General features: G+C 71.7%; 423 protein-coding genes, 7 tRNA genes, 1 other RNA gene, 4 pseudogenes and 3 riboswitches (1 of these 438 running past the window's edge). Of the genes and pseudogenes, 254 read left to right on the top strand and 181 right to left on the bottom strand.

The genetic code is table 11. The annotated features are described in order from the left end of the window. From JNO54_RS02165 to JNO54_RS02150, 4 genes are all read right to left on the bottom strand, one after another. Nucleotides 1–710: the start of a hypothetical protein gene (locus tag JNO54_RS02165; RefSeq protein WP_204142415.1), read on the bottom strand. 1168 nt of this gene lie to the left of the window's left edge; only the first 710 of its 1878 coding nucleotides appear in the window; its start codon is at nucleotides 708–710; the stop codon falls past the left edge of the window. A gap of 148 nt (nucleotides 711–858) precedes the next feature. Continuing rightward, a complete protein-coding gene (gene murJ, locus JNO54_RS02160) occupies nucleotides 859–2502 on the bottom strand; it encodes a murein biosynthesis integral membrane protein MurJ (protein WP_204142414.1) in 1644 nt (547 codons plus the stop codon). Nucleotides 2503–2528: 26 nt separating this feature from the next. Then, on the bottom strand, nucleotides 2529–4526 hold the full coding sequence (locus tag JNO54_RS02155; RefSeq protein WP_204142413.1) for a DUF6049 family protein: 1998 nt from the start codon (nucleotides 4524–4526) through the stop codon (nucleotides 2529–2531). Next, nucleotides 4499–4981: an NUDIX hydrolase gene (locus tag JNO54_RS02150; protein WP_204142412.1), complete on the bottom strand. Its 483-nt coding sequence runs from the start codon at nucleotides 4979–4981 to the stop codon at nucleotides 4499–4501. Before JNO54_RS02150 ends, JNO54_RS02155 begins: the two co-directional genes overlap by 28 nt. A 221-nt stretch (nucleotides 4982–5202) precedes the next feature. Between JNO54_RS02150 and JNO54_RS02145 the strand changes: the two genes are divergently transcribed. The 17 genes from JNO54_RS02145 (at nucleotide 5203) to JNO54_RS02065 (ending at nucleotide 32966) form a co-directional block, all read left to right on the top strand. Beyond that, a complete protein-coding gene (locus JNO54_RS02145) occupies nucleotides 5203–6759 on the top strand; it encodes a serine/threonine-protein kinase (RefSeq protein WP_204142411.1) in 1557 nt (518 codons plus the stop codon). A 59-nt stretch (nucleotides 6760–6818) separates the two neighbouring features. Continuing rightward, nucleotides 6819–8288, top strand: a complete 1470-nt coding sequence (locus tag JNO54_RS02140; protein ID WP_307818010.1) for a CCA tRNA nucleotidyltransferase — start codon at nucleotides 6819–6821, stop codon at nucleotides 8286–8288. Nucleotides 8289–8371: 83 nt separating this feature from the next. Continuing rightward, a complete protein-coding gene (locus JNO54_RS02135) occupies nucleotides 8372–8749 on the top strand; it encodes a hypothetical protein (RefSeq protein ID WP_204142410.1) in 378 nt (125 codons plus the stop codon). 110 nt (nucleotides 8750–8859) lie between these two features. Beyond that, nucleotides 8860–10257: a WXG100 family type VII secretion target gene (locus JNO54_RS02130; protein ID WP_204142409.1), complete on the top strand. Its 1398-nt coding sequence runs from the start codon at nucleotides 8860–8862 to the stop codon at nucleotides 10255–10257. A 27-nt stretch (nucleotides 10258–10284) separates the two neighbouring features. Further along, a complete protein-coding gene (locus JNO54_RS02125; RefSeq protein WP_204142408.1) occupies nucleotides 10285–10758 on the top strand; it encodes a hypothetical protein in 474 nt (157 codons plus the stop codon). Nucleotides 10759–10795: 37 nt separating this feature from the next. Next, nucleotides 10796–11269 (top strand): hypothetical protein, encoded by a 474-nt coding sequence (locus tag JNO54_RS02120; protein ID WP_204142407.1) that lies wholly within the window; start codon nucleotides 10796–10798, stop codon nucleotides 11267–11269. 32 nt (nucleotides 11270–11301) lie between these two features. Continuing rightward, complete coding sequence (locus JNO54_RS02115) at nucleotides 11302–12075, top strand: PP2C family protein-serine/threonine phosphatase (RefSeq protein ID WP_204142406.1); 774 nt, start codon at nucleotides 11302–11304, stop codon at nucleotides 12073–12075. Then, nucleotides 12068–13696, top strand: coding sequence for an FHA domain-containing protein (locus tag JNO54_RS02110; protein WP_204142405.1), 1629 nt, complete (start codon nucleotides 12068–12070; stop codon nucleotides 13694–13696). Before JNO54_RS02115 ends, JNO54_RS02110 begins: the two co-directional genes overlap by 8 nt. Next, entirely contained in the window at nucleotides 13693–15333 is a 1641-nt protein-coding gene (locus JNO54_RS02105) for a serine/threonine-protein kinase (protein WP_204142404.1), read from the top strand. Before JNO54_RS02110 ends, JNO54_RS02105 begins: the two co-directional genes overlap by 4 nt. Nucleotides 15334–15352: 19 nt before the next feature. Then, entirely contained in the window at nucleotides 15353–16099 is a 747-nt protein-coding gene (locus JNO54_RS02100; protein ID WP_204142403.1) for an FHA domain-containing protein, read from the top strand. A 172-nt stretch (nucleotides 16100–16271) separates the two neighbouring features. Continuing rightward, nucleotides 16272–22760 carry a fibronectin type III domain-containing protein gene (locus JNO54_RS02095; protein ID WP_204142402.1) on the top strand — a complete coding sequence of 2163 codons (6489 nt, stop codon included), beginning with the start codon at nucleotides 16272–16274 and terminating at the stop codon, nucleotides 22758–22760. An 85-nt stretch (nucleotides 22761–22845) separates the two neighbouring features. Continuing rightward, the gene (locus JNO54_RS02090; protein ID WP_204142401.1) at nucleotides 22846–23817 is read left to right on the top strand and encodes an AAA family ATPase; all 972 of its coding nucleotides are present in this window, start codon (nucleotides 22846–22848) and stop codon (nucleotides 23815–23817) included. Continuing rightward, nucleotides 23817–25319, top strand: a complete 1503-nt coding sequence (locus JNO54_RS02085; RefSeq protein WP_233703151.1) for a DUF58 domain-containing protein — start codon at nucleotides 23817–23819, stop codon at nucleotides 25317–25319. Before JNO54_RS02090 ends, JNO54_RS02085 begins: the two co-directional genes overlap by 1 nt. Then, a complete protein-coding gene (locus JNO54_RS02080; RefSeq protein ID WP_204142400.1) occupies nucleotides 25316–27745 on the top strand; it encodes a transglutaminase-like domain-containing protein in 2430 nt (809 codons plus the stop codon). The genes JNO54_RS02085 and JNO54_RS02080 overlap by 4 nt, the downstream gene beginning before the upstream one ends. Next, on the top strand, nucleotides 27742–32199 hold the full coding sequence (locus JNO54_RS02075) for a type VII secretion EssC family protein (protein WP_204142399.1): 4458 nt from the start codon (nucleotides 27742–27744) through the stop codon (nucleotides 32197–32199). The genes JNO54_RS02080 and JNO54_RS02075 overlap by 4 nt, the downstream gene beginning before the upstream one ends. Nucleotides 32200–32359: 160 nt before the next feature. Beyond that, entirely contained in the window at nucleotides 32360–32635 is a 276-nt protein-coding gene (locus JNO54_RS02070; RefSeq protein WP_204142398.1) for a WXG100 family type VII secretion target, read from the top strand. Between the two features lie 52 nt (nucleotides 32636–32687). Beyond that, on the top strand, nucleotides 32688–32966 hold the full coding sequence (locus JNO54_RS02065; protein ID WP_204142397.1) for a WXG100 family type VII secretion target: 279 nt from the start codon (nucleotides 32688–32690) through the stop codon (nucleotides 32964–32966). A 68-nt stretch (nucleotides 32967–33034) separates the two neighbouring features. On the opposite strand, the gene JNO54_RS02060 is transcribed toward JNO54_RS02065, so the two are convergent. Genes JNO54_RS02060 through JNO54_RS02050 form a run of 3 tightly spaced genes read right to left on the bottom strand, consistent with a single transcriptional unit; the run spans nucleotide 33035 to nucleotide 35005 of the window. Then, nucleotides 33035–33253 carry a biotin/lipoyl-binding carrier protein gene (locus JNO54_RS02060; RefSeq protein WP_204142396.1) on the bottom strand — a complete coding sequence of 73 codons (219 nt, stop codon included), beginning with the start codon at nucleotides 33251–33253 and terminating at the stop codon, nucleotides 33035–33037. Nucleotides 33254–33283: 30 nt separating this feature from the next. Next, on the bottom strand, nucleotides 33284–34375 hold the full coding sequence (locus JNO54_RS02055; RefSeq protein WP_204142395.1) for an inositol-3-phosphate synthase: 1092 nt from the start codon (nucleotides 34373–34375) through the stop codon (nucleotides 33284–33286). A gap of 42 nt (nucleotides 34376–34417) precedes the next feature. Beyond that, nucleotides 34418–35005: a PadR family transcriptional regulator gene (locus tag JNO54_RS02050; RefSeq protein WP_204142394.1), complete on the bottom strand. Its 588-nt coding sequence runs from the start codon at nucleotides 35003–35005 to the stop codon at nucleotides 34418–34420. Between the two features lie 133 nt (nucleotides 35006–35138). Between JNO54_RS02050 and JNO54_RS02045 the strand changes: the two genes are divergently transcribed. From JNO54_RS02045 to JNO54_RS02000, 10 genes are all read left to right on the top strand, one after another. Further along, on the top strand, nucleotides 35139–35702 hold the full coding sequence (locus tag JNO54_RS02045) for a SigE family RNA polymerase sigma factor (RefSeq protein WP_204142393.1): 564 nt from the start codon (nucleotides 35139–35141) through the stop codon (nucleotides 35700–35702). Next, complete coding sequence (locus JNO54_RS02040) at nucleotides 35699–36622, top strand: hypothetical protein (protein ID WP_204142392.1); 924 nt, start codon at nucleotides 35699–35701, stop codon at nucleotides 36620–36622. Before JNO54_RS02045 ends, JNO54_RS02040 begins: the two co-directional genes overlap by 4 nt. Nucleotides 36623–36730: 108 nt before the next feature. Next, nucleotides 36731–39028, top strand: a complete 2298-nt coding sequence (locus JNO54_RS02035; RefSeq protein WP_204142391.1) for a transglycosylase domain-containing protein — start codon at nucleotides 36731–36733, stop codon at nucleotides 39026–39028. Further along, nucleotides 39025–40278, top strand: coding sequence for a glycosyltransferase family protein (locus JNO54_RS02030; RefSeq protein ID WP_204142390.1), 1254 nt, complete (start codon nucleotides 39025–39027; stop codon nucleotides 40276–40278). The genes JNO54_RS02035 and JNO54_RS02030 overlap by 4 nt, the downstream gene beginning before the upstream one ends. Before the next feature lie 144 nt (nucleotides 40279–40422). Next, nucleotides 40423–40710, top strand: a complete 288-nt coding sequence (rpsF, locus tag JNO54_RS02025; RefSeq protein ID WP_204142389.1) for a 30S ribosomal protein S6 — start codon at nucleotides 40423–40425, stop codon at nucleotides 40708–40710. Nucleotides 40711–40795: 85 nt separating this feature from the next. Further along, nucleotides 40796–41404, top strand: a complete 609-nt coding sequence (locus tag JNO54_RS02020) for a single-stranded DNA-binding protein (RefSeq protein WP_204142388.1) — start codon at nucleotides 40796–40798, stop codon at nucleotides 41402–41404. A gap of 95 nt (nucleotides 41405–41499) precedes the next feature. After that, nucleotides 41500–41736, top strand: a complete 237-nt coding sequence (rpsR, locus tag JNO54_RS02015; protein ID WP_068270764.1) for a 30S ribosomal protein S18 — start codon at nucleotides 41500–41502, stop codon at nucleotides 41734–41736. A 32-nt stretch (nucleotides 41737–41768) separates the two neighbouring features. After that, nucleotides 41769–42215, top strand: coding sequence for a 50S ribosomal protein L9 (gene rplI / locus JNO54_RS02010; RefSeq protein WP_204142387.1), 447 nt, complete (start codon nucleotides 41769–41771; stop codon nucleotides 42213–42215). 172 nt (nucleotides 42216–42387) lie between these two features. Continuing rightward, a complete protein-coding gene (locus JNO54_RS02005; RefSeq protein WP_204142386.1) occupies nucleotides 42388–42960 on the top strand; it encodes a hypothetical protein in 573 nt (190 codons plus the stop codon). 8 nt (nucleotides 42961–42968) lie between these two features. After that, nucleotides 42969–43568 carry an OmpA family protein gene (locus tag JNO54_RS02000; protein WP_204142385.1) on the top strand — a complete coding sequence of 200 codons (600 nt, stop codon included), beginning with the start codon at nucleotides 42969–42971 and terminating at the stop codon, nucleotides 43566–43568. A 62-nt stretch (nucleotides 43569–43630) separates the two neighbouring features. Here the strand turns inward: JNO54_RS02000 and JNO54_RS01995 are convergent. The 3 genes and pseudogenes from JNO54_RS01995 to JNO54_RS01985 all read right to left on the bottom strand — a co-directional run bounded on the left by JNO54_RS01995 (nucleotide 43631) and on the right by JNO54_RS01985 (nucleotide 47963). Further along, nucleotides 43631–45281, bottom strand: a pseudogene (locus tag JNO54_RS01995) (alanine/glycine:cation symporter family protein). 100 nt (nucleotides 45282–45381) lie between these two features. Continuing rightward, nucleotides 45382–46731, bottom strand: coding sequence for an MATE family efflux transporter (locus tag JNO54_RS01990; protein WP_307818009.1), 1350 nt, complete (start codon nucleotides 46729–46731; stop codon nucleotides 45382–45384). Continuing rightward, entirely contained in the window at nucleotides 46728–47963 is a 1236-nt protein-coding gene (locus JNO54_RS01985) for an MFS transporter (RefSeq protein ID WP_307818008.1), read from the bottom strand. The genes JNO54_RS01990 and JNO54_RS01985 overlap by 4 nt, the downstream gene beginning before the upstream one ends. A 250-nt stretch (nucleotides 47964–48213) precedes the next feature. Here JNO54_RS01985 and JNO54_RS01980 point away from each other — a divergent pair, with 250 nt between their 5' ends. From JNO54_RS01980 to JNO54_RS01945, 8 genes are all read left to right on the top strand, one after another. Beyond that, complete coding sequence (locus tag JNO54_RS01980; protein WP_204142382.1) at nucleotides 48214–49206, top strand: AAA family ATPase; 993 nt, start codon at nucleotides 48214–48216, stop codon at nucleotides 49204–49206. A 16-nt stretch (nucleotides 49207–49222) separates the two neighbouring features. Further along, nucleotides 49223–50104, top strand: coding sequence for a DUF58 domain-containing protein (locus tag JNO54_RS01975; protein ID WP_204142381.1), 882 nt, complete (start codon nucleotides 49223–49225; stop codon nucleotides 50102–50104). Further along, nucleotides 50094–50564: a hypothetical protein gene (locus tag JNO54_RS01970; RefSeq protein WP_204142380.1), complete on the top strand. Its 471-nt coding sequence runs from the start codon at nucleotides 50094–50096 to the stop codon at nucleotides 50562–50564. The genes JNO54_RS01975 and JNO54_RS01970 overlap by 11 nt, the downstream gene beginning before the upstream one ends. Continuing rightward, nucleotides 50555–51538 carry a VWA domain-containing protein gene (locus JNO54_RS01965; protein WP_204142379.1) on the top strand — a complete coding sequence of 328 codons (984 nt, stop codon included), beginning with the start codon at nucleotides 50555–50557 and terminating at the stop codon, nucleotides 51536–51538. Before JNO54_RS01970 ends, JNO54_RS01965 begins: the two co-directional genes overlap by 10 nt. Then, nucleotides 51535–52527 carry a VWA domain-containing protein gene (locus tag JNO54_RS01960; RefSeq protein ID WP_204142378.1) on the top strand — a complete coding sequence of 331 codons (993 nt, stop codon included), beginning with the start codon at nucleotides 51535–51537 and terminating at the stop codon, nucleotides 52525–52527. The genes JNO54_RS01965 and JNO54_RS01960 overlap by 4 nt, the downstream gene beginning before the upstream one ends. Next, nucleotides 52524–53264: a hypothetical protein gene (locus JNO54_RS01955; protein ID WP_204142377.1), complete on the top strand. Its 741-nt coding sequence runs from the start codon at nucleotides 52524–52526 to the stop codon at nucleotides 53262–53264. The genes JNO54_RS01960 and JNO54_RS01955 overlap by 4 nt, the downstream gene beginning before the upstream one ends. 113 nt (nucleotides 53265–53377) lie before the next feature. Next, a complete protein-coding gene (locus tag JNO54_RS01950) occupies nucleotides 53378–54880 on the top strand; it encodes a CoA-acylating methylmalonate-semialdehyde dehydrogenase (protein WP_204142376.1) in 1503 nt (500 codons plus the stop codon). A 101-nt stretch (nucleotides 54881–54981) separates the two neighbouring features. Further along, entirely contained in the window at nucleotides 54982–55317 is a 336-nt protein-coding gene (locus JNO54_RS01945; protein WP_204142375.1) for a YtxH domain-containing protein, read from the top strand. 4 nt (nucleotides 55318–55321) lie between these two features. On the opposite strand, the gene JNO54_RS01940 is transcribed toward JNO54_RS01945, so the two are convergent. Then, entirely contained in the window at nucleotides 55322–55972 is a 651-nt protein-coding gene (locus tag JNO54_RS01940; RefSeq protein ID WP_204142374.1) for an SDR family oxidoreductase, read from the bottom strand. A gap of 153 nt (nucleotides 55973–56125) precedes the next feature. Here JNO54_RS01940 and JNO54_RS01935 point away from each other — a divergent pair, with 153 nt between their 5' ends. From JNO54_RS01935 to JNO54_RS01925, 3 genes are all read left to right on the top strand, one after another. After that, nucleotides 56126–57556, top strand: coding sequence for an alkaline phosphatase PhoX (locus JNO54_RS01935; protein ID WP_204142373.1), 1431 nt, complete (start codon nucleotides 56126–56128; stop codon nucleotides 57554–57556). 41 nt (nucleotides 57557–57597) lie between these two features. After that, nucleotides 57598–57873, top strand: coding sequence for a DUF2277 domain-containing protein (locus tag JNO54_RS01930; protein WP_204142372.1), 276 nt, complete (start codon nucleotides 57598–57600; stop codon nucleotides 57871–57873). Between the two features lie 357 nt (nucleotides 57874–58230). Further along, nucleotides 58231–60888 carry a replicative DNA helicase gene (locus JNO54_RS01925; protein ID WP_204144497.1) on the top strand — a complete coding sequence of 886 codons (2658 nt, stop codon included), beginning with the start codon at nucleotides 58231–58233 and terminating at the stop codon, nucleotides 60886–60888. A gap of 6 nt (nucleotides 60889–60894) precedes the next feature. On the opposite strand, the gene JNO54_RS01920 is transcribed toward JNO54_RS01925, so the two are convergent. Continuing rightward, nucleotides 60895–61596, bottom strand: a complete 702-nt coding sequence (locus tag JNO54_RS01920) for a type 1 glutamine amidotransferase domain-containing protein (RefSeq protein WP_204142371.1) — start codon at nucleotides 61594–61596, stop codon at nucleotides 60895–60897. Nucleotides 61597–61651: 55 nt separating this feature from the next. Between JNO54_RS01920 and JNO54_RS01915 the strand changes: the two genes are divergently transcribed. Then, nucleotides 61652–62059 (top strand): hypothetical protein, encoded by a 408-nt coding sequence (locus JNO54_RS01915; protein ID WP_204142370.1) that lies wholly within the window; start codon nucleotides 61652–61654, stop codon nucleotides 62057–62059. A 61-nt stretch (nucleotides 62060–62120) separates the two neighbouring features. Here the strand turns inward: JNO54_RS01915 and JNO54_RS14700 are convergent, their stop codons facing one another. Further along, nucleotides 62121–62255, bottom strand: coding sequence for a hypothetical protein (locus tag JNO54_RS14700; protein WP_267911228.1), 135 nt, complete (start codon nucleotides 62253–62255; stop codon nucleotides 62121–62123). Nucleotides 62256–62327: 72 nt separating this feature from the next. Here JNO54_RS14700 and JNO54_RS01910 point away from each other — a divergent pair, with 72 nt between their 5' ends. The 6 genes and pseudogenes from JNO54_RS01910 (at nucleotide 62328) to JNO54_RS01890 (ending at nucleotide 66357) form a co-directional block, all read left to right on the top strand. Continuing rightward, complete coding sequence (locus JNO54_RS01910) at nucleotides 62328–62612, top strand: amphi-Trp domain-containing protein (protein ID WP_204142369.1); 285 nt, start codon at nucleotides 62328–62330, stop codon at nucleotides 62610–62612. A gap of 385 nt (nucleotides 62613–62997) precedes the next feature. Beyond that, nucleotides 62998–63357, top strand: a pseudogene (gene trxA / locus JNO54_RS14320) (thioredoxin); the annotation flags it as partial. 36 nt (nucleotides 63358–63393) lie between these two features. Continuing rightward, on the top strand, nucleotides 63394–63690 hold the full coding sequence (locus JNO54_RS14315) for a rhodanese-like domain-containing protein (RefSeq protein ID WP_233703328.1): 297 nt from the start codon (nucleotides 63394–63396) through the stop codon (nucleotides 63688–63690). A 100-nt stretch (nucleotides 63691–63790) separates the two neighbouring features. Further along, complete coding sequence (locus JNO54_RS01900; RefSeq protein ID WP_307818007.1) at nucleotides 63791–64765, top strand: threo-3-hydroxy-L-aspartate ammonia-lyase; 975 nt, start codon at nucleotides 63791–63793, stop codon at nucleotides 64763–64765. Between the two features lie 63 nt (nucleotides 64766–64828). Continuing rightward, nucleotides 64829–65617 (top strand): siderophore-interacting protein, encoded by a 789-nt coding sequence (locus JNO54_RS01895; protein ID WP_204142366.1) that lies wholly within the window; start codon nucleotides 64829–64831, stop codon nucleotides 65615–65617. 20 nt (nucleotides 65618–65637) lie between these two features. Continuing rightward, a complete protein-coding gene (locus tag JNO54_RS01890; protein WP_307818006.1) occupies nucleotides 65638–66357 on the top strand; it encodes a DsbA family oxidoreductase in 720 nt (239 codons plus the stop codon). A gap of 20 nt (nucleotides 66358–66377) precedes the next feature. On the opposite strand, the gene JNO54_RS01885 is transcribed toward JNO54_RS01890, so the two are convergent. The 3 genes from JNO54_RS01885 to sqr are packed head-to-tail and all read right to left on the bottom strand — an operon-like array spanning nucleotide 66378 to nucleotide 68572. Beyond that, on the bottom strand, nucleotides 66378–67001 hold the full coding sequence (locus JNO54_RS01885; protein ID WP_233703150.1) for a DsrE/DsrF/DrsH-like family protein: 624 nt from the start codon (nucleotides 66999–67001) through the stop codon (nucleotides 66378–66380). Nucleotides 67002–67014: 13 nt separating this feature from the next. Next, on the bottom strand, nucleotides 67015–67329 hold the full coding sequence (locus JNO54_RS01880) for a TusE/DsrC/DsvC family sulfur relay protein (RefSeq protein WP_204142365.1): 315 nt from the start codon (nucleotides 67327–67329) through the stop codon (nucleotides 67015–67017). A 4-nt stretch (nucleotides 67330–67333) separates the two neighbouring features. After that, nucleotides 67334–68572, bottom strand: coding sequence for a type III sulfide quinone reductase, selenoprotein subtype (gene sqr, locus JNO54_RS01875; protein ID WP_204142364.1), 1239 nt, complete (start codon nucleotides 68570–68572; stop codon nucleotides 67334–67336). Nucleotides 68573–68765: 193 nt separating this feature from the next. Here sqr and JNO54_RS01870 point away from each other — a divergent pair, with 193 nt between their 5' ends. Next, nucleotides 68766–70157: an MBL fold metallo-hydrolase gene (locus tag JNO54_RS01870; RefSeq protein WP_233703149.1), complete on the top strand. Its 1392-nt coding sequence runs from the start codon at nucleotides 68766–68768 to the stop codon at nucleotides 70155–70157. A gap of 299 nt (nucleotides 70158–70456) precedes the next feature. Here the strand turns inward: JNO54_RS01870 and JNO54_RS01865 are convergent, their stop codons facing one another. Beyond that, nucleotides 70457–71143, bottom strand: coding sequence for a class I SAM-dependent methyltransferase (locus tag JNO54_RS01865; protein WP_204142363.1), 687 nt, complete (start codon nucleotides 71141–71143; stop codon nucleotides 70457–70459). A gap of 1 nt (nucleotide 71144) precedes the next feature. After that, nucleotides 71145–71405, bottom strand: coding sequence for a metal-sensitive transcriptional regulator (locus JNO54_RS01860; RefSeq protein WP_204142362.1), 261 nt, complete (start codon nucleotides 71403–71405; stop codon nucleotides 71145–71147). Between the two features lie 129 nt (nucleotides 71406–71534). Here JNO54_RS01860 and JNO54_RS01855 point away from each other — a divergent pair, with 129 nt between their 5' ends. Together JNO54_RS01855 and JNO54_RS01850 are read left to right on the top strand one after the other, a co-directional pair. Then, nucleotides 71535–71714 carry a DUF8730 family Cys-rich protein gene (locus JNO54_RS01855; protein WP_204142361.1) on the top strand — a complete coding sequence of 60 codons (180 nt, stop codon included), beginning with the start codon at nucleotides 71535–71537 and terminating at the stop codon, nucleotides 71712–71714. Nucleotides 71715–71722: 8 nt separating this feature from the next. Further along, the gene (locus tag JNO54_RS01850; RefSeq protein ID WP_233703148.1) at nucleotides 71723–72532 is read left to right on the top strand and encodes a sulfite exporter TauE/SafE family protein; all 810 of its coding nucleotides are present in this window, start codon (nucleotides 71723–71725) and stop codon (nucleotides 72530–72532) included. 22 nt (nucleotides 72533–72554) lie between these two features. Here JNO54_RS01850 and JNO54_RS01845 read toward each other — a convergent pair whose 3' ends face one another. The 3 genes from JNO54_RS01845 to JNO54_RS01835 all read right to left on the bottom strand — a co-directional run bounded on the left by JNO54_RS01845 (nucleotide 72555) and on the right by JNO54_RS01835 (nucleotide 76485). Further along, entirely contained in the window at nucleotides 72555–74324 is a 1770-nt protein-coding gene (locus tag JNO54_RS01845; RefSeq protein ID WP_204142360.1) for a S8 family peptidase, read from the bottom strand. A 94-nt stretch (nucleotides 74325–74418) separates the two neighbouring features. Next, complete coding sequence (locus tag JNO54_RS01840; RefSeq protein ID WP_204142359.1) at nucleotides 74419–75177, bottom strand: C40 family peptidase; 759 nt, start codon at nucleotides 75175–75177, stop codon at nucleotides 74419–74421. After that, a riboswitch (cyclic di-AMP (ydaO/yuaA leader) is annotated at nucleotides 75175–75365 on the bottom strand. (Overlaps the previous gene by 3 nt.) A gap of 139 nt (nucleotides 75366–75504) precedes the next feature. After that, entirely contained in the window at nucleotides 75505–76485 is a 981-nt protein-coding gene (locus JNO54_RS01835) for a GTP pyrophosphokinase (RefSeq protein WP_233703147.1), read from the bottom strand. Nucleotides 76486–76630: 145 nt separating this feature from the next. On the opposite strand from JNO54_RS01835, the gene JNO54_RS01830 reads away from it, so the two are divergent. Together JNO54_RS01830 and JNO54_RS01825 are read left to right on the top strand one after the other, a co-directional pair. Then, on the top strand, nucleotides 76631–77974 hold the full coding sequence (locus JNO54_RS01830; RefSeq protein ID WP_204142357.1) for an HNH endonuclease signature motif containing protein: 1344 nt from the start codon (nucleotides 76631–76633) through the stop codon (nucleotides 77972–77974). A gap of 102 nt (nucleotides 77975–78076) precedes the next feature. After that, entirely contained in the window at nucleotides 78077–78397 is a 321-nt protein-coding gene (locus JNO54_RS01825; protein WP_204142356.1) for a putative quinol monooxygenase, read from the top strand. An 89-nt stretch (nucleotides 78398–78486) separates the two neighbouring features. Here the strand turns inward: JNO54_RS01825 and JNO54_RS01820 are convergent, their stop codons facing one another. From JNO54_RS01820 to JNO54_RS01810, 3 genes are all read right to left on the bottom strand, one after another. Further along, nucleotides 78487–78906 (bottom strand): hypothetical protein, encoded by a 420-nt coding sequence (locus tag JNO54_RS01820; protein WP_204142355.1) that lies wholly within the window; start codon nucleotides 78904–78906, stop codon nucleotides 78487–78489. After that, nucleotides 78903–79622 (bottom strand): PIG-L deacetylase family protein, encoded by a 720-nt coding sequence (locus JNO54_RS01815; protein WP_204142354.1) that lies wholly within the window; start codon nucleotides 79620–79622, stop codon nucleotides 78903–78905. The genes JNO54_RS01820 and JNO54_RS01815 overlap by 4 nt, the downstream gene beginning before the upstream one ends. 112 nt (nucleotides 79623–79734) lie before the next feature. Further along, on the bottom strand, nucleotides 79735–80541 hold the full coding sequence (locus tag JNO54_RS01810) for an SDR family NAD(P)-dependent oxidoreductase (protein ID WP_204142353.1): 807 nt from the start codon (nucleotides 80539–80541) through the stop codon (nucleotides 79735–79737). A 354-nt stretch (nucleotides 80542–80895) separates the two neighbouring features. Between JNO54_RS01810 and JNO54_RS01805 the strand changes: the two genes are divergently transcribed. The 5 genes from JNO54_RS01805 to JNO54_RS01785 all read left to right on the top strand — a co-directional run bounded on the left by JNO54_RS01805 (nucleotide 80896) and on the right by JNO54_RS01785 (nucleotide 85206). Then, nucleotides 80896–81564, top strand: coding sequence for an SPFH domain-containing protein (locus JNO54_RS01805; RefSeq protein WP_204142352.1), 669 nt, complete (start codon nucleotides 80896–80898; stop codon nucleotides 81562–81564). Between the two features lie 150 nt (nucleotides 81565–81714). Further along, complete coding sequence (locus JNO54_RS01800; RefSeq protein ID WP_204142351.1) at nucleotides 81715–83133, top strand: aspartate aminotransferase family protein; 1419 nt, start codon at nucleotides 81715–81717, stop codon at nucleotides 83131–83133. Next, on the top strand, nucleotides 83130–84182 hold the full coding sequence (locus JNO54_RS01795; RefSeq protein WP_204142350.1) for an isopenicillin N synthase family dioxygenase: 1053 nt from the start codon (nucleotides 83130–83132) through the stop codon (nucleotides 84180–84182). Before JNO54_RS01800 ends, JNO54_RS01795 begins: the two co-directional genes overlap by 4 nt. A 47-nt stretch (nucleotides 84183–84229) precedes the next feature. Further along, entirely contained in the window at nucleotides 84230–84832 is a 603-nt protein-coding gene (locus tag JNO54_RS01790) for a LysE/ArgO family amino acid transporter (protein WP_307818005.1), read from the top strand. A gap of 44 nt (nucleotides 84833–84876) precedes the next feature. After that, nucleotides 84877–85206, top strand: a complete 330-nt coding sequence (locus tag JNO54_RS01785) for a TfoX/Sxy family protein (RefSeq protein WP_204142349.1) — start codon at nucleotides 84877–84879, stop codon at nucleotides 85204–85206. A 17-nt stretch (nucleotides 85207–85223) separates the two neighbouring features. Here JNO54_RS01785 and JNO54_RS01780 read toward each other — a convergent pair whose 3' ends face one another. Genes JNO54_RS01780 through JNO54_RS01755 form a run of 5 tightly spaced genes read right to left on the bottom strand, consistent with a single transcriptional unit; the run spans nucleotide 85224 to nucleotide 89017 of the window. Then, the gene (locus JNO54_RS01780) at nucleotides 85224–85859 is read right to left on the bottom strand and encodes a TetR/AcrR family transcriptional regulator (RefSeq protein ID WP_204142348.1); all 636 of its coding nucleotides are present in this window, start codon (nucleotides 85857–85859) and stop codon (nucleotides 85224–85226) included. Beyond that, a complete protein-coding gene (locus JNO54_RS01775; protein WP_204142347.1) occupies nucleotides 85856–86590 on the bottom strand; it encodes an ABC transporter permease in 735 nt (244 codons plus the stop codon). Before JNO54_RS01775 ends, JNO54_RS01780 begins: the two co-directional genes overlap by 4 nt. Further along, complete coding sequence (locus tag JNO54_RS01770) at nucleotides 86587–87318, bottom strand: ABC transporter ATP-binding protein (RefSeq protein ID WP_233703146.1); 732 nt, start codon at nucleotides 87316–87318, stop codon at nucleotides 86587–86589. Before JNO54_RS01770 ends, JNO54_RS01775 begins: the two co-directional genes overlap by 4 nt. A 55-nt stretch (nucleotides 87319–87373) precedes the next feature. Next, the gene (locus JNO54_RS14875; protein WP_307818004.1) at nucleotides 87374–88321 is read right to left on the bottom strand and encodes a GNAT family N-acetyltransferase; all 948 of its coding nucleotides are present in this window, start codon (nucleotides 88319–88321) and stop codon (nucleotides 87374–87376) included. Between the two features lie 57 nt (nucleotides 88322–88378). Continuing rightward, entirely contained in the window at nucleotides 88379–89017 is a 639-nt protein-coding gene (locus JNO54_RS01755; protein ID WP_204142345.1) for a maleylpyruvate isomerase family mycothiol-dependent enzyme, read from the bottom strand. A gap of 73 nt (nucleotides 89018–89090) precedes the next feature. Here JNO54_RS01755 and JNO54_RS01750 point away from each other — a divergent pair, with 73 nt between their 5' ends. Then, a complete protein-coding gene (locus JNO54_RS01750) occupies nucleotides 89091–89522 on the top strand; it encodes a MarR family winged helix-turn-helix transcriptional regulator (RefSeq protein ID WP_233703145.1) in 432 nt (143 codons plus the stop codon). Between the two features lie 22 nt (nucleotides 89523–89544). Here JNO54_RS01750 and JNO54_RS01745 read toward each other — a convergent pair whose 3' ends face one another. The 3 genes from JNO54_RS01745 to JNO54_RS01735 all read right to left on the bottom strand — a co-directional run bounded on the left by JNO54_RS01745 (nucleotide 89545) and on the right by JNO54_RS01735 (nucleotide 93815). Next, entirely contained in the window at nucleotides 89545–91071 is a 1527-nt protein-coding gene (locus JNO54_RS01745; protein WP_204142344.1) for a protein adenylyltransferase SelO, read from the bottom strand. 270 nt (nucleotides 91072–91341) lie between these two features. Next, nucleotides 91342–93000 carry an ABC1 kinase family protein gene (locus JNO54_RS01740; RefSeq protein WP_204142343.1) on the bottom strand — a complete coding sequence of 553 codons (1659 nt, stop codon included), beginning with the start codon at nucleotides 92998–93000 and terminating at the stop codon, nucleotides 91342–91344. An 11-nt stretch (nucleotides 93001–93011) separates the two neighbouring features. Next, nucleotides 93012–93815, bottom strand: coding sequence for a GTPase domain-containing protein (locus tag JNO54_RS01735; RefSeq protein ID WP_204142342.1), 804 nt, complete (start codon nucleotides 93813–93815; stop codon nucleotides 93012–93014). Nucleotides 93816–94001: 186 nt separating this feature from the next. On the opposite strand from JNO54_RS01735, the gene JNO54_RS01730 reads away from it, so the two are divergent. After that, nucleotides 94002–95774 carry an AMP-dependent synthetase/ligase gene (locus JNO54_RS01730; protein ID WP_204142341.1) on the top strand — a complete coding sequence of 591 codons (1773 nt, stop codon included), beginning with the start codon at nucleotides 94002–94004 and terminating at the stop codon, nucleotides 95772–95774. 153 nt (nucleotides 95775–95927) lie between these two features. Here JNO54_RS01730 and JNO54_RS01725 read toward each other — a convergent pair whose 3' ends face one another. Beyond that, complete coding sequence (locus JNO54_RS01725) at nucleotides 95928–96722, bottom strand: MerR family transcriptional regulator (protein WP_204142340.1); 795 nt, start codon at nucleotides 96720–96722, stop codon at nucleotides 95928–95930. Between the two features lie 69 nt (nucleotides 96723–96791). Further along, the gene (locus JNO54_RS01720; RefSeq protein WP_204142339.1) at nucleotides 96792–97208 is read right to left on the bottom strand and encodes a VOC family protein; all 417 of its coding nucleotides are present in this window, start codon (nucleotides 97206–97208) and stop codon (nucleotides 96792–96794) included. 29 nt (nucleotides 97209–97237) lie between these two features. Here JNO54_RS01720 and JNO54_RS14310 point away from each other — a divergent pair. The 4 genes and pseudogenes from JNO54_RS14310 to JNO54_RS01700 form a co-directional block, all read left to right on the top strand. Beyond that, nucleotides 97238–98043, top strand: a pseudogene (locus JNO54_RS14310) (glycoside hydrolase family 3 N-terminal domain-containing protein); the annotation flags it as partial. 81 nt (nucleotides 98044–98124) lie between these two features. After that, entirely contained in the window at nucleotides 98125–99618 is a 1494-nt protein-coding gene (locus JNO54_RS01710) for a glycoside hydrolase family 3 C-terminal domain-containing protein (protein ID WP_233703325.1), read from the top strand. Between the two features lie 69 nt (nucleotides 99619–99687). After that, nucleotides 99688–100242 (top strand): SRPBCC domain-containing protein, encoded by a 555-nt coding sequence (locus JNO54_RS01705; protein ID WP_204142336.1) that lies wholly within the window; start codon nucleotides 99688–99690, stop codon nucleotides 100240–100242. A 1-nt stretch (nucleotide 100243) separates the two neighbouring features. Beyond that, the gene (locus JNO54_RS01700; protein ID WP_204142335.1) at nucleotides 100244–101224 is read left to right on the top strand and encodes an NAD(P)H-binding protein; all 981 of its coding nucleotides are present in this window, start codon (nucleotides 100244–100246) and stop codon (nucleotides 101222–101224) included. Between the two features lie 22 nt (nucleotides 101225–101246). On the opposite strand, the gene JNO54_RS01695 is transcribed toward JNO54_RS01700, so the two are convergent. Then, the gene (locus JNO54_RS01695) at nucleotides 101247–101903 is read right to left on the bottom strand and encodes an SIMPL domain-containing protein (RefSeq protein WP_204142334.1); all 657 of its coding nucleotides are present in this window, start codon (nucleotides 101901–101903) and stop codon (nucleotides 101247–101249) included. Between the two features lie 44 nt (nucleotides 101904–101947). Here JNO54_RS01695 and JNO54_RS01690 point away from each other — a divergent pair, with 44 nt between their 5' ends. After that, entirely contained in the window at nucleotides 101948–102679 is a 732-nt protein-coding gene (locus tag JNO54_RS01690) for an alpha/beta hydrolase (protein ID WP_204142333.1), read from the top strand. Between the two features lie 18 nt (nucleotides 102680–102697). Here JNO54_RS01690 and JNO54_RS14695 read toward each other — a convergent pair whose 3' ends face one another. Beyond that, a complete protein-coding gene (locus JNO54_RS14695; RefSeq protein WP_267911350.1) occupies nucleotides 102698–102823 on the bottom strand; it encodes a hypothetical protein in 126 nt (41 codons plus the stop codon). A 3-nt stretch (nucleotides 102824–102826) separates the two neighbouring features. Between JNO54_RS14695 and JNO54_RS14690 the strand changes: the two genes are divergently transcribed. Next, nucleotides 102827–103171 (top strand): type II toxin-antitoxin system VapB family antitoxin, encoded by a 345-nt coding sequence (locus JNO54_RS14690; protein ID WP_307818003.1) that lies wholly within the window; start codon nucleotides 102827–102829, stop codon nucleotides 103169–103171. Next, nucleotides 103111–103380 (top strand): PIN domain-containing protein, encoded by a 270-nt coding sequence (locus JNO54_RS01680; RefSeq protein ID WP_204144489.1) that lies wholly within the window; start codon nucleotides 103111–103113, stop codon nucleotides 103378–103380. Before JNO54_RS14690 ends, JNO54_RS01680 begins: the two co-directional genes overlap by 61 nt. Before the next feature lie 36 nt (nucleotides 103381–103416). On the opposite strand, the gene JNO54_RS01675 is transcribed toward JNO54_RS01680, so the two are convergent. Next, the gene (locus JNO54_RS01675) at nucleotides 103417–104058 is read right to left on the bottom strand and encodes a DUF4396 domain-containing protein (protein WP_204142331.1); all 642 of its coding nucleotides are present in this window, start codon (nucleotides 104056–104058) and stop codon (nucleotides 103417–103419) included. A gap of 114 nt (nucleotides 104059–104172) precedes the next feature. Between JNO54_RS01675 and JNO54_RS01670 the strand changes: the two genes are divergently transcribed. The 3 genes from JNO54_RS01670 to JNO54_RS01660 all read left to right on the top strand — a co-directional run bounded on the left by JNO54_RS01670 (nucleotide 104173) and on the right by JNO54_RS01660 (nucleotide 106956). After that, nucleotides 104173–105150, top strand: a complete 978-nt coding sequence (locus JNO54_RS01670; RefSeq protein WP_204142330.1) for an ATP-binding cassette domain-containing protein — start codon at nucleotides 104173–104175, stop codon at nucleotides 105148–105150. Further along, the gene (locus tag JNO54_RS01665) at nucleotides 105147–105980 is read left to right on the top strand and encodes an ABC transporter permease (RefSeq protein ID WP_204142329.1); all 834 of its coding nucleotides are present in this window, start codon (nucleotides 105147–105149) and stop codon (nucleotides 105978–105980) included. Before JNO54_RS01670 ends, JNO54_RS01665 begins: the two co-directional genes overlap by 4 nt. A gap of 166 nt (nucleotides 105981–106146) precedes the next feature. Then, complete coding sequence (locus JNO54_RS01660; protein ID WP_204142328.1) at nucleotides 106147–106956, top strand: M57 family metalloprotease; 810 nt, start codon at nucleotides 106147–106149, stop codon at nucleotides 106954–106956. 106 nt (nucleotides 106957–107062) lie between these two features. Here JNO54_RS01660 and recD read toward each other — a convergent pair whose 3' ends face one another. Genes recD through JNO54_RS01635 form a run of 5 tightly spaced genes read right to left on the bottom strand, consistent with a single transcriptional unit; the run spans nucleotide 107063 to nucleotide 117030 of the window. Further along, nucleotides 107063–108928: an exodeoxyribonuclease V subunit alpha gene (gene recD / locus JNO54_RS01655; RefSeq protein ID WP_307818002.1), complete on the bottom strand. Its 1866-nt coding sequence runs from the start codon at nucleotides 108926–108928 to the stop codon at nucleotides 107063–107065. After that, entirely contained in the window at nucleotides 108925–112311 is a 3387-nt protein-coding gene (locus tag JNO54_RS01650) for a UvrD-helicase domain-containing protein (protein WP_204142327.1), read from the bottom strand. Before JNO54_RS01650 ends, recD begins: the two co-directional genes overlap by 4 nt. Continuing rightward, a complete protein-coding gene (recC, locus tag JNO54_RS01645; RefSeq protein WP_204142326.1) occupies nucleotides 112308–115745 on the bottom strand; it encodes an exodeoxyribonuclease V subunit gamma in 3438 nt (1145 codons plus the stop codon). Before recC ends, JNO54_RS01650 begins: the two co-directional genes overlap by 4 nt. 35 nt (nucleotides 115746–115780) lie before the next feature. Continuing rightward, nucleotides 115781–116413 (bottom strand): DUF305 domain-containing protein, encoded by a 633-nt coding sequence (locus JNO54_RS01640; RefSeq protein WP_204142325.1) that lies wholly within the window; start codon nucleotides 116411–116413, stop codon nucleotides 115781–115783. Then, nucleotides 116413–117030, bottom strand: a complete 618-nt coding sequence (locus tag JNO54_RS01635; protein WP_204142324.1) for a thioredoxin-like domain-containing protein — start codon at nucleotides 117028–117030, stop codon at nucleotides 116413–116415. Before JNO54_RS01635 ends, JNO54_RS01640 begins: the two co-directional genes overlap by 1 nt. 229 nt (nucleotides 117031–117259) lie before the next feature. Here JNO54_RS01635 and ppk2 point away from each other — a divergent pair, with 229 nt between their 5' ends. The 4 genes from ppk2 (at nucleotide 117260) to JNO54_RS01615 (ending at nucleotide 120058) form a co-directional block, all read left to right on the top strand. Beyond that, complete coding sequence (gene ppk2, locus JNO54_RS01630; protein ID WP_204142323.1) at nucleotides 117260–118156, top strand: polyphosphate kinase 2; 897 nt, start codon at nucleotides 117260–117262, stop codon at nucleotides 118154–118156. 89 nt (nucleotides 118157–118245) lie between these two features. Beyond that, nucleotides 118246–118677, top strand: coding sequence for a hypothetical protein (locus JNO54_RS01625; protein ID WP_204142322.1), 432 nt, complete (start codon nucleotides 118246–118248; stop codon nucleotides 118675–118677). A gap of 53 nt (nucleotides 118678–118730) precedes the next feature. After that, the gene (locus tag JNO54_RS01620; RefSeq protein ID WP_204142321.1) at nucleotides 118731–119723 is read left to right on the top strand and encodes an LLM class flavin-dependent oxidoreductase; all 993 of its coding nucleotides are present in this window, start codon (nucleotides 118731–118733) and stop codon (nucleotides 119721–119723) included. Beyond that, the gene (locus JNO54_RS01615; RefSeq protein WP_204142320.1) at nucleotides 119720–120058 is read left to right on the top strand and encodes a DUF952 domain-containing protein; all 339 of its coding nucleotides are present in this window, start codon (nucleotides 119720–119722) and stop codon (nucleotides 120056–120058) included. The genes JNO54_RS01620 and JNO54_RS01615 overlap by 4 nt, the downstream gene beginning before the upstream one ends. On the opposite strand, the gene JNO54_RS01610 is transcribed toward JNO54_RS01615, so the two are convergent. Beyond that, nucleotides 120059–121894 carry a SelB domain-containing protein gene (locus JNO54_RS01610; protein ID WP_204142319.1) on the bottom strand — a complete coding sequence of 612 codons (1836 nt, stop codon included), beginning with the start codon at nucleotides 121892–121894 and terminating at the stop codon, nucleotides 120059–120061. Then, on the bottom strand, nucleotides 121891–123186 hold the full coding sequence (gene selA, locus JNO54_RS01605) for an L-seryl-tRNA(Sec) selenium transferase (RefSeq protein WP_204142318.1): 1296 nt from the start codon (nucleotides 123184–123186) through the stop codon (nucleotides 121891–121893). Before selA ends, JNO54_RS01610 begins: the two co-directional genes overlap by 4 nt. An 86-nt stretch (nucleotides 123187–123272) precedes the next feature. On the opposite strand from selA, the gene JNO54_RS01600 reads away from it, so the two are divergent. The 3 genes from JNO54_RS01600 to JNO54_RS01590 all read left to right on the top strand — a co-directional run bounded on the left by JNO54_RS01600 (nucleotide 123273) and on the right by JNO54_RS01590 (nucleotide 124849). Further along, nucleotides 123273–123368 (top strand) — tRNA-Sec (locus JNO54_RS01600). A 60-nt stretch (nucleotides 123369–123428) separates the two neighbouring features. After that, nucleotides 123429–124448 carry a selenide, water dikinase SelD gene (gene selD / locus JNO54_RS01595; protein ID WP_204142317.1) on the top strand — a complete coding sequence of 340 codons (1020 nt, stop codon included), beginning with the start codon at nucleotides 123429–123431 and terminating at the stop codon, nucleotides 124446–124448. Further along, nucleotides 124445–124849: a rhodanese-like domain-containing protein gene (locus JNO54_RS01590; RefSeq protein ID WP_204142316.1), complete on the top strand. Its 405-nt coding sequence runs from the start codon at nucleotides 124445–124447 to the stop codon at nucleotides 124847–124849. Before selD ends, JNO54_RS01590 begins: the two co-directional genes overlap by 4 nt. Before the next feature lie 54 nt (nucleotides 124850–124903). On the opposite strand, the gene JNO54_RS01585 is transcribed toward JNO54_RS01590, so the two are convergent. From JNO54_RS01585 to JNO54_RS01555, 6 genes are all read right to left on the bottom strand, one after another. Further along, the gene (locus JNO54_RS01585; protein WP_204142315.1) at nucleotides 124904–125797 is read right to left on the bottom strand and encodes an SCO6745 family protein; all 894 of its coding nucleotides are present in this window, start codon (nucleotides 125795–125797) and stop codon (nucleotides 124904–124906) included. A 99-nt stretch (nucleotides 125798–125896) separates the two neighbouring features. Beyond that, on the bottom strand, nucleotides 125897–127429 hold the full coding sequence (locus tag JNO54_RS01580; protein ID WP_204142314.1) for an OFA family MFS transporter: 1533 nt from the start codon (nucleotides 127427–127429) through the stop codon (nucleotides 125897–125899). A gap of 104 nt (nucleotides 127430–127533) precedes the next feature. Continuing rightward, nucleotides 127534–128727: an NrfD/PsrC family molybdoenzyme membrane anchor subunit gene (gene nrfD, locus JNO54_RS01575; RefSeq protein ID WP_204142313.1), complete on the bottom strand. Its 1194-nt coding sequence runs from the start codon at nucleotides 128725–128727 to the stop codon at nucleotides 127534–127536. Continuing rightward, nucleotides 128724–129878: a 4Fe-4S dicluster domain-containing protein gene (locus tag JNO54_RS01570; RefSeq protein WP_204142312.1), complete on the bottom strand. Its 1155-nt coding sequence runs from the start codon at nucleotides 129876–129878 to the stop codon at nucleotides 128724–128726. Before JNO54_RS01570 ends, nrfD begins: the two co-directional genes overlap by 4 nt. A gap of 22 nt (nucleotides 129879–129900) precedes the next feature. Continuing rightward, nucleotides 129901–133242, bottom strand: coding sequence for a formate dehydrogenase (gene fdh, locus JNO54_RS01565; protein ID WP_233703313.1), 3342 nt, complete (start codon nucleotides 133240–133242; stop codon nucleotides 129901–129903). Between the two features lie 55 nt (nucleotides 133243–133297). Beyond that, a complete protein-coding gene (locus JNO54_RS01555) occupies nucleotides 133298–133654 on the bottom strand; it encodes an aldolase/citrate lyase family protein (RefSeq protein ID WP_204142311.1) in 357 nt (118 codons plus the stop codon). Between the two features lie 147 nt (nucleotides 133655–133801). Here JNO54_RS01555 and JNO54_RS01550 point away from each other — a divergent pair, with 147 nt between their 5' ends. After that, on the top strand, nucleotides 133802–134356 hold the full coding sequence (locus tag JNO54_RS01550) for an antibiotic biosynthesis monooxygenase (RefSeq protein WP_204142310.1): 555 nt from the start codon (nucleotides 133802–133804) through the stop codon (nucleotides 134354–134356). Between the two features lie 3 nt (nucleotides 134357–134359). Here JNO54_RS01550 and JNO54_RS01545 read toward each other — a convergent pair whose 3' ends face one another. Further along, nucleotides 134360–135562, bottom strand: coding sequence for a cysteine desulfurase-like protein (locus JNO54_RS01545; RefSeq protein ID WP_233703144.1), 1203 nt, complete (start codon nucleotides 135560–135562; stop codon nucleotides 134360–134362). A gap of 30 nt (nucleotides 135563–135592) precedes the next feature. On the opposite strand from JNO54_RS01545, the gene JNO54_RS01540 reads away from it, so the two are divergent. Genes JNO54_RS01540 through ybaK form a run of 4 tightly spaced genes read left to right on the top strand, consistent with a single transcriptional unit; the run spans nucleotide 135593 to nucleotide 138352 of the window. Then, nucleotides 135593–136516 carry an aminotransferase class IV gene (locus tag JNO54_RS01540; protein ID WP_204142309.1) on the top strand — a complete coding sequence of 308 codons (924 nt, stop codon included), beginning with the start codon at nucleotides 135593–135595 and terminating at the stop codon, nucleotides 136514–136516. 36 nt (nucleotides 136517–136552) lie between these two features. Beyond that, entirely contained in the window at nucleotides 136553–137479 is a 927-nt protein-coding gene (locus tag JNO54_RS01535) for an alpha/beta hydrolase (RefSeq protein ID WP_204142308.1), read from the top strand. After that, complete coding sequence (locus JNO54_RS01530) at nucleotides 137421–137849, top strand: GNAT family N-acetyltransferase (RefSeq protein WP_307818001.1); 429 nt, start codon at nucleotides 137421–137423, stop codon at nucleotides 137847–137849. Before JNO54_RS01535 ends, JNO54_RS01530 begins: the two co-directional genes overlap by 59 nt. Next, entirely contained in the window at nucleotides 137846–138352 is a 507-nt protein-coding gene (ybaK, locus tag JNO54_RS01525; protein WP_204144484.1) for a Cys-tRNA(Pro) deacylase, read from the top strand. Before JNO54_RS01530 ends, ybaK begins: the two co-directional genes overlap by 4 nt. A 110-nt stretch (nucleotides 138353–138462) precedes the next feature. Here the strand turns inward: ybaK and JNO54_RS01520 are convergent, their stop codons facing one another. Further along, nucleotides 138463–140085, bottom strand: coding sequence for an SDR family NAD(P)-dependent oxidoreductase (locus tag JNO54_RS01520; protein WP_372430703.1), 1623 nt, complete (start codon nucleotides 140083–140085; stop codon nucleotides 138463–138465). A 52-nt stretch (nucleotides 140086–140137) separates the two neighbouring features. On the opposite strand from JNO54_RS01520, the gene JNO54_RS01515 reads away from it, so the two are divergent. From JNO54_RS01515 to JNO54_RS01505, 3 genes are read left to right on the top strand one after another with little or no spacing between them, the layout of a single operon-like run. Next, nucleotides 140138–140764, top strand: coding sequence for a class I SAM-dependent methyltransferase (locus JNO54_RS01515; protein ID WP_204142306.1), 627 nt, complete (start codon nucleotides 140138–140140; stop codon nucleotides 140762–140764). 29 nt (nucleotides 140765–140793) lie between these two features. Further along, nucleotides 140794–141465 (top strand): HAD family hydrolase, encoded by a 672-nt coding sequence (locus JNO54_RS01510; RefSeq protein WP_204142305.1) that lies wholly within the window; start codon nucleotides 140794–140796, stop codon nucleotides 141463–141465. A 3-nt stretch (nucleotides 141466–141468) separates the two neighbouring features. After that, nucleotides 141469–141966, top strand: a complete 498-nt coding sequence (locus JNO54_RS01505) for an ASCH domain-containing protein (RefSeq protein WP_204142304.1) — start codon at nucleotides 141469–141471, stop codon at nucleotides 141964–141966. A gap of 5 nt (nucleotides 141967–141971) precedes the next feature. Here the strand turns inward: JNO54_RS01505 and JNO54_RS01500 are convergent, their stop codons facing one another. The 3 genes from JNO54_RS01500 to JNO54_RS01490 all read right to left on the bottom strand — a co-directional run bounded on the left by JNO54_RS01500 (nucleotide 141972) and on the right by JNO54_RS01490 (nucleotide 143608). Then, complete coding sequence (locus JNO54_RS01500) at nucleotides 141972–142496, bottom strand: ferritin (RefSeq protein ID WP_204142303.1); 525 nt, start codon at nucleotides 142494–142496, stop codon at nucleotides 141972–141974. A gap of 9 nt (nucleotides 142497–142505) precedes the next feature. Then, nucleotides 142506–142709 (bottom strand): hypothetical protein, encoded by a 204-nt coding sequence (locus JNO54_RS01495; protein WP_233703143.1) that lies wholly within the window; start codon nucleotides 142707–142709, stop codon nucleotides 142506–142508. 104 nt (nucleotides 142710–142813) lie between these two features. After that, nucleotides 142814–143608, bottom strand: a complete 795-nt coding sequence (locus JNO54_RS01490; RefSeq protein ID WP_204142301.1) for a PIG-L deacetylase family protein — start codon at nucleotides 143606–143608, stop codon at nucleotides 142814–142816. Between the two features lie 101 nt (nucleotides 143609–143709). Here JNO54_RS01490 and JNO54_RS01485 point away from each other — a divergent pair, with 101 nt between their 5' ends. Further along, a complete protein-coding gene (locus tag JNO54_RS01485) occupies nucleotides 143710–144504 on the top strand; it encodes a maleylpyruvate isomerase family mycothiol-dependent enzyme (protein ID WP_204142300.1) in 795 nt (264 codons plus the stop codon). A 173-nt stretch (nucleotides 144505–144677) separates the two neighbouring features. Here the strand turns inward: JNO54_RS01485 and JNO54_RS01480 are convergent, their stop codons facing one another. The 3 genes from JNO54_RS01480 to JNO54_RS14870 are packed head-to-tail and all read right to left on the bottom strand — an operon-like array spanning nucleotide 144678 to nucleotide 147717. After that, the gene (locus JNO54_RS01480) at nucleotides 144678–145832 is read right to left on the bottom strand and encodes a sterol desaturase family protein (RefSeq protein WP_204142299.1); all 1155 of its coding nucleotides are present in this window, start codon (nucleotides 145830–145832) and stop codon (nucleotides 144678–144680) included. A 10-nt stretch (nucleotides 145833–145842) separates the two neighbouring features. Then, nucleotides 145843–147555, bottom strand: a complete 1713-nt coding sequence (locus JNO54_RS01475) for an AMP-dependent synthetase/ligase (RefSeq protein WP_307818237.1) — start codon at nucleotides 147553–147555, stop codon at nucleotides 145843–145845. Between the two features lie 27 nt (nucleotides 147556–147582). Beyond that, a complete protein-coding gene (locus JNO54_RS14870) occupies nucleotides 147583–147717 on the bottom strand; it encodes a hypothetical protein (protein ID WP_307818000.1) in 135 nt (44 codons plus the stop codon). 54 nt (nucleotides 147718–147771) lie between these two features. Between JNO54_RS14870 and JNO54_RS01470 the strand changes: the two genes are divergently transcribed. The 4 genes from JNO54_RS01470 (at nucleotide 147772) to fumC (ending at nucleotide 151487) form a co-directional block, all read left to right on the top strand. Continuing rightward, nucleotides 147772–148374: a protein-L-isoaspartate O-methyltransferase family protein gene (locus JNO54_RS01470; RefSeq protein WP_233703142.1), complete on the top strand. Its 603-nt coding sequence runs from the start codon at nucleotides 147772–147774 to the stop codon at nucleotides 148372–148374. Between the two features lie 407 nt (nucleotides 148375–148781). After that, a complete protein-coding gene (locus JNO54_RS01465; protein WP_307817999.1) occupies nucleotides 148782–149381 on the top strand; it encodes an LOG family protein in 600 nt (199 codons plus the stop codon). A 16-nt stretch (nucleotides 149382–149397) separates the two neighbouring features. Next, nucleotides 149398–150048 (top strand): DUF5701 family protein, encoded by a 651-nt coding sequence (locus tag JNO54_RS01460; protein WP_204142297.1) that lies wholly within the window; start codon nucleotides 149398–149400, stop codon nucleotides 150046–150048. Between the two features lie 35 nt (nucleotides 150049–150083). Further along, complete coding sequence (fumC, locus tag JNO54_RS01455) at nucleotides 150084–151487, top strand: class II fumarate hydratase (RefSeq protein ID WP_204142296.1); 1404 nt, start codon at nucleotides 150084–150086, stop codon at nucleotides 151485–151487. 39 nt (nucleotides 151488–151526) lie between these two features. Here the strand turns inward: fumC and JNO54_RS01450 are convergent, their stop codons facing one another. The 3 genes from JNO54_RS01450 to JNO54_RS01440 are packed head-to-tail and all read right to left on the bottom strand — an operon-like array spanning nucleotide 151527 to nucleotide 153056. Continuing rightward, complete coding sequence (locus tag JNO54_RS01450; RefSeq protein ID WP_233703141.1) at nucleotides 151527–151934, bottom strand: tetratricopeptide repeat protein; 408 nt, start codon at nucleotides 151932–151934, stop codon at nucleotides 151527–151529. Between the two features lie 10 nt (nucleotides 151935–151944). After that, a complete protein-coding gene (locus JNO54_RS01445) occupies nucleotides 151945–152514 on the bottom strand; it encodes a nucleosidase (RefSeq protein ID WP_204142294.1) in 570 nt (189 codons plus the stop codon). A gap of 5 nt (nucleotides 152515–152519) precedes the next feature. Continuing rightward, the gene (locus tag JNO54_RS01440; RefSeq protein ID WP_204142293.1) at nucleotides 152520–153056 is read right to left on the bottom strand and encodes an EamA family transporter; all 537 of its coding nucleotides are present in this window, start codon (nucleotides 153054–153056) and stop codon (nucleotides 152520–152522) included. Nucleotides 153057–153620: 564 nt separating this feature from the next. Here JNO54_RS01440 and JNO54_RS01435 point away from each other — a divergent pair. The 13 genes from JNO54_RS01435 (at nucleotide 153621) to JNO54_RS01375 (ending at nucleotide 167590) form a co-directional block, all read left to right on the top strand. Beyond that, nucleotides 153621–155141, top strand: a complete 1521-nt coding sequence (locus JNO54_RS01435) for an amidohydrolase (protein WP_204142292.1) — start codon at nucleotides 153621–153623, stop codon at nucleotides 155139–155141. Nucleotides 155142–155203: 62 nt separating this feature from the next. Continuing rightward, nucleotides 155204–157081 carry a DUF294 nucleotidyltransferase-like domain-containing protein gene (locus JNO54_RS01430; protein WP_204142291.1) on the top strand — a complete coding sequence of 626 codons (1878 nt, stop codon included), beginning with the start codon at nucleotides 155204–155206 and terminating at the stop codon, nucleotides 157079–157081. Continuing rightward, entirely contained in the window at nucleotides 157078–157782 is a 705-nt protein-coding gene (locus JNO54_RS01425) for an exonuclease domain-containing protein (protein WP_204142290.1), read from the top strand. Before JNO54_RS01430 ends, JNO54_RS01425 begins: the two co-directional genes overlap by 4 nt. 183 nt (nucleotides 157783–157965) lie before the next feature. Then, nucleotides 157966–158529 carry an alkyl hydroperoxide reductase subunit C gene (ahpC, locus tag JNO54_RS01420; protein ID WP_204142289.1) on the top strand — a complete coding sequence of 188 codons (564 nt, stop codon included), beginning with the start codon at nucleotides 157966–157968 and terminating at the stop codon, nucleotides 158527–158529. Nucleotides 158530–158739: 210 nt separating this feature from the next. After that, nucleotides 158740–160425, top strand: a complete 1686-nt coding sequence (gene ahpF / locus JNO54_RS01415) for an alkyl hydroperoxide reductase subunit F (RefSeq protein WP_204142288.1) — start codon at nucleotides 158740–158742, stop codon at nucleotides 160423–160425. A 77-nt stretch (nucleotides 160426–160502) separates the two neighbouring features. Beyond that, nucleotides 160503–160919, top strand: coding sequence for a cupin domain-containing protein (locus tag JNO54_RS01410; protein ID WP_204142287.1), 417 nt, complete (start codon nucleotides 160503–160505; stop codon nucleotides 160917–160919). Nucleotides 160920–161008: 89 nt separating this feature from the next. Continuing rightward, nucleotides 161009–161848 carry an alpha/beta fold hydrolase gene (locus JNO54_RS01405; RefSeq protein ID WP_204142286.1) on the top strand — a complete coding sequence of 280 codons (840 nt, stop codon included), beginning with the start codon at nucleotides 161009–161011 and terminating at the stop codon, nucleotides 161846–161848. Nucleotides 161849–161897: 49 nt separating this feature from the next. Then, nucleotides 161898–162959, top strand: a complete 1062-nt coding sequence (locus JNO54_RS01400) for an alpha/beta hydrolase (RefSeq protein ID WP_204142285.1) — start codon at nucleotides 161898–161900, stop codon at nucleotides 162957–162959. A gap of 15 nt (nucleotides 162960–162974) precedes the next feature. Beyond that, nucleotides 162975–164570 (top strand): flavin-containing monooxygenase, encoded by a 1596-nt coding sequence (locus JNO54_RS01395; protein ID WP_204142284.1) that lies wholly within the window; start codon nucleotides 162975–162977, stop codon nucleotides 164568–164570. Continuing rightward, nucleotides 164567–165487, top strand: a complete 921-nt coding sequence (locus JNO54_RS01390) for an SDR family NAD(P)-dependent oxidoreductase (RefSeq protein ID WP_204142283.1) — start codon at nucleotides 164567–164569, stop codon at nucleotides 165485–165487. The genes JNO54_RS01395 and JNO54_RS01390 overlap by 4 nt, the downstream gene beginning before the upstream one ends. Nucleotides 165488–165669: 182 nt before the next feature. Continuing rightward, nucleotides 165670–166362, top strand: coding sequence for a hypothetical protein (locus JNO54_RS01385; protein ID WP_204142282.1), 693 nt, complete (start codon nucleotides 165670–165672; stop codon nucleotides 166360–166362). Continuing rightward, nucleotides 166359–166970, top strand: coding sequence for a hypothetical protein (locus JNO54_RS01380; RefSeq protein ID WP_204142281.1), 612 nt, complete (start codon nucleotides 166359–166361; stop codon nucleotides 166968–166970). Before JNO54_RS01385 ends, JNO54_RS01380 begins: the two co-directional genes overlap by 4 nt. Further along, the gene (locus tag JNO54_RS01375) at nucleotides 166967–167590 is read left to right on the top strand and encodes a hypothetical protein (protein WP_204142280.1); all 624 of its coding nucleotides are present in this window, start codon (nucleotides 166967–166969) and stop codon (nucleotides 167588–167590) included. Before JNO54_RS01380 ends, JNO54_RS01375 begins: the two co-directional genes overlap by 4 nt. On the opposite strand, the gene JNO54_RS01370 is transcribed toward JNO54_RS01375, so the two are convergent. Then, the gene (locus tag JNO54_RS01370) at nucleotides 167562–168887 is read right to left on the bottom strand and encodes a hypothetical protein (protein ID WP_204142279.1); all 1326 of its coding nucleotides are present in this window, start codon (nucleotides 168885–168887) and stop codon (nucleotides 167562–167564) included. The genes JNO54_RS01375 and JNO54_RS01370 overlap by 29 nt on opposite strands. 38 nt (nucleotides 168888–168925) lie before the next feature. Between JNO54_RS01370 and JNO54_RS01365 the strand changes: the two genes are divergently transcribed. The 6 genes from JNO54_RS01365 (at nucleotide 168926) to JNO54_RS01340 (ending at nucleotide 174950) form a co-directional block, all read left to right on the top strand. Beyond that, the gene (locus tag JNO54_RS01365; RefSeq protein ID WP_204142278.1) at nucleotides 168926–169900 is read left to right on the top strand and encodes an NAD(P)H-dependent flavin oxidoreductase; all 975 of its coding nucleotides are present in this window, start codon (nucleotides 168926–168928) and stop codon (nucleotides 169898–169900) included. Beyond that, a complete protein-coding gene (locus tag JNO54_RS01360) occupies nucleotides 169897–170802 on the top strand; it encodes a crotonase/enoyl-CoA hydratase family protein (RefSeq protein WP_204142277.1) in 906 nt (301 codons plus the stop codon). The genes JNO54_RS01365 and JNO54_RS01360 overlap by 4 nt, the downstream gene beginning before the upstream one ends. Before the next feature lie 23 nt (nucleotides 170803–170825). Continuing rightward, nucleotides 170826–171662 (top strand): aldo/keto reductase, encoded by an 837-nt coding sequence (locus tag JNO54_RS01355; protein ID WP_204142276.1) that lies wholly within the window; start codon nucleotides 170826–170828, stop codon nucleotides 171660–171662. Nucleotides 171663–171675: 13 nt separating this feature from the next. After that, nucleotides 171676–173028 carry an aspartate aminotransferase family protein gene (locus JNO54_RS01350; RefSeq protein WP_204142275.1) on the top strand — a complete coding sequence of 451 codons (1353 nt, stop codon included), beginning with the start codon at nucleotides 171676–171678 and terminating at the stop codon, nucleotides 173026–173028. 1 nt (nucleotide 173029) lies between these two features. After that, nucleotides 173030–174559 (top strand): acetate--CoA ligase, encoded by a 1530-nt coding sequence (locus tag JNO54_RS01345; protein ID WP_307817998.1) that lies wholly within the window; start codon nucleotides 173030–173032, stop codon nucleotides 174557–174559. 103 nt (nucleotides 174560–174662) lie between these two features. Further along, nucleotides 174663–174950, top strand: coding sequence for an HGxxPAAW family protein (locus tag JNO54_RS01340; protein WP_204142274.1), 288 nt, complete (start codon nucleotides 174663–174665; stop codon nucleotides 174948–174950). A gap of 37 nt (nucleotides 174951–174987) precedes the next feature. On the opposite strand, the gene JNO54_RS01335 is transcribed toward JNO54_RS01340, so the two are convergent. Together JNO54_RS01335 and JNO54_RS01330 are read right to left on the bottom strand one after the other, a co-directional pair. After that, nucleotides 174988–177129: an NAD(+) synthase gene (locus tag JNO54_RS01335; RefSeq protein ID WP_204142273.1), complete on the bottom strand. Its 2142-nt coding sequence runs from the start codon at nucleotides 177127–177129 to the stop codon at nucleotides 174988–174990. A 295-nt stretch (nucleotides 177130–177424) separates the two neighbouring features. Beyond that, the gene (locus JNO54_RS01330) at nucleotides 177425–178330 is read right to left on the bottom strand and encodes a LysR family transcriptional regulator (protein WP_204142272.1); all 906 of its coding nucleotides are present in this window, start codon (nucleotides 178328–178330) and stop codon (nucleotides 177425–177427) included. A gap of 83 nt (nucleotides 178331–178413) precedes the next feature. Between JNO54_RS01330 and JNO54_RS01325 the strand changes: the two genes are divergently transcribed. Further along, nucleotides 178414–178659 (top strand): hypothetical protein, encoded by a 246-nt coding sequence (locus JNO54_RS01325; RefSeq protein ID WP_204142271.1) that lies wholly within the window; start codon nucleotides 178414–178416, stop codon nucleotides 178657–178659. A 102-nt stretch (nucleotides 178660–178761) separates the two neighbouring features. Here the strand turns inward: JNO54_RS01325 and ppdK are convergent, their stop codons facing one another. From ppdK to JNO54_RS01310, 3 genes are all read right to left on the bottom strand, one after another. Then, complete coding sequence (gene ppdK / locus JNO54_RS01320) at nucleotides 178762–181491, bottom strand: pyruvate, phosphate dikinase (protein WP_204142270.1); 2730 nt, start codon at nucleotides 181489–181491, stop codon at nucleotides 178762–178764. A gap of 143 nt (nucleotides 181492–181634) precedes the next feature. Continuing rightward, on the bottom strand, nucleotides 181635–182120 hold the full coding sequence (locus JNO54_RS01315) for a GNAT family N-acetyltransferase (protein ID WP_204142269.1): 486 nt from the start codon (nucleotides 182118–182120) through the stop codon (nucleotides 181635–181637). Next, on the bottom strand, nucleotides 182117–183337 hold the full coding sequence (locus tag JNO54_RS01310) for an MFS transporter (RefSeq protein WP_307817997.1): 1221 nt from the start codon (nucleotides 183335–183337) through the stop codon (nucleotides 182117–182119). The genes JNO54_RS01315 and JNO54_RS01310 overlap by 4 nt, the downstream gene beginning before the upstream one ends. 152 nt (nucleotides 183338–183489) lie before the next feature. On the opposite strand from JNO54_RS01310, the gene JNO54_RS01305 reads away from it, so the two are divergent. Beyond that, nucleotides 183490–184140 (top strand): hypothetical protein, encoded by a 651-nt coding sequence (locus tag JNO54_RS01305; protein WP_204142268.1) that lies wholly within the window; start codon nucleotides 183490–183492, stop codon nucleotides 184138–184140. Nucleotides 184141–184188: 48 nt separating this feature from the next. On the opposite strand, the gene JNO54_RS01300 is transcribed toward JNO54_RS01305, so the two are convergent. After that, nucleotides 184189–185226, bottom strand: coding sequence for a lactonase family protein (locus tag JNO54_RS01300; protein ID WP_204142267.1), 1038 nt, complete (start codon nucleotides 185224–185226; stop codon nucleotides 184189–184191). A gap of 42 nt (nucleotides 185227–185268) precedes the next feature. Here JNO54_RS01300 and JNO54_RS01295 point away from each other — a divergent pair, with 42 nt between their 5' ends. The 3 genes from JNO54_RS01295 to JNO54_RS14300 are packed head-to-tail and all read left to right on the top strand — an operon-like array spanning nucleotide 185269 to nucleotide 187256. Next, nucleotides 185269–186081, top strand: coding sequence for a crotonase/enoyl-CoA hydratase family protein (locus tag JNO54_RS01295; RefSeq protein WP_204142266.1), 813 nt, complete (start codon nucleotides 185269–185271; stop codon nucleotides 186079–186081). A gap of 57 nt (nucleotides 186082–186138) precedes the next feature. Continuing rightward, nucleotides 186139–187047, top strand: a complete 909-nt coding sequence (locus tag JNO54_RS01290; RefSeq protein WP_233703140.1) for a flavin-containing monooxygenase — start codon at nucleotides 186139–186141, stop codon at nucleotides 187045–187047. Further along, complete coding sequence (locus JNO54_RS14300) at nucleotides 187044–187256, top strand: hypothetical protein (RefSeq protein ID WP_233703138.1); 213 nt, start codon at nucleotides 187044–187046, stop codon at nucleotides 187254–187256. The genes JNO54_RS01290 and JNO54_RS14300 overlap by 4 nt, the downstream gene beginning before the upstream one ends. On the opposite strand, the gene JNO54_RS01285 is transcribed toward JNO54_RS14300, so the two are convergent. After that, nucleotides 187253–187945: an LmeA family phospholipid-binding protein gene (locus tag JNO54_RS01285; protein WP_204142265.1), complete on the bottom strand. Its 693-nt coding sequence runs from the start codon at nucleotides 187943–187945 to the stop codon at nucleotides 187253–187255. The genes JNO54_RS14300 and JNO54_RS01285 overlap by 4 nt on opposite strands. Nucleotides 187946–188014: 69 nt before the next feature. On the opposite strand from JNO54_RS01285, the gene JNO54_RS01280 reads away from it, so the two are divergent. After that, entirely contained in the window at nucleotides 188015–189100 is a 1086-nt protein-coding gene (locus JNO54_RS01280; protein ID WP_204142264.1) for a GNAT family N-acetyltransferase, read from the top strand. Between the two features lie 63 nt (nucleotides 189101–189163). Here the strand turns inward: JNO54_RS01280 and JNO54_RS01275 are convergent, their stop codons facing one another. Continuing rightward, complete coding sequence (locus tag JNO54_RS01275; protein ID WP_204142263.1) at nucleotides 189164–190432, bottom strand: saccharopine dehydrogenase family protein; 1269 nt, start codon at nucleotides 190430–190432, stop codon at nucleotides 189164–189166. 137 nt (nucleotides 190433–190569) lie between these two features. On the opposite strand from JNO54_RS01275, the gene JNO54_RS01270 reads away from it, so the two are divergent. From JNO54_RS01270 to JNO54_RS01260, 3 genes are read left to right on the top strand one after another with little or no spacing between them, the layout of a single operon-like run. Next, the gene (locus tag JNO54_RS01270) at nucleotides 190570–190947 is read left to right on the top strand and encodes a hypothetical protein (protein ID WP_204142262.1); all 378 of its coding nucleotides are present in this window, start codon (nucleotides 190570–190572) and stop codon (nucleotides 190945–190947) included. A gap of 6 nt (nucleotides 190948–190953) precedes the next feature. Beyond that, the gene (locus JNO54_RS01265; protein ID WP_204142261.1) at nucleotides 190954–192213 is read left to right on the top strand and encodes a cupin domain-containing protein; all 1260 of its coding nucleotides are present in this window, start codon (nucleotides 190954–190956) and stop codon (nucleotides 192211–192213) included. A gap of 11 nt (nucleotides 192214–192224) precedes the next feature. After that, the gene (locus JNO54_RS01260; RefSeq protein ID WP_204142260.1) at nucleotides 192225–193106 is read left to right on the top strand and encodes a ferredoxin family protein; all 882 of its coding nucleotides are present in this window, start codon (nucleotides 192225–192227) and stop codon (nucleotides 193104–193106) included. 14 nt (nucleotides 193107–193120) lie between these two features. Here JNO54_RS01260 and JNO54_RS01255 read toward each other — a convergent pair whose 3' ends face one another. After that, nucleotides 193121–194665: a metallophosphoesterase family protein gene (locus JNO54_RS01255; protein WP_204142259.1), complete on the bottom strand. Its 1545-nt coding sequence runs from the start codon at nucleotides 194663–194665 to the stop codon at nucleotides 193121–193123. An 83-nt stretch (nucleotides 194666–194748) separates the two neighbouring features. On the opposite strand from JNO54_RS01255, the gene JNO54_RS01250 reads away from it, so the two are divergent. Next, nucleotides 194749–196410 carry an FAD-binding dehydrogenase gene (locus JNO54_RS01250; protein WP_204142258.1) on the top strand — a complete coding sequence of 554 codons (1662 nt, stop codon included), beginning with the start codon at nucleotides 194749–194751 and terminating at the stop codon, nucleotides 196408–196410. Between the two features lie 92 nt (nucleotides 196411–196502). Here the strand turns inward: JNO54_RS01250 and JNO54_RS01245 are convergent, their stop codons facing one another. From JNO54_RS01245 to JNO54_RS01235, 3 genes are read right to left on the bottom strand one after another with little or no spacing between them, the layout of a single operon-like run. Then, nucleotides 196503–199376 (bottom strand): FtsX-like permease family protein, encoded by a 2874-nt coding sequence (locus tag JNO54_RS01245; RefSeq protein ID WP_204142257.1) that lies wholly within the window; start codon nucleotides 199374–199376, stop codon nucleotides 196503–196505. Then, complete coding sequence (locus JNO54_RS01240) at nucleotides 199373–200107, bottom strand: ABC transporter ATP-binding protein (protein ID WP_204142256.1); 735 nt, start codon at nucleotides 200105–200107, stop codon at nucleotides 199373–199375. The genes JNO54_RS01245 and JNO54_RS01240 overlap by 4 nt, the downstream gene beginning before the upstream one ends. Then, nucleotides 200104–200745, bottom strand: coding sequence for a PadR family transcriptional regulator (locus JNO54_RS01235; RefSeq protein ID WP_204142255.1), 642 nt, complete (start codon nucleotides 200743–200745; stop codon nucleotides 200104–200106). The genes JNO54_RS01240 and JNO54_RS01235 overlap by 4 nt, the downstream gene beginning before the upstream one ends. Nucleotides 200746–200900: 155 nt before the next feature. On the opposite strand from JNO54_RS01235, the gene JNO54_RS01230 reads away from it, so the two are divergent. Genes JNO54_RS01230 through JNO54_RS01220 form a run of 3 tightly spaced genes read left to right on the top strand, consistent with a single transcriptional unit; the run spans nucleotide 200901 to nucleotide 205446 of the window. Next, nucleotides 200901–203954 carry an FtsX-like permease family protein gene (locus JNO54_RS01230; protein WP_204142254.1) on the top strand — a complete coding sequence of 1018 codons (3054 nt, stop codon included), beginning with the start codon at nucleotides 200901–200903 and terminating at the stop codon, nucleotides 203952–203954. Continuing rightward, nucleotides 203951–204796, top strand: coding sequence for an ABC transporter ATP-binding protein (locus tag JNO54_RS01225; RefSeq protein WP_204142253.1), 846 nt, complete (start codon nucleotides 203951–203953; stop codon nucleotides 204794–204796). The genes JNO54_RS01230 and JNO54_RS01225 overlap by 4 nt, the downstream gene beginning before the upstream one ends. Further along, complete coding sequence (locus JNO54_RS01220; RefSeq protein ID WP_204142252.1) at nucleotides 204793–205446, top strand: ABC transporter ATP-binding protein; 654 nt, start codon at nucleotides 204793–204795, stop codon at nucleotides 205444–205446. The genes JNO54_RS01225 and JNO54_RS01220 overlap by 4 nt, the downstream gene beginning before the upstream one ends. A gap of 66 nt (nucleotides 205447–205512) precedes the next feature. On the opposite strand, the gene JNO54_RS01215 is transcribed toward JNO54_RS01220, so the two are convergent. After that, on the bottom strand, nucleotides 205513–206490 hold the full coding sequence (locus JNO54_RS01215; protein ID WP_204142251.1) for an NAD(P)H-quinone oxidoreductase: 978 nt from the start codon (nucleotides 206488–206490) through the stop codon (nucleotides 205513–205515). A gap of 35 nt (nucleotides 206491–206525) precedes the next feature. Next, the gene (locus JNO54_RS01210) at nucleotides 206526–206804 is read right to left on the bottom strand and encodes a DUF4235 domain-containing protein (protein WP_204142250.1); all 279 of its coding nucleotides are present in this window, start codon (nucleotides 206802–206804) and stop codon (nucleotides 206526–206528) included. A gap of 66 nt (nucleotides 206805–206870) precedes the next feature. Next, nucleotides 206871–206976, top strand: a riboswitch (TPP riboswitch). Between JNO54_RS01210 and JNO54_RS01205 the strand changes: the two genes are divergently transcribed. The 4 genes from JNO54_RS01205 (at nucleotide 206967) to JNO54_RS01190 (ending at nucleotide 210896) form a co-directional block, all read left to right on the top strand. Further along, nucleotides 206967–208100, top strand: coding sequence for a thiamine ABC transporter substrate-binding protein (locus JNO54_RS01205; RefSeq protein ID WP_204142249.1), 1134 nt, complete (start codon nucleotides 206967–206969; stop codon nucleotides 208098–208100). It overlaps the preceding riboswitch by 10 nt. Continuing rightward, nucleotides 208079–209737 (top strand): ABC transporter permease, encoded by a 1659-nt coding sequence (locus JNO54_RS01200; protein WP_307817996.1) that lies wholly within the window; start codon nucleotides 208079–208081, stop codon nucleotides 209735–209737. The genes JNO54_RS01205 and JNO54_RS01200 overlap by 22 nt, the downstream gene beginning before the upstream one ends. Beyond that, nucleotides 209734–210390, top strand: coding sequence for an ABC transporter ATP-binding protein (locus tag JNO54_RS01195; protein ID WP_204142248.1), 657 nt, complete (start codon nucleotides 209734–209736; stop codon nucleotides 210388–210390). The genes JNO54_RS01200 and JNO54_RS01195 overlap by 4 nt, the downstream gene beginning before the upstream one ends. 23 nt (nucleotides 210391–210413) lie before the next feature. Beyond that, nucleotides 210414–210896, top strand: a complete 483-nt coding sequence (locus JNO54_RS01190) for a flavodoxin family protein (protein WP_204142247.1) — start codon at nucleotides 210414–210416, stop codon at nucleotides 210894–210896. A 10-nt stretch (nucleotides 210897–210906) separates the two neighbouring features. Here JNO54_RS01190 and JNO54_RS01185 read toward each other — a convergent pair whose 3' ends face one another. Together JNO54_RS01185 and JNO54_RS01180 are read right to left on the bottom strand one after the other, a co-directional pair. After that, nucleotides 210907–211431, bottom strand: a complete 525-nt coding sequence (locus JNO54_RS01185) for a hypothetical protein (RefSeq protein WP_204142246.1) — start codon at nucleotides 211429–211431, stop codon at nucleotides 210907–210909. 24 nt (nucleotides 211432–211455) lie between these two features. Next, nucleotides 211456–212313 (bottom strand): hypothetical protein, encoded by an 858-nt coding sequence (locus tag JNO54_RS01180; RefSeq protein WP_204142245.1) that lies wholly within the window; start codon nucleotides 212311–212313, stop codon nucleotides 211456–211458. 50 nt (nucleotides 212314–212363) lie between these two features. On the opposite strand from JNO54_RS01180, the gene JNO54_RS01175 reads away from it, so the two are divergent. Beyond that, nucleotides 212364–213152, top strand: coding sequence for a ceramidase domain-containing protein (locus JNO54_RS01175; RefSeq protein WP_204142244.1), 789 nt, complete (start codon nucleotides 212364–212366; stop codon nucleotides 213150–213152). A 166-nt stretch (nucleotides 213153–213318) separates the two neighbouring features. After that, nucleotides 213319–213777: an SRPBCC family protein gene (locus JNO54_RS01170; RefSeq protein WP_204142243.1), complete on the top strand. Its 459-nt coding sequence runs from the start codon at nucleotides 213319–213321 to the stop codon at nucleotides 213775–213777. Between the two features lie 13 nt (nucleotides 213778–213790). On the opposite strand, the gene JNO54_RS14865 is transcribed toward JNO54_RS01170, so the two are convergent. Together JNO54_RS14865 and JNO54_RS01160 are read right to left on the bottom strand one after the other, a co-directional pair. Further along, a complete protein-coding gene (locus JNO54_RS14865) occupies nucleotides 213791–215584 on the bottom strand; it encodes a glycoside hydrolase family 2 protein (RefSeq protein ID WP_204142242.1) in 1794 nt (597 codons plus the stop codon). Further along, a complete protein-coding gene (locus JNO54_RS01160) occupies nucleotides 215581–216885 on the bottom strand; it encodes an MFS transporter (protein WP_307817995.1) in 1305 nt (434 codons plus the stop codon). Before JNO54_RS01160 ends, JNO54_RS14865 begins: the two co-directional genes overlap by 4 nt. A 61-nt stretch (nucleotides 216886–216946) precedes the next feature. Between JNO54_RS01160 and JNO54_RS01155 the strand changes: the two genes are divergently transcribed. Beyond that, a complete protein-coding gene (locus JNO54_RS01155) occupies nucleotides 216947–218152 on the top strand; it encodes an MFS transporter (protein ID WP_204142241.1) in 1206 nt (401 codons plus the stop codon). A gap of 62 nt (nucleotides 218153–218214) precedes the next feature. On the opposite strand, the gene JNO54_RS01150 is transcribed toward JNO54_RS01155, so the two are convergent. The 3 genes from JNO54_RS01150 to JNO54_RS01140 all read right to left on the bottom strand — a co-directional run bounded on the left by JNO54_RS01150 (nucleotide 218215) and on the right by JNO54_RS01140 (nucleotide 220673). Next, a complete protein-coding gene (locus JNO54_RS01150) occupies nucleotides 218215–218691 on the bottom strand; it encodes a cupin domain-containing protein (protein WP_204142240.1) in 477 nt (158 codons plus the stop codon). A 110-nt stretch (nucleotides 218692–218801) separates the two neighbouring features. Beyond that, on the bottom strand, nucleotides 218802–220091 hold the full coding sequence (locus JNO54_RS01145) for a DUF2254 domain-containing protein (protein WP_204142239.1): 1290 nt from the start codon (nucleotides 220089–220091) through the stop codon (nucleotides 218802–218804). Nucleotides 220092–220127: 36 nt separating this feature from the next. Next, nucleotides 220128–220673: a hypothetical protein gene (locus JNO54_RS01140; RefSeq protein ID WP_204142238.1), complete on the bottom strand. Its 546-nt coding sequence runs from the start codon at nucleotides 220671–220673 to the stop codon at nucleotides 220128–220130. Between the two features lie 193 nt (nucleotides 220674–220866). Here JNO54_RS01140 and JNO54_RS01135 point away from each other — a divergent pair, with 193 nt between their 5' ends. Next, complete coding sequence (locus tag JNO54_RS01135; protein WP_204142237.1) at nucleotides 220867–221241, top strand: hypothetical protein; 375 nt, start codon at nucleotides 220867–220869, stop codon at nucleotides 221239–221241. A 51-nt stretch (nucleotides 221242–221292) separates the two neighbouring features. Here the strand turns inward: JNO54_RS01135 and JNO54_RS01130 are convergent, their stop codons facing one another. Both JNO54_RS01130 and JNO54_RS01125 read right to left on the bottom strand, forming a co-directional pair. Next, on the bottom strand, nucleotides 221293–222783 hold the full coding sequence (locus tag JNO54_RS01130) for an HNH endonuclease signature motif containing protein (protein WP_204142236.1): 1491 nt from the start codon (nucleotides 222781–222783) through the stop codon (nucleotides 221293–221295). A gap of 406 nt (nucleotides 222784–223189) precedes the next feature. Further along, nucleotides 223190–223477 (bottom strand): NUDIX domain-containing protein, encoded by a 288-nt coding sequence (locus JNO54_RS01125; RefSeq protein WP_233703137.1) that lies wholly within the window; start codon nucleotides 223475–223477, stop codon nucleotides 223190–223192. Between the two features lie 211 nt (nucleotides 223478–223688). Between JNO54_RS01125 and dnaK the strand changes: the two genes are divergently transcribed. The 4 genes from dnaK (at nucleotide 223689) to JNO54_RS01105 (ending at nucleotide 227816) form a co-directional block, all read left to right on the top strand. Continuing rightward, complete coding sequence (gene dnaK, locus JNO54_RS01120; protein ID WP_204142235.1) at nucleotides 223689–225584, top strand: molecular chaperone DnaK; 1896 nt, start codon at nucleotides 223689–223691, stop codon at nucleotides 225582–225584. After that, nucleotides 225581–226228, top strand: a complete 648-nt coding sequence (locus tag JNO54_RS14860) for a nucleotide exchange factor GrpE (protein ID WP_307817994.1) — start codon at nucleotides 225581–225583, stop codon at nucleotides 226226–226228. Before dnaK ends, JNO54_RS14860 begins: the two co-directional genes overlap by 4 nt. A gap of 98 nt (nucleotides 226229–226326) precedes the next feature. Next, nucleotides 226327–227364 carry a DnaJ C-terminal domain-containing protein gene (locus tag JNO54_RS01110; RefSeq protein ID WP_204142234.1) on the top strand — a complete coding sequence of 346 codons (1038 nt, stop codon included), beginning with the start codon at nucleotides 226327–226329 and terminating at the stop codon, nucleotides 227362–227364. Between the two features lie 2 nt (nucleotides 227365–227366). Further along, a complete protein-coding gene (locus tag JNO54_RS01105; protein ID WP_204142233.1) occupies nucleotides 227367–227816 on the top strand; it encodes a heat shock protein transcriptional repressor HspR in 450 nt (149 codons plus the stop codon). 38 nt (nucleotides 227817–227854) lie between these two features. Here JNO54_RS01105 and JNO54_RS01100 read toward each other — a convergent pair whose 3' ends face one another. Continuing rightward, nucleotides 227855–228673, bottom strand: a complete 819-nt coding sequence (locus JNO54_RS01100) for an SGNH/GDSL hydrolase family protein (RefSeq protein WP_204142232.1) — start codon at nucleotides 228671–228673, stop codon at nucleotides 227855–227857. Between the two features lie 109 nt (nucleotides 228674–228782). Here JNO54_RS01100 and JNO54_RS01095 point away from each other — a divergent pair, with 109 nt between their 5' ends. Continuing rightward, complete coding sequence (locus tag JNO54_RS01095) at nucleotides 228783–229346, top strand: TIGR03086 family metal-binding protein (RefSeq protein WP_204142231.1); 564 nt, start codon at nucleotides 228783–228785, stop codon at nucleotides 229344–229346. 3 nt (nucleotides 229347–229349) lie between these two features. Here the strand turns inward: JNO54_RS01095 and JNO54_RS01090 are convergent, their stop codons facing one another. From JNO54_RS01090 to JNO54_RS01075, 4 genes are read right to left on the bottom strand one after another with little or no spacing between them, the layout of a single operon-like run. Then, nucleotides 229350–230090 (bottom strand): class I SAM-dependent methyltransferase, encoded by a 741-nt coding sequence (locus JNO54_RS01090; RefSeq protein ID WP_204142230.1) that lies wholly within the window; start codon nucleotides 230088–230090, stop codon nucleotides 229350–229352. Continuing rightward, on the bottom strand, nucleotides 230087–230866 hold the full coding sequence (locus tag JNO54_RS01085; RefSeq protein WP_204142229.1) for an ABC transporter ATP-binding protein: 780 nt from the start codon (nucleotides 230864–230866) through the stop codon (nucleotides 230087–230089). Before JNO54_RS01085 ends, JNO54_RS01090 begins: the two co-directional genes overlap by 4 nt. After that, nucleotides 230863–231885 (bottom strand): ABC transporter substrate-binding protein, encoded by a 1023-nt coding sequence (locus JNO54_RS01080; RefSeq protein WP_204142228.1) that lies wholly within the window; start codon nucleotides 231883–231885, stop codon nucleotides 230863–230865. Before JNO54_RS01080 ends, JNO54_RS01085 begins: the two co-directional genes overlap by 4 nt. 14 nt (nucleotides 231886–231899) lie before the next feature. Next, nucleotides 231900–232991, bottom strand: a complete 1092-nt coding sequence (locus JNO54_RS01075; RefSeq protein ID WP_307817993.1) for a FecCD family ABC transporter permease — start codon at nucleotides 232989–232991, stop codon at nucleotides 231900–231902. A 160-nt stretch (nucleotides 232992–233151) separates the two neighbouring features. Between JNO54_RS01075 and JNO54_RS01070 the strand changes: the two genes are divergently transcribed. The 3 genes from JNO54_RS01070 to JNO54_RS01060 are packed head-to-tail and all read left to right on the top strand — an operon-like array spanning nucleotide 233152 to nucleotide 236092. Continuing rightward, nucleotides 233152–233433 carry a ribonuclease E inhibitor RraB gene (locus tag JNO54_RS01070; protein WP_204142226.1) on the top strand — a complete coding sequence of 94 codons (282 nt, stop codon included), beginning with the start codon at nucleotides 233152–233154 and terminating at the stop codon, nucleotides 233431–233433. Next, a complete protein-coding gene (locus tag JNO54_RS01065) occupies nucleotides 233430–234923 on the top strand; it encodes an LCP family protein (RefSeq protein WP_204142225.1) in 1494 nt (497 codons plus the stop codon). The genes JNO54_RS01070 and JNO54_RS01065 overlap by 4 nt, the downstream gene beginning before the upstream one ends. A gap of 20 nt (nucleotides 234924–234943) precedes the next feature. Then, nucleotides 234944–236092 (top strand): acyl-CoA dehydrogenase family protein, encoded by a 1149-nt coding sequence (locus JNO54_RS01060; protein WP_204142224.1) that lies wholly within the window; start codon nucleotides 234944–234946, stop codon nucleotides 236090–236092. Between the two features lie 4 nt (nucleotides 236093–236096). Here the strand turns inward: JNO54_RS01060 and JNO54_RS01055 are convergent, their stop codons facing one another. From JNO54_RS01055 to JNO54_RS01045, 3 genes are all read right to left on the bottom strand, one after another. Further along, nucleotides 236097–237188, bottom strand: a complete 1092-nt coding sequence (locus JNO54_RS01055; RefSeq protein ID WP_204142223.1) for an acyl-CoA dehydrogenase family protein — start codon at nucleotides 237186–237188, stop codon at nucleotides 236097–236099. Between the two features lie 3 nt (nucleotides 237189–237191). Continuing rightward, nucleotides 237192–238367: an acyl-CoA dehydrogenase family protein gene (locus tag JNO54_RS01050; RefSeq protein ID WP_204142222.1), complete on the bottom strand. Its 1176-nt coding sequence runs from the start codon at nucleotides 238365–238367 to the stop codon at nucleotides 237192–237194. Between the two features lie 76 nt (nucleotides 238368–238443). After that, a complete protein-coding gene (locus tag JNO54_RS01045) occupies nucleotides 238444–239958 on the bottom strand; it encodes a M28 family peptidase (RefSeq protein WP_204142221.1) in 1515 nt (504 codons plus the stop codon). Between the two features lie 161 nt (nucleotides 239959–240119). On the opposite strand from JNO54_RS01045, the gene gdhA reads away from it, so the two are divergent. Both gdhA and JNO54_RS01035 read left to right on the top strand, forming a co-directional pair. Beyond that, nucleotides 240120–241469, top strand: a complete 1350-nt coding sequence (gene gdhA, locus JNO54_RS01040; RefSeq protein WP_204142220.1) for an NADP-specific glutamate dehydrogenase — start codon at nucleotides 240120–240122, stop codon at nucleotides 241467–241469. Nucleotide 241470: 1 nt separating this feature from the next. After that, the gene (locus JNO54_RS01035; protein ID WP_204142219.1) at nucleotides 241471–242631 is read left to right on the top strand and encodes a CaiB/BaiF CoA transferase family protein; all 1161 of its coding nucleotides are present in this window, start codon (nucleotides 241471–241473) and stop codon (nucleotides 242629–242631) included. On the opposite strand, the gene JNO54_RS01030 is transcribed toward JNO54_RS01035, so the two are convergent. Then, nucleotides 242628–243773: a thiolase family protein gene (locus JNO54_RS01030; RefSeq protein ID WP_204142218.1), complete on the bottom strand. Its 1146-nt coding sequence runs from the start codon at nucleotides 243771–243773 to the stop codon at nucleotides 242628–242630. The genes JNO54_RS01035 and JNO54_RS01030 overlap by 4 nt on opposite strands. A gap of 141 nt (nucleotides 243774–243914) precedes the next feature. On the opposite strand from JNO54_RS01030, the gene clpB reads away from it, so the two are divergent. From clpB to JNO54_RS01010, 4 genes are all read left to right on the top strand, one after another. Further along, nucleotides 243915–246485, top strand: coding sequence for an ATP-dependent chaperone ClpB (gene clpB, locus JNO54_RS01025; RefSeq protein ID WP_204142217.1), 2571 nt, complete (start codon nucleotides 243915–243917; stop codon nucleotides 246483–246485). A 79-nt stretch (nucleotides 246486–246564) separates the two neighbouring features. Then, a complete protein-coding gene (locus tag JNO54_RS01020; RefSeq protein ID WP_204142216.1) occupies nucleotides 246565–247635 on the top strand; it encodes an FAD-dependent monooxygenase in 1071 nt (356 codons plus the stop codon). Between the two features lie 33 nt (nucleotides 247636–247668). Then, a complete protein-coding gene (locus JNO54_RS01015) occupies nucleotides 247669–248358 on the top strand; it encodes an LppX_LprAFG lipoprotein (RefSeq protein WP_204142215.1) in 690 nt (229 codons plus the stop codon). Then, the gene (locus tag JNO54_RS01010; protein ID WP_204142214.1) at nucleotides 248355–250097 is read left to right on the top strand and encodes an MFS transporter; all 1743 of its coding nucleotides are present in this window, start codon (nucleotides 248355–248357) and stop codon (nucleotides 250095–250097) included. The genes JNO54_RS01015 and JNO54_RS01010 overlap by 4 nt, the downstream gene beginning before the upstream one ends. Before the next feature lie 28 nt (nucleotides 250098–250125). Here the strand turns inward: JNO54_RS01010 and JNO54_RS01005 are convergent, their stop codons facing one another. Both JNO54_RS01005 and JNO54_RS01000 read right to left on the bottom strand, forming a co-directional pair. Continuing rightward, nucleotides 250126–251025 (bottom strand): alpha/beta fold hydrolase, encoded by a 900-nt coding sequence (locus tag JNO54_RS01005; RefSeq protein WP_204142213.1) that lies wholly within the window; start codon nucleotides 251023–251025, stop codon nucleotides 250126–250128. Next, nucleotides 251022–251819: an exodeoxyribonuclease III gene (locus JNO54_RS01000; RefSeq protein ID WP_204142212.1), complete on the bottom strand. Its 798-nt coding sequence runs from the start codon at nucleotides 251817–251819 to the stop codon at nucleotides 251022–251024. The genes JNO54_RS01005 and JNO54_RS01000 overlap by 4 nt, the downstream gene beginning before the upstream one ends. Nucleotides 251820–251865: 46 nt before the next feature. On the opposite strand from JNO54_RS01000, the gene JNO54_RS00995 reads away from it, so the two are divergent. The 8 genes from JNO54_RS00995 to JNO54_RS00960 all read left to right on the top strand — a co-directional run bounded on the left by JNO54_RS00995 (nucleotide 251866) and on the right by JNO54_RS00960 (nucleotide 258966). Next, nucleotides 251866–252615, top strand: a complete 750-nt coding sequence (locus JNO54_RS00995; RefSeq protein ID WP_204142211.1) for a dienelactone hydrolase family protein — start codon at nucleotides 251866–251868, stop codon at nucleotides 252613–252615. After that, on the top strand, nucleotides 252612–253388 hold the full coding sequence (locus JNO54_RS00990; RefSeq protein WP_204142210.1) for an SDR family NAD(P)-dependent oxidoreductase: 777 nt from the start codon (nucleotides 252612–252614) through the stop codon (nucleotides 253386–253388). Before JNO54_RS00995 ends, JNO54_RS00990 begins: the two co-directional genes overlap by 4 nt. Nucleotides 253389–253410: 22 nt before the next feature. Next, nucleotides 253411–253971 carry an orotate phosphoribosyltransferase gene (gene pyrE / locus JNO54_RS00985; protein WP_204142209.1) on the top strand — a complete coding sequence of 187 codons (561 nt, stop codon included), beginning with the start codon at nucleotides 253411–253413 and terminating at the stop codon, nucleotides 253969–253971. Nucleotides 253972–254176: 205 nt separating this feature from the next. Further along, nucleotides 254177–255229, top strand: coding sequence for an ABC transporter substrate-binding protein (locus JNO54_RS00980; protein WP_204142208.1), 1053 nt, complete (start codon nucleotides 254177–254179; stop codon nucleotides 255227–255229). Beyond that, nucleotides 255226–256218 carry a FecCD family ABC transporter permease gene (locus tag JNO54_RS00975; RefSeq protein ID WP_204142207.1) on the top strand — a complete coding sequence of 331 codons (993 nt, stop codon included), beginning with the start codon at nucleotides 255226–255228 and terminating at the stop codon, nucleotides 256216–256218. The genes JNO54_RS00980 and JNO54_RS00975 overlap by 4 nt, the downstream gene beginning before the upstream one ends. After that, nucleotides 256215–257273: a FecCD family ABC transporter permease gene (locus JNO54_RS00970; RefSeq protein WP_204142206.1), complete on the top strand. Its 1059-nt coding sequence runs from the start codon at nucleotides 256215–256217 to the stop codon at nucleotides 257271–257273. The genes JNO54_RS00975 and JNO54_RS00970 overlap by 4 nt, the downstream gene beginning before the upstream one ends. After that, the gene (locus JNO54_RS00965) at nucleotides 257270–258094 is read left to right on the top strand and encodes an ABC transporter ATP-binding protein (RefSeq protein ID WP_204142205.1); all 825 of its coding nucleotides are present in this window, start codon (nucleotides 257270–257272) and stop codon (nucleotides 258092–258094) included. Before JNO54_RS00970 ends, JNO54_RS00965 begins: the two co-directional genes overlap by 4 nt. After that, nucleotides 258091–258966 (top strand): siderophore-interacting protein, encoded by an 876-nt coding sequence (locus JNO54_RS00960; protein WP_204142204.1) that lies wholly within the window; start codon nucleotides 258091–258093, stop codon nucleotides 258964–258966. The genes JNO54_RS00965 and JNO54_RS00960 overlap by 4 nt, the downstream gene beginning before the upstream one ends. Before the next feature lie 39 nt (nucleotides 258967–259005). Here JNO54_RS00960 and ribH read toward each other — a convergent pair whose 3' ends face one another. The 4 genes from ribH to ribD are packed head-to-tail and all read right to left on the bottom strand — an operon-like array spanning nucleotide 259006 to nucleotide 262359. Beyond that, the gene (gene ribH / locus JNO54_RS00955) at nucleotides 259006–259473 is read right to left on the bottom strand and encodes a 6,7-dimethyl-8-ribityllumazine synthase (protein WP_204142203.1); all 468 of its coding nucleotides are present in this window, start codon (nucleotides 259471–259473) and stop codon (nucleotides 259006–259008) included. Beyond that, nucleotides 259470–260699 (bottom strand): 3,4-dihydroxy-2-butanone-4-phosphate synthase, encoded by a 1230-nt coding sequence (gene ribB / locus JNO54_RS00950; RefSeq protein WP_204142202.1) that lies wholly within the window; start codon nucleotides 260697–260699, stop codon nucleotides 259470–259472. The genes ribH and ribB overlap by 4 nt, the downstream gene beginning before the upstream one ends. Then, complete coding sequence (locus JNO54_RS00945; RefSeq protein WP_204142201.1) at nucleotides 260696–261301, bottom strand: riboflavin synthase; 606 nt, start codon at nucleotides 261299–261301, stop codon at nucleotides 260696–260698. The genes ribB and JNO54_RS00945 overlap by 4 nt, the downstream gene beginning before the upstream one ends. Further along, on the bottom strand, nucleotides 261301–262359 hold the full coding sequence (ribD, locus tag JNO54_RS00940) for a bifunctional diaminohydroxyphosphoribosylaminopyrimidine deaminase/5-amino-6-(5-phosphoribosylamino)uracil reductase RibD (RefSeq protein WP_307817992.1): 1059 nt from the start codon (nucleotides 262357–262359) through the stop codon (nucleotides 261301–261303). The genes JNO54_RS00945 and ribD overlap by 1 nt, the downstream gene beginning before the upstream one ends. 98 nt (nucleotides 262360–262457) lie before the next feature. Further along, nucleotides 262458–262588: riboswitch (FMN riboswitch) on the bottom strand. A 72-nt stretch (nucleotides 262589–262660) separates the two neighbouring features. Here ribD and JNO54_RS00935 point away from each other — a divergent pair. Next, nucleotides 262661–263458: an HAD family hydrolase gene (locus JNO54_RS00935; protein WP_307817991.1), complete on the top strand. Its 798-nt coding sequence runs from the start codon at nucleotides 262661–262663 to the stop codon at nucleotides 263456–263458. Then, on the top strand, nucleotides 263455–264255 hold the full coding sequence (locus JNO54_RS00930; protein WP_307817990.1) for a DUF1206 domain-containing protein: 801 nt from the start codon (nucleotides 263455–263457) through the stop codon (nucleotides 264253–264255). The genes JNO54_RS00935 and JNO54_RS00930 overlap by 4 nt, the downstream gene beginning before the upstream one ends. A 1-nt stretch (nucleotide 264256) precedes the next feature. Here JNO54_RS00930 and JNO54_RS00925 read toward each other — a convergent pair whose 3' ends face one another. After that, nucleotides 264257–264991 carry a phosphatase PAP2 family protein gene (locus JNO54_RS00925; RefSeq protein ID WP_204142199.1) on the bottom strand — a complete coding sequence of 245 codons (735 nt, stop codon included), beginning with the start codon at nucleotides 264989–264991 and terminating at the stop codon, nucleotides 264257–264259. Between the two features lie 30 nt (nucleotides 264992–265021). Between JNO54_RS00925 and JNO54_RS00920 the strand changes: the two genes are divergently transcribed. Together JNO54_RS00920 and JNO54_RS00915 are read left to right on the top strand one after the other, a co-directional pair. Next, nucleotides 265022–265822 (top strand): RNA methyltransferase, encoded by an 801-nt coding sequence (locus tag JNO54_RS00920; protein ID WP_204142198.1) that lies wholly within the window; start codon nucleotides 265022–265024, stop codon nucleotides 265820–265822. A gap of 71 nt (nucleotides 265823–265893) precedes the next feature. Next, complete coding sequence (locus JNO54_RS00915; protein ID WP_204142197.1) at nucleotides 265894–266529, top strand: VOC family protein; 636 nt, start codon at nucleotides 265894–265896, stop codon at nucleotides 266527–266529. Nucleotides 266530–266590: 61 nt separating this feature from the next. On the opposite strand, the gene JNO54_RS00910 is transcribed toward JNO54_RS00915, so the two are convergent. From JNO54_RS00910 to ilvA, 5 genes are all read right to left on the bottom strand, one after another. Beyond that, nucleotides 266591–268789: a heavy metal translocating P-type ATPase gene (locus JNO54_RS00910; RefSeq protein WP_204142196.1), complete on the bottom strand. Its 2199-nt coding sequence runs from the start codon at nucleotides 268787–268789 to the stop codon at nucleotides 266591–266593. Next, complete coding sequence (locus JNO54_RS00905; protein ID WP_204142195.1) at nucleotides 268789–269007, bottom strand: heavy-metal-associated domain-containing protein; 219 nt, start codon at nucleotides 269005–269007, stop codon at nucleotides 268789–268791. Before JNO54_RS00905 ends, JNO54_RS00910 begins: the two co-directional genes overlap by 1 nt. A gap of 59 nt (nucleotides 269008–269066) precedes the next feature. After that, a complete protein-coding gene (locus JNO54_RS00900; protein WP_204142194.1) occupies nucleotides 269067–269348 on the bottom strand; it encodes a metal-sensitive transcriptional regulator in 282 nt (93 codons plus the stop codon). Between the two features lie 188 nt (nucleotides 269349–269536). Next, complete coding sequence (locus tag JNO54_RS00895) at nucleotides 269537–270415, bottom strand: oxygenase MpaB family protein (RefSeq protein WP_204142193.1); 879 nt, start codon at nucleotides 270413–270415, stop codon at nucleotides 269537–269539. Between the two features lie 58 nt (nucleotides 270416–270473). Then, the gene (gene ilvA, locus JNO54_RS00890) at nucleotides 270474–271721 is read right to left on the bottom strand and encodes a threonine ammonia-lyase IlvA (RefSeq protein WP_204142192.1); all 1248 of its coding nucleotides are present in this window, start codon (nucleotides 271719–271721) and stop codon (nucleotides 270474–270476) included. Nucleotides 271722–271822: 101 nt separating this feature from the next. On the opposite strand from ilvA, the gene JNO54_RS00885 reads away from it, so the two are divergent. After that, nucleotides 271823–272146 (top strand): thioredoxin family protein, encoded by a 324-nt coding sequence (locus JNO54_RS00885; protein WP_307817989.1) that lies wholly within the window; start codon nucleotides 271823–271825, stop codon nucleotides 272144–272146. A 44-nt stretch (nucleotides 272147–272190) separates the two neighbouring features. On the opposite strand, the gene pgm is transcribed toward JNO54_RS00885, so the two are convergent. Genes pgm through adh form a run of 3 tightly spaced genes read right to left on the bottom strand, consistent with a single transcriptional unit; the run spans nucleotide 272191 to nucleotide 275808 of the window. Next, complete coding sequence (pgm, locus tag JNO54_RS00880) at nucleotides 272191–273840, bottom strand: phosphoglucomutase (alpha-D-glucose-1,6-bisphosphate-dependent) (protein ID WP_204142190.1); 1650 nt, start codon at nucleotides 273838–273840, stop codon at nucleotides 272191–272193. A gap of 46 nt (nucleotides 273841–273886) precedes the next feature. Then, complete coding sequence (locus tag JNO54_RS00875; RefSeq protein WP_204142189.1) at nucleotides 273887–274261, bottom strand: DUF779 domain-containing protein; 375 nt, start codon at nucleotides 274259–274261, stop codon at nucleotides 273887–273889. A 23-nt stretch (nucleotides 274262–274284) separates the two neighbouring features. Beyond that, nucleotides 274285–275808: an aldehyde dehydrogenase gene (gene adh, locus JNO54_RS00870; protein WP_204142188.1), complete on the bottom strand. Its 1524-nt coding sequence runs from the start codon at nucleotides 275806–275808 to the stop codon at nucleotides 274285–274287. Between the two features lie 148 nt (nucleotides 275809–275956). Between adh and JNO54_RS00865 the strand changes: the two genes are divergently transcribed. Beyond that, on the top strand, nucleotides 275957–276157 hold the full coding sequence (locus tag JNO54_RS00865; RefSeq protein ID WP_204142187.1) for a hypothetical protein: 201 nt from the start codon (nucleotides 275957–275959) through the stop codon (nucleotides 276155–276157). Nucleotides 276158–276398: 241 nt separating this feature from the next. Beyond that, nucleotides 276399–276677, top strand: a complete 279-nt coding sequence (locus JNO54_RS00860) for a hypothetical protein (protein WP_204142186.1) — start codon at nucleotides 276399–276401, stop codon at nucleotides 276675–276677. Here the strand turns inward: JNO54_RS00860 and JNO54_RS15130 are convergent. Next, nucleotides 276605–277159: pseudogene (locus JNO54_RS15130) on the bottom strand (transcriptional regulator); the annotation flags it as partial. The gene JNO54_RS00860 and the pseudogene JNO54_RS15130 sit on opposite strands and share 73 nt — an antisense overlap. An 81-nt stretch (nucleotides 277160–277240) precedes the next feature. After that, on the bottom strand, nucleotides 277241–279430 hold the full coding sequence (locus JNO54_RS14855) for a DUF5005 domain-containing protein (RefSeq protein ID WP_204142185.1): 2190 nt from the start codon (nucleotides 279428–279430) through the stop codon (nucleotides 277241–277243). Nucleotides 279431–279521: 91 nt separating this feature from the next. Here JNO54_RS14855 and JNO54_RS00850 point away from each other — a divergent pair, with 91 nt between their 5' ends. Both JNO54_RS00850 and JNO54_RS00845 read left to right on the top strand, forming a co-directional pair. Then, nucleotides 279522–280052: a YbaK/EbsC family protein gene (locus JNO54_RS00850; RefSeq protein WP_204142184.1), complete on the top strand. Its 531-nt coding sequence runs from the start codon at nucleotides 279522–279524 to the stop codon at nucleotides 280050–280052. A gap of 77 nt (nucleotides 280053–280129) precedes the next feature. Continuing rightward, nucleotides 280130–280987, top strand: a complete 858-nt coding sequence (locus JNO54_RS00845; RefSeq protein ID WP_204142183.1) for a transglutaminase-like domain-containing protein — start codon at nucleotides 280130–280132, stop codon at nucleotides 280985–280987. Nucleotides 280988–281017: 30 nt separating this feature from the next. Here JNO54_RS00845 and purB read toward each other — a convergent pair whose 3' ends face one another. Then, nucleotides 281018–282427 carry an adenylosuccinate lyase gene (gene purB, locus JNO54_RS00840; RefSeq protein WP_204142182.1) on the bottom strand — a complete coding sequence of 470 codons (1410 nt, stop codon included), beginning with the start codon at nucleotides 282425–282427 and terminating at the stop codon, nucleotides 281018–281020. A 249-nt stretch (nucleotides 282428–282676) separates the two neighbouring features. Between purB and JNO54_RS00835 the strand changes: the two genes are divergently transcribed. Then, nucleotides 282677–283375 (top strand): PRC-barrel domain-containing protein, encoded by a 699-nt coding sequence (locus tag JNO54_RS00835; protein ID WP_233703135.1) that lies wholly within the window; start codon nucleotides 282677–282679, stop codon nucleotides 283373–283375. Here the strand turns inward: JNO54_RS00835 and JNO54_RS00830 are convergent. Both JNO54_RS00830 and JNO54_RS00825 read right to left on the bottom strand, forming a co-directional pair. Further along, nucleotides 283303–283809, bottom strand: a complete 507-nt coding sequence (locus JNO54_RS00830) for a low molecular weight protein-tyrosine-phosphatase (protein ID WP_204142181.1) — start codon at nucleotides 283807–283809, stop codon at nucleotides 283303–283305. The two genes, JNO54_RS00835 and JNO54_RS00830, sit on opposite strands and share 73 nt — an antisense overlap. Then, nucleotides 283806–284852, bottom strand: a complete 1047-nt coding sequence (locus JNO54_RS00825; RefSeq protein ID WP_204142180.1) for a 2-dehydropantoate 2-reductase — start codon at nucleotides 284850–284852, stop codon at nucleotides 283806–283808. Before JNO54_RS00825 ends, JNO54_RS00830 begins: the two co-directional genes overlap by 4 nt. A 160-nt stretch (nucleotides 284853–285012) precedes the next feature. Here JNO54_RS00825 and JNO54_RS00820 point away from each other — a divergent pair, with 160 nt between their 5' ends. Then, entirely contained in the window at nucleotides 285013–286020 is a 1008-nt protein-coding gene (locus JNO54_RS00820; RefSeq protein WP_204142179.1) for a hypothetical protein, read from the top strand. After that, entirely contained in the window at nucleotides 286017–286391 is a 375-nt protein-coding gene (locus JNO54_RS00815) for a GntR family transcriptional regulator (RefSeq protein ID WP_204142178.1), read from the top strand. The genes JNO54_RS00820 and JNO54_RS00815 overlap by 4 nt, the downstream gene beginning before the upstream one ends. Before the next feature lie 5 nt (nucleotides 286392–286396). Here JNO54_RS00815 and JNO54_RS00810 read toward each other — a convergent pair whose 3' ends face one another. From JNO54_RS00810 to JNO54_RS00740, 15 genes are all read right to left on the bottom strand, one after another. Next, the gene (locus JNO54_RS00810; protein WP_204142177.1) at nucleotides 286397–288724 is read right to left on the bottom strand and encodes an MMPL family transporter; all 2328 of its coding nucleotides are present in this window, start codon (nucleotides 288722–288724) and stop codon (nucleotides 286397–286399) included. Nucleotides 288725–288809: 85 nt separating this feature from the next. Next, complete coding sequence (locus JNO54_RS00805) at nucleotides 288810–289397, bottom strand: TetR/AcrR family transcriptional regulator (protein ID WP_204142176.1); 588 nt, start codon at nucleotides 289395–289397, stop codon at nucleotides 288810–288812. Nucleotides 289398–289535: 138 nt separating this feature from the next. Further along, a complete protein-coding gene (gene bsaP, locus JNO54_RS00800) occupies nucleotides 289536–289811 on the bottom strand; it encodes a biotin synthase auxiliary protein BsaP (RefSeq protein ID WP_204142175.1) in 276 nt (91 codons plus the stop codon). 4 nt (nucleotides 289812–289815) lie between these two features. Beyond that, complete coding sequence (locus JNO54_RS00795) at nucleotides 289816–290547, bottom strand: AIM24 family protein (RefSeq protein ID WP_204142174.1); 732 nt, start codon at nucleotides 290545–290547, stop codon at nucleotides 289816–289818. Between the two features lie 90 nt (nucleotides 290548–290637). Then, nucleotides 290638–291489 carry a M56 family metallopeptidase gene (locus tag JNO54_RS00790; RefSeq protein ID WP_204142173.1) on the bottom strand — a complete coding sequence of 284 codons (852 nt, stop codon included), beginning with the start codon at nucleotides 291487–291489 and terminating at the stop codon, nucleotides 290638–290640. Further along, nucleotides 291486–291947 carry a BlaI/MecI/CopY family transcriptional regulator gene (locus tag JNO54_RS00785; RefSeq protein ID WP_204142172.1) on the bottom strand — a complete coding sequence of 154 codons (462 nt, stop codon included), beginning with the start codon at nucleotides 291945–291947 and terminating at the stop codon, nucleotides 291486–291488. Before JNO54_RS00785 ends, JNO54_RS00790 begins: the two co-directional genes overlap by 4 nt. Continuing rightward, a complete protein-coding gene (cydC, locus tag JNO54_RS00780) occupies nucleotides 291940–293646 on the bottom strand; it encodes a thiol reductant ABC exporter subunit CydC (RefSeq protein ID WP_204142171.1) in 1707 nt (568 codons plus the stop codon). Before cydC ends, JNO54_RS00785 begins: the two co-directional genes overlap by 8 nt. Beyond that, on the bottom strand, nucleotides 293643–295310 hold the full coding sequence (gene cydD, locus JNO54_RS00775; RefSeq protein WP_204142170.1) for a thiol reductant ABC exporter subunit CydD: 1668 nt from the start codon (nucleotides 295308–295310) through the stop codon (nucleotides 293643–293645). Before cydD ends, cydC begins: the two co-directional genes overlap by 4 nt. 10 nt (nucleotides 295311–295320) lie before the next feature. Then, entirely contained in the window at nucleotides 295321–296412 is a 1092-nt protein-coding gene (gene cydB, locus JNO54_RS00770; protein WP_204142169.1) for a cytochrome d ubiquinol oxidase subunit II, read from the bottom strand. A 17-nt stretch (nucleotides 296413–296429) separates the two neighbouring features. Continuing rightward, nucleotides 296430–297896, bottom strand: a complete 1467-nt coding sequence (locus JNO54_RS00765) for a cytochrome ubiquinol oxidase subunit I (protein ID WP_204142168.1) — start codon at nucleotides 297894–297896, stop codon at nucleotides 296430–296432. 260 nt (nucleotides 297897–298156) lie between these two features. Beyond that, a complete protein-coding gene (locus JNO54_RS00760; protein WP_204142167.1) occupies nucleotides 298157–299437 on the bottom strand; it encodes an MFS transporter in 1281 nt (426 codons plus the stop codon). Between the two features lie 135 nt (nucleotides 299438–299572). Further along, on the bottom strand, nucleotides 299573–300388 hold the full coding sequence (locus JNO54_RS00755) for an amino acid ABC transporter ATP-binding protein (RefSeq protein WP_204142166.1): 816 nt from the start codon (nucleotides 300386–300388) through the stop codon (nucleotides 299573–299575). Beyond that, on the bottom strand, nucleotides 300388–301404 hold the full coding sequence (locus JNO54_RS00750; protein WP_204142165.1) for an amino acid ABC transporter permease: 1017 nt from the start codon (nucleotides 301402–301404) through the stop codon (nucleotides 300388–300390). Before JNO54_RS00750 ends, JNO54_RS00755 begins: the two co-directional genes overlap by 1 nt. Then, a complete protein-coding gene (locus JNO54_RS00745; protein WP_204142164.1) occupies nucleotides 301404–302303 on the bottom strand; it encodes an ABC transporter substrate-binding protein in 900 nt (299 codons plus the stop codon). Before JNO54_RS00745 ends, JNO54_RS00750 begins: the two co-directional genes overlap by 1 nt. 117 nt (nucleotides 302304–302420) lie before the next feature. Then, nucleotides 302421–304163 (bottom strand): substrate-binding domain-containing protein, encoded by a 1743-nt coding sequence (locus tag JNO54_RS00740; protein ID WP_204142163.1) that lies wholly within the window; start codon nucleotides 304161–304163, stop codon nucleotides 302421–302423. 135 nt (nucleotides 304164–304298) lie between these two features. Here JNO54_RS00740 and JNO54_RS00735 point away from each other — a divergent pair, with 135 nt between their 5' ends. From JNO54_RS00735 to JNO54_RS00715, 5 genes are all read left to right on the top strand, one after another. Next, entirely contained in the window at nucleotides 304299–304691 is a 393-nt protein-coding gene (locus JNO54_RS00735; RefSeq protein WP_204142162.1) for a phage holin family protein, read from the top strand. Further along, nucleotides 304691–305785: a histidinol-phosphate transaminase gene (gene hisC, locus JNO54_RS00730; RefSeq protein WP_204142161.1), complete on the top strand. Its 1095-nt coding sequence runs from the start codon at nucleotides 304691–304693 to the stop codon at nucleotides 305783–305785. The genes JNO54_RS00735 and hisC overlap by 1 nt, the downstream gene beginning before the upstream one ends. Nucleotides 305786–305909: 124 nt before the next feature. Next, nucleotides 305910–307148, top strand: a complete 1239-nt coding sequence (locus JNO54_RS00725; RefSeq protein WP_372430702.1) for a thiamine pyrophosphate-dependent dehydrogenase E1 component subunit alpha — start codon at nucleotides 305910–305912, stop codon at nucleotides 307146–307148. Beyond that, entirely contained in the window at nucleotides 307148–308137 is a 990-nt protein-coding gene (locus JNO54_RS00720; RefSeq protein ID WP_204142160.1) for an alpha-ketoacid dehydrogenase subunit beta, read from the top strand. Before JNO54_RS00725 ends, JNO54_RS00720 begins: the two co-directional genes overlap by 1 nt. A 2-nt stretch (nucleotides 308138–308139) precedes the next feature. After that, complete coding sequence (locus JNO54_RS00715; RefSeq protein WP_204142159.1) at nucleotides 308140–309510, top strand: dihydrolipoamide acetyltransferase family protein; 1371 nt, start codon at nucleotides 308140–308142, stop codon at nucleotides 309508–309510. A gap of 63 nt (nucleotides 309511–309573) precedes the next feature. Here JNO54_RS00715 and JNO54_RS00710 read toward each other — a convergent pair whose 3' ends face one another. Beyond that, the gene (locus JNO54_RS00710) at nucleotides 309574–311694 is read right to left on the bottom strand and encodes a cell wall-binding repeat-containing protein (protein WP_204142158.1); all 2121 of its coding nucleotides are present in this window, start codon (nucleotides 311692–311694) and stop codon (nucleotides 309574–309576) included. Between the two features lie 101 nt (nucleotides 311695–311795). Here JNO54_RS00710 and JNO54_RS00705 point away from each other — a divergent pair, with 101 nt between their 5' ends. Both JNO54_RS00705 and JNO54_RS00700 read left to right on the top strand, forming a co-directional pair. Then, entirely contained in the window at nucleotides 311796–313778 is a 1983-nt protein-coding gene (locus JNO54_RS00705) for a bifunctional copper resistance protein CopD/cytochrome c oxidase assembly protein (RefSeq protein WP_204142157.1), read from the top strand. A gap of 115 nt (nucleotides 313779–313893) precedes the next feature. Further along, nucleotides 313894–314154: a DUF6458 family protein gene (locus tag JNO54_RS00700; protein ID WP_204142156.1), complete on the top strand. Its 261-nt coding sequence runs from the start codon at nucleotides 313894–313896 to the stop codon at nucleotides 314152–314154. A 68-nt stretch (nucleotides 314155–314222) separates the two neighbouring features. Here JNO54_RS00700 and JNO54_RS00695 read toward each other — a convergent pair whose 3' ends face one another. After that, nucleotides 314223–316091 (bottom strand): acyl-CoA dehydrogenase, encoded by a 1869-nt coding sequence (locus JNO54_RS00695; protein WP_204142155.1) that lies wholly within the window; start codon nucleotides 316089–316091, stop codon nucleotides 314223–314225. 248 nt (nucleotides 316092–316339) lie between these two features. On the opposite strand from JNO54_RS00695, the gene JNO54_RS00690 reads away from it, so the two are divergent. Then, complete coding sequence (locus JNO54_RS00690; RefSeq protein ID WP_204142154.1) at nucleotides 316340–317227, top strand: poly(ethylene terephthalate) hydrolase family protein; 888 nt, start codon at nucleotides 316340–316342, stop codon at nucleotides 317225–317227. Nucleotides 317228–317342: 115 nt separating this feature from the next. Further along, nucleotides 317343–317416: transfer RNA gene (locus tag JNO54_RS00685), tRNA-Gly, on the top strand. A gap of 54 nt (nucleotides 317417–317470) precedes the next feature. Here the strand turns inward: JNO54_RS00685 and JNO54_RS00680 are convergent. Beyond that, on the bottom strand, nucleotides 317471–317692 hold the full coding sequence (locus JNO54_RS00680; protein WP_204142153.1) for a hypothetical protein: 222 nt from the start codon (nucleotides 317690–317692) through the stop codon (nucleotides 317471–317473). Between the two features lie 367 nt (nucleotides 317693–318059). Here JNO54_RS00680 and dcd point away from each other — a divergent pair, with 367 nt between their 5' ends. After that, nucleotides 318060–318635, top strand: a complete 576-nt coding sequence (gene dcd / locus JNO54_RS00675) for a dCTP deaminase (RefSeq protein ID WP_204142152.1) — start codon at nucleotides 318060–318062, stop codon at nucleotides 318633–318635. Here dcd and JNO54_RS00670 read toward each other — a convergent pair. Continuing rightward, nucleotides 318616–320013 carry an MFS transporter gene (locus tag JNO54_RS00670; RefSeq protein ID WP_204142151.1) on the bottom strand — a complete coding sequence of 466 codons (1398 nt, stop codon included), beginning with the start codon at nucleotides 320011–320013 and terminating at the stop codon, nucleotides 318616–318618. The two genes, dcd and JNO54_RS00670, sit on opposite strands and share 20 nt — an antisense overlap. A 43-nt stretch (nucleotides 320014–320056) precedes the next feature. Between JNO54_RS00670 and JNO54_RS00665 the strand changes: the two genes are divergently transcribed. The 6 genes from JNO54_RS00665 (at nucleotide 320057) to JNO54_RS00640 (ending at nucleotide 326006) form a co-directional block, all read left to right on the top strand. Beyond that, entirely contained in the window at nucleotides 320057–321481 is a 1425-nt protein-coding gene (locus JNO54_RS00665) for an amidase (protein ID WP_204142150.1), read from the top strand. A 75-nt stretch (nucleotides 321482–321556) separates the two neighbouring features. Next, the gene (locus JNO54_RS00660; protein ID WP_204142149.1) at nucleotides 321557–322702 is read left to right on the top strand and encodes an ABC transporter ATP-binding protein; all 1146 of its coding nucleotides are present in this window, start codon (nucleotides 321557–321559) and stop codon (nucleotides 322700–322702) included. Beyond that, a complete protein-coding gene (locus tag JNO54_RS00655; protein ID WP_204142148.1) occupies nucleotides 322674–323324 on the top strand; it encodes an ABC transporter permease in 651 nt (216 codons plus the stop codon). The genes JNO54_RS00660 and JNO54_RS00655 overlap by 29 nt, the downstream gene beginning before the upstream one ends. After that, a complete protein-coding gene (locus tag JNO54_RS00650; protein ID WP_204142147.1) occupies nucleotides 323321–324085 on the top strand; it encodes an ABC transporter permease in 765 nt (254 codons plus the stop codon). The genes JNO54_RS00655 and JNO54_RS00650 overlap by 4 nt, the downstream gene beginning before the upstream one ends. Beyond that, entirely contained in the window at nucleotides 324082–325011 is a 930-nt protein-coding gene (locus JNO54_RS00645; RefSeq protein WP_204142146.1) for an ABC transporter substrate-binding protein, read from the top strand. Before JNO54_RS00650 ends, JNO54_RS00645 begins: the two co-directional genes overlap by 4 nt. Then, entirely contained in the window at nucleotides 325008–326006 is a 999-nt protein-coding gene (locus JNO54_RS00640) for an enoyl-CoA hydratase/isomerase family protein (RefSeq protein WP_204142145.1), read from the top strand. The genes JNO54_RS00645 and JNO54_RS00640 overlap by 4 nt, the downstream gene beginning before the upstream one ends. On the opposite strand, the gene JNO54_RS00635 is transcribed toward JNO54_RS00640, so the two are convergent. Both JNO54_RS00635 and JNO54_RS15095 read right to left on the bottom strand, forming a co-directional pair. Continuing rightward, nucleotides 326007–326696 (bottom strand): MOSC domain-containing protein, encoded by a 690-nt coding sequence (locus JNO54_RS00635; protein WP_204142144.1) that lies wholly within the window; start codon nucleotides 326694–326696, stop codon nucleotides 326007–326009. 75 nt (nucleotides 326697–326771) lie between these two features. Then, nucleotides 326772–330410, bottom strand: a complete 3639-nt coding sequence (locus tag JNO54_RS15095) for a heterodisulfide reductase-related iron-sulfur binding cluster (protein ID WP_204142143.1) — start codon at nucleotides 330408–330410, stop codon at nucleotides 326772–326774. Nucleotides 330411–330618: 208 nt separating this feature from the next. Between JNO54_RS15095 and cysK the strand changes: the two genes are divergently transcribed. Then, nucleotides 330619–331545 carry a cysteine synthase A gene (gene cysK, locus JNO54_RS00625; protein ID WP_204142142.1) on the top strand — a complete coding sequence of 309 codons (927 nt, stop codon included), beginning with the start codon at nucleotides 330619–330621 and terminating at the stop codon, nucleotides 331543–331545. A 108-nt stretch (nucleotides 331546–331653) separates the two neighbouring features. Further along, nucleotides 331654–332265, top strand: coding sequence for a serine O-acetyltransferase (gene cysE, locus JNO54_RS00620; RefSeq protein WP_204144473.1), 612 nt, complete (start codon nucleotides 331654–331656; stop codon nucleotides 332263–332265). Between the two features lie 11 nt (nucleotides 332266–332276). On the opposite strand, the gene JNO54_RS00615 is transcribed toward cysE, so the two are convergent. Beyond that, nucleotides 332277–332639, bottom strand: a complete 363-nt coding sequence (locus JNO54_RS00615) for a protoporphyrinogen oxidase (RefSeq protein ID WP_204142141.1) — start codon at nucleotides 332637–332639, stop codon at nucleotides 332277–332279. Between the two features lie 108 nt (nucleotides 332640–332747). Here JNO54_RS00615 and JNO54_RS00610 point away from each other — a divergent pair. From JNO54_RS00610 to JNO54_RS00590, 5 genes are all read left to right on the top strand, one after another. Further along, nucleotides 332748–332832: transfer RNA gene (locus JNO54_RS00610), tRNA-Ser, on the top strand. Between the two features lies 1 nt (nucleotide 332833). Then, complete coding sequence (gene aroQ / locus JNO54_RS00605) at nucleotides 332834–333274, top strand: type II 3-dehydroquinate dehydratase (RefSeq protein WP_204142140.1); 441 nt, start codon at nucleotides 332834–332836, stop codon at nucleotides 333272–333274. Between the two features lie 166 nt (nucleotides 333275–333440). Next, nucleotides 333441–333644, top strand: coding sequence for a cold-shock protein (locus JNO54_RS00600; RefSeq protein WP_068272603.1), 204 nt, complete (start codon nucleotides 333441–333443; stop codon nucleotides 333642–333644). Between the two features lie 166 nt (nucleotides 333645–333810). Then, nucleotides 333811–335331: an LCP family protein gene (locus JNO54_RS00595; RefSeq protein ID WP_204142139.1), complete on the top strand. Its 1521-nt coding sequence runs from the start codon at nucleotides 333811–333813 to the stop codon at nucleotides 335329–335331. A gap of 48 nt (nucleotides 335332–335379) precedes the next feature. Then, a tRNA-Ser gene (locus tag JNO54_RS00590) sits at nucleotides 335380–335470 on the top strand. Nucleotides 335471–335520: 50 nt separating this feature from the next. Here JNO54_RS00590 and JNO54_RS00585 read toward each other — a convergent pair. The 4 genes from JNO54_RS00585 to JNO54_RS00570 are packed head-to-tail and all read right to left on the bottom strand — an operon-like array spanning nucleotide 335521 to nucleotide 338483. Beyond that, the gene (locus JNO54_RS00585) at nucleotides 335521–336558 is read right to left on the bottom strand and encodes an ABC transporter ATP-binding protein (RefSeq protein ID WP_307817988.1); all 1038 of its coding nucleotides are present in this window, start codon (nucleotides 336556–336558) and stop codon (nucleotides 335521–335523) included. Beyond that, nucleotides 336555–337340 (bottom strand): ABC transporter permease, encoded by a 786-nt coding sequence (locus tag JNO54_RS00580; RefSeq protein ID WP_233703131.1) that lies wholly within the window; start codon nucleotides 337338–337340, stop codon nucleotides 336555–336557. Before JNO54_RS00580 ends, JNO54_RS00585 begins: the two co-directional genes overlap by 4 nt. Next, entirely contained in the window at nucleotides 337327–338085 is a 759-nt protein-coding gene (gene modA, locus JNO54_RS00575) for a molybdate ABC transporter substrate-binding protein (protein ID WP_204142138.1), read from the bottom strand. Before modA ends, JNO54_RS00580 begins: the two co-directional genes overlap by 14 nt. After that, entirely contained in the window at nucleotides 338082–338483 is a 402-nt protein-coding gene (locus tag JNO54_RS00570; RefSeq protein ID WP_204142137.1) for a TOBE domain-containing protein, read from the bottom strand. The genes modA and JNO54_RS00570 overlap by 4 nt, the downstream gene beginning before the upstream one ends. Nucleotides 338484–338867: 384 nt before the next feature. On the opposite strand from JNO54_RS00570, the gene JNO54_RS00565 reads away from it, so the two are divergent. The 3 genes from JNO54_RS00565 (at nucleotide 338868) to JNO54_RS00555 (ending at nucleotide 341459) form a co-directional block, all read left to right on the top strand. After that, nucleotides 338868–338940, top strand: a tRNA-Arg gene (locus JNO54_RS00565). Between the two features lie 87 nt (nucleotides 338941–339027). Next, nucleotides 339028–339339, top strand: coding sequence for a divalent-cation tolerance protein CutA (gene cutA / locus JNO54_RS00560; RefSeq protein WP_204142136.1), 312 nt, complete (start codon nucleotides 339028–339030; stop codon nucleotides 339337–339339). Nucleotides 339340–339617: 278 nt separating this feature from the next. Further along, nucleotides 339618–341459 carry a phosphoenolpyruvate carboxykinase (GTP) gene (locus JNO54_RS00555; RefSeq protein ID WP_307817987.1) on the top strand — a complete coding sequence of 614 codons (1842 nt, stop codon included), beginning with the start codon at nucleotides 339618–339620 and terminating at the stop codon, nucleotides 341457–341459. A 75-nt stretch (nucleotides 341460–341534) separates the two neighbouring features. Here the strand turns inward: JNO54_RS00555 and JNO54_RS00550 are convergent, their stop codons facing one another. Next, nucleotides 341535–341753 carry a hypothetical protein gene (locus tag JNO54_RS00550; RefSeq protein ID WP_204144752.1) on the bottom strand — a complete coding sequence of 73 codons (219 nt, stop codon included), beginning with the start codon at nucleotides 341751–341753 and terminating at the stop codon, nucleotides 341535–341537. A 200-nt stretch (nucleotides 341754–341953) separates the two neighbouring features. Here JNO54_RS00550 and JNO54_RS00545 point away from each other — a divergent pair, with 200 nt between their 5' ends. From JNO54_RS00545 to JNO54_RS00515, 7 genes are all read left to right on the top strand, one after another. After that, the gene (locus JNO54_RS00545) at nucleotides 341954–343282 is read left to right on the top strand and encodes an acyl-CoA dehydrogenase family protein (RefSeq protein ID WP_204142135.1); all 1329 of its coding nucleotides are present in this window, start codon (nucleotides 341954–341956) and stop codon (nucleotides 343280–343282) included. Between the two features lie 27 nt (nucleotides 343283–343309). Continuing rightward, complete coding sequence (locus tag JNO54_RS00540; RefSeq protein ID WP_204142134.1) at nucleotides 343310–344572, top strand: acyl-CoA dehydrogenase family protein; 1263 nt, start codon at nucleotides 343310–343312, stop codon at nucleotides 344570–344572. Nucleotides 344573–344756: 184 nt separating this feature from the next. Beyond that, nucleotides 344757–346502, top strand: coding sequence for a S8 family serine peptidase (locus JNO54_RS00535; protein WP_204142133.1), 1746 nt, complete (start codon nucleotides 344757–344759; stop codon nucleotides 346500–346502). Between the two features lie 160 nt (nucleotides 346503–346662). After that, on the top strand, nucleotides 346663–347403 hold the full coding sequence (locus tag JNO54_RS00530; RefSeq protein ID WP_204142132.1) for an amino acid ABC transporter ATP-binding protein: 741 nt from the start codon (nucleotides 346663–346665) through the stop codon (nucleotides 347401–347403). 57 nt (nucleotides 347404–347460) lie between these two features. Beyond that, nucleotides 347461–348300: a glutamate ABC transporter substrate-binding protein gene (locus JNO54_RS00525; RefSeq protein ID WP_204142131.1), complete on the top strand. Its 840-nt coding sequence runs from the start codon at nucleotides 347461–347463 to the stop codon at nucleotides 348298–348300. A 75-nt stretch (nucleotides 348301–348375) separates the two neighbouring features. Next, nucleotides 348376–349056: an amino acid ABC transporter permease gene (locus JNO54_RS00520; RefSeq protein WP_204142130.1), complete on the top strand. Its 681-nt coding sequence runs from the start codon at nucleotides 348376–348378 to the stop codon at nucleotides 349054–349056. Continuing rightward, complete coding sequence (locus tag JNO54_RS00515) at nucleotides 349053–349931, top strand: amino acid ABC transporter permease (RefSeq protein WP_204142129.1); 879 nt, start codon at nucleotides 349053–349055, stop codon at nucleotides 349929–349931. The genes JNO54_RS00520 and JNO54_RS00515 overlap by 4 nt, the downstream gene beginning before the upstream one ends. A gap of 1 nt (nucleotide 349932) precedes the next feature. Here the strand turns inward: JNO54_RS00515 and JNO54_RS00510 are convergent, their stop codons facing one another. The 4 genes from JNO54_RS00510 to icmF all read right to left on the bottom strand — a co-directional run bounded on the left by JNO54_RS00510 (nucleotide 349933) and on the right by icmF (nucleotide 354881). Beyond that, complete coding sequence (locus JNO54_RS00510; protein ID WP_267911225.1) at nucleotides 349933–350727, bottom strand: helical backbone metal receptor; 795 nt, start codon at nucleotides 350725–350727, stop codon at nucleotides 349933–349935. Between the two features lie 174 nt (nucleotides 350728–350901). Further along, nucleotides 350902–351270 (bottom strand): DUF202 domain-containing protein, encoded by a 369-nt coding sequence (locus JNO54_RS00505; RefSeq protein ID WP_204142128.1) that lies wholly within the window; start codon nucleotides 351268–351270, stop codon nucleotides 350902–350904. Continuing rightward, the gene (locus JNO54_RS00500; protein ID WP_204142127.1) at nucleotides 351267–351635 is read right to left on the bottom strand and encodes a YidH family protein; all 369 of its coding nucleotides are present in this window, start codon (nucleotides 351633–351635) and stop codon (nucleotides 351267–351269) included. The genes JNO54_RS00505 and JNO54_RS00500 overlap by 4 nt, the downstream gene beginning before the upstream one ends. Nucleotides 351636–351644: 9 nt before the next feature. Continuing rightward, nucleotides 351645–354881, bottom strand: a complete 3237-nt coding sequence (icmF, locus tag JNO54_RS00495) for a fused isobutyryl-CoA mutase/GTPase IcmF (RefSeq protein ID WP_204142126.1) — start codon at nucleotides 354879–354881, stop codon at nucleotides 351645–351647. A gap of 73 nt (nucleotides 354882–354954) precedes the next feature. Between icmF and JNO54_RS00490 the strand changes: the two genes are divergently transcribed. Beyond that, nucleotides 354955–355455, top strand: a complete 501-nt coding sequence (locus JNO54_RS00490; protein ID WP_307817986.1) for a MarR family winged helix-turn-helix transcriptional regulator — start codon at nucleotides 354955–354957, stop codon at nucleotides 355453–355455. 127 nt (nucleotides 355456–355582) lie between these two features. Here the strand turns inward: JNO54_RS00490 and JNO54_RS00485 are convergent, their stop codons facing one another. The 6 genes from JNO54_RS00485 to JNO54_RS00460 form a co-directional block, all read right to left on the bottom strand. Further along, the gene (locus JNO54_RS00485; RefSeq protein ID WP_204142124.1) at nucleotides 355583–355933 is read right to left on the bottom strand and encodes a fluoride efflux transporter FluC; all 351 of its coding nucleotides are present in this window, start codon (nucleotides 355931–355933) and stop codon (nucleotides 355583–355585) included. Then, the gene (locus JNO54_RS00480; protein WP_307817985.1) at nucleotides 355930–356328 is read right to left on the bottom strand and encodes a fluoride efflux transporter FluC; all 399 of its coding nucleotides are present in this window, start codon (nucleotides 356326–356328) and stop codon (nucleotides 355930–355932) included. The genes JNO54_RS00485 and JNO54_RS00480 overlap by 4 nt, the downstream gene beginning before the upstream one ends. Nucleotides 356329–356343: 15 nt before the next feature. Continuing rightward, nucleotides 356344–357561: a pyridoxal phosphate-dependent aminotransferase gene (locus tag JNO54_RS00475; protein WP_204142123.1), complete on the bottom strand. Its 1218-nt coding sequence runs from the start codon at nucleotides 357559–357561 to the stop codon at nucleotides 356344–356346. Between the two features lie 81 nt (nucleotides 357562–357642). Beyond that, a complete protein-coding gene (locus tag JNO54_RS00470) occupies nucleotides 357643–358383 on the bottom strand; it encodes a hypothetical protein (protein WP_204142122.1) in 741 nt (246 codons plus the stop codon). Beyond that, the gene (locus JNO54_RS00465; RefSeq protein ID WP_204142121.1) at nucleotides 358380–359117 is read right to left on the bottom strand and encodes an ATP-binding cassette domain-containing protein; all 738 of its coding nucleotides are present in this window, start codon (nucleotides 359115–359117) and stop codon (nucleotides 358380–358382) included. The genes JNO54_RS00470 and JNO54_RS00465 overlap by 4 nt, the downstream gene beginning before the upstream one ends. Then, nucleotides 359114–359473 carry a GntR family transcriptional regulator gene (locus JNO54_RS00460; RefSeq protein ID WP_204142120.1) on the bottom strand — a complete coding sequence of 120 codons (360 nt, stop codon included), beginning with the start codon at nucleotides 359471–359473 and terminating at the stop codon, nucleotides 359114–359116. Before JNO54_RS00460 ends, JNO54_RS00465 begins: the two co-directional genes overlap by 4 nt. Nucleotides 359474–359558: 85 nt before the next feature. On the opposite strand from JNO54_RS00460, the gene JNO54_RS00455 reads away from it, so the two are divergent. The 7 genes from JNO54_RS00455 (at nucleotide 359559) to JNO54_RS00425 (ending at nucleotide 367794) form a co-directional block, all read left to right on the top strand. Further along, nucleotides 359559–360890, top strand: a complete 1332-nt coding sequence (locus JNO54_RS00455; RefSeq protein WP_204142119.1) for an MFS transporter — start codon at nucleotides 359559–359561, stop codon at nucleotides 360888–360890. Beyond that, a complete protein-coding gene (locus JNO54_RS00450; protein WP_204142118.1) occupies nucleotides 360887–362317 on the top strand; it encodes a pyridoxal phosphate-dependent decarboxylase family protein in 1431 nt (476 codons plus the stop codon). The genes JNO54_RS00455 and JNO54_RS00450 overlap by 4 nt, the downstream gene beginning before the upstream one ends. 62 nt (nucleotides 362318–362379) lie before the next feature. After that, the gene (locus JNO54_RS00445) at nucleotides 362380–363213 is read left to right on the top strand and encodes a sunset domain-containing protein (RefSeq protein ID WP_204142117.1); all 834 of its coding nucleotides are present in this window, start codon (nucleotides 362380–362382) and stop codon (nucleotides 363211–363213) included. Between the two features lie 164 nt (nucleotides 363214–363377). Beyond that, nucleotides 363378–364943: a Re/Si-specific NAD(P)(+) transhydrogenase subunit alpha gene (locus JNO54_RS00440; protein ID WP_204142116.1), complete on the top strand. Its 1566-nt coding sequence runs from the start codon at nucleotides 363378–363380 to the stop codon at nucleotides 364941–364943. After that, nucleotides 364940–366364, top strand: a complete 1425-nt coding sequence (pntB, locus tag JNO54_RS00435; RefSeq protein ID WP_204142115.1) for a Re/Si-specific NAD(P)(+) transhydrogenase subunit beta — start codon at nucleotides 364940–364942, stop codon at nucleotides 366362–366364. Before JNO54_RS00440 ends, pntB begins: the two co-directional genes overlap by 4 nt. 120 nt (nucleotides 366365–366484) lie before the next feature. After that, complete coding sequence (locus JNO54_RS00430; protein ID WP_204142114.1) at nucleotides 366485–366820, top strand: PadR family transcriptional regulator; 336 nt, start codon at nucleotides 366485–366487, stop codon at nucleotides 366818–366820. After that, on the top strand, nucleotides 366817–367794 hold the full coding sequence (locus tag JNO54_RS00425; RefSeq protein WP_204142113.1) for a permease prefix domain 1-containing protein: 978 nt from the start codon (nucleotides 366817–366819) through the stop codon (nucleotides 367792–367794). Before JNO54_RS00430 ends, JNO54_RS00425 begins: the two co-directional genes overlap by 4 nt. Nucleotides 367795–367822: 28 nt before the next feature. On the opposite strand, the gene JNO54_RS00420 is transcribed toward JNO54_RS00425, so the two are convergent. The 4 genes from JNO54_RS00420 to JNO54_RS00405 all read right to left on the bottom strand — a co-directional run bounded on the left by JNO54_RS00420 (nucleotide 367823) and on the right by JNO54_RS00405 (nucleotide 369881). Then, nucleotides 367823–368587 (bottom strand): PH domain-containing protein, encoded by a 765-nt coding sequence (locus tag JNO54_RS00420; RefSeq protein WP_204142112.1) that lies wholly within the window; start codon nucleotides 368585–368587, stop codon nucleotides 367823–367825. Between the two features lie 2 nt (nucleotides 368588–368589). Continuing rightward, nucleotides 368590–368763, bottom strand: a complete 174-nt coding sequence (locus JNO54_RS00415) for a hypothetical protein (protein ID WP_204142111.1) — start codon at nucleotides 368761–368763, stop codon at nucleotides 368590–368592. A gap of 104 nt (nucleotides 368764–368867) precedes the next feature. Continuing rightward, nucleotides 368868–369506: a uracil phosphoribosyltransferase gene (upp, locus tag JNO54_RS00410; RefSeq protein WP_204142110.1), complete on the bottom strand. Its 639-nt coding sequence runs from the start codon at nucleotides 369504–369506 to the stop codon at nucleotides 368868–368870. Between the two features lie 9 nt (nucleotides 369507–369515). Next, the gene (locus tag JNO54_RS00405) at nucleotides 369516–369881 is read right to left on the bottom strand and encodes a DUF2500 domain-containing protein (protein WP_204142109.1); all 366 of its coding nucleotides are present in this window, start codon (nucleotides 369879–369881) and stop codon (nucleotides 369516–369518) included. An 81-nt stretch (nucleotides 369882–369962) separates the two neighbouring features. On the opposite strand from JNO54_RS00405, the gene JNO54_RS00400 reads away from it, so the two are divergent. Together JNO54_RS00400 and JNO54_RS00395 are read left to right on the top strand one after the other, a co-directional pair. After that, nucleotides 369963–370394, top strand: coding sequence for a nucleoside deaminase (locus JNO54_RS00400; protein WP_204142108.1), 432 nt, complete (start codon nucleotides 369963–369965; stop codon nucleotides 370392–370394). A 59-nt stretch (nucleotides 370395–370453) separates the two neighbouring features. Continuing rightward, a tRNA-Ser gene (locus JNO54_RS00395) sits at nucleotides 370454–370543 on the top strand. Nucleotides 370544–370598: 55 nt separating this feature from the next. Here the strand turns inward: JNO54_RS00395 and JNO54_RS00390 are convergent. Both JNO54_RS00390 and JNO54_RS00385 read right to left on the bottom strand, forming a co-directional pair. Then, entirely contained in the window at nucleotides 370599–371099 is a 501-nt protein-coding gene (locus JNO54_RS00390; protein WP_204142107.1) for a LytR C-terminal domain-containing protein, read from the bottom strand. Nucleotide 371100: 1 nt separating this feature from the next. Beyond that, entirely contained in the window at nucleotides 371101–371400 is a 300-nt protein-coding gene (locus JNO54_RS00385; protein WP_204142106.1) for a type II toxin-antitoxin system VapB family antitoxin, read from the bottom strand. A 119-nt stretch (nucleotides 371401–371519) separates the two neighbouring features. Here JNO54_RS00385 and JNO54_RS00380 point away from each other — a divergent pair, with 119 nt between their 5' ends. After that, nucleotides 371520–373076 (top strand): helicase HerA-like domain-containing protein, encoded by a 1557-nt coding sequence (locus tag JNO54_RS00380; RefSeq protein ID WP_204142105.1) that lies wholly within the window; start codon nucleotides 371520–371522, stop codon nucleotides 373074–373076. Here the strand turns inward: JNO54_RS00380 and nadC are convergent. The 6 genes from nadC to JNO54_RS00350 form a co-directional block, all read right to left on the bottom strand. Next, a complete protein-coding gene (gene nadC / locus JNO54_RS00375; RefSeq protein ID WP_204142104.1) occupies nucleotides 373059–373967 on the bottom strand; it encodes a carboxylating nicotinate-nucleotide diphosphorylase in 909 nt (302 codons plus the stop codon). The genes JNO54_RS00380 and nadC overlap by 18 nt on opposite strands. Further along, entirely contained in the window at nucleotides 373967–375454 is a 1488-nt protein-coding gene (locus JNO54_RS00370) for an L-aspartate oxidase (RefSeq protein ID WP_204142103.1), read from the bottom strand. The genes nadC and JNO54_RS00370 overlap by 1 nt, the downstream gene beginning before the upstream one ends. Continuing rightward, nucleotides 375451–376467 carry a quinolinate synthase NadA gene (gene nadA, locus JNO54_RS00365; RefSeq protein ID WP_204142102.1) on the bottom strand — a complete coding sequence of 339 codons (1017 nt, stop codon included), beginning with the start codon at nucleotides 376465–376467 and terminating at the stop codon, nucleotides 375451–375453. The genes JNO54_RS00370 and nadA overlap by 4 nt, the downstream gene beginning before the upstream one ends. 218 nt (nucleotides 376468–376685) lie before the next feature. Then, a complete protein-coding gene (locus tag JNO54_RS14850) occupies nucleotides 376686–377576 on the bottom strand; it encodes an NUDIX hydrolase (RefSeq protein ID WP_204142101.1) in 891 nt (296 codons plus the stop codon). A 30-nt stretch (nucleotides 377577–377606) separates the two neighbouring features. Beyond that, the gene (locus JNO54_RS00355; RefSeq protein ID WP_204142100.1) at nucleotides 377607–378836 is read right to left on the bottom strand and encodes an acetyl-CoA hydrolase/transferase family protein; all 1230 of its coding nucleotides are present in this window, start codon (nucleotides 378834–378836) and stop codon (nucleotides 377607–377609) included. 462 nt (nucleotides 378837–379298) lie between these two features. Then, nucleotides 379299–381197 carry a propionyl-CoA synthetase gene (locus JNO54_RS00350; RefSeq protein ID WP_204142099.1) on the bottom strand — a complete coding sequence of 633 codons (1899 nt, stop codon included), beginning with the start codon at nucleotides 381195–381197 and terminating at the stop codon, nucleotides 379299–379301. Nucleotides 381198–381353: 156 nt separating this feature from the next. Between JNO54_RS00350 and JNO54_RS00345 the strand changes: the two genes are divergently transcribed. Continuing rightward, a tRNA-Ser gene (locus JNO54_RS00345) sits at nucleotides 381354–381443 on the top strand. 18 nt (nucleotides 381444–381461) lie between these two features. Here JNO54_RS00345 and JNO54_RS00340 read toward each other — a convergent pair. Further along, on the bottom strand, nucleotides 381462–382670 hold the full coding sequence (locus JNO54_RS00340; protein ID WP_307817984.1) for a benzoate/H(+) symporter BenE family transporter: 1209 nt from the start codon (nucleotides 382668–382670) through the stop codon (nucleotides 381462–381464). Nucleotide 382671: 1 nt separating this feature from the next. Further along, nucleotides 382672–383142, bottom strand: coding sequence for a DUF3817 domain-containing protein (locus JNO54_RS00335; RefSeq protein WP_204142098.1), 471 nt, complete (start codon nucleotides 383140–383142; stop codon nucleotides 382672–382674). 23 nt (nucleotides 383143–383165) lie between these two features. Between JNO54_RS00335 and ffs the strand changes: the two genes are divergently transcribed. The 3 genes from ffs to JNO54_RS00320 all read left to right on the top strand — a co-directional run bounded on the left by ffs (nucleotide 383166) and on the right by JNO54_RS00320 (nucleotide 384732). After that, nucleotides 383166–383262: signal recognition particle sRNA small type (gene ffs / locus JNO54_RS00330), an RNA gene on the top strand. A gap of 118 nt (nucleotides 383263–383380) precedes the next feature. Further along, on the top strand, nucleotides 383381–384100 hold the full coding sequence (locus JNO54_RS00325; protein ID WP_204142097.1) for a hypothetical protein: 720 nt from the start codon (nucleotides 383381–383383) through the stop codon (nucleotides 384098–384100). A gap of 71 nt (nucleotides 384101–384171) precedes the next feature. Beyond that, nucleotides 384172–384732 (top strand): NADPH-dependent FMN reductase, encoded by a 561-nt coding sequence (locus JNO54_RS00320; protein ID WP_204142096.1) that lies wholly within the window; start codon nucleotides 384172–384174, stop codon nucleotides 384730–384732. Nucleotides 384733–384841: 109 nt separating this feature from the next. On the opposite strand, the gene JNO54_RS00315 is transcribed toward JNO54_RS00320, so the two are convergent. Beyond that, nucleotides 384842–385687, bottom strand: coding sequence for a hypothetical protein (locus tag JNO54_RS00315; RefSeq protein WP_204142095.1), 846 nt, complete (start codon nucleotides 385685–385687; stop codon nucleotides 384842–384844). Between the two features lie 176 nt (nucleotides 385688–385863). Here JNO54_RS00315 and JNO54_RS00310 point away from each other — a divergent pair, with 176 nt between their 5' ends. The 9 genes from JNO54_RS00310 (at nucleotide 385864) to JNO54_RS00270 (ending at nucleotide 396273) form a co-directional block, all read left to right on the top strand. Next, a complete protein-coding gene (locus JNO54_RS00310; RefSeq protein ID WP_204142094.1) occupies nucleotides 385864–388029 on the top strand; it encodes a DNA polymerase III subunit gamma and tau in 2166 nt (721 codons plus the stop codon). A gap of 51 nt (nucleotides 388030–388080) precedes the next feature. Then, on the top strand, nucleotides 388081–388680 hold the full coding sequence (gene recR, locus JNO54_RS00305) for a recombination mediator RecR (RefSeq protein WP_204142093.1): 600 nt from the start codon (nucleotides 388081–388083) through the stop codon (nucleotides 388678–388680). Then, on the top strand, nucleotides 388673–389230 hold the full coding sequence (locus JNO54_RS00300) for a DUF5063 domain-containing protein (RefSeq protein WP_204142092.1): 558 nt from the start codon (nucleotides 388673–388675) through the stop codon (nucleotides 389228–389230). Before recR ends, JNO54_RS00300 begins: the two co-directional genes overlap by 8 nt. A 123-nt stretch (nucleotides 389231–389353) precedes the next feature. Beyond that, entirely contained in the window at nucleotides 389354–390622 is a 1269-nt protein-coding gene (locus tag JNO54_RS00295) for an aspartate kinase (RefSeq protein WP_204142091.1), read from the top strand. Beyond that, on the top strand, nucleotides 390619–391695 hold the full coding sequence (locus JNO54_RS00290) for an aspartate-semialdehyde dehydrogenase (protein WP_204142090.1): 1077 nt from the start codon (nucleotides 390619–390621) through the stop codon (nucleotides 391693–391695). The genes JNO54_RS00295 and JNO54_RS00290 overlap by 4 nt, the downstream gene beginning before the upstream one ends. A gap of 183 nt (nucleotides 391696–391878) precedes the next feature. Further along, nucleotides 391879–392796, top strand: coding sequence for a LytR C-terminal domain-containing protein (locus JNO54_RS00285; protein ID WP_204142089.1), 918 nt, complete (start codon nucleotides 391879–391881; stop codon nucleotides 392794–392796). Next, nucleotides 392793–393992, top strand: a complete 1200-nt coding sequence (locus tag JNO54_RS00280) for a pyrophosphate--fructose-6-phosphate 1-phosphotransferase (protein WP_204142088.1) — start codon at nucleotides 392793–392795, stop codon at nucleotides 393990–393992. The genes JNO54_RS00285 and JNO54_RS00280 overlap by 4 nt, the downstream gene beginning before the upstream one ends. 567 nt (nucleotides 393993–394559) lie before the next feature. Further along, entirely contained in the window at nucleotides 394560–395354 is a 795-nt protein-coding gene (locus JNO54_RS00275) for a mechanosensitive ion channel family protein (protein ID WP_204142087.1), read from the top strand. A gap of 127 nt (nucleotides 395355–395481) precedes the next feature. Then, nucleotides 395482–396273: a DUF2382 domain-containing protein gene (locus JNO54_RS00270; RefSeq protein ID WP_204142086.1), complete on the top strand. Its 792-nt coding sequence runs from the start codon at nucleotides 395482–395484 to the stop codon at nucleotides 396271–396273. A gap of 213 nt (nucleotides 396274–396486) precedes the next feature. On the opposite strand, the gene JNO54_RS00265 is transcribed toward JNO54_RS00270, so the two are convergent. Continuing rightward, the gene (locus tag JNO54_RS00265; RefSeq protein ID WP_307817983.1) at nucleotides 396487–397137 is read right to left on the bottom strand and encodes a TetR/AcrR family transcriptional regulator; all 651 of its coding nucleotides are present in this window, start codon (nucleotides 397135–397137) and stop codon (nucleotides 396487–396489) included. 259 nt (nucleotides 397138–397396) lie between these two features. On the opposite strand from JNO54_RS00265, the gene JNO54_RS00260 reads away from it, so the two are divergent. The 3 genes from JNO54_RS00260 to JNO54_RS15090 all read left to right on the top strand — a co-directional run bounded on the left by JNO54_RS00260 (nucleotide 397397) and on the right by JNO54_RS15090 (nucleotide 399045). Further along, complete coding sequence (locus JNO54_RS00260) at nucleotides 397397–397828, top strand: Hsp20/alpha crystallin family protein (RefSeq protein WP_204144465.1); 432 nt, start codon at nucleotides 397397–397399, stop codon at nucleotides 397826–397828. A 94-nt stretch (nucleotides 397829–397922) separates the two neighbouring features. After that, the gene (locus JNO54_RS00255; protein ID WP_204142085.1) at nucleotides 397923–398522 is read left to right on the top strand and encodes a CueP family metal-binding protein; all 600 of its coding nucleotides are present in this window, start codon (nucleotides 397923–397925) and stop codon (nucleotides 398520–398522) included. Beyond that, the gene (locus JNO54_RS15090; RefSeq protein ID WP_372430701.1) at nucleotides 398413–399045 is read left to right on the top strand and encodes a ketopantoate reductase family protein; all 633 of its coding nucleotides are present in this window, start codon (nucleotides 398413–398415) and stop codon (nucleotides 399043–399045) included. The genes JNO54_RS00255 and JNO54_RS15090 overlap by 110 nt, the downstream gene beginning before the upstream one ends. Before the next feature lie 389 nt (nucleotides 399046–399434). On the opposite strand, the gene JNO54_RS00245 is transcribed toward JNO54_RS15090, so the two are convergent. Next, the gene (locus JNO54_RS00245) at nucleotides 399435–400214 is read right to left on the bottom strand and encodes a hypothetical protein (protein WP_204142083.1); all 780 of its coding nucleotides are present in this window, start codon (nucleotides 400212–400214) and stop codon (nucleotides 399435–399437) included. Beyond that, nucleotides 400211–400654 (bottom strand): hypothetical protein, encoded by a 444-nt coding sequence (locus JNO54_RS00240; protein ID WP_204142082.1) that lies wholly within the window; start codon nucleotides 400652–400654, stop codon nucleotides 400211–400213. Before JNO54_RS00240 ends, JNO54_RS00245 begins: the two co-directional genes overlap by 4 nt. Nucleotides 400655–401228: 574 nt before the next feature. Between JNO54_RS00240 and JNO54_RS00235 the strand changes: the two genes are divergently transcribed. Then, nucleotides 401229–402422, top strand: coding sequence for a site-specific integrase (locus tag JNO54_RS00235; protein ID WP_233703129.1), 1194 nt, complete (start codon nucleotides 401229–401231; stop codon nucleotides 402420–402422). A 187-nt stretch (nucleotides 402423–402609) separates the two neighbouring features. On the opposite strand, the gene JNO54_RS00230 is transcribed toward JNO54_RS00235, so the two are convergent. Continuing rightward, nucleotides 402610–402807, bottom strand: coding sequence for a helix-turn-helix domain-containing protein (locus JNO54_RS00230; protein WP_204142080.1), 198 nt, complete (start codon nucleotides 402805–402807; stop codon nucleotides 402610–402612). A 167-nt stretch (nucleotides 402808–402974) separates the two neighbouring features. On the opposite strand from JNO54_RS00230, the gene JNO54_RS15085 reads away from it, so the two are divergent. The 28 genes from JNO54_RS15085 (at nucleotide 402975) to JNO54_RS00090 (ending at nucleotide 431355) form a co-directional block, all read left to right on the top strand. Beyond that, the gene (locus JNO54_RS15085; protein ID WP_204142079.1) at nucleotides 402975–403409 is read left to right on the top strand and encodes a helix-turn-helix domain-containing protein; all 435 of its coding nucleotides are present in this window, start codon (nucleotides 402975–402977) and stop codon (nucleotides 403407–403409) included. A 350-nt stretch (nucleotides 403410–403759) separates the two neighbouring features. Further along, nucleotides 403760–404305, top strand: coding sequence for an SAF domain-containing protein (locus tag JNO54_RS00220; RefSeq protein ID WP_307818235.1), 546 nt, complete (start codon nucleotides 403760–403762; stop codon nucleotides 404303–404305). 59 nt (nucleotides 404306–404364) lie between these two features. Continuing rightward, a complete protein-coding gene (locus JNO54_RS00215) occupies nucleotides 404365–405039 on the top strand; it encodes a CpaE/TadZ family protein (RefSeq protein ID WP_204142077.1) in 675 nt (224 codons plus the stop codon). Then, complete coding sequence (locus JNO54_RS00210; protein WP_204142076.1) at nucleotides 405036–406517, top strand: TadA family conjugal transfer-associated ATPase; 1482 nt, start codon at nucleotides 405036–405038, stop codon at nucleotides 406515–406517. The genes JNO54_RS00215 and JNO54_RS00210 overlap by 4 nt, the downstream gene beginning before the upstream one ends. Beyond that, nucleotides 406514–407374, top strand: coding sequence for a type II secretion system F family protein (locus JNO54_RS00205; protein ID WP_204142075.1), 861 nt, complete (start codon nucleotides 406514–406516; stop codon nucleotides 407372–407374). Before JNO54_RS00210 ends, JNO54_RS00205 begins: the two co-directional genes overlap by 4 nt. After that, nucleotides 407371–408240 (top strand): type II secretion system F family protein, encoded by an 870-nt coding sequence (locus JNO54_RS00200; RefSeq protein WP_204142074.1) that lies wholly within the window; start codon nucleotides 407371–407373, stop codon nucleotides 408238–408240. Before JNO54_RS00205 ends, JNO54_RS00200 begins: the two co-directional genes overlap by 4 nt. Nucleotides 408241–408284: 44 nt before the next feature. Next, on the top strand, nucleotides 408285–408512 hold the full coding sequence (locus tag JNO54_RS00195; RefSeq protein ID WP_204142073.1) for a hypothetical protein: 228 nt from the start codon (nucleotides 408285–408287) through the stop codon (nucleotides 408510–408512). Further along, nucleotides 408512–408913: a TadE/TadG family type IV pilus assembly protein gene (locus tag JNO54_RS00190; protein WP_267911222.1), complete on the top strand. Its 402-nt coding sequence runs from the start codon at nucleotides 408512–408514 to the stop codon at nucleotides 408911–408913. Before JNO54_RS00195 ends, JNO54_RS00190 begins: the two co-directional genes overlap by 1 nt. Further along, a complete protein-coding gene (locus JNO54_RS00185; RefSeq protein WP_204142071.1) occupies nucleotides 408910–409332 on the top strand; it encodes a TadE/TadG family type IV pilus assembly protein in 423 nt (140 codons plus the stop codon). The genes JNO54_RS00190 and JNO54_RS00185 overlap by 4 nt, the downstream gene beginning before the upstream one ends. A gap of 47 nt (nucleotides 409333–409379) precedes the next feature. Further along, nucleotides 409380–409745, top strand: coding sequence for a hypothetical protein (locus JNO54_RS00180; RefSeq protein ID WP_204142070.1), 366 nt, complete (start codon nucleotides 409380–409382; stop codon nucleotides 409743–409745). A gap of 5 nt (nucleotides 409746–409750) precedes the next feature. After that, entirely contained in the window at nucleotides 409751–412897 is a 3147-nt protein-coding gene (locus JNO54_RS00175; RefSeq protein WP_204142069.1) for a LysM peptidoglycan-binding domain-containing protein, read from the top strand. Next, nucleotides 412894–413439 (top strand): hypothetical protein, encoded by a 546-nt coding sequence (locus JNO54_RS00170; RefSeq protein WP_204142068.1) that lies wholly within the window; start codon nucleotides 412894–412896, stop codon nucleotides 413437–413439. The genes JNO54_RS00175 and JNO54_RS00170 overlap by 4 nt, the downstream gene beginning before the upstream one ends. Nucleotides 413440–413822: 383 nt before the next feature. Beyond that, the gene (locus JNO54_RS00165; RefSeq protein ID WP_204142067.1) at nucleotides 413823–414278 is read left to right on the top strand and encodes a hypothetical protein; all 456 of its coding nucleotides are present in this window, start codon (nucleotides 413823–413825) and stop codon (nucleotides 414276–414278) included. A gap of 301 nt (nucleotides 414279–414579) precedes the next feature. Then, on the top strand, nucleotides 414580–415380 hold the full coding sequence (locus JNO54_RS00160) for a hypothetical protein (RefSeq protein WP_204142066.1): 801 nt from the start codon (nucleotides 414580–414582) through the stop codon (nucleotides 415378–415380). 42 nt (nucleotides 415381–415422) lie between these two features. Beyond that, the gene (locus JNO54_RS00155) at nucleotides 415423–415626 is read left to right on the top strand and encodes a hypothetical protein (protein ID WP_204142065.1); all 204 of its coding nucleotides are present in this window, start codon (nucleotides 415423–415425) and stop codon (nucleotides 415624–415626) included. Then, the gene (locus tag JNO54_RS00150; protein WP_204142064.1) at nucleotides 415623–416444 is read left to right on the top strand and encodes a hypothetical protein; all 822 of its coding nucleotides are present in this window, start codon (nucleotides 415623–415625) and stop codon (nucleotides 416442–416444) included. Before JNO54_RS00155 ends, JNO54_RS00150 begins: the two co-directional genes overlap by 4 nt. Nucleotides 416445–416483: 39 nt before the next feature. Further along, entirely contained in the window at nucleotides 416484–416747 is a 264-nt protein-coding gene (locus JNO54_RS00145; protein WP_233703125.1) for a hypothetical protein, read from the top strand. A 287-nt stretch (nucleotides 416748–417034) separates the two neighbouring features. Continuing rightward, nucleotides 417035–417565, top strand: coding sequence for a hypothetical protein (locus JNO54_RS00140; protein ID WP_204142062.1), 531 nt, complete (start codon nucleotides 417035–417037; stop codon nucleotides 417563–417565). Between the two features lie 3 nt (nucleotides 417566–417568). Then, a complete protein-coding gene (locus JNO54_RS00135) occupies nucleotides 417569–419032 on the top strand; it encodes a TrbL/VirB6 family protein (RefSeq protein WP_204142061.1) in 1464 nt (487 codons plus the stop codon). 21 nt (nucleotides 419033–419053) lie between these two features. Continuing rightward, nucleotides 419054–420559 carry an SCO6880 family protein gene (locus JNO54_RS00130; protein WP_204142060.1) on the top strand — a complete coding sequence of 502 codons (1506 nt, stop codon included), beginning with the start codon at nucleotides 419054–419056 and terminating at the stop codon, nucleotides 420557–420559. After that, the gene (locus JNO54_RS00125) at nucleotides 420559–422067 is read left to right on the top strand and encodes a putative type IV secretion/conjugal transfer ATPase (RefSeq protein WP_204142059.1); all 1509 of its coding nucleotides are present in this window, start codon (nucleotides 420559–420561) and stop codon (nucleotides 422065–422067) included. The genes JNO54_RS00130 and JNO54_RS00125 overlap by 1 nt, the downstream gene beginning before the upstream one ends. Nucleotides 422068–422070: 3 nt before the next feature. Further along, nucleotides 422071–423636 (top strand): peptidoglycan DD-metalloendopeptidase family protein, encoded by a 1566-nt coding sequence (locus JNO54_RS00120; RefSeq protein ID WP_204142058.1) that lies wholly within the window; start codon nucleotides 422071–422073, stop codon nucleotides 423634–423636. A gap of 48 nt (nucleotides 423637–423684) precedes the next feature. Beyond that, complete coding sequence (locus JNO54_RS00115; protein ID WP_204142057.1) at nucleotides 423685–424137, top strand: hypothetical protein; 453 nt, start codon at nucleotides 423685–423687, stop codon at nucleotides 424135–424137. Then, complete coding sequence (locus JNO54_RS00110; protein ID WP_204142056.1) at nucleotides 424134–425594, top strand: type IV secretory system conjugative DNA transfer family protein; 1461 nt, start codon at nucleotides 424134–424136, stop codon at nucleotides 425592–425594. Before JNO54_RS00115 ends, JNO54_RS00110 begins: the two co-directional genes overlap by 4 nt. A gap of 2 nt (nucleotides 425595–425596) precedes the next feature. Further along, nucleotides 425597–426232: a hypothetical protein gene (locus JNO54_RS00105; protein WP_204142055.1), complete on the top strand. Its 636-nt coding sequence runs from the start codon at nucleotides 425597–425599 to the stop codon at nucleotides 426230–426232. Between the two features lie 160 nt (nucleotides 426233–426392). Continuing rightward, nucleotides 426393–427019, top strand: a complete 627-nt coding sequence (locus tag JNO54_RS00100; protein WP_204142054.1) for an N-6 DNA methylase — start codon at nucleotides 426393–426395, stop codon at nucleotides 427017–427019. After that, nucleotides 427016–430300, top strand: a complete 3285-nt coding sequence (locus JNO54_RS00095) for a DEAD/DEAH box helicase (RefSeq protein ID WP_204142053.1) — start codon at nucleotides 427016–427018, stop codon at nucleotides 430298–430300. The genes JNO54_RS00100 and JNO54_RS00095 overlap by 4 nt, the downstream gene beginning before the upstream one ends. Before the next feature lie 2 nt (nucleotides 430301–430302). Continuing rightward, entirely contained in the window at nucleotides 430303–431355 is a 1053-nt protein-coding gene (locus tag JNO54_RS00090; RefSeq protein WP_204142052.1) for an Eco57I restriction-modification methylase domain-containing protein, read from the top strand. Nucleotides 431356–431361: 6 nt separating this feature from the next. On the opposite strand, the gene mobF is transcribed toward JNO54_RS00090, so the two are convergent. From mobF to JNO54_RS00060, 6 genes are all read right to left on the bottom strand, one after another. After that, entirely contained in the window at nucleotides 431362–437058 is a 5697-nt protein-coding gene (gene mobF, locus JNO54_RS00085) for a MobF family relaxase (protein ID WP_204142051.1), read from the bottom strand. A 357-nt stretch (nucleotides 437059–437415) separates the two neighbouring features. Next, nucleotides 437416–438528, bottom strand: a complete 1113-nt coding sequence (gene mraY / locus JNO54_RS00080) for a phospho-N-acetylmuramoyl-pentapeptide-transferase (protein WP_204142050.1) — start codon at nucleotides 438526–438528, stop codon at nucleotides 437416–437418. Between the two features lie 190 nt (nucleotides 438529–438718). After that, complete coding sequence (locus JNO54_RS00075; protein ID WP_204142049.1) at nucleotides 438719–439447, bottom strand: class I SAM-dependent methyltransferase; 729 nt, start codon at nucleotides 439445–439447, stop codon at nucleotides 438719–438721. Beyond that, a complete protein-coding gene (locus JNO54_RS00070; protein ID WP_204142048.1) occupies nucleotides 439444–440076 on the bottom strand; it encodes a winged helix-turn-helix domain-containing protein in 633 nt (210 codons plus the stop codon). The genes JNO54_RS00075 and JNO54_RS00070 overlap by 4 nt, the downstream gene beginning before the upstream one ends. 205 nt (nucleotides 440077–440281) lie before the next feature. Next, entirely contained in the window at nucleotides 440282–440503 is a 222-nt protein-coding gene (locus tag JNO54_RS00065; RefSeq protein ID WP_204142047.1) for a hypothetical protein, read from the bottom strand. A 119-nt stretch (nucleotides 440504–440622) separates the two neighbouring features. Then, a complete protein-coding gene (locus tag JNO54_RS00060) occupies nucleotides 440623–441360 on the bottom strand; it encodes a class I SAM-dependent DNA methyltransferase (protein ID WP_204142046.1) in 738 nt (245 codons plus the stop codon). A gap of 308 nt (nucleotides 441361–441668) precedes the next feature. On the opposite strand from JNO54_RS00060, the gene JNO54_RS00055 reads away from it, so the two are divergent. Together JNO54_RS00055 and JNO54_RS00050 are read left to right on the top strand one after the other, a co-directional pair. Further along, nucleotides 441669–442769 carry a calcium/sodium antiporter gene (locus JNO54_RS00055; protein WP_204142045.1) on the top strand — a complete coding sequence of 367 codons (1101 nt, stop codon included), beginning with the start codon at nucleotides 441669–441671 and terminating at the stop codon, nucleotides 442767–442769. A gap of 227 nt (nucleotides 442770–442996) precedes the next feature. After that, nucleotides 442997–443416, top strand: a complete 420-nt coding sequence (locus JNO54_RS00050; protein WP_204142044.1) for an HIT family protein — start codon at nucleotides 442997–442999, stop codon at nucleotides 443414–443416. 329 nt (nucleotides 443417–443745) lie between these two features. Here the strand turns inward: JNO54_RS00050 and JNO54_RS14685 are convergent, their stop codons facing one another. The 3 genes from JNO54_RS14685 to JNO54_RS00040 form a co-directional block, all read right to left on the bottom strand. Continuing rightward, on the bottom strand, nucleotides 443746–443880 hold the full coding sequence (locus JNO54_RS14685; protein WP_267911221.1) for a hypothetical protein: 135 nt from the start codon (nucleotides 443878–443880) through the stop codon (nucleotides 443746–443748). 86 nt (nucleotides 443881–443966) lie between these two features. Continuing rightward, a complete protein-coding gene (locus JNO54_RS00045; RefSeq protein WP_204142043.1) occupies nucleotides 443967–444239 on the bottom strand; it encodes an antitoxin in 273 nt (90 codons plus the stop codon). 32 nt (nucleotides 444240–444271) lie between these two features. Next, nucleotides 444272–445312, bottom strand: a complete 1041-nt coding sequence (locus JNO54_RS00040) for a TerC family protein (RefSeq protein ID WP_204142042.1) — start codon at nucleotides 445310–445312, stop codon at nucleotides 444272–444274. Between the two features lie 304 nt (nucleotides 445313–445616). On the opposite strand from JNO54_RS00040, the gene JNO54_RS00035 reads away from it, so the two are divergent. Continuing rightward, nucleotides 445617–446102, top strand: a complete 486-nt coding sequence (locus JNO54_RS00035; RefSeq protein WP_204142041.1) for a hypothetical protein — start codon at nucleotides 445617–445619, stop codon at nucleotides 446100–446102. A 165-nt stretch (nucleotides 446103–446267) separates the two neighbouring features. Then, complete coding sequence (locus JNO54_RS00030; protein WP_204142040.1) at nucleotides 446268–446699, top strand: hypothetical protein; 432 nt, start codon at nucleotides 446268–446270, stop codon at nucleotides 446697–446699. Between the two features lie 91 nt (nucleotides 446700–446790). On the opposite strand, the gene JNO54_RS00025 is transcribed toward JNO54_RS00030, so the two are convergent. Both JNO54_RS00025 and JNO54_RS00020 read right to left on the bottom strand, forming a co-directional pair. Then, on the bottom strand, nucleotides 446791–447987 hold the full coding sequence (locus JNO54_RS00025; RefSeq protein WP_204142039.1) for a hypothetical protein: 1197 nt from the start codon (nucleotides 447985–447987) through the stop codon (nucleotides 446791–446793). 99 nt (nucleotides 447988–448086) lie between these two features. After that, nucleotides 448087–448470 carry a VOC family protein gene (locus JNO54_RS00020; RefSeq protein ID WP_204142038.1) on the bottom strand — a complete coding sequence of 128 codons (384 nt, stop codon included), beginning with the start codon at nucleotides 448468–448470 and terminating at the stop codon, nucleotides 448087–448089. Nucleotides 448471–449141 lie beyond the last annotated feature (671 nt).

Raw genomic sequence — 449141 nt, 5'->3', positions numbered from 1 at the left:
ACGGGCTCTTCGGTCACGGGGGTGCGCGACCAGGGGGCGATGGAGGCGGCGTAGTCGCCGGGGGAGGAGGGGCCGGCGGCGTCGGAGAGGGTCTCGCGGCAGATCGTGTCGAGGTCGCTCGGGACGCCGACGGCGAGGTGCGAGGGGGGCAGCACACCCGTGGCGTCGCGGGGTGCGTCGGGCAGGGCGGTGCGGCTCTCGAGAGGCCAGGACCCGGTGAGGCCGGCGTAGGCCAGCGCCACGACCGCGGCGGCGTCCTCCGCGTCGCCGTCGTGCTCGTCCTCGTCGATCCCGGCGAGGGCGGCGTCGGCGGCGAGGCCACGGACCCGGACCGAGCCGTCCTCACCGACGAGGACCGACTCGGGGACGAGAGCGAGGTGGTGCAGACCGCGGGCACGGGCGGCCTCGAGGACGAGGGCGACCTCGCCGGTGATGCGTCGGATCTCCTCGGCGGGCAGGCCGGTGCCGATGAGGGCGCTCAGGGGACGCTCGTCGTGGCGGTAGGACTCGGTGATCCAGGCCAGGGTCCCGTCGGTGTCGACGTCGAGGACGCGGGTCAGGCCCGGGTGGCCGATGCCGCTGGCCCGGCGGGCCGCGTCGAGGGTCGCCTCGGTGTGCTCGCCGTCGGCAGGGACGACGTGCAGGACGACGTCGCGCTCGAGGTCGGTGTCGCGCGCCAGCCAGCGCTCGCTCGTCGCTCGCTGCTCCACGCGTCGCCCGAGCGTGTACCGCCCCAGCGTGGTTCCCGGGTGCACTCCGTGCACGTCAGGGCCCCTTCCGTCGTCTCTGGTCGCGGCGGGGGTCGCCCGGCCACGGTCGCTGCCGCGCCATCCTAGGCTGAGGTGGCCCGGCCGCCCGCTATGCGCGCCGCAGTCGGCGGGTCACCGGTGCGAGCACGCTGGTGACCTCGGCGACCCGCATCCGGGCGGCGCCCGCGAGCGCGACGAGCACGAGGACCGGGCCGGCGACCGCGACGACGACGACCGAGGCGAGCCAGCTGTCCCCGAGCGTGCGGGTGAGCAGGACGACGGCGGCGACCGCGACGAGGGTCGCGGCGGCGGTGGCGACGAGGAGCCGGACGTTCTGGCGCACGACGCCGGCGAGGCCCAGCGGTCCGAGCCGGCGGCGCAGGAGGGTGAGCCCGATGGCGGCGCCGAGGAGGTTGCTCACGGTCTGGCCGACGCCCACCCAGGTCGCGGCCTCGGTGAAGGGCCGGGTCATGGCGAAGAGCGTGAACGCCGCGGCGGTGCCGGTGACGAGGATCTGGAGGACGAAGGGGGTGCGTCCGTCCTCGTAGGCGTAGCAGGCCCGCTGCACGAGGTAGAACCAGCCGTAGGGGACGAGACCGAAGGCCATGGCGACGAAGACCCCGGTCGCGAGGGCGGCCTCGTCGCCGGGCGTCCCCGGCAGGATCGCGCGCAGGATCCACGGTGCGAGGAGGACCATCGCGGCGGTGCCGGGGATGAGCAGCACCGCGGGCATCCGCATGCCGCGGCGCAGGTCGGCGGTGACGGCGGCGGTGTCGCCGTCCTGGGCGCTGTGGCTCAGCCGGGTGAAGATCGCCGTGACGAGCGAGACCGTGATGATCGAGTGCGGGAGCATGAAGATGAGGAAGGCGAAGCTGTAGGCGTTGAGGCCCGCGGCGAGCTCGCCGGCCGTCTCGGCCCGGTCCGTGGCCCCGGTGAGGACCCTCGTGGTGACGAAGTAGCCCAGCTGCCCGACCGCCACGGCGGCGAAGGCCCACAGGGCCATCCGGGAGGCCGCGCCGAGACCGCTGCCGCGCAGACCCCAGGTGGGGCGGTAGCGGAAGCCGATGGAGCGCAGCGGCGGGACGAGGACGAGCGCCTGCACGGCGATCGAGAGGGTCGCCGTCCCGGCGAGCACCCAGATCATCGTCGCGTCCCACGAGCCGACCGCGGTGGACTGACCCCGGTCGGTGACGAGGAACCAGGCGAGCCCGGCGATGGCGACGACGTTGGCCACGGCGGGCGCCCACATGTACGCCCCGAAGCGGCTGTGCGCGTTGAGCACCTGCCCGAGCAGGGTGTAGAGGCCGTAGAAGAACATCTGCGGCAGGCAGATGAAGGCGAAGGCGATGGCCAGGCCCCGCGCGTCGTCGCTCCACCCCGAGCTGACGACCAGGCGCACGAGGAGGGGCGCGGCCAGGGTGAGGAGCAGGGTGGCGACTCCCATGATCGTCATCGCGAGGGTGAGCAGGCGGTTGACGTAGACCTCGCCGTCGTCCCGCCGGGCCGCCTTGGCGATCTGCGGGACGATCACGGCGTTAAGGACGCCGCCCGCGAGGATGAGGTGGAAGAGGTTGGGCAGGGTGTTCGCAGCGTTCCAGGCGTCGCCGACGAGGCCGGCGATGCCGACGACTGCGATGGTCATCGTCTGCCGGACGAGCCCGAGGACGCGGCTCACGAGGGTGCCCGATGCCATGAGGGCGCCGGAGCGCGCGATGGAGGGCGACTCCGGGGTGGGGCGTGGGCGCTCGGTCATCGGCTCCTCGGCGGGGGTGCGGGCGGTCAGGACCGACGACGAACGCTACGCCACCGTCCGAGGGCGACGAGCGCGATCGCGGACGCGCCGATGACCCAGTAGATCCAGCTGCCCGTCGGGCTGACGCGGACGCGCAGCTCGGCGGGCGGCGCGAGCTGGCGTCCGGCGGGGTCGGTGACGGCGACGACGATCGGCACCCGCCCGGGGGCGAGGGCGGTGGCCTGGACGGTGACGGTGTGCCGGGACCGCGGCCCGACGGCGATCGGCTCCGGCGCGTCGTCGATCCGCAGGATGTGAGTGTCCGGCCGGAGCTGGACCTGGAGGTGGTCGAGCTCGACGTCGGTGTGGTTCTCGACGGTCACCTGCAGACGACCGGTGTCGGCGAAGAAGTTGACGTCCCCGGAGGCGACGCGCAGGTCTCGCTCGGTCCGGGTGAGGTCGGTGTGGAGCCGGTCGGCGAGCTCTCGGGCCGGTCGGGCCTGGGCTCGCCAGCGCGCCGAGGTGAGCTGGACCTGGGTCTCGGTGATCGTCGGCGTCCAGGTCGCGGTGTCCCCGCGCACCGTGGCCAGCGAGTCCCGCAGGTTGACGTCCTGCAGCAGCTGGGTGGCCCGGCCCGGTGTCAGCACGGGAGGCGGGTCGTCCGCCACCGTGCGCGGGAGGTCGACCGGGGCGCCGCCGGGCTGCCCACCGTCGCTCAGCTCCCCCGGCTCGACCCAGGGGATGTCGGCCGTGGCGGCCCGGAGCTGGGCGTAGCCGTCCGGGTCAGGGGTGCGACCACGGGGCGGGACGACCGCGATGGTCCGGACGGTGCCGGGCAGGTCCCCGAGGATGGCCGCGCTGTCGGCGACGAGGCGCTGCCGGGCGAGGACGGGGCTCTCGGTGCCGCCGGCGTCCGCGGCGAGCACGCCGAGCTCCGGGTCGGTGACGATGAGCTGCGTTCCCTCCGGGCCCGCCTGAAAGGCATGGGGGGTCCGGCTCGTCCCGGCGAGGGCGGTGCGTGGCACGAGGGCCGTCGTCGCTCGTCCGTAGAGCTCGCGGAGGAGGGACACGCGCTCGCGCGACATCAGCCCGTCGGCCGGCCACACGACGTCGCTGCGCGCCCCGAGGTCCTCGGCGGCGGCCGTGCCGCCCTCGACGCGGGGGGCGATGAGGGTCCGCCCGGGCACCGACGTCGCGGCGGTGACGTCCGCGTCAGCCTCGGGCAGGACGATCGTGCGCTCGGGGTCGAGCGCGTCGCCGACGGCCTCGGCCAGCGCGACCCGCACGGTCTGCTCACGCTCCGGGAGCCCTCGCTCGGGCTCCGGCTGGGCGTCGGGCAGGAGCAGGGGGTCGAGGAGCCAGAACTCGCCCGGGCCCGGGCCGCGGTCGGTGGTCGTGGCGAGGGGTGACCCCTCCCCGACGGCCTTCTCCCAGGCGCTGGAGCGCTCCACGCCGGGGGCCTCCCAGAGCTCGGTCGTCGCCGGCAGGGTGACCGGGACGCCCCAGAGGAGGCGGAGCGGCTCGTACTCCTTGGCCCGGTGCACCCCGACGAAGGTCCGGGTGGCGCTCTGCCCGGACTGGACGCTCACGGGGGCGACGCCCCACGAGCGGCCGGGCAGGAGGTCGGAGGCCGGCACGGTGAGGGTGAAGCTCGCGCTCCGTCCGGGGGCGACGGAGGGCAGGGTCGCCTCGTCGACCGGTGACCCGGGGGCCGGCTCCTCGGCCTCTGCCCACGCGTCGATCTCGGCGCGATCGCCCGTGGGGGTGCCGAGCACGACAGAGACGGAGGGGCGGACGAGGGCGTCGGGGCCGCGGTTGGTGAGGCGTCCGCGGATCGTCGCCGCTGCCGGGTCGTCGCGCGTGCCCTCGGTCGCGTCGACGACGGGGGTGACCTCGGTGAGGGTGATCGTCGGTGCGGCGGTGACCGGGTCGTCACCGGGCGGGGCGAAGGGGGTGGCCTGGGCGGGCGTGGTCGCCGTCAGCAGGCCGAGCAGGGCTGCCGCAGCGGCCGTCGCGCTCAGGCGTCGCCCGCCAGACGCTGCCACGCCTCCCTCGCGATCCGTCGTTCGTTGGGGAAGGTCAGGTGCCGGTGGGCCTCCCGCAGGGGCAGCCAGGCGACGTCGACGGCCTCGTGGTCGGGGTCGTTGTCGATCGTGAGATACCCGCCGATGGCCTCGAGCAGGTAGTGGTGCACGAACTTGTGGATCCGGCGGTCGCTCGTGGCGAACCAGTAGTCGATCGTGCCGAGCTCGACGAGGACCCGGGCCTCGATGCCGGTCTCCTCGGCGACCTCGCGGGCCGCGGTCTCGACGAGCGTCTCCTCGCCCTCGATGTGGCCCTTGGGCAGGCACCACTCGAGACGGCCGGCACGGTTGCGTCGGGCGATGACGGCGATCCGGGCCTGACCCTCGTGGATGTCGACGACGACCCCGCCGGCGCTGCGCTCCTCGACCGCGGGCAGTCGCCGCGGGGATCGAGGGGCATGGGCCGGGTGTGCCATGTGGTCACTGTAGCCACACCAGTCTGAGAGGCCCCTGGAGCGTGCTGGGCCCCAACCCGGTCGCACGAGCCAAGGCTTGTGCGGTCGTCCTGGCCCCAACCCGGTCGCACGAGCCAAGGCTCGTGCGGTCGTCCTGGCGTCCTCCTTCTCGCACGAGCCTTGGCTCGTGCGAGAAGGAGGAGCGAGGGGGGAGGCTGGGCAGGGCGGCTAGCCTCGGGCGGGTGATCGGGCAGCCACCTCCGGAGATCCCCGGTCTCAGCTTCGTCCAGCGGCTGGGGTCCGGCGGCTTCGCCGACGTGCTCCTCTACCGCCAGGAGCTGCCGCAGATGCTCGTCGCCGTCAAGGTGCTGCGCACCGCGTCGGGGGACCTGCGCGAGCAGCTGGTCGCGGAGGCCAACACGATGGCCGAGCTCGCCGAGCACCCGTACATCGTGACGATCATGCGCGCCGGCGTCACGGGGGACGGCCGCCCCTATCTCGTCATGGCCTACTACCCCCGCCCCAACCTCGCGGCCCGGGCCCGCCAGGCGCCGCTGTCGGTCGCCGAGACCCTGCGCACCGGGGTCCAGCTCGCGTCGGCGGTGGAGACCGCCCACCGCGCCGGGGTCCTGCACCGCGACATCAAGCCGGCGAACGTGCTCGTGACCTCCTACGGGACGCCCGCGCTCGCGGACTTCGGCGTCGCCGGCCGCGCCGGGGCCGTCGACGATGAGGACGCGGTCGGGGTGTCGATTGCCTGGGCGCCGCCCGAGGTGCTCACCGGACGCTCCAACGGCTCCGTGGCCGCCGACGTCTACTCCCTCACCGCCACGCTCGCCTACCTGCTCACCGGACGGACCCCCTTCGAGTCGGTCGACGGCGACAACTCCCAGGACGCTCTCCTCGCCCGGACCATCCACGAGCCCGCGCCGTCCACCGGCCGGGACGACGTGCCCGAGGTGCTCGAGCAGGTGCTCCGGCAGGGGATGGCCAAGGACCCGGCGCACCGTCCCCCGGACGCGATGAGCCTCGCGATCGAGCTGCAGCGTGTCGAGCAGTCCCTCGGTCTGCCGCGCACCGAGATCGTCGTCCTCGACGAGCACGAGGGGTTGCATACCGCGACCGGACGCCCGACGACCGTGCGACCCGCCTACGTCCGCACCCCGGTCGGTGGGCTGACCCCGATCCTCGCGGCGAGCGGCTCCTCCCCGGACCGCGCCCGCCGTCGGTGGCCGTGGCTCGTCGCGGCGGCGGCAGCCGTCCTCCTCCTCGCCGGCGGCGTGGTCGGCGGTCTGCTCCTCCTCGACGACGACCCGGACCCCGCCCCCACGGACCAGGCGGCGACGCCGGCCCAGACCGCGGAGACGTCAGCTTCGGCCTCTCGCGCCGAGGGGACACCAGCGCCGACCTCGACCGGCTCGTCGACGTCGAGCACCGCGATCGACCGCTGCGTCGTCGGTCGTTGGCGCATCACCGAGTACCGCGAGGAGTCGCTGGCCGGCACGGCCACCGGCCTTCAGCGCGACACGACGATCACCGAGGACGGCCAGATGACGGTCGTCTACGACGAGGCCGCCGTCCAGGGCACGTCGGTGGTGCTCGACGGGAGGGTCGTCTACGAGATCGGCACCGACGACGGCCGGATGACCTTCCGGGTCGTGCGCAACGACGTCATCACCAAGGTGGGCCCCATCGAGCAGAACCTGCCGATGGGGACCGACCCCGTGACCTACACGTGCTCGGGTGACACCTTCACCCAGGAGAAGCCGGGTTTCCGGGCGGTCCACGAGCGGGTGTGAGCGTCCCCGCAGCCGTGCGCGACCCATCGGCGGCGAAGGGGTGACCTACCCTTGCGCCCGTGCCCACCCCTTCGTCCCTGCCGCCGCAGATCCCCCGTGAGGTGATCGAGGCAGCCGTCGCGCACCTCGCCCCCGTCCTGCCCCTGCTGCAGGACCTCGGTGAGCGTTTCGCGGCGACGGGGCACGAGCTCGCCCTCGTCGGGGGTCCGGTCCGCGACGCCTTCCTCGGCCGGGTCTCGACCGACCTCGACCTCACGACGAGCGCCGCCACCGAGGAGACCGAGGCGATCCTCATGGCCTGGGGGGAGACCCACTGGGACATGGGCCGCGAGTTCGGGACGATCGGCGCGCGTCGGGGCGACACCGTCGTCGAGGTGACGACCTACCGGGCCGACGCCTACGACGGGCTGACCCGCAAGCCCGTCGTCGCCTTCGGCGACAACCTCGAGGAGGACCTCGTCCGCCGCGACTTCACCGTCAACGCGATGGCCTTGCGTCTGCCCGGCCTCGAGCTCGTCGACCCGCACGGCGGGATGCTCGACCTCGCTGCCGGACGGCTGCGCACCCCGAGCACCCCCGAGGTCTCCTTCTCCGACGACCCGTTGCGGATGATGCGAGCGGCGCGTTTCGTGGCCCAGCTCGGGCTGACCCCTGCTCCGGAGGTCGTCACGGCGATGACCGAGGCCGCCCCCACCCTCTCGATCGTCTCGGCCGAGCGGGTCCGGGACGAGCTGATCAAGCTGATCCTCGCGGCCGACCCCGTGGCCGGGCTGCGGCTGCTCGTCGAGACCGGTGTGGCCGAGGAGATGCTGCCCGAGCTGCCTGCGCTACGGCTCGAGATCGACGAGCACCACCGGCACAAGGACGTCTACGAGCACTCGCTGACCGTGCTGCGGCAGGCGATCGACCTCGAGACCGGCCCTGACGGCCCGGTGCCCCGACCGGACCTCGTGCTGCGGTTGGCCGCTCTCCTGCACGACATCGGCAAGCCGGCGACGCGGGCCTTCGAGCCGGGCGGTGGGGTCACCTTCCACCACCACGACGTCGTCGGGGCCAAGCTCACCGCGAAGCGGATGCGGGCGCTGCGCTTCGACAAGGAGACCACGAGGGCCGTCGCGCGGCTCGTCGAGCTGCACCTGCGCTTCCACGGCTACGGCGACGGCCAGTGGACCGACTCCGCGGTGCGTCGCTACGTCACCGACGCCGGCCCGCTGCTCGAGCGCCTGCACCGCCTGACCCGCGCCGACTGCACCACCCGCAACCAGCGGCGTGCCCGCCGACTGTCCCAGGCCTACGACGACCTCGAGGTCCGGATCGAGCGCCTGCTGGAGCAGGAGGAGCTCGGCAAGGTCCGGCCGGAGCTCGACGGGCACGAGATCGCCGAGGTGCTCGGCATCGAGCCCGGACCCGACCTGGGGCAGGCGTACAAGTACCTGTTGTCGGTGCGCCTCGACGAAGGGGTCATCGGCAAGGAGGCGGCGGCGCAGCGGCTCCGGGAGTGGTGGGCCGAGCGGGACGCCACCAGGTGAGCTCCTTCGGGCCGTGCGGCAGACTGGCCACAACGACAGAGAACGGTCGGCCGGGATGGGCCGGCCGCGCAGGGAGGATGGACATGGGCCGGGTCAGGCGCACGCTCGCGCTCGCCGGGGTGCTCGCGATGGCAGGCTCGCTCGGTGCCTGTCAGCAGCAGTCCAAGAAGTGCGACTTCAGGACGGGCGAGTACGGGGTGTGCACGATCGACACCACGGGCGGCGGTTCGTCCGTCGACCTCGGTTTCCACATCGACCCGGCCAAGAGCGGCAACGACTTCAACGACAGCTACCTCTTCCGGCAGGTCGAGGGTGGCGTCGCGTCCTTCTCCGCCATGGGGCAGGACTTCAGCTGCACGCAGGGCGAGACCATCCCGGTGGGGAAGGGCTTCGCCGACTGCCTGGAGGTCGGCGAGGACCACCTCAAGGTGAGGATCTACGTCGGCGACCCGCCGGAGTGACTCGCCCGGACCGGCGACGCTCCCCCATGGGGAGTCCTCCCCATGGTCGTGGCGCCCGTCCGTCCATAGGCTGACCAGCAGCCCAACGCCCAGACCGACCAGGGGAACCGATGAGTGTGCAGCAAGGCATGGATGTCCGTGCCGTTCGGGCGTCCGCACGCGAGCTGAGCCGGTACGCCGGTGACGTCGACTCGCTCGTCTCCCAGGCCACCCGCGCGATCGGCAAGCTCGAGAGCAAGTGGGAGGGCAACGACTTCGTCTCCTTCAAGTCGACGTGGGACGGGTCGACGAAGACGGCCCTGTCGCGGATCTCCGAGGACCTGCGGTCGACCTCGCGCGAGCTGAACCGGCAGGCCGATGGCCAGGAGGGCGTGAGCGAGGACTACGAAGGGGGCACCGAGGGAGGGAGCCCGACCGCCGGTGACGGCTCGTCGGGGTCCACCTCCAGCGCCACCGGGGGCGACGACAAGAAGACGCCCGAGCCGCAGATCGACCCGGGCCACTCGGAGTCCCCGGGCAACCCGTACGACTCGGGCAACACCCGCACCCCGCTGTCCGACGGCGGGACGATGATCACCGACAAGGACGGCAACGTCTGGTACGAGGACACGACGGGCAAGGTCTACCCCCAGGGCACCGCGATCCGGTTCGACAAGGACGGCAACCCGGTCGGCGTCGACTACGGCTCGGGCAGGTGGGAGAACAAGGACGGACCGGGCGGGACCGAGCGCAGCAGCCGGGTCTACTCCGAGCGAGATGGCTGGCAGCAGCGTCAGGGCGCGACGCACGACTGGAGCCGGAACCACGACACCGCCTACACCCGGTGGAAGATGGACGACGCGCGGCCGTGGAACCAGGAGGGTTCGCTTGCCCAGGTGCCCGGCCAGGCCAGCGACTGGGCCGACCGGCACAACGTCAGCGGGGAGATCAAGAACGACCTCGTCAAGGCCGAGACCGGCGCCGAGTGGGAGGGCGCGCTCGCGAGCAAGCAGTGGGGCGACGACAAGAACGGTGTGCGCGTCGAAGCCCTCTCTGCCCGCGCGGAGGCCAACGCCGAGGCCGGCATCGGCCCCACCGGGGCGAGCGCGACCGCCACCGTGGCAGCGGGCGGGTACCTCGCCCGGGCCTCCGGTCAGTTCCAGTCCGGGGAGTGGAACGGCATGAGCGCCAAGGGCAGCGGCTCTGCGTACGCCGGTGCCGAGGCCAAGGTCGGTGGCGAGGCCTCGATCGGTCCCGGCGGCGCGAAGGTCGGCGTCAACGCCGAGGCGTTCGCCGGCGCCAAGATGGAGGGTGACGTCACGGGCAAGGTCGGCCCCGCCGAGGTCACCGCGGGCGGTGAGCTGTCCGTCGGGGTCGGCGCGCACGCCGACATCGACGCCGAGATCAGCATGGAGAAGGTCGACGTGTCGGTCGACATCGGCGCCACCCTCGGTATCGGTGGCGGCGTGAAGTTCGACATCAGCTTCAGCCCCAAGGAAGCTCTCGACATGCTGCCCGACCTATTCTGACCGCTGACGACCTGAAGGAGCACCACCATGCCGCTTGTCACCTACCCGAGCCCGGTCGTCCCGGGGCCGCCGCCCCTGACCATCGAGATGCCCGACACCTGGGAGCAGGTGTGGGCGCCGGAGACGCTCTTCGCGATCCGCGAGCCTGAGCGCACCGACGGGTCGTTCCTCACGAACATCGTCGCCCGCCACTACCACCGCGGCGGGGACTTCGGTCCGGAGAAGGCCGTGGCCGACCTCAAGGCCGACGCCGAGGCGAAGGGGGGAGAGCTCGGGCAGACCTTCGAGACGGAGATCGACGGGACGACCTTCTTCGGTGCGGCGACGAGCATCGTCGACGAGAACGCCGGGACGATCGTCCAGGTCCACCTCTTCGCCGCCCAGCCCCAAGGGTCGGTGCTCGCCGTCATCCAGCTCACCGGCAGCTGCGCCGGCGCCCGGGCCGGTACGGAGGTCGACCTCATCCGCTCGATCATGAAGACGCTGCGGATCAACCCCTGATCCACCCCCCGACCGGAGCAAGGACCGATCGACCCCCATGCGCACCATCACCTACCCGAGCGAGGCCTTCCCCGGGCCTCCGTCCGTCGAGCTCGACCTGCCGGAGGGCTGGGCACCGCTGCGGGTGGCGGGATCGTTCATGGCGGCTCGTGAGGTCGCTGCACCGACCGGTTTCGCGAGCAACGTCGTCGTCCGTGGCTACGCGCGCGACCTGCACTTCGACGTCCGTGAGGTGATGCAGGACCTGCGCGCCTTCGCCGACGGGCAGGCCTCCGGGGTTGTCGACGAGCCCTTCCGGCTGACCCTCGGGGGTGTGCCGTGGCTCGGGGTCAACGTCTCGTGGGTCGACCCAGACATCGGCCAGCTGCTGCAGGCCCACCTCATCGCCGGCTGGGAGCGAGGCACCTTCCTCGACCTCGTGCACGTCGTCGGAGCCGTCGGCGGGGGCGACATCATGCGCGCGTACCAGTCGCTCCACGACGTCCTCGTCTCCGTGAGGGTCTCGCGTTGACGGCTGCGCTCGCCACGGGAGAAGGTCAGGGCATGTCTCTCACCGTCGGCTCGCGCACCCACGTCGGTCGCGTGCGCCGCGACAACGAGGATGCGCTCATCGCCGAGGGGGGTGTCTACGTCGTCGCCGACGGCATGGGCGGGCATGCCGCCGGTGAGGTCGCGAGCGGGATCGTCGTCGAGGCCTTCCGCGAGCTCGTCGGCCGTGGCGACATCCACCCTGAGGAGGTTCGGCAGCGTCTCGAGGTCGCCAACCGGCGGATCCGCGCAGCCGTCGTCGAGGACTCCTCGCGGGCCGGTATGGGGACGACAGCCGCGGGAGTCGTGCTCGTGCACACGGGCGGCACCGCTCACTGGGCCGTCGTGAACATCGGTGACTCCCGGGTCTACCGGGCCCTTGGCTCGACGCTGCGGCGGGTCACCGTCGACCACTCCGAGGTCCAGGAGCTGCAGGACGCCGGCCTCATCACGGCGGAGGAGGCGCGCACGCACCCCCTTCGCAACGTCGTCACCCGCTCCCTCGGCGGGCACGACCTGCCGAAGGTCGACCTGTGGGTCCTGCCGCCCGCATCCGACGAGCGATTCCTCGTCTGCTCCGACGGGCTGACCAACGAGCTGACCGACGACGAGCTCGCCGCGGTCCTCCTCGAGGGGACCGACCCGCAGCAGATCGCCGACGAGCTCACCGAGCGAGCGCTCGCGTCGGGCGGCCGCGACAACATCTCCGTCATCGTCCTCGTCAACGACGCCGCCGAGGCCGACGACGTCGACACCGCACCCCGAGGCAGCGGGGTACGACATGGCTGACCTGACGATCACGTCGTCGGACGCGCCCGGCTGGCGCGAGCTGCGGATCGGCCACCTTCAGGGACTGCTGCCGCAGGACCTGCCGCCGGCTGTCGCCGAGGCCGTCGCGGTCCTCGAGAGCTCAGAGGAACCCTCCTCGCTCGAGGACCTCCTCGACGCGCTCGTGGCCTCGGGGATCCGCCGGGCGCCGGACGCGGTGCTCGCCGAGGGGCGACGGGTCGTCGTCCGCGGTGGCTGCACCGTGCGGCTCGGCGAGGGCGACGAGGCCGGGACCCTCGCCCATGACGGCCGGGGGCCCTGGGTCGACGTCGACGTCCCGCCGGACGTCACCGACGTCGAGCTCCGCGCACCCGGGGTGACCACGCGCGCGACCGGCGAGACCGAGGGCCTGCGCCTCGTGGCCGAGTGGCAGCCGCCGAGCGTGCTCGGAGAGGTGGCCGTCACGCGCGTGCCGGGCCCGTCGCGTGCCCCCGGGCCCGCGGCGCCGCAGGACGGCCCCGAGAGCGGCGCCGTCCAGCAGCCCGCCGAGGACGTGTCCGAGGTGCCGCCCCCCACGGGCGAGGCAGCGACTCCCGCAGCGGCCGCCCCGGAGGCCGTCCCCAGCGCCCCCGAGGGGCGGCTCCCAGCCCCCGCGAGGAACCCGGAGGACACCGGTGTCCCGGACTACGACTTCCTCTTCGGCGACACCCAGGCGGCCCGACCCGGCGCACCCGGTCCTGCGGGGGAGGACCCGGCAGCAGCTCCTCTGACCCCAGATGAGGTCGACGCCGCGGCGGGGGTGACCCGGGGCGGTGACCACGGGGACGCGACGATCCTGCCCAGCGACGAGGCCGAGCCCGAGCGCTCCGACGAGGCCCCGGCAGGGGCCCCGACCGCAGGCGGCCTCGTCCCTGAGCCCGTCCCGACCCCGGGACCCGTCAGGGGAGGACTCATCTCCTCCGTGCCGTGGGCCAGGTCCGGGGCGGGCCCCGAGGCGTCGCTCCCGGAGTCGCCTCCCCCGGTGCCGTCCGTCCAGCCGGAACGCCCCGCTCCTCCTGCTCCCCCGTCGGGCGGCACGCCCCCGTCGCCGGTCTCCACCGAGCAGGCTCCGAGCGAGGAGCCCGCAGACGTCACCCGGGGTCGGGACGCCCTCATCGCCCAGGCCGCGTCCGTCGACGGGCCCAAGGTGCTCGCCGTCATCTGCCCCGCAGGTCATCTCAGCCCGCCGCACCGTGACACCTGCCGGGTGTGCTCCCGTCAGGTCGCCGACCAGCAGGCCTTCGAGGCTGCCCGGCCGGCGCTCGGCGTGCTCCGCCTCGAGTCCGGCGACAAGGTCCCGCTCGACCGGGGTGTCCTTCTCGGACGCTCCCCGAAGGCCAAGGCCGACCTCGAGGTGGCCCGCCAGCCCCACGTCGTGAAGCTCCCGAGCCCGGACAACGACCTCTCCCGCAACCATCTCGAGATCGTCATCGACGGCTGGCACGTCCTCGCGCGTGACCTCGGCTCGACGAACGGCACGACCGTCCAGCTCCCGGGCGCCGCGCCGACCCGGCTGCGCCCCGACGAGCACGTCGCCCTGGAGCCCGGTGCTGTCCTGGTCCTCGCCGATGTCGTCTCGGTGACCTTCGAGGTCGGTCCGTGAGCGTCGGCATGCCCCCGGACCTGCCGGGGCTCACCTACGTCCAGCCGCTCGGGTCCGGTGGCTACGCGGACGTCTACCTCTACCAGCAGGACATGCCGCGCATGCCCGTCGCGGTCAAGGTGCTCAAGAGCGAGGGCCTCACCGACGCCCTGAAGCGGCAGTTCATCGACGAGGCCAACACGATGGCCCATCTCGCCGACCATCCCTTCATCGTGCAGATCTTCCGCGCGGGGACGGCCGAGGACGGCCGTCCCTTCCTCGTGATGAAGTACTACCCGCCGCCCAACCTCGCCGCCCGGGCCCGGACCGAGCGGCTGAGCGTCGAGCGCGTCCTCACGACGGGTATCCAGCTCGCCAGCGCCGTCGAGACCGCCCACCGCGCGGGCATCATCCATCGGGACATCAAGCCCGCGAACGTCCTGGTCAGCAGCTACGGCGCCCCGGGCCTGACCGACTTCGGCATCGCCGGGCGCGGCGCTGCCCTCGAGGAGGACACGGACGAGATCGGTGTCTCCGTCCCGTGGGCTCCGCCCGAGGTGCTCTTCGGGCAGAGCAACGGGTCCGAGCGGGCCGACGTCTACTCCCTCGCGGCGACCCTCTGGCAGCTCCTCGTGGGCAGGTCTCCCTTCGAGGTCCCGGGGGGTGACAACTCGGCGTACGCCCTCATGCCGCGGATCCGTGACTCCGTCGTCCCGAGCACCGGGCGGGCCGACGTCCCGGCCTCCCTCACACGGCTCCTCGCCCAGGCCATGGCCAAGCGTCCCGAGGCGCGACCCGCCAGCGCCATCGAGTTCGCCCGTGCGCTCCAGGCGATCGAGCAGGAGCAGCGGCTCCCGCGGACCCAGATCGTCGTCCTCGACGAGCAGGGTCACACGACCGTCGCGGACCGGAGGGGCGGGCTCGACCAGCAGGACCGGACGCGCGTTCGTGCGCCCCAGGCGGTGCGGGGCGCGCAGGCGCTCGACCCGAAGGTCGGGGACCGGACGGGGGCACGGTGGGGGCCGGGGGCGAACCCCGCCCCAGCCGGCCTGCCGCCGACCGGCCAGGGCCCCGCGTCGTCGTTCGCGGGCCCCCGCTTCGACGGTCCGACCGGCACGAGCGGGGGTCCGCCCGACCCCGCGGACGAGGGGACCATCCAGGTCCGACGGGACCGGCCGACGGCCGAGGAGGGCATCCCTGCCCCGGTCGCCGAGGGAGACAGCATCCGGATCGGTCCGGGCGTGCTCGTCGCGGGGCTGCTCGCCCTCGTCCTCGTCGTCGGCGGTGGCGTCCTTGCCCTCACCCGCGACGGCAGCGAGCCATCGCCGACGTCGTCGCCGACCAGTGCCGCCGTCCCCACCGGGGGCGGGCCGATCGTCGACATCCCCATGCCGCCGACCGTCTCGGCTGCCCCGGGAAAGGGCGCCGTCGCGCTCACCTGGACGAGCGCGAACCTCGAGCGGACCGACCGCTTCACCGTCCGGGTCGCCACGGGTGAGGACGCCTCGATCGAGGAGGGCCAGGTCGTCTCGGTGAAGAGCGCCCGACGACACGTCGTCGAGGCCTCGAAGGGGACGAAGGTCTGCGCCCAGGTGCGGCTGGACCGTGAAGGGGTGGCGAGCACCTGGTCGCAGGTGGCGTGCGACGTCGCAGGGTAGACGCGAGAGCATGGATGAGATGTCTGAGCAGAGGGATGCAGCAGTCGTGAGCAGCGAGGTCGAGGCGGTCGTGACGGTCGAGTTCTGTGGCGAGACCTTCCCGGTCAGCCCGGGGGAGCCGCTCGTCATCGGGCGTGAGGGAGACGTCGAGGTCGACGACAACCCGTACCTCCACCGCTCCTTCCTGCAGGTCGAGCACGACGCGGGGCTGTGGTGGCTCCGCAACGTCGGGTCGACGCTGACGGCCACCGTCGCGGACCCGTCGGGCGCCTTCCAGGCGTGGCTGGCCCCGGGAGCGCGCATCCCGCTCGCCTTCGAGCGGCTCACCGCGTGGTTCACGGCCGGCCCCACGACCTACGAGCTGGACATCGTCGTCTCCTCGCCCGCCTTCCAGCGGGTGGAGTCTGAGGTCACGGAGCCTGCTGACGACGTGCACGGCGAGACCACCGTCGGGCGGGTCTCGTTGACCCCTGACCAGAAGCTGCTCCTCGTGGCGTTGTGCGAGGACTTCCTGCGCCGACCCTCTGCGGGCACCGGGACGGTCCCCACCTCCGCGCAGGCCGCCGAGCGTCTCGGCTGGGCGCTGACCCGCTTCAACCGCAAGCTCGACAACGTCTCCCAGAAGTTCGCCGACGCCGGTGTCCGGGGGCTGCACGGCGGCCCCGGCAGGCTCGCCTCGAACCGCAAGAGCCGACTGGCCGAGCACGCGCTCGCGACCAGGGTGGTCCAGACCCGCGACCTGGGCCTGCTGCCCGTCACGGACTGATCCGGATGCTGTGGTCACGGGGAGTGCCGCCCTCTCTCCTTCTGAGGCAGACTGGGCGGCTCCGACGTGGGCCCGTGTCCGGCCTGTCGGTGACCGCAACGGGCACGCCCGCTGCCGGGCGTGCCGTACGCTGCGCCAGACGCGCGCACGATCCGCAGGGGGACCGACCGTCATGAACGCCAGGGCACAGGGCCGGCCGGCGACCGAGAAGCGCGGGCGAACCCGCGGCATGGCGTCGGCGCTCGTGGTCGCGGTGGCGGTCGGCGGGCTGGGCTATGCGGCGGTGCGGTCCGAGGGCGAGACGGTGCACCGCAGCGACCTCGACGACGGTGGGGTGTGGGTCACCTCTGCGCAGCAGGCGCGGTTCGGTCGTCTCAACACGGCGATCAAGCAGCTCGACGCGGGGGTCGCGGCCGATGTCGCGGAGGACACCTCGATCGACGTCCTCCAGGACGAGTCGGCGGTCGTCGGTGTCTCTGCCGGCAACCAGCTCGTCCCGATCGACACACGGACGGCACAGGCGTCGACGAGCTCGACAGCAGCTCCGGCCGCGGGCTCGGGGACCGAGCTGCGGGTGTACGAGCCGGCGACGGTCGACATGCGCGGTGGCACGATGGCGATGGTCGAGCCGAAGACGGGCAAGGTGTGGGCGTCGCGCTTCGACCCGGCCGAGGGAGTGCGGGACCTCAGCGGTCTGACGACGACGAGCAAGCCGCTGGCGACGGTGGGTGGGGTTGCTGCCCTCGCGGTGGGTGTCGACGGGGCCGTGCACGTCGTCTCCGGTCAGACCGGCAAGGTCGCCACCATCCCGGTGGATGCGGAGGGCGCGCTCGGCAAGCCGACGACGACCACCATCGAGGGGCTCGAGGCGAAGGCCGTCGACATCACGGCCGTGGGCTCGACCTGGGTGGTCTACGACCCGACGAAGGACGCCCTGCACGTCGCCGGCAAGGACGAGCCGGTCACCGGTGCCGGTGGCGGGGTCTCCGGCGAGGGCGGCGTCGCGTACGCCGCGCTCCAGGTGCCCGGACCGGAGGCGGAGTCCGTCGGGATCGCCGGTCAGGCGCAGGCCTCCCGGGCCCCGCTCGGCGACGCGGACGTCGGACCAGGGATCCAGCTCGGGGACCAGAGTGCTGGGGCACCGGCGAAGGTGAGCCGACCGGTGGTCACCGGTGGGTGCCTCCACGCCGCGTGGGCGGCCAGCGGCCGGGCGTACTACGGCGCGGACTGCTCCCAGGGTGGGGACGATGCCAGTCCGGTGCCCACGGTCCAGCTCGAGCGGCCGAAGGGGGAGGAGGTCCGGGCAGGGGTGAAGTTCCGGCAGAACCGGCGCCAGCTCGTGCTCAACGACCTCGACACCGGTGGGGTGTGGGACCTCTCGCAGGCGCCGCAGCGGATCGACAACTGGGACAGCCTGGTCCAGCCGAAGCGTCAGGACGACACGAAGAAGAAGGACGAGAACCTCGTCGACGACATCCTGCTCAAGCAGCCGCCGAAGGCCCAGCCGGACAACCTCACGGTGCGCGCAGGCACGACGAGCAAGCTCCATGTCCTCGACAACGACACCGACACCAGCGGCTCGATCCTGGCGATCAGCCCCAAGGACCTCACCCAGCCGAGCGGGGACGACGCCTCTGCCTCGGTCTCGGGCGACTCGCAGAGCATCGACGTCACCGTCGCAGACGGTGCTGACGGCGGCTCCTTCGAGCTGACGTACAAGGCGAACAACGGCAAGGCCACCTCCGAGAAGGCCGTGGTCAAGGTCCGCGTCGTCGGGGACGACGTCAACTCCCCGCCGGCGCTGCGTCCGGGCAAGAAGACACTCAGCGAGACCACCTACCCGGTGCCGCCGGGGCAGCGGGTGGGGATGTCGGTCCTGGGGGACTGGCGCGACCCCGAGTCCGACCCGGTGACGCTCGAGGCGGTCGACCCGGAGTCCCTCGTCGACGGCAGCGGCAAGCTGACGGTGGTCGGCTCGGACGAGACGGGCAAGCGCGAGGTGGCCTACCGGGTCGACGACGGCCACGGTGGTCGCTCGGACGGGAAGGCGAAGGTCAACGTCATCGACCCGGTCGACGGCAAGCTCGTGGCGCCGAAGACCCAGCCGGACGTCGTGCGGGCGGTCCTGGGCAAGCCGGTCCAGATCGAGCCGCTGGCCAACGACGTGCCCGGCGCGGACCCCTCCGACCCTCAGGCCGGGATGCAGCTCGCCTCCGAGATCACCTCGAAGGGCGAGGTGACGGTCGACACCGACCTCGACACCGGGGTCGTGACGATCACACCGAACACCGCCGGTGTCCACGAGCTCTCGTACGCAGCGCGGGTCGGCGGCGGGGTCAACCCGGGCCGCATCCGGATCGACGTCGAGGCCGCCCCCGACCAGGACGCCCCGCCGGTCGCCGTGCCGGATGCGGCGACGGTGCGCGACCAGGCGCCGACGATGGTCGACGTCCTGGCCAACGACTACAGCCCTCGCTCCGACGTCCTCGTCACCCGGTCGGTCGACATCGCCGGTGCGAGCTCGTGGCTGCGCCCGACGATCTACCAGGGCCGCTGGGTGCGCCTCGAGGCCACATCGCCCGCACCCCTCGACAGCGCCGAGGAGCCGCGGACCGGTCGGGTGACCTACACGGTGAGCGACGGCACGAAGACGGCCAGGGCCACGATCAGCGTGGTGCAGAAGCCGCCGCTGGCCCAGGAGCTGCCGGTCGTCGAGGACGACGAGGCGATCGTGCGCGCGGGCGACACCGTCACGGTGCCGGTGCTCGACAACGACACGATGTCCTCGGGTGTCCCGCTCGCCGTCGTACCGGGCAGCGTCAAGGTCCTCACCGGCAAGGGGGACGCGTTCGCCTCGGGCAACCTCGTGCGGTACGTCCCGCCGAGCACGGTGACCTCCGAGCAGCAGGTCGTCCTGGAGTATGCGGCCCAGCCCGAAGGTGTCGTTGCGCTGGCCCAGACGGCCCGGGTGCGCGTCCGGGTGATGCCCGAGCCCACCGAGGTCATGCCCAACCGCGCCCCGGCCGCGCGCTCCTTCTCTGCCTCGGTGGTGGCGGGCGAGCGGCTGACGATCACGGTGCCGACCTCTGGGGTCGACCCGGACGGCGACTCGGTGACGATCGCCGGGGTCGTCGGCGAAGGGGGCGACACGATCGACCTGACGCGTGGCCGGATCACCTCCGTCGGGGCCTCGACGATCGTCTACGAGGCGTACCCGAAGGAGGCCGGGACCGAGGTCATCACCTACGAGGTCGCCGACCGTTTCGGAGCCTCCAGCCAGGGGTACGTCCGGGTCGGGGTGGTCCAGCCCGGCGACCCGCAGCCTCCGGTCGCGGTCCTCGACGAGGTCGTCGCCCAGCCCGGGCGGACGGTCAACGTCTCGATCCTCAAGAACGACCTCATCGCCCGCGGCGACTCCGTCAACGTCGAGTACAAGGACCTCAACGCCCCCGACAAGCTCACGGGCTGGACGGTCGACGAGGAGTCCTACGAGGTCCGCACCAAGGCCCCCGAACCAGGCGCCCCGGTGCACCAGCTGACGTACGGGATCGACAACGGCATCTTCGACCCCTCCCGGGCCAGCGTCCTCGTGCGTGGGCAGGAGGGGTGGATCAACCCGCCGACCGCCGTCGACGACGTGGCCAAGCCCGAGCCGGAGAAGACCACGGCCGATGTCGACGTGCTGGTCAACGACCACGACATCGACTCCGAGCCAGGTCAGCTGAGGATCGACCGGGTGCTGTCCGAGCACGCGAGAGTGCTCGCCGGGAAGGTACAGGTCGACATCCTCGACCACCCGCACGTCGTCCCCTACGTCATCCAGGACTCTGACGAGGCCGAGGCGATGGCGCTGATCTACGTGCCGACGGGCGACGACGGCAAGCCCTTCCTCGTGCCGGACAAGGTCGTCGAGATGGATGCCGACTCCTCCGAGCAGGTCGAGATCAACGACTACGTGAAGTCGCCGCGCGACCGGGAGGTCGCCATCACCGCCGCAGCGACGGTGAGCGCCTCCCCCGAGGAGCACCTGACCTTCGAGGTCACCGGCACCGACTCGGTGAAGCTGACGAGCAAGAACGGCTACGTCGGCCCCGCAGCGCTCATGCTCGAGGTCTCCGACCAGCAGAGCGACGCCCAGTCCACCGCCGAGGAGAAGGACTTCGGCACCGCCTACGTCACCATCCCGGTGCAGATCGGACCGAAGGTCCCGCTGCTGCGCTGCCCGGTCGGGTTCGATGTCCAGCTCTTCGCCGGCGGTCGCGCGCGGGACATCGACATCCCGTCGCTGTGCCACGCGTGGGTCCCGATCGGCACGAGCCTGGCCGACGCCCAGTTCGAGGCACGCTGGGACGACGAGCCGCGTGGGGTCCGGACCGAGCAGACCGGTGACGGGGGTCGCCGGGTCATCATGCAGGCCGAGCGCAGCGCCCCCGGCGCCACCAGCATCCTCGTCGTCCGGGCGAAGGGTGCCCCCGAGGCCGAGCAGGGCAGCATCGGCGTCCAGGTCATCCCGATCGAGCCGGAACCGGACCGGGTCCGCGGCGGCGACGAGGAGAACGAGGACGACGAGGACCAGGCCCAGGCCGACGAGCGTGACGAGCCGGAGCCCCATGTCCCGCTGCCGCGGCTGCGCCCCGTCGCGATCCAGGGCCTCCAGGAGGGTGACTCCCAGACGATCGACCTGCGTGGCTACCTCGAGTCGCCGCTCGAGGCGCCGGAGTGCTCGATCGAGTCCGCGGACGTCGAGTCCGGTGATGGGTTGAGTGCCACCGCGTCCGGGTGCGAGCTCACCGTGGCTGCAGGCGAGAGGCCGTCGCGGACGGGCAGCATCATCCTGAGGGTCACGGACGGCCCCGACCGCGCCGCGATCGGCCGGGCGACGGTGACGATGCTGGGTCGGCCGTCGGCGCCCACGGGTGTCTCGGCCAGCGCGGACCGCGACAGCGGTGGTCAGGCCAGCGTGCGGTTCGCGCCGCCGACGTACAACGGCGGCTCGCCGGTCACCGGGTACGAGGTGTCGTGGGAGGGCGGGTCGACGACGTGCACGGCCAGCCCGTGCACGATCACCGGTCTGACCAACGGTCAGGAGTACCGCTTCACGGTCATGGCGGTCAACAGCGTCGGCGAGGGTGAGAAGAGCCAGCCCTCCAACGCGGTCACCCCGGACACGCGCCCCGGCGCCGTGACCGGGACCCGGATGGCCTCGCGCGGTGATGGTTACGTCGAGGTGGCCTGGGCCGGCGTGGAGAACAAGGGTTCGGCACCGATCCGCTACACCGTGCGAGCCGTCGACGCCGCCGGCAAGGTGACCACCCAGTCCGTCGCCGCACCCTCCACGGGTCCCGTGCGGGTCGGCGGGCTGGACAACAACCAGGTCCAGAACGTCCAGGTGCAGGCGATCAACAGCGCCGGCGCGGGCCCCTTCGGCACGGCGGTGGCGATGCAGTCGGCCGGCACCCCGCCGGCCGTCCCCACCCCCAGCATCACCGCTCGCGGTGCCACGGCCGCCGACGACTCTGCAGCGCTGCAGATCTCCTGGCCGGCGGTCTCGGCCAACGGGCCGCCGCTGACGCAGTACTCGCTGTACCGGCGGGCTGCCGGGGGCGCCTGGGCGCTGGTCACGACGACCTCGCCGCAGGCCACCAGTGCCAGCACGACGGTCCCCTACGACGGCAACACCTACGAGTTCGTCGTCACCGCGACCAACGGTGCGGGCAACACCTCCCCGCAGGCCAACCCCGCCTCCTTCTCCTCCAACGGCATCCCGGCCAACCCGACCGTGTCGGCCAGCACCCCGGCGGCGGACTACAAGGCCCGGTGGGTGGTCACCCTGGGGTCCTCGCGCAGCTCGGGCTACTCCGCGATCCGGTGGAGCACCTCGCGTGGTGCCAGCGGCACCTACTCCTGCGGCCCGTGCTCCGGCCAGGTGACGATCGCCTCGCCCGCCCTGTCCTCGGCCGCCGCCCAGGAGGGACCCGAGACGGTCACGGTGACCGCGGTCAACGCCGCCGGCAAGTCGAGCAACACCGCGACCTCCAACCAGTTCACCGTCTACGGCCCGACGCTGGAGCCGACGAACGGCCGCGGGTCGAGCACCAACGGCAGCACCCAGGTCTCTTTCTCCTGGAACAACCCCCGCAACGGGCGCGCCCTCAACGCACAGCAGGTCGAGGTCCTCCAGCCTGCGGGCCAGGCACGGACGATCAACCGTGGGGTCGGCAACTCGATCAACCTCGACGCCAACGGCTACGACCGGAACGTCGTGATCCGCGTGCGCAACCAGTCGGCGGCCGGCTGGTCCCCCTGGCACCGCATCAGCGTCCGCTCGGGATCGGCCCCGCCGCCGCCGCCAGCGGCGATCACCCGGGTGTGGAGGGGCGAGAGCTTTTACGGTTCGGGCGGCGACTGCGCGGGCAACACCCGATGCCACAAGCCGGCGTTCTCGATCGAGAACTTCAAGCCCGGCACGTACGGCCTGAGGTGCGCGGTCAACGGCAGCAGCACGTGGTTCTGGAACCAGGACAACCGGGTTCTCGTCACGGGTCCGTCGTCGTGGGAGTGGAACGGCAACTGGTGCGGCGCGACCCAGAACAACAGCACGATGCGCATCCAGCTCTACGGCCCCTCCGGCACCATCACCTCCGGGTGGCACCCGTGGTGACCCACCGACGACCACCTATGGGGGCGCCAGCGTGTCACCACCCCTTCGCCACCGCCACCTCCACCTCGACCCGGAAGAGAGACCGATGACCGTCACCCAGGACCAGGCAGCCTGGTTCGCCCAGACCTTCGACCAGCTCGTCGCCAACGTCGGCCAGGCCGTCGTCGGCAAGGAGCACGTCATCCGCCTGACGCTGACCTGCATGCTCTCCGAGGGGCACATCCTCCTCGAGGACTTCCCGGGCACGGGCAAGACCCAGCTCGCCAGGTCGGTCGCCGGCACGGTCCAGGGGACGAACAGCCGCATCCAGTTCACGCCCGACCTCCTCCCCAGCGATGTCTCCGGCGTCACCGTGTACGACCAGGACAAGCGGGAGTTCACCTTCCACCCCGGTCCGATCTTCGCGACGATCGTCCTCGCGGACGAGATCAACCGCGCCTCGCCGAAGACGCAGTCCGCGCTCCTTGAGGTCATGGAGGAGGGGCGGGTCACCGTCGACGGTACGCCCCACTCCGTCGGCGAGCCCTTCATGGTCATCGCGACGCAGAACCCCATCGAGCAGGCCGGCACCTACCGTCTGCCGGAGGCCCAGCTCGACCGGTTTCTCATGAAGACGACGCTCGGCTACCCCGACCACGAGGCGACGATGTCGGTCCTCGCGCAGGCCAAGACCCGAGACCGTGCGGCCGGCCTGTCCCCGATCGTCACCTCGGACGTCGTCAACGACATGGCGGCCCTGGCCGACGAGGTGCACGTCGACCCGGCGATCCTCGCCTACGTCTCCCGGCTCGCCGAGGAGTCGCGCCGCCACCCGAGCGTGCGTCTCGGGCTATCGGTGCGCGGCTGCCTCGCCTTCGTCCGGGTCGCCAAGACCTGGGCCGTGAGCCAGGGGCGCGACCACGTCATCCCCGACGACATCAAGCTCCTCGCCGAGCCGGTGCTCAACCACCGACTCATCCTCACGGCCGAGGCCCAGTTCGCCGAGATCACCGTGCAGCAGGTCATCGACCAGCTCCTCGCCCAGGTCCCGGCCCCGTCGGAGCGTGCTGAGGCCTGATGAGCGCGCCGGACCCTGACGACCCGACGATGACCCGTCCCCGGCGGCAGGTCAGCGAGGTCGACGAGAGCACGACGAGCCGGGAGGCCCTCGGGGACTCCCGGCGCTCCCGGCGCTCCCGCGCGTCCGCCCGCTCCGGGTCCGGCCCGAGCAAGGAGCAGCAGCGGGCCGAAAAGATGGCGCGCACGCACGAGCCGAAGCGCCGCGGCCCGTCCCTGCCGAGCATCACCATCCCGAAGATCACCGTCCCCAAGGAGGTCGGCGAGAGCATCACCGGCGTCCGCCGGGTCGCCGGTGCGCGCCTCGGGCCGGTGGCCGAGAAGACCCGCCCCGGGTGGGAGCCCGTCGTCTCCGTCCTGCGCTGGGTCTCCCCGCTCGGCTGGACGATCGTGGCGCTCGGGCTGCTGGCCTGGTGGGCGGGAGCCCGCTGGCAGTGGGTCGAGCTGATGATGATCGCCGCGGCCTGCCTCGTGCTCGTCCTCGCGTGCGTCGCCCTGGCGATCGGGCGGACGAAGGTGCGGATCGAGACCCATGTCGACCCGCGCCGGGTGACCGTCGGCGACCCCGCGACCGGACGCGTCGACATCGAGAACCTCGCGAAGGTCCCGCTCCTGCCCATCGTCGTCGAGCTGCCCGTCGGGCGCTCCGACGCCCGCTTCACCATGCCGAGCCTGCGCAGCGGCGCGGTGCACGAGGAGCTCTTCGTCGTGCCGACCGAGCGGCGCGGCGTCATCCCCGTCGGTCCGGCGAAGACCGTCCAGGGCGACCCCTTCGGCCTCGTCCGTCGCGAGCTGCGCTGGACCGACCGGACCGAGCTCTTCGTCCACCCGCGGACCGTGCCGCTCGACAGCCACCAGCACGGCCTGCTTCGCGACCTGGAGGGCCAGGCGACGCAGGACATGTCGCGCTCCGACCTCGCCTTCCACGCCCTGCGCGAGTACGAGCCGGGCGACGACCTGCGCCACGTCCACTGGCGGTCGTCGGCCAAGATCGGCCAGCTCATGGTCCGGCAGTACCTCGACACCCGCCGGGCTCACCTCGCGGTGATCGTCGACACCACCCCCGACGTCTACAGCGACGGGGACGAAGGGGTGGAGGTCGCCATCGAGGTCGCGGCCAGCCTCATCGTCCGCTCGATCATGGACGAGCAGGACGGCACGGTCGTCTGCAACGACCAGGTCGCCTCACGGACGACGGCACCGCTGCTCCTCGACACCCTGGCGCGGGCGACGGTCGGCCGCGTCGACCTCTTCGGGCGGGCTTCGGAGGCCGCGATGGTCGCCCCCGACGCCAGCGTCGCGGCGATCGTCACCGGGCCGGGCCGCGCCTTCATCGAGAGCCAGCGGGCGTTGTCGCAGTTCGAGACCGAGGTCGGCAAGCTCGTCATCGTCGTCGACCCGGCCGCGCAGCCGGCCGTCCAGCAGATCGCCGGCCTCACCGTGCTCACCATCGGGCGGCTCGTCGACCTGCGACGGGTGCTCCTCAGCGGGGTGGCGGCATGAGCGGCTCGAACCCGATCCCCACGGTCCGCGAGTCCTGGATCCCCGAGGAGCAGCCGGACGCCAAGCAGCGGACCCGCTCGTTCTTCTCCCGGTACGCCCTCGACCGCGACGGCCTCGTCGACCTCGGCTTCACCGTCGTCGTCACCGCGCTGCTCCTGCTCGGTCTGCGGACCGGCTTCATCGGCTGGCAGTGGGTCCTGGCCGCCGTGGGCGGAGCGGTCCTCGGGCTGCTCGTCGCGCACATCGTCGTGAGCCACCGCTGGTCGGTGCTCGCGACCTTCGTCGGGCTGGTCGTCGTGTACTTCCTCTTCGGCGGCCCGCTGGCCGTGCGGGAGGACCTCATCGGCGGGGTGATCCCCTCCGGCCAGACCCTCAGCGACCTCCTCGGCGCCGCGATCGTCGGCTGGAAGAAGTGGCTGACGATGATGCCGCCGGTCGATGCGCGCGGGCCGCTCGTCGCGCTGCCCTTCCTCATCGGTCTCGTGAGCAGCGCCGTCGTCTACTCCGTCGCACGCTCGACGCGGCGGCTGTGGCTGCTCGCCGTCGTGGTGCTCGGCCTCCTCGCCGCCTCGATCGTGCTCGGCACCCTCGCTCCCGCCGGCACCCTGCTCCAGGGCGCGCTCCTCGGCCTCGTGCTCCTCGCCTGGCTCGTCGTGCGTGACCGTCGGAGCCGGACCAAGCTGCAGAACGGCGCGGGCACCCGGGCGCGCCTGGTCACGGGCGCGGCGCTCGTCCTCGTCGCGGCGCTCGCCGCGACCCTCCTCGGCCCGCTCCTGCCCGGTCGTGACGCGGCCGAGGCCCGGACCGTCGTCCGCTCGCAGCTCGAGCCCCCCTTCGACATCGCCGAGTACCCGAGCCCGCTCGCCGGCTTCCGCAAGTACACCGAGCCCAACCTCGCCGACCTCTACGACAAGCCGTTGCTCGAGGTCGAGGGCCTCGACGCGGGTCACACCCTGCGCATCGCGACGCTCGACCGCTACGACGGCTCGGCGTGGGGCGCGGGCAACCGGGCCGAGGAGGGATCGCTCGATCCCGGCACCGCCTTCCAGCAGGTCGGCACCCGCATCGCGGCGGAAGGTCCGGGGGAGGAGCGTCGGGTCACCGTCACCGTCCCGGACGGCGGGTGGTCCGACGTCTGGCTGCCGACGGCCGGCGTCCTGCGCGGGGTCGAGTTCGCCGGTCCTCGGGCCCGCGAGCTGAGCCGGCAGATGTGGCTCAACGTCGACAGCCGCACGGCGATCGTCCCGGCGCAGCTGCGGCCCGGGGACCGCTACACGATGACGGCCCTCGTCACCCCGCCGCCGGCCACGGAGCTGCCCGAGCAGCTCGACGTCGACAGCGGGTCGCTCATCGAGGGGTACGACGGCGGCTACCTCGACGCCCGCGTCGACGCCTGGACCGGTGACGCCACCTCCGGCTGGCAGCAGGTGCGCAACATCGCCGCCTACATGAGCCGCGAGGGCGCCTACACCGACGGTGGCGAGAAGAACTCCTACGAGAAGGTCTACCTCGCTGGGCACTCCACCGGCCGGATCGCGCGCTTCGTCGGCAGCACCCAGCTCGCGGGCAACGACGAGCAGTTCGCTGCGACGCTCGCCCTGGCGGCGAACCGCCTCGGGATCCCGACGCGGGTCGTCATGGGGGCGATCGTGCCCGAGGACGGCGTCGTCAAGGGCAAGGACGTCCACGCGTGGGTCGAGGTCCGCTCGACCGACGGGTGGACGCCGGTCCTGCCGTCGGCCTTCGTCCCGGACCGCAACAAGAAGCCGCAGCAGCAGCAGATCCAGACCGAGGAGCAGCGCGTCGGTGCCCAGGTGCCGCCGCCGGCGGGGGTCAACCCGCCGAGCGTCCTCCAGGGTCCGGAGCAGGCGCAGAACGACACGGACCTGCGCAAGAAGCAGACCCGCAACCCGCTCGACCCGGCCAGCTGGCCGGCGTGGGTGCGCTACCTCGTCTTCTTCGTCGTCCTGCCCGCGCTCCTGCTCCTCGCGACCTACGCGACGATCCGCGGGCTGAAGCGTCGGCGGCGTCGGCGGCGGGCGACGACCGGCCCGACCGCGGCCCGGGCGGCGCACATCTGGCAGGACCTCGTCGCCGACGCCAGGTCCCTCGGTGCCCCCGTGACAAAGGGGTCGACGAACCTCGAGCAGGCCTCGGCCCTCGGGGTCCCGGCCGCCGTGGCGCTCGCCGCTCGCGGCAACGCCTTCGTCTTCGGGCCGGGCGAGCCGCCCGAGGACGCCGTCGAGGCCTACCGGGTCGAGGCGGAGGCGGTGCGCAAGGAGATGCGCGGTCAGGCCTCCCGCTGGCGCCGGCTGCGCTCGGACGTCGACGTCCGCCCGCTCTTCGCCGGTCGTACCCAGCCCCGTGGGGGCCGGCGTGGTCGCCGGGCAGTGCCCCAGTCCCCTGCCGTGGAAGGCGCTCGATGAAGCTCAAGCTGACCCTCGAGGGGTCGGGTGACCCGACGGATCTCGCGATCACGCTCGACAGCCAGACCACGGTGGGGCAGCTGGCCGACCACCTGGTCGCCGTCCACCCCTCCCGAGGGTCGGGCTCGCGCCTGCCGACGGGTGAGCACACCCTCGCGCTCGTCGACGAGAGCCACCGGGCGATGGACCCGCGGGCGACGGTCTCCGAGAGCGGGCTGACGTCCGGCTCCAGGGTGTCGGTGACCCGGCGCACGGCCGGCTACACCGACCCCAACCGGGTGGCGGCGAAGGTCGTCGTCATCTCGGGTCCCGACGAGGGCCGCGAGTACTCGCTGGCCGGCGGGTCCGCGTACATCGGACGGGGCCGCGGCTGCGAGGTGCAGCTGAGCGACCAGTCCGTCTCTCGGCGCCACGCCAAGATCGTCGTCGGCGACCAGATCGAGGTCGCGGACCTCGGCAGCTCCAACGGGATCCTCGTCAGCGACGAGCAGGTCGAGCGTGCGGTGCTCGGCGAGGACGACGTGGTGACCCTCGGCGAGACGAGCCTGCGGGTGAGCGGCACCGGGGGAGTGGCAGCGTCCATCACCCGTGCCGAGGGTGGGCTCCTCGCCTTCAGCCGGTCGCCGGTGATCAACCCGATCTACGCGGGCAAGACCTATGCCCTGCCGGAGCTGCCGGAGCGTGGCAAGCCGCCGCGGATGCCGTGGGCGATCATGCTCATCCCGGTCCTCATGGGCATGATGATGTTCACCTTCACGCGCTCGCCCTTCTCGCTGATCTTCATGCTCATGATGCCGCTGATGTACGTGGCGATGAACTACGAGGCCCGCCGCTCGAACCGCCTCGACTTCGAGGAGGCGATGAAGGACTTCCGTGAGGACGTGGGCTTCCTCGTCGAGGACATCGAGGGTGACCAGGCCGTGGAGGAGGAGTCCCGGCGGCGCGAGAACCCGAGCGCCCGGGAGGCGCTGGAGGCGGCCGAGCGGCACGCACCGCTCACGTGGAGCCGCCGGCCCGGCGAGCCAGGCTTCCTCGAGCTCCGGCTCGGCCTGGCCGATCTGCCCAGCCGCTCGACGATCGAGATGCCGACCATCGGCCGGAGCAAGGCCGAGGCGTGGCTGGAGCTCTCACGACAGATGGAGGGTCTCTCGACCGTCGGGTCCGTCCCCGTCCTCGGCGAGCCCATGCACCACGGTGCGATCGGCGTCTCGGGCCCGCGGGCCCAGGCCCTCGACGTCGCGCGCGCCCTCGTCGTCCAGGCTGCGGCGCTGCACTCTCCGGCGGAGATCATCATCGGGGCGATCACCTCGACGACCACCGCCGCGGACTGGGCCTGGCTCAAGTGGCTCCCGCACGTCAGCTCGGTGCACAGCCCCGTGAGCGTGCGGCACACCGCGGCCTCGGCGCAGGCAGCCGCGGCGCTGCTCGAGGAGATCGAGGAGGCCCTCCCGGCCGCGAAGACCCAGCCGGAGACCGGCCAGCCGTACGTCGCCGAGGGCGGGGTGCACATGGTGCTCGTCGTCGAGAACGACGCACCGGTCTCGCGCGCCCGGCTCGTGACGCTCGCCGAGGCCGCGTACCGCCGGGGGATCGCCCTCATCTGGGTCTCCCCGGTCACCGACCAGCTCCCCGCGGCCTGCCGCACCTACGTCGAGATCGGTCAGGACGGCGCAGCCCTGGTCGGCTTCGTCGGCGACGCCACCATCGTCGTGCCGGTCGAGGCCGACCGGATGGACGCGGAGAGCGCCGGCCGGCTGGCCCGGAAGATGTCCGCCTCCACGGATGCCGGTGCGCTGGTCTCCGACGACTCCGACCTGCCCCGGTCCGTCTCCTTCCTCACCCTCGTCGGACCGGAGCTCGCGACGAGCGAGGCGGCCGTCGTCGAGCGCTGGGGAGAGAACCGCTCGATCCTCACCGGGCCCTACGCGCCCGCCCACCCGGTGAAGAAGCCGGGCTCCCTGCGGGCGATCCTCGGTCAGAGCAGCCAGGGCACCTACTCCCTCGACCTGCGCACCGACGGCCCGCACGCCCTCGTCGGTGGGACGACGGGCGCCGGCAAGTCCGAGACCCTGCAGGCCTGGATCCTCGGCATGGCGTCGGCCCACTCCCCGCAGCGGGTGACCTTCCTCCTCGTGGACTACAAGGGCGGCTCGGCCTTCCGTGACTGCGTCAACCTCCCGCACACCGTGGGGATGGTCACCGACCTCAGCCCGCACCTCGTGCGCCGGGCGCTCGCCTCGCTCTCGGCGGAGCTGCACCACCGCGAGCACCTGCTCGAGCGCCACCGGGCGAAGGACCTCGTCGAGCTCGAGCGGCGCGGTGAGGTCGAGGCGCCACCGAGCCTGATCATCATCGTCGACGAGTTCGCGGCCCTGGTGCAGGAGGTCCCGGACTTCGTCGACGGCGTCGTGAACATCGCTCAGCGTGGCCGCTCGCTAGGCATCCACCTCATCCTCGCGACCCAGCGGCCGGCCGGCGTCATCAAGGACAACCTCCGGGCCAACACCAACCTGAGGATCGCCCTGCGGATGGCCGACGAGTCCGACTCCGACGACGTGCTCGGGACGCCGGAGGCGGCCTTCTTCGACCCGGCCATCCCGGGCCGTGGGATGGCGAAGTCGGGACCGGGCCGCCTCGTCCCCTTCCAGTCCGGCTACGCGGGCGGCTGGACGTCGGACGCGCCGCCCCCGGCGGACATCCGGGTCGAGACCCTCACCTTCGGGACCCCCCGGCAGTGGGAGCTGCCCCCGGTGAGCCCGGAGGAGCAGATCGCGATCGAGCAGGAGGACCGCGGTCCGACGGACATCCAGCGCCTCGTGCAGACGATCGGTGCCGCCAGCGAGCTCGCGCAGATCCCCGAGCCGCGCAAGCCGTGGCTCCCGGACATGCTCGACGTGTACGACCTCGCCGAGCTCCCGACCGGGCGTCGTGACGACAACCTCGTCTTCGGGGTGCTCGACGACCCGGACCGTCAGCAGCAGCCGACCGTCTCCTTCCGCCCCGACCTCGAGGGCAACCTCGCGGTCTTCGGCGCCTCGGGATCCGGCAAGTCCGCCCTCCTGCGGACCTTCGCGGTGGCGGCCGGCTTCACCGTCCGAGGCGGACCGTGCCATGTCTACGGGCTCGACTTCGGCAACCGCGGCCTGACGATGCTCGAGTCGCTCCCGCACGTCGGCAGCATCATCAACGGTGCCGACCACGAGCGGGTGGCCCGGCTGCTGCGCACGCTCCGGCAGACGATCGACGAGCGTGCCGCGCGTTACAGCGCGGCCAACGCGGCCAGCATCACCGAGTACCGACGCCTCACGGGCGAGCAGGACGAACCCCGGATCCTCGTGCTCCTCGACGGTCTGGTCGCCTTCCGACAGATCTACGAGGGTCCCCGGATGACGCACTGGATCGACCTCTTCCAGGCGCTGCTCTCCGACGGCCGCCCCGTCGGTGTCCACTTCGTCCTCAGCGTCGACCAGCGCACGGGTCTGCCCAACCAGCTCGGCTCCTCGGTCCAGAGCCGCATCATCCTGCGGATGGCCAGCGCCGACGACTACAGCAGCTTCGACGCCCCTTCGGACGTCCTCACGCAGGCCTCCCCGCCAGGACGCGCGCTGTACAACGGCCGCGAGGTCCAGTGCGCCGTCCTCGGCGGCACCCAGACCGTCATGGACCAGGCCCGCGCCGTCGAGGGTTTCGCCCGCACGATGCGCCGGGCCGGGGCTGCGGAGGCACCCGAGATCGGCTCGCTCACCGAGCGGGTCGCCCTCGCCGAGCTGCCGGAGCGCACCCCCGGCGGCCAGGTCGTCGTCGGGGTGGGGGCCCGCGAGCTCGCGCCGGTGGGTCTCGAGCCGAGCGGCGGCTTCGTCATCACCGGCCAGTCGGGCAGCGGCCGGACGACCGCCGTGGCGACCGTCTTCGAGGCGCTGCGCCGATGCGGCGCTGTCGACGAGGTGCACCTCTACACGCTGCGCAAGCGCTCCGAGCTCCTCGACCTCCCGGGCTGGACCGTCACCGCGACCACCGAGGACGACATCATCGAGGCCGCCGGCGATCTCGTGATGCGCTACCAGGACGACGAGGTCTCCGGTCGGGTCGCGATCTTCCTCGAGAAGGTCAACGACCTCGGTGACTCCATGGCGGAGGACAAGATCGAGAAGGTCGTCAAGCGCGCCCTCGACTCCGAGCACCTCGTCGTCGCCGAGGGTGACAGCGGGTTCTTCAACTCCGGCTACGGCCTGCCCGGGATGCTCCGGGCCTCGCGCTCCGGGCTCATCCTGCACCCCGACGAGGGGGACGCCTCGGTGATCTTCCGGGCGTCCTTCCCCGCCTTCAACGCCACAGGCGCTCCGGAGGGGCGGGGATTCATCGTCCAGCGCGGCCAGCAGGACCTCGTGCAGGTCGCCCTCCCTGGGTTGAAAGACGCTGCTGCACAAGGAGAGTCGCGAGACGGAAGGGTCTGATCAGCACACCGTCGGCGATGGGGAGCTGATGGGGAGTGCTCCCCATTCCACTCGTCTGGACATCGACATAGTGTGATGAGCACAAGCAGGGGGACGGCCCCAAGGCCGACCACCAGAACTGGAGCGGCAGGCGCCGCCCACCTCTGAGAAGGAGACTCGCATGAACGGTTGGAAGGGCATGAACGTCGCCGAGGTCGTCCGGGAAGGTCGCGACCTCGACCGGATCGCCGCGGAGCTGCGGAAGATCCAGACGGCCCTCGACAAGGAGGTCCGCGAGATCGACAGCAACTGGAACGGTGACGACTCGAAGAAGTTCGTCAAGGAGTGGGACGGCGAGCACAAGACGAAGATCGAGGCTGCCATCAAGCTCCTCGAGGACATGGCCGACAAGGTCGAGCGCAACGCCAAGGGCCAGAAGACCGAGTCTGCCAGCTGACCAGCTGACGACCACCCACCAGCGACCCACCTAGACCACAGGGGAGAAGAACATGCTTCAGCAGGGAATGCAGACCACCAAGGTCCGCGCGTCGGCCGCGATCATCAAGACGAAGGCCAGCGAGATCGAGGCCAAGGGCAGCGAGGCGCAGAAGGTCGCCGGGCAGCTCAAGCAGGACTGGCTCGGTCCGGACAGCGACCAGTTCCAGAACGAGTGGGCGAAGGCCAAGAAGAAGATCGACCTCGTCGCCACCGAGCTGCAGAGGTTCGCGAAGGCCGCGAACACCCAGGCGGACGCCCAGGACCGCCGCTCCGAGAACGACAACGGCTGATCCAGTCGGCGCACGACGAAGGGGTTCGGACCACTGGTCCGAACCCCTTCGTCCTGCCCGCCCGACGCTCAGTCGTCGAGGACGACGAGCGTCTCGCCCTCCTGGACGACGTCACCCACGGCCACCCGCACCGCGCCGACCGTGCCGGCGAGCGGCGCGAGGACCGGGATCTCCATCTTCATCGACTCGAGGAGGACGAGCTCGGTACCGGGCTCGACCCGCTGACCCTCGGCGACCTGGACGGCGATGACGTTGGCAACGAGCTCGGACTCGACGACGTGACTCATGCCACAGAGTCTAGGGCCGAGCTCAGTGCCTCAGCGCTCCTCGACCCCCGAGATGAAGGCCTCGAGCATCTCGCGGCCGAGGGTGTCCTCGCGCTGCTCCGGCGGCGACTTCATGAGGTACGAGCTCGCGGAGAGGAGCGCACCGCCGACGCCACGGTCCTTGGCGATCTTCGCCGCCCGGATCGCGTCGATGATGATGCCGGCGCTGTTCGGGGAGTCCCAGACCTCGAGCTTGTACTCGAGGTTGAGCGGGACGTCGCCGAAGGCGCGACCCTCGAGGCGGACGTAGGCCCACTTGCGGTCGTCGAGCCACGCGACGTAGTCCGACGGGCCGATGTGGACGTTCTTGTCGTCGATCTTGCCGGCGAGCGGGCCCTCGAGGTTCGAGGTGACGGCCTGGGTCTTGGAGACCTTCTTGGACTCCAGGCGCTCCCGCTCGAGCATGTTCTTGAAGTCCATGTTGCCGCCGACGTTGAGCTGGTAGGTGCGGTCGAGGACGACGCCGCGCTGCTCGAAGAGCTTGGCCATGACGCGGTGGGTGATCGTCGCGCCGACCTGGCTCTTGATGTCGTCACCGATGATCGGGACGCCGGCGTCCTCGAACTTCTTGGCCCACACGGGGTCGGAGGCGATGAAGACGGGCAGGGCGTTGACGAAGGCGACACCCGCGTCGATCGCGCACTGGGCGTAGAACTTGTCGGCCTCCTCGGAGCCCACCGGGAGGTAGGAGACCATGACGTCGACCTCGGCGTCCTTGAGCGCCTGGACCACGTCCACGGGCTCGCGGGGCGACTCGTCGATCGTCATCGCGTAGTACTTGCCGATGCCGTCGAGGGTCGGGCCGCGCTGGACCTCGACGCCCGAGGTCGGGACGTCGGCGATCTTGATCGTGTTGTTCTCGCTGGCGTTGATCGCCTCGGCGAGGTCCTTGCCGACCTTCTTGTCGTCGACGTCGAAGGCGGCGACGAACTCGACGTCGGAGACGTGGTAGTCGCCGAACTGCACGTGCATCAGCCCCGGGACCTGGGCGTCCGCGGCGGCGTCCTTGTAGTACTCGACACCCTGGACCAGCGAGCTGGCGCAGTTGCCGACGCCGACGATCGCGACGCGGATGGAACTCATGTGGTGCTCCTTAGTTTTCTTCAGGGTCTGCGAAGGGGGCGGTCAGGCCTGGGTGGTGCCGGACCGTCCTGGTTGGTGCTCGGCGTCGATGAGCTCGGTGAGCCATCGGACCTCGCGCTCGGTGGAGTCCTCGGCGTGCCGCTGGAGGGCGGCGGTCCAGGAGTCCATGCGGTCCCGGGAGCGTTGAGACGAGCTGCGCATCGTCGCCAACCTCTCCTCGAGACGAGACCGTCGGCCCTCGAGGATCCGCAGCCGGATCTCCCGGTCGGTCCGGGAGAAGAAGGCCACCCGGACGTCGAAGCCGTCGTCCTCCCAGGCCGCCGTGTCGATGAGGGCCGCCTGTCGGGCGAACTCCTCCCGGCCGGCGTCAGTGAGGGCGTAGGTGATGCGGGGTCGCTTGCCGGTGGGCGCGGTGGTCGTGCTGTCCTCGACGATGAGACCGCCGCCGAGGAGCGCCTTGAGGCAGGGGTACAGCGTCCCGAATGAGAGCGCCCGGAAGGTCCCGAGCGCCGCGTTGAGCCGCCGCCGCAGCTCGTAGCCGTGCATGGGCGACTCGTGGAGGAGACCGAGGACGGCGAAGTCCAGCAGCTGGCGGCGCCGCACGCGGCCCCCTTTCGATGTCTCAGGCACGAGGCGCGAGTCTAGCGCAGATATATCGGTCCGATAGATCACAGATGGACGCAGCGTGTCGGCTCGCGGATGACCCCGATCACCTCGATGCAGCAAACTAGGGCCGAGGCAGCGTCTACAGGATGTGACCACGATGGCGATCGGGCGGCGGGCGGGGGGTCCCGCCTCCCGTGCTGCCCAGGCGCCGGTCCTCGTGGACGAGGAGTCGAGCGAGCTGACCCTGGAGAGCTTCGTCGAGGAGCGCGGCGAGCAGCTCCTCCGCCTGGCCTACCTCGTGACCGGCAACCACGCGGACGCCGAGGACCTGTTCCAGGAGACGCTCGCCGAGGTGCACCGCAAGTGGTCCCGGGTGGCCGCCTCCGAGCACCCCTACGCCTACGTGCGCAGGATGCTCAACAACAAGTTCATCTCCTCGCGGCGGCGCAAGTGGCACGGCGAGCGACCCACCGACCCGGTTGACGTCGTGGCGCTCGACGAGTCATCGACCGACCCCACCCGGGAGGTCGACGGGCAGGACGCCATGTGGCGACTCCTCGAGATGCTCCCGCCCAAGATGCGTGCCGTCCTCGTGCTGCGGTACTTCGAGGACCTCAGCGACGCCGAGATCGCCGACACGCTGGGCATCGGCGTGAGCACGGTCCGTGCCAACGCGAGCCGGGCCCTGGCCCAGCTCCGGACGAAGGGGGGTGCCCGGTGACCCTCGAGGAACGAGCGGTCGAAGAGCTCCTGCGCGAGACGCTCGCGCAGCGGGCCGGCGAGGTGTCCTTCGAGGCGACGCAGTGGGCGGCCACCCTGTCCGGCCTCGAGGGAGAGTCGGCGGCCGGCGCGCCGGCGGCCGCGGCGAGCGCGGGCACCGGGGTGAGCACCACGGCGATGGTGACCACGGGCCTGGGGCTCGTCGGCCTCGCGGCCGCGGCGGTCGTGACCTTCTCGCTCGCCTCTGGCGGCGACGATGTGGGTGCGCGGCCGAGCACCTCGCCGAGCGAGCCCGGTCAGCCGCCCCTGCCCGAGAGCTCCACCGTGACCGAGAGCAGCTCGACCACCCGGAGCAGCACGTCGTCCACGGGCACCCCCTCGACGAGCCCCGGTCCGACGGGCCTGCCGGTGCTTCCTCCCGTCCCGGCGCCGGTGATCCCGCCCGAGGTCCCCGAGCCGCGTCCCACGTCGACGTCCGTGCCGCCGGCCACGACGACCGGGCGCTCCGCGACACCCACCAGGCCCTCGCCGACGGTCTCGACCTCGTCCGGGACGCCGACGAGAACCCCGACGTCCCCGGCGTCGACCTCACCGAGGCCGACCCCGTCCGTGACCTCGCCGACGGTGCGCCTGGAGCGCGGGGAGGCGGGGCGCGCGGGCTCGTTGTGCACCGGTCCGGGCGAGTGCCGAGAGATACTCGTCACGACGACCGCCCTCCTCGACGGTCAGTACTCCCTTCGCTGCATCGCCTGGCCGGACCGCGCCGAGGCCCGGTCCACGGTCACGACGGCGCGCCTGGGCCCGGAGCGCACCACGACCCGCACGGGGTGCTACGCCAGCACCTCGATCGGTGCGGTCGAGGTCGAGGTCCACGACGCCTCGGGCGAGCGGGTGGCGACCTCCGGACGCGTGTCCTGGTGAGTGATCGGCTCCCCGCACTTCGAGCGACATCCCAGGTCACCCGGTCATACTGACGTGACGATCAGCGACCACGCGTCGCCCCCTTCGCCCGCCAACAGGAAGTCCCGCATGTCCCAGACACCCCGTAACCGCGCCGACGCGCGCAGCGCCCGCGCCCGCCGGCGCCCGGGGCGCCGGCGTAGCTGGCTGAAGCGTCTCGGGCTCGGTCTCCTGGCCCTCGTCGTGCTGGGGCTGGCCGGCGTCGGCATCGCCTACGCGATGACCGAGGTGCCGGAGCCCAACGACCGTGCCGTGCAGCAGGCCTCGACGCTCTACTACTCCGACGGCAAGACCGTCCTCGACCGGGTCGCCCAGGTCAACCGGGAGAGCGTCAGCATCGACAAGGTCCCGCAACACGTGCAGGAGGCCTTCCTCGCGGCGGAGGACCGCTCCTTCTACGAGAACGAGGGCATCTCCCCCCGGGGTCTCTCGCGCGCGGTGTGGCTGGCCGTCACCGGCGGTGAGCGCCAGGGCGGCTCGACGATCACGCAGCAGTACGTCAAGAACTACTACCTCACCCAGGACCAGACCCTGACCCGCAAGGCGAAGGAGCTGCTCATCGCGGTCAAGATCGACAACGAGCTGAGCAAGGACCAGATCCTCGAGGACTACCTCAACACCATCTACTTCGGCCGCAACGCCGACGGCATCCAGACCGCGGCCCGGGCCTACTTCGGCAAGGACGTCAGCAAGCTGACGATCTCCGAGGGTGCCCTCCTGGCCAGCGTCATCCGTGGACCGTCGTTCTACGACCCGGCGCTCGGCGAGGAGCAGCGCCAGCTCGCCAAGGACCGCTGGCGCTACGTCCTCGACGGCATGCTCTCCCAGGGGTGGATCACCCAGGACCAGCACGACGAGGCGAAGTTCCCCAAGACGGTCAAGACCAAGGCCGTCGAGGGCGCCACGAACGATCTCGGGTTCATCACCGAGGAGGTGCGCGACGAGCTGCGCAACAAGCTCAAGCTCACCGACGCCCAGATCGCCAAGGGCGGCTTCCGGATCGTCACGACCATCGACAAGCGGGCCCAGGACTCCGCCCGCAAGGCCGTGCAGGACAACTGGCCCGAGGGCGACAACGCGAAGGACCTCAACATCGGCCTGGTCTCCCTCGCCCCCGGCGACGGTGCCGTCCGGGCGATGTACGGTGGCCGGCGCTTCGGCGAGGGCAGCTACTTCAACGACGCGATCGACGGCAAGATGCAGGCTGGGTCGACGATGAAGCCCTTCGCCATGCTCGCGGCCCTCGAGAAGGGGATCCCGCTCTCCACGGTGTACTCGGGCGCGAGCCCCTTCTACGACCGGGCCTTCATCTACGACGGTCCGGGTGCCACCGACATCCAGAAGGCCGGCGGCGTCGTCAACTACGGCAACACGAGCTACGGCCCGTCGACGATGCGCACCGCGACGCAGAAGTCGATCAACACCTACTACGCCAAGCTCAACCTCGTCGTCACCCCCAAGGCGAGCGCCGAGGCGGCCGAGAAGGCCGGCGTCCAGGGCTTCCTGGGTCAGAAGAAGATCCCCCTGTCGACCGACCCGTCCAACGTCTTCGGCACCGACTCCGTCCGCGTCATCGACATGGCCAACGCCTACGCGACGATCGCGGCGCAGGGCAACCGAGCCACCCCGTACTTCATCCAGTCGGTCAAGGGCGAGGGCGCCTTCACGATCGACTACGAGGTGAAGAAGAACGTCCGCAAGGCCTTCCCCCAGGACGTCTCGAGGGACGCGATCCAGGCGCTGAGCCAGGTCGGGCAGCCCGGCGGCACGGCCTACCCGACGGTCGCCAACCTCGGTCGTCCCGTCGGCGGCAAGACGGGTACGACGTCGAGCAACTACGCCGCGTGGTTCACCGGCTTCACCCCGGGCCAGCTGGCCACCGCGGTGGGCATCTACAAGGGCGACGGCTCGCTCGTGCCGAAGAACCGTCTCGTGAACATCGGCATCTACGGCGAGCTCACGGGTGGCACCCTGCCCGCGACGATCTGGACCGACTACATGACGGGGGCGCTGCAGGGTCAGCCGGTCCGCCAGCTCCCGCCGCCCGGCAACGTCAAGTACCGGCCGCAGGCCGGGGTGACGACCCAGCCGACGTACGTCCCCCCGCCTGTCCGGAGCACGACGCAGCCGCCGCGTCCGACGAGCACCTCGACGAGCACGTCGACGACCACCTCGTCGACGACGACGTCCTCGACCACCACGACGACGACGCCGCCGACGACCACGACGACGACCGCCCCGCCGCCCCCGCCGCCGACGACGACGCCGACGCCGACGACCACGACGAGCCCGCCGACTGCCCCGCCGCCGCCCCCGACTCCCCCTGGGCCTCCGACACCCACGACTGACGGGGACGACGGGCAGTGACGCGGCAGGACCTGCTCCCCGAGCAGGTCTCGGCGGTCATCGGCGGACCCCTGGGTCGCCGGGTGTCCTCCCGGTCGAGCGGGCCGCTGCGCCTCCTGACCCTCATCGCCGCGATGACGGGGATCCCGCTCGTCCTCGGTATCGCCCGGCAGGGCCACTGCATCGCCAACGGGTGGAGCGGCGACGAGCAGTTCTGGCGGGGATGCTTCTCCGACCTGCCCGCGCAGCACCAGATCGCCGGGCTCGACGCGGGGCTCGGGGCCTGGGCCGCCGGGGACGTCCCGCTGGAGCAGCTGCCGGTGCTCTCCGGTCTCATGACCGCTCTCGCCGGCCTCGTGCCGGACGGCGACTGGGTCGTCCAGACGCGGTGGTACCTCGCGATCTGGGCGGTGCTCATCGCCGCCGCTGCCGTGGCCGCGGTCGTGGCCGTCGGACTGAGCCGTCCACGGCGCCTCGACCTGGCCACTCAGCTCGCGCTGAGCCCGGTCTACGTCGTGGCGGCCTTCATCAGTCCCGACCTGCTCGTCGTCGCCCTCGTCCTGTGGGCGATGTGGGCCTGGGCCCGGGGGCGTCCCCGCCTGACCGGAGCGCTGCTCGGGGTCGGGCTCCTCGCGCACCTGTGGGTCGTGCCGATCACCCTGCTCCTCGTGCTGTCCGCGCTCGCGGGCCGGCGCGGCGGTGACCTGCGACGCGCCCTGGTGCCGCTCGCCGGCGTCGCGGGCTCGGGGGCGCTGCTCACCGCGCTGCTCGCACCGGGGGTGTGGTCGCGGCCGCTCGAGGTGCTCAGGGGCAACGGGAGCGGCTACGGGTCCCCGTGGCACGTGCCGGCCCTGCTCGAGCACCCGCTGCCGGTCTGGGCGGTCATCACCCTGAGCCTCCTGGGATGGGCAGCGGCGGGTGTGCTCGCCCTGTGGTTCGTCAGCGCCGCCTGGCGCACCCCGACCTGGGCCCAGCTCGTGGCGCTCGTCCTGCCCGTCGTCGCGATCACGGGTCGTGCGACGCCCGTCCAGGCCGCGGTCTGGATCGTGCCGATGGTGATCCTCGCGGGGGTCAGCTGGCGGACGCATCTTGGTCTCGTCGCGGTCGAGGCGGTGCACGCGAGCGCGCTCTGGCTCTACCTCGGTGGGCTCTCGGACGCGGCGAAGGGGTTGCCGGCGCCGTGGTACGCCGTCGTCATCCTCGGGCGGGTCCTCACGTGGGGCTTCGTCCTGTGGTCGGTCTGGTATACCCCGGCCGATCCGGAGGACTGATTTCTGGCCCCGGTGGGGGAGCGGCTACCCTTGGGGGGTTGCCTTGCGACGAGACGATCCGTCACGCCCGCGGGGCCACACGCAGCAACCCTCCTGTCACGGAGAGACCGTGACCGTCAAGACCGAAGGAGGCGGGTTATCAGCATGCGTCAGTACGAACTCATGGTCATCCTCGACCCGGAGCTCGAGGAGCGGACCCTCGGGCCCACGCTCGAGAAGTTCCTCACCGTCATCACCAAGGACGGCGGCACCGTCGACAACGTTGACACCTGGGGCCGTCGTCGCCTGGCCTACGAGATCAACAAGAAGGCCGAGGGCCTCTACGCCGTCGCGACCTTCACGTGCGAGCCGGCCACGAGCAAGGAGCTCGACCGTCAGCTCGGTCTCAACGAGCAGGTCCTGCGGACCAAGCTCATGCGCGTCGAGGCCTGAGGCCTCGATCACCCCAGCGCTGTCGGAGGTCTCCGGCAGGCTGAACCGGACACGATCAGCACTACGAATCGATTGAGGAACCGGCATGGCAGGCGACACCGTCATCACGATCATCGGCAATCTCACCGGCGACCCCGAGCTGCGCTTCACGCCCAGCGGGGCCGCCGTCGCGAACTTCACCGTGGCCTCGACGCCGCGGCAGTTCGACCGCCAGACCAGCGAGTGGAAGGACGGGGAGACCCTGTTCATGCGCTGCTCGGTGTGGCGTGAGGCGGCCGAGAACGTCGCGGAGTCCCTGACGCGCGGCACCCGCGTCGTCGTCCAGGGCCGTCTCGTCTCCCGCTCGTGGGAGGACAAGGAGACCGGCCAGAAGCGCTCCGTCATGGAGATGCAGGTCGACGAGGTCGGTCCCTCGCTGCGCTACGCCACGGCGAAGGTCAACAAGACCCAGCGCAGCGGTGGCGGTGGCGGTTCCTGGGGCGGCGGCCAGCAGGCTGCGTCCGGCGGTCAGGGTGGTCAGGGCGGCGGCTTCGGCGGCGGCTCGGACGACCCGTGGGCCGGCGGTGGCGGCGCCCAGGGTGGCGGCTTCGGCGGTCAGGGTGGCCAGTCCGGCCAGCCGGGCCCCTCGGCTCCCGCCCAGGGTGGCCAGGGTGGCTGGGGCAACGCCCCCGGCTACGACGAGCCCCCCTTCTGATCGATCTCTGACCGCTCCTCGCGTCGACCCCATCCAGCACCACCCCATCCCGAGGACAACCCTCGGGCTCACCTGACCAAAAGGAGAGCACCACGATGGCCAAGCCCGTTGTGCGCAAGCCCAAGAAGAAGGCCAACCCGCTGAAGGCGGCGAAGGTCGAGAACATCGACTACAAGGACGCGGCGCTGCTGCGGAAGTTCATCTCTGACCGCGGCAAGATCCGCGCCCGCCGCGTCACCGGCGTCTCCGTCCAGGAGCAGCGCCTCATCGCCAAGGCCGTGAAGAACGCTCGCGAGATGGCCCTGCTGCCCTACTCGTCCAGCTCGCGCTGAGCCCCGAGCGACGAGATCAAGGAGATATGCAGATGAAGGTCATCCTCACCCACGAGGTCAGCAACCTCGGCACCGCCGGCGACGTCGTCGACGTCAAGCCGGGTTACGCCCGCAACTTCCTCTTCCGCCGTGGCCTGGCCACGGCGTGGACGAAGGGTGCCCAGAAGCAGGTCGACGCGATCGCGGCCGGTCGCGCCGCTCGCGCCGTGAAGTCCCTCGAGGAGGCCCAGTCGATCAAGGGCAACCTCGAGTCGCAGGCCGTCACCGTCGCCGCGCACGCGGGTGACTCCGGCCGCCTCTTCGGTGCCGTGACGAGCAAGGAGATCGCGGAGGCCGTCAAGGCCGGCGGCGGTCCCGAGCTCGACCGTCGCACCATCGAGATCCCCACGCCGATCAAGGCCGTCGGCCCGGCGCAGGCTCTCGTCCGCCTCCACCCGGAGGTCCAGGCGACCGTCACCCTCGACGTCGTCGCGGGCTGAACCCAGCCGCACCGCACGAAGGGGGATCCGTCGGCCGCTCCGGTGGGTCCCCCTTCGTCGTGCCCGGGGAGTCCTCCCCATGGGACACGGTGGGGCCCCGGGTTACCGTGGGCGCCGTCGGGTGGCCACCACCTACCGTCCTACCGAACCGATCCGCAAGGGAATGCACCCCATGAAGTCTCTGTGTCGACCTGTCGCCGTCCTCGCGTTGAGCGCCACCGTGCTTGCCGGATGCCTCCCGGGAGGTGACGACGAGACGTCCTCGGGCAACGGCGCGGGCGAGCAGCAGACCTCCGTCGCCGTGACCGGCAACCCCGAGGACGGCGCGAGGGAGGCGGGGATCGACCTCGCGAACCCGCCGGCGCCCATCGCCAAGGTGACCTTCAAGCCGTCCGGTCAGGACGACATCGACACGACGACGATCGAGCTCCTTGAGCTCAAGCGTCACGAGAACGTCATGCTCGCGACCTTCCGGCTCACCGGCGAGGGGCGCGGCAACGAGGAGAAGAACGCTCACCAGCTGCTCGGCTACTCGAGCTTCCAGCCGGTCTTCATCGACATGAAGAAGCTCGAGAAGTACCGCCACGTCGACGACCTCACGACCCGGCCGGGCAACGTCAAGGCCCGGCTCGGGGAGCCGATCTTCATGTTCACGGCCTTCCCGCTGCCGCGGGACGGCGTGACGAGCATGGATCTCCAGATGACCGGGGCGGCCGCGGTCGTCGCGGACATCCCGATGCCATGAGGGCCTCGATGACCTCCCCGCACGGACGCCGGCGTGCCGGTGCAGCCACAGCCCTGGGTCTGGCGCTCGTCCTGCCCCTCGGTGCGGCGCACGCAGAGCCGGGAGACCCGGGAGACGAGCTGACGATCGACTCCCTCCCGACGCTGGCGGACACCGAGATCGACGGTCACCGCGGTGCGATCACCCTTCCCGACATCGAGGCCGTCGACATCCCCGACATCGAGCCCTTCGTGCCAGAGGTCACCTCCGACGGCGATGAGACCGTGGTCAGCCTCGACACGGACGTCCTCTTCGAGTTCGGCAAGGCAGAGCTCTCTGCCGAGGCGAAGAAGGCGGTCGTCGACGCGGTGCGGGACGTGCCCGACGACGCGGCGATCGAGGTCGTCGGTCACACCGACTCCATCGGCTCGGATGCCGACAACCTCGCCCTGTCGAAGAAGCGCGCCCAGGCCGCCGCCACCGCGATCACCGCCGAGCGCGACGACCTCACGACGAAGGTCTCCGGCAAGGGCGAGTCCGACCCGGTCGCCCCGAACACCCAGGGCGACGAGGACAACCCGGAGGGCCGGGAGAAGAACCGGCGCGTCGAGATCCGCTACGCCGACTGAGCCGACGACGAAGGGGGAGGGACCGGTGACCCGGACCCTCCCCCTTCGCCGTACCGAGGTGGCTACTCGACGTCGTGGCGGGTCCCCTCGCGGGCCCGCTCCTCCATGGTGAGACCGGTGTCGTGCGCCGACTTGGACTGCATCTCCGGGAGCTCGTCGGTGTTGTCGTGCTGCTCGCGGATCGCGGCCAGCTCGGCCTCGTCGGCCGCGCCGAGCTCGTAGAGACGTCCGCTCTTGCGGTCGGCCAGGTAGGCCTGCATCTCGGTCTTCAGCTCGGGCAGCAGGAGGTAGAGGCCGAGCAGGTTGATGAAGCCGCAGATGAAGAGGAAGGAGTCCGCGATGGAGAGGACCGAGCCGAAGGTGAGGATCGTGCCCAGCACGGTGAAGGTCACGAAGACCAGCTTGTAGAGCAGGATGCTGCTGCGCTTGTGCCCGAAGAAGTACTCCCATGCCTTCTCGCCGTAGTAGCTCCACGTGATGAGCGTCGAGAACGCGAAGAGCGCGACCATGACCGCGAGGATCACGGGGAACTGCGGCAGGAAGGTCGCGAAGGCGTCACTCGTGAGGAGCACGCCGTCGGGGGCGCCCTCACCGGCCTTGACGGCCTCGATGCCGTCACGCCAGGACTGCGGGTTGGCGATGATGATCGTCAGCGCCGTCATGGTGCACACGATGACCGTGTCGATGAAGGGCTCGAGCAGGGCGACGAAGCCCTCGGAGACCGGGCGGGTCGTCTTCACCGCGGAGTGGGCGATCGGCGCGGAGCCGAGGCCCGCCTCGTTGGAGAAGGCGGCGCGCTGGAAGCCGACGATGAGGACACCGACGAGGCCACCGAGACCGGCCTCCGGGGTGAAGGCACCGGTGAAGATCTCGCCGAACGCGGCCGGGACGTGGCTGATGTTCGAGGCGATGACGATGAGGCAGGCCGCGATGTAGCCGATGCCCATGATCGGGACGAGCCGTGACGCTGGCGATCGACTTGATACCGCCGAGGATGACCGCGCCGATGAGGCCGGCCAGGGCCAGGCCGAAGACGAGCGCCGAGCCGTCGGAGCCGAGGAAGCCGTCCGCGCCACCCGTCACCTCGCGCGCCTGGGCGAAGGTCTGGTTGGCCTGGAACATGTTGCCGCCGCCGACGCCGAAGAAGAAGATGGCGATGGCGAAGGCGCCGGTGAGGATCGTGGCCGGCACCCGGCCGAACCGCTCGAAGGCCACCGGAAGGTACTTGAACGGCCCGCCGGAGATCGTCCCGTCCTCGTTGACCGAGCGGTACTTCACGCCGAGCGTGCACTCGGCGAACTTCGTGGCCATGCCGAGCAGGCCACAGATGATCATCCAGAACGTCGCGCCGGCCCCACCGAGCGCAAGCGCGGCACCGACACCGGCGATGTTGCCGAGGCCGACGGTGCCGGAGAGCGCGGAGGACAGAGCCTGGAAGTGGGTGATCTCGCCGGGGTCGTCGTCGCGGGAGAACTTGCCGCGGACGACCTCGGTCGCGAGCTTGAAACCGCGGAGCTGGATGAGGCCGAAGTACGCCGAGATGATGATGCCGGCGGCGACGAGCCAGATCACGACGATCGGCAGCGAGGCCCCGCCCGGCAGCGGAATGGCGTAGAAGACGACCGACGCGAGCCAGTCGGCGAAGGGGTCGAAGAACGCGTTGACAGCGTCCTCGATCCCCTTGAGGGCACCGCTGTCGGCGGTCGGTGGCATGAGTGACGGCGCTTGGGGCGGAATCATGGGCAACCACGCAAGCGCAGAACACGAGCCGAGACAACCCCCGCGCCGACGACGTTGTGCCCTTGTGACCTCGTCAGCGGGTCGCGCCGAGGACCACCCACCGGTCGCCGCGGACCCGCCACGCCATGAAGAGCGCGCGGACGAGCATGAAGACGGTGAAGGCGACCCACAGCACCGCGACCGCGGTCGGGCCACCGCCACCGAGCACCGGGACGAGCTCGCGCGCCACCCAGACGACCGGTGCGTAGACCGCGAGCACGGCGACCATCGCCCCGGCGAGCCAGCGGCCGTCACCCGCCCCGATGAGCACCCCGTCGACGACGAAGACGTACCCGGCGAGCGGCTGCCCGAGCCCGACGACGACGAGCCCCGTGGTGATCGCCTCCCGCACCCCGGGGTCGGTCGTGAAGAGCGCAGGCAGCACCGGGGCGAGCAGGAGCAGTCCGACCCCCAGGACCGCACCCGACCACCATCCCCACCGGACCATCGTCGTCGTGGCTGCGCGGACCCCTTCGGCATCGCCCTGCCCGAGCGCCCGGCCGGTGAGCGCCTGCCCCGCGATCGCGATGGCGTCCAGGGCGAAGGCCAGCGCGCTCCACACGGTCGCGGTGACCTGGTAGGCCGCGAGCGGCTCGTCGCCGAAGGTGGCCGCCGCCGCCACCGTGAGCAGGATGATCGCGCGCAGGGCGAGCGTGCGGACGAGGAGGGGCACGCCGTCGAGCGCCGCGGCGAGCACCCTCCCAGGGTGGGGGCGGAGGGAGGCGCCGCTCTCCCGGGCATGACGCAGGATCACTGCGACGAGCGCGAGCGCCATCCCCGTCTGGGCCAGCACCGTGCCCCAAGCGGCGCCCGCGATGCCCCACCCGAGGCCGTGGACGAGGACGATGCTCAGGATCGCGTTGGCGGTGAAGCCGATCGTCGCCACGACGAGCGGCGTCCGGGTGTCGAGCAGGCCGCGCAGGATCCCGGTGGCGGCGAGCACGACGAGCATCGCCGGCAGGCCCAGCGCGGAGATGCGCAGGTAGGTCACGGCCTCGTGGAGAGCCTCGGGGGAGGAGCCGAAGGCGGACGCCCAGGTCGGCGCCCACACGGCGACGACGGCCGCGACGAGCGCCCCGAGGCCGACGGCAAGCCACACGCCGCCGCCGCCCACCTCGAGCGCCCCGCGCCGGGAGCCCGCCCCGAGCTGCCGGGCGACGACCGAGGTCGTGCCGTAGGCGAGGAAGACGAAGAGGCCCGAGGCCGTGAGGAGCACCGCGCTCGCCGCGCCGAGACCGGCGAGCGAGGTGACCCCGAGCCGGCCGACGACGGCCGAGTCGACGAGGAGGAAGAGCGGCTCGGCGACGAGCGCGAAGAACGCGGGGACGGCGAGGGCGAGGATCTCGCGCGAGCTCGTGCCGGCGCCGGCCGGGGTCGTGCTCACCCGACCCTCCGCCCGGTCGGGCGGGCGGCAGCGACGCATACGAGGGCTGCGAGTACCGCCGAGGCCCAGGCGAGCACGGAGTAGCTCGCCACCGCGATGACCACCCCGGCGAGGACGCCGCCGGCCGCGGCCATGAGCCCCATGACGGTGTCGGAGACGCCCTGCGCCTGAGGGCGCTCGGCGAGCGTGACCGCGTCGGTGAGCATCGTCGAGCCAGAGACGAGGGTGCACGACCAGCCGAGGCCGAGCAGGAAGAGAGCCACGGTGAGGTGAGTGGACATCCCTTCGTCCGAGGTGGCCGCGAGGACGCAGGCGAGGACGAGGACGAGCCCGCCGGCACCGGCCACGGGGCGGGGCCCGAGCCGGTCGACGGCCCCGCCCACGAGCGGGGAGAAGACGTACATGCCGAAGATGTGGACGCTGATCACGAGCCCGACGAGCTGGAGAGACGCGCCGCCGTGGTCCATGTGGATCGGCGTCATGACCATGACGGCGACCATCACGGCGTGCCCGAGGGCGACGACGAGCACCGCGACAAGGGCGGTCGGGTGGGCACGCAGGGCGGCGACCCCGCCGCGTGCTGCCGGCGCAGGTCCGGGTGAAGGGGTGAGCGCTGCCCGTCGTCGGGCCTCGAGGAGGGGGTCGGGCCGGAGGAGCAGCGTGAGGACGAGCGCCGCGGCCGCGAAGCCCGCGAGCGCGAAGAGGAAGGAGCCGGCCATCTCGGGCAGACCGAGGGAGAGGCCGAGGCGGTCGGCGACGCCGACGAGGTTGGGTCCGGCGACGGACCCGATCGTCGTCGCCCAGACGACGAGGCTGAGGTCGCGGCCGCGGCGGTGGGGCGCGGCGAGGTCGGCGCCGGCGAAGCGGCTCTGGCTGCCGGCGGCGGTGCCGCCGCCGAAGAGGAGGCTGCCGAGGAGCAGCAGGGGGAAGGAGGCGAGGATGGCGGCTGCGATGACCAGGGCCGCGCCGGCGGTGGCCACCCCGTAGCCGAGGACGAGCCCGGGGCGGCGGCCCCGGGCGGCGCTGAGCCGGGCCACGGGGATCGCGAGGAGGGCGCCGCCGAGCACCTGCGCCGTCGTGCCGAGCCCGGCGAGCGCCTCCGACCCGCTGACCTGCTTGGTGAGCAGGGCCATGACGGCGATGCCGCTCGCGGTGCCGACGCCACCGAGGACCTGGCTCGTGACGAGGGTGCCCACGGTCCTGCGCTGCAGCGCCCTCTGGGTCTGGTCCACTGCGTCACTGTAGGACCGCTCGTCGCCCGTGCGGATGCGCATGTTGTTACTCGCCAGTACCGTCCGCCACCGTGGGTCGACGACCGCCACCGTGGCGGACGCAACGCCGATCAGGACATGCGCCGCGGATCCAGAGCACCCAGCGGCCACGAGCTCCGGCATCTCGATCCACGAGGTCAGGCTCTTCAGCTGACATCCCTCCTCTCGAGGCCGCCTACGATTGCGGGCAGTCGAGAGCGAAGGGGGAGCCATGACGGTGCCCGCGAGGATCACCGAGGATGACGTCGACCGGGCGCGTGAGCTCATCGAGGCCGTCGACCGGGGCTTCGAGAGCAAGGTCGTCGGGCAGCGCCGCCTACGCGAGACCCTGCTCGTCGGGCTGCTCACCGGCGGGCACGTGCTGCTCGAGTCGGTGCCGGGACTGGCGAAGACCACGGCGGCCCACGCGCTGGCCGCGGCGATCGGCGGGTCCTTCAAGCGGATCCAGTGCACCCCCGACCTCCTGCCGAGCGACATCGTCGGCACCCAGATCTACGACGCGAGCCAGGGGACCTTTGTCACGCAGCTGGGGCCGGTGCACGCGAACTTCGTCCTCCTCGACGAGATCAACCGCAGCTCCGCCAAGACGCAGAGCGCGATGCTCGAGGCGATGCAGGAGAAGCAGACCTCGATCGGCGGCGCGGTCTACAAGGTGCCCGAGCCCTTCCTCGTCCTCGCGACGCAGAACCCCATCGAGCAGGAGGGCACGTACCAGCTGCCCGAGGCCCAGCTCGACCGGTTCATGCTCAAGGACCTCCTCGACTACCCCTCGCCGGCCGAGGAGGCGGAGATCGTGCGCCGGGTCGACTCGGGGGTCTTCGAGCGGCCGGACGAGGCGATGATCAGCCTCGACGACGCACGCGACCTCCAGCGGATCGCGAGCTCGGTCTACCTCGACGCCGCGGTGCTCGACTACATCACCTACATCGTCGCGGCGACGCGGCACGCGCACGACGCCATCGCACCCGAGCTGGCCCGCTACGTGGAGGTCGGCGCCTCCCCGCGCGCCTCGATCGCGCTGGCCCGGGCGGCCCGGGCGAACGCGCTGCTCCGCGGGCGCGACCACGTCATCCCCGAGGACGTGCGTCACCTCGCGCGTCGTGTCCTGCGCCACCGGGTGCTGCTCACCTACGAGGCCACGGCCGACGACGTGCGGGTCGAGACGATCATCGACGCCGTCTTCCGCGCCGTCCGGACGCCGTAGCCGCCCGGGCACGCCCATGACGTCACTCGTCCAGCAGGTCAAGGGGAGGCTGTCGATCCACGTCCGGCGCCGTTCCCTGGCGCTGCTCGAGGGCGGCTACGCGTCGATCCACCGGGGCCGGTCCATGGACTTCGAGGACCTGCGGGAGTACGCGCCCGGCGACGACGTGCGCGACATCGACTGGAAGGCGTCGGCCCGGCACGGCTCGATGCTCATCCGGCGCTACGTCGCCGAGCGTCACTTCGGTCTCGTCGTCGTCGCGCCGGGTGGCCGCGAGATGGCCGCCGCGACGACGTCGGGGGAGCGCAAGCGTGACGTCGCGGCGCTCGCCGCCGGGGTCATCGGCTGGCTCGCGGTGCGGCACGGTGACGAGGTCTCGCTCGTCGGCGGAGCCCCGGGATCGATCCACGCCACGCGAGCGCGGTCGAGCGAGGGGCACCTCGAGCGGCTGCTCCAGGAGGTGGTCGCGCGGTCCTCCGAGGACGGGGCGAAGGGGGATCTGCCGGGTCTGCTGCGGCACGTCGCGCGCCATGTCGGGGGCCGCCGCATCCTCCTCGTCCTTGCCGACGACGGCGTCCGGGCCCGCGACGTCGACGATGTCCTGCGGACCCTGCGGCTGCGGCACGAGGTGCTCTGGCTCACGGTCGAGGACGTCGACCCCGTCGCCGTCCAGGGCGGGGCGCGGGTCCGCGACGTCGGGAGCGGGCATGTCCTGCCGTCGCTCCTCGAGATCGCCCCGGAGGTGGGCGAGGTCTTCGCCCGGGAGGAGGCGGCCCGCCGCGGCGACCTCGAGGCGACCCTGCGCCGGCTCGACATCGGCACCGCCCGGGTCGGGTCGCGGGACGAGGTCGTCCCCGCCGTCATCCGTCTCCTCGAGCGGAGGCGTCGTGGACGCTGACCCCACCTTCCTGCCCCCCGGGAGCTATGCGCTGACCTGGCCGCTCCTCGGCGGGCTCCTCCTGCTCGCGCTCGTCGTGTGGGCGGCGGTGGTCTGGCTCGCGGGTCGCGCGCCCGAGGAGCTGCGGCGTGCCCCGATGCCGCCGAGCGCGCTCGCCAAGGCCCGCGCGGAGGCGCTCGCCGAGATCGACGAGATCGAGCGCTCGGTGCACTCCGGGGCCCGGTCCGCCCGCGCCGGCCACCACGCCCTCTCGCGCACCGTGCGCGCCTTCGTCGCCGAGGTGTCTGGGCTCGACGTCGAGACGATGACCGCCGCCGACCTCAGGGCCCGCGGGCCGCAGCACCTCGCGGCGCTCATCGAGACCTACTACCCGAGCCAGTTCGGCTCGCGGGAGAGCGAGCCGCCGAGCATCACGACCGCCGCCGGTGCCGGCCGGGAGGTGGTCGGCGGATGGAGCTGACGTGGGGGTGGCTCGGGCTGCTCCTCCTCGTGGCGACCGTCGTCGTCGCGGGGCTCTCGTGGTGGCGTGCCCGGCAGGAGCAGCCGGGCGAGGCCGTGCTCGCCGCGCACACCCGACGGCTCACCGAGCTCGGGGCCTACCGCAACGCGCTGGCCCGGACCCGGGTGCGCCTGCTCGCGCTCACCGCGCTGCTCGTGCTCGCCCTCGTCCCGGCGGCGTGGGCGGCCTCCCGCCCGGCGGAGGCGCAGCTCGTCCAGCCGGAGAAGCGCAATCGCGACATCATGCTGTGCCTCGACGTCTCTGGCTCGATGGCGGTCACCGACCAGGCGATCCTGCACTCCTTCGCGGATCTCGTCGGCGGCTTCCAGGGGGAGCGGATCGGGCTGATCCTCTTCGACAGCCAGGCCGTGACCGCCTTCCCCCTCACCGACGACTACGACCTCGTCCGCACCCAGCTCGAGGAGTACGCCAAGGGCTTCGGGTCCTACGGCGGGTCGGGCCTCGACCCCCGCGCGGGCACGTGGAACCTCAACAGCCCCGGCACCTCTCTCGTCCCGGACGGCCTGGCGAGCTGCGTCCTCGGCTTCGACCAGCGCGAGGACACCCGCCGCCCGCGTGCCCTGATCCTCGGCACGGACAACATGGTCGTCGGTCGCGGCGTCTACAGCCAGGACGAGGCGTTCGAGCAGGCGGAGGCCCTCGGCGTGCGGGTCTACGCCCTCGACCCGCTCGCCTTCGGGCCCCAGCACGACGAGCTCGTCGTCGCGACCGAGGGGACCGGGGGCCGGACCTTCGGCCTTGGCGACGAGGGTGCGGTCCCCTTCATCACCGAGGAGATCGAGCGGCTCGAGGCGGCCCGGCTGCCCGACTCGCGTCCGCAGTACCTGCGCACCGACACCCCGCGCTGGCCGGTGCTCCTCCTCGTCGCGAGCCTGCTCGGGTACCTGCCGCTCGCGTGGAGGTGGCGTCGATGAGCGGCCTCGGCCTCCACCCCGTCCTCCCATGGCCCGCCGCGGCGCTCCTCGCCGCGCTCCTCGTCGGCCTGGCCGTCGCCGGCCTGCTCACCCGACCCCTTCGCCGCCGCCAGTGGGGGCTGCGGACCGGCGCGGCCGTCGCCGTGGCCCTCGCGCTGCTCGGACCAGCGGTGTCCGGCGCCGACGCCCCGCAGGCCAGCCGTTCGATGGACGTGTGGTTCGTCGTCGACACGACGAGCTCGTCGATGGCCCGCGACCACCCCGACGGGCGGCCGCGCATGGACGGCTACAAGGAGGACATCCCCCAGATCGCCGAGGCCCTGCCGGGTGCCCGGTTCGCCCTTGTCACCTTCGACTCCACCGCGCGGACGGCCATGCCCCTCACGACCGACACCAACGCGCTCGCCACCGCGGTCGAGACCCTGAGCCCGGAGATCACGCTCTACTCGGCCGGATCCTCGATCACGGTCGCCCAGGACCACCTGCGGGCCTCGCTCGAGCGGACGAAGGCGAGCCGCCCCGGCCGGGCGCAGCTCGTGTACTACCTCGGTGACGGGGAGCAGACCAGCGGCCAGCCGCCCACCCCCTTCGCCCTCGCCGATCTCGTCGACGGGGGTGCGGTCCTCGGCTACGGGACGGCCGAAGGGGGCCGGATGGCCAGCCTGTCCTCGCTCGGGAGCAGCGACGGAGACATCACGACTCCGGAGGGTGACCCGGCGGTCTCGCACGCGGACGCGATCGCCCTGCGCCGGATCGCGGAGCAGCTCGGCATCCCCTACGTCCATCGGGCCGGTGGTGACATCGGGGCGGCGCGCACACCGTCCGAGGCCGACGCCCTCGCCGAGGACGAGCCGCTGGCGCCCAGCCAGGTCTCGCTCGTGTGGGTCCTCGCGACCCTGGCCGCCCTGCTCCTCCTCGGAGATCTCTGGCTGCTCGCCCGGGACACCTCGCGGATCACCCGCGCCGCCCGAGGGGGGGACGAGACATGAGCGCCCGCCCACCCTGGGTGCGCCGCCGGCGCCGGCTGCTCCTCGCGACCGCGCTGCCCGCGGTGCTCGTCCTCCTCCTCGCCGTCAAGCTCGTCAGCCTTCCGGTGCTCACGGGCAGCGCCGCGGGCGCTCACGAGTCCGGGGACGGCGGCGGGGTCCGCAGCGCGGGGGAGCGCCTCGGCGTCGCCAACCTCGTCGAGCGCTGGCGGGCCCCCTACATCGAGGGCACCGGGCAGGCGATGGCCGGCGATCTCGAGGACGGCCGGGCCGATCTTGAGCGCGCGCTCGACCAGACCTCGTCCCCAGAGGACGACTGCACCGTGCGGACCAACCTCGTCCTGACGATCGAGCGGCAGTCCGCCGCCGCAGGGGAGGCCGAGGACACCGAGGCCGAGCAGCGCCTCGCGGAGGAGGCGCTGGCTCTCATCGAGGAGGGCCCGAAGGGTTGCCTCGACGGCAGCCAGGACGGCAACGGCGGCGAGGCGGGGGAGAAGCAGCGCGAGGCCCAGCAGCGGCTCGAGGAGCGGGCCCAGGAGCAGGACGGCGACGAGGGCGACGAGCAGGACGAGCCGGAGGAGCCGGAGCCGACCGAGCCGCCGCAGGACCCCGAGGCACAGCGCAAGGCCGAGGAGCTCCAGGACAAGAACAGCGCCGCCCAGGCGGAGGCCGAGGCTCAGCAGCGACGGGACGAGGCCCGCCGCCCGCCCAGCGACCGGTCCGTGGAGAAGCCCTGGTAGCGGCATCTCCGAGAGCCCATGGGGGCGGGTGCGCAGGGTCGTGCGAGGGCTCCGCCCCGCCGGGTGGTCCCCGGCCCTGTCGTGGCCGGCGGATGCCCTGCTAGACATGCCCCATGAGCACCGTCACCCGTATCACGCACCTCGTCTCCGGCTCCCCCTGGGAGGGCTCCGCGGAGCGCACCTCGCCCGTCTACAACCCGGCGACGGGTGCGCAGACCGGTGAGCTCGACCTCGCCCCGGCCGGCCTCGTCGACGAGGTCGTCGCGCTGGCGAAGGGGGCGTGGGAGAGCGAGTGGCGGGAGGCGTCGCTGACACGACGCACCCAGGTGCTCTTCGCCTTCCGGGAGCTGCTGAACTCCCGCAAGGAGGAGATCGCGGCGCTCATCACCGCCGAGCACGGCAAGGTGCTCTCGGACGCGCTCGGCGAGGTGACCCGTGGGCTCGAGGTCGCCGAGTTTGCCTGCGGCATCCCGCACCTCCTCAAGGGCGGCTTCTCGGAGAACGTCTCGACGAAGGTCGACGTCTACTCGATCCGGCAGAGCCTCGGCGTCGTCGCGGTCATCAGCCCCTTCAACTTCCCCGCGATGGTGCCGCTGTGGTTCGTGCCGATCGCCATCGCGTGCGGCAACGCCGTCGTCATCAAGCCCTCGGAGAAGGACCCCTCGGCGGTCAACGCGGTCGCCGAGCTGTGGCGCGAGGCCGGGCTGCCCGACGGGGTGCTCAACGTCGTCCACGGCGACAAGGAGGCGGTCGACGCGCTGCTCGACAACCCGGACGTGCGCGCGGTGTCCTTCGTCGGGTCGACCCCGATCGCGAAGTACGTCTACGAGCGGGGGACCGCCGCGGGCAAGCGGGTCCAGGCGCTCGGCGGGGCGAAGAACCACATGCTCGTCCTGCCCGACGCCGACCTCGACCTCGCCGCGGACGCCGCGGTCAACGCCGGCTTCGGGTCGGCGGGCGAGCGGTGCATGGCGATCTCCGCGCTCGTCGCCGTCGAGCCGGTGGCCGACGACCTCATCGCGAAGATCCAGGACCGGATGGGCAAGCTCGTCACCGGCGACGGCACCCGCGGCACCGACATGGGCCCGCTCGTCACCGCCGAGCACCGCGACAAGGTCGCCTCCTACCTCGACCTCGACGAGGGCTCGGAGGCGGAGGTGCTCGTCGACGGCCGTGAGGCCGAGGTCGACGCGGACGGTGACGGCTTCTTCATCGCGCCCTCGCTCATCGACAAGGTGCGGCCGGGGATGCGGCAGTACGACGACGAGATCTTCGGCCCGGTGCTCTCGGTCGTGCGGGTCGGCTCGTACGAGGAGGGGCTCAAGCTCATCAACGACAGCCCGTACGGCAACGGCACGGCGATCTTCACCAACGACGGCGGCGCGGCTCGGCGCTTCCAGCACGAGGTCGAGGTCGGCATGGTCGGCATCAACGTGCCGATCCCCGTGCCGATGGCGTACTTCTCCTTCGGCGGCTGGAAGGCCTCGCTCTTCGGCGACAGCCACGCCCACGGCATGGAGGGCGTGCACTTCTTCACCCGCGGCAAGGTCGTCACCTCGCGCTGGCTCGACCCGAGCCACGGCGGCATCAACCTCGGTTTCCCGCAGAACACCTGACCGAAGGGCACGCTGACCTGCGAAATCACCCCCTTCGCTCCCCGCCGCTGGCGGACTCGACGTGGCACCGTGATGGACGTACCCGATCGAAGGAGGCCCTCATGGCCCGCATGTCTTTCCTCGCCGGCATGGCTGCCGGTTACGTCCTCGGCGCCCGCGCCGGCAAGGAGCGCTACGAGCAGATCAAGGGTCAGGCCAGCCAGCTCTGGTCGAGCCCCAAGACCCAGAAGGCCGTCGGCCAGGCCAAGGACACCGTCCAGACCCAGGCCCCGGTCGTCGCCGACAAGGTGACCCACGCGGCCAAGGACGCCGCCGGCACCGTCAAGGACAAGGTCAGCCGCGGCGAGGACCTGCCCGAGACGATCCACCGTGGTGACGACGGTCAGCTGCACGCCGACACGAGCGGCTTCGGCCCGGGCGGCGACAAGCTGCCCTGACGCTCTAGCCGAGCACCTCTGCGACCGGGGTGGGTCCGTCGTTGAACTCGACGACCCGCCCCGTCGCTGTGCCCGGCGACGCGAAGACCGCCCGGACGACCTCCGCGACGTTGGCCCGGGAGACCTCGCCAGGCGCGACGTCGCCGCCGACGACCTCGATCCGCCCGGTCGGCTCGTCGAGCGTCAGCCGGCTCGGGCGCAGGATCGTCCACTCGAGGTCGCTGTCCTGCAGGTGGGCGTCGGCGGCGGACTTGGCGTCGGCGTAGGGGTAGAACGAATCCCCTTCCGGCACACCGTGATCCGGCCCCGCGCCGGCGTAGCTGACCATGACGTAGCGGCGGACGCCGGCGGCTGCGGCAGCGTCCATGGAGCGGATCGCCGCGTCCCGGTCGACGGCGTAGGTCCGGGCCGGGTTGCCCCCGCCCGCGCCCGCGGACCACAGGACGGCGTCGTGCCCACGGAGCAGGTCGGCGATCTCCTCGGTGGTGAGCCGCTCGACGTCGGCGACGACCGGGGTCGCACCCGTCGCGCTCACCTCGTCGGCGTGGTCGGGGTTGCGGATCACGGCGGAGACCTCGTGGCCGTCGGCGAGGAGGAGCGGGCTGGCGAGCAGGGCGACCTTGCCGTGGCCGCCGATGATGGCGATGCGAGTCATCACCCCACCGTGCCACGGATGGTCCGTCCGGGGCGAAGGGGGGAGGGCCGGGGAGACTTCACCGGGCGTTCGCGGCGTGGACCCGTGGGGGTCGTCTGCCGGGGACCTGGGGCTGCTGGGGTGACGGAACCCGCACCCCACGCAGGAGACCACATGACCACGTCCAACCCCATCGACCGCCGCACCGTCCTCGGCGCCTCCGCCGGGACCCTCGGCCTCATGGTCGCCGGCAGCGCGGCCCCCTTCGCCTCCCACGCCTCGGCCGCGCAGACCACGCGGCTGGCCGCCGGCTACGGCCCGCTCGTGCGCGCCGGCGAGCTGCTCGCGCTGCCCAAGGGCTTCTCGTACACGGTGCTGGCGGAGTCGGGCACGACGACCGTCGGCGGGTACCGGGTGGCCGGCGACCAGGACGCGATGGGCGCCTTCCCGGGTGCTGACGGCGGTTCGGTCGTCGTGTGCAACCACGAGGTCGGCGGCGACGCCGAGGAGCGCGTCCCGCACGTCGAGGGCCTCGTCTACGACGCGGGGGCGAAGGGGGGCACGTCCACCCTCGTCGTGTCGAAGGACAACGAGGTGCTCGAGCACTACACCTCGGTGGCTGGCACGGTCGACAACTGTGCCGGTGGCATCACGCCGTGGGGCACGTGGCTGACCTGCGAGGAGACCGACGAGCGGGCCGGGACCCACGAGGACGACGGTGTCACCTACACCTTCGAGAAGGACCACGGCTACGTCTTCGAGGTCGACCCGACGAGCCAGGCCGCGAACGTCGGCAAGGCCAACATCCCGCTGAAGTTCCTCGGCCGCTTCGAGCACGAGGCCGCCGTCGTCGACCCGGCCACCGGGCAGATCTACCTCACCGAGGACGCGGACGAGCCCAACGGGCTCTTCTTCCGGTGGACCCCGCCCGCCGGGTACCGCCAGGGCAAGGGAGCTCTCCACGCCCTCGCCGCCGACGGTGCCGTCGAGGTCGGGACGCTCGAGGCGATGGTGGCCTTCGAGCGCAACGGCCGCCAGGTCACCGATCTCTCGCGGGCGACCCGCACGAGCACGACCTACACCGTCCGGTGGGTCGACGTCCCCGACCGTGACGCACGCGACCTGCCGATCCGCGAGCAGCTCGCCGACGACCAGGTGACGCGCGCCCGCAAGCTCGAGGGCCAGTGGTGGGGTGACGGCGGCGTGTACTTCGTCTCGAGCTACGCGCGCACGGACGACGGATCGCTGCACGAGCACGACGGGCAGGTATGGTTCTTCGACCCGAAGAAGCAGACGATCACGCTGACGACGATCTTCGTCGTCAACGAGGACGGCGCCGGCGTCGACGGGCCGGACAACATCACCGTCTCGCCCCACGGCGGCATCATCCTCGCCGAGGACGGCGACGGAGCCTCGCAGCTCATCGGCGTCACCGACCAGGGCAAGGCCTACCGGCTCGCGCTCAACCTCGAGGACGACAGCGAGTGGGCCGGGCCGACGTTCAACGCCGCGGGCACGACGCTCTTCGCGAACATCCAGGGCGAGCCTGGGCGGACCTTCGCCATCACCGGGCCATGGGGGCGCCCGTCCAACGCGCGCGACTGAGCGGTGGTCCGGGGGCGGCTCGGAGGAGGAGACTGGGCGGCATGTGCCGCAACATCCGCCAGCTCCACAACTTCGAGCCGCCCGCCACGACCGACGAGGTGCGCGCCGGTGCGCTCCAGTACGTGCGCAAGGTGAGCGGGTCGACGAAACCGTCGCAGGCCAACGAAGAGGCCTTCGCAGAGGCCGTCGAGGCGGTCGCGCAGGCCACCCAGCACCTCCTGGACCACCTCACGACGAGCGCCCCGCCGAAGGACCGCGAGGTCGAGGCGGCGAAGGCGCGCGAGCGCGCTCAGAAGCGCTACGGGGCCGCCGGCTGAACCCCCTTCGTCCCACCGGTCCCCGGGACCGTCCGTGACAGGTGTGGACAGGTGTGGACAGCCCGACACGCCCGAAACTTTCCTCCATGCACAGCGTGTGCGTGAGATTTCGCTAGGGGAATGGGGGGACAGCGGATCGCCCAGCGACGGCCGAAAGTCAGATCCACAGGCTTGTCCACGACCTGTGCACAAGCCCATGGCGTGTCCTCCACAGTCTGTCCACAGACCGTCCACAGGGACGTTTCGGCGTTGTCGGTGCCCGGTGCGACAGTGACCTGATCGCATTTCGCGGGGGACGGTGGAGGACAGCGCGTGAGCAGTGACATCCAGGGAGACATCGAGTCGATGTTCGCCTCGATGCCGGCCGACCCGAGTGCCGAGCGCGGGGGCGGGCACAGCTCCGGCGGCTTCCTCGACAGGCTGCCGCCCCAGGACCTCGGCGCCGAGCAGTCCGTCCTCGGCGGCATGCTCCTGTCGAAGGACGCCATCGCCGACGTCGGCGAGGAGGTCCGTGGGCACGACTTCTACAAGCCGGCGCACGAGCTGATCTTCGACGCGATCATCGATCTCTACAGCCGCGGCGAGCCGGCCGACGCGATCACCGTCGCCGACGAGCTGAGCAAGCGCGGCGATCTCCAGCGCGCCGGCGGCCAGGCCTACCTCCACGACCTCATCCAGTCGGTGCCGACCGCGGCCAACGCCGGCTTCTACGCGCAGATCGTCGCCGAGCGCGCGGTGCTGCGCCGCCTCGTCGACGCGGGCACCCGCATCGTGCAGATGGGCTACGCCCAGGGCGGCGGTGACGTCGAGGAGATCGTCAACGCCGCGCAGGCCGAGGTCTACGGCGTCGCGGAGAAGCGTGGCGGCGAGGACTACGTCCCGCTGTGGAACACGCTCAACGAGACGATGGCCGAGATTGAGGTCGCGGCCGGCCGGACCGACGAGCTCATCGGCGTCCCGACGGGATTCACCGAGCTCGACGAGCTGACCCACGGCCTGCACCCCGGGCAGATGATCGTGCTCGCGGCGAGGCCAGCGGTCGGCAAGTCCACCCTGGGCATGGACATCGCCCGGGCAGCCGCGATCCATCACAAGATGGCGACCGCCGTCTTCTCGCTCGAGATGAGCCGCACCGAGATCACGATGCGCATCCTCTCGGCGGAGGCCTCGATCCAGCTCCAGTCGCTGCGCCGCGGGCGCATGCGCGACGAGGAGTGGAAGAAGCTCAGCCGGGTCATGGGCAAGATCAGCGACAGCCCGCTCTACATCGACGACTCGCCGAACCTCGCGCTCATGGAGATCCGGGCCAAGGCCCGCCGGATGAAGCAGCAGCACAACCTGCGCCTCATCGTCATCGACTACCTCCAGCTCATGAGCAGCGGAAAGAAGGTCGAGAGCCGTCAGCAGGAGGTCGCCGAGTTCTCCCGGGCGCTCAAGCTCCTCGCGAAGGAGCTCGAGGTGCCGGTCATCGCGATCAGCCAGCTCAACCGTGGTCCCGAGCAGCGCACCGACAAGCGCCCGGCGATGAGCGACCTTCGCGAGTCGGGATGCCTCACCGGTGACACCCGGATCCTTCGGGCCGACAACGGCGCCGAGACGACCATCGGCGACCTCGCCGCGAGCGGCGAGCGCGACATCTCCGTGTGGGGGCTCGACGACTCGCTGCGCTACGTCCGACGGACGATGATCCGTGCCTACCCGACCGGGATCCGTCCGGTCTTCCGTCTCACCCTCGCGTCGGGCAAGACGGTCCGCGCGACCGAGAACCACCCCTTCCTCCGCTACGAAGGGTGGACCCAGCTCGGTGACCTTCGGACCGGCGACCGGATCGCGGTCCCCCGTCACGTGCCCGCTCCGCGGGCGCTCACCGAGTGGAGCGACGACGAGGTCACCGTCCTTGCCCACCTCCTGGGCGACGGCTCCTTCGTGCGCCGCCAGCCGATCCGCTATGCGAGCATCGACGAGGCCAACCTGCAGGCTGTCGCGGAGGCTGCAGGCCGCGCGTTCGGCATCACGGCCGTGCGCGACGAGTACGCCGCCGCTCGGGTCACGACCCTGCGCCTGCCCGCTCCCTTCAAGCTGGCCCGTGGTCGCCGCAACCCCATCGCTGCGTGGCTCGATGCGCTCGGCCTCTTCGGTCTGCGCTCGCACGAGAAGTTCGTGCCCGACGAGGTGGCCTCGCTGCCCAAGGCACAGATCGCACACTTCATCCGGCACATCTGGGCGACGGACGGCTCGGTCACCGTCAACAAGAACGCTCGCAGCGGGCGGATCTACTACGCCTCGACCTCCCGCCGCCTCGTTGACGACCTCAGCCGACTGCTGCTGCGCTTCGGCATCCAGACCCGCACCCGGGTGACGCGCAAGAGCGGCTACCGCGACGGGTACACGATCGACATCTCCGGGGTCGACAGCCAGCGGCGCTTCCTCCAGGAGATCGGAGTCCACGGTGCGCGGGGTGAGCAGGCGGCCCGTCTGCTCGACGCGGTCCGTGAGGTCAAGGCGAACACCAACGTCGACACCGTCCCCCAGCAGGTCTGGGACGACGTCCGTGAGGTCGTCGCCGGGTCTGGGATGACGCACCGCGAGTTCCAGTCCGCCCTGGGCACCGCCTACTGCGGGTCCGCCCTCTACGCGTCGGCCCCCTCGCGGGAGCGGCTCTCAAAGGTGGCCGAGGTGCTCGACTCCGCCGAGCTCGAGCTCATGGCGGTCAACGATGTCTTCTGGGACTCGGTGGTCTCGATCGAGGCGGACGGTGTGGAGGAGGTCTTCGACGCGACGGTCATGGGGAGCCACAACTTCATCGCCGACGGCATCGCCGTGCACAACTCGATCGAGCAGGATGCTGACGTCGTCATCCTCCTGCACCGCGACCGCGACCCGAACTCGGAGCGCGAGGGCGAGGCCGATGTCATCGTCGCCAAGCACCGCAACGGCCCGACCGCCGACATCGTGCTCGGCTTCCAGGGCCACTTCGCCCGCTTCTCCAACCTCGAGCGCGACAGCGGCTTCTGACCGAGCTCAGCCGAGGTCGTGGACGAGCCGCTCCGCGAGGTCCTGCGACGACTGCGGGTTCTGGCCGGTGTAGAGGGCGCCGTCGACGACGACGTGCGGCCGCAGCGGCAGCAGCGCCTTCGAGTACTCGACGCCCGCCTCCTTGACCTTGTCCTCGAGGAACCACCCGGCCTTCCAGGCGAAGGGGTTGAGCCGCTCCTCGGCGTTGGACAGCCCGGTCATCTGCCGTCCGGCGAAGGGATTCGACCCGTCCGGTCGGCTCGCCGCCAGGATCGCCGCCGGCGCGTGGCACAGCATGGCCAGGGGGCGCCCGGAGTCGATCCGCGCGGTGAGCAGCGCCCCCGAGACCGGGTCGTGGGCGAGGTCCTCCATCGGCCCGTGCCCGCCGGGGTAGAAGACGAGGTCGAAGTCGTCGGCGTCGACGTCAGCGAGGACGGCCGGCTGGGCGAGGACCGGCTCGAGGGCGGCGAGCTGCTCCTTGTGCTCCGTGGCCTTGCCGGGCGTCACGCCGCTCTTGAGGCTCAGGCTCAGCTCGTCGACAACGGGCCGGACGCCGCCGGGCGTGGCGATCGTGACGTCCCACCCCGCGTCGGTGAAGGTGCGGTAGGGCACGAGCAGCTCCTCGGCCCAGAAACCGGTGGGGTGCTGCGTGCCGTCCTTGAGCGTCCAGTGCCGGGCGCCGGTGACGACCATGAGGACCGATGTCACGAGAACCTCTCCTATCAGTTAGGATTCAATTAAAGACACAATCAAAGGAGCAGTCATGACCCTCGCCAACGCCCCCGTCCGCGTCGCCACCGGCGCCTTCATCCTCAACTCCGGCCTCGGCAAGCTCAAGGCCGACGAGGGCACCGCCCAGTTCCTCCACGGCGCGGCCGCCTCGACCTACCCCGTCTTCGCGGGCATGGAGCCGAAGAAGTTCGCGAAGCTCCTCGCCGTCAGCGAGATCGCCGTCGGCGCCGCGCTGCTCACCCCCTTCGTCCCGGCCACGGTCGCCGGCGCGGGCCTGGCCGGCTTCGGCTCGAGCCTCATGGGCATGTACCTCAAGACCCCGTCGATGACCCAGGAGGACGGCATCCGCCCGACCCAGGAGGGCACCGCGGTCGCCAAGGACGTCTGGCTCGTCGGCGCCGGCCTCTCCCTGCTCGCCCAGGGTCTGCGCCGCCGCTGACCTCGCGAGGTAGCGACTCACCCCTTCGTCCCCATCGCCAGGGACGAAGGGGTGAGCCCTGTCAGCTCTGGTCGGTGGTGTCGTCGTCCTCGGTCGCGGGACCCTCGGGCGTCGCGCCGCCCTCGTCGCTCCAGTCCGAGCCCTGCTCGTCATCCTTGGCAGGATCGGACACGGCATCAGGTCGTTGAGTGCTCATGACCTGGGACAATAGACCCCGGAGGGTCGGTCTGGGACCCGCCCGCCGCCCTCCTTTCGGAAGGAGACCGGCATGTCGAAGGCCAAGCTCGTCAAGACCAAGGACACCCAGACCCGTGAGGAGCTCGCGGACCTCCTCGCGGCGCTCGCCGAGCGCGTCCGATCCGGGGAGCTGATCTTCGAGCAGGCCGGGGAGCAGACGACCGTCCCCCTCCCGGAGAGCGTCGAGGTCACCGTCGAGGTCAAGGACTCGAGCAAGAAGGGCCAGCGGCGCCGCAAGCTCGAGATCGAGGTCCGCTGGGAGGAGACTCCGACCGAGGACGGAGACGACCCCGCCGAGGTCGAGACCGAGGGCTGATGCGCCGCATCCCGGTGCGGGTGGCTCGAGGTGAGCCCCCATCCCTTCGCACCGGGAGCCTGCATCACCAGCCACCCGCCGACCACCTCTCGACGCGCTCGTGTCGATCCTCATCTGTCCGGCAGCAGGCGCACGTCGTCCTTGGCCGGGTCGGGCACGGTGCCGTCATGCGTCTGGCTCACGAGTCCCCTCTGCCGCGCCGCGGGTCGGCGGCGGCACTTCGGCCAGGGGTAGCTTTGCTGGTAGGTCCGCCCCCGCGGAGTGGTCGGGCCCGCGCCGACGGTCCTCACGGCCGTCGCCCGGAATACCCTAGGGGGTATTATCCTTACCCATACCGACCGGGCGGGGAACGCCGCCTCACCAGACGACAGACGAAGGGGGTCGCATGGCGACCATCGAGCTGACCGAGTCCGACTTCGAGCAGACCATCACCGGCAAGGACATCGTCCTCGTCGACTACTGGGCCGCCTGGTGCGGCCCGTGCCGGCAGTTCGCGCCGGTCTACGAAGAGGCCTCGGAGCGTTACCCCGACGTCGTCTTCGCCAAGGTCGACACCGAGGCCGAGCAGCAGATCGCCGCTGCCGCGCAGATCACGTCCATCCCCACGCTCATGGCCTTCCGTGAGGGGGTCCTCGTCTTCAGTCAGCCAGGTGCCCTCCCCGCGCAGGCGCTCGACCAGGTGATCGAGGGCGTCAAGGGCCTGGACATGACCGAGGTCCACGCGCAGGTGGCCGCACAGCGCGCCCTGCACGACAAGCCGCGCGAGGTGAGCACCGAGGACATGGCGGCGGCTCGGGCCGAGGGTGCCTTCGTCCTCGACTGCCGCGAGCCCGCCGAGTACGAGGGCGGCCACGTCGCCGGGGCCCATCACATCCCCCTCCAGTCCATCCCCGAGCGCATGGGCGAGCTGCCCGACGGCCGCCCGGTCTACGTCATCTGCGCCTCCGGCGGTCGCAGCCTCCAGGCGACGGACTACCTCCGTCAGGCCGGCGTCGAGGCCTACTCCGTCGTCGGCGGCACGACCGCCTGGGCCGCGCAGCGACGCGAGATGGAGACCGGACGGGCCACCACGGCCTGACCTTCCGAGCGCCGTCCCGACCCCCTTCGCCCCCTTGGCGGAGGGGGTCGAGCGGCCTGTCGGGACGTCCGCGTCGTACGGCGGTGGGAGGATGCCTCGGGTGAGCACCACCGTGACCTACGCCGACGTCGAGGCCGCCGCGAGCACGATCGCGGGCGTCGCCCACCGCACGCCGGTCCTGCGCTCGAGCCGCCTCGACGAGCTCGCCGGGCGCGAGATCTACCTCAAGGCTGAGCACCTGCAGCGCGTCGGCGCCTTCAAGTTCCGCGGCGCGTACACGGCGCTCTCGCGCATCCCCGCCGACCGCAGCGCTGCCGGTGTCGTCGCCTACTCCTCCGGCAACCACGCCCAGGCCGTCGCGCTCGCGGGCCGTGAGCTCGACCTGCCGGTCACCATCGTCATGCCGCTCGACGCGCCCGAGCTCAAGGTCACGGCGACGAAGGGGTACGGCGCGCGGGTCGTGACCTACGACCGGTACACCGAGGACCGCGAGGTGATCGGCGCGGCCATCGCGGCCGAGTCCGGCGCCACGGTCATCCCGCCGTACGACCACGCCGACGTCATCGCGGGCCAGGGCACCGCGGTCAAGGAGCTCCTCGAGGAGGCGCCAGACCTCGACGTGATCGTCACCCCGCTCGGCGGGGGCGGCCTGCTCGCCGGGTCGCTCCTCTCCGCGCACGCACTCTCGCCAAGGACCGCCGTGTGGGGTGTCGAGCCCGAGGCTGGGGACGACGGCCGCCGCTCGCTCGAGGCCGGCGAGGTGATCCGCATCGAGGCACCGCGCACCATCGCGGACGGCGCCCAGACGCTCTACCTCGGCAGCCTGACCTTCCCGATCATCCGCGAGCACGTCACCGGCATCGTGACGGTGAGCGACGAGGCCCTCGTCGACGCCATGCGCGTCATGGCCGGCACGCTCAAGCAGGTCGTCGAGCCGACCGGGGTCCTCGCCCTGGCCGGCGTCCTCACCGGGGCCATCCCGATCGCGCCGGGCAGCCGGGTCGGGATCGTCCTCTCCGGCGGCAACGTCGACCTCGCCCGCTACGCCGATCTGCTGAGCAGGGCACGGGAATGATCGTCCGCTCCCCCGCGTAGATAAGGTGAGCCTAAGTTCCCGTCGTCGTCGCAAGGAGTCCCCATGCCCACCAAGCTCACCGTCACCCGTACGGAGGAGCTGACCCCCTCCCTGCGTCGGGTGTGGTTCCGCAGCGACGACCTCTCCGCCTTCGCCGAGAGCACGGACACCGACCGGTACGTCAAGCTGATCTTCCCCCAGCCCGGCACGGTCGTCCCCGACGACTTCGACGTCAAGGCGGCCCGCACGACCTGGGCGGCCGAGGACCTGCCGGTCGTGCGCACCTACACCGCGCTCTTCCCGGACGTCGCCGCCGGGACCCTCGCGATCGACTTCGTCGTGCACGGCGACGAAGGGGTGGCCGGCCCGTGGGCGGCCCGCGTCCAGCCGGGTGAGAGCGTCTTGGCCAACGGACCGGGCGGCGGCTACACGCCGGACGTCGACGCCGACTGGCACCTCCTCGCCGGCGACGAGTCGGCGGTCCCCGCGATCTCGGCCGCGCTCGCCGCCCTGCCCGAGGACGCCGTCGGCGAGTGCGTCGTCCTCGTCGACTCACCGGCGCACGAGCCGAGGCTCGAGGCGCCGCAGGGCGTGACCGTGAGCTTCCACCACCGCGACGGGTCCGACGCCCCTCTCGCCGCAGCCGTCCGCGCGCTCGAGTGGCGCGACGGTCGGGTCCAGGCCTTCGTCCACGGCGAGGGCGAGGACGTCATGAAGGGCGTGCGGCCCTACCTCCTCGCGGAGCGCGGACTGCCGCGCGCCGACGTCTCCGTCTCGGGCTACTGGCGCCGGGGCCGCACCGAGGAGGGCTTCCGGCAGTGGAAGTCCCAGCTCGCCACGGCCGACGGCTGATCCCCCTTCGAGAGGCTGACATGACCTTGCAGATCGACATCTGGTCCGACATCGCCTGCCCGTGGTGCTACATCGGCAAGCGCCGTTTCGAGACCGCGCTTGCCGACTTCCCGCACCGCGACGACGTCGAGGTCGTCTGGCACAGCTACCAGCTCGACCCGACGATCCCGCGGCACTACGACGGCACCGAGGTCGACTACCTCGTGCAGCGCAAGGGGATGCCCGTGGACCAGGTCCGCCAGATGATGGCTCACGTCGTCGAGCAGGCGAAGGGGGAGGGGCTGGACTACGACTTCGACGGGCTTGTCGTCGCCAACAGCCTCCGGGCGCATCACCTGCTCCACGTCGCCGCCCGCTCCGGCGCTCCCGCCGCCGGTGAGGTCAAGGAGGCGCTGCTCAAGGCGCACTTCGTCGACGCCCAGGACATCGGTGACGACGACGTGCTCGTCGCCATCGGGACGGCGGCCGGGCTCGACGAGGCGGCGGTCCGGGCCGGGCTCGACGACCCCGCGGTGGCCCGTGAGGTGCAGGCGGACTTCGCCGCCGCCGGGCAGATCGGGGTCCAGGGCGTGCCCTTCTTCGTCCTCGGGCAGCGGTACGGCGTCTCAGGGGCCCAGCCGGTCGAGGTCTTCTCCGAGGCCCTCGGCAGGGCGTGGCACGAGTCGCAGCCTGCGATCGAGAGGATCGCCGGACAGGACGCAGCCGCCGGGGCCTGCGGTCCCGACGGCTGCTCGGTCTAGTCAGCTTCCGCTGCGCGCGCTCAGACGAAGACGACCTGCGCGCCCTCGGCGATCTCGATGAAGTCGCTGGCGCTGATGACGCCCTCGACACCGGGGTGCAGGTCGGCCTCGATGATCTTCATCATGTCGAAGGTCAGCCGGCACGCGTACATGCGCGCCCCGGCGGCCTGGAGCAGGTCGAGGAACTCTGGCACGTCGGGGATGTCGAGGTCAGCCATCTGCTGCTTCATCATCTTCGTGGCCATTCCCGTCATCCCGGGGACCATCCCCATGCCCTGCGGCATCGACAGGTGCTCCAGGCCCGGACGCAGCCGCCCGAGGTCCGGCATGTGCATCGCCGTGTTCCCGAGCATCGTGAACTTGAGGTCCTTGTTCGTCTTCTTGTTGATGATGTCCAGGCCCCAGAAGGTGAAGAAGATGTGCACCTCGACGCCTTCGCTCAGCGCCGCGTTGCCCATGATGAGCGCCGGGTAGGCCATGTCGAGGTTGCCCTTCGAGCAGATGAAGGCCATCTTGCGCGGACCGCTGTACCCACCGCCGGACGCGCGCTCCCCCTTCGCCTGGGGTTCCGCGGCTGCACGGTCTCCGAAGTCCGGCATGACGAAGCCTTCGGGGATCGGGGCTCGTACGGTCTCTGTGGTCATCGCTGCACGCTCCTCACACGCATCCGACCGGCTTGCGCAGCCCCGCCAGCCAGGCCATCTTCTTGGCCGGCTTGCCGGGGTAGAGCCGGTAGAGGTCCTTGATGTCGAAGCCGCCGGCGGTCTGCATCCGCCGCAGCGTCGGGGTCACGCCGGAGGACGCCGAGTCCTCCCGCATGAAGCGGATGGGGCGGGCGTGCTCCTCGTCCCAGGGCACGCCGATGAGGGCGGCCAGGTCGACGGCGAGCTCCTCGCTCCAGTCGCCGCGGTCGGTGAAGAAGCCCTCGGCGTCGACCTCGAAGGTGCGCCCGTTGAGGGTGTTCGTGGGCATGTCGTCACTTCCCTCCGGCCGGGACCTTGCCGGCCATCGACATCGTCGCGGAGACCGGCATCTGGTAGCCCGGGAGCAGGACGTTCCAGTAGATCTGCTCGAAGGCCAGCTTGCCGAGGTGGTTGGCGCGGGTGTTGCGCAGCAGGGAGAGCGGCCCGACGCGGGGGACCGGGTAGCGGCCGGTCAGCGGCTCGGTGTCGTAGTTGAAGTCGAGGAGCATCGCCTTGCCGCGCCCGGACTCGAGGAAGCAGTTGGCGTGCCCGTCGAAGGACTCCGGCAGCTCCTTGCCCTCGACCGCGGCGAGGAAGTTCTCGACGAACAGCTCGGTGGCGAAGTGGGCGACCGACCCGGCCTTGGAGGTCGGGATGTCGCTCGCGTCGCCGAGGACGAAGACCCGCTCGTCGGCGACCGCCCGCAGGGTGTGCTTGTCGACCGGGATCCAGCCCATCGGGTCGCCCAGCTCGGAGCCGACGAGGAAGCGCGCGCCGGTGTGCGGCGGGACCGTGACGAGCAGGTCGAAGGGGAGGGCCCGCCCGTCGTAGGAGTTGAGGGTGAAGGCCTCGTTGTCGATGCGCTCGACGGCGAAGTCCGGTGCGATCCGGATGCTCCGGTCCTCGAGGAGGTCGCCGAAGGTCGCCGCGGCGACGGGCTTGGTGAAGGCACCGTCGAGCGGGGTGACGAAGGTGATGTCGACGAGGTGCCGGATGCCGCGCCTGCGGAGGTGGTCCTCGACGAGGAAGGCGAACTCCAGGGGTGCCACGGGGCACTTGATCGGCATCTCGCTGATGTGGACGAGGAGCCGGCCGCCCTCGAAGCTCTCGAGCGCGTCGTGCAGCGCCTTCGCGCCCTCCAGGGAGTAGAACTCGTGGACCCGGTCCCGCCACAGCGAGCCGTCGGCCATGCCGGGCACGAGGTCGGGTCGGGGCTGGGCACCGGTGGCGACGACGAGCCAGTCGTAGCTCAGGGAGCGTCCGTCGGCGAGGTCGACGGCGCGTTCCTCGGGTCGCACCCCGGTGATCTCGGCGTGGACGACGTCGATGCCGTCGTGGATCTGGGCCCCGCGGGGCTTGACCACCCGCTCGGGGTCCATCCAGAAGGGGATGAAGAGGTACCCGGGCTGGTAGTGGTGGTGGTCGTCTCGGTCGATGACCGTGATGGACCAGGACGTGTCGAGGCGGCGGCGGAGCATGTTTGCTGCCATGGTGCCTGCCGTGCCGCCTCCAAGGATGATCAGAGTGGCCATGTCTCCATCCTGCTCCCAATACCTCTAGGGGTATGGGTTTTGTGACCCATGAGACACGTCCTGCAGATCAGTCGGTGCGACCTCGCCGCCCCACGCCTGCCAGGCGCCGATCCCGCCGTCGAGGGAATACGTCCTTCTCGTGGGGTGCTCTTGACGATGAATATACCCCAGGGGGTATGGTAGATCGACATCGATGAAAGGCGACACACTCATGCTCTTCACCCAGTACTACCTCGACTGCCTCTCGCAGGCCTCCTACCTCGTGGCCGACGAGACGACGGGCCGGGCGGTCATCGTCGACCCTCGTCGTGACGTCGAGGAGTACCTCGACGATGCCCGGGAGAAGGGTCTGACGATCATCGGGGTCATCAACACCCACTTCCACGCCGACTTCGTCTCGGGCCACCTCGAGCTCGCCGCGGCCACCGGTGCCTGGATCGGCTACGGCGACGCCGCCACCCCGGAGTTCGAGCACCGCTCCCTGAGCGAGGGCGAGCGGATCTCTCTCGGCGACGTCGAGCTCGAGATCATGACGACCCCCGGGCACACCCCGGAGTCGGTCAGCGTCCTCGTCTACGAGCACGCCGGCGACGAGATCCCTTACGGCGTCCTCACCGGTGACGCGCTCTTCATCGGCGATGTCGGCCGCCCCGACCTCCTCGCCTCCGTCGGAACCACCGCCGAGGAGCTCGGCAAGCGGCTCTACCACTCGGTCCAGACCAAGCTCATGGGCCTGGCCGACGAGGTGAGGGTCTTCCCGGCCCACGGCGCCGGCTCGGCGTGCGGCAAGAACCTCTCGACGGAGAAGCAGTCGACGATCGGTGAGCAGCGGCGCACCAACTACGCCTGCCAGCCGATGAGCGAGGCCGAGTTCGTCGACGTCGTCACCGAGGGACAGCCGACGGCCCCCGGCTACTTCCTCTTCAACGCGACCCTCAACAAGCAGACGCGCGAGCTGCGCGCGGTGCAGGCCACGGTTCCCCCCCTCTCCGACGAGGAGGTGACTGCTGCGCTCGCCTCCGGTGCCGTCCTCCACGACGCGCGGTCCGCCGACGAGTTCACCGCCGGCCACGTGGCCGGGGCGATCAGCGTGCCTGCCGACGGGCGACTCGCCGAGACCGTGGGCATGGTCCTCACCCCCGACCAGCGCATCGTGCTCCTCACGCCCGAGGGCATGGAGCAGGAGACCGCGACCCGCCTGGCCAGGATCGGCTACGACCATGTCCTGGGCTTCGTCGCCGACCCCGAGGAGTACCTCGTGCGCCACGCCCAGGAGGTCACCCAGGCCAGCCGCCTGCGCGTCGACCAGCTCGAGGGGGTCCGCGCGGACGTCCAGGTCGTCGACGTCCGCAATCCCGGTGAGGTCGCCGCCGGCATGATCCCGGGCGCGATCCACATCCCCCTCGCCGAGCTGCACACTCGTGCCGACGAGCTCGACCGCGACCGCCCCGTCGTCGTCAGCTGCGCCGGTGGATGGCGATCGAGCGTCGCGGCGAGCTACCTGCGGGCCCAGGGCCACACCGACGTCTCGGACCTCCTCGGCGGCTACAACGCCTGGTCCGCAGCTCACCCGCAGGCGAGCTGACCCCCTTCGCCCCCCACCGACCGACCAGCCAAGGAGCGTGACCGGCGACCCGTCGTCGACGTCGATCGGACCGGCACGGGGCACCGTGGCCCGGCGGAGCGGCTGCGCCACGACGATCTCGTCGACGCCACCGGCCGCGGCCCATCTGGATGCCGAGGAGGGCGAGGATCATCGCCCTCACAGCAGGACCCGCGCCCGCCACGGCGTGCGCCGTCCTCGGTGCGGCGCTGCTCGCCCTCATGGCCTTCGTCGTCACCCGGGGGGCCGGCTCCGGGCGGGGTGAGGGCCTCCGGGACCGGTCAGACGCGACGTCCGGTGGCGAGGAACATCGGGAAGTCCCGCTCCCCGTCCTCGGTCTCCTTCGTCACGGCGCCTGCGTCGGTGAGCCGCACATCGCTCGCCCCGGCGGCCTCGAGCCAGCGGTGGGCGTCCTCGCGGGTGAAGCCGTGGTGACCGTCGAAGTCGTCGAGGTGCTGGTGGAAGGCGCCGTCCTCGTCGTGGTCGAGGTCGATGATCGCGACGTGCCCGCCGGGGGCGAGGAGGTCGACGCAGCGCCGGACGACGGTCGGGATGTCGCCCATGTGGTGCAGGGCGAGCAGCGCGACGACGAGGTCGTAGCGTTCCTCCGGGAGCGGGTCGTGCTCGATGTCGTAGCGCCGCGCGGACCATCCCGCGTAGCGCGGGTCGTCGAGCGTGCCCGCCGCGACCTCGACCATCCCGGGGGCGACGTCGGTGACGGTCGCCGTGCCGATGTCGTCGACGAGCGCGCGGGAGAGCAGCCCGGTCCCGCCGCCGATCTCGATGGCCGTCATGTCAGGGCGAAGGGGGAGCGTCTCCCGGAGGCGGGCGGCGACGGCTGTCGCGCGCTCGGCGTGCCCAGGCCTGTCGTCCCAGGTCGCCGCCTCGTCGCTGAAGCGATCGTGGCCGTGGCCGTGGCCGTGGCCGTGGCCGTGGCCGTGGCCGTGGCTGTGCTCGTGCGTCCCCATGTCAGGCGAGGGAGAGGAAGAGCTTCTCCATGGCGGCGACGTCCATGGGGGATCCCTCGGGGTCGGTCAAGCACTGGCGCATGCCGATGGAGATGGTCGTGAAGCCGGCCCGGTCGAGAGCCTTGGCCACCGCAGCCATCTGGGTGACGATGTCCTGGCAGTCTCGCCCGTCCTCGATCATCCGGATGATCCCGCCGATCTGTCCCTCGGCCCGCCTGAGCCGCTTGATGACGCTCGTCATCTCGTCCGCGTCCAGCTGCATGGCTGCTGCTCCTTGCCCTGTGAGGTCTGTACCCCCACGAGTATCGCTCATGATGTCCTCCACGAGATCAGCGTGCTACGGTGTGGATACCCCCCAGGGTATCAAGAACCGAGAGAAAGAGAATCACCTATGTGCCGACGCGTCTCCTGCAAGGTCTGTGGCAAGCCCACCTGGGCAGGCTGCGGCAACCACGTCGAGCAGGCCCTGGCCGGCGTCCCGAAGAAGGACCGCTGCGCGGGTCACTCCGAGGCTGAGCGCGCCGAGGCCGCCGGTCCCTCGATCCTCAGCCGGATGTTCGGCCGCGGCTGACCCTGCTCATGTCTGTCGTCGCGGTCGCCGTCCTGGCCGGCGTGCTGATCGGGATCTCCCTGGGCGCGCTCGGTGGCGGTGGCTCGATCCTCACCGTCCCCGCCCTGGTCTACCTCGTGGGCCAGGACGCGACGACCGCGACGACCGGCTCCCTCGTCATCGTCGGGGTGACCTCGCTGGTCGCCCTGCTGCCGCACGCGCGAGCCGGTCGGGTCCGCTTCGGCCAGGGTCTCGTCTTCGGGGCCCTCGGCGTCGGCGGCAGCTATCTCGGCTCGAGCCTCGCGGCCGGGGTCGACCCCGACCTGCTGCTCCGCGCCTTCGCCGGGCTCATGCTTGTCGTCGCGGTCGTCATGATCCGGCGCTCGCTGCGGCCCCGCGCGCCGGGTGACCCCGCCGACGCGCTGGAGCCCTCGATGATCTCCTGGCGGCCGCTGGACTGCCGGTGCGGGCGGGTCGGCCTGCTCGTCCTCGTCGCCAGCGCCGTCGGCCTGCTCACCGGCTTCTTCGGCGTGGGCGGAGGCTTCGTCCTCGTCCCGGCGCTCGTCCTCGCGCTCCGCTTCACCATGCCGGTCGCCGTCGGCACCTCGTTGCTCGTCATCGCCGTCAACAGCGCCACGGCGCTCACGGCCCGGGTCGGCCACGGCATCTCGCTCGACTGGGGCGTCATCGGCCTCTTCACCGCCGCCGCGATCGTCGGCAGTCTCGTGGGGGGGCGCCTCGTCTCCCGGGTGCCGGCGGCCCACCTCAGCCGCGCCTTCGCCGGGCTGCTCGTCCTCGTCGCGCTCGGCATCGGGCTCGAGTCGCTCCTGCGCGGCTGACCTGCCGTCCCCGAGGGCGCTGTCAGCCCACGGCCGCGCCGGCGTTGACCAGCCCCCGCCCGAAGTAGCCGTTGTCGGCAGGGGTCCCGACGCACTCACCCGCGGGGGAGGCGCTCACCGGGCAGCCGAGCCTGCGGGCGGTGGAGCCGAGCACCTCGGCCACCTCGTCCGGGCTGCGGTCCCCCTTCGCGCTGAGGACCAGGGCAGCCGTCCCGCTGACGTGCGGCGACGCCATCGAGGTCCCGACGAGGGTCCGGTAGAAGCCGCATCGCCCGTCCGGGTCGGGGTCGCCATCCTCGATGCCGTCGGGGCACGAGCGCAGCACCCCGTCGTCGCGGCCGTAGGCGGTCAGACGACCACCGCGGTCGACGAGGCCCTCCTCCTGGAGCGGTGCTCTCGGGTAGGTCGACAGGATGGCGCTCGCCGCGTCGATGCCGTCGCCGCCGGGGGCCGTGATGTCGACGAGGTCCGCGTCGGGGTCGGAGCTCATGTCCGAGTAGCTGGCGAGCTCGCGGTCCGGCCCGACCGCGGTCACCCCGATGACGTCGTCGACGTCGCTCGGCAGGCTGAGGCAGCGCTCGGGGTCGATGGTCCGCTCGCGGGTGTCACCGCCGTAGTTCGGGCTCGTGGCATCGATGCCGGGGTCAGCGAGGTCACCCCCGCCGTTGCCGGTCGAGGCCACGAAGGTGACCCCGCGCTCGCGGGCGTCGGCGATCGCACGCCGGGTCAGGTCGATCGTCACCTCCTGCATCGCCACCTGCTCGGGGGTGTCGCCCTCGGCGCCGCCCTCGCAGGCGTAGCGCCACGGGTCGATGTAGAAGCTCATGTTCGCCACGTCCGCCTCGAGGTCCGCGGCCGCGGTGATGGCGTTGACGCTCGGTCCGAGGAAGAACATCCCGGTGTCGGAGCCGGCGCGCAGGTCGATGAGCCGCACACCCGATGCGACGCCGGTGACGCCGAGGCCGTTCCTGGCGGCGGCGATCGTCCCGGCGACATGGGTGCCGTGGCCGCTCGGGTCGGAGCCCAGGGGATCGATGCAGCTCTCGACCTCGCACGGCCCGTCGATCTCCGGCCGGTCGGTGACATAGGTGCGTGAGCGCTCGGTGTCGACGACGTCCGCGAGATCCGGGTGGGACGAGTCGATGCCCGTGTCGATGACCGCGACGGTGACGTCGGGCGAGCCGGGGGTCACCCGCTGGGCGGCGTTCGCGTGGATGAGGCGCATCCCCCACAGGTGTCCGTCGAGGGGGTCGCCGCCCTTGGGCGGCCTGGGCGTCTCGCCAGGCACCGAGGTGCCCGGGCGGGCCAGCGAGCTCGCGTCGGACCCGTCGATGTCGCCCCACGCCGGGTCGCGGTCGGTGACGACCCGGGAGACGCCGTCGACCCCCTTCGCCCGGGCGGCGAAGCCGTCGTCCTCGGTCCGGACGGTGATCATCCCGACGGCCGTGTTCATCGAGGTGACCGGCTCGCCCGCATCGCGCAGGCGGGTGGCGACAGCGTCGGTGTCGACGGGGTCGCCGACGACGACCACCCACTCGATCCCCTCCGGCTCGGCGACCGGGTAGGTCGTCACATGGGTCGTGGGGCGGTGCTCGGCCGCGGTGCCCGAGGTCGGGTCGGCGGACGGGGAGTCGGAGGGGGAGTCGGAGGGGGTGCCGGACGAGGCGGTGCCGCTCGAGGACCTCGAGCCGTCGGTACCGAAGGGGCCGACGGAGCAGCCTGCGGCCAGGCCCACCGAGAGCAGACCCGCGAGCACGGCCGCCCGCCTCGCTGTCGTCCTCGTCCCGGCCATGGCGACCATGCTCCCTCACCGAGCCTGCCGACGACGAAGGGGACCCGGCAGCGTGACGCTGCGGGGTCCCCTTCGGCCTGGGCCATGCGGTCGCTCAGAAGCGGCCGTAGCTGACGTTGCTCGTCCAGATGGCGCGCTCGCGCACGCTGCTGCCGGAGCGGCCGGCGTCGATGATCTTGCCGTTGCCGGTGTAGATGCCGACGTGGTGGGCCGGAGCGCCGAAGAAGACGAGGTCGCCGGCCCGCGGGGTGTAGACGCGGGTGGCCGCGCGACGCTGCTGCTCGGCCGTGCGGGGGAGGTACTTGCCGTGCTTCTTGAAGACGTAGCCGGTGAAGCCGGAGCAGTCGAAGCCGGCCGTGGTCGTGCCGCCCCAGCGGTAGGGGGTGCCGGCCAGGCTGCGGGCGGTCGTGACGACGCCCGTCGTGGAGGTCCGCGTCGTCGTCCGGCTGGGGGCGGTCGCCGTGCGCGACGAGAGGCCCATCTTCGTGCCGGTGCGGGGTCCGACGATGCCGTCGGCGACCAGGCGGTTGCGCTTCTGCCAGGTGACGACCTTGGAGCGGGTGCGCGGGCCGAAGATGCCGTCCGCGGTGGCGCCGACCTTGCGCTGGACGGCCTTGACGGTGGTGCCGCGGGAGCCGACCTTGACGATGCCGGTGAAGGAGGTGGTCTTGGCCACGACCGCCGGTGCGGCGACGGTGGCCGGGGCGGCGACGGTGGCGGGAGCGGCCGAGGCGGTGCCGGCGGCGGGGATGCTCACGCCGAGCGCGACGGCGCCGGCGGCTGCGGTGGTGCCGACGCGGGTGAGCGTCGTCGTGCTCTTCGGCGCGCGGTGGCGCCCGACATAAGAGGTCATGTGTGTCTCCAGCGCCTTCGGGGTGAGCTGTCGGGTTCGGGTGGAGATCACCCGGCCGGCCGTCACGATGGACGACCCGGCTTCACCCCGAGGCCAGCTGGATGCTGGCCGGAGAAGTGGGTCCCCCGCTCCCGCCATGTTGGTGCAGGGGCACCCTCGCGGCTGGCGGGACTCGGCGTGCCGTGAGGTGTCCTCCCTGGTGGGAGGCAGAAGTGAGCGTAAAGGTTTTGTCTCGTCTTTACCAGTTCGTGACCAAGACGGGGTGGGCCGGGTGCCTCCGGAAGGGGGCCTCGCCCGCGACGCGAGGGGGCGAAGGAGTGGTCCCGCTCAGCCCTGGAGCCGGGCGAGCCGCGCGGTGAGCGAGTCGCGGCGGTGGGCGTTGCCGGTGAGCTCGACGTAGCGCTGCCCGAAGTGGTGGAGCAGGTCGTCGTCGAGCCGGCGCACGGCGCCGGGTGGGTACCGGTAGCCCATGCGTGCGGTCACCTCGGAGCTGTCGATCCCCTGGAGGATGCCGCTCAGCTCGTCGAGCGAGGTGATGCCCAGCTCGAGAAGGACGCCGCTGATCCATGTGTAACGGTCGGTGCGCGACCAGCCCGCGGTCGAGTAGCGGCCGGCGAGGAATGCGGTGAGCTCGGGCGCGCCGATCCGCGGGTCGTCCTCGTCGTCGGGGTCGGTCGGCTGCGTGCCGAGGTCGACCTGGACACGGTCGCGGATCGCGGAGAACTCCTTGTCGGCCAGCTCGATGAGCCCGGCGGCGAGGGTGAACCGCCGGTCGAGGTCGGCGACGAGCTGCTCGGGGACGGTGCCCTTGTAGCGGATGTCGTGCTCGAACTCCGCCCAGGCGTGCTGGAGCACGGTGCGCAGCTGCACCGAGGCGCTGCGTGTCGGCTGGTAGACCACGTCGTCGCCGGTGTCCCGCGAGACGAGGAGATGGCGGCTTGCGTACCCGAAGCGACCTTCGTCGGCGGTCTCGAGACCGAGGTCCCGGTCGTCGAGGACGGTGAGCTGGTCGGCGAGCAGCTCGGCGACGGCGGCCACGTCGCTCGCGACATAGGTGATGACGCGGACCCCGACCTGGTCGGTGATCTCGGTGAGCGGGTCGGCGTAGGGGCGTCCGGCCGCGGCCCGGCGGTGGACCTTTCCGGCGAAGGAGGAGACGCTCTTGGTCCGGCCGTCGACGCTGAGGTAGTTGATGCCGGCCTCGTCGAGCATCGCCGTGACGAGCGCGACGAAGTCGTCGGTCACGCTCTGCAGGGAGCGGTGCGAGTCCGCGTAGCGGTTCACCGCGCGGCGGGTGGGGGAGGCCATGCGGCCAACTGTCCCACGAGGTTCGACCGGGTCGCAGAGGTGCGACCGTGCCGCAGAGGTGCGCAGCCGTCCGCTCCCCGAGCTGCTCTCTCGCCGCACGTCATCAGCTCGCAGCGTTGTCGGTGGTGTCTGGTTGTGTTGGTGCATGGCAGCAACGCCCCTCTTCGACCCCGGCCCCGCAGCGGTCTCGCTCCGGGAGCGCCGGAGGGCGATGGAGGGCGCGACCGAGGCGCTGGACGGGTTCGCGGAGCGGCTCTTCGAGGCCGGGTCGACCGAGCTCGAGGAGCTGCTCGGTCTGGCGGACGAGCTGGTGCGCCGGGCGGAGGCGGCACGGTTCTCGCTCGTGGCGGAGGCCCACTCACGGGGCGTGGTGGCCGAGTCGGACGCCGCCTCCTTGACGTCCTGGGTCACCCAGCGGGCTATGGGGGCGCTGCATTCGGGCGGGGCCCGGATCGCCCGCGCCGTGACGGCACTCCGCCTCCCCTGCAACGCGCTCGTCCGTGATGCCGTCGAGTCCGGCCGGATCACCGTCGGCGTGGCGAACGTCGTGATCTCCGAGATCTCGAGGATCGAGTCGCGGCTGGCCGAGGGCGCCCGCGACCCGGTCCTGGCGGGGATGGTCGAGATGGGTGCGCTCGAGGGGGCGAAGGGGGTCCGCCGGGTACGTCCGGAGCTGCTCGCCCGCCACGGCCTCCCGGAAGAGCTCGAGCACGAGCACGACCGGCTGCGTCGGGGCCGCGCGCTGTCGCGGCCGGTCGTCGACGACGGGCTTCACGAGTACCGGCTCGTCCTCGATCCGGAGGGGGCGGCAGCCTTCGAGGCGGCGATCGAGGCGCTCTCGGCGCCGGCGCCGTGCGAGGACCCGGAGACCGGGGTGGTGGAGCGAGACCTCCGCACCAGCGACCAGCGTCGGGCAGATGCCCTGGTCGACATCGTCCGGGCCGCGGTCGGGTCGATGGACACCCGGGCCGGTCGGGGCGCCAGGGCGACGCTCCTGGTGTCGATGAGCTACGAGGACCTGCGGACGGGGGTCTTCGCGGGCCGGACGTCGGGCGGTCTCGACTCCGGGGCGCTGCTCGACCCGACCACCGTCCGGCGCCTGGCGTGCGACGCCGACGTGGTCCCGGTCGTGCTGGGCGGCCAGGGCGAGATCCTCGACGTGGGGCGGGCCGTGCGGCTCTTCACCGCGGGGCAGACCCGGGCGCTGTGGCTGCGGGACGGGGGCTGCACCTACCCCGGCTGCACCACCCCGGCGCGCTGGACCGATGCCCACCACCTCGTCCACTGGGCAGACGGGGGGACCTCCGACCTGAGCAACGCCGCGCTGCTGTGCCAGCGGCACCACACGATCGTCCACTCCCGCCGGTTGCACGGCTACCTCGACCAGGGCGGCGGCCCGTCCGGGACCGGCCCGCCCGAGGTGGTGTGGGACCTGACCCCGGGGTCGTACGACCGAGAGCTGCTCATCGCCTGGCCCCGGGCCGGCTGAGGCGTCCGGACCGGGCAGGGGCCCGCTCGCGAGAGCAGGGCGGCAGAGACAGGGCGGCTGGGAGGCAGAGCGGCAGTCGCTCTCCTCTGCCAGGGTGGACGCATGATCCTCATCGTCGTGAAGTTCCCCGTGAAGCCCGAGCACGCCGACGCGTGGCCGGAGATCAGCCGCGAGTTCACCGAGGCGACGCGCGCCGAGCCCGGCAACAAGTGGTTCGACTGGTCCCGCTCGGTCGACGACCCGACGGAGTACGTGCTCGTCGAGGCCTTCGACGACGACGGTGCCGCTCCGCACGTCCAGAGCGAGCACTTCGCGAGGATGCAGCGCGAGTTCCCGCAGTACCTCGCGGCCACGCCGAAGATCGTCAGCCGTCAGGTCGACGGCGACGGCTGGGAGGAGATGGGCGAGCTCCAGGTCGGGTGACCAGGCGAGAGGGTCAGCGCAGCCTGGGCCTGTCTGGCCGGGGTGCGGGCCAGATCAGCCCGGCAGTGTGCGGCCCTGCGCGGGTCAGATCAGCGTGAGCAGGTCTGCGGTCCGACGATCCGGCGGAGCAACCCGACGCTGACGATGATCAACGCCAGCCCCGCACCGGTCCCCAGCGCCGGATCGAGCACCATGGCGGCGGCCAGCGGGGTGAGCGCGCTGACGAGGCCGCACTGCCCGCCGAAGGCGTCTCCCAGGCTCTGCCGCCGGCTGGGGATGTACGTCGTCAGGGTGAGTCCTCCGACGACGCCCGCGAGGACGAGCGTCGGGGAGAGACCTCGCCCGACCCAGCCGAGGAAACCGACGACGACCGGCACGAGGACGAGCGCGGCGAGCAGGCGCGTGCCGGTCCACCATGAGAGGGCGAGGGCGCGTGGCGCCGTCACCCGGATGCGCGTCGCCGGTCCGTCGGCGACGAGCCGGCGGATGTCGTCCAGGTCGCTGCTCATGACGGGGTCCCCTCGTCCGCTGTCGGGCGCCGGAGCCAGACGACGGCGTCACGGCCGCCGGAGAGCTCGAGCCGTCGCCACAGGACGCTGCCCGGCACGGCCTGGCTGACATGGGCGCGGATCGCCCGGAGCTGGGCCTCCCGGTCGACACCGAGGTAGGCGACCTCATCTGCCGGGCGGCCGACGAAGGGGACGCCCGTCTCCTCGACGAGCTGGCTGGCGAGCGGCTGGGCAAGGGTCCAGGCCAGGACCGGGCGGTCTTCCTCGGCGGCTGCGACGAGGGCGGCCTCGGTGGCGGCCACGTGGTCTGGGTGCCCGCTGATACCGGTCCGGTCCATGACGAGGTAGGACGTGCTGCCGTGCTCAGCGGCGGCGGAGCGGACGGCGTCGACGAGGTCGGCCTGGGGGACGTCGGCCAGTACCCCGTCGGGGTGGTCGAGCAGGGTGATCGAGCGAACCCCGAGGGCGTCGCCGGCCAGGCGCAGCTCCTCGGCGCGCACGAGCGCGAGTGCGGCACCGTCGGCGACCGTGTCGGTGCCGAGGGTCGAGGCCTCGCCCTGGGTCAGGCAGAGGACGTCGACGGTCGAGCCCCTCGCCACGAACCGGGCGATGATGCCGCCGAGCCCGAAGGACTCGTCGTCCGGGTGGGCGACGACCGCGAGGACCGTGCCCAGCTCGAGCGCAGGGGCGGTGGGGGTCGTCCTGTGCGGGCTCATGGGGGCCTCCTCGTCGTGTGCCTGGGGACCTGCACCTCGCGACGAGGATACCCCATGGGGTATGACTATCGATGCCCTCGCGGGCCGCGGGCTGGTCACCCCACCCGCGTGGTCAGCCCGCGATGAGCGAGGCCATCTTCTTCGCGATGAAGTCGGTGGCCCGGCGCGGGTTGATCCGCATCATGAGATCGAGGCCCTTGGCGTCCTTGCCGATGATGACGCGGTAGGCGCCGCTGCCGACGGCCTCGACGATCTGCTCGGCCGCAGCCTGCGGGGTGGTCAGCCGCGCAGCGGCCTTCTCCATGTCGCCGGCACCCATGCCCTCGCGGCTCGCCCCGGAATTGTCGGCGATGCCGGTCGCGACGCCACCGGGGAAGACCGCGGTCACCGCCACCGACGTCCCACGCATCTCGGCGTAGAGCCCCTCGGTGAGCAGCTTGACCGCAGCCTTGCTCGCGCCGTATACCGTCTGCCCCGGCACCGGCGTGAAGCCACCCATGCTCGAGACGTTGACGACGCACGCCTCGGGTCGCTCGCGGAGCAGCGGCAGGAACGCCGAGCACGTGTTGACCACGCCCCAGAAGTTCACGCCCATGACCTTCTCCATCTCCGCACGCGGCAGGTCGGCGAAGGGGACGAACCTCTGGATGATCCCGGCGACGTTGAGCAGCCCGTCGACCTGGCCGTGAAAGGCCACGACCTCGTCGGCCAGCGTGCGCACCGCATCCTCGTCGCTGACGTCGCACGCGTGCGTGCTCAGCCGGTCCGCTCCGGCCAGCGACCGCAGCCCCTCGAGGGCCTCCGCGCGCAGGTCGACGGCGGCGACCTTCCCCCCTTCGCCGAGCAGCCGGATGACGACCTCGCGGCCGATGCCGTTGCCCCCACCCGTGACGACGAAGACCCGGTCCTGGACCTGCATGACTCCTCCTCGATCGGCTGTCTCCAGCCTATGACGCCCGAAAAATCGGTCGCGTCCGGCCGACCCGACCGCCTACCGTCCCCCCTGACGAGATCAGCGGGACAGGCCGGGGTACCGGACCCACCCTGCGCGTCGTACCTCGTCACCGCCCTCGGGCACCGGCATCGGAGCTGTTCACTCCTGGGGTTCGAATCCCTGGTCTCTCAACTCGCCGGTGGCCGGCGACATCCGCGCAGGAGGACCCTGCGACCCGCTCGGTCAGGTCGACGAGGTGGGCTCCCGTCCCCCTTCGCCGTCGCCGGCCGCCGGTCCGCCGCGCCCACCACGACCCGACCCTCGAAGGAGGTCACCGACATGTCCATCCTCACCCGTACCATCACCGTCTCCCCCTGGCAGGTGGCCCTCGAGCGCTACCGCGGCCGGCCGACCGTCGTGCTCGACGCGGGGCGGCACAAGCGACCCCGGCGGGCGCAGCACGAGTACGTCGACATGCGGCGGCAGTCGGGTGTCCTTGCCGTGCAGGAGATCCCGACCGCCGACGCGCTGACGGTCAAGGTGTCCGTCGCGCACACGTGGCACGTCGGGGACGCCGTGGCCTTCGCCGAGCGGTCTGCCGAGCCGTGGGCCGAGGTGTACCTCGCGATCCAGGTCGCGCTGCGCGACGCCCTCACCGGACTGACCGCCGAGCACGTGGTCGCCCTGCCGCGGGTCGAGCTCGGCTCTCGCGTGCGGGCCGCGGTCGCCGGGGTGGCTACCGACGTCGGCATCATCGTCGACGAGGTCGTCGTCAAGGACGTCGTCCTGCCCGCGGAGATCCGTTCGGCGGCCGCCGAGGTCGCCGTCGGGCGCCACCGGGCCCAGGCACAGCTCGAGGCCGCCCGAGCGCAGACCGCGGCGCTGCGCTCGCTCGCCAACGGCGCGAAGCTGCTCGACGACCACCCTGCGCTGGCCCGGATGCGGCTCGTCGAGTCGCTACCCTTCGGCGCGGAGGTCAAGGTCGTCCTCGGCGACGCAGCCGACTGAGGGGCGAAGGGGGTGACCCACCGGGAACGCGTGGGTCACCCCCTTCGAGGCTCGCTGTCGCTCGCGCCTCAGGAAGCCGCCTCCGTCGTGCGCCATGATGTCTGTCACACGGGCGGCCGGTCAGGTCGCCCCCGTCATGGAGGCGATCACATGTCCGACGCGACCTCGACCCAGAGCTGGCCCCCGGCCGACCCGGCGGCTCGCCGCGAGATCCCGTCCAGCTCCACCCCGCTCGACCAGGCGAAGGTCGAGGCGCTGCTCGCGCAGGAGTGGGAGCGGTTCACCAAGGACACCCCCGAGTCCGGCGAGCACAACGCGCGCGCCAGCAAGTCGCTGCCGCTCGGCGTGACCTCGTCCTTCCAGCACTGGGACCCCTACCCGATCTCCATCACGAGCGCCCGCGGCGCCTACCTCACCGACGTCGACGGGCGGCAGCTGCTCGACCTGTCGATGGGCTTCGGCGCGATGCTCGTCGGCCACCTCAACCCCGTCGTCGTCGAGAAGGTCCAGCACGCCCTCGCCGAGGTTGGCACCCTCTTCGTCACCCCGTCGCCCACCGCGACCCGGGTCGCCGAGCGCTACCAGGAGCGTTTCGGGCTCGACATGCTCCGCTTCACCCAGTCGGGCACCGAGTCGCTCATGTACGCGGTTCGCGCAGCGCGGGCCTACACGCAGCGCAAGGCGATCATCAAGATCGAGGGTGGCTACCACGGCGGGTACGACGCGCTGTCCGTCTCGGTGAAGCCGGAGCTCGCCGACGCCGGTCCCGCCGACGCGCCGACGCCCGAGGTCCCCTTCGACGTCGAGGCCGGCACCGTCCACGTCGTGCCGTACAACGACCTGCCCTACCTCGAGAAGATGCTCGAGCAGCACGGGTCCGAGGTCGCTGCGGTCGTCATGGAGCCGGTGGTGGAGAACCTCGCGATCGTCCTGCCGGACGAGGGCTACCTCGCTGGTGTCCGTGCCGCCTGCGACAAGGCCGGCACGCTGCTGATCTTCGACGAGGTGAAGACCGGCCTGACCGCCGGCTACGGCGGTGCGTCGCAGCGGGTCGGCGTCAAGCCCGACCTCGTGACGCTCGCCAAGAGCATCGGCGGCGGGCTGCCACTCGCCGCCTTCGGCGGCACGGCCGAGGTCATGCAGGTCGTCGTCGACGGCCGGATGGCTCACTTCGGCACGTACAACGGCAACCCCCTCGTCATGGCGGCCGCCGAGGCCGTCGACGAGGTGTGCACGCACGAGGCACTCGATGCCGCCGAGGGGCTCAACACCGCGACCCTCGACCAGATCGACGTCGTCGTCCGCGAGCTCGAGCTGCCCGCGCACACCGTCGGCATGGGTCTCAAGGGCTGCGTCACCTGGTCGACCACCCCGGTGCGCAACTACCGCGACTACAAGGCGACCGACTTCCGGGTCGCCGAGCTGTCCTGGCTCTGGGGCGTCAACCGGGGCGTGCTCACCCCGCCCGGGCTCGACGAGCAGTGGCTCGTCTCGCTCGCGCACACGCAGGCCGACATGGACGCGCTCGTCGGTCACTTCCGCGAGCTCGGGAAGGCGCTGCGGGCGTGACCGCAGCTGGCGCCGACTTCACCGCGCTGCCCGTCGTCGACCTCTCCCGCTGGGACGACGACGGGCAGCGGGCAGCGCTCGCCGACGAGGTCCGCGAGATCTGCCACCACGTCGGCTTCTTCCAGCTCGTCGGCAGCGGGATCACCCCGGAGGACCGGCGCGCGTACTTCGCCGAGCTCGAGCGCTTCTTCGCGCTGCCCGACGAGGTCAAGGCGCAGATCGACAAGGCCCGGTCCCCGCACCTGCGCGGCTGGGAACGCCTCGGCACCGAGCTCACCGACAACCGCACCGACCACCGGGAGCAGGTCGACCTGCTCACCGAGCATCCGGCCGGTCCGCCCGACGCTGATCCGCCATACCTGCGGCTCGAGGGGCCGAACCAGTGGCTGCCCGAGGACGTCCTGCCCGGCTTCCGAGAGGCCGTCGAGGAGTTCATCGGGCGCCTTGAGAAGCTCGCCGCCCGCGTCATGGAGGTCCTCTCCGCGGCGCTGGGCCTGGACCCCGGCTTCCTCGAGGAGTACTTCGGCGAGCGGCCGATGTCCATGGTCAAGCTCATCCACTACCCGCAGACCCCGGCCGGCGAGGCCGGCGTCAACGCGCACCACGACACCGGCTTCCTCACCCTGCTCATGCAGCACGAGGTCGGCGGCCTCGAGGTGGAGAACGCGAAGGGGGAGTGGGTGCCGGTCCCGGTGCGGGACGACGCCTTCGTCGTGAACATCGGCGAGATGCTGCAGAGCCTCACCGGTCGCTACTTCGTCGCGACGAAGCACCGGGTCATCGCTCACGACGAGCGCTACTCCTCCGCCTACTTCGCCGGACCCGACCTACGGACCGAGCTCGTCCCCCTTCGCCTCGACCCGGCGTACGCCGAGGCCGTGACGGCCAGCCCACGGCACTCGGCTGCTGGCTTCATGGCGCGGCGTGACGAGCTGCTCGCCGGGCAGGGCGGGACCGGTTCGACGGGTGCGCAGACCTACGGCGAGCAGCTGTGGGAGTACTACCGCCGCTCCTACCCGGAGGCGCTGGAGGCGCACCACGGTCGGTAGCGCGAGACGGGCATGGTGCGCGGCCCCCGATGGCCTAGCCTCGCCCCGTGCAGGCGCTCCTCACCGGGCTGACGACAGGGCTGGCCCTCATCGTCGCCATCGGCGCGCAGAACGCCTTCGTCCTGCGGCAGGGGATCCGGCGCGAGCACATCGGGGTCGTCGTCGCGATCTGCGCGGTGAGCGACGCCCTGCTCATCGCGCTCGGGACGGCGGGGATCGGCACGATCGTGGAGCGGGCGCCGTGGCTGCTCGACGTGCTCCGCTGGGGCGGCGTGGCCTACCTCGTGTGGTTCGCCATCGGCTCGTTCCGCTCGGCCCTTCGACCGGAGGGGCTGCACGCCGGCGACTCTCCGAGGGCGGTGACGCTCGGGTCGGTGGCGCTCACGACGCTCTCGCTCACCTACCTCAACCCGCACGTCTACCTCGATACCGTGCTCATGCTCGGCAACGTCGCGAACCAGCACGGCGACGAGCGGTGGGTCGTCGCGGGCGGGGCGATGCTCGGGTCGGTCCTGTGGTTCTCCGCGCTCGGCCTCGGAGCCCGGGCGCTTGCCCGGCCGCTGGACAAGCCATCGACCTGGCGGGTCGTCGACGTTTTCGTCGGGGTCGTCATGCTGCTCGTCTCGCTCAAGCTCGCGCTCGGCGCCTGACGGATCCCCTCCGGACGTGTCGCCGTACCTGCCATGCTGCCCGCATGGCGTACGACGAGGTGCTCGCCGAGCGGGTCCGGGGGCTGCTGGCCGACGAGTCGGGTCTGACCGAGCGCGCCATGTTCGGCGGTCTGGGCTTCATGCTCGACGGTCACATGGCGGTGGCGGCCGGGAGCCGACGCAGCCTCATGGTGCGGGTGCCGGAGGAGGCAGACGTCGACCCCTTGCTGCGGCCCATGGAGATGCGCGGTCGGGTGATGAGCGGCTGGTACGAGACCGCCCCCGACGTCGACCTCACCGACGCCGAGCTGGCTCGGGTCGTCGCGCCGAGCGTCGCCTACGTCCGGACGCTGCCGCCGAAGGCCCCGAAGTAGAGATCGGCGAAGGGGGGTCAGTCCAGCGGGCCCGTCAGGTACCGCTGGAGGGTGGGCCCTGCGGCCGCGACGAGCCGGTCGACGTCTGCCGTGGCGATCGGCGGCAGCGCGACGACGTGTCGGGTCAGGAAGATGCCCGCCACCTGGCTTGCGAAGAGCCCGAGCCGCAGCTCGGCGTCGTCCTCCCCGATCCGCTCGCGCACGATCGGCAGGATGACCCCGGTCAGCAGGCTGCGGAAGAGCTCTTGCTCGTCGGCGACGACCGCCTGCCGGAAGCGGGCGACGACGGCGGTCCCGGCCGGAGAGTCCCACACCGTGATGATCGCTCGGAGCGCTGTCGCCCCGATCTCGTCGTGCGGGCAGGTGCGAAGGGGGCGTAGCACCTCCTGCGGGTCGGCCGGGAACTCGGTGGCGGCGAGGAAAAGACCCTGCTTGCTGCCGAAGTAGTGGCTGATGAGCGCCGGGTCGACACCGGCCCGCTCGCCGACCGCCCGCATCGTCGTGCGGTCGAAACCGGAGGCGCTGAAGAGCTCGCGGGCCGCGGCGAGGATGTCGTCCCGCGCCGTCGACTCGCCGGCCCGGCGCCCACGACCTGTATGCCGGTCGAGGTGCGAGGGACCAGCCTCCAGGCCACCCCCTTCGCCTCGGCTCATCGGGTCTGCCGCGGCATCGACAGCGCCGCCACGACGAGCGCCCCGACGGCGAAGAGGGCGAGCACCCCGACGTGCCGTAGGACGTCACCGGTCGGGTCGGACTGCGTCCCGATCGCCTGGAGCCCCTTGACGGCGTAGGTCATCGGGAGCGCGTCGGAGAGCCACTGGAGGACGGTCGGCATCCCGTCGCGCGGCGCGAGCAGGCCGCAGAGGAAGATCTGCGGGCCGATGACGAGGGGCATGAACTGCACGGCCTGGAACTCCGTGCGGGCGAAGGCGCTCGCGAGCAGCCCGGTCGCGACCCCGACGACGGAGCCGACGACGGCGACGAGCAGGACCCACGCCATCGGGCCGGCGGTGTCGACCCCGAGGAACCAGTGCGTGACCCCGACGAGCACGAGCCCCTGGACGAGCGCCGCGACGGCGAAGGCGGTCGCGTAGCCCACGACGAGGTCGGCCCGGTGCAGCGGGGTGGTGAGGAGGCGTTCGAGGGTGCCGGACGTGCGCTCGCGGAGCATGGCCACGCTCGTCACGAGGAACATCACGAGCATCGGGAGGATCCCGAGCATCGTCAGTGCGATCGGGGAGAAGCGCCGCTCGTCGTTGAAGACGAAGTAGAGCAGCGTGAGGAGCAGCGTCGGGACGACGACGATGAGCGCCATCGTCCGGTGGTCGGCGCGCAGCTGCTGGAGGATCCGGCGGGTGGTCGCGAGGTAGATGCGGGGTTTCATCGGGACTCTCCCTGGCGGATGAGGGTGAGGAAGGCGTCCTCGGGGGAGTCGGCGCCGGTCTGCTCGAGCAGCTGCGTCGGGGCGAGGTGGGCGAGGACCCGCCCGTCGCGCATGAGCAGTACCGAGTCGCACCGGTTCGCCTCGTCCATGACGTGGCTCGAGACGAGCAGGGTCACCCCGTCGTCGGCGAGCGTGCGCAGGTGAGCCCAGATCTCCTCGCGGGTCACCGGGTCGAGGCCGACGGTGGGCTCGTCGAGGACGAGCAGCCGGGGCGGGCCGACGAGGGCGCAGGCGAGGGATGCCCGGCTGGCCTGGCCGCCGCTGAGGGTGGAGACGCGGCGTCGGGCGAAGGGGGTGAGCCCGACGGTCTGGATCGCTCGGTCGGCGTCATCGGCCGAGAACCCTTGCAGCGCGGCGAAGTACGCCGCGTTGTCCCGGACGGTGAGGTCGCTGTAGACGCTGACCGCCTGGGTGACGTAGCCGATCTGGGGACGCAGCGCGGCGTCGGTGGGAGCGAGCCCGAGGACGGTGAGCTCGCCGGAGTCGATCCGCTGGACGCCGACCATCGAGCGCATGAGGGTCGTCTTGCCGCAGCCGGAGGGGCCCATGAGGCCGACGACCGCGCCGGCGGGGATGTCGAGGTCGATCCCGTGGAGGATCTCGGTGCCCCCACGGGAGACGGTCAGGCCGCGCGCGGCGACCGCGAATTCATCAGGCGATGAGTTCATCACGTGATGAAATATCCTCCGTCGTCCCCACCCCGTCAACCCCCCGCCACCAAGGTCAGGGCGTCAGCAGGAGCCGCAGGAGGGGGGCGGTGTCGTCGGGCATGGGCTCCCGCGGGTCGAGCCAGCGCACCTCCTCGATCTCGGCCGCGGGGGCGACGTCGGGAGTGGACTCCGCAGACAGGTGTGGGTGCGAGAAGACGGTCGCGATGAGTGGGCGCCCGGTCTCGTTGGCGGCAGCGGTCCGGTAGACGCCGGTGAGCTCGAGCAGCCGTGGGGCGAGGTCGAGCGCGAGCTCCTCGCGGACCTCGCGCAGCGCGCACGCCTCCGGTGACTCGCCGGGGTCGGGCTTGCCGCCAGGCTGCATGAAGGTCGAGGTCCCCCGCTTGCGGACGGTAAGCACCCGCCCATCGGCGTCCCGGAGGGTCACCGCGCTGACGACGATCGCGTCGCCGTGGTCGCGGGGCTGGTCGGTCGCCAGGGCGGCGTACATGAGGGAGTCGGTCCACTCGCCCTTGCTCCACCAGTCGCGTCGTCGCAGGCCTTCGCGCAGCATGCCGATCCGCGCGCACAGGCTGGCGGAGCCCACGTTGCGGGCGTCCATCTGGGCCTCGACGCGGTGCAGCCCGTACCGCTCGAAGGCGAGCTGCAGCACCGCCGCCGCGGCCTCCGTCGCGTACCCGTGGCCCTCCGCGTCCGGGTGGAAGACCCAGCCGATCTCCCCCTTCGCCCCGGTCTCGTCGGTGACCCAGAGCGCGACGTCGCCGATGACCCGGCCCTCGAGCTCGACGACGAGGGCGAGGGCGCGGGCGGGCGAGTCCAGGCCGGTCCGGGCGATCCGCTCGGCGAGCTTCGTGGAGGTGGTCGCCTCGTCCCACGGACCCTCGAGGAGGAAGCGGGCGACCTTCGGGTCGCCGTAGTACGAGAGGAGCGCGTCGCGGTCGCGCGGCTCGTGCAGCCGCAACGTCAGCCGCTCGGTGCGAAGGGGGAACGGCGGGGAGGACATCGCACCATCATCGCGGCTGGCGGGGGGATGGGTCCGAGGAGTCTGCCGGCTAGGTCGTCAGGGTCGACCGCGCAGTGCGTCGACGCCCGGTCCGGTGAGGTCGCCGGGCCGGGAGACCCGCCCGGTGACGAGGAGGAAGAGGTCGCGCATCGGTCCGCGGATCTCGGGGCCGTCCCCGGAGGCCCAGTGGTGGTCGGTGGCGACGAGCCGGTGCCCACGCCACGGGAGCTGCCGGAAGACCTTGGCGGTCCGGCCGCGGTACCCGGCGGCGTGGTCGGCGGCGAGGGCGAGGTCCGCGAGCGGGACCGCAGGGGTCTGCTCGAGGGGCAGGGCGATGTCGTGCAGGTGGGCGATGACGTCGACGAGCAGGTCCTCCACCCCGAGCCCGGGCATGGTGGCGCGCTCCCCGACGATCGCGCGCAGCTGTTCGACGATCTCGGCCGGCTCGCTCCGGCGGGCGAGGTCCCGCGCGGACTCGCGGATGAGCCGGTTCGTGGGACCGAGGTGCCGCACGGCGATCCGCGCGATCGCGCCGCGGCTCAGACCGATCATCGTGAGGTGGCCGGCGACGTCTCGCACGGTCCATCCGTCGCAGAGCGAAGGGGTGGACCAGGCGGGGGCATCGAGCCCGGTGAGGAGGTCGATCGTTGTAGAGCGGTGCGTGTCCACCGCGTCCCAGAGCTCGTCGCGTGCCATGACCGGCCTCCTCCTCCGCCAAGAATCATTAGTACGATGATAGGACTAATGCTTCTCGAGAGGAAGAGATCTCATGACGCGCGAGCTGCCGACGAGCCTGCTGCTCTTCATGGCCCACCGCGCGGCCGAGGACGAGATCTTCGCGGCCGTGGCGGCGGCGGGGCACGGCGGGATCACCCGCGCCCAGGGGCGGCTGCTCGCGGGGATCGACGAAGGCGGCACCCGGGTCGGTCTGCTTGCCGAGCGCGCCCGGGTCGCCAAGCAGACCGCCGTCTCGCTCGTCGACCACCTCGTCGCGGCCGGTTATGTCCAGCGGGTACCCGACCCCTCCGACGGCCGCGCCCGCCTCGTCCGGCTTACGGCTGAGGGGGAGAGCGTCCTGCCGGCGACGCGGGCCGGGGAGGAGTCCGTCGAGTCGGCCTGGCGTGACCTGCTCGGTGATCGCCGCCTGGGCGAGCTACGCACCTCTCTCGAGCGGATCCTCGCGGAGTCCCCGCCGTCGTGACCCCTGGCGCCTGCCCGGTGGCTCAGGTGCCGCAGAAGGTGACGTATCCCTGGGTGAAGCCCGGGTCGGCCGGCTCGGCGTAGCGCTCGAGGCTGGGCCGCTCGACGAAGGGGGCGCGCAGCACCGCGTCGAGGGCGTGGAAGGGCTCGAGGTTGCCGGCGTGCGCGGCGGCAATGGCCTCCTCGACGAGGTGGTTGCGGGGGATGTAGACCGGGTTGGTCTCGTCCATCGCGTCCGCGACGTCCTTGCGATCGCCGTGGTGGGTGACCCCACCACCATCCGTGCGGACGGCGTCGAGGGCAATCAGCCAACGGCCGAACCAGGCCTCCCAGCGCTCGCGGTCCGTGATGCCGTCCAGGGTCGGCGTCGGCTCCTCGCGGAGCGTTCGAGCGAGGTCGCGGAAGAGGCCGGTGAGGTCGAGCGCCTCGGCGGCGGCGATGTCGAGGAGGTCCTCCACCAGCGTTGCGTCCGCAGGGTTGTCCTCATGGGGCGGAACCGTGCGGACGGTGCGGAGCCCGAGCTTGGCCCGGAAGAGGTCCAGCCGCTGCGCGTCGTAGGTGGTCCGGAAGGACTCGACGACCTCCTGCGCCTGCTCGACGGCCGCGTCCGGCGGCCCCTCGACGAGCGGGACGAGGCACTCGGCCAGGCGGGCGAGGTCCCACATCGCCATCGCCGGCTGCGCCGAGTAGCGGTACCGGCCCGCGTGGTCGATCGAGCTGAACCACCGCTGCGGGTCGTACTGGTCGAGGAAGGCGCACGGCCCGTAGTCGATCGTCTCGCCGGAGAGGGTCATGTTGTCGCTGTTCATCACGCCGTGGATGAAGCCCAGCGACATCCACCGCGCGACGAGCCGCGCCTGCCGGCCGACGATCGCGACGAGCAGCGCCATCGGGTCGTCGGCGGGGACGTCGGGGTAGTGCCGGGCGCGGGTGTACTCCGTCGCCTCGGCGAGCTGCTCGCGCGAGCCCTGCGTCGCGAGGAGCACGAGGGTGCCGACCCGCAGGTGCGAGGCCGCGACCCGGGTGAGGACCCCGCCGGGCAGCGGGCGCTCGCGGAGCACCTGCTCGCCGGTCGCGACGGCCGCCAGCGACCGGGTCGTCGGCACCCCGGCGGCGTGCATGAAGGCGCTCACGAGGTACTCCCGGATCACCGGCCCGACGACCGCGCGCCCGTCACCGCCGCGGGAGAAGGGGGTGCGTCCCGACCCCTTGAGCGCGATGTCGCGCCGCCGGCCGTGGGTGTCGACGACCTCGCCAAGCAGGTGCGCGCGTCCGTCGCCGAGCAGCGGGCTGAGCTGGCCGAACTGGTGCCCCGCGTACCCCTGGGCGATCGGCTCGGACCCGGGGGCGACGGCGTTGCCGGCGAGGACCGCGAGACCTTCGGGGGTGCGCAGCTGGTCCGGGTCGAGGCCGAGCTCACGGGCGAGCTCGTCGTCGACGGCCAGGAGCGAAGGGGTGGCCACGGGCGCCGGGTCGATCCGCACCCCGAGCCACCCAAGCTCGCGGACGAAGGTGTTGTCCCAGTGCTCCTCGAACGCGTGCCAGCCCATCGCCCCACCCTCGCAGATGCAACACGGCCGAAACACGGTGGCGCCGAGCGAGAAACACGGTTCGCGCACGATCCCGGCATGGCCAGGACCCGTCGTGACCGCTCAGCCGCCATCGCGCGGATCGTCGTCTACCGCTGCCGGCGGGACGCCACGTTCCGGCTCGTCTGGCCGGAGCTGGATGCGCCCCTCGTGCACCCGTGCCCTACCTGTGGCGATCCCGCCCTGCGACTCATCGGTACCCGGCCGGACGTCATCTCCGCCTGAGTGGCCTCAGAGGTGCTCGTCGCTGCTGGGGCGGTGGGTGCGAGCGAGCTTGCGGTCGGTGAGGACGATCTGCACGCCGAGGGCGATCGCGGCGACCACGGCGATGGTGAAGAAGACCATCGCGATCGCGGGGAAGCCGAAGATCCGGGCGTCGGTCTCGACCCGCATCATCATCGCCGCACCGATGATCGTCGCGGCGATGATCAGCCCGAGGGTGAGCCGGTTCGCGACCCGTTGGAGCACGAGGTGCAGGCGCTGCTCGTCGATGGCGTCGACCTGGACCCTCAGCTCGCCCTGGGAGACCGCGTCGAGGATCCGGTTGGCCCGCTTGGGCAGCAGGGCGGTGAACTCCTTGGCCTCGATCGCCGCCGCGAGGATCCCGCCGGGCGAGGTCTTGAGCGAGGCCGCGAAGATCTCGCTGACGTTGTCGCGGATCGCCTCGGCCGGGGCGAAGGTCGGGTCGAGGTGCGCCGTCGCCTGATCGAGGTTGAGGAGCGCCTTGCCGATCATCGACATCTCGGCCGGGGGCCGCAGCCCGTGCAGGCCAGAGACCCGGGAGAGGTCGACGAGGACCCGGCCGGCCTCCATGTCGGCGCCGCTGGCCACCGCCTCGCTCACGAGGTGGGCGACGTCCTCGCGGAAGGACGCTGCGTCGTAGTCCTCGAGCGGGTGGCCCATCTCGGCGAGGACCTGCGCGCACTCCTCGCCGTCGCCGTCGCTGATCGCGAGGAGGAGCTTGACGACCTGGGTCTGCACGCGGTCCGGGACGGTGGCGATCATGCCGAGGTCGAGCAGAGCCAGCCGTCCGTCGTCGGTGACGAGGAGGTTGCCCGGATGCGGGTCGGCGTGGAGGACGCCGTCGTCGAGGATCATCCGCAGGTAGCAGCGGAAGAGCTGCTCGACGATGGGACGGGCCTCGATGTCCATGAGAGCGAGCGGCCCGAGGTCGGTGACCTTGCGTCCCTCGATGTGCTCCATCGTCAGGACCCGGCTCGTCGTCAGCTGGAGGAGCGGCTCGGGCACGACGAGCCGCTCGTAGTCACGGGTCAGCTCGACGAAGCGCAGGAGGTTCTTGGCCTCGCGCCGGTAGTCGAGCTCGCCGACGAGGGAGCGGCGGAACTGCCCGAGCAGCTGGTTCAGGCCGTAGGAGCGGCCTACGCTCGTGCGGCGGTCGGCGAGCTGGGTGACCTTGCCGAGCACCTCCATGTCGTCACGGATCGTGTCGCGGACGTCTGGCCGTTGGACCTTGACGACGACGTCGCGGCCGGTGCGGGTCGTGGCCCGGTGCACCTGCCCGAGCGAGGCGGCGGCGAGCGGCTCCTCGTCGAAGTCCGCGAAGATGTCCTTGATCCGGGCACCTAGCTCGGACTCGACGATCTCCCTGACCTCCTCGAAGGGGAATGGCTGGACGGTGTCCTGCAGACGGGTCAGTGCCTCGGTGTAGGCCGGCGGCAGCAGGTCGAAGCGGGTCGAGAGGAGCTGACCCATCTTGATGTAGGTCGGACCCATGGCCTCGAGGTCGGCGGCGAAGGCCTGCGCCGTCTTCTCCGAGCCGGCGTCGACGGCGTCGTCACCGATGGCGAACTCATCGAGCTGGGCGCCGGCGAGGAGATCGGTCCGCCCGTAGCGCAGGAGGAGCCGGACGAGGTCGGTGTAGCTGCTCATGGTCTCTTTCCTCAGACGTGACCGGAGAGCTGGGCCATCCGGGTCTCGAGCGCGACGAGGTGGCGCTCGCAGGGGGTGCCCTTCTTGGCCTTCGTGCCGTCGGGGGCGCACATCGGCAGGACGTCGATGGAGAGCTTGGCCCCGCCGGCCAGGGACCGGAGCTCGTCGAGCTTGGCGGCGAAGGGGGATCCGCTGCCGGGGGAGTAGTACCGGATGGCCTCGTCGAGCTCGTCCTCGAAGAGGTCGGACTTCGTCACGACGACGACGAGCCAGATCGGCTTGTCGCGGCGCACGGCCATCGAGGCGATGCGGTGCGCGGTGATCGACCAGTCGTCGAGCTCGGCCGCGAGCAGCTCCTCGCGGGTCGCGCTCGCGGCACCGGTGATGCCGGCGGTGCGGCGCGGTGTCGCGTGGCCGTAGGCGACGACGTGCAGGACACCGTCGACGGGCTCGTCGTGGAAGACCTCGTCGAGGGCCGACAGGCGGGTGGCCGCGTTGTCGCCCGGGACGACGCGGAAACGGAAGCCGCGCCCCTTCGTCGTCGTGCGGGTGCGCCGCTCCATCGTCGCCGAGCCGACGTCGTCGGTGCCGATCGTGGGGTTGCGGCGGGCGATGGTGTCGGCGAGCCGGGTCTTGCCGACCCCGGTCATGCCGGTGACCGCGATCGTCGGGAAGCGGCCGCGGAAGAGGTGGCTCAGCTGGTGCGGCGCGTTCGTCAGGGCGCCGAGGGCGCCACCGGCGAGGCTGGTCCCGATGGCCGCGCGGGCGGGGCCGGACAGGCTGGAGCCCACGGTGCGGCTCGTCGGTCGGCTCATCTGCGGGTCACCTCGGGATGGTTCGGCGGGGCGTTCGGTCCAACCTCATCACACCGCGCGGGGATTCCCGGCGCTCAGCGTGACCTCGGCGGCTGCGGATGCAGGATTGGGGACTCCGACGGCGCCGTGCCAGACTCGATCGGTGGTAAGGAAGGCGTCGTCTTCCGTTGTCCCGGAAGGAGACTCGTGAGTCTCAAGGTCTCGTCAGCCGATCTGCTCCACCTGCGCCCCTGGCGGCGGGCGGTGGAGGAGCCGCAGCACCCGAGCTACGCCCGTCACGTCGACGGCGAGTGGCAGACGGTGAGCGCCCGGGAGCACCTCACCGGGCTGGTCAAGACGGCCCGCGGGCTCATGGCGAGCGGGATCGAGGCGGGCGACCGGGTCGCGATCATGTGCCAGACCCGCTATGAGTGGATGCTCCTCGACGAGGCGATCTGGGCCGCCGGCGCCATCACCGTCCCCGTCTACCCGTCGTCGTCCGCGAGCCAGCTCGCGTGGATCGTGGAGAACTCCCGGGCGAAGGTCCTCGTCGTCGAGTCCGCCGAGCAGGCCGCCCTGGCCGAGGGGCTCGACGCTGAGGTGCTCGTCCTCGAGGACGGCGGGCTGCGGACCCTCGAGGAGCGCGGCTTCGACGTCGAGGACGCCGAGCTCGTCCGCCGGCGGGACGGCGTGACGATCGGCGCCCCCGCATCCATCGTCTACACCTCAGGGACCACCGGACGGCCGAAGGGGGTCGTCCTCACCCATCGCAACCTCGCCGCCGAGGTCGCCGGGCTCCTGGCCGCGCCCGTGGGGTCGGAGGCCGTGGAGGGTCGCCGGATGCTCATGTTCCTGCCGATGGCTCACGTGCTCGCCCGGGCGGTCGCCCACGCCGGCGCCCAGGGTGGGATGACGGTGGGCTTCTGGTCCGACTTCGGCACGCTGACGACGGCGCTGTCGAGCTTCCGGCCGCACGTCGTCCTCGGTGTGCCCCGGGTCTTCGAGAAGGTCCACGACGCGATCCGGACCAAGGCCCGGGAGGCCGGCCGCGCCCCGTCGGAGGTCTTCCGCCGGGGGTCCCAGGTCGCCCTCGAGTGGAGTCGCGACCTCGGGGGTGACGGGGTCGGCGACGCGCGCGTCCGCGGGCCGCGGCTGCGCGCCGAGCACGCGCTCTTCGACCGGCTGCTGTACTCCAAGATCCGCGAGGCCCTCGGCGGCGAGTGCCGCTACGCGATCAGCGGCGGCGGCGCGCTCGACCCGCGGCTCCAGCACTTCTTCCGAGGGGCGGGTGTGCCGATCTACGAGGGCTACGGGCTGACCGAGACCTCGGCGGCGATCACCGTCAACGGGCCCGGCCGGCAGCGCATCGGGACCGTCGGCCGGCCGCTCGACGGCAACGAGGTCCGCATCGCCGAGGACGGCGAGATCCAGCTGCGCGGGCTCGTCGTCATGGAGCGCTTCTGGGAGGACGAGGAGGCCACCGAGGCGGTCTTCGACCACGGCTGGCTCAAGACCGGCGACCTTGGGCGTCTCGACGAGGACGGCTACCTGACGATCAGCGGCCGGGCCAAGGAGATCATCGTCACCGCCGGCGGCAAGAACGTCGTGCCCGGGCCGCTCGAGGAGGAGCTGCGGGCTCACCCGCTCGTCGCCCACGCGATGATCGTCGGCGACGGCCGCCCCTTCGTCGCCGCGCTCGTCACCCTCGACCACGACGGTGTGCGCCGCTGGGCGGCCGACAAGGGGCGGGGCGACGTCGACCCGGCCGACCTCGTCGACGACGAGGCCCTCCGGGTCGAGCTGCAGCAGGTGATCGACGAGGCCAACCAGGCCGTCTCCCGGGCCGAAGGGGTCCGCCGCTTCGTCCTCCTCGCCGACGACTTCACCGAGGAGCGCGGCGAGCTCACCGCGACCCTCAAGCTCCGCCGGCACGTCATCGAGGAGACCCGCGGCGAGACGATGCGCGAGCTCTACGGCTGACCCGCCCCCGCCTCCACCTCCACCTCCACCACACCCCTTCGCAACGTCCGCCACCGTGGGCCTTACGTACCCACATCGGCGGACGTTGTGGACGCCTGGCTCGTAACGTCCGCCACCGTGGGGCCCGAGAGCCCACGGTGGCGGACGCAAGGGTCAGGGGCGGGCCGTGGCGAGGGCGACGATCGCGTCGTGCAGCCACCGGGCCAGGCCCGGCTCGCGGTCGTCGTAGTGCGCCGTGAAGCGCGGGTCCGCGAGGTACATCTGCGCGATCCCGACGTGCATCTGCGGCGAGCAGTCGTAGAAGACCTCGATGCTCTCCCGGTGCCGCCGCGCGATGTCCAGGCCCTCGGGAGAGGCGGGGTCGACCCCTTCGCGCAGGGCGGCGGCAGCCGCCGACTCCAGCGACTCGGCGTCCTCCTTGACGCGCTCCCAGTCGGCCTTCGTCATCCGGGCGGTGCGCTGCTGCGACTGCTGCCAGGCGTCTGTGTCGCCCCAGCGCTCCTGTGCCTCGGCCGGGTACTCCTCGCCGAAGCCGTCGCCGAAGATCCTCTTGATGTCGTCGGTGGTCGCGGGTCGGTCGTTCATCTCAGCCTCCAGTGCTTCGTCGATCGCGTCGACGAGGGCGGTCATCTGGGCCACCCTCGCCATGACCTCCGTGCGCTGCCGTCGCAGCTGCTCGACCCGGGTCGTCCCGTCGCCGTCGAGCATCGCGGCGACGTCCTCGAGCGCGAGCCCGAGCCGTCGGTAGACGACGATGCTCGCGAGACGCTCCAGATCGTTGCGCGTGTACAGCCGGTAGCCGGCCGGGCTGCGCTCCGACGGGGAGAGCAGCCCGATCTCGTCGTAGTGGTGCAGTGTGCGCACCGTGACGCCGAGCTCCTGCGCCACGGCGCCGACGGTCATCGGGTCATCCACGACCTCAGTGTGACGGCTGCGTGCGGTGGTCATGGGTCCACCGTGGCGCCTCACGTCGCGTGAGGGTCAAGCCGCAGGACCGAAGGGGGATGCGCGCCCGGGTCAGCGGCGGTAGGCCGTGGCGTGCCGGGGCTGGTAGATGAGGATCGGGTCGGTGCCCGGCACGTCGATCTCGAGCCCGAGACCGAAGCCCATGTCGGCCGGCTCGTCGTCGATCTCGGCGCCCCGCCCGCGCAGCTCGGCGACCGTCGCGGCGATGTCCTCGACCATGAGGCTCACCTGGTGGTGACGCGGCGCGACGAACTCCTCCCCGGCGTGCTCCCCCTTCGTCGGGTGGACGCCGAGCTCGCTCGGACCGGTGTCGAAGATCAGCCAGCCGGCCGGGTCGCCCTCGGACGCCACCTCGTCCTCGGTGGACGAGACGTCGGTCACGAAGGGGAGACCGAGAACGTCCTTGAAGAAGGCGCGGGTCGCCGTCGCGTCGTCGCTGTAGATGAGCGCGTGCACTGCGGTGATCACTCCTCGAACCTATCGGGCGCGCACGCCGGATGGGTGAGGATGGCGGCATGACCGGCCCTTCCCTGCCCGCCGCTGCCGACCTCGACCTGCGCGACCGCGTGCGACTGCTCTCCGGCGGGGCCGTGTGGCGCACCCAGGAGCTCGACGGCGTGCCCGCGGTGACGATGACCGACGGGCCGCACGGCCTGCGGGTCCAGCGAGGCAGCGGCGAGGACCACCTCGGGGTCGCGCCGAGCCTGCCGGCGACGTGCTTCCCGACCGCGGTGACCCTCGCGGCGACCTGGGACGAGGCGCTCGCCGAGGAGGTCGGGGCCGCCGTCGCCGAGGAGGCGCGCGAGCAGGGGGTCCACGTCGTCCTCGGGCCGGGCCTGAACATCAAGCGCCACCCGCTCGGCGGTCGCAGCTTCGAGTACCTCAGCGAGGACCCGCTGGTCTCCGGGCGGATGGCCGCGGCGCTCGTGCGCGGGCTGCAGTCCCGCGGGTCGGGGCGTCGGTGAAGCACTTCGCGGTGAACAACCAGGAGTCGCACCGCTTCGTCGTCGATGCCGTCGTCGACGAGCGCACGCTGCGCGAGATCTACCTCAGCGGCTTCGAGCACGTCGTGCGCACCGCACGGCCGTGGACGGTCATGTGCGCGTACAACTCCCTCGCCGGCGAGCTGTGCAGCGAGAACCGTCGCCTCCTCACCGGGATCCTCCGCGACGAGTGGGGCTTCGAGGGCCTCGTCGTGAGCGACTGGGGTGCCGTCGCGGACCGGGCGAAGGGGGTGGCCGCCGGCCTCGACCTCGAGATGCCCGGTGGGCACCGGCTCTCCGACCCGCAGGTCCTCGCGGCCGTCGCGGACGGGTCGGTGGCCGAGTCGGACGTGACGGCGAGCGCTCAGCGGGTGCTCGACCTCGTGGGTCGGGCGACGGGGATGGGTGGGCCCTCGCACCTCAGGGACCACGACGACGAGCACGACGCGCTGGCCCGTCGGGTCGCCGCCGAGGGGACGGTCCTCCTCGCCAACTCGGGGGTCCTCCCCCTTCGGCCGGAGACGACGGTGGCGCTCATCGGACCCTTCGCCGAGACGCCCCGCTACCAGGGCGCCGGCTCCTCCCTCGTCAACGCTCGGCGGGTGACGACCGCGCGAGCCGCCTTCGCGGACAAGGGGATCGACGTCCGGTACGCCCAGGGCTGCACCCCTGAAGCCGACCGCCGCTCGCCCCAGCTGCTTGCCGAGGCCGTCGCGACCGCCCGTGATGCCGACGTCGCCGTCGTCATGGTCGGTCTGCCGGGCCGCCACGAGTCCGAGGGGTTCGACCGCGAGGGCCTCGCCCTGCCGCCCGCCCACGACGAGCTCGTCCGGGCGGTCGCCGCCGCCAACCCGCTGACCGTCGTCGCGCTCTCCAACGGTGCGCCCGTGCTCATGCCGTGGCGCGAGGACGTCGCCGCGATCGTCGAGTCCTACCTCGGTGGCCAGGCCGGCGGAGGCGCCCTCGTCGACGTCCTCCTCGGTGACGTCGAGCCTGGCGGGCGGCTCGCCGAGAGCTTCCCGGCCGCGACCTCGGACGTCGCCGCCGACCCCTTCTTCCCCGGGCAGCCGCGGCAGGTCGAGCACCGGGAGGGACTCTTCGTCGGCTACCGGCACCACGTCTCTGGAGGTCCCGAGCCGGCCTTCCCCTTCGGCCACGGGCTGTCGTACACGCGGATCGAGCTGAGCGACGTCTCGGCGCCGACGACGGTCGGTGCCGGCGAGCCCCTGACCGTCGAGGTCACCGCGACCAACGTCGGCGACCGGCCCGGCTCCGAGGTCGTCCAGGTCTACCGCCGCGACCTCACCGGGCTCGTCCTGCGGCCCGAGCGCGAGCTCGTCGGCTTCGCCAAGGTCCGCCTCGAGCCGGGGGACTCCACGCGCGTGCGGGTCGAGCTCACCGACCGGGCCTTCGCCTACTGGGACGTCGACGAGGCGGGCTGGCGCACGCCCGAGGGTGAGCACGAGCTGCTCGTCGGACGCTCCAGCGTCGACATCGCCGGCGAGGCCCGGGTGCGGGTGACCGGCGGCGTGACAGCGGTCGGCCCCCGGACCGAGCGGGCCGACGCCCCACCGATCGCCGCCTCGGACGAGGCCTTCGCCGCCCGTCTCGGCGGGGCCGTCCCGACACCCACGCCCGTGCGCCCCTTCACCCGTGACTCGACCTTCGACGAGATCGCGACGACCCGGGTCGGGCGGGCCTTCCGCGACATCGTCCGCAAGGTCGCGGTCGGCCCCCAGATCGCCGCGGCCGAGCCGGGGATGGCCGACATGATCGAGCGCAACTTCGCCGAGCTGCCGCTGCGCGCGGCCGTCCGCATCGGCGCTGGCATGCTGCCGTGGCGGGTGGTCGACGGGGTCGTCCGGCTGGCCAACCTCACCCGACGTCGAGGGTGAGGTTCGTCTCCGAGACCGCCCAGGTGCCGACCGGCTCCCTTCGCCCTCGGTCGAACTAGGGTCGAGGACGTGAAACTCACCCACCAGCACGACGTCGACGCGTCCGTCGACCACATGTGGCGCGCCTTCACCGACCTCAAGCGGGTCGGGCGCTGCTTCCCCGGCGCGCATGTCAGCGAGGTGACCGGCGACGACTTCGTCGGCGCGCTCAAGGTCAAGCTCGGCCCCTTCGTCCTCACCTACGACGGCGTCGGCTCGATGACGAAGCAGGACGAGTCCGCCCGCGTCGCGCAGGTCAAGGCGACCGGCAAGGAACGGCACGGATTCGGCAAGGCCGACATCACGATCGACGTGCGGCTCACCGAGATCAGCGCCCAGCGGAGCAGTGTGCACATCACGACGACCCTCGACGTCAAGGGTGCGCCGACCAACCTCGGCGGCGGCATCGGGCAGCGCGCGTCCGACCCGCTCATCGAGCACTTCGTGATGTGCCTCTCCGGCCCGGCGTCCGCGAGCACCGGCGGCCCCGACGACGAGCCGCTCGACATCGGCCGCGCCGTCCTGCCCGGACTCGTCGCCTCGTACGGCCGCTCGATGATGCGCCTCGGCCGGAAGAAGCGCTGACGTGCGCGTCCTCGTCACCGGGGCCCGCGGCTACATCGGCTCGCGGCTCGTCCCTGCCCTGCTGGAGCGCGGTCACGAGGTCGTCGCCACCTCCTCCGACGGCACCGGCACGACGGCCTACCCGTGGCGCGACAACGTCGAGTGGCGGGCGATGGACGTCTTCGACCCGGAGCAGGTCCGGGCCGCGGTCGAGGGCATCGACGTGCTCGTCTACCTCATCCACGGCCTCGACGACCGCGACTACGTCTCGCGCGACGCGATCGCTGCCGCGAACGTCGCGCAGGCCGTCGACGACGCCGGCGTGGGGCACGTCGTCTACCTCTCGGGCCTCGTCCCCGACCTGCCCGACGCCGAGCTCTCCGACCACCTGCGCTCTCGGCTGCAGGTCGAGGACATCCTCACCCTGTCGTCGGCAACGACCCTGACGCTCCGTGCGGCCATCGTCATGGGGTCGGGCTCGGCGAGCTTCGAGGTGGTGCGGCAGGTGTCGCGGCGGATGCCCGGCATCCGACCTGTGCCGACCTGGATGCGCGACACCCTCGTCCAGCCGATCGCCGTCAGCGACGCCGTCGAGTACCTCGCGCTCGCGGTCGAGGCGACCGACGTCCACGGCTACCTCGACATCGGCGGTCCGGACGTCCTCAGCTACCCCGAGCTGCTCCGGGTCTACGCCGACGTCGTCGGCTACACCCGCATGCAGATCCCGCTGCCGTGGATGCCGCCCGAGCTCATGGGCCCGGTCGCCGGCGCGCTCACCGACGTCGACGACGCGACCGTCGAGGCGCTCGTGCACTCCCTGCACCACGACATGATCTGCCGCCACGACGCCCGCGAGGTGCTCGGCGAGCCCGGCCGCACCCTCGTCGGGGTGCGTGAGTCCATCACCCGAGGGGTCGTCCCCTTCGACCCCGACCACGACGGGGCCGCCGCCGGGGAGGACCCCCTTCGCCCGTCGGCCGGCGACCCGGCCTGGACCCGCTGACGGGGTCTCGTCCAAGGCCCGGTCAGACGTCGACGTCCGCCTCGAAGGTCGCGTTCACCTCGGCGCGCACCTCGAGCCGCCCCGGCCGGGGCTCGACGGTCTCGTGGTTGGCGCGCGCCGCGAAGCCAGCCTTGAGGGACATGGCCTCTACCTCCCCGCCCGGCCGGTCGAGCAGCCCGGGGTCGGCGATCGCGAGGCAGCGCACCCGTCCGGCGCCGGCCGCCTGCGCGACGACCCTGGCCCGCTCGTGCGCCGCGACGACCGCGCCGGCGGTCGCCTCGTCGCGCAACCTGCCCCGGGTCTCGTCGGTGAGCTCCCAGACGACTGGGTGCTGGGACAGCCCTGGCGTCGAGCCGTGCCGCGCGGCGAAGCCGGCGAGGACCTCCGGGTCACGGAAGACCGCGACGACCTCGGACCGTGCCGTGTGCTCCTCGGCCTGCGGTCGGCCCGACGGGTCGTGCGGCGTCCACGAGCTCGTCGCGACGGGTTGGACCTCCCAGGACTCCAGGTCGCCCTGGCCGTCGAGACCCCTGAGGTCGGCGGTGATGGCCTGCACGGTCGCGACCGTCTCGTCGTAGACCTGCGCCGCCTCTGCTCCCGACCGGCTGACCTCGAGCCGGAGCCGACCGACCTCGGGCTCGTGCGACGCGACGTGGGTGCCGATGACCGTGATCCGCATGGCACCAACGTAACGGCGAGCGGGGACCGCCGTAGGGTCGAAGGGTGAGTCGTCACCCCCTTCGCCCGCTGACGCGTCGGCTGGTCTACCCGGCCCCGGTGTGGGACCGGGTCGCCGTCGGCGACGATCTCGTCGAGACCGCGGACGGGCACGCACTGCTTCACCGCCCGGGTCCCGCTGACGGGTGGACCGTCGTCTACTGCCACGGCAACGGCAGCGACCTCGGGACCGTCGCGCCGCTGGCCGACCTCTTCGAGCGCGAAGGGGTGGGCTTCGCGGCCGTGGAGTACCCCGGCTACGGGCCGGTCCGTGGGCGGCTGCACGAGGCGGGCCTCGTCGAGGCGGCGGCCGCGGGTGTGGCCGAGCTGCGGCGAAGGGGTGTGCCGCAGGCGCGCACCGTGCTCGTCGGTGAGTCGCTCGGCAGCGCGGTCGCGGCCCGGCTCGCCGTGGACGGGGCCGGGGCGGGGCTCGTCCTCGTCTCGCCCTTCACGTCGATGACGGCGATGTTCCGGACCTTCGTGCCGAAGCTGCCCGCCTTCGTCGTGCCGGACCGCTTCGACACCGAGTCCGTCGCCGAGCAGATCGAGGTGCCGACGCTGCTGCTCCACGGCTCCGAGGACACCCTCGTGCCGCCCGCGATGAGCGAGGCCCTCGGCGGGCTCATCGAAGGGTCGCGGCGGGTCGTCGTCGAGGGACGCGGCCACAACACGCTGTGGGAGGCACCGAGCCAGGTGCTGCGCGTGGTCGTGGGGTTCGTGCGGGAGCTCGCGGACTGACGGAGGGGTCGAGGCTGCTCACACGGCACGGAGCACGGGTCGATGGCGGTCGCCGATGCGCGGGCTGGTGCCGAAGGAGTCCCCGGAGCTGGCTGCCCACCCATGTGGTGTGACGACGTAGACCTCGCCGTTGAAGCTGCTCATGAAGTGGTTCGAGTCGGCTCTCCCGCTCGTCGCGAGGACAACGAGCTGCACGAGACGGTCGTCGTGCCTGGCGCCGACCCGTGGTGGACGCGGACGAACATCCTCATCGAGAACGACTACGTGGACCGGATCATGAGCCGCTACGGCCTGGTGACGAAGACCGAGGCGGTCGATCTCGCCCTGCGACACCTCGCGGGTGACCCGATGACGCTCGACGAGGCGCTCGCCATGCGCGGAGCGCACGCGATCGACGACCTCCCGGCCGAGACACCGCCACCCGGAACACGATTCGTTCCCCGGAGCGGGAACGAGAGCTGCGCCGTCTCCTGGACCGGTTCCCGCTCCTGACCTTCGACGCAGCTGCGGACTTCGATGCCGCGGTGTCGATCTACCGCCCCAGCCGCCGGCACGGCGTGGCGCCGCGCGGACTCATCGACTGCCTCATCGCGGCGGTGGCGCTACGGCACGCCGCCGAGTGCCTGTCGCAGGACCGCGACCTCGCTCGGCTCGCCGAGGTGGTCCGGCCGCGGCTCCACCCGGCGTCGCTCGGGCGGTGATCGTGACGCCCTGACGGAGCGTCGGCATCCGAGGCCTCAGGCGCCGAGGGCCTCCGCGACGGAGACGACGAGCCCGCCGATCATGAAGGCGAGGATCACGGCGACGAGGGTCGAGGTCGCCGGCGCCGGGACGAAGCGTCGCCACCCCGTCGTCACCGGGTCCGCCCCGTGATGCTCGTGGGTCAGGGCGTGCCCCTTGCCTCGCTGCAGCAGGTATCGGTTGACCGGGAAGGCGGCCACTGCGGCGACGGCGAGCGCGATGGTCATGCCGATCCAGAAGATCGGGTTGACCAGCCCCGCGTCCATCGCGCCGGGGATGACGGCCATGACGAGGTTGTCGACGACCTCCATCGTGAGGATCGACAGGGTGTCAGCGGCGAAGACGATGCTCAGGGCGGCCCCGATGCCCAGCCCGGTCCTCACGAGCGGGAGGGTCGAGAAGGAGTAGCCGAAGAGGAACGCCAGCCCGACCGCGAGTGCGATGGTCCAGACGTTGCCCAGGCCGAGGGCGGTGCCGATCATCAGGCCGAGGATCTCGCCGACGGCGCAGCCGGTGAGGCAGTGCAAGGTGGCGCTCCAGGCCATCCGGTTGATGCCGCCCATGTCGTGGCCGGCGTGGTCGTGCTGCTCGTCCTCGTGCGTGGCGTGGTCGTGGTGGTCGGTGTGTGCGTGCTCCATAGCGCCTTCCAACATACCCCTCAGGGGTATCAATTTCCAGATCGAAGGGGGTCCCCCGCCGTCGAGCGAACATCGATTCAGCGACGTCGGTGGGCAGGTCTAGGGTTGCTCGTCGTGACCACCTACGCGATCGAGGCCGAGGGCCTCCGCAAGACCTACGGTGAGGTCGAGGCCCTGAGGGGCGTGGACCTCGCCGCACCAGCGGGATCGGTGCTCGGCGTCCTCGGTCCCAACGGCGCCGGCAAGACGACCGCCGTCCGTATCCTCTCCACTCTCATCAAGCCTGACGCGGGCACCGCCCGGGTCGCCGGGATCGACGTTGTCGCCGACCCCTTCGGCGTCCGGCGCAACATCGGGGTCGCGGGCCAGTACGCCTCGGTCGACGAGTACCTCTCCGGCCAGGAGAACCTCGAGATGATCGGCCGGCTCTACCACCTCTCGGCGAAGGAGGCGAAGGCCCGCGCCAGCGAGCTGCTCCGAGACTTCCGTCTCGAGGAGGCCGCGGATCGACCGGCGAAGACCTACTCCGGAGGCATGCGCCGACGGCTCGACCTCGCCGGCGCCCTCGTCGTGCGCCCACCCGTCGTCTTCCTCGACGAGCCCACGACGGGCCTGGACCCGCGCAGCCGCGGCGACATGTGGCAGGTCATCACCGACCTCGTCGCCGACGGCACGACGGTCCTCCTCACCACGCAGTACCTCGAGGAGGCCGACCAGCTCGCGCACGACATCGTCGTCATCGACCACGGTGAGGTCATCGCCCGCGGAGACGCGGACCAGCTCAAGGCGCAGGTCGGGGGCGAGCGTCTCGTCGTGACCATCGCCGAGGGCGACCGGCTCGGCGAGGTCGCGAGCACCCTGCGCCCACTGGGGATCGGGGAGGTCGAGACCGACGAGCACACCCGCACCCTCACGCTCCCCGTCAGCACCGGCACGTCGGCCCTGGTCCAGGCGGTGCAGTCACTCGGCGATGCAGGGGTGACGGTTCAGGACATCGGCATCCGGCGACCCACGCTCGACGACGCCTTCCTCTCCCTGACCGGTCACCGCACCGAGGAGCCCATCAGCACCGACGAGGAGGCCCGCGCATGAGCACCCTCGTGAACGACTCGATGACGATCGTCCGCCGCAACCTCATCAAGATCAGGCGGGTCCCCGACCTGCTCGTCTTCACAACCCTCCAGCCGATCATGTTCGTGCTGCTCTTCGGCTTCGTCTTCGGCAGCATCGCCGGCGGCGACGGCCAGGGCTACCGCGAGTTCATGATGGCGGGCATCTTCGCCCAGACCGTGGTCTTCGGAGGCACCTTCACCGGCTTCGGGATGGCCGAGGACATGCAGAAGGGGGTCATCGACCGCTTCCGCACGCTGCCGATGCACCCGAGCGCGGTGCTCGTCGGGCGCACCCTCTCCGACGTCGTCAACAACGTCATCTCGCTCATCGTCATGGCGCTGACCGGCCTGCTCATCGGCTGGCGGATCCGCGACGGCCTCGTCCCGGCGATCCTCGCCTTCCTCATCCTCTTGCTCTTCGCCTACGCGGTGAGCTGGATCATGGCGTGGGTGGGGCTCAAGGTCCGCACCCCGGAGGTTGTCGGCAACGCGTCCTTCATGGTGATCTTCCCGCTGACCTTCATCGCCAACACCTTCGTGCCGAGCGAGAACTTCCCGGCGCTGCTGCGGACCTTCGCGGGGTGGAACCCCGTGTCGACGCTGGCGCACTCCGCTCGTGACAACTTCGGCAACCTCGGGGCGATGGCCGGCGGCGGCCAGGGGATGACCGAGGAGGCCGTCCGGTCGACCTCCGAGTACACGTGGGCGCTGCAGAACGCCGAGCTCTACACCCTCGTCTGGGTGGCCCTCATCCTCATCGTCTTCGTGCCGCTCTCGACCCGCGAGTACCAGCGCGCGATGACGAGGTAGCGCCCGACGACCGACGCGCGATCGTCACGGCCCGGCCCTTGGTCCTGCCGAATCCGGACCGATCCTTGGCGGATCCCAGACTCTCCGGGGATGGAGCCTTGGCCGCTGTGCTCCCTAGCGTGAGGGGTCGGCACCCCGGCCGACCGCAACGTCACAGGAGTCATCCATGAAGCGCACCTCGACGCGAGTGCTCACCGCCCTTGCCGGCACCGGCCTCCTCGCCGTCACCGCGGCCGCTACGGGCCACGCCGTGGACTCGGACGCCCCGACGTACCGGGAGTTCAAGGCGGACACCTTCCAGGACACCGACGGCCAGTACATCGTCAACGGTGACGTCCCGGTGGCCCAGGCCGGTGCGCTCAAGAGCTTCTACGACGGGCTCGTCGCCCCGCAGACGCCGACCGACGGCCTGATCATCAACACGGTCTACGGCAGCGACGACACGTGGTCCGGGGGCCAGGCCGCGAACCTCACGTACTGCGTGAGCACGAAGTTCGGCGCGGACCACACCGCCATCAAGAACGCCATGGCGTCCGGCGCCGGCCAGTGGGAGAGCGCGTCGTCGAAGATCAACTTCGTCCACGACGCGAGCCAGGACGGATCTTGCACCGTCCGCAACAAGAAGGTCGTCTTCTCCGTCGAGCCGACGCGCACGACGCAGTACATCGCCCGCGCCTTCTTCCCGAGCTCGAGCAAGTCGCAGCGCAACGTCCTGGTCAACGCCCGCTCGCTGCACAGCAGTGGCTCGTGGACCCCGAGCAACATCATGGCGCACGAGCTCGGGCACGTCCTGGGCTTCCGGCACGAGCACACCCGCCCCGAGGCCGGCACGTGCTTCGAGGACAACAGCTGGCGTCCGCTGACCGCCTACGACTCCGCGTCGATCATGCACTACCCGCAGTGCAACGGATCCTCCGACGACCTGAGCATGACGAGCACCGACCGCGCCGGCGTCCAGGCCGTGTACGGCTCCTGAACCCGTCCGACATCCTCCCGGATGGTGGAGGCCGTCGACCCTGACCCGGGTCGGCGGCCTTCGCCGTGCCTGGGTCGCAGCAGGCGGCGACGGAAGGGTGCCGGGGTCAGAGCCGGTGGCGCAGCCCGGACGCACGGGCGGTGCGGCGCTCGACCGCTGCCCGGACGGACTCCTCGGAGCCGACGATCGTCACCCGCTGCTTGGCGCGGGTCAGCCCGGTGTAGAGCAGCTCGCGGGTGAGCAGCCGCGACTCGGCGTCGGGGAGCAGCACCGTGACGTGCTCCGCCTGGCTGCCCTGGCTCTTGTGGATCGTCATCGCGTGTGCGGTCTCGGCGTCGGCGACGGTGCTGGCGCCGTACGTGACAGCTGCGCCGGGGGCGCCGAAGGCAGCGACGAGGCGTCCCTCCTGGCCAAGGACGACGACCCCGGTATCGCCGTTGGACAGGCCGAGCCGGTAGTCGTTGGCGGTGACGAGCAGGGGGCGGCCGGCGTACTGACGCCCGAAGAACCCGCTCTGCTCGCTGAGCCAGCGCTCGACCCGGGCGTTCCACGAGGACACCCCCCACGGACCGTCGCGGTGCGCGCAGAGGAGCCGGTGCTCGTCCAGGGCCTGGAGCACCGCGGGCACGTCGCCGGCCAGAGCGAGGTCGCGCAGCCGCTCCGCTCGCCCGAGGAGGAGCCGTTGGAGCTTCTCCTGCGCCTCGATCGGGTCGTCGACCGCGAGAAACTCGACGCTCTCGTCGAGCGTGCCGCTCCCCGGGTCGCGCTCCGGCTCGGACCGCAGGATCGCCATGACCTCGTCGGCGTGCCCATCCCGGACCGCTGCGGCGAGGGCGCCGATCCGGGTCCCGAACCGCCGGGACGTGAGCAGGCGCGACACCGGGGTGTCCTCGTGGTCGGAGTACCCGGCCACGAGGTCGGCGAGCACCGCGCCGGCCTCCACCGACGCGAGCTGGTCCGGGTCGCCGACGAGGACGAGCCGGGCCGTGGGGCGCAGGGCGTCGAGCAGCCGGGCAGTCATGGTCAGGGAGAGCATCGACGCCTCGTCGACGACGACGATGTCGTGGGGGAGGGGGTTGGTCCGGTCGCGCTGGAAGCGGGTGCTGCTGTCGCGTCGCCACCCGAGCAGCCGGTGGAGCGTGACCGCCTCGACGTCGCCGACGCGCGCGCGATCCTCGTCGTTGAAGCGTGAGACGGCGTCGAGCACCGACTCGCGCAGGCGGGCGGCTGCCTTGCCCGTCGGTGCGGCGAGAGCGATCGAGGGGGCACGCCCCACGCCTTCGCTCTGTTCGACGAGGAGCGCGAGCAGCCCGGCGACGGTCGAGGTCTTGCCGGTGCCGGGGCCGCCGACGAGGATCGTCGTCCGCCGCGGCGCCGTCTCGCGGACCGCTGCCTTCTGCTCCTCCCAGGTGTCACCGTCGAAGACGCGGAGCAGGCCGGCCTCGAGACGGTCGGTGTCGACGGCCAGCGGCGGGAGTGCGGAGCGGTCGGCGAGGGCCTGCGCGACGAGCGCCTCCTCCCGGTGGTAGCGGTCGAGGTAGACCAGGTCGTGCTCGACCGTGACGGTCCCCGCTGCGGCGCAGGCGCTGGCCACGACGTCACGCAGCCACTCCTGCGCGGTCGCGGGCAGCGAGCCCACGAGCTCCGCGAGCCGGTCCGGGTCGTGGCCCGGGTCGTCGGGCGTGACCTCGGCCGTGCGCCGCAGGCCGTCGAGCGTCGCGGCCGGGTCGAGGCAGCTCGACCCCTCACGCGCGGCCCGGACGGCCAGGGCGACGGCGAGGAGCACGGTGTCGGGGTCACCGCCGACGAGCGCCGCGAGCCGGCCGGTGACGTGCACGTCGGGCGCCTCGATCCACCCGGCGGCATTGGCCTCGGCGAGGATCCCGGTGGCGTGCAGCGCGAGGCGCCGGTCCCGTGGGCCCGTGGGGACGAAGGGGGTGAAGGTCACCAGCGTGGGGTCGTGGGTGCTCACGGCGTGCTCCCGTCGAGCAGGGCGGAGACGGCCTCGACGAGCGCGACCGGGGGCAGCCAGGAGAAGACCCCGCTCGGGTGCCCTCCCGTGACCGGTGTCTGCGGCCCGGCCATGCCGCGCACGTAGAGGTAGAGGACGCCCCCGAGGTGCTGCTCGGGGGCGTACCCGGGCTGACGCCAGCGCAGGAAGCGGTGGAGCACGACGGCGTAGAGGAGGGCCTGGAGGGGGTAGCTCGAGTGGCCCATCGCCTCGTGCAGCGCCATCGGGCCGTACTGGTCGGTGGTGAGCGGCTCGTCGGCGGCGCCGAGCCAGTTGGTCTTGTAGTCGACGACGACGTAGCGGCCCTCGTGGCGCATGACGACGTCGACGGACCCGGTGAGGTAGCCGCGCAGCGGCTGGTCGCCGACCGCCGGGTCGTCGAGGGCCTCGGCCAGGCCACGCACCGGGTCGCCCTCGGGGAGGTGGGTGCGGAGCAGCGTCGCGAGCGCGCCGAGCCGGGCCCCGTCCCCGTCGTGCGCGGTGTCGCCGTCGGCCAGCGGCAGCTCGAAGGCCATCTCGCACAGGCGGTCCCGGCGGCCGATGGTGCGCAGGGTTGCGCCCGGGAGCAGCGGACCTAGCGGGGTGTCGCAGACGGCGACGAGGGCATCGGCGAGCGTCTCGCGGTCGAGACCGGCGACCGCCCACCGCCCGACCTGGGCATCGACGCGGGCGAGCATCTCCGCGCGGAGGTCGGGGGCCTGCGGGTCGGCCTCCTCGAGCACGGCATGGACGAGGTTGCCGAAGGTCGCCCCGACCGGCAGGTCGGCCATCGGGGAGGGCAGCGCGCCGTGGGCGGGTACGGGGCTGCTCGGGGACACGGCGACCTCGGGGGAGCCCGGGCCGTCCTCGCCCTCGCGTGGTCCGTGCTCGGGCTCGCTCCCGACCGACCCGGCCGCGTGGCCCATCTCGAGCGGGCGGGTGAGCCGGGTGTAGGAGGTGCGGATCCAGCCGGTGTCGATCTCACGCGACCAGGTCCGGGCCGAGAGCTCGCGGGTGGCTGCGGGGGCCTCGACCGGCTCAGGGGACTCACCGGTGACCACCTCGAGGCCGAGCGCTCCCTCGCCCTCCCACAGCCGCAGGCGAGCGGCGGCGTCGTGGTCGCCGGGCACGTCGACCCGGGGCGGCAGGGCGCCGACGCCGGGCTCGCGGCCGAAGAGCATGCGGTGCAGCGCGGACGGGGCGGTGTTGAGCCCCGAGGGGAACCACCAGGCGACGACCTGGCTCTGCGCCCGGGTCATGGCGACGTAGAAGAGCCGCAGCGCCTCGCCGTCCTCCTCGGCGAGATGCCGGGCGACCCGGTCACCGCGGTCGGCGTCGTCGGTGATGCCGATGTCGAGCGCGCGCCGGCCCTGCTCGTCGTGGAGGTGGAGGTGGGTGAGCCGGTTGCGGGGCATGACGTGCCGGTCGGAGACGAAGGGGAGGAGCACGATCGGGTACTGCAGCCCCTTGCTCGCGTGGATCGTCGCGAGCGCGACGGCCTCGGCGTCGCTCTCGAGCCGCCGGGTGCGCTCCTCGTGGCGGGCGTCCTGGATCCGCTCGCGCAGCCACGTGGTGAGCGCGGTGAGCCCGTCACCCTCGACGACGGCCCGCTCGTGGAGCACCTCGCCGAGATGGCGCAGGTCGGTGAGGCGCCGCTCCCCGCCCGCGTGCCGCAGCACCCGGCTCTCGAGCCCGGCGCTCGTCGCCGCGGCGAGCGCGGCGGCGACGCCACGACGGCCGAGGACCTCGGACCAGGTCCGCAGGACGCGGGCGGTCTCGTCGACGATCTCGTCGCCGCCGGTCTCGAGGTCGGCGGCGCGGTGCCCCACGAAGGGGGTGAGCGCGGCCGCGCGGACCCGGTCGGGCCGGTGGGACTGGGCCAGCGCCTCGAGCAGGGTGAGCCAGTCGGCTGCGGCGGGGGTCTCGTAGATCGACTCGGAGGAGACGATGACCGAGGGGATGCCGATGGCGCCGAGGGCGCCGCGCACCCGGTCGAGCGAGTCGCGCTTGTGGGCCAGCACGGCGATGTCGCCGGCACGCAGGGGCCGTCCCTCGAAGGTGAGCCCGGAGCGGAGCAGCCGGGCGACCTCGGCGGCGCAGTCCGCCGCGACGACGGGCCGCACCCGGCCGATGGGGGTCTTGCCGTCCTCGTCGACGACCAGCCGCGTCGGGACGGCCCGGAGCCGGACCGGGGAGAGGAGCGCCGGGTCCCCCGGCTCGGCGTCGGGCGGGTAGGCCAGCCTCGGCTCGTCCTTGTCGGCCTCGATCGCGTGGACGACGATCTCCGGGGACCCGAGCTCGGCGCCGCGCATCATCGTGGACAGCGCGGTGACCAGGCCGGGGTCGGACCGGTAGTTGCGCAGCAGCGTGTGCTGCCGGGTCGCTGTCGCCGATGCCTGGAGATAGGTGTGGACGTCGCCGCCGCGGAAGCCGTAGATCGCCTGCTTGGGGTCCCCGATGAGGACGAGCGCGGAGTGCCCGGCGAAGGCGCGCTCGAGCACCTGCCACTGCACCGGGTCGGTGTCCTGGAACTCGTCGACGAGGACGACCTGCCACCGGTCGCGCATCCGCTGGCGGGCCGGGCTCGCGTCGTCGGCCAGGGCGTCGGCGAGCTCGCTGAGGAGGTCGTCGAAGCTGAGGATGCCGAGCAGCCGCTTGCGGCGGGTCATCTCTTCGCGGACGAGGTGGGCGAAGCGCAGCTTGCGGGCGGCGGTGCTGCCGTGCGGGAGCTCGCCCGGGGTGAGCCGCGAGTGCGGGTGCTCGGTGACGATCCGCGCGATGGCCCCGGCGTCCGCGCGGGAGAAGGCCGGCGGTCCCTCGGTCGCGGCGAAGCCCCGGAGGTAGAGGTCGTCGACGACCTCCTCGCGCAGGTCGGTGAGGTCCTCGACGAGCCGGGCGCGGGGGTCGGTGTCGCCGGCGATGCCGAGCCCGCGCAGGACGAGCTGGCAGAACTGGTGGGTCGTCGCGATCGTCGCCGCGTCGAAGTGGGTCAGCGCCTCGCGCAGCCGGCGCTCGCGCAGCGCGACGGTCTCGGGGTCCCCGTCTCGCAGGTGGGCGACGACGGGGTCCTTCGTCGCCTCCTCGGGACGGGCGAGGCCGCGGTGGACCAGGCGCAGGTGCTCCCGGACCCGCTCGCGCATCTCCTGGCTCGCCGCCCGGCCGAAGGTGATGACGAGCAAGGACTCCAGCGGCATGCCCTCGGCGACGTAGCGCGCGACGAGGGCGCCGATCGTCCACGTCTTGCCGGTGCCGGCGCTCGCCTCGAGCAGGACCGTCTCGTCGCGGCCGGGCAGGTCCGCGAGGACGTCGAAGGCGCTGTCCTGAGGTGCGACGGAGGAGCCTCGAAGGGGGGTCAGTCGGCTCATCGTCCCCCCTCGAGGTTGTCGAGGATGGGGTCCCAGAGCCGGGGCGCGAGGGCGCCCAGGCCGGTGTCCGGGCCCGCGGCATCGGCGAGGAGCCGGTCGAGGGGTGCGGCGTCGCCGTGGGCCAGCCGCCACCAGCGGTCGGCGCGCTCGTCGTTGAAGCCCCGGTCGTCGGGCTCCCACGCACCCCGCGCGGCCCGCCGGGCGGCGCCGGTCCTGCGGTCGTCGCGGTGCACCGCCTGGGCGTACGCGTAGGCGGTCTTGGCCGGCAGCGGCAGGACGGTGGTGCGGCCGAGGAGGTAGAGGTCGACGAGGTCGGCGAGCCGGGCGAGCGCGATCTGGGGGTCGAGCCGTCCGAAGGCGCGAGCGACGGTCCCCTTCGTCGTCGTGCCGAGGACGCTCGCCTGCCAGCCGCCCGGGTCGGGGTACCCGGCGGTGAGGGCGAGCAGACGGGCCCAGGCGGCGAGCAGCTGCTTGGCGCCGACGCTGCTGTAGCCGGCGGCGACGAGCCGGTCGCCGTGGACACCGTCGACCGCACCGGTGATCCGGCGGCCGGCGGGCAAGGCGATGTCGACGTGGACGGTGCGGGCCGGCTGACCTGAGCGCAGCGACTCCACCGACTCGACGAGCCCCTCGACGCGCTCGCAGACGGGGGCGAGGGTGTGCCGGGCCAGGCCGCTCGGTGGCAGCTCGCCGCGGAGGAGCTCGGCGGTCCACACCTCCTCCGAGGTCCGGCCGGCGAGCCGGGCCCGCGCGCCGCGGTCGCCGATGGCCCATCGCTCGAGGGTGTCGAGGTCGACGGGCATGCGGTCGCTCACCTCGTCGGCCTCCCAGCTCACAGAGAGCCCGAGCCGCTCCCGGAGGAAGGTCCTGGCCGGGGACTGGACGAAGTCGACGAGCTGGGCCAGCGAGATCTCCGTGAGGTCCTCCGCGGGGAGGGGGCCGTCGAGCAGCGGTGGCACGGACGTGCGCTCACCGAGCAGTGCGGTGGCCCCGTCGAGCCCGGCGAGGTCGAAGGAGAACGGCCGGTCGGCGCCGGTGAGCACCCCGGCGGTGAAGTTGCGCGGGTCGAAGGGCTGGAGCGGGTGCCGGACCTCACCGAGCGCGACCGACGCGGTGACGGCAGCGTCCTCGGGGTCCGTCCCGTCGCGCCCGGGGGCCGCTGCGGTGGCCACGGTCTCGGCGGCGGCATCGATGAGCTCGCCGAGCGGGACCGCGGGCGGGCGTCGCTCGCCGCTGCGTTCGTCGGCTCCGGTGTAGGTGATGACGAGCCGCTCGCCGGCGGCCATGACCGCGTCGAGGAGCAGCTGGCGGTCCTCGCTGCGGGCGTCGCGCTCGCCGGTCAGCGGGGCGCGAGCGAGCACGTCGTCGCCGTCGATGCTCTGCTGCCGGGGGAAGCTGTCGTCGTCGAGCCCGACGAGGCAGATCACCCGGTGCGGTACCGAGCGCATCGGGACCATCGTGCAGACGGTGAGCCCGCCGGTGCGGAAGCTCGCGCGACCCGGGCGGCCGGCGAGCCGGTCGGCGAGGAGCACCCGCACGTCGGCGATCCGTAGCGGCAGGTCCTCGGGGGCGTGCTGGGAGGCCTCGGCGAGCACCCGGTCGAGGTCCCCGACCTGCCACGCGTCGCTCATCGGCACGTCGGTGAGATCGAGGACGGCCTCGCGCAGCGCCCTGGTCCACTCCGACGCGGAGCGGGCCGCGCCGAGCGTCTCGACGGCCGCCTCGACGCGGGAGAGCGTCTCGGCGAGCCGGCCGGCGAGGTCGATGCTGCCGCTGCCGATGTCGTCGTACGGCAGGGTGTGACCACCGATGCTCAGCGGCCCGTCCGCCGAGACGGCGACGCCCGACAGCAGCCGGTCGAGGCCGAAAGACCAGGTGTTCTGCGCCTCCGCGGCCAGTGCGAAGGGAGCCCGCCCGGCCGCGTCGAAGCCCCACCGCACCCCGGTGGCGGCGACCCACCCGGTGATCTGGTCGAGGTCCCGGTCGTCGAGACGGAAGCGGTGGCGGACCGGCTCGCTGCCGAGGAGGTCGAGGATCTCGCTGGCGCTCGCCCGGCCGCCCACGAGGGCGACGAGCTGCTCGGCGACGCCGAGCAGCGGGTTCGTCGCGCGGAGCGAGCGGTCGGCGATCGAGACCCGCAGCCGGTGCGCGGGGTGGGTGTCGACCCCGGCGGCGTCGGTGCCGTGGTCGCCGAGCCCGAAGGCGGCGCCGATGAGCGGCGCGTAGACCTCGACGTCGGGGCACATCACGAGGACGTCGCGCGGCTCGAGGGTCGGGTCGTCCTCGAGCAGCCCGACGAGCACCTCGCGGAGCACCTCGACCTGGCGGGTGGGCCCGTGGCAGGCGTGGATCGACAGGCTGCGGTCGCCCGGCGCCGGCACCCGGGCCGACCGCTCGGCGAGGTCGGGGACATGGTTGGCGGCGATGTCGGACTGCAGCCAGGCGAGCACGGTGCCCGGGGGAGCCGTCCGCGTCTCGAGCAGCTCGTCCTCGTCGCCGAGGTCGGCGCCGAGGACCCGGACGAGCTCGCGGCTGTCGCGCCCGAGCGAGGCGAGCAGGGGGTGCGCGACCGCGTCGGCGAGCGGGTCGTCGGATCGCGGCACGACAGACCGGCGACCCTCACCGTCGAGGGAGGCGGTCATGGCGGACCACGCGGCGGGGGAGGGCTGGGGCAGCCAGAGGTGGACGTCGCGGTGCACGGCGAGCGCGCGCAGCAGCTCGACCTCGGTCACCGGCAGGCGGGTGTGGCCGAAGAGCGAGAGCCGCCCGGGCAGGTCGAGGGTCGCGTCGCCCGCGCGCAGCCGCTCGAGGGTCGCGGTGTGGCGCACGTCGGGCGGCGGGGCGTCGACGACCTCGAGCAGCCGCCGGTAGAGCTCCGCCTGCCACCGCAGGTCGTCGGGCAGCTCGGCACCCGCACCGTCCTCGTCACGGCCCGCCCGCCAGGCGGTGAGCACCGACGGCCGCTGCAGCCCGTAGCGGTGGATCAGCCGGGCCAGCCGCAGGGCGAGGCCGTAGCGGCGGCCCAGGCGGATGTCGGCATCGGCGCCGGCCTCACCGTGCCCGAGGTGCCGCGCCAGCGAGGCGGCCCACGGCTCGCCGAGGCAGCGGTCGATCGTCGCGAGCAGCGGCCACACGAGGTGGGTCGGCAGCCACGGGTCGTCGAGCTCGCGGCCCGTGAGCATCGTGACGAGCGAGGCCGGCCGGACGAAACGCACCCCGGCGCAGACCCCGTCTCCACGACGAGGTGCGGCGCTCCCCCCTTCGCCCACGCCGAGGCGATGGCTGAGCCGCTGAGCCAGCCAGCGCTCGACCCCGTGCTCGGGGACGACGACGACCTCCTCGGCGAAGGGGTCCGCCAGCGGGTCCGCGAGCAGCTCGCCGAGGCCGCCGGCGAGCTCGGCGGTGCGGACCGCGCGGTGGAGGTGGAAGGTCACGAGAGCAACCTAGCCAGCGGCGGTGACAGCCGTGGTCAGCTCAGGGGCTCGGCGTCGCGCTCCTGCAGCATCGTCGTCATCGTCTCCATCTCGACGCCCTGGCTGTCGATGATCGTCTGGGCGAGGCGGCTGACCTCGGGCTCGGAGGCGCTGTCGACGGCGGCCTCGGCCATCGGGACCCCACCCTGGTGGTGCCGGATCATCAGCTGGAGGAAGAAGACCTCGGCCTCCTGGCCCTCGAGGCCCTTGAGTCGCGTCAGCTCCTCGGCGGTCGCCATGCCCGGCATGAGCGCGCCCTCGGCGGTCTCGGGCATGTCGCCGTGACCGACGTGGTTGTGCTCGTCCATCCAGCCCATGACCGGCTGCGAGCTCGTCGGGGTCAGACCCCACGCCTGGAGCCAGCCGGCCATCTGGCCGGACTGGTGAGCCTGGGTCCGGGCGATGTCGTAGGCGATCTGGCGGACGTCCTCGTCGTCGGTGAGATCGCGGACGATCAGGCTCATCTCGACGGCCTGGTCGTGGTGGGTCTGCATGTCCCGCGCGAAGCCCGCGTCGACGCTCAGGTCGCCGGGTGCCCCGCCGTTGCCGGACGTGCGGCCGATGAAGACCCCTGACGCCAGCCCGATCGCGAGGGTGACGAGGGCGGCGACGATCGTCCTCGGGCTCATCAGGCGTCCACGCCGCCGGTGCAGGCAGCGCCGGGCTCAGGCGTCTGCGGGCCCTGGCGGTACTCCTTGATGAAGGCGCCGATACGGGCGTCCTCCGCCGAGTCGACCTTGAGCTGGTGACCCCACGCGGAGATGGTGATCGGGCTGTCCATGTCCGCGAAGGGGGAGAGCAGGCCGTAGGTCTGCGGGGTGAGGTCCTTGAGCTTGTCGACCTGGTCGGCGGCGAGGTCGGGCTGGTAGGTGATCCAGACGGCTCCGTGCTCGAGGGAGTGGACGGCGTTCTCGTTCGGCACCGGCTTGTCGTAGATGCCGCAGTTGAGCCAGGCGGCGTCGTGCTCGCCGCCGACGGGCGGGGTCTCGGCGTAGTCGACCTGCTCCGGGGTGTGCGCGCCGCCGGCGTACTCGTACGTCTGCACGCCCTCGATCGTCCCGCTCGCCGCGATCTTGCGGCCCTCGTCGTTGGCGATGGCCCAGAAGACGGCGCCGGCGATGATGACGACGGCCAGGGCCGCGGCCCCGTAGAGGATCAACGTCTTCTTCTTCTCCGCGGCCTGCTGCTCGCGGCGCGCGGCCTCGAGGCGCTCCTGACGGGCGTTGGCGGTCTTCTTCTTGGTCATGGTTCCTCGGGAGGGCGAAGGGGGAGGGGCTGCGGCCCATCATCCTTCACGAGGTCCCTGAACGTTCTATGAGTCTCGGGACGCGACCTCACCCCCCTTCGCCTGACGGGAGGGCTGGTCCCGCCCATGTCACCCGGTCATGCTGCGAGGATCCTTCGTCGTACCTCAGCAGCACGTGGGCTTCGGATGACCCCGTCCCCCGTTCGCCGGACGATGGTTGGATGGAGGCATGGCGCAGAAGATGGGGCTTCGGGAGTTCATCGACGACCTGGTGGCGAAGGGGTACACCGTCGGCGGGGCGAAGGACGAGGACCCGGTCCTCCTCATGCCGGACGGGAAGGCCGTCGAGACGTGGAAGGACGACTATCCCTACGACGAGCTCATGGACCGCGAGGAGTACGACGAGGAGAAGTACAAGCTCCAGGTCGAGCTGCTGAAGTTCCAGTACTGGGCCGAGGACACCGACCAGAAGTTCGTCATCGTCTTCGAGGGCCGCGACGCCGCCGGCAAGGGAGGCACGATCAAGCGCTTCACCGAGCACCTCAACCCCCGTGGTGCTCGCGTCGTCGCGCTCAACAAGCCGAACGACCGTGAGCGCGGCCAGTGGTACTTCCAGCGCTACGTCCAGCACCTGCCGACGAACGGCGAGATCGTGATGTTCGACCGGTCCTGGTACAACCGCGCCGGCGTCGAGCGGGTCATGGGCTTCTGCACCGACGAGGAGTACGAGACCTTCATGGACCACGCTCCCCGCTTCGAGCGCACGCTCGCCGAGTCGGGGCTGCACGTCACCAAGCTGTGGTTCTCGGTGACCCAGCAGGAGCAGCGGACCCGCTTCGCGATCCGCCAGCTCGACCCCGTGCGCCGGTGGAAGCTCTCGCCGATGGACCTCGAGTCGCTCGACAAGTGGGAGGCCTACACCGAGGCCAAGGAGGCGATGTTCAACCGCACGGACACCCGCCACGCCCACTGGACGACGATCCGCTCCAACGACAAGAAGCGCGCCCGGATCAACGCGATGCGCTTCTTCCTCAACCAGTTCGAGTACGAGGGCCGCGACGACTCCGTCGTGTTCGCCCCGGACAAGAAGATCGTCGGACGAGGCCGCAAGACCGTCGGCGACTGAGGCGCGATCCGTGACGTGCGACGGGGGATCCTGCAAAGGACCCCCCGTCGTCCCCGCCGCGGCGCGACCCGCCGGGCCATGCTGGAGGCATGACCCAGGAACCGCAGCCCAACCCGGACCTCGTGACCACCCCGGCCGCCGAGCCGGAGCCGTCGAGCGAGCCGCACATCGCCGCGACCGGTGAGCGGCTCGTGCTCAACACCCACCGTGAGGAGGGTGCGCTGCCGCTGACTGCGCAGGCCGAGGCCCTCGTCGCCGTCGCCGCGGTCGCCCGCGACCTCGATCGCGAAGGGGTGCTCGACCGTGTCCGTGCGGCTCTCACCGGTTCCCTCGGCCGGGAGCCGGAGGACGTCGAGATCGAGCGGATCACCGAGTCGCTCCAGCGCGCCTCGCGCTCCTCGCTGTGCGTCGAGGACGACGACGGCGTGGTGCTCGCGACCTACGACGCGCCCGGTGCCGAGACCCGGGAGCAGCCGCACGTCAGCGACCCCGCGGACGAGGACCGGCCCTTCTACTCGTGACCCGCTCGCCTATCGTGGCGAGGGAGTCCCCCGTCGTCCCGTGAGGTGCCCTGATGCGTCTGTCCCTGCTCGATCTCGCCATGGTCCGCTCGGGCCAGCCCATCGGTGAGGCGCTCGCCGACACCGTGCATCTCGCGCAGGTCGCCGACGAGCTCGGGACCTTCGAGCGGCTGTGGTTCGCCGAGCACCACAACATGCGCTCCATCGGGTCGTCCGCGACGGCGGTGCTCATCGCGCACGTCGCGGCACGCACCGAGCGGATCCGGGTCGGGTCCGGCGGTGTCATGCTGCCCAACCACGCGCCGCTCACCGTGGCGGAGGCCTTCGGCACGCTCGCCGAGCTGCACGGCGACCGGATCGACCTCGGTCTCGGGCGGGCGCCGGGCACCGACCAGGTGACGATGCGTGCGCTGCGCCGCAACCCGGCCGACGCGGACCGCTTCCCCCAGGACGTCCTCGAGCTCCAGGGCTATCTCTCGGACCAGACCCGGATCGAGGGCATCCACGCGTACCCCGGCGAGGGGACGCGGGTGCCCATCTACATCCTCGGCTCCTCGCTCTTCGGGGCGCAGCTCGCGGCCCAGCTCGGGCTGCCGTACGCCTTCGCCTCGCACTTCGCGCCGGACCACCTCCAGGCGGCGGTGCGGGCGTACCGCGACGGCTTCCGCCCGAGCGAGCAGCTGGCCGAGCCGTACGTCATCGCCGCGCTCAACGTCATCGCCGCCGACACCGACGAGGAGGCCGACGCCCTCCGGCGGCAGGCGCTCAGCTCGCGGGTGCGCTCGCTGGCCCGCCGGGTGCCGCAGCTCGCCCACGCCGACCTCGACGACGACATCGTCGCCGAGCTCATGGACACCCCCGTCGGGCAGCAGGCGCGGCACATGGCGACCTACACGGTGCACGGGGCGCGGGAGCGCGTCGCCGAGGGGCTCGCGGACTTCCAGCGGCTCGCCGACGCGGACGAGCTCATGGTCGCCAACGCCGCCTCCGGCCGGGACGCTCGCGAGCGGACCCTGCACCTGCTCGCCGACATCGCGTCCGCGTGAGCGGCACGATCCTGCACCTCGCGCTCGAGCGGGAGTGGGCGCAGGCGCAGCAGGTCGGGGTCTACCGGACGTCCACCCTCGGCGTGAGCATCGCCGACGAGGGCTACCTCCACGCCTGCGAGGACCAGGACCAGCTCGACGGGGTCGTCGCCCGGTACTACGGCGACGTCACCGAGCCGCTCGTGGTCCTGTCGATCGACGTGGATCGCCTGGGCGCGCACGGGCTCTCGGTCAGGCGGGAGCGCCCGGTGCCGGGGGCCGACCTCTTCCCGCACGTGTACGGCGGTGACCTGCCCGTCGGCGTGGTGGTGAGCGTGGAGCGCCTGGTCCGCTGACTAGCGAACGACCTCGCGCAGCCGGCCGTCGACCCTCCGGGTCCAGCCGCGCCCGTCGAGGTGCTCGAGGAGCGGCACGGCGACCCGTCGCGTCGTCCCGAGGGCCTGCCGTGCCTGGCTGAGGGTGAAGGGCTGCTCCAGCGCCGCGAGCTCACGCATCGCCCGCGCCGGCCCGTCGGGGAGGAGCACCACGTCGTCGGGCAGCCGCAGGATGCGACCGAGCCGGTGGGCGGCGGCGAGCTGCTTCGCGCCCAGCCCGAGGTTCTCGAGGTCCTGGCGCTCCGGGGCGGCGAAGGGGGAGTCCTTGAGTCGTCGTTCGAGCTCGGCGACCCCGGCCTCGGCCGGGCCGAGGCCGGCCTGCTCCCCGTGGACCCGTCCCGCGGTGATCGTGAGGGACTCGGCGGCGGCGAGCTCGGGCACGAGGGTCTCCGGCACGTCGAGCCGCCCCGCGGCCTCGGCCACCGGCACGCCCGCGCTCAGCGGGTCGCGGGAGGCGAGGTCGTCGACGAGCCGGCGGATCTCCCTTCGCCAGCCGGCCCAGGCCACCGGGTCGACGACGAAGGGGTCGACCCGCACCTCCGTCGCCCGAGGAACCGCGTCGCGACCGGGGAGCCCGTCGTGGCCCGGGACGCGTCCCGGCCCTCCGCCGGCTTCCCGGCCCGCGGGAGGTTGCCCGGTCAGCCCGAGCCGATCGAGGTCCTCGACGTGCTGCACCCGGTGCTCGGCGAGCCTGACGGCCCGCAGGTCGCCGCTCGAGAGCGCCTCGCCGCGCGCGGCCGCGGCACCCCGCCGGCGAAGGGGGAGCGGCTCGACGTCGACGACCCGCGCCCCCCAGAGCCGACGACTGCCGGGGTCGCGGAGGATGAGCCGGTCACCGACCTGCCACGGCAGCCGAACCTCGGTGCGGACCCGGGCGTGGGCGGGTCCGAGGGGACGCACCGCGACCTGGTGGTCCGCGCTGCCGACGTGGAGCGTGAGCTCCTCGGGGAGGTCGGCGGAGGGGACGGCGACGTCGACCGTCCGTCCGAGCGCCCAGGCGCCAGGGGTGAGCAGGACGGCGCCGCGTCCCACGGCGTCGGTGCCGACGCGGCGCAGGTTGACCGCGGTGCGGGCGACACCGCTCACCGCGTCACGCTGCTCGTCCTGGCTGTGCAGCCCGCGGACGGTCACCTCGTGAGCACCGCTGCGGGGGTCGAGCAGGGTGAGCGCGTCGCCGCCGCGGATGGTCCCGTCGCCGAGCGTGCCGGTGACGACCGTGCCCGCGCCGCCGATGGTGAAGGAGCGGTCGGCCCACATCCGCACCGGTGCCCCGGGGTCGGGGTCGGGCAGGCGCCGAGCGAGGTCGGCGAGCGCGGCCCGCACCTCGTCGAGGCCCTCGCCCGTCGTCGCCGAGACGCACACCGACGGCACGTCGGTCCAGCCGCGATCCGCGAGGCGGGCCAGGGCATCGGCGCGCGTCGGCTCCGGGTCGGCGAGGTCGCTGCGGGTGACGACGAGGAGCAGGTCACGGATGCCGAGCGCGGCGACCGCCTCGACGTGCTCGCTCGTCTGCGCCTGCCAGCCCTGGTCCGCGGCGACGACCAGGACGACCGCCGGGGCCGGGCCGATCCCGCTGAGCATCGTCGCGATGAAGCGGCTGTGCCCCGGCACGTCGACGAAGGCGACCTCGACCCCCTTCGCGCCGTCGCCCAGGTGCGTCCACGCGAAGCCGAGCTCGATCGTCAGCCCCCGCTCCCGCTCCTCGGCGAGCCGGTCAGGGTCGCGGCCGGTGAGCGCCCGGACGAGCGTCGACTTGCCGTGGTCGACGTGGCCCGCGGTCGCGAGGACGCGTCTCATGCGTCGAGGGCGTGACGCAGGGCGGCCAGCAGGGCCTCGTCCGAGGCCGCCGGGATGCAGCGCAGGTCGACGAGACCTCGTCCCCCTTCGACCCGGGCGACGACCGCCGCGACCGAGGAGCTGCTGGGCTGCCGGAGCCGGGCGACGGCGTCCACGGGGATCTCGACGGCGTGGCCGGGCAGCGGCACGCCGGGCGCCCCGCCGCCGCCGACCCGACCGTCGACCGGGACGACCTCGCGGCCGAGCGCCTCGGCGAGGGAGCGGGTGCGGAGGAGGAGGTCCTCGGCGCTCGCGTGCAGCGCCTGGGCGACCGGGGTCGCGGCGCCGCGCAGCGTCGCCTCGAGAGCGGCGAGGGTCACCTTGTCGACGCGCACCGCCCGGGCGAGCGGGTGTCGGCGCAGCCGCTCGACGAGATCGGCGCGCCCGAGGATGATGCCTGCCTGCGGACCGCCGAGGAGCTTGTCGCCGCTCGCGGTCACGAGGTGGGCGCCCTCGCGCAGCGCCGTGGCGGCGTCCGGCTCGTCGGGCAGCGCCGGGTCGGGCGCGAGCAGGCCGGAGCCGACGTCCATGACGACGGGCACCCCGAGGTCGGTGAGCGCGCGGAGCCCGACCGCGCTCGTGAAGCCGTCGACCCGGAAGTTGCTCGGGTGGACCTTGAGGATGCAGCCGGTCTCGGGGCCGATCGCGTCGCTGTAGTCGCGCAGGTGGGTGCGGTTCGTCGTGCCGACCTCGCGCAGCCGGGCGCCGGTGCTCGCGATGAGGTCGGGCAGGCGGAAGCCGTCGCCGATCTCGACCATCTCGCCGCGGCTCACGACCACCTCGCGCCCGGCGGCCAAGGTGGTCGTCGCGAGGACGAGGGCGGCGGCGCCGTTGTTGACGACGAGGGCGTCCTCGGCGTCGGGGACGGCGGCGCGCAGGGCGGCGAGGGCCTGGGCGCCACGCTTCGAGCGGACGCCGGAGCCGAGGTCCATCTCGACGTCGACATAACCTGCCGCGTCGATCATCGCCTCGACCGCGCTGGGGGAGAGGGGCGCCCGACCGAGGTTGGTGTGGACGACGACCCCGGTCGCGTTGAGCACCGGCGTGAGGCTGCTCGCCCGCCGGGGCAGCGCCGCGAGCGTGGCCCCGACGATCTCTCCCGGGTCGAGGGTGCCCGCGCGGACCTGCTGCTGCGCGGCGACGACGGCGGCCTTGACGACGGCGCGGTCGTGGCGGCCGAGCGCCGCGACGATCTCGGGCGCGGCAAGCACGGCGTCCGTCCGTGGGACGAGGCGGCGCTGGTCGTCAGGCATGACCGCACCCTACAAACTGATGCCCGGTGCCGGTCGCTCACCGCCCGCCCCGACACCCGCCCGGGGCCCCGTCTAGGGTGGTCGGCGGAGGCGTCTGGGCACCTGGTGGGCCCCCCGGTCTTCAACACCGGTGAGACCGAGCATCTCGGTCTGGCGGGTTCGATTCCCGTCCGCCTCCGCCAACCACCGCCGAAGAGGTGGCCGCAGGGAGACCTGCGGCCACCCCTTCGTAGGGTGGGCCCATGGCAACGACGCAGGCAGGCTCGCTCCGACTGACGCAGTACGCCCACGGCGGGGGGTGCGCGTGCAAGATCCCGGCCGGTGAGCTGGAGCAGATCGTCGCCGGCCTGCACGGGTCGATCCCCGCGCCGAGCGCCGAGGTCATCGTCGGGCTCGACGACGGCGACGACGCGGCGGCCGTGCGGGTCGCCGACGGGCTCGCCGCGATCTCGACCGCCGACTTCTTCACCCCCGTCGTCGACGACCCGCTCGCCTGGGGCCGGATCGCCGCCGCCAACGCGCTCTCCGACGTCTACGCCATGGGTGGTACCCCGGTGATGGCGATCAACCTCGTCGGCTGGCCGCGCGACGTCCTGCCGATCGAGCTGCTCACCGAGGTCCTCCGCGGCGGGCTCGAGGTCGCGACCGAGGCGTCGTGCCCCGTCATCGGCGGACACTCCATCGACAACCCCGAGCCGATCTACGGCATGGCCGTCACCGGCACCGCCGACCCGGATCGCCTGCTGCGCAACGACGCCGCCGCGCCCGGCCTGCCGATCAGCCTCACCAAGCCACTGGGCCTCGGGATCCTCAACAACCACCACAAGAGCACCGGCACGATGCACGACGAGGCGGTCGCGGTCATGACGACGCTCAACCGGAATGCCTCGCAGGCCGCCCTGGCCGCGGGGGTGCGCGCGGCGACCGATGTCACCGGCTTCGGCCTGCTCGGGCACCTCTACAAGATGTGCCGGGCGAGCGACGTCGCTGCGGTCATCGACGCCGCGGCCGTGCCGTACGTCGCGGGCGCGCGTGAGGCGCTCGCGGCCGGGCACGTCCCCGGAGGCTCGCGCCGCAACCTCGAGTGGGTGCGCCCGCACCTGCTCGCCGAGGACGTCTCCGAGGAGGAGCTCATCCTGCTCGCCGACGCGCAGACCTCCGGCGGGCTGCTCGTCGTCGGCGAGGTGCCCGGTGCTCCGGTCGTCGGCGAGACGGTCGCCGCCGGTTCGCTCGGTGCGGGCGTCCGGGTCCAGGTCCGGTGAGCGAAGGGGGATACGCCGCCGACCGTCACCTCGTCGCCGCGCGCGAGGGGCTGGCCCGGCTGACTCCGGAGGAGGCGGCGAGCGCCCAGCGCGCGGGGGCGTTGCTCGTCGACACCCGGACCGCCGCCCAGCGTGCTCGCCAGGGCGAGGTCACCGGCGCCCTCGTCATCGACCGCACCGTGCTCGAGTGGCGTCTCGACCCGACGTGCCCGTACCGGGTCCCCGAGGCGGTGCCGGGAGTGCGGGTGGTGGTGCTCTGCCGCCAGGGCTACAGCTCGAGCCTGGCCGCGGTCTCGCTCCGGGCGCTCGGGGTCGACGCGACCGACGTCATCGGCGGCGTCGAGTCGTGGATCGGCGCGGGCCTGCCGGTCGACGACGGTCCCCCCGACGTCCGCGAGTGACCCGCCGAGATTGACCTGACACGCGTGGCGGGCTTCGCCCCGCCGCGTGTCAGGTCAATCTCGGCGGGTGGTGCCGGGGAGGTAGCCGGTGTCGATGACGGCCTTGACGAAGGGGCGGGCGCGCCGGATCGTCTCGTCGGCCTCGGGGACCGCGGCCCACAGGCCGGCGGCGGCCGCGTCGGTCTCGCGCTCGAGCCGGTCGTAAAGCTCGGCGCCGGCGGTGGTCATCGCGCCGCCGCCGTCGAGCAGGCCGCGTCGGGCGAGCGAGTCCGTCGCGCTCGTCCAGTCCTCCTCGTCCCAGCCCCGGGTCGCGAGGACGAGGCGCTTGCCGAGGGTCTTGCGACGCAGCGCCGGGTCGGGGTGCGGCGCCTCGTGGAGCACGAGCGCCTCGACCGGCGCGAGGTCGGCGAGCACGAGCGCGGCGATGTGACCGTCACCCCGGTGCTCCCGGACGATCGTGATCGCGTGCCACAGCTGGAGGTGCGGCTCGTCCGGCCACGGCGCGGCGGCCCAGGCGGCCGCGAGCGGCCGACCGGCGTAGCTCGCCTCGACGATCCCGGCCCGCAGCGCCCCGGTGACGCTCGAGAGGTCGGGCGAGCTCACCCCCTTCGAGGCTCCTTCGTCGCACCTCAGGGCACCGCCTTCGCCCAGGGCGTCGCGCAGCGACGCGTCGACCGCCCGGGTGCGGGCCGCGTCGACCTCGTCGACCCCGGCCGAGAGGACCTCGGTCCAGCCGAAGGAGATCAGGCTCGGGTGGAAGTTGTAGAAGGTCGCCGCGACGACCGACGCCGGCACCCGACCGAGCGGCGCGGCCCGGCCGCCGACGTACATGCCCGCCCTCGAGAGGCGAAGGGGCTCGGCCTCGCGGTCGTTGTGCGGGTTGAAGTACGAGACGACGTGGTAGGGCTCGAGGGTCTCGTACGCGGACCGGGCGGCAGAAGCACTCACCCGCCCACCGTAGGCGGTGGACGGGTGGGTCGGAGCTGCCCGCTGAGAGGACGAAGGGGGGAGGCTGGGCCTCCCCCCTTCGTTCCTGCCCTGAGCGGCTCAGGTGAAGAGACGCGCCGCGGTGATGAGAGTCATGATGACGCCGTACGCGAGCAGGGCCACGACCACGGCCCAGGAGAGGATGACACGCGAGCTGCCGCCGTGAGCGACGGTGCCGCCGTCCCCGTGCAGCGCCTCGTCCGCAGAAGGCAGCACCTGGACGTCCCCCTTTTCGTGGTAGCGGTCGGCGACCGGACGGATAAGCAGGTTGGCGATGAAGCCGACCACGAGCACTGCGACCATCGTCAGCAGGGCCGGCCGGTAGGCGCTCGCGTCGAGGCCGCCGGGCTTGCCCTGTGCGTCGAGGAAACCGTTGATGATGAGCGGCCCGGCGACGCCGGCGGCCGACCAGGCGGTGAGCAGCCGGCCATGGATCGCGCCCACCTGGAAGGTGCCGAAGAGGTCCCGCAGGTAGGCCGGGACGGTGGCGAAGCCTCCGCCGTAGAAGGAAATGATGATGGCGGCGAAGAGGACGAAGAGCGCCACCGCGGTGCTGCCGATGAGGGCCAGCGCGAGGTAGAGCACGATCCCGAGCCCGAGGTAGACCATGTAGATCGGCTTGCGCCCGATCCTGTCGGAGGTCGAGGACCAGACGAAGCGACCGGCCATGTTGAAGAGCGAGAGCAGACCCACGAAGCCACCAGCCGCTGCGACGGTGACCGAGGAGGTGCCGTCGGCGTTGCGGAAGAAGTCCTGGATCATCGGGCTGGCCTGCTCGAGGATGCCGATGCCGGCCGTGACGTTGCAGAAGAGGACCACCCACAGCAGCCAGAACTGCGGGGTCTTGATGGCGTTGGCCGCAGAGACGTGCGCATCCGTGACGAGCTGCTTCTTCTTCACGGTGCTCGGGTCGAATCCGTCCGGCTTCCAGCCGTCATAGGGGACGCGGACGTTGGAGACGCCGATCATCATGATGAGGAAGTAGATGATGCCCAGGGTGACGAAGAGCATCGTCAGCGCGTGGCCGTCGGCGAGCGACCCCGAGTCCGTCGGGTCGTAGGCTGGGTCGAAGAAGGACAGCAGCTGGCGCGAGGCGGGTGCAGCGACCATCGCGCCACCACCGAAGCCCATGATCGCCATGCCGGTGGCCAGACCCGGCCGGTCCGGGAACCACTTAATGAGCGTCGACACCGGCGAGATGTAGCCGATACCGAGGCCGATGCCCCCGATGACGCCATAGCCGAGGTAGACGAGCCACAGCTGCTTGGTGGCGATGCCGAGGGCGCCCACGAGGAAGCCGACCGCCCAGCAGCAGGCGGCGGCGAACATCGCCTTGCGCGGGCCGCTGCGGTCCACCCAGGTCCCCAGGACAGCCGCCGACAGCCCCAGCATCACGATGGCGATGGAGAAGATGAGCCCGATCGCGGTGAGCGAGCTGTTGAAGTGCTCGACGAGCGATGTCTTGTAGACGCTGGTCGCGTAGGCCTGTCCGATGCAGAGATGGATCGCCAGAGCGGCGGGGGGGATGAGCCACCGGTTGTACCCGTGCGGGGCGATCGTATGCCTGCGATCCAGGAAGTTGAGGGCTGACATGTGGCGTCCTTTCGGCAACGCTGACGAAGGCGTGTTCGTGCTCATCAGGCTGGATCGCCTGGTGAGTTTGGTGGGATCATAGGGGTACGAGTGACCCCTTGTGGTCAGTGAGCCGTCGTGATGCTGTCGTGGACCAGGCCCTGCTGGCGGCGCTCGGCCAGGCGTGCCTTCTGCGGGCCCACGGTGTACCGGGGGTCCTTGGCCGACTCGATGCCCGCCTCGACCACGGCGAAGCGGGTCAGTGCGGAGGCGGCGGCCAGGGCGAGCCCCGAGGCGACCGCGACGACGCGGGAGCGGCCGGCGAGCAGCGACCCGACACCGCCGGCCACCGTGAGGACCTTGGCTGTCTTCATCATCCGGCCCGCGGTGCCGTGGTGGAGCGGCTCGACGACGCCGACCTCCTTGAGCTGCTTCTCCATCGCCTCGACGGCGAGGAAGTCGCCGGCCGCGCCGAGCATCGCGAGTCGGCGCACCGGGGCGGTCTCGCGCGTCGGCGTGAGCGCCATCTGGATGCCGCTGGCCGCCATCGACGCGGACGAGACGAAGACGAAGGGGAGGCTGCGCCGAGACTCGAACCACAGCGGGGTCGCCGTGTCGGAGAGCAGCACCGCGGTATACGCCGCGAGCGGCGGGCCGAAGGCGAAGGACCCGAGGCTGCCGATCGGCTCGGCGGTGCGCAGCAGGCCGCCGACGACGGGCAACCCCTTGCCGCCTGAGGAGCCACCGAGCATCCGGTCGAGCTCCGCCGCGGTCGACAGCCCGGCGAAGGCGCTGAAGCCGCTGAAGATCCACGTGCCGACCGACATCGGCGAGGTGAGCTTCATCGTGCGGAGCATGTTGATGAAGCGCTCCGGGCGGCCGAGGTCCATGATGAGCGCGCCGCCGCTGAGCCCGACGGCCACCATCGAGGTCAGTCGTGCGTTGCGCCGCAGCACCTCGTGACCGATGGCGTGGGCGCCGGCCCCGATCATGCCGGAGGACGCCGCGACACCACCGAGGAAGAGGTACGCCGGGATCTCGTGCTTCCACGGCATCGGCTTGACGACCGGCTGGCCGTAGTACGAGCTGAACTGCGCCTCGGGGACGACCGCGCGCTCGCCACGGCCACGCCCACCACCGGTGAGCCAGTCGTTGGCGCGGGCCGCGACGGAGCCCTCGCGTCGGCCGCTCCCGGCGCCGGCGACAGCGGGGTCGCGGCGGCGCCTCTGGTCCCGGTTCCTGAGGTGCGAGGAGCTCTGCGACGAGCCTCGACGGGTCGTGTCGGGGTCGCGGTAGGCGTCGTACGCAGAGGTGCTCATCGTCGGGCTCCCAGGAAGGAGATGGCGGCGGCGCCGATCATGCCGAGCGCGGCGATGCCGGCCTTGCGGAACATGTCGGGCAGGTAGGCGGTCGCGACGACCGGGTCCGGCGGCAGGCCGTAGACCTCGGGCTCGTCGAGGAGCAGGAAGACCGAGCCGGTCCCGCCGACGCCGTCGTGCTCGTTGGCGCCGTAGAGGCGAGCCTCGGTGAAGCCCTGCTCGTGCAGCTGGGCGACCCTCTCCTTGGCCGTGGCGACCATGTCGGCGTGGTCGCCGAACTTGATCGAGGTCGTCGGGCAGGTCTGCGCGCAGGCCGGCGTCTGGTCGTGGCCGAGCCGGTCGTAGCAGAGCGTGCACTTCTGGGCGACACCGATGTTGGGCACGTGCGCGTCCTCGGCCTGACCGCGGAACTCCGCGCCCTCGCCGGTGCGCCGCTCGATGACGCCGAAGGGGCACGCGCCGACGCAGTAGCCGCAGCCGTTGCAGATGTCGGCCTGCACGACGACGGTGCCGAACTCGCTGCGGAAGAGCGCACCGGTCGGGCAGACGTCGAGGCAGCCGGCGTGCGTGCAGTGCTTGCAGACGTCGGAGGCCATGAGCCAGCGGAACTCCGGCAGCGGGCCGACCATCGGTGTCCCGTCGACCGTCGTGCCGAGGTCCTCGCCCGGCCCGGTGACGGTGGCCGGGTTCTCGACGGCCGCGAGCATGTCCGTGAGGTCGGGGCCGTGGCCCTCGATCGGGGCCGGCAGCGTGCCGTAGCCCGCCGGCGTCCCGCCGCGCTGCGGTGGCCCCTGCTCCCCGAGGTGCGAGGAACGAGCCTCGAGGGGTGCGCCGATACCCGGCATCCCGAGGTCGACGAGCTGCCGGCCCGACTCGCGGGCCGCCTCGATCCGGTCCTGGCTCTGCTCGACGAAGGCGACGTGCCGCCAGGTGCTCCCGCCGAGGTCGCCGGTGTTGTCGTAGGAGTTGCCGGTCAGCGCGAGCCCGTCGAGCGGGAGCGCGTTCCACTCCTTGCAGGCGACCTCGCAGGCCTTGCAGCCGATGCAGATCGAGGTGTCCGTGAAGAAGCCCTTGCGGGCCGGTGCGTCGGTCCACCCCGCGTCGAGGGCGACGTCGGTGCGGCCGGAGAGCTGTCGGCTCAGGTAGCTCACGGGAGCTCACCTCCTGTGTCGGTCACGTGCTCGTCCTGCCGCGGTGGGCGCGGCGCAGCGCCGCGACCTCGGGCGTGACCTCGTCCGCACGGTGGTTGCCGGTCTCGACCGTCGATCCCGCCCGCGACTGGTACTCCGCGACGAGCCGCTCGAGGTCCTCCCCCTGCGGCCGTCGCCCGGGTCGGATGTCGCACGACCCGACCTTCGACTCCTGGATGAGGACGTTGGGGTCGAGGGTGATGCCGAGCAGGTCGTTGGCACCGTCGCCCTCGACGACCGCATCGCGACCGACGCCCCAGTGGTAGGGCAGTCCGATCTGGTGGACCGTCTTGCCGCGGATCGTCATCGGGGTCATCCGCTCGGTGACGAGCACGCGGGTCTCGATCGCGGCACGTGCGGAGACGATCGTCGCCCACCCGCCGTTCTCCAGACCACGCTCGGCGGCGAGCTCGGGCGAGATCTCGCAGAACATCTCCGGCTGCAGCTCCGAGAGGTACGGCAGCCAGCGGCTCATGCCGCCTGCCGTGTGGTGCTCGGTGAGCCGGTACGTCGTGAAGACGTAGGGGTATACGTCCCAGCCGGGCTCGGGGGCCGACGGGCTCCAGAGGTTGTCCTTGCGGGAGAAGATCACGCGGGCCGGGTTGCGCTGCTGCGTGTACAGCGCGTTCTCGACCGGCGACTCCTGCGCCTCGTAGTGCGTCGGCATCGGCCCGTCGACCATGCCCTTCGGCGCGAAGAGCCAGCCCTTGCCGTCCGCCTGCATGATGAAGGGGTCGTCGCCGGAGATCGCGGCGGGACCACCGACGTCAGGGTCGGGCCGGTACGACGGGTCGCGGTCGACCGGGAAGTCGGGGATGTCGTCGCCGACCCACTTCTTCCCGTCGGCGTCCCACCAGATGTGCTTCTTGCGCTCGCTCCACGGACGACCCTCGGGGTCGGCCGAGGCGCGGTTGTAGAGGATCCGGCGGTTCATCGGCCAGGCCCAGCCCCAGTCGAGAGCTATCTCGTTCTGCTCCCGGCCAGGGACCTTCTTCGCCGCCTTGTTGACGTTGCCCGCGAAGACCCCGGAGTAGATCCAGCAGCCGCCGATGGTCGAGCCGTCGGCCTGCATCTCAACGAAGCTGTTGAGCAGCTCGCCGTCCTTCTCGCCGCCGACGTGGTAGCCGTTGATCTCGCGGAGCACGGCCTCGGCGTCGACCTCGCCGTGCTCGTCCTTCGGGTAGTCCCACGTGAGGTCGAGCAGCGGGCGGTCGCGCTCGTCGGTCGAGCCGGCGAGCCGCTCGCGGATCCGCACGCCGAGCTCGTGGAAGAAGTCGAGCTCGCTCTGCGCGTCACCGGGCGGGTCGACCGCCTTCTCGTGCCACTGCAGCATCCGCTGCGTCTGGGTCAAAGTGCCCGCCTTCTCGACGTGCGTGGCGGCGGGGAAGAAGAAGACCTCGGTGTCGATGTCCTCGGTCTTCAGCTCGCCGCTGACGACCTCGGGCCCGTCCTTCCAGAAGGTGGCCGACTCGATGAGCTGGAAGTCGCGGACGACGACCCACTTGAGGTGCGACATCGCGAGCCGCTGCATCTTGCCGTGCGCAGACCCGACCGCCGGGTTCTGGCCAAGGATGAAGTAGCCGTCGACCTTGTCCTCGAGCATCGACATCACGGTCTGGTACGTACCGTGAGCGCCGTTGAGCCGCGGCAGGTAGTCGAAGGCGAAGTCGTTCTCCGGGGTCGCGGCATCACCCCACCACGCCTTGAGCAGGCTCGCGGTGTAGGCGTCGGCCTTGGTCCAGAAACCCTTCTGCAGCGGGCTGCTGATCGAGCTGAGGTACTCCTCGAGCGAGCGGTGCTTGTCGGCGACCGGCATCGGGAGGTACCCGGGCAGGAGGTTGAAGAGCGTCGGGATGTCGGTGCAGCCCTGGATGCTCGCGTGACCGCGGAGCGCCATGATCCCGCTGCCCGGACGACCCACGTTGCCCATGAGCAGCTGGAGGATCGCCGAGGTGCGGATGAACTGCGCGCCGAGGCTGTGCTGGGTCCAGCCGACGGCGTAGGCGAAGCACGTCGTGCGCTCGCGGCCGGAGTTCTCGACGAGCGCGCGGGCGACCTCGTGGAAGCTCGCGACCGGGATGCCGCAGACCTCCTGCACCATCTCGGGCGTGTAGCGGGCGTAGTGGCGCTTGAGGATCTGGAAGACCGAGCGCGGGTGCTGCAAGGTCTCGTCCCGGACGAGCTTCGCGTGCTCGAGCGGGGGGCCGCCGGCGCCGTACTGCTGCCCGGCCGCCTCTTCGGTCTCCTTGGCGCCGCTGTCATCGTGGTCGGGGCTGTCGACCTTGTCGTCGCCGCCGTTGCCGTCCTCGTCCTTCGCCGACTCGTACGCCCACGACGTCATGTCGTAGCTGCCCGTCTCGGGGTCGTAGCCCGAGAAGACGCCGTCGAGGTCCTCGGTGTCGACGAAGTCCTCGCTGACGAGCGTCGCGGCATTGGTGTACGCGACGACGTAGTCGTGGAAGTAGAGGTCGTTGCTCAGGACGTGGTTGATGAGCGCGCCGAGGAGGACGACATCGGTGCCCGCCCGGATCGGCACGTGGGTGTCCGCGATCGCCGAGGTGCGGGTGAAGCGCGGGTCGACGTGGATGATCCGCGCGCCGCGGGCCTTCGCCTCAGAGACCCACTGGAACCCGACCGGGTGGCACTCGGCCATGTTCGAGCCCTGGATGATGACGCAGTCCGCGTTGGCCATGTCCTGCAGGGGCTGGGTGGCGCCGCCGCGGCCGAAGGAGGCTCCCAGACTGGGAACCGTGGCGGAGTGTCAAATACGGGCCTGGTTCTCGATCTGGATCGCGCCCGCCGCCGTGAAGAGCTTCTTGATGAGGTAGTTCTCCTCGTTGTCGAGGGTGGCTCCCCCGAGCGAGGCGATGCCCATCGTGCGACGCAGCCGGTTGCCGTGCTCGTCGTGCTCCTGCCAGTGGTTGCGGCGGGCCTCGAGGAATCGGTCGGTGACCATGTCGGTGGCCTCGTCGAGCGAGATCCGCTCGAAGTCGGTCGCGCCGGGGGCGCGGTAGAGCACGTACTTCTGCCGGGAGGCGGCGTTGACGAGCTGCTCGCTCGCGGCACCCTTCGGGCAGAGCCGCCCACGGCTGATCGGGCTGTCCGGGTCGCCCTCGATCTGGACGACCTTCTCGTCCTTGACGAAGACCTTCTGCCCGCACCCGACGGCGCAGTACGGGCAGACGCTCTGGACGACGCGGTCGGCGGTCGAGGTGCGGGGGGTGAGCTCGGCGGTCTTGCGGCTCTGCACGGCCTTGCCACGGCCGAGGAAGTCCCCGGTCGTCAGCTGCCGGACGACCGGCCAGTCGAGGGGCGTCTTCGCCATCGTGCGCTCCCGGGTCGAAGGGGCTGTGCTCGCGGTTGTGCTCTCGGTCACCTTCTCACATTTGTCCGGGGCGTGCAGGCTTGTGCTGTGGGCAGGAACGCCACGTCCTTGCCGTGCCGCCGGGCGGCGGCGAGGATGCGCGGGACCGGGCGCCCTTCGCCTCGAGCAGCTCGGCGACGGTCGTCCCGAGGGCCAGCGACAGATCGACCGGCCCGAGGAAGAGCAGATCCACCCCGTCGAGGGCGGCGATCTCCTCGACCGCCTCGAGGGCGCCGGCCGTCTCGATCATCAACGCGCACTGGACGAGGGCGAGGTCGACGCCGCTGCCCATGAGCCACAGCCCGCGGGATGACGGGCCGATCCCCGGCTCGGCCCCCTTCGACACCTCGCGTGGGCTGGACGGGCTGTCCATGCGACGTCCTGGGCGCGTGACCTCTCGCAGGGCAGGAGGGCCGAAGGGGGGTCCGCCGCCGGTGTTCCGCCTGGCGCTCCCGCGCCTGCGCCGCGGACCGCGCAGGACTTAGCGTCGGGCTGCAGCCCGACGACCCCGAGGTGACCCATGTCCACCAGCAGCGCCCCGCAGCCGGTCATCCGCGTCGCCCGCCGTCGCGCCAAGCCCGGCTGTGGCCCGGCCTACGAGGCGCTCATCGGCGGGATGCTCGCCGACGTCAAGGCGGTGCCGGGCTTCATCGGCGCGGAGGTCATCCCGCCGGCGACCGAGGGCGGCGAGCACCAGACGATCCTGCGCTTCGAGACGCAGCAGGGGCTCGACGCCTGGGACTCCTCGCCCGAGCGGCATGCGTGGCACCAGCGGCTCGACGCGGTCGCCGAGGGGACGCCCGACTACCAGGTACTCACCGGGCTGGAGGCGTGGTTCGCGCGCGCCGAGATGCCCGGCCACAAGCCCCCGAAGCGCTGGAAGATGGCGATCGTCACCTGGCTCGGCATCTGGCCGATCGTCATGGTGCTGCAGCTCTTCCTCAACCCGCTCATCGAGGACGTCCCCTTCGTTCCCCGGGTCGGGATCTTCACGATCTTTGTCGTCGCGATGATCACCTACCTCGTCATGCCGCAGCTCGTGAAGCTCTTCCGCCCCTGGCTGGCACGCCACTGACCGTCAGAGCGCAGCGAGCCCGTCGAGCAGGCGGTCGACGTCTGAGTCGTCGGTGTACGGCGCCAGCCCCACCCGGACGCCGCCCGCGTCGCCGAGACCGAGCGCGCGGCTCAGCTCGATCGCGTAGAAGTGCGAGGCCGGCGCGTTGACCCCGCGCCCGGCGAGGTGGCGTCGCACGTCCTGGGCGTCGTGCCCCTCGACCGTGAAGAGCATCGTCGGGGTGCGGTGCTCGGCGTTCGAGTAGACCTGCACGCCGGGGAGCGCCCGGATGCCCGCCTCCATCCGCTCGCGCAGGCGTGACTCGTGGGCGTGCAGCGCGGCGTAGCTGGCCTCGAGCCGCGCGCGCCGGTCGCCCGCCGCCGGGACGAGTTCTGCGAGGAAGTCCACCGCGGCGGTGGTCCCGGCCATGAGCTCGTAGGGGAGCGTGCCGAGCTCGAATCGCTCCGGGACGGCGTCGGTCGAGGGGAGCAGCTTGTCCATCCGCAGGGTCTCGAGCAGCACCGGGTCGGCCGAGACCGTGCCGCAGTGCGGGCCGAGGAACTTGTAGGGCGAGCACGACCAGAAGTCCGCGCCCAGCCCCACCCGGTCCGGCAGTACGTGCGCGCTCGAGTGCACCCCGTCGACCCAGAGCAGCGCGCCGACGTCATGGGCGAGGTCGGCGACCTCCCGCACCGGCGGCATCGTGCCGATGAGGTTCGACGCACCCGTCATCGCGACGAGCCGGGTGCGCTCGGTGATGACCGAGGCGAAGTGGTCCGCCGCCTGCTCGCCCGTCGTGACGTCGAGCTCGGCCCAGCGCACCGTCGCACCGGCGCGCTCGGCGGCCTGCACCCACGGGCGGATGTTGGAGTCGTGGTCGAGCCGGCTGACGACGACCTCGTCACCGGGTCCCCAGGTCTGCGCCAGCGCGCGCGAGAGGTCGTAGGTGATCGCAGTGGCGCTCCGACCGAAGATCACCCCGGCCGGGTCGGTGCCCACGAGGTCGCCGATCGCGGACCGGCAGGCGGTGACGATCGTCTCGGCGCGCTGCTCGGAGCGGGTGACGTCGCCCCGGTTGGAGACGGCGGCGAGCAGGGTGCCAGCGACCGCCTGCGCGACGACGTCAGGGGTCTGCGTGCCGCCCGGCCCGTCGAAGTGGGCGGCCCCCTCGGCCAGCGCGGGGAAGCGGGCCCGGACCCGCCCGACGTCGTACGCGATCGTGCTCATGACCGCAGTCTGCCGCCATAGGCTGGACGGGTGAGCAGCGTCCCTCCTGTCGTCGCGGTCCTCGGTCCCGACGGTCCGCGGATCGTCGCGCCGGACGAGCCGGTCGTCACCGTCGACGACCTCGGGCTGACCCGCGGCGACGGCTGCTTCGACTCGGCTCTCGTCGTCGATACCTCACGCTCCCTGAGATGCGACGACGCAGCCTCGAAGGGAGCGCCTCACCATCGCGTCCGCGACCTCGAGGAGCACCTCGACCGCCTCGACCGGTCAGCGGCCGCGCTCGACCTCGAGGGGCCGCCGCGGGCGGCCTGGGTCGCGCTCGTCGACGCCGCGGTCGACGCCTGGAGCACGCCCGGCGACGCCTCGATCAAGCTCGTCCTCACCCGCGGGCGGGAGTGGGGGCCCGAGGCCGGACCCACCGCCTTCGCTGTCGTGACGGCCCGCCCGGCGGGACGGCCGCAGCGGGGAGGCGGGGGCAGCGACCCCCTTCGCGTCGTAACGCTGACGAAGGGGCACCCGAGCGACGCCTTCGTCGACGCCCCGTGGCTGCTCGGCGGGGTGAAGACCCTGTCCTACGTCGTCAACGTCGCCGCCCAGCGCGAGGGGCGACGGCGCGGGGCCGACGACGTCATCTTCACGACGACCGACGGCTTTGCCCTCGACGGCCCCATGGCCGGGCTGCTCGTCGTGCGCGAGGGGAGGTGGCTGTCCACGCCGACCGGAGGGACCGGGATCCTCGCGTCGGTATCGGTGGCGACGATCCTCGACGCGGCTGCCGCCGACGGCCACGAGAGCGCCTTCGAGCTCGTCCGGGTCGAGCACCTCCACGACGCCGACGGGGTGTGGCTCGTCGCCTCGAGCCGCGGGCCGACGCCCGTCGGCGAGATCGACGGCCGCCCGGTGCGGGTCGACCCCGACCTCGTCTCACAGGCTGCGCGCTACGCCGGTTTCTGATCCCGCCCGCCTGCCACAGTGGTTAGGCTCGCGATCATGGAGACGCTGTCCACCCCTTCGCCCCACGACGGGCTCGCCCTGGCCACCTACGTCTGGGAGCCGACCGGCGCGCCGAAGGCCGTCGTCCAGATCACCCACGGCATGGCCGAGCACGCCCAGCGCTACGACCGGCTGGCGCAGGCCCTCAATGCGGCGGGTTACGCGGTCGTCGCGCACGACCACCGGGGGCACGGGGCCAGCGTCACCGGCCCGCAGGACGTCGGCTTCCTCGCCGACGCGGCCGGCTGGAGCGGTGCCATCGTCGATATCCGCGCGGTCGGCGAGTACGCGCGCGAGCGCTTCCCCGGTGTGCCACACGTGCTGCTGGGTCACTCGATGGGCACCTTCCTCAGCCGCGAGCTCGTCTCCCGCGGCAGCGAGGGGATCGACGCGCTCGTGCTCTCGGGGACCGGCGGCGACCCCGGTCTGCTCGGCAAGGTGGGCGCCGTCGTTGCGACCGTCGAGGGCAAGGTCCGCGGTCGGCGGCATCCGTCGACCCTCATGAACGCGTTGACCTTCGGGGCGTTCAACAAGGAGTTCAAGCCGGCCCGCACCGACTTCGACTGGCTCTCCCGAGACGAGGCCGAGGTCGACAAGTACATCGCCGACCCCGCCTGCGGCGCCGTCTTCACCTCCGGCTTCTACGCCGACATGCTCGGCGGTCTCAACGCCCTCTCGCCCGACGCCAACCCGGCGAAGATCCGCAAGGACCTGCCCGTCTACCTCCTCGCCGGCTCCGCGGACCCCGTCGGTGGCGAGAAGGGTGTGACGAGCGTGCGCGACCAGCTCGTCAAGGTGGGCCTCACTGATGTGACGATGAAGATCTACCCGGGCGGGCGGCACGAGATGTTCAACGAGACGAACCGTGACGAGGTCACTGCGGACCTCGTCGCCTGGCTCGACCGGGTGGTCGCTGAACGCTGACCGGCGGTCACCTGGCTGGCACCATGACGACATGAGCGCTGTCGAGTTCCGCAAGAACGAGGACAAGTCCCGCTACGAGGCCGTCGTCGACGGCCAGGTCGCCGGCTTCGTCACCTACGAGGTGAAGGGCGACGACGTCGACCTCACCCACACGATCGTCGAGGACGCCTTCAAGGGTCAGGGGGTCGGCTCGACCCTGGCGAAGGGGGCGCTCGACGACGTCCGCGAGCAGGGCAAGGGCGTCATCCCGACGTGCCCCTTCATCAAGAGCTACATCGAGAAGCACCCGGTCTACACCGTGCTCGCCGCAGGCCTCGGCGAGGAGGGTGGCGAGGAGCCGAAGGGGATCGGCGGCGGCGGCTCCTTCTGAGCCGGAAGAAGCCGCCGGCCGGCGGCACGCCCGCCGTCCGGCTGCTCAAGGCGAGCGGCACCCCCTTCGCCCTGCGTGCGTACGAGCACGACCCGGCCGCGGCGTCCTACGGTCTCGAGGCGGCCGAGGTTCTCGGTGTCGACCCGGCCCGGGTCTACAAGACCCTGCTCGCGCAGACCGACCTACCGCGTGACCGCGGGCTCGTCGTCGCCGTCGTGCCGGTCGCCGGGCAGCTCGACCTCAAGGCGCTCGCCGCCGCCGTCGGTGCGAAGAAGGCCACGATGGCCGACCCTGCGCTCGCCGAGCGGACCACCGGTTACGTCGTCGGCGGCATCTCCCCGCTCGGGCAGAAGCGGGAGTTGCGGACCGTGATCGACGAGTCCGCGCTGATCCACGACACGGTCCTCGTCAGCGGCGGGCGCCGTGGTCTCGACGTCGAGCTCTCGCCCGCGGACCTCGTCGCCCTCACCTCAGCGACGACCGCCCCCATCGGCCGCCCCTGACCACAAGGTGTTGCCAGCAGCACCTTGTGGTGTCAGCAGCATCTCGAGGTGGTGCCCCCGCCACGAGACGTAGCCGGCAAGGCCTCGTCCAGGGGCGAAGGGAGGGACGCCTACCAGGCGTACGGCTCGTAGTTCTTGAGGAAGATCCCGTACAGGTCCTCGCCGCGCTCGCCGCGGACGATCGGGTCGTAGACGCGAGCCGCGCCGTCGACGAGGTCGAGGGGTGCGCGCCAGCCCTCCTCGGCGATGCGCAGCTTCTCCTCGTGGGGACGCTCGTCGGTGATCCAGCCGGTGTCGACGGCGGTCATGAGGATCCGGTCGGTCTCGAACATCTCGCCCGCGCTCGTGCGGGTCAACATGTTGAGCGCCGCCTTGGCCATGTTCGTGTGCGGGTGGCCGGGCCCCTTGTAGCGGCGGGAGAACTGGCCCTCCATCGCCGAGACGTTGACGACGTAGGCGCGGGCGGCGTCACCGACGACCTCACGGCGACGAGCGACGGCCGCGCGCATCGAGTCGCGCAGCTTCGAGACGAGGAGGAAGGGCGCCACCTGGTTGCACAGCTGGACCTCGAGCATCTCGAGCGGGTCGACCTCGTCGACCTTCTGCTTCCAGCTGTTGGTCCGCACGACGTCGGGGACGAGCCCGCCGGCGTCGATGGCGGTCCCTGCCCGGTGCGCCTCGACCGAGGCCTGGCCGCCGGTGAGGGCGAGCGAGGTGAGCTCGGCGGCGCTGCGCGCGGCGATGTCCCGGGCGTCGGCGGAGGTGTGGTCCACGTCGTGCGTGCCCATCTCGTCCTCGTGGTGGGCGACGGCGTGAGCGCGCAGGGTGCCCGCGAGCGCGGCGGGGTGCGCATCGCTGATCCGGTCGAAGGTCACCATGCGCACCCTTGCGGCGTCGCCGTCGAGCGGGGCCTGCTCGCCGTCGACGATGTGGCTGTACGCGCCGGGCGTGCGTCGCACCGTCTGGCAGGCGTTGTTGACGAGGATGTCGAGGGGACCCCCGGCAGCGACCTCCTCGGCGAGCGCGACGACCTGCGTGGGGTCGCGCAGGTCGATGCCGACGATCGTCAGCCGGTCGAGCCACTCCGAGCTGTCCGCCAGCTCGGCGAAGCGACGGGCGGCGTCGCGCGGGAAGCGCGTCGTGATCGTCAGGTCAGCGCCGTCGCGGAGCAGGCGCAGCGCGATGTACATGCCGATCTTCGCGCGGCCGCCGGTGAGCAGGGCGCGCCGGCCGCGCAGGTCGGTGCCCTGGTCCCGCCGGGCCTGGCTGGAGCGCGCGCACTCGGGGCACAGCCAGTGGTAGAAGCTGTCGACGAGCGTGTAGTCGGCGTGGCAGATGTAGCAGCCACGGGGGATCTGCAGCTCGCCGACGAACGTCTGCTCCGTGTGGGCCTCCGTGGCGCCCACCTCGGAGAGGTGAGCTCCGCTCCCTTCGCCCGCGGTGAGGAGCAGCCCCTTCGTCTCGTCGTCGATCCGCTGCGGCGAGCCCGTCGCGGTGCGCGAGAGGATCGCCTCGTCGTGGGCGATCATCGGGTCGCGCTCGGCCCGCCGGGCCGCGCGGCGGGCGGCCTTGCGGACGCGGTTGTACATCGTGCCGCTGGCCCGCTTGACCTCCCCGATGTGGGGGTGGCCGGGTGGCAGCTCGTGGAGCATCCCGATGACCCGCAGGGTGGTCGCCAGGTCGTCGGGGTCGATGCCCGGGTGCTCGGCGGGGTCGGGCGAAGGGGTGGTCACGACAGACCAGGGTATGTCGCCTCACGGTGGGGTCCGGCGTAGCGTCATCGGCATGGGCAGCTGGTGGGACGAGCGCGTGGTGCCGAGGGTCGTCGACCTCACCTGCTCCGGTGCGCTCGCGGACGGTTGGCGGGCACGGACGTGCGCACCGGTGGTCGGCGAGGTCGTCGAGCTGGGCTTCGGGTCGGGGCGCAACCTCGAGCACTACGGCGAAGGGGTGACCCGGGTCCTCGCGATCGAGCCGTCGGACCTCGCCTGGGAGATGTCGGCGGAGGGGCGGGCCGCCTTCGGACGCCCCGTGGAACGCGTCGGGATCGACGGTGCCTCGATCGCGTTGCCCGACGGCAGCGCCGACGCCGTCGTCTCGACGTGGACCCTGTGCACGATCCCCGACCTGGCCTCGGCGCTCGCCGAGACCGCCCGGGTGCTGCGTCCCGGTGGCGCGCTGCACCTCGTCGAGCACTCGCTCTCGCCGGACCCGCGCATGGCCCGGCGTCAGCAGCGGATGCAGCGCTGGTGGGGTCGCGTGGCCGGCGGCTGTCATGTGGACCGTGACATCCCGGCGGAGCTGAGCGCCGCAGGCTTCGAGCTGCCCGACCTGAGTGCCCGAGACGCTGCCGGCATCGCGACCCCGTGGAGCTGGTTCGTCACGGCGCGTGCAGGTCTCCTGACGCCATGACGCCTGTCGCGCTTTTGTAGCGTGGCGGGGTGACCGATCACCCCTTCGCCGACCGGACCTTCGCCGCCGTGATCTTCGACAACGACGGCACGCTCGTCGACTCCACCGGCTCGGTGCTGCGCTCCTGGGTGCGGTGGGCGCAGGAGCATGACGTGGATCCGTATGCGCTGCAGGGCTTCCACGGCGTGCCCGCCGCCGGGATCATCGCCGCCGTCGCCCCGCACGTCGACGCCGACGCCGCGCTCGCCCGGATCGAGGAGATCGAGGTCGCCGACGTCGACGACGTCGTCGCCCTGCCCGGCGCGATCGCTGCTCTCGAGACGTTGCCCGACGAGCTCTCGGCGATTGCCACCTCCGCCACCCGGCCGCTCGCCGACGTGCGCCTGCGCGCCGCGGGCATCACGCCGCCGACCGCCACGGTGACCATAGAGGACGTCGACCGCGGCAAGCCCGCACCCGACCCCTTCGTCGTCGCCGCGCAGCGGCTCGGGGCAGACCCGGCCGACTGCCTCGTCGTCGAGGACGCACCGAGCGGCATCACCGGTGCGCGGGCCGCCGGGTGCGCGGTGCTCGCCGTGACGACGAACCACCCGGCCGACGAGCTGGAGGCTGACCTCGTCGTCGGTTCGCTCGCCGAGGTGACCTTCTCCGTCGAGGCGGGGCGCGTCCGGGTCACGCCGAGCGGGTCCGTGGGAGGCTGAGCCATGGAGACAGACGCGACGGGCACCGAGGCGATCGACCACTTCTGGGAGGTCGCGCGACAGCACGCCGAGCTCGCCGGGGTCCCGACCTACACGGGCGAGAACCCGGTGAGCCTGCTGCGGCCGCCGGCCTGGGCCTTCGGTGCGACCCCCGAGCAGGCGGACCGGCTGCTCGCCCTCGTGCTCGACGGCACGAAGACGGCGACCGCGTCGTCACAGGCCGACTACGAGGCGGAGGGTGAGGCGCTCCCCGAGCCCGGCACGCTCGGCATCGTCCTCGACGGGGCCGGTCGGCCGCGGGCGCTGCTCGTGACGACCGAGGTGAGCGTCGTCCCCTTCGCCGAGGTGGACGAGGCGCACGCGCACGCCGAGGGCGAGGGGGAGCGGACGCTCGCGTCGTGGCGGCGCGACCACGAGCGGTTCTTCGCCGAGCACTCCCACGGGGGCTTCCGCCCGGACATGCCGGTCGTGCTCGAGCGCTTCCGGGTGCTCTACCCCTGAGGGGCTCAGGCGTCCGCGACCGGCGGGGCGGTGGCGTCGGCCTCGCCCGCGCCGAGCTCGCGCTCGACGTAGGTCTCGACGTCGTTGATGTCGTCCTCGGAGCGGCCGACGACGGTCAGCAGGTCCTGCATCGTCGCGACCTCCTCGACCTGCTCCTTGATGAACCACTGCATGAACTGCTCGGCGGCGAAGTCGTTCTCGTCCCGCGCGATCCGGGTCAGCGCGTGGATCTGCTCGGTGACCTTGCGCTCCTGGGCCAGGGCGAGCTCGACCGGTGCGACGATCCCGTCGAAGTGGGACTGGGGGGCCGCGACGGCGGGGATCTCGATCTCGGCGTCGGTGTCGAGGAGATAGCGCAGCATCATCATCGCGTGGTCGCGCTCCTCGCGGGCCTGCCGGAAGAAGAAGCCAGCCATCCGCGGCATCGTCAGCGCGTCGTAGTGCGCCGCGACGGCGATGTACTGCGCGTGGGCGAGGAGCTCCTCACCGATCTGGGCATTGAGCTGGTCGGCGAAGCGGGAGTTCGTCATGGGGAGAGCCTAGGCCGCCTTGCGGTAGCGGTCCTTGGACCCCTTGGCCTTCGCCTTGGCCTCGACGGTGACGAGCTTGCGCTTGTGGACCGCGTAACCGGCGGGCATCTTGCCCTCGGCGAGCAGGCGGATGGGGCAGCTGCTGCAGCGCTTCTTCGAGACGCAGCACTTCTGCTTGACCTTGACCTTGCCGATCTTCACCTTCTTGCCCACGACGAGCACAGTAGCGGATAGGTAAGGCTTGCCTGACCTCTTTCCGCAGGGCGGGACGGGTCGAGGTCATCCACACCGTTCGCCCGGATCACCTCCACCGCGGGTCAGAAGGGCCAGCCCTCGACCATGCCTGGCTCGCGCCCCGGCTCGGTGTAGTGCTCGAAGCCGAAGCCCGCGAGGAAGTGCTCCTCGGGCATCGCGAGCATCATCCCGACGTCGCTCGTCTGGCTCGCGTGGCAGGCCAGCGCGGCCCGCTTGAGGTCGATGACGTCGCGGACGTCGACACGGTGGTGCAGCTCCGCCTCGGGCGTGCCGATCGGGTTGCCGTCCTGCATCGGGACGTCGACGTCCCAGGCCTCGTCCTCGCTCGCGCCCGCCTCGCGGGCGGCCGCCATGAGGCCGCGCATGTGGTCGCGGTTCATCGTCGACTCGAGCAGCGGGGGGCGGTGGGCGGCGAGCTCGAGCGCGCGGTTCGCGACGTGGTGGACCTTGACGTGGTCGGGATGGCCGTAGCCGCCGTGCCAGTCGTAGGAGACGAGCACGTCCGCCCGCTCCTCGTCGAGGACCTCGGCCAGCCGGCGCGCGGCCTCGTCGACATCGGTGGAGTGGAAGGACCGCTCGTGCGCGTTCTGCTCCCAGCCCGCCATGCCGGAGTCGCCGTACCCGAGCCAGGCCACGCGGGCCGTCCCCGTCACCCGGGCCGACGCCTCGGCCTCGCCGCGACGGTGCTCGGCGACGCTCACCCCTTCGGGCAGAGGGTCGGGTGCCTGGCCGTGCTCGCCGTTCGTCGCGTAGACGACGACCACCCGGTGGCCCTGGCGAGTCGCCCGGATCATCGTGCCGGCGGTCGCGGACGCCTCGTCGTCGGGATGGGCGTGGAAGAAGACGATCGTGCTCACGAGGAGCCATCCTCCACCCCTTCGCCCCTGCTGCCCAGCGACCACCAGGCGGGGTGACACACCGCGTGACGCGACGCGTCCGGCTGCGTAGCGTCGCGCCCATGACGACCCTGCTGCCCACCGCGGCCTACCTCGACCACCTGCGTACCGAGGCAGCGCGCTTCCGCGAGGTGCTGGCCGATGCTGACCCGGCGGCAGGGGTGCCGTCCTGCCCCGAGTGGGACACCGCCGACCTGCTGTGGCACCTCGGGATGGACGTGCAGCACTTCTGGGCCTGGGTGGTGGAGCACCGACCCACCCCGCCCGAGGACTACCCGGAGCCGGAGCGCCCGGAGGGGTACGACGCGCTGCTCGCCCTCTTCGACGCGTCCTCCGCGGACCTCCAGTCGCAGCTGGCCCTCGCAGGCCCGGCCGACGAGGCGTGGTCGTGGTCGAACGACCAGACGGTGGGGTTCACGATCCGCCGTCAGGCGCACGAGGCGTTGATCCACCGGGTCGACGCCGAGCTGACGACCGGGGCGCGGGCCCCGGTGGACCCGGATCTCGCCGCGGACGGGGTGCACGAGGCGATCACGGTGATCTTCGGCGGCAACCCGCCGTGGGGGAGCTTCGCCCGGGACGGCCGGCAGGTGGCGCTCGTCTGCACGGACGGGCCGACGCTCACCGTGGACCTGGGGCGCTTCACCGGGCACGACCCGCGCAAGGACGTCGACGTGGACGAGGCCGACCTCCGGCTGGCCGACGCGGCCGGGGAGCCGGCGGCCACGATCACCGGGCGCGGCGAGGACTTGCTCCTGTGGATGTGGGGGCGCGCCGACGAGTCGCCACTGGTTGTCGACGGCGACACCGAGGCCGCCGACGCCGCGCGGCAGGTCTTCAGCCAGCCCATCCGCTGACGGGCGTGGCGGGGCACGGAGGTTGACTGTCGGGTACGACGACCGTTGGTCAGGAAGCGACAGCGGGATCCCCAGATCTTGGCGGGCTGCTCGTCGAAGGGGCACGGCAATGGTCGTCGTACCCGAGGGTCACCACGCACACTGCTCGAGCGACGGTGCGCCGGCCCCCGCGCCTACGCCGCGACCGGGGTGGCGACCGGCTCGGGAGCGGCGAGCTCGGCCCGCCGCTCGTAGGCCCACCCCGGCCCACGGAGGAGGAAGCCGAAGCGGTCCGACCACGTCGGCGCCGACGCCACATCGCGCGCGATGTCCTGCCACTCGTGGGTCGCGATCGTCGCGAGGTCGAAGCTCTCGATGTTGCGCGTCAGCCCGTAGCGCACCGGCTCGTCCTCAGGCTCGAAGGTGCCGAAGAGCTTGTCCCAGATGATGAGGATCGAGCCGTGGTTGATGTCGAGGTACTGCCGTTGGCTGCCGTGGTGCGCACGGTGGTGCGAAGGGGTGTTGAGCACCCGCTCGAGCCAGCCGATGGAGCGGATCGCCTCGGTGTGGATCCAGAACTGGTAGATGAGATTGAGCGCCCGCGCGTCCTCGATGGCCCGCGGAGGCAGCCCGAGCAGGGCGAGGAGACCGTACGGGACGGCCATCGTCACCCCTTCGGCCACCGGCTGGCGTAGCGCGGTCGAGAGGTTGTACCGCTCGCTGGAGTGGTGGACGACGTGGACGGCCCAGAGCCTGCGGACCTCGTGGGCGAGCCGGTGGTTCCAGTAGTAGATGGCGTCCCAGCCGAGGACGGCCAGCGGCAGCACCCACCGGCCGCGGATCTCGAAGGGGGCGTGCCGGCTCAGCCGGGCGGCGGAGGTCTGGGTGGTCCACAAGGTGGCCGACGCGAGCGCCGCGGAGGCGACGGCGGCGACCGCAGTGCCCCGGGTGAGCCGGGTGAGCGCGTCGGCGCGCGACCGTACGGCGACCCCGCTGTCCTTGACCCCTCCAGGCACGGTGCCGGCCTCGGGCAGCCGGCCGTGCTCCCTTCGCGTCCGCAGGACGTCGGCGGCCGTCGTCGCGACCGCGGCACCCGCGCCGACCGCGAGGAGCGCGGTGCCCCATCGGCCGGTGCCCGGGGCGAGACGGCGCAGCAACGGCGCCGTGACGAAGGGGGCGATCAGGCTCCCGACGCCCATGGCCAGCGAGGCGATGGTGTCGTGGAGCTCGTAGTCGCCGGCGCGGTGCTCGCCGGGGGCCGGCGGGTGGCGGCGCTGCCAGACGAGCTCGGTCGCCATCGCCCCGACAAAGCCAGGGATGGCGAGGACGGTGAGATCGGGGCGGGCCACCCTCGCCACCCTAGGCGCGCGCCTCCTGCTGGTCGAGGTGCATGTCCTCGAGGACGTCCTGGTAGCGCTCGGCGACGACCTTGCGGCGCAGCTTCAGGCTCGGGGTGAGCTCGCCGCCCTCGACCGTCAGGTCGTGGTCGAGGATCCGGAAACGTCCGATGCGCTCCCACCGGTTGAGACCCTCGTTGAGCTCGTCGACGTAGGACTGCACCATGTCTCGGGCCTGCGCCGACGAGACGATCTCGGTGTAGTCCCGGTCGCCGAGCCCGTTGGCCTCCGCCCACGGCTGGATCGCCTCGGGGTCGAGGGTGATGAGCGCGGTGACGAAGTTGCGGTCCGCCCCGTGCACGAGGATCTGGCCGACGTAGGGGCACAGACCCTTGAAGGTCGACTCGACCTGGCTCGGCGCCACGTACTTGCCGTTGCTCGTCTTGAAGAGGTCCTTCTTGCGATCGGTGACGCGGACGAAGCCGCGCTCGTCGATCTCGCCGATGTCACCGCTGTGCAGCCAGCCGTCCTCGGTGAGCGCCTCGGCGGTCGCCTCGGGGTTGTTGTGGTAGCCCTGCATGACCCCGGGGCCGCGCATGAGGATCTCGCCGTCCTCGGCGATCCGGATCTCGGTGCGGGGCGCGGGCCACCCGACCGAGCCCAGCCGGTTGGCGTAGGGCCGGTTGACGGTCGCGCAGGCCGAGGTCTCGGTCATCCCGTAGCCCTCGAGGATCGTCACGCCCGCGCCGTTGAACCATGCGGCGACGTCGGCGTTGAGCGCTGCCGAGCCGGAGATGAAGAAGCGGATCCGCCCACCGAAGCGCTCCCGGATCTTCGAGAAGACGAGCTTGTCGGCGAGGGCGTGCTGGAGCTTGAGCCCCGCCGACGGGGTGCGGCCCGCCTGCTCCTCGACGCTCCACCGGCGGGCGACCCCGCTGGCCCACGCGAAGAGCTTGGCCTTCGCGCCCCCTTCGTCGGCCGTCAGGCTGATCTTGGAGTAGACCTTCTCGAAGATCCGCGGGGCCGCGCACATGAAGGTGGGGCGGACGACCACGAGGTTGGCGGCGATCTTTTCGAGGCGGCCGTCGACGGCGACCGACATGCCGGTCGCGAGGGTCAGCAGGGTGATCTGCTTGCCGAAGACGTGAGCCAGGGGCAGCCACATGTACTGCACGTCGTCCTCGTGGAGGATGTCGAGCGACTTGATCGCCGCGCCCTGGTAGGTCCAGGCCTCGTGGGTGAGGCGGACCCCCTTCGGCCGGCCGGTGGTGCCCGAGGTGTAGATGATCGTCGCGAGGTCGTCGGGGGTGCACGCGTCGATGCGGGCGTCGACGAGGCCGGGCTCCGCGGCGAGCCGCTCGGCACCGACGGCCTCGACGGCGGCGAGGGTCGTCACCCACTCGTCGAGGTCGACGCCGGTCTCGTCGATGACGACGACGGTGCGCACCTCGGGGATCTCGGCACGGATCTCGCGGAGCTTGGTGACCTGGTCCACGTCCTCGGCGACGACGACCCTCGCGCCCGAGTCCGAGAGGATGAAGGCGACGTCGCGGGGGATCGTCGTCGGGTAGATCGTCGTCGTCGCGCCCCCGGCCACCATGACCGCGAAGTCCCCGAGGATCCACTCGATCCGGGTGCTGGAGGCGATCGCGACCCGGCCCTGCGGCTCGACGCCGAGGTCGACGAGGCCGGCCGCGACCCGCCAGACCCGTGCGCCCAGCTCGCGCCAGCACAGACCGTGCCACTGCTCGGCGGCGTCGGGTTAGCTGAAGGCCGGGTTGCCGGGGGTCTGCGCGATGCGCCAGCGCATGAGGTGGCCGACGCTGGGTTCGCGCTCGTCGAGGACGCGGTCGTCGATGCGCTCGTCGGTCGCGGTCCGGGGAGAGGTGGCCGTCACGTCGATCTGCCCCTTCGGCGGTCCCCGGCGCCGTTGCCGAGGATGATGGGCAGCATGTCACCCATGCCGGACGGTGTCCGGGATTCGGCCGAACGCACGCTGGACGAGGCCTTCCGGGCCACGCCGCGGGCCGACTTCCTGCGGCCCGGGGAGCTCACCCGGTGCGGTCACGACGGGCCGCTGCCGATCGGTCAGGGGCAGACGAGCTCGCAGCCGCGGACGGTCCGGGCGATGCTCACCCTGCTCGAGGTGTCGCCGGGGCAGCGGGTCCTCGACGTCGGCGCCGGGTCGGGCTGGACGACGGCGCTGCTCGCTCACCTCGTCGGCCCGGACGCTCAGGTGGTCGGGGTCGAGCGGATCGCCGAGCTCGCGGAGTGGGGAGCAGGCAACCTCGCGCGGACGCAGCGGCCGTGGGCCGAGGTGATGCTTGCCGCCCCCGGCGTCCTCGGCGCCCCCGGCCTCGCCCCCTTCGACCGGATCCTCGTCTCCGCCATGGCCAACGCCCTGCCGACGAGCCTTATCGACCAGCTGGCCCCGGGCGGCCGCCTGGTCGTCCCCGTCGCGGGCCGCATGGTCCGCGTCACGAAGGGGGAGGACGGCGCCGTGTCGACGTCCGAGCACGGCGCCTACCGCTTCGTCCCGCTCGTGGAGGACTGACCTTTATCGGGTTATCCGATAAAGGTGCGTTTCACCCGGGAACCGTTGTCGGGTTCCAGGAACATTGCCGGGCGAAGGGGTGCCGGGCGAAGGGGGATCAGCTCGCGTGACGCGGGGTCGGCCCGTCGCCTCGTCCGCTGGCCGCAAAGTCGTGCCCGGACCGCCTGGGTGGACCGTGGCCGAGAAGAATCTCGGTCGTGGCACGGTTTCTCGGCCACGGCTGGGGTAGCCGGCCCCGGCGAAGAGGGACGGCCGGGATCGTCCGGTCGTAGAAGTTCACGACGTTGGCGAGGAAGAGGATGGCGACCAGCCGCTTCGTCTGACCGCGCGTCACGGGTCCACGAGGAGCCTCAGCCCCGGTGCCGGTCGTCAGGGGTGGGGTTGTGACGCACGCCTATCGTTGGCGGGTGAGCCTTCGCAGCATTTGCGTCTTCTGCGCGTCGAGCCCGGGCACCGACTCGGCGCTGCTCGACGTCGCCCGGGAGGTCGGGGCGGGCCTGGCCCGTCGCGGGATCCGGGTGGTCTACGGCGGGGGCGGCAGCGGCCTCATGGGCGCCCTGGCCGACGGCGCGCTGGGCGAAGGGGGCGAGGTCGTCGGGATCATCCCGGGCTTCATGGTCGACCGGGAGTGGGGTCGTCAGGACCTCACCGAGCTGCACGTCGTCGACTCGATGCACGAGCGCAAGGCGCGCATGGCCGAGCACGCCGATGCCTTCCTCGTGCTGCCCGGCGGGATCGGGACGCTGGAGGAGTTCTTCGAGGTGTGGACGTGGCGGCAGATCGGGCTGCACTCGACGCCGATCGCCCTGCTCGACGCTCACACGGGCAGCGGCCAGGGGTTCTGGCAGCCGCTGCTCTCCGCGCTGCGGGGTATCTACGAGGCGGGTTTCGTCTCCGAGGCCAGTCTCGAGGACGTCGTCGTCGCCGCGACGCTCGAGGCGGCCCTCGAGGGGCTGGCGGAGCGGGCGAGCGCGGGGGAGACCTGTATTTTGCGCCCCGGCAGCTGAGGACGAGACTGGACGCATGTTCATCGCCCAGCAGCTCGACCGGCTCCTCGACCTCGGTCTCGAGGAGCTGACCGGTCGCGACGAGGAGGAGCTCGTCGAGATGGTCGGGGGCGACCTTCTGGCGTGCACAGGGACGCTCGTCATCCACCCGTCGCTCGTGCCGGCGGCACGGCTGGCGCCGCTGCTGACCCGCGTCGGCAAGCCAGGCTTCGTCGTGCCGGACATGACCGACCTCGCGCAGTTCGCTCCCATCGCCGAGGTCAAGGTGCCGGACGCGCTGATGTACGTGCTCAAGGGCGTCGAGCGGGGTGACGACCTGCGCGACTGGAGCCCCGAGGAGGCGTTGCCGGAGATCCTCGGCCGCGGTCGCACCCCGCTGACGATCAGCGAGGGCATCTCGTGGCTGCTCCAGGACCCGTCCCAGCTCGAGCCGAACCACTGCTTCATGACGATCGCCTCGCGCAAGCCGAAGAAGGCCGGCCTCGGCCTCGACAAGCGCACCCCCGCGATCTGGATCAGCGGCGGTGCCGAGCGTGACGGAGGCAAGGAGCGCGACGGCGCGCCGAAGGTCGGTTGGTGCTGGGCCGGCAACCGGCACACCTGGCTCGGCATCGCCTCGGCCGCCGGGCGGCTCGCCAGGGCGCCCGAACCCGCCCCCGCCGGCTGACCCCCTTCGCCCAGGAGGCGCGTAGCGTCGCGGGTATGAGCGAGCAGACCCGGACCGAGACCGACAGCATGGGCGAGATCGAGGTCGCCGAGGACCGCTACTGGGGCGCGCAGACCCAGCGGTCGCTCGGCAACTTCGACATCGGGCGCGACACCTTCGTCTGGGGGCGGACGATGATCGGCGCGCTCGGCATCCTCAAGAAGGCTGCGGCACAGGCGAACTCGGACCTCGGCGAGCTCCCGTCCGACATCGCCGAGCTCGTCGTGCGCGCCGCCGACGAGGTCATCGCGGGCGACCTCGACGACCACTTCCCGCTCGTCGTCTTCCAGACCGGCAGCGGCACGCAGTCGAACATGAACGCCAACGAGGTCATCTCCAACCGCGCCATCGAGATCGCCGGCGGCGAGCGCGGCAGCAAGGACCCCGTTCACCCCAACGACCACGTCAACCGCGGCCAGTCGAGCAACGACACCTTCCCCACGGCCATGCACATCGCGGTCGCGCTCGAGGTCAACGAGCGGCTCTACCCCGCCGTCACCGAGCTGCGCGACGTCCTCGCCGCCAAGGCGGACGCCTTCGCCGACGTCGTCATGGTCGGCCGCACCCACCTGCAGGACGCGACCCCGGTGACCCTCGGCCAGGTGATCGGCAGCTGGGTCGCGCAGATCGACGACGCCCTGGCGACCGTCCGTCAGGCGGACGAAGGGGTGCGCGGCCTGGCCATCGGCGGCACCGCCGTCGGGACGGGGCTGAACAGCCACGCCGACCTCGGCCCGACCGTCGCCCGCCACGTCACCGAGGAGACCGGGCTGGAGTTCCACCAGGCCGACAACCTCTTCGCGGCGCTGTCCGCGCACGACGCGCTCGTCACGCTCAGCTCGTCGCTGCGGACCCTCGCGGGCGCGCTGATGAAGATCGCCAACGACGTCCGCTGGTACGCCTCGGGCCCGCGCAACGGCATCGGGGAGCTGACGATCCCGGAGAACGAGCCGGGGTCCTCGATCATGCCGGGCAAGGTCAACCCCACCCAGGCCGAGGCGATGACGATGGTCGCGACACGGGTCTTCGGCAACGACGCGACGGTCGGCTTCGCGGGGACGCAGGGCAACTTCCAGCTCAACGTCTACAAGCCGGTCATGGCGCACGCGGCGCTCGAGTCGACGCGCATCCTCGCCGACGCGTGCCGCTCCTTCACCGCGCACTGCGCCGTCGGGATCGAGCCGCAGCGCGAGCGGATCGAGGCGAACCTCGAGCGCAACCTCATGGTCGTCACCGCGCTCAACCCGCACATCGGCTACGACAAGGCCGCGGCGATCGCGAAGAAGGCGCACAAGGAGGGCACGACGCTGCGCGAGGCCGCGGTCGCGTCGGGCAACCTCACCGAGGAGGAGTTCGACGCCTGGGTGGTGCCGAAGGACATGACCCGCCCGAAGGGGTGATCCGCGGACCGGACCGCGGGCCGGTCGACGGGGCCGCGCTCAGATCGCGTCGTCGGTGACGTCGGTCGTCGGGCCGCCGGACGAGGTGTACCCGCCGAGCAGTTCGGCCATGCGCAGCGGCCCCTTCGCCTCGGCCTTGCGGCCGACGCGCTCGAGGGTGCGACCGAGGAGCAGGTGCGCGTAGGCATCCTGCGGGTCCTCGTCGATGACCTGGCGGGCGGCCTCCTCGGCGCGGCGCAGCTGGGCGGAGTGGAAGTAGGCGCGGGCGAGCAGGAGCCGGGGCTCGGCGAGACCGTGCCCGACGGGGTCCGTGTCGGTCGCCTCGGCGCGGGCGGCAGCCACGTCGGTAAAAAGCTCCTCGAGCTCGCGGGCGGCGTCGAGGTACTGCCCGTCCTCGAAGAAGCCCCGCGCCCGCTCGTACCTCTCGTACCCGTAGATCGTCGCCATCATGCTCCCCTCAACTCCGGGCGGCGCCGTCGGATTCCACGAGGTCGTGCAGCCACGCGCCGAGCTCCCGGGCGCACCCGTCGACCGCGGCCGACCAGTCGTGGGCGGTCTCGTCGGCGTTGTCGCTGACGTGCTTGACCATTCGCAGCGGGACACCCATCTCCTCGCACGCGAGGGCGATCGCGTAGCCCTCCATGTCGACGAGGTCAGCGCGCTCGGCGAGCCGGGCGCGGACCGCGGGATCGGTGACGAAGAGGTCACCGCTGGCGAGCGTCGTCGGCAGGCTCTCGTCGATGACGAGCCGCTCCCGCGGGTCGAGCCCGAGCCGTCGGATGGGTTCGGCGGAGAGGTCGTGGTTGAGCACCGTCCCGATCTCGAAGGTCCCCGCCAGCCCGTCCCGCAGCGCACCCGCCGTGCCGATGTTGACGACGGTGAGGCGGTCCCGGTGCGGGTGGGTCGCGAGCGTCCGCGTCACCTGCACGGCGGCGAGGGTCTTGCCGACGCCGGTGACGAGCAGGGGCAGCCCGGCCGGCACATAGGCGGCCTCGGCCTCGATGGCGGCGACGACGAGGAGGTCCACGTCGCTCACGCTATCGGCGAAGGGGGGAGGGCTGGGTCGGGGGTGACGTGAGCCGGTCGCGGTCGGCGGCTGGCCCAGACGCCCTGGAGGACCAGCCCCGCGAAGAGGACCGCCAGCCCGGCCCAGCCCAGCGGCGCGAGGGCCTGGCCGAGCAGGAGCCAGCCGAGCAACGTTGCGGTGAGCGGGTCGGTGAGGGTGAGCGTCGCGGCCGTCGGTGCGGGCAGCCCGCCGAGGCCGCGCGTGTAGAGCACGTTGGCCAGGCCCATCGTCGCGACGCCCAGCCAGACGGTGAGCGCCAGGCCGGGCGCGGTGGCGACCCATCCGATGCCGAGGACGGCGGCAACCGGGAGCATGACGCGCGACCCGAGGAGGAAGGTCGAGGCGAGCACCTCGGGGGTGCTCACCCCGCGCAGCAGCATCCGCTTGGCGGCGACGCTGAAGGTGGCGATCGACGCGCCCGCACCGAGGGCGAGGAGCATGCCGAGCAGCGCGGAGCGACCGGTGCCCGCGCCGGTGAGGAGTGCGAGCCCGGCGACGCACACGAAAGTGGCGATCGCCCAGTGCCGGGTGGGGCGCTCGCGCAGGACGAGCCAGGCGATGGGCCCGTGGCCACGGGTGCGCTGCCGACGGCGACGAGCGTGCCCAGCGGTACGCCCGCCAGGCCGATGCCACCGAAGAAGAAGGGCTGGTAGGCCGCGGCCCCCGCGGCGGCCACGAGCGTGGCCTTGGCCCGCCACATCCCGACGACGTGCCGGAGCGTCACGCCTCTGCTCATGACGAAGGCGGTGACGACCAGCGCCCCTGCGGCGAGCCGCATCGCTCCCACCGCGACGGGGGAGGCGTCCACCGCGGCGAAACCCTGCGCGACGCCCGCGGTGCCGAAGAGCATCGCCCCGACGAGCACGGAGGCGACCGGGTGCTGGACGAACCGTCGCCGCCGCCGTGGCAGGGCGATCTCGAGCTCGGGGGTCGCGGTCACGCGCGGAATCTAGCCCCCCGCGATCCGGGTCGATCACGGGGTGGCGCGGGTGGGCGAAGGGGTGGCTCGAGGCCGGCGTCCCCGCCCAGGTCCGCGAACGTACGTCGGCGAGTCTAGGGTCGGCAGGATGAGCACCTCGTCCGTCGTCCGGGACGTCCGTCTCGTCGACCTCGCCGCTGCCCGGCCCGACCTCGACGCGGCCACCGTCGACCTGCGCATCACCGACGGCGTCATCACCGAGATCGGTCCTGGCCTCCCCACCGCCGGGGCCGAGCTGGTCGACGCCGGTGGCCGCTGGGCGATGCCGGGGCTGTGGGACGCGCACGTCCACATGGCTCAGTGGGAGGGTGTCGTCGGCCGCCTCGACGTCAGCGGCACGGACGGCCCAGACGCCGTCCTCGCCCGGATCCGCGCGCACCTCGACGGCCCGGACGCCCCCGTCGTGGGGGAGGTGCTCCAGGGCTTCGGCTTCCGCCTCGGGCAGTGGTCGCGGATGCCGAGCACCGCCGAGCTTGACGCCGTCGTCGGCGCCCGCCCGACCGTCCTCATCAGCGGCGACTGCCACGCGGGCTGGCTGAGCACCGCCGCGTACGGCCTGCTCGGGGTCGAGCCGCGGCCGGGCTCGATCGACGAGGACGAGTGGTTCGAGATCTACTTCCGCCTCGGCGAGCTCCCGACCCACCCGGACCGAGCGCGAGAGGCCGCCGAGACCGCGCAGCACAACGCTGCGGCGAAGGGCGTCGTCGGGATCGTCGACATGGAGTTCCACGACGGCTTCGTCGAGTGGCCGTGGCGGGTCTCCGAGGGGCTGGACCGGCTGCGCGTCCGCCCCGCGACGTACCCGGCCGGGCTGGACCACGTCATCGAGGCCGGCCACCGCACCGGTGACGTCCTCGACGCTCACGGCCTCGTGACCATGGGCCCGCTCAAGGTCATCAGCGACGGCTCGCTCAACACCCGCACGGCCTGGTGCTGCGAGCCCTTTGCCGGGACGCCCGACCCGGCCTTCCCGCGCGGCAAGCGCAACGTCGACCCCGCGGAGCTCGTCGACCTCATGACCCGCGCGCACGCTGCCGGGCTCGAGGCCGCGATCCACGCGATCGGCGACGCGGCGGTGGCGGAGGTGCTCGACGCGTTCGAGGCCACCGGCGCGCGGGGCGCGATCGAGCACGCCCAGCTCGTCCGGCTCGAGGACCTCCCGCGGATGGCGGTCCTCGGCGTGCGCGCGAGCGTGCAGCCGGCGCACCTGCTCGACGACCGCGACACCTCGCTCCAGCTGTGGCCGGACCGCATGGACCGGGCCTTCGCCTTCGGCTCGATGCGCGACGCCGGGGTCGAGCTGCGCCTCGGGTCGGACGCGCCCGTCTCACCGCTCGACCCGTGGCTCGCGGCGGCCGCCGCCGTCCACCGCAGCGCCGACGACCGCGAGCCGTGGTCACCCACGGAGGCGCTCACGGTCGCCGAGGCTCTCGCCGCGTCGACCGACGGGATCGCCGCCCTGGCCATCGGCGGGCCGGGGGACCTCGTGCTGCTCGACGAGCACCCGAGGGCGCCTCGACGATCGGGGTCTGCCGAGGCCGCCGCACGCCTGCGCGAGACCCGGCCCGTCGCCACCCTCGTCGCGGGCCGGGTGACTCACTCGACCTGAGGGGATCCGCAGGTTCGTGCGTAGCCCGGCGGCAGCCGAGCCTCGGCTGCCACGATGAGGGCATGGCCGACACCGAGCTCGCCGAGGTCGCCGACTTCCTCAGCCGGCACGCGCCCTTCGACGCCCTGCCCGAGTCGGTGCGCCGCTCGCTGCCGCGCCGGATGACCTCGCGCTACTACCGCCGTGGCAGCCACCTCATGGCCGTGGGCCGCGACTCCGATGATCTCTACCTCGTGCGGTCGGGCGCGATCGAGATCCGGGACGCCGACGGTGGTCTGGTCCGCCAGGGCGCCGAGGGCACGACGGCGGGCTCGACGACGCTCGTCGGCGGCAACCCGTCACGCTTCGACGTCGTCGCGATGGAGGACACGCTCGCGCTCCACCTGCCGGCCGCGGTCTTCCACGAGCTCTCGGGCGCCTACCCCCGGTTCGCCGACCACTTCGACATGGAGCGCACCGACCGGCTCCGCCCGACGGCGACGGGGACCCGGTCCACCGGCCACGGGGAGGCGATCCTGCGGGTGTCGGCGCGCGAGGTCGCGCGCCGCGAGCCGGTGACGGTGCCGCTCGGTGCGGCGATCGCCGAGGCGGCCCAGGAGATGACGGCCGAAGGCGTCTCGAGCCTGCTCGTGCTCGACGGCGAGCGGCTCGTCGGCATCCTCACCGACCGTGACCTGCGCCGGCGCGTCGTCGCCGAGGGCCTCGACCCGGCACGACCGGTCGACGAGGTCATGACGCCCGACCCGCTCGTCGCCGACGCCGACGCCTCGGCCCTCGAGCTGCTGCTGACGATGACGCAGGCCAACATCCACCACCTGCCCGTCGTCGAGGGTGGGCGTCCGATCGGCATGGTGACGACGACCGACCTCATGCGTCTCGAGCGGGTCAGCGCCGTCTACGTCGCGGGTGACGTCGCCAAGCAGACCGACGTCGCGGGGGTCGCGGCCGTCGCCGCCCGGCTCCCGCGGATCGTCGACCAGCTCGTCGAGCAGGAGGTCAGCGCCGGGGACATCACCCGGATGGTGACCGCGGTCGGTGACGCCGTCGAGCGCCGCATCATCGCCCTGGTCGAGGCCGAGCTGGAGGCCGAAGGGTGGGGACCGGCCCCCTCCTACTGCTGGATGGTCCTCGGGTCGAAGGCCCGTCACGAGCAGGCCCTCGGGAGCGACCAGGACCACGCCGTGATCGTCGCCGACGACGCTCCCGAGGGTGCGGAGGAGTACGTCGCGGCACTGGCCGAGCGGGTCGTCACCGGGCTCGAGACCGCGGGATACCCGAGGTGCGACGGCGACGTGATGGCCTCGAACCCGCGCTGGCGGCAACGCCTCAGCGGGTGGCGCCGCGAGTTCCGGCAGTGGATCGAGCAGCCGGTCAGCGACGCCGTCCTCACCGCGAGCATCTTCTTCGACTCCCGGCCGCTGGCGGGTGACCGCGGGCTGCACGAGGCGCTGACCGCCGAGGTCACCGCACGGGCCCCGCAGGGGACGCTCTTCCTCGCCCATCTGGCCAAGCAGGCGGTGCTCAACGAGCCACCGCTCGGCTTCTTCCGCGGCTTCGTCCTCGCCAAGGCCGGCGAGCACAAGGACACGCTCGACCTCAAGCGGGGCGGCATCGGCGCCATCGTCGACCTGGCGCGGGTGCACGCGCTCGGCAACGGGCTCGCATCGGTGAGCACCCGCTCGCGGCTGCTCGCCGCGGGTCGGTGCGGGGCGATGAGCGAGACCACGGCAGGGAGCCTGGTCCACGCGCTGGAGCTGATCTCGCAGGTCCGGCTCGAGCACCAGGCCCGGCAGACGAGGGCCGGGCTGACCCCGGACTCGCGGATCAGCCCTGACGAGCTCACTGCGTTGGAGCAGCGGTCGTTGCGGGCCGCCTTCCAGACGGTGCGCCGGGCCCAGCAGGCCCTGGCGCAGCGCTACCCGGCGCAGCACTACTCATGATCTTCGGCAGAGTGCGCTCGCTCGAGCGGCAGCGGACCGCAGCCGCCGACAAGACGCCGCCGGGACCCCTTCGTGACTACCTGTTGACCCCCCTCCCCGAGCCGAGCACACCCGTGGAGTCGTTGCCGCTGCTGGCCATCGACATCGAGACCACGGGTCTCGACACCTCCCGCGACCACGTCCTTGCCATCGGGTGGATCCCCGTCGACGGCGAGGTGATCGACCTCGCCGGGGCCAGGCGCGTCGTGCTCCGGGCCGACGCCGAGGTCGGCCAGTCCGCGACGATCCACGGGCTGACCGACGACGACCTGGCCGAAGGGGTGCCCCCGGTGGAGGCGCTCGGTGAGGTCCTGCAGGCGCTCGCGGGGCGGGTGCTCCTGGCGCACCACGCGAGCATCGAGACCGACTTCCTCGCGGCCGCCTGCCGGAGGGCCTTCGGGGTGCCGCTCCTCACGACGAGCGTCGACACGCTCGCGCTGCAGCACCGGCTCGTCACCGAGGGGGTCGGGGCGGTGGCCGAGCCCCGGCCCGGGGCCCTGCGGCTGTGGGCAGCGCGGGAGCGCTACGGGCTGCCCCGCTACCGGGCGCACGAGCCGCTCACCGATGCGCTCGCCTGCGCCGAGCTCTACCTCGCGCAGACGGCCGAGCTCTCGTTGCGATCGCGCAAGCCGCTGACGCTCAGGGCGGTCCGCAGCACCTGACCCGGCCGGGCGTCGCGAGCCGTCAGCCGGGTGACGGGACAGGCGAGTCCCGCGAGGCACGCGAGCCGGATTCGCCTGTGCGGAACCCCGATTCGCATCGGTGCGCTCGATCGGCTATTCTGGAATCGTTCCAAAGAAGGAACGGGTCCGGGACACGGGCCCCCACATACATGAGGAGTGCACATGTCGCTGATCAACACCCAGATCAAGCCCTTCCAGGCCACCGGTTTCGTCGGTGGGGAGTTCAAGGACTTCTCGAGCGAGGACATCGCCGGCAAGTGGGCGATCTTCTTCTTCTACCCGGCTGACTTCACCTTCGTCTGCCCGACCGAGCTCGGCGACCTGGCCGACCACTACGAGGCGCTCCAGGGCATGGGTGTCGAGGTCTTCTCCGTCTCCACCGACACGCACTTCACCCACAAGGCGTGGCACGAGACCTCCGAGACCATCGGCAAGATCGGCTACCCGATGCTCGGCGACCCGACCGGCAAGATCTCCCGCGCCTTCGAGATCCTCCGCGAGGACGAGGGCCTGGCCAACCGTGGCACCTTCCTCGTCGACCCCGACGGCATCATCCAGTTCGCCGAGGTCACCGCCGAGGGCATCGGCCGCAACGCCTCCGAGCTCGTCCGCAAGGTCAAGGCCGCCCAGTACGTCCGCAACAACCCCGGCCAGGTCTGCCCGGCCAAGTGGGAAGAGGGCGAGGACACCCTCACCCCGGGTCTGGACCTCGTCGGCAAGATCTGATCTCGCCTACCCCCGGGCGAAGGGGGGTCCGTTCCCCCCTTCGCCCCGCCGAGTCTGCCGGGCGACGGAGCCGCCCTCGGAGCTGAGGTCCTCGGGCGCTGAGCGCCCTCCGGTCCTCTTGATGCTCCTCCGGGCGGCCCCGTCACCCGGCTCACTTCCCCCACACCTCTTCTTTTTCCTCGCACCTCTCGTCTCGTATAGGAGCATCCCGTGGCTCTCGATGCCGCTCTCGCTGGTCAGCTGAAGTCCCTCCTCGACAACCTCAAGGAGCCGGTCGAGCTCATCGCCGCCTACGACGAGCGGCCGAAGTCGACCGAGCTGCGTGAGCTGCTCGCCGAGATCGCCGAGATGCACCCCCTCGTGACGCTGCGCGAGGCCGAGCCCGCCGACCTCGTCGAGCGGGCCCCCGGCTTCAAGATCCAGCGCGGCGGTGCCCCGGAGGTCGCCGTGACCTTCGCCGGGCTGCCGCTCGGCAAGGAGTTCTCCTCCCTCGTCCTCGCCCTGCTCCAGGTCGGCGGGCACCCGGTCAAGGAGGACGAGGCCACCCTCGCGGCGGCCCGCGCTGTGACCGGCGAGCACCACTTCGTGACGTACATGTCGCTCACCTGCCAGAACTGCCCGACGGTCGTCCAGGCGCTCGACGCGCTCGCCGTGCTCAACCCCGGCGTCACCCACACCGTCGTCGAGGGCTCCCTCTTCCAGGACGAGATCGACCGCGAGGGCATCATGGCCGTCCCGACGGTCACGCTCAACGGCGGGTCCTTCGCCTCCGGCCGGATGGAGCTCTCCGAGATCCTCGCCAAGCTCGACGAGGTCACCGGCGGCACCGGCTCGCAGGCCGCCGCGGCGGCGCTCTCCGAGCGTGAGCCCTACGAGGTGCTCGTCCTCGGTGGTGGCCCCGCCGGCGCCTCAGCCGCGATCTACGCGGCCCGCAAGGGGATCCGCACCGGCCTCGTCGCCGAGCGCTTCGGCGGCCAGGTCAACGACACGATGTCGATCGAGAACCTCATCGGCACCTCGAAGACCGACGGCCCGACCCTCGCCGCGGACCTCGAGCGGCACGTCCACGACTACGACATCGACCTCATCAAGGGTCAGTCCGCCTCCGGCATCACCGAGGCCGGCGCCGACGGCCTCGTCACCGTCGACCTCGCCTCCGGCGCCACCCTGCGCGCCCGCTCGGTCATCCTCGCGACCGGTGCCCGCTGGCGCACCATGGGTGTCCCCGGTGAGGACGAGTACCGCAACAAGGGCGTCACCTTCTGCCCCCACTGCGACGGACCCCTCTTCAAGGGCAAGAACGTCGCCGTCATCGGTGGTGGCAACTCCGGTGTCGAGGCCGCGATCGACCTCGCCGGCGTCGTCGGCCACGTGACCGTCGTCGAGTTCCTCGACGAGATGCGCGCCGACGAGGTGCTGCAGCGCAAGCTCCGCAGCCTGCCCAACGTCGACATCGAGCTCGGTCGCAAGACCATCGAGGTCGTCGGCGACGGCGGCAAGGTCGTCGGACTGGTCCACGAGCCCCGCATCGGCGGCGAGGCGGTCACCACCGACCTCGACGGTGTCTTCGTCCAGATCGGCCTGCTGCCCAACACCGAGTGGCTGCAGGGCAGCGCCGTCGAGCTGAGCGAGCGCGGCGAGATCGTCATCGACGAGCGCGGCGCGACGAGCATGCCGGGCGTCTTCGCCGCCGGCGACGCGACCGTCACGCCGTACAAGCAGATCGTCGTCGCCCTCGGCGCCGGCTCGACCGCGGCGCTGTCGGCCTTCGACCACCTCATCCGCACCTCGGCCCCGGCCGGTGAGAGCACGACCGCCGCGACGAAGATCGCCGACGGCGACCCGATCGACTCCGACCCGACCGACGTGCCGGACACCGCCGGCGTGCGAGCCTGAGGCACGACCCCTTCGAGGCTCCTCCGTCGCACCACAGGGGACGGCGGAGGACCGCCCCACCACCCAGGAGGTACTAGATGACCATCTCGTCCGAGCCCACCGACCAGGGCCCGAAGCCCTACGTCGTGAACATCGAGCGGGCCACGCTGGAGAACTCCACGTACCGCACCACGCTGTGGACCGGGAAGTTCCTCCAGATGACCGTCATGGCCATCGCGCCCGGCGACGACATCGGCCTGGAGGTCCACGAGGGACACGACCAGTTCCTGCGCGTCGAGTCCGGCGAGGGCAAGGTCCAGATGGGTCCCGCCGAGGACCAGCTGACCTTCGAGCGGACCGTCGGCGACGACGAAGCGATCCTCGTCCCGGCCGGGTCGTGGCACAACGTCACCAACGTCGGCACCGAGCCGCTCAAGGTCTACTCGATCTACGGTCCGCCCGAGCACGAGCACGGCACCGTCCACCAACTGAAGTCGGACGACCCCGAGCACTGATCCCTTCCTCGCGCCACCGCCCCGTCCACGTGCTGAGCACGTGAGCGGGGCGGCGGCTCGTGTGGTGACCGACGGGTAGCCTCGCGCCCATGGCGCGCAGCACCTCCACGACGATCGACTACGACCGCGCCGGCTCCGGCGAGCCGGTCGTGCTCGTCCACGGCATTGGCCACCGGCGCGAGGCGTGGGGGCAGATCCCCGAGCTTCTGCGTGCCGCGGGCCACGAGGTCATCACCCTCGACCTCCCCGGCTTCGGCCGCTCGCCGATGCCTCGTCGGCCCGACGTCGCCTCCGTACCGAGCACCGTGCGCCAGCTCGAGCGGCTCTTCGCCGAGCTCGGGCTCGACCGGCCGCACGTCATCGGCAACTCCCTCGGCGGCCTCATGGCACTCCAGCTCGCCGCCAACCGGTCCGTGCGCTCGGCGACGGCGCTCTCCCCGGCCGGTTTCGTCCCCCTTCGTCATCTGCCGTGGGTCGCCTTCGCGCTCTTCCTGCTCAAGGTCTCGGCCCTCATGCCCCGTCGGGTCGTCCGGGCCGCCTCCGACCGCGCCTGGCTGCGCCGGCTCACCCTGCGCCTGCTGTACGTCCACCCCGACAAGGTGACGCCCGAGGTCGCCTACGGCGACGCGATGAACCTCCGCCGCGCGCCTGGCTTCTGGCCACACTTCCTGCGCGCGCCCTGGCTGCGCTACATCGACGGTGTCGACAGCGACGAGCGACCCAGGGTGCCGACGACCGTCGCGTGGGGCGACACCGACCGGCTGCTCCTGCCCTCTCAGGCCCGGATCGCCCGGGAGCGCATGCCCCGGGCAGAGCACGTCAGCCTGCCGCACTGCGGGCACTGCCCCCAGATCGACGACCCCGAGCTCGTCGTCCGGGTCGCGGCGGAGACCTTCGCGCGAGGGCAGGTCGAGCGACATGCCGCCTGAGGTCGCGGACCCGGCACGCGGTGCCTCCCCGGGTGCGAGACTCGACGGCATGGACTACCGCCCCACCGGTGCCGAGCGCGCCCAGCGCGCCGCCTTCATGGCTCTCCTCGGGCTGCCGGTGCGCGTTCGCCGCGCCATCGCCGGCCGCCCTGAGATCGTCGACGGCCAACGCCTCGACCCCGACCTCCAGGTCGGGCTGGCCGTGCTCAACCGCCTGCCCGCCAAGGAGCTCGACGAGATGCCGGTGCCCGAGGCCCGGGCCGCCCTGAAGTCGGAGTCGTGGATCTTCGCCGGGGAGTCGCCCGAGGTGGGCGGTGTGACCGACGTGCGGATCGCGGACCGCTTCGGCGCCCGGCTCTACCTGCCGCCGCGTCCCGCCCGCGCGTCCAAGGGATCGACGCAGCCGATGGCCGCCGTCGTCTACCTCCACGGCGGCGGCTGGGTGCTCGGCGACGTCGAGACCCACGACGTCGTCTGCCGCCGGATCTGCGTCGGTGCCGAGGTCGCCGTACTCAACGTCGACTACCGGCTCGCTCCGGAGCACCCCTTTCCGGCCGCGGTCGAGGACTCGGTCGAGGCGTTCCGCTGGCTGCGCGAGCACGCCGGGGAGCACGGCATCGACCCTGATCGGATCGCCGTCGCCGGCGACTCCGCGGGCGGCAACCTCTCCGCCGTCGTCTGCCAGGTGACCCGGGACGAGGGCACCCCCATGCCGGCCTTCCAGGCGCTCGTCGTCCCGGCGACCGACTTCTCGACCGACTACCCGTCGGCCACCACCTTCGCCGAGGGCTACTTCCTGACCCAGACCAACATGGACTGGTACGAGCAGCACTACCTCGGCAACCACGACCGCACGGACCCGCGCGCCTCACCCCTGCTCGCCAACGATCTGTCCGGCCTGCCCCCGGCCTACGTCGCCGTGGCCGGCTGGGACCCCCTTCGCGACGAAGGGGTCGCCTACGCCGAGGCGCTGCGTGCCGCCGGCGTCCCGGTCACCCTGCGCGTCCACGAGGACGCCGTCCACCCCTTCATCAACATCGGCGCGGTCGACCTCGGCCGTCGCTGCCAGACCGAGCTGATCGGCGCCCTGCGCGTCGGTCTCGGCGTCTGACGAGGGAGCCCATCCGTGACCATCACTCCCGACGCAGCCGCTGCCGGCAGCACCCTCCCCGAGGAGGTCGAGGTCCTCGTCGTCGGCGCGGGGCTCTCCGGCATCGGCGCGGCGTACCGCATCCAGGAGGCCAACCCCGGGATCGACTACGTCGTCCTCGAGGGTCGGGAGGCGAGCGGGGGCACGTGGGACCTCTTCCGCTACCCCGGCGTGCGCTCCGACTCGGACATGTACACGCTGTCCTTCCCCTTCCGCCCATGGACGAGCGCGCAGGCCATCGCCGACGGCGACGAGATCCTCGACTACATCCGCGCGACGGCGCGTGACGCCGGGATCGACCGGCGGATCCGTTACGGCTGCACGGTCGTCGGGGCCGAGTGGTCGACGCCGGAGCAGCGCTGGACGGTGACGGTGCGCACGGCCGAGGGCGAGCGGACGATCCGCACCGGATACCTCCACCTCGGGTCCGGCTACTACGACTACGAGTCGCCGCACGACGCCGGCTTCGTCGGCACCGAGGACTTCGCCGGGGAGATCGTCCACCCGCAGCTCTGGCCCGAGGGGCTCGACCACGCCGGCAAGCGGGTCGTCGTCATCGGGTCGGGGGCCACCGCCGTCAGCCTGGTCCCCGCGATCGCGCAGACCGCGACGACGACGACGATGCTCCAGCGCACCCCGAGCTATGTCTTCCAGGTGCCGGGCGAGGACGTCGTCGTCCAGGGCCTGCGCAAGGCGCTGCCTCCCCAGGCGGTCCACCGCATCGCCCGGGTGAAGAACGTCGGCATGCAGGGCTTCCTCTACCAGCTCTCCCGGGTCCGGCCGAAGGCGGCGAACGCGCTCGTCATGCACGACCTCAGGCGGCACCTGCCCCAAGGTGTCATCGACGAGCACTTCACGCCGCCCTACGACGTGTGGGACCAGCGCCTGTGTGCCGTGCGTGGCGGCGACCTCTTCGAGGTCATCCAGGAGGGCCGGGCCGAGGTCGTCACCGGCCACATCGACCGCTTCGTGCCCGAAGGGGTCCGCCTCACCGACGGCCGGGTCGTCGAGGCCGACATCGTTGTCACCGCGACGGGCCTGCGGCTCAAGGCCCTCGGGGGCATCGACTTCCGTCTCGACGGCGCCGATGTGCCGCTCGCGGAGACCTTCGCCTACCGCGGTCTCATGCTGGGCGGGGTGCCCAACGTCTCGATGACCGTCGGCTACACCAACGCGTCATGGACGCTGCGCGCCGACCTCGTGAGCCGCTACGTCGCCCGCCTCATCCGGCACATGCGCGACCACGGGTACGGCGTGGCCGTGCCTGTCGCGCCCGAAGGGATGACCGCTGCCCCGATCCTCGACCTCACCGCCGGCTACATCCAGCGCTCGATCGGCGCCTTCCCCAAGGCCGGCGACCGCGCGCCGTGGACGATGCCGCAGAACTACGTCAAGGACACGATCGTCTTCCGCCGGGCGGACGTCACCGAGGACATGCACTTCGTGCCGAAGGGCGCCGGTCCGGTCACCCTGCCGAGGGGCGCGTCCGCACCCGCACGTCTCGAGCTGCCAGGATCGTCGAGCAACACCGACGACTCGCTCGGTGACACCATCGTGGAGGTACCTGCATGAACCCGCTCGGCTCGGTCGTCTCGACGGTCGCGGACGCAGTGACGGGTGCCGTCACCGGCGAGAGCCGCCCGGCACTCGAGGTCGCCGGCTCGACCGCGGTCGTCACCGGCGCCGCGGGTGGCATGGGCGAGCACGTCGCCCGGGGCCTGGCCCGTCGCGGTGCCCACGTCGCGATCATCGACGTCGACGCCGACGGGCTGGCCCGCGTGGGCGAGACGATCGCCGCAGAGGCGCCCGGTGTCACCGTGACGCCCTACGTGGTCGACCTCGCCGACCGTGACGCCGTGACGACCCTCGGCGCCCGGCTGGGTGACGCCCACCCCGACGTGCGAGTGCTCGTCAACAACGCCGGCGTCGCGCTCGGTGGCCGCTTCCTCCAGACGACGGAGGACGACTTCGACTGGCTCATGGAGATCAACCTCCACACGCCGATCCGGCTCACCCGGGCGCTGCTGCCGATCATGCTCGAGAACGGCGAGGGTCAGGTCGTCGGCCTCTCCAGCCTCTTCGGGCTCGTCGGTCCGGCCGGGCAGACGGCGTACAGCACGAGCAAGTTCGGGCATCGCGGGTTCCTCGAGTCGCTCGCGAGCGAGCTGTCCGCGGAGGGACGGTCGGTCGGGGTGACCTCGGTGCACCCCGGCGGCATCAGGACGAACATCGCGACGAACGCCCGGGTCGGCGCGGACGTCGACCCAGCCGAGGCCGCGCAGGGACAGAAGGCCTTCGCCAAGATGCTGAAGTACCCGGCGGACAAGGCCGGCGAGGAGATCGTCGAGGCGCTCATCGCGCGGCGCCGCCGCCTGCTCATCGGCAACGACGCCAAGGGCCTCGACGTCCTCGCCCGGGTCACGCCGAGCGGGTACTGGGGCGTCATGCAGCGAGCCATGAACGCCGCGGGCGGCAGCTCGACGAACTGAGCTGGCCACCCCTTCGCCCTCGACCCGCCGCACGAGCCAAGGCTCGTACCTGAACAAGCCGCACGAGCCAAGGCTCGTACCTGAATAACGGGCACGAGCCTTGGTTCGTGCGCACAAAGGGGGCGCCTCCATCGGCTGTGCGCCGGTCGCCCCGTCGCCACGGTGTCCATATGCTGTGCGCCGTGGGGGCGACCGGGGGCGACGACGCGGGCATGCGGGGCACAGCCATCGGCTGGCTCCGGTCCCGCTCGACCAAGCAGCTCGGCACCTACGTCGCGGGCACGGCACTCGTCCTCTCCGCCCCCTTCGGCGGGTGGGCCGACGCTGAGCCCGAGCCACCCCCGAAGGGCGAGGTGGGCGCGGTCCTCGAGACCGGTCCGCTCGACATCACGATCGACCGGGTCAGCGCCTCGACCCGGCCGGGCAAGGGCTTCACCGAGTCCGAGGACGGTCAGTACCTCCTCGTCTTCGGCACCGTCGAGAGCACGACCGACGAGACGCTCACCGAGGGCGAGCTCACCCAGGCGGTCCGGCTCGTCGACCTCGACGGGCTCGAGCGTTACGCGGGCGCACCGCAGATCGCCGAGCCGGCCGACGCGGTGCTCGCCGACCCGGTCCCGCACCTCGCCGACGACGCCACGCGGATGAGCACCGTCTCCCCGGGGATCACCTACCCGGTCGCGTGGATCTGGCACCGCCACGAGCGGGCGGTGCCGGAGACGGTGCGCGTGCAGGTCCGCAGCTTCACCTTCCGGCAGAGCACCCTGCAGGACACCGAGGGCTGGCTGGACCCCGCGCCGCTCACCCATCTCGATCTCCCGGTGAAGCAGGTCGACGCCTACGCCGACCCGCCGGCCGACGGGAGCTCGTCATGACCACCGCGTCGTCCCGCTGGGGGCGTCGAGGCCAGCAGCTCGGCGCCGGGGCTCTCGTCCTCGTCGCGCTCGCCGTGGGCCGGGTCGTCGAGGACCGCCTGCCCTCGGCGGGTCCCGTGGGGCAGCAGCCCTTCGAGCGCCACGTGGCCGTCGGCGAGCCCGCGCACCTGCGGATCGGTGACGTCACCGTCACGGAGGTCTCCGGGGCGAAGGCCTGGTCAGGCATCACCGAGGCGAAGCTGTCGCCCGGGCTGTGGGTCATCGCCGACGTCGACCTCGTGCCCTCCCGGCGCGACGCGGGCATCAGCGAGGTCAGGGTCCGCTCGAGCGACGGACGGACGTGGAGGCTCGGGCGGGGCACGTCGACGTGCAAGGGGGTGATCGCCGGCGTCCCCATGCGCTGCCAGGTCGTCGTCGAGATCCCCGAGGAGCCGATCCCCGACGCAGAGCTCGTCCTGCGCTGGACCGACCAGGACGAGCGCTGGGACGACCAGGCGGTCGTCCCGCTGGAGATCGGTGAGGAGCAGGTGGCCGCGTGGGCGGCCGTCACGGAGCCGGTCCCGATCCCGCTCGCGACCATGGGCGAGACGACGGGGGAGGACCGGTGAGCTGGGTCCGACGCAACCGCTGGGGCCTGATCCTCCTGCCCGTCGCCGTGCTGCTCGCCGTCGTCGCGTCGAGCAGCCGGATGGTCCACTTCTGGTACCCGTACGGCCCCCACGACGTCCAGGGCGTGGCCCTCGGCGAGACCGTGCGGCTGAGCCAGGAGTGGCAGGACCGCAGCGGCAAGCACGTCCGCGACGTCGGGGTGACGGTCACCGCGGTCGAGCCCACGACCGTCGTCCGCGACTACAACGACGAGGACGTCCCCGGCGCCGGGCCGGGTGGGACCGCGCTCTGGCGGGTCGAGCTCGACCTCAAGGCCCCCACCGACGACGTCATCCTGGGCTGCCAGCTCGAGATCATCGACACGCAGGGCCGAGAGTTCCCCTACAGCAGCACCGGGCTCCAGCAGGGCGCGGTGAAGTCTTCTCCGTGCCTCAACAGCGGGGCGGTCGGTCCGCAGGCGGCCCTCATCGAGGGGCGCGGTCAGGAGAGCGACACCCCACGCCCGGAGTCGTGGTCGACGGTGGCCGACGTCATCACCGCGGGAGACGCCGTGCCGGAGCGGGTGCGGATCTGGTGGGAGCACCCCACCGTCATCGAGGTGGAGCTGCCTCGGCGGTGAGCCCCTCCGGCTCCTCCTCGGCCCGTGGGTCCGGCCGGAGGATCCGGTCGATCGCCGCCGCGAGCAGGGCCACCATGAGCACGGTGTAGACCCCGCGCCGGATGAGCCCCAGGTAGGGCGCGACCCACTGCATGATCCCGGGCTCCTGCGGCCCGACCGCCTCACGGATCAGCCACGCAGTCCCGACCTCGGCCTGCTTCGCGAGGACGAAGACGATGCAGAAGAGGAGCATCGGGGCCAGGCCCGCCCGGGCGAAGGTCCGGACCGCGTTCGAGAGACCCTTGAAGCGACCGACCGGCCCGGCCGCCATCTCGCCGCCGAGCTTGCGGAAGAGGCCGGGCATCCGCTCCGTGCGGGCTGCCCAGCGCCTCGTCCACGAGCCGGGCTCGCCCTGCTCGATCTGGGAGAGCGAGCGACCGTAGACGACGGCGCCGACGGTCAGCCACGACAGCGGGACCAGCAGGATGGCATCGGCCTGGCCGATGGCACCGCCGAGCCAGCCCGCGACCCGGTTGAAGAGCTCCATCGGCGCGCCGACGACCTGGGTGACCTCCTCGTACTGGTCCTGGGCGCTCACCGCCGCCTGGCGGTTCATCAACCAGGCCTTCCACGAGTCGATCTGGTTCAGCGCACCGGTCGCGAAGAGGGTCACCCACGCCACCTCGACGTAGGCGGCGACCCAGCCCCATCCCGTGTGCTTCCTCGGCAGCCCGAGGCGCCCGATCATCCAGCGCAGGGTGAAGGCGACCGCGACCGACCCCCAGAACCACCACCCTTCGGCGATGCCCACCCGCTCGAAGTTCGTCGACCCCGTCCCCTGCCAGAAGTCGGCGTTGTTGTAGAACTCGTCGGCCGCCGTCTCGTTGAGGAACTGGCGGGTGTCCTCCTTGAGGTAGCCCTGCGCCGCGTAGACGGCGAAGAACGGCAGGATCGTCGCGGCGAGCAGCGCCAGCCGGTCCTCGACGACCGTCGTGCGCGCCGCCCGGCCGGCCGACCCGCCGTCGGCGGACACCCCTTCGGCCGACTCCTGGAAGCTCGCCCACCGCAGCGACGGGGAGAGCACGCGCAGGGCGAGGATGAGCGCGGCAACCGTCGCGAGCGGGGCGAGCGGGACGAGGAGGGCCCCGGCAAGCGGACTGACCTCCGTCAGCTGCATCGCGCCCCACAGCGCACCGGCCCGCACGGCCTGCCCGAAGAGGAAGATCGTCAGCAGCGTCGGCCACCAGTCCCACAGCAGCCGCAGCCCGTGCCGCACCACCGAGGTCGCGTCCGCGACCGCCCCCCACGCTCTGACCACGGGAGCAAGGATGCCAGCGATGATGCGAGCATGAGGCCATGACGCTCCCAGCACAGCTCCGCGGAAGGCTCCGCCTGCCCGTCGTGGCCTCCCCGATGTTCCTCGCCTCCGGGCCCGACCTCGTCATCGGGGCCTGCCGCGCCGGTGTCCTCGGGACCTTCCCGGCGCTCAACCAGCGCACCACCGAGGGCTTCGACGAGTGGCTCACGGAAATCGACGAGGCGCTCGCGGCCCCTGAGACGGCTCCCTACGGCGTCAACCTCATCGTCCACCGGACCAACGCGCGGATCGAGGCCGACCTCGAGCGGATAGTGGCCCACAAGGTGCCGCTCGTCATCACCAGCCTCGGCGCCGCCCGCGAGGTCGTCGACGCCGTCCACTCCTACGGCGGCCTCGTCTTCCACGACGTCACCGGCGCCCACCACGCGGCCAAGGCCGCGGAGGCCGGCGTCGACGGGATCATCGTCGTCTCCGCCGGTGCCGGCGGGCACGCCGGTGCGATCAACCCCTTCGCCCTCGTCGCGGACGTGCGCCGTGTCTGGGACGGGACGCTGCTGCTCGCCGGTGCGCTGTCGACCGGCCGCGACGTCCTCGCCGCCCAGGCGGCCGGGGCCGACCTCGCGTACATGGGCACCCGCTTCCTCGCGACCGAGGAGGCGATGGTCGGCGACGACTACAAGCAGATGCTCACGACCCACACGGCGCAGGAGATCGTCTACACGCCGTCGATCTCCTCGATCCCCGCGAGCTTCCTCCGCGGGTCGATCGTCGCGGCCGGGCTCGACCCCGAGCGGCTCGCCCAGCCCGAGCGGGTCGACTTGCACCACGTGACGAACCCCCATGCGTCCGAGGCGAAGGAGCACAAGGCCTGGCGCGACATCTGGTCCGCTGGGCAGGGCGTGGCCGCCATCGACGACGTCGTCCCGGTGGCCCAGCTCGTCGACCGGCTGGCCGACGAGTACGAGCAGGCGAAGGGGGACCTCCTCACGGTCCTCGGAGAGGCGAGCGCATGAGCGGCATGACGTACGAGACCCTCACCTACGAGGTCGACGGGGACGGGATCGCGACGATCACCCTCGACCGGCCCGAGGCGATGAACGCCTTCACCGTGCGGATGCACGAGGAGCTCATCGACGTCTTCGGGCGGGTCAGCGTGGACGACGACGCCAAGGTCGTCATCGTCACCGGGGCCGGGCGGGCCTTCTGCGCCGGGATGGACCTCTCGAGCGAGGGCAACGTCTTCGGGATCGACGAGGAGCGGACCGCGACGCCCGCCGACATCCGGGAGCGGCCCCTCGACCCGGAGCTGCTCGACGGCATCCGTGACACCGGCGGCAAGGTGACGCTCGCGATCTTCCGCTGCACCAAGCCCGTCATCGCCGCGATCAACGGCCCGGCCGTGGGGATCGGCGCGACGATGCCGTGCGCGATGGACTTCCGGCTCGCGTCGACGAAGGCCCGGATCGGTTTCGTCTTCGGCCGGCTCGGCATCGTGCCGGAGGCGGCGAGCTCGTGGTTCCTGCCGCGGGTCGTCGGGGTCGAGTCCGCGCTCGAGCTCTTCTACACCGCCGAGATCCGCACGGCCGAGCAGATGCAGGAGATCGGCTACCTCCGCTCCGTCCACGAGCCCGAGGACCTCCTGCCCGCCGCCCGCGAGCTGGCACTGCGGCTCGTCGCCGGGCGCTCGCCCGTCGCGACGGCGCTCACGCGGTGGATGGTCTACCGCAACTCCGCCGCCACCCACCCCTTCGACGCGCACGCCGTCGAGTCGATCGCGATGCAGCAGACGTCGATGGGCGACGGCAAGGAGGGCGTCGCCGCGTTCCTCGAGAAGCGGGACCCGGAGTTCACCGGCAAGGCCTCGGAGCTGCCCGCCTTCGCCCCGTGGGACGAGCGGGACGAGATCGTCCCGTAGGTGCACGCGGCTACGTTGGACCCATGAGCATCCCGACCCGACCGCTGCCCTCCGCCCCTGACGTCGAGCTGCCCGCCATCGGTCTCGGCACCTACCCGCTGCGCGGGAGCGACGGCGTCGCGGCGATGCGCTCGGCGCTCGAGGCCGGCTACCGCTTCGTCGACACCGCGGTGAACTACCGCAACGAGCGCGAGGTCGCCGAGGCGCTCCAGCAGAGCGGGCTGCCGCGCGAGGACGTCTGGGTCCAGACGAAGGTCCCCGGGCGCGACCACCGAGGCGCTCGCCGCTGCGTCGAGACGACCCTCCAGGTCATGGACCTCGAGGTCGTCGACAGCGTGCTCATCCACTGGCCCAACCCGTCGCGCGACGAGTACCTCGCCGCGTGGGAGGGGCTCATCGAGGCCCGGGAACGGGGCCTCGTGCGACACATCGGGGTGAGCAACTTCCACGTCCACCACCTCGACCGGATCATCGAGGCCACCGGTGTCACCCCCTTCGCCAACCAGATCGAGCTGCACCCGTACCTCCCCCAGGAGGAGATGCGGGCGGCGGACTCCGAGCGCGGGATCCTCACCCAGTCGTGGTCGCCGATCGCACGGGGCGGCGACCTCTTCGAGGAGCCGGCGGTGACGGCGGCGGCCGAGGCGCACGGGATCTCGCCCGGGCAGGCGGTGCTCGCGTGGCAGGTCTCGCTCGGTGCCATGCCGTTGCCGAAGTCGGCCGACCCGCAGCGGCAGCGCGACAACCTCGCGGCCGCCTCGGTGGCGCTCACCGAGGCCGAGGTCGACGCGATCAGCGCCCTCGGCCGCCCCGACGGGCGCCTCTTCGACGCCGACCCTGACCATCACGAGGAGCTGTGACTAGCCTGCGGGTATGAGCGACCTACCCGAGCTGTCCGGCACTGACGTCCACGAGCTCGACCGCGCCCACGTCTTCCACTCGTGGTCGGCGCAGGAGCAGATCGACCCGCTGCCGATCGCGTCGGCGCAAGGGGTGCGGTTCACCGACTACGACGGGCGGGAGTTCCTCGACTTCTCCAGTCAGCTCGTGAACGTCAACATCGGCTACCAGCACCCGCGGCTCGTCGCCGCGATCCAGGAGCAGGCCGGCCGGATGACGACGCTCGCGCCGGGCTTCGCGCAGGACATGCGCTCCGAGGCGGCGCGGATGCTCGCCGAGCGCTCGCCCGGCGACCTCGACCACGTGTTCTTCACCAACGGCGGCGCCGAGGCCAACGAGAACGCGCTCCGCATGGCCCGCATCCACACCGGCCGGCACAAGGTCCTCGCCGCCTACCGCAGCTACCACGGGGCGACGGCCGGGGCCATCGCGCTCACCGGTGACCCTCGACGCTGGGCGAGCGAGCCGGGCATGCCCGGGGTCGTCCGCTACTGGGGGCCGTACCTCTACCGCAGCGCCTTCCACGCGACGAGCGAGGAGCAGGAGTGCGGGCGTGCCCTGCAGCACCTGCGCGACGTCATCGCGGTCGAGGGTCCGGGCACGATCGCGGCGATCATCCTCGAGACCGTCGTCGGCACCAACGGCATCCTCGTGCCGCCGGAGGGCTACCTCGCGGGCGTCCGCGCGATCTGCGACGAGCACGGCATCGTGATGATCGCCGACGAGGTGATGTCCGGCTTCGCCCGCTGCGGCGAGTGGTTCGCGATCCAGCGTTGGGGCGTGACGCCAGACCTCATCACCTTCGCCAAGGGGGTCAACTCAGGCTACGTCCCCCTCGGCGGTGTCCTTGTCTCGCAGGCGATCCGGGAGACCTTCGCCGACCGTCCGTACCCGGGCGGGCTGACGTACCAGGGCCACCCGCTGGCGTGCGCGTCCGCGGTCGCGTCGATGCGGATCTTCGAGGACGAAGGGGTGATCGCCCACTCCGAGCGGGTCGGCGCCGAGGTCATCGGGCCGGGGCTGGCGGAGATCGCCGAGAGGCACCCGTCCGTGGGCGAGGTGCGTGGCATGGCGACGTTCTGGGCCGTCGAGCTGGTCCGCGACCGGGAGACCCGCGAGCCGCTCGTGCCGTACAACGCCTCAGGCGAGGCGGCAGCGCCGATGGCAGCCTTCGGGGCGGCGTGCAAGGAGCGGGGGCTGTGGCCCTTCGTCCACTTCAACCGCACCCACGTCGTGCCGCCGTGCGTCATCAGCGACGACGACGCCCGGGAGGGTCTGGCGATCCTCGACGACGCGCTGAGCGTCGCCGACTCCTACGTCCGCTGACGTGACGGAGCCGGTCGCCACGCCGTTCTCGATGGCGCGGTACTGCGTCACCGACCCGGCGGCCGCGCACCCCGGCAAGGATGCCCTCGTCGTCGTCCACGAGGCGCCGGCCGACGGGCCGCTCGACGCGAGCCGGTGGACCTTCGCCGAGGTCGACCAGGCGGTCGGGGAGTGCGCCCGCCGGCTCGCCGACCTCGGGCTGGACCGCGGCGACCGGGTGCTCCTGCGGATGGGTAACCGGGCGGCCTTCCCCTTCGCCTTCTTCGGTGCGATGGCCGCGGGCCTGGTGGCGGTGCCGACCTCGTCTCAGCTGACCGTCGAGGAGATCGACTGGATCCTCGCCGACTCGGGCGCCCGCGCGGTCGTCCTCGACCCGGCACTGCCGGTGACGATCCCGGACGGGATGCCGGTGCTCCTCGCCGATGACGTCGACGGAGCCCCGGCCCCTGAGGTCACCCCCTTCGCTCCCGTCGAGACCGACCCCGACGCGCCGGCGTTCATGACGTACACCTCCGGCACCACCGGCCGTCCGAAGGGTGTCCTCCACGCGCACCGCTCGGCCTGGGGTCGCCGACCGATGCACGACGGCTGGCACGGGCTGCGCGCGGACGACGTCATGCTCCATGCCGGAGCGCTCAACTGGACGTACACCCTCGGCGTCGGTCTCACCGACCCGTGGGCGAAGGGAGCGACCGCGGTCGTCTACGACGGCCCGCGCGACGGCCTCGTCTGGCCGCGGCTCGTCGCGGCCACGGGGGCGACGATCTTCGCCGCGGTGCCCGGCGTGTACCGGCACCTCCTGCGCCACGGCGACCCCACGACGTGGGACCTCGGCGCGCTGCGGCACGGGCTCGTCGCCGGCGAGGCGCTGCCCCGCACGGTCCTCGAGGGCTGGCAGGAGGCGACGGGGAGGCCGCTCTACGAGTCGCTCGGGATGAGCGAGATCAGCACCTTCGTGAGCACCGGGCCGTCGACCCCGGTGCGTCCGGGGAGCCCCGGGCGGGCCCAGCCGGGGCGCCGGGTCGTCGCGCTCGACCCCGACACGCTCGACCGCGAGGTGGCTCCCGGTGAGCTGGGTCGGCTGGCCGTGCACCGCAGCGACCCCGGGCTGATGCTCGGCTACTGGCAGCGGCCGGAGGCGGACGCGGAGGTCTTCCACGGCGAGTGGTTCGTCAGTGCCGACCTCGTGCGCATCGACGTCGATGGCTATCTCACGTACGAGGGTCGCGCCGACGACGTCATGAACGCCATGGGCTACCGCGTCTCGCCGGCCGAGGTCGAGAGCGTCGTCGCGTCCTGCCCGGGCGTCGCCGAGGTCGCGGTCGTCGCCGTCGACAAGGGCGAAGGGGTGAGCCTGGTGACGGCGGTCGTCGTCCCGGTCGAGGGGACCGACCGGTCGTCGTTGCCCGACGCCGTCCTCGCCCACGCCCGCGAGCACCTGGCCGCGTACAAGTGCCCGCGCGAGGTGCGGGTCGTGGACGCACTCCCGCGCACTGCCAACGGCAAGATCCGCCGCGCCGACCTCCGCTGAGTCAGGCCGCTGCCGGGGTGCGGCGGGTGAGGGTTGGGCATCGCTCGCAGGCCACGTGCCGAGGGGCCAGCGGCGAGCCGGATCGGCGTGGGATGATGGCCTCATGAGCCACGCGAAGATGTCTGCGCCCCCCTCCGGTCCGCACTCCGTCGAGGACATCGGTCACGGTCACAGCACGGCCATGTGGGCCGGCGTCGGGATCGCCTTCCTCGGGTTCCTCCTCGGCACGATCGCCGTCGTCATGCTCAACTGGACGCTGCTCTACGTCGCGATCGGCATCGTGGTGCTCAGCCTGATCGTCGGCCGCGTCCTCTCGCTCATGGGCTACGGCTCGTACACCCGCGAAGAGGTCGACTCCCCGCAGGGCAAGGACTCCCTCGGCATCAAGTAGTCCCGTCGAGGCTCCGTGGCGTCGACCGTGGTCGGTCTCACGACGTCGGGACGTTGTCCTCGACGTCGGCGATCCACCGGCGAGCCTCGGAGTCGCTCGGCATCCGCCAGTCACCGCGTGGCGACAGGGTGCCACCCGGCACGACCTTGGGTCCGTTGGGCAGCGCCGACCGCTTGAACTGGTTGTCGAAGAAGCGCTGCACGAAGACGAGCAGCCACCTCCGGATCGTCGCGAGGTCGTAGGCGACCCGGTCGGCCTCCGAGACCGACGAGGGCCACTCGCCGCGCGCCGCGTCCGCCCACGCCTGCTCGGCGAGGAAGGCGATCTTGCTCGGCCGGTACCCGCGCCGCAGCACGTGGTAGAGCGTGAAGTCCTGCAGCGAGTAGGGCCCGATCTTGTCCTGCGTCGACTGCGGCCGCTCCTCCTTGCTCGGCACGAGCTCGGGTGAGATCTCCGTGCCGAGCACGTCGATGAGCGTCGCCGCCGCGCTCTCCTCGAGCTGCCCGGAGTCGGCGACCCAGCGCACGAGGTGCTGCATGAGGGTCTTGGGCACACCGGCGTTGACGCCGTAGTGCGACATCTGGTCACCGACGCCGTAGGTGCACCAGCCCAGGGCCAGCTCGGAGAGGTCGCCGGTGCCGAGCACGATCCCGCTGCGCTGGTTGGCGATCCGGAAGAGGTAGTCCGTGCGCAGGCCGGCCTGGACGTTCTCGAAGGTGACGTCGAAGACCCCTTCGTCCATGTCGTCCACGGCCGTCCCGGCGGCGGCCGCCTCGCCGAAGGGGTGCCCCATCGCCAGCAGCATCTGCTCGGCCGCGGGCTTGATGTCGAGCTCATCCCAGGTGATCCCGAGGGACTCCATGAGGGCGATCGCGTTGGTCCTGGTGCGGTCCGAGGTCGCGAAGCCGGGCATCGTGATGCCGATGACGTCGGTGCGCGGCCGGTCCAGCCGGTCCATCGCCTTGACCGCGACGAGCAGCGCGTGGGTCGAGTCGAGCCCGCCGCTGACGCCGATGACGATCTTCGGCTGCCAGGTGTCGGACGCGATCGCGCGCAGCCGCTGCTCGAGACCGGAGACCTGGATGTTGTAGGCCTCGTAGCAGTCCTGGGCGAGGCGGGCCTCGTCGTCCGGGACGAAGGGGTAACGGTCGAGGTGCCGCCGCAGCCCGAGGTCCCCGGTGGGCGGGTGGAGGTCGAGGTGGAGGTCGCGGTAGCCGCCCCCGGTGGCGTCGTCACCGATCCCCAGCGCGACGGCGTTGTCGTCGAAGCTGCCCTGCCGCAGCCGCTCCTGGCGCAGCCGGTCGACGTCGACGTCGACGACGGTCCGTCGCGGCCCGGCGGGGAAGCGCTCGGACTCACCGAGCAGGTCGCCCATCTCGTAGACCATCGTCTGGCCGTCCCACGAGAGGTCGGTGCTCGACTCGCCCTCGCTCGCGGCGGCGTAGAGGTAGGCCGCGTTGCAGCGCATCGACGCGGAACGGGTGAGCAGGTGCCGGTCGTCGGCGCGGGCGACGGTGATGGGGGAGGCCGAGAGGTTGAGCAGCACGGTCGCGCCGGCCAGGGCCGCCTCGTGGCTCGGGGGCACCGGCACCCACATGTCCTCGCAGACCTCGGCGTGGACGACGAGGCCGGGCACGTCGTCGACGTGGACGAGCAGGTCGGTGCCGAAGGGGACCCCGTCGAGCGGCCCCGCGTCGTCGCCGGTGAGGTAGCTGGGGCGGAACCACTCGTCGACGACCCCCGCGCCCTCCGCGAAGTGCCGCTTCTCGTAGAACTCGCGGTAGTTGGGCAGGTACGACTTGGGGGCGATGCCGAGGACGCCGCCGCCCTGGATGAGCACGGCGCAGTTGTAGAGCCGGTTGCGGTGACGCAGGGGAGCGCCCACGGCGATGAGCGGCCGCAGGTCCTCGGTCGCGGCGGCGAGGCGAAGGATCGCCTGCTCGACGTCGCGCAGCAGCACGTCCTGGAGCAGGAGGTCGTCGATGGCGTAGCCGGTGAGTCCGAGCTCGGGGAAGACGGCTACCGACACCCCGTCGTCGTGGAGCTCGCGCACGATGCCCACGGTCGCGTCGGCGTTGGCGAAGGGGTCCGCCTGGGTGACCGGGAGGGTGCAGGCGGCGACCCGGGCGAAGCCGTGCCGGTAGAGGTTGCGGAAGTCGCGGGCGTCGTCGGCGCTCATGGACGTCACCCTATGGCCCCGCCTGGCGCACGGGCGGAGCTCAGGGCCCGGCTCAGGAGTTCTGTTCGGGTCAGAGCCGCCCCGTCGTCGCCCCGCTCGAGGTCGCGAGGGGTCGGACACGATCGGCCCGGCCCTCAGCCCTGCCGGGAGCGGAGGATCGCCATGCGATCCGATCTTCTACGACGGTGGGCGGGCCGTCTCCGGCCTCGCGGCGTCCCTCACGATGTCGGTCCTGCTCGCGGGCACAGCGGCGAGCGTCCTGCAGTCGGGGGTCCCGCCGCTGGTGCTCTGAGGGTCAGCGGTCCTTGCGCGACGCTGTCGCGATCTCGGTGAGCAGCTCGACCGCCCGGACCGCGGCCGGGTTGGAGCGCGCTCCCGGGGCCGTGAGCGCCACGATGTCTCGCGTCGGGCTGGGGCTGGTCAGCCGCAGCCGGCGCACGCTCGTCGGTACCCGCGTGCGGCTCGCGAGCTGGGGGATGACGGCGACGCCGACGCCGGCGGCGACGAAGGCGGTGGCCGTGTAGTGGTCCTGCGCCTCGACGGTGTAGCGCGGGCGGAAGCCGGCGGCCGCGCAGGCGCGGGCGATGAGGCTCTCGGTGATCCCGGCGGAGATGTCGCTGCTGATCCACGACTCCTCGGCGAGCTCGATCATCGGGACCGAGCGTCGGCCCGCGAGCCGGTGGCCGGCGGGTACGAGGGCGACGAAGGGGTCGCGCACGAGTCGTCGCATCCCGTAGCCCGGGCGGAGCGTCTCGCGGGGGTCGTCGGGCATGACGTCGAGGTCGACGGGCGGGGACTCGCCGGGCGGGTAGCCCTCGGTGAGGACCATCTCGAGGACGAGGCCGGGCATCTCGGCCTGGAGCTTCTTGGCCAGCGTGGGCATCCACAGCGAGCCGGCCGAGGCGAAGTAGCCGATGGACAGCGAGCCGGTGCTGCCCTCGCGCAGGTCGGTGACGACCGAGTCGAGACGCTTGACCTCGGCCATGAGCCGCTCGCTCTCGGCGGCAAGGGTCCGGGCGGCCGCGGTGGGCTCGATCCCGCGCCCGTGGCGCTCGAAGAGTGTGAGGCCGGTCTCCTTCTGCAACGCCGTCATGTGCTGACTGACTGCGCTGCCGGACATCCCGAGGTGATCGGCCGCAGCGTTGATGGAGCCAGAGGCCACGACGGACAAGAAGATCCGCAGCCGATGGATGTCGATCACGCCCAGAACATATCAGTAGTACTTAATGATCGCTAAGAAACAGCAACTTGTGGTTAGTAGATGAAGGCGCAACCATAGAGGTCATGACGAACTGGCTGAACACCCTCATGACCCGCCGCGACCCCTCGACCCGCCACCTCGGTGCCGGCATGGACGCCGACATGCTCCGCATGGCGCACGAGCTCTCCCTCATGGAGCAGGGCGCCACGAAGACCGAGCGCCTCGAGCTGCTCCGCTCCTCCTCGCGCGCCAAGAAGTCCGCGCAGGACGACTTCCAGCTGGCCCGTCGCTCCGACCGCTACGTCCCGGTCGTGACGCACACCCGCTGAGCCTCCCCCTTCGGGAACCTCCCTCCCCGCCGGCCGCCTCAGCCCGACCGGCACGACGAAGGCCCGCACCCCTCGCAGGGTGCGGGCCTTCGTCGTCCCTCGTCAGGCGGTGCTCGAAGCGTCCCGCGTCATCACGGCGGCGCGTCCCGCCTCGAGCCGGGCGACCGGCACGCGGAAGGGGGAGCAGCTGACGTAGTCGAGCCCGGTCCGGTGGAAGAAGTGGATCGACTCGGGGTCGCCGCCGTGCTCACCGCAGACGCCGGTCTTGAGGTTCTCCTTGACGCTGCGCCCACCCTCGACGCCGATCTCGACGAGGCGGCCCACGCCGTACTCGTCGAGCGTCTCGAAGGGGGAGATCGTCAGGACGCCGTTGTCGAAGTAGGCCGGGAAGAACTCGGTCTCGACGTCGTCGCGGCTGAAGCCCCACGTGGTCTGGGTGAGGTCGTTCGTGCCGAAGGAGAAGAAGTCGGCGGCATGGGCGATCCGGCGGGCGGTGAGGGCCGCGCGCGGGAGCTCGATCATGCAGCCGATCGGCACGTCGAGCGCCTCGCCGGAGGTCTTGCCGATCTCGGCGAGGATCTCCTCGGCCTCGCCCCGGACGAGGTAGAGCTCACGGACCGACCCGATGAGCGGGACCATGATCTCCGGCTGCGGGTCCTTGCCCTGCTTGCGCAGCTCGACGACGGCCTCGCCGATCGCCCGGATCTGCAGCGCGAAGAGCCCCGGGAAGCGCAGGCCGAGGCGGACCCCGCGCAGGCCGAGCATGGGGTTCTGCTCGTGGGTCCGGCGCACCGCCTCGAGGAGCACCTTGGCGCGCTCCAGCTCGGGCCCGCTCTCGCCGCGCTCCTCGGCGAGCGCCACCTCGACCGAGAGGTCGGTGATGTTCGGGAGGAACTCGTGGAGCGGCGGGTCGATGAGGCGGATCGTCGTCGGCAGCCCGTCCATCGCGGCGAGCAGCTCGATGAAGTCGGCGCGCTGCAGCGGGAGCAGCTCGTCGAAGGCGGCCTGACGGTCCTCGTCGGTCTCGGCGACGATGACGGCCTCGATGTTCTTGCGGCGGTCGCCGAGGAACTGGTGCTCCGTGCGGCACAGACCGATGCCTTCCGCGCCGCGGGCGCGGGCGCGCTCGGCGTCCTCGCCGGTGTCGGCGTTGGCGCGCACCCGCAGGCGACGACGGTCGTCGGCGTGGGTGAGCAGCCGGTGGACGGCGTCGAGGAGCTCGTCGGTCTCGACGTCACCGTCGGACGCGGCCTTGGCCGCCTCGAGCCCGTCGGAGATGTAGGTCATGACGGGGGAGTCGACGACGGGGACGTCGCCGAGGAAGACCTCGCCGCTCTTGCCGTCGATGGCGATGACGTCGCCCTCGTTGATGACCCGCTCGCCGACGCGGATCTGCTTGTGCGCGACGTCGACGACGAGGTCGTCGGCGCCGACGACGGCGCACATGCCCATGCCGCGGGCGACGACGGCCGCGTGCGAGGTCTTGCCGCCACGGGCGGTGAGCACGCCGACGGCGGCGATCATGCCCGGGAGGTCCTCGGGCGAGGTCTCGCGGCGGACGAGGATGACGTCGTGGCCGTCGGCCTTGCGGCTCGTCGCGGACTCGTTGTCGAAGGCGACCTCGCCGACGGCGGCGCCGGGGGAGGCGCCCATGCCGGTCGCGAGGAGGACGCGCTCGGCCTCGGGGTCGAACTGCGGGAAGAGCAGCTGGTTGAGCTGCTCGCCGGTGACCCGCTCGAGCGCCTCGTCCATCGTGATGAGGGCCTCGTCGACGAGCTGCGTCGCGACGCGGAAGGCGGCAGCGGGCGTGCGCTTGCCGACGCGCGTCTGGAGCATCCACAGGTGACCGCGCTCGATGGTGAACTCGATGTCGCACAGGTCGCGGTAGTGGGTCTCGAGGCGCCGCATCGCGCTGCGGAGCTCGCGGTAGGCCGACTTGTCGAGCTTCTCGAGCTCGGCGAGGGGCAGGGTGTTGCGGATGCCCGCGACGACGTCCTCACCCTGCGCGTTGGCGAGGTAGTCGCCGTACACGCCGGAGTGGCCGGAGGAGGGGTCACGGGTGAAGCAGACGCCGGTGCCAGAGGCGTCGGCGAGGTTGCCGAAGACCATCGCCTGGACGTTCACGGCGGTGCCGAGGTCGTCCGGGATGCGCTCGCGGCGGCGGTAGAGCCGGGCGCGCTCGGTGTTCCAGGAGCGGAAGACCGCCTCGATGGCCATGTCGAGCTGCTTGCGGGGGCTCTGCGGGAAGGGCGTGCCCGTCTTGCGCTCGACGATCTCCTTGTACTCCTTGACGAGGGCCTTGAGCTGCTCGGCGTCGAGGTCGATGTCGGCGGTGACGCCGGCGGCCTCCTTGCGGGCGTCGAGCGCGTCGGAGAAGAGGTCGGAGTCGATGTCGAGCACGGTCTTGCCGAACATCTGGATGAGGCGGCGGTAGGAGTCCCACGCGAAGCGCTCGTCGCCGGCGAAGTCCGCGAGCGGGCCGACGGTGTCGTCGTTGAGGCCGACGTTGAGGACGGTCTCCATCATGCCGGGCATGGAGAACTTCGCGCCGGAGCGCACGGAGAGCAGCAGCGGCTCCTCGGAGTCACCGAGGTGCCGGCCGATCTGGTCCTCGACGTCGCGGACGCTGCGGGTGACCTCGACACGGACCTCGGGCGGGACCTTGCCCTCCGAGAGGTAGGCGCGGCAGGCATTGGTGGAGATGGTGAAGCCGGGGGGCACGGGCAGGCCGAGCTTGACCATCTCGGCAAGGTTCGCCCCCTTGCCACCGAGGAGATCCTTCTGGTCCCGGTCGCCCTCGCTGAACATGTACACGTACTGCTGCTGCGTCATCGCTGCTCCTCGTCCTGGCGCGTCGGTGCGCCCGCGGGTCCGTGGGTCCATCGTCGCACCGTCACGCCCGGGCGTGTCGTCGGGGTTCCCGTGAGCGGTACGGCCGGGACGAAGGGGTGAGCCGGCCACCCCTTCGCCCGGCCTCAGGGGATGCCGAGGTCGGTGAGGGCGTCGCCGGCGAGGCGGTTGGTCGTCCACTCGTCCATCGGGACGGCGCCGAGGGAGCGGTAGAAGGCGATCGAGGGGGCGTTCCAGTCGAGGACGGTCCACTCGAGGCGGCGGTAGCCGCGCTCGACGCAGACCCGGGCCAGGGTCGCGAGGAGCGCCTTGCCGAGTCCCGTCCCCCGTTGCGAAGGGGTGACGTACAGGTCCTCTAGCCAGATGCCGTTGGTCCCGGTCCAGGTGGAGAAGCTGAGGAACCAGATCGCGATGCCGACGACCTCGCCGTCGACCTCGCCGACGTGACCGAAGACCGTCGGGTCCCCCTGCGCCGGGAACATCGTCGACCGGAACGACTCCTCGGTCGCCTCGACCGCGTCGGGCTCGCGCTCGTACTCGGCGAGCTCACGGACGAGTCGGAGGATGGCGGGGACGTCGTCGGGCGTCGCCTCGCGGATGTGCTGGCTCATGCACCCAGGCTCTCAGCCCGGGCGTCGCGTCGGTGCAGCAGCACCGAGAGCCCGAGGATCGCCAGCCCGGCGAGGGCGAGCAGCGAGCCGACCGCGCTCGGCGCGCGCCAGCCCCAGCCCGCGGCGATGACCGCGCCGCCGAGCCAGGCACCGACGGCGTTGGCGATGTTGAGCGCCGCGTGGTTGCCGGCGGCCCCGAGCGTGCGGGCCGGGCCGGCGACGGACATGAGGCGCAGCTGGAGCGCGAGGACGAAGACCGACGCGCTCGCCGACGCGAGGAAGACGGCCGCCGAGACGAGGACGACCGACCCGGCGGAGAGCGCGACGAGGACGAGGCTCGCCGCGAGCGAGAGGGCAGTCCCGACGACGCTGCGCAGGACCGAGCGGTCGACGAGCCGCCCGCCGACGATCGTGCCGATGACGCTCGCGATGCCGAAGACGAGGAGGAAGACGGGCACGGTCGACGCGGCGACCCCGGTCTCGTGACGCAGCATCGGCGAGATGTAGCTGTACATCGAGAACATGCCGCCGAAGCCGATCGCCCCGACGAGCAGGGTGAGCCAGAGCTGCGCGGAGCGGAAGGCGGCCAGCTCGGTACGGGCGCTCGCCCCTTCGTCGGCCTCGAGGCGGGGCACGGCCGTGAGCACGAGCGCGACCGTGGCGACCCCGACGACGACGACGGCCCAGTAGGCGCTGCGCCAGCCGAGCTGCTGCCCGAGCCAGGTCGCGGTGGGGACTCCGACGACGGTGGCGAGCGGGATGCCGAGCATCACCTGGCTCACCGCGCGCCCGCCGCGGCCCGGGGCGGCCAGGTCGACGGCGACGATCGAGGCGACGGCGAAGAAGGCGCCGTGGGGGATCCCGGCGAGGAAGCGAGCCGCGGAGAGCAACGCGTAGCTGCCGGCCAGGGCGCTCGCCGCGTTGCCGAGGACGAAGAGCGCCATGAGCGCGACGAGCATCGCCCGTCGCGGCACCCGGGTCCCGAGGACGGCGATCGTCGGGGCGCCGACGACGACACCGAGCGCATAGGCGCTGATCGTGTGCCCGGCCGCGGGGATGCTCACGTCGATGCCCTCGGCGATCTCGGGGAGCAGGCCCATCGTGACGAACTCGGTCGTGCCGATCCCGAAGCCGCCGAGGACGAGCGCGACCATCGCCGCCGCGGTGCGACGGGGCGTCAGGAGGGGCGAAGGGGGTCCGCCGGGCGATGTGGGCACCGGGAGATTGTGGACCCGGCATGGGTAATTCTCCCCATCGACGTCCTCGTCGGACCTCCCTAGCGTGGGGCTCGCGCCGCAGGGGGGGCGCATCGTGCGAGGCGGGGCCGCAGGGGGCCCCGCCTCGTGTCGTCTGTGCCAGCATGGCGAGCATGTCCTACATCGCAGGGGGACCCAACGGTCCGAACGTCCCACCGCCGCCCGGTCAGGGTCCGGGCAGCGGTCCGTACGGCTACCCGGAGCAGCCCGGTCAGCCGAACCCGTACGGCAGCGCACCGCCCGGCGCCCCGAAGCGGAGCGGCCTGTCGAAGGTCGTCATCGGCGTGCTCGTCGCATCGGTGCTGCTCCTCCTGCTGTGCTGCGGCGGCGCCGCGCTGCTCCTGAGGAGCGACGACGGCGACCCGGCAGAGACCCCGACGACGTCGTCGAGCGCGACGACCGAGCCGACGTCCGAGACGACGAGCGGGACTGCCGGGGGCGCGAGCACTCTGCCGGAGGAGTTCGACGGCTGGCAGAAGGTCGAGGCACCTACCGGCGTGCCGGCGGGTGGCGGGGAGCTCGGGGCCTACGAGAAGGACGGGGAGCGCCTCTCGATCGTCCTGCTGAACGACCTGCCCGGCATGACGGAGGGCTTGCAGAGCCTGTGGTCGGAGGAGGAGACGGTCGGTGACGCACTGTGCGGGACCCACCAGCAGCTGACCCAGTGCGCCCGGACGGAGGGTGGTCAGGTGATCCTCGCCACGGGCGATGCGCCGCCCGCGGAGGTGGCTGCCGCACTCGAGGCCTTCATCGCCGAACGCTGATCCTCGCTGCCGACGGCCCGCGCCCGTGGGGTGCGGGCCGTCGTCGTGTCACCGCAGGAGCAACGCTGTGGGTGACCCGGCCGGCCACGCACCGATGAGCGTGCCGGCCTGCGCTCCCCGCCACCGCACCCGGGTCACCCGGTGTGCGCGCTCGCACGCCACCCAGACGTCGTCCCCGTCGAGGAACAGGTCGCGTGGCCACTCGCCGTGAGCGGGCACCTCGGTGATCGGGCTGAGCGTGCCCGTGGCATGGTCGAGACGCAGCAGCGAGACCCGGTCGGCGCCCCGGTTGCCGAGCGCGATGACATCGCCCTCGAGCCGGATCGCCGAGGGCAGGTTGCCGACGTCCGGGTCGCTCGAGCCCACCGGGTCGAAGGGGTGGAGGAGCGTCGACGTCGTGCCGACGGCGCTCCAGCCAGAGGGAGAGCCATCGTCACGCCGGCCGACCCACAGCTCGCTGCTCAGCTCGCCGACGACGACCATGAGGTCGCCGGTCAGGACGAGGTGGCGGGGCCCGAAGCCCGGCGGCATCGTCACCGCATCCCGCTCCGGCGGCCCGATCTCGTTGCCGCGCACCGGGATCCGGTGCACGACATCGGCGCCGAGGTCGGGGACGAGCAGCTCGTCGGTGGTCTCGTCGAAGACGACCTGGTGGGGGTGCGAGCCGTCCTGCCGGTCGGCCTGCGGGCCGAGGGGGCGGCCGGAGAGGTCGATCGTCGTGACGACCTCGCCCGGTCGTCCATCGTCGAGGCCGAGCGCGGTGACCGTGCCGGGGCCGTAGTGCGCGACGGCCAGGAGGGTGGGCGAGAGCACCGCCGCGTGGCAGGGCCACCCGCTGCCCGTGGGCTGGCCGGCGCCGCTCTCTCCGTCGTCCCCGACCCGGGTGACGAGCCCGGGGTCGGCCTCGCTCACGGCGAGGACGCCCGTCCCGACGTCGACGAGCCAGCTCGGCGACGGTACGTCGAGGTCGACCGGCTCGGGAGCCGAGGCGCCCGGGGGGAGGCGGCTCACCCCTTCGCCCTGGCCCATCTCGCCCGTGTAGCTGCCGATCCACAGGGTGCGGTCTCTGCCGGTGTCGATGCTCACGATCCCGACGGTAGCCACAGCCGGCCACCTACGCTGACGGGCATGGCCACCCCCTTCGTCACCACCACGCGCGACGGCGGCGTCGCGACCGTCCGGCTCAACCGCCCCGACAAGCTCAACGCGCTGACCCTCGGCATGCTCGACGGTCTCGTCGGCGCGGCCCGCGAGCTCGGCCGGGACCGCTCGCTGCGTGCGGTCATCCTTGCGGGAGAAGGCGACTCGTTCTGCGCCGGCCTCGACTTCGGGTCGGTCCTCAAGGACCCGGCGGGGATTGGCAAGGCCTTCGTGCCGCGGCCGTGGCGGGGGACCAACACCTTCCAGGAGGCGTGCTGGGCCTACCGACGGCTGCCCGTGCCGGTCGTCGCCGCGGTGCACGGCAACTGTCTCGGTGGCGGGGTGCAGATCGCCCTCGGTGCCGACTTCCGGATCACCGCGCCCGACGCCCGCTGGTCGGTCCTCGAGAGCCGCTGGGGTCTCATCCCCGACATGAGCGGCATCCAGTCGCTCTCCGAGCAGGTCGGGATGGACGTCGCGAAGAAGCTGACGATGACCGGGCAGGTGCTCGACGGCGAGGAGGCCGTGCGGATCGGCCTCGCGACCGAGGCGACCATCGACCCGCACGAGCGGGCCCAGGCCTTCGTCGACGAGCTGCTGACCCGTAGCCCCGACTCGCTCGCGGCGGCCAAGCGGCTCTTCAACGGGACGTGGCACCGCGGCCCGCGGAGGACCTTCGCCCGGGAGCGGGTCGAGCAGCTCAGCCTGCTCGTCGCGGCGAACACCAAGCGTGCGCGGGAGGCCTCCTTCGGCAAGAAGGAGCCGCAGTACGCCGACCGGGGGCGCCGCCTCATCCCGTGATGCGGCGCCCGCTGCAGCGCGCCGCCGCAGTTGTGACCGCTGAGTAGCATCGGCCGCATGCCCACCACGCACGACGTCGTCGTCATCGGAGCCGGCCCCGGCGGTCTCGCCGCCGCGGCGGCCTGCCAGCGCGAGGGACGCCGGGTCGTCGTCCTCGAGAAGGCCGACGCCGTCGGCCACGCCTGGCGCCACCACTACGACCGGCTGCACCTGCACACCCCCGCGCGGCTCTCGAGCCTGCCCGGGCTGCGGATCCCCCGTCGCTACGGCCGCTGGATCGGCCGGCAGCACGTCGTCGACTACCTCGAGCAGTACGCCCGCCACCACCAGATCGACGTGCGCACCGGCGTGAACGTCGACCGGGTGGACCCGGGCGAAGGGCCCACGGGGCGGTGGGTGGTCCGCACCTCCGAGGGCGAGCTGGCCGCGGAGCACGTCGTCGTCGCGACCGGCTACAACCACACCCCGGCCGAGCCGACGTGGCCCGGGATGGAGGGCTTCACCGGTGGGGTGGTCCATGCCAAGGACTACCGCAACGGCGCACCGTACTCGGGGCGCGCGGTGCTCGTCGTCGGCATCGGGAACACCGGCGCAGAGATCGCGACCGACCTGCACGAGCACGGCGTCGCCCAGGTGTGGATCGCCGTCCGGACGCCCCCGCACATCCTGCGTCGTTCCTCGCTCGGCACCTCCGCCCAGCTCAAGGGCATCCTCGTCCGGCACCTGCCGACGGCGGTCGTCGACCCGGTCGCGCGGCTCCAGGCCGCGACATCCGGCGCGGTGCCGTCGTGCCTGTCCCGGCGATCGCGTCCTTCGAGGGCGCGGACGTCGTTCTCGTCGACGGGCGACGGCTGCAGCCCGACGTCGTGCTCCTCGCGACCGGCTACCGGCAGGGGCTCGAGCCGCTCGTCGGTCACCTCGGCGTCCTCGGTGCCGACGGCCGCCCGGTCGTGCATGGCGCGGTGAACCCCGCGGGCGCGGCCGGCCTGTGGTTCACCGGCTTCACCAACCCGATCTCGGGCATGTTCCGCGAGCTGGCGATCGATGCGCGCCGGATCGCCGCGGCGATCGCCGACCCGGGACGGGCGCGGCGTCGTCGGCGCAGCGTCGCCGCCGGCGCCGTGGGGGTCTCGGCCGCTGCGGCCACGCTCGTCCGGGCGCGTCGGCGCAGCTAGCCGGAGAGGCGCACGTCGCGGCCCGAGAGCTGGACCGCGAATCCCTTGTCCTGCACCGAGATCGAGCGCAGCCGCGTACCCTCCGGCAGCCCCTGCACGGTGTGCCGCACGGTGATGAGGTCCTCGGCGGCGCCCGACACGCGCGAGGAGAGCCAGTCCGGGCCGAGGTCCACGGTGCGGGGCTGGATCACCAGCCGCCCGTCCTCGACCCGCACCGAGCCCGTGCCGGAGACCGTGACGTCGCGTCCCGCGATGCTGGTCGTCCGGGTGACTCGCACCCGGTTGCCGCCGGCGTCGGCCAGAGTCACCCCTGCGCCGATCTGCTCGGCCGCCGTGGCGAAGGGCAGGGTCGCCCGGACCTCGAGCGTCTCGGCGCGGACCCCGTCGACCCCCACGCGCACGCCGGTGCCCTCGGCGTCGACGTCGTGCAGCGGGCCGTCGGGCGTCTCGACGAGTTCGGTCGCGAGGTCTGCCCGGGCGAACCAGGTCTCGTCCTCGCCGAGGTCGCTGGGTCGGGTCGGCGTCGGGGGCACCCCTGCGGGGAGGGGAGCCGGCTCGCTCTGGTCGCCCACCGTCGGCAACGACAGGACGAGGAGGGCGACAGCGACCCCGATCGCGACGAGGGTGCCGAGGACGCCCAGCCCGACGTCACGCCAGCGCACCCGCCCTCGGGCTGCGACCTCTCTCATGGGCCCAGTGTGCGGCCTCGCACACCCGGGAAGCGGGCCGTCGGGCGGCCAGGCTGGGAGGATCGTGGGATGAGCAGCCCGTACCTGCCGTCGCCCGCCCTCCCGCCCGGCCTCACCGCGCGAGCACCGGGACCGGAGGATGTGCGCGGCCTGGCTGCCCTCGCGACCGCCGCCAAGCAGGCCGTCGCCGGGTCGGGCTCGGTCGGCGAGGACGAGGTCGCGATGGAGGTCGCCGGGCCGGGGTCGTGGACCCGGCGCCAGCTCGTCGTCCTCGCCGAGCACGGCCCGGCCCCGCTCGCCTGGGTGCGTGTGCACGACCGCGCCGGCGGCCGCACGAACGTCGACCTCACCGTCGCCCCGGACCTGCCCGGCGGAGATGCCGTCGCGGAGGCCCTGCTCGCCTGGGCGGCCGAGGCTGGTGTCGAGGTGGCCGGGCTGCGCGGGCTCGGCGGCACCCAGCTCCACGTGAGCGTCCACGCCGACGACGCGGACCTCCAGCGCCGGCTCGCTGCCGCCGGCTTCGAGCAGACCCGGACCTGGCTGCAGATGAGCCGTCCCGTGACGTCGGCCGACGCCGACCTGCCCGGTCCGCGTGAGGGCGTCGTCGTGCGCCGCGTCGCCACCCACGAGGACGGGATGCCGGTCGCCAAGGACCTCCAGACCGTGCACCGGATGCTCGAGGAGTCCTTCGCGGACCACTTCAACTCCTACCGAGAGTCCTTCCCCGAGTTCCTGACCCGGCAGCGCGAGGTGACCGGGCACCGGTGGGACCACTGGTGGATCGCCGAGATCACCGTCGACGACGCCCCGGCGGGCAGCGACGGCTGGGTCCCGGGCGGCGCGGTCGTCTCGTCGGTGCTCCCGCCCGACGCCGACGGGCTCGCCGGCAGCTACATCGACTACATCGGGGTGCATCGCCTCTCGCGCGGGCGCGGGGTCGCAAAGGCGTTGCTGCGCACCGTGATCCGCGATGCCCTCGACCGCGGACGCAACCGGGTCGCGCTCGAGGTCGACGCCGACAGCCCCACCGGCGCCGACGGTCTCTACACCTCGATGGGGTGGGTCACCCGCTACGAGACCCAGTCCTGGCACAAGCCGGTCGAGGTCTACGGCGTGGACGCCCCTGTCCCCGAGGCGCGCCCGATCGAGGGCTGACGCTCCCCCCTTCGCCCGACTCCGGCAGGTCGCCCTCCCCGAGGGGACCTGCCGGGCGCCAGGTCAGGCGGTCTCGATGGTGAAGCCGAAGCGGCGCAGCCGCGCGATGAGGTGGTCGCCGAGGGCCACCGCGGGGGTGAGCACGCCGCCCTCGCCGTCGAGCTCGTCCCCGGCGAGGCTCAGCGTGGCCTGGCCGAGCATGATCGCCGTGCCGTTGTAGCCCGGGTCGTACGGGGCCGCGACAGTCGTACGCACCTCGGTGCCCGAGGTGGTCTGCGCGACGACCTCCATGGCGAAGCGACCCTTGGCCCGGTCCTCGGCGCTCGGACCCTCGCCCGGGGCCGGGAGGGCCTTGTCGAGCAGCGTGCGGGTGGGGCCGAAGGACATGCCCGCGACGAGGCCGAGGAGCCCGGCGGTCATGCCGGTCGCCATGACCGGGGCCTTGAGCGAGCGCCCGAAGTCGGTGACCTCCTGGTAGCGGAAGCCGCGCCCGTAGGCATAGCCGAGCAGGGCGTTGGAGCGGCGGACGACGCGGGTGTTGTACGACGCCATGACGAAGGGGCCCGTCCAGCTGCCGTCGTCGGCGCGCCGGACGGGGAGTGCCTTGGTGATCTTTGCCAGCGGGCCGGAGGGGCGCGGCGGGGTGTCGGCGGGCAGCCCCTCGCGGCCGCTCGGCTCGGCGGACCGGTCGGGGGACAGGCCGTAGGGGTCGGCGACGGCGCGGCGGGCCACCTTGTCCTCGCGGGCCATGATCGCCTGCTGGCGCATCGAGTCGATGGTGCCGCCGCTCAGGCCGCCCTTGAGCCGCCGGACGAAGAGGGTGGTGCTCAGCAGCTCGCCGTGGCCGCGCTCCTTGGCCGCCTCGGCGGTCGCGAGGACTCCGAGGTCGGAGGGGATGGAGTCGAAGCCGCACGAGGGGACGATCTTGGCCCCGGTGCTCTGGGCGACCTCGTGGAAGGCGTCGGCGGCGTCACGGACGAAGAGCAGCTCGCCGGTGAGGTCGCAGTAGTGGGTACCCGCCTCGGCGCACGCGCGGACGACCTCGCGGCCGTAGCGGACGTAGGGGCCGACGGTCGTCGCGACGACCTTGGTGCGGGCGGCGAGCTCGTCCCAGGCGGCGCCGTCACCGGCGTCGATGACAACGCGCTCCCAGCCCGCAGCAGCCCCGCCGAGGCGGTCGGCGACGGAGTCGAGCTTGGCGCGCGAGCGCCCGGCGAGGGCGACGCGGAGCCCCTCGGGGGCGTGGTCGCGCAGGTGTGCGGCGGTGAGCTCGCCGACGAATCCGGTCGCGCCGAAGAGGACGACGTCGAGGTCACGGGGGGTCTGAGGCATGTCTTGACCCTACGCGCCGACGAAGGGGGGCGGCCAAGCCACCGAGGGGGCGCTCGAGCGAGTACAACGGGGAGGGCACGGCGTCCGACCCGATCCTGCGGGTCGCGACGAACCCCGACGAAAGACGGAGGCTGACCATGACTCTCCCCAACGACGAGACGGTCCCCACGGACGAGGCGCTCGGCGGCGTCCCCACGACGGCTGCGGACGGTGACGCGGGCGCCGATGGCGGCGCGGACGGCGGTGCCGATGGTGGCGCCGGTGACGCCGGCGCGGACGGTGGTGCTGACGGCGGGGCCGGTGACGCCGGCGCGGACGGTGGTGCTGACGGCGGGGCCGGTGGCGACGCGGGTGCTGATGGTGGTGCCGACGGCGGGGCCGGTGGCGACGCGGGTGCCGACGGTGGTGCCGACGGTGGCGCCGGCCCGGTCGGCGACGCGGGTGCTGATGGTGGTGCCGACGGTGGCGCCGACCCCGCGAGCGGCGGGGCGGCCCCCGTCGAGCGCGGTCTCTGACCGGGCGTGACCGCACGCTGGGGCCAGGCCGGTCACCCGACCGGCCTGGCCCGACTCGTCCCCGACCGGGACACCTTCGCGCAGCGCTGGGGCGAGGCGCCACTGCTCGTCCGCGCGGCCGAGCGACCCGCTGCCGCTCACGGCGCGGCGTTCGACGACGTCCTCGACAACGCCGCCGTCGACGAGCTGCTCTCGCAGCGCGGCCTGCGCGTCCCCTTCGTCCGGGTCGCCAAGGGCGGCCGCACGCTGCCCGATCGCGCCTTCACCCGCGCAGCCGGCGTCGGCGCGACGATCGGCGACCAGGTCGCCGACGACGAGCTGCTCCGCCTCTTCGCCGACGGGCACACGATCGTGCTCCAGGCGCTGCACCGGACCTGGGAGCCGGTCCGCCGGCTCGTCGCCGAGCTCTCCGACGACCTCGGGCACCCCGTGCAGGCCAACGCCTACGTCACCCCGGCGCAGAGCACCGGCTTCTCTGCCCACTACGACGTGCACGACGTCTTCGTCGTGCAGATCTCGGGCGAGAAGCACTGGCGCATCCACGCCCCGGTCCACGATCACCCGCTGCGCTCGCAGCCGTGGGGGGAGCGCGCCGATGCCGTTGCGGCACAAGCCGATCGGGCGCCGCACCTGGAGGCGACCCTGGCGCCCGGCGACGTCCTCTACCTGCCGCGGGGCTGGCTGCACGCGGCGACCGCGCGCGGTGGCGTGAGCACCCACCTCACCCTCGGCATCCACACCTGGCACGGCGAGCACGTCCTCGACGAGGTCATCGGGTCGCTCCGCGCGGGGCTGCTCGACGACGTGTCGTCCCGGCGCTCGCTGCCCCTCGGGGTCGACCTGGCCGACCCCGCCACGTACGCCGGGCGCGTCGACGAGGTCCGTGACGCGCTCCGCTCCGCGCTCGACCAGCTCGACGAGCAGGTCGTCGCCGACCGGCTCTCCGCCCGCGGGCGCAGCGGCCGGGCCGCCCCCGTCTCGCCCGTCCGCTCCGTCGAGGCGCTCGCCGCCCTCGAGGCCGATCCCTCCGGGTGGCGGATCGACCTGCGGGAGCACCTCGGCGCCGAGGTCCGCGACGGCGTGCTCCGCAGCCGGCTCGGTCGGCTGACGGTCGCCGAGGCGGATCGGCCCGCGGTCGTCCGGCTCCTCGCCGATGGTTCGCTCGACGCCGCCGACATCGGCGCCGATCTCGCCCGCCGCCTCGTCGTCGCGGGGCTCGCGACGCCGAGGCCCCCGGCCACCCCTTCGCCCTCGGTGCCCTCGTAGGGTCGGTGGCGATGACCACGCACCATGACTCCCGCTGGCGGTGCTCGATCGCGGCCGCCGAGCGTGCTGACGCGCCGATCGGCACGGCGGTGCCCGCGCCTCGCTGGATGCTCGTCGGCCACCCCGGCCCGTGGACCGACAAGGCCGCCACGACGCCCCCCGTGCTCGACGTGCGACCACCGCTCGTCCGCGCGCTCGACGCCGTCCAGGCGCGCCTGCAGCTCATCCGCCCCCACGGCCGGGTCGACGACTTCGTCGCGCCGTGGCCGGTCTACCTCGTCGACTCGACGAACGGCCGCGTGGCTCGCCACGAGTGGTCCGAGCCGGCCGATCTCGTGGCCCTCGCCGAGCGCTTCGAGGAGCTCTGCGCGGCCGCGCCGGAGGTGTGCACCGACCCCGTGATCCTCGTCTGCTGCCACGGGAAGAAGGACCCCTGCTGCGCCGTCGAGGGCCGCCTCGTCGCCCGGGTCCTCGACGACGTCCTGCCCGGATCGGTCTGGGAGACAACGCATCTCGGCGGCGACCGCTTCGCCGGCAACGTCGCGATCCTCCCCGAGGGCTCCATGTACGGACGGCTCGACGGCACCTCAGCGCCCGACGTCGTCATCGCCCACCTCGACGGCGCGGTCGACCTTACCCGCTGGCGCGGCCGGACGGTCTGGGATGCCCCCGAGCAGGTGGGTGTCCACGACGTCATGGCGGGCCAAGGGGTGAGCCTGGCGCAGGTCGAGGCGGTCACCGCCGAACCGGCCGGGGAGGGGGAGTGGACGGTCCGGGTCACGGCTGCCGGTCACACCTACGAGCGCCGGGTGGCGCGGTCCTTCAGCGAGCCGCGTCGGCTGACGTGCGGGCTCGACCTCAAGGTCATGGCGCAGTGGTCCGTGCTCGGGTGACCTGAGACCGAGACTCAGCCGTCGGTGGGCTGGTCCCCGAGCGGCCGGACCGATACTCCCCCTGCGCCGCAGGTCCGGCCCTCCTCGGCGGGCTCGGCGACCCGGCCCGCGTTGATCACCGAGATCCGGTCCATGCTCGGACGCCCCTCGATGATCGCGCGGTACTGGTAGCGGGTCAGCGTGCCGGCCTGGCAGCCCTCGTCGAAGGTCAGCAGGTCGAAGCTGCTCGGCTGCCCGACGAGCTCCTCGTCGGCCGGGTCGAGCCGGAAGTGAGACAGCGTCCCTCCGCCGGTGAAGGTCCCGAGCGCGACCCGGCTGCCGTCAAGGCCGGGATGGTGGCCGTGGCCGTGCACCCGGATGCGCCCCGGCGCACCGTCGACCGCGGGGGCCTCGTGGCTGAGCATGAGGTCGGGCGGGGCCGCCTCGCCGAGCGCCTCGACCCACCGGTCACGGGCCTCGCTCTGGGCGTCGGTCGTGCCGTCGTCGGAGTCGCCGTAGTACCGGGGGTCGTTGAATCCGGCCAGACGCAGCCCGTCGACCTCGATCTCGCGGTACGTGCCGTCGCTCGGTTCGGGCAGGTAGACGTTGTCGACCTCGGCGAGCTCGTCGAGCAGGGCGGTGTCGGTCGGGGAGGACGCGTCGTGGTTGCCGCGGACGAAGACGTACGGGACCTCGAGCGACTCGATGCCGCGGGCGAGGCGCGAGAGCCGCAGCTCCTCGACCCGGCCGAGGTTGATGAGGTCCCCGGTGTCGACGACGAGATCGACACTCTGCTCCTCGACGACGGTGCGCATCAGCGCGTACTGGTTCGAGGAGTGGATGTCGGAGACGAGCATGACCGTCAGCGCGTCCTGCGTCGTGGAGGTCGCCGGGGCGTACTCCGAGCGCAGTGCCGAGGAGAGCGCGAGGAGGTTGCGCAGGTACGGGGTCGCCTGGCCGGCGCGGGTCTCGACGTCGGCGAAGATCGTCCGGTTGTCCGCGGCGAGGCGCAGCAGCCCGGTGGCCTCGAGCTCGGTGAAGCGCTCGGCACGGTAGGTCTGCTGGGCGCCGAGCCCGCTCACCGCGCAGGTCACCACCCAGGCGACCCCGGTCGCCGCGATCGCTCGCACCGTCGGCCGACGGTGGCGCCACAGCGCGTACCCGACGAGCGGGAGACCAGCCGCGAGGACCGACCCCCCGACGAAGCGCACGGCCACCCCCTTCGCCGCCTCCGCGATGACCCGCTCTCGCTCTGCCTGGCTGACGACGAGCTTGGTCGTGCTGACGTCGCCGCCCGAGACGACGTCGGAGATCTCCGGACGGACCTGCGGCGAGACCTCGATGCCCGGCGCGAGCCCGGTGAAGCGGGCAGACGCGCCGCCGACGATCGTCTCGACGCCGATGGACGAGCGGTCCGACCACGACGGGGAGAGGCGCACGTCGGCGGTGTAGTAGTCGGTGCTCACCGTCGTCGGCACGACGACCGTCGCGACGATGCCGCCGAGCGTGGCGAGGACGACGACGGCGGCCGCGAGGAGGGCTCGGGTCGCCGCGGCGCGGAGCCGGCCGAGATGAGACATCTCCGCGATCGTAGGCGGGGCGGCGGACCGATCGGGTGGGGCGCCTGGTCGAGATCGGTTACCCGCGGGTAGGCTCATCTGCCATGGACGCAGATGTCATCGTCGTGGGTCATGGCCTCGCCGGCCTGGTCGCCACCGCAGAGCTCACCGACGCGGGCCGCCGCGTGATCCTCGTCGACCAGGAGTCCGAGGCCAACATCGGCGGCCAGGCGCACTGGTCCTTCGGCGGCCTGCTCTTCGTCAACAGCCCCGAGCAGCGCCGGATGGGCATCACGGACAGCCACGAGCTGGCGATGCGTGACTGGATGGGGACCGCCGGCTTCGACCGCGACGAGGACCACTGGCCGCGCCGCTGGGCCGAGGCGTACGTCGACTTCGCCGCCGGGGAGAAGCGCTCCTGGCTGCACCAGCAGGGCATGCGCTGGTTCCCGATCGTCGGCTGGGCCGAGCGCGGCGACGGCACGGCCGACGGCCACGGCAACTCCGTCCCGCGCTTCCACATCACCTGGGGTACCGGACCGGGCGTGGCCGCCCCCTTCGTCGAGCGGGTCGCGAAGGCTAAGGAGTCGGGTCTGGTCACCTACGCCCACCGCCACCGCGTCGACGAGATCGTCACCGAGGATGGCGCGGTCGTCGGCGTCCGAGGGACCGTGCTCGCGCCCGACCACCACCCGCGCGGTGAGGCGAGCAACCGTGACCGGGTGGGCGACTTCGAGCTGCGCGCCGACGCCGTGCTCGTCGCGAGCGGCGGCATCGGCGGCAACCACGACCTCGTCCGGGAGAACTGGCCGGAGCGACTCGGGGGCGCACCCCGACGGATGATCACCGGCGTACCGGCCTACGTCGACGGTCGGATGATCGCGATCACCGAGGAGGCGGGTGGCCGGATCATCAACCGCGACCGCATGTGGCACTACGTCGAGGGGGTGCGCAACTGGGACCCGATCTGGCCCGGCCACGCGATCCGCATCCTCCCCGGCCCGAGCTCGATGTGGTTCGACGCGGAGGGCAAGCGGCTCCCCGCCCCGCTCTTCCCCGGCTACGACACCCTCGGCACGCTGAAGCACCTTCGTCAGACCGGGCACGACCACTCGTGGTTCATCACGAACCGGACCATCGCGGGCAAGGAGTTCGCCCTCTCCGGCTCGGAGCAGAACCTCGACCTCACCGACAAGGACCTCCGGGCCGTGGCCCGCCGGCCGGTCACGCCCGTGTACCCGTCGGTCCAGGCCTTCATGGACAAGGGCGTCGACTGGGTCACCGCCGACACCGTCGAGGAGCTCGTCGCGAAGATGAACGCGCTGCGCGAGGACGACGACCCCGAGCTCGACGCCACCGAGATCGCCCGACAGATCGACGCGCGCGACGGCCAGCTCGACAACGCCTTCAGCAAGGACGCGCAGCTCGCGGCGATGGAGGTCGCCGGGCGCTACCGCGGCGACAAGCTGAGCAAGCGCGCCTTCCCGCCGCACAAGATCACCGACCCCAAGCGCGGGCCGCTCGTCGGCGTCAAGCTGCACATCCTCTCGCGCAAGACCCTCGGCGGCTTCGAGACCGACCTGTCGGCGCGGGTGCTCGGCCACGACGGCCGGCCGGTCAAGGGGCTCTTCGCCGCGGGCGAGGCCGCGGGCTTCGGCGGCGGTGGCGTGCACGGCTACCGGGCGCTCGAGGGGACATTCCTCGGTGGGTGCATCTTCTCCGGCCGCACGGCCGGTCGGGCGATGGCCGGAGAGCTCGCCGACTGACCGTCACCGACCCCGGTCCCGCCGGGTCGAGGTGATCGCGACCGCCTGGACGTGCGCTGCTCCCTCGACCCGGGGCGGGGCTGCCGTCGTCCTCAGGTGCTACGGCGGGTGGCGGTGGGGTCGCCGCGGACGGCGAGGGTGGCGAGCAGGCCGGCGACGGCCGGGACGACCGCCGCCATCGCGAGCAGGACGAGCCACGGGATGACCGTCGTCGGCTCGCTCGTCGTGGCGGCACCGCTCGCGGGGTCCCACGACATGCCGGTCAGCGGGTAGGTGATCGCGATGCCCGGCACGAGCCCGACGGCGATCCCGAGGACGACGCCGACGAGCGCGAGGAGCCATGCCTGCGCCCCCGCCATGATCCGCCGGGTCCCGCGCGAGGCACCGACCGCGGAGAGGGTCGCCTGGTCGCGCTCCTGCTCGGCGAGGCTGAGCGCCGCCGACGTGAGCGTCACGACGAGCAGCAGCGCGGTGAAGATCCCGAGGAGCACCGCCATGACCATCCACAGCTCGTTGACGAAGCCGCGCTCGACGGCCACCTGGCCTTCGCCTCCCGCCGCGGCGACGAGCCGCTCCTCCTGCAGATCGGTCAGCGGCCCGCTCGGCGAGTAGACGGCGAGCCCGGCGCCGGTGAGGGCCCATCCGTGCTCCTCGGCCGCCTCGCGCGGCACGAGGAGTCCCGACATCAGGCTGCGCGGCATCGAGTCGCGGTCGTGCTCTCGGGTGACCACCGGCAGGTCGACCGTCGTGACGTCGGTGAGGCGCGCGTCCTCCGCGTACGCGTCCCCGCCGGTGCGGAGGCCGTAGACGACGTTGACGGAGCCGTCGGTGACGAGCCCCTTGTCCGAGGGGAGCGTCATGAGGACGGCACCGCCGCCCCGGACGGTCTCGGCCTCGGCGCCGGTCAGCCCCATGCGCCGGACGATCTCGTCGGCGTCAAGGACGCGGACCGAGCGCCCGGTGCCGCTCGTCTCGCCGACGAGCTGGCAGGGCGAGGACAGGTCCGCGGGGTGGCTCTCCACATCCGGAGGCGCACTCGCCTGCTGCCTCGCCTCCCACTCGCGGTCGCGGAAGGTCTGCTCCGGCGTGCAGCCCACCGGCCGGGCAGCGATGAAGGGGACGCCGCTCCCCGATGTGCCGGGGTCGTTGCTCACGACCCACGTCGGGGCGAAGCGTAGGTCGGGCACGGCCGCGCGGTACCGCTCGAGCGAGGCGGCGGTGGCGCCGGCGTCGGGCCCGATGTCGTAGACCGACGCCTCGCCGACGATCGTCTGCGGCAGGTACTGCTGACGCCGCTGCGCGTTGTCCGACGTCGCGCCGACGAGCCCGATCGTCAGGGCCGCCGTGCCGGCGAGGACGGCCGCGATCGTCGGGGCGCTGCGCGAGCGGTGCCGGGCGAGGTCACGCGTCGCCAGGCGAAGCGGGAGCGGCAGGTGCCCGCCGACCTTGCCGAGGAGGTGGAGGACGGTCGGGACGGTGAGCAGCGCGCCGACGATGAGCGCGACGGCACCGGCGAGGATCTGGGTCTCGGTGCCGGTCGTCTGCGCGCCGGTGATGATCGCCCACCCGCCGACCGCGGCGAGCAGGATCCCGCCGACGGGGAGGAGCCGGTTCGGCGGCGGGGGTACGTGGACGCCCTTCATCGTGCCGACGATGTCGAGCCGCCCGAGGCGGGCGGCGGGGAGGAGTGCGGCGGTCACCGAGCTGATGACGGCGACGGCGACGACCCCGGCCACCTGGCCCCAGGGGATGTCGAGCGGTCCGGTCGTCATCCACTCGCGGTCCTCGGCGACCAGGACGAAGGCGATGGCCGCGAGCACCCCGAGCACGACGGCGAGCGCCGCGCTCAGCCCGCCGAGGACGAGCGCCTGGGCGAGGACGGTGCGCCGCAGCTGGGGTGTCGTCGCGCCGTTGGCGGCGGCCAGGGCGAGCGTGCGCCGTTGCCGGGCCGCGCTCACCGCGAAGGCCGGGCCGATGAGCAGCGTGAGCAGGATGACGAGCACCCCGCCGAGGAGGGCGTAGGCCATCGACGCGCGGGCCTGCCCGAACTGCTCCTGGTCGGCGATCTGCGGGTCGAGCTCGCCGATCGACGGCGGGTTGCGCAGGACCTCGGCGCTCATGACGGGCAGGCCGTAGGCGTTGAGCTCCTGGACCTCCGCCCAGGTCACCGGCGTCTCGCGGTCGACGAGCCAGCCCTGGTCCCAGCTGTCGGCCCACAGCGGGGTGGTCGTCACGAGCTCGAAGCGCGTCCCCCACTCGCCGACGGCCCGGGCCGTCCCGACGACCTCGAGCGACTCCCCCTTCGCCGCCACCTGCGTGAGCCGGCCGCTCGAGGGCAGCCCGCCGTCGACCGCGGAGGGGGACAGGAGGACCTCACCCGGCGCGCTCGGCCACCGCCCGGAGACCAAGGTGACCTTGTCGCCGACTCCACCGGGGTCGCCGATCGCCAGGCTCTGGAGCGTCCGGACCCGGTCGCCCACCTGGACCCGGGTCTCGCCGACGGTGTACGGGACGGCGCGCCCGTCGACGAGCCGGCCGATCGCCTCGGCGTTGTCGAAGGCGGTGCCCCCGTCCTCGAAGCCGGGGATCGGGGTGGCGTCGCCGGACCCGCCGGTGCTGCCGTAACCCGACACGGGGTCGGGGCCCTGGCTGATCTTCTCGGGCACCGGGCCACTGATCGCTGCCTGGGTGCTCCCCAGGGCCCGCGGGATCTTCTCGGCGCCGGTGACCTGGCTCGTCGCGGCGATCGTCATCGCCGCGACGACGAGCATCGCGGGCAGGCCGACCATGAGGAGCACGACGAGGCTGCGCCCACGGTGGCGCCGGACGTCCCGGCGAGCCATCCGCAGGGCGACGCGCCAGGACGAGCGCCACCCGGCGAGGCCGCCCGAGCGGGCGGGAGGGGTGGGAGGAGGCTGACCCCCTGCGGCAGCCTCCTCCCGGTACGGGGACAGCGTGGTGCTCATCGTGGGCCGCCTGCTACCCCCGTGAGGAGGTCTTCGACACCGGTGACCGGGCCGGTGGTGTCGGTGATGAGGCCGTCGCGGATGAAGACCACCCGGTCGGCCCACGCCGCGTGCCGCGCCTCGTGGGTCACGAGCAGGCCGGCGGCGCCGGCGTCGCAGCGCTCGCGGAGCACCCGGAGGACGTCCTCGCCGGTCTGGCTGTCGAGCGCGCCGGTCGGCTCGTCGGCGAGGACGAGCCGGCGGCCGCCGACGAGGGCGCGGGCGATGGCGACGCGCTGCTGCTGGCCACCGGACATCGTGTCCGGGTAACGGTCGGAGAGCTCTTGCAGGCCCATGAGGCCGAGCGCCTCGCGGGCCGAGCGTCGGGCGGAGCGCACGCTCGCGCCGTCGAGCTCGAGGGGGAGGGCCACGTTCTCCGCGCCGGTGAGCGAGGGGATGAGGTTGTAGTCCTGGAAGACGACGCCGATGGAGCGGCGTCGCACCTGGGCGATCCCCTTCGCGCCGAGCGAGCCGAGGTCCTGGCCGTCGACGACGACGGTGCCGGAGGTCGGCCGGTCGAGGCCGCCGGCGAGGTTGAGCAGGGTCGACTTGCCCGACCCGCTCGGACCCATGACGGCGACGAGCTCGCCCGGCATGACGGTCAGGCTCACGCCGCGCAGGGCGTGGACGGCGGCGTCACCCTCGCCGTGGACCCGGGTGGCGTCGGTGATCTGGAGCAGCGGTGGGGTCATCGGGCCACCTCGGTGGTCTCGGTCTGGGTCTCGTCGGCGGTGGGCGAAGGGGTGGACGCTGCGGGCTGGGGGAGGGTCGCCTCGCGGGCCAGCCGGGCCTCGACGTGGTCGAGCCAGCGGACCTCGCCCTCCGCGGCGAAGATGAGGTTCTCCAGGACGAGCACCCAGGCGAGCTCGGTGCGCCCGAGCCGCGCGGTCTCGTCGTCGGCGATCCGCTCGCGCTCCGCGGCGTGGGCCTGCTGCTTGAGCCGGGTGAGGTCGCGCAGCGCGCGCAGGCTCGCGGTGCGCTGGGTCTGGACGACCTGCTCGACGTCGACCCCGGGCGCGGTGACGGCCAGCGCGAGCTTGATGACGAGCTCGTCGCGCGGTGTCGTGTCGCGGACGACGGGCGTCGCCCACCAGGCGACGACCTCGTCGTGGCCGGCGGGGGTGAGCGCGTAGGTGATCCGGCCGTCGTCGTCGGGGCCGCCCCGCTGGACGACGAGCCCGTCGCGCTCGAGGCGGCTCAGCGTGGTGTAGACCTGCCCGATGTTCAGCGGCCAGGTGCCGCCCGTGCGGGACTCGAACTCCGCGCGCAGCTGCGCGCCGTACATCGGCTGCTCGTCGAGCAGTGCCAGCAACCCCAGTCGAACCGACATCTTGTCCCCCTTCGTCCCCCCATACCCGGTATGCACCGGCGTTGAGCGGACGGTATACCCGGTATGTCGCCGGTGGCAAGACGTCGGCCTCGAGCGGGGCGAGGCGAGGCGTAGTGTGCGCCCAGGTCGGCCCACGTCGAGCGAAGGAGGAGCGGGTGCGCGCAGCGCTGCGTCACCGCCGGGGTCAGGCGGTCGCCCTCGTCCTCCTCGCCGCGCTCGTCGCGACGTGCGCGGCCTTCGCGCCCACGTACGCCCGGGCCGTCGACCAGGCGGTGCTCCGCTCGCTCGCCGATGCCTCCGACCCCCAGGCGACGACGACGCACATCAGCCGCCCCCGCACCGCGTCGAGTGCCGACATCACGCCGGAGGTCATCACCGACGCGCTCCCGGCGGCGGTGCTCGCCCTCTCCGGCGAGCCCGTGAGCGGCATGCGCTACGCCCAGCACGTCGTCCCGGCCCCGGGCAAGAAGCCCTCGCCCGTCCTGCTGCGCTCCCGCGACGACCTGTGCGCGCACCTCGAGATCGAGGGCCGCTGCGCGACGGCGGCCGGTGAGCTGCTCGTCTCCGCCGCGGACGCCACGGCCTGGGGGTGGCGTGAGGGCACGACCCTGCGGATCTACCAGGAGAAGCACGACCGTTTCGACGACGAGCGCCCCGACCTCGAGCTGACCGTCGTCGGCATCTACACCGCCCCCGAGGACCCGGGCTACTGGCTCGGCAACCGGCCCGACGGCAAGTCCGGCGTCCCGCAGCCCGACCTCGACAACCTCCCGGGTGTCGACGACCTGCTCACCCCGACCGCGACCTTCGAGGGCACGCTGCCCACCGCGAGCCTGACGACCGACCTGCCCCTCGACCGGGCCGCGGTCACGCTCGACACCCTGCCGGCGGCCGTCGACGGGCTGGCCGCCATGCGCGCCGAGAGCCCCGAGCTCGCCGTCGACCAGCCACTGACCCGGCGCCTCACCGAGCTGCGCGCCGGCCAGGACCAGACCGCGGTCATCGTGCCGCTCGTCATGACCCAGCTCGCGCTGCTCGCGGTCATCGCGCTCTACCTCGTCGCCCGGGGTGCCGTCGACCAGCGGCGGCAGGATCTCGCCCTCGCCCGGCTGCGCGGGCGCTCCGGCGGGGCGGCCCGGCGGATCGTGCTCGCCGAGCTCGGGACGTGCGCGCTCCTCGGCGTGCCCCTCGGGGTTGTCGTCGGGGTCGTCCTCGCCTGGCTGACGGCGGCCCTGACGCTGCCCGCGGTCCCGCGCGAGGTGCCCGCCGGCGTGCTCCCCTGGGCGGGGGGCGCGCTCGTCGTGAGTCTCGCGACGATCGTCCTCGCCACCCGGGGCGTGCACCGCGAGCCGGTGGCCTCCTTGCTCCGGGCCGCCCGTCCCCGACGGGGTGGAGGTGCCGTCGAGGCGACCCTCGGGCTGGCCTCCCTCGCCGCCGTCGCCGCTGTGGCGCTCGGGGTGCTCACCGGACCGGTCACCCTCGCCGCCCCGGTCCTCACCGCCATCGGTGTCGCGCTCCTCGCCTCCGTCCTCCTGCCTCGCCTGGCGGCGGGTGCGGGCGCCCGCGCGGTCCGCCGAGGGTCGGTCGTGCCCGCCCTCACCGCGGGTGGCGTCGGTCGCCGTCCTGGCCCGCGCCGCGTCCTCGTCGCGAGCACCGTCGGGGTGGCGCTGGCGGTCTTCGCGACGACGTGCGTCGTCGTCGCCGACGCCAACCGACTGGCCCGCGCCGAGCTCGAGACCGGCGCCCCGGCCGTGCTCACCGTGTCCGCGGGCGGCCCACGCGAGATCGTCGCCCTGGCCGACGCGGTCCGGGCCGAAGGGGTTGCCGTCACCCCCGTCGTGACCGTCGCCCCGAACGACCCGCAGGCCCCACGCACCATCGCCGTCGACCCGGAGACGATCCGTGGGGTCGCCAACGCCGGTGCGCTGCACGGCATCCCGCTGGGCGATGTCGCGATGACCTCGCAGCCGAGCATCGTCCTCGACGGCGAGCGCCTCACCGGCACGGTGGCCTGGGACCTCGACGGGCGCGGGCAGGACGCGGGCACGGTCCGGCTGCGCCTCGAGGTGACGACGAGCCAGGGGCAGACCCGGGCGCGCGAGCTGGTCATGATGGAGCCTCGCGGTGAGGGCCGGCAGGAGATCGACGTGCCGGTGCTCTGCCCTGGCAGCTGCCGGCTGAGCGCGCTCGTCGTCGAGTGGACCCCGCCCCGGGGTGTCTCGGACGTCACCCTGGACGGGACAGTCACGCTGACCGGCCCCGCCGTGGACGGCACGCCGGTGGACCTCGGGGACCAGGGCACCTGGGCCAAGATCGCCCCCGCAGCGACGACCACGACCGGCGCCGGCCGCGGTTCGGCCACGAGCGCGGAGGAAGTCACCGGTGACCGGCTCGTCTTGCGCCTCCAGGCCGCCGACGGCGCCGACGTCCGGCTCGGCGTCACCGACGTCCCCCGCCCCATCCCCGTCGTCGCGACCCGTGGCATCGACGGCTCGGTGACCCCCGACCGGCTCACCGTGCTCACCCCCGACGGCCTGCAGACGGACGCCCAGCGCCGTGGGCAGACCGACGTCCTGCCCGCCGTGACCGACCGGGGCGTCCTCGTGGGACTGCCGACCCTGGCTCGTCTCGGCGGCGGCTTCGACGACCGCGCACGGGCCCAGCTCTGGCTCGCCGACCCCGCCGCAGTCGACACCGTCCGTGCCGTCCTCGAGCGCGAGGGGACCCCCCTTCGCTCCATCGCGACGACGGCCGAGGCCGAGCGCGGCTACGACGAGTCCGCCTCGGGCTGGGGGCTGCGGCTCGCCGCGCTCGCCGGGGTGGTCGGTCTGCTCCTCGCCGGGCTCGTCGCCGTCGTCACGGCCGTCACCGGCTGGCGCCAGGTGGTGCGGGACGGGGCCTCGCTGCTCCTCTCCGGCGTCTCGCCGCGGGCGGTCCGCTCCGCGATCCGCCGGGAGCAGCTCGTCGTCGCAGCAGTCGCCCTCGTGCTGGGGACGCTCGCGGGTCTCGTCGGGGCACGCATCGCGCTGCCGTCGGTACCGCTCTTCGTCGACGGGGTGCTCGTCCCCGAGCCCTCCACCGCGATCCCGTGGGTGCCGGTCGCGCTCACCGTCCTCGGCAGCGCCGTCGTCCTGCTCGGTGTCGCGCTCGTCATCGGCCGGGCCCTCGCCGCACGCACCCAGCCGGCCGCCGCCCGGGAGCTCGCATGAGCACCGGCCTGCCGGTCCGGACGCAGGGGCTCGTCCACATCTACCGCGCCGAGGGCCACGACGTCGCGGCCCTCTCCGGCGTCGACCTCGTCGTCGGGCCGGGGGAGCGGATCGCGCTGCTCGGGCCGAGCGGGTCCGGCAAGTCGACGCTCCTCGGGCTGCTCGGCGGCCTCTTGCGCCCGAGCGCCGGGCGGATCCACGTCGGTGACCACGAGCTGTCCGCGATGACCGACGAGGAGATCGACGCCTACCGCGCGACCGAGGTCGGCATCCTGCTGCAGGGCGCACGACGCAACCTGCTGCCCTATCTCACGCCCCGGGAGAACCTCGTCTTCGCGTCCCGCTCCGCAGCCCGTAGGGGCCGTGAGCTGCCCGAGCCGGCCGAGGTCCTTCGCCTCGTCGGTCTCGAGGGACGCGAGGACGACCCCCTCGCCCGGCTCACCCCCGGCCAGCTGCAGCTCGCGGCGCTCGGGGTCGCGATGTCGACCTCGCCCGGCCTGCTGCTCGCCGACGAGCCGACGAGCCAGCTCGACCACGGCGCCCGCGACACGGTGCTCGACGCACTCGCGCATACCGCCGCCACCCTCGGGACGACGGTCGTCGTCGTCACCCACGACCCGGCCGTCGCCGCCGCCTTCCCGCGCACCGTCACGATCCGCGACGGTCGGGTCGGGGGCGAAGGGAGATCCGGCGAGGAGTACGCGGTCGTCTCGGCCGACGGGTCGCTGCCGCTGCCCGCCGAGGTGCTCGCCACCGTCCCGCCCGGCACGCTCGTGCGGGTGCACCATGAGGAGGGCGGCTCGTGGTCGCTGCGTCCGGTGCTCGAGGAGGACCCGTCATGACGATCGGCTCTCAGGGGGCGGGCGCGCAGGGAGCGCGTGCCCAGGGCGTGTCGGCCCGTGGCATCGGGGTCCGGTACGGCGCGGCCGTGGCCCTCGAGGGCGTCGACCTCGTCGCGGGGCCCGGCACCGTCACGGCGGTCACCGGGCACTCCGGCGCCGGCAAGACCTCGCTGCTCTGGGCCCTTGCGGGTCTGCTGCCCTCCGGCGTCGACGGCGAGATCGAGATCGGTCCGCGCAGCCTCGTCGCCCAGGGCAGCGCGCTGAGCACGATCCTCACCGCCCGTGAGTGCGTCGCGCTGCCGTTGCTCGACCTCGGGGTCAGCGGCGCCGACGCTGTCGCGAGCGCGGACCGGGCGCTCGCCGAGGTGGGGCTCGAGGAGTCCGGGTCCCACCTCTCCGAAGAGCTCTCCGGCGGTCAGCAGCAGCGCGTCGCCGTCGCGCGGGGCATCGCCCTCACCCGCGCGCTGCTTGCCCGCGGCGCCGCCGTGCTGCTCGCCGACGAGCCCACCTCGGAGCTCGACCACGACAACCGCGAGCGGGTCGTCGCGCTGCTCCGTGGGCTCGCCGACGAGGGGGCCTGCGTCGTCGTCACCACGCACGACCCGGAGGTCGCCGAGGCCGCCGACGCGGTCCTGGCGCTCGACGTCTGATCACAGCTGCCCGGGCACGGTTGCCGTGCGCTGTCCGGGCACGGTTGCCGTGCGCTGTGGGGTGGGTCAGGGGAGCAGCAGGAGCTTGCCGATGTGGCCGCTGGCCTCCATGTCGCGATGCGCCTGGGCGGCGTCGGCGAGCGGGTAGGTCTGGTGGACCACCGGGCGGACGGTGCCGTCCTCGAGGAGCGGCCAGACGTGCTCGCGGACGGCCGCGACGATCGCGGCCTTCTCCTCCGCCGGGCGAGCCCGCAGCGAGGTCGCGATGACGGCGCCGCGCTTGCTCAGCAGCTTGCCGAGGTCGAGCTCGCCCTTGCGGCCACCCATGAGCCCGATGACGACGAGGCGCCCGGCCGTGGCGAGGGCATCGACGTTGCGGCCGAGGTACTTCGCGCCGATGTTGTCGAGGATGACGTCGGCGCCACGACCGTCGGTCTCCTCACGGACGCGCTCGACGAAGTCCTCATCCTGGTAGGAGATGGCGACGTCGGCACCAAGATCGCGGCAGGCCTGGAGCTTCTCCTCCGAGCCGGCGGTCACAGCGACGCGCGCGCCGAGGGCCTTCGCCAGCTGGATCGCCATCGTGCCGATCCCCGACGACCCACCGTGGACGAGGAGGGTCTCCCCGGGCTGGAGGCCAGCGGTCATGAAGACGTTGCTCCACACGGTGCACACGACCTCGGGCAGCCCCGCGGCATCGGTGAGGCTCACCCCCGTCGGCACGGGGAGGACCTGTGCCGCCGGCACGGCGACCGCCTCGGCGTACCCGCCGCCGTCGATGAGGGCGCAGACCTCGTCCCCGACGGCCAGGCCGTCCACCCCTTCGCCCAGCGTGGCCACGGTGCCGCTCACCTCGAGCCCGGGCAACGGGGAGGCCCCCTGGGGCGGCGGGTAGAAGCCGAGACGCTGCATGACGTCGGCGCGGTTGACGCCCGCGGCGGCGACGTCGAGGACGACCTGACCGGGCCCCGCGGTCGGTCGGTCCTCCTCCGTCAGGGTGAGGACGTCGGCGTCACCGGGCTCAGAGATCGAGATCGCTCGCATGACCCCACCCTAGGAGGGGCGACCTCAGGAGAGGGTCAGACCTCGCCCTTCTGGAGCTCGGTCGGCAGGTGGCCGGCGGAGCGCTGGTAGATCTGGGCGGCCTTGCGGGTGGCGAAGGTCCGCGCCACGCCCATCGCGAGCCCGGCGAGCGCGGCGTAGGCGAGCGCCTCGACGACCGGGCTGTCGGGGTCGCGGGGGTCGATCTCCGCGTCGCGGCCGGCCTTCTTCCAGATCGCGGTGATGGCCTTGTTGGCGACCATGCCGGCGAGGATCGCCGACCCCGTGCCGAGGACCTTCCAGAGTGCGTTGCCCATGACTTCCTCACGTCGTCCGAAGTGACTGCCTACGAAGCGTGCCACAGGAGTGGGCTATCATCGCCGCTTGTACGACAGGGGAGCGCCCGATGGCGCTGAGAGTGCGGATCCGCCGCAGACCCTCCGACCTGATCCGGTTCGCACCGGCGTAGGGAGTCTTTGATGACGAAGCAGTCCACCCGTCCGTCCCGGCCCGCCCGCGCGCTCGCGCTCACGGCCGTCGCCACGCTCGCCCTCGGGGCATGCTCGCTCGGCGGGGGTGACCCCGACCCGACCTCGGCCGCCACCTCCGCCGCCACCGGCGCCGAGGACGCCAGGCGCTGCACCGGCGACGGCGCGCTCACCGTCCTGACCCACGAGTCTTTTGTGCTGCCCGACGAGGCGAAGGCGGCCTTCGAGGAGGAGACCGGCTGCACCCTCAAGGTCGTCACCGCTGGTGACGCCGGGCTGCTGACGAACCGCCTCGTCCTCACGAAGAACAGCCCGGTCGCCGACGCCGTCTTCGGTATCGACAACACCTTCGCCGGCCGCGCCGTGAGCGAAGGGGTGCTCGAGGCGTATGAGCCCGAGCTGCCCGATGGCGCCGCCGACCACGCCCTCCCCGGCGACGGTGCGAGGGTCCTCGCCCCGGTCGACTTCGGCGACGTGTGCGTCAACATCGACGACACGTGGTTCGCGAAGGAGAAGGTCGACCCGCCGGTCACCCTCGACGACCTCACCAAGCCCGAGTACAAGGACCTCTTCGTCACCCCCGGTGCCTCGAGCTCGAGCCCGGGCCTGGCCTTCCTCCTCGCGACCGTCGCGGCGAAGGGGCAGGAAGGAGACGGCGGGTGGCAGCAGTACTGGCGCGACCTCATGGACAACGGCACGAAGATCACCTCGGGCTGGTCCGACGCCTACGGCGTCGACTTCACCGCCGGCGAGGGCCAGGGCGACCGGCCGATCGTCCTGTCGTACGCGAGCTCGCCGCCCTTCACCGTCCCCGAGGGCGGCTCGAAGCCGACGACCTCGGCGCTGCTCGAGACCTGCTTCCGCCAGGTCGAGTACGCGGGCGTCGTCAAGGGCACGAAGCAGCCGGCCGGGGCGCGGGCCTTCGTCGACCTCATGCTCAGCGAGGACGTCCAGGCGGGCATCCCCGAGTCGATGTACATGTACCCGGCCTCCTCGGCCGTCGAGCTGCCGGAGGAGTGGGCGCGCTGGGCGAAGACCGCCGAGCAGCCCCTGACGGTCGACCCGGCAACGATCGAGGAGCAGCGGGAGACCTGGCTGCGCGAGTGGACCGACATCACCTCCTGACCCGGCCCGCGGCGCGGGCAGCCCTGCTCGCGCTGCTGCCGCTCGCCTTCCTCGGCGTCTTCTTCGTCCTGCCGCTCGGCGGGATGCTCCAGCGGGGCTTCGTCGTCGACGGGGCGCTCGAACTGTCGGGGGTCGGGGATGTCCTCGGACGGTCACGGACCGCCCGGGTGCTCGCCTTCACCGCGGGGATCTCGGCTCTCGCGACAGCAGTGACGCTCGCGCTCGGGGTGCCGACCGCGTATGCGCTCTACCGGCTCGCCCTGCCCGGGGCCGGGGTGCTGCGCGCCCTCGTCGTCATGCCCTTCGTCATGCCGGCGGTCGTCGTCGGCGTGCTCTGGCGTGGGCTGCTCGCCCCGTCCGGCCCGCTCGGGTGGCTCGGGCTCGACGGGTCGTGGGTCGCGATCCTCCTCGCGATGGTCTTCTTCAACGTCAGTGTCGTCGTCCGCACGGTCGGCGCCGCGTGGGGGGGCCTGGACCCGCGGGCCGCGGAGGCGGCGGCCGCCCTCGGTGCCTCGCCGGCGCAGGTCCTGCGGACGGTGACCCTGCCGGCCCTGCGCCCGTCGATCATCTCGGCGGCGAGTGTCGTCTTCCTCTTCTGCTCGACGGCCTTCGGTGTCGTCCTCACCCTCGGCGGTCTGCGCTACGCGACGGTCGAGACGGAGATCTACCTGCTCACGACCTCACTGCTCGACCTCCAGGGCGCGGCGGTGCTCTCGGTGCTCCAGCTCGTCGTCGTCGTCACCCTGCTCCTCGTCACCGAGCGCGCCCGGGCACGGGCCCGTGGGGTCCGTCGTCGGGCACGGGCGCGGCTGCGGCTCACGGCGATCCGCGCTCAGCACCTCCCCTCGCTCGCCGTCCTCGCCGCCGTCGTCGTGCTCGTCCTCGCCCCCCTCGTCGGCGGTCTGGCCCGCTCGCTGCGACGCGGTGACGCGTGGACCCTCGCGAACTACCGCGACCTCGCCGCCGTCGACCCCGGCGTCGGGGTGACCGCGTGGGAGGCCCTCGGCACGTCGTGGCGGATAGCCGTCGACGCCGCCCTCCTCGCGCTCGTCCTCGGGCTGCTCGTCTCGCTCGCCGTGACCCGCCGTCCCCGCTCGCGCGCCGGCCACTCGCTGCTTGCCGGGCTCGACGCGGCCTTCATGCTTCCCCTCGGAGTCTCGGCGGTGACGATCGGCTTCGGTTTCCTCATCACCCTCGACCGTCCGCCCCTGGACCTGCGTTCCTCGCCGGTGCTCATCCCGATCGCCCAGGCGATGGTCGCCCTGCCGCTCGTCGTCCGCACGATCGCCCCGGTCCTGCGCGACGTCGACCCGCGCCAGGGTGAGGCGGCGGCGACCCTGGGCGCGGGACCCCTTCGCTCGTGGGCGACGGTCGAGCTGCCCGTCCTGTGGCGCCCGCTGCTCGCTGCCGTCGGCTTCGCCCTGGCCGTCTCGCTCGGCGAGTTCGGCGCGACCGCTTTCCTCGCCCGCCCAGACGAGCCGACCCTGCCGGTCCTCGTGTACACGCTCATGGGTCGGCCCGGTGCGGTCGCGCAGGGCACGGCGATGGCCGCCGCGGTCGTCCTCGCCGCGGTCACCGTCGGCGTGATGGGACTCGTCGAGCGGCTGCGCCTGGGATCAGTCGGGAGCTTCGGATGAGCGAAGGGGGACTGACCGTCGACGCCGTGACCGTCCGCTTCGGGGCTCTTGCCGCGGTCGACGACGTCAGCCTGCGGCTGCCGACGGGGCGGGTCCTCGCGGTGCTCGGCCCCTCCGGGTGCGGCAAGTCGACTCTCCTGCGCGCTGTGGCCGGGCTCGAGCCGCTCGCGGCGGGACGGATGCTCTGGGACGGGGAGGATCTCGCGCGGACACCCACGCACCGGCGGGGTTTCGCGATGATGTTCCAGGACGGTCAGCTCTTCGGGCACCTGTCCGTGGCCCGGAACGTCGGCTACGCGCTGCGGCTGCAGGGTCTGCGCGGGACCGAGCTCGACGCGGAGGTCGACCGATTGCTCGACCTCGTCGGGCTCGCCGGCCGTGGGGGCGACGATCCGCTGACCCTCTCCGGAGGGCAGCAGCAGCGCGTCGCGCTCGCCCGCGCACTCGCAGCCCGGCCCCGGCTGCTCCTCCTCGACGAGCCGCTCTCCGCGCTCGACCGCGAGCTCCGTGAGCGACTGGCCGGGGACCTTCGCCAGGTCCTCACCGACACCGGGACGACCGCCATCCTCGTGACCCACGACCACGGCGAGGCCGAGGTGATCGCCGACGAGACACGACGGATGGACGCGGGGCGGCTGCTGCCCCCTTCGTGACCCGAGGACGGCACGATGGGTGGATGGCCACGCTCCTCGTCGTCCACCACTCGCCGACCCGCTCGATGGAGGCGTTGCTGCAGGCCTGTCTCGCCGGGGCCCACGACGACGAGATCGACGGGGTCGAGGTCGTCGTCAAGGACGCGCTCGAGGCGAGCGCCGACGACGTGCTCGCCGCCGACGGCTACGTCCTCGGCACGACCGCGAACTTCGGGTACATGTCCGGCGCGCTCAAGCACTTCTTCGACAGCACCTTCCTCGCGGTCGGCGGTGCGCTCGGCGACGACGGTCAGGGTGCGGGTGCCAGCGGCCCGAAGAAGCCCTTCGGCCTGTACGTCCACGGCCGGTACGACACGACCGGCGCAGTCCGCTCGGTGCACGGGATCGTCCAGGCGCTCGGTTGGGAGCAGTCCTTCGGCGACGTCGAGGTCCTCGGCGACGTCGACGCGGACGCCGAGGGCCGGGTCCGCGATCTCGGCGCGACCCTGGCGGCGCTGCTCAGCTGACGCGCCAGGCTCAGGCGTGGCGGGGGGCGTAGCGGCTGTGCCGCGGGGCGTAGCGCGCGTTGGCGCGGCGCCGCGCGAGGACGAGGCCGCCGACGAGCAGGACGTAGCCGACCAGGGCGACCCAGCCGCCGATGATGCCGACCGCGGACCCGAGCAGGACGGCACCGGTGACGATCGCCGCGACGGCCACAAGGTTGCGGCGCACGGCGGCGAGCGACTGCGGGCTGGCGTGACGGTGCCGGGTGCGCGAGGTGGTCGACGGGACGGGCGAAGGGGTCCGTGTCGCGGGCGCAGCGACCGTCGGCTGCGTCGGGACGCGGCTGGCCGGAGCGGCGAAGGCGGCCACAGGCGGCACGACCTCGGGCAGCGCGACGGGCACGAGGACGGTCTCGCTCATCTGGAGCCGCGGGATGACGGCGGTGTCGACGTCGTCGGCGTCCTCGTCGTACCAGGCGTTGAGCAGGTCGACCTCGAAGGAGTCGTACGTCAGCTCTGCCGGTGCCGACGGGGCCCCCTGGGCGGTGCGCTCGCTCATGGTCGCGATTGTCTCGTGGCGCCCTCAGCTCCTCGGGCTGCCACGCCGGGCCTCGGCCACCCTTTTCGCCGCGGCGTCGCGCTCACGACCCCTTCGCCTGGCTTCCTGACGGGCAGCAGAGGCCCGCTCGCGGGCCGCCGCGAGGGCCGCCTCCGCGTCCTGGAGCTCCGTCGTCGCCTGGGCCAGCTCGGCCTCCGCCGTCTGGAGGCGTACCTGCGCCTCGTGGGTCACGCGGGCGTGCTCGGCCTCGGCCCGGGCCAGTGCGGACGCGGCGAGGTCGTGCTCGTCGGGATCCGCTGCGTCGGTCCCGCCCTCGTCGTCACCGCCTGCGTCGTCACCGCCTGCGTCGTCACCGCCCTCGTCGTCACCGCCGGTGACGACTCGCAGCCGCGCCCGCGTCGCGACGGCGTCGTCGATGTCGACCTCGCCGAAGCCCGAGTAGCTGAGTGTCTTGACGAGCATCCCCGAGGCCAGTGCGGCCTGGCTCTCGACATCGGCGAGCGCGGCGATGACGGTCGCGCTCACCTCGTCCGCGCCGGCCTGGCTCAGCGACCTCCCGTGCTCCTCGGCGACGTCGCGGACAGCAGCGACGCAGTCGCGCAGGACCGCGTCCCGCTCGGGTCGCAGCTCGCGCAGCGCGGTCATGTCGGCCGCGGCCTGCGCGGCGCGCATGCGCCGGCCGAGGTCGTCGACCGTCGCGACGACGTCCGTGTGCTCCCGCGCGAGCTGGTTGAGCAGCCACGCGGTGACCGTGGGCTTGCGGAGTGCCTTGATCTCGGCGGCGGCGGGGCGCCCGGCCGCCTGCGCCAGCCGGGTCCGCACGGCGACGAACTCCTCCAGCGGTGCGGCGTAGAGCTCGGTCACCGCCTCGTCGAGGTCCATCGCACGATGATCACACCTCGAGCGTCCCGACCGCGACCTACAGTCAGCCCATGACCGCCGGCCCGACGCGTCCCTCCTTCGTCCCGGTGGCCGTGAGTGCCCTGGTCGGGGCGGTCACCCTGACCCTGCTTCTCGTCGGGGCGGCGAAGGGGTGGCTCGGCCCGGACGTCGACCGTGGCGGGTTCTTCTGCGAGGCCGAGCGGGACTGCCTGCTCAAGCAGCCGGCAAACTCGCTGAGCAACCTCGGCTTCGTCGTCGCCGGCCTCGCGATCGCCTGGCACGCCCGGCGACCGGAGGGGCAGCTGGCCCGGCCCCGTCTCGCGACCCTCATGGCGGTCGTCGTCACGCTCCTCGGCCCGGCGTCGATGGCGATGCACGCGACCGAGTCAGCCCTCGGCGGACGTCTCGACATGCTCTCGATGTACCTCGTCGCGGGCTTCGCCACGGCCTACGCGGTGATGCGGCTCGTCGGTGGCGGCGTCGTCCTCGCGGGCACGGTCTTCGTCGGGCTCGTCGTGCTCTGCGAGGTGGTCGCGACGGCCGGGAGCGTGCCGGTCGTCGGGCACACCGGCAACGCGGTCTTCGCCGCGCTGCTCGTGGCGACGGCCGGCATCGAGCTCGCCCTGCGCAGCCGCCGCCGGCGGGACGACCGCTGGGGGTACTGGGCGGTGGGTGCTCTGCTGGCCGCCTTCGGGATCTGGCTCCTCTCGCACGACGGTGGCCTGCTCTGCGACCCGCACTCGTTCCTCCAGGGCCACGCGGTATGGCACCTGCTGTGCGCGGTCGCCGCGTACTGCCTCTACCGGCTCTACGCGAGCGAGCGCTGCGGGACGACCTGATCCTGCGTGACGCGGGCGGTGCGGCGGCGATCGCCTGGTGCATCGGCCGCTCGCTCATCTCGCAGAACTCCCTCGTCGACAGCCTCTCCGCGCTCTCGATCGTCGTCGCACTCTCCTACGGCCGATAGGCCCTGCAACCGCGCTCAGCGACCTAGGATCCCGCGCCATGGGCACCTTCTCGATCACGCGCGACATCATGATCGCCGCACCCCGTGAGCGCGTCTACGCGCTCGTCGACGATCTGCGCGAGTGGGAGCGCTGGTCGCCGTGGGAGGCGCTCGACCCGTCGATGTCGCACGAGTACACCGGCCCGGGCCGCGGCGTCGGCGCTCGTCACTGCTGGGTCGGCAACAAGGACGCCGGGGAGGGCGAGATGCTCATCACCGACTCGAGCCCCGACGGGGTCAGCCTGGACCTGCACTTCGTCAAGCCCTTCCGCGCGCAGAACGCCGTGCGCATCGGCCTCGAGGAGGTCGACGCAGGCACGCGGGCGGTCTGGACGATGACCGGTCGGCAGAACCCGCTGATGAAGGTGCTCTTCGCCGTCATGCGCGTGGAGAACCGGCTCGGCAAGGACTTCGAGCGGGGCCTGGCCCAGCTCAAGGCGCAGGCCGAGCTGACCTGAGCCGTCGGCGGGGTCACGCAGAGCCCCTGCCCTCCGCGCGCGTGGCCTCGTCGAAGCGCGCCCGGAGCCGGTCGGTCATCGCCCGCACGATGTCGGGCTCGATCTTCGTGACCCGCCGGTCGTAGGTGAGCAGGCCGTTGCTCTCCTCCTCGACGTCCGTGAGCTGGGTGTAGACGACCGCCGCGAGCCCCCGCTCGATCGCCGGACCGACCTGGTCGTCGTGGAGGCGGATGAAGGCCTCCTCGAAGCGGTCGCGGTCGGCGATCCGCCGGTACCCGAACTCCTCGTCGCTCCACACGTGCCCCGCGACGCGGTGGCTGTAGCCGCCGTACTCGCTGAGCACCGCAGCGCGCGGGTCGTGCTCGTCGCGCCGCGAGAGCCGGTACCGCCGGAAGTACACGTGCCGGCTCGCCATGTCGCCGCCGCCCTGGTCGTGCCACCCGCTCGCGTGGTCGACGACCCGCGTCGGGTCGAGACGGCGCACCCGCCGCGCGACGGCGCTCGCGTCGAACTGCCCCCACCCCTCGTTGAAGGGCACCCACACGACGACGCTCGGGCTCGACCGCAGCAGCTCGACCATCGCGTCGAGCTCGGCGAGCAGCTCCGCGCGACCCGCCGCGTCCTGTCGGCCGAAGAGCCGGTACCGCCGGTCGTCCAGGCGAAGGGGGAGCAGCGCCGGCGCGGTGACCACGGCCGGCTTGTGCCGCCGTCCGCCGTTGACCGCGTCCTGCCACACGAGCATCCCGAGCCGGTCGCAGTGGTGGTACCAGCGCAGCGGCTCGACCTTGATGTGCTTGCGCAGCATGGTGAACCCCATGGCGCGTGCGGTCTCGATCTCGTGGGCCATCGCCTCGTCCGAGGGTGCCGTGGCGAGCCCGTCGGGCCACAGCCCCTGGTCGAGCAGCCCGACGTGGAGGTACGGCTCGCCGTTGAGCAGCAGGCGCGTCCGCCCGGCCTCGTCGAGCCCGACGCCGACCGAGCGCATCCCGGCGTAGCTCGTCACCCGGTCCTCTCCGAGGGTCACCTCGACGTCGTGGAGGTACGGGTCCTCTGGTGACCACCGGCGCACGTCCGGGCCGAGCGGCAGCCGGGTCGGGACACCGACCGGCACCTCCGCCTCGGCGACCGTCACGTCACCCGCCCGGACGACGACCCGGGCGGGCCCCCCTTCGCCCTGGCCGCCGGCGACGACGGTGACCTCGAGGTCGCCCTGCGGGAGGTGGGGGGTGAGGACGAGGCGGTCGACCCACGGGGCCGGCACCGACTCGAGCCAGACCGTCTGCCAGATCCCGGCGAAGGGGGTGTACCAGATGCCGCCGGGCTCGAGGGTCTGCTTGCCGCGGCTGCGGAAGGAGGTATCGGTGACGTCGCGGACGCGGACGACGAGCTCGCGGGCGAGCCCTTCGGCGAGGTGGTCGGTGACGTCGAGGACGAAGGGGAGGTAGCCGCCCCGGTGCCCGCCGACGTGCTGCCCGTCGACCCAGACCTCACAGTCCTGGTCGACGGCGCCGAGGTGGAGCAGCACGCGGTCGCGCCGCCAGCCGGCGGGCAGGGTGACGCTCCGGCGGTACCAGAGGTGCTCGTCGGGCCGGATCGTGCGGCCGACGCCGGACAGCGGCGCCTCCGGGGCGAAGGGGACGAGGATCGGGCCGTCCCAGATGTCCGGTGGGTCGGTGGTCGAGGCGGAGGTGACCGCGTGCTCCCACCGGCCGTTGAGGTTGAGGTAGGAGTCGCGGACGAGCTGCGGCCGCGGGTGCTCCTGGAGGACGGCGTCGGGGTCGAGGGCCTCGCCCCACGGGGTGATCACGGGTGGACCTCCTGGGTCTCCTCGGGTCGGGCGACCGAGCCGTGCCGGCGGAGCAGGTGCATCGGGACGACGACGAGCAGCACGACGACCGCGGCGGCGAGGAAGATCCACGGCGAGGGCACCTGCCGGACCACGCCGAGGTCGACGTAGGTCTCGTCGGCGCCGGCGATGACCGCGGCGCCGACGAAGGGGCCGAGGACCATCGGCACGAGCACGACGAAGATCATCCGCAGCCCCTGGACCTGCCCGGCCCGGTCGGTGGGCGTGAGGTTGCGGACCGTGGCGGACAGAGCCGCGGTCGCGAGGAGCATCCCGCCCATCGCGACGACACCGGCGAGCATCACCGCGGCCATGCCGCGCGCGGGGACCATGAGGAGCAGGCCGACGACGTAGAGGGCCGCGGCCGGGAGCACCCCGCGGTCCGCGCCGACCCGGTCGAGGAGCCGCCCGCCGAGGACGCTGACGACCGCGGCCCCGACGAGCACGACCGCGAGGACGAGCGCGTAGCCGTCGATCCGCAGGAAGCGCTGGACGTAGATGATGAGGAAGGGCAGGAAGACCTGCGCGCTCGTCGCGACGACGAGCCAGGCCACCAGCGTGAGGTAGAGGCGCGGGGACTCGCGGACCGTGCTCGGCCGCAGCCCGTGGAGCACCGACGAGAGGTAGCCGCCGCTCGGCGTCGGCCGTGGGCTCTCGCGCAGCCCGACGAGCGCGACGACGCCGACGAGGGTCGTCACCCCGCCGACGAGGAGGAAGAAGGTGCGCCACTCGCCCGCCCGCGTCAGCGGGTCGAGCGCGCCGAAGACGATGAGCATCGCGAGCAGCGGCATCGTCATGAGCACGCCGTCGACGCGGCCGCGGTTGGTCTGCGTCGTCGAGTCGGTGACCCAGGCCTGGAAGGCGGCGTCGTTGGCCGTCGCGCCGAAGGCGCTCATGACGCAGTCGAGGGCGATGATCGCGACCACCGCGACGGCCACCGCCTGCCCCGCGGGCGCCAGCGCACCCACCGTGTCCGTCCCGACCCAGCCGAAGGCCGCGGTCGAGAGGCCCCACAGGATGTAGCCGCCGGCGATGAAGGGCCGGCGTCGACCCCTTCGGTCCGAGGCGGCGCCCGCGAGCATCGTCGCGAGGGTCGCCGCGACCGCGCTCGCCGCGACGAGCGCGGCGAGGACCGTGGGGGAGTCGGTGATCGTGTCGTAGACGTAGACGTTGAGGTACATGTTCTCCACCGCCCAGGCGACCTGGCCGACGAGCCCGAGCAGCACGACCCACGGCCAGAAGCGGGGAGAGGAGGTGACCACGCGGTCACCCTGCCACGACGGCCGGTGCGGGACACCCCCTTCGGCTGCCTAGGCTGTGCCGGTGAGCGAGGCGACAGGGGTGACAGGGGAGCGCTCGCCGATCCCGCAGCAGGTCTGGGTGCTCGTCGCTGCGGCCTTCGCGATCGCGCTCGGCTTCGGGCTCATCACCCCGGTCCTGCCGGCGTACGCACGCAGCTTCGACGTCGGGGTGGCGGCGGCCTCGGTCGTCGTGTCGGCGTTCGCCTTCTTCCGGCTCGTCTTCGCCCCGGCCGGCGGGTCGCTCGTCGCGCGGCTCGGGGAGCGTCCGGTCTACCTCGCGGGCCTCGTGATCGTCGCGCTGTCGTCCTTCGCGACGGCGATCGCGTCGTCGTACACCGAGCTGCTCATCTATCGCGGGCTCGGCGGGCTCGGGTCGACGATGTTCACGGTCTCGGCGATGTCGCTGCTCGTGCGGCTCTCGCCCCCGGCGATCCGCGGGCGGGTCGCGTCGGCGTACGGCAGCGCCTTCCTCATCGGCGGGATGATCGGGCCGGTCCTCGGTGGCTTCCTCGCCGAGCTCGGCTACCGCGTCCCCTTCGTCCTCTACGGCGTCGCGATCCTCGCGGCCGCGGCGATGGTCGCGTGGTTCCTCCGAGGCGCGCGGCTGCGGCCGGCGGCGAAGGGGGACGAGGCGCCCCCGATGCCCTTCCGGGAGGCGGTGGGATCGTCGACGTACCGCGCGGCGTTGGCCTCCGGTTTCGCGAACGGGTGGGCGAACTTCGGTGTGCGCGTGGCGATCCTGCCGCAGTTCGCGGTCGCGGTGCACGATGCGACGTGGGTCGCGGGGGCGGCGCTCGCAGTGTCGGCGGTCGGGACGGCGGCGGCCCTCCAGGTCGCCTCCCGGTACACGGACTCGTGGGGCCGGCGGCCGATGGTCCTCGTCGGTCTGGCGGTCACCGCCGTCGGGCTTGGGCTCATCGGCCTCAGCTCGAACCTCGTCGTGCTCCTCGCGCTCTGCGCCGTCTCAGGTGTCGGCGCAGGCCTGGTCAACCCGGCGCAGCAGGCGGCCGTCGCCGATGTCGTCGGGCAGGACCGCTCCGGAGGCAAGGTGCTCGCGTCCTTCCAGATGTTCCAGGACGGCGGGGCGATCCTCGGTCCGGTGCTCATCGGAGTCGTCGCCGACCAGCTCGGCTGGGCCGAGGCATTCGCCGTGACGGCGGTGATCTCGGTGCTCGCGATCGGGCCGTGGCTGAGCGCGGCGGAGACGGCTCCCGATCGTCGCCGCTGAGGCGGGTCCGGAGCGTTAACCCTCCGGGCGGGCCAGGGGGCCCGCCCGGCCGGAGGATCTCGTCAGGCGGTCTCGTCCGGCTTCCCCGTGCCGGGCTGGACGGTCCACTCCGGAGGCCCGTCCGCGCCGGAGTCCTCGTCGCGCTCGGCGTCCTCGAAGGTCTGCTGGACGATGCCCTGCGCGTGGTGCGTGGGGGCGTAGACGGCGTAGACCTGCATCGGCTCGTCGCCGGTGTTGATGACGTCGTGCCACATGCCGGCCGGGACCTGGATAGACCAGCCGTCCGAGACCTCCTGCTCGAAGTCGAGGTTGTCCTTGCTCGGGCCCATGACGCAGCGACCCTGCCCGGCGTCGAGGCGGAGGAACTGGTCGGTCTCGGGGTGGGTCTCGAGGCCGATCGACTCGCCGACCGGGATGGACATGAGCGTGACCTGGAGGTACTTGCCGGTCCACGCGACGGTCCGGTACGTCGTGTTCTCAGTGGTCGCGGTCTCGATGTCGAAGGCGTTGGGCTTCGGACCGTTGTCGGTGATCTTCATGCGAGTCGCTCCTTGTCCGTGGGGTGGTCGGGTGGTCTGCCAACCACCCTACGCAGGGGGTGGGACACGCTGCCCGAGTGCGCACGTGTCACCCCCGACGTGCACCCTCGTCACGACTCCTCCGGCGGGGCGTCGTAGTCGTGCTTCCTCCTTACCTCGTCCCTGAGCTCATCGATCGTCGCGCGGTATCGGGGGTGTGTCGTCGAGGCGAGGTCGTCGAGCATCGCTGCCAGGGCCGCTGGGATGCGCAGCGAGTCCTGCCCGTAGTGGGCGATCTCTCGGACCATGGTCGTCAGGAGGTCCTCGATGCGCTGGGGCCGGTGGACGAGCCGGACGACGTCCTCGGAGTCGACGACGTACGGGCTGGGGGCGGAGCGCTGGACCAGGTGCCGCCCCACCCGGTGCAGCTCGTGGATGACCTCAACAGCGGTAGTCGGGTCGTTGATGCCGGGGGAGAGGGCGCGTTCGGCGATGTCGACAAGTTGTCGGATGCCGAAGCCGACCTCCTGGTTCATCGTCCGTGCCGACCCGAGCCGGACCGCCCGGTCGATGACCCGGTACTGGTCGTGGCTGAGGTCGTGGTCGCCCCAGACCCGGGCGATGACGGAGCCTTCGACGACCCAGGCGCCGACCGGGACGAGCAGCTGGATGACGGTGTCGTGCTCCTGGGCGAGCTCGACGAGCCGGCGGTAGTCGACCCGGGCCACGTGGCCGTGCCGGTCCTTCGCGATGACGTCCACGTGACGGGTCCCCGGCGATGGTGACCAGGTGCGACCGAGGTCGTCGGCGCCCTCGTCGGCCTCGACCGGGTAGACGTCGGCGACCCCGCGGACGGTACGTTCGCCGATCGCCGAGATCACCTCGGAGACCTGGATGGTCGTCGTGATGTGGTGGATGAAGGCGAGGAAGCAGGCCACTGACGCGAGGACGAGGACGAAGGCGAGCGAGACGGAGAGCTGAGGGACGAAGGGATCGGAGCCCTCGTACCCGCCCCGCACCGACCGCAGCACGGTGAGGCTGAAGACGAAGGATGCCGTGAAGACCCCGAGCGTGATCTGCGTGACCCTGCTGGAGAGGAAGTCGCCGAGGACCCGCGGCGTGAACTGGCTGCTCGCCAGCTGCAGGACGACCATCGTGATGGAGAAGACGAGCCCGGTCACGGAGATCATCGCGCTGGCGATGGTGCCGAGGACCGACCGAGCCCCGTCGGGTCCGCCCTGGAAGACCCAGGGGACGTGCTCGGCGATCCGCCCGTCGACGACCGGCAGGGCGACGCCGAGCGCGAGCGCGACGAGGACGATCGCGAGCGGGAGCGCCCAGAAGGGCTGCCACAGCCGCGCCCACGTCGATGGCGGCGTGACGATCGGGACGTCGCCACGAGCCGGCTCACGATTGCTCATGCCCCCGATCCTGCCTCAGCAGGCGAAGGGGCAGAGTCAGGAGCGTCCGGCGAGGTGGCGTCGGGCGTAGCCGACGACAGCCGCCAGGGTCAGCGGGCCCCAGAGGAGGATCGGCAGGTAGGCAGCGACCATGAGGGCGAGCGCGCTGCCGTGCACCGTGTACTGGTCGGGTCGCGCCCCGCCGAGCAGCTGACCGGCGAGCGTGACGGTGAAGAGCCAGGTCACCAGGAGGCCGCCGAGCGTCCCGAGGATCACTGGGAGCCACCTCGGGATGTCGATGCCGGCGAGGCGCTCCCCCCACGGTCGGACGAGCCCGACGACGAGCCACCCGCAGAGGACCTGGACGATGCTCAGCCCGACGACGTAGCCCGGCTCGTCTGCATGGAGGGCACGGAGCTCGGCAGTGCCAGGGAGTGCCCCCACGAGCATGAGGAGGCGCCACACCGCGGACGGGACGGTGCACGCAAAGGCGGCCCACGCCGCGACCTGCTCCCACCGCTGCGGGCGTCTCGCGGTCGACGGGCGGTCGGTGCCTGGAGAGCGTGCGGCGCCTGTGGAGCGGGCGAGGGGCTGGCTCGACATCATGTCGTCCAGCGTGGCCTCGCCGGTGCGGGCCCACCATGGGGGTAGCCCCCTCGTGACGCCCCCTGAGCGCCCGCCCCCGCCCAGCGGAACGAGCGGCCCCCTGATTGCTCGTTCCCCCTCAGTGCTGGTTCCCTTCAGTGCGCGTCCCCGCCCAGGGGAACGAGCCCCTCCCTCGTGCCACGATCGACCCGTGTGCGTGCTCGTCGTCGATGGTGCCAACGTCGTGGGCTCAGTCCCGGACGGGTGGTGGCGCGACCGGGCAACGGCGGCCGCGCGGCTCCACCACCACCTCACGTCCGCGGAGCTGCCGTACGAGCGGGTAGTCCTCGTCCTCGAGGGTCAGGCGCGAAGGCGGGTCCCCGAGGGGACGACGGCGGTCGGCGAGCTGAGTGCCGTCGAGACCGTCCATGCTCCGAGGGAGGGCGACGATGAGATCGTCGCCCGATGCGTGTCCGCCGTGGAGGGCGGTCAGGAGGTGACTGTTGCAACGGCGGACCGAGGGTTGCTCGCTCGGCTCGACGGGCTGGGCGTCGAGGTGGTCGGGCCGCGGTCCGTCCGCCACTGACCTCTCCACGGGCCTCTCCGCCACTGAACTCGCGGGGGAGTGGACGGCGTCTCAGAAGGGCGGTGAGCCGAGCGCGGCGTCGACGCGCTCGAGGGGAGCCCCGGCCTCGAGAGGGTTCGTCTGAACCTTGACTGCCGCGACTGCTCCCGACTCGACAGTTCCCGACTCGACGGGCGCGTGCGCGGTGGGCCAGGTGACGCGTCGGGTGCCGCCGGGGCTGGTCCACTCGGCGTGGCCGTCGGGGTGGAGGGTGTAGGTCCAGCCGGGGGAGTGCTTGACGCGGTGGTGGTGGCGGCAGAGGGGTCCGAGGTTCTCGGCGCTGGTCGGGCCGTCTGGGTAGGGGTTGGCGTGGTCGAGGTCGCAGGCGATGGCTGGTCGGTCGCAGCCGTACATGCGGCAGCGGGTGTCGCGGAGGCGGACGAGGCGTTTCATCGAGGGTGGGGGGACGTAGCCGGTGACGGAGGTCTCCAGGACGGTGCCTTCGTCGGGGTCGAGGAGGGCTCGGGTGATGCGGGTGTCGAGTCGTTGGGTGAGTGTCTGGACGACGGAGCCGGGGATCCACCCGATCCGGGGGATCTCGATGCCGCCGAGCCAGGGCGTCTGGCGCGCGTCCCCGTTGGTGGGAACGACGGGGCCACCGGGTGGGCCCTCTCGCTCGTCCCCGTTGGTGGGAACGGGTCCGAGGGGTGAGCTCGACGGATCGTGGACGAGGGCTAGGCCGAGGGTGATGTGGGTGCTGACCTCGACGCCGCGCAGGGCGAGGTCGGTCAGGGCTTGGGCGCGGGCGGGGCCGGCGAGCAGGTTGGGTTCGTCGCGTTGGAGGGCGGCGGCGTGCTCGTCGATGGCGGACTTCAGGACCAGGGCCGCCTCGCTGGGGAGGGTGGCGACGAGCTCGGTGGTGCCGAGGTCGCCGGGGTAGGTGCGGACGTCGGTGCGTTCGGTCCGGTTGACGCGTGCCTTCTCCTCGCGCCAGCCGGGGTCGATGCGGTCGAGGACCCGGCGACTGGCCTGGGCGAGGTCGTGCCGGTCGAGGGCCTCGATGCGCGGGGTCTCCGTGCCGCGCTTGGGTGCCAGGACGTGCTCGACGACCGCTGCCACCGCTTCGGGCGAAGCGCCCGCGGTCTCGTCCGCGACGAGACGCAGCGTCTGCTCGGGAACTCCACCGTCGAGCAGCGGCTGGATCAGGGGGTCGAGATGGTCGGCCAGCCGCACGGCCAGAACCGCCCGGACACCCGCCTGATGGTCCGAGCAGCCCAGGACGAAGGCGATCTCGTCGACCGCCATCTCGGCCACCTCACCCGCCGGGCCACGGGTCTGGCGCACCTCACCGGTGTCCGGGTCACGAGCATGACCCCGGCGGGCCAGCTCGGCCAACACCGCGAGCTGCGCCGCGTCCGCAGCTCGACGGACCCGCTCGATCGCGGCGGTGGCTGCGGCCAGCCGCTCGACGTCCTGCGAGGGGCCGAGGGTCATGGCGGTGAACGCCGCCACCTTCATCCCCTTATGGATCTTCTCGCACAAAGTCTCGATCTCCTCGAACATGCGTTCGATTTTGTCGCAGGGGTGTGACAGCGCTGGGCGAGACCGGGAGGCTCGTTCCCGTGCGCGAGAACAAAGCCGTTGCTGAGGCCGAGACAGGCGGCGATGATCGCTCCGTCATCTCCGGTGCGCGACCTCCTGGACGGCCGGGCGAGCATCGGGTAGTGGGTCGACCCCGCCCAGCGTGGCAGGTCGCCCGGGGCGAGCGCCGAGACATGTACCGCTCCGCGAAGGTGCGCTGATGACCCGGGTGACCCCGGCGCCTTCACCCTCGATACGCCACTCCGCAACTCCACCCCTCGACGGCATCGCGACATCTCCCATGGACGGGGTCCCAGAAGTCGTCGTCGCTCATGGCTTCGATCCTGCCAGCCCGATTGCAGTCGGACGGCAGCCGTGCGCCAGCGGCTCAGTGTGGTGCCGCCTGCTGTACGGCTCGGCGGATCCCCGGCAGCATCGCCCAGCGCGTCACGACGAAGGGGTGAACCTCAAGCGTCGGGTCGTCGAAGGCCATCGCGAAGGGGGTCGGGTCGGCGATCTCGACACCCACTTCCTCCCTGCACTCGCGGACGACCGCCTGCTCGGGCGTCTCGCCCGGCTCGACGTGGCCGCCGACGAGGTCCCAGCAGTCGGGGTACCTGCCGGTCCGGGTGGCGGTGCGCCAGGAGCGCGCGGCCGTCCCGCACGAGGAGGGCAACGGCGATCCGGGTCATGCCGTCGATGCTTGCACGACGGTCCCGGTCCCAGGGAACAAACCCCCTTCGGCCGTAGTTGAGCCAGACGTACTCAACTTTTCGGCTTTGAAGTTGCGCAGGTCCGACTGACCTTCGTACCGTGAGCCGAGAGAACTCAACCCCGATCGAAGGGGGCGCCCGCCCCCTTCGCCTCGAACGCACAAGGAGCGCCCCATGGCACGTGCCGTCGGCATCGACCTCGGTACCACCAACTCTGCTGTCGCCGTCCTCGAAGGTGGCGAGCCCACGATCATCGCGAACGCCGAAGGCGGACGCACCACCCCCTCGGTCGTCGCCTTCTCCAAGGGCGGCGAGGTCCTCGTCGGCGAGATCGCCAAGCGTCAGGCCGTGACGAACGCCGACCGCACCATCCGCTCGGTCAAGCGTCACATGGGCACCGACTGGACCTCCGACGACATCGACGGCAAGAAGTACACCGCCCAGGAGATCAGCGCGCGCACGCTCATGAAGCTCAAGCGCGACGCCGAGGCCTACCTCGGTGAGGACGTCACCGACGCGGTCATCACCGTCCCCGCGTACTTCGACGACCACGAGCGCCAGGCCACCAAGGAGGCCGGCGAGATCGCTGGCCTCAACGTCCTGCGCATCGTCAACGAGCCGACCGCGGCCGCCCTGGCCTACGGCCTCGACAAGGGCAAGGAGGACGAGCTCATCCTCGTCTTCGACCTCGGTGGCGGCACCTTCGACGTCTCGCTCCTCGAGGTCGGCAAGGACGCCGAGGACGGCTTCGCGACCATCCAGGTCCGCGCCACCTCCGGTGACAACGCCCTGGGTGGCGACGACTGGGACGACCGCATCGTCCAGCATCTCCTCACCTCGGTGAAGAACAACACCGGCGTCGACCTGTCGAACGACAAGATCGCCATGCAGCGCCTCAAGGACGCCGCCGAGCAGGCGAAGAAGGAGCTCTCCTCGAGCTCGTCGACGTCGATCAACCTCCAGTACCTGTCGATGGGCGAGAACGGCCCCATCCACCTCGACGAGACGCTGACCCGTGCCCAGTTCGAGCAGATGACCAAGGACCTCCTCGACCGGACGAAGCAGCCCTTCGAGAACGTCATCCGGGACGCCGGCGTCTCCCTCAGCGAGATCGACCACGTCGTCCTCGTCGGCGGCTCCACCCGCATGCCCGCCGTCTCCGCGCTCGTCAAGGAGATGACCGGCGGCAAGGAACCCAACAAGGGCGTCAACCCGGACGAGGTCGTCGCGCTCGGCGCCGCCCTCCAGGCCGGTGTCCTCAAGGGTGAGCGCAAGGACGTCCTGCTCATCGACGTCACCCCGCTCTCGCTCGGCATCGAGACCAAGGGCGGCCTCTTCACCAAGCTCATCGAGCGCAACACGGCGATCCCGACGAAGCGGTCCGAGGTCTTCTCGACCGCCGAGGACAACCAGCCGTCGGTGCTCATCCAGGTCTTCCAGGGCGAGCGCGAGATCGCGCAGCAGAACAAGCCGCTGGGCACCTTCGAGCTCTCCGGCATCGCCCCGGCCCCCCGTGGCGTGCCGCAGATCGAGGTCACCTTCGACATCGACGCCAACGGCATCGTCAACGTCTCCGCGAAGGACCGCGGCACCGGCCAGGAGCAGAAGATCACCATCTCGGGCGGCAGCGCGCTGTCCAAGGAGGAGATCGAGCGCATGGTCAAGGAGGCCGAGGCCCACGCCGAGGAGGACAAGCAGCGCCGTGAGGAGACCGAGGCCCGCAACACCGCGGAGAACCTCGTCTACTCGACGGAGAAGTTCCTCACCGACAGCGGCGACAAGCTGAGCGACGACCAGCGCAAGCCCGTCGACGACGCGCTCGCCGACCTCAAGGAGGCCCTCAAGCCCGAGTCCGGCGTCTCCGCCGCGGACCTCAGCAAGAAGGTCGACACCCTCAACGAGGAGTCGCAGAAGATGGGCGCCGCCCTCTACGCGGCCTCCGCCGAGCAGGGCGAGTCCGGCGACGTCCCCGGCGGCGAGCCCGGCACCGCGGACGCCGGCTCCGCGACCGGCGGTGACGACGACGTCGTCGACGCCGAGGTCGTCGAGGACGACGAGGAGACCAAGTGAGCGACCCGACGAGCAACCCCCAGCCCGAGGACGTCGTCCACGACGCCGACGGTGACGCGGTGAACGTCGAGGCCGTGAACGACGGCGAGTCGGTCCCGGGCGGTCAGCCCGGGGCCGGCACCGACGGCTCCCCGTCTGGGGCGAACGACCAGGCGGCCACCGCGGGCGAAGGGGGGTCCACCCCTTCGTCCGAGGAGGCGGGCCCCGCCGCCGCCATGGTCACCCTCGACGAGCACCAGCGGCTCATGGCCGAGTACGTCAACTACAAGCGCCGGGTCGACCGTGACCGTGCGGACATCCAGCAGCGCGCCATCGGGGACGTCCTCGAGTCGCTCCTGCCGGTGCTCGACGAGATCAACCTCGCCCGTGAGCACGGCGACCTCGCCGAGGGGCCCTTCCGGTCCATCGCCGACAAGCTCGAGGGCTCGCTGGGTCGCTACGGCCTGGAGCGCTTCGGTGCCGTCGGTGAGGCCTTCGACCCGATGCTCCACGAGGCCCTCATGCACGCCCCCTGGGACGCGAGCAACGAGGATCTCCCCAAGGACGCGACGAGCACGACCGTCGTCGTCGTCATGCAGCCCGGCTACCGTGCCGGCGAGCGGGTCATCCGCGCCGCCCGCGTCGCCGTCGCTGACCCCGAGTAGGACCCGCGAGATTGACGCGACACGCGCGCGGGAGCATGCCGCAGTGCGTGTCGTGTCAATCTCGGCGGTAGGACATCACCGAGAGGAGGAGGACCCAGATGGCTAGCCAGGACTGGTTCGAGAAGGACTTCTACGCGATCCTCGGCGTCTCGCAGGGCGCTGACGCCGCGGAGATCAAGAAGGCGTACCGCAAGCTCGCCAAGCAGCACCACCCCGACCGCAACCCGGGCGACACCGCGGCGGAGCAGAAGTTCAAGGACGTCGGCGAGGCCCACGCGGTCCTCTCCGACCCTGAGCAGCGCCGCGAGTACGACGCGGTCCGCTCGATGGCGCGCGGTGGCGCCCGCTTCACCGCCGGCGGGCCCGGTGGGGGCAACGGCGGCTTCGAGGACGTCTTCTCGTCGATGTTCGGCGGGGGAGGCGGCGGTGGCAGCCGCGTGCGCTACTCGACCGGCGGTGGATTCCCCGGCGGCGGGGGTGGCGCCGAGCCCGACCTCGAAGACATCCTCTCGATGTTCGGCCAGGGCGGCGGGTCCCCCTTCGGCGGCGCCCCCGGCGGCCAGGGTGCGGGTTTCCGCGCCCCCCGCGGCCCGCAGAAGGGCGCGGACCTCACCGCCCGCACGACCCTCCCGTTCCGCGACGCGGTGACCGGCTCGACCGTCACGCTGTCGGCGGACGGTGAGCGGATCACCGCCAAGATCCCCGCCGGCGTCAAGGACGGCCAGAAGATCCGCCTGCGCGGCAAGGGCGCACCCAGCCGCACCGGCGGCGACCGGGGGGACCTCATCCTCACCGTCACCGTGCAGCCGCACCCCGTCTTCGGACGGGACGGCGACAACCTCACCGTCGACCTGCCCGTGAGCTTCGCCGAGGCCGCCCTCGGCGCGACCGTCCAGGTCCCCACCCTCGACGGCACGACGGTCAAGGTCAGGGTCGCCCCGGGCACCCCGAGCGGGCGCGTCCTGCGGGTCAAGGGTCGTGGCGTGCCGGCGAAGAAGGGCACGGGCGACCTCCTCGCCAAGGTCTCCGTCGTCGTCCCGACCGAGCTCACCGACGAGCAGCGCGCTGCCGTCGAGACGCTCTCGCAGGACGCCGCCGACCCGCGCGCCGACCTGCTGGCGCGCGCGGGGGAGTAGCGATGGCCGGGGTGCACGGCTTCAGCCCGGACGACGAGACCCCGGTCTTCGTCATCTCGGTCGCGGCCGAGCTCGCCGGCATGCACGCGCAGACCCTGCGGCAGTACGACCGGATGGGCCTCGTCACCCCGTCGCGCACGCGCGGCGGGGGACGGCGCTACTCCGCCGCCGACGTCGCCCGGCTCCGCGAGGTCCAGCGGCTCTCCCAGGAGGAGGGCGTCTCGCTCGCCGCGATCCAGCGGATCTTCGAGCTCGAGCACCAGGTCGAGGCGCTCCGCGCCCGCGTGAGCGAGCTGACCGAGGAGCTCGACACCGCCCGCGCCCAGCTCGGTCAGGGCTCGCGCTTCTTCGCCGTCGGCTCGGCCGGCGAGATCGTCGCGCTGCGCCACGGGCAGCGACCTCGGCCCCGGTCGGCCTCGCAGGCACTCATCCTCTACGACCCGCGTCGCTGAGCCGGCTGACCCTGAGCCGCCGCTGAGCCGTCGCCGACTCAGAACGCGCGCTGCTGAGGCACCGCCAGCCACCGCTCGGCGTGCAGCCGCTTGAGCCCCTCGGCGGGGTAGACCGGCTCGGGCCACTTCGGGTGGGTGCGGTCGCCGTCGTACTCGCCGCGCAGCCGGCGTCGAACGAGCGGGACGACCTCCTCGCGGACGAAGGTCACCTCCGCCTCGACCGCCGACCGCCAGTCGCGCGGCTCGTGCGGCAGGAGGTCGCGCAGGTTGAGCGTGTGCGGCACCCCGATCGCGTCGGCGACGAGGGCGGCCATCCGCTTGTGCCCCCACCGCGACATGTGGATCCGGTCCGCCGCCCACAGCGACGGGTGCTCGAACTCCCGCATCTGCGCGTGGTCGACGAGCGTCGCTCCGTGCGTGGCGGCCAGCTCACGGACCCTCTCGTTGTACGTGAGCACGCGCCGCACGAGCGGGCTGAGCAGTCGCGTCGTGCGGATGTCGAAGGCGGTGAAGACCACGACCTCCGCCCCCGACCCGGCGAGCCGGACGAGCGCGGCCTCGTAGCGCTCCATCAGCTGGTCGAGGTCGGCGCGCAGCACGAGCAGGTCGTTGCCCCCGGCGAAGAAGGTCACGTGCGTCGGCTCCATCGCGAGCGCCGCGTCGAGCTGGTCGTCGACGATCTGGTCGAGGAACTTGCTGCGGATCGCGAGGTTCGCGTAGCGCCACCGCTCGTCGGCCCGGCCGAGCTGACGGGCCAGCCGGTCGGCCCAGCCCCGGACCGCGTTGGGGTAGTGGAGATGCGGGTCGCCCACGCCCTCGGTGAAGGAGTCGCCGACGGCGACGAGCAGACCAGCCATGTCATGGTCATGTCATCGCGTCGGCCGGGTCGGTTTCAAGCGGGCGAAGGGGGGTCCGCCGAGTCTTCGTCGGGTGTTCACCGGCGCGCTTCCCTGGCAGGGTGGGTCCATGCCCCGACCCATGGACGCCGCCTCCCGCTTCGACCGTCGCAACACCCCGCTGACCCGGCTCCTCGACGCCGTCCCCGACGACGCGTGGGACCGCCCTTCGCCGTGCGCGGGGTGGAGCGCCGCCGACGTCGTGCAGCACATGATCGACACGCAGCGCACCTTCATGCTCCAGGCCGGCGCCTCGATGCCGAACCCCGAGCCCAAGGTCACCGACGGGCCGGCGACGGCCTGGCGCACCCACGCCGAGGCGGTTGCCCGGGCCCTCGCCGACGACCGGATCGGCGAGAAGCCGCACGAGACCCCCTTCGGCACCTCGACGGTCGGTGACGTCTTCGACGCGTTCTACGGCTTCGACCTCGTCGTCCACCGGTGGGACGTGGCGCGGGCGACCGGCGTCGATGCGCGGCTCACCGACGACGAGCTCGACGCGATCGAGGAGGCGGCGGGGCAGTGGGGCGAGCAGCTGTACGCCGAGGGCGTGTGCGCCGACCCCGTCGAGGTCGGCGCCGACGAGCCGCGCGAGGTGCGGGTGCTCGCCCGCCTCGGGCGCGACGCGCGATAGCTCTCAGCGCCGCGCGGTGACCAGGTGCTGCAGCCGCGGCCGGTGGCCGGGAGCGGCACCGAACCGCTCGTCGGCCGCGAGGACCTCGGTGAGCTCGCGGACGGCGACCTCGCGGAAGCCTGCGGCCCGTACCGCCTCGACGGTCGGCACGATCGACGTCGCCCGGGCCAGCGGCAGGTCGTCGAGGACCGCGCCGTAGGACGCGACGAACTCCGGCGGGGACTCGTCGAGCCCGTCGGTGAACCACGTGCTGTCGACGAGCGCGAGCACCCCGCCGGGCCGGAGCGCCTCCCGCCAGCGGGTCATCGCGCCGACCGGGTCGCGCAGCGTCCACGCGAGGTAGCGGCTGGTGACCGCGTCGAGGCTCTCGGCCCGCACGTCCGGGTCGACGGCATCGCCGAGGACGAAGGTCGGCGTGGGCCGCCCCGCTGCCCGAGCCTCGCGGGCGTGCTCCTCCGCGACCGCGAGCATCCCCGCGGACGCGTCGAGGCCGATGACATCGTGGCCGAGCTCGGCGATGAGGAGGGCGGCGTGCCCGGTGCCGGTGCCGAGGTCGAGTACCTGCGCCGGCGGCTGAGGCAGCGCCCCCGACCAGATCCGTGACCACATCGCGCGGTCCTCGTCCCACCGCTCGGGACGTCGCTGACCGGCGTCGTAGGCGCCGGCTCGGTGGGTCCAGTAGTCGTCGAGACACGGCTGGAGGCCCGGGTCGGTCTGGACGGTCGTGCCGGGCCTGGGGTTCATGCGGTCTCCTCGAAGGTGGGGCGGAGGGGGGTGTAGAGCAGGTGCACCTGGCCGTCGCGGTCGAGCCGGTCGACGCCGATGCCGTAGACCCTGCTGAGCAGGTCAGGGTCGAGGACCTCGGAGACCGTCCCGGCGCCGGCGACCTGGCCGCGGTCGAGCAGGACGAGGTCGTCGCAGTAGGCGGCCGCGAGGTTGAGGTCGTGGAGGACGACGACGGTGGTGCGCCCGAGTCCTCGCAGGAGCGAGAGGACCTCGTGCTGGTAGCGGATGTCGAGGTGGTTCGTCGGCTCGTCGAGGAGGAGATGGCCGGCCTCCTGGGCGAGGGCACGGGCGATGAGGACGCGCTGCCGCTCACCGCCGGAGAGCTCGGCGAGGTCACGCCGGGCGAGGTGCAGGGCACCGACCCGGGTGAGCGCGGCGCGAGCGGCGTCGTGGTCCTCGGTCCGGGCGGCGACGAAGCCGCCGAGGTGGACGGTGCGCCCGAGCAGGACCATCTCGGCGGCGGTGAGGGCCGTCTCGCCGCCACCCTCCTGGACGACGACTGCGACCTCACGGGCGACGTCGGCCGGACGGATCTCGTCGAGCGAGCGTCCGTCGAGAGCGACGCCGCCGGCCTGGGGTCGGAGCCCGCCGTGGAGGCAGCGGAGCAGCGTGGTCTTGCCGGAGCCGTTCGGCCCGATGAGCCCGAGGACCCGGCCGGGGCGGGCCTGCAGGCTCACCTCGCGCAGCACCGGGGCGCTCCGGTAGGCGAAGGTCAGGCCGCGTGCCTCGATCACGGCGTGCCTGCGACGTGCTCGATGATCCGCTCCAGCCCGTCGACGGCCAGCGGGCTCGGGGGCTCGGTGAAGTTGAAGAGCTGGGTGATGACATCGCCCTCGCGGACCGCGGTGAGCCGAGCAGCACCGGGCAGACGGGTGATGGCCTCCTCGACCTGCGCCGGGTCGCCGTCGGAGTGGAGCAGGACGAGCACGTCAGGGTCCTCCGCGAGCAGGCTCTCGGTCGTCACCTCGAAGACCCGCTCGTCGACATCGGCGTAGACGTTGCGCAGGCCGGCGGCCTCGAGCTGCGGGTCGGCCATCGAGCGGTTGCCGTAGGCGTAGGTCGTGCCGCCGCCGACGGTGGGGTAGAGGACGGCCGCGGTGCGCGGCTCCCCGGTGCCCGGGTCCCCCTTCGGCGCAGACCTGGTGACCTCCGCGACCCGCTCCTGGAGGGCGGCGACCGCCTGCTCCGCCTCCTCATCGCGGTGGAAGACCCGGCCGAAGTCCCGCATCTCCGCGTAGACCTCGTCGAAGGACGGTTGGGGGGCATCCTTCGGGCACAGCCCGCCGACCTCGAGCATCGGGATGCCGACGGCGCCGAGCGAGGCGCGGTCGAGGTTGTCGATGTGCCCGAGGACGAGGTCGGGCTCGCGCTCGACGACCGCCTCCTTGGAGATGAGCAGGTGCCCGCTCGTGTCGAGCCGGTCGGTGAGCGACTCGATCGCGGCGACCTCCGCCGTCGTGTCGTCGTCGTAGTAGCCCTCCGGGTAGGCGCCGGCCTTGGCGCTCACGTGGTCGAGCACCCCGAGCGCGTCGAGGTAGGGCACCCAGGCACTCTTGAGCATGACGACGTTGCGCGGCTCGGCCTCGAAGGTCACCTCGTCGCCGCAGTTCTCGATGGTCACGGGGTAGTGACCGTCGTCGGCCCTCGTCGGGGCCCCGCTCGTCGGCTCGGCGGAGCCGCAGGCGGCGAGCAGCCCGGCGGCGACCGTCAGCGCGGTGACGGTCCCGGCGTGGCGCCAGGGGCGAAGGGGCATGAGGCTCTCCTGGGTCAGGTGGACGAGACGTGCATCCGGCGGATGAGCACGAGGAGGAAGGGCGCGCCGACGAGGCTGGTGAGGATCCCGATGGGGATCTCCTGCGGCTGGAGGAGGGTCCGGGCGACGACGTCGGCCCAGATGAGCAGGATCGCGCCCATGAGGGCGGCGACCGGGACGACGACCCGGTGCGACGACCCGACGGCGCGGCGGGCAAGGTGGGGGACGACGAGCCCGACGAAGCCGATGCTCCCCGCGGCCGAGACGACGACCCCGATGCACAGCGAGACGAGGACGAGGAGGCGTACCCGGAGCGCGTCTGGCGCCAGCCCGAGGGTCTGCGCGGTCTCGTCCCCGATGGCGAGGGCATCGAGACGTCGGCCGGCGTGGGTCAGGGCGAGCACGGTGGCGATCACGACGACGCCGACGATGACGAGTGGCGCGCTCCACGACGCGAGCCCGAGCGAGCCGAGCAGCCAGAAGAGCACCGACCGGGAGCCCTCGGCGGAGTCGGCGGCGAAGATGAGGAAGCTCGTCAGGGCGTAGAGGGCGTAGCCGACGGCGACCCCGGCGAGCAGCAGCCGGATCGACGTGACCCGTCCGCCGGACCGGGCGACGACGAGCACGAGCAGCGACGCGAGCAGCGCCCCGGCGAAGGCGCTCGCAGGCAGGGCGTGCTGGCCGAGCCCGGCCCCCACGCCGAAGAGGATCGCCGCGGCCGCGCCGCTGGAGGCGCCCGAGCTCACCCCGAGGAGGTACGGGTCGGCGAGGACGTTGCGGACCATCGCCTGGAGCGCGACGCCGCTCACCGCGAGCCCGGCGCCGACCCCTGCGCCGAGCAGCACGCGGGGCAGCCGGACGTCCCAGATGATGCCGTCGCGCGCCGGGCTCCACGTCATCTCCCCGATGCCGAAGAGGTGGTGCCCGATGATCCGCGAGGTCGTGGATGCAGGGACGGTCACGGCGCCGATGCCGACGGCGACGACGAGGGTGAGGAGGAGCCCGAGGCTCAGCCCGGCGAGCCACCACGCGCTGCGGCGACCGCGGGCGCGGACCCCGAGGTCGTCCCGGGGCACCGCGGCGCTGCGCTCCTGCGTCGTGCTCACGGTGGTTCTCCTGGGGCCGGGTGGGTAGTTCTCCGCCGGGGGCGGCAGATGCAAATGACTCGCAAGAGCGACCGTATCTCGTCGGCGCCGCCAAGCGCTCATCCGGACCGATCGGCGCGGTGCTTCCCCTCGACGCGCCCGGCCTGGGACGATACGGCCCATGACCGAGCACCTCATCGTCCTGCCGGACCGCGACGACGCCGAGCGCATCGCCGACGAGCTGCGTGACGAGGGCTTCACCACGGTGCGGGTCGTCCGTGAGGCGCTCGCCGGCGAGGACGACTCCGAGGCGCACGAGTGGGCGATCTACGTCCGCGAGGAGATGGTCGACGACCCGACGGGCGCGACCGGCAAGGGTCTCGGAGAGCGGTTCGCCGCGCTCGCCGACGAGCACGACGGCTGGTACGACGAGCCGAAGGGGTCTGCAGGGCCGCCGGCATGAGCGGCGCCGGCCAGCACCGCCGAGACCACCCACCCGGGTCGGGTCTCTCGGAGCGCGCCCGATCCCGCCGCGTCCGCCGCTTCTACCTCCTCCTCGCGGCGAGCACGCTCGTCCCCGGCCTCGGCCTCATCCCGTCACGCCGTCGGACCGGCCGGGTGATCCTCGGGGCCTTCGTCGTCGGGCTCGTCGGGGTGGTCGCCTACGCCCTGGCGAAGGGGGTGACCGCCTCGGTCCTGCGCGTCGGGGTGAGCCGGGAGGCGCTGGCCTGGGTCGTCCCCGCCCTGCTCGTCGGGGCGGCCGCCTGGGTCTACGGGATCGTCATGACCGCCCGGGACAACCTGCCGCGCGAGGTGGTCGGCCGTCGTCGGGTCGCGATGCTCGCCGTCGCCTCGCTCGCCGTCCTCCTCGTCGCGGCCCCGGCCGCCCAGGCGACCCGGTACGCGCTCATCCAGCGCTCGCTCATCGCCGACGTCTTCTCCGCGATCCGGCCCGACGGTGCTGCCGCGCCCGGCGAGGGTGAGGACCCCTGGGCCGACGTCGACCACGTCAACGTCCTCCTCGTCGGCTCCGACGCCGGCCCCGGCCGCACCGGCGTGCGCCCCGACTCGACGATGGTCGCGAGCATCGACACCGACACCGGCCGGACGGTGCTCTTCGGGATCCCGCGCAACCTGCAGAACATCCCCTTCGGGTCCGACAGCCCCCTGCGCGCCATCTACCCCGACGGCTACAGCTGCGGCTCGGAGTGCCTCTTCGAGTACGTGTGGACCCTCGGGACCGAGCACGCCGACCTCTTCCCGGGTGACGCCAGTCCCGGCCTGACCGTGACCAAGGACGCGGCCAGCCAGGTCCTCGGGCTGAAGATCGACTACTCGACGATCATCGACCTCAAGGGATTCACCGAGCTCGTCGATGCGATGGGCGGCGTCGAGATCGACGTCAAGGAGCGCGTCTGCATCGGCTGCAAGGTCGAGGGCGGCGTCGTCGTCGGCACGACCGGCTACATCGAGCCCGGGGTGCAGCGGCTCGACGGGTTCCACGCGCTCTGGTACTCGCGCTCGCGCGCCGACAGCCGCGACGGCGACTTCTCCCGCATGCGCCGTCAGCGGTGCATGGTCGGGGCCCTGATCAACCAGGTGAACCCCGTCGAGATGCTGCGGCGCTACCCCGCGCTGGCCGCCGTCCTCCGCGACAACGTCGCCGTCGACATCCCCCAGGCGGACCTGCCCGCCTGGGCGATGCTCGTCGAGCGCATCCAGGACGGCGGCGCGATCAAGTCGCTCCCGCTGACCAACCGCAACATCGACGTCACCGCGCCCGACTACGCGGCGATCCACCAGATGGTCCGCGAGGCGGTCGACCCCAGCCTCAGACCGCCGGCGCCGAGCACGTCGACGACCACGACCACCCCTTCGCCGTCCGACCCGTCGTCCTCACCGACGACCGAGGAGCCGACCGACGAGCTGAGCGACATCACCGCCACCTGCTGACGCAACATCTGAGGAGCCCCATGGAAGCCACCGAGTTCGACGCGATCCTCGACGCGGTCCGGACGTTCGTGGAGCGCGAGGTCGTGCCTGCCGAGGACGAGATCGAGGAGACCGATGCGATCCCCGCGCGTATCCGCACCGCTGCCGCGGCGATGGGCCTCTTCGGGTACGCGCTCCCGGAGGAGTACGGCGGCCTGGGTCTGACGATGTCCGAGGAGGTGCGGCTGGCGATGGTCATCGGCCGGACCACCCCGGCCTTCCGCTCGATGTTCGGGACCAACAACGGCATCGCCGGGCAGGTGCTCGTGAACTTCGGCACCGACGCGCAGAAGGCGAGGTACCTGCCCGGGCTGGCGGCCGGAGAGCTCGTCGCCTCCTTCGCGCTCACCGAGCCGGACGCCGGCTCCGACCCCTCCGGCCTGCGGACACGGGCGGTCAAGGACGGCGACGGCTACGTCATCAACGGCCAGAAGCGCTTCATCACCAACGCGCCGGAGGCGGACCTCTTCATGGTGTTCGCCCGCACCGGGGACGCCACGGAGGGCGCGAAGGGGATCTCGGTCTTCGTCGTCGACGCCACGCTGCCCGGCGTGACGGTGGGGCCGTCCGACGCGAAGATGGGGCAGCGCGGGGCGCACACCGCGGAGGTCTCCCTCGAGGACGTCCGGGTCGCCGCGGACGCCCTCGTCGGTGGGGTCGAGGGAGACGGCTTCGTCGCGGCCATGCGTTCGCTGGCCAAGGGGCGACTGCACATCGCGGGTCTCAGCGTGGGCCTGGCCGAGCGGCTCGTCGAGGAGTCGCTCACCCATGCGGTCAACCAGACCCAGGGCGGCACCCGGATCGCCGACTTCCAGCTCGTCCAGGCGATGCTCGCCGACAGCAAGACCGAGACCTCCGCCGGGCGGGCCCTCGTGCTCGAGGCGGCCCGCGCCTACGACGACGGCAGCGACACCCGCACCGGACCCTCGTGCGCCAAGCTCTTCTGCACCGAGATGGTCGACCGCGTCGCCGACCGCGCGGTGCAGATCCACGGCGGCCTCGGCTACATGCAGGACGTCAAGGTCTCGCGCTTCTACCGCGACGCCCGGCTCTTCCGCCTCTACGAGGGGACGAGCGAGATCCAGAAGACGATCATCGCCAAGCAGATGGTGCGTGGCGCGACCCGCTGACCTATCAGCCGAGCAGGTCCACGCTCCCGTGGTCGCCGACCCGGGACGCGAGCGCCGCGAGATGGTCAGACGTCGAGCCGAAGGTCCGGCTGATCTCGGTGAGCCGCCCCGACAGGTGACCGACCGGGTACTCGGCCGTCACCCCGATGCCGCCGTGCATCTGGATGGCCTCCTGGCTGATGACCCGCGCCGCCTTGTTGACGGCCACCCGGCAGCGCAGCAGGCCGTCGAGCTCGAGGCCGTGCTCCGAGTCGTCCGCGAGCATCGCCGCGTAGAGCGCGGCGCTGCGGCCCAGCTCGAGCTGGGCGTACATGTCGGCCGCCCGGTGCGTCAGCGTCTGGAAGGCGGCGAGCTTGCGACCGAACTGCTCCCGCGTGCCGAGGTACTCGGCGGTCATCCGCAGCGCGTCCTCCATCGCACCGAGCGCCTCGGCGCCGAGGACGACGCCGCCGAGCGCGACGGCCTCGGTCAGGGCGACGTCCGCGTCCGCGCCGGTGCCGAGCAAGGTGGCCGCGGTCCCCTCGAGCACGACCTCGTCGCTCTCGACCGTCGACGCGTCGACGAGGAAGAGGCCGGTCTGACCGTCGACGCTCGCCGTGACGACGAGGTGGGTCGCGCCGGAGGCGTAGCGCACGGGGGCCTTGGTGCCGGTGAGGGTCCAGCTGTCGCCTGCCTGCGTCGCCGTCGTCTCGGCCGGCTCACCCCATGCGCGCAGCGGCTCGGCGATCGAGGGGACGGGGATGACGGCGCCCTCGGTGACGCCGCCGATGATCTCGCCGCGGACCTCGTCGGAGGCGAGCCGGGCGACGACCGCCGTCGCGACGCACACCTCGGCGATCGGGGTCTGCAGCCGCGCGCGACCGAGCTCGGTGACCGCGGCCGCGAGGTCGGCCCAGGTGGCCCCGAGGCCGCCGTCCTCCTCGGCCCACGGCAGGCCGGCGAGGCCGACCTCGGCGAGGGCCTGCCACAGCCCGCTGTCGAGCGAAGGGGGAGCCGCGGCCCGCCCTGCCTCGGCGGCGGGGTCGCCGTGGCGGCCGGCGACGGCACGGACCGCCTCGGCGAGGGCCTTCGAGTCGTCGGTGATGGTGAAGTCCATGGCTCAGCCCTTCAGCTTCAGGATGGTGGAGGCGATGATGCCGCGCTGGACCTCGCTCGACCCGCCGTAGATGGTCGCCTTGCGGTAGTTGAGGTACGTCGGCACGGTGCGTGAGGCCCAGTCGGGCACGGCGTCGAGCTCGTCCCAGGACAGCGCCATCGGGCCGGCCACGTCGATCGCGAGCTCGAGCACCTCCTGCTGGAGCTGGCTGCCCTGGAGCTTGAGGATCGAGCTGGCCGGGTTGGGGCGTCCGTCGGTCGAGCCGCCGGAGACCCGGATGACGGTCAGCTCGAGCGCGGCGAGGTCGGCCTCCAGCTCGGCGATCCGTGCGGCGACGACGGCGTCGTCGAGCAGGGTGCCCTCGCCCTTGCGGATCGTCCGGGCGTGCTCCTTGAGGTCGGCCAGCCAGCGCTTGATGAGACCGGTGCTCGCGACCCCCACCCGCTCGTTGCCGAGGAGGAACTTCGCGTAGTCCCAGCCCTTGTTCTCCTCGCCGACGAGCTGGTCGGCGGGCACCCGGACGTCGTCGAAGAAGACCTCGTTGACCTCGACGTCCCCGTCGAGGGTGCGGATCGGGCGGATCGTCACGCCCGGGCTCGACATGTCGAGGAGGAGGAAGGAGATGCCGGCCTGCGGCTTGGGCGCGTCCGGGTCGGTACGGACGAGGACGAACATCCAGTCAGCGTGCTGGCCGAGCGTCGTCCACGTCTTCTGCCCGTTGACCACGTACTCGTCGCCGTCCCGGCGGGCGGTCGTGCGCAGGGACGCGAGGTCGGAGCCGGAGCCCGGCTCGGAGAAGCCCTGGCACCACCAGATGTCGAGCGAGGCGGTCTTCGGCAGGAACCGCTCCTTGAGCTCCTGCGAGCCGAAGGCCGCGATGACCGGACCGACCATCGAGGTGTTGAAGGGCAGCGGCGGCGGGACCGCGGCCGCCTGCATCTCGCTGTTCCAGATGTGCTTCTGCAGGTCCGTCCAGTCCTGGCCGCCCCACTCCGTGGGCCAGCCCGGCACGGCGAGCCCGGCCTCGTGCAGCGTCGCCTGCGAGCGACGGATGTCCTCGGGGTCGAGCCGCTCACCGGCGGCCTGCTTCTCGCGCAGGTCGGCGGGGAACTCCTCGGTGAAATAGGTCCGCATCCGCTGGCGGAAGTCGTCGTCGGCATCGGAGAGGCGTCGGTGCATGGCTCGAACATAGTGCGACGACACCCCCTCCGTCACGAGAACGAAGGGGGTGCCGTCAGCGGTGCGTGAAAAAGGGTCAGGCGGCTGCCTTGTCACCCTTCACGCGGTCCTCCTGCGGGTGCGGCTTGCCGGACTTGCCGGCGCTGCGCTTGCCGTTGACCGCGCTGGTGTCGAGGGCCAGCGACATCGTCGCGTAGCCGATGGCGTCGCTCATGATGTCGAGCGCCTCGACGTTGATGTTGTGGATGTCGTCCTTGGCGGTGTGGTAGTTCGGGTCGTACGTGACGCCCTCGGTCCCGCCGAACATCTCGACCTCCTCGGCCGTCTTCGTGCCGTCAGCGCCGGTGAAGAGGCCCGAGGCCGGCACGCCGTTGGCGATGAAGGCCGAGTAGTCCGAGCGACCGGAGAACTCGGTGTCCACCCACGGCTGGTTGATACCGTCGAAGTAGTCCGTGAAGACGTCCTCGGTCTCCGCCGAGCCCTTGGGGACTGCGACCGGGGCCTCGTAGGTCGACTCGTCCGCGTCGTACACGCCGATGATGTGGTTCGGCGACGCGATCATGTCGAAGTTGAGGTAGGTCGCGATGTTCTCGAGCTCGGCCTTGTTGTTGTCCACGAGGTCCTGGACGTAGTAGTCCGACCCGATGAGACCGAGCTCCTCGGCGCCCCACCAGGCGAAGCGGACCTTGTTGTTGAGCTTCTTGGCCTTGCCGAGCTGGACCGCGGTCTCGAGGATGCCCGCCGAGCCGGAGGCGTTGTCGTTGATGCCCGCGCCCTCAGGGGCGCCGTCGAGGTGGGCCCCGACCATGACGACGTTGTCGTCGCGGCCGGCCCTGGTCTCCGCGATGACGTTGAAGGTCTCGCGCTCCTCCATCGTCTTGTCGAGGATGAAGGTCATCGTCACCGGGCCGTTGGCCATCTTGCCGAGCAGCTCCTGGCCGACGGCCTGCGTCACGCCGGTGGCGGGCGCGCTGTCCTGCATGACCCCACCGAGGGTGCCGTTGAGCGGACCGGCGGCGTTGTTGTAGACGATGACGGCCTCGGCGCCGGCGGCGTGCGCGGCAGCAGCCTTCTGGCCGAAGGTGCACGTTCCCCGGCTGACGAGGGCGATCATGCCGTCGAGGTTGGCTCCCGCGTACGCGCCGGCGTCGCAGCCGGTCGCGGTCGCGGGGGCGGCGAGCTCGCCGGTCACGCCACCCTCGGGCGTGGGCTGGCTGTACGACATCGGGGTGTTCTCGACCGGGCCGGCGTCGGGCGAGACCTCGGTGAGGCTCGTCTCGTGGACCATCTCGTAGAAGAACGGGAAGTACTGGCGCTCGGTCGTGTAGCCGGCCTTCTTGAGCGTCTTCTCGACGTACTTGGCGCTCACCTCGTAGCCGGGCGTGCCGGCGGCGCGGGTGCCCCCGTTGGCGTCAGCGATGGCCTGGAAGGCCTCGAGGTGGTCCATGACGGCGTCGGCCGTGATGCCCTTGGTCATCTTGTCGGGGGTGTTGATGTTCTGCGCGACGGCCGGTCCGCTGGCGATCGTGGCGGTGGCCAGGGTCAGGGCGGCGGTGCTGGCGGTGACGGCGAACGTCCTTCGGGTCTTCATTGATCCTCCGGTGGGGGTGACGGCCCGGGTGTGTCCCAGGTCATAACGGCGTACGTTAGGTCAGGAACGACGGGGCCGCATCCGGAGAAGACCGCCCTCCTGCCGGTCTCGCCAAGAGAACGCCTGGGCCCCTGACCTGCGGAAGATGTCACCATCCCCCCATGACCGCTCCTCTTCACCCCGACCTCGAGCCTGTCTTCGACGAGGTCCTGCGCCGCAACGCCGGCGAGGACGAGTTCCACCAGGCGGTGCGCGAGGTCCTCGAGTCGCTGGCCCCTGTCGTCGACAAGCGGCCCGAGTACGCGCAGGCCTCGATCATCCAGCGGATCTGCGAGCCCGAGCGTCAGATCATCTTCCGCGTGCCGTGGGTCGACGACGAGGGACGCGTCCAAATCAACCGCGGCTTCCGCGTCGAGTTCAACTCCGCGCTCGGCCCGTACAAGGGTGGTCTGCGCTTCCACCCGAGCGTCTACCTCGGCATCGTGAAGTTCCTCGGCTTCGAGCAGATCTTCAAGAACGCGCTCACCGGCATGCCGATCGGCGGCGGCAAGGGCGGGTCGGACTTCGACCCGAAGGGCCGCAGCAACGGCGAGATCATGCGCTTCTGCCAGTCCTTCATGACCGAGCTCTACCGCCACATCGGTGAGTACCGTGACGTCCCCGCGGGCGACATCGGCGTCGGCGGCCGCGAGATCGGCTACCTCTTCGGGCAGTACAAGCGGATCACCAACCAGTACGAGGCCGGTGTTCTTACGGGCAAGGGCCTCACCTGGGGCGGCTCGCAGGCCCGCACCGAGGCGACCGGCTACGGCACCGTCTTCTTCGCCGACGAGATGCTCAAGGCGAAGGGGGAGTCCTTCGACGGCAAGCGGGTCGTCGTCTCGGGCTCGGGCAACGTCGCCGTCTACGCGATCGAGAAGGTCCACCAGCTTGGCGGCATCGTCGTCGCGGCGAGCGACTCCTCCGGCTACGTCGTCGACGAGGCCGGTATCGACCTTGCCCTGCTCAAGGACGTCAAGGAGGTCCGCCGCGGCCGGATCAGCGACTACGCGGCCGAGCGCAGCGGCGCCACCCTCGTCTCGGACGGCTCGATCTGGGACGTCCAGTGCGACATCGCCCTGCCGTGCGCGACGGAGAACGAGCTCCTCGAGGCGGACGCCACGGCCCTGGCGAAGGGGGGAGTCCGGCTCGTCGCGGAGGGTGCCAACATGCCGTGCACCCCGGCTGCCGTGCGGATCCTCCGGGAGGCCGGCGTCGCGTACGCCCCCGGCAAGGCCGCCAACGCCGGCGGCGTCGCGACGAGCGCCCTGGAGATGCAGCAGAACGCCTCGCGCGACTCGTGGAGCTTCGAGCACACGGAGGAGCGGCTCGCCGAGGTGATGAAGGGGATCCACGACAACGTCCTCGAGACCGCCGAGGAGTTCGGCTCCCCGGGCGACTACACCGCGGGCGCCAACATCGCCGGATTCATCCGGGTCGCCGACGCCATGCTCGCCATGGGCGTCATCTGAGATGACCGCCGCCGGTCCGCTCGCGGGGGTCCGGGTCGTCGAGCTCAGCGGGATCGGACCGGCCCCGTACTGCGCGATGCTGCTCGCGGACCTCGGCGCCGACGTCGTGCGCGTCGACCGGATGGGCGGCAGCACGCTCCCGACCCCCGTGCTCGACCGGGGCCGCCGCTCGATCGAGGTCGACCTCAAGCACCCCGACGGGCTCGACGTCGTCCGTCGGCTCGCAGCCTCCGCCGACGTCCTGCTCGAGGGCTTCCGGCCCGGTGTCCTCGAGCGGCTGGGCCTCGACCCCGAGGGGCTTCTCGCGCAGAACCCACGCCTCGTCGTCGCCCGGATGACCGGCTACGGGCAGGACGGTCCGCTCGCGGATCGTGCGGGGCACGACATCACCTACGTCGCGCTGTCCGGTGCGCTCGCCTCGATCGGTGAGCGCGGAGCCCCGCCGACCGTGCCGCTCAACCTCGTCGCGGACTTCGGCGGGGGCGGGATGCTCATGGCCGTCGGGATCCTCGCCGCGCTGCACAGCGCCCGGGAGACCGGTCGCGGGCAGGTCGTCGACGCCTCGATGGTCGAGGGGGCGGCGTCGTTGATGGCGATGATCTACGGCTTCCGGGCCGTCGGTGCCTGGAGCCTCGAGCGCGGCAGCAACGTCCTCGACGGAGGGGCGCCCTTCTACCGGACCTACCGCTGCGCCGACGGGGGCTACGTCGCGGTCGGGGCGATCGAGCCGCAGTTCTACCGCCTGCTGCTCGAAGGGCTCGGGCTCACCGACAAGCTGTCGGTGCAGGCGCAGATGGACGCAGGCACCTGGCCGGCGACCCACGATCTCCTCGCGTCGACCTTCGCCACCCGCACCCGGGCCGAGTGGGTCGAGACCTTCGGCGACACCGACGCCTGCGTCCAGCCGGTGCTCGACCTCGACGAGGCACCCGAGCACCCGCACAACCAGGCCCGGGGGACCTTCGTCGACGTCGGCGGCCAGACCCAGCCGGCACCCGTGCCGCGCTTCTCGGCGACCCCGGCGGCCGTCCCGGAGCCCGCGCCGGCCCCCGGCGCCGACACCGAGGCGATCCTCGCCGAGATCGGGTTGGCGGACCGCCTCTCGGAGCTCCAGGTCGGCGGTGCCGTCCGCCAGGCCCAGAGCCGCCCGAGCCCGGGCTAGAGCGCCTCGATGATCGTCGCGTTGGCCTGACCGCCGCCCTCGCACATCGTCTGCAGCCCGTAGCGCTGACCCTCACGGCGCATCCGGTGGATCATCGTCGTCGTCAGCCGGGCACCCGAGCCACCGAGCGGGTGCCCGAGCGCGATCGCCCCACCCTCGGGGTTGAGCCGCGCGGGGTCGGCGCCGATCTCCTGGAGCCAGGCCAGGGCGACGGGCGCGAAGGCCTCGTTGACCTCGAAGGTGTCGATCTCCTCGAGCGCGAGCCCGGAGCGCTCGAGCGCCTTGTGCGTCGCGGGGATCGGGCCGGTGAGCATCATCACCGGGTCGGAGCCGACGACGACCGCCGTGTGCACCCGGGCGAGCGGGGTGAGGCCGAGCTCGGCCGCCCTGTCGGCGGACATCACGAGCACGGCGGCGGCGCCGTCGGACATCTGCGAGGAGTTCGCCGCGGTGATGACGCCGTCCTCGCGGAAGACGGTGCGCAGCTCGCCGAGCGCCTCCAGGGTACCGCCGCGGCGGACCCCTTCGTCCTGGCTCACCACGGTGCCGTCGGGCAGGGTGACGGGCACGATCTGCTCGTCGAAGGCGCCGGCGTCCTGCGCAGCCGCTGCGCGGGCGTGGCTCTCGAGGGCGAACCGGTCGCACTGCTCGCGGGTCAGGCCCCACTGCTCGGCGATCATCTCGGCGCCGATGCCCTGGTGCGGCCGCACGCCGTCGAAGCGCTCGAGGAAGGCCGGGCCGAGGTAGTCGGCGTCGCCGCCCGAGGAGCCCATCGGGGCCCGGGTCATCGACTCGACGCCGCCGGCGACGACCGCGTCGTAGTGCCCGGCGACGACACCGGCGACCGCGAAGTGCAGCGACTGCTGCGAGGAGCCGCACTGCCGGTCGATCGTCACGCCCGGCACCTCGATCGGCCAGCCCGCCGCGAGGACCGTCGTCCGGGCGATGTCGGCGGCCTGCTCCCCGGCCTGCGTGACGCACCCCCAGATGACGTCGTCGACGACCGACGGGTCGACCCCGACCCGCTCGACGAGACCCTGGAGGACCTGCGCGCCGAGGTCGACGGGGTGGAGCTCGCTCAGGGCGCCGTTGCGGCGACCGACGGGGCTGCGCACGGCGCTGACGATGACGGCTTCGGGCATGAGGTGGACCTCCGGGTCGGGGTGGGTGCCGCGGGCGGCCGCGGTCCCCAGATCGTAGGCCTGCCCGAAAGTTGAGCGGAATGGACTCAACCCTGGGATCGTTGTCACTGGTGAGTCCAGACCACGACCCCGAGGAGACCCATGGACCTCAAGCCGACCACCAAGGTCGCCGAGGCGCTCGCCCTCGCCCAGCGCTCCGCCCAGACCGACGGCCACACCGAGATCACCCCTTCGCACCTCGTCTCCGCGCTCCTGCGGGTCGACACCGCCCAGGCCGACACCCTGCTCCAGGCCGCCGGCACAGGAGCCCAGCACGTCCTCGGCCAGGCCGACCGCGCGGTCGCCGGTGTGCCCAAGGTCGCCGGCTCGACCGCCCAGGCGCCGACCTTCGGTCGTGACGCGCTGGGCGTCCTCCAGGCCGCGAACACCCTCATGCAGGCGAAGGGGGACAGCTACCTGGCCTTCGACCTCCTCCTCCTCGCCCTCGCCGAGGGCGGCCACCTCGCCGCCGTCGAGAAGCGCGGCGCCGCCGACATGGAGAAGAAGATCGAGGAGCTCCGAGGCGGCCGCAAGGTCACCTCCGAGACCCCGGCCGAAGGGGGCGAGGCGCTCGCCGAGTACGGCACCGACCTCACCGAGGTCGCCCGCGAGGGCAAGCTGGACCCGGTCATCGGCCGGGACAGCGAGATCCGCCGGGTCGTCCAGGTCCTCTCCCGTCGCACGAAGAACAACCCCGTCCTCATCGGCGACCCCGGCGTCGGCAAGACCGCCGTCGTCGAGGGGCTCGCCCAGCGCATCGTCGACGGCGACGTGCCGGAGTCCCTGCGGGACAAGAGGCTCATCGCCCTCGACCTCGGAGCGATGGTCGCCGGCGCGAAGTACCGCGGCGAGTTCGAGGAGCGGCTGAAGTCCGTCCTCGAGGAGATCCGCGCCAGCGACGGCGAGATCATCACCTTCATCGACGAGATCCACACCGTCGTCGGGGCCGGCGCCTCCGGCGACAGCTCGATGGACGCGGGCAACATGCTCAAGCCGATGCTCGCCCGCGGCGAGCTGCGGCTCGTCGGTGCGACGACGCTCGACGAGTTCCGCACGAACATCGAGAAGGACCCGGCGCTGGAGCGCCGCTTCCAGCAGGTCTTCGTCGGTGAGCCGAGCGTGCCCGACACCATCGCCATCCTCCGTGGCCTCAAGGAGCGCTACGAGGCGCACCACAAGGTCGAGATCGAGGACAGCGCGCTCGTCGCCGCCGCCTCGCTCTCCGACCGGTACATCACCGGCCGCCAGCTGCCCGACAAGGCGATCGACCTCGTCGACGAGGCCGCGGCCCGGCTGCGGATGGAGATCGACTCCAGCCCCGTCGAGATCGACGAGCTGCAGCGGGCCGTCGACCGGATGGAGATGGAGAAGCTCCACCTCGCCAGGGAGACCGACGACGCGAGCCGTGACCGGCTCGAGCGTCTTGAGGCCGAGCTCGCGGACCGCAAGGAGGAGCTCGCCGAGCTCAATGCCCGGTGGGAGCAGGAGAAGTCCGGCCTCAACAAGATCGGTGACCTGCGTGCGCGCCTCGACGACCTCAAGACGCAGGCCGAGAGGCTGCAGCGCGAGGGCGACTACGAGGGTGCCTCCCGCATCCGTTACGGCGAGGTGCCCGCCCTCGAGGCGGAGCTGGCCCGCGCTGATGAGGCCGAGCTCTCCCGTGGGGACGACCTCATGGTCAAGGAGCGCGTCGGCGCCGACGACATCGCCGAGGTCATCTCCGCGTGGACCGGCATCCCCGCCGGACGTCTGCTCCAGGGCGAGACCGAGAAGCTCCTCTCCATGGAGTCGATCATCGGTTCGCGCCTCATCGGCCAGCAGTCCGCGGTCGCCGCGGTCTCGGACGCGGTGCGGCGCAGCCGGGCCGGCATCGCCGACCCCGACCGCCCCACCGGCTCCTTCCTCTTCCTCGGCCCCACCGGCGTCGGCAAGACCGAGCTGGCGAAGTCCCTCGCGGACTTCCTCTTCGACGACGAGCGGGCGATGGTCCGGATCGACATGTCGGAGTACGCCGAGCGGCACGCGGTCGCCCGACTCATCGGTGCGCCCCCCGGCTACGTCGGCTACGAGGAGGGCGGCCAGCTCACCGAGGCCGTCCGCCGGCGCCCCTACTCCGTCGTCCTCCTCGACGAGGTCGAGAAGGCTCACCCGGAGACCTTCGACATCCTCCTCCAGGTGCTCGACGACGGACGGCTCACCGACGGGCAGGGCCGCACGGTCGACTTCCGCAACGTCATCCTCGTGATGACCTCGAACCTCGGCAGCCAGTTCCTCGTCGACCCGCTGCTGGACCCCGAGGCCAAGCGTGAGGCCGTCATGGGGGCCGTCCGGGCGTCCTTCAAGCCCGAGTTCCTCAACCGGCTCGACGAGGTCGTGATCTTCGACCCGCTGAGCCAGGACGAGCTGAGCCACATCGTCGAGCTCCAGGTCCGCGAGCTCGCGACCCGTCTCGCCGACCGCCGGATCACCCTCGAGGTGACCGACGCGGCCCGCGCCTGGCTCGCCGAGAAGGGCTACGACCCCGCGTACGGCGCCCGGCCGCTGCGCCGCCTCGTGCAGAAGGAGATCGGCGACCGTCTGGCCACCGCGCTCCTCGCCGGGGAGGTCCGCGACGGGCAGACCGTCACGGTCGACGCCGCCGACGTCGAGGGCGAGGGGCTCGTCCTGCGCTGACCCTCGCGCAACGTCCGCCACGGTGGGGCTCAGCAGCCCACCGTGGCGGACGCAAGAGCTTGATCGGCAGACTGGGGGCATGGCCCCGCGACCGCACGTCCTCATCATCGGGGGTGGCGTCGCGGGGCTCACCCTCGCCGGCGCGCTCGCCCCGGAGCGTTGGCGGGTCACCGTCGTCGAGGGCCGTCCCGAGCGGGCGGCCTACGGGTCCGCGCTCCTTCTCTGGCCCTCGGCGGTGCGCGCCCTCGAGCGACTCGGCCACGCCGACCGGCTCGCCGGGAGCACGTGCCCGGCCGGTGGGGTCTCCCTCCGATCCCCCGGCGGGACCCTCCTCGCCCGGCACGACGGGGGATCCCCCCTCCGTCTCGTCGCGCGCCCTGACCTTCTCGCGATGCTCGACGCGGCCGTCCCTGCCGAGGCCGAGCGACGGACCGAGGAGGTCGCCGACCCCTTCGCCCTCGCCGACGAGCTCGGCGCAGACCTCGTCGTCGGCGCCGACGGCGTCCGCAGCATCGTCCGCCGCGCCACCTGGCCGGGCAGCGACCCGACCGACACCGGCTGGGTGGCGCTGCGGGGCGTCCTCGACGGCACGACCTCCACGACGACGGAGTACTGGGGCCCGGGTCAGCTCTTCGGCATCACCCCGCACCCGCACGGGACGAACTGGTTCGCCGCCTTCCGCAGCGATGCGGCCCCCGAGGACGCCGGCGCCGCGCCCCTGCTCGCCGACGCCACGGAACGCTTTGCGAGCTGGGCGCCGGAGGTCGGCGGGGTGCTCGCGCGGGTGACACCGCGGACGGCCGGCGCGCAACGCCTGCTCGTCACCCCGCCGCGCCCGAGGCTCGTCGCCGAGCGAGCCGGGCACCGGGCCGTCCTCCTCGGCGACGCCGCCCATGCCATGACCCCGAACCTCGGCCGCGGTGCCTGCGAGGCGATCCGCGACGCCGCGGTCCTGGCGCAGATGCTCGAGCGTCACGGCCCGACGCGCGGCCCGGCTGGCTACGAGCGCCGCCGCCTGCTCCTCGGTCAGGGCTTCCGGCTGGCGGCCACCCCCGCCCTGCGCGTCGCGACGACGACCCGGCTGGCACCCCTTCGGGACCGGGCGCTGCGCGCCGTCGCCGGCAGACGAGACACTCGGCGCAGCCGCTGACCGGGACGGCCCACCCCGGCTAGGTTGACCCCCATGCGTCGCCGAGCCCTCCTGGCCCTCGCCCCTGCCCTGCTCCTCGCGGTGGGCGGGTGCTCCGGCGGCTCGGACGCCGCCCCGCCCGACGAGGCGAAGCGGATCGCCACCCAACGCTTCGACCAGGCCGGCGCCCTCCACATCGACCTGCGGAGCTCTGGCCTGCCCAAGGGCCGCGACGGGGTGTCGAAGGCGGTCGGTGACGGTGTCGTGAGCGCCGACCGGCCGGCCTTCACCGGCGAGATCTCGGGAGTCATCCAGGGCAACCCCGCCGGCATCTCGCTCATCGCGATCGACGAGCAGACCTGGATGTCCTTCTTCACCAAGGACTACAACCCGGTCGAGATGTCGACCCTCGGGGCGCCCAACCCGGCCGAGTTCTTCCGCCCGGGGACCGGGATCGGCCAGCTCATCAGCGAGACAGACGCGCTCACGGCGGGGGAGGAGTCGCGCGAGGGCAAGGTCGTCGTGCAGACGTACTCCGGCAAGCTCCCGGCGGCCTCGGTCGAGCGGCTCTTCCTCCTCGGCAAGGAGGCCGACACCTTCGACGTCACCTACGGCATCGAGCCGGAGTCCGGCGAGGTGCGCTCCGCCGAGATCGTCGGCGAGTTCTACGAGGGGCACACGATGACCTTCACCGTCACGCTCTCCGACTACGGCAAGAACGTCACGGTCGACGAGCCGGCGTGAGCCCCGCCCGCACCCCTGCCGCACGCTCGGTCGAGCCGCGCTCGCCCGACCCGCGCGTCCTCCTCGCGGTCGCCTCGACTGCGGTGGCCCTCGCCGCCGCCGACACCTACGTCGTCGTCCTCGCGCTCACCGACATGATGGAGGGGGTCGGGCTCACCCTCGACAGCCTGCAGAGGGCGACACCCATCATCTCGGGCTTCCTCCTCGGCTACATCGCCGTGCTGCCCCTCATCGGTCGACTGGCCGACATCGTCTCGCGCAGCCGGATCCTGCTCGTCTGCATGAGCCTCTTCATCCTCGGGTCGGGCGTCACGGCGCTCGCCGTCGACCTCGACGTCCTCGTCGCGGGCCGCGTGGTCCAGGGCATCGGCGGCGGCGGCCTCGTCCCGGCGACGCTGGCGATCGTCGCCGACCTCTGGCCGGTCGGGCGCCGCGGTGTCCCGCTCGGGGTCGTCGGCGCGGTCCAGGAGGTCGGGTCGGTGATCGGTCCCGTCCTCGGCGCGGCGGTCCTCGCCGTCGCCGACTGGCGGGCGATCTTCTGGCTCAACGTCGTCCTCGGCATCGTCCTGGCCGTGGTCCTCGCGGTGATCACCCGGGGCAGCGAGCAGCAGCCGGGACCGCCTCCGGCAGCGGCGACGGGACGTACGGGCCTGTGGGGTGGCGTGCTCGGCGCGCTCGCCGTCGCCACGCTCTGGCTCGCGCTCGCAGCACCCCGTGCGCTGGCCAGCGATGTCACCCTCGGCATCCCCTTCGTCCCCTTCGGGTCGGCGTCGCACCGGCTGCTCACCCCCATCGGCGTGCTGGCCCTGGTCCTCGGCGTCGTGGCGCTCGCGCTGACCCGGCACCGTTGGTGGCCCCCGCTGCGATCCGGCGACCTCCTCGGCGCGCTGCTGCTCGGGACCGCGCTGGGCTGCGTCGTGCTCACCTTCGCCGCTGCGAACCCGGAGGAGGAGGTCGTCGGGCCGCTCGGCTACGCGTTGCTCCCCGTCGCGGTCCTCGCGACGGTCCTCTACGTGTGGCGGCACCGCACGGCGGCGGACCCGCTCGTCCCGCGGGGGACCTTCACCGGCCGCATGCCCTGGGCCCTGGCCGTCTCCCTGCTCGTCGGTGTCGCGCTCGTGTCGGTCATCGTCGACGTGCCGCTCCTCGCGCGACTCACGACCGACGGGGGGCAGACGCACGCGGCGATGGTGCTCGTGCGCTTCCTCGTCGCGGTCCCCGTGGGTGCCTTCCTCGGCGGCTGGCTCCTCTCCCGGCTCGGCGCCGGCTATGTCGCGGGCGCCGGGCTGGCGCTCATGGCCGTGGGCCTCGGGGTCATGTCGACCTGGGGGCAGGACTCGCTCGACCAGACGGTGAGCGTGACGGTCGTGCTCGTGGCCGTCGGTCTGGGCGCCGGTCTTGCGCTCGCCCCGGTCAACGACGCGGCGCTGGCCGACTCGCCGGAGCATGCCCACGGCACGGCGAGCTCGCTCGTCGTCGTCGCGCGGATGATCGGCATGGTCGTCGGGCTCGCGCTGCTCACCGGCATCGGGCTCAATCGCTACTACGCGGCGATCGACGCGCTGCCCCCGGAGCAACGGACGTCGGGGGCGGCTCTCATCGAGACCGCGATGATCCAGGTCGAGACGGTCTTCCTCGGGGCGGCGCTCGCCGCCGGCGTCGGGGCGGTCGTCGCGCTGCTCACCCTCGGTCGTGTCCCCGAGCGGGTCCGTCGCGAGGGCCGTGCAGCCGGCCTCTGATCTGCTGGGCCGGGGACCTGCCCGGGGCTCAGGCCACCTGGCCGAGGAGCAGCGCCTCGAGATGGTCGACGACCCGTCCCGTCGCCTCGTAGGTCAGCATGTGGCCGGCGTCCTCGACGACGTCGAGGTGTGCGCCCGGGATGCGCTCGTGGTAGCGCCGTGACCACTTCGCCGGGGTGAGCCGGTCGCGCCCGCCGGCCATGACGACGGTGGGGATGCCGACGAGCACCCGGAGGTTGGCGATCTCGTCGTGCCCGAGGAGCGCCTTGAAGTAGCGGCCGGTCGTCCGGGCTCTCGTCCCGTTGACGATGCGGGCCACCTCGTCGACATCGGCATCGGGTGCCGTCGCGCCGAAGAGGGTCGAGCGGATCATCGTCCGGCGCATCCGCAGGGAGGGAGCACCGGGCGGCAGAGCCGCCTGCAGGCCCATGAGGACCCCCTCGCCCCGGACCGGGCGCCGCAGCGAGGCGAGCTCGGGGGTGGTCGCGACGAGCAGGACCCCGGCGGTCCGCGCGTGGAGCTCGTCGGGGTGTGCCCCCGCGTACGCCATGAGCGTCATGCCGCCCATCGAGTGGCCGCCGAGGACGACCCGGCCGTGGGGCGCGACGTCGGCGAGCACCTGGTGCAGCGCCTCGCCGAGCCCGCGGACCGTCGGGCGTCGCTCGCGGCCCAGGCTGGAGCGTCCGTGCCCCGGCTGGTCGTAGGTGACGACCCGGACCGCGTGCCGGGCCTGGAGCTCGCGGACGACGCGGTCCCACGTCGTCCGGTCGAGGTTCCAGCCGTGCGCCAGGACGACGGTGGGCAGGTCCTCGTGGCGCCCGGACGGGGTGTGGTCGACGACGTGCAGCCGGGCCCCGTCCGGCGTGGTCACGGTCCGCGTCGTGACCGAGACCCCGGGGACCTCGTCCTCGTGCCGCAGGCTGGTCATACCCGGTCCTCGAGCTCGACGACCACGGGGGCGTGGTCGCTCGCGCCCTTGCCCTTGCGCTCCTCGCGGTCGATCGCCGCGCCGGTGACGCGCTCCGCGAGCGACGGGGTGCCGAGGACGAAGTCGATCCGCATGCCGCGCCGCTTGGGGAAGGCGAGCTGCTGGTAGTCCCAGTACGTGTAGACGCCCGGGCCGGGTGCGTGCGGCCGGACGACGTCGACCATGCCGTCGTCGAGGAAGGCCTGGAAGGCGGCCCGCTCGCGCGGCGAGACGTGCGTCTTGCCGTCGAAGGCGGCCATGTCCCACACGTCGTCATCCTGCGGGGCGATGTTCCAGTCGCCGCCCAGGGCGAGCGGCAGGTCCGGGTGCGCCTCGCGCCACGCCTGCGTCTGGGCCCGGAGCACGTCGAGCCAGTGCAGCTTGTACTCGAGGTGCGGGTCCTCCAGGGTGCGGCCGTTGGGAACGTAGAGGCTCCACAGCCGCACGCCCTGGCAGGTCGCGCCGATCGCTCGCGCCTCGGGTGCGGCCGGCTCGCCCCAGCCGGGCAGGTCGGGGAAGCCGACGGAGACGTCCTCGAGGCCGACCCGGCTGACGATGGCCACGCCGTTCCACTGGTTGAGCCCGTGGTGGGCGACCTCGTAGCCCAGCCCCTCGAAGGGGAGGTAGGGGAACTGCTCGTCCTTGGCCTTCGTCTCCTGCATGAGCAGGACGTCGACGTCGGAGCGCTCGAGCCAGGCGGTCACCCGGTCGACGCGGGAGCGGATGGAGTTGACGTTCCAGGTCGCGATACGCACCTGGCCACCCTAGCCACGGCCGCTGACGGCTCATATCGTCGCCCGTATGCGCCCCTTCATCGAGATCCCCGCCGCCGAGGGCACCGTCGAGGCGGTGCTCGCCCGCCCGGATGCCGAGGGCACGTACCCGGGCGTCATCCTCTTCATGGACGCCATCGGGCTGCGTCCGCGGATCGAGGAGATGGCCGACCGGATCGCGTCGTGGGGCTACGTCGTCCTCGCGCCCAACACCTTCTACCGCTCCGGGACGGCCGCCGAGACGACGCCGACGACCGACCTGCGCGACCCCGAGGAGCGGGCGGCGTACGGCAAGGTCTCGGGCTCCTACCTCGCGGAGCTCACCGGTGCCCGGATGGAGGCGGATCTCCCGTACTACGTCACCGCCCTCCGGGGGGTCGAAGGGGTGGACCCGGGCCCCATCGGCGTCACCGGCTACTGCATGGGGGCCAGGTTCTCCACCCGGGCGGCCGGGCTGGAGCCGAGCGTCGCCGCCTGCGGCGGCTTCCACGGCGCCGGGCTCGTGACGCCCGACAAGGACAGCCCGCACACCCGGCTCGCGACGGCCCGCGCGGCCTTCGTCTACGGGCACGCCGACCAGGACAAGCTCAACCCGCCGGAGGCGATCGCCACGCTGGAGGCGACGCTCGCCGCGGCCGGGCTCGAGGCGCAGAGCACGATCTACCCCGACGCGCCGCACGGCTTCACGATGAGCGACACCTCGAGCTACCAGGAGGCCGGCGCCGAGCGGCACTTCGAGGAGCTGCGCACCCTCTTCGACCGGACCCTGCGCGCGTGAGCACCGCACTCGTCACCGGCGCGACCGCCGGGATCGGCCGCGAGTTCGCCGAGCAGCTCGCCGCGCGCGGCCACGACCTCGTGCTCGTCGCTCGTGACGTCGAGCGGCTCGAGGCGGCCGCCGTGGAGCTGCGGGAGCGGCACCGGGTGGAGGTCGAGGTCCTGCCCGCCGACCTCTCGGACCGGGCACAGGTGCAGCGGGTCGCCGACCGGGTCGCCGCGAGGCCGGGACAGGCGCCCGTCGACATCCTCGTGAACAACGCGGGATACGGGCTGGGCACCCCCTTCGTCGAGACCTCGGTCGAGGAGGAGGAGCGGCTCCTCGACGTCCTCGTCCGTGCGGTTCTCGTGCTGAGCCACACCGCCGCCCGCTCGATGACGACGCGGGGGAGGGGACAGATCATCAACGTCTCCTCGGTCGCCGGCTTCATCACGAGCGGCACCTACGCCGCGGCGAAGAGCTATGTCACGGTCTTCACCGAGTCGCTCTCGACCCAGCTGCGGGGAACGGGGGTCACGGCGACCGCGCTGTGCCCGGGCTTCGTCGTCACCGAGTTCCACGAGCGCGCCGGCATCGACCGGGGCGAGCGCACCGGACCCTTCTGGCTCGATGCCGCGGACCTCGTCCGCGAGGCCCTCGCCGACGCCGACCGCGGGCGAGCCGTGAGCATCCCCAGCCCGCAGTACAAGGCGCTCGTCACCGCCCTGCGCCACCTCCCGAGGGCTCTCGTCCGCAACCCGGCGGTCCTGGCCGTCCACCGCCGCCGACGCTGACCTCCCTTCGTAGGATGGGCGGGTGACCACCGACATCGCCGCTGACAAGGCCCGCCTGCTCGAGATCATCAAGGAGAAGGCGATCGTCCACGGACGCGTCACCCTCTCCTCGGGCAAGGAGGCCGACTACTACGTCGACCTGCGCCGCATCACCCTCGACGGCGAGGCCGCTCCGCTCGTCGGGCGGGTCATGCGCGACCTCGTCGCCGACCTCGACGTCGTCGCCGTCGGCGGGCTGACCCTCGGCGCAGACCCGGTCGCCACCTCGATGCTCCACGCCGCCGCGGCGGAGGGGGAGCGGCTCGACGCCTACGTCGTCCGCAAGGCGGGCAAGGCGCACGGGCTCCAGCAGCGCATCGAGGGGCCGTCGGTCGAGGGCCGCCGGGTGCTCGTCGTCGAGGACACGACGACGACCGGCAGCTCGCCGCTCGAGGCCGTGAGCGCCGTCCGCGAGGTAGGGGGAGAGGTCGTCGCCGTCGCCACGATCGCCGACCGCGCGACCGGTGCCGGCGCCCGGATCGAGGACGAGGCGGGCGTGCCCTACCGCTTCGCCTACACCCTCGAGGACCTCGGCCTCGCCTGACGGGCTTCGAGGGGGCGGTCGCCTTCACCTTTCGGTTCGAAGACGATCTGGCCGGAATCCCGTCCGGACCGTCTTCGCACCGACGTGCTGGAGCGGCGCTGTGTCCGTCCGACGAAGGGGATTTGCATGGCTGCTTAGGTAAGCCTAACTTAGGCTCACCTAAGTCGCCGATCGCCGGCGCTCCGTCCCTGTTGAGAGGTCACCGATGCCCCGTCCTACCCGCCGCGTGCTGCTCGCTGCCGCGGCCCTCGCCCCCGCGATCGCGCTGGGTGCCTGCTCGACCGGCCCGTCCGGTTCCGCCGACGCCACCTCCGGCGGAGGGAGCACGAGCGCAGCAGCCGACGCCTTCCCGGTGACGATCGAGCACGCCCTCGGCGAGACGACGATCGAGAGCGCCCCCACGAAGATCGCGACCGTCGGCTGGTCCGACCAGGACGTCGTCGCTGCCTTCGGCATCGTGCCGGTGGGTGCACCCGCGATCACCTGGGGTGGCAACGACAACAAGTCCACCGACTGGTTCGACGCGGCGACCGAGGCCATCGACCCAGACGCCGAGATCGTCCGCTACGACGACGCCGACGGCGTCCCCGTCGACGAGATCGCCAAGCTCTCCCCGGACCTCATCCTCGGCGTGAACTCCGGCATCTCGCAGGAGGAGTACGACAAGCTCGCGAAGATCGCCCCGACCGTCGCCTACGCGGGAGCGCCGTGGGGAACCGCCTGGGAGGACAGCGTCACCACCGTGGGCAAGGCCCTGGGCCAAAGCGAGAAGGCCGAGGAGATCGTCGCCGACATCGACGCCCAGATCGACGAGGCGGTCGCGAAGTACCCCGCGATCAAGGGCAAGAGCGCCGCGTGGGTGTGGTTCAGCCCGACCGACCTGTCCAAGCTCACCGTCTACGGCCCGAGCGACCTACGCCCGCAGATGCTCGAGCGCTTCGGGATGACGACGCCGGAGGCGGTGTCCTCGCAGGCGAAGGACGGCGCCTTCAGCTTCGACATCTCCGCGGAGAAGGCGCAGACGCTCGAGTCCGACATCCTCATCTTCTACGTGACGAAGCCGGAGGAGGTCGACGCGCTGAAGAAGGACGCCCTCCTCGGCACAATCCCGGCCCTCGAGAGCGACCACTACATCGCCTCCGCCGACAACGCGACGGCGCTGACCATGTCGTCGCCGACGCCGCTGTCGCTGCCGGTGGCCCTGGAGAAGTTCCTGCCCAAGCTCTCTGACGCTGCCCAGGGCAAGCCCGCCTCGTGACCCCGGCGTCCCGGACGGCGACCGTCGCGGTCAGCGGCCTCGTGCTGCTGGCCGCGGCGGTCGTCCTGTCCGTCTTCGTCGGAGCCCAGGCACTGGCCCCCGGCGAGATCGTGGCGGCGCTGCGCGGTGCGGGCGACGAGCTGGCCGGAGGCATCGTCGAGGCGAGGGTCGACCGCACCATCGTCGCGGTCGTCGTCGGCGCCTGCGTCGCCGTCGCGGGCGCGGTGCTCCAGGGGCTGACCCGCAACCCCATCGCCGAGCCGGGCATCCTCGGCCTCAACAGCGGGGCGGCGCTGCTCGTCGTCATCGGCATCCGCGCCGGCGTGCTCACCTCGGTCACCGGCTACCTGTGGACCGCCCTGCTCGGGGTGATCCTCACGGGCGCGCTCGTCTACGCGATCACACTCACCGTGCCGCTCCGCCGGCAGCCGATGACGACCGCGCTGGGCGGGGCCGCGATCATGGCAGCGACGTCGAGCATCATGGTCGGCCTGCTCGTGAGCGACGACGGGGCGCTCGACGTCTTCCGGCACTGGCAGGTGGGCTCCGTGGCGGGCAAGGAGGCGACGCTCCTGTGGCCGGTCGCCCCCTTCGTCGTCGTCGGTCTCGCGCTCACCCTGACGTCGGGCCGCACCCTCAACACCATGGCGCTGGGCGACGACCTGGCCCGCGCGCTCGGCCAGCGGGTCCTGCTGGCCCGCGGTGGCGCCCTCCTCGGTGCGCTGCTGCTCACCGCGGCCGCGTGCGCGGTCGCCGGGCCGATCGCCTTCGTCGGCTTGGCCGTCCCTCACCTCGTCCGTCTCGTGAGCGGCACCGACCACCGTCGGATCCTGCTCGGCTCGCTGCTCGGCGGCCCCGCCCTGCTTCTCCTCGCCGACACCCTCGGACGGGTCGTCACCCCTCCGTCGGAGGTCCAGGTCGGTGTCATGACCGCGGTGCTCGGCGCCCCCGTCCTCATCCTCGTGGCCCGCCGGGCGGTGCGCCGATGAGCGCCCCGATCCTGGCCGCTCAGCGCGCCGCCGACGCCGCGACCGTGCGTGCCGCCCGCCGCCGACGCACGGTGCGAGCCGGCCGGGTGACGGGCGTGCTGCTCGTGCTCGTCGCCGCGGCCTTCGTCGTCCGGGTCACCCTCGGCGACTACACGGTGACGATCCCGGACACGCTGCGGATCATCCGGGGCGAGAGCATCCCGGGGGCCTCCTTCATCGTCCTCGAGTCCAAGCTGCCCCGTGCGGTCCTCGCGGTCCTGGCCGGCAGCGCCCTCGGCGTGGCCGGAGCGGTCATGCAGGACCTCGTCCGCAACCCGCTCGGCAGCCCGGACATCCTCGGGCTCACCGGGGGAGCCTCGGCCGCGGCCCTCTTCTCGATGGTGGTCCTCGGCGCGAGCGGGGCGAGCGTGACGGGCTTCGCCTTCGCCGGAGCCGTCGTCGTCGCCGCGGTCCTCGTCCTGCTGAGCCAGGGGGCGAAGGGGGGTGAGCAGGCCCTGATCATCGTGGGCGTCGGCTGCGCCGCCATGCTCGTCGCGGTGATCCACTGGGTCCTGCTGCGCGCCGACGTCTACCGCCTGTCCGAGGCGATGGCGTGGCTCTCCGGCTCGGTGGCCCGTGCCTCGTGGGGCGAGATCACCCGCCTCGCCGTGCTCGTCCCGATCGTGCTCGCGTTCACCCTCGTGCTGCACCGTGAGCTGCGGCTCATGCTGCTCGGCGACGACCTCGCCGCGGGGCTCGGGGTGCCGGTGCGCCGGACGCGTGCGCTCGGCATGCTCGCCGTCGTCGTGCTCGTGGCCGCGGTCTGCGCGGTCTGCGGCCCGATCGCCTTCGTCGCGCTCCTCGCCGGGCCGATCGGGCGTCGGCTCCACGCCGGTCGGACCCGGCTGGTCGACATCGGCCTCGTCGGCGCCCTCATGGTCCTCGCCGCGGACTACATCGCCGCCTACCTCATGCCGGGCGGGGCCAACCTGCCGGTCGGCGTGGTCACCGGGCTCGCCGGGGCACCCTTCCTGCTGTGGCTCATCGCCACCCGATCGCGCGTGGAGGTGCGATGACGACCGGACGTGCCGCACAGGGGCCCCAGCTGCGGGCGCAGAGCCTCACCCTCGGCTACCGCGAGGCCGCCGTGGTCGACCGGCTCGACCTCGACGTCCCGGACGGGCAGGTCACGGCGATCGTCGGTCCCAACGGGTGCGGCAAGTCGACCCTCCTGCGTGGCTTCGCCCGGCTGCTGCCTGCCCGGTCCGGCGCGGTACTCCTCGACGGACGCGCCATCGCGGACCTGCCGACGAAGGCGGTCGCGCGACAGATCGGGCTGCTCCCGCAGTCGCCCGTCGCGCCCGAGGGCCTGTGCGTCGCCGAGCTCGTCGCCCACGGCCGGCACCCGCACCAGGGGCTGCTGCGACGCCACTCGGCCGAGGACGATGCGGTCGTCGCCGAGGCGCTGCGGCTCACCGACACCATCGACCTCGCCGACCGGCTCGTCGACGAGCTGAGCGGGGGGCAGCGGCAGCGGGTGTGGGTCGCGCTCGCGCTCGCGCAGCGGCCGGAGATCCTGCTCCTCGACGAGCCGACGTCCTTCCTCGACATCGCGCACCAGGTCGAGGTGCTCGAGCTCGTGCGTCGTCTCAACGCCGAGCGGGGCACCACCGTCGTCATGGTCCTGCACGACCTCGCCATGGCAGCGCGCTACGCCGACCGGATCATCGCGATGCGCGACGGACGGATCATCGCCCAGGGAGAGCCCCGCGAGGTCGTCACCGAAGAGCTCGTCCACGAGGTCTTCGACATCCGCTGCCGCATCCTCACCGACCCCGACACCGGGACCCCTGTGGTGCTGCCGCGGGGACTGACCACACCAGGAGACCTGTCATGACCGAGATCCTCACCCGTGCCGGCCGCCGCGTCCGTGACTCCCTCGTCGAGGGTGCATCGCGGGCCTATGCCGGGGCGGCGATGGCGCCGACCCGGGACCGCACGACGCAGGAGATGCACGAGACGGTCGTCTCGGCGGTGACCGACCTCGGCGAAGGGGTGCGCCGCCTCACCCTGACGGGTGCGGGCCTGCGCTCCTTCGAGCGGGTCGGCGCCGACGAGTACTTCGGTCTGGTCATGCCGAAGGGGCCGCTCGTCATGCCGGACCCGGAGCGCCGTGACGTGCGTGCGGCGGTCGCGGACATCGACGAGGCGGACCGGCCCGACCTGCGGTGGTACACGATCCGGGCGCACCGGCCGGAGACTGGAGAGATCGACGTCGACGTCGTGACGCACGGCGACAGCGGGCCCGGATCGGCGTGGGTGACGCGGGCGAAGGTCGGTGACCCTGCGGGCTTCGTCTCCGGCGGGGCGCTGTACCGGGGTGACGATGTCTCGGGCCCGCAGCTCCTCGTCGTCGACGAGACGGCCGTGCCGGGGCTGCTTGCCGTGCTCGACGACCGTGCCCAGCGGGGGCTCTCCGGTGAGCTGCGCATCCACGTCGAGACGCCGACGCTCGAGATGGCGCGCGCGCTCGGCGTGCCCGAGGGCATGACGGTCCACGCGCGGGGGGACGCCGCCCCGGGCACGGCCGTCCTCGACGCCCTGCGCGGCGAGCACGCGAGCGACACCGCCGACCTCGACTACGCCTGGCTGTGCGGCGAGTCGGGCCTGGTCACCGGGATCCGGCGCCTGCTCGTCAAGGAGCTCGGCATGGAGCGCCGGCACGTGCTCTTCAGCGGGTACTGGAAGCTCGGTGCCGCCCGCCCCTGATCCGGCGCCGCGCGGCCCTGACCCCTTCGCATGGTTGGATCAGCCCCGGTCGCGAAGCGTGACCGCGGTCGTCAGCGCCGCCGTCGCCGCCTCGAAGCCCTTGTCCTCCGAGGAGCCAGGCAGCCCGGCGCGGTCGAGCGCCTGCTCGTCGGTGTCGCACGTGAGCACGCCGAAGCCCACGGGGACCCCGGTGCGCACGGACACCTCGGTCAGGCCGACCGCCGCCGCCTGGCACACGTAGTCGAAGTGCGGGGTGCCGCCCCGGATGACGACCCCGAGCGCGACGACGACGTCATGGTCCTGCGCCAGCCGCGCGGCGGCGACCGGCAGCTCGAAGGTCCCCGGCACCCGCACGACCTCGACGTCGGGGAGCCCGCACGCCTCGGCGCCTCGGCGCGCGCCCGCGACGAGGCCGTCCATCACCGTCTGGTGCCAGCTCGCGGCGACGATGACGGCCCGCAGGCCGCTCGCGTCGCAGCTGGTCGTCGGTGCTCCGTGGCCGCTCATGCGATCTCCTTCGTGCGCGACCCGCTCGTGCGAGCCGCCGTGTCGTCGTCGGCAGCGGGCAGGTGCCCCATCCGCTGCTCCTTGGTCGTCAGGTAGGCGGAGTTGTCCGGTCCCTGGCCGACGTGGATCGGCGTGCGTCGCACGGTGATCCCGCCATGCTCGAGCGCCTCGATCTTCGTCGGGTTGTTCGTCATGAGGTCGATCTCGGTGAGCCCGAGGTCGTGCAGGATCCCGACGGCCGCGCCGTACTCACGGGCGTCGACCGGGAGCCCGAGCGCGACCTGTGCGTCGACGGTGTCGGCGCCGGCGTCCTGCTCGGCATAGGCCCGGAGCTTCTCGAGCAGCCCGACGCCACGACCCTCGTGCCCGCGCAGGTAGACCACGGCGCCGCCGTGGCTGGCGACCTCGGCGATCGCCGCGTCGAGCTGGGGCCCGCAGTCGCAGCGGGTCGAGCCGAGCGCGTCCCCGGTGAGGCACTCGGAGTGCACCCTCACCCGGGTCCCTCCGGGTCGGGTGATGGCCAGGTGCTCGTCGCCGGTGACGAGGTCGCGATAGCCGTGCATCGTCAGCCGCCCGTGCCGGGTCGGCAGCGTCGTCGTGGCCACCCGCTCCACCCGGTCGTAGAGCTCGCGCCAGGCGGCGAGGTCGGTGATCGTCACGACGGGCAGGTCCATCTGCGCGCCGAGCGCGAGCACGTCGTTGGTCCGCAGCATCGTCCCGTCGTCCGCCGTGAGCTCCCCGATGGCGCCGACGGGCGCCAGCCCGGCGAGCCGGCAGAGGTCGACGGTGGCCTCGGTATGGCCCCGGCGGGTGAGCACACCCCCCTCGCGGGCTCGGAGGGGGACGACGTGGCCAGGGCGGACGAGGTCGCCCGGGGTGGCCACAGGGTCGGCGAGGACGCGCAGCGTCCGCGCCCGGTCGGCGGCGCTGATCCCCGTCGTCACGCCCTCGGCAGCGTCGACGGTGATCGTGTAGGCGGTCCGGAGCGAGTCCTCGTTGCGAGCGACCATGAGCGGCAGGTCGAGCCGGTCGGCGATCTCGTTGGGCATCGGCGCGCAGATGTACCCAGAGGTGTGCCGGATCGTCCAGGCGAGCCACTCGGGGGTGGCGCTCTGCGCAGCGAGGACGACATCGCCCTCGTTCTCCCGATCGGCGTCGTCGAGGACCAGCACCGGCCGGCCGACACGCAGCGCGTCGAGCGCCTGGGGGATCGTCGCGAAGGTCATGCCGTCGACTCCGTCCGGGTGAGGAGGCCGGCGACGTACTTCGCGAGGACGTCTGTCTCGAGGTTGACCCGGTCGCCGGGGGAGAGGGCGCCGAGCGTGGTCGCGGTGAGCGTCTCGGGGATGAGCGAGACCTCGAAGGTGTCGTCGGCGACGGCGCTGACGGTCAGCGAGGTGCCGTCGACGGCGACGGAGCCCTTGCGCACGACCTGGGAGCGCAGCTCCTCGGGCGCTCGCACGGTGACGACCTCCCAGCGCTCGTGCGCGGTGCGTCCGACGACCTCGCCGACGCCGTCGACGTGCCCCTGGACGATGTGCCCGTCGAGCCGCCCGTCAGCCCGCAGCGCCCGCTCGAGGTTGACCCGGTCACCGACCTGGAGCGCGCCGAGGGTCGTCCAGCGGAGGGTCTCGCCCATGACGTCGGCGACGAAGCGGCTCTCGTCGTGCTCGACGACGGTGAGGCAGACCCCGGCGACGGCGATCGAGCAGCCGTGCCGCGCGTCGGCGAGCACGGTGCTCGCACCGACGGTGAGGCGGGCGTCCTCACCCGTGCCGTGCTCGACGGCCAGGACGGTGCCGATCTTCTCGATGATCCCGGTGAACATCACTGCTCCTCGCAGCTCGTGGGGTGGGTGGGGCGCTCGACCCGCAGGTCGATCCGGACGTCGTCGCCGACCTGGCGGACGGCGCGGGTGATGAGGCGGTGGGCGTCCGCGATGGTCGTGATGCCCAGGTCGCCGACGGCGGCGGGCCCGGTGCCGAGCAGCGCGGGTGCGACGTAGGCCACGACGTCGTCGACGCACCCCGCCCGCCAGAAGGCGGCAGCAAGCGCTGGTCCGCACTCGAGCCAGACCGACCGGATCTCCCGCTCGTGGAGGGCGGCGAGGGCGGCGTGGACGTCCCGGGTCGTCAGGCGAAGGGAGGGTGCCGCGTCGTCGAGGACCCTCGCCCCGTCCGGCAGCGGGCGCTCGCCCATGACGACCCGCAGGGGCTGGTGGGGGAGCAGGCTTCCGTCGGCGGCGCGGGCGGTGAGGTGCGGGTCGTCGGTCAGCGCGGTGCCGGTGCCGGTGAGGACCGCGCCGTGCGCGGCGCGCTCCCGGCCGACCTCGGCGCGGGCCTCGGGCCCGGTGATCCACCGGCTCGTCCCGTCGGCGGCGGCCAGCCGACCGTCGAGGGTGGAGGCGTACTTCCACGTGACGCGGGGCCGGCCCAGGGTCGTGGCGATACGCCAGTCCCGGACGAGTTCGAGGGCCTCGTCCTCGAGCACCCCGTGCTCGACCTGGACGCCGGCGGCGCGCAGGACGTCCCCGCCGCCGCCCGAGGTCGCCCCCGGGTCGGACGCCGCGTGGAGGACCCGGGCGATCCCGGCGGCGAGGAGGCGTTCGGTGCACGGGCCGGTGCGTCCGGTGTGGGAGCACGGCTCGAGGGTGACGTAGGCGGTCGCGCCCTTCGCCCGGTCGCCGGCGGCCTCGAGGGCCCCGACCTCGGCGTGCGCGGTCCCGGCTCCTCGGTGCCAGCCCTCGCCGACGACCTCGGGCTGACCGTCCGGGCCGGGGGCGACGACGACGCAGCCGACCCGGGGGTTGGGGTCGACGGCGGGTCCGAGGGCCGCGAGCTCGAGGGCACGACGCATCCACGTGGTGTCTTCGGGCGTGGTCCCCACGGCTGCCTCCGGTCGGTGTCGGTCCAGCTCCGGGGTGTGCGTGCGCGCGAGGTCGCGTCAGGGCTGCGGCGCGCCCGTCGTCGGGGAATGCGCCTGCCCGTCGTGCTGCCTCCCTTCCGGACTTTCACCGTCGGTCGAGGAGTTTCACCTCGTCAACCGCTCGCTGGCTGCGAGCGGGTCGCGGACTGTCACCGCCGGCTCGGAATTGCACCGACCCCGGAGCACGATGGCTCGACGGTACCCCGACCCGCGACGACGCCGCCATGACGTGCCGCACACCGGACCGTCTAGCGTGAGCGTCGTGGATCCGCACCTCATCTGCCTGGACATCGACGGCACGACGATCACTCACGACGGCACGCTGCGCCCGGCGGTCAAGGAGGCGATCGACGCGGTCCGCGCTGCGGGTCACCACGTCGTCATCGCGACCGGGCGCAGCGTCGTCGCGACGATGCCCATCGCTGAGATGCTCGACCTGCAGACCGGATGGGCCGTCTGCTCCAACGGTGCGGTGACCGTCCGGCTCGACCCCGAAGCGCCAGACGGCTGGACGGTCGACGACGACGACATCGTCACCTTCGACCCGGCACCGGTGCTCACCCGGCTGCGCACCGTGATGCCCGACGCGCTCGTCGCGGTCGAGGAGCTCGGCGTCGGGCACCGGCTCAGCGCCCCCTACCCCGAGGACGAGCTCCAGGGCGCGCAGACCGTCGTGCCGTGGGACGAGCTGCTGCGCCACCGCACGACCCGTGTGACCTTCCGCATGCCCGAGGCGACACCCGAGGAGTTCGCCGAGATCGTCGAGCAGGCGGGCCTGCACGGGGTCACGTACGCCATCGGTTTCACCGCTTGGCTCGACATCAACCCCGAGGGCGTGTCGAAGGGGTCGGCGCTGGAGATCGTCCGCCGTCGCCTCCACGTCGAGCCGCACCTCACGGTCGCCGTCGGCGACCAGCGCAACGACCTCGAGATGCTCCGCTGGGCGGCGCGCGGTGTCGCCATGGGGCAGGCCCCGGACGAGGTCAAGGCGGCTGCCGACGAGGTGACCGGCACCGTAGAGGCCGACGGGCTCGCGGAGGTCCTACGCTCGCTGGTGTGACCCAGGAAGCCCGCCGCACCGCCGACGCGATCGGTTCTCACCCGGCACTCATCGCGCTCGCCCGCGTCGGCCACGTCGTCAACGGGCTGCTGCACGTCGTCATCGCCGTCATCGCGCTCCAGGTCGCCTGGGGCGGAGGAGGCGGACAGGCCGACCAGTCGGGCGCCTTCGCGGCCCTCGCGTCGCAGCCGCTCGGCACGGTGACCCTGTGGGTCTTCGTCGTCGGCGCCGGTGCGCTGGCCCTCTGGTACCTCACCGAGGTCGTCTCGCCCCCGTCCGGGGAGAGCGAGGCGACCGACCGGGCGAAGTCGGGTGCCAAGGCCGTCGTCTACGCCGCGATCGCATGGACGGCGGTGCGCTTCGCCGCGGGATCCGGGTCGAGCGGCTCGAGCGAGGAGCAGACCCAGGGCGTGACGCAGACCCTCATGAGCTACCCGGCCGGTCAGGTCCTCGTCGCAGCCGTCGGGCTCGTCGTCATCGGTGTCGGCGCGTACTACGTCCGCAAGGGAGTCACTCACGGCTTCCTCGGCGACCTCACGAAGAACCCGGGCGTCCTCGCGACGAGCGTCGGGACCTTCGGCTACCCGGCGAAGGGGGTCGTGCTCGCCCTCGTCGGGGTCTTCTTCGTCGTCGCTGCCTGGCAGCAGGAGTCGGAGGAGGCGACCGGGCTCGACGGGGCGCTCAAGTCCCTCAAGGACCAGCCCTTCGGGCCCTACCTGCTCACCGCGGTGGCGCTCGGCATCCTCGCCTTCGGCCTGTACTGCTTCGTCCGCGCCCGCTACGCCAAGCTCGACTGAGCTACGCGCGGCTCGACCGAGGTGGTCGGGTCGGCCCCGGCTGCCGGCGCAGCCCGATGAGCAGTGCGGCCGCCGTCATCGCCGACCCGACGAGCACGCCGGCGACGACGTCGCTCGGGTAGTGCACGCCGAGGAAGATACGGTCGAGGCAGGTGAGCGCGGCGACGCTCGCCGCCCCGAGGACGAGCAGCGTGCGTGACCACGCCCGGCGGGCCAGCGGCCAGAGCAGCACGACGAGCAGGATCATCGCGATCGTGCTGTTCGTCGCGTGCCCGGAGGGATAGCTGTAGCCGAGGGAGTGCTTGATCGCCTCCTCGGGCACGGGGCGGGGACGCCCGACGATGAGCTTGCACAGGACCGCCAGACCCCACCCGACGAGCGCGACCGGCACGATCCACAGCGCCCGGCGTTGCACGAGCCCCCGGAGGGCGAGGCCGCCGGCGAGGACCGTGAGCAGCAGGTAGAGGACCCACGGCTCGGTGGCGTGCGACCAGCCGAGGAGCAGGTCGACGAGCCAGGGCCTGGCCAGCGAGAAGGTCACGGCTGCGTCGCTCACGCGCTCGTCGAGGTCGCGCACCGAGGAGCTCGCGAGGACGACCTGCTTGCCGACCCAGGCCGTGACGAGCATCGCCGCGGCCATGACGAGGAAGGCGACGAGGAGCCGCCACGGGCTGGGCCGCCGAGGCTCGAGATGTCGGGTCTGGGTGGTCGGCTCGGGCTCGTCGCTGCTCGGCATCGGTTCAGTCTGCGGCATCCTGGACCCGTCATGGCCGATCTGCACATCACCTCTCCGTCGAACCCCCGCCTCAAGGAGCTCGTCGCGCTCCGCCGACGCCGCACGCGGGAGGAGACCGGCACGACCGTGCTCGAGGGCACCGAGGAGCTCACCCTCGCGCTCGAGGCCGGGGTCACCCCCTTCGCCGTCTACCACTGCCCCGAGCTGATGCAGGACTACGGCCCCGAGGCCGTCGAGGCCGCCCGCGCCGCCGGCGCGACGGTCGTCGAGCTCTCCCGGGCGGCCTTCGACAAGGTCGCCTACCGCGAGGGTCCCGACGGTGTCCTCGCCAAGATGCCCGCCCCCGGACTCACCTGGGACGAGGTCGAGCTGCCGGCTCACCCCTTCGTCCTCCTCGTCGAAGGGGTGGAGAAGCCGGGGAACCTCGGGGCCATGCTGCGCACGGCCGACGCCGCCGGCGTCGACCTCGTCGTGGCCGCCGACTGCGTCACCGACTGGGGCAACCCCAACGTCGTGCGGGGCAGCAAGGGCACGGTCTTCTCGGTCCCCGTCGTGGCGACGACCCGCACCGAGGCATGGGCCTGGCTGGGGGAGCGGGGTATCGCCGTCGTCGCGACGACACCCGACACCGAGACGCTGCACACCGACGTCGACTACTCCGGCGCGGTCGCCGTCGCCGTCGGGTCCGAGAAGTACGGGCTCACCACCGCGGCGCTCGCCGCGTCGGACCACCGCGTGCGGATCCCCATGGTGGGACAGGCGAACTCGCTCAACGTCGCGACGTCTGCCGCGATCGTCCTCTACGAGGCAGTCCGCCAGCGTCGTCCCTGATCAGCAGGGGACGACCGCTCGTCGCAGGGGCGATTCGGTCGGAGCGCGGGGCCCGTGCCACGATGCCTCCTATGCGCGTCGACCATGTTTCTTTCGCCGCCGAGCCTGCAGGGCTGCAGGCCACCGCTGAGCGCCTCGGTGAGGCCATCGGTGTGACGCCCGTCGACGGCGGCGTCCATCCGCGCTTCGGTACGCGCAACAAGATCCTGCCGCTGGCTGACGGCCGCTACATCGAGGTCGTCGAGGTGCTCGACCACCCCGCGTCCGACAAGGCGCCCTTCGGCCAGGTCGTGCGTGCCCGCTCCGGGTCCGGCGGCGGATGGATGGGCTGGGTCATCCAGGTGGACGACCTCACCGAGGTGGAGAGCCGTCTCGGCCGCGAGTCCGTCGAGGGCTGCCGCAAGCTGCCCGACGGTCGCGTCTTCAGCTGGCGCCAGATCGGCATCAAGGGCACCCAGGCCGACCCGCAGCTGCCGTTCTTCGTGAAGTGGGACGAGGACAGCGACCACCCCAGCGCCGAGAACACCGCGGACGTGCGCATCGAGTCGCTGCTCATCGCCGGCGATCCCGCCCGGGTCCTCGACTGGCTGGGTCTGCCCGAGGCGCCGCAGGACACGGGCATCGACTACCAGTTCGTCGCCCCGCACGGCACGCCCGGCCTGCTCTCGGTCACGCTCCGCACGCCGAACGGTTCCGTCACCATCTGATGGCTGACCGACACCCGAAGGGGGCCGCCCGGATCACCCGGGCGGCCCCCTTCGCCGTGGGTCAGGCGCTGCGCAGTCGCAGGCTGTTGAGGACGACGCAGACCGAGCTGAAGGCCATCGCCGCGCCCGCGATCATCGGGTTGAGCAGCCCCGCCATCGCGAGCGGGATGGCGAGGGTGTTGTAGCCGAAGGCCCACACGAGGTTCTGCTTGATGACCTCGAGCGTGCGCCGGGAGAGGGCCATCGCCTCGGGGACCGACGCGAGGTCGTCCCGGACGAGGACGATGTCGGCGGACTCCATCGCGACGTCGGTGCCGGCACCCATCGCCAGACCGAGGTCGGCCTGGACGAGCGCGGCGGCGTCGTTGACCCCGTCGCCGACCATCGCGACGACGCGACCCTGCTCCTGCAGGGCTGCGATCTTCGCGTGCTTCTCGTGCGGTTTGACGCCAGCGACGATGTGCTCGGGGTCGATACCGACCTTCTCCGCGACGGCCCGGGCGTTGCGCTCGGTGTCACCGCTGAGCAGCCAGGCCTCGAGACCCTCGGCCCGCAGGTCGCGGATCGCCTGGGCGGAGGTCTCGCGGACGTCGTCGGTGACGGTGAGGGCGCCGCGGGCGCGGCCGTCCCAGCCGACGAGCACGGTCGTGCCCGCTCGCTCCAGGGTCGTGAGCTCGGTGGGGACCTCGTCGAAGAGCTCGGGCAGGCCGACGGTGATGAGCGTGCCCTTGACCTCGGCCTGGGCGCCGGCCCCGGGGAGGGCCTTGAAGCCGGTGGCGTCGGGGATCTTGATCCCCTTCTCCTCGGCGCGGTCGACGATGGCGCGAGCGATCGGGTGCTCGCTGCCCCGCTCGACGGCGGCGGCGGCCGCCAGGGCGGCGAAGGGGTGCAGCCCGGGCTCCGCGGCGAGGTCGGTCAGGCGGGTCTGGCCGGTGGTGATCGTCCCCGTCTTGTCCATGACGACGGTGTCGATGCTGCGGGTGTCCTCGAGGACCTGAGGGCCCTTGATGAGGATGCCCTTCTGCGCGCCGCGGGAGGTGCCGACGAGCAGGGCCGTCGGCGTCGCGAGCCCGAGGGCGCAGGGGCAGGCGATGATGAGGACGGTGATCGCGACACCGATGGCGGTCGTCGCGCTGCCCGAGCCGATCCACCAGCCGACGAAGGTCAGCAGCGCCAGCACGAGGACGACGGGCACGAAGACCGCGGAGACCCGGTCGGCGAGGCGCTGGACGTCGGCCTTGCCGGTCTGGGCCTGCTCGACGAGCCGGGTGATCGCGGCGAGCGAGGTCTCGGCGCCGACGGCGGTGGCCTCGACGACGAGCCGGCCTGAGGTGTTGATCGTGCCGGCGTTGACCGTGCTCCCGGCCTCGACGTCGACGGGGATCGACTCGCCGGTGACGACGGAGGTGTCGATGGCGCTCACTCCGTCGACGACGACGCCGTCGGTCGCGACCTTCTCGCCCGGGCGGACGACGAAGTGGTCGCCGACGCGCAGGTCGTCGATCGGGATGACGACCTCGGTGGTCGCCCGGGTGGTCGCCGAGATCCGCTGCACCGCAACGCTCTTGGCGCCGAGGTCCATGAGGCTGGTCAGTGCCGAGCGGCCCTGGTCCTTGGCCCGGGCCTCGAGCCAGCGACCGAGGAGGAGGAAGGCGGTGACGACCGCGGCCGTCTCGAAGTAGTAGTGCCCGTGCTCGCGCGGGTGCCCGTCCGGGCCGACGACGAGGGCGACGAGCGACCACAGGAAGGCTGCGCTCACGCCGATGCTCACGAGCGTGTCCATCGTCGAGGTGAGGTGCCGGGCGTTGAGCGCCGCGGCGCGGTGGAAGGGCCACGCGCACCAGAGCACGACGGGGGCCGTGAGGAGCATCTGCAGCCACGGGTTGGCGGGGAACCGCCACGGGCCCATCGCGAGGACCACGACGACGAGCGCCAGGGGAGCCGCGACGAGGAGCCGCCGGCGGAGGTCGTCGAGTCGGACGTGGGTGTGCTCCGGAGGAGCGAGGCGGCTGCCGGCGTCGAGGACGCTCGCGCCGTAGCCGCTGGCCTCGACGGTCTGGACGAGCTCGTCGGGCGTCATCGTGGCCGGGTAGGTCACGTGGGCGCGCTCGGTCGCGAGGTTGACGCTCGCGGTGACGCCGTCGAGCTTGCCGAGCCGCTTCTCGACGCGGGCGACGCACGAGGCGCACGTCATGCCGGTGATCGCGAGGTCGACCTCCTGGAGGTCGGTGACCTCCTCGGTGGTGGTCGGGGTCGTCATCAGAAGGTCACCGTGTAGCCCGCCTCGTCGACGGCCGCGGTGATGGCGTCCTGGCTGACGGGGCTGTCGGTGGTGATCGTGACGGGGGAGTCGCCGCCGGCGACGAGGTCGACGGAGACGTCGGCGACGCCGTCGATCTCCTGGAGCTCCTCGGTGACGTGCTTGACGCAGTTGCCACAGGTCATGCCCGTGACGGTGAAGGTGGTCTGCTCGCTCATGGTGATCTCCTTGGTGGGGGTGGTGGGTGGTCCCTGAGGTGCGGAGGAGCCCCGAAGCGTCAGGATCGGACGAGGCGCCCGATGGCCTGGCTGGCCTCGCGGACCTTCTCGGCGGCGGCCTCGTCGCTCTCGCGGGCGGCCTCGACGACGCAGTGGCCGACGTGGTCCTCGAGCAGGCCGAGGCTGACGGCCTGGAGGGCCTTGGTCACCGCGCTGACCTGGGTGAGGATGTCGATGCAGTAGACGTCCTCGTCGACCATCCGCTTGATGCCGCGGACCTGCCCCTCGATGCGCGCGAGGCGCTTGAGGTAGGCGTCCTTGTCGGCGCTGTAGCCGTTCATGGTGGTCATACTAGCATCAATACCCATACCCCCTACCGGTATTCCGAGAGCTGGCTCCGGCGCCCCAACGTGACGCTCGGGTACGACGACCATTGGTCCGATCGGACGCGGGCCGCGCCCCGCCGGAGCGGGGTTCTCGAGGCTGGGCGGCCGAGCAACGGTCGTCGTACCCGCGAGCAGCTTCCCTGCTACGTCGGCTGCCGGCAGGGGGCGAAGGGGTCGTCCGCCGGGTGGTCGATGGCCCACCGCATGACGCGCATCGCGGCCGCGCCGGCGACGGGACCGACCCGCGGCGCCTGCCGCCAGCGGGTCTCGTCGAGCTGGAGCATCGTCCGGGCCCAGGCAGGCGTGACGGCGAGGGCAGCATGCGCGAGCGCTGCGTAGGCGGGGCGGGCGACGAGCGGCAGGTCGGGCTCGTCGAGCACGAAGCGGATCGTCCGCACCGCCGCCTCCGTGCCCTCGAGCTCGGGCCGGTACGCGTCCATCGTCGCCTCGAGCTCGGCGACCGTCGTCGGCGCGCCGGTGAAGCCGAGCCGCTCGCTGATCGAACCCATCTGCGCGACGTAGGTATCGGCGTCCGCGTCCGACAGCGGTGACACGGCATAGGCCTGGTGGCTCACGAGGAAGGAGTGGCACTCCGCCGCGTGGACCCAGGCGAGCAGGTGCGGGTCGTTCGCCTCGTAGACGCGTCCCTGGGGGTCGGTCCCGGTGACCTGCGTGTGGATCGAGCGGATGGCCCGGATCATCGTCTCGGCGTCCTCGACGCGCGCGTAGGTCGTCGTCGCGATGAAGAGGCTGGTCCGTTGCAGCCGCCCCCAGGGGTCGCCGCGGTAGCCGGAGTGCTGGTCGACACCGGCCATCGCGAGCGGGTGCAGCGACTGCACGAAGAGCGAGCGCAGCCCGCCGATGAACATGATCGGGTCCTTGTGCACCCGCCAGATCGGGTCGTCGGGCGTGAACCAGCGCGGCCCGGCCGTGCCCCAGATCCGCTGCTCGCGCTTTGCCCGCTCGGGTCCGCCGACCCGGGACCGGACGGCCTCGGCGAGCGCGCGACGGACGTGCTCCATCGGTCCCTGGGGACCGACGGAGGAGCCTCGAAGGGAGCCTCTGACGGACATCGTCACCTCACCCGACGAAGCGGAAGAGCGGACTGTCCGGGTCGATCCGCTCGATGGTCATGGGTGCGGTCTCCATCCGGGCGAGGAGGGGCAGCAGGTCGTCAGGGGTGCCGAGCTCGATGCCGACGAGCGCCGGCCCGGTCTCGCGGTTGCTCCGCTTGACGTACTCGAAGTACGCGATGTCGTCGTCGGGTCCGAGGACCGTGTCGAGGAAGTGCCGCAGCGCCCCCGGCTCCTGGGGGAACTCGACGAGGAAGTAGTGCTTGCGCCCCTCGTGGATGAGCGCTCGCTCGACGACGTCGGCGTAGCGGGAGAGGTCGTTGTTGCCGCCCGAGACGACGGCGACGACCGTCGAGCCCGCCGCCAGACCGAGATCCGGCAGCGCCGCCACGGCCAGCGACCCCGCAGGCTCCGTGATGATCCCCTCGGTCTGGTAGAGCGCGAGCATCTCCACGCAGACGGCGCCCTCCGGCACCGTGACCACCTCGACGTCCGCAGCGGCGACGGCCGCGTAGGTGAGGTCGCCAACCCGCCGCACGGCGGCACCGTCGACGAAGCCGTCCATCTCCTCGAGGGTCACGGGACCGCCCGCCTCGAGCGCTGCGACCATCGATGGCGCACCGGCCGGCTCGACCCCGACGATGCGGGTCTGCGGGTGACGCTCGCGGAACCACGTCGCGACCCCGCCGAGCAGCCCGCCCCCGCCGACAGGGACGACGACGACGTCCGGCGCGTGGCCGAGCTCGTCGACGATCTCCGCGGCGACGGTGCCCTGCCCGGCCATGACGTCAGCAGCGTCGAAGGCGGGCACCACGGTCGCGCCGGTCTCGGCCGCGTCCCGCAGCGCCGCGTCGGCCGCGTCGTCGTAGACGTCGCCCCCCACGACGACGTCGACGCTCGGCCCGCCGATGACCGCCACGCGGTCCCGCTTCTGGCGAGGAGTGGTGCGCGGCAGGTAGATCCGCGCCGTCACCCCGAGGGCCGCGCAGGCGAAGGCCACGCCCTGGGCGTGGTTGCCCGCGGAGGCGCACACGACCCCCCTCGCCCGCTCCTCCTCGGTGAGCGACGCGATGAGGGTGTACGCGCCGCGCAGCTTGTAGGAGCGCACCGGCTGGAGGTCCTCGCGCTTGAGAAGGACGGTCGCCCCGGTCGCCTCGGACAGTCGGGGCGAGGGGCGAAGGGGGGTGCGCCGGGTGACCCCGTCGAGCAGCGATGCCGCCCGGTCGACGTCGGCGGCGGAGATGGGAGAGCTCACGCTTTCGAGGTTAGTCCTCGCGGCTCAGCGGCCCACCCGTGGTCCGCGGACGGCGAGGGCCTGAGCCACCGTCGCGGCCTGTGCGGAGGCATCCTGGGGTGGTGACGACCTACAGCGCGGAGCAGCCCGTGAGGGACGACATCGACGCGACGACGGGACCGGTGGTCCTCGCCTTCGGCACGAACTGGTGCGGCTACTGCGTCGCCGCCGAGCGCGTCGTGGCGCCGGCCCTCGCCGACCACCCGGACGTGCCCGTGGTCGCCGTCGAGGACGGCAAGGGACGGCCGCTCGGGCGCTCCTACGGGGTCAAGCTCTGGCCGACGCTCGTCTTCCTCAAGGACGGCGTCGAGGTCGACCGGGTCGTCCGGCCCACGTCCCGGGGCCCGGTCGACGAGGGTCTCGCCGCGATCACCGCGGCGGCCTGACCCCTTCGAGGCTCCTGCGTCGCACCTCAGGGGCCCTTGGGCGCTCAGCCCTGCAGGGCGGCGTCGACGACCTGCTTGGCCTCGGCCTGGACCTGGGCCAGATGCTCCGGGCCGCGGAAGGACTCGGCGTAGATCTTGTAGACGTCCTCGGTGCCCGACGGCCGCGCGGCGAACCACGCCGACTCGGTCGTCACCTTGAGCCCGCCGATGGCGGCGCCGTTGCCGGGGGCCTCGGTGAGCTTGGCCGTGATCGCCTCGCCGGCGATCTCGGTCGCCGCGACCGACGAAGGGGTGAGCGCCGCCAGCTTGGCCTTCTGCTCACGGTCGGCAGGGGCATCGATCCGGGCGTACGCCGGCTCACCATGTGCCGCCACAAGATCCGCGTAGTGCCGGCTCGGCGTGCGACCGGTTGCGGCGAGGATCTCGGAGGCGAGCAGGGCGAGGATGATCCCGTCCTTGTCCGTCGTCCAGACAGTCCCGTCCATCCGGAGGAAGGAGGCCCCGGCCGACTCCTCGCCGCCGAAGCCGACCGACCCGTCGAGCAGCCCGGGCACGAACCACTTGAAGCCGACCGGCACCTCCCACAGCTCCTTGCCGAGGTCGGAGGCGACCCGGTCGATCATCGAGCTCGACACCAGCGTCTTGCCGATCCGGCCGCTCGACCAGCCGGGACGGGCGCCGCCGTAGAGGTACTGGATCGCGACGGCGAGGTAGTGGTTGGGGTTCATCAGGCCCGCGTCCGGCGTGACGATGCCGTGCCGGTCGGAGTCCGCGTCGTTGCCGGTCGCGCTGTCGTACTCGTCCTTGCGCCCGATGAGCGAGGCCATCGCCGACGGCGAGCTGCAGTCCATCCGGATCTTGCCGTCCCAGTCGAGCGTCATGAAGCGCCACGTCGGGTCGACGAGCGGGTTGACGACGGTGAGGTCGAGCCCGTGCCGGTCGGCGATCTCGCCCCAGTACGCGACCGCGGCGCCGCCGAGCGGGTCGGCCCCGATCCGTACCCCAGCGTCCTTGATCCGTTGCAGGTCAACGACATCGGGCAGGTCGTCGACGTACGTCCCGAGGAAGTCGTAGCCCTGCGCGTGCGCCCTGGCCTTGGCGAAGGGGGTCCGCCGCACCCCGTCGAGCCCCGCCCGCAGGTAGTCGTTGGCCGCGGCCGCGATGACCTTCGTCGCGTCCGAGTCGGCCGGCCCACCGTGCGGCGGGTTGTACTTGAAGCCCCCGTCCTGCGGCGGGTTGTGCGACGGGGTGATGACGATGCCGTCGGCCAGCGCACCCCCCTTCGCGCCGAGGTCCTTGCCCCGGTTGGCCCGCAGGATCGCGTGGCTCACCGCGGGCGTCGGCGTGTAGCCGTCGCGGTCGTCGACGAGCACGGTGACGTCGTTGGCGGCGAGCACCTCGAGCGCGCTGGCCCACGCCGGCTCCGAGAGGCCGTGGGTGTCGCGGCCGACGAAGAGCGGGCCGTCGATGCCCTGGCTGCGCCGGTAGTCGACGATCGCCTGGGTCGTCGCGAGGATGTGCGCCTCGTTGAAGGAGGTCTTGAGCGAGCTGCCGCGGTGCCCGGACGTGCCGAAGGCGACCTGCTGGTCGACGTCCTCGGGGTCGGGCTGCTGCGTGTAGTAGGCCGTCACCAGGTGGGCGACGTCGACGAGGTCCTCTGGGCGTGCGGGCTGACCGGCGCGGTTCTCGCTCATGCTCCGACGCTACTCGTCGGAGGGCGGTGCGGGCGGGGGTGTTCGCTCAGAGGAGACCGTGCTCCTGCAGCTCGTCGGCGGACATCAGCCGCGACCGGATGAGGAAGCGGACCCCCTCCGGCGCCTCGACCGAGAAGCCCGACCCGCGGCCGGGGACGACGTCGACGGTGAGGTGGGTGTGCTTCCAGTACTCGTACTGGCTGGCGCTCATCCAGAACTCCACCGGGGTCGCCGACCCGGCCGACAGAGTGGCGAGGAGGACGTCGGAGTCGCCGGTCATGAACTCCCCGACGGGGTAGCACATCGGCGCCGACCCGTCGCAGCAGCCACCGGACTGGTGGAACATCAGCGGCCCGTGCCGCTGCTCCAGCCGCTCCAGCAGCTCGACCGCGCTCTCGGTGAGCTCGACCTTGTCGCTCATGACGTCCTCCTCGCTCAGACCTGTCAGAAGAAGCCCAGCTTGTCCTTGCTGTAGCTGACGAGCAGGTTCTTCGTCTGCTGGTAGTGGTCGAGCATCATCTTGTGGTTCTCCCGGCCGATGCCGGACTGCTTGTAGCCGCCGAAGGCCGCGTGCGCCGGGTACTGGTGGTAGCAGTTCGTCCACACCCGGCCGGCCTTGATCCCGCGACCCATCTCGAAGGTCGTGTGCGCGCTGCGCGACCACACCCCGGCGCCGAGGCCGTAGAGGGTGTCGTTGGCGATCTCGAGCGCCTCCGCCTGGTCGGCGAAGCTCGTGAGCGAGACGACCGGGCCGAAGATCTCCTCCTGGAAGATCCGCATCGAGTTCTTGCCCTCGAAGACCGTCGGCTGGATGTAGAAGCCGCCCGCGAGGTCGCCCTCGAGCTCGAGCTTGTCGCCGCCGGTGAGGACCTTGGCGCCCTCCTGCTTGCCGATGTCGAGGTAGCTGAGGATCTTCTCGAACTGGTCGTTGCTCGCCTGGGCACCCATCATCGTGTCGGTGTCCAGGGGGTTGCCCTGCTTGACCGCCTTGACCCGCTCGAGCGCGTCGCCGACGAAGCCGTCGTACATCGACTGCTGGACGAGCGCGCGCGACGGGCACGTGCAGATCTCGCCCTGGTTGAGGGCGAACATCGTGAACCCCTCGAGCGCCTTGTCGTAGAAGGCGTCCTTCTCGTCCGCGACGTCGCCGAAGAAGACGTTCGGGCTCTTGCCGCCGAGCTCGAGCGTCACCGGGATGATGTTCTGGCTCGCGTACTGCATGATCAGGCGGCCGGTCGTCGTCTCACCGGTGAAGGCGATCTTCGCGATCCGCGGGCTGCTCGCCAGCGGCTTGCCGGCCTCGACGCCGAAGCCGTTGACGATGTTGAGCACCCCGGCGGGCAGGACGTCTCCGATGAGCTCGGCGAGCTTGAGGATCGACCAGGGGGTCTGCTCGGCCGGCTTGAGGACGACGGCGTTGCCGGCGGCCAGGGCGGGAGCGAGCTTCCAGACCGCCATGAGGATCGGGAAGTTCCACGGGATGATCTGCCCGACGACGCCGAGCGGCTCGTGGAAGTGGTACGCGATGGTCGTCTCGTCGATCTCGGAGATCCCGCCCTCCTGCGCCCGGATCGCGCCGGCGAAGTAGCGGAAGTGGTCGACCGCGAGCGGCATGTCGGCGGCGAGGGTCTCGCGGACCGCCTTGCCGTTGTCCCACGTCTCGATGACGGCGAGGTCCTCGAGGTTGGCCTCCATGATGTCGGCGATCTTCAGCAGGGCGTTCGCGCGCTCGGTGGTGGAGGTCTTGCCCCAGGCCTCGGCGGCGGCGTGCGCGGCGTCGAGGGCGGCCTCGATGTCGTCGGCCGTGCCGCGGGCGACGCTCGTGAAGACCTGGCCGGTGACGGGGGTCGGGTTCTCGAAGTACTCGCCGCCCTTGGGGGCGACCCACTTCCCGCCGATGTAGTGGTCGTAGCGCTCCTTGACCTCGATACTGCTCTCCGAGGATCCGGGCTGGGGGTAGACGGTCATGCGTGCCTCCGGCGTCCGTGGTCGACGCGCCGTTGCGTCGACCGTTGGCGGGACGTTCGGGCCACCCAGGTTGGTCGAAGGTAGGTCGCGGTCGGCCGCGGGCGGCCCGCAGCCCGAGGAGCTCGGCGCGAAGGGGGTGCGTCGAGCCGTGCGCGTCGACCCGGGCGAGCGCGGCATCGAGGACGTCGATGTCGAAGGGGGCCGCCTCGGCGTAGCGCAGGACGGTCGCCGGATCGGGGTCGGCCAGCAGCGCCTCGCGGACGGCGACGGCGAGGTAGTCGGCCATCTCGGTCAGCCCGGGGGAGTCGGTGCCGGGCACGAGGTCGCCGCCATAGGCCTCGACGGCTGACCGCACGTCGCCGCGGCGCAACGCCTCACGCACCGTGAGGACGTCCGCGGTGGTCGGGATCTCGAGCCGGTAGGGGCGCGAGGCGAGCCGGCCGCCGAGGGCGGAGCGTAGGTGCGACACCTCGGCCTTGAGCGTGCCGAGCGAGACCTGCCGGTCGCCGTAGAGCAGGGCGTGGAGCTGCTCGAGCGAGAGGCCGTCGGGGTGCAGGCAGAGCAGGGCCAGGATCTCGGACTGGCGTCGGGTGAGCAGCACCCGGCCGCTGTCGACCCAGGCCTCGACCCGACCGAGGAGCCGGAGATGCAGTCCCGGGCCGACGGCCCGCTCGCCCTCGACGACCCCCGGCGTCGCGATGTCGAGCCGGCTCTCGAGCAACCGGGCCAGCGCCTGGGCCGTCGTGGCGCCGAGCGGGTGGGCGTGGTCCCAGGTCGTGGAGAGGTCGAGCACCCCGAGCTGGGCGCCGGTGGTCGGGTCGTGGACCGGTGCCGCCCAGCACACCCACGAGTGGATGATCGAGGCGTAGTGCTCGGCGGAGAAGACCGTGGTCGTCGCGTCGGTCCGCAGGGCGAGGTTGAGCGCGTTCGTCCCGACGCTGGACTCGTCCCAGCGGCCGGCGGCGACGAAGTTGACCGACTCGGCCTTGCGCCGCATCGCCCGGCCGCCGTAGGTCCACAGGATGCGGGTCTGCGGGTCGGTCACCGCGACGACGAGGTCGCCGTCGTCCGCGACCGACCGCAGGTCGTCGGCCAGGTCGTGCACCGCACGGCGAAGGGGGGAGGCCGCGAAGTACTCCGACGTCTCGGTCTCGTCGGCCATCGGGGCGCTGGTCACGGCGGGCGTCACTGCCGCGGTGCTGCGCCGCCAGGAGTCGAGGATCTCGGGGCGGACCTCGAGTTGCGCCGGGGCGGTGACAGGGTCCGCGGCGGAGCGGTCGACCCAGGACTCCCACGCGCGCTCGGCTGCTCGCCGACGGCCTCTGAGGCCGCCGCCGTCGGGTCGGGGCATGAGCGGTCCCCCCTTCACCTCGTCGTGGTCCACGCACGGTACCGGCGAGGGGCGACGACCCGCCAGGGTCGGGTCGCCCGATCACCGGGGCAGGCGGACCCGGACGAAGTGGGGGCGGTAGCGCCGGGGGTCCTCGAGGACCCGGTGGACGTCGATGTCGTTGGTGCTGTACGACGCGACGACTGTGCCGTCCTCGGGGAAGAGGGTCGGGTGTGCCAGGGGCATGTACCGCAACTGACCGGTGCTGCCCTGAGGGACGGCGGCCACGGCGGTGCCGGAGGACCACGGACCGGTCGGGGCGGCGGCGGTCCAGACGGTGATGTCGCTGCCGAGCAGGTCGTTGCGCTTGCTCAGCGCGTACCAGCGACCGTCGCGGGTGAAGACGCTGAGGGTCTGGGAGACCCCGTCGCGAGCAGGGATCACCTCGGTGGCGTCCGCGGCGTCGGGCGACCACGAGCTCCCGGTCCAGTAGCGCCACCGGTCCGCGTGGAGCAGGTCGTCGAGCCGGACCCGGGCGACACGCAGCGAGTACCCCCACGCCTGGTCAAGACCGGGGTTGGCGGTGCCGTAGAGGTAGAGCCAGCGGTCACGACCCTCCCCGACGAGAGCCGTCGCGCCTCCCCAGGTCGGGTTCTCGCGTCCGGGGCGGTCGGGACCGATGTCCCGGCGGTCGAGTACCTGAGGGGTGCCCCCGGGGGTCACCGCGACGACGGCCACGGACAGTCCGAGGTTCTCGAAGTCGAAGGCCCCCGAGCCAGTGGTGCGCACGCGCTGGGTGGTGATGTAGAGCAGGTCGTACCCGGTCCGGTGGTCGACGACCACCGACATCGGCCAGTAGCCGGTGCGGGGTCCCGTCCCGTCGGCGCGGTCGGGGATGAGGGCGCCGCCGCCCTCGGGGACCACCGCGCGGATGCACCGGTCATCGGTGATGAGCATCGAGTTGCGGACGCCGCCAGGACCCGCCGGACCGTCCTGGATGGTGTCGCCGAAGAGCCATACCCGACGCCCGTCCTGGAGCAGGGCGTCCGCGCCGACGTCCCCGCCGCGGAATTCTTCGGTCCCTCGCAGCTGGGTGATCCGGTTGAGGTCCGCGACCGTGCGCACGGACCCGGTCGCCACGCACGACGAGCTTGCGGCGAGCGAGGCGATCTGGGGAGCGGCGGCGACCTGGTGCGCCGGGACGACCACCGACAGGGCGAGCATCGTCACCACCGGCGGTGCCACGAGCGCGACCACGCGCACGCGCCAGCCACGCTCCCCGGCGATCTCTCGCAGGGGCGTCCCGGCCACCGGCACGGGCACGTCGTGCCGTCCCCGGACCCACCGGGACGCCACGGCGAGCAGCACCGACGTCGTCAGCCAGGACAGCACCACGGAGAGCGGGGCGAGCGCCACCGTGTCGTGCAGGCCCGCGGCGAGAGCGGTCTCGAGGCCGGCCCCGGGCACCCCCAGGCCGGAGATCGTCGACCACGGCTGGCCGACGAGCAGCGGGTCGACCCGTACGAGCACCGCCGCCCCGGTGGCGAGGAAGAGCGCGACCGACAGGCCCAGCCCCGCCCACCCGAAGAGTGCCTCGAGTGCGAGCGCGACCGCCGCAGAGGTGAGGGCCACCGTCGCGCAGGCGAGAGCCGCCGCGGCCGACCCGAGCAGCCAGAGACCGAGCAGACCGCCGACGCCGATGGTGAGGCCGGCGACGAGCAGCGAGCGACGGAGACCGTGGCGGCGGCCGCGCACGACCGGGCCGCCGTACAGGCTCGTCCCGACCGCGACGACGAAGCCGAGCAGGATCGACAACGTCACCGCGCGATAGGCGTCGGCGCGGGTCCCGTCGGCGACCGCCGGGCCGACGGTCGCGACCTCGACCTGCCGGCCGAGGCTCTGCTCCACCCTCGTGACCCGGTCCCGGACCGCCGTGTCGAGCGCGGGGTCGTTGCTGGTCGGGAGCAGCAGCCGGTCGGTGGCGCCGGTGAGGTCGACGACCAGGGCGGCCTGGGCCGAGCCGTCGGCGAGCGCGGCCCGGGCGGTCGCCTCGTCCGGGACGGCCCGCAGGGCGAAGGGGTCCCCAGGCAGGTCGTCGTAGGCGCGGACGATGCTCTCGGCCACGACCGGGTCGGCTGCGACCACCGCCGGCACGCCATGCGGGGAGAGGTCGATGCGTCCGGTGAGGACGAGGGCGGCCCAGAGCACCTCGCCGACGAGGGCGAGCGCAATGAGCGTGGTGGTCAGGGGTGGCGAGAGCTCGCGCCACCCGGGGCGTCGTCTCTCGATCACTGTCGTCTCCGTCCTGGCGGTCGTCCCCGGTCTCTCGTCCTGGCTCACCCCGCCACCGTAGGGCGTCCGGCCCGGTGCCTAGGCTCGACCCATGAGCACCGCAGCCGGCAACCTCACCTGGACCCCTGCCGCCGAGGCGGACGACCTCCTGGCCCCGCCGGTCGCGGCAGCCGCGGCCTGCACCCCCTCGGCGAAGGTGGCGCCCATCGACCCGGACCTGGCTGACACGGCCGCCTTCTGCGAGGCGTACGACTCACCCCCTTCGTCATCGGCCAACTGCGTCGTCGTCGCCGGCAGGCGCGCCGGTGAGCTGCGCTACGCCGCCGTGCTCGTCCTGGCCACCGACCGCGCCGACATCAACAACGTCATCCGCCGCCACCTCGACGTCCGCAAGGTCTCCTTCGCCCCGATGGACGAGGCGGTCGCGCTCACCGGGATGGAGTACGGCGGGATCACCCCGATCGGCCTGCCCGCGGACTGGCCCGTCCTCATCGACGAAGGGGTCGCCGCCGCCGGCGAGGTCGTCATCGGGTCCGGCATCCGGGGCAGCAAGATCCTCGTCGACGCCGCCGATCTCGTCGCCCTCCCGTCCGCCGAGGTCATCGCGCTCGCCCAGCGCTGAGCCCAGGCCTCCGGCGCCGGGGCGAAGGGGTCGACGCGGCTTTGACCTGCGGCGTGACGCTGGGGGAGGGTTGCGGCATGACGGACACCCCCCTGGCCGAGACCTTCGAGACCACGCCGATGACGGCGAAGGTCGGCTGCACCTTCGCGTACGGGACCAACCAGGTCCGCTCGGCGCTGCTGTCCTTCGCGGTCTCCGACGCCCACGCGATCCTCGACGAGACGCTGCTCGTCCACGCCGCCGGCAAGGAGGTCACCCCGACCGAGCTCCGTGGCGACCATGGCACCCGCCTGCACCTCGTCGAGGACGTGGGCACCGGGTGGCTCGAGGTGACCTACGAGGCGACCGTCGACATCACCCGGCCGACCGACGTCCCGACCGGCCTCGGCGTCGAGTACGACCGGTGGGTCTTCATGCGGCAGAGCCGCTACGCCGAGTCCGACCGGCTCGCGGCCACCGCGCTGCGCCTCTTCCCGAAGGAGCGCGGGATGGACCGGGTCAACGCCGTCGCCGGCTACGTGCACGAGCACTTCGACTACATCTCGGGCAGCTCGCGGGGCACCGACGGCGCGGTCGACACGATGCTCGCGGGGCAGGGCGTCTGCCGCGACTACGCGCACGTCGTCATCGCGCTCCTGCGCGCGCTCGGGACCCCGGCCCGGCTCGTGTCGGTCTACGCGCCGGGGCTGTCGCCGATGGACTTCCACGCCGTCGCCGAGGCGTGGGTGGACGGCGCCTGGCACATCGTCGACGCCACCCAGCTCGCGCCGCGCGAGTCGATGGTGCGCATCGCGACCGGCCGGGACGCGGCGGACACCGCCTTCCTCACGACGAGCGGCGGGATGATGCAGTTCAACCGGCAGAAGGTCTTTGCCTCGCTCGTCGAGGGTGGCCTGCCCGCCGAGGACAACGCCTCGCAGGTTCGTCTCGCCTGAGGCGCCTCGCACCCCTTCTGCAGACGGGGGTCAGTCGAGGTGGTCGACGAGTTCCGGCGCGATCCCGATGTAGGTCTGCGGGGTCATCGCCGCGAGGCGCTCCTCGACCTCCGCCGGGAGCCCGAGGCCCCGGACGAACTCCACGAGCTCGGCCTGCCTGATCCGCCGACCGCGGGTCAGCTCCTTGAGCCGCTCGTAGGGCTCCTGCATGCCGGGCACGCCCTGGGCACCGAGCGCCCGCATCGCCGACTGGACGGGCTCGCCGAGCACCTCCCAGTTCGCGTCGAGGTCGGCGGCCATCGCCTCGGGGACCGCGTCGAGACCGGCGAGGCCCCGGGTCGCGTTGTCGATGGCGAGGAGGCTGTGCCCGATGGCCGTGCCGATGTTGCGCTGCATCGAGCTGTCGGTGAGGTCACGCTGCAGCCGAGACTGGACGAGCGTGCTCGCGAGCACGTCGAGCAGGGCCGTCGAGACCTCGAGGTTGGCCTCGGCGTTCTCGAAGCGGATCGGGTTGACCTTGTGCGGCATCGTGCTCGAGCCGACCGTGCCCTGCCCGCGCACCTGGGCGAAGTAGCCCATCGAGATGTACGTCCAGACGTCGGTGCACATGTTGTGCAGCACCCGGTTGAAGCGGGCGATGTCGGCGTAGACCTCGGCCTGCCAGTCGTGGCTCTCGATCTGTGTGGTCAGCGGGTTCCACGTCAGGCCGAGGCCCTCGACGAAGGTCCGGCTGATCTCCTGCCAGTCCGCGCCGGGGACGGCGGCGAGGTGCGCGCCGTAGGTGCCGGTCGCGCCGTTGATCTTGCCGAGGTACTCCGCGCCGGCGATGCGGCGCAGCTGGCGCTGGAGGCGGTAGGTGAGCACGGCCAGCTCCTTGCCCATCGTCGTCGGCGTCGCCGGCTGGCCGTGGGTGTGGGCGAGCAGCGGGACCTCGCGCAGGTCGGAGGCCATCGTCGCGAGCGTCTCGACGAGCGCCTCGGCCCGGGGGAGCCAGACCTGCTGCACAGCGCCCTGGACCATGAGGGCGTACGAGAGGTTGTTGATGTCCTCGCTCGTGCAGCAGAAGTGGATGAGCTCGGCGAGGCCGGCGTCCGCGTCGGCCGGGGCGATCTCGCGCAGCCGCGCCTTGAGGAAGTACTCGACCGCCTTGACGTCGTGCTGGGTGACCTTCTCGGTCGCCGCCATCTCGTCGATCTCGTCGGGGCCGAAGGTCTCGACGACCTGCCGCAGCCGGGCCTTCTCGTCCCCGGTGAAGGCCCGGACGCCCGGCACGACCTGCTGCTCGGTGAGGTGGATGAGCCACTCGACCTCGACGTGCACCCGCATCCGGTTCAGCGCCGGCTCGGAGAGGTGGTCGACGAGGGCGGCGACCGCCGGGCGGTAGCGGCCGTCGAGGGCTCCGAGGGCGATCTGCGGGTGGGCGGTGGCGAGGCTCTGCATGCCCTCATTGTCCCAGTCCCCGTGAGGTGCGCGCGCGGGGTCCGAGCAGGGTGGCCCATATCGCAGATCCAGCTCGCTGACCTGCGAGAACACCCCCTTCTTCCGTCCTCGTGACGCGGCCCCGAGCCCTACCGTGGGAGCAGGTCGGGATGCCCGGCCGTGGCGGACCAGTGGCGCATCCCGCTCGACGGCCGCCGAGATATCCGGAACGACTGCACGGCCCGGACCGGGCCACGAACAGGAGCAAGGATGAACCACGACCACGACATCGACGCCCTCCAGCGCGCGGACGTCATCGACAGCACGGGCGACAAGGTCGGTGGGGTCGGACAGGTCTATCTCGACGACGCCACCGGCGAGCCGAGCTTCGTCACCGTCAAGACCGGCCTCTTCGGGAGCAACGAGAGCTTCGTCCCGCTGCGCGGCGCCCAGGTTCCGGCGAGGAGATCCGCGTCCCGTACACCAAGGACGTCATCAAGGATGCGCCGAACATCTCCGAGGACGGGCACCTCGAGCCCGACCAGGAGGCGCAGATCCACGAGTACTACCGCTCGCAGGGTGACGCCTCGGGCCTGGGTGGCGCAGCCCTGGAGCGCGACCTGCACCACGACGGCGACCTCGACCGGGGCCTGGACGACGACCTCCGACGGGAGCGCCCTGTGGGCGACCCCGGGCGTCCCGTCGACCGTGAGCCGGTGGCCGACCACGACCAGCTGCACAGCGACGGACTCGACCGAGAGCGTGGCCTCGAGCGTGAGCCCGGTCGGCTCCGCCGCCACCCCGGCCGGGCCGACGAGCCCGGTCGCTGACCGCCCCCGCCGACGACGAAGGGGGATCCCCGACGCCGGGGATCCCCCTTCGGTCTGCCTGCCCCCTCAGCCTCGCCGGGCGAGCTCCTCCCGGACGAAGTCGACGACCCCGTCCGCCGCCGCGACGACCTCGGCGTAGGTCTGGTCGAAGGAGGCGTCGTCGCCGTACCAGGGGTCGTCCATCGCCTGCTCCGCCTCGTCGAGGCCGGTGGCGTCGAAGGAGCGGAACATCCGGATCTTCGCCCGGTCCTCGTCGCGTCGCGCCATCTTGCGCAGCGTCGACCAGTGCCCGTGGTCGGCCGCGAGCACGAGGTCGAGGGCGGGCAGCCAGGCCCGGTCGAAGACCCGTGCCCGGTGGCCTGAGTAGTCGGTCCCGTGACCGTTGCGGCGCAGCACGTCGAGCGTGCGCGGGTCGGCGGGGTTGCCCTCCTCCCACGCGGTCGTGCCGGCTGAGTCGACGACGACCTGGTCGCCCAGGCCCGCCGCCTCGAGGCGCTCACGGAGGATGAACTCGCCCATCGGCGAGCGGCAGATGTTGCCGGTGCACACGACGCAGATCCGGTAGGCGCTCACAGCCCGACCGCCTCTCTCAGCTGGGGTCCGGTGTACCGCGGGACGTCCTTGCCCGCGATGGCCTGCTGCTCGGCGTCGACGACGAGCTCGACGAGCCGCTCGCTGACCGGGGTGGGGATGCCGTAACGCTCGCCGAGCACGACGACGACACCCTGGAGCTCGTCGATCTCGGTCCGGCGGCCCCGCTCGAGGTCGTCGGCCATCGAGCTCCGGGCGTGCGGGGAGACGCGCAGCGAGGTGCGGGCGAGGGCGACGAAGACGGGGGTCGGGGCGCGCAGGACGTACGGCACCAGTGCCGCGGGCAACGGGCCGGTGCGGTCGGGCGTCACGCCGGCCGCCTTGCTCACGGCGATGGCCTCCTCCTGCGCCCCCGCGAGGACCCGGCGGTAGTCGCGGTCGCGCAGCTCCTCGCGCAGCGTCCGCCCGGAGAGCGCGTTGATCGCGTTGTTGAGGTTGAGGAGGAGCTTCCCGATGAGGGCGCCGCGCATGTCCCCCCGGACGTCGACGTGCAGGCCGGCCCTCCGGGCGATCTGGACGAAGGGGTCTGCCCGCGGGTGGTCCTTGACGGTGATCCCGCCGCTGGTGGTCGCCTGGTAGGTCGCGGGGTCGTCGGCGACGACGTTGTGGTGGACGATGCCGGAGAGGACGAGCGGACGGCTCGCGCGGGAGGGGAAGGAGCGCTGCAGCCCCTCCTCGAGGACGGAGACGTTGCGCACGCCGTTCTGCAGCGAGATCACGAGCGACTCAGCGGTGAGGTACGGGCCGATCTGGGCGGTGATGTCGTCGTTGTCGACGGCCTTCGTCGTGAGGAGCACGAGGTCGTGACCGGCGACGGCGCAGATCTCGGTCTCGAGGCGGAGCTTGTCTGCCGGGACGTGCCGTCGGGTCCCTTCGAGGGTGGTGACGGTCAGGCCGCGCTCGCGGACCGCGTCGATGACCCTCGGTCGGCCGATGAGGGTGATGTCGGCGAAGGGGGCGAGGTGCCCCCCGACGTAGCAGCCGATGCTGCCCGCACCCACGATCGCGACCCGAGGTCGGCTCACGCGCTGCACCCTCTCTCACGACACGGGGGCGTGCGCCCCCTCCTGCTCCGGTCGATCGTACCCATGCCCCTTGTAGCAAGTGCTTGACACAAGGGGTGCGACGGGAGGAGAGTCCGCCTTGTAGCAAACGATTGCTACAAAGACTCCTTCGGAGGCCCCCATGGCATTGTTCCCTCTCCTCCTGGGCGCCACCGTGCTCACGATCCTGCTGCTCCTCGGGTTGGCCATGACCATCGTCTCCGGCTCTCGACCAGCCCGCGAGATCGCCGTCAGCCGAGACGAGGCCGACCACGTCGCACGCGTGCGTCGCCGGGGGCTGGTCGTCGACCTCGTCGCGGTCGGGGCGGGCATCGCCGTCGCCGTGGCGGTCCTGTCCGGCGTGCTCGACGGCCTGCCTGGCCTGGATCTCGGCCGCGGGACGCTCCTCGCCCTGGGCGCGGGCGCGTTCGTCGGGGTGCTCATCATCTGCGTCGGCGAGCTGACCACCCCTTCGCCCGAGGGGCGGGTGCGCCACGCGGGCCTCGCGCGCCGCTCGCCGAGCTCCTTCGTCGGCCGCGGGCCGGCCGTCGTGGCAGGCCTCGGGCTGGCCACGCTCGCGGCCGTGCTCACGACCGGGGTCCTCCTCGCCTCTCCCGACGACATGGGCCGCGAGGGCCGGTCGATCAACATCGTGTGCCCCCTGCCCGACGGGGCGGCGGTGGGCTCGGGCCACGGGCCCTTCCCCGGCTCCTTCTACGCGGTGCCGATCGCGCTGGGCGGCGTCGGGCTCGTCCTGCTGACGGCAGTCAGCCTCTCGGCGGTCGCTCGCCGCCCCGGGCTCGGAGTGGGGTCTGCGCCGCTGGACGCCGCGCTCCGCAGGGGCTCCGCCACCCGCATCCTGGGCGCGCTCGGCGTCGCGGCCTGGGGGACGACCGTCCCGATCGCAGCGGCCCTCGCGATGGGTCTGCGGGCGATGCGTCGGCCGATCACGTACGGCATCGACGGTGTTGAGCAGAGCGTCGCGTGCGCTCCGGGGGCGTACGGCCCGCTGATGTGGGCTGCGGTCGCTGTCGCGGCCGTGGCGCTCGTGCTCGCCCTCTGGAGCCTCGCCGAGGTTGTCACCGGAGGGCGGCGAGAGCTCTCGGACCTCACCGTGACCGAGCGGACGACCGCCGAGGTGAGGTGGTGACCGAGGCATCGCTCGCCGTCGACCTCGACGACCCGACCCCGCCCTACGAGCAGCTGCGGCGGCAGGTGGCCCAGCACATCGCGACCGGGGCCCTGGCCGAGGGGGATCGGCTGCCCACCGTGCGCCAGCTCGCCCGCGACCTCGGCCTGGCGGCCGGCACCGTCGCCCGCGCCTACAAGGAGCTCGAGTCCGCCGGCCTCGTCGAGACCCGCCGCGCGGCGGGTACCCGGGTGCTCGCGCGGGCCCGCCCCACCGCCCGGCAGGTCGAGGCCGAGCTCGCGTCCGCCGCCCGCGAGTACGTCGCCCGGTCCCGAGCGCTCGGGGTGGACCCCCTTCGCGCCGTCCAGGCCGTCGAGGCCGCCCTGGGCTGACCGCGTCAGCGGGCGTGCTGCGGGACGTACTCCTCCGCGGACGACGGGGTGACCTCGTCCCCCTTCGTCTGGCCGTGCCGGGCGAGGGACTCGCCCTCGACGTCGACGTTGGGCAGGATCTTGTCGAGCCAGCGCGGCAGCCACCAGGCCTTGTCGCCGAGCAGGTACATCGCCGCGGGGATGAGCACCTGCCGGACGAGGAAGGCGTCGAGGAGCACGGCGAAGGCGAGCGCGAAGCCGATCGACCTCACGAGCGCGTCGTCCTGGAGCACGAAGGCCGCGAAGACCGAGATCATGATCGCCGCCGCCGCGGAGACGACCCGGGCGCCGTAGCGGAAGCCGTCGATGACCGCCTCGCTCGCCGTCTCGCCGTGGACGTACGCCTCGCGCATCCGGGTCACGAGGAAGACCTGGTAGTCCATCGCGAGCCCGAAGACGATGCCGACGATGAGCATCGGCAGGAAGCTCATGAGCGGCGCCGGCTCGACGAGACCGAAAAGTCCCTCCTGGAAGACGAGGACCGTGGCCCCGAGCGTCCCGAGCACCGACAGGAGGAAGCCCGCGGCCGCGGTGAGCGGGACGAGGATCGAGCGGAAGACCATCATGAGCAGGACGAAGGCCAGCCCGACGACGACGGCGAGGTAGGGGACGAGCGCCTCGAGGAGCCTCTCCGAGACGTCGGTCTGGATCGCGGTGAGCCCGGTGACGCCGACGGTCGTGCGGCTCTGGTCCTCGATCTCGCCCTGACCGTCGCGCAGCGCGTGGAGGAGGTCCTCCGTCGCAGGGTCGTCGGCCGCGGTCGTCGGGGTGACGAGGACGATCGCACCATCGCCCGCCTCGTTGACCTGGGCCACCTGGGCGTTGGCGACACCCTCCTGGCCGGCGGCCCACTGGACGACCTGGCCGAAGGCCTGCTGCCCGGCCTGCGGGTCGGCGGCGGCCTCGCGGGCGTCGACGACCACGGCGAAGGGGGCCTGCCGGCCGGCGCCGAAGCCCTCGGTGATGAGGTCGGCGGCCCTGCGCTGGGTCGTGTCGACCGCGGCCGTCGAGTCGCTCGGGAGGGCGAGGTGGATGTCCTTGACGGGCACCGCCAGGGCGACGAGCAGGGCCGTCACCGCGAGACCGATGAGCAGCGGCTGCTTGCCGACGAGGCGGGCCCAGCGGGTGCCGTTGTTGACGATCTCGCCCTCGGTGACCATGTGGTCGGCGCGGACCCGGCCGGCGAAGGCCTTGCCCTTGAGCGCCCCGAGGATCGCGGGCAGCAGGGTGAGCGAGACGAGGACGGCGACGAGGACGGTCGCGGCGGCGGCCATACCCATCGAGGTGAGGAAGGGGATGTTGACGAGGGCGAAGGCGGCGAGCGCGATGATCACCGTCAGCCCGGCGAAGACGACGGCCGAGCCGGCGCGCCCCACGGCGAGACCGATGGCCTCCTCACGGTCGGAGTGCCGCAGCTCGGCGCGGTAGCGGGAGAGGATGAAGAGGGCGTAGTCGATGCCGACCGCGAGACCGAGCATCGTCGCGAGGATCGGCGTCGTCGTGCCGATATCGGTGAAGATCGTGGCGATCGAGACGCCGATGACCCCGACGCCGACGCCGACCATCGCGGTGAGGATCGGCAGGCCGGCCGCGACGAGCGAGCCGAAGGTCAGGACGAGGACGACGAGGGCGAAGGCGACACCGATGAGCTCGCTCGTCACGCCCGGCTCGGGGAAGCCCTGCATCGCGGGGCCGTTCGCCTCCGCGGTCAGCCCCGCGTCACGGGCGCTCTGGAGGTGCTCCTTGACGGCGTCCCGGGTGCCCTCCTCGACGTCGACGATCGAGTCGACGCCGAAGGTCCACGAGATCGTCCCGATCCGGCCGTCCTCGCTGAGCGGGGAGACGGCGGCGAGGTTCGCGCGGGTGACCTCCTCGGGCTGACCGGACTGCTTCGCGGCCTCGAGCATCTGCTGCTCGATCCCGGCAGCAGCCTCGACGGGCGGGACGAGCGCGGCCCTGGCGGCCTCGTCCATCTGGGGGACGGTCGCGAGGTCGGCGACGAGGGCCTCGACCGCCTGGGCGTTGTCGGGGTCGCTGAGCGTCTCGCCCTCGGGGGCGGCGACGACGACGGTGGCGCTGGCCTCGTCGAGAGCGTCGCCGGTGCCGGGGAAGAGCTCGGTCTGGAGGATCTGGGCCTGCTCCGAGGGGATGCCCGGGATGCTGAACTTGTCCACCATCGGATTGGCCTGCGTCGCGGCGCCCCCGAGGGCGACGACGAGCGCGAGCCAGGCGACGATGACGATCGGCCAGCGGCGGTAGGCGAGCTTGCCGAGGCGGTAGAGGGCGGTTGCCATGGGGTGTCCTTGGTCGGGTCGGTCGGGTGCGGCCGGCGTCGTCGACGGCCCATGGGCGAAGGGGGGTGAGGCTCACCCCGACGGGTCAGGCCCGGGGGCCTGCCGCGTCGCGCAGCAGCGCGAGGTTGGTCTCGATGCGCTCGGCGAAGGCGCCGAGCCCGGGGCGGTCGAGGGCGTCCTCGACGGAGAGCTGGAAGACGGCGGCGGCGGCAGTCACGACGACGCGGGCCTGCTGCTCGTCGACGTCGGGCCGGCTGCTGATGTGGCCGACGAGCTCGGCGAAGAGCGTCTCGACGCGCTCCTTGAAGCGGGGGATGAGGTCAGGGTTGGCGACGAGCACGTGGTGGAGGCGGCGCCAGTCCTCGATGCCGGCGCCCTGGGCGCTCGCGGCGGCGGCGGCGACACGGACGATGTGGCCGAGGAGGTCGTCCTCGGCGGGGCCGTGCAGCTGGTCGACGAAGGCCTCGGTGAGCTGAGGGAGCGTGCCGAGGACGGCGCTCTCCTTGGAGTCGACGTGGTTGAAGAAGGTGCGTCTCGAGATGCCGACCCGAACGGCGATGTCGTCGACGGTGACGTGCGTCCAGCCGCGCTCGGCGACGAGCTCCTGGGCGGCGCGGGTGATCGCCCGCGCGCGCTGGGACCCGCTCGCCGAAGCGGTTGCACTATCAGTCACATCGTGCAGTGTTGCACTCTGCTCACGATCGTGCAAAATCCGCGCCAAGCCCTTCGCACGAGCCAAGGCTCGTGCGAAGGGTTGGACCGGGACCGGGTCGCACGAGCCTTGGCTCGTGCGAAAGGGGTGGGAGGTGCGTCAGCTGGCGGGGGAGAGGGTGCCGGTGGACTCGCCGTGCTTCTTGCAGACCGCGGTCCAGGCACCGCCCTCGGTCGCGACCGTCAGCTCGCGGCGGCAGGACGCGCAGTACGTCGGTGGGGTCTTCGCCAGGGCCTGCTTGCAGGCGGTGTGCCCGCCCTTGGTCCGACTCCGGCCGCAGTGATGGCAGTACGTCGCGGTGACGACGGGCGGGATCGCGCCCAGGGTGTCCGCGTCGGAGTGGCCGGGGTCGGCGGCGTAGGGCAGGTCGCTCATGCCCTCAGTTTCCCAGGAGGTCGCCGAGCATCCCGCCACCGCCCCCGCCGCCGCTGCTCTGGTGGCCCCCTTCGGTGACCGACTCGCTCGGCTGGACGAGGACGTAGCCCTGCCCGCCGAAGGCCATCTGGAAGGTCTCGCCCGTCCCGCCCCGGACCATCGAGCGCAGCCCGCCGGTGTCGACCCGGATGTCCATCTGGACACCGGCGGTCCACAAGACCACCGCCTGCGCGTCACCGTAGGTGGGCGCGCCCGAGACGTCGAGGGCGACGGGATCCCCCTTCGTCGTGACGGCCACGTACCCACTGCCGCGGAGCTCGACGTTGTAGAGGCCGCCGGTCATCGCCGCTCCACGGGCCTGGATCCGCTTGATGTCCCACCGGATCGAGTCGGAGAAGGCGAGGACGTTGGCGCCGTTGACCGAGACCATGTCGTCCTCGAGGTACATCACCTGGACCTCGCGGGCCTCGTGCGCGACGAAGAGCTCGCCCGACCCGGTGCAGCGCATCATCTTCACGCCCTCGCCCGTGGCGGCGGCCTTGACGAGCTTGCCGAGACCGCCGGAGCCGGTGTTCTCGAAGCGGATGTCGCCCTGGTAGGCGACCATCGAACCCGCCCGCGCCCAGACCGGGCCGTAGCCCATCTGGATCTTGAGCAGCTTCTTGTTCTGCAGCGAGAACTGGTCCGGGGAGCTCTGCTCCTGGAACTCGGTGAAGAGCGAACCGTGGATCGGCATGGTCGAGACCCCCTCCTGAGTGCGGCGGCCACGGTGGTCGCCGAGGACGACAGTAGGGCGGACGAGGGCGGCGCCGTAAGGGGGGCAGCCCTACATCGTCAGGGCGAGCACCCCGGCCGGGAGCAGCCCGACGAGGACGACGAGCGTGTAGACCCCGGCCGCGTGCCAGGCGGATGCCGGCCGCGTGGCCAGGAGGTCCATCCGGGCGGCGACGTGCGCCTCGTCGGCGGCGCCGAGCATCGCCTCCGGCGTCCGGGAGCCGGCGAGGCGGACGAGGGCCCGGGCGAGCGGGACGTCCCCGGTCCGTTGCCGGGCCGCGCGGTCCGCAAGCACCTCGATGAGCAGGCGCACCTCGGAGAGCGCGCGGTCCGAGCGCAGCCACCGCGGCGCGCTGCGGTGGGCGACGGTGAAGTACTCGAGGAGCAGGTCGTGGCGCTCGCCGAGGTGGGCGCGCTCGTGGGCGAGCACGGCGTCGAGCTCGTCCTCGGGCAGCTCGGAGAGCGTGGCGGTCGAGAGGACGACGCGGCGCCGGCGCCCCGGCACGCAGTAGGCGGTCGGGGTGTGGTGCTCGACGATCGTCAGCCGGCCGTCGCGGTGGTCGTCGCCGACGAGGCGGAGCAGGGCGCGGTGGCGACGCCGGGCGCTGCGCAGCGTCGTGCCCACGAGGTGCCCGTTGACGAGGATCAGGCTGAGGCACTGCGCGCTCGCGACGAGGGCGACGAGCGCGGCGGCGACGTCGATCCCACGACGGTCCAGGGGCCAGATCGAGATCGCCGCGACCGGCCCGGCCGCGATGACGCAGACGGTGCCCGCCAGGGCCGTCGTCTGCCACAGGAGCAGCGCCGCCCGGGGGGAGCGGCGCAGGCCGGGCAGGGCGCTGAGCACCCTGGGCGCGGTGGTGACGAGGAGGACGCCGACCGCGACGAGGAGGATCGCGGTCATCGACGCCGACGGCGAAGGGGGACCACGGAGCGTGACGAGGTGGACTCGGTCTGGCCGGTCGCCTTCGGCGCCTCGGCGGCGCGCGTCTCGACGGCGTCGAGGGCGGCGCGCAGGCTGGCGATCTCGGCGGGGGTGGCCTCCTCGATGAAGTGGAGGATCGCCGAGGTCTTCTCCTCGTGCGGGATGCTCTCGAGGGGGTCGCGCATCGCCTCGGCCGTCATCTGCTGCCGGCTCTGGGCGGCGCGGTAGCGCCATGCGCGACCGTCCTGCTCGCGCTCGAGCACGCCCTTGTCCGCCAGGCGGGTCAGCACCGTCATGACGGTCGTGTACGCGAGGTCCTTGCCGGTCTCGATCCGCTCGAGGACCTCCCTGACGGTCAGGCCCGCCTCCGGCCCTGCCCAGAGCACGTCCATGACCGATCGCTCCAGAGATCCCAGGGAGCTGCGCGCGCTAGGCATGTCCGATCACCTTCCCGTTCTTCGTGATGCTGCTCAGGTCGACCACGTGGTCGACCAGGTCGGTCCCGACATCGTGGTGCGACACGAGGATCACGGTACGTCCTGGTGCGCCGGCGAGGAGGTCTGTGATGACGGCCTGTGCCGTCGGGTGGTCGAGGTGCGCGCCCGGCTCGTCGAGGAGGAGCACGGGGCGGTCCGAGACGAGGGCCCGGGCGATGGCCAGGCGGGTGCGCTCGCCGCCGGAGACCCCGAGGCCGCCGACGCCGAGCCGGGAGTCGAGTCCGTCGTCGAGGCCGTCGAGCCAGGTCTGCAGGCCGGCGCAGCGAAGGGCGTCGAGCAGCTCGTCGTCGGTGGCCGCCTCCTGCTGGGGGCCGCGGGCGAGCCGGAGGTTCTCGCGGAGGGTGGAGGCGAAGACGTGCGGCTCGTCGTCGACGACGGCGACGAGCGAGCGGACGTCGGCGACGGGCAGCTCGGCGGTGTCCTGACCGTTGACGAGGTAGCTGCCGGTCGTCGGGTCGAGGTGCCTGCCGAGGACGGCGAGCAGGGTCGACTTGCCGCTGCCGTTCGCCCCGACGAGGGCCAGGTGCTCGCCCGGCTCGATCGTCAGGGACACAGGACCGAGGTGGGTGGCGCCTCCGGTCCACGACGCGGTGAGGTCCCGCAGCTCGATGACGGGGGCGCTGGCCAGGGTGCGCAGCCGCTCCCCGGCGGTCGTGTCGACGTCGGCGCGATCGACGACGGCCGGGTCCTGGTCGAGGAGGGCGTCGAGGCGGGTCTGACCGGCCGTCGCGCGAGCCAGCGCGCGGGTGGCGTCCGTGAGCACGCCGAGGATCTCGCCGGTGGCGACGGGTGCGAGGACGAGGAGCGCCTTCACCGGGGTCGAGACGTCGCTGCCGATCGCCACCCAGGCACAGCCGAGGGTCGCGAGCGCCGTGACGAGCAGGACGCCGCCGGAGACCAGGGCGCGACCGCGGGCCTGGCGACCCAGCTCGGCCCGCAACGCGCCGTGGGCGTCGGCGACCCAGCCCTCGGCGGTCCCGGTGGCGCCGATGGCACGCAGGTCGTCGGCGTAGCGGGTCGCGAGGTGGCTCACGCGGGTCACCTCCGCGCGGGCGGCGAGGACCTCGGCCTGGGCGGAGGCCTCGAGGCGGTAGCAGAGCGCGACGAGGGCGGCGCAGGCGGCGAGCATGCCGGCGAGGACGAGCCCGGCGGCCGGCTCGAAGAAGGCGGTGAGCAGGGTGGCGACGACCCCGGCGAGCAGAGCGCCGATGACGGGCACCGTCACCCGGACAGCGGCCTCGGTGATGTCGGTGAGGTCGTCGACGACCCCGGTCAACAGGTCGGTGCGGCCCCTCCGCCCGAGCCGGGCGGGGGTCAGCGGGACGAGCCGCGCGTAGGTCTGGGCGCGTCGGTCGGCGAGCACCTCGAGCGCGGCGTCGTGGCTGCGCAGCCGCTCGAGGTAGCGGAAGACCGGACGGCCCAGGCCGAAGGTGCGCACCCCGACGATGGCCGTGATGAGCAGGAGGATCTGGGGCCGCTGGTCGGCCCGGACGATGAGCCACCCCGAGGTCGTCGTCAGCGCGACACCGGAGGCGGCGGCCGCGCCGCCGAGCAGCCCGGCGATGATGATCTTCGGGCTGACGGCGAGGACGCCACCGTCCTGCCGCCGGGGCGCACGGGAGGGTCGGGCGATGCTCATCGGGCCCCGCCCCCCTTCGTCGCCGTGGCCTGGGGAGACCCATGATCCCCCGCCGACCTGGGACCGGCCTGGGACGAGTCGGTGGGCGACTCGAGGTGCACGTGGTGGTCGGCGCGGGCGACGAGCTCGGGGCGGTGGGTCACCGCGATGACGGTGCGGGTCTGGGCGATCCGCTCGATCGCGTCGTGCACGGACGCCGTCGCTGCGACGTCGAGGTGGGCGGTCGGCTCGTCGAGGAGGATGACCGAGGCGGGGGAGAGGACCGCGCGGGCGAGGACGAGCCGGGCGCGCTGGCCGGCCGATAGGCCGAAGCCGTCGTCGCCGACCGGCGTCGAGAGCCCCTGCGGCAGCCCGGCGACGAAGCCCTCGAGGCCGACCTCGCGCAGCGCGGTCCACATCGCCGCGTCGTCCGCGTCCCTGCCGAGAGCGAGGTTGCCGCGCAGGGTGGGTGCGCCGAAGAAGGGACGCTGGGTCACGAGGTGCACGGCGGGGGCGAGGACGGTGCCGGCGGTCGGGGTCCGCAGCCCCGCGACCAGCTCGAGCAAGGTGGTCTTGCCGACGCCCGAGGTGCCGGTGACGGCGGTCAGGCCGCTGCCGGCGCTCAGGCTCACGCCGTCGAGCACCGCCCGTTCGGTGCCGGGATAGGTGTACGAGAGGTCGGTGACGACCACGGCTCCCGGCTCCGCCCCCTTCGTCCCCGGCTCGCCGGCAACCCCGGCGGACGAGCGAGAGGCGAGCTCGGCGAGGATGCCCTGGACCGCCTCCGCACCGTCGGCCGCGGAGTGGAACTCGCCGCCGACCCGGCGGACCGGCCAGTACGCCTCCGGGGCGAGGAGGATCGTGAGCATGCCGACCCACAGGTCCATGGCCCCGTAGGTGAGCCGCAGACCGACGAGCACCGCGACGATGGCTACGGAGATCGTCGCGAGCAGCTCGAGCGCCGCCGAGGACATGAAGGCCAGGCGCAGGGTGCGCATCGTCGCCCGGCGGTGCCGCTGGCTGACCTCCTGGACCGAGCGCACCTGACGGTCGCCGCGCCCATAGGTGACGAGCGTCGGCAGGCCGGTCATGACGTCGAGGAAGTGGCCAGACAGGTCGCTCAGGGCGCGCCACCGCTTCCGGGTGTCCTCGGCGGTCGACATGCCGATGAGCACGGCGAAGAGGGGGAGCAGCGGCAGGGTGAGGATGACGACGAGCGCGGCCGGCCAGTCGAGGACGAGCAGGGTGAGGATCACCAGCGGCGGCACGACGGCCGCGGTGACGAGGGTCGGCAGGTACTTCGCGACGTAGGGCTCGACGCTCGCCGTGCCCTGCGCCGCGAGGGTCAGCGCGCGCGAGGGCTCGGGGCGCTCCTCGGCCGGGCGCTGCAACCAGGTCGCGACGAGCTCCTCGCGCAGCTGGGTGCTCACCTGCGCTCCGGCCCAGGCCGCGACCCGCTCGGAGACCGCCGCGAGCACGGCCCGGAGCGCGAAGATCCCCAGCGTCGCGAGCGCCGGGGTGAGGATCGGCTCGCCGCGCACGACGGCGACGACGAGCGTCGTCAGCGCGAAGGCCGAGGCGATGGTCGCCAGACCCCCGAGGACTCCCAGCGCTCCGAGCACCCCCACCGGGCGCCGCGTCTGCGGTACCAGGCGGAGGAGTCGGAGGTCGAAGGGGGCGGCCATCGGGTGCCGGTCAGCCCTTGACGGGCTCGCCCTGGGTCGTCGCCAGCGGGTCGGTCGACGCGGGGATGTGGTCCGTCGAGATCCGCTTGCGGAAGACCCAGTAGTTCCACGCCGTGTAGATGAGCGCGATGGGCGTGAAGACGAGCGCCGCACCGGTCATGATCTTCAGCGTCAGCGGGGAGCTGGCGGCCGCCTCGAGGGTGAGGTTCGGGTCGTCACCGCGCCCGTTGATCGCGTTGGGGAAGAGCATGAGGAAGTACGTCGCGACGGCGAAGAGGATCGTCAGGGTCGTGCCGACGAAGGCCTTGCCCTCCAACCCCTTCGTGTTGAAGAAGATCGCCGCGAGCAGCGCGACGGCCGCGAGCGCCGTGGTGAGCCACGACCACGCCGAGCCCTCGAGGATGCCCAGCCACAGGAGCAGGACGACAGCGAGGACGGCCGAGACGAGGCCCGCCTTCGTCGCGAAGGCGCGCGCCTGCTCCCGGATCTCGCCGTGCGTCTTGAGCGCGACGAAGTGGGCGCCGTGCGTCAGGCAGAGCGCGACGATCGTGATGCCGCCGAGCAGGCTCACCGGGTTGAGCAGGCTGAAGAGGGTGCCGGTGAACTCGGTGTACTCGGTCTGGCCGGCCATGTGCGCCTCCATCGGCAGGCCGTAGACGAGGTTCGTCAGGGCCGCGCCGACGAGGAGCGGGGCGACGAGGGAGCCGCCGATGATGCAGTAGTCCCAACCCTTGCGCCACGCCTCGGAGTCCCGCTTGTGGCGGTACTCGAAGCCCATGTTGCGCAGGATGAGCGCGACGAGCACGAGGAGCAGGGCGAGGTACATGCCGGAGAACATCGTGGCGTACCAGTGCGGGAAGGCGGCGAAGGTCGCGCCACCGGCGGTGAGCAGCCACACCTCGTTGCCGTCCCAGAAGGGCCCGATCGTCGTGAGGAGGACGCGGCGTTTCTTCTCCTCCTCGACGGCCTGCGGCTCGGTGCCGCGCTGGGTGCCGCCGAGGACGGGGACGAGCATGCCGACCCCGAAGTCGAAGCCCTCGAGGACGAGGTAGCCCGTCCACAGGACCGCGAGAAGGATGAACCAGAAGGTCGTGAGTTCCATGTCTGTCGCGTCTCCTGTCAGTACGCGAAGGCGAGCTCGTCGTCGTCCTCGAGGAGCTTGGGCTCCTCGAACGGCTCCGCGCCCTTCTTGATGTAGTCGAGGAAGAGCTTGACCTCGATGACGGCGAGGACGCCGTAGACGAGGGTGTAGACGATCATCGAGATCCACACGTCGGCGGCACCGACGGAGGGCGAGACACCCTGGGCCGTCGTCATCTCACCCTGGACGATCCAGGGCTGGCGGCCCAGCTCGGTGAAGATCCAGCCGAAGCTGTTGGCGACGACCGTGGCGATCGGGGCGAGGACGAGCAGCGGCTTCCACCAGCCCTGCATCGGCACCCCCATCGCCTTCTTGCGCGTGGCGAAGAGGACGACGGCGGCAACTCCGGCGGCGAAGAAGCCGGCGCCCATCATGAGGCGGAAGTTCCAGTACGTCATCGCGATCGGCGGGATGTAGCTGTCCGCCTGGGTGAGCTCTTGGTCAGCGAAGGTCGCCCGGTACTCGTTCTCGATGTCGACCATGCCCTGGACCTGGCCGTCCCAGCTGCCGGTGCCGAGGTAGCTCAGCAGGCAGGGGATCTCGATGATGTGCCGGGGGTCCTCGCCCCCGAGCCCGGCGACGGTGAGCACCGAGAAGGGTGCGCACTCCCCGGCGGGCGGGGTGTCGTAGAGCGCCTCCGCGGCCGCCATCTTCATGGGCTGGACCTCGGTCATGATCTTGCCCTGGACGTCGCCGGAGACGGCGACGGCGAGGCCGGCGACGAGGGAGACGACCGCCCCGAGACGTGCGGCGCGACGCCACATCGGGACCTCCTCCTGGCCACCGGCGCCGGCGACCGTGGCGGCCTCGCCGCGCTGGGCCTGGCGCATCTTGTGGAAGGCGACGGCCATGATGAAGGCGCCACCGACCATGTACGCCGAGGTGACGACGTGCGGGAAGGCGACGAGCTGGACCTTGTTGGTCAGCACGGCGATGAAGTCGGCCATCTCGGCGCGGCCGGTGACCTCGTTGATCCGGTAGCCGACCGGGTTCTGCATGAAGGAGTTCGCCGCGAGGATGAAGTACGCGGAGAGCACCGTGCCGATGTGCACCAGCCAGATGCACATGACGTGGATCTTCTCCGGGAGCTTGCCCCAGCCGAAGATCCACAGGCCGAGGAAGGTCGACTCCATGAAGAACGCGAGGAGCGCCTCGAACGCGAGGGGGGCACCGAAGATGTCACCGACGAAACGGCTGTAGGAGCTCCAGTTCATGCCGAACTGGAACTCCTGGACGATGCCGGTGACGAGGCCGAGGGCGAAGTTGATCGTGAAGAGCTTGCCGAAGAACTTGGCCAGCCTCATGTCCTCGGGGTTGCGCTTGATGAGCCACCGGGTGTGGAACCAGGCGACGAGCGCGGACATGCCGATGGTGATCGGCACGAAGAAGAAGTGGTACACGGTGGTGATGGCGAACTGCCACCGCGCGAGCTCGAGGGTTTCCATCGGCTCCCCTTGCAAACGTCGTAGTACTACATGTCGTCGTACATGCTACGACGGACCGTAGTAGTCACAAGCAAGGTCCACCTGAATGGTGACGAGGGGCACGGGCCCTTTATCGGATAACCCGAGAAAGTGCGTGGAACCCGGGAACGGTTGTCGGGTTCGAGGAACCTTGTCGGGTCAGCGCGGGTGGGCGAAGGGCGCGGGGGCGAAGGGGGCGGGGGCGAAGGGGGCGTGGGCGAAGGGGGCGTGGGCGAAGGGGGTCAGGCGAGCGGCGCGCGGTACCGGACGAAGGGGGTGCCGGGCCGGCTGAGCAGGACGGTGAGCACGACGACGAGGCCACCGCCGACAGCGGTGGTCAGCCCGGCACCGAGCGTGGGCGAGGCCGCGCCGTGCAGGACGTCGGCGACGCGGGGACCGCCGGCGACGACGACGAGGAAAACCCCCTGGATCCGGCCGCGCATCGCGTCGGTGGCGGCGCTCTGCATCATTGCCGTCCGGAAGGCCGCCGAGATGACGTCCGCCGCCCCGCCGAGCGCGAAGAAGAAGGCCGCGACCCAGAGCATCGCCCCGAGCGAGCCGCCGGCCGCCATGACCGCGGCACCCATGCCGACCATGGACAGACCCCAGACGACGATCGACCCCGACACCGCGAGGCCGTGGTGCTCGACCCGCGACACCCATCCGGAGAAGACCCCGCCGAGGAAGGCCCCGAGCGGCATCGCCGCGAAGAGGACGGCAAAGGCGAACCCCCCTTCGCTCGGACCCCCGAAGTCGACGTGCGCCATCTCCGGCACGAGCGCCCGCGGCATCCCGAAGGTCATCGCCACCCCGTCGAGGACGAAGGACATAAGGAGCACGGGGTGCCCCCGGAGGTAGACGAGCCCGTCCCAGACCGACCGCAGCCCGGGCGAGGACGGGGGCGCGTCGGCCTCGCGCTCGATCGGCATCGTCGGCAGCCCGACGACCGCCCAGAGCGTCGCGAAGAGGGTGATCGTGTCGAGGAGGTAGAGCCAGGCATAGCCGATGAGCGGGATGAGCGCGCCGCCGATGAGCGGGCCGGCGATGGCCCCCGCCATGAAGACCGTCATCCCGAGCGAGCTCGCGGCGGGACGAAGGGGGGCGGGCACGATCCGGGCGATCGCGGCCCCGCGGGTGGGCTGGTTGATGGCGAAGAAGGCCTGCTGGAGGGCGTAGATCGAGAGCAGCAGCCAGACGTTCGTCGAGCCGAGGGCGGCCTGCACCCACAGCGCGGCCGAGCTGAGGATGAGCCCCCACGTCGTGATCGTCAGGACTCGCCGCCGGTCGAAGTGGTCGGCGATGCTGCCGCCCCACAGGCCGAAGACGAGCAACGGGACGAGCCCGAAGACCCCGGTGAGCCCGACGTACGCCGACGACCCGGTCATCCCGTAGATCTGGGCCGGGACGGCGACGACCGTCAGCTGCGCCCCGACGACCGTGACGGCCTGACCGACGAAGAGCCGCCGGTACTCGGGGATGGCGAGCGGGCGGGTGTCCGCCAGCAGTCCCCGGATCCGTCGCACCGAGGCACCCTACGTCCCCACCTCCTCGCACGAGCCAAGGCTCGTGTCGGACGAAGGGGGTAGGAGCCTTGGCTCGTGCGAAAGGGGGAGGGGGAGGAGCCTTGGCTCGTGCGAAAGGGGGAGGGGGGAGGGGGGTCAGACGACGAGCTCGGCGGCGGCCTGGGCGACCTGCTCGTGCTCGGCGCGCAGGCGGGAGAGGAAGGACTTCGTCCGCTCGTGCTGCGGGTCGTTGATGACCTGAGTCGGGTCGCCCTGCTCGACGACGACGCCGCCGTCCATGAAGATCACCCGGTCCGCGACGTCGCGGGCGAAGGCCATCTCGTGGGTCACGACGATCATCGTCATGCCGCGCTGGGCGAGCCGGCGCATGACGTCGAGGACCTCGCCGACGAGCTCGGGGTCCAGCGCCGAGGTCGGCTCGTCGAAGAGCATGAGCTTGGGTTGCATCGCCAGCGCCCGGGCGATGGCGACGCGCTGCTGCTGGCCCCCGGAGAGCGCGGCCGGGTAGGCGTCGTGCTTGTCCTGCAGCCCCACCTTCTCGAGCAGCTCGAAGGCCTCGGCCTCGACCTCGGAGCGCTTGCGCCGCTTGACCTTGATCGGCGCCTCCATGACGTTCTGCAGCGCGGTCATGTGCGGGAAGAGGTTGAACCGCTGGAAGACCATGCCGATGTCACGGCGCTTCGCGGCGATCTGCTTGTCCTTGAGCCGGTAGAGCTTGCCGTCCCGCTCGCGGTACCCGGCCAGGTCCCCGTCGACCCAGATCCGGCCGGCCTGGATGTCCTCGAGCTGGTTGATGCACCGCAGGAAGGTCGTCTTGCCCGACCCGGACGGCCCGAGGAGGCAGACGACCTCGCCCTCGTTGACATCGATGTCGATGCCCTTGAGCACCTCGTTGCTGCCGAAGGACTTGTGGACGTTGACCGCGTGCACGAGCGGCATGCCGGTTGTCATCAGACGCTCCTCCCGAGCAGCTTGGCCTTGGTGGTGTTGGCCTTGGCCTTCGAGTCATCGGTGGTGCCGTAGCCGCGGCCGAAGTACCGCTCGAGGTAGTACTGCCCGATCATGAGCACCGTCGTGATGACGAGGTACCAGATCGTGGCGGCGACGAGCGAGGGCATGACCTTGAAGGTCCGGCTGCTCACGACCTGGGTCTGGAAGAACAGCTCGGTGCCGAGCGGCAGGTAGGCGAGCAGCGAGGTGTCCTTGACCATCGCGATCGTCTCGTTGCCGGTCGGCGGGATGATGACGCGCATCGCCTGCGGCAGGACGACCCGGCGCATCGCCTGGCCGGGGCTCATGCCGAGCGCGGCGGCCGCCTCGCGCTGCCCCTCGTCGACCGAGAGGATCCCGGCGCGGGCGATCTCGGCCATGTACGCGGCCTCGGAGAGCCCCATCGCGATGATGCCCCAGATGAGCGTCGAGCTGATCTGGTTGACGTTGAGGCTGAAGAGCGTGAGGTCGGAGCTCAGCCCGAGCCAGCCGGCGAGCTGCTGGCTGAAGGGGAAGGGCCCGATGTCGAACTTCGGGTAGAGGTAGCCGATGCCCGAGCCGAAGAGGAAGACGAGCACGAGGCGCGGGATCCCGCGGAAGAACCACGTGTACGCCAGGCCGACGACCCGCAGCACCGGGTTGCTCGAGAGCCGCATGATGCCGACGACGACGCCGAGCGTCACGCCGATGATCATCGAGCCGACCGTCGCGATGATCGTGCCCTTGAGCAGGCCCTCGAGCACCGGGCTGAAGTTCATCACCCGGAAGGCGAAGGGGAAGTCCCACTTGGGGTTGGTGACGAAGCTCGACACGAGCATCGCGCCGAGCGCCCCGATGACCGCCACCGCGACCCACCGGCCGGGGTGGCGGACCGGGACGGCCTCGATCACCCCGGGGCGCTCGTCGGAGGACCGGGCGACGCCGCCCCCTTCGCTCGAAGGAGACGGCGTCCGCGCGTCGTCAGGGGTGGAACCCATCAAGGGTTGACGGCGAAGTCGTCGATCGCGCCCGACTCGTTGCCCCAGTTCTTCAGGACGGTGTCGTAGGTGCCGTCCTCCTTGATCGCCTTGAGCGCCTCGGCGATGGCGTCGGCGAGCTCGGTCTGGTCCTTCGGGACGACGATGCCGTACGGGGCCGAGTCGTAGATCTCACCGAGGGGCTCGAGCGCGTCGGGCTGCTGCTTGACCGCGTAGAGCGCGATGGGGGAGTCGGCGAGCATCGCGTCGACCTTGCCCGAGGCGAGGCTGACGGTGACCTTCGACTGCTCCTGCTCGACGACCGCCTTGATCGGGTCCTTGCCGGCGTCGGTGCACTCCTTGTTGCGCGCCTCGAGGTCGTCGATCTGGACGGTGCCCTTCTGGACGCCGATGCTCAGCCCGCAGGCGTCGTCCGGGTTGACGTTCTTCGGGTTGCCCTTGGCGGTGACCCACTGGGTGCCGGCGTTGAAGTAGGCAATCATGTTGACCTCCTTCTTGCGCTCGTCGTTGATCGTGAAGGAGCTCACCGAGACGTCGTACTTGCCCGAGCCGACACCCGCGAGCAGCGAGTCGAAGCTGGCGTTGCTCCACTCGGTCTTCAGGCCGAGCTTGTCGGCGACGGCGTCGAAGAGGTCGACGTCCATGCCCTCGACGGTCTTGCCGTCGTCACCGAGGAACTCGTTGGGGGCGTAGGAGGCGTCGGAGCCGACCTGGAGCGTCCCCTTCTCCTTGATCTCGGCGGGGACCTTGTCGGCGAGGGCCTCGTCGGCCTCGACCTTGAGCGACTCGGTGGCCGAGCTGGCCGAGTCGCCCGCCTCGTCGAGGCTGTCCGAGCCGCAGGCTGCCAGCGTGGTCGTCAGGGCGAAGGCGGCTGCCAGGGCGAAGGGGGCGCGACGCATGAGGGTTCCTCCGTGGTTCAGGTGGGCGCGGGCGCGCCTGGTGGGGTCATGGTGCCACCACGAAGGGGTGAGGGTCGCCCCCTTCGCACCGGTCGAGACCGAGCCGCAACCTGGCGCTCAGGAGCGGCGGGCCAGGAGGGCCTGGACGAAGACGCGCTGGATGTCGTCGGGGGTCTCGGCGATGTAGGAGCTGCCGCCGGACTCGTCGGCGATCTGCTGGAGCGCCTGCGGGTTGGCCTCGCCCATGCCGATGGTGATGATCCGCACCGGCTTCTCCGGGTCGTAGGCGCCGTCGAGCTTGTCGAGCAGCTGGCGGAGGTTGAGCCCGCCGTTGGGGTCGTCGTTCTCGCCGTCGGTGATGACGACGACGGAGTTGACGTAGTCCGGGTCGTACTCGTCGAGCATCGTCTGGTACCCGGCCCAGACCGAGTCGTAGAGGCCGGTGTCGCCCTTGACGTAACGGTCGGTCCGGTCGACGATCTGCGCCAGCCGGTCCCGGTGCGTGCCACCGTCCTCGAGCTTCGTGTCGAGCCGCATGATCGGAGCGAGCTCCCTGTGGTCGACACCCTTGCCGCCCTGGTCAGAGGAGAAGATCCAGGCGCCGACCTGGCTGCCGGCGGGGATGATCTGCAGGGCCCGGCGCAACGCGCCCTGGGCGATCTCGAAGCGGGTCATGCCCGGGGTGGTGCTCGGCCACGCCATCGAGCCCGATACGTCGATGATCGGGAGCATCCGCATGTCGGTGCGCAGCACGTGCCACTGCTCGGCCGCGGCGAGTCGCTCGTCACGGTCGAGCGGGGTCATCTCGGTGAGCTTCGCAGCGGGCTGGCCGGCGATCTCCGGCCCTCCGCTGCCGTCCGGGCTGCGGAAGCCGGCGCGCGCGAGGTCGCGGCGCATCTCCGTGCTGGCGAGGGCTGCCCGAGCCTTGTCCGCGATCTTCACCTGGTCCGAGGTGAGCTGGGGGTTGGTGATCCAGGGGTAGTCGAGCGACAGGGTCCCGTTCTCCGGCATGACGGCGCGAAGGGGGGAGTCGGGGTGCTCCTCGCCGAAGGCGGCGATCGCCTGCTCGGACGCGGGGAACTGGACGGTGCCCGAGGGGTCGCTCGCGTGGTCGCTCAAGAGCTTGGTCGTCGACGGCGCGGCGAAGCGGGAGAGGACGATGAGCCGAGAACCGGTCCGCATGCCGACGGTGTCGGGCTGTCCGCTGCGGCTGGCGTGGAAGGCGAGACGGCTCGCGCTGTCGACGTCAGGGTTGGCCATCTGCAGGTCGTCGCTGCTGTTGAGGAGCTGGCTCCACGAGCTGACCCGGGTGGCCTTGTCCCGGGCTGCCAGGACGACGGGAGAGCTGGCGACGGACGGCCCGGCGATCCACTGCCCCTGCGAGCCGTCGGTGTCGATGGCATCCACCCACGTCGACGAGTCCGGGATCCACGCCGCGGGGGCGTTGCCCTCGTTGATCGCCTGGGCGACCTCTGTCGCGCTCTCGGGCGAGACGCTGAACCTGGTGCACTCGTCCCCGTCGGCGACGCGCGTCAGGGCGCTGTCGACGGCCTCGGCGATCTCGGGGGAGACCGAGACCCTCAGCGTGCCGGCGGGGCAGGCGGACACCGACTGCTCGTCGTCGCGGAGCAGCGCCCAGGCCGCGGCGCCGAGGCCCAGCATGAGGGCGAGCGCGCCGGCGACGACAAGAGTCCACGGCGGGCGGCGGTTCTCACGATGTCGCGCGCGTCTCCGCTCGGACCTGGCCGAGAACTCATCGCCCGGGGAGCCGTCGCCGGGGACCGCGGAGTCGCTCCAGGCGTCGTCCCCCCATGCGTCGTCCCGACGCGAGGGCGAGCTCGACAGGTCGTCGCGGGACATCGGGCTCCTTCGATCCGGGCTCGCACGGTCAGTGACACCCCGGGGCCCGGGGTGTCACAAAGTCCAGTTCACCCCAGACGACCCGCGAATGTCGCCCGGGTGTGCGCATCGTCACGCTCCTGCCACACTGCTCGCATGGCCAACCTCGCTGTCAAGATCGCCGTCAACGCCGTCGCGCTCTGGGTCGCTGCCTTCCTCGTGGGCGGCATCAAGCTCGCAGAGGACGGCTCGACCTTCGCTTCGAGGTTCACGACGGTGCTCCTCGTCGCGGTTCTCTTCGGGCTCATCAACGCCGTGGTCAAGCCGATCGCCAAGCTCCTCTCCTTCCCGGCGATCGTGCTGACCCTGGGGCTCTTCACCTTCATCGTCAACGCCTTCATGCTCCAGCTCACCGAGTGGATCAGCGAGCCGCTCGGGCTGTCCTTCTCGATCGACCAGTTCTTCTGGGACGCCGTCATCGGCGCCCTCATCGTCACGGTCGTCTCGATGGTCCTGAACTTCGTCATCCCCGACGGTGACGACGCCTGATGGCGACCACCCCCGTGCGCCTGCGCGGCGCCCTCGACAGCGTGCCCGCCTACGTCGCCGGCAAGCCGGCTGCGGCCCGTGAGGGCCAGACCGTCTACAAGGTCAGCTCCAACGAGAACCCGTACCCGCCGCTGCCGTCGGTCCGTGCGGTCATCGAGGAGGCCGCCGGCACGGTGAACCGATACCCGGACATGGGCATCACCGAGCTGACGGAGGCGTTGTCCGAGCACCTCGACGTGCCGCCCGAGCGCATCGCCTGCGGCACCGGCAGCGTCGGCGTCCTCGGTCAGATCATCCAGGCGACGTGCGACGACGGCGACGAGGTCGTCTTCGCGTGGCGCTCCTTCGAGGCATACCCGATCGTCGTGGCGCTCGCCGGGGCGGAGTCGGTCCGGGTGCCGCTCACGCGAGACCACCGGCACGACCTCGACGCGATGGTCGCCGCGGTGACCGACCGGACCCGCGTCCTCCTCGTGTGCACCCCCAACAACCCGACCGGGCCGACCGTGACCCACGCCGAGCTTCTCGACCTCGTGGCGCGGGTGCCCGAGCACGTGCTCGTCGTCATCGACGAGGCCTACCTCGAGTTCGTCGAGGACGACGGCAGCCAGGACCCGGTCCGGGCGCTGGAGATCCACCAGGCCCACCCGAACGTGGCGGTCGTGCGGACCTTCTCCAAGGCCTACGGGCTGGCCGGCCTGCGGGTCGGCTACGCGGTGGCCCACGAGCCGGTCGCCGAGGCGCTGCGCAAGACGGCCACCCCCTTCGGCGTGAACTCGCTGGCCCAGGTCGCCGCGGTCGCCTCTCTCGGGGCCCAGGAGGAGCTCGGCGAGCGGGTGGCGGCACTCGTAGGGGAGCGTCGACGGGTCGTCGAGGCGCTGACCGCGGGCGGCTGGGAGATGCCGCAGAGCGGGGCGAACTTCGTGTGGTTCCCTCTCGGCGAGCGCACCCCCGACTTCGTCGCAGCCTGCGCCGACGCCGGCCTGTCGGTCCGTCCCTACGGGACCGAAGGGGTGCGGGTCACCATCGGTGAGCCGGAGGCCAACGACCGTCTCGTCGAGGTGGCCCGCAGCTTCGCCTGTCTCGAGGGGTGAGACTTCTCAGGTAGGTTGTCGCCCGACGACAACGCGTGTGCGCCCGGTCACATCCCGGGCCTCGGCGCGTCCACCGCACCGGCGCGGGGTGATCCCCCAGCCCGCCGGGACGAAGGGAGATGACGTGAGCGACAACGAGGTCGCGCAGGGCCGCAGCGCCGGCGCCGACATGGCGGGGGCCTTCGAGTCCTCGGGCGGGCACGGGCCGACCCCGCCGAGCCAGATCACCGGGCACTACTCGGCCGACAACCCGGACATGGTCCAGTTCGTCGACGCCGACGGCAACCGCCTCGGGATCACCGAGGCCAACGAGCCGTACAGCTGCATCGTCGAGGAGATGACCTCGCAGGACGCCCGGACGATCTACCGCGACCTCGTCCTCGTGCGCCGCATCGACGCCGAGGGGCACGCGCTGCAGCGTCAGGGCGAGCTCGGGCTCTGGCCCAGCCTCCTGGGACAGGAGGCCGCCCAGGTGGGCGCCGGTCGTGCGCTGCGCCCGCAGGACTACGCCTTCCCCGGCTACCGCGAGCACGGTGTGGCCTGGTGCCGTGGGGTCCCGCCGGAGAACCTCTTCGGGATGTTCCGCGGGGTCAACAACGGCGGCTGGGACTCCAACGCCAACAACTTCCACCTCTACACGATCGTCATCGGCAACCAGATGCTCCACGGCACCGGCTACGCCATGGGGGTCAAGGCCGACGGCGCCGTCGGCACGGGCGACCCGGACCGTGACACCGCGGTCATGGCCTTCACCGGTGACGGCGGCACGGCGCAGGGTGACTACAACGAGGCGCTCGTTTTCGCCTCGGTCACGGCGGCCCCGATCGTCTTCTTCATCCAGAACAACCAGTGGGCGATCTCCGAGCCCAACGACAAGCAGTTCACGATCCCGCCGTACCAGCGCTCGCGCGGCTTCGGGATCCCCGGCGTCCTCGTCGACGGCAACGACCCGCTCGCGACCTACGCGGTGTGCAAGGCGGCCCTCGACCGGGCGCGCGCGGGGGAGGGGCCGACCCTCATCGAGGCCTACACCTACCGGATGGGCGCCCACACCACCTCCGACGACCCGACGAAGTACCGCTCGGACGCCGAGGTCGAGATCTGGCGCGAGAAGGACCCGATCAAGCGCATGCGCGGCTTCATGGAGGAGAAGGGCCACGCCGACGCCGAGTTCTTCGCCGCCGTCGACGTCGAGGCCGACGAGATCGCGGCCCGCATCCGCGAGGCCTGCCAGACGATGCACGACCCGGACCCGGTGACGATGTTCGACAACATCTACGTCGAGGAGCACCCCGTCGTCGCGGCCGAGAGGGCGGAGTTCCAGGCCTACCAAGCCTCCTTCGTCGAGGAGGGGAGCCACTGATGGCGGGCAGCAAGCTCACCCTCGCGAAGGGGTTGAACGCGGGCCTGCGCCGGGCGATGGAGGAGGACCCGAAGGTCGTCCTCATGGGCGAGGACGTCGGCAAGCTCGGCGGCGTCTTCCGCATCACCGAGGGCCTGCAGAAGGACTTCGGCGAGGACCGGGTCATCGACACCCCGCTCGCCGAGTCCGGCATCGTCGGCACCGCGGTCGGGCTGGCGCTGCGCGGATACCGCCCGGTCGTCGAGATCCAGTTCGACGGCTTCGTCTACCCGGCCTTCGACCAGATCGTCAGCCAGGTCGCGAAGATGCACGCCCGCTCGCTCGGCAACCTCCGGGTCCCGATGGTCATCCGCATCCCCTGCGGCGGAGGCATCGGTGCGGTGGAGCACCACAGCGAGTCCAACGAGGCCTACTTCGCCCACACCGCGGGCCTGCGGGTCGTCAGCTGCTCGAACGCCGCTGACGCCTACTGGATGATCCAGCAGGCCATCCAGACCGACGACCCGGTGATCTTCTTCGAGCCCAAGCGCCGCTACCACGAGCGCGGCCAGGTCGAGGTTGACCGGGACGCCGGCGCGGACCTCGGGCTCTACGAGTCCCGCGTCGTCCGCGAGGGCACCGACGCGACGCTGCTCTGCTACGGCCCCATGGTCAAGACCTGCCTCCAGGCCGCCGATGCCGCGGCGGAGGAGGGGCGCAGCCTCGAGGTCATCGACCTGCGCACGCTCAGCCCGCTCGACCTGCCGGCGATCCTCGACTCCGTCCGCAAGACCGGGCACGCGATCGTCGTCCACGAGGCGCAGACCTTCGTCGGGCTGGGGGCGGAGATCGCCACGCTCATCCAGCAGGAGGCCTTCTACCACCTCGAGGCGCCGGTCCTGCGGGTCGGCGGCTACAACATCCCCTACCCGCCGAGCCGGCACGAGGAGCACTTCCTCCCCGACCTCGACCGGGTGCTCGACGCCGTCGACCGATCGCTGGAGTACTGAGCATGGCGCTGAAGAAGTTCAACCTGCCCGACCCCGGCGAGGGCCTCACCGAGGCCGACCTCGTCACCTGGCGGGTCGCCGTCGGCGACGTCGTCAAGGTCAACGACATGGTCGTCGAGGTCGAGACCGCGAAGTCGCTGGTCGAGCTGCCGATCCCCTTCGCGGGCACGGTCGTCGAGCTGCTCGCGGCCGAGGGCGACACCGTCGAGGTCGGCGCGCCGATCATCGTCGTCGAGACCGGCGAGGGCGGGAGCGACCCGGCCGCCGCGGCCGAGCCGGCTGCCGCCGAGGGCGAAGGGGACGAGTCCAGCGGGCCCAACCTCGTCGGCTACGGGGCGAAGGCCGGGTCCACCCGGCGTCGCGCTCGCAAGGGGGCCCCGACCCCTTCGCCGGAGGCCGAGGTGGCACCTGAGCCCGAGCCCGCGATGCCCGTCACCGGCGAGCGCGCCCGCGCGCTCGCGAAGCCGCCGGTCCGCAAGCTCGCGAAGGACCTCGGCGTCGACCTCGGGTCGATCACCCCGTCGGGCGACGGCGGGATCGTCACCCGGGCGGACGTCGAGGCGGCGGCCTCAGGAGGCGCAGCGCCGACGGAGCCCGTCGCGGCTCGTCGCAGCGCCTCGCCCACGCAGAGCGTGGGACGCAGCACCTCAGGGAGCAGTGCGACGGAGACGCGCATCCCGATCAAGGGCGTCCGCAAGATGACCGCCCAGGCGATGGTCGACTCGGCCTTCACCGCGCCGCACGTCACGGAGTTCATCACCGTCGACGTCACCGCGACGATGGAGCTCGTCGACCGGCTCAAGCGCGACCGCGCCTTCACGGACGTCAAGGTCACGCCGCTGCTCGTCGTCGCCAAGGCCCTCTGCCTTGCGATCCGTCGCAACCCGCAGGTCAACGCGTCCTGGGACGAGGCCGCCCAGGAGATCGTCGTCAAGCGCGACGTCAACCTCGGCATCGCCGCAGCGACCCCGCGCGGGCTCCTCGTGCCGAACATCAAGGGCGCCGACTCGATGTCGATGCGCGAGCTCGCCGACGCGATGGCCCAGCTCGTCTCGACGGCGCGCGAGGGCAAGACGCAGCCGGCCGACTTCGCCGGGGGGACCGTGACGATCACCAACGTCGGGGTCTTCGGCGTCGACACCGGCACCCCGATCCTCAACCCGGGTGAGGCCGCGATCCTCGCCTTCGGCGCGGTGCGGCGCATGCCGTGGGTCGTCGAGCGGGACGGCGTCGAGGAGATCGTGCCGCGCTGGGTCACCCAGCTGGCCCTCTCCTTCGACCACCGGATGGTCGACGGCGAGCTGGGCAGCAAGGTCCTCGCCGACGTCGCGGCGCTGCTCCACTACCCGGGGCAGGCGCTCGTCTGGGTGTGACCCGAGCACGACGAAGGGGGTGCGGCCGGGCCAGGCCGCATCCCCTTTCGCCGTCGCTCTTGGTCAGTCGACCGTCTGTGAGAGCTGGAACGCGGTGTAGCTCGAGACGAGACCGGTCCCGCCGCCGATGGAGAGCGTCGACAGCGGCTGGTTGACGAGCGCGGTGCGCGTCGCCGCCGTAAGGCTGGAGGAGTCGGTGAAGTAGAGCGGGCCCTGGTCCTTGGCGGCCGCCGAGGTCACCGCCATCGCCTGGAAGAGCTGGTTGCGCTCCACGACCCAAGCCGTGCTCGACGACATGAGACCCCCCTTCGTCGCGATGTTTATGGCCCCGTTGACGCGGTTGCTGCCGGTCCACCGCTCGATCCGGACTCCGGGCAGGGCGCTGCGGACCTGGGCCTCGGTCTCTGCGGAGATGCTGGGCCCACCGCCGAGGAGCACCACGCGGCGTGGGGCCAGGCGCTTGAGCTCGGTGGCCGTCTCGGCGTGGAGGCGCTCTTGGGGGGTGAAGAGGACCGGCGCCTTGAGCCGCCCCGCCACGGGGGCCACGGCGATGGCGGCGGTCACGTTCTTCTCGGTGGCGACGAAGGCGGTGTCGAGGCCCGGGGCGGCGGTAAGCGCGCTGATGAGCGCCGACGACGCGTACCTCGTCGGGCCTCCCCATCGCTCGACGACCCCGGTGGTCGCATACTGCCGCAAGGCTCGCTCGAGCGTCGTGCTCGCCGCGACCGTGCCGCCGAGCAGGACGATCTTGGCCGGCTTGAGGCGTTGCAGCTCTGCGGCGACGGGGGCGTTCACGGCGTCGCGGCCCACGAGCAGGAGCGGCGACCCGGAGCGGCCTGCGGCCGGGGCCGCCGAGAGGATGTCGGCTGTCGCGCTCGCGGCGGCGACGTAGGCGACCGGCGCCCCGGCGGGGAAGGTCTTGGCCGACGCGCCCGCCGAGATCGAGAACCGGTCGTTCCCGCCGACCCGGGTGACCTTCTTCTTGGCGATGGCCTCGTACATCGTCTGCCGCTTCGTGTAGACGATCCGGCTCACGCCCTCGATCGTGCTCACCTGTCGCGACTGCGTGCCGCTGCTCGACCCGTCGTGGGTGAGCACGCCGATGCTGTAGTGGTAGGGGCTGTGCTGGACGGCGCCGATCGAGTTGACGTGCCAGCCGTCGGTGCGGGGGAGCCAGCCGTTCTTCAGCGCCACGGTGCCGCTCGGCGGGCCGGCGGTGACGCCCCAGTCCTGGGCGGTGTTGATGTTGCGCATCTGGGTCATGCCGTAGGACCGGTTGGTGCTTGTCAGCTTGCCGGTGGCGCGGGTGAAGTGCTCCATGAGCAGCGCCTGGTCCTCGGGGACCGTGGACGTCAGCCCCCAGTGGTCGGCCGGGTCGGAGATCGTCTGGGTCATGCCGAGCCGCTGCGAGACGCGGGTCAGGCCGTCCCGGCGGCCGATGTGGGTGTAGAGCGAGGTCGTCGCGGCGTTGTCGCTGTTGCGGATCATCGGGACGATCTTCGACTTCTCCCACGTCGTCAGCCCGCGGCCGGCGGCCTGCGCCTTGAGCATGACCCCGGCCATGATCTCGACCTTGACGATGCTCGCTGTGACGTTGCGGTTCGAGGTCTTCGTGTACGAGAAGACCTCGCCGGAGCCAGGGATGCGGACGGCGACCCCGGTCGCGCCTGGCCGCCCGGCGAGGTAGGTGCGCAGCTCGGACTCGAAGGGGAATCGGTTCGACGCCGTGGTGGTCGACATGGAGCGCTGCTGCGCGGCAGCGTTGACGGAGGCCTCGTCGACAGTGACAGTGAAGGTCAGGGCACCCCGGACAGGGCTGTCCGCTGCGGCGGGGGCGGTAGCCGCCTGCTCCGCGGGCACGATCTCGTCGAGATCGCCCGTCGTCGGGGTCTGCGCCGTGCAGGTGACGCCCTCGCCGGTGGGCTCGACCTCGACCTTGGCCCCCTTCATCGTCCGGCCGGCGAAGCCAGGCTTGCCGACGACCTTCAGCGGACCATCCGCCGGCAGGGTGGCCGTGCCACCGTCGGCAAGGTCGCCGGTCACGGTGATCGTGTCGTCGCCGATACCGTCGCAGATGACGGTGAGCTCCTCGGTGACGGGGTCGGCCTGTGCGGTGGCTGCGGCCGCGACGAGCCCGAGGGTGCTCGCGGCGGCAGCCGCGACGAGAGTCCGGACGGTGCGCATGTGTGTGCTCCCCTGCTGCTTCTGTGTGGCGGTGGCGTCAGTCTGCCACCGCCCGTCGGGCCGGTCACGGGTCGCCGACGCGCGGACCTAGGGTGGATCCCATGTCCGCCCCCTCCACCCCGGCCCCGCGCGGCAGCGCGATCTGGGCCGGGTCGCTGCTCGTCGCCACCGTCGTCGCCACGGTCCTCGCCGTCGTCGTCGGGTCGGCAGCGGTGGCCTACGAGGCGGGCGACCCGGGCGCGCTCGTCCGGTGGGGCATCCCGGTGGTCACCGCGGTGCACGACGTCGCGGCGGCGCTGACGGTCGGATTCCTCCTCGTCGGCGCCTTCCTCGTCCCCGAGACGACGAGGACCCGCCGCAGGCTGCTCGCGAGCCGGGCAGCTTCCCTCGCCGGGTCGGTGTGGATCCTCACCCTCCTGCTCCTCGTCGTGCTCACCTTCGCCGACCTCGCGGGCGTGCCGATCGGCCAGGAGGGCTTCTGGACCCAGCTCGTCTCCGTCGTCTGGAACCTGCAGATCCTGCGGATGAACATCATCAGCGCCGTCGTGGTCCTCGTCGTCGTCATGGCGTGCGCGGGCTCGGACTCCAAGGCGGTCCTCGCGTGGGGCTTCTTCGGGTCGTGGCTGGCGCTGCTGCCGCTGGCGCTGACCGGCCACTCCGCGGCGGCGCTCGACCACATGACGGGTGTCAACGCCCTCGGCGTCCACCTCCTCGCGGCGACGGCCTGGGTGGGTGGGCTCGCGGCCCTGGCCGTGATGCACCGCGGGCTCGGCCCGCACCTCGCCCCGGCCCTGCGCCGCTACTCGAGCGTCGCGGCCTGGTGCTTCGCGGGAGTCCTCGGCTCGGGCGTCGTCCTCGCCTGGACCAACATCGCCGCCTGGGACAACCTCCGCAGCCGCTACGGGCTCCTCCTCCTCGTCAAGGTCGTCCTCGGCCTGCTCCTCGGCGTCTTCGGCTGGTGGCAGCGGCGGACCTTCGTCCGCAAGGTCGACGAAGGGGGGCGCGCCCCCTTCGCCCGGTTCGTCCTCGGTGAGCTCCTCGTCATGGGCGCCGCCTTCGGCGTCGGGGCGGCGATCAGCCGCACGCCCCCTCCGACGAACGTCCTCGTCGAGGTCCCGAGCTCGATGGTCTACGCGCTCTCGGGCTACCCCGACCCCGGCGCACCGCCCTCGGGTGCCTGGCTCACGTCGTGGAACGTCGACTGGCTCTGGCTGGCCGTCGCCCTCGTCGCGGTCGGTGTCTACCTGCGCTGGGCGCTGCGCCTGCGGGCGCGTGGTGACCGCTCGTCGGTGCTGCGGACGATCTCGTGGGTCGTCGGCTGGGCCGCCTTCGTGTACTTCACGAGCGGGGCGCCCGGCGTCTACGGCAAGGTCTCCTTCAGCTGGCACATGATCGAGCACATGGGCGTGGCGATGATCGTCCCGCTCTTCCTCGTCCCCGGCGCCCCCATCACGCTGGCGCTGCGCGCGCTGCCGGCCCGGACCGACAAGACCCTCGGCCCCCGCGAGCTGATCCTCGCGTCGGTGCACTCGCGCTACCTGAGGGTCGTCGCCAACCCGGCGGTCGCAGCGGCACTCTTCTTCTTCAGCATGGCGCTCTTCTACTACAGCCCGCTCTTCGAGCTGTCCATGAGCACCCACACCGGGCACGTGCTCATGATGATCCACTTCCTGCTCAGCGGGTACGTCTTCGTCTGGGTGCTCATCGGGGTCGACCCCGGCCCGAAGCGCTGGCCGCCGCTCGCGCTGCTCGTCGTGCTCTTCGTGACGATCAGCTTCCACGCGTTCTTCGGCGTCATCCTCACCGAGAGCACCACCCTGCTCGCCGGGGGCTTCTTCGGCTGGCTCGACCTGCCGTGGGTCCCGGACCCGCTCGCCGATCAGCACAAGGGTGGCGAGATCGCCTGGGGCGTCGGCGAGGCACCGACCCTCGTGCTCGCCGTGACCGTCGCCGTGCAGTGGATGCGCAGCGACGACCGGGAGACGAGGCGACGGGACCGCCGCGCCGACCGTGACGGCGACGCCGAGCTCGAGGCGTACAACGCCCACCTCGCGGCGCTCGGGCGGACCCAGGACCAGGGCTGACGTCGCGCGGCCCTGATTTCTGGGTGGGCCGCAACCCGCCGCAGCGCTACGCCGCGGCCTACCCTCGTCCCGAGGACGCGGGCTCTGCCGCGTCACCTGCCCCGGAGGTCACTCCATGTACATCGGCCTTGGCATCTTCTTGCTGCTCGTCGGTCTCGTCATCGTCTTCGCCTACAACGGTGACCAGGTGATCGCGGGCATCGACCTCGGCGTCATCGGCTGGATCGCGATCGTCCTCGGCGCGCTCGCCATCATCCTCAGCCTCGTCATGAGCCGCTCGCGCCGGCCGGCCGGCTACACCGCCAGCCGCACCACCGACGGCCCGGACGGTCGCCGCTACGAGGAGACCCGCGTCGACCCCGACGACCGCATCTGACCCGACCCACGACGAAGGGGCCCGCACCGGATCACCGGTGCGGGCCCCTTCGCCTGTGGCGGGGTGGCTCAGAAGGCCGACTCCGGCACGTCCATGAGGGAGTTGTCCGTCGCCTCGGCGATGGCGCGCTCGGAGGCGAGGCGCGGGAGGACCTGGCTGGCGAAGAACTTCGCGGCGGCGATCTTGCCGGTGTAGAAGTCCTTGTCCTTGCCCTCGGCGGCGTCGACCTTCGCGACCGCGATCTCGGCCTGGCGCAGGAGCAGCCAGCCGATGACGAGGTCGCCGGCACCGAGCAGGAGGCGGCTGGTGTTCTGACCGACCTTGTAGAGGTTGGTGACGTCGCCACCCTCCTGGCGCGGGTCGGAGGCCATGAGCGGGCCGACCATCGCGCCGAGGATGCCCTGGGTGTCCTCGAGGCCCTTGCCGAGGAGCTCGCGCTCCTTCTTCAGGGCGCCGTCCTGGGCGTCGACGTCCTGCGCGAACTCCTGGATCTGCATCGCGATGTGGCCGAGCGCCTGCGCCTGGTCACGGATGATCTTGCGGAAGAAGAAGTCCATGCCCTGGATCGCGGTGGTGCCCTCGTAGAGGGTGTCGATCTTCGCGTCGCGGACGTACTGCTCGATCGGGTACTCCTGGAGGAAGCCCGAGCCGCCGAGCGTCTGGAGCGACTCCGTGCCGAGGAGCACCCAGGCCCGCTCGGAGCCGAGGCCCTTGACGATCGGGAGGAGCAGGTCGTTGACCCGGTTGGCCATCGCGGCGGGGGAGTCGTCGGCGATCTCCTCGGCGCCCGTCTTGCGGTGCTCGAGGTCGACGGTGTCCTGCTGGCTGGCCGTGTAGAGGACGAGCGCGCGCAGGCCCTCGGCGTAGGCCTTCTGCAGCATGAGGCTGCGGCGCACGTCCGGGTGGTGGGTGATGGTCACGCGGGGGGCGGCCTTGTCGGTCATCTGCGTGAGGTCGGCGCCCTGGACGCGCTCCTTGGCGTACTCGAGGGCGTTGAGGTAGCCGGTCGAGAGGGTGGCGATGGCCTTCGTGCCGACGAGCATGCGGGCGTGCTCGATGACGCGGAACATCTGGGCGATGCCGTCGTGGATGTCGCCGAGGAGGGTGCCGATGGCCGGCTCCTTCTCGCCGAAGGTCACCTCGCAGGTCGTGGAGACCTTGAGGCCCATCTTCTTCTCGACGTTGGTGACGTAGGCGCCGTTGCGCTCGCCGAGCTCGCCGGTCTCGAGGTCGACGTGGAACTTCGGGACGATGAAGAGGGACAGGCCCTTGGTGCCGGGGCCGGCGCCCTCGGGGCGGGCGAGGACGAAGTGGATGATGTTGTCCGTCATGTCCGACTCGGCCGAGGTGATGAAGCGCTTGACACCCTCGACGTGCCAGGTGCCGTCACCGTTGTCGGTGGCCTTGGTGCGGCCGGCGCCGACGTCCGAGCCCGCGTCGGGCTCGGTGAGCACCATCGTGCAGTGCCAGCCCTTCTCGATGATCCAGCGGGCGAGCTTCTTCTGCTCGTCGTTGCCGAGGAGGTGCAGGAGGTTGCCGAAGGAGTACGACGCGGCGAACATCGCGATGGCGGGGTTGGCGCCGAGCACCATCTCGTTCAAGGCCCACTTGAGCGACGGGGGAGCCGGCGTGCCGTCGAGCTCGGCCGGGACGTCGACGGACCAGAAGCCCGACTCGACGTAGGCGTTGTAGGACTTCGTGAAGGACTCGGGCATCGTCACCGAGTAGGTGGCCGGGTCGTAGACCGGCGGGTTGCGGTCCGCGTCGGTGAAGGAGGCGGCCAGCTCGTTCTCGGCGAGGCGTGAGACCTCCTTGAGCATGTCGCGGGCGGTCTCCTCGTCGACCTGGTAGGGCTCGACGCCGAGGACCTCCTGGCGGTTGAAGACCTCGAAGAGGTTGAACTCGATGTCGCGCAGGTTGCTCTTGTAGTGACCCATGCTGGCGTCTCCTGGTCATGTCGTCGGAACGCCGGCGTGGCCGGCGCTGGCTGTCGGTAAGCGGTCGCTTACTCGACGATCCCGTTCATCTTCACCTTTAGTTGCTTGCGGCAGCAAGCACGAGGCGGGTGATGTGACCCACAGGCCTCCCGTGTTCGCCGAGCGCGGCTGCCTACTGCTTGGTAGCGTTTCCTCACCGCCCGGGCCGACGGAGCCTCGGGTGCCCCCGGAGGAAAGGGAGCTCGACGATGAGTTCATCCACCTGGGCGCCGCGGATTGCCGCGGTCGCCGCCCTGACGCTGTCCCTCGGACTGGGCGCAGGCGCTCCCGCGCTCGCCGACCCGCCCACGCATGCGAAGGGGGTGAAGCCCGGGCCGTCCGATCCGGCCGCGCCGTCGGCGAGTGACCTGGCCGCCGACGGGCCCCACACGATCACGAAGACCGCGATCTCGGGGTCGGTGACCCCGGGCTTCGGTGCCGCGACGATCTACGCCCCAGCAGCGGGCAGCGGCTACGGCGGGGTGGCGATCTCGCCCGGGTACATGTCGACGCAGTCGGCCGTCAGCTGGCTGGGCCCGCGCCTCGCCTCGCACGGCTTCGTCGTCATCACCTTCGACACCACGACCGTCTGGGACAGCCCGGACTCGCGTGGCGTCCAGCTGCTCGCTGCGCTCGACTACCTCACCGGGTCCAGTCCAGCGCGCGGTCAGGTCGACGCCTCGCGCCTGGCCGTCATGGGCCACTCCATGGGTGGAGGAGGCTCGCTGGCCGCCGCCAAGTCGCGCCCGTCGATCGACGCCGCCATCCCGCTCACGCCCTGGCACACCGACAAGACGTGGCCGGAGGTGAGCGCACCGACCCTCATCGTCGGGGCGGAGAACGACGGCATCGCGCCGGTCGCCTCGCACGCGGAGCCCTTCTACGAGAGTCTCGCCACGAGCACCGACCGGGCCTACCTCGAGCTCAACGCGGCCACGCACTCCGCGCCCAACAGCGAGAGCGCACAGATCTCGACCTACTCGCTGGCCTGGCTCAAGCGCTTCGTCGACGGCGACACGTCCGTCGATCCCATCCTCTGTCCTGGGCCCGCGGCCAGTTCCACGGTGGAGGAGTACCGCTCCAGCTGCCCCTTCTGATCCGGGCCGTCAACGGCTGTGCGCCGGGGTGCGTGCCCCGGCGCACAGTCCGCTCGGGCGTCGGTTAGACTTCCGACCGCGCCACTGTCCCGGGAGACTTCACGGGCAGGCGCGCGCCGGTGTAGCTCAATGGTAGAGCGCCAGCTTCCCAAGCTGGACACGCGGGTTCGATTCCCGTCACCGGCTCCACGCACGACGAAGGGGCGGGGCCGGGAGATCCCGGCACCGCCCCTTCGTGCTGTGTCAGCCGGCGTAGACCGGGACAAGCGTGGGCGGGCGTACGAAGGGGACGCCGCCGTTGGCGGCAGTGACAGTGACAGTGAGGGTCGTCTCGTCCCCGTTGGCGAACGTGATGATCTGGGTTGCGGGGGAGGTGGTCGACCCGCCCGCCGGGACAGTCATGGAGCCGGCCGGGATCGTCACGGTGACGTTGTTGGTCCCGAGTCCCGAGACGGAGCCACCCACGGCGACCGGGTCGAGCTCCGCGCCGTAGGCGCCGAGCTTGAAGCCGGTGATCGCCGGGCCCGACGATGCGAAGGTGATGACGACGCCCTCGGCAGCGACGCCGCCGGTGTTGATGAGGGTGGCCGGCTGGATGACGAGCGTCGTGGCGTCGCGGCGCCCACTACCGGTGCCCTGCTGAGACGTGGAGAGGTTCGGAGCGTCGACGGGGGAGGCGGCGAGGGCGGGGGCGACGGCGGCGGCGGTGAGTACGGGGGCGCAGCTACTGACCGGTCACAGGTCCACAGCTGGCGCCCAGGTCTTAGGGGATGCCCGCCTGCGCTGACCGAACAGACCAGCCAGCTCACCCGAACCCTCTAGGGTCGTCGTCGTGCTCCTCTCCGACCGTGACATCCGCATCGAGATCGACGCCGGGCGGGTGGTCCTCGACCCGTGGGACCCCGCGATGGTCCAGCCGAGCAGCGTCGACGTTCGTCTCGACCGGTACTTCCGGCTCTTCGACAACCACAAGTACCCGGTCATCGACCCCGCGCAGGACCAGCCCGAGCTGACCCGGCTCGTCGAGGTCGACCCCGAGGAGGGATTCGTCCTGCACCCGGGGGAGTTCGTCCTCGGGTCGACGCTCGAGACGGTGACCCTGCCCGACGACCTCGCGGCGCGCGTCGAGGGCAAGTCCTCGCTGGGGCGGCTCGGCCTGCTGACCCACGCGACCGCCGGGTTCGTCGACCCGGGCTTCTCCGGCCACGTCACGCTCGAGCTGAGCAACGTCGCGACCCTGCCGATCATGCTGTGGCCCGGGATGAAGATCGGTCAGTTCTGCTTCATGCGGCTGACCAGCCCGGCCGAGAACCCCTACGGCAGCGCGGCCTACGGCTCGCACTACCAGGGGCAGCGCGGGCCGACCGCGAGCCGCAGCTTCCAGAAGTTCAGCCGCTCCGGTCTCTGAGCCCGACCCAGCTCACCGCGCCGCCCGCCACGAGCAGGCAGGCGACGGCGTAGGCCGCCAGCCGGTAGCCGTCGGTCAGCGCGGCCGGGTCCCGGTAGTCGTCACCGGACAGCCCGACGAGCGGAGGGATCGCCGCCACCGCGAGGAGCGTGCCGGTCCGGGCGACGGCGTTGTTGATCCCGCTGGCCGCACCCGCGAGCCGGTCGGGGGCCGCGGCCAGGACCGCCGAGGTGAGCGGCGAGACGAGCGTCGCCAGCCCGAGCGCGAAGACCGTCGTGCCCGCCACCACGAGCACCCACGACGACCCCGGCCCGACCGCCGCGAGGACGAGGACCCCGAGGGCGCAGATCAGCGGGCCGGCGGTCATCGGGAGTCGTGGACCCGTCCGCCTCGCCAGCTCCGCCATGCGCGGGGAGAGCAGGAGCAGGAGCACCGTGACCGGGAGTGTCGCCAGGCCGGAGGCCAGTGGTGACCAGCCGAGCGAGGTCTGCAGCTGGATGACGAGGACGAACATGATCGCCCCGAGCGCGCCGTAGACGAGGAAGGTCATGAGGTTCGCCGCGGAGAAGACGGGGGAGCGGAAGAGGGCGAAGGGGACGAGCGGCCGGGCTGCGCGGCGCTCCGCGACGACGAAGGCGACGGCGGCGGCAGCCGCCGCCAGTCCCGCCAGGGCGAGCTGCCACCCCTTCGCCCCGGGCCCGTCGATGAGCAGCCAGGTGAGTGCGGCGAGGACGACGACCGTCGCCACCGCCCCGGCGACGTCGAAGCGGCCGCTCGACTCCTCGTCCCGGCTCTCCGGCACGGCGCGCAGGGCGAGGGTCACGACGAGTGCGCAGAGTGGGACGTTGATCGCGAAGATCCAGTGCCACGTGAGGTGGTCGAGGACCCAGCCGCCGAGGAAGGGGCCGATCGCGGTCGCGACCCCGGACACGCCGGCCCACGTCCCGATCGCCCACGGCCGGTCCGCAGGGCGGAAGGAGCTCTGGATGATGGCGAGCGCGCCGGGGGTGAGCAGGGCGGCCCCGATCCCCTGGAGGACCCGCGCACCGACGAGCATCTCGGTGCTCGGCGCGAGGGCGCACAGCAGCGAGGCGAGCCCGAACCAGACGACCCCGACGAGGTAGACCCGTCGCCGTCCGAGCCGGTCGCCGAGCCCTCCGCCGACGAGGATGAGCGCGGCCAGGGCGAGGACGAAGCCGTTGTTGATCCACTGCAACCCGGCGAGGCTGCTGCCGAGGTCGCGACCGATCGTCGGCAGGGCGATCCCGACGACGGTCCCGTCGAGGAGAGCGATGCCCGAGCCCAGCGTCACCGCGGTGAGCGCGAGCCGGCCCTGGGCCGAGGAGCGGCTGAGCAGCTCGGGCGGGGGGACGGTCACGGTCGCCCATCATCCTCTGCTACCGACAGGTAACGTGCGGGGCATGACGCAGACGCAGGAGCGGGTCCACGCGATCGCCGACGACGCCCTCGGCACGGACGACGCGACGGCCGTCGCCGCACGCATCCGGGCTGGCGAGATCAGCCCCCGCGAGGCCGTCGAGGCGGCGCTCGCCCGAGTCCGCTCGGTCGAGGCCCTCGGGGCGGTCACCGTCTGGGACGACGAGCGCGCCCTGCGCCGGGCGGACGCGCTCGGGACCGGCGGGGCCGGCGCCTTCCACGGCGTCCCGTGCGCCATCAAGGAGAACGTCCTCGCGGCCGGTCTGCCGATCCGGATGGGCTCCGAGGCCGTCCCTGACACCCTCGTGACGAAGGACGGAGGCGTCGCCACCCAGCTGCTCGCCACCGGCGCCCTGCCCGTCGTCCAGACGACCTGTCCCCCGTTCGGCTGGACGGCGACGACCGAACGGGTCGGCCCGCTCAACACCCTCAACCCCTGGCACACCGGCTACTCGGCGGGCGGGTCCTCTGGTGGCACCGCCGCGCTCGTCGCTGCGGGTGCGCTGCCCTTCGGCCACGGCAACGACGGCGGTGGCTCGATCCGCATCCCTGCCGCCGCATGCGGTCTCGTCGGCCTCAAGGCCACGCGTGGCCGCTTCGCCGCCGACAGCACGACGACGCGGATGCCGGTGAAGATCGTCGTCGACGGCGTCCTCACCCGGACCGTCCGGGACACGGCCCGGTACTTCGCGGCCGCCGAGGCCCAGCAGCCGGCGAAGGGGTGGGAGCGGGTCGGCCTCGTCGAGGGGCCGGCGGAGCGACGGCTGCGCGTCGGCGTGCTCGTCGACAGCCCGCTCGCGCCCGCGACGGACGACGAGACGGCAGTCGCGGTGCGGCAGACCGCGGACCTGCTCGCCACGCTCGGGCACCGGATCGACGACTCGTACAGCCCTGCGGTTCCGGCCGCCTTCAAGGAGGACTTCCTCCACTACTGGTCGATGCTCGCCTTCGCCATCCACCGGGACGGGCCTCGGATGTTCGGCCCGGCGTTCGACCGGTCGCGGCTGGACCCCTTCACGCTCGGGCTGTCGAGATACTTCGCGCGGCGGGTCTACCGCTTCCCGTACACGCTCGCGCGGACCGCCGCCGCCGGCGCGGTGTACGACCGCACCCTCGGGGACGTCGACGTCGTCCTCACCCCGGTGCTCACCCACACGACCCCGCAGATCGGCTACCTCGCCGCAGACCTCGACTTCGAGACCCACCTCGAGCGGGTCTCCGCCTACGTCGGCTTCACCCCGCTGCACAACGTCACCGGTGCACCGGCGATCTCGCTGCCGCTCGGCCGCACCTCCGACGGCCGCCCGATCGGCGTGATGATCCAGGCCCGCCGCGGCCAGGACCGCATGCTCCTCGAGCTCGCCCACGAGCTCGAGGCGGCCGCCCCCTTCGCCAGAGTCTGGGACTGACCCCCCCCTCGCCCTCCTCCCAGCGGCCCCGAGGGGCTTAGGTTTGGTGCCCGGACCACGACGAAGGGGCGCCAGATGATCCGGCTCGACGGAGTCACCAAGCGGTACCCCGACGGCACCGTCGCCGTCGACGACCTGACCCTCGAGGCGCCCACCGGCAAGATCACCGTGCTCGTCGGCCCGTCCGGCTGCGGCAAGACGACCTCGCTGCGGATGATCAACCGGATGATCGAGCCGACCTCCGGGACGATCAGCATCCAGGGCGAGGACGTCGGCTCGATGGACGCCGCCGAGCTGCGACGGAGCATCGGCTACGTCATCCAGCACGGCGGTCTCTTCCCTCACCAGAGCGTCGAGCGCAACGTCGCCGCGGTGCCGATCCTCCTGGGGCGCAAGAAGTCCGAGGCGCTCGCGCGTGCCCGCGAGCTGCTCGAGCTCGTCGGTCTCGACCCACAGCTCGCCCGCCGGTACCCGAGCCAGCTCTCCGGCGGCCAGCAGCAGCGCGTCGGCGTGGCCCGGGCGCTCGCCGCGGACCCGCCGGTGATGCTCATGGACGAGCCCTTCTCCGCCGTCGACCCGGTCGTGCGCGAGCAGCTGCAGGACGAGTTCCTCCGGCTCCAGGACGAGCTCGGCAAGACGATCGTCCTCGTCACCCACGACATCGACGAGGCGATCAAGCTCGGCGACCACATCGCGGTGCTGCGCGTCGGCGGACGGCTCGCCCAGATGGCCGAACCCCGCGAGCTGCTCACCCATCCCGCGGACGGCTTCGTCGCCGACTTCCTCGGGCGGGACCGCGGGTACCGATCCCTGGGCTTCGAGCACCACGAGGTGCCGGTGCACGACGAGCGCACGGTGCGCCTCGGCGAGACCGTCGGCGACAGCGACGACTGGGTCCTCGCGGTGGACGACGACGGACGACCGCAGGGCTGGGTGCGCCCAGGCCGGGTCGACGGCCCGGTGACCGAGGACGACCTCGCCCTCGGTGGGACCCTCGCCCGGGTCGACGGCTCCCTGCGGGCGGCGCTCGACGCAGCGCTCTCCAGCCCCAGCCGACGCGGTGTCGTCATCGACGCCGACGGCCGGCTCGTCGGCACGGCGCTGGCGCCCGAGGTCGTGACCGTCATCGAGCGGGTCGAGCGTCCGGAGGCGCCGGAGGACCCCACGTCGTCTCCTGAGGGAGGTGGGAAGCGTGCAGTGGATCCTCGACCACCTCGATGACATCGGGGCGCTCGCCCTCCAGCACGTCTACCTCGCCGGGGTCCCGCTGATCATCGGGCTCGTCCTGGCCCTCGTCATCGGGTGGGGCGCCGTCCGGGTCCCGTGGGTCAAGGGGGCCGTCCTCGCGGTCTCCGGCCTGCTCTACACGATCCCCTCGCTGGCGCTCTTTGTCCTCATGCCGATGATCCTCGGCACCCTGATCCTCGCGCGGGTCAACGTCATCGTCGCGATGACGGTCTACACGGTGGCGCTCCTCGTCCGGACGGTCGTCGACGGGCTGAGCTCGGTGCCCGATGACGTCGTCGCGTCGGCGCGGGCCATGGGCTACAAGCCCGTCCGGCGCTTCTTCGGCGTCGAGCTCCCGCTCGCCGTGCCGGTCATCGCGGCCGGCCTGCGGGTCGCGGCCGTGAGCAACGTGAGCATCGTCAGCGTCGCCTCGCTCGTCGGGATCTCCCAGCTCGGCGACCTGCTCGTCGACGGCTACAACAGAGACATCCCCGGTGAGCTCGTCGCCGGGATCCTCGGCTGCGTGCTCCTCGCGCTCCTCTTCGACGTCGCCATCCGGGGGGTCGAGCGCCTGCTCACGCCGTGGGTGCGGGTCCGGCAGGGGAGTGCCGCATGATCGCCGACGTCATCGCCTGGCTCACCTCCGCCGAGAGCTGGACCGGCGACGGGATGATCCTCGACCGGCTCGTCGAGCACCTCCTCTACACGGCGCTGGCGATGGCCTTCGCGCTGGCGATCGCGCTGCCGATCGGGCTCTGGGTCGGCCACACCGGCCGGGGCCGCTGGCTCATCTCCGCGGCCAACGCGGTCCGGGCCGTCCCGACGCTCGGCCTGCTCTTCGCCCTCGCGCTCTGGCTCGGGCCGTACCTCGGGCGCACGACCGCCTTCCTCGTCCCGAGCATCGTCGTGCTCTCGCTGCTCGCGATCCCGCCGATCCTCTCCGGTGTCTACGCGGGGATCGAGGCGGTCGACCCCGCGGCCCGCGACGCCGCCCGAGGCATCGGCATGACCGGCCGCCAGGTGCTCTGGGGCGTCGAGGTGCCCGTCGCCCTCCCACTCGTCCTCTCCGGCATCCGCTCCGCGACCCTCCAGGTCGTCGCGACGGCGACGGTCGCCGCCTTCATCGGTCTCGGCGGGCTCGGCCGCTTCATCATCGACGGTCTCGCAGTCCAGGACTACGCCCAGACCGCCGGCGGTGCCCTCCTCGTCGCCCTCCTCGCACTCGCGCTCGACGGCGTGCTCGCCGTCGTCCAGCGCCTCGTCGTCTCGCCCGGGCTCACGTCCCGGCCCGCCCGTGGCCGGAGGCGGACCCCCCTTCGCCCGGCCACCCGCCTGTCCAACACCGACCCCGTCACCACCACCGGAGGTACCCCATGACCCGTCCCACCCGCCGCTCGGCGATCACCCTCACCGCGGCTGCCGCCCTCGGCCTCACCGCGTGCGGTGGCGGCAGCGACCCGCTGTCGTCCTCGACCTCGACATCGGGAGGTGGGTCGGAGGGTGGCGGCAAGGCCGTCGTCGTCGGCTCCGCCGACTTCTCCGAGTCGATCCTGCTCGCCGAGATCTACGCCGGCGCGCTCCGGGCCAAGGGGGTCGACGCCAGCACCAAGACGGGCATCGGCTCACGCGAGGTCTACCTCAAGGCGCTCGAGGACGGCTCGATCAGCGTCGTCCCGGAGTACACCGGCGCGCTGGCGCTCTACTACGACCAGGAGTTCGCCGAGACCGACCCGGACAAGACGTACGACGCGGCCGAGGAGGTCGTGCCCGACGGGCTGGAGCTGCTGGAGAAGTCGGCGGCCGAGGACAACGACGCCCTGGTCGTCACCAAGGAGACCGCGGACAGCAAGGGCCTCAAGACCATCGAGGACCTCCAGCCGATCGCCAAGGACCTCACCCTCGCCGCGCCGGCGGAGTTCAAGGACCGTGCCCAGGGCATCCCGGGGCTGAAGAAGACCTACGACATTGAGTTCGGGACCTTCCGCCCGCTCAAGGCCGGCCAGGCGATGGTCCAGGCCCTGAAGAACGGCCAGGTCGACGTCGCCAACATCTTCAGCACCGACCCCAACATCCCGGCCAACGACTTCGTCGTCCTCGAGGACACCAAGAAGCTCTACGGCAGCCAGAACGTCGTGCCGCTCGTCCGCGAGGACGTCGAGGACGACGTCGATGACGTCCTCGACGAGGTCTCCAAGGCGCTGACGACCGAGAAGCTCTCCGAGCTGCTCCAGCAGACCGACATCCAGAAGAAGGACCACAAGGAGGTCGCCGAGGGCTTCCTCAAGGACGCGGGCCTGGCGTGACCGAGCCGACCGTCCTCGCCGAGGTCCGGGGCAGCCTCGGTCTCCTCACGCTCAACCGGCCGAGGGCGATCAACGCGCTCGACGTCTCGATGATGGAGGCCCTGCCCGAGGCGCTCGAGGCGTGGCGCCACGACGACCGGGTGCGGGCCGTCGCGATGGTCGGGGCCGGAGAGCGTGGCTTCTGCGCCGGCGGTGACGTGCGGGCCGTGCGCCAGGCGCACCTCGACGGTGGCGACGGCACGCGGTTCTTCCGGATGGAGTACGCCGTCGACCTCGCTGTCGCCGAGTACGACAAGCCGGTCGTCGCGGTGATGGACGGCATCACGATGGGCGGCGGTGTCGGGCTCGGTATGAACGCCGACCTGCGCATCGTCACCGAGCGCACCCAGATGGCGATGCCCGAGACGATCATCGGCTTCTTCCCCGACGTCGGCGCGACCTATCGGCTCTCCCGCTCGCCGGGGGAGCTCGGGACGCACGTCGCGCTCACGGGCATGACCTTCGGCGCCGGCGACGCCGTCGCGCTCGGGCTCGCGGACACCCTCGTCGAGTCGTCCGGGGTCGGTGACGTGCTCGACGGCCTGGCGAAGGGGGACGCCCCCTCGGCCTCGGTCGGTCGGGTCGACCCGCCGTCGGGTCTTGCGGCGGCAAGGGCCTGGATCGACGAGTGCTACGCGGGTGACGACCCGGTGGCGATCGTCGAGCGGCTCGAGACGTCGTCGTCTCCGGAGGCGCGGGCAGCGGCCGCGACGATCCGGTCGCGCTCGCCGCTGGCGGTCGCGATCACGCTGGAGGCGCTCCGCCGCGCCCTCACGGCGGGGTCGCTCTCCGAGGTGCTCGAGACCGACGGGGTCATCGCGTCGCGGATGCTGGACGGCAGCGACTTCGCGGAGGGGGTCCGTGCGCAGCTCGTCGACAAGGACCGCGACCCGACGTGGCGGCACGCCCGGATCGAGGACGTCACGCGCGACGAGGTACTCGCCTTCTTCCCGTGATCAGGGCCGCTGGACCTGCACGGCGTCACCGACGCTGACCGTGCCGGGCGTCGTGACGTCGAGGTAGACGGCGGCGCACATGTCGCGCTCCTGGGTGAGGCGGGTCAGCCAGCGCTCCTCGGCGGAGGCTCCGTCCTGGGCGAGGTCGATCATCCGGCAGCGCGGGATCCTGGCGTCGCCGGTGAGGACGGTCGACCCGATCGTCAACCGGTGGGCGATCCAGCGCTCCTCGACGAAGGGCTGGTCGGTCTCGACGACGAGGTTGACCCGCAGCCGTCGCGGGTCGGCGTCGATGCCCCACTCGCGCGCGAACCAGTCGAGCGTCGCCGAGCCGACGAGCGAGACCTGCCCGCTGTCCTGGTGCGACACGGCCGTCTCGCGCCGGACCTCGACGGCCGCGCCCATCGCCGCGCTCAGGCTGTCGTCGAGCGTGGGGGTGCCGACGAGCCAGGTCGATCGGCCGTCGGTCACCTCCACATCACCCGTGGGGAGCGTGCGGGCCCCGTGCTCGAAGACGGCGTCCCGTCGGCGGAAACGGCGGCCGTTCTTGCCCGACGCGAGCTTGCCGTCCTGGTCGACGACTGCGAACCAGCGGTCTCCGGCGAGCCCACGACGGTCGATCTCGACCGAGTCGAGCGGCTCGCCACCCATCGACTTCACGGGATAGCGGCGGATCGAGGCGAGGCGCATCCGGTGACGGTACCGGCAGACGACGAAGGGGGACCGAGCCGGCGGCTCGATCCCCCCTCGGTCACCCGGTGAGGGTCACTCCCAGCTCGGCTTGGCGTTCGCCTCGCGGAGCGCGTCGAGGTCGACGCCCTCGGGTGCCGGGTGGGCGGAGGCCGGCGGACCAGCCGGCGCCTCGTCGCTCCCGGCCGTCGCGGCGTCCTCGACCGGGGTCTCCGCGTCCGCCGCGGGCTCGGTCGGGGTGACCTCGCCCGCGGTGGGGTCGCCGGAGCCGGTGACCTCGTCCTGACCGCCGACGTGGTCCTCGGTGGACTCGGTCGCGGCGGGGGACTCTGCCTCCGGCTCGGGCCTGTTGTCCTCGGTGGGAACGGGCTCTGCCGTGGCCTCGGGGGCAGCTGCCGGAGCGGCGACCCCGGTCTCCCAGGACGGGTTGGCGTTCTGGGCGGCGAGGCTGTCGTCGGCGGGAGCGGCTGCCGCGGCGGGGGCCGGGGTCTCCGGCTCTGCGGCGGGCTCGGTCGGGGTGACCTCGCCCGCGGTGGGGTCGCCGGAGCCGGTGACCTCGTCCTGACCGCCGACGTGGTCCTCGGTGGACTCGGTCGCGGCGGGGGACTCTGCCTCCGGCTCGGGGGCCGCTGCCGGAGCGGCGCCACCGGTCTCCCAGGACGGGGCGGCGTTCTGCGCGGCGACGTCGTCCGCGGCCGGGGCCGCGGGCTTCTCCGCATCGGCCCTCGCGGGCTCGGCCTTCGTCGGCCCGGCGGCGGGCTCTGCCGGTGCCTCTGCCGTGGGGGCAGGCGCGTCGGTCTCCCACGAGGGAGCAGCGTTGGCGGACGCAGCGTCCGTCGGCTCAGCCGCGATCTTGACCGGCTCCGCGGGCGCCTCGGTCGCTGCCCCAGATGCTGGGGCAGCAGCAGAGTCCTCCCAAGCGGGTGCCGAGTTGGCAGCGGCCGCGTCGGTCTCCCAGGACGGAGCGGCGTTGGCCGAGGCCGCGTCGGCGGGCGGAGCAGCGGGTGCAGCCTCGACCCTCGGCTGCTCGGCAGGCGTGCTCTCCTCCGCCGGTGCGGCTGCGGCCGGGGCCGCGTCCTCCCACGACGGAGCCGAGTTGGCGGCGGCCGTGTCGGTCTCCCACGAGGGGGCGGCGTTGGCGTCTACGGCGCTGGGCTGGGTCTCCTGCCCCTTGACGGCGTCGCCGTCCTCGCCTGCCTCGTCGACAGCAGCGGCGGTCGTCGCGGTCTCGGCGGCGCTCGGCGCCTCGGGGGTGGCGTCCTGGGCGCCCGCACCCTCGGCGGGGGCGGCGACCGCGGTCTTCGGCTCGGCCTGGGCCTGCTCCTGCGACTCCGTGGTGCCGGCGGCGGGAGCCTCGGGGGCCTCCTTGACCGAGGCGAGGAGCATCTGGGCGATGTCGACGACCTCGATCTCCTCGCTTGCGCCCTCGGACTGCTTGGCCGTCAGGCCGTCGCTGAGCATGACGCGGCAGAAGGGGCAGCCGACGGCGATGCGCTCGGCACCTGTCGCGATGGCCTCCTCGGTGCGGTTCATGTTGATCCGCGAGCCGAGCTGCTCCTCCATCCACATGCGGGCACCACCGGCGCCGCAGCAGAAGGACTTCTCGCCGGAGCGCTCCATCTCGCGCAGCTCGACACCCGGCAGGGCGCCGATGAGCTCGCGCGGCGGGGCGTAGACCTGGTTGTGCCGGCCGAGGTAGCACGGGTCGTGGTAGGTCACCGTCGCCGCGGTCGAGGCGACGTTCTTGAGGCTGGACTTCTCCGGGGCGCTCGGGCGGCGGACCGGGGCGAGCTTCTTCTCGCGGACGAGTCGGTTGAGCAGCTGGGTGTGGTGCAGCACCTCGTACCTGCCACCGAGCTGCGGGTACTCGTTCTTGATCGTGTTGAAGCAGTGCGCGCAGGTGACGACAATCTTCGTCGCGCCGAGCTCGTTGAGCGTCTCGACGTTTTGCTCCGCGAGCATCTGGAAGAGGATCTCGTTGCCCGCGCGGCGAGCCGAGTCGCCCGTGCAGGTCTCACCGTTGCCCAGGACCGCGAAGTCCACGCCCGCGATGTCGAAGAGCTCGGCGACCGCACGGGTCGTCTTCTTCGCGCGGTCCTCGTACGCGCCGGCGCAGCCGACCCAGAAGAGGAAGTCGACCTCGTCGGCGGACTCGACGTCCTCGCCGAGGACCTTGACGGTGAAGGGGAGGTCCTTCGCCCAGTCCATACGGGCCTTCGCCCCCATGCCCCAGGGGTTCCCCTTCGACTCGAGCTTCTTGAAGAGGCCTCCGAGCTCGCTCGGGAAGGCCGACTCGATGAGGTTCTGGTAGCGCCGCATGTCGACGATGTGGTCGACGTGCTCGATGTCGACGGGGCACTGCTCGACGCACGCACCGCAGGTGGTGCAGGACCACAGGACGTCCTCGTCGATGACCGCGTCCGGGCCGTGCGGGTTGTACGCGCTCAGCGGGTTGTCGATGTCGTAGCCGGTCTGCCCGACGAGGGACATCTCCTCCCAGTTGATCGCCGTGGCGACGGCGCCCTCGGTCTCCTCGCCGGAGAGGCCGACGGCGTGCTTCGACGACGGGATGGCGCCGTGCGCGGTCTGCGGGCTCGCCGGCCGCGAGGGGATGATCCCCTTCGCGTCCTGGGCGGCCGCGAGGAAGGGTGCCTTGGCGTGCGCGTGGTCGCGCAGCGTCATCATGAGCAGCTTCGGGGAGAGCGGCTTGTCGGTGTTCCAGGCCGGGCACTGGCTCTGGCAGCGACCGCACTCGGTGCAGGTGGAGAAGTCGAGCAGGCCCTTCCAGGTGAAGTCCTCGACCTTGCCGACGCCGAGCGAGATCTCCTGCTCGGAGTCCTCCATCTCCTCCATGACCTCCATGGAGAAGGGCTTGTCCCCGACCTTCATCGGCTGGAGCTCGCCGAGGGAGGTGCGGCCGTCGGCATGGCGCTTGAAGTAGATGTTGAAGAAGGCGAGGAAGCGGTGCCAGGCGACACCCATCGTCGGGTTGAGCGAGACGGTGATCATCCAGGCGTAGGAGATCGCGAGCTTGATGAGCGCGACGAGGACGATGAGGGTCTCGACCGTGCCCGTGGACAGGCCGGAGTAGGCGTTGCCGATCCATCCGGTGAGGGGGAAGTGCACCCAGCTGGCGAGGTGGGCCGTCTCCGGGTCGCGGCTGACCAGGGTCCACTCGAGCGAGCGCAGCAGCCCGATGCACAGGGCCACGCCGAGGATCGTCAGCTCGACGTAGTAGGCCTGCCAGAAGGTCGAGCCGAAGAAGCGCGAGCGGCGCCCGTCCTCGCCCGCGGAGCGGCTCGGCTTGTTCTTCTGCCGGACGTACATCAGGTAGAGGATCCCGAAGAAGCCGGCGAAGGCGAAGATGTCGGTGATCCACTCGTACGGCGGGAAGTGACCGATGAGCGGGAGGGTCCAGTGCGGGTCCATGAGCTGACCGGTCGCGTGCACGAGGGTCAGGAAGAGGATCCCGAAGGAGATCATCGTGAACCAGTGCGCGATGGCGACGACCGGCAGTCGCGCCATGCGGGTGTGGCCGAGGAACTCGCGGAAGAGTGTCGCAGTCCGGGCGCCGGCCTGACCGGTGCGGTCCGGGTCGGGCTTGCCGAGCTTGAAGGTGCTGACGAAGTGCCGGGCGGCGCGGGCCAGCATGGCCCAGCCGACGACGGTCAACGTCAGGCCGATGACGGTGGCGACGATCTCCAGAGCGGACATGCGCGAATCCTATGCGGCCGTAGTCCCCGGTCAGCACCGCGTGTGACCACTCTCGCCCGGTCGTCCCGTCGGAGGGCGAAGGGGGAGCTGTCACCTGTCCGGGGCGCGGACCCGGGTTGTTCCTATGGATAACGGGATGTTGGAATATGCATAACTTCATGTTCGTTCCTAGCGACGAGCACCCATCGCCCGACCCGGAAGGACCCTCGTGCCCATCTACGACGACGTCACCCAGCTCATCGGCCGCACCCCGCTGGTGAAGATCAACCGCATCATCAGCAGCGACGCGACCGTCGCAGCGAAGCTCGAGTTCTACAACCCGGCGAGCTCGGTCAAGGACCGCATCGGCGTCGCGATCATCGACGCAGCCGAGGCCTCGGGTGAGCTCAAGCCCGGCGGCACGATCATCGAGGCCACCTCCGGCAACACCGGCATCGCGCTCGCGATGGTCGGCGCGGCCCGCGGCTACAACGTCGTCCTCACGATGCCCGAGACGATGAGCAAGGAGCGCCGTGCGCTGCTGCGGGCCTACGGCGCCGAGCTGATCCTCACCGAGGGCCCCAAGGGCATGAAGGGCGCGGTCGAGAAGGCCAACGAGATCGCCGAGGAGCGCGGCGGTGTCCTCGCCCGCCAGTTCGCCAACGAGGCGAACCCGGAGATCCACCGCAAGACGACGGCCGAGGAGATCTGGGCCGACACCGACGGCAAGGTCGACATCGTCGTCTCCGGCATCGGCACCGGCGGCACCCTCACCGGCGTCGGCCAGGTCCTCAAGGAGCGCAAGCCCGAGGTCCAGATGATCGCCGTGGAGCCGGAGGAGTCCCCGATCCTCAACGGCGGACAGCCCGGCCCGCACAAGATCCAGGGTCTCGGCGCGAACTTCGTCCCCGACATCCTCGACCGCGAGATCTACGACGAGGTCATCGACATCAACGCCGACACCGCCGTCGAGTGGGCCCGCAAGGCCGCCACCGACGAGGGTCTGCTCGTCGGCATCTCCTCCGGCGCCGCGCTCGCGGCCGCCGACCAGGTCGCGTCGCGCCCGGAGAACGCCGGCAAGACGATCGTCGTCATCATCCCGAGCTTCGGCGAGCGATACCTCTCGACGATCCTCTTCTCCGACCTCCTCGACTGAGCCCCTCCCGGGCCGGTGCCTCGGCGCCGGCCCGGGACAGCCTTGTCCTCACCCAGCCCACCGAACCGAGAGACTCCTTCCGTGGACCTGCTCGCACCCCCTTCGCCGATGCCGGAGCACCCGACCCCGTGGATGACCGTGCGCGAGGACGTCGACGCAGCGATGCGCCGTGACCCCGCCGCGACGTCGCGGCTCGTCGTGCTGCTCACCTCGGCCGGGCTGCACGCGATCTGGCTGCACCGCATCGCCCACCGCTGGTGGCAGAAGCGCTCGCTGCGCTGGCCCGCGCGGATCCTGGCCTACGTCTCCCGGACGGTCACCGGCGTCGAGATCCACCCGGGCGCACACATCGGCCGTCGCTTCTTCATCGACCACGGCATGGGGGTCGTCATCGGCGAGACCGCCGAGATCGGCGACGACGTCATGCTCTACCACGGGGTCACCCTCGGCGGGACCTCGCACGCTCGCGTCAAGCGGCACCCCACGCTCGGCGACAACGTCCTCGTCGGCGCGGGGGCGAAGATCCTCGGCCCGGTCCACGTCGGCAGCAACGTCAAGGTCGGTGCGAACTCCGTCGTCGTCAAGGACGTCCCGACCGGCGCCGTCGCGACCGGGGTCCCCGCGGTCTACCGCTTCCCGCAGGTCGAGGCGCAGAAGGTCGCCGACCGTGAGGTCGACCCGCTCGACCTGCCCTTCCTCGACCCCGCGATCTTCATCTGAGGGCCGTGGGCTCAGTGCTGGGGCGCGGGGGCGCCACCCTCCTCGGTCCACTCGGAGACCGGGTCGCCCTCATGATGGGTGTCGGGCCGGTGGTCGACGGAGGAGGGGACGTCGTCCTTCGAGCCGGCGATGCGTCCGCCCCCGGTGCGGAGCTTGTCGCCGGCGGCGCTCGCCGCACCGCTCACCGCGTCGAGCGCGGCCGGGGCGGCCTTGGTCTTCGCGGCGTGGCGGGCCGCGCTCACCTGCTGCTGGACCGGCTGGGACCGCCAGAGCTGCCCGGCGCCGCTCTTGATCTGCGCGTAGCGCTCCGTGCCCGCGCGAGCTCCGAGGACGTAGCCGACGGAGGCGCCGAGGAGGAACGAGAGCTTGGCCATCGGGGGGGTCCTTTCGTCAGCGCCCGGCCGGGCGACGTGGTCCCTTGCGACACTACCGGCGCCCGGCGGATACGGTGAGCCTGGCGTCTCCCTCGTCGGGGGACGGTTGGCGGGTTCGCATAGTGGCCGAGTGCAGTCGCCTTGAAAGCGACCAGGGGGAGACCCCTCGTGGGTTCAAATCCCACACCCGCCGCGTGACCAAGACCGTCGTCGTCCTCAACGGGCCCAACCTCAACCTGCTCGGCGAGCGCGAGCCCGAGATCTACGGCAGCGAGACGCTCGCCGACGTCGAGGCGATGTGCCGCGCCCGGGCCGAGGAGCTCGGCCTGGCGCTGGACTTCCGGCAGACCAACCACGAGGGTGTGCTCATCGACGCGATCCACGAGGTGCGGCGCACCGCGGCGGGCGTGATCATCAACGCCGGCGGCTGGACGCACACGTCCGTGGCGATCCGTGACGCGCTGACGAACGTCGTCGGTCCCGTCGTCGAGGTGCACATCAGCGACATCCACGCGCGCGAGCCCTTCCGCAGCCAGTCCTACATCTCAGCCGTCGCCGACGTGGTCATCGTCGGCCGCGGGACGAAGGGATATGTCGAGGCCGTCGAGGAGATCGGCGTCCGATGCTCGCGCTGAGCGAGCGCCGTCACACCGATGCTGATAGCGTCGTCCACGAGTTGCAGTACGACTGAGCACGTAGCGCCGGTCCGACCACCAGTCGGGGACCTGTCGCGGGTAAGGGATCTTGCAGCTAGTACAAGGGACACACCGTCCCACGGTTCACACGAAAGAGATTCACCCCATGGCACAGGGCACCGTTAAGTGGTTCAACGCTGAGAAGGGCTTCGGATTCATCGCCCAGGACGGCGGCGGACCCGACGTGTTCGTTCACTACTCTGCGATCGACACGACCGGCTACCGCAGCCTCGAAGAGGCGCAGCGCGTCGAGTTCGAGGTCACCGAGGGTCCCAAGGGCCCCCAGGCAGACCGCGTCCGCCCCGTCTGAGACGAGGCGCACCGCAGCGCATCACGCGCCGCAGGCAACCGAAGGCCCCCGGCATCTGCCGGGGGCCTTCGTCATGCCTCCCCGACCACGCCGGCACAGGTGACGTGCGCACCCCTTCGCCCAAGGCACCCTGTGCGCAGGGGGAGCCGCGATACCCTGCCCCGCGATGACCACGCCGACCGACCCGAGCGCCCAGGGCGCCTCCTCCGAGGAGTCCGCGTCCTCCCGGCGCGCCCGGCTCGACGAGCGGCTCCAGCGTCGTGACGTCCGGCGCCGTCGGGCGCGCAAGGGCGGGATCGCGCTGGCCTGCGTCCTCGCGCTGGTCGGCGTCATCTCCCTCGTCGCGGTGCTCAAGCTCAGCGGCAACATCTCCCGCTTCGACATCGGCGCCGGCGCCGGCTCCCGCCCGGAGAACAGCGGTGGTGCGGACGGGCCGCTGAACATCCTCGTCATCGGCTCGGACACCCGTGAGGGGATCGGCACCACCGAGTACGGCACGGACACCGTCGAGGGCGGCGCCCACTCCGACACCAACCTCGTCGTCCACATCTCCGGGGACCGTAGGTCCGCCTTCGTCGTCTCGATCCCGCGCGACTCCATGACGATGGCGCCGAAGGACTGCGCCGACCCGGCCTCGACGGTCGCCGACGGCGAGGTGCGCCAGTGGAACCAGAACTTCAACCTCGGCGGCCCGGCCTGCACCGTCAAAACGCTCGAGGGCCTGACCGGCGTGTACGTCGACCACGTCGTCGTCGTCGACTTCGCCGGGTTCCAGCAGATGGTCGACGCCCTCGGCGGCGTCGAGGCGTGCCTGCCCGAGCCCCTCGTCGACCAGGACGCCCAGATCGAGCTCCCCGCCGGCCGTCAGAAGCTCGACGGCAAGCAGGCGCTCGGCTACGTCCGCGCCCGCAAGTCGCTCGGCGACGGCTCCGACCTCGGGCGGATCAAGCGGCAGCAGGCCTTCATGTCCTCGATGGCGCAGGAGGCGACGAAGAGCTCGCTGCTCCTGCGCCCCGACAAGCTCTACTCCTTCCTCGACGCGGCGACGAAGTCGATGACCGCTGACGAGGACCTCTCGCTCAACACGATGCGCCAGATCGCCGGGAGCCTGCGCGGCTTCGGCATCGACAACCTCACCTTCGTCACCGTCCCGACGCAGCCGTACGCCGAGGACCCCAACCGCGTCGAGTGGCAGGAGAAGCCGGCCGCCGCCCTGTGGGACGCCGTGCGCCTCGACAGCCCGCTGCCGGGCTCGGACGAGGACACGCCGGAGCCGACCGAGGAGCCGCTGACGGTGACGCCGGACGAGATCACCGTCAGCGTCGTCGACGACACCGCGACGGAGGGGCTCGCCGGCCAGGAGAGCGCGGCGCTGTCCGTCCAGGGCTTCGTCGCCTCCGTGGGTGACGTCGCGCCGACCGGAGATGTCGGGGGCGTCGAGATCCGGCACGGTGCAGAGCAGGCCGAGGCCGCCCGCACGCTGGCCGCCGCCTACCCGGGTGCGAAGCTCGTCGAGGACGAGACGCTCGCTGACGTCGTGCGGCTCGTCCTCGGGGCCGGGGCCCCGACCGCGGCGGAGGTCCCGAACCGCACCGGGAGCGACCCGATCCCCGCGCCCAGCGTCTCGGCGCCTCCCGTTGAGGGCCAGCTGGAGAAGCGCACAGCCACCGAGGACATCTGCGGCTGACCGCTTTGGAGGTCACCCGCCTTGCGGGCTAACCTGTGCGAGTTGTCTGGAGGCGTCGCCTAGTCCGGTCTATGGCGCCGCACTGCTAATGCGGTTTGGGGCTTCAACCCCATCGAGGGTTCAAATCCCTCCGCCTCCGCAGCGAGCCGAGGGCCTCGCACCGTCTGGTGCGGGGCCCTCGGTCGTGCCTCACGCAGGCTGGACCTGCACGGCCGTGGCCTTGACGGCGAGGTGGACCTCGGCGCCGGGGGCGATCCGCAGGTCGGCGACGGCGCCCGGGGTGAGGTCCGCGAGCAGCATCCCCACGGGGGTCGTGACCCGCAGGCGAAGAGCGGACCCCGCCGGCTCGACGGCCGTCACCGTGCCGCCGAAGGCGTTGCGCGGGCTCCCACCCGTGGGCGCCAGGGCGACCGCGACGTCCTCGGGACGGAAGGTCGCGACGACCGCGACCCCCTTCGCCACAGCCTCGGCGGGCAGGCCGGCGACGGTGCCGCCGTCGGTCTCCACCCCGCCGCTGCCGTCGGAGCGGCCGGTGACGAGGTTGACCCCGCTGATCCGGGCGGCGAAGGGGGACCGCGGTGCGGTCACGAGGTCGCGGACCGGGCGGTGCTCGACGAGCCGTCCGCCGACGAGGACCGCTGCGTCGTCGGCGAGGAGGACGGCGTCGACGATGTCATGGGTCACGACGATCGTGGTGATCCCCGCGAGGACCTCGCCGAGCAGGTGCCGCACGGCGGGTCGCGCGTCGACGTCCAGCGCCGAGAGCGGCTCGTCGAGCAGCATCGCCGCGGGCTCCGTGGCGAGAGCGCGAGCGATCGCGACCCGCTGCGCCTGGCCGCCGGAGAGATCGGTGGCGCGGCGGTCGCCGAGGTGAGCGACCTCGGTGCGCTCCAGCCACCGCCGTGCTCGGTCCCTGGCGTCGTGACGAGAGGCGCCGGCGGAGCGTGGTCCGAAGGCCACGTTGTCGAGGACCGTGAGGTGCGGCAGCAGCAACGGGTCCTGCGAGAGGAGCGGGACGCGGCGCCGGTGGGGCGGGAGCGCCTGCAGCTCGTGCCCACCGAGCCGCACGGACCCAGGGACGGGACGAGTCCCCGCGACGGCGGCGAGCAGCGTGGACTTGCCGGCGCCGTTGGGACCGAGGACGGCGAGGGTGCTGCCGGCGGGGACGTCGAGATCGAGGACGACGTCGCGCTCGGCGTCCTGGAGCGAGACGCTCAGGCCGGTCACCGGCGCACGTCCGGGCGGGCGACGGCCATGACGACGACCGCGACGACGACGAGCAGCACGGAGAGCGCGACGGCCGCCCGCGGGTCCTGCTCGCGCTGGAGATAGATCTCGAGCGGCAGCGTGCGCGTCGTGCCCTGGAGCGACCCGGCGAAGGTCAGGGTCGCGCCGAACTCCCCGAGCGACCGGGCGAAGGCGAGGACGGTCCCCGACACCAGGGCCGGCCGGACCAACGGCAGCGTGACCCGCCGCAGGACGACGGACGGCGAGGCGCCGAGGGTGGCGGCCACCCCTTCGTGCCGGTCGCCGACCGCCCGGAGCGCCCCGTCGAGACTCACCACGAGGAAGGGCATCGACACGAAGGTCTGGGCGAGCACGACCGCGGTCGTGGAGAACGCGACCCGCAGGCCGAGGGCGTTCAGCTCCTGGCCGAGCAGCCCCTGCCGGCCGAAGAGCGCGAGCAGCGCGATCCCGGCGACGACGGGCGGCAGGACGAGCGGCAGGGTGACGAGCGTGCGCACGACGACGTTGTCGAAGGCGCGGACCCGCGAGAGGCAGAGCGCGAGCGGCACCCCGAGGACCAGGCAGAGCAGGGTGGCCATGGCCGAGGTGCGCAGGCTGAGCCACAGCGCGTCGAGGGCGGCCCGTGAGGTGAGCAGCGCGGGCAGCTCGCGCGGGTCGATCGAGACGAGCATCGCTGCGACGGGCAGCGCGACGAGCAGCCCCCCGGCGGCCGCGGGGAGGATCGCCCAGGCGGGCAGCGCGGGGCGGTCAGGGCGCGGCAAACCCGGCGTCCTCGAGACGACCCTCGCCCTGGCCCGCGCCGTCGGCGACGACCAGCTCAGCGAACTCCTCGGCGAGCTCGGCGTTCTTGCTGTCCGCGAGCACGACGACGGGGTAGCGCGTCGTCGTGTTGTCCTGCGCGGGGATCTCGACGGCCTCGACGTCGCTCGACCTGGCCGCGTCGGTGACGTAGACGATCCCGGCGTCGGCCTCGCCGGAGGCCACCTTGCCGAGGACGTCGGTGACCTTGGACTCCTCCGAGGCCGGGGTGAGGCTGATGCCCGCGGCCTCCTCGATGCGCTCGGTCGCAGCGCCGCAGGGGACCTGCGGCGCGCAGACGACGACGGCCGCGTCCCCCGACGCAAGGTGGGCGAGGCTCGTGATGCCCGCCGGGTTCCCCGGCGGCACCAAGATCGTCATCGTGTTGCTGACGAAGCGCCTCGGGCTCCCCGTGACGAGGCCGCCGGCGACCGCCTTGTCCATGGTGGTCTCATCAGCAGTGGCGAGCACGTCGGCGGTCGCACCCTCGCTCAGCTGCGCGACGAGGTCGGAGGACCCGGCGAAGGAGAGGGTCACCCTGAGCCCCGGGTGCTCCGCCTCGAGGTCGCGAGCGAGCTCTTCGAAGGGCTTCTGCAGGCTGGCGGCGGCGAAGACGGTGAGCGCCTGCGAGTCGTCGCTCGTGCTCGAGCCGGAGCAGCCCGCGGCGGCCGTCAGGACGATGGCGAGGAGTGCTGGGGCGGCCCTCACGCCTTGCCCCCGGGTGTCTCGATGACAACCTGCGTCGACTTCACGACGGCGACCGCCACGACGCCCGGCTCGAGCCCCATCTCGCGCACGGCCTCGGTGCTGAGCAGCGACACGACGCGGAAGGGCCCGCACTGCAGCTCGACCTGCGACATCACGGTGTCGGACGTGACCGCGGTGACGATCCCTACGAGCCGGTTGCGGGCCGAGGTGTCGCGGCCGAGCGGGTCGGGGAGCGTCCTTAGGTGCTCGCGGGCGTAGGCGGCCACGGCGACGGCATCGACCGTCGCGGAGCTCTCTCTCGGACCGGCCGGGAGCGTCCCTGCCTCGACGAGCCGGCGGACGGTGTCGTCCGAGATGCCGAGGAAGTCGGCGGCCTCCCTGATCCTCAGATGCGGCATGAGAGAGACTCTATCCCCGCACCTGCGCCGACCCCTTCGCACGAGCCAAGGCTCGTGCGTTCGCCGTGCCACCGAGTCGTCGCACGAGCCAAGGCTCGTGCGATGGGGGGAGTGCGCTCGGTCTCTGCCCGTGGTGAGTACCAGCCGTCGGCGCGGGCCCCGGGGGTGAGGCCGGCCTTCGCGGTACCGGCGGCGGGTGGTGGTGAGGCTCTCGACGACGTCCGGCCGCAGCCCGACCGCCTGGTGAACCGCCCGCGGGAACTCGCCGGCGACACGCGCCGGCCAGGTCTGCGTCGTCGGGGTCGGCAGCGCCCCCCGCTGACGATTTCGCGAAGGGGGATGAGGTTCTGTATCGTTGAGCCTCGCTGCGCTGACGCGCAGCGAGCGCCCGTAGCTCAACGGATAGAGCATCTGACTACGGATCAGAAGGTTTGGGGTTCGAATCCCTACGGGCGCACTCTGTGTTGAGACAGAGATCGAGGGCCTCGGGCCGGCGGATGCGCCGACCGGGGCCTTCGTGCTTCGCACCGACGGAGGGGCAGTCATGAGCGAGGTCGTCGAGGTCGTCGTCACCGGACCGGCGGACTGGGTGCGCGCGTTCAGCGACGCGGTGGTCGCCGACCGGCTCGCGGCCTGCGTCCACCAGGTCGCCATCGACTCGGTCTACCGGTGGGAGGGCGAGGTCGAGCACGACCGTGAGGTCCGGGCGATGATGCACACCTCCGCCGCCCGCCTCGACGAGCTCACCGAGCGCATCGACCGCGAGCATCCCTACGACCTGCCGTGCATCCTCACGGTGGCCACCATCCCTTCGCCCGGGTACGCGAACTGGGTCCGGGAGTCGACGGCGCCATGACGAAGGGGCCGCCGGCCCCGTCGCGCCAGCGGCCGTCTTCTTGCAGAGAGTTGCAACTCTGCGTCCGTCCGACCGGCGATTTCCACCGCTCGACGCGCGAGCCATGACGAGTGCCTCACACTTCCTGGCGATCCCGGCCCCGGGGGTCGGGTGGGGTGCGCAGACATGGTTGAGTGGACCTGCGGGCACCGTTGACCGCGGTGGCGACAGGGGCCACCGGGGCGGTGCGACCGCAACCGGGTACGACCGTGCCAGGTGACCTCGAAGGGCGGAGCAGCGTGAGCACAACGGTGGCCGATGTGGACAAGGCGCTTGAGGCGGCTGGCCTCACGAACCAGGCCGTGGCCGAGTTCGTCAAGAAGTGGGCAGAGCACACCGGCGCGGAGCGGATCGAGGTCGTCAGTGCCTCCGACGACGCCCGCCTCATCGAGGAGGCTCTCGAGGCCGGCGAGCTGAAGCCGGTCGGTGAGGGCATGTACTACTCCCGCAGCTTCAGCAAGGACACGGCGCGCTCCGAGGAGCGCACGATCGTCGCGACGAGCGACCCCAAGGACAAGGGCCAGTACAACAACTGGAAGCCCTCCTCCGAGGTCCGCCCCGTCGTCGAGGGACACATGAAGGACGCGCTCGTCGGCAAGACGATGTACGTCATCCCCTACCTCATGGCCCCGAAGGGCTCCGACCTCGACAAGTTCGCGGCGGGCGTCGAGCTCACGGACAACCGCAACGTCGTCATGCAGATGATCCGCATGGCCCGCGTGGGCGTCGAGTACATCAACGACATGGGCGACGACTTCGTCAAGGCCGTCCACGTCACCGGTGACCTCGAGAACCTCAAGCAGGGCACCCCTGACGACATGCGCAACTTCGTCACCGTCGCCGACGAGCGCACGATCCTGCACTTCGGCAGCTCCTACGGCGGCAACGCGCTGCTCGGCAAGATCGCCCACGGTCTGCGCCAGGGCTCCTACGACGGCTGGAAGAACGGCTTCCTCGTCGAGCAGTTCATGCTCCTGGGCATCACGGACAAGGAGACCGGCAAGAGGTACAACATCGCCGGTGGCTTCCCCTCGGCCTCGGGCAAGACCAACCTCGCGATGACGCTGGCCCCCGACGCGCTGGGTGACCGCTACTACGTCGAGTTCTACGGCGACGACATCGCGTGGATCTGGGTCGACGACGAGGGGGTCCTGCGCGGCTTCAACCCGGAGAACGGCGTCTTCGGCGTCGCCAAGGACACGAACGAGAAGACCAACCCGACAGCGATCGACTCGATCCAGCCGGGCTCGGGCGCGATCTTCACCAACGTCGCCTACAACGAGAAGAGCGGCGAGGTCTGGTGGGAGGGCAAGGGCCCGAAGCCGTCCGACGTCGACGGCTGGCTCGACTGGAAGGGCGAGGTCATCGCCGACCGGTCCGCAGAGGAGACCGACGCCCCGTGGGCGCACCCGAACTCGCGCTTCACGACCACGCTCGAGCAGGTCCCGAACGTCGCCAAGGACTACGACGACCCGAACGGCGTCGAGATCCACGGCATCATCTTCGGCGGTCGTACCCGTGACCGTGAGCCGCTGATCCGCGCGATCGACGACCTCGCGGAGGGCGTCTACGACGGCCTGACCCTCGGCGCCGAGGCGACCGCCGCAGCCGACGGCAAGGAGGGCGTGCTCCGCTACGACCCGATGTCGATGCGTCCCTTCCTGAGCTACAGCGAGGCGGCCTACGCCCAGCACTGGCTCGACGTCATCGGCCGCGCGAAGAACAAGCCGATCTTCGCCCACGTCAACTGGTTCCAGCGCGGCGAGGACGGTCGCTTCCTGTGGCCGGGCTACCGCGAGAACCTCCGCCCCCTCGTGTGGCTCATGCAGTACCGCAACGGTGAGGTCACCGGCCAGAAGACCCCGGTCGGCGTCATCCCGACCCGGGACGAGCTGCTCCTCGACGGGCTCGACGAGCAGGCCCTCGCCGACCTCGACACCGTGCTGACGATCGACAAGGCGCGCTGGCAGGAGGAGATGGGCTACCGCGAGGAGCACCTGAACCAGTTCGACGGCCTCCCCGAGGAGATCTGGGCCGCGCACCGCCGCGTCGCCGCAGACCTCGACTCCGCCGAGGGCTGAGCCTCCCCCCACGACGACGAAGGGCGCCGACCGAGATCATCTCGGTCGGCGCCCTTCGTCTGTGCCCGGGTCGCGTCAGCGGGTGGGTTCGTCGGAGGGCAGCGGCTCGAGGCCCTGCGCCTGACGCGCGGCGTTGACCCGGGCTGTGCGCTCGGCGCGGAGCCGGAACCGGGGGTCGCGCATGCCGCCCTGGTCGGCCGGACCCATGAAGGTCAGCAGGATGTACTGCATCCGCCAGAAGAAGCGGTAGCCCAGCGAGAGGCCGGTGTTGTCCTTGGGGATCGTCTTCGCCACGGCTCCACGGTAGTCCGCGCGACGAAGGGGGCCCGCAGCGGGTTGGTCGACTCGTGACCGGTGTGCGGGACGTCACGGTTACCGCCCGGTTACCGATACCTCGCGTAGCGGGTACTGTCCGGATCGACAACCGGCGTCGGCACCCTGCTGCGTCCGGACCCAGCTCACAGACGAGCGTGACGCGAGAAGGGTTCACCCCCATGGCTTCCACCGACTCCACGTCGCTTGCCGACAAGGGCCAGCGGCTCGGGCTCCGCCTCATCGCCAAGGCCGGCGGACTGCCGGGCCTGAAGGACCCCGCGGTCCGGGCCAAGGTCGAGCGCTACCTCTACAAGGGCGCGGTCACGGGCTTCAAGGCGCAGACCGCGGCCGGGCGCGCCTTCCAGAAGACGACGGGGTCGAGGGGCCCTGCGCGAGCGGCGACGACGACGCCGAGGCAGCAGTTCGACCTCACGCCCACCGAAGACCAGCAGATGATCCAGGGCGTCGCCCGAAAGCTGGCCGACGAGGTCATCCGCCCCGCCGGCGCGAAGGCCGACGCCGAGCGCGCGGTGCCGGACGAGGTCCTCTCCGCGGCTGCGGAGATGGGTCTGCACCTCGTCGGCGTCCCGGCCGAGCTCGAGGGCATCGCCGAGGAGCGCTCCGCGGTGACGGCCGCGCTCGTCCTCGAGGAGCTGGCCCGTGGAGACATGGGCATCGCCACGACGATCATGGCCCCCGCTGCCGTCGCGACGGCGATCGCGAGCTACGGCGATGCCGACCAGCAGGCGACCTACCTGCCCGAGTTCACCGGTGACAACCCGCCGCGCGCGGCGGCGGTCGCGCTCATGGAGCCGCAGCCGCTCTTCGACCCGCTGGCGCCCCGCACGACCGCCCGTCGTGAGGGGGACGAGCTCGTCCTCGACGGCGTCAAGGCGATCGTGCCGGGCGCGGAGAGCGCCGAGCTCTTCGTCGTCAGCGCCCTGCTCGACGGGGAGCCGAGGCTCGTCATCGTCGAGGCGGGCCTGGCTGGGCTGCAGGTCGAGGACGACCCCGCCATGGGGATCCGGGCCAGCAGGACCGCCCGTCTGCACCTCGACGGGGTGCGGGTCCCTGTGGCCAACATCCTCGGCACGACGGAGGACCACCTCGACGCCGTCCGCCGGGCTCGTCTCGCGTGGTCGGCCGCGGCCGTCGGTACCGGGCAGGCCGTGCTCGACCACGTCTCGCAGTACGTCACGGAGCGCAAGGCCTTCGGCGAGCCGATCGGCTACCGGCAGGCTGTCGCCTTCACGGTCGCCGACATGGCGATCGAGGTCGCCGCGCTGCGTCTCGTCGTGTGGAAGGCGGCCGCCCGCCTCGACCGGGGTGAGGACGCGTCCGCGGAGATCGCCCAGGCCCGCTCGCTGACGAGCCAGTACCTCACCCAGGTCGGCAGCAACGGCGTGCAGCTGCTCGGCGGCCACGGCTTCGTCAAGGAGTTCGACAACGAGCGCTGGTACCGCGACCTGCGCGGCGCCGGCCTCCTCGAGGGCACCCTGCTCGTCTGAGCGCACGACACGACAAGGACTTGAATCATGATCGATCTTGAGGTTCCGAAGAAGTTCCGTCCGCTCGTCGCGCAGGCTCGTGGCATGGCCGAGGAGGTCTTCTGGCCGATCTCGCGCAAGTACGACCGCGCCGAGCACGAGTACCCGGCCGAGCTCGACCTCGTGTCGGCCGTCATCGACGGCATGAGCGCCTCCGGCGCGGCCAAGGGCGCCGGTGCGTCCTCCTCGACCCGGGCCACGGACGACGGTGCGCAGGAGGGCGAGGTCGCGGCCGTCGGCTCCGGACGCACGGCGAAGGGGGAGCGGGTCAACAAGAACGGCTCGAACCTCTCCTCCGTCCTCTCCATCCTCGAGACCTGCCGGGGTGACGTGGGCCTGACCCTGTCGATCCCACGCCAGGGCCTCGGCAACGCCGCCATCGCCGCGGTCGCCAACGAGGAGCAGAAGGCGCGCTACGCCGGCAAGTGGGCGGCGATGGCGATCACCGAGCCCGACGTCGGCTCCGACTCCGGCGCCATCCGCACCACGGCGGTCAAGGACGGTGACGAGTACGTCCTCAACGGCGAGAAGATCTTCGTCACCGCCGGCGAGCGGGCCGAGCTCGTCGTCGTCTGGGCCACCCTCGACCGCTCCCTCGGCAAGCAGGCCATCAAGTCCTTCGTCGTCCGTCGGGACAACCCGGGGATGAAGCTGGTCCGGCTCGAGCACAAGCTGGGGATCCGGGCGAGCGACACCGCCGCCTTCTCCCTCGAGGACTGCCGCGTCCCCGCCGAGGACCTCCTCGGTGACCCGGAGATCAAGATCGAGGGCGGCTTCGGCGGCGCGATGCAGACCTTCGACAACACCCGCCCGCTCGTCGCGGCGATGGCGCTCGGTCTGACCCGGGCGAGCCTCGACAAGACGACGGAGCTGCTCGCGGAGGCCGGCGTCGTCGCCGACCCGGACCGGCCCGCGCAGGTCCAGCCGGCCGCCGCCGCCAAGCTGCTCCAGATGGAGGCCGACTACCAGGCTGCCTACCTCCTGACCCTGCGCGCGGCCTGGATGGCCGACAACGGCAGGCCGAACTCCATGGAGGCCTCGATGGCCAAGGCGAAGGCGGGACGCACCTGCGTCAACGTCGCCCTTGCCTGCGTCGAGCTCGCGGGGGCCACCGGCTACGCCGAGACCGAGCTGCTCGAGAAGTGGGCGCGCGACTCCAAGATCCTCGACATCTTCGAGGGCACGCAGCAGATCCAGCTGCTCGTCGTCGCCCGCCGCGTCCTCGGCTACTCGAGCAAGGAGCTCAGGTAGTCGACCCGAGCCTCGACGGGGGTGAGCCCGCCGATCCGGTGGGCTCACCCCTTCGTCGTGGTTGACCCGTCCCTGGTCAAGAACTGACCAAACCTTGACCGAAGGGGTGTCGCGGGCGACGGGGCGCGTCCATAGCCTCGACGGGGGCCGACACACAGCCGGCCTGCTCACGGGAGGACAATCCATGCGTCACAACAAGCTCCTGGCACTCGTCGGGGCCACTGCCCTCGGTGTCACCGGCCTGGCCTCCACGGCCAGCGCCCAGTCCGCGACGAGCGCCACGTCGGCCGTCGCCACCTCGAGCTCGGCCGCCACCGCCGACAGCTACGTCGTCCTGGCCGAGCGCGGTGGCAGCGCCAAGGCGCTCGCCGCGAAGCTCAAGGCCCAGGGCGCCACGATCACCTCGGTCAACGAGCAGATCGGCCTCGTCACCGTCACGAGCAAGGACGCCGGTTTCGTGAAGAAGGCGCGCGCCCTCAAGGGCGTCTTCGGCGCCTCGTCCGAGGGCATCGTCGGCCGCTCGCCGAACCGTCCCGCCAAGGACACGACCGAGCGCCCCCGCCTGGCCGGCCCGGGCAACAGCCACGGCAAGAGCGCCCACTCCAAGAAGGGCAAGAAGGGCGCGACCGACACCCTCGACCCGCTGCTGTGGGGCATGGACATGATCGACGCCCCCGAGGCGCACGCGATCGAGACCGGCGACAAGCGCGTCAAGGTCGGCATCATGGACACCGGCGTGGACGCCACCCACCCGGACATCGCGCCGAACTTCGACCGCAAGCTCTCGCGCAACTTCGTCACCGACATCCCGGCCATCGACGGCCCCTGCGAGGTCGAGTCCTGCGTCGACCCGGCCACCGTCGACGAGGGCGGCCACGGCACGCACGTCGCGGGCACCGTCGGTGCGGCGAAGAACGGCGTCGGCGTCTCGGGTGTCGCCCCGACCGCGTCGATCGTCAACGTCCGCGCCGGCCAGGACGCGGGCTACTTCTTCCTCGGCCCGGTCGTCGACGCGCTGACCTACTCCGCCGACAAGGGGCTCGACGTCGTCAACATGAGCTTCTACGTCGACCCGTGGGCCTTCAACTGCGTCGACGGCGCGCCGGAGGACTCCCCGGAGGAGGCCGAGGCGCAGAACATGACGATCGAGGCGATGAGCCGCGCCCTGCGCTACGCGCACGCCAAGGACGTCACCCTCGTCGGCGCCCTCGGCAACTCCGCCGAGGACCTCGCCAACCCGAGCATGGACACCTCGAGCCCGAACTACCCCGAGGGCAACGAGCACCCGCGCACCATCGACAACGCGAGCTGCTACGACCTGCCGGTCGAGGGCCCGCACGTCATCGGCGTCTCCGCGGTCGGCCCGAGCGAGCGCAAGGCGTACTTCTCGAACTACACGACCGACCTCAGCTCCGGCGAGATCGAGGTCAGCGCCCCCGGTGGTGACTACCGCGACTACCCGGGCACCGACAAGTTCATGACGCCCGGCAACCTCATCCTCTCGTCGATCCCGCGCAACGTCGCGCTCGCCGAGGGCTCCATCGACGAGGACGGCAACATCACCCCCTACGGCGAGGGCTGGGTCCTCAAGGACTGCCAGACCGTCCCCGGCAAGGGTGAGCAGTGCGGCTACTACGAGTACTACCAGGGCACCTCGATGGCCTCGCCGCACGCGGCCGGCGTCAGCGCCCTCATCGTCTCGGCCCACGGCAAGGTCAACGGCAAGGCCGGCTTCGGCCTCGACGCCGACCGGACCCGTCAGATCCTCATGGACAGCGCCCGTGACAAGGCCTGCCCCGAGCCGCGGCTCTTCGACTACCCGGAGATCCCCGCCGCCTACAACGCCGAGTGCGTCGGTGACGCCGACTTCAACGGCTTCTACGGCGACGGCATCGTCAACGCCTACAAGGCCGTGACCCACACGGGCTGACCGAGGTCAGCGACGACGAAGGGGGACGGTTGCCTGGCGGCGGCCGTCCCCCTTCGCCTGTCCTCCGGCACGACGAAGGGGTGAGCCCGAAGGTCTCGCTTGGGTCACATCGGTCTGTCGGGTCCTTCGTCTCGGAGGCAGCCCTGGCTAGGTTCTTGGCATGGCAGAGCCGCTCGTCGTCCTCGAAGGCGTCAACAAGCACTTCGGGGACCTCCACGTCCTCAAGGACATCGACCTGACCATCGGGCACGGCGAGGTCGTCGTCGTCATCGGTCCGTCGGGGTCCGGCAAGTCGACGCTCTGCCGGACGATCAACCGCCTCGAGACCTTCGAGTCCGGCTCGATCACCATCGACGGGCAGCCGCTCCCGCAGGAGGGCAAGGCGCTGGCCCGGCTGCGCGCCGACGTCGGCATGGTCTTCCAGTCCTTCAACCTCTTCGCGCACAAGACGATCCTCGACAACGTCACCCTCGGCCCGATGAAGGTCCGCGGCCAGAAGAAGGCGGAGGCACAGGCGCGCGCCAAGGAGCTCCTCGAACGGGTCGGCGTCGCGCACCAGGCGGCGAAGTACCCCGCGCAGCTCTCCGGCGGTCAGCAGCAACGCGTCGCGATCGCCCGCGCGCTCGCGATGGACCCCAAGGTCATGCTCTTCGACGAGCCGACCTCCGCGCTCGACCCCGAGATGATCAACGAGGTGCTCGACGTCATGGTCGGCCTCGCGAGGTCCGGGATGACGATGATCGTCGTCACCCACGAGATGGGCTTCGCCCGCAAGGCCGCCGACCGCGTGATCTTCATGGACGAGGGCGAGATCGTCGAGCAGGCCGAGCCCGAGGAGTTCTTCACGAACCCGAAGAGCGAGCGCGCCAAGGACTTCCTCGGGAAGATCCTCACCCACTGACCCCTGACCAGCCCGACCCCCATGACCACCGCCGGTGGTCCGATCAAGGAGAAAACGATGAAGCAGCGACGACTCATGGCACTGGCTTCCGCGGCGGTGCTGGCTCTCGGCCTCTCGGCCTGCGGTGACGACAGCGACGGCGGCAGCGGCGACGCAGGCGCGGGTGGCGGTGGCGGCGAGACCGTCAAGGTCGGCATCAAGTTCGACCAGCCGGGCCTGGGCTTCCAGGAGGGCGGCAGCTACTCCGGCTTCGACGTCGACGTCGCGAACTACGTGGCCAAGGAGCTCGGCAAGACGCCCGAGTTCGTCCAGTCGCCGAGCCCCCAGCGCGAGACGCTCATCGAGACCGGCCAGGTCGACATGATCTTCGCGACGTACTCGATCACCGACGAGCGCAAGGAGAAGGTCTCCTTCGCCGGCCCGTACTTCATCGCCGGTCAGGACCTCCTCGTCGCCTCCGACTCCGACATCTCCGGGGTCGACGACCTCGACGGCAAGCGTCTTTGCTCCGTCTCGGGCTCGACCTCCGCCAAGAACGTCCAGGAGGAGGTGCCGGGCGTCCAGCTCCGCGAGTTCGACACCTACTCGGAGTGCCTCGACGGTCTTGTCAACGGCCAGCTCGACGCGCTGACCACCGACAACACGATCCTTGCCGGGTACGCCTCGCAGGAGCAGTACAAGGGCAAGCTCAAGGTCGTCGGCAACACCTTCTCCGAGGAGCGCTACGGCGTCGGCATCAAGAAGGGCGATACCCAGCTCTGCGAGGACATCAACGCGGCGCTGAAGAAGATGGTCGACGACGGCGAGTGGCAGAAGGCCGTCGACGCGAACTTCGGCCCGGCCGGCTTCGAGGTCGACACGAAGGTGAACCCGCCCGAGGCGGACGCCTGCTCCTGACCTGACCTGACCGACCTGGGCAGGGGTGGCCTCGCGCCGCCCCTGCCCAGGACCTGACCGAGAGAGGGGTGCCGCGTGGGTGAGCTCTTCGCCCAGTTCGACGTCTGGGGCGCCTTCTGGCTGACCATCAAGCTGTCGGTGTGGTCGGCGCTGTGGGCGCTGCTGCTCGGCACGAGTCTCGCGATCATGCGGGTCGGCCCGGTACGCGTGCTCAACGTCGTCGGCGCCGCGTACGTCAACGTCGTGCGCAACACCCCGCTGACCCTCGTCGTCCTCTTCTCGCTGACCGTGCTCGGCACCCGCCTCGGTATCCAGATCGCGAACGACGAGAGCCCGACCTTCCTCGTCGACGAGGCGGTGCGCTGGGCGATCTTCGCGCTGTCGGTCTACCACGCAGCCTTCGTCTGCGAGGCGCTGCGCTCGGGCGTCAACACGGTGCCGGTCGGCCAGGCCGAGGCAGCGCGATCGATCGGTCTCGGCCTGGGGCAGTCGCTGCGGCACGTCGTGCTGCCGCAGGCCTTCCGCGGAGCGGTCGCCCCGCTGGCGTCGGTGCTCATCGCGCTCATCAAGAACACGACGGTGGCCTCGATCATCGGTGTCGCGCAGACGTCGTACTTCATGGTCGAGGCGATCGAGTTCCGGCCGGACCTCATCTGGCAGCTCTTCGCGCTCATCGCCGGCTTCTTCCTCCTGCTCACGCTGCCGATCGGCGTCGGGCTGACCTCGCTCTCGCGGAAGGTGGCGGTCAAGCGATGAGCTCGTCCTCGGTCCTCTTCGACGCACCCGGTCCCCGGGCGCGCCGCCGCCACCTCATCATCACGATCGTCGCCGCCCTCGTCCTGCTCGGCGTGGTCGTCGTAGCCCTGATGCGCCTCGACGCGCGCGGCGAGCTCGAGGCCGCGAAGTGGCAGGCCATGTTCACGACGAGCGCGTGGCAGTACTACTTCGTGCCCGGCATCCTCAGCACGCTCAAGGCGGCCGGGATCGCCATCGTGCTGTCGATGCTCTTCGGCCTGGTCTTCGGCGTGGGACGGCTCTCGCAGAACACCGCCGTCCGGTGGGTCTCGGGTGCCGTCGTGGAGTTCTTCCGCGGCATCCCGGTGCTCATCATGATGATCGCCTTCTTCTACTTCCTCGCCTTCCGCGGGGTCTTCGCCCCGGAGACCAACCCCTTCGTCGCGGTGGTCGCCGCGCTGACCCTCTACAACGGCGCGGTCGTCGCGGAGCTCGTCCGCTCCGGCGTGGGCTCGCTGCCCAAGGGGCAGGGCGAAGCAGGTCTGTCGATCGGGCTCACCCCGGGCCAGACCATGCGCGCGATCCAGCTGCCCCAGGCGATCACGGCCATGCTGCCGGCGCTCGTCAGCCAGCTCGTCGTCATCCTCAAGGACAGCGCGCTCGGCGCGATCATCACCTATCCGGAGCTGCTGCGCTCGGCGCGCAACCTCGCGGCCGGGGGCAACACCCTGCAGCCGCTCGTCATGGCTGCGCTGCTCTTCATCATCATCAACTTCACTCTCACGACCCTCGCGAGCTATCTCGAGCGACGGATCAACAAGCGCGGCCACACCTCGGCGAAGGCCGACAAGGACGCCGGCCGTCCTGGCGACTCCGTCGGCGCCGGCACCCTCTGACTCACGGCCGCAGCACGCGGTGGGCCTCGAGCATCGCCGGGCCGTACCAGGTGAGCAGGCGGCCTGACACGAGCCGGGTCGGTACGTCCTCGAAGGCCTCGGGCCCGTCGCTCTCGGTGAAGACGTAGGGCTCGTCGGGCAGCCAGACCTCGTCGATGTCCTCGCGGTCGATGTCGGCCAGCTCGACGTGGGGGTAGCGGTCCTCGCCGTCGTCGAAGGCGTTGTCGTACCCCAGCCGGGACAGCAGGTCGGTCGTGTAGGTGCGTGGGCCGACGACCATCCACGGGTCGCGCCAGATCGGCACCGCGATCGTGGGCGACGGGGGCTGCGCCCTGAGGCGCGACGAAGGAGCCTCGACGGGTGCCTCGAAGCGTCCGTCCCAGAGGTCAGCAGCCTCGGTGAGCCAGCCGGGTTCGTCGAGCGCGAGTGCCTCGAGAAAAAGACGACGCATGGAGGCGATCGCCTGCGGGACGGTCTCGATGTCGGTGACCCAGACGGGGACGCCGCGCTCGCGGAGCCGCCGGACGTCGAGCTCGCGGTTCTCCTCCTTGTTGGCGACGACGAGGTCGGGGGAGAGGTCGGCGATGGCGGAGAGGTCGGGGTTCTTCGTGCCGCGCACTCTCACCACGTCGAGCTCTGCGGGGTGCGTGCACCAGTCCGTGGCGCCGACGAGGAGGTCTGAGGCGCTGACGGCGACCGCCTCGGTGAGGGACGGGACGAGCGAGACCACTCGCCTGACGCCCCCGTCGGGCAGCAGGGCCTCCGCGCCGAGGTCGTCACGCAGGTGCTCACCCATGCCGCCAACCTAGCTGGGGAGCGTTCTCCGCGAGCTACGCGCGGGTACGACGACCGTTGCTCGCACATCCGAGGTGAGCAGGCCTGTGCTGCGGGAGGAGGCGATCGCAGGCCGATGGGCAACGGTCGTCGTACCCGAGAGTCACACCGGGCTGGTCCAGGCTGGCGTGATGTCTCAGCGGAGGGCGGCCGCGCTGAGCTCGGTGGCGGCGAGGCTGAGCACGGCCAGCGAGAGGAGAGCAGGGGCGAGGCCGTCACGTCGGGGGAGGTCCCAGCGACGGCGTCCTTCGGTGGCGGACAGCCGCGACTCGGTCGGGCCGGCGAGGTAACGCCGCCGGCCCAGGGTGAAGGCGGTGAGCGCGAGCCCGATGCTCACGCCCATGATGACGAGCGCTGCCGGGCCGAGTGGTCCGACCGAGTGCCGGGCGACGATCGCCGAACCCGCCGCGGTCGCCAGGGCGGTCCGCTGCCAGGCGAGCGCGGTCCGCTCCGGCTGGGCGCCACGGTCACCCTTCGAGGCTCCTCGTCGCACCTCAGGGGTCACGGCCTGGTGCCGAGGACGATCAGGGCCGCGAGCGTGAGCGCCGCGAGCACGCCGGAGATCACGATCGCCGCGACCCCCAGGGCCGGGAGCGGCTCACCTCGTCGCATCGCCCGCTCCGATCCCGACCACCGGAGGTAGGCGAGGACCGACGACAGCCCGCCGAGGACCAGGAGGATGCCCGCGAGGGCGAGCTTGACCCCTTCGCCGACCGACAGGTCGACGACGTCGACCGCGACCCCGGCCGCCACGAGCGCCAGCCCGGTCCGCAGCCAGGCGAGGAAGGTCCGCTCGTTGGCGAGGCTGAAGCGGTAGTCCGGCTCCTCGCCCTCGCCGTAGACGCTCCTCGGCCAGCGCTGATCGGTCACCTGCCCAGGCTAGACGTTGCGCCGGTACTGGCCGCCGACCTCGAAGAAGGCCTCGGTCACCTGCTGCAGCGAGCACACCCGCGCGGCGTCCATGAGGACGTCGAAGACGTTGGCGTCGGTCGTGGCCGCCTCCTTGAGCCGGGCGATCTGCTGCTGCGCCTCGTCGCGGTGCGCGTCCTGGTAGGCGCGGACGCGGGCGAGCTGCGACTCCTTCTCCGACTCGGTCGCGCGGGCCAGCTCGACCTCGACCGGCTCCTCGTCGTCCCCCTTCGCCCGGAGGAAGGTGTTGACGCCGATGAGCGGCAGCGAGCCGTCGTGCTTGCGGTGCTCGTAGAGCATCGACTCGTCCTGGATCCGGCCGCGCTGGTAGCCGGTCTCCATCGCGCCGAGCACGCCGCCGCGCTCGCTGATCCGGTCGAACTCCTCGAGCACGGCTGCCTCGACGAGGTCGGTCAGCTCGTCGATGACGAAGGAGCCCTGGAGCGGGTTCTCGTTGATCGACAGGCCCCACTCGCGGGTGATGATCAGCTGGATCGCGAGAGCGCGTCGCACCGACTCGGGCGAAGGGGTCGTGATCGCCTCGTCGTAGGCGTTGGTGTGCAGGGAGTTCGCGTTGTCGTAGAGGGCGTTGAGCGCCTGCAGGGTCGTGCGGATGTCGTTGAAGTCCATCTCCTGCGCGTGCAGCGAACGGCCGCTCGTCTGGATGTGGTACTTCAGCTTCTGAGCGCGCTCGTTGGCGCCGTACTTCTCCTTCATCGTCACCGCCCAGATGCGGCGGGCGACGCGACCGAGGACGGAGTACTCGGGGTCCATGCCGGAGGAGAAGAAGAAGGACAGGTTCGGCGCGAAGTCGTTGATGTCCATGCCGCGCGCGAGGTACGCCTCGACGTAGGTGAAGCCGTTGGCGAGGGTGAAGGCGAGCTGGCTGATGGGGTTCGCCCCGGCCTCGGCGATGTGGTAGCCGGAGATGCTCACGGAGTAGAAGTTGCGCACCCCCTGCTCGATGAACCACTCCTGGATGTCGGCCATCATGCGCAGGCTGAACTCGGTGGAGAAGAGGCAGGTGTTCTGCCCCTGGTCCTCCTTGAGGATGTCCGCCTGGACGGTGCCGCGGACGGTCTGCAGCGCCTCTGCGCGCAGCTCCTCGGCCTCGGCGCCGGAGGGCTCACGACCCTCGGCCTCGCGGAAGGCGTCGAGCCGCTGGTCGATCGCGGTGTTGAGGAAGAAGGCGAGGACGGTGGGCGCCGGGCCGTTGATCGTCATCGAGACCGAGGTCGACGGCGAGAGCAGGTCGAAGCCGTCGTACAGCGCCTTCATGTCGTCGAGCGTCGCGACGGAGACGCCGGAGGTGCCGACCTTGCCGTAGATGTCCGGGCGCTCGTCGGGGTCGCGCCCGTAGAGGGTCACCGAGTCGAAGGCGGTCGACAGGCGGGTGGCGGGCTGGCCCTCCGACAGCAGCTTGAAGCGCCGGTTGGTGCGGAAGGGGTCACCCTCGCCGGCGAACATCCGCGCCGGGTCCTCGTTGTCGCGCTTGAAGGGGAAGACGCCGGCGGTGAAGGGGTAGTAGCCAGGCAGGTTCTCCCGACGGAGGAAGGAGACGAGGTCGCCGTGGTCGGCGAAGCGGGGGAGGGCGACGCGCGGGATCTTGTTGCCCGACAGCGACTCCTTGGTGAGCGTCGTGCGCAGCTCCTTGCCGCGGATGGTCACGACCTGCTCGTCGCCGGAGTAGGACTCGACGACCGTGGGCCAGGACGCGAGCTGCTGACCGACCTCGGTCGGGAGCTCGGCCCGGGCGTGCTCGAGCAGCTCGTCGACCGCGTGGTCGGACTTGCCCGCGGCAGCGAGCTCGTCGTCGACGAGCTCGAGGCGCTGGACGCGGCGCGCCTGCTCAGCGACTCGCGTGGTCTGCTCGTGGTAGTCGCGGACGGTGTCGGCGATCTCGGCGAGGTAGCGGACCCGCTTGGGCGGGACGACCTGGCTGATCCGGGTCGAGTGCTGGACGTCGACCGGTGCGAGGACCCCTTCGCCCGTCTGGAGGCCCTGCTCGGCGAGCGCGTCGCGGAGGTGCTGGTAGAGCGCGGTGACGCCATCGTCGTTGAAGGTCGCAGCCGAGGTGCCGTAGACCGGCATGTCCTCGGGCTTCTTGCCGAAGGCCTCGCGGTTGCGGACCATCTGGCGGCCGACGTCGCGGAGGGCGTCCTCGGCGCCGCGGCGCTCGAACTTGTTGATGGCGACGACGTCGGCGAGGTCGAGCATGTCGATCTTCTCGAGCTGGCTGGCCGCGCCGAACTCCGGGGTCATGACGTACATCGAGGTGTCGGCGAAGGGGACGATCGCCGCGTCGCCCTGCCCGATCCCGGGGGTCTCGACGATGACGAGGTCGAAGCCGGCGGCCTTGGCCACGTCGATGACCTGGTCGAGGTTCTCGGGGACCTCGCGGCTGCCGCGCGTCGCGATGGAACGGAAGAAGACCCGGTCCCCGTCGAGCGAGTTCATCCGGATGCGGTCGCCGAGGAGGGCGCCGCCGCCGCGCTTGCGGGTGGGGTCGACGGCGATGACCGCGATGCGGAGCTTGTCCTCCTGGTCGACCCGGAAGCGGCGGACCAGCTCGTCGGTGAGCGAGGACTTGCCGGAGCCGCCGGTGCCGGTGATGCCGAGGACGGGCACGGTGCGGGACCCGGCGGCCTCCCGGACGCGGGTGAGGAAGGTGTCGTCGAGGCGCCCGAGCTCGGCGCCGGTGATGGCGCGGGCGACGGCCGCCCGGTCGCCGGAGAGGACGGCATCGACGTCCGCGTCGCGCTCCTCCCAGAGGTCGACGTCGCAGTCTCTGATGAGGGTGTTGATCATGCCCGGGAGCCCGAGGCGCTGGCCGTCCTCGGGGGAGAAGATCCGCACCCCGGCGGCGCGCAGCCGCTGGATCTCCTCGGGGACGATGACACCGCCGCCACCGCCGAAGACCTTGACGTGACCGGCGCCGGCCTCGCCGAGCAGCTGCACGAGGTACTCGAAGTACTCGACGTGACCGCCCTGGTAGCTGCTGATCGCGACGCCCTGCACGTCCTCGTCGATCGCCGCGTCGACGACCTCCTGCACGGAGCGGTTGTGCCCGAGATGGATCACCTCGGCGCCCTGGCTCTGCAGGATGCGGCGCATGATGTTGATCGACGCGTCGTGCCCGTCGAAGAGGGCGGACGCGGTGACGAAGCGCACCGGGTGGGCGGGGGCGTGCAGGGTGGGCGTGGACATGCAGGATCTCCTCGGGACGGCGTACCGAGATAGTAGGACGTCCAACTATTGGGCGTCAATGTATGCTGGCGCCGTGCTCTCCTTCGACCCCATCGACGCCGCGCGCACCCAGTGGGTGGAGCGTGGGTGGGGCGACTCCGCGGAGGGGATGGCCGCCGTCACCTCGGTGATCCGGGCCCAGGCGATCCTCATGCGCCGCGTCGAGACCGCGCTGCGTGACAGCGGGCTGACCTTCGCCCGGTACGAGGTGCTCATGCTGCTGAGCTTCACCCGGCACGAGGCGCTGCCGATGCGGGCGATCAGCTCCCGGCTCCAGGTGCACCAGTCGAGCGTGACGAACGCCGTCGACCGGCTCGAGTCGGCCGGCCTGGTGACGCGAGCGCCCAGCCCGGACGACCGGCGCACGGTCCTCGTCGGCCTGACCTCGCAGGGCATCCAGGTCGCCAAGGAGTGCACGCGTCGGCTCAACGACGAGGTCTTCGGTGCGCTCGGCCTCTCCGACGAGGACACGCGCCAGCTCGTCGCGATCCTCGCGCGCCTGCGCGCCGACGCAGGCGATTTCAGCACCCCCTGACGGGACGACGGGGGAGGGTCCGCTCCGCGCACGAGCCTTGGCTCGTGCGACTTCCGGCGCCGCTCCCTCCTCGCACGAGCCTTGGCTCGTGCGACCGGGAGGAGCGGCGTCTGCCCGTCCGCGCCGCTCAGGCAGTACTGACGTAGCCGAGGGAGAGCGCGGCCAGGCTGAGCCCGAGCGAGAGGCCGAGGTTCGCGACGGCCTGGCGGCGCTCGAGGTCGCGCCAGGACTGGGCCACCTCGAGCGCGTGCGTGCTGAAGGTCGTGAGTCCTCCGCACAGGCCGACGCCGAGCAGCGGCATGACCCAGTCGGGCCGGCCGCCCCACCCGGCGAGCAGCCCGAGGAGGAACGAGCCGAGGACGTTGACCAGGAGGGTCCCACCCGCCGGTGTCGCCCCCTTCGTCCTGGCGCGCGTCGACAGCTGCCACCGCAGGACGGCACCCAGCGCACCGCCGACGGCGACGAGGAGCGCGGTCATGAGCGGGGCCCTTCGAGGCTCCCTCGTCGCACCTCAGGGACCAGGCGGAGGCCGAGGGCGCACGCGCCGACGCCGAGGACCACGGTCGCGAGGACGTACCCGAGTCCGACGAAGGGGGAGAGGGTCACCGTGTCGAGGGCGAAGGCGGAGTAGGTCGTCCAGCCGCCGAGCAGGCCGGTGGCGACGAAGGGGCGCACCCAGTGCGGTGCCTCGCGGGCCGAGAGCCAGGCGACGAGGAGACCCATCGCCAGAGCGCCAGTGACGTTGACGAGCAACGTCCCCCACGGCCACCCGCCGGCGGGCAGGACGTCGACGAGACCCCACCGACCGACCGAGCCGAGCGCGCCGCCCACCGCGACGGCCAGGCCGACCCTTCGAGGCTCGCCAGCTCGCACCTCAGGGACCAGACGTCAGCCGCGTCGGGTCTCGAGGAAGTCCGCGATCCGGCCGATCGCCTCGGTCATGACCTCCTCGTCGGGCAGGCACACGACCCGGAAGTGGTCGGGCTCGAACCAGTTGAAGCCGGTCCCGTGGGTCACGAGGATCTTCTTGGCGCGCAGCAGGTCGATGACGAAGGCCTCGTCGTCCTCGATCGCGTACACCTCCGGGTCGAGCCGCGGGAAGCAGTACAGGGCCCCGCGCGGCTCGACGCAGCTCACGCCGGGGATCTCTCCCAGCAGCCGGGAGGCGAGCTTGGACTGCTCGTAGAAGCGGCCGCCGGGGACGACGAGCTCCTCGATCGACTGGTAGCCGCCGAGCGCGGTCTGGATCGCGTGCTGCGCAGGGACGTTGGCGCACATGCGCATGTTGGCGAGCAGCGTCAGGCCCTCGAGGAAGTCCTCGGCCATGTGCTTCGGGCCGGAGATCATCACCCAGCCGGCGCGGTAGCCGCAGACCCGGTAGGCCTTCGACAGGCCGGAGAAGGTGAGGCAGAGGACGTCGTCGCCGGCGAACTCGGCCGCGTGCCGGTGGACGGCGTCGTCGAAGATGATCTTCTCGTAGATCTCGTCGGCCATGACGACGAGCTGATGGCGCCGCGCGATGTCGACGAGCCCCTTGACCGTCTCCTCGCTGTAGACCGCGCCCGTCGGGTTGTTCGGGTTGATGATGACCAGGGCGTGCGTGTTGTCGGTGATCTTGGACTCGATGTCCGCGAGGTCGGGGTCCCAGCCGTTGGACTCGTCGCAGCGGTAGTGCACGGGGGTGCCGCCGGCGAGCGAGACCGCACCGGTCCACAGCGGGTAGTCCGGTGCGGGGATGAGGATCTCGTTGCCGTCGTCGACGAAGGCCTGCAGCACCATCGAGATGAGCTCGGAGACGCCGTTGCCGATGAAGACGTCCTCGACGGTCGTCTCCCGCAGGCCCCGCGACTGGTAGTACTGCGCGACCGCGGTCCGGGCCGAGTAGATGCCCTTGGAGTCCACGTAACCCTGCGAGTCGGGCAGGTGCCGGGTCATGTCGGCGACGATCGCCTCGGGTGCCTCGAAGCCGAAGGGGGCGGTGTTGCCGATGTTGAGCTTGAGGATCTTGTGGCCCTCGGCCTCGAGCCGCTGGGCCTCGACGAGGATCGGTCCTCGGACGTCGTAGCGGACGTTCATCAGCTTGCGGCTCTGGCGGATCGGGCGCATGGCGTCATCCTCGCAGGCCCCGTCAGCGGGCCGCACGCACATCGATCCTGAGGTGCGACGCAGGAGCCTCGAAGGGCCGACCTAGCGGGTGGGGACCCGCCGCAGCACGAGCACGATCGCCGCGGCGGAGGCGACAGCGACGAACGCCGCCCACCACCAGCCGTCCTCGAGCGACGGGAGGAGCAGGCCGACCGCCATGAGGACCAGCCCGAGGGCGATCCCCGCGGCAACCCCGACCCACCACGGCCAGCGGAGGAAGAGGGTGGTGGCGGCCCCCACGAGCAGGACCGCCGCGCCGAGCTGCAGCAGCCCGGAGGCCGCCGCCTGCCATGCCTCGGTCGTCGAGACGGCGCCCCCCGGGCGCAGCCCGTCGAGGCCACCCAGCGCGATGAGAACGAGCACCGCGACCGTGACCACGGCGACCACCGCGAGGAGCGCGAGCAGGAGCCCGATGCTCACCGAGCGACGGGTCACCCCGGAGGAGATGAGGACCCGCGTGTGACGGGCCGGCACGACGGCCGCCATGACGACCGCGGTGATGGCGAGGGCGACGATCAGCTGCAGCGCCGCCATGGCCGCGGGTCCGACTGGACCCTGCACCGTGACGAGGTCACGGGTGGCCTCGACGCCGAAGTACACCCCTTCGTCGACGACCTCGTACTCCCACCCCTGGACGACGGCCAGCAGCCAGACGAGGGCGGCCAGGGCCGCTATCACCCCGGCGGTCCAGACGAGCGGGGTCAGGGCGTGCCGCACGAGGTACCTCGTCGTCGGCCAGAGCTGCGAGCGGCGGGTCACGACGGAGGGGGAGCGGGCGGTCATCGGGTACCTCCGGGGGAGCTGAGCGTCACGAGGACGTCGGTGAGCGAGGCGAGCCGGTCGCCGGTGGAGTGCGCCTCACGGACCTCGTCCGCGCTGCCGGCGGCGACGACCCGGCCACGGTGGAGGACGATCACGTCCTCGAGGAGGTCCTCGACCTCGTCGAGCAGGTGCGAGGAGAGCACGATGGTGCGGGGGTGGGCGAGGTAGTCGGCCATGACCTCGTCGTAGAACTGCCGTCGTGCCACCGCGTCCATGCCGAGGTAGACCTCGTCGAGCAGGGTGACCTCGGCGCGCGTCGCGAGGGCGAGGGCCGCGCGCAGCGCGGACCTCTTGCCGGTGGAGAGCTTCTCCGGGGCCTTCCTCGTCGGGACCTCGAAGCGGTCGAGCAGCTCGTAGAAGTACGTCTCGTCCCAGTGCGGGCGGGTCACCCGCTGGGCGCGGACGCTCGCGGTGATCTTCTCGTCGTCGTACATGCCCCCGCGCTCCTTCATGAGGCAGACGCGCGAGGTGCGGTCCGGGTTCTCCCACACCGGCTCGCCCCCGAGGAGCACCTGCCCGGACTGCGCGGCCCGGTGGGCCGCGACGAGCTCGAGCAGCGTGGTCTTGCCGGCGCCGTTGCGCCCGACGAGCCCGGTGAGGGTGCCGGGTCGCACCGTGAGGTCGATGTCGGCCAGTGCCTGGGTGCTCCCGAAGCGGTGAGACAGCCCGGTCACCTCGATCCCCATCGTGCTCATGACGTCTCCTTCAGCCAGGTGATGATCTCGTCGGTGGTGATGCCCAGGGCACGGGCGTCGTCGAGCGCGGGCTGCATGACCTGCTCCCAGTACGACTCGCGTCGGGCGGTGCGCAGCTGCTCCCGGGCGCCGTCGCTGACGAACATCCCGATCCCGCGCCGCTTGTGGATCAGCCCCTCGTCGACGAGCAGGCCCATGGCCTTGGCGGCCGTGGCCGGGTTGATGCGGTGCGTCGTCGCGTACTGCGTGGTCGACATGACCTGGTCCCCTTCCCGCAGCTCGCCGGAGAGCACGGAGCGACGGATGCGGTCGGCGATCTGCAGGTAGATCGGCGAGCTGTCGTCGAACGGCTCCACTGCGCCTCCTTGGTTAGTTACATGACTAATGAACCAGTGAAGCGGCTTCGTGTCAAGGCGACGGGGGAGGGGCTACTGTCCCGCCATGACGGCAGCGCTGCCGGGTCGGGTGCGACGCGGGTACGGGCTGGGGTCGGTCGCGACCGGCTCCTTCGGGACCGTGCCCGGTCTGCTCCTCCTGCCCTATCTCACCGACCGGCTCGGCGTCGCCGCGGGCGTCGCGGGTCTCATCGTCCTGCTGCCCAAGGCCTGGGACGTCCTGCTCAACCCGGTGGCGGGCCGGATCTCGGACCGTCTCGAGCACCCCGAGGGCCGTCGTCGCCCCTTCCTCCTGCGGGCGGGTGCCCTCCTCGCGGTCCTCTTCGTGCTCCTCTTCGCCGGGCCGACGGGCTCGACGGCGCTCGGTGCCGCCTGGGTGGCCGTGCTCTTCCTCGCCTGCGCGACCGCCTACGCGTTCTTCCAGGTCCCCTACGTCTCGATGCCGGCGGAGCTGACCCGCGACTACGGCGAGCGCACCCGACTCATGACCTGGCGGGTCGCGGTGCTCGCCCTGGCGATCCTCGTGAGCGGCGGGCTGTCCCCGGCGATCCGCGACGCGCTCGGACCCGAGTGGGGGTACCGGGCGGTGGGCCTCTTCGTCGGCGGGCTGATCCTCGCCGGTGCCCTCGGCGCGTGGTGGGGGACGAAGGGGGTGCCGCCGGTCGCGGAGGTCGCGGCCGGGGGCAGCCTCGGGGAGCAGCTGCGGGTCGTGGCGCGGGCGCCGGACTTCCGCGCGCTGCTCACGGCCTTCGGCCTGCAGGCGCTCGCGACGGGCACGATGCTCGCCGGCGTCGACTACGTCGCCCGGGTGGTGCTGGGCAACCCCGGGGCGTCGACGATCCTCTTCGTCGCGTTCGTCGCCCCGGCCCTGCTCGTCACGCCGGTGTGGGAGCGGATCGGTGCGCGTGTCGGCAAGAAGGCCGGCTTCGTCGCGGCCTCCCTGCTCCTCGCGCTCGGCGCCGTGCTCGTCTACCTGCTCCACGGTCTCGGCGTCGCCGCCGTCGGGGCCGCTCTGACGCTGGTCGGCATCGGCTACGCGGGCGCCCAGATGTTCCCCATGGCGATGCTCCCGGACGTCGCCGCCGTCGATGCCCAGCGCACGGGGGAGGGCCGCGTCGGTGTCTACACGGGCGTCTGGACGGCCGGGGAGACCCTCGGGCTCGCGCTCGGCCCAGGCGTCTACGCCCTCATCCTCATGCTGGGCGGCTACGTCTCGTCGACGGACGGCCTTGCCGCGCAGCCGGACTCGGCGGTGACCGCCATGACGCTCGGCTTCACCCTCCTGCCGGCCGCGCTCGTGCTGCTGGCCCTCGTCCCCCTTCGCTCGTACCGTGTCGACGAGGCGGCCGTCGAGGCCGCCACCCAGGAGGCCCTGTGACCCTCGACCCCACCACCGCGTCCACGCCGGACGAGATCCGGGCCGCCCTCGCCACACTGCGCGCCGACGACCTGCCGACCCACGGCGGGCGGACGCTCAGCTACGTCTACGACTCCGGGATCGCCGAGGCGGACGCGCTCGGTCGGGAGGCGCTCGCCGCCTTCGGCGCGACGAACGGCCTCGACCCGACCGCCTTCCCCTCGCTCGCCCGGATGGAGTCCGACCTCGTCGGGATCGCCCGTGACCTCCTCCACGGGCCGCCGACCACCGTGGGCACCGCGACCTCCGGCGGCACCGAGTCGCTGCTCCTCGCGGTCCTCGCCGCCCGGGAGGGCCGCCCCGACGTCACCGCACCCCGGCTCGTCGCGCCGAGCACGGTGCACGCGGCGGTGCACAAGGCGGGCCACCTCTTCGGCGTCGCCATCGACCTCGTGCCGGTCGACCCGGTGACCTGCCGCGCCGACCCGGCGGCCATGGCGGTCGCGATGACCGAGGACACCGTGCTCGTCGTCGTGTCCGCCCCGTCGTACGCCCACGGGGTCGTCGACCCGGTCGCCGAGGTCGCCACGGAGGCAGGGCGAAGGGGGATCCGCTGCCACGTCGACGCGTGCATCGGTGGCTGGGTGCTGCCCTGGCTGGGCCGGGACGAGCCGTGGGACCTCGCGGTCCCGGAGGTCACGAGCATCTCGGTCGATCTGCACAAGTACGCGTACACCCCGAAGGGGATCTCGCTGCTGCTGCACCGCGACCCGTGGCTGCGTCGTGGGCACCTCTACGCCTCTGCGGCGTGGCCGGGCTACACGATGCTCAACTCGACGATCCAGTCGACGAAGTCCGGCGGCCCGCTCGCGGCAGCATGGTCGGTCGTCCACGCCATCGGGCTCGACGGGTACGCGCGGCTGGCCCGCACCGCCCGCGAGGCCACGCTCGACGTCGCCCGCAGGGTCGAGGGCGTCGAGGGGCTCGAGGTCGTCGTCGCCCCCGACTCGACGCTGCTCGCGCTCGCGACCGACGAGACGTGCGACGTCTTCACGGTCGCCGACGAGATGGGGGAGCGGGGGTGGCTGGTCCAGCCGCAGATGTCCTTCGCCGGGCAGCGGCCGACCCTGCACCTCTCGCTGTGCGCCGCCACCGCCGAGCGGGTGGACGAGCTCATGGACGCGCTGGCGGCGTCGGTCACGGCCGCGCGGTCCGCCGGCCCGGTCCAGGTGGACCCCCAGCTCGCCGCGGCCGCCACCGCGATCGACCCGTCTGCGCTCGACGACGCCGCCTTCGACGGCCTGCTCACGGTCGCCGGGCTGTCGGGAGGAGACGGTGCCGTCGAGGTGCCGCGGCGGATGGCCGAGGTCAACGCGCTGCTCGACATCGCCCCGCCGGCGCTGCGGGAGGCGCTGCTGCTCGCCGTGCTCGACCGGCTGACTCGCTGACCCCGATAGAGTCGGAGCGACGCCCACCCGGGTGTCTGGTGCGCCGCCCGGAGGTCCTTCCCGTGAAAGTCACAGCGCTCGGCATCCTGGCCGTCGGTACCCTCTGCCTGCTGGTTCCGGCGGCTGTCGTCGCCCTCGTCCTCTACCTCACGAGACGCGAGAAGGCGAAGCAGCCGGCGCCGGACGCAGGTCTCGACCCCTTCGGGCAGCCGTGGGGCGGCGAGCATGCCGACCCCGCGACCTCCCGCCCCGAGGACCGGCAGACCGAGCTCCCGAGGGAGTACGGAGCGACCGGTGGCTTCCGCCGGGTGGCCGACCAGTCGGCCTCGGTCGGCGCGCCGAGCACCGACGACGCCCCTGACGCTCCGCGCTACGGGTATATCGACGCCGATCCGGTGGCCGGCGAGACGGTCGCCGACGCGCCTGACCGTCCAGAGACGGAGCTGGAGCCGGAGCCACTGAGTCCCGAGCCGTCGACGGAGGCGCCGGAGGACCCCTTCGTCCTCCATGCCCCGAGCGACGACGTCGAGCAGACGATCCGGATCTCCCGGAGCAGCGGCGAGGCCGAGCCGACCGCGCCGTCTTGGGCCGCCACGATCCCCGGCGAGGACGTCCCGGCCGAGGAGCACACCTACTGGGACGACGAGGAGGAGGAGCAGGCCCGTCGGGCCGAGTCCCTCATCGACGAGGGTGAGGCGATCGTCGATGGTGGCTACGGGTGGGGCTCGGCCGCTCCCTTCGCCGACGGCTCGATGCCGCCCGGCCACCCGGTCAAGGGTCACCGCGCCTGGATGCAGTACCACGAGCCCGGCAGCCCCTGGTACGACGAGACGACCGTCGACGTGTGGTTCACCGATGCCGCGGCGGCCGAGCGGGCGGGCTTCCACCGCGCCTGACGGGGCCCCAACGTCTCACGACGTGAGAGCCCGTGACCAGATGCCGGTATTGCCGTGGTCACATATGTCCTCCATGGGCGTGGCCTCGGGCATAGGTTCACAGCAAGAGTCGTGACGTGCGTCCGCACGCCCGGCTGGACCATCCGAAGAGGAGCGAGAGCCCCATGCAGCTAGGTGTACCCGCGGAGTCGAAGGCGGGTGAGACCCGTGTCGCGGCGACCCCGAAGACCGTCGAGCAGATCGTCAAGCTCGGCTACGACGTGGTCGTCGAGCCCGGTGGAGGCGCGCTGTCGAGCTACCCGGACCAGTCCTACGTCGACGCCGGGGCGCGCCTCGCGCCCGCCGACGAGGTCTGGGCCAGCGACATCATCGCGAAGGTCAACGCCCCGACGGAGGCCGAGATCGCCCGCATGCGCCCGGGGTCGGCCATCGCCTCGCTGCTCTCGCCGGCGCTCAACCCCGAGCTCGTCGAGCGCCTCCGCGAGCAGGGTGTGACAACCCTGGCGATGGACGCCGTGCCGCGCATCTCGCGCGCCCAGTCCCTCGACGTGCTCTCCTCGATGGCCAACATCGCCGGCTACCGCGCCGTCATCGAGGCCGCCAACGAGTTCGGCAGCCTCTTCACCGGCCAGGTCACCGCGGCGGGCAAGGTCCCGCCGGCGAAGGTCCTCGTCTGCGGCGCCGGTGTGGCCGGCCTCTCCGCGATCGGCACCGCCGGCAGCCTCGGCGCGATCGTGCGCGCCTTCGACGTGCGCCCCGAGGTCGCCGAGCAGGTCGAGTCGATGGGCGCCGAGTTCCTCGAGATCGACCTAGAAGACACTGCGCTGGAGGGCCGATCTTCCGACGGCTACGCGAAGGAGGCTGGCGAGGAGTTCAACCGCAAGTCCGCCGAGCTCTACGCGGCGCAGGCCAAGGACGTCGACATCATCATCACCACGGCGCTCATCCCGGGTCGTCCGGCGCCGCGCCTCATCACCGAGGAGATGGTCGCCTCGATGAAGCCGGGCTCGGTCATCGTCGACATGGCGGCCAGCAACGGCGGCAACGTGGCCGGCGCGGTCGCGGACCAGAAGGTCGTCACGGCCAACGGCGTGACGATCATCGGCTACACCGACCTCGCGGGCCGCCTGCCCACGCAGGCCAGCCAGCTCTACGGCACGAACATCGTCAACCTGCTCAAGCTCACCACCCCGGAGAAGGACGGCCAGCTCGTCCTCGACATGGACGACGTCGTCGTCCGCGGCATGACGGTGACCAAGGACGCCGAGACCCTCTGGCCCCCGCCGCCGGTGCAGGTCTCCGCGGCCTCTGCGGGCGCAGTCGCCGCGCCGACCCCTCCTGAGCCGAAGCCGGTCAAGGAGCCGATGAGCGCCGGGACCAAGCTCGGTCTCATGGGTGCGGCCGCGCTCGCCTTCCTCGCGCTCGCCGCCTTCTCGCCCGCGCCCTTCCTCGGGCACTTCATGGTCTTCATGCTCTCGGTCGTCATCGGCTTCTACGTCATCGGCAACGTGCACCACGCGCTGCACACGCCGCTGATGTCGGTGACCAACGCGATCAGCGGCATCATCCTCGTCGGCGCCCTCCTCCAGGTGGGTCAGCCGGACAAGAGCGTCTGGATCTCCGTGCTGGCCTTCATCGGGATCCTCGTGGCCAGCATCAACGTCTTCGGAGGCTTCACCGTGACCGGGCGCATGCTCGAGATGTTCAAGCGAGAGGACTCCGTCCGATGATGCCCCTGACCCTGCAGCAAGGCGCGTACATCGTCGCCGGCCTCTTCTTCATCCTCGCCCTCGCGGGCCTGTCCAAGCACGAGACCGCCCGCGCGGGCAACCGCTACGGCGTCATCGGCATGACGATCGCCCTCGTCATCACGATCCTCGCGGCCACCCTCGGCGTCGGCCACGGCGGCGTCGAGACGGAGGGGTCGGGCGTGCTCGGCCTGGCCCTCATCGGGGCCGCGATGGCCATCGGTGCCGTCATCGGCATCGCCAAGGCGCGCAAGGTCGAGATGACCGGCATGCCGGAGCTCATCGCGCTGCTGCACTCCTTCGTCGGTCTCGCGGCCGTGCTCGTCGGGTGGAACTCCTCGTACGAGAACTCGGCCTACCCGAAGATCCACGACGCCGAGGTCTTCATCGGCGTCTTCATCGGTGCGGTCACGCTGACCGGCTCGATCGTCGCGTACCTCAAGCTCTCGGCGAAGATGAAGTCCGCGCCGATGGTCCTGCCGGGTCGTCACCTGCTGAACCTCGGGATCATCGTCGGCTTCGTCGTCCTCACGGTCGTCTACGTGCTCACCCCGCACGACGAGACCTTCCTGCGCCAGCTGCTGCTCGGCATCGTCACGGTCGCCGCGCTCTTCCTCGGCTGGCACCTCGTCGCCTCCATCGGCGGCGGCGACATGCCGGTCGTCGTCTCGATGCTCAACAGCTACTCCGGCTGGGCCGCGGCCGCGGCGGGCTTCCTCCTCGGCAACGACCTGCTCATCATCACCGGTGCGCTCGTCGGCTCCTCGGGCGCCTACCTCAGCTACATCATGTGCAAGGCCATGAACCGCTCCTTCGTCTCCGTCATCGCCGGTGGCTTCGGCTCCGACGGCGGTGTCGTCGGCGAGGAGAAGGACTACGGCGAGCACCGCGAGATCCAGGCCGAGGGGGCCGCCGAGCTGCTCAAGGACGCCGACTCCGTCGTCATCACGCCGGGCTACGGCATGGCGACCGCGCAGGCGCAGTACGCGGTCGCGGACCTCACCTCCAAGCTCCGGGCGAAGGGGGTGGACGTCCGCTTCGGCATCCACCCGGTCGCCGGCCGCCTCCCGGGTCACATGAACGTCCTGCTCGCCGAGGCGAAGGTCCCCTACGACATCGTCCTCGAGATGGACGAGATCAACGACGACCTCGGCTCGACGGACGTCGTGCTCGTCATCGGCGCCAACGACACGGTCAACCCGGCCGCGGCGGAGGACCCGACGAGCCCGATCGCGGGCATGCCGGTGATCGAGGTGTGGAACGCCAAGGACGTCATCGTGTTCAAGCGCTCCATGGCGACGGGCTACGCGGGCGTGCAGAACCCGCTGTTCTTCAAGGACAACACCCAGATGCTCTTCGGCGACGCGAAGGCCAAGGTCGAGGACATCATCAAGGCCCTCTGACCCCCCTTCGCACCCAAGAGCCCTGGTTCCTGCCAACCGCAGGAGCCAGGGCTCTTGCCCTGCCTGAGCCGTCACCTGCGCTGTGGACAATAGTGTGTGACGCACACTATTGTCTGACGCATGGACCACGATCTGCTGGCCGGCCATCTCCAGGAGCTGAGGCGTGGCACCGTCGTGCTCGCCTGCCTGGCCACCCTCGAGGACCCGCGTTACGGCTACGCGCTCCTCGAGACGCTGGACAGGGCGGGCTTCGCCGTTGACGGCAACACCCTGTACCCGCTGCTGCGACGCCTGGAGAAGCAGGGCCTGCTCACCAGCGAGTGGAACACCGACGAGGCCAGGCCGCGGAAGTTCTACCGGACGAGCCCGGCCGGCGCCGTGCTGCGCGCCCACCTGATGACCGAATGGCGATCGCTCGACCGCGCGATCGTGGGATTGGACGGAGAGACGTCATGACCAGGACCAGCCTGACCGACCGCTACGTGTGGACGGTAACCCGACAGCTCTCACCCCAGACCGGGCCCGACGTGGCCCGGGAGCTGCGCGGGACGATCGAGGAGACCGTCGAGGCCCGTGTCGCCGAGGGCGAGGACCCCGAGACGGCCGAGAGAGAGACGATCCTCGGGCTCGGGGACCCGGACGTGCTGGCCCGCGAGTACGGGGGCCGCCCCAACCACCTCATCGGCCCTGCGTACTTCCCGGCATGGGTGCGCCTGGTCAAGCTGCTCCTCGCCGTCGTCGTGCCGCTCGCCGTGCTCGGCGCCGTCCTCGCCCAGGCCTTCGCGACCGATGCCGGCCCCGGCGCCATCCTCGGGGAGGCGAGCAGCATCGCCTTCCAGGTGACGGTGCACCTGACCTTCTGGACCGCCGTCGTCTTCGCCCTCGTCGAGCGCTACGGCAGTGCTCCCGACCGCGGCCAGGTGGTCGACACATGGAGCCCTGACGAGCTCGCCGACCCGGCGGACCGGGCTCGTCGGGCGAGCGCGGCGGAGATGGTCACGGAGGTGATCTTCACCGTGGTCCTCATCGCCCTCGTCGTCTGGCAGCTGCGCGGTGCGGGGGAGGGTTCGGTGCAGGTCCTCAACCCCGACCTCGGGATCGGCTGGGGCGCCCTCGTCGTCGGGCCCCTCGCCCTCGACGTGCTCGTCACCGTCGCCGCCTGGGCCCGGGGCGGGTGGAGCGTGCCGCTTGCCGCGGCCGGCATCGTCAGCGCTGTCGTGCCTGGCTCCGTCCTCGTCTGGCTGCTCCTGACGGAGCGGCTCCTGACGGACCTGCCCCGAGAGCTCGACGCGACCTTCGGCTGGGGCACCGACTGGAGCATCTCCCTCCCCGCCGTGGCGGTCGGCATCGCCGTCATCAGCGGCTGGGAGGCCGTGACCGCCGTACGCCGCCTGCGGGACGCGCGCCGTCCCGGTCGCACCCGGCACTGACGGCAGGGCGTCGGGGGTCGCGCCCCTCTCAGGGGCGCCAGTCGGGGTCGTAGGGCGGGAGCTCGCCGGTGTCGTCGATCTCCTGCTTGCGCCGGCGCCGCCGGTCGGCGCTGCGGTAGATCGTCGGCCGGCGGGTGCTCGCCAGGATGTGCGGCCCGTAGCTCTCGTCGTCGGCGAAGGCACGCGGCCGGCCGGTGAGGGGCGTGGGATCGGGTACGTCGTGCTCGGTCTCCCACACGGCGTCCTCGTCCTCGGGTCGGACGTACTCGCCCTCCTCCGCGCTCTCGTCGCTCGCGACCCCGAAGATCTCGGCGATGATCTTGCGGTAGTTCTCGTCGGAGTTCGGGACGTGGTCGATGCGCGAGAGCGCCTGGTCCTGGCCGGCGCTCTCGAGGACGAAGGTGCCGTAGCCGAGCACCCGGCCAAGGATCGAGCGCTCGTAGGTCATGTCGGTGACCTTGGTGAGCGGCATCATCGGGACCCGCTTGGTGATGAACCCGCGGAAGAGCAGGATCCGCTTGTCCGTGACGACGAAGCGCTCGTTGCGCCACTCGGCCCAGCACCACAGTGCCCACAGGAAGACGGCGAGCGCGAAGAACCAGACGAGGCGGACGACCGGGCTGGTGCCGCTGCCGCCGACGTTGAGGTCGATCCAGATCGCCAGCGCGACAGCGGCGAGCACGGCGAGGAAGGGCCCCAGCAGGACGATCCGGTGTCGGTGGATCTCCGCGACGAGGTACTCGCCGCGCAGCAGGTAGCGGTCGAGGCCGCGCAGCTTGGCCCGGCCGGCCATGATCAGCTCCGGAGCAGCTCGTCGAAGAAGCGCCCGATGTTCCTGACGCCGTTGGCGATGACGTCCCAGGCGGTGCCGACGATGTCAGCGGCGTCGCCGGGGGAGGTGAGGATCGCGTAGATGAGGAAGATCGTGAGCAGCCAGAGGATGATCTTCTTGATCGGTGGCGTGGACATGAGTCGCTCTCTCTTCTGCTTCCGGGGTCGACGGCGTGGCCGTCGCCGGCCTGGCGTCAGTGTGGCAGATGTGACAGGTGTGACTCGCGCTGCGACACGCCGGGTCAGACGACGCCGTAGAGCCGGTCTCCCGCGTCGCCGAGGCCCGGGACGATGTAGCCCTCCTCGTTGAGCCGCTCGTCGATCGCGCCGGTCACGAGGGTGATCGGCACGTCGAGGTCGGCGATCGCGCGCTGCAGCGCCTCGATGCCCTCGGGGGCGGCGAGGAGGGTGACGGCCGTGATGTCGTCGGCGCCGCGCTCGACGAGGTAGCGGATCGACATCGCGAGCGTGCCGCCGGTGGCGAGCATCGGGTCGAGGACGTAGCACTGCCGGCCGGAGAGGTCGTCCGGCAGCCGGTTGGCGTAGGTGACCGCCTCGAGCGTGTCCTCGTTGCGCAGCATCCCGAGGAAGCCGACCTCGGCGGTCGGGACGAGCCGCACCATGCCCTCGAGCATCCCGAGGCCGGCCCGCAGGATCGGCACGACGAGCGGCTTGGGGGAGGAGAGCTTGATCCCCTGGGTGGGGGCGACCGGGGTCTCGATGTCGAAGGGCTCGGTGCGCACCTCGCGGGTCGCCTCGTAGGCAAGCAGGGTGACGAGCTCGTCGGCCAGCCGGCGGAAGGTCGGGCTGTCCGTGTCCTTCTTGCGCAGGTAGGTCAGCTTGTGGGCGATGAGCGGGTGATCCGCAACGAGGACTCGCATGCTCGCAACCTATCGCGCCTGGGGCGGGGTGCCGTCGCGCTGGAAACCCTTGAAGCGGGTGCCCTGGTGCGTCAGCTGTCCCCGGTCTCCCTCCGCGAGCTGGGCGTAGTCCTGCGAGGCGAGCTGCAGCTCGCGTCGCTCGCGGGTCGGCAGCTCGAAGGTGGCGTGGTACCAGGTCGACGCGCCCGACTCGCCGCCCCCGGTGACGCTCGTCCGCTTGCCGGTCACGGTGGCCGGCACGGTCCCGACGGGTGAGGCGTTGTTACGGCTCCACTGCGTCAGCCCCTTGACGACGGCGACCGCGATGCCCCCCACGACGAGCAGGCCGATGACGGCGATGATGATCGGGACGAGCGTGAACATCGTGTCGTCCACAGAGCCTCCTCAGGGATGATGACCGGCATGGTCCGCCCTGCACATCCTGCCCGTCCCGTCCGCCCGACCGAGGCTGATTGGATGCGACGCGCCCTCGAGCACGCCCGGGCGGCCGGGGCAACCGGTGACGTGCCGGTCGGGGCGGTCGTCGTCGGTCCGGAGGGGGAGGTCCTCGGCGAAGGGGGGAACGTCCGGGAGCGCGACGGAGACCCGGCCGGCCACGCGGAGGTCGTCGCCCTGCGGGCGGCCGCGTCGCGCGTCGGGTCCTCTCGCCTCGACGGGTGCACCCTCGTCGTCACCCTCGAGCCGTGCCCGATGTGCGCCGGTGCCTCGATGCTCGCGCGGGTCGAGCGGATCGTCCTCGGCGCGTGGGACGACAAGCTCGGGGCGTGCGGGTCGGTGTGGGACGTCGTCCGTGACCGCCGGGCGACCCACCGGGTCGAGGTCGTCGGGGGAGTGCTCGAGGAGGAGTGCGCGACGGTCCTGCGGGAGTTCTTCGGCGCCCGGCGCTGACCCGTCGTCCGCGCCTGGGGATTTCCGGCCCGGTGAACGCTCGATGTAGAGTCTCCGGCGGTGGCGTGTCCGAGCGGCCTAAGGAGCGCGCCTCGAAAGCGCGTGTGGGTTTACGCCCACCGTGGGTTCAAATCCCACCGCCACCGCCAGCACGACGAGCCCCCGTGAGCAGCGCTCACGGGGGCTCTTGCGTGGGCGATGGGCTCAGCAGCCGCGGGCCGTGGCCAGCGGGACGAGCTGGGCGAAGTCCTTGCCGAGGACGACGTCGACGACCGGGTCCTCGCGCTGGTCGGGGAGCTGCTCCATCTGCCCGACGTGGCGGGCGACGATCCTGACCTGCTCGGTGGCCTGCGCGCCGTACCGGAGCTGACCGGCTCCCGCGACCTTGCCCCCCTCCGGCTCGTTGCCCACCTTGCCGATGACGAAGCCGCGCTTGCGCAGGGCGCCGGTCACCTTTGCCGCGAGCCCCTCGCGGGTCGTGCCGTTGTAGACGTTGACCGTGATGTCCGCCGGCGCGACGGCGCAGGAGGAGGGCGTCGCCTTCGGCGTCACGCGCCGGGCGTCGTCCGCGCGGATGTAGCTCATCGCGTACCAGAAGGCGAAGAAGAGCAGCAGGGCGACGACGAGGAAGGTGACGATCGTGCGGCGCCGCCGAGCCCCGCGGTCGTGCTCGATGTCGAAGGCCTCGGTGTCCTCTCGTGCCACGTCAGTCCTTGAGCTCCAGGACCCGGGCATGGATCGTCGGCCGCTGCTGGAGCGCGGCCCGGACGGCACGGTGGAGCCCGTCCTCGAGGAAGAGCTTGCCCCGCCACGAGACGACGTGCGGGAAGAGGTCGCCGTAGAAGGTGGAGTCCTCGGCGAGCAGGTTGTGCAGGTCCAACGAGCTGCGTGTCGTCGTCAGCAGGTCGAGCCGGATCATCCGCGGCGGGATCTGCGCCCAGTCGCGGGCAGACGCGTACCCGTGGTCAGGGTACGGGCGCGAGTCGCCGACGGCCTTGAAGATCACGCCGCCACGATAGGGCCGCGCCCCGCCGACCCCCAGGGCCGGGCCCCCTCCGTGACCGACTCGTCACCACCCCTTCGGACTCCGTCCCGACGCGTGGACTCCTCGGTACCCTCGGTCCCGTGACGACCTCGCCCCTCCTCGACCAGATCCGTGCCGGCTACGCCTTCGAGGGCCCCGCGCTCGACCTCGGTGCCGCCGTCGTCGACGGCACCCCCGACGCGGCCACTCAGGTGCGCATCCCGCTCGCCTCGCTCAACAAGCACGGCCTCGTCGCCGGCGCGACCGGCACCGGCAAGACAAAGACCCTGCAGCTCATGGCCGAGCAGCTCTCCAGCCAGGGCGTGCCGGTCTTCCTCGCCGACATCAAGGGGGACCTCTCCGGCATGGCCACCCCGGGCGAGCCGACCGAGAAGCTCACCGAGCGGGCCTTCGGGATCGGCCAGGACTGGCAGGCCAAGGGGTTCCCGACCGAGTTCCTCTCGCTGGGTGGCATGGGCAAGGGGATCCCCGTCCGGGCGACGATCACCTCCTTCGGGCCGACCCTGCTGAGCAAGGTCCTCGGGCTCAACGCCACGCAGGAGTCCAGCCTCGGCCTCGTCTTCCACTACGCCGACAAGAACGGCCTGGCGCTGCTCGACCTCAAAGACCTGCGCGCCGTCATCACCCACCTCACCTCCGACGAGGGCAAGGCCGAGCTCAAGGCGCTCGGCGGGCTCTCCAAGGCGACGGCGGGCGTCATCCTGCGTCAGCTCATCACCTTCGAGGACCAGGGCGCCGACGTCTTCTTCGGCGAGCCCGAGCTCGACACCGCCGACCTCATGCGGCTCGCGCCCGACGGCCGCGGCCTCGTCACCTGCCTCGAGCTGCCCGCCGTGCAGGACCGGCCGCAGCTCTTCTCGACCTTCCTCATGTGGATGCTCGCCGACCTCTTCCACGACCTCCCCGAGGTGGGCGACCTCGACAAGCCCAAGCTCGTCTTCTTCTTCGACGAGGCGCACCTGCTCTTCGACGAGGCGTCCAAACCCTTCCAGGACGCCATCGAGCAGACCGTCCGGCTCATCCGCTCCAAGGGCGTCGGGGTCTTCTTCGTGACGCAGAGCCCCCGCGACGTCCCCCGCGACGTCCTCGCCCAGCTTGGCAACCGGGTGCAGCACGCGCTGCGTGCCTTCACCCCCGAGGACTCCAAGGCGCTCAAGGCCGCAGTCTCGACCTACCCGCACACCGACTACGACCTCGCCAAGCTGCTCACCGAGCTCGGCACCGGCGAGGCTGTCGTCACGGTCCTCTCCGAGCGTGGCGCTCCCACGCCGGTCGCGTGGACCAAGATGCGAGCGCCGGAGTCGCTCATGGCGCCCAGCGCGGAGACGGTCGTCGACCAGACGATCGCCGCGTCGGCGCTCGCAGCCAGGTACGGCCCGCAGATCGACCGCGAGTCCGCCTACGAGCTGCTCAAGGCGCGCCTCGAGCAGGCCCCCACCCCGGCCGAGGAGCCGGCCCCGGCGCCGAAGGACGCCCCAGCACCCACCCCTTCGCCCAAGGCCCCGAAGGAGGAGCCCGGCATCGTCGAGCAGGTCGTCCAGAGCTCGGCCTTCAAGTCGGCACTGCGCTCCGCCGGCACCGTCATCGGCCGGGAGATCACCCGCTCGATCTTCGGGACCTCACGCCGGCGTCGCTGAGTCCTCGAGGTCGAGCGCGACGTCGAGCCACGGGGCGCTGTGCGTCAGCGCGCCCGCCGAGATCACCTGCGCGCCGGCCTCGGCGAGACCGCGCACGCTCGCCTCGGTGACCCCGCCGGAGACCTCGATGACGAGGCCGTGCCCGCTGTCACGCACCGCGGCGCACGCGAGCCGGACCTCGTCGGGGCTCATGTTGTCGAGCAGGACGACGTCGGTCACAGCAGCGAGCCCCGCCTCCCTGCGCTCCGTCTCGAGCTCGAGCAGCTCGGTGAGCTGGTCGAGGGTGTCGACCTCGATCTCCACGCGGGTCATGTGCCCGACCGGACCCGGGCGCTCGGCGAGCCGCTCCATCGCCGACCGCAGGCCGCCGGCGAGGCCGATGTGGTTGTCCTTGACCATGACGGCGTCGTGCAGGCCGAAGCGGTGGTTGGCGCCGCCGCCGTGACGCACGGCCCGCTTCTGGGCGGCTCGCAGGCCAGGGATCGTCTTGCGGGTGTCGACGACGACGGCGCCGGTGCCCTCGACGAGGTCGACGAGACGCGCGGTCGCGGTCGCGACCCCGCTGAGCAGCCCGACGAAGTTGAGGGCAACCCGCTCGCCGGTGAGCAGCGCTCTCGACGGGCCCTCGAGGCGCGCGATGATCTCGCCGGCCCGGACCCGGTCGCCGTCCCTCGTGACGAGCTGCACCCGCACCCGTTGGTCGACCTGGGCGTAGGTCTCACGGACGAAGTCCCTCCCCGAGACCACACCGTCGGCGCGGGCGACGAGCAGGGCGCTGCCCTGCGCCCCGGCGTCGATCGTCGCTGCCGAGGTGAGGTCCCCGACGGAGCCGAGGTCCTCCTCGAGCGCCGCGTAGACGAGGGCGGAGACGTCACGGGGCGTCGTCGACATCAGGCCACCGCCGGGATGCTCGCGTCGGAGCGCCGGTGGGCGCCCAGGCTGTCGCGGCGGGTGAGCGCCGCGCGAGCCACGAGGCCGGCCAGCACGGCGTCCTCGCCGGGGGTCTGCGCGAGCCTCGCGATCGCGGCCGTGAGGCCGTCCGCGTCGCGGACGACCCCGACGAGGTCGGACATCGCCGCCCGGACGACCGGGGAGGCGACAGCGGGCGAAGGGGTGGGCGCGCCCCCTTCGTCGTGGGTGGGGGTGAGGCGCGTGGTGCGCTCGGCCGGGACCGGGTCGACCCGGCCCTCGGTCCAGCGGGACGCGGACGCTGGGGTCCACGACCCGAGGTCGGCCGCGACGGCGGCGCCGGTGACGCCGGCCTCGAGGAGGGAGTTCGACGCGAGACGGTTGGCCCCGTGCAGGCCGGTGCAGGCGACCTCGCCCGCGGCCCACAGGCCAGGCACGTCGGTGCGGCCGCGGGCGTCGGTGAGCACGCCGCCCATGACGGAGTGCGCGGCGGGCCGGGTCGGCAGCGGCTCGAGCCGGGGGTCGATCCCCAGCGCCGCCGTGCGCTCGGCCAGGCCCTCGAAGTGCTCGAGCAGGTCGGGCACCGGCCGGCAGTCGAGCACGACGTGCCGGCCCAGCATCCGCTCCCCGTGCACCGCCGCCGCGACGACGTCGCGAGGGGCGACCTCGTCGACGAAGCGGCGGCCGTCCGAGAGCAGGTGGGCGCCGGCGCCGCGGAGCGCCTCGGTGAGCAGCGTGAGCGGCGCCCCCTCTGCGCCGGGGAGGGCCAGGCTCGTCGGGTGGAACTGGACCATCTCGAGGTCGGCGAGGCGTGCGCCGGCACGGGCAGCGAGCATCATCCCGCTGCCCCAGGAGGCGAGCGGGTTCGTCGTGTCGCGGTAGAGGGCGGCGGCGCCGCCGGTGGCGAGGACCACCCGGTCGGTGAGGAGCCGGAGGCGGCCGGCCGCGGTGGCGACGAGGAGACCGCTCACCCCTTCGTCGTCGCGCAGCACCTCGACCCCGCGGCCGCGGACCACGGTGACCCCGGAGTCCGAACCGACCTGCGGCGCGATGGTGCTGATGATCGCTGCCCCCGTGCGGTCGCCGCCCACGTGGCAGACGCGGTGGCGGCCGTGGCCGCCCTCGCGCCCGAGGGACAGCGCCCCCGTGGCGTCGCGGTCGAAGGGGACTCCCGCCGCGACGAGCTCGGCGACGAGCGCCGGGGCGGCGGAGGTCATCCGGGAGATGACGCGCGGGTCGCCCGCGCCCGAGCCGGCACGGGTGGTGTCGGTCGCGTGCTCGGCCGGGGTGTCGCCGGGGCTGACGGCGGCAGCGATGCCGCCCTGGGCCCACGAGCTCGCTGTGCCCTCGCCGAGCGCCGCGGGAGCGACGACGACGCACGGCTCGCCGAGGTGGCGGGCGACGGTCAGCCCGGCGAGGCCGGAGCCGAGGACGACCGGCTGCCCCAGCTCGACCGTGCGGGTGCTCACGACAGCTCCAGCATGCGCTCGATGGCGTGGCGAGCGTCCGCGGCGGTGCTCGGGTCGAGCACGATCTCGGGACCGCCCGTCTCGAGCGCGGCGCGGATCTTGGCCAGGGTGGAGCGCCGCATGTGCGGGCAGATGTTGCACGGCTGGATGTAGCGCAGGTCGGGGTTGGCAGCGCGGATGTTGTCGGCCATCGAGCACTCGGTGATGAGCGCAACCTGCGGCGGGCGGTGCGTCGTGACGTAGTCGATCATCTGCGCGGTCGAGCCGGCGATGTCGGCGGCCTCGACGACGGCGGGGGAGCACTCGGGGTGGGCGATGACGGTCAGGCCGGGGTTCTCGGCGCGCAGCTGGTCGACCTGCGCGGTGTCGAAGCGCTCGTGCACCTCGCAGCGGGTCGGGTGGGTGACGACCTCGATGCCGGTGGCGGCGGCGACGTTGCGGGCGAGGTACTCGTCGGGGATGAGGATGACCTTGTCGACCCCGAGGTGGCGCACGATCCGCTCGACGTTGCCGGAGGTGCAGCAGATGTCGCTGACGGCCTTCACCGCCGCGCTGGAGTTGACGTAGGTGACGACCGGGACGCCGGGGTGCTCGGCGCGCAGGGCGAGCACGTCCTCGGCGGTGATCCCGTCGGCGAGCGAGCAGCCGGCCTCGAGGTCGGGGACGAGCACGGTCTTGGTCGGGTTGAGCAGCTTGGCGGTCTCGGCCATGAAGGGCACGCCCGCGAGCAGGATGACGTCGGCGTCGGTGTCCTGGGCGCGCTGGGCGAGCAGGAGGGAGTCGCCGACGATGTCCGCGACGCCGTGGAAGATCTCGGGCGTCTGGTAGTTGTGCGCGAGGACGACGGCGTTCTTGGCGCGCTTCAGCTCGTTGATCGCGACGACGTCCTCGGCGAAGGTCGCCCACTGCACCTCGGGGATGACGTCGCGGACGGTCGCGTAGATCTTGCGGGTGGCCTCGATCGCGGCAGCGGCGCCGCCGACGCGAGGGGTGGGGAGGCTGATGGTCGTCATGCTCGCTCCTTGTGCTGACTCTGAGCAGATGCTCAAATTGAGCATAAGCAGATGTCGGGAGGGCGTGCAACATCCGTCCACATTGCGTCCGCCACCGTGGGTCGCCAGTACCCACGGTGTCGGACGGTAGGGCGGGCGGGAGGCTTGCGTCCGCCATCGTGGGGCCTCCGCACCCACGGTGGCGGACGTTGGGCGAAGGGGGTGTCTGGCGAAGGGGGTCAGCGGGTGCGGGGGCGGGGGAACTTGGTCCCCACGTGCCGCCGCTCGGCGTGCACCTCGGAGCGGAAGCGGTAGAGCGCCGCCGGCCGGCCACCGGTGCTCCGATCGGTCTCGCCCGTCGGCTCGACGAGCCCGAGCTGGTCCTGGACCGTGCGCCGGAAGTTCTGCTTGTGCACCCGCTGCCCGGCGAGCGCCTCGACCGTCGCCTGGAGCTGCCCGAGGGTGAAGTCCGGCGGCATGAGCTCGAAGATCACCGGCCGGTACTGGATCGTCGAGCGCAGCCGCGCCAGCCCGGTCGCGAGGATCCGTCGGTGGTCGTGCAGCATCGCCGGCCCGGTGGCCGGTGCCGTCGAGGACGAAGGGGTGGACCCCGCTCCGTGCTCGGCGACCAGACCCGCCTCCCACAACAGCTCATAGCGTTGGAGGACGAGCTCGGGCCGCCAGGCCCAGTCCCCGAGACCGAAGGCGTGCTCCGTGCGCTCGAGCCGCTCGCCGTCCCGCCCGGCCCAGCCGACGAGCGTCTCACCGAGCTGCGAGGCGAGCGCCGGGACCCCGTCGCGCGCGTCCTCCCACGGCAGCAGGTCGTACACGTCGACCCAGCCGCTCTCGCCCTGCGCCCGGGTCAGCCCGAGGTAGGAGATCGCCACGGTCCGGCCCTTGCGGCCCGACCGGCCGACGTCGGCGAAGGTGTAGAGCTGCTCGACGAAGCCGAGCTCCACCCCTTCGCGCTCCCGCGTCCACGCCCGCAGCCCGGCCTGCAACGACCGGTGCTGCGGCTCCAGCGGGCCGTGCGGCAGCGCCGCCGGCGCTCCCGAGGCGAGGACCCGTGGGCTCTCCTCGTCGACGCTGACGATGACCGCGACGAGCTCGGCGGCGATGGATGAGGGCACGAGGCTTATCTCATCACGGGACGAAGGGGGTCAGGCCTTGCCCATCGCGCGGGCCTCTTCCCACAGCTCGTCGCGGACCCGCGGGTGGGCGGCCTGCTCGATGAGGTTGCGTGCCTGGGTCCGCTCGTCGCGGCCCCAGATCCACGCGACCCCCTGCTCGGTGACGACGGCGCTGTGCTGGAAGGAGGTGGCCGGCTCGTCGATGAGCGGGACGATCGTCGAGACGTCCGCCCGCGGGTGCCAGGAGCGCAGTGCCATGAAGGAGTTGCCGCCCACGGCGTGCAGGGCGCCGACGGTGAAGTCGGTCTGGCCGCCGAACCCGGAGTAGATGCGGTTCTTGATCCGCGACGCGTTGGCCTGGTCGAAGAGGTCGACCTGCAGCGCGGTGTTGATCGAGGTCATGCCGGGCTGCTGCGCGATGACCGCCGGCGCGTTGGCCGTCTCGGTGCGGGTCATCTTGATGCGCGGGTTGTCGTTGGCCCACGCGTAGAGCTCGGCACTGCCGAAGATGAAGGACGTGACGATCGGGACGCCGCGGTCGAGCGCCCCGGCCTCCTCGAGACGCAGCACGCCGTCGCTGAACATCTCGGTCCGGATCCGCAGGTTGCGGCGCTCCTTGACGCCGGCGATCGTCGCGTCGGGGACCTCGCCGATACCGGCCTGGAGCGTGCTCCCGTCGACGACGGCGACGGCGACGCGCGAGCCGATGAGCTTCGCGTCGTCGCCGGGCTCGGCTGCGACGTGGGTCGCCAGGGGGACGTCGATCTCGACACCGAGGTCGATGTCGTCGACCGAGATCTCGGCGTCGCCGAAGGTCCACGGCATCTGCGGGTTGAGCTGGGCGATGACGACGCCGCCGCGGGCCCGGCAGGCCTCGATGGCGGCGGGGAGGATGTTGACCTCGAGGCCGAGGGAGACCTTGCCGTTGCGCGGGGTCGTCGTGTGGATGATGACGACGTCCGGGCTCAGGCCCCGGGTGAAGAGCGTCGGCACCTGCGACAGGCGGCACGGGACGTAGGAGAGGCGGGGATGGTTGCGGAAGCCCGGGCCGACGAAGGCGGTCTCCGGGATCACCCCGTCGTGCATCCGCAGCCCCTTCTGCGCGTTGAGCGCGTGGAGGCGGACGCTGGGGAGCTGGGCGAGGATCGGCTCGACGAGCTGGGCAGGGGCGGCGAAGTTGCCGCTCATGACGATCCGGGGCTCGATGTGGCCGCTCTGCTGGGCGGCGCGGGCTGCTTCCTCGACGGTCACGATGCGCATGAGGCCACTCTCCCATCCCTTCGTCCCGCCGCGTAGCGGGCGGAGCATGCTCGGTCGAGGAGGGCGGCGACGAGGAGGATCGTTGGCGACACCGGACCCGGGCGCGGGCTGGTCGAGGTCGACGGCCCCGTCATCCGGTCGGCCCACTGGGACAACGTCTTCGAGGGCGAGGCGGGGCTCTTCGTCGGCGTCGCCAGGAGAGCAGCCCTACCGGGTCTTCACCCTCGAGAGGCCCTCGCGCCTCGTCGTCGACGTCGAGTTCGGCTGAGCGCCGAGGTCGTCGACCAGACGAACCGCGCCGCCCACGGCGAGCTCACTCCCTTCGCCCTCTGGCCAAGGGTCCCGAGCACCCCTCCGCCCGGGGCCGCGAAACCTCATCCGGGCCGGGAAACCCTCACGGGGCCAGGACGTTTCTCGGCCCTCGGAGGGATGCCCGGTCCCGGTGGGCCTGGCCGGCCCGGCTCAGCCGCCCGGCCGAAGGACCGGGGTGAGGTCGTCGAGCACGCTCGCGTCCTCGATGGTCCCGGGGATGCTCGGCGTCTTGCCGTCGGCGATCTCGCGCATGCTCTTGCGCAGGATCTTGCCGGAGCGGGTCTTGGGCAGCGCCCCGACGATGTCGACGAGGCGCAGCGACGCGACGGCGCCGACCTCGTCGCGGACCCGCTGGACGAGCTCCTTGGTGATCCGCTCGCCCTCGGTGGCTGCGTCGATGCCGGACTTGAGGACGACGAAGCCGCGAGGCTGCTGCCCCTTGAAGTCGTCGGCGACACCGATGACGCAGCACTCGGCGACGTCGGGGTGGCCGGCGAGCGCCGCCTCGATCGAGCCGGTTGAGAGGCGGTGGCCCGCGACGTTGAGGACGTCGTCGGTGCGGCCCATGACGTAGACGTAGCCGTCCTCGTCGATCTTCCCGCCGTCGCCGGTGAGGTAGTAGCCGTCGAAGGCGGAGAGGTAGCTGTCGACGTACCGCTGGTCGTCTCCCCACAGTGTCGGCAGTGTGCCGGGGGGCAGCGGCAGCTTGATGACGATCGAGCCCTCGTTGCCCCGGTCGCATGGCGCGCCGGTCTCGTCGACGACCTGCACGTCGTAGCCGGGTACCGGGACGGTCGGGGAGCCGGGCTTGATCGGCATCGGCTCGAGGCCGCGCATGTTCGCGGCGATCGGCCAGCCGGTCTCGGTCTGCCACCAGTTGTCGATGACGGGCACGCCGACGATCGAGCTGGCCCACTCGTAGGTGTCGGGGTCGAGGCGCTCGCCGGCGAGGAAGAGGTTGCGCAGGCTGGAGATGTCGTAGCCCGCGAGCAGCTCGGCCTTCGAGTCCTCCTTCTTGATCGCGCGGAAGGCGGTGGGAGCGGTGAAGAGCGCGACGGCGTCGTACTCGTCGATGACCCTCCAGAAGGCGCCGGCGTCGGGGGTGCCCACGGGCTTGCCCTCGTAGACGACCGTCGTCGCGCCGGTGAGCAGCGGCGCGTAGACGATGTAGGAGTGGCCGACGACCCAGCCGACGTCGGAGGCGGTGAACATCGTCTCGCCGGGCCGGACGTCGTAGATGTTGTCCATCGACCAGCGCAGGGCGACCGCATGGCCGCCGTTGTCGCGGACGATGCCCTTGGGGCGCCCGGTCGTGCCGGAGGTGTAGAGGACGTAGAGCGAATCGGTCGCGGCGACCTCGACCGGCTCGACGGGCTGCGCCGCGTCGGAGGCCATGAGCTCGTCCCAGTCGTGGTCGCGCTCGCCGAGCTCGGCGACGGCCTGCTCGCGCTGGAGCACGACGACGTGGTCCGGCTTGTGCTCGCTGCGCTCGATGCCGGCGTCGAGGAAGGGCTTGTACTCGACGACCCGCTTGGGCTCGATGCCGCAGGACGCGGAGAGGATGACCTTGGGCGCGGCGTCCTCGATGCGGGCGGCGAGCTCGGCGGGGGCGAAGCCGCCGAAGACGACGGAGTGGATCGCCCCGAGACGCGCGCACGCGAGCATCCCGACGACGGCCTCGGGGACCATCGGCATGTAGATGACGACCCGGTCGCCCTTCTCGACGCCGAGCGAGCGCAGCGCACCGGCGAGCCGGCTCACCTGGTCGAGCAGCTCGGAGTAGGTCAGGGTGCGCTTCGCGCCGGTGACGGGGGAGTCGTAGCGGATCGCGGGCTGGTCGCCACGGCCCGCCTCGACGTGCCGGTCGACGGCGTTGTAGCAGGTGTTGAGGGTGCCGTCGGGGAACCAGCGGTACAGCGGGGCGGCGCTCTCGTCGAGCACCGTCGTCGGCGGCGTGATCCAGTCGATGGCCTGCGCAGCCTCGCCCCAGAAGGTGGTCGGGTCCTCGATGCTCGCCGCGTGTGCCGCGGCCCAGGCGCCATTGCTCATGCCCCCATCCAACCGGGCGAAGGGGGCGCCGCGTCACCCCTTCGTCGGGTCCGTGGGACGAGCGGCCCGGTGGGTGGGCCGAACGGCCCGCCCACCCGGCCGCCGCGGAGCCACCGATTCGGTGGGGGCCAAGCGCGTCGGGTAATCTCCTCCGTTGGAGGATTCGCATAGTGGCCTAGTGCGCACGATTGGAAATCGTGTTGGGGATGAAACCCCTCATGGGTTCAAATCCCATATCCTCCGCCAGCAGCTCCCCGGCACCTCTCAGGTCCGGGGAGCTTCTCTGTGCGCTCGCAGCCTGAGCGCGACGAGCAGCGCGCCGCCGGCGACGAGCCCCCAGAAGGCGCCGCCGATGCCGGCGATCGTCACGCCCGACGCCGCGACGACGAAGGTCAACGCCGCCGCCTCCCGGTGCCCGGCGGGCCCGAAGGCGCTCGCGGCGGCCGCGGCGAGGGTGCCGAGCAGGGCGAGGCCGGCGATCGTCTCGAGCAGCCCGGCAGGAGCGCCGGAGGCCACGGCCACGACGAGCGGCGTGAGCACGCCGCACGTCAGGTAGGTGACGCCGCACGAGACACCGGCGAGCCATCGCCGGCCGGGGTCGGGGCCGGCCTCGGGTCCCGCCGCGAGGGCCGCCGAGATCGCGGCGAGGTTGATCCCGTGCCCGCCGAGCGGGGCGGTCGCCGCGCTCGCGAGCCCCGCGTAGACGAGGGGTGGCCGCGGGTCGGGCGCGTAGCCGAAGGAGCGCAGGACGGCGATGCCCGGGACGTTCTGGCTCGTCGTCGTGACGACGACGAGGGGGATGGCGATGGCGACGAGCGCGCCCGGGTCGAGGATCGGGGCGGTGGCGTCGAGCACCGGCATCAGGTCGCCCGGCCCGAGGCCCGCGAGGGACCCCTCGACGAGCATGACCACGAGAGCGACCGCGAGCGCGATGGGCACGGCCCAGCGCCGCAGCAGGACCAGGCCCGCCGCCCACGCGAGGATCACCGGCGCGATGACGGCCGGGTCGTCGGCGAGCGCGCGGAAGGGCGCGACGCACAGGACGAGCAGGACGCCGGCGAGCATGGCCGCCGCGAGCTCGTCGGGGATCGCCGCGACGAGCCGGGCGAGCGGGCGGACGAGGGCGAGGAGCGCGAGCAGCAGCCCCGTGACGACGAAGGTACCGACGGCGGCCGGCCACCCTCCGGCCGGGGCGGCGGAGGCTGCGAGCAGGGCGGCGCCGGGCGTCGACCACGCCAGCGTGATCGGCATCCGGGTCCGCAGGCTGAAGATCACGCAGCCCAGCCCCATCGCCAGCGCGAGGACGGTCAGGCCCGACGTCGCCTGGGACGCGTCGGCGCCCACCGCGTGCAGCCCGGCGAGGACGACGGCGAAGCTGCTCGTGAAGCCGACCAGCCCGCTCACCACCCCGGCCACGACCGCGTGGCTCGTCGCGTCACCGGTCCCGGCGGGCGAAGGGGGAGCCGCCGTCACCTCAGTCGCTCGGGACGGGAGGGCCGATGAGTAGCAGGATCGTGAAGGCGACGACGATCGCGACGATCGCCACGGCGAGGGCGACGCCCGGCCGGCGGACGGCGGCCGCGACGACCCGCTCGGCGGACGAGGCGGCGGGCTCCACCCCTTCGCCCAGACGCCAGGTCTCGCGCAGACCGCCGTTGCCCGGCCGCTCGACCCAACGCTCGAACCACAGGGTCATCCACGGCGGGACGGCGCTCACGAGGGCGAGCAGCCCGGTCCGTGCCGGCCAGCGGTGGTCCACCCGGACAAGCAGCGTCACGACGACGTACGCGAGGAAGACGAAGCCGTGGAACGCGCCGAAGACCCGCACCCCGAGATCGGTCGTCTCGGTGACGTACTTGAGGACCATCCCGATGACGAGCAGGGTCCAGCTGACGACCTCGGCGGTCGCGACGAGACGGAAGAGCCGACGCGGGTTGGTGAGCACGACGGCGAGGCTAGTACTCTGGCCCCGGCACCCCACGTGGTGGTACCTCTCCGAACTCCCCCAGGGCGGGAACGCAGCAAGGGTAGGAGAGCTCTTCCAGGTACGTGGGGTGTCTTCATGCCCCGTCGCGACCCGGCTCGAAATCGGGGGGTCGCTGACGGGCCCTCTCGCCCCCTGCGTCGTTAGCGTGACAGCAGCAGCGTGGCCGGCACCCGGCCACCAGGAGGGAGCAGAACCCATGAAGTGGATCCTCATCGCCCTGGCGGTCATCGCCGTGCTCGTCGTCATCGCGCTCGTCGTCTCGAGCTCGAGGAAACGGCAGGTCGAGGCCAACCGTCAGGAGGCCACGGAGCTGCGCGAGCGCGCCGCCGACCGCGAGCTCGACCTGCGCGAGCAGCAGGCTGCGTCCGCCGAGACCGCCGCCCAGGCCGAGGCCGCTCGCGCCGACGCCGACCTCAAGGCCGCCGAGGCAGAGCGACAGCGCGTCGAGGCCGAGCGCCTCCAGGCCGAGGCCCGCGACGCCGACGACCGCCGCTCGGTGCTCGAGGACTCGCACCGCGAGGACCTTCGTCGAGCCGACGAGATCGACCCCGACGTCCGCACCGACAAGGACGGCAACCGGATCGACGACTCCCGTGACGGCCGCGGCGGCGCGGCCGCGGGGGGTGCCGGCTACGCCGCCACGGACCGCGACGGCGACGGCTACCGCGACAACGTCATCGAGTCCGAGGACTCCTACGCCGACGACAGCCACGTCGAGGAGCGTCGCGACGGTGACCGGGCCGACGGCGACCACTACGAGGGCCGTCACGAGGGCGGGCGCGTCGACGAGCAGGGTCGCTCCGGCGTGGGCGACCGTGACGGTGACGGTGACTACGAGCTCGACGAGCGCGCCCGCGACACGTTCGACGACCTGCGCGGCGAGGACGGCGTCGACCGCGACGGCCGCCGCGGCTGACCCCCTTCGGCCCGCCGTACCCTCGCGGTGCGGCGGGCCGACCCCTGCCCGACCCACCCCCAGGAGGACCCATGGACATCGCGATCATCATCGGCAGCACCCGCCCCGGCCGCATCGGCGAGCAGGTCGCCGAGTGGGTGCTCGAGCAGGCGCGGTCGCGCGACGACGCCACCTTCGAGCTGGTCGACCTCAAGGACTACGACCTCGACCTGCTCAACGAGCCGACCGTGCCCGGCGCCGCGAACCGTGAGTACGAGAACCCCAAGACCCGCCGGTGGAGCGAGAAGATCGACTCCTTCGACGGCTTCGTCTTCGTCACGCCCGAGTACAACCACGGCGTCCCGGCGGCGCTGAAGAACGCCTTCGACGTGCTCTACCCGGAGTGGGCGCACAAGGGCATCGCCTTCGTCGGGTACGGCGCCGAGTCGGGCGTGCGCGCCGTCGAGCACTGGCGCACGATCGTCGCGAACGCGCAGATGCACGTCACCCGCGGCCAGGTCGCGCTGTCGACGATGGATGACTTCGAGGACCAGAAGACCCTCACGCCGCGGGAGTACAAGGCCAAGGACGTCCGCAACGTCCTCGCCCAGCTCGTCAAGCTCACCCGCGCGACGAGCACCCTTCGCGCCTGACCCTTGCGTCCGCCACCGTGGGTGCCCGGAACCCACATCGGCGGACGTAGGAGATCCGGGGCTCGCAGCGTCCGCCACCGTGGGCGGGACACCCCCACGGTGGCGGACGTCACGAAGGGGGAGTCCGTCGCCACCCCTTGGCGGCGAAGAGGCGCTCCGGGGCGTCGAAGAAGGCGTCCCGGTTGGTCCGAAGGGTGAGGACCGAGATGCTCAGAGCCGTCGACCCCTCGGTCGAGAGGTCGACGAGCCGGACGTCGTCGTCGAGGGTCTGGAGCAACAGCCCGTGTCCGGCGCCCTGGATCTCCAGGGTGATCCCGAAGCCCGGCCAGTCGACGTCGATGTAGCGGCGGCCGCCCGGACCGACCCTGGGGGACTGTCGGCTGGGCTCGGGCAGCCCGCGCTCACGGCACATCCGGATGACGTCGAGCTCGTGCATCGAGTGGCTGCCCCCGCCGATGTCCGCGATGACCGGGCCCAGCGCCGTGCGGAAGCGATGACGCCGCACCCGGGCCAGCTGCTCCGCCAGCTGGTCAGCCGTCACGAGACGCTGCTGGACCGGCAGGATGAGCATGAAGGCAGCCTCTTTCGCTGTCCTGGCCCACAGCGCCGCCTGCATGGCGGCGACGGCCGGCCGCGCCCGGGGGATCCCCGACCCCTCCGCGTCGTCGGCGCTCCATCGTCGCGACTCGTGCAGCACGACGCCCGGCACACGGCCCTTGCGGAAGGACTTGCGGACCCAGACGTGGGTGTCCTCATCGTCGAGACCGGTCATCCCGGCCGCCTGCAGCGCGCTGATACCTCCCAGGCAGGCCGAGGCCCCGACCGACAGGAGGGCGGCCCGCCACAGGTCCTCCCCGACGAGCGGGCCGTGATGGATGACCACCCCGCGGTGCGCGACAGCGCGCCAGCGCTCACCCTCGACATGGCTCCTGCGTTCGTCCCGGTGGACAACCAACGTCCGCCACCGTGGGCCCTGACACCCCACGATGGCGGACGTTGGCGCCGTCGTCCCCGTTGCGTCCGCCACCGTGGGCCCAGTGAGCCCATGGGGGCGGACGCAAGGGCGAAGGGGGTGGGGGCGGGTTGGCTCGGGGGCGGCGGGTTGTCCGTGGCCACGGTTAGGGTCGACCCGTGAGCACCGCCCTCTACCGTCGCTACCGGCCCGAGACCTTCGCTGACGTCATCGGCCAGGAGCAGGTCACCGAGCCGCTGTCGACGGCGCTGCGCTCAGGGCGGATCAACCACGCCTACCTCTTCTCCGGCCCGCGCGGCTGCGGCAAGACGACGAGCGCCCGGATCCTGGCCCGCTGCCTCAACTGCGAGCAGGGGCCGACGCCCGAGCCGTGCGGAGAGTGCGACAGCTGCGTCGCGCTGGCTCGCGGGGGAGCGGGGACGGTCGACGTCATCGAGATCGACGCGGCGAGCCACGGTGGTGTCGACGACGCCCGGGACCTGCGCGAGCGGGCCTCCTTCGGCCCGGCGCAGAGCCGCTACAAGATCTACATCATCGACGAGGCGCACATGGTGACGCCGCAGGGCTTCAACGCGCTGCTCAAGATCGTCGAGGAGCCGCCGGAGCACGTGAAGTTCGTCTTCGCGACCACCGAGCCGGAGAAGGTCATCGGCACGATCCGCAGCCGGACCCACCACTACCCCTTCCGCCTCGTCCCGCCGGCCCGGCTCACCGAGTACCTCGAGCAGCTCTGCCAGAGCGAAGGGGTGTCCGTCGAGCCGGGTGTGCTCTCCTTCGTCGTCCGGGCGGGTGGGGGATCGGTGCGTGACTCGCTCTCGGTCCTCGACCAGCTCATCGCGGGGTCGGGCCCTGAGGGGCTGACCTACGAGGGGGCTGCGTCCCTGCTCGGCTTTACGGACGCCGAGCTGCTCGACGCGGTCGTCACCGCCTTCGGCGTCGGTGACGCGGGTGCGGTCTTCCGGCACCTGCACGACGTCATCGAGACGGGGCTGGACCCGCGGCGCTTCGTCGAGGACCTCCTCGAGCGGCTGCGCGACCTCATCGTCGTCCTCGCCGCGCCCGACGGCGCCCGGGCCATCCTCCGCGGTCTGCCCGAGGACCAGGTCGAGCGCATGCGGACGCAGGCGGCCGCCTTCGGTGCGGCCTCGCTGACCCGGGCCGCCTCGATCGTCAACGAGGGGCTCACCGAGATGACGGGTGCGACCTCCCCGCGCCTCCAGCTCGAGCTCATCGCGGCGCGGGTGCTTCTGCCCGGTGCGTCCGGGGAGAGCGGCTACGCCGCCCGGATCGACCGCCTCGAGCGGCGCATGGACGTCGGTGGTGTGCCCACCGCAGCGGCCGGTCAGGGCGCGCCGGACGCGCGCGCCGCGGGCTCCGCGCCGCCGTCGCCCGCAGCGGCTGCCCCGGCGCCCGCCCGCCAGGCTGCTCACGCACCGGCACCCGAGCGGGCGCCCGCTCCCGAGCGGGCCCCCGAGCCGGCTCCCGTGAGCGTGAGCGAGCGTCCTGCCGTCCGGGAGCCCGAGCCGACCTCGGTCCGGGCGCCGGAGCCCCAGCTGGCCCCGGCTGCCGCTTCCGTCCCCGCGCCGGCGGACCCCCCTTCGTCATCCAGCCCCGGCCAGGGCGGACTCGACCTCGAGGCGATCCGACGGTCCTGGCCCGACGTCCTCGGGCGGATCTACCAGATGCGCCGCGCGACGTGGACCTTCCTCTCCGAGCACGGGCAGGTCATCTCCTACGACGGGCAGCGGCTCGTCATCGGCATCAGCACGACCGGGCTGGCCAACGCCTTCCGTGCCGGGTCGCACGCCGACGTCGTGCGGCAGGCGCTCATCGACGCCCTCGGCGTCGACGCCCGCGTCGAGGGGATCGCGACCCCGGACGCGCAGCCGACGCCCGAGCCGAGCACGCCCGCCCAGGCCTCCATGCCCCGTCGTGCGCCTCAGCAGGAGGCGGCCCCGCCGGCCGAGCGGCCTCGCCCGGACCCTCCGGCTCCCACGGCCGGCGGCGACGTCGGTGTCCCCGCCGCCACCCAGGCACCGGACTCCCGGCCTGACTGGTCGGCGACGCCCGCCGATCCCGGGTCCGCCCCGACCTGGGCGACCGCGGACCCCTTCGCCACCCGGCCCGAGTCGGCGGCCACCCCGCAGGACCGCCCGGCTCCCGCCCCAGAGCCGGTGGCGCCGACGCCGGCCGCGCGCCCGGGCGCGCTCGACGGGTACGGGGTCAGCGAGGACGACGAGGACATCGTCGAGGCCGGTGACGCCGGCCCGGCCGTCGTCGAGCGGATCCTCGGCGGCACGGTGATCCGCGAGGACGAGGTCTGAGCCCGGCGGTGCGGGTAGGCGCTGACCGGCGCGGGGCGTAGGGTCACGCACGTGTACGAAGGCGTGGTCCAGGACCTCATCGACGAGCTCGGGCGGCTGCCCGGGGTCGGGCCGAAGAGTGCCCAGCGCATCGCCTTCCACCTGCTCCAGGCCGACCCCCACGACGTCCAGCGGCTCGTCCAGGCGCTCACCGAGGTCAAGGCCAGGGTTGCCTTCTGCGAGACGTGCGGCAACGTCGCCGAGGGACCGCAGTGCCGGATCTGCGCCGACCCCCGCCGCGACCCGACGGCCATCTGCGTCGTCGAGGAGCCCAAGGATGTCGTCGCCATCGAGCGGACCCGCGAGTTCCGTGGCCGCTACCACGTCCTCGGCGGTGCGATCAGCCCGCTCGACGGCGTCGGCCCCGACGACCTGCGCCTCTCCGAGCTCATGGCGCGCCTCTCTTCGGGCGACATCGCGGAGATCATCATCGCGACCGACCCCAACCTCGAGGGTGAGGCGACCGCGGCCTACCTCGCCCGGCTGCTCCAGCCCTTCGAGATCCGGGTGACCCGGCTCGCCTCCGGCCTGCCCGTCGGTGGCGACCTCGAGTACGCCGACGAGGTCACTCTCGGCCGGGCCTTCGAGGGAAGGAAGCTGCTCAATGCCTGAGTACGACGAGACCCGCCTGCTCGCCGACGAGTGCGCCGCCGAGGCCCGCTACTTCGTCGAGACCACCGTGGAGGTCGCCTCCGGCGCCGCGCCCGAGTCGGCGATCCCGCTGCTCCTCCTCGCGACGAGCCAGGTCCAGCTCATGGGTGCCCGGCTCGGGGCGATCGCTGACGTCGTGCTCGTCGAGCGTTTCGAGCCCGATGCGCCCGACTCGGACGTCGACCCGCTGCGCGAGGGCATCGCCCGGCTCTTCGACGGGCTCGACGAGTACGCGGATCTCGAGGACCCCGTGACCTCGGGGGCGGTGACGTCGGGATCGCTCTCCAACGATCTCGCGATCATCACCGAGGCGCTGACCCACGGGCTGGCCCACCACTCGGCAGGCCGCACGACCGAGGCGCTGTGGTGGTGGCAGTTCAGCTATCTCTCGGTCTGGGGCGAGCGCGCGGCCATGGCCGTCCGGGTCCTCCAGGGCCTGCTGGCCCACGTCCGGCTCGACGCCGACGAGGAGACCGTCGCGGACGCCGAGTTCGACGCGCTGCACGGCTGATCACGTCCCCCTTCCGCTGGGCGGGACGCGACCTCAGCCAGCAGGAGCCTCGTCTACGCTGGTCGCGTCTCCGGGACGGCACGACGCCGTCCTCCGCCCTCGATCCCTCTCCGGGAGTGCTGCGTGAGCCTGGTTGTCCAGAAGTACGGCGGTTCCTCGCTGTCCGATGCCGAGAGCATCAAGCGGGTGGCCCGACGCATCGTCGACACCAAGAAGGCGGGTCACGACGTGTGCGTCGTCGTCTCCGCGATGGGTGACACGACCGACGAGCTCCTCGACCTCGCCAACGAGGTCAGCCCCATGCCCCCTGCCCGCGAGATGGACATGCTCCTCACCGCCGGCGAGCGGATCTCCATGGCGCTCGTCGCGATGGCCATCGACAGCCTCGGCAGCACGGTCCGGTCCTTCACGGGCTCCCAGGCGGGCGTCATCACCGACGACAGCCACGGCAAGGCCCGCATCATCGACGTCACCCCCGGCCGCATCACCTCGGCCATCGACGAGGGCCACATCGTCATCGTCGCCGGCTTCCAGGGCGTCAGCCAGGGGAGCAAGGAGATCACCACCCTCGGTCGCGGCGGGTCGGACACGACCGCGGTCGCCCTCGCGGCGGCACTGCAGGCCGACGTCTGCGAGATCTACACCGACGTCGACGGCATCTTCACCGCCGACCCCCGCATCGTCCCGTCCGCCCGCCAGATCAAGCACATCTCCCACGAGGAGATGCTCGAGATGGCCGCGTCGGGCGCCAAGATCCTGCACCTGCGGTGCGTCGAGTACGCCCGCCGATTCGACATGCCGATCCACGTCCGCTCGTCCTTCTCCCACAAGGAGGGCACGTGGGTGGGCGGCCAACCTCAAGGAGAGACCGTGGAAGACCCGATCATCGGCGGCGTCGCGCACGACCGCACCGAGGCCAAGATCACCGTCGTCGGCGTGCCCGACAGCCCCGGCAAGGCCGGCGAGATCTTCCAGGGCGTCGCGGACGCCCAGATCAACCTCGACATGATCGTCCAGAACGTCTCCGCGACCGAGACCGGCCTGACCGACATCTCCTTCACCCTCCCGATGACCGACGGGCAGAAGGCGATCGAGGCCCTCGACCGGCTGCGCGCCACCGTGGGCTTCGAGCAGCTGATCTACGACGACCAGATCGGCAAGATCTCTCTCGTCGGTGCGGGGATGCGGACGCACCCCGGCGTCTCGGCGACCTTCTTCAAGGCGCTGGCCGACGCCGGCGTCAACATCGAGATGATCTCGACCTCCGAGATCCGGATCTCGGTCATCACCCGCTCTGACCAGCTCGACGACGCCGTCCGCGCCGTGCACTCCGCCTTCGGGCTCGACACGGCCGACGGCGAGGCCGTGGTCTACGGCGGCACCGGACGGTGACCTCGACCCGCGCCGCGGGGACCGGGTCGGGCGACCGCCCGACCCTGGCGGTCGTCGGCGCGACAGGGCGTTTCGCGGAGGCCCTCGTGGGTGCGATGGCGCTGCACGAGGACCGGTGGGGCGAGATCAGGCTGCTCTCGCCGAGGATGACGACCCGGACCCTGCCGGTCCGCGGCCGAGAGCAGCCGATCGAGGTGCTGGGAGAGAACTCCTTCGACGACGTCGACGTAGCCCTCTTCAACCTGCCGAGCGACCGCACGACCGAGTGGACGTCACGCGCCGTGGCGGCTGGGGCGGTCGTCGTCGACGCCAGCTCGGCCCATCGGCTCGACGACGACGTCCCCCTCGTCGTGCCCGGCATCAACGACGCAGCGCTCCGCCATCGGCCGGCCGGGATCGTCGCGGTCCCCGGCCCGGTCACCTGGTCGCTCATCGACGCGGCTCACGTCCTCCACCGCGGGTGGGAGCTGCAGCTGCTCGTCGTCACCGGCCTCGTCGCGGCCGACAGCCACTCCGACGGGGGTGTCGAGCGACTGCGGGCCGAGATGGCAGCGCTCGTCGACGGGCGGCCCGCGGGGCTCTCCCCGGGCGATGTCCGGGCGGCGATCTCGGACCTCCCGGGGTCCTCACCCTTCCCCGCGCCCCTGGCGCTCAACGTCGTGCCGTGGGTGGGTCGGCCCGCGGGTGACGGCTGGACCACTGCAGAGCGCTCGGTCGAGGCGGAGATCCGCAAGATCCTCGACCTCCCTCATGTCCCGGTCATCGCCACCCTCGTCCAGGTGCCGGTCGTGTCGGGCCACTCGATGTCCATCCATGCCCGGCTCGCCCGCCCGGTGAAACCGGACCAGGTGAGCAGGGCCTTCGTCGAGGCACCCGCGCTCGTCGTCGTCGACACCCACGGTGGCGGTGACGTCCCCACCCCGGTGGACGTCGTCGGCATCGACCCCCGTTTCGTCGGCCGGATCCGGCAGCCGGCGGGCCTGGGTCACAACATCGAGGTCTTCCTCAGCGCCGGCACCCTGCGCCGCGGAGCCGCCGCCATGCTCAACATCGCCGCCGAGCTCGTCCGCTGACCCCCACGGTTCTCCCGGAAGTGTCCCCTTCGTGACCGCCCGTTGTGCAGCGGGTCGTCTCCTCATGACGTCATGACAGGTGGGCACACTCGATGCCTACTTGTGACGTGTGTGACTGATGTGATCAGCGGTGCCTGTGTGACAATTGAGCTCGCATCGAGGGACAGGGGCGAGGAGCGGGTGATGGCTGACGAGGATGGCCGCTGGACGGCGCGACCTGCTGCGGGGTACGAGGTGCTCCGGGTCGACGAGCTCGACGAGTCGGCGAAGCGGGTCCTTGCCCGCCGTCGCCGCCGACGCGCCATCCTCCTCGTGACGCTGCCCGGTCTCGTCCTCGGCACGGCCACCGTGGCGACGGCGTACAGCGTCAACCTCCTCGGCAAGCCGGAGGTGGTGTGCGTCCCCGAGCGGGTCGTTGGGCCTGCTCGCGACTCCTTCAAGATCCACCTGCAGAACTCCAACGACACCGCCGGTCTGGCTCGCTCCGTGGCCAGCACCCTCGAGGACCGCGGATTCGTCATCTCGCAGGTGAGCAACGCCGACGACCGGGTCTACGTCAAGGGCGCCGCGACGATCTACCACGGCACCGAGAGCCGTGACAACGCGCTGCTCGTGCAGCAGCAGATCCCAGGCGCCAAGCTGTGGTTCGACGGTCGCGCGGGCAAGGACGTCAACGTGATCCTGGGCTACGGCTACACCGAGCTGACGGACGAGGAGGAGCCCCCGCCGCCGTCTCCCAGCGAGATCACCCTCTCGGTCTACAACACGACCTATCGCGAGGGCCTGGCCAAGGACGTCGCGGACGAGCTGGCAGATCGTGGGTTCACGGTGGACGCGACGGGCAACGATCCCTCCGGCGCATACCTCCCCGACGAGGTCGCCGTGATCCGGTACGGGCCCGACGGCGCGAAGGCCGCCGCTCGCCTCTCCGAGCACGTCCCCGGGGCGACGACCCAGCGTGTCGAGAGGCGCGAGGGGGAGGCCGTCGACCTCGTCCTGGGCAACGCCTACAGTGATCTTGTCCCGATCACCGAGGTCCCTGAGGTCGTGCCCTTCGTGCGTCCGCCGGACCACATCGAGAGGCCCTGCACCGCGTCATGACCGTCAAGACCGTCGCCATGCTCACCGCAGGCGGGCTCGCCCCCTGCCTGTCCTCTGCCGTCGGCGGTCTCATCGAGAGATACACCGCGCTCGCTCCCGACGTCCGGATCATCGGGTACGTCGACGGCTACGCCGGTCTGCTCACCGGTCGCTCGATCGAGGTCACCGACGAGGTGCGTCGTGACGCGGCGCGGCTGCACCGCTTCGGCGGCAGCCCCCTCGGCAACAGCCGGGTCAAGCTGACCAACGTCGAGGACTGCGTCCGGCGTGGGCTGGTGCCCGAGGGCGGCAACCCCCTCCACGTCGCGGCCGAGCAGCTCGAGGCCGACGGCGTCGACGTCCTGCACACCATCGGCGGGGACGACACCAACACGACCGCCGCGGACCTTGCGGCCTACCTCGCCGAGCACGACTACGGTCTCCAGGTCGTCGGTCTGCCGAAGACCATCGACAACGACGTCGTGCCGATCCGCCAGAGCCTCGGGGCGTGGACGGCGGCCGAGCAGGGCGCGATCTTCGCCCGCAACGTCCTCGCCGAGCACTCCTCGAACCCGCGCATGCTCATCATCCATGAGGTTATGGGGCGCCACTGCGGCTGGCTGACGGCCGAGACCGCGCGCCGCCACCACGCCTGGGTCGGCGAGCAGGAGTTCGTCCCGGCCTTCGGCAACGACCACCGCCGTTGGGACGTCCACGCCGTCTTCGTCCCAGAGAGGCACGTCGACCTCGATGCGGAGGCCGAGCGACTCCGTGCGGTGATGGACGAGATCGGCTGCGTCAACATCTTCCTCAGCGAGGGCGCCGGGGTCTCCGACATCGTCGCCCAGCTCGAGGCGGCCGGCCAGGAGGTCCCGCGTGACCCCTTCGGCCACGTCCAGCTCGACAAGGTCAACCCGGGTGCCTGGTTCGCCAAGCAGTTCGCGGAGCTCGTCGGAGCGGAGAAGGTCATGGTCCAGAAGTCGGGCTACTTCGCCCGGTCGGCGGCCGCCAACGACGAGGACCTCGCCCTCATCAAGGAGTGCACCGACCTCGCCGTCGACACCGCGTTCGCGGGCGGGTCCGGTGTCATCGGCCACGACGAGGAGCGTGGCGAGGAGCTGCGCGCGATCGAGTTCCCCCGCATCGCCGGCGGCAAGGCCTTCGACGTCGAGGTCGGATGGTTCTCCGAGCTGCTCGGGAGCATCGGCCAGCGCTAGCCGCAGCACCGACGGAAAAGGCCCTGGACCGCTCACCGGTCCAGGGCCTTCTGCTTGGTCGGGCGGTCGCGCGTGCCTGGCACAGCCAGCTCGAGCTCGATCACCCGACTCAGGGATCCCACGCTGAGCGATACCAAGCGCTGGTACTGCTCGCGGCATGGTGGGCCTGTCAGGACCAGGACGAACACGGCGACCGCGCTACACCACGATCAGCGACTCAACTCCACCTCTTCCCCTGCACGCAACGAGGCCAAGCGCTGTTGCGGCAACCTCGCGCCCTGAGCTCACCTCCTCAGGGCGTCGCGGACCGTGGCAAGCAGAGAGCGAGGTGATGCGGTCGCTCTCCGAGCGCCATAGGTGGTCGTGTGACCCTGCGAGCAGGTCAACGATCGCGTCTCATGCTCGCCCATGGAATCGAACCGCCAGTCGCTGACCCCCGAGATGTGGGTGCACCCGCACCGTGGACATTGGGTAGGCGACGAAGGCTCTTTCACGCTTACAACTCTGGCACACTGATCAACGGAGCAAGCCCTTACGTTGTAAACCTACCCTTTAGGAGGTATCCCTATGGAGAACGCGTTGAACGAGTTGTGGGTTGCCGTGGCGCTGTACGTGCCCAAGATCGCCATGTTCCTGCTCATCCTGGTCATCGGGTGGATCGTGGCCAAGGTCCTCGGCAAGGCCGCCGACAAGATCCTTGAGCGGGTCGGCTTTGACCGCGCCGTGGAGCGTGGCGGGGTCAAGCGGGCATTGGCGAAGTCGCAGTACGACGCCTCCTCGATCGTGGGCAGGCTCGTCTACTACACCCTGATCCTGTTCGTGCTCCAGCTCGCCTTCGGTGTCTTCGGGCCCAACCCGGTGAGCGACCTGCTCACCCGGGTCATCGCCTTCCTGCCCAGCATCGTCGTGGCCATCGTCATCGTGGTGCTGGCCGCTGCAATCGCCACGGCCGTGCGCGAGCTCATCGCCAACACCATCGGGGGGCTGTCCTACGGCAAGATCCTGGCCAACATCGCCGCCGCGTTCATCCTGGGTCTGGGCATCATCGCCGCTCTGAACCAGGTCGGCATCGCCACCAGCGTCACCCTGCCCGTCCTGATCACCGTCCTGGCCACCATCGGCGGCATCCTCGTCGTCGGTGTCGGCGGCGGCCTGATCAAGCCCATGCAGGCCCGCTGGGAGAGCTACCTCGGGACGATGGAGAGCGAGACCCAGAACATCAAGGCCGAGGTCGCCAAGGCCCCCTCGGTCAAGGAGCAGGCCCAGCAGGCCAAGGACAAGGCCCAGGCCGCTGAGGTGCGCACCCGCCCCACCGGTGGCGCTCAGGCCGCCGACGTCCCCTTCGACCGCAACCAGGGCTGAGGCCCGCCGTGCCCGTCCCGGGCCGTGCGGATACACCCCGAAGAGGGGTCCCTGCGGCCCGGCCGGGCCCGGCAACCTCAGGCTATGTTTACGAAATAAGCCCCATCGATCGAAAAGTGAAGGAATCATGATTTCTACCGAGCAGATCAGCACCCTCATGGCTGGCGGCACCGTCATCGACGCGGCCGGCGAGAAGGTCGGCAAGGTCGGCCAGGTCTACCTTGACGACGAGACCGGCCAGCCCGAGTGGGTGACCGCGAACACCGGTCTCTTCGGCACCAGCGAGTCCTTCGTCCCGCTGCGCGGCGCCACAGTGCGCGGCGATGACGAGGTCCAGGTCGCCTTCGACAAGTCCGTCATCAAGGACGCCCCCCGCGTCGACGCCGACCGGCACCTCGACGCCGACGACGAGGCCGAGCTCTACCGCTACTACGGGATCGAGACCGGCGGCACAGACCAGGACCTGCGTGGCGAAGGCCGGGATGTGCCCAGCGAGGCGCAGGCCACCTCCGGCCCCAACACCGATGACGCGATGACCCGCTCGGAGGAGCGCCTGAAGGTGGGCACCGAGAAGGTCGCCACCGGACGGGCCCGGCTGCGCAAGTACATCGTCACCGAGAACGTCACTACCACCGTCCCGGTCCAGCGCGAGGAGGTCCGTCTCGAGCGCGAGCCCATCACCGACGCCAACCGCGACCAGGCCCTGGCCAGCGGCGACCTCGCCGAGGAGGAGCACGAGGTGACTCTCACCGAGGAGCGCGTCGTGGTCAACAAGGAGACCGTCCCGGTCGAGCGCGTCAAGCTCGGCACCGAGACCGTTACCGACGAGCAGCAGGTCAGTGAAGAGGTGCGCAAGGAGCAGATCGAGGCCGATCTGCCCGAAGAGGCCACCCGGCGCGAGAACACCGAGCGCGGCTGATCCCCACCGGCAGTCCCCCATGGCCCCGGTAGGTCATGGGGGACTCCTTTGTCTGCACCCCGAACACCGGGCCACCGCATGGGCAGCAGCACGGCAAAGAGGACTGCGACCGGGAATCCACCAGCCAGTCAACGTGTGAGCAGGCTGGCAGACCTGGCTCGCAGCAGATCTCAAGGTCCGTCCGCTGGCGCTGAGCGACGGTCGGATCAGGGGCTACTGCGAGACGTGCAGCTCGATGCGCTCGATGAGCGCCTCAAGCCCGATCTCGAACTCGGCCTTGGCGTGGTCCTGGCTCAGCGCCGGCCGCAGTCGCTTGACGGTGGGGAAGTCCTCGAGATCGAGCTCAGCGTCGCTCTCGGGGATGCGCGCGTCGCCCTCGTCGAGAGCGAGATCGACGGGGGAGGTCGCAGCACCCTGCACGACCGACTCCAGCAGCAGGTGCCCCAAGAGGAAACCGCTGAAGGAACGGTAGACGTGAACAGCGCCATCCTCGGTGAACCCGTACCGGATGAACGTGCTGAGAAAGTCCTCGACCAGGCTCAGACTGCGAAGCGGTGGGCGCAGCCACGGTGCGGCGGGGTGGCGGGTAGCCACCAGAGGAAAGGCGTGAGGATGGGCCACCGCAACGGCTCGGACCTGGTGGGCGAAGGTCTGCAGGTAGCCCTGCCAGGTCTCGGAGAGCTCGGAGTCGAGGTCTTCTTCCAGCCCGTGCAGCATCTGGGCGACGACAGCCTCGAGGAGGTCCTCGCGGCCGGACACGTGCCGGTACAGCGACATCGCCTCAACGCCCAGGGCGCTGCCCAAGGATCGCATCGTCAGCTTCTGAGCTCCGTGCGCGTCGATGTAGGCCAGGGCAGAACGCACGATGAGGTCTCTGCTCAGTCGTGCCCTGCCTGGCGTCTCTGACCGGGAGCCCATCGGTACCTTCCCTGTGAATCTTCCGTCACTCGCAACGGCCCTACGGCGATCGTACGTGGCTCGCACGGTGTCCCCGAGCGGCGCCGCCGAGCAGACCGCCCCTCTTGCCTCTCCGAGCCGCAGGGGCTATAAGACAAAGTACGGCCACCGTGATGGATCCCGTGGCCCCGAGAAGATCAGGAAGGAGTGTTCAACCATGGCTCAGTTGCTGATGCGCACTGACCCGTTCCGCGATCTCGACCGTCTCACCCAGCAGCTGGTGCGAGGCAACGGCACCTTGGCCCATCCGGCCGCGATGCCGATGGACGCATGGCGCGAGGGGGACACCTTCGTGGTGGAGTTCGACCTTCCCGGCATCGCGCCGGACAAGATCGAGCTCGATGTTGAGCGCAATGTCGTGACCGTCGGCGCGCAGCGACCGCCGCGCAGCGAGTCCCAGGAGATGCTCGCCGCCGAGCGGGCCCGCGGCACCTTCAGCCGTCAGCTCGTGCTGGGGGACAACCTGGACACCGAGCGGATCCAGGCCAGCTATGACGCGGGGGTGCTCACCCTGCGGATCCCGGTGGCCGAGCAGGCCAAGCCGCGCAAGATCCAGATCAGCACCGCAGAAGGCGGGCGGCAGCAGATCAACGCCTGACCTTCGGGACGGCCCACCGCAGGAGGCCCTTCACCCACCTCGGGTGAAGGGCCTCCCGCCTTACTGCCCTCTGGTCCTTCGTAGACTCGGTCACATGCCTGTCCGTCGCATCGCCGCTCTCGCACTGTCCGCACTGCTCCTCACTTCCTGCGGGTCCGGCGAAGGAACGCAGGGCGGGTCGGATGCCGCGGCGTCGTCCCCGACGGCCACGGCCCAGGACCTGCTCGCAGCGCACGACCTCGACGGGCTCGACACCGTGACCCTCGTCGATCGGCTCGACCGTCTCCCCGTCGCAGACCGGCCCGCCGACCTCATGGCCTCGGTGCGGCCCGACGTCCTCGTCGTGAGCAACTCCAAGGAGGGTGTCGAGCACGAGCTCCCCATGCCGGAGGAGCGCTTCTACCTCTCCGTCGCGCCGTACGTCGACGGCACCCACGACTGCTTCTTCCACAGCCTGACGACCTGCCGCGGCGAGATGTCTGAGGAGGAGATCGACGTGCGCATCGAGACCGCCGACGGCGAGGTGCTCGTCGACGAGACGCGGAGGACCTTCGACAACGGTTTCGTGGGTTTCTGGCTCCCGCGTGACGTCGAGGCGACGATCACCCTTGCTCGCGGTGACGAGCGGGGCAGCGCCACGGTCACCACCGGGGACGAGGACCTCACCTGCCTCACCACCGTCAGGCTGGCCTGATGCCCATCACTCGGCCGGGGTCCTCGGCGCCGGCGCTCTCGGCACGATATACGCCGCCCACCTCTCGCGCGCCGGGATCGACGTCGCCTTCGTCGCCACCGAGTCCCGGGCCGATCGGCTAAGCCGGGGTGACCTCACCGTCAACGGCGCCTCCGTGGACATCCCGGCGACCCCACGGCCGGCCGGCACACCCCCTTCGACCTCGCCCTCGTCGCGGTCATGGCGCAGCAGCTCGAGGACTCCCTCGACCAGACCGGCCGAGCCCTACGAGGCCGGCTCGATTGCTGAGTCATGGCGTCAGCAGCCAGGCAACCCCGCCTACGGCACCGACCTCACGCTGGACGAGTTGCCCGACGCTCTGGCCCGCGCGGATGTCGAGCGGGCCCCGCGTCGACGTGACCTGGTGGTGGCAGTGTTCGCCGAGCGGTTGGGTACTGGGCCCACCCCGGACGCCGAGTGGGGCGTGGCGGTGTCGCGCCCTGCTCAACGGCTGGCGCTAACCGTCGTCGTCATCCACGAGTAGTTCCGCGTCGACCTTGGTCTGATCCTCGACATCATCGACAACCCGCTCACCGATGTCGCAAACCGCGTGAACCAGCGTCGCGACAACTAGGACGCACAAGCACACGCACGCTCATGCCGCGTGGAGGACGTAGCCTCCGGCTGACGTCCGACTCTGCCGCCGAGCGCGCGTCACGATGACAGGGCACTGGCAATTGGGAGACATGCCCTAGCACCGGGGAACGATCTTGACCGCGCCGAGCACCGACACCCTACAAGGCGGAGAACCGAAAACGCGCCGCCGACAGCCACTTGACACAGAAGGGAGCCAGTTGTGCGCATTCGACCTTAGGGCCGAGAGAAGGGTTGAGCAACGTCCTCGGCCGGGGCTGCTCTCGGCGGAGCCAGGGCTCAGAGGGCTTTCACGCCGAGCGCCGGATCGGTGCTCCGCCGTAGTGGGCTGAGATGCTCGCCGGGGATTCCGCTCGGGTGCAACTTTGGCCAGTAGGCGAGGACGACGGGCCGTGCGATGACGGCGTCCGCCATTCCCTGCGCCGGGTAGCCGTCGGCGACCATCGCCTCCTCCATCGCCCGGACCAACGCGGGCGCGTGCCGGCCGGCGAGGAACCACCGGTCGAAGCAGGTGAGGTGCTCGTCGGCGCCTCGTCCGTCGGCGTGCAGGCGCTCGTTGACCACCGCCCGCTCGTGTCCCCGCGGAGTGTTGTCCAGCCCGTTGACGAGCAGCGCGTGACCGAGCGTCTCGCCCGGCCGCAGCAGCGGGCCGGGTCGGATGCCCTGCCGCGTCACCAGGTTGGCACGGCGCAGCAGCCGCACCCGGCCGGGATCGATGCTCGACCACGGCACGGCATACTCGCCGCGGAGTCCGAGGACGAGCCCATGGCGGCAGACCCGGTGCTTCTCCAGCCAACCGCGTACCCAGAACACACCCGTGCCGAGCAAGAGGAGCACGGTTGCGAGGACGGTCAGCCAGCGGCCGGTCGCGTCCGGGGCCAGCGGCAGGAAGAGCAGCAGCACGGTCGGGGCGAGTACGAAGGCGGTGCCCTTCCACCCCGGCGTGGCGCGGAAGGACACCAGCTCGGGGCCCATGTCGGCGGCGGTCAGCCGGAGGCGCTGGCGGATCTGGCCCAGCGTGATCTCGTCGACAACGCCGAACTCATCGAAACGCCTCATGGGCGGAACCATCGCGCTCGGCGCGCCCGCCGTCCGGTCCCAAGGCGTCCCTGCGCGTCCCGTGCCCGGCGGGACCGCTCCAAGACTGCCTGGAGACGGGCCTCGCGGGTCGCGGCGAGCTCGGCCGCCTCGGCCTCGGTTAAGCGGACCGTCCGCCGCACGTGCGAGAGCGCCTGGGCGGCCAAGTGCTGGAGGGCCTCGCGCTCGCTGGCGAAGTCTCCCTTATCGTAGATCTCGTCGCGTTCGTAGGCGGACACCACCCAGCAGTCCTCCGGTCCGCGGGAGATCAGCAGCTCACCCGTGCCCCGGCGCTGGTCCCGGTCGTCGGCGTACCCGACGGACTCCGGGTTGTCGCCGAGAGCGACAAGGAACGCGCGCAACTCGTCCATGCTGGTCACGGTGGCGGGGTCCGGGGCGTGGTGCATGTCGATCGGCTCCATGCAGTCGTTGAGTATGTACGGTTGGATATTGCGCGCCCTCAACAATCGTACTGCGGCCGCCGCCCGGCATAAGTGCGCGACCGCAGGTGACGGTGCTGGAGGCCTTCATGACGACGAACGTCAGGCGCTCGGTCAGCGGGTTGATGGCTGGCGGGCCTCGCTGCGACATGTCAGGGCGTGCGCTGAGGTTACCGGCAAGCCGACAGGCGCCCTCGCGCTCAGTGCGGCTTCTAGATTCATTGACGGTAGATCCAGTCTTGGCCGAGGCGCGGTTTGGGTGGCCGGCGATCTGGTGCGTCAGCCCGGGGCGTCGGTCACCCAGGTCGCAAGCGACTCCAGGAGCTCAAAGGCTAAGCCACTCCAACATTGCTGCGGGATGCGGGCGTTCATGGGAGGGAACGACGAAGGCCTCTGACTGCGTTTCCGCAGGTCAGAGGCCTAAGTCAGGTGGTCGGGGTGACAGGATTTGAACCGTTCACGCGACGCGTCTGGCTAGACTTTCTGACCTGCATCGCGGGCGTCTGGCCTGCGATTTCGCTAATCTAACGCGTGAGCGTTTCGGGCACAAGTGGACATGAATGTTGTCCAGTTATGTCCCAGTTGTGTCCACGGATGTCCGGTTGGAGGCCAGGAAGTGCCACGTGCGAAGCGAGACTTCGGGACCATCCGGAAGCGAGCCAACGGGCGCTACCAGGCCTATTACATGGGGCCGGATCAAGGATTTCACCGAGCCCCGTCGACCTTCGAGACCAAGTCGGACGCTGAGGCGTGGCTGGCGGGCGAGAGACGGCTCATCCAGTACGACGAGTGGACGCCGAGTCGGTCTCGTCGAGCGAAGGTGCTGAGGTCGACCTCTGAGTTCGGCGAGTACGCGCGGCTTTGGTTGGAGAACCGCGACCTCAAGCCGCGAACGCGGTATCTGTACGGCCGGCTCCTCGAGCGATTCATCCTTCCGACCTTCGGGCAAATGTCGATGCGGGACATCACGCCCCCGGTCGTGCGTGTCTGGCACAGCCAACTCGAGCTCGACCACCCGACTCAGCGATCCCACGCTTACAGCCTGCTCCGGGCGATCCTCGCGACGGCGGTCGCCGACGAGATCATCGATGCCAACCCGTGCCGGGTCCGCGGAGCCGGTTCCACCTCCCGAGCGCGGCGGGTGGAGCCCGCATCACTGAGCGAACTCGAGGTGCTAGTCCGAACCATGCCGGAGCGATACCAAGCGTTGGTACTGCTCGCGGCATGGTGTGGCCTGCGCTTCGGTGAGGTCACCGAGCTGCGCCGGCACGACATCGACCTCAACGCCGAGGTGGTCCAGGTGCGTCGAGGGGTCGTGCGTATCGCTGGCGAGGTCACCGTTGGGACGCCGAAGAGCCAGGCCGGCATCCGAGGGGTGGCGATCCCACCGCACCTCATCCCGGCACTGGTCGACCACCTTGAGCAGCACGTCGAGCCGCAGCCTGACGCGCTCGTTTTCGCATCTGTTGGCAACCCGCAGGCCCAGGTGCATCCCAACACCATTTATCGGCACTGGTACCGCGCCCGCGACGCGGCGGGTCGACCGGACCTGCGCATCCATGACCTGCGGCACACCGGTGCGGTCCTGGCTGCACAGGCCGGAGCGACCCTTGCGGAGCTCATGGCCAGACTGGGCCACTCCACCCCCCAGGCGGCACTGCGCTACCAGCACGCCGCGCGCGGCCGCGACTCAGAGATCGCGGGTGCGCTCTCGAGAATGGCCCAAGGCGGTACAGGTGGGCCCACGTGAGGACGCGCCTACTCGAGTACTAGAAACCGCACTTGGCAGAGCGACGAAGACGGAACCCCGACGATGCGGCTATGCCAGGGATCGTTCCGGGATTCTTCGACGACCATACCGCCGGGTGCATCATTACCCCATCCACCGCCGGCCGCGCCTCGACCAGGAGGCTCAAGGCCACGCATGAGGAGTTGGCTCAGGTGGTCGCGGTGGGGATTCGCACCATGAGTCGATTCACGTCGGCGGGGTCGACCCGGATAGAGCGCGGACCGCTGCGGTAGGCCGGCAGGCGGCCCTCCGCGATGCGGCGCCGGAGCGTCTTGACGCTGAGACCAGTGCGTTCGGCGGCGGCGGAAAGGCTTTCGTAGCGGCGCGGCTCGTGGATGGTGGTCATGGACTGCGATGTGGGCTTCATGATCACGAATGCCGGCGATGTTGCCCCGAGCGTTCACGTCAGGTCAAGAAGGGTCGCAAGGTGCCTGAGGCGGGCACTAACGGGCCGGCCTGGGGATCGGTGAGACAGGCTTGGAGGCGAGGCGGTGCGGCATAGGGTGTGGTCCGATGTCCAGACATGCGGTCCCGTTCGACGGGGAGGCGCTCCGTGCGGCCAGAGTTCGAAGAGGCCTGACCCAGCACGAGCTCGCCCGTCTTGTTGGCGTCGCTGGCGGAGAGCGTGTCTCGCGGTGGGAGCTGGGTCTGACGAGGCCGCGCGCCGTCATGATCGGTCGGCTTGCCTCCGTTTTGGAGGTGCCTGTCGCAGATCTGGTGCCCAGCGAGAGCGCAACCGCGGACCTGCGCGAGCTGCGCATGCGGGCGGGCCTTTCTCCGAGGGATCTTGCGGAGGCTGCTCATACGTCCGTCTCCACCGTGCAGCGGTGGGAGTCCGGGCGCACCCGTCGACCGCTTCCGGAGTCCACGCTCCAGGCGCTTGCGACGGCGCTGGGTGTCAGGGTCGAAGACATGGCTGAGGCCATCTCCCAAGCTCGGCAGGCCTGAGCCTCGATTTCTCGACCTGCGAGAGCCGGGGCCCTGTGGTGGCATAGACCCCACAGTGAGGGAGATATCCACAGGGGGATGCCTCTCACACGACGTACTCGATGTAACTGCACTAGTGTTTTGGCATCGAGTTTATTCGTGGGTGATCGTCCGCGGTGATCCCGGAGGCCTTAGGGAATGGGTGAGGTCGCCCGGATCGTGTCGGACGCAGGGAGGCACAGATGTCGACGAGCGCAATTCCGCGTCCGCCCCAACGGCGCGAGCAGCAGGGCAGAGGCGAGCGTCCCGAGCCCACGGCGGCGCGCGCCCAGCTCGCTGCGCCGCCGCAGCGCCGGGGGCGTACGTTGCTCGTGCTCAGCCTGGTCAGTGTCCTGGGCGCCTTGGCCGCGTACATGGGCGTGCAGCAGCTGACCGATACCGAGCAGGCCCTGGCGATCGCGCAGGACGTGCCTGCTGGGGAGGTCATCACCGAGGCAGACCTGACCCGTGTCGAGGTCTCCTCGGATCTGCCCGTGCTGACCTCCGCCTCTCAGGTCGTGGGCAAGCAGGCGCGGTCTGCGCTACCGGCCGGCACGCTCCTGAACTCCGGCCTGGTGGGAGGGTCCAACGTCGCCAACGGCAACGTGATCGTCCCGGTCCCGGCCAAGGTGGGGCAGTTCCCCCGAGGCCTGGCTCCTGGCACCCAGGTGTCCTTGGTCCCGTCCAAGCGCGACAACTCCGGCGAGCTGCCGACTGTGCCCGCGATCGATGCCACCGTGGTCGGCGTCAGCCCGCCCGATACCGCGACCGGCGTCACTGTCGTCGATGTTGCGGTCTCCGAGGCTGCCGGTCACGACGTGGCCCGCCTGGGTTCGGACAACGGACTGACGGTCATCATCCGGGTGGGTGTCCAGTGACCCTCACAGTGGTGATCGGCGGGAAGGCAGCGCCGGGAGTGACCACCCTCAGTCTTGCGATGGCCTGGGCAGCGGATCGCCCCGTGGTCGTCATCGACGCCGACCCGTTCGGCGGCGACGTCGTCCCTGGGATGCTGCCCGGTCGGGCCGACAACAGCTCAGGCCTGCTGCCCTGGCTCGTGGCCACCCGCCGCGCAGGCGCCCTCCAGGCCGCGGCGCAGCTGCCTTCCTTCGGGGTCGCAGTCAGCGAGCAGGTCCCGCTGACGGTAGTTGCTGGCATCCAGTCCCCGAGTCAGACCGGGACGCTGACCTCATCCTGGGAGCGGTTGGCCACGGCGTGCGAGCACGTCGAAGGAGCCGACGTCGTGGTCGACCTCGGCCGCGCGCACGACGGGACCGGGTGGTCGATGCTCAGCGGAGCCGACCAGGTCGTCCTCGTCGTGCAGCCCACCGCTCGCTCCGTGCACGGAGCCGGCTGGGTGCTCGCCCAGCTCCGAGCGCGCCTGGGGGACCTCAACAGGGTTCGCCTGGTCGTCAACAACTCCGGGCCCTACACCGCCGAGGAGGTAGCGGACGCGCTGGAGTTCGAGAGCGCCGTTCGCGTACCAGCCGACCGCAAGGCCGCCGCGATGCTCACCGAGGGCGCTCTGTTCGTGGAGCGTTCCCTCCTGCGTTCCCGCCTGATCCGAGCCTGCAACGGGCTCGTCGCGCAGCGTCAGGCGGTGCCCGCATGACCACCGCCGCCAAGCCCACCCTCGGGCCGACCTCGCTGCCCGGCGTCAGCGTCACCGCGGCGAGCCTCTCCACGCTGCCCGCCGACCAGATCAACGCCCACGTCGACGAACTGCGTGAGCGGGTCGCCACCCGGATCGCCCACGACGAGGTGCTCGACGGGATGGACCCCGGCGAGCGACCGATGCGCCACCGCAGTCTCTTCTACGAAGAGCTGGACGCCTGGAGTCAGGCACGGGCCCGCCGTGGCGAGTCGCCGCTGACCGACGCCGACGAGGACCGCATCGAGGCCGCCGTCATGGCCGCCCTGTCCGGTCTTGGTCCGCTGGAGGCGCTCCTTGAGCGGGAGGACGTCGAGGACATCTACTTCAACGGGAGCCACCCGACGATCCTTCGGCTGGCCGACGGCCGCAAGGTCGAGGGGCCACCGCTGGGGGAGAGCGACGAGCGGGTGCGTCAGCTGGTTGCATCCCTTGCCAGCTCCCAGGAGGACGGCAGCGGCCGCGAGCTCTCTCAGTCCAAGCCGTTGCTAGCCGTGCGGATGCCCGCAGTCGGCCTCATGGGGGGCCGGCTCTCGGCGGCCATCGACGTCACTCCCAGCCCCGTGGGCACCATCCGCGTGCACCGTCACGTCGACATCACCCTGGAGGACCTGCACGAGCGGGGAACGATCGACTCCGGCCTCCACGCCCTGCTGAAGGCGGCGGTCCTTGCCTCCGGGAAGATCCTCGTTTGCGGCGAGCCCGGCGCGGGCAAGACCACCCTCCTGCGGGCCCTGTGCGGAGTCATCCCCACCGATCAGGCGGTCGTCACCGTCGAGGACAACCGAGAGCTCGGCCTGCACGTCATGCCACGCCGGGACGAGTACGGCGAGGTTGTGCGCGACGCGCAGGGAAAGCCCGTCCCGATGCGCCCCCCGGCGCTGGTCAAGGCCTACGAGTCCCGCCCGGCCAACGCTGAGGGCATGGGCGCGATCACCATGGCCGACAACCTGTACCAGAGCCTGCGCGACAGCCCCGACCGGGTGATCATCGGGGAGACCCGGGGCGCGGATGTCACCGTCATGATCGACGCGATCAGCAACGGCGTCTCCGGGGTCATGGCGACCATCCACGCCGACTCGGCCAAGGGCATCTTCGACCGAGTCGTCCAGATGGTCCGTGCCGTCAACCCGCCGCTGCCCGCCGACTACGCACTGCGTGGCCTGGCCTACTTCGACCTCGTCGTCTTCATGCGCCGTGACCGCAGGCACCGGCGGTTCATCAGCGAGATCATCGCCTTCGACGGCGTGAACCGCTCCTTGGGCGACAACGGCCTGCCCTCGTACACGGTCCTCTACCAAGCAGGGGAGGACGGTCGTGCCGTGCCCGCTGGCCGCCCCACGGGGAAGCTGCTAGAGCGGCTCGTCGCCGAGGGGTGGAGCCCGGACTGGATGAACCCCGACAACAGCGACTGGCCCGAGTGGGGGGACCTGTCGTGACCCCCGCGACGTTCCTCGTGGTCGCCGGCGTCGCCGTGGCCCTGGCCGCTGCCGGTCTTGCCGTGGCGATCCTGCGCGGCGTCGACGTCTTCGGCAGCGCCGGGCAGGCCGGTGCGCGTGGTCAGACCCGCTTCGAACGACGCCACGCCTTGGCTCTCGGTGTCGGCGTCCTGGCCTGGCTGCTGACCTCCTGGCCGGTGCTCGGACTGGCGTTCGGAACCATGGTGCTCCTCGTGCCCAACCTGTTCCTCCAGCGCACGGAGACGCAGATCCGCAACGAGCGACTGGCCTCCCTGGCGGCGTGGACTCGACGACTGGCCGACCTCATGCGTTCCGGCGGCGTGACCTCGCTGCGGGACGCGCTGATCCGTACCGCCGACACCAGCCCCGTCCTGATCCGCCCCCAGGCTCAGCGGCTGGCCTCCCGGATCGGGCCCCAGGGCGCCGACCCGGCACTGCGCGCCTTCGCCGACGAGCTCGACGACCCGATCAGCGACGAGATCGTCATGGCGCTGCTCATCCGGGAGCGGCAGGGCGGCAGCGGCCTGCCCAGCCTCCTGGACCAGCTCGCCGAGACCGTCGACACCCAGATCGAGAACGAGAGAGCGGTCGACGCCGAACGTCACCGCCAGGTCGTGGTCGTGCGCATCCTGCTCACCATCGCGGTGGTGATGTGGATCGGCGCGAAGTGGGTCGGAGGCTCGATCCTGGCCTACTACGACAGCGCCTCCGGCCAGGTCGTCCTCGCTCTGATTCTCAGCGTCTTCGTCGGCGCGGCCGTGTGGGTCCAGCAGGCCCTCGACCCCATCCCGCGCGACAGGCTCCTGGGCGAGACGGCAGGGGAGCAGCCCTCATGAACCCGCTCTACATGCTCGTCATCGGTACCGGCGTCGCCGTGGCTGGCGCCGGGGGAGCGCTCCTGGCCCTGGCCCGGCCCACCCCGCCGGCCCTGGACAAGGTCCTCGAGCAGCTCAACGGCGAGAGCACCACCGTGCAGGCCAGCACCGCACCGTCCTTCCTGCCACGCTTCCTCACCGACCCCGCAAGGAACTACCTCGGGGTCGCCGAGCAGGACCTGGCGCTGCTGGCGATCGACCGCGACCAGCTCGCCGCCCGCAAGATCATCGGCGCGCTGCTCGGGCTGAGCGTCCTTCCGCTCTACAACGGCATCCTCTGGCTGGGTGGGGAGGCCACCGACTGGTTCTTCCCCGCGGCCATCGCGCTGCTCCTGGCCCTGCTGGGCTGGCGCTACCCGAGCCGCCAGCTCAGTGCCCGCGCCGATCGCGCCCGCGCGCAGTTCACCGCCGCGCTGACCACCTTCACCAGCCTCGTCGCTCTGGAGCGGATCTCACGCGGATCCCCGGTCGAGGCGCTGGAGGCCGCGGCGCGAGTCTCGGATGCCTGGTCCTTCCGGCTCCTGCACCGCGAGATCGTGCGAGCCGAGCTCGCCGGGACCCCACCCTGGGACGCGCTGGACGCCATCGGGCAGCGGATCGGGGTCGAGGAGCTCTCCAACATGGCCCGCGTGGTGAAGTCCTCCGCGGACTCGGGAGCCGCCGTGTTCAAGTCGCTCCTGGCCGAGGCCCGCTCTCTGCGCGCGGCCAAGCTCGCCGAGCAGCACCGCCGAGCAGGGGCCGTCTCCGAGCAGCTGACCATCCCGATCTCCCTGATCGCGGCCGCGTTCATCGCCCTCTACTTCATCCCGGCCCTCATGGCCATCTGAACTCACCGATCGCTAACACCAACGAAACGAAGGGAAGCAAGACCATGAAGCACTACGTCACCACCATCACCAGCGTCATGCTCGGCATGGCCGCGTTGCTCTACGTGACCTCGCTCGACGCCCGTGAGCGTCTCGAGGCCCGCGCGAAGAACGACGAAGGCATCATGAGCATCGAGGCCGCGATCATCGCCGCGGTCGTCATCCTCATCGCCGGCCTGCTCGTCGTGAAGCTCACCGGCGCCTTCGAGTCCCGCTCGGAGGGCATCGAGTGATGACCCCACTCCACCGCAGACTCGCTCGGACCGTGCGGTCCGAGCGTGCCAACCTGTCGGTGGAGTGGGCCATCCTCGCCCCGGTGGCGATCCTGGTGATCTTCGGGATCATCCAGACCGCGTTCTGGTTCACCGCCCGCACCGAAGCGCAAGGCGCGGCCGCCGCAGGGGCGCGCACGGGAAGCGTCCAAGGCGCCTCGCCCGAGGCCGCGGCGTCAGCTGCACGGGACTACCTCGGTCAGGTCTCCGACGGCGGGAACAGCGTCAGGGCCGAACGCTCCGCCACCACCGTCACCGTGACCGTGACCCGTGAGGTCAACCGGGTCCTCCCGATCCCGGGAGTTCCCACGCGCGTCGAGCAGTCAGCAACAGCCGAGATCGAGAGGTGGACCCAGCCGTGAGACGCCTCACGAACGACGACGGGTCGGCCACCCTCGAGCTGGCCATCCTCGCCCCGGCGCTGCTCCTGGCGCTGTCGGTGGTCATCATGGGCGGCCGGATCATGGTCGCCTCCAACGCGGCCGAGTCCGTGGGCGGCTCCGCAGCCCGGGCCGCGAGCCTGGCCCGTACCCCCGGCGAGGCGACCATCGCCGCGCAGCGGGTCGCCGCGACCGACCTGGCGAACCAGGGACTCACATGCACTGAGGGCGGGCCGAGCGTGAGTACCGACACCAGCAACTGGTCGGGTCGACCCGCCAGCGTGACCGTTCGCGTCACCTGCGATGTCGCTCTCTCCGACATCGGGATGCCTGGCCTGCCAGGAAGCCGCACGATCTCTGCGACGGCGACTAGCCCCGTCGACGTGTGGAGGGGACAGTGAGAACGCTTCGAGCCCTCCTGGCCAGGGCCAGGGATGACGAGGGGTCGGTGACGGTCTGGATCGCGGTCGTCGCCGCGGGTCTGCTCATCGCCGGAGCTCTGGTCGTCGACGTCGGGGCCAAGGTGCGCACCACCACGCGGACCGACATTGTCGCCAACGAGAGCGCCCGGTGCGCGACCGGGGCCATCGACCCGCGTTCTCGCGCCTCCAGCGCTGATATGGAGAACGCGATCCGGGCCGCGCAGACCTGCCTGACCAACTCCGACGCAACCGGCACGGTCACCGTCACCGGACCGGGCGAGATCACCGTCACCGCGAGGAAGTCCGGGCAAGGGCCGTGGACTGGACGGGGCTGGACGATCACCCGGACCGCCGTCGCCCGGCTCAACATCGGCGTCGAGACAGGAGAGTGAGCGAGATGAACCGCGCTGCGAGCCTGGTCAAGGGCCTTCTGGCCCTGGCCACGATCCTCCTGCTCATCGTCGGCGCCCCGGCGCTGCTGCTGCTCTCGGGGGTGCTGCCCGACCAGCTCCCGACCCTCGAGCAGATCACCGCCGCCCTGACCAGCCGTGACGAGACCGGGCAGGTGCTCGTCGCTGTCCTGATCGTCGCCGCCGCCGTGCTGTGGGCCGCGTTCACCTACTCCGTCCTCGTCGAGGCGGTCGCGGCAGCACGCGGCATCCGCCTCGCGGTCCCCAAGGGGCCGGCGGGACGCCCCGCGGCCGCGCTGGTCGGCGCGGTCATCGCCATGGGCGCGAGCACGATGACTGCTACCGCCGCACCGCCCGCGCAGTCCCTCGTCGTGGCCCAGGAGGCCACCCCGGCCGTCGAGGCAGCCCCCGCAGCAGAGGCCAAGACGACCGAGGTCGCCTCGCCCGACCAGGCCGCCGACCGTGGGGTGACCGTCAAGCGCCACGAGACGCTGTGGAGTATCGCGGACAGGGAGCTCGGCGACCCGACGCGATACCGCGAGATCGCCGCTCTCAACGGCTTGTCGCAGCCGTACACGATCACGCCCGGCCAGCAGCTCCTCCTGCCCGGCCACGGACCCACCCCCGTTACGGTCGAGGCGGGGGACACTCTGGCCGAGATCGCCGCCGAGCACGACACCACCTGGATGGCGCTGGCCGAGGCCAACCCACAGATCACCGATCCCGACCTGATCCATGTCGGAGAGACCATCGTCGTCCCCATCGCGCAGACGCAGGGAAAGGGCACCCCGACGACGGGAACGCAGGCAAAGGAGGCCGCGGACGCCGTCCGTGAAGGTGGCGCAGCGATTCACGCCGCTGCCGAGCAGGACGCTGCCAGCAGCGGGGGAGAGGCTGTCGGCCCCGAGGTCACCGAGAAGCCCACGCCGGTCGTTCCCGAAGCCGCGCCCACCGCGCCCCCCAGCCCCGTCGCGCCGGTACCGGCAGAGACCACGAGCGAGGACTCGACGGCCGACGTTCCCCTGGATCAGATCGCTGGCATTGCCGCGTTCGCCGGTGGGGGTGCAGTCCTCGCGGCCGGCGCCCTGACCCTCCTTCGTCGCCGCCGCACCGCTCAGCGACGCCACCGACGCCCCGGCCGCGCAGCACCCATCCCCGCCACCGAGCTCGTCCCGATCGAGCGAGGCGTGCGCGCCGCCGGGACTGACGCCCTGGCGACCCTCGAATCCATGGACCAGGCGCTGCGTTCCCTCGCAGCAACATGCGCCGACCAGGACCGGCCGTTCCCCCCGGTGGCCGCCGTCGAGCTCGACGGGTCCGAGGTGATCGTCCACCTGAGCGAACCGGCTGACCTGCCGACCCCGTGGACCGGCGAAGCGACACGGTGGGTTCACGACAGCCCCGGCACGGACCAGACCGTGCCCGAGGGCGAGCCCCCGCTGCCGGCACTGGTCACCGTCGGCACCGGCGCGCGTGGGCAGGTCTGGCTGCTCAACCTCGAAGAGCTCGGAGCCGTGACGATCACCGGAGACGCGGACAACAGCGCCGACCTGATCCGGTACATGGCCGCGGAGCTGGCCGTGAACGACTGGTCCCAGAGCGTTCGGATGGACCTTGTTGGTGTCGCCTCCGAGATCGCTGCCATCGATCCGGGGCGCATCCACGTCCACGAGCAGGCCGCTCACGCCGCCCAGGACCTCACCGCTCACGCCGTCGGCACCATCGACCGTTGCGCCGATGAGGGAACCACCGTCGCGGACGCGCGAGCCAACCAGACCGGGGATGACCTGTGGACCTCCTGCGCCCTGCTCGTGGCCTGCGACGACGACCCCGCCGTGGCCCAGGCCGCGCAGACCGTCGCCACCTCCGTCGGGCGAGCCGGGGCATCCGTGGTCAGCCTCTCTGCGCACGACCCGCAGGACGACCTGGCCACGACCATCGAAGTCACCGCGGACGGGCACCTCTTCATGCCTCAGACCGGGCTGCGGCTGACCGCCTGCGCCCTTCCGATCGACGAAGCGCACGGCATCGTCCAGCTCCTCGACCAGGGACGCGCGCAGCATGACGAGCCGATGCCCCTGGCTGCATCCAGCGACGCCGACGAGGACTGGCGCTCCATGACCGACGCCTCCGGCGCGCTGCGCGAGGAGTACACCCAGCCCCGTCAGGACCACGACGCCGCGGAGGCATCCAGCAGCCTCCTGCCCCCCGACGAGGATGAGTGGATCGCGCAGACCGCCACCACCGTCGAGGACGTCGAAAGGATCGCCCCGCGCGTCACCGAGTCTGTTCGCCAGGACCTCGAGGACCGTGACCCCGACCTGGACGAGGACCTCGAGCGGTGGCACTCCCCGGACTGCGACCTGCCGCGGCTCTCGCTCCTCGGTCCCGTCACGGCGCGAGTCGGCGGCGACGCGCGGGCAGTGCTTGAAGACTCCCGTGCCTACCTCACCGAGCTCCTGGCATACCTCGCTCTGCGTCCGCAGGGCGCAACCATGGCCGAGGTCCGCGAGGCGTTCGGCATCTCCGACGGCCGTGTCCGGTCGAGCATCAAGTCGCTCCGTGACTGGCTTGGCACCAACCCCCGCAGCGGGAAGCCGCACCTGCCCAACGCCAAGGACTCGCGCGCCGCAAAGATCCGCGGCGTCGGCGTGTACCAGGTCGATGACGTCCTGGTCGACGTCGACCTCTTCCGCCGGCTGCGTGCCCGCGGGCAGGCCCGCGGCGAGCACGGGCTCGAGGACCTCAAGGCCGCTCTCGCCCTGGTCGAAGGACCCCCCTTCGACCAGCTCCGTGCAGGTGGCTGGTCCTGGCTGGCCGAAGGAGACCGCCCCGACCAGCAGATGGTGTGCGCGGTCACCGACGTCGCGCACATCGTCATCAACCACGCCATCGCCACCAACGACGGTCCCACCGCCCTGGCCACCGCCGAAGCGGTCATGGCGGCAGTCCCGCACGAAGAGATCGCTCGCCTCGACCTCGTCGCCGCGATGAGCGCCACCGGCCACGGAAACGCCGCTGGTCAGCTCCGCCAGAGCGTCCTCGAAAGCAGCGACGACGCGCTTCCAGTTGATTTGTCCGAACGCACTGACAGGATCGTGCGAGACCGTGAATGGGCCAAGGAGGCCTCATGAGAAATCGACCCGCAGCCGCCGCGCTGCTCCTCGCGGCCACCGCCCTGGCCGCGGGATGCAACAGCAGCGACGAGCCCACACCCCCGGACTTCACGATCAGCGCACCCCCCACCGCGCAATACCTCGAAACAGCCGAGGAGACCGTGGTTCGAGGGGCGGAACTAGACCCCGGTGATCGGGAGGCTCTCGCAGCTGCCTACTCGGAGTCGCTCCTCAAGCAGACGGATGAGGCCGAGGCCCAGATGAAGGAACAGGGCATCACGACCAAGGGGAAGAATGAGGTCCTTTGGACGAAACCTGGGCGCTATGAGAAGCCCGACGTGGGTGAGGAGCAGACCACGGTGGAGGCCTGCGTCGAGCGCAATATTCAGGCATTCGACAAGGACGGCAACGACATCACCGGGGACCAGCAGGGCAAGCCGCTGGAGAAGGGCGCCAAGACCCTCATCCAGTACACGCTCACCACGCCTGATGAGGGCGAGACCTGGCTCATCGACTCATGGACGGAGAAGGGCACATGCACCGCAGAGCAGCAGTCCTGAGCATCGCAGCCTTTGGCTTGGCCGCGGGGGTGAGCACCGCCACGGCTGCCGTTCCTCTCATCTGTACGCCGCTGTTCTGCACCCAGGACATTGAGAAGCCGGGGAATGGCGGGTCGAAGGGGAAGGGCGGGTCGCCTTCGACGCCGCCGAGCCGGGGTGGAAGTGGTGCGGGTTCCGCAGCTCCGAGGCCGGTCGTCCTGACGGAGGAGCAGAAGGCTGAGGCCCGGGCACGACAGAGGGGGTTCGCGGCAGCGTGTGCGGGCATCTCGTCTCTGACTGGTCAGGTTCCTGCCGCGTGCCAGGTCACCGCCGTGCCCGTCGAGGGGGAGGGGGGTCCTGCCCCTGAGACGCCTGGCGAGGCTGCGGTGCGGATCATGGCGAAGGTGGCGATCCCGAAGCCGGCCGCGCCGCAGGGTGGCCCTGCGGGGGTGGCGTTGGCGGATGGCCGTCCCTACACGGCGGTCAACGCGACGACGTGGTTCTGGGTCGATGAGTCCTCGTGGCAGGCCGTGAGCGACCGCGAGAGCGGTGCCGGTATGTGGGTTGAGGTCAACCTCGAGCCGACCAGGCTTCGCCTGAGCCCGGGCGACGGGTCCCCGGACGTGACCTGCACTGGCCCCGGTCGGGCCTGGACCCAGGGAACCGACCCCTTCGCGGAGGCTCCCGGCGGGTGCCACCACATCTACAAGAAGGCCGGCGACGTCAACGCCACGATCTCGATTGACTGGCACGCGACCTGGACCGCCAGCGGTGGCCAGGCCGGCGACTTCGGCACGGTGACGAGCACGACTCCGTGGTCCTTCACGGTCGTCGAGGGGCAGTCGATCGTCGAGGGATAACCCCCGTTCCGGCTCCGCAGCGGACGCCGACTCGACCCGGAAAGGGCGCCTTCTCCCAACTAGGGAGAAGGCGCCCTTCCCGTGCGCGGGTACTTCGTTGAAGCCTGCTCACGGCTGACTCGCAAGGCCCCGCAAGGGGCGAGTTGGGGAACGCAGGGAACGGGCGCGTTTCCCCCTATTTTCCGGGGGAGAACGCGCCCGTTCCCGGTGTGAGGGACGGGTCGGCGGTGCTGGGGGAACGCTTCCCGGTACGGCCCATCGAGAACTTCCTTCCGTGTCCACACGACGGAAGGAACTCGAGATGAGCGTCGCAACCCAGCTCGGGCTGAACCACCCCGACAACGAGGTGCTGGCCCTGGCTCGTGACCGGTGGGGAAAGTGGCAGAGCGAGCACCCCGCGCTCCAGGTGGTCGAGGCTCTCGACGACCTTCCGGCCTGGCTGGCCGACCAGCCCGACCGGTGCCGTGCCGACGAGGTTCTCCTGGCACTGGCGGAGCTGTCCTCGCCCGAGGGGGCAGACGACGTGGCCGCCACGGGCGCGTTGACCTGGCTCCTCCTGCCGGGGGCCATCACGGTCGCCGCGAGCCTGGACCCGATCGCTCCCCAGGTCGATGAGCTCCTGGCCGCTGCACTGTGGGTGGAGGCCCGGACCTTCCCTTGGCAACGCGGCCGGCGGGTAGCCGCGAACATCCTCATGAACGCGCGCAAGTCCGTGATGCGCGATCTCGGGCTGGGTGCCGCCTCGGGAGCCACCTGGGGTCGAAGCACCGTCGTGGATTCTCACGAGATCCAGGACCTGTGCGACCAACTGCCGGGCGATGCCGGACCCAGCCCTGAGGCCGAGCTGCGGTCGCTGCTCGATTGGGCCTGCCGCCGTGGGGTCATCACCGAGGCGGACCGGGCCTTCCTCGTCGATGTCGCCGAGGCGGCAGATCGGCACGGCACCGGCGGCGGCCGGGGGAGCGGGGGACTGCTCGGGAACACAGTCTCGGCCGAGGTCGCCGAAGGCCGCGGGGTCTCTGCTCTGACGATCCGCCGGCACACCCGTCGCTGCGTGAGTGCCATACGAGAGGCCCGCGGCGTGGATCGAATCCCCGCGTGATGAACGCCCACGCACACGTGACCGGCTTTGGGGGACAGCGAGGTGAAGACCGTGACTGATCTGGCAGAGATCGAACGACTGGTGGAGGTAGCCATGAACGAGCACCAGGCACTGCTCGACCTGGGCACCTGCATGGCGAACCTGCGTGCTGTGCAGGAGGCCAAGGCCCAGCTCGAAGAGTTCGACCCGTCGACAGTGCGCCGTGTCCTCGCCCAGCGAGATGCCACCGAGGTGAGGTGCGCGTGAGCACCGCGACCCACCGACCCGTCAGCGTCGAAGAGCTGCAGCGGGCCTTCCAGGCGGTCAAGGCTGGGACCTTCCGCCGAGACACCTCCTCGCACAGCCTCGTGGGGGCCCGTCGAGACTCGGCGAGCACCTGGGAGAGCGACCAGCCGGTCGTGCCGGTCATCTCCTGCTCCGGCGGAGCAGGAGCGACCACGACGGCCCTGGCGATCGCCACCGCCGCCGAGACCAGCCGCGTCACCGAGTGCTGCTCCGTCACCTCATCCGGCCTCTCGGCAGCCCCCACCGCCGAGCTCGGGCAGACGCCCGACGGATGGTCTCGAGGCACGAGAGGCAGCGTGCTCGTCGAGCGAGCCTCTGAGGTCTTCACCAGCCCCGACCAGGTCACCCTCCCGGCAGAACCCCCGGCCGGCTGCGAGCTGACCGTGCTGGACGTCGCCTGGGACCTGTCCGTCGTCCTCTCCTCACCGTCCTGGCTCAGCGACCAGATCCTCTCCGCGCCCGCCGTCGTCGTCGTCAGCCGCGCCACCGTCCCTGCGATGCGCCGTCTGGAAGGCGCTCTGACGCTGCTCGAAGACGGACCCACCGTGATCGCGGCCGTCATCGGCCCGCGCTGGAAGAAGTGGCCGCGGGTCCTCCAGGCCTCCATGGGCGCCCTCACGCGCCGCCTCGACGCCGACGGGCTGCTCGTCGACCTCCCGCACGACGCAGACCTCGCCCTGAACGGTCTGACCGGCCGTGCGATCCCGACACCGCTGATCAGTGCGGCGTCCCACCTGCTCCGGCTCACGGGAGCCGGGAATACCACCACGAAGGGGTAGCAACCAATGAAGTCCGCAATCGCCACCAAGGTCCTGTCCATGCCGACGGTCTGTCCGGTCGCCCCGCCCGGGGCGCAGGCACACGCCGACCAGCTCATGGGCTACGTGCTGTGGGGAATGGGCCTGCTGTTCATCCTCGGCCTCATCATCGGCGTCGGTGCCGTGGTCGCCGGTCGCGTCTTCGCGATGCCCCACGCGAGCAAGGCCGGCGTCGTCTCCCTCGTCGTCGTCTTCGTCGCGGTGATCGGCTACCTCATCCTTCCGGGGATCCTCGAGTCGATGACCGGGTCTGGCTGCGTCTGATGGCTGGGGGAGCAGAGACCAACGCCCAGGCCTGGAGCCGGCGGCGACTGCTGGCCGTCCTGGCCGGCGGCGTTGCTGCTGCTCTCCTGATCCTGGCCGGCCTGGGGTTCGCGGTTCACTACGCCCTCCAGCCCGCTGACGCGGCGGGAGACGACATCGACCCGTCCGCCCCTGTGGCCTCCGCGCGAGGAGAGGAGCACCGCGACCAGATCGCGGCCGCGCCCATGCTCCAGGCCGCCCCGGAGGACGCGCGAGAGGGAGAGCCCTCGACCACGCCCGGAGAGAGCATGACTGTGCCCGCGCCGACGAAGGCCGGACCCGCGGAGATCCCGACAGGGTTCCCCAAGACGCCCGCGGGTGCCGTCGGTCAGCTCTCGACGATCGTGACCGCCGTCTTGCAGGGAATGTCCATCGACCACACCCATGTGGTGCACCAGCAGTGGTCCATGCCGGGGGCGCCCCCGGCATCGCAGTGGCGCATGACGAAGAACGTCGCGGCCTTCCTGTCCAGCTCTGGCCAGCAGGGTCAGGCCAAGGCGCCCACGGTCTCGGTGACGGCACGACCCCTGGCTGGCCAGGTCAAGGGAACCGACGGCCCCGATTGGGTCCTGGCCTGCGTCCTGGTCGATGTGCAGGCCGTGGTCGCCACGCAGTCCCGCATCGCCTACGGACACTGCGAACGCATGCAGTGGGCGCATGACCGCTGGATGATCGCGCCCGGCCCCGAGCCGGCCCCGGCTCCCTCCACCTGGCCCGGCACCGATCTGGCCCACGAGGCCGGATGGCGTACCTGGATCGACGATCAGGCAGGGCGCTGAGCCATGATCCCGCTGCCCAACCCCTTCGACTACCTCGGCACCGCCGCGGGCAAGGTCGCAGCCGACGCCTGGACGGCAGCCTGCCTGGGCATCTTCAACGCCGGCATGTGGCTGCTCAAGGTCGCCCTGAGCATCGTCGACTTCTTCACCACGCCTGACATCAGCGAGGGCGGGCCGGGCCGAGAGGTCTACGAGAGCACCTTCTGGATCGCCGTCACGCTCATGCTCATCCTCACCCTGGCCCAGCTCGGGATCTCGGCCTTCCGGCGCGACGGGAAGAACTTCGCGCAGGTCCTCATCGGCACGGGGCAGTTCATCATGATCTGGGTCGGATGGCTCGCCTACGGCGCGACCGTCATCGCCGCCTGCGGCGGCCTGACCAAGGCCTTGATGCACCGCCTGCTGCACATCAACAAGTGGGTGCAGTTCGAGCCGCTGGGCACCCAGCTCTCACCCAAGGACGTCACCGACGGGACGATCGCCACGGTGCTGGCCATCCTCGGGCTGATGATGGTCCTCGCGGCGATCGGTCACATCCTGGTCATGCTCACCAGGGCTGGGGCGCTGATCATCCTTGCTGCCACCACCCCGATCTCAGCGGCAGGTCTGAGCACGGAGTTCGGCCGCAGCTGGTTCTGGAAGTCCTTCCGGTGGTTCCACGCTGCCGCGCTGACGCCGGTACTGATGGTGCTGGTCCTGGGCATCGGGGTCCAGCTCACCGCGGGAGCCACAACGGGACTGACCGACGACCTTCAGAAGTCCATCGGGACCGCCATCCCCGGTGTACTGCTCATCCTCATGGCGTGCTTCTGCCCGCTGGCCCTCTTCAAGCTCCTGGCCTTCACCGATCCCGGCACGACCTCCGGGGCAGCCATGCGAGCAGGCATGGCCGCACAGGGCGGGATCGGTGGCCTCCTCGGCGGCAGCCAGTCCGGGAGCACCACCTCGGCAGCAGCAGCCAGCGACGGCCAGGGCCGCTCCCAGGGCGAGTCCTCCGCAGAGGACGCGACCGCGGGACGTTTCAGCAGCAGCAGCGGCGACAGCGGCAGCAGCGGCGGCGACAGCGGCGGAGGACCCACTGGCCTCTTGGGCAAGATCGGCGCGGCAGCGGGCCCCGTCGGTCAGGCCGCAGCGACCGGGCTGGGTTTCGCAAGCAATCTCGGGAACAAGGCCGCGACCATCGGTGCCGACCTGTCCAACCAGATGGGCGTCGGGCACAACCAGTACGTCCCCGACTTCAGCTCGCCCTCACGGCGGGCCGGCGGCTCCTCGAAGGAGGACGGCAACCCCGCCGTCAACGGCTCCGGTCCTTCCTCGCCGGACGCCGACCAGGGACAGAGCGGCTCGCCGACACCCCCGATGCCCACGCCCCCTGCGCCTTCGATGCCGTCAGCGGCACCCACGACCGGTGGGGGCGGTGGAGCCGCTGCCGCAGGTGGGGGCGCGACCCCGCCCCCCGTGGTCTAAGACAGATAAGGAACCCACGACATGGCCACCATCTACTCGGACTACTCACGAGCTCGTCTGGGCTTCATCTTCGGCTTCTCCGGCTGGCAGGTGAGCGTGGTCGCGCTGACCTTCCTGCCCATCGCGGGAGCGGTCAGTGTCGGCGCGTGGCGTTCGGTCGCCCTGTTCGGCGTCCTCTGGCTGGCCGTCAGCGCGCTGACCCTGACCCCCGTGCGGGGGCGGTCCGCGGTGGGCTGGCTGCACGCCGCACTGACCTTCGCGTTCGGTGGGCTGACCGGCTGGACGAGCTTCCGCGCGAAGGCGACGAGCGGCAAGACCGACAACCTCGACGAGCCGGACCTGCCGGGGGTGCTCCAAGGGGTGACAATCCACGACGGCCCGCCTCAGGGCGCGACGTTCTCTCGGATCGCCATCATCCAGGACCACCGTGCCCGTACCTGGGCGTTGACCGCAGCCATCGTTCACCCCGGCATCGGGCTCTCCGAGGCCGAGGTCAGAGAGCGTCACGGCCATGGGCTGAGCGAGCTGATCGACCTCGCAGCCCGCACCGAGATGATCGACGAGATCCTCTTCCTGGTTCGGACCGTCCCCGAGGACGGGGCCGAACGCAACCAGTGGATCGCCCGGCACCGCCGAGCAGACGGACCCTCCGTCGCCCGCAGGATCAACGACGAGATCCAGGCCAACCTCACCCGGGCCAGCGTGCGCAGCGAGGCCTTCGTGACCTTCGTCGTCCCCGAGGGCCGGCTCGCCCGAGACGCCAAGGAGTCAGGCGGTGGCCTCGACGGCCGGGCCAGGGTGCTCTACAGCCTCGCGGGCGAGCTCGAGGCCCAGCTGCGCGGAGGCATGGGCATGACGAGCGTGAACTGGCTGACCAGCCCCGAGCTGGCGCTGGCCTGCCGCACAGGGTTCGCGCCGGGGGACCGGGCCACGATCATCGACGCCCTCGCCGAGAAGGAGTCCAACCCGGAGGTCAACGCCGAGGTCCCGTGGGCCATGGCCGGCCCCTCCGGCGCCGACCCTGTCGCCCGGCACTACAGCCACGACGCCTGGAACTCGATCTCCTCGACGATCAAGCTCCCCGCCAAGGGGGCGTTGATGGGCTCCCTGGCGGGTGTCCTGACGCCCACCGAGCCCGGAGAGCGCCGCAGCTTCACGGTCGCCTACCCGATCCTGTCCCAGGCAGCAGCCCAGCGGCAGAGTGCCACCAGCGAGTGGGCAGCCGACATCGGTGAGGAGCTGAACAACCGGGCCCGGCGCAAGCAGCGGGCCAGCTCCCGCGCCGAGGCCGAGAAGGTCCGCGGACTCGACGCCAAGATCGCCCGAGGCAACGCACTGACCCGGCCCTACGCGGTCTGCACCGTCACCGTGCCCAAGACCCAACGAGTGGCCGGTTTCGGCCGCAACCTCGACGCCTCGATCCGTCGCGCCGGGTTCGCCCCCCTTCGTCTCGACCTCGCCCAGGACGTGGCCTTCGCCGCCACCAACGTCCCCCTGGGCGTCTCCCTGACCCGAAAGGCCAACTGATGAGCAGCAAGGTCCAAGGCCGCGACATGTCCCGCCTCCTGGCCGACTTCGGCCACGACCTTCCCGCGGTGCCCGCGGCGCCGGAAGCGATCAAGGAGGGCCGGCTCTTCCGCCACGCCCCCCGACGCGGAGTGCGCGCCCGCGGACGCGGGTGGGCGCCAGCCTCGGCGCCAGTCTCGACGTGGCGGATGACCTCAGACCAGGCCCCCGTGTACTGGCCGTTCATCTCCAGCCCTGGTCTGCCCCCGACCGGGGCGCAGATGGGCATCGACGTCCTCTCCGGTGGCTCGTTCTTCGCCGACCCGCTGGGGTGGGTCCTCAACGACGAGATCTCGGTGACCAACCCGAATATCTTCAGCTTCGGCAAGCCCGGCCGCGGCAAGTCCGCGACGACCAAGGCTTTCTGCCTGCGGATGATGGACTTTGGTTACCGGGTCCTGGTGATCGGCGACCCCAAGGACGAGTACGAGGCCCTGTGCCGCTTCTTCGGCGTCGAGCCCTTCGTCATCGGCCAAGGGCTGTCCACCCGGATCAACCCCCTCTCGTTCGGGCCGCTGCTCAGCGATTGGGAGAAGCTGCCCGCCGACCAGGCGCAGGCCCGTGCCGCGATCGTCTTCGCGCGCTGGCTGACGCTGGTTCGGGGTCTGGTCGGCTCCCAGCGCATCGGAGAGCGGCACGTCCCCTTCGGTCCCACCGAGGAGACCGTCGTGCAGGCCGCGCTGGGCTATCTGACCGGCTACTCCAAGGGCAGCTCGCGGCTGCGCGAGACGACCATCCCCGAGCTGTGGGCCGCGCTGAACGACCCCACCGACGAGCTGATCCGGGACTGCCGGTACTCCGGTGAGCGTCAGTTCCTCGACGACACCCGGCTCCTGCGTGACGCGCTGGCTCAGCTGGTCAAGGGAGCCCTGGCCGGCCTCTTCGACGACCACACCACCATCGACGTCGACTGGTCCGCTCCGATCCAGTCCCTGAGCCTGTCCCGGCTCGAACCCCTGGGTGATGAGGCCGTCGGGGTCGCCCTGACCTGCCTGAACTCGTGGGGCAGGGGGATGCGCGAGATGAGCGCGCCGGGTGATGTGCGCATCGTCGTGCGCGACGAGTCGTGGAAGCAGCTGCGGCTCGGGCCCGAGGCGGTCAAGTCCTTCGACGCCGACCTTCGCCTCTCTCGCAGCAGCGGCGACATCCAGTTCGCGGTGGCGCACAAGCCCTCCGACATGCTCAGCGCCGGAGACACCGGCTCCCAGGCGGTGGCGATCGCCAAGGACCTCCTGCACCTGGCCGACATCAAGATCCTCCACGGGCAGGACCTCGGCGTCGCGGAGGAGCTGGAGAAGATGCTCGGCCTGGGCCCGCTCTCGCGCGACGTCGTCACCCGATGGGCCATGCAGGGCAAGGGTCGGGCGCTGTGGTGCGTCGGCGACCAGAACTACAAGGTGCAGACGGTCCTGCACCCCGTCGAGCAGGACCTGACGTACACCAACGAGGCCATCAAGGGCGCCGCCTGAGCCATGAAGAAGGTCGCTCTCCTCCTCGTGCCGCTGATGGTCTTCGTGGGCGTACCCCTGGGGCTGATGCTCATGGTCGCCGCGGTCAGCGCGCCCGCGGCCGCCGAGGAGCTGCGGGCCGTCGAGTGCGAAGGGGTCATCCCGGCCACGGGGCAGTGGCGGCCACCGTTCCAGCAGGCCTACGCGGTCAGCGCCCGCGGGTTCGGCAACGAGTTCCACCCGATCTACCAGCAGTGGCGGATGCACTCCGGGCAAGACCTGGTCTCCCTGCCCGGCCCCGGCCCGGTGGTCTCTGTCGGTGACGGGAGAGTCGCGTTCTCAGGGGTCATGGGCGGCTACGGCAACGTCGTCGACGTCGAGCACGCCGGCGGCGTGGTCAGCCGGTACGCGCACCTGGCCAACCTCGACGTCACCAAGGGCCAGGCCGTCGCGGCGGGCGCCCGGCTGGGGATGGAAGGGACCACCGGGACCAGCACCGGCAACCACCTCCACTTCGAGATCCGCGTCAACGGCTCGCCCGTCGACCCGGCGGCCTGGATGCTCGAGCGGGGCGCACCGCTGAACGGCAAGGCCGTCGCACCGAGCAAGGCGACCAGCGCCGAGGCGGTGCCCGCGGGAGTTGCCGAGGGAGGCGTGGCCCCCTTCGACCTCCCAGCCCCCGGCACGCCACGACAGGCGTCCCTGCAGAACAAGCCGCAGAGCATCCCGGCCAGCATCAAGACGCTCTACGTCGCGGCCGCCAAGCGGTACAAGATCCCCTGGACCCTGCTCGCCGGGATCGGGATGGAAGAGACCAACCACGGACGCAACACCGCCACCTCCTCGGCCGGCGCCCAGGGGCTCATGCAGTTCATGCCAGCCACCTTCGCCTCCATGGGCGTCGACGGAGACGGCGATGGTCGAGCCGACATCCACAACGACGCCGACAGCGTCTTCTCGGCCGCGAACTACCTCGTGAAGTCCGGCGTGACAGGCGGCGAGGCCGGGGTGCGCGAGGCGCTGTGGGCCTACAACCACGCCGACTGGTACGTCAACGACGTCCTCTACTACGCCCAGGCCTACGGCGGTGGTCAGGTGCTCGGGGGAGGGCAGAGCTGCACCGCGACCGGCGAGGGCAACCCCGACCTGCCGCCGCTCTCCGACTCGCGCACCCAGCAGGTCCTGACCTGGGCGGCCAGCCAGGACGGAGACTCCTACCGCATGGGAGCCAACGGCCCCGACGCCTGGGACTGCTCCTCCTTCACCCAGGCTGCGTTCGCCCGGATCGGCGTGAGCATGCCCAGAACCGCGCAGGACCAGCGGGACTGGCTCGCTAAGGGCAACGGCTACCGAGTCCAGCCAGGGCAGGAAAGGCCCGGCGATCTGATCTTCTACGACTCCTACCGAGGGCCCTCGCTGATCGGACACGTCGCGATCGTGTGGGACCCGGCCAAGCAGACCACCGTCGAGGCCAGCTCGTCCTCCCGCGGAGTCGGGCACTTCTCCTACGCCGGCAAGGCCGAGACCAAGCCGCTCTTCGAGATATGGCGCGTCGGCAACGTCTCCGACAAGCCCACCACCAAGGCCTGAACGCTCACCGCCGACCTCGCGGCTTTCGGAGGTGGAAGGGAGAGACGCATGCAGCGTTCACGACGCACCAACCCGTACCCGCTCACCTGGGAGATCCCCGTCGGGATCGTCCTGGGTGTCCTGCTCCTGCTGCTGCTCGGCGTCCACGCCGGGCGCGCCCTGGCCAACCTTCTCGCCGGGGCAGGCCTGACCCTCACTCCCCGTGAGGCGCTCCTGACCGGGGTCCCCGGGCTCCTGGCGGGCGATGCCGCGGCAGGGCTCCAGCCGCGCCCAGGGCGCGTGGCCGGCGCAGGGTTGCTGTGGCTTTGCGTCCTCGTCGTCCAGACCCTCAACCTGCTGCTCATCGCGTGGGGGTCGCGCATCGCGTGGCAGCGCTGGGGACCGGGCCGAGTCGAAGGAGTCGCCACCCGAGGCGAGCTCGACCAGCTCCTCGGCCTTGGGCGGCTGCGCAAGGTCGCCCCCGTCGTGCGACCCGACCTCTACGGAAAGGCAGACAGATGAGGAAGTTCGACCCCCGCGCCGTCGGATGGAACCTCGGCACCGGCGAGCACCCACGCCGCGGGCAGCTCTGGATCCCCTGGGACCGCACCGCCGGGGTGATCGGGCCCCAGGGCAGCGGCAAGACCCTCGACGCCCTGGTCCCGGCCCTGCTCGGTGCGCCCGGCGCGGCCCTGGTGACCCTGACCAAGGTCGACGACCTGCTGCTGACGTTCACCGCCCGATCGCAGGACGAGCGGCCCTGCGTCGTGCTCGACCCCTTCGGCCTGGCCGAAGGCCTGCCCGAGCTCGTATGGGACCCGATCGAGGGCTGCGTGGACTCGATGGTCGCCGAGCGTCGCGCCAAGGCCTTCACCGCGGGCACCATCAAAGGCGCCCAGGAAGGTGGTCACGAAGACTCTGCCGCGCGCTTCTACGCCGCAGAGGCCGCCAAGGTGCTCCAGGCCTACTTCCACGCCGCCGCACTGACCGGCCGCACCCTCGAGGACGTCCTGCGGTGGGTGGCCAACCCCCTCAGCTCCACCGAGCCAGCAGAGATTCTGCGCGAGCACCCGCACGCGGCCCCCTTCTGGCACGGGCTCCTCCACGGAGCCCTCAACGGCGACGACCGAACCGCAGGCAACACCGTCACTAGCGTCCAGCAGGCCATGAGCCTCTTCTTCCAGGAGCCGATCCGGAAACGCTGCGTGCCCGGACCCGGCCGGGCCGCGACCGACATCGCCGAGATCATCCGCCGCGGCGGCACGATCTACCTCCTCGGACGAGAGGACCCCTACGCCTCAGCCTCACCTCTGATGACCGCGGTCACCGAGCACGTCCTCGACACCGCCCTGGCCGCAGCCAACAACTCACCCTGGGGCCGGCTCTGCCCCCCGATGCTCGCCTGCCTCGACGAGCTCCCATCCACCGCTCCACTGCCGACCCTGCGCACCCGCATGGCTAACGAGAGAGCCCTCGGACTCTCCTTCATCTGGGCCGCACAGACCCGCTCCCAGCTGACCTCGATCTTCGGAGAGCAAGGAGCCGGCGCGCTGATCCAGCTCACCAACAACCTCGTCGTCTTTGGCGGCAGCAAGGACAAGAACTTCAACCAGGAGATCTCCGACCTCCTGGGCAACACGCGCGTCTCCCGCAAGAACTGGCAGACCGGAAAGACGGACGGACGGACCTACTCCGGCGAGGACATCCCCATCCTCACCGGGGCCGAGCTGCGCCAGCTGAAGGAACGCACTGCGCTGGTCATCGCCGAGAACAGCAAGGCGATCATCGCCCGGGTGCACCGCAGCATCGACGGCAAGGCAGGCAAAGCCCTCCTTGCAGAGCAGAAGAACCTGCGCGACCACCTCGCCGCCGGGCGGCGCATGGTCGTCACCCCCGAGGCCCGCGCCACCGCCGCGCTCGTGCACGCAAGACGCCACGGACTCACCGCCGACGCGCCCACCGGGCACGAGTGGATCTGACCATGACCGACCCCAGCCGCCAACCCCCTTCGCCCTCCCCGCTCGTCCTGGACTTCCCCGACCCAGGCCAACGCATCGAGCACGCATACCGTGAACTCCACTTGGCCCAGCACGGGACCGCAGAGCAGAAGGCAGTCCTCGGCTCGCTCGAAGCCCTGCCCCGACCCTGGGACCCCGCTAGCGTCAAGGAACCCCGCCAACGGCGAGAACTGTGGGCCTGGCTGGAGGCGTTCGTGTCCTGGCTCAACCACGAGCACACCTGGGACGTCGGAGCCGTCGTCCCCCTGTGCTGGCCCCTCCACCCCCACCTTGTCCACGAGATCGCCGTCCTGGCCGACCAACGCAGACGAGCCGGCAAAGCCCTGACCAGCGACGCGCTCGAGGAGTGGCACCGCTACGCCCTGCCAGCCTTCGTCGACCGCATGAAACTCCGACTCAAGAGCCACTGCGAAGAACGCCACCAGGAATGGCCCGGCCGTGCCCGCCACACCAGGCACGTCAGCGATGAGCAGCGCCACCGACGAGAACGGCTCTACCTCCAAGACGAAGCCACCCGCAGGTCCACAGGCCCAGAGCCGCTCAGCACCGGGCCACGACTCCAGCTCGTCGACCGCGAGACCGGAGAGGTCCACGACTAAACGGCTTTGACCAGTCGCCTCCCTGGCGTCACGGTTCAGCACTCACCAGACCCCTAGATCACCTCCTGATCGCACGGCTGCCACGGTCGAGAGATGCGGTAGCGAGCATGCCTGTCCGACCCGGTCGATACTCTCGCCGGGTGTGCACGGTGAGGCCGTCATGACTCTGGCCCTGGAGGAGTCCCTGGTGAAGTCCCGCGATCGGGTCAAGGCATACGGCGAGGTGTTCACGCCGCGTCACATGGTCGAGCAGATGATCGACATCGTCGCCGAGGACATCGAGGCCGTCGACAAGACGGTGCTCGAGCCGGCGGCCGGCGACGGGAACTTCCTCGTGGCGATCCTGGAACGCAAGCTGCGGACCGTCGAGTCAACCAGCGAGCCGAGTCTGCGACCGCAGGAGTCGTTGTTCGCCCTGGCTTCGATCTACGGGATCGAGCTGCTCGAGGACAACCACGCGGACGCACGTGCCGCGATGCTCGAGACCTTCTTGGACTTCCACCGGCGTCAAGGCACTCCGTGCGACGCGGGCACCGATCTGCACCGGGCGGCGGCTTTCCTTCTCGACACCAACATCGTGCGCGGCAACACCCTCACCGGTCTGGACCCCGACGGTCAGGAGGTCCAGCTCTCCTGGTGGACCCGCTCGACCGAGACGCCCGGTCACGTCCTGCGCGAGCCCTTCACGCTCAACTCGCTGCGCGAGAGCGCGATGTTCGACTTCACTGCCTACGAGAGCTACGCGCCGTGCGCGATCGAGCAGGTCCACCAGGAGGTCCGGGCGTGAACACCCCAAAGATCAGCACCTTCCGCGAGATCACCCCGCTGATCTACTCCTGGCGTACCCCTGACGTGCCCAAGTACGCGGGCTGGGAGAAGATCGGCTACACCGAGCAGGAGAGCGCCGACGCGCGCATCGCGCAGCAGGCCTCGCAACTTGCGATCGCCAAGGAGCGCCTCTGGGCCCGACGGGCGCTGTTCACCTCCGAGGCCGGCGGCCGGTTCACCGACCACGACTTCCACACCTATCTCCAGCAGCAGGGCATCACCCGGGAGCTCGACCCGCGCACCGAGTGGCACGACTTCAACGGCACCGCCAAGACCTCGCTGGAGTACTTCAACTCTTTCGCTGGCCAGGACTACTCCGACCTTCAGACCGGTGGGCAGGACGACTACACCCTGCGGCCAGAGCAGCAGGCTGCGGTCGACCAGGCGATCGCTGCGTTCGACGCCGGTCACGACGAGGTGCTGTGGAACGCCAAGCCCCGCTTCGGCAAGACCCTGACCACCTACGACCTGATGCGCCGGCTGGACGCACGCCGCGTCCTGGTGGTCACCAACCGGCCGGCCATCGCCAACAGCTGGTTCGACGACTTCGAGCGCTTCATCGGCCACCAGACCGCGTACAAGTTCGTCAGCGAGTCCGCCTCCCTGGCTGAGCGGTCGCCGATGTCCCGCGAGCAGTGGCGCGCCTACTCGCTCCACCAGCAGGACGAGGACCCCCGCATCATCGAGTTCGTCTCGCTGCAGGACCTGAAGGGGTCCGCCTACTTCGGGGGCGAGTTCAAGAAGCTCAAGCACATCGCCGACTTCGAGTGGGACCTGCTCGTCATCGACGAGTCGCACGAAGGCGTCGACACCACCAAGACCGACGTCGCCTTCAACCAGATCAAGCGGCCCCGCACGCTGCACCTCTCGGGCACGCCGTTCAAGGCGCTGGCCAAGGGCACGTTCTCGCAGGAGCAGATCTTCAACTGGACCTACGAGGACGAGCAGACCGCCAAGGACACCTGGCCAGCAACGGGGGAGGAGAACCCCTACACGGCGCTGCCGACGCTCAACCTGCTGACCTACCAGCTCTCCCGGATGATCAGCGACCGGCTGGCCGAGGGCGTGGCCATCGACGAGGACGAGGACAGTGTCGACTTCACCTTCGACCTGTCCGAGTTCTTCGCCACCAAGGACAACGGGTACTTCGAGTACGAGGCCGAGGTCATCAAGTTCCTGGACCGGCTCACCGAGAACGAGAAGTACCCGTTCTCCACGCCCGAGCTGCGCGACGAGATCCGGCACTCGCTCTGGCTGCTCAACCGCGTCGCCTCCGCCAAGGCTCTGGAGCGACTGCTCAAGAAGCACCCGACCTTCAAGGACTACACGGTGGTGCTCGCCGCCGGCGACGGCAAGACCGAGGACGACGGTGACGCGATCGCCGTGGGCAAGTCGCTGAGCAGGGTCCGCAGGGCCATCGCGGAGGCTGAGAAGGTCGGCGGCAAGACCATCACCCTCTCGGTCGGTCAGCTGACCACCGGCGTGACCGTGCCCGAGTGGACGGCCGTGATCATGCTCTCGAACATCGCCTCGCCGGCGCTGTACATGCAGGCGGCCTTCCGGGCTCAGAACCCGCACACCTTCGAGCGGGGCGGCACCGTGCTGCAGAAGAAGAACGCCTACATCTTCGACTTCGCCCCCGAGCGCACCCTGACGATCTTCGACGAGTTCGCCAACAACCTCGGCCAGGACTCCACCGGCAACCCGACCCTGCGCCGGGAGAACATCCGGCACCTGCTGAACTTCTTCCCGGTCATCGGCGAGGACTCCGAGGGTCGGATGATCGAGCTCGACGCCGCCCAGGTGCTGACCTTCCCGCAGGTCTTCAAGGCCCGCGAGGTCGTACGCCGGGGCTTCCTGTCGAACCTGCTGTTCGACAACGTCGCTGGCATCTTCCGCTACTCCGAGCAGGTCAAGGAGATCCTCGACAAGCTCCCGGTCGCCAAGCAGCAGAAGCTCGTCAAGCCCGACGCCATCGAGATCCCGCAGCCTCCGCCGGTCACCGACCCGCAGGGCAACGTCCAGGTCGACTACGCGACCGTCATCGCGCCGAAGGTGGCCGCGCTGGGCCCACCTGTGTGGAGCGTCGAGAGCATCCCGACGGTCGCACCAGACACGAAGGCCTCCAAAGCCGCCGACCTCCTCGCCAAGGCCGTCACCGAGCAGAGCCGTCCTCACCGTCAGGAGCTGCAGCAGGAGTACGGCCTCTCCGCCAAGCAGGTCGAGCGCGACGAGAAGAGCACCGAACAGCTCGTCCGCGGCAAGGTCGAGCGCGCCTACGCCGACTACGGGATCGCAGCCAAGCACCTCGAGGACGAGCGCCAGGCCGCGGCGACGGAGGCCGAGGCGGTCGCTATCGAGGCCAGGAAGGCCGAGCACGACGCCGGCTTCCAGAAGCAGATCGCCGCGATCGTCGCCAAGTCCATCGAGGACGTCACCCCGCAGGTCGTGGAGCGGGAGGAGGTCCGCGAGCGGCAGCGCCGGGCCAACCAGACGATGGACGAGACCCGCGAGCGGCTGCGCGGCTTCGCCCGCACCATCCCGATGTTCCTCATGGCCTACGGCACGCGCGACATGACGTTGGCCAACTTCGTCGACCATACCCCCGACGAGGTATTCGAGGAGATCACCGGCATCACCGAGGCCGAGTTTCGCCTGCTGCGCGACGGCCAGGAAGTCACCCACGAGGACGGACGGGTGGAGAAGATCCCCGGCCTGTTCGACGAGGCGGTCTTCGACCAGTCCATCCAGGAGTTCCTCACCAAGAAGGAAGAACTCGCCGACTACTTCGACGACACTCTGACCGAGGACATCTTCGCCTACATCCCGCGGCAGAAGACCTCGCTGGTCTTCACCCCGAAGCCCGTCGTGACCCAGATGGTCGACGTCCTCGAGGCCGAAAACCCGGGCATCTTCTCCGACCCGGACAAGACCTTCGCCGACCTCTTCTCAACCGCGGGACTCTTTCTCATGGAGCTCGTCCGACGGCTCGACACCGGCCTCGCCGAGAAGATCCCCGACCAGGACGAGCGTCTGCGGCACATCCTGACCAAGCAGATCTTCGAGATGAGCCACAACGAGATCCTGCACACGATCACCCTCGAGGCAGTCTCCGGCGGCATCGCCGAGCGCCGGCGCTGGCTCGAGGAGTCTGGCCACTTCCGGGTCGGCAACCTCGCCCGGATGGCCTCCGGCGAGCGCCAGCAGCTGGCCGACGACATGCTCACCGAAGGAGCCTGACCATGGGCAAGAAGTTCGACGTCGTCATCGGCAACCCGCCGTACCAGGAGGAGGCCCAGGGGAGCGGTACCCGAGACACGCCGGTCTACCACCTCTTCATGGACGCGGCCTACGAGATCGGCGTGAAGGCGGTGCTGATCACCCCGGCGCGCTTCCTCTTCAATGCAGGTTTCACCCCAAAGGCCTGGAACGTGAAGATGCTGGCCGACCAGCACCTCAGCGTGGCCCACTACGAGTCCGACTCCAAGAAGCTCTTCCCCGGCCTGACCGATCCGATCAAGGGCGGGATCGCAGTCACCTACCGCGACTCCGAAAGCACCCTCGGACCCATCGGCTCCTTCGCCAAGCACCCCGAGCTCAGCACCATCCTGAGCAAGGTGGACTCCATCGGCGGCCCGCCGCTCGAGAAGGCCGGGATCACCAGCTCACGTTCGTACCGCTACACGGACAAGCTCTACGAAGATCACCCCGATGCCCGCGCCCTCCGACCCGAGGGGAACGCGGCTCTGGTGAACACCAACACCTTTGAGCAGTTCTCGTCGCTCTTCTCAGGGGGGGAGCTGGCGGCGGACGATCACGTGGCGCTCCTGGGTGTCATCAAGAACCGGCGGCACTACCGCTGGATCCGCCGTGACTACCTGACGGGCCCGGACAGCTTCGACAAGTACAAGGTCGCGGTCCCTGCCGCGAACGGCTCGGGGTCGACCACCGACTTCTTCGGAGTCGCCCTGAACAACCCCACCGTGCTGGGCCCCGGCGTCGGCGTGACCCAGACCTTCCTGACGATCGGTTCGTTCGACAACGAGGACGAGGCGCAGGCGTGCCTGAAGTACGTCAGCACTAAGTTCGCCCGCGCGATGCTGGGCGTCCTCAAGGCCACCCAGCACAACCCCGCCTCGACCTGGAAGCACGTCCCGCTCCAGGACTTCACGGCTGCGTCCGATATCGACTGGTCCAAGCCCATCCCTGAGATCGACCAACAGCTCTACGCCAAATACGGGCTCGATGCCGACGAGATCGCCTTCGTCGAGGAGAAGGTCACCGCGATGGCTTGAGTTGGGCTAACGGCGAGGGGCGTGCTGTGCGGGAGGCCGCGGCGGCGTCCGATGCCTGTCCGCTGCGGTCTCCTGCACGGTCGTGGTGGCCGCGATGGTCTCTTCCGATGTAGAGGGAACGTCGGGCATCGATGAAGCCATCCGGTACCTGAGGTCTTGGGCAGGTCGGTCGCCGAGAGGTTCGTCTGCCACCAGCTCGCGTGCGAGCCTCTCGACATCTACGCCGGCTGCCTCGGCCTCGTCCAGCACCCACACAACGGCAGGCCAGTCGGGTTGACGGGTCAGGCGCGGGTCGAGGTCTCGGGCCAGGGTGGTCCACGGTCCTTCGGGGGATGGACCGGCCTCGAGTCGAGAGCGGACGTTGCCGACCTGGCCCAGCGCCTCCACTGTCGCTGCGCGCGGGTCATGGTTCCAGGCGGTGATGCGCTCTCCGAGGAGCCTGGTGAGGTCGTCGTGTGGCTGCTGAGTGGCTGAGGCGATCCGTGTCAGGCCTGTCGCCCACCCGTCGGGGGCTGAAGCAGCGAGCACGTCCATGGCCGCGTCCTGGGCAGCCTTTCCGGTGAGGTTCGTCAGGCGCTCATCGAGGAGGACATGGCTGAGGGGCTTGGTCTCGACGAGGGCCAGGGCAAGGGCTCGTGCGCCGCGGTTGGCCAGCAGGTCGGCGGGGTCGGAGCCGGTGGGGAGCGGTACGTGCGAGGTTGCCAGGTTGTGCTGGCTGAGGAGCCAGAAGGCACGCTCTGCGGCGATCTGGCCGGCGAGGTCGGCGTCGGTGGCGACGATAACCTCTGAGCCGTGGCCGGCGAGCTGGGTGGCTTGCTCGCTGGTCAGCGATGTTCCGAGGGGGGCGACGCCGACGTGTCGGTTGCTGGACAGGGTGACGGCGATGGCGTCCATGGGTCCTTCGACCAGGACGGGGGTGGCGTCGGCGGGCAGGCCGTTGGGGGCACCGAACAGCTGGGCGCCCTTGTGGAAGAGGGCGGTCTCGGCGGTGTTGAGGTACTTCGGGCCGCCTCGGTCGTCGTCGGTGAGGTTGGGGTGTCGTCGTCCGACGAAGCCGAGGACCTCTCCCTGGTGGGTGATGGGGAAGATTGCGCGGTCACGGAAGCGGTCGATGAGGCGTCCGGTGCTGGCGGTGGTGGCGACGCCGGCGGCGAGCATCTCGTCATCGGTGACTCCGGCCTGGTGGAGGTGCTCGACCAGGCGGGTCCAGCCCTGGGGTGCGTAGCCGGGCGCGAAGTCTGGGTGCCCGGCGAGGTCCATCCCGAAACGATCGTGGAGGTACTCATGCGCCCAGGAGCCGGGGAGCGACTGCTCGTAGAAGGCGCGGGTGAGGTCGTTGACCTGGAGCAGGCGCGTGATCGGGACCAGGCTGAGGTCGGCCTCCGCGGCGCGACGAGACTGCGCTTCGATGTCCTGGGGGGACGGCTCGAGCGGACCCATGAGCTCTCGGTGCATGGCCGCGAAGTCGAGGTTCTCCACGGGGGCAGCGAGGGGGGTCTCGCGCTCTTCTCGCAGGGTCGGTTCAGCGTCGGGGGCATCGAGCCCCCCGTGGGGGGTGGACGTAAGTGAAATCGAGGTCTCTACGTCCCAAAGGTCGTGCGGGGGCTGGTCTTCTTCGGGCGGAGGGGGCTCCTCGTCGTGGGCGGTGTCGACGGCCTCGGTGAGCAACGTCAGCCGCCAGATCATGGCCTGGCACTCGTCGATGTCTGCGGCTGCGTCGCCGGGGTTGGTGGCGCGCAGGATCTCGTCTAGGGGCATGCCCCGCTGGAGGGCGTGGTCGATGGTGGTGACCAGGCGGGACCAGGCTGGGCTGGCGTGCATGTCCTCGTAGCGGTCGCGTCCGACGGCGTGGGCGAGGTCGCGGGCCCATGTGGTGGCCAGGTGGCTGCCGGTGTCGGTGTCGACAGCCGGCACGTGCTGGGAGAGCCGCCACCACAGGGCTGCTGCTGCGTGGTCGTCGGGAAGCGGGCCCTGGGCCATGGCGTGCGTGACCAGGGGAGCGGGGTTGATCCCGGCGCGGCTCATCGCGGCCAGGCGCTCGGCCAGGGGGCCTACGAAGGGGTCACGGCCGACCTGGGGTGCCAGCGCGCGAAGGGATGCGCCCCACTCGAGGATGGCCGGGGTGCGGGTGCCGCTGAGCTGGTTGTTGAGGTGGCGCTGCCACTGCACGGCGAGCTGGTTCGTCTGCGGTGCTCCGGTGGGTCGGTGATCGGTCGGGTCGACCTGGGTGGCAGCGCGCCAGACGGCGACGTCGGCGATCACCGGGGCGTCGGGGCGGCGCGCTCCTTCCTGGAGCCAGTGCAGGTCCTGGCCGTGCGCCTCGTCGCGAACCTCCGCAGCCAGGGCCGTGGTGAGGTCTGCGCGGGCGGTGAGGTAGTCGCCCCAAGCGGGGTCGTCGGCCAGTGACTGCGGGATGCCGGGCAGCCAGGGCAGGGGGGCGGGGTACGCATCGCGTAGCCCGGCGTGGTCCATGCGCCAGTCCAGGACTGCTGCTGCGTCGACGGCGCTGTCGATGTCCTTGCTGCTGAGAGCGTCGCTGAGGGCCTGTTTGAGGTCGATGCCGTGGGCTGAGCGCAGGATCAGGTGTGAGCGCAGGGTCGGCCACGCGGGCTGCTCGGTCAGGCCGGGTAGCAGGGTCTCGGCGTGCTCTTCGAAGGCTGTCAGGGCGTTGGGTCCGAGACGTTCTTGGGCGGCGAAGTGAAGGGCGTCGCTGTATCGGGCGGTGGCCTCGCCGAGGCGTCGCGCGGGGTCGTTGCCCTCACGCAGGAGCGTGGACGCGGAGACGGGGGAGGCGTCGCGGGCGAGGATACCTTCGAGGATGTCGGTGGCCGTGGGCGGGGCGATGGTCTCGGGTCGAATGGCGTTGTGCTCGTCGCCGTCGCCCACGATCTCGAGGTAGACGTGGTTGGCGTGCCGGCCGCGGGTGAGCATCGTGTACATCTGCTGGCGGGACTCCTGGCCGGTGGCCAGACCGTGCATCGTGTCGACCGAGACCCCTTGGGCGGCGTGCACGGTGGTGGCGTACCCGAGCTCGGTGGAGGCAGCCACGTAGGCGGCGGGCAGGGTCAGGGTCTTGCCGTTGTGGGCATGCTGAACAGCCAGGGAACCGTCACGGTGGACGTCGGTGACGGTCCACAGGTCGCCGTTCTTGACCCAATCTGTGGCGGTCATCCGCAGCCGTCGCTCGTTGGCTCGGGTGATGAGAAGGTCCCCGACGCACGCGCGGTTCCCGTCGCTGAGGGCGGCGGTCCGGGCGGGCTCTTGACCGTCGAGGCGGTGGGCCTGGGCGCGCTGGTTGAGCTCGCTGACCAGGTCGCGGGTGGGCGCGAGCATGATCGAGTCCAGTCCGTCGGCCCGGTCGATCTGCCAGGCGGTGAAGACGTCCTCGGTCATGGTGGTGAGGTCGCCGACGTGCACGCGGTCGTGATCGAGGTAGTAGCCCAGGGCCTCGGGCGAGCCTTCCCGAAGGGCCAGGGAGGCGGCCCCTTCGGCGGGGTCGGAGAAGCGCATCAGCTCGGTCAGGCGCAGAGCCCCGTGACTGGTGGCGATGTCGCGCAGGATTCCGCCGGCACCGATCGCAGCGAGCTGCTGGTCGTCGCCGATGAGGCGGACGCTGCCCCCTCGGTCGAGGACGAACCCGATCGCGGCGTCGAGGGTGAGGGTGTCGGCCATGCCGGCCTCGTCGATGATCACCAGGGTCTCGGGGCCGATGCTGCGCGCCCACTCGGGCAGCTCGTCGTGGCGGATCGAGTGGGCGAGCTTGGCCAGGGTGTCGGTCGATGTGTCGATCTGCTCACGCAGCGCAGAAGCAGCCGCAGCTGAGGGTGCCAGGCCCAGGACGGTCCCGCCGTCGTTCTCCCAGGCCGTCGCCAGGGCCTTCATCGCGGTGGTCTTGCCTGCTCCTGCGGGTGCGATCGCGAGCTGGACGCGGGCGCCCGAGGTTGCCATCTGCCGCACAAGCGCGGCCTGCCCGGCGTTGAGGGTGATGCCGTTGGCGACGGACTCCAGCAGTGCGAGATCGACTGCTTGGGGCGAGGCCGCATGCCTGTCGTGGTGCGCGGCCGCGGCGACGATGCGCTGCTCGGCGGCAAGGACGTCGCGCGAGGTGTACTGCTGCGTGCCGTGCACGGTGTAGACGCTGGAGCCGTCGCGGCGTCGCAACGAGGTCGGCTCCTCGATGCCGTCCTCGGGGTGTCGAAGGCACACCGATCCGGCCTCGAGCGCCTGCTCTGTCAGGTGCGTGACGATCCTCTCGACGTGCTCCGGGGCGAGGTCCATGGCCCGGACGCGGCGCTGTGCTTCGGCGCGGACGTGCCAGGTCTGCCAGGTGCTGCGGCGGGCCTGCACGGTTGCGATGACCTCAGCTGCGGTGTCGCGGACCCATCGGTCTGTGACCCGGGCAAGGGCCTTGGGGGAGGGGTTGGTGGCGGCGTGGAGCATCCATGCAATGCCTTCGTCGCCGCCGAGGACCTCGCCGGCCTGGTGCCTCCAGGTCTGCCGCTGCTCGGCCAGGGCGCGGGGCTCCTTCTTGGCGTCGCGGGTCTCCAGGGTGGCCTGGCTGGCCAGCTGGATCGCCTCGACCGGGGTCGGGGGGCGGGCGTGGTCCCGCTGAAACTGTGCGGTCAGCTCGGCCTGCCGAGCCGCGATCAGAGCCCGGCGGGCAGACCACCGTTGGTTCAGATCGGGGGAGACAGCGACGACCTCACGCACGGGCCGCTTACGCGCATCCGCGTTGGGTCGCTCCTCGAAACGCAGCCCCAGGTCCGCGCCGAGGTGCTTCTCCAGGGCCGTGTTGTAGGTCTCCGAGGCCGACACGACCGCCTTGAACATGACCCGCCCGTCGATCGCCAGCCACTGTCCGTCCTCGGTCTGGACCTTGTTGGCCACGGCGACGTGGGTGTGCAGATCCGGGTCGCCGGCGCGGGAGTCGCGGTGGGTGAACGCGGTCGCTACCAGCCCCTTCACGTCGACCTGACGGACCCCGTTCGTGCCGGTGCGCGTGTAGAGGGCGTGCTCTTCGAGGAAGGCCAGAGCGTCCTTGATCGCCCCCTGGTGTGCCTTCTCGATCCGCGCCGCGGTCGCCGGGTCGGCCAGCGCCCACAGCGTCGAGACCGACTTCACCGGGGAGAAGGTCAGGTCGTACCCGGCCACCGCCCTCGTCTTGGGGCGGGAGTACTTGGCGATCCCGGCAGCCAGCTCGCGGGCGTCGGCGGGGTCCCTGCCGTGCTCGTCCCGGAAGAACTTGGCGCCCACCTCGTCGCGGATGCTGGCCCGCACATCGACCGGAACGGGGGCCCCGCTGGCCTGACCCATCTGCGCGTTGTACTCGCTCAGGCGCTGCGCGACCTCGATCCGAAAAGCGCTGACGTCGTTCTCGTACACCCGGTACGGCCGGCCCAGACGTGCCGCGGTCCTGAAGTCCTCCGGCGACGCCTCATCCCCCAAGGCCGCCATCCGAGCGTCCGCCAGCGGGTGGTGACCAGACCCGAACAGGGCCTGCATCTGCTCGGCCGTGACCACGTCCCCAGCCGCCAGGCCCTCGATCCCGGCGACCCCGGAGCCGACCCACACACCAGGCGACTCGCCCTTGGCGGCGTAGTAGGACGCCAGCCCGGTGTGGCCCTTCTCGGTGACGTCCTGCGCCGCTACCTGCCGGGTCAGGTAGTCGTACCCGCTCCCGGCGGTGAGCTTGTGCATCGACATCGTCACACCCCCTAAAGCCTCCGAGAAGGCCCTGAGCGTTCACCCCCTGGTGGGTAGGTGCTCAGTTCCACGGTGACCAGTGGCACCCGTGGACCGTGAGTCCATGTCCGAGGGCTAGAGGGCAACGCGATGGCAGGTAGCCGCGGCCTCCGCCGGTGGCACACCCTCGGCCTGATGCCCGCCTCATCCTCTGGAACCGCGGGCCAGCAGGAGCAGACATGACGGTCTGACCCTGACGCACGACTCCGCCGAGAGTCGGGCGTCGACCGAGCGCGCGTTCTGCTGCTCGACTCGTGCCTCGCCGCGAGGGGCGATACATCGCTGTACTGCCGAGAGTCGGGCGTTCGCGACTGGGGTCTAGAGGTTGGCGACCCATTGGCCGTAGAACAGAGACAGTCCGATTGCTACACCAATGCCCGCGATGATCCAGAACCGGGCGACGATCGTGACCTCGGCCCAGCCAAGGAGCTCGAAGTGGTGGTGCAGGGGCGTCATCCGGAAGACCCGCTTGCCGGTGGTCTTGAAGCTGATGACCTGAATGATCACCGAGGTGGTCACGATGACGAAGAGTCCGCCCAGGAGGATCAGCAGCAACTGGGTGTGGGTGAGGATCGCGAGGCCGGCCATGGCCGCGCCCAGAGACAGGGACCCCGTGTCACCCATGATGATCTGGGCCGGTGAGGTGTTCCACCACAGGAACCCGAAGCAGGCTCCCGCGAGAGCGGCGGAGACCATCGCCAGGTCCAGCGCCGCGGCTATCGGGTAGCAGTTGGGTCCGGGCATCGCCTCACAGTTCTGGTTGTACTGCCACATCCCGATCACGGTGTAGGCGCCGAAGACCATGGTGGAGGCCCCCACCGCTAGGCCGTCGAGTCCGTCGGTGAGGTTCACGCCGTTGGAGGCGCCGGCGATGAGGATGTTGGACCATAGGATGAACAGGGCCAGTCCGAGGGCCGGGCCGGCAAAAGCTAGGTCGAGGTTGGTGTCTCTGATGAATGAGACGGCGGTCGAAGCGGGTGATCTGCCTTGATCGTCCTGGACAAGCAGAGCGGCCAGGGCGAAGATCACCGTGGCCAGGCTCTGGCCGATGAGTTTTTGCCCCGACGTCAGTCCGAGGCTGCGCTCTTTGCGGATCTTGGTGTAGTCGTCGAGGAAGCCGACCAGCCCGAGCGCGGCCAGCAGAAACAGGACGAGCAGGGCGCTGAGCGAGATCTGGCTGTGTCCGACCTGCGGCATTCCGGACCGGTCAAGGAGCCGCAGGATCGCGTGCGTGCCGAAGTACCCGACGATCCCGGCTGCAATGATCACCGTGCCGCCCATCGTGGGCTTACCGCGCTTGACCTGGTGGTGGATGAGGTCATCTCTGATGAACTGCCCGAATCGATGGCGTACCAAGTACTTGGCGAAGAGGGGGGTACAGGTCAGGGTCAGGGCCATGGCGATGCCCCCTGCCAGCATTACGTTGATCACCAAGAAATCTCCATGTCTCATTGGCCTCAAGCTCGGATGGGGGGCGGTGGCGCAGTCCTCGGTGATGTTCGTGATGACAGGCGACGTTGCACCCTGACGGATCTACGCGCCCGGCTGTGGAACATGGCTCCGATGTCTGAGCGAACGCGTGGCAAGCGGTGTGTCCGAGTCGGCTCTCGGTCGGTGCAGCTCAGGGGGACTCAAGTGCAAAGAAGAGAAAGCAGATGAAGCGGCGGCCCTTGTTGGGGACGAGTTCGTCGGGTGTCTCGGGCACGGCCTCGGGCTCGGTGATACTGGTGATCCGCAGGCCAGCGTCGAGGAATGATCCGACGACGTCCTGCAGCGGCCGGTGCCAATAGGTCATGACGACGTTCTGGCCGTTGAAGTCGTAGTCCTCGGAGTATCGGGTCAGCGCGAAGTAGTCCTCGCCCTGGTAGCAGAACGCGTACACGAACGGATGGATGATCGCCGCGACCAGCCGACCACCTGGGCGCAGGACTCGCCGAAGTTCGGACAGGGTCGGCGCCCAGTCTTCGACGTAGTGCAGAGCCAGCGAGCAGACGACGAGGTCAAATGATCCATCGGCATAGGGCAGCGGCTTCGTCAGGTCGGCGACCCGGACATCGGCTTCTTCGCCAAGGCGCTCCCGAGCGAGGGCGACCATGGAGGAGCTCAGGTCAAAACCACTGACAATGGCGCCGCGCGCACGCAGGTCCGCAAACAGAGGCCCGTGGCCGCAGCCTGCATCCAGCACGCGCATCCCGTTGACGTCCCCCGCTAGGCGCAAGAGCTCAGGCCGCGCGTACCAGGCGTTGAACAGGCCCGTGTCGTTCTCCTCCGCATAGGCAGCAGCGAAGGCGTCGTAGTCCGCAGCACCTGGTCTGTTAGATGGGGCATCGGCGGGGTCGGTAGCCGTCATGACTCCAGATCCTTCCCAGACCCGTACGCGGTCCTGGTGACGTCCTTCTCGAGGGCTGCCATGACGACGCCGTAGTAAGCGTGTCGCTCCTGGCCGTCGTCGACGTTCACGCGCGAGATGTCTGTCCAGCGATCGAGCACGGCCGCCAGCTCCAGTCGCATCTGCTCGAGTTCGGCGTCGGTGAGACTGACCGCGAAGTCATCGCTGATGCTGCCTACCACCCTTCCCGGCGGATCACCGGGGCTCTGGCCGGAACGCGGCTGCGAGTGGATGGTGCGATGCAGCGCGAGTACATGGCCTTCAGCCACGCGGCGGAGGGCATCGGCTGCCGCCTCGCCCCCTTCGGCCCCACGTAGTGCAGTGAGATCGATCTGGAATCCCCGATCCGACACCTGGCGCCACCACCTCTCGCGGCCACTCTCCGCCCGGTCAGGGTTCTCCTCGATCAATCCGTACTTCGCCAGCTGCCGTAGGTGGAAGCTCACGGAGTTGGCCGGCTCACCCAATGCCCCTGCCAGGTCCACTGCTCGCGCCGTGCCCCGGCGCGACAACTCGCCCAGCAAGCGCATCCGGAGGGGGTGTGTGAGCGCCAACACTGCTTTGGGGTTGGCGATCGGAGCGGGAGTCATGCGCCCATCGGGAGGAGGAACCACCACTACACCCTGCCTCACGCCCACGCGATTCGCAAGTCACCTTGCGCAAGACCCCTCGCCAATTGGCACCGCGCGAGAAGAAGAGACGCCCGATAGTCTTGTCGGGCCGCCGCCGTGAGACCGACAGAACATCCTGTACTGCCGCTGGCCGCGCTCGAGGGGCGCAGGAGCGGAGCGCGACTTAGCGGCGCTGGTTCCGTGGGTGATTCCGGGCATGGCGCTCGTTTCCCCGCCGGTAGTTGCTGGTGAGTCTGGCCATCAGTTCCTGGGGGTCCTCGGACTCGACGTCTTCGAGGAAGACCCGGGCGCGCCGGCCACGCAGCGTCGTGGCGTTACGCCCGTGGTGACTGATGACCACTTGTTCACCCTGCACGATGTAGGCGAAGCCGTCTGGATTGGGCATAGCCGGAGCGTAGCCAGCGCGCCGTAGCCCCGCCATCGGTCATCCGCTCTTGCCGCGCTGAGCGTGGCCGCACGCTACTGCCGCTGTGGTCGCGTAGCGTCCGACCATGCCGCGCTCCGTTATGCGGGCAGACGGTATGCGGAGATGTGGCTGGCGCTCTCGGAGGTGAACTCCGAGCGGGACCAGTCGGCCCAGCGTCCGGCCGGTTCGAGACCGGCGAGCTGGGCCATGAGGTCACACTCGGCCGGCCAGACGTAGCGGAAGTTGCTCGTCGAGTACCGGTACGTCCCGTCGGGTTCCCTGGAGTAGTGGTGGGAAGTTCCTTGCTGTGTGGTCATGTCGTAGGTGTCGAAGCCGGTGTGGCGTTCAGTGACCTCGAAGGGCACGGCCGTCTGCCCGGGCGGGAAGCGGCGGATGCCGGGGACCCACAGCTCGATCACGAAGTGTCCCCCAGGGGCGAGGTGGCGCGCTGCGTTGCGGAAGCACGCGACCTGCTCGTCCTGCGTGCGCAGGTTCCCCAGGGTGTTGAAGACGAGGTACACCAGAGAGAAGACGCGCTCTACTTGCGTGGTGGCCATGTCACCGATCGCCACCGGTATCTCGGTGTTGGACGCCTTCCTTCGCAGCTGCTCGGCCATCGGCTCGGAGAGCTCGATTCCGGTGACCGGCACGCCGCGCTCGGACAAGGGGACGGCCACCCGACCAGTCCCGATGGCGAACTCCAACGCGTGCCCGTCCCCGGCTAATTCGGCGAGAAAGTTGACGGTGGGGTCGAGGGTCTCGGAGTTGAACATCGGCGACGAAGGGTCGTCATAGCGCCTGGCAGCGTCGGCGTCCCACAAGTCACTGGAAGTCATCGCCCGAGCCTGACGATGCGGCTCAGCCGGAGCAAGTGGTTATGCGAAGCATCCGCAACTGCCGCGTTGCATGCCGCCCGCTCACTTACGGATGCAAGGTCGACGCATGGCCACTGCGAATGATTGCTTTGGGACGCTTCGGTGTCGAGGAGTTGCTGGACGTCAAGGACCAAGGAGTCAACCTGTCGCCGGTGGCCGGCGTTCGTCGGCACTGAGCGGGTACGCACCCCGTCCCGACAAGGTTCCCATCTGATGGGCCGTGGCGCTGCCACGCACGTCTTGCTTGCCGACGTCTACACTCGGCCGTTGTGAGTCTCCTCGAGGCGGGTCTTGTCGTTATCGGACTGGTGCTCCTCGTCGCCGGAGGAGAAGGCTTGGTGCGCGGCGCCTCGGCGGTCGCTTTGCGGCTGGGGTTGTCTCCGCTGGTCGTGGGCCTGACCATCGTCGCCGTCGCCACGTCTTCGCCGGAGTTCGCGGTCACGATCGGCGCTGTGCTGGGTGGCCAGCCCGAGCTCGCCGTCGGCAATGTCGTCGGCAGCAACATCGCTAACGTCTTGCTCGTGCTCGGGCTCTCCGCGCTCGTCCTGCCTCTCATCGCGCAGGTGCGCTTGGTGCGGATCGACGTGCCGGTCATGGTCGCGATGTCGGTGCTGCTCCTCGTCCTCTCCCTCGACGGCGGCATCTCGCGGTGGGACGGAGTCGTGCTCCTTACGCTGTTCGTGGCTCACCTGGGGTGGTCCGTGCGGGCAGGGCGCGATGATCTCGACGAAGCTGACGGCAGCACCCAAGGCGACGCGCCGCTGGGAATGGGCCGGGCGCTGCTCTTCATCCTCGTTGGCGTCGGCTTGCTCGTCCTCGGCTCGCAGTGGCTGGTGCGCGGCGCGAGCTCGATCGCCAGCGCCCTCGGTCTGAGCGACCTGGTCATCGGCCTGACCGTTGTCGCCGTCGGAACATCGCTTCCCGAGCTCGCTGCCTCCCTCATCGCAGTGCGCAAGGGCGAGCGGGACCTTGCGATCGGCAACGTCGTGGGCAGCAACATCGCCAATATCGGCCTCGTCCTTGGACTCCCCTCGATCATCGCCTCCGACGGAATCCCTGTCCCCAGCGCTGCCATCGCGCTCGACATCCCGCTCATGCTCGCCGTTGCTGTCGCACTGCTCCCGATCGCCTTCACTGGTTTCGTGATCAAACGCTGGGAGGGTGGGTTTTTCATCGCGCTGTACCTGTTGTATGTGACGTACCTGGTGCTGTGGGCGACCGAGCATGACGCTCTTGCCGGCTTCACCTCTGTCATGGGCTTCTTCGTCCTGCCGATAGTCGCTCTCACCCTGCTCCTCTTCACGGTCTATGAGGTGGGGCTACGCCGGGGCCGGGCGCAGGAGCAGGCCAGGGATGACAACGTCCAATGACATGGAGCTGCCTGACCGTGGGCGCCAGTCCAAGGCCGACCAGAACCAAGCATGGCCACGAGGTCACGGGGTCTCCCAGTAAGGGAGACAACGTAGCCCCGGACGGACAAGTCATCGAGCAGCACGGCCTGCGCTGGCTCATCGAGTACGAGGCTGAGAACTCTCACTGAGCGCACTGTCCTGCCGCATCCTTCGCGACCATCGGCCGCCGCTCGTAGAGTGCGCCCATGTCTGAGAGTGCGCCGGCTGCATGCTCGTTCTGCGAGATCTCGAACGACCATGGAGAGGCGAGCGTCGCCGCGAGCGACGAGTTGACCGTGGCTTTCATGGATGCATACCCCGCGGCCCCCGGGCACGTGCTCATCGTGCCTCGCCGACACGTTCCCTCGTTGGCTGACCTCAGCCCTGACGAGGGCGCCGCCCTGTGGGGCATGACGCAATTGATGGCCCGGAGGGTTAAGGCGAAACACGCACCGGCGGTGAATCTGCACCTGTCCGATGGTGCAGAGACAGAGCAGGATATTTCGCACGTTCACATGCACGTTGTTCCACGGCATAGCGATGACGCTATCGCGATCGAGCTGCCGGGCACACGCGCCACCAGGGACGCGCTCGACCGCGTCGCGGCCTCGCTTGCCGAGGACTGACTGACCATCCGCAACTGCCGCTGTGGACGCGTAGCGTCCGACCATGCCGCGCCTAGTGTGTCTTTCACCTCGGTGCTTGCCCGGCACGGATGCATCCGTGTGAGGCTGGTCCAGTCCTGATCTGCGGATGAGTTCTCCTTGGAGAAGGTCCAGCCGGCGAGTCGAACCGGCGTAGGAAAGCGCCGTTACCTCGCGCCCGTCCCGCCGCTCCAGTCCTGGTTGCTCCTCAGTGTTGGCGGCAACGGACTGCCCGACATGCACGACCGCGGTGGTGAGCGGTTTGCTGCTCACCACCACGGTCCCGGAGGGCCACCGCGGGCGTGGACCCGTCAGTCGTCGTCCTCCAGCTCTTCCTGCTCTTCCTGCTCCTCGTCTTGCTGCTGTTGTTCTTGTTGGTCTTCCTGGTCCTCACCGGTGACGCAGGATGCTGCCATGGTCAGGGGTAGGGCGAGTGCGATGGTCAAACTGGTCGCGACACGAGGCAGACGACCACGACGCAGTGGTGAGTGGGACATGGGGTCTCCGGCCTCTAGAGGGTGGGGTTGATGCGTTACCGGGGACCCGGCGTGCCCGGGGCGGGCCCGTCGGTGTCGAGCCCGTCGGGGTTGGGTCGTGCGCTGTCGGGTCGGTCGGACCTGATCTTGTCCAGTCCGGCGCGTGCGTGGTGGCTGCCTTTGGCGATCTGGTCCTGGTAGCGGCCGGCGGTCCTGGTGTTGGCGACCTCACCGAGCTTGGTGATGCCCTGGTCGATCTTGGCGCGGTGCTGGGTCACCGCCCCGGTCGCCGTTGCGCGGGCCTTGGCGAGCATGTCCTTCAGTGCCATGGGGTGCCTCTTCTTTCCTGGTGTGGTGGGGGTCATCGGTGGGAATGGTTATCGGTGGGGGTGGGCCTGGGTGACCTCCAGACCGGCTGCAGGGCGGCGTCCTCGGCCTCGGTGGCGACCCGGAACGGGGGCTCGGTCGGCGCGGGCAAGGCTTGGCGTCCCTGTCCGCGGGTGGCGCGCAGGCTGGCGATGATCGAGACGGTGATGATCGTGGCGATGACTGCCAGTGACACGGGGGTCGGTATGTAGAAGATGTCGATCTTGAGCAGCATCTTCACCCCGACCCAGATCAGCACCAGGGCCAGGCCGACCTTGAGGTAGACGAAGCGGTGGATCAGGTCGGCGAGCAGGAAGTACATCGCCCGCAGACCCAGGATCGCGAAGGCGTTGGCGGTGAAGACCAGGAACACCTCGTCGGTCACCGCGAAGATGGCAGGGATGGAGTCCACGGCGAAGACCACGTCGGTGACCTCGACCAGGACCAGCACCGCCAGCAACGGGGTGGCCAGCAGCACCCCGTTGCGGCGCACGAGCAGCTTCTGCCCGTGGTAGGTCTGGGTCATCGGAATGAACCTGCGGAAGAGGCGCAGCACCATCGACCGGTCGGGGTCGAGGTGTTCGTTGCGTTGCCGGATCATCCGGTACCCGGTGTAGAGCAGGAACGCCGCGAAGACGTACAGCACCCACGCGAAGTTCTGGATGAGGATGGCCCCTGCCGCGATGAAGATGCCACGAAAGACCAGCGCGCCCAGCACCCCGAGGAACAGCACCCGGTGCTGGAACTCACGAGGGACGGCGAAGTAGCTGAAGATGATGGCCCACACGAAGACGTTGTCCACAGCCAGGGACTTCTCGATGAGGTACCCAGCGAAGTACTGCTGCCCGAACTCAGCGCCCCAGACCCACCAGACGATGACGCCGAAGACGATTCCGAAGGCCACCCACACCCCGGACCAGGCGGCTGCTTCCTTGACCCCGATCACATGGGCGCGGCGGTGGGCGAACAGGTCGATGGCCAGCATCACCACGATGAAACCGAGCACCGAGGCCCAGATCCAGAACGGGACATCCATAAGTACACTCCGATCCAATGATCGGAGGTCTCTCCCAGCCCCGTAACGGGCCCGCTCGCCGGAACCCTCATGGGCCGTAGTGACGACGAAGCGTGAGTGGGGATACTCCCCTCCAGTGCGACGGAGTACAGCACACGCGCCCGACCCCGGTCAAATCCGACCCACCGACCGGCAGCCGGCGCTGCGGCAACGACCGGATTTGCCGCGTCTGGTGCGCGACCGCGCCGCACGGAGGGCGGGCGCCAGGAGGCGCTCAACGATGGACGGCCCCACAGTCGCCGCCGTGTTGCGGCCGCGAGCTGGCGTGTCGACCGTGCCCACGAGCGGTCATGCGTTCTGGCAGCATGGCGGTGTGGCATACCTTGAGCAGGCCTTCCTGCTTGAAGACGACGTCGTCCAAGCGGTGATGCAGCACCTTGAGTCGGATGGGTGGAGCATTGAGAGTTTCGCGCTCGCTCATCAGCATGGCGACGACATCGTTGCCACGCGAGCTGGCCAGCGTCTCATCGTCGAGGCAAAGGGGGCTGGCAGTTCGAAATCGGGCACCAAGCGCTTCGGGCAACCCTTCACCCGTAATCAGGTGGGCAGCCACGTGTCGGTTGCGATACATCGAAGTCTCAAGGTCTGGTCCAGTGGAGTTGCAACTGCCGCCATGGCCTTCCCGGACAACGCTCATCACCGAGCGCTGGTCGCGCCCGTGCAGCCGGCCCTGACGCAACTGGGAATCCTGGTGTTCTGGGTAGGCCCGGGCGGTTCAGTGTCGACTTCCAGTGGCGGCTCGGAAACCTGACCTGTCGGCGGCACGGTGTCGCACCCACGCGGCTGCACCCCTCCTCAGGCTCTGCCCGGTGTCCGCACATGCCGCCGGTCGCGCGCTGCGAGGAAAGCCGAAGTCGGGGCCAGGCGGCCGGACTGCGATCGGCGTCGGCGACCCAGCTCATAGGGTGGTCCCATGATGAGGCAGTTCATCACGGTGCGGGACCTGGAGCTCAGGATCAGGGAGGGCACCCTCCCGTGGGATGACTCGGTCCGCTACGACACCGTCGCCCTCATCCTGGACGGCAAGGACTTGGTTCAGTGGCTCCGCCCTTACGCACCACCCGGGATTGATCCGCCGGAGTACCTCGGTCATCCCACCGGGACCAACATGACCGAGCTTCTCCTTGGCCAACGCCCTGAAGATGAGTCCGGACGCACAGCGCTTCTTGGATGTACGTGCACGGTCATCGGCTGCGGGCCACTCCTGGCCCGCATCGAGGTCGGATCCGAAACCGTGACGTGGTCGCACTTCGGACGCGGACCTGGCGAGGAGTACGACTGGCTCGAGCTGCAGTTCACCCGGAACACCTACATGGACGCGCTCTCCAATTACGAGCCGACAACCTGATCTGGCTGCGTACCGGAGGCCGCACGGTTCTGCCGCGAGTCGTGGGTCGTACTTTCGCGCCGAGCGACAGCACGCCGAAGGATGAAGACTCCTATGCCTCGTCCGGCCACGCCTCGCCGGGTGGCCATGGGTCCGGTAGCCCGAAGAAGTCCGCCGCGGTGTTCGGCGGAGGAGTCTCCTTGAGCTCGTTGCGGTCGATGGCCAAGACGTGAGCCGGTAGCCCTACGTCTTCTGGCAACTGGACCATGGGGTCGGGGTGTCGCCACAGAGTGACCTCGGCGCGCTGAACGTGGTAGGGCATGAGCTGGTTGACAAGAAGTACGCCGGAAACATGGCGATGCTGCCAGTCGGGCGGCGCCCCAAAGTAGCCGTCGCGCTGTCGAATCTGCCGGCTCACAATCTCACCGTCAGGTCCCTCGCCCCACTGGATGGCGACGGCGCCATACATAGCGTTCGTGGTGTGCCAACGGTCCCTGTCATGGATATAAGTTCCGACGGCGATCATGAACGGCGCGTCGAGGTTCCCATACTCGTGTTGCTTGCCGGAGAGCGCTTTGCGGATCGCGGGCGCGTCATCGATCCAGCCCACCGGCGTGTGTCCGTAGACGCCAATGGCACGACTGTTGGGCCGTCGCCCTCGCGCCTCAGGCTTCAGCGGAATCGGCTTGAACGTGACTGACCAGCCATTGTGCTCCCATTGGTACGAGGGGCCGCTCTCCATGTCCCAGGGCGCGTCAGGGTCCAGTTTCGACAACCACCGGCGAAGGTCACCCCGAAGACGGGCCGCCGGGGGGGGACTGATTCCCTCCTCCAGTGTGTCGAGCCAAAGCATGAAGTTCGGATCATCGAGCTGGTTTACCGTGTCGAATAGGACTGCGCGTCGCGCTGCCGCAGCCTTCGCTGCCGGGTTCGCCCCTGGCGCAATCGCTTCTATGTAGATGCGCTCGTCGGCACGCTCAGCAAGGAAGTCGGGACGGGATGTCGATCCCTCGACGGTGGGATGGATCGTGACTGAATATCCCGCTCGCAAGAGGCTCTCGTGGAGGTAGAGCTCGAGGAAGGCACTGCGGAACTGATCGTCGTCCCGAGAGCGCAAGCGTTGGCGCAGGTCGTTGTGGTCATTGTCGTTCTCGACGTGATCAAGCCAGTCCTGCATGAGGCGCCGCGGGTGCTCCCAGTACGCCCCCGCAACTCGGTTCAAAAACTCAAAGCTCGACTCCTGGTGTCTTCCCGGAGCCACGTCCGTGCGGTGTACCTCGTCGAACAGCGGCTCGCGATGTGTATGCATGGGTCGCAGAGTGCCAGCGACCGCCGACAGTCCTCAAAGGCCGGGTGCGCGCTTCTGCGCTGTGATCGCGTAGCGTCCGACCATGCCGCCGGTCCGGACTTAAGGGTTCTCTGGATTTGCTGTCCACAGACCGAAGGAGGTTCCGGTCGGGTCCCTGTAGATGCCGAACCAGCGATCGTCTCCGCCCAGCTCTGTCCTGTGACGCTCGATCGTCCCACCGTTCTCAGCGATCGAAACGAAGGCAGCCTCGAGGTCATCGATCTCGAAGTAGATGCGGGTACCGCCGCTCGAGGGCTGGGTCGACTCGAGCGAGCGCTGCAGCCCTCCAAGGGTCACGCCGTCAGCCTTGATGATCCAGTAGTCCGCGCCGAGTGACGTGTCCGCGAAGGCTGGCTCGAACGCCCAGCTCCAGAGCGCGGTGTGGAAACTCTGGAAACGCTCGGGGTCCGCTGTCTCGATCTCCCACCACACGATTCCGTTCATCCTGCGAGGCTAGCCAGAAGCGCCTCGACCAGGCATCGGAGTGCCCCCGGCCGGCTCGCGCCAGCATCCGCACATGCCGCCAGGAGGCCAGCCACGCTCGTCCACCTCCGCCGCGTCGCACCGTTCGTTCAAGACGCGGTCTCTGGGAGTCGGTGTGTCCGATGTGACCTGTCGACGCAACTGTCCGCCGGGCACGGTCCGAGTGCGCCGTCCGGAAACTACGCTCTATTCGTCACCCTCGTCTTCGGCGACGGGAATCAGTTCGGATGTTGGGATGATGTTCATGCCATCGTTCGGGAACCTAACGTGAGCGTCCCCATTGTGATCTCTGACTACGTACACGATGCCGACTTCACCCCCGGCAGCCTCTTTCCATCGCACTCTGTCACCCTGCTGGATCCCATCCATTGCCCTCCACCATCCTCTCAACGGTCTACGCACGAGCCCTCTGTGCTCGAACCCCACCGCACCGTACCGCCCGTCACCTTGCCGACGCGTCGGATCGGCCGCCTGGAGGACGGCCATACCCATCCGACTCTGCCGCGAGGCGCGCGCGGCCGACAGCCACAGGAGGGGGACTGTCCGCCAAACGGTGTTTCTGGCCTGACACGCCGGCTCAGCTGGCGGGGAAGGTCATGTGATGACCGAGAAGATCACGAGCGTGAGCTCGA

The organism is Janibacter endophyticus, assembly GCF_016888335.1.
Taxonomy (GTDB): Bacteria; Actinomycetota; Actinomycetes; order Actinomycetales; family Dermatophilaceae; genus Marihabitans; species Marihabitans endophyticum.
Note: the sequence above shows the minus strand (reverse complement) of the source record. Positions and strands in the feature narration are given on the sequence as shown.

What these genes read in the sequence shown, in the direction of transcription:
- JNO54_RS00820 (WP_204142179.1), top strand. Translation starts at nt 285,013, where the DNA reads ATGGCATTGTTCCCTCTCCTCCTGGGCGCCACCGTGCTCACGATCCTG.
- JNO54_RS01060 (WP_204142224.1), top strand. Translation starts at nt 234,944, where the DNA reads ATGGAAGCCACCGAGTTCGACGCGATCCTCGACGCGGTCCGGACGTTC.
- JNO54_RS00115 (WP_204142057.1), top strand. Translation starts at nt 423,685, where the DNA reads ATGCAGCGTTCACGACGCACCAACCCGTACCCGCTCACCTGGGAGATC.
- JNO54_RS01090 (WP_204142230.1), bottom strand. Translation starts at nt 230,090, where the DNA reads ATGAACCCCAGGCCCGGCACGACCGTCCAGACCGACCCGGGCCTCCAG.
- JNO54_RS01390 (WP_204142283.1), top strand. Translation starts at nt 164,567, where the DNA reads ATGAACCCGCTCGGCTCGGTCGTCTCGACGGTCGCGGACGCAGTGACG.
- JNO54_RS00090 (WP_204142052.1), top strand. Translation starts at nt 430,303, where the DNA reads ATGGGCAAGAAGTTCGACGTCGTCATCGGCAACCCGCCGTACCAGGAG.
- JNO54_RS00735 (WP_204142162.1), top strand. Translation starts at nt 304,299, where the DNA reads ATGGCCAACCTCGCTGTCAAGATCGCCGTCAACGCCGTCGCGCTCTGG.
- JNO54_RS01535 (WP_204142308.1), top strand. Translation starts at nt 136,553, where the DNA reads ATGGAGACGCTGTCCACCCCTTCGCCCCACGACGGGCTCGCCCTGGCC.
- gdhA (WP_204142220.1), top strand. Translation starts at nt 240,120, where the DNA reads ATGACCGCTCCTCTTCACCCCGACCTCGAGCCTGTCTTCGACGAGGTC.
- JNO54_RS01800 (WP_204142351.1), top strand. Translation starts at nt 81,715, where the DNA reads ATGTCCGACGCGACCTCGACCCAGAGCTGGCCCCCGGCCGACCCGGCG.
- JNO54_RS01405 (WP_204142286.1), top strand. Translation starts at nt 161,009, where the DNA reads ATGGCGCGCAGCACCTCCACGACGATCGACTACGACCGCGCCGGCTCC.
- JNO54_RS01750 (WP_233703145.1), top strand. Translation starts at nt 89,091, where the DNA reads ATGACGCGCGAGCTGCCGACGAGCCTGCTGCTCTTCATGGCCCACCGC.
- JNO54_RS00145 (WP_233703125.1), top strand. Translation starts at nt 416,484, where the DNA reads ATGCCGACGGTCTGTCCGGTCGCCCCGCCCGGGGCGCAGGCACACGCC.
- JNO54_RS00980 (WP_204142208.1), top strand. Translation starts at nt 254,177, where the DNA reads ATGCCCCGTCCTACCCGCCGCGTGCTGCTCGCTGCCGCGGCCCTCGCC.
- JNO54_RS02035 (WP_204142391.1), top strand. Translation starts at nt 36,731, where the DNA reads ATGTCCCAGACACCCCGTAACCGCGCCGACGCGCGCAGCGCCCGCGCC.
- JNO54_RS01130 (WP_204142236.1), bottom strand. Translation starts at nt 222,783, where the DNA reads ATGTTCGAGGAGATCGAGACTTTGTGCGAGAAGATCCATAAGGGGATG.
- ahpC (WP_204142289.1), top strand. Translation starts at nt 157,966, where the DNA reads ATGTCGCTGATCAACACCCAGATCAAGCCCTTCCAGGCCACCGGTTTC.
- JNO54_RS00060 (WP_204142046.1), bottom strand. Translation starts at nt 441,360, where the DNA reads ATGACTTCCAGTGACTTGTGGGACGCCGACGCTGCCAGGCGCTATGAC.
- JNO54_RS00515 (WP_204142129.1), top strand. Translation starts at nt 349,053, where the DNA reads ATGAGCTCGTCCTCGGTCCTCTTCGACGCACCCGGTCCCCGGGCGCGC.
- rpsR (WP_068270764.1), top strand. Translation starts at nt 41,500, where the DNA reads ATGGCCAAGCCCGTTGTGCGCAAGCCCAAGAAGAAGGCCAACCCGCTG.
- JNO54_RS01335 (WP_204142273.1), bottom strand. Translation starts at nt 177,129, where the DNA reads ATGAGCGCCGACGACGCCCGCGACTTCCGCAACCTCTACCGGCACGGC.
- JNO54_RS01515 (WP_204142306.1), top strand. Translation starts at nt 140,138, where the DNA reads ATGGGCAGCTGGTGGGACGAGCGCGTGGTGCCGAGGGTCGTCGACCTC.
- JNO54_RS00240 (WP_204142082.1), bottom strand. Translation starts at nt 400,654, where the DNA reads ATGGAGCCGATCGACATGCACCACGCCCCGGACCCCGCCACCGTGACC.
- JNO54_RS01805 (WP_204142352.1), top strand. Translation starts at nt 80,896, where the DNA reads ATGTCCATCCTCACCCGTACCATCACCGTCTCCCCCTGGCAGGTGGCC.
- JNO54_RS00430 (WP_204142114.1), top strand. Translation starts at nt 366,485, where the DNA reads ATGGACCACGATCTGCTGGCCGGCCATCTCCAGGAGCTGAGGCGTGGC.
- JNO54_RS00530 (WP_204142132.1), top strand. Translation starts at nt 346,663, where the DNA reads ATGGCAGAGCCGCTCGTCGTCCTCGAAGGCGTCAACAAGCACTTCGGG.
- purB (WP_204142182.1), bottom strand. Translation starts at nt 282,427, where the DNA reads ATGCAGAGCCTCGCCACCGCCCACCCGCAGATCGCCCTCGGAGCCCTC.
- JNO54_RS01425 (WP_204142290.1), top strand. Translation starts at nt 157,078, where the DNA reads ATGATCTTCGGCAGAGTGCGCTCGCTCGAGCGGCAGCGGACCGCAGCC.
- JNO54_RS01185 (WP_204142246.1), bottom strand. Translation starts at nt 211,431, where the DNA reads ATGAGCGAGCGCACCGCCCAGGGGGCCCCGTCGGCACCGGCAGAGCTG.
- JNO54_RS02005 (WP_204142386.1), top strand. Translation starts at nt 42,388, where the DNA reads ATGAAGTCTCTGTGTCGACCTGTCGCCGTCCTCGCGTTGAGCGCCACC.
- JNO54_RS01830 (WP_204142357.1), top strand. Translation starts at nt 76,631, where the DNA reads ATGGCAGCAACGCCCCTCTTCGACCCCGGCCCCGCAGCGGTCTCGCTC.
- cysE (WP_204144473.1), top strand. Translation starts at nt 331,654, where the DNA reads ATGCCGGAGCACCCGACCCCGTGGATGACCGTGCGCGAGGACGTCGAC.
- JNO54_RS01255 (WP_204142259.1), bottom strand. Translation starts at nt 194,665, where the DNA reads ATGTCTCATCTCGGCCGGCTCCGCGCCGCGGCGACCCGAGCCCTCCTC.
- mobF (WP_204142051.1), bottom strand. Translation starts at nt 437,058, where the DNA reads ATGTCGATGCACAAGCTCACCGCCGGGAGCGGGTACGACTACCTGACC.
- JNO54_RS00850 (WP_204142184.1), top strand. Translation starts at nt 279,522, where the DNA reads ATGAGCACCGCAGCCGGCAACCTCACCTGGACCCCTGCCGCCGAGGCG.
- JNO54_RS01070 (WP_204142226.1), top strand. Translation starts at nt 233,152, where the DNA reads ATGACCGAGCACCTCATCGTCCTGCCGGACCGCGACGACGCCGAGCGC.
- JNO54_RS02000 (WP_204142385.1), top strand. Translation starts at nt 42,969, where the DNA reads ATGACCTCCCCGCACGGACGCCGGCGTGCCGGTGCAGCCACAGCCCTG.
- pntB (WP_204142115.1), top strand. Translation starts at nt 364,940, where the DNA reads ATGATGCCCCTGACCCTGCAGCAAGGCGCGTACATCGTCGCCGGCCTC.
- clpB (WP_204142217.1), top strand. Translation starts at nt 243,915, where the DNA reads ATGGACCTCAAGCCGACCACCAAGGTCGCCGAGGCGCTCGCCCTCGCC.
- JNO54_RS02090 (WP_204142401.1), top strand. Translation starts at nt 22,846, where the DNA reads ATGACCGTCACCCAGGACCAGGCAGCCTGGTTCGCCCAGACCTTCGAC.
- JNO54_RS00195 (WP_204142073.1), top strand. Translation starts at nt 408,285, where the DNA reads ATGAAGCACTACGTCACCACCATCACCAGCGTCATGCTCGGCATGGCC.
- JNO54_RS02110 (WP_204142405.1), top strand. Translation starts at nt 12,068, where the DNA reads ATGGCTGACCTGACGATCACGTCGTCGGACGCGCCCGGCTGGCGCGAG.
- JNO54_RS00810 (WP_204142177.1), bottom strand. Translation starts at nt 288,724, where the DNA reads ATGGCAACCGCCCTCTACCGCCTCGGCAAGCTCGCCTACCGCCGCTGG.
- JNO54_RS00750 (WP_204142165.1), bottom strand. Translation starts at nt 301,404, where the DNA reads ATGGGTTCCACCCCTGACGACGCGCGGACGCCGTCTCCTTCGAGCGAA.
- JNO54_RS01500 (WP_204142303.1), bottom strand. Translation starts at nt 142,496, where the DNA reads ATGACGAACTCCCGCTTCGCCGACCAGCTCAATGCCCAGATCGGTGAG.
- JNO54_RS00615 (WP_204142141.1), bottom strand. Translation starts at nt 332,639, where the DNA reads ATGGCCAAGCTCTCGTTCCTCCTCGGCGCCTCCGTCGGCTACGTCCTC.
- JNO54_RS01975 (WP_204142381.1), top strand. Translation starts at nt 49,223, where the DNA reads ATGACGTCACTCGTCCAGCAGGTCAAGGGGAGGCTGTCGATCCACGTC.
- JNO54_RS00970 (WP_204142206.1), top strand. Translation starts at nt 256,215, where the DNA reads ATGAGCGCCCCGATCCTGGCCGCTCAGCGCGCCGCCGACGCCGCGACC.
- JNO54_RS01220 (WP_204142252.1), top strand. Translation starts at nt 204,793, where the DNA reads ATGACGATCGGCTCTCAGGGGGCGGGCGCGCAGGGAGCGCGTGCCCAG.
- JNO54_RS02065 (WP_204142397.1), top strand. Translation starts at nt 32,688, where the DNA reads ATGCTTCAGCAGGGAATGCAGACCACCAAGGTCCGCGCGTCGGCCGCG.
- icmF (WP_204142126.1), bottom strand. Translation starts at nt 354,881, where the DNA reads ATGTCCACGCCCACCCTGCACGCCCCCGCCCACCCGGTGCGCTTCGTC.
- JNO54_RS00140 (WP_204142062.1), top strand. Translation starts at nt 417,035, where the DNA reads ATGACTGTGCCCGCGCCGACGAAGGCCGGACCCGCGGAGATCCCGACA.
- JNO54_RS01195 (WP_204142248.1), top strand. Translation starts at nt 209,734, where the DNA reads ATGAGCGAAGGGGGACTGACCGTCGACGCCGTGACCGTCCGCTTCGGG.
- JNO54_RS00695 (WP_204142155.1), bottom strand. Translation starts at nt 316,091, where the DNA reads ATGGGTCACTACAAGAGCAACCTGCGCGACATCGAGTTCAACCTCTTC.
- JNO54_RS15085 (WP_204142079.1), top strand. Translation starts at nt 402,975, where the DNA reads ATGTCCAGACATGCGGTCCCGTTCGACGGGGAGGCGCTCCGTGCGGCC.
- JNO54_RS00230 (WP_204142080.1), bottom strand. Translation starts at nt 402,807, where the DNA reads ATGACCACCATCCACGAGCCGCGCCGCTACGAAAGCCTTTCCGCCGCC.
- JNO54_RS02085 (WP_233703151.1), top strand. Translation starts at nt 23,817, where the DNA reads ATGAGCGCGCCGGACCCTGACGACCCGACGATGACCCGTCCCCGGCGG.
- JNO54_RS00415 (WP_204142111.1), bottom strand. Translation starts at nt 368,763, where the DNA reads ATGTCCACGCCACCGATCAAGAAGATCATCCTCTGGCTGCTCACGATC.
- ribB (WP_204142202.1), bottom strand. Translation starts at nt 260,699, where the DNA reads ATGACCTTCGCGACGATCCCCCAGGCGCTCGACGCGCTGCGTGTCGGC.
- JNO54_RS01245 (WP_204142257.1), bottom strand. Translation starts at nt 199,376, where the DNA reads ATGAGCACCACGCTGTCCCCGTACCGGGAGGAGGCTGCCGCAGGGGGT.
- JNO54_RS01380 (WP_204142281.1), top strand. Translation starts at nt 166,359, where the DNA reads ATGACCACCGCGTCGTCCCGCTGGGGGCGTCGAGGCCAGCAGCTCGGC.
- JNO54_RS01140 (WP_204142238.1), bottom strand. Translation starts at nt 220,673, where the DNA reads ATGTCGAGCCAGCCCCTCGCCCGCTCCACAGGCGCCGCACGCTCTCCA.
- JNO54_RS00170 (WP_204142068.1), top strand. Translation starts at nt 412,894, where the DNA reads ATGAGAAATCGACCCGCAGCCGCCGCGCTGCTCCTCGCGGCCACCGCC.
- JNO54_RS01095 (WP_204142231.1), top strand. Translation starts at nt 228,783, where the DNA reads ATGCCCCGACCCATGGACGCCGCCTCCCGCTTCGACCGTCGCAACACC.
- JNO54_RS01870 (WP_233703149.1), top strand. Translation starts at nt 68,766, where the DNA reads ATGAAAGGCGACACACTCATGCTCTTCACCCAGTACTACCTCGACTGC.
- JNO54_RS00420 (WP_204142112.1), bottom strand. Translation starts at nt 368,587, where the DNA reads ATGGCCGGCCGGGCCAAGCTGCGCGGCCTCGACCGCTACCTGCTGCGC.
- rplI (WP_204142387.1), top strand. Translation starts at nt 41,769, where the DNA reads ATGAAGGTCATCCTCACCCACGAGGTCAGCAACCTCGGCACCGCCGGC.
- JNO54_RS01545 (WP_233703144.1), bottom strand. Translation starts at nt 135,562, where the DNA reads ATGAGCACGATCGCGTACGACGTCGGGCGGGTCCGGGCCCGCTTCCCC.
- JNO54_RS00845 (WP_204142183.1), top strand. Translation starts at nt 280,130, where the DNA reads ATGACGGACACCCCCCTGGCCGAGACCTTCGAGACCACGCCGATGACG.
- JNO54_RS00120 (WP_204142058.1), top strand. Translation starts at nt 422,071, where the DNA reads ATGAAGAAGGTCGCTCTCCTCCTCGTGCCGCTGATGGTCTTCGTGGGC.
- JNO54_RS01880 (WP_204142365.1), bottom strand. Translation starts at nt 67,329, where the DNA reads ATGCCCACGAACACCCTCAACGGGCGCACCTTCGAGGTCGACGCCGAG.
- JNO54_RS00905 (WP_204142195.1), bottom strand. Translation starts at nt 269,007, where the DNA reads ATGAGCGAGCAGACCACCTTCACCGTCACGGGCATGACCTGTGGCAAC.
- cutA (WP_204142136.1), top strand. Translation starts at nt 339,028, where the DNA reads ATGAGCGAGGTCGTCGAGGTCGTCGTCACCGGACCGGCGGACTGGGTG.
- JNO54_RS02075 (WP_204142399.1), top strand. Translation starts at nt 27,742, where the DNA reads ATGAAGCTCAAGCTGACCCTCGAGGGGTCGGGTGACCCGACGGATCTC.
- JNO54_RS02150 (WP_204142412.1), bottom strand. Translation starts at nt 4,981, where the DNA reads ATGGCACACCCGGCCCATGCCCCTCGATCCCCGCGGCGACTGCCCGCG.
- JNO54_RS01925 (WP_204144497.1), top strand. Translation starts at nt 58,231, where the DNA reads ATGCCGGCCGACCCGAGTGCCGAGCGCGGGGGCGGGCACAGCTCCGGC.
- JNO54_RS00900 (WP_204142194.1), bottom strand. Translation starts at nt 269,348, where the DNA reads ATGAACGGCTACAGCGCCGACAAGGACGCCTACCTCAAGCGCCTCGCG.
- JNO54_RS00660 (WP_204142149.1), top strand. Translation starts at nt 321,557, where the DNA reads ATGATCCGGCTCGACGGAGTCACCAAGCGGTACCCCGACGGCACCGTC.
- JNO54_RS00910 (WP_204142196.1), bottom strand. Translation starts at nt 268,789, where the DNA reads ATGACGACCCCGACCACCACCGAGGAGGTCACCGACCTCCAGGAGGTC.
- JNO54_RS01485 (WP_204142300.1), top strand. Translation starts at nt 143,710, where the DNA reads ATGACGACCCTGCTGCCCACCGCGGCCTACCTCGACCACCTGCGTACC.
- JNO54_RS01430 (WP_204142291.1), top strand. Translation starts at nt 155,204, where the DNA reads ATGGCCGACACCGAGCTCGCCGAGGTCGCCGACTTCCTCAGCCGGCAC.
- cydB (WP_204142169.1), bottom strand. Translation starts at nt 296,412, where the DNA reads ATGGAACTCACGACCTTCTGGTTCATCCTTCTCGCGGTCCTGTGGACG.
- JNO54_RS01890 (WP_307818006.1), top strand. Translation starts at nt 65,638, where the DNA reads ATGACCTTGCAGATCGACATCTGGTCCGACATCGCCTGCCCGTGGTGC.
- JNO54_RS00510 (WP_267911225.1), bottom strand. Translation starts at nt 350,727, where the DNA reads ATGGGTGAGCACCTGCGTGACGACCTCGGCGCGGAGGCCCTGCTGCCC.
- JNO54_RS01050 (WP_204142222.1), bottom strand. Translation starts at nt 238,367, where the DNA reads ATGCACCGACGCCTCTCCGATGCCGACGACGACTTCCGCCAGCGGATG.
- upp (WP_204142110.1), bottom strand. Translation starts at nt 369,506, where the DNA reads ATGCGAGTCCTCGTTGCGGATCACCCGCTCATCGCCCACAAGCTGACC.
- JNO54_RS01695 (WP_204142334.1), bottom strand. Translation starts at nt 101,903, where the DNA reads ATGCGGATCACGGTCATCGGCACCCACGTCGCGTCGCACGAGCCCGAG.
- JNO54_RS00030 (WP_204142040.1), top strand. Translation starts at nt 446,268, where the DNA reads ATGAGGCAGTTCATCACGGTGCGGGACCTGGAGCTCAGGATCAGGGAG.
- JNO54_RS01625 (WP_204142322.1), top strand. Translation starts at nt 118,246, where the DNA reads ATGACCCAGGAACCGCAGCCCAACCCGGACCTCGTGACCACCCCGGCC.
- JNO54_RS01960 (WP_204142378.1), top strand. Translation starts at nt 51,535, where the DNA reads ATGAGCGGCCTCGGCCTCCACCCCGTCCTCCCATGGCCCGCCGCGGCG.
- JNO54_RS02045 (WP_204142393.1), top strand. Translation starts at nt 35,139, where the DNA reads ATGGCGATCGGGCGGCGGGCGGGGGGTCCCGCCTCCCGTGCTGCCCAG.
- JNO54_RS00125 (WP_204142059.1), top strand. Translation starts at nt 420,559, where the DNA reads ATGAGCAGCAAGGTCCAAGGCCGCGACATGTCCCGCCTCCTGGCCGAC.
- JNO54_RS00525 (WP_204142131.1), top strand. Translation starts at nt 347,461, where the DNA reads ATGAAGCAGCGACGACTCATGGCACTGGCTTCCGCGGCGGTGCTGGCT.
- JNO54_RS00945 (WP_204142201.1), bottom strand. Translation starts at nt 261,301, where the DNA reads ATGTTCACCGGGATCATCGAGAAGATCGGCACCGTCCTGGCCGTCGAG.
- JNO54_RS00355 (WP_204142100.1), bottom strand. Translation starts at nt 378,836, where the DNA reads ATGCGCATCGTGACCGTCGAGGAAGCAGCCCGCGCCGCCCAGCAGAGC.
- JNO54_RS01915 (WP_204142370.1), top strand. Translation starts at nt 61,652, where the DNA reads ATGACCCTCGCCAACGCCCCCGTCCGCGTCGCCACCGGCGCCTTCATC.
- JNO54_RS01145 (WP_204142239.1), bottom strand. Translation starts at nt 220,091, where the DNA reads ATGAGCAATCGTGAGCCGGCTCGTGGCGACGTCCCGATCGTCACGCCG.
- JNO54_RS00455 (WP_204142119.1), top strand. Translation starts at nt 359,559, where the DNA reads ATGACGGCAGCGCTGCCGGGTCGGGTGCGACGCGGGTACGGGCTGGGG.
- bsaP (WP_204142175.1), bottom strand. Translation starts at nt 289,811, where the DNA reads ATGAGCGACCTGCCCTACGCCGCCGACCCCGGCCACTCCGACGCGGAC.
- nadC (WP_204142104.1), bottom strand. Translation starts at nt 373,967, where the DNA reads ATGTCGACGACGCCCCGTGACGTCTCCGCCCTCGTCTACGCGGCGCTC.
- JNO54_RS01725 (WP_204142340.1), bottom strand. Translation starts at nt 96,722, where the DNA reads ATGACCACCGCACGCAGCCGTCACACTGAGGTCGTGGATGACCCGATG.
- JNO54_RS01305 (WP_204142268.1), top strand. Translation starts at nt 183,490, where the DNA reads ATGTCCTACATCGCAGGGGGACCCAACGGTCCGAACGTCCCACCGCCG.
- JNO54_RS01065 (WP_204142225.1), top strand. Translation starts at nt 233,430, where the DNA reads ATGAGCGGCGCCGGCCAGCACCGCCGAGACCACCCACCCGGGTCGGGT.
- JNO54_RS00960 (WP_204142204.1), top strand. Translation starts at nt 258,091, where the DNA reads ATGACCGAGATCCTCACCCGTGCCGGCCGCCGCGTCCGTGACTCCCTC.
- JNO54_RS01285 (WP_204142265.1), bottom strand. Translation starts at nt 187,945, where the DNA reads ATGAGAGAGGTCGCAGCCCGAGGGCGGGTGCGCTGGCGTGACGTCGGG.
- JNO54_RS00600 (WP_068272603.1), top strand. Translation starts at nt 333,441, where the DNA reads ATGGCACAGGGCACCGTTAAGTGGTTCAACGCTGAGAAGGGCTTCGGA.
- JNO54_RS01610 (WP_204142319.1), bottom strand. Translation starts at nt 121,894, where the DNA reads ATGAGACGCGTCCTCGCGACCGCGGGCCACGTCGACCACGGCAAGTCG.
- JNO54_RS02070 (WP_204142398.1), top strand. Translation starts at nt 32,360, where the DNA reads ATGAACGGTTGGAAGGGCATGAACGTCGCCGAGGTCGTCCGGGAAGGT.
- JNO54_RS00190 (WP_267911222.1), top strand. Translation starts at nt 408,512, where the DNA reads ATGACCCCACTCCACCGCAGACTCGCTCGGACCGTGCGGTCCGAGCGT.
- JNO54_RS01280 (WP_204142264.1), top strand. Translation starts at nt 188,015, where the DNA reads ATGAGCAGCCCGTACCTGCCGTCGCCCGCCCTCCCGCCCGGCCTCACC.
- JNO54_RS02095 (WP_204142402.1), top strand. Translation starts at nt 16,272, where the DNA reads ATGAACGCCAGGGCACAGGGCCGGCCGGCGACCGAGAAGCGCGGGCGA.
- JNO54_RS00075 (WP_204142049.1), bottom strand. Translation starts at nt 439,447, where the DNA reads ATGACGGCTACCGACCCCGCCGATGCCCCATCTAACAGACCAGGTGCT.
- JNO54_RS01505 (WP_204142304.1), top strand. Translation starts at nt 141,469, where the DNA reads ATGGAGACAGACGCGACGGGCACCGAGGCGATCGACCACTTCTGGGAG.
- JNO54_RS00045 (WP_204142043.1), bottom strand. Translation starts at nt 444,239, where the DNA reads ATGGCACTGAAGGACATGCTCGCCAAGGCCCGCGCAACGGCGACCGGG.
- JNO54_RS00175 (WP_204142069.1), top strand. Translation starts at nt 409,751, where the DNA reads ATGAACCGCGCTGCGAGCCTGGTCAAGGGCCTTCTGGCCCTGGCCACG.
- fumC (WP_204142296.1), top strand. Translation starts at nt 150,084, where the DNA reads ATGAGCGAGCAGACCCGGACCGAGACCGACAGCATGGGCGAGATCGAG.
- JNO54_RS01910 (WP_204142369.1), top strand. Translation starts at nt 62,328, where the DNA reads ATGTCGAAGGCCAAGCTCGTCAAGACCAAGGACACCCAGACCCGTGAG.
- JNO54_RS00160 (WP_204142066.1), top strand. Translation starts at nt 414,580, where the DNA reads ATGAGCGTCGCAACCCAGCTCGGGCTGAACCACCCCGACAACGAGGTG.
- JNO54_RS01845 (WP_204142360.1), bottom strand. Translation starts at nt 74,324, where the DNA reads ATGGCCGGGACGAGGACGACAGCGAGGCGGGCGGCCGTGCTCGCGGGT.
- JNO54_RS01965 (WP_204142379.1), top strand. Translation starts at nt 50,555, where the DNA reads ATGGAGCTGACGTGGGGGTGGCTCGGGCTGCTCCTCCTCGTGGCGACC.
- JNO54_RS01885 (WP_233703150.1), bottom strand. Translation starts at nt 67,001, where the DNA reads ATGACCACAGAGACCGTACGAGCCCCGATCCCCGAAGGCTTCGTCATG.
- JNO54_RS00925 (WP_204142199.1), bottom strand. Translation starts at nt 264,991, where the DNA reads ATGCCGAGCAGCGACGAGCCCGAGCCGACCACCCAGACCCGACATCTC.
- JNO54_RS01775 (WP_204142347.1), bottom strand. Translation starts at nt 86,590, where the DNA reads ATGAAACCCCGCATCTACCTCGCGACCACCCGCCGGATCCTCCAGCAG.
- JNO54_RS01210 (WP_204142250.1), bottom strand. Translation starts at nt 206,804, where the DNA reads ATGGGCAACGCACTCTGGAAGGTCCTCGGCACGGGGTCGGCGATCCTC.
- JNO54_RS01150 (WP_204142240.1), bottom strand. Translation starts at nt 218,691, where the DNA reads ATGAAGATCACCGACAACGGTCCGAAGCCCAACGCCTTCGACATCGAG.
- JNO54_RS01170 (WP_204142243.1), top strand. Translation starts at nt 213,319, where the DNA reads ATGGGCACCTTCTCGATCACGCGCGACATCATGATCGCCGCACCCCGT.
- JNO54_RS01950 (WP_204142376.1), top strand. Translation starts at nt 53,378, where the DNA reads ATGAGCACCGTCACCCGTATCACGCACCTCGTCTCCGGCTCCCCCTGG.
- JNO54_RS01555 (WP_204142311.1), bottom strand. Translation starts at nt 133,654, where the DNA reads ATGGACAGCCCGTCCAGCCCACGCGAGGTGTCGAAGGGGGCCGAGCCG.
- JNO54_RS00535 (WP_204142133.1), top strand. Translation starts at nt 344,757, where the DNA reads ATGCGTCACAACAAGCTCCTGGCACTCGTCGGGGCCACTGCCCTCGGT.
- JNO54_RS01640 (WP_204142325.1), bottom strand. Translation starts at nt 116,413, where the DNA reads ATGAGCCCGAGGACGATCGTCGCCGCCCTCGTCACCCTCGCGATCGGG.
- JNO54_RS01930 (WP_204142372.1), top strand. Translation starts at nt 57,598, where the DNA reads ATGTGCCGCAACATCCGCCAGCTCCACAACTTCGAGCCGCCCGCCACG.
- JNO54_RS15095 (WP_204142143.1), bottom strand. Translation starts at nt 330,410, where the DNA reads ATGTCCGCTCTGGAGATCGTCGCCACCGTCATCGGCCTGACGTTGACC.
- JNO54_RS00215 (WP_204142077.1), top strand. Translation starts at nt 404,365, where the DNA reads ATGGCCTGGGCAGCGGATCGCCCCGTGGTCGTCATCGACGCCGACCCG.
- JNO54_RS01215 (WP_204142251.1), bottom strand. Translation starts at nt 206,490, where the DNA reads ATGCGAGCGATCTCGATCTCTGAGCCCGGTGACGCCGACGTCCTCACC.
- JNO54_RS01080 (WP_204142228.1), bottom strand. Translation starts at nt 231,885, where the DNA reads ATGCCCCTTCGCCCCTGGCGCCACGCCGGGACCGTCACCGCGCTGACG.
- JNO54_RS01660 (WP_204142328.1), top strand. Translation starts at nt 106,147, where the DNA reads ATGAAGCGCACCTCGACGCGAGTGCTCACCGCCCTTGCCGGCACCGGC.
- JNO54_RS01030 (WP_204142218.1), bottom strand. Translation starts at nt 243,773, where the DNA reads ATGCCCGAAGCCGTCATCGTCAGCGCCGTGCGCAGCCCCGTCGGTCGC.
- JNO54_RS00255 (WP_204142085.1), top strand. Translation starts at nt 397,923, where the DNA reads ATGCCTGTCCGTCGCATCGCCGCTCTCGCACTGTCCGCACTGCTCCTC.
- JNO54_RS00595 (WP_204142139.1), top strand. Translation starts at nt 333,811, where the DNA reads ATGACCACGCCGACCGACCCGAGCGCCCAGGGCGCCTCCTCCGAGGAG.
- JNO54_RS01755 (WP_204142345.1), bottom strand. Translation starts at nt 89,017, where the DNA reads ATGGCACGCGACGAGCTCTGGGACGCGGTGGACACGCACCGCTCTACA.
- JNO54_RS01250 (WP_204142258.1), top strand. Translation starts at nt 194,749, where the DNA reads ATGGACGCAGATGTCATCGTCGTGGGTCATGGCCTCGCCGGCCTGGTC.
- JNO54_RS00470 (WP_204142122.1), bottom strand. Translation starts at nt 358,383, where the DNA reads ATGACCGCCCGCTCCCCCTCCGTCGTGACCCGCCGCTCGCAGCTCTGG.
- JNO54_RS00545 (WP_204142135.1), top strand. Translation starts at nt 341,954, where the DNA reads ATGGCTTCCACCGACTCCACGTCGCTTGCCGACAAGGGCCAGCGGCTC.
- JNO54_RS00280 (WP_204142088.1), top strand. Translation starts at nt 392,793, where the DNA reads ATGACCGTCAAGACCGTCGCCATGCTCACCGCAGGCGGGCTCGCCCCC.
- JNO54_RS00715 (WP_204142159.1), top strand. Translation starts at nt 308,140, where the DNA reads ATGGCGCTGAAGAAGTTCAACCTGCCCGACCCCGGCGAGGGCCTCACC.
- JNO54_RS01100 (WP_204142232.1), bottom strand. Translation starts at nt 228,673, where the DNA reads ATGGCTGGTCTGCTCGTCGCCGTCGGCGACTCCTTCACCGAGGGCGTG.
- JNO54_RS02080 (WP_204142400.1), top strand. Translation starts at nt 25,316, where the DNA reads ATGAGCGGCTCGAACCCGATCCCCACGGTCCGCGAGTCCTGGATCCCC.
- JNO54_RS02055 (WP_204142395.1), bottom strand. Translation starts at nt 34,375, where the DNA reads ATGAGTTCCATCCGCGTCGCGATCGTCGGCGTCGGCAACTGCGCCAGC.
- JNO54_RS01675 (WP_204142331.1), bottom strand. Translation starts at nt 104,058, where the DNA reads ATGGAGCACGCACACACCGACCACCACGACCACGCCACGCACGAGGAC.
- JNO54_RS00465 (WP_204142121.1), bottom strand. Translation starts at nt 359,117, where the DNA reads ATGAGCACGATGGGGATCGAGGTGACCGGGCTGTCTCACCGCTTCGGG.
- JNO54_RS01260 (WP_204142260.1), top strand. Translation starts at nt 192,225, where the DNA reads ATGACCACGCACCATGACTCCCGCTGGCGGTGCTCGATCGCGGCCGCC.
- ribH (WP_204142203.1), bottom strand. Translation starts at nt 259,473, where the DNA reads ATGAGCGGCCACGGAGCACCGACGACCAGCTGCGACGCGAGCGGCCTG.
- JNO54_RS00210 (WP_204142076.1), top strand. Translation starts at nt 405,036, where the DNA reads ATGACCACCGCCGCCAAGCCCACCCTCGGGCCGACCTCGCTGCCCGGC.
- JNO54_RS00040 (WP_204142042.1), bottom strand. Translation starts at nt 445,312, where the DNA reads ATGGATGTCCCGTTCTGGATCTGGGCCTCGGTGCTCGGTTTCATCGTG.
- JNO54_RS00245 (WP_204142083.1), bottom strand. Translation starts at nt 400,214, where the DNA reads ATGAGGCGTTTCGATGAGTTCGGCGTTGTCGACGAGATCACGCTGGGC.
- JNO54_RS01325 (WP_204142271.1), top strand. Translation starts at nt 178,414, where the DNA reads ATGACGAACTGGCTGAACACCCTCATGACCCGCCGCGACCCCTCGACC.
- JNO54_RS01355 (WP_204142276.1), top strand. Translation starts at nt 170,826, where the DNA reads ATGAGCATCCCGACCCGACCGCTGCCCTCCGCCCCTGACGTCGAGCTG.
- dnaK (WP_204142235.1), top strand. Translation starts at nt 223,689, where the DNA reads ATGGCACGTGCCGTCGGCATCGACCTCGGTACCACCAACTCTGCTGTC.
- sqr (WP_204142364.1), bottom strand. Translation starts at nt 68,572, where the DNA reads ATGGCCACTCTGATCATCCTTGGAGGCGGCACGGCAGGCACCATGGCA.
- JNO54_RS00755 (WP_204142166.1), bottom strand. Translation starts at nt 300,388, where the DNA reads ATGACAACCGGCATGCCGCTCGTGCACGCGGTCAACGTCCACAAGTCC.
- selA (WP_204142318.1), bottom strand. Translation starts at nt 123,186, where the DNA reads ATGCCTGACGACCAGCGCCGCCTCGTCCCACGGACGGACGCCGTGCTT.
- JNO54_RS01745 (WP_204142344.1), bottom strand. Translation starts at nt 91,071, where the DNA reads ATGGGCTGGCACGCGTTCGAGGAGCACTGGGACAACACCTTCGTCCGC.
- JNO54_RS00635 (WP_204142144.1), bottom strand. Translation starts at nt 326,696, where the DNA reads ATGCGCCTCGCCTCGATCCGCCGCTATCCCGTGAAGTCGATGGGTGGC.
- JNO54_RS00875 (WP_204142189.1), bottom strand. Translation starts at nt 274,261, where the DNA reads ATGAGCGACAAGGTCGAGCTCACCGAGAGCGCGGTCGAGCTGCTGGAG.
- JNO54_RS00785 (WP_204142172.1), bottom strand. Translation starts at nt 291,947, where the DNA reads ATGCCTAGCGCGCGCAGCTCCCTGGGATCTCTGGAGCGATCGGTCATG.
- JNO54_RS00350 (WP_204142099.1), bottom strand. Translation starts at nt 381,197, where the DNA reads ATGAGCAATGGCGCCTGGGCCGCGGCACACGCGGCGAGCATCGAGGAC.
- JNO54_RS01710 (WP_233703325.1), top strand. Translation starts at nt 98,125, where the DNA reads ATGGGTGGGCCCTCGCACCTCAGGGACCACGACGACGAGCACGACGCG.
- JNO54_RS01105 (WP_204142233.1), top strand. Translation starts at nt 227,367, where the DNA reads ATGGCCGGGGTGCACGGCTTCAGCCCGGACGACGAGACCCCGGTCTTC.
- JNO54_RS14875 (WP_307818004.1), bottom strand. Translation starts at nt 88,321, where the DNA reads ATGTCCTCCCCGCCGTTCCCCCTTCGCACCGAGCGGCTGACGTTGCGG.
- hisC (WP_204142161.1), top strand. Translation starts at nt 304,691, where the DNA reads ATGGCGACCACCCCCGTGCGCCTGCGCGGCGCCCTCGACAGCGTGCCC.
- JNO54_RS00645 (WP_204142146.1), top strand. Translation starts at nt 324,082, where the DNA reads ATGACCCGTCCCACCCGCCGCTCGGCGATCACCCTCACCGCGGCTGCC.
- JNO54_RS01360 (WP_204142277.1), top strand. Translation starts at nt 169,897, where the DNA reads ATGAGCGGCATGACGTACGAGACCCTCACCTACGAGGTCGACGGGGAC.
- JNO54_RS00740 (WP_204142163.1), bottom strand. Translation starts at nt 304,163, where the DNA reads ATGTCCCGCGACGACCTGTCGAGCTCGCCCTCGCGTCGGGACGACGCA.
- JNO54_RS00065 (WP_204142047.1), bottom strand. Translation starts at nt 440,503, where the DNA reads ATGCCCAATCCAGACGGCTTCGCCTACATCGTGCAGGGTGAACAAGTG.
- JNO54_RS01580 (WP_204142314.1), bottom strand. Translation starts at nt 127,429, where the DNA reads ATGTCAGCCCTCAACTTCCTGGATCGCAGGCATACGATCGCCCCGCAC.
- JNO54_RS01940 (WP_204142374.1), bottom strand. Translation starts at nt 55,972, where the DNA reads ATGACTCGCATCGCCATCATCGGCGGCCACGGCAAGGTCGCCCTGCTC.
- JNO54_RS01035 (WP_204142219.1), top strand. Translation starts at nt 241,471, where the DNA reads ATGACCGCCGCCGGTCCGCTCGCGGGGGTCCGGGTCGTCGAGCTCAGC.
- JNO54_RS00105 (WP_204142055.1), top strand. Translation starts at nt 425,597, where the DNA reads ATGACCGACCCCAGCCGCCAACCCCCTTCGCCCTCCCCGCTCGTCCTG.
- JNO54_RS02020 (WP_204142388.1), top strand. Translation starts at nt 40,796, where the DNA reads ATGGCAGGCGACACCGTCATCACGATCATCGGCAATCTCACCGGCGAC.
- JNO54_RS01460 (WP_204142297.1), top strand. Translation starts at nt 149,398, where the DNA reads ATGTTCATCGCCCAGCAGCTCGACCGGCTCCTCGACCTCGGTCTCGAG.
- ppdK (WP_204142270.1), bottom strand. Translation starts at nt 181,491, where the DNA reads ATGACGCAGCAGCAGTACGTGTACATGTTCAGCGAGGGCGACCGGGAC.
- cydC (WP_204142171.1), bottom strand. Translation starts at nt 293,646, where the DNA reads ATGAGCATCGCCCGACCCTCCCGTGCGCCCCGGCGGCAGGACGGTGGC.
- JNO54_RS00020 (WP_204142038.1), bottom strand. Translation starts at nt 448,470, where the DNA reads ATGAACGGAATCGTGTGGTGGGAGATCGAGACAGCGGACCCCGAGCGT.
- JNO54_RS01045 (WP_204142221.1), bottom strand. Translation starts at nt 239,958, where the DNA reads ATGAAGACCCGAAGGACGTTCGCCGTCACCGCCAGCACCGCCGCCCTG.
- rpsF (WP_204142389.1), top strand. Translation starts at nt 40,423, where the DNA reads ATGCGTCAGTACGAACTCATGGTCATCCTCGACCCGGAGCTCGAGGAG.
- JNO54_RS00475 (WP_204142123.1), bottom strand. Translation starts at nt 357,561, where the DNA reads ATGCGCCCGATCCGCCAGAGCCGCAAGCTGATGAACGTCCGCTACGAC.
- murJ (WP_204142414.1), bottom strand. Translation starts at nt 2,502, where the DNA reads ATGACCGAGCGCCCACGCCCCACCCCGGAGTCGCCCTCCATCGCGCGC.
- JNO54_RS01205 (WP_204142249.1), top strand. Translation starts at nt 206,967, where the DNA reads ATGACGAAGCAGTCCACCCGTCCGTCCCGGCCCGCCCGCGCGCTCGCG.
- JNO54_RS00400 (WP_204142108.1), top strand. Translation starts at nt 369,963, where the DNA reads ATGCGACGCGCCCTCGAGCACGCCCGGGCGGCCGGGGCAACCGGTGAC.
- JNO54_RS01665 (WP_204142329.1), top strand. Translation starts at nt 105,147, where the DNA reads ATGAGCACCCTCGTGAACGACTCGATGACGATCGTCCGCCGCAACCTC.
- JNO54_RS00325 (WP_204142097.1), top strand. Translation starts at nt 383,381, where the DNA reads ATGAAGTGGATCCTCATCGCCCTGGCGGTCATCGCCGTGCTCGTCGTC.
- JNO54_RS00540 (WP_204142134.1), top strand. Translation starts at nt 343,310, where the DNA reads ATGATCGATCTTGAGGTTCCGAAGAAGTTCCGTCCGCTCGTCGCGCAG.
- JNO54_RS01895 (WP_204142366.1), top strand. Translation starts at nt 64,829, where the DNA reads ATGCCCACCAAGCTCACCGTCACCCGTACGGAGGAGCTGACCCCCTCC.
- JNO54_RS01190 (WP_204142247.1), top strand. Translation starts at nt 210,414, where the DNA reads ATGGCCACGCTCCTCGTCGTCCACCACTCGCCGACCCGCTCGATGGAG.
- JNO54_RS00710 (WP_204142158.1), bottom strand. Translation starts at nt 311,694, where the DNA reads ATGCGCACCGTCCGGACTCTCGTCGCGGCTGCCGCCGCGAGCACCCTC.
- JNO54_RS02125 (WP_204142408.1), top strand. Translation starts at nt 10,285, where the DNA reads ATGCCGCTTGTCACCTACCCGAGCCCGGTCGTCCCGGGGCCGCCGCCC.
- JNO54_RS02100 (WP_204142403.1), top strand. Translation starts at nt 15,353, where the DNA reads ATGTCTGAGCAGAGGGATGCAGCAGTCGTGAGCAGCGAGGTCGAGGCG.
- JNO54_RS01240 (WP_204142256.1), bottom strand. Translation starts at nt 200,107, where the DNA reads ATGACCCCACCGCTGCTCCAGATCACCGACGCCACCCGGGTCCACGGC.
- JNO54_RS01650 (WP_204142327.1), bottom strand. Translation starts at nt 112,311, where the DNA reads ATGAGCCGACTGACCCCCCTTCGAGGCTCCTCCGTCGCACCTCAGGAC.
- JNO54_RS00915 (WP_204142197.1), top strand. Translation starts at nt 265,894, where the DNA reads ATGCGCGTCGACCATGTTTCTTTCGCCGCCGAGCCTGCAGGGCTGCAG.
- JNO54_RS00425 (WP_204142113.1), top strand. Translation starts at nt 366,817, where the DNA reads ATGACCAGGACCAGCCTGACCGACCGCTACGTGTGGACGGTAACCCGA.
- ppk2 (WP_204142323.1), top strand. Translation starts at nt 117,260, where the DNA reads ATGGCGCAGAAGATGGGGCTTCGGGAGTTCATCGACGACCTGGTGGCG.
- JNO54_RS14315 (WP_233703328.1), top strand. Translation starts at nt 63,394, where the DNA reads ATGGCGGCGGCTCGGGCCGAGGGTGCCTTCGTCCTCGACTGCCGCGAG.
- JNO54_RS01340 (WP_204142274.1), top strand. Translation starts at nt 174,663, where the DNA reads ATGAGCCACGCGAAGATGTCTGCGCCCCCCTCCGGTCCGCACTCCGTC.
- JNO54_RS01020 (WP_204142216.1), top strand. Translation starts at nt 246,565, where the DNA reads ATGGCCCCGCGACCGCACGTCCTCATCATCGGGGGTGGCGTCGCGGGG.
- JNO54_RS01235 (WP_204142255.1), bottom strand. Translation starts at nt 200,745, where the DNA reads ATGTCGGTTCGACTGGGGTTGCTGGCACTGCTCGACGAGCAGCCGATG.
- JNO54_RS01820 (WP_204142355.1), bottom strand. Translation starts at nt 78,906, where the DNA reads ATGAGCAGCGACCTGGACGACATCCGCCGGCTCGTCGCCGACGGACCG.
- JNO54_RS02060 (WP_204142396.1), bottom strand. Translation starts at nt 33,253, where the DNA reads ATGAGTCACGTCGTCGAGTCCGAGCTCGTTGCCAACGTCATCGCCGTC.
- JNO54_RS01275 (WP_204142263.1), bottom strand. Translation starts at nt 190,432, where the DNA reads ATGCCTCAGACCCCCCGTGACCTCGACGTCGTCCTCTTCGGCGCGACC.
- JNO54_RS00110 (WP_204142056.1), top strand. Translation starts at nt 424,134, where the DNA reads ATGAGGAAGTTCGACCCCCGCGCCGTCGGATGGAACCTCGGCACCGGC.
- JNO54_RS00965 (WP_204142205.1), top strand. Translation starts at nt 257,270, where the DNA reads ATGACGACCGGACGTGCCGCACAGGGGCCCCAGCTGCGGGCGCAGAGC.
- selD (WP_204142317.1), top strand. Translation starts at nt 123,429, where the DNA reads ATGGCAACGACGCAGGCAGGCTCGCTCCGACTGACGCAGTACGCCCAC.
- JNO54_RS00895 (WP_204142193.1), bottom strand. Translation starts at nt 270,415, where the DNA reads ATGGAGCACGTCCGTCGCGCGCTCGCCGAGGCCGTCCGGTCCCGGGTC.
- JNO54_RS01865 (WP_204142363.1), bottom strand. Translation starts at nt 71,143, where the DNA reads ATGGGGACGCACGAGCACAGCCACGGCCACGGCCACGGCCACGGCCAC.
- JNO54_RS00270 (WP_204142086.1), top strand. Translation starts at nt 395,482, where the DNA reads ATGATTTCTACCGAGCAGATCAGCACCCTCATGGCTGGCGGCACCGTC.
- JNO54_RS00235 (WP_233703129.1), top strand. Translation starts at nt 401,229, where the DNA reads ATGAATGTTGTCCAGTTATGTCCCAGTTGTGTCCACGGATGTCCGGTT.
- JNO54_RS00720 (WP_204142160.1), top strand. Translation starts at nt 307,148, where the DNA reads ATGGCGGGCAGCAAGCTCACCCTCGCGAAGGGGTTGAACGCGGGCCTG.
- cydD (WP_204142170.1), bottom strand. Translation starts at nt 295,310, where the DNA reads ATGGCCGCCCCCTTCGACCTCCGACTCCTCCGCCTGGTACCGCAGACG.
- JNO54_RS01365 (WP_204142278.1), top strand. Translation starts at nt 168,926, where the DNA reads ATGACGCTCCCAGCACAGCTCCGCGGAAGGCTCCGCCTGCCCGTCGTG.
- JNO54_RS00700 (WP_204142156.1), top strand. Translation starts at nt 313,894, where the DNA reads ATGTACATCGGCCTTGGCATCTTCTTGCTGCTCGTCGGTCTCGTCATC.
- JNO54_RS02120 (WP_204142407.1), top strand. Translation starts at nt 10,796, where the DNA reads ATGCGCACCATCACCTACCCGAGCGAGGCCTTCCCCGGGCCTCCGTCC.
- JNO54_RS00130 (WP_204142060.1), top strand. Translation starts at nt 419,054, where the DNA reads ATGGCCACCATCTACTCGGACTACTCACGAGCTCGTCTGGGCTTCATC.
- JNO54_RS01815 (WP_204142354.1), bottom strand. Translation starts at nt 79,622, where the DNA reads ATGAGCCCGCACAGGACGACCCCCACCGCCCCTGCGCTCGAGCTGGGC.
- JNO54_RS00705 (WP_204142157.1), top strand. Translation starts at nt 311,796, where the DNA reads ATGTCCGCCCCCTCCACCCCGGCCCCGCGCGGCAGCGCGATCTGGGCC.
- JNO54_RS00070 (WP_204142048.1), bottom strand. Translation starts at nt 440,076, where the DNA reads ATGACTCCCGCTCCGATCGCCAACCCCAAAGCAGTGTTGGCGCTCACA.
- JNO54_RS00485 (WP_204142124.1), bottom strand. Translation starts at nt 355,933, where the DNA reads ATGACCGCGCTCCTCGTCGCCGTCGGCGGTGCGCTGGGTGCCGTCCTG.
- JNO54_RS01855 (WP_204142361.1), top strand. Translation starts at nt 71,535, where the DNA reads ATGTGCCGACGCGTCTCCTGCAAGGTCTGTGGCAAGCCCACCTGGGCA.
- JNO54_RS01470 (WP_233703142.1), top strand. Translation starts at nt 147,772, where the DNA reads ATGTCACCCATGCCGGACGGTGTCCGGGATTCGGCCGAACGCACGCTG.
- JNO54_RS00690 (WP_204142154.1), top strand. Translation starts at nt 316,340, where the DNA reads ATGAGTTCATCCACCTGGGCGCCGCGGATTGCCGCGGTCGCCGCCCTG.
- JNO54_RS02135 (WP_204142410.1), top strand. Translation starts at nt 8,372, where the DNA reads ATGGGCCGGGTCAGGCGCACGCTCGCGCTCGCCGGGGTGCTCGCGATG.
- JNO54_RS01840 (WP_204142359.1), bottom strand. Translation starts at nt 75,177, where the DNA reads ATGACCTCTTATGTCGGGCGCCACCGCGCGCCGAAGAGCACGACGACG.
- JNO54_RS00570 (WP_204142137.1), bottom strand. Translation starts at nt 338,483, where the DNA reads ATGCCGCATCTGAGGATCAGGGAGGCCGCCGACTTCCTCGGCATCTCG.
- JNO54_RS01350 (WP_204142275.1), top strand. Translation starts at nt 171,676, where the DNA reads ATGAGCGACCTACCCGAGCTGTCCGGCACTGACGTCCACGAGCTCGAC.
- JNO54_RS00200 (WP_204142074.1), top strand. Translation starts at nt 407,371, where the DNA reads ATGAACCCGCTCTACATGCTCGTCATCGGTACCGGCGTCGCCGTGGCT.
- JNO54_RS00835 (WP_233703135.1), top strand. Translation starts at nt 282,677, where the DNA reads ATGAACCACGACCACGACATCGACGCCCTCCAGCGCGCGGACGTCATC.
- JNO54_RS00025 (WP_204142039.1), bottom strand. Translation starts at nt 447,987, where the DNA reads ATGCATACACATCGCGAGCCGCTGTTCGACGAGGTACACCGCACGGAC.
- JNO54_RS00320 (WP_204142096.1), top strand. Translation starts at nt 384,172, where the DNA reads ATGGACATCGCGATCATCATCGGCAGCACCCGCCCCGGCCGCATCGGC.
- JNO54_RS00995 (WP_204142211.1), top strand. Translation starts at nt 251,866, where the DNA reads ATGCGCCCCTTCATCGAGATCCCCGCCGCCGAGGGCACCGTCGAGGCG.
- JNO54_RS00440 (WP_204142116.1), top strand. Translation starts at nt 363,378, where the DNA reads ATGCAGCTAGGTGTACCCGCGGAGTCGAAGGCGGGTGAGACCCGTGTC.
- nrfD (WP_204142313.1), bottom strand. Translation starts at nt 128,727, where the DNA reads ATGAGCACCTCTGCGTACGACGCCTACCGCGACCCCGACACGACCCGT.
- nadA (WP_204142102.1), bottom strand. Translation starts at nt 376,467, where the DNA reads ATGACGACCATCAGCCTCCCCACCCCTCGCGTCGGCGGCGCCGCTGCC.
- JNO54_RS01400 (WP_204142285.1), top strand. Translation starts at nt 161,898, where the DNA reads ATGGACTACCGCCCCACCGGTGCCGAGCGCGCCCAGCGCGCCGCCTTC.
- JNO54_RS00790 (WP_204142173.1), bottom strand. Translation starts at nt 291,489, where the DNA reads ATGACCGCGATCCTCCTCGTCGCGGTCGGCGTCCTCCTCGTCACCACC.
- JNO54_RS01935 (WP_204142373.1), top strand. Translation starts at nt 56,126, where the DNA reads ATGACCACGTCCAACCCCATCGACCGCCGCACCGTCCTCGGCGCCTCC.
- JNO54_RS01110 (WP_204142234.1), top strand. Translation starts at nt 226,327, where the DNA reads ATGGCTAGCCAGGACTGGTTCGAGAAGGACTTCTACGCGATCCTCGGC.
- JNO54_RS01175 (WP_204142244.1), top strand. Translation starts at nt 212,364, where the DNA reads ATGACCGCCGGCCCGACGCGTCCCTCCTTCGTCCCGGTGGCCGTGAGT.
- JNO54_RS01015 (WP_204142215.1), top strand. Translation starts at nt 247,669, where the DNA reads ATGCGTCGCCGAGCCCTCCTGGCCCTCGCCCCTGCCCTGCTCCTCGCG.
- JNO54_RS01550 (WP_204142310.1), top strand. Translation starts at nt 133,802, where the DNA reads ATGTCCACCAGCAGCGCCCCGCAGCCGGTCATCCGCGTCGCCCGCCGT.
- JNO54_RS01315 (WP_204142269.1), bottom strand. Translation starts at nt 182,120, where the DNA reads ATGAGCCAGCACATCCGCGAGGCGACGCCCGACGACGTCCCCGCCATC.
- pgm (WP_204142190.1), bottom strand. Translation starts at nt 273,840, where the DNA reads ATGAGCGAGAACCGCGCCGGTCAGCCCGCACGCCCAGAGGACCTCGTC.
- JNO54_RS00275 (WP_204142087.1), top strand. Translation starts at nt 394,560, where the DNA reads ATGGAGAACGCGTTGAACGAGTTGTGGGTTGCCGTGGCGCTGTACGTG.
- JNO54_RS01835 (WP_233703147.1), bottom strand. Translation starts at nt 76,485, where the DNA reads ATGGCCTCCCCCACCCGCCGCGCGGTGAACCGCTACGCGGACTCGCAC.
- JNO54_RS01860 (WP_204142362.1), bottom strand. Translation starts at nt 71,405, where the DNA reads ATGCAGCTGGACGCGGACGAGATGACGAGCGTCATCAAGCGGCTCAGG.
- JNO54_RS01290 (WP_233703140.1), top strand. Translation starts at nt 186,139, where the DNA reads ATGCCCACCACGCACGACGTCGTCGTCATCGGAGCCGGCCCCGGCGGT.
- JNO54_RS00100 (WP_204142054.1), top strand. Translation starts at nt 426,393, where the DNA reads ATGACTCTGGCCCTGGAGGAGTCCCTGGTGAAGTCCCGCGATCGGGTC.
- JNO54_RS00795 (WP_204142174.1), bottom strand. Translation starts at nt 290,547, where the DNA reads ATGCCGATCCACGGTTCGCTCTTCACCGAGTTCCAGGAGCAGAGCTCC.
- JNO54_RS01780 (WP_204142348.1), bottom strand. Translation starts at nt 85,859, where the DNA reads ATGAGCCGAGGCGAAGGGGGTGGCCTGGAGGCTGGTCCCTCGCACCTC.
- JNO54_RS00050 (WP_204142044.1), top strand. Translation starts at nt 442,997, where the DNA reads ATGTCTGAGAGTGCGCCGGCTGCATGCTCGTTCTGCGAGATCTCGAAC.
- JNO54_RS01005 (WP_204142213.1), bottom strand. Translation starts at nt 251,025, where the DNA reads ATGACCAGCCTGCGGCACGAGGACGAGGTCCCCGGGGTCTCGGTCACG.
- JNO54_RS00650 (WP_204142147.1), top strand. Translation starts at nt 323,321, where the DNA reads ATGATCGCCGACGTCATCGCCTGGCTCACCTCCGCCGAGAGCTGGACC.
- JNO54_RS01620 (WP_204142321.1), top strand. Translation starts at nt 118,731, where the DNA reads ATGCGTCTGTCCCTGCTCGATCTCGCCATGGTCCGCTCGGGCCAGCCC.
- adh (WP_204142188.1), bottom strand. Translation starts at nt 275,808, where the DNA reads ATGACCGTCTACCCCCAGCCCGGATCCTCGGAGAGCAGTATCGAGGTC.
- JNO54_RS00765 (WP_204142168.1), bottom strand. Translation starts at nt 297,896, where the DNA reads ATGGAAACCCTCGAGCTCGCGCGGTGGCAGTTCGCCATCACCACCGTG.
- JNO54_RS01735 (WP_204142342.1), bottom strand. Translation starts at nt 93,815, where the DNA reads ATGAGCCGACCGACGAGCCGCACCGTGGGCTCCAGCCTGTCCGGCCCC.
- JNO54_RS02130 (WP_204142409.1), top strand. Translation starts at nt 8,860, where the DNA reads ATGAGTGTGCAGCAAGGCATGGATGTCCGTGCCGTTCGGGCGTCCGCA.
- JNO54_RS01955 (WP_204142377.1), top strand. Translation starts at nt 52,524, where the DNA reads ATGAGCGCCCGCCCACCCTGGGTGCGCCGCCGGCGCCGGCTGCTCCTC.
- JNO54_RS01295 (WP_204142266.1), top strand. Translation starts at nt 185,269, where the DNA reads ATGGCCACCCCCTTCGTCACCACCACGCGCGACGGCGGCGTCGCGACC.
- JNO54_RS01450 (WP_233703141.1), bottom strand. Translation starts at nt 151,934, where the DNA reads ATGGCGACGATCTACGGGTACGAGAGGTACGAGCGGGCGCGGGGCTTC.
- JNO54_RS01410 (WP_204142287.1), top strand. Translation starts at nt 160,503, where the DNA reads ATGACCATCTCGTCCGAGCCCACCGACCAGGGCCCGAAGCCCTACGTC.
- JNO54_RS01980 (WP_204142382.1), top strand. Translation starts at nt 48,214, where the DNA reads ATGACGGTGCCCGCGAGGATCACCGAGGATGACGTCGACCGGGCGCGT.
- JNO54_RS00285 (WP_204142089.1), top strand. Translation starts at nt 391,879, where the DNA reads ATGGCTGACGAGGATGGCCGCTGGACGGCGCGACCTGCTGCGGGGTAC.
- JNO54_RS00665 (WP_204142150.1), top strand. Translation starts at nt 320,057, where the DNA reads ATGACGCAGACGCAGGAGCGGGTCCACGCGATCGCCGACGACGCCCTC.
- JNO54_RS01740 (WP_204142343.1), bottom strand. Translation starts at nt 93,000, where the DNA reads ATGAGCAGCTACACCGACCTCGTCCGGCTCCTCCTGCGCTACGGGCGG.
- JNO54_RS01270 (WP_204142262.1), top strand. Translation starts at nt 190,570, where the DNA reads ATGACTCTCCCCAACGACGAGACGGTCCCCACGGACGAGGCGCTCGGC.
- JNO54_RS01435 (WP_204142292.1), top strand. Translation starts at nt 153,621, where the DNA reads ATGAGCACCTCGTCCGTCGTCCGGGACGTCCGTCTCGTCGACCTCGCC.
- JNO54_RS01945 (WP_204142375.1), top strand. Translation starts at nt 54,982, where the DNA reads ATGGCCCGCATGTCTTTCCTCGCCGGCATGGCTGCCGGTTACGTCCTC.
- JNO54_RS01850 (WP_233703148.1), top strand. Translation starts at nt 71,723, where the DNA reads ATGTCTGTCGTCGCGGTCGCCGTCCTGGCCGGCGTGCTGATCGGGATC.
- JNO54_RS02115 (WP_204142406.1), top strand. Translation starts at nt 11,302, where the DNA reads ATGTCTCTCACCGTCGGCTCGCGCACCCACGTCGGTCGCGTGCGCCGC.
- JNO54_RS00920 (WP_204142198.1), top strand. Translation starts at nt 265,022, where the DNA reads ATGGCCGATCTGCACATCACCTCTCCGTCGAACCCCCGCCTCAAGGAG.
- JNO54_RS01225 (WP_204142253.1), top strand. Translation starts at nt 203,951, where the DNA reads ATGAGCACCGGCCTGCCGGTCCGGACGCAGGGGCTCGTCCACATCTAC.
- JNO54_RS14700 (WP_267911228.1), bottom strand. Translation starts at nt 62,255, where the DNA reads ATGAGCACTCAACGACCTGATGCCGTGTCCGATCCTGCCAAGGATGAC.
- JNO54_RS00745 (WP_204142164.1), bottom strand. Translation starts at nt 302,303, where the DNA reads ATGCGTCGCGCCCCCTTCGCCCTGGCAGCCGCCTTCGCCCTGACGACC.
- JNO54_RS01810 (WP_204142353.1), bottom strand. Translation starts at nt 80,541, where the DNA reads ATGCAGGTCCAGGACCGGGTCTTCGTCGTCACGGGTGGGGGCAACGGC.
- JNO54_RS01825 (WP_204142356.1), top strand. Translation starts at nt 78,077, where the DNA reads ATGATCCTCATCGTCGTGAAGTTCCCCGTGAAGCCCGAGCACGCCGAC.
- JNO54_RS01770 (WP_233703146.1), bottom strand. Translation starts at nt 87,318, where the DNA reads ATGAACTCATCGCCTGATGAATTCGCGGTCGCCGCGCGCGGCCTGACC.
- JNO54_RS00135 (WP_204142061.1), top strand. Translation starts at nt 417,569, where the DNA reads ATGATCCCGCTGCCCAACCCCTTCGACTACCTCGGCACCGCCGCGGGC.
- JNO54_RS01785 (WP_204142349.1), top strand. Translation starts at nt 84,877, where the DNA reads ATGGCGTACGACGAGGTGCTCGCCGAGCGGGTCCGGGGGCTGCTGGCC.
- JNO54_RS14695 (WP_267911350.1), bottom strand. Translation starts at nt 102,823, where the DNA reads ATGAGCAGCTTCAACGGCGAGGTCTACGTCGTCACACCACATGGGTGG.
- JNO54_RS01055 (WP_204142223.1), bottom strand. Translation starts at nt 237,188, where the DNA reads ATGGACTTCACCATCACCGACGACTCGAAGGCCCTCGCCGAGGCGGTC.
- JNO54_RS00300 (WP_204142092.1), top strand. Translation starts at nt 388,673, where the DNA reads ATGCCTGAGTACGACGAGACCCGCCTGCTCGCCGACGAGTGCGCCGCC.
- JNO54_RS01635 (WP_204142324.1), bottom strand. Translation starts at nt 117,030, where the DNA reads ATGACCAAGAAGAAGACCGCCAACGCCCGTCAGGAGCGCCTCGAGGCC.
- JNO54_RS01180 (WP_204142245.1), bottom strand. Translation starts at nt 212,313, where the DNA reads ATGGACCTCGACGAGGCGGTGACCGAGCTCTACGCCGCACCGCTGGAG.